This window comes from Bacillus sp. SJZ110 (assembly GCF_006715455.1).
In the GTDB taxonomy this organism is placed as follows: Bacteria; Bacillota; Bacilli; order Bacillales; family Bacillaceae; genus Bacillus; species Bacillus subtilis.
On sequence record NZ_VFNF01000001.1, the window covers coordinates 691,838 to 1,065,992 of the forward strand.

The 374,155-nt window shown below is 44.3% G+C and carries 370 protein-coding genes, 4 tRNA genes, 1 rRNA gene, 11 pseudogenes, 4 riboswitches and 4 other annotated features (1 of these 394 only partly in view); of the genes and pseudogenes, 123 read left to right on the plus strand and 263 right to left on the minus strand.

Going from position 1 to position 374,155, the window contains the following annotated elements; translation table 11 throughout:
• The 3 genes and pseudogenes from rapF to FB592_RS03475 form a co-directional block, all read left to right on the plus strand.
• Positions 1 to 1,044, plus strand: the 3' portion of a protein-coding gene (rapF, locus tag FB592_RS03465) for a response regulator aspartate phosphatase RapF (protein ID WP_038829812.1). The gene continues 102 nt to the left of window position 1, outside the view; only the last 1,044 of its 1,146 coding nucleotides appear in the window; the start codon falls outside the window, past its left edge; its stop codon occupies positions 1,042 to 1,044.
• A complete protein-coding gene (phrF, locus tag FB592_RS03470; protein ID WP_085185514.1) occupies positions 1,028 to 1,147 on the plus strand; it encodes a phosphatase RapF inhibitor PhrF in 120 nt (39 codons plus the stop codon). Before rapF ends, phrF begins: the two co-directional genes overlap by 17 nt.
• A gap of 97 nt (positions 1,148 to 1,244) precedes the next feature.
• Positions 1,245 to 1,716, plus strand: a pseudogene (locus FB592_RS03475) (YbaK/EbsC family protein).
• A 30-nt stretch (positions 1,717 to 1,746) separates the two neighbouring features.
• Here the strand turns inward: FB592_RS03475 and speB are convergent.
• Both speB and speE read right to left on the minus strand, forming a co-directional pair.
• The gene (gene speB, locus FB592_RS03480; RefSeq protein ID WP_003227545.1) at positions 1,747 to 2,619 is read right to left on the minus strand and encodes an agmatinase; all 873 of its coding nucleotides are present in this window, start codon (positions 2,617 to 2,619) and stop codon (positions 1,747 to 1,749) included.
• Positions 2,620 to 2,679: 60 nt separating this feature from the next.
• On the minus strand, positions 2,680 to 3,510 hold the full coding sequence (gene speE / locus FB592_RS03485) for a spermidine synthase (RefSeq protein WP_003227543.1): 831 nt from the start codon (positions 3,508 to 3,510) through the stop codon (positions 2,680 to 2,682).
• Positions 3,511 to 3,711: 201 nt separating this feature from the next.
• Here speE and FB592_RS03490 point away from each other — a divergent pair, with 201 nt between their 5' ends.
• Positions 3,712 to 5,787, plus strand: a complete 2,076-nt coding sequence (locus FB592_RS03490) for a transglycosylase domain-containing protein (RefSeq protein ID WP_032727073.1) — start codon at positions 3,712 to 3,714, stop codon at positions 5,785 to 5,787.
• 27 nt (positions 5,788 to 5,814) lie between these two features.
• Here the strand turns inward: FB592_RS03490 and FB592_RS03495 are convergent, their stop codons facing one another.
• The 3 genes from FB592_RS03495 to FB592_RS03505 all read right to left on the minus strand — a co-directional run bounded on the left by FB592_RS03495 (position 5,815) and on the right by FB592_RS03505 (position 7,579).
• Positions 5,815 to 6,249, minus strand: a complete 435-nt coding sequence (locus FB592_RS03495) for a hypothetical protein (protein ID WP_032727075.1) — start codon at positions 6,247 to 6,249, stop codon at positions 5,815 to 5,817.
• A gap of 138 nt (positions 6,250 to 6,387) precedes the next feature.
• Entirely contained in the window at positions 6,388 to 6,906 is a 519-nt protein-coding gene (locus tag FB592_RS03500; RefSeq protein WP_032727077.1) for a YwhD family protein, read from the minus strand.
• A 13-nt stretch (positions 6,907 to 6,919) separates the two neighbouring features.
• Positions 6,920 to 7,579 carry a site-2 protease family protein gene (locus tag FB592_RS03505; RefSeq protein WP_003243167.1) on the minus strand — a complete coding sequence of 220 codons (660 nt, stop codon included), beginning with the start codon at positions 7,577 to 7,579 and terminating at the stop codon, positions 6,920 to 6,922.
• Positions 7,580 to 7,687: 108 nt separating this feature from the next.
• On the opposite strand from FB592_RS03505, the gene FB592_RS03510 reads away from it, so the two are divergent.
• Positions 7,688 to 7,876: a 2-hydroxymuconate tautomerase gene (locus FB592_RS03510; protein ID WP_003222038.1), complete on the plus strand. Its 189-nt coding sequence runs from the start codon at positions 7,688 to 7,690 to the stop codon at positions 7,874 to 7,876.
• A gap of 42 nt (positions 7,877 to 7,918) precedes the next feature.
• On the opposite strand, the gene FB592_RS03515 is transcribed toward FB592_RS03510, so the two are convergent.
• The 7 genes from FB592_RS03515 to FB592_RS03550 form a co-directional block, all read right to left on the minus strand.
• Complete coding sequence (locus FB592_RS03515; RefSeq protein ID WP_021480847.1) at positions 7,919 to 8,338, minus strand: MarR family transcriptional regulator; 420 nt, start codon at positions 8,336 to 8,338, stop codon at positions 7,919 to 7,921.
• Positions 8,339 to 8,457: 119 nt separating this feature from the next.
• A complete protein-coding gene (thrS, locus tag FB592_RS03520) occupies positions 8,458 to 10,374 on the minus strand; it encodes a threonine--tRNA ligase (RefSeq protein ID WP_032727078.1) in 1,917 nt (638 codons plus the stop codon).
• Between the two features lie 53 nt (positions 10,375 to 10,427).
• Positions 10,428 to 10,649 (minus strand) — a binding site (T-box leader).
• A 31-nt stretch (positions 10,650 to 10,680) separates the two neighbouring features.
• Positions 10,681 to 10,902 (minus strand) — a binding site (T-box leader).
• Between the two features lie 33 nt (positions 10,903 to 10,935).
• Positions 10,936 to 11,164: a binding site (T-box leader), on the minus strand.
• Between the two features lie 46 nt (positions 11,165 to 11,210).
• On the minus strand, positions 11,211 to 12,620 hold the full coding sequence (locus FB592_RS03530) for an MFS transporter (RefSeq protein ID WP_041850405.1): 1,410 nt from the start codon (positions 12,618 to 12,620) through the stop codon (positions 11,211 to 11,213).
• Positions 12,620 to 13,090 carry an Rrf2 family transcriptional regulator gene (locus FB592_RS03535; RefSeq protein WP_021480899.1) on the minus strand — a complete coding sequence of 157 codons (471 nt, stop codon included), beginning with the start codon at positions 13,088 to 13,090 and terminating at the stop codon, positions 12,620 to 12,622. Before FB592_RS03535 ends, FB592_RS03530 begins: the two co-directional genes overlap by 1 nt.
• A 111-nt stretch (positions 13,091 to 13,201) precedes the next feature.
• Positions 13,202 to 13,702, minus strand: coding sequence for a YwgA family protein (locus tag FB592_RS03540; RefSeq protein WP_003227524.1), 501 nt, complete (start codon positions 13,700 to 13,702; stop codon positions 13,202 to 13,204).
• 35 nt (positions 13,703 to 13,737) lie between these two features.
• Positions 13,738 to 15,039, minus strand: coding sequence for an HD domain-containing protein (locus tag FB592_RS03545; protein WP_021480900.1), 1,302 nt, complete (start codon positions 15,037 to 15,039; stop codon positions 13,738 to 13,740).
• Between the two features lie 161 nt (positions 15,040 to 15,200).
• A complete protein-coding gene (locus FB592_RS03550) occupies positions 15,201 to 15,425 on the minus strand; it encodes a YuzB family protein (RefSeq protein ID WP_003222050.1) in 225 nt (74 codons plus the stop codon).
• A gap of 214 nt (positions 15,426 to 15,639) precedes the next feature.
• On the opposite strand from FB592_RS03550, the gene rsfA reads away from it, so the two are divergent.
• Positions 15,640 to 16,416, plus strand: coding sequence for a prespore-specific transcription regulator RsfA (rsfA, locus tag FB592_RS03555; RefSeq protein ID WP_003227516.1), 777 nt, complete (start codon positions 15,640 to 15,642; stop codon positions 16,414 to 16,416).
• A gap of 143 nt (positions 16,417 to 16,559) precedes the next feature.
• On the opposite strand, the gene FB592_RS03560 is transcribed toward rsfA, so the two are convergent.
• The 4 genes from FB592_RS03560 to pta all read right to left on the minus strand — a co-directional run bounded on the left by FB592_RS03560 (position 16,560) and on the right by pta (position 20,528).
• Positions 16,560 to 17,450 carry a carboxylate/amino acid/amine transporter gene (locus tag FB592_RS03560; RefSeq protein WP_038829804.1) on the minus strand — a complete coding sequence of 297 codons (891 nt, stop codon included), beginning with the start codon at positions 17,448 to 17,450 and terminating at the stop codon, positions 16,560 to 16,562.
• Positions 17,451 to 17,617: 167 nt separating this feature from the next.
• Complete coding sequence (gene ywfL / locus FB592_RS03565; protein WP_021480904.1) at positions 17,618 to 18,463, minus strand: octanoyl-[GcvH]:protein N-octanoyltransferase; 846 nt, start codon at positions 18,461 to 18,463, stop codon at positions 17,618 to 17,620.
• Between the two features lie 48 nt (positions 18,464 to 18,511).
• Positions 18,512 to 19,411 (minus strand): cysJI operon transcriptional regulator CysL, encoded by a 900-nt coding sequence (gene cysL / locus FB592_RS03570; protein ID WP_014481233.1) that lies wholly within the window; start codon positions 19,409 to 19,411, stop codon positions 18,512 to 18,514.
• Positions 19,412 to 19,556: 145 nt separating this feature from the next.
• Complete coding sequence (pta, locus tag FB592_RS03575) at positions 19,557 to 20,528, minus strand: phosphate acetyltransferase (RefSeq protein ID WP_003235941.1); 972 nt, start codon at positions 20,526 to 20,528, stop codon at positions 19,557 to 19,559.
• A 269-nt stretch (positions 20,529 to 20,797) separates the two neighbouring features.
• On the opposite strand from pta, the gene hemQ reads away from it, so the two are divergent.
• Together hemQ and bacG are read left to right on the plus strand one after the other, a co-directional pair.
• Positions 20,798 to 21,562, plus strand: a complete 765-nt coding sequence (gene hemQ / locus FB592_RS03580; protein ID WP_141949272.1) for a hydrogen peroxide-dependent heme synthase — start codon at positions 20,798 to 20,800, stop codon at positions 21,560 to 21,562.
• Between the two features lie 132 nt (positions 21,563 to 21,694).
• Positions 21,695 to 22,474: an NADPH-dependent reductase BacG gene (gene bacG, locus FB592_RS03585; RefSeq protein WP_015714908.1), complete on the plus strand. Its 780-nt coding sequence runs from the start codon at positions 21,695 to 21,697 to the stop codon at positions 22,472 to 22,474.
• Positions 22,475 to 22,488: 14 nt separating this feature from the next.
• Here bacG and bacF read toward each other — a convergent pair whose 3' ends face one another.
• The 23 genes and pseudogenes from bacF to spsA all read right to left on the minus strand — a co-directional run bounded on the left by bacF (position 22,489) and on the right by spsA (position 47,325).
• Complete coding sequence (gene bacF / locus FB592_RS03590) at positions 22,489 to 23,688, minus strand: transaminase BacF (RefSeq protein ID WP_141949273.1); 1,200 nt, start codon at positions 23,686 to 23,688, stop codon at positions 22,489 to 22,491.
• On the minus strand, positions 23,689 to 24,873 hold the full coding sequence (bacE, locus tag FB592_RS03595; RefSeq protein WP_072173263.1) for a bacilysin exporter BacE: 1,185 nt from the start codon (positions 24,871 to 24,873) through the stop codon (positions 23,689 to 23,691).
• Positions 24,870 to 26,288 carry an alanine--anticapsin ligase gene (bacD, locus tag FB592_RS03600; protein WP_133954535.1) on the minus strand — a complete coding sequence of 473 codons (1,419 nt, stop codon included), beginning with the start codon at positions 26,286 to 26,288 and terminating at the stop codon, positions 24,870 to 24,872. Before bacD ends, bacE begins: the two co-directional genes overlap by 4 nt.
• 18 nt (positions 26,289 to 26,306) lie before the next feature.
• Positions 26,307 to 27,068: a dihydroanticapsin 7-dehydrogenase gene (gene bacC / locus FB592_RS03605; RefSeq protein WP_141949361.1), complete on the minus strand. Its 762-nt coding sequence runs from the start codon at positions 27,066 to 27,068 to the stop codon at positions 26,307 to 26,309.
• Between the two features lie 2 nt (positions 27,069 to 27,070).
• On the minus strand, positions 27,071 to 27,778 hold the full coding sequence (gene bacB, locus FB592_RS03610; protein ID WP_003244300.1) for a 3-((4R)-4-hydroxycyclohexa-1,5-dien-1-yl)-2-oxopropanoate isomerase: 708 nt from the start codon (positions 27,776 to 27,778) through the stop codon (positions 27,071 to 27,073).
• On the minus strand, positions 27,768 to 28,382 hold the full coding sequence (bacA, locus tag FB592_RS03615) for a prephenate decarboxylase (RefSeq protein ID WP_009968341.1): 615 nt from the start codon (positions 28,380 to 28,382) through the stop codon (positions 27,768 to 27,770). The genes bacB and bacA overlap by 11 nt, the downstream gene beginning before the upstream one ends.
• Positions 28,383 to 28,533: 151 nt before the next feature.
• Positions 28,534 to 29,772: an MFS transporter gene (locus FB592_RS03620; protein WP_015384960.1), complete on the minus strand. Its 1,239-nt coding sequence runs from the start codon at positions 29,770 to 29,772 to the stop codon at positions 28,534 to 28,536.
• 209 nt (positions 29,773 to 29,981) lie between these two features.
• A complete protein-coding gene (locus FB592_RS03625; RefSeq protein ID WP_021480909.1) occupies positions 29,982 to 31,394 on the minus strand; it encodes an amino acid permease in 1,413 nt (470 codons plus the stop codon).
• Positions 31,394 to 33,094, minus strand: coding sequence for a M20 family metallopeptidase (locus FB592_RS03630; protein WP_101502525.1), 1,701 nt, complete (start codon positions 33,092 to 33,094; stop codon positions 31,394 to 31,396). Before FB592_RS03630 ends, FB592_RS03625 begins: the two co-directional genes overlap by 1 nt.
• Positions 33,095 to 33,167: 73 nt before the next feature.
• A complete protein-coding gene (gene pruA, locus FB592_RS03635; RefSeq protein ID WP_141949274.1) occupies positions 33,168 to 34,715 on the minus strand; it encodes an L-glutamate gamma-semialdehyde dehydrogenase in 1,548 nt (515 codons plus the stop codon).
• Between the two features lie 226 nt (positions 34,716 to 34,941).
• Complete coding sequence (gene rocG / locus FB592_RS03640) at positions 34,942 to 36,216, minus strand: glutamate dehydrogenase (RefSeq protein WP_015250966.1); 1,275 nt, start codon at positions 36,214 to 36,216, stop codon at positions 34,942 to 34,944.
• Positions 36,217 to 36,392: 176 nt separating this feature from the next.
• Positions 36,393 to 36,857: a biofilm surface layer hydrophobin BslB gene (bslB, locus tag FB592_RS03645; protein WP_014478326.1), complete on the minus strand. Its 465-nt coding sequence runs from the start codon at positions 36,855 to 36,857 to the stop codon at positions 36,393 to 36,395.
• A 324-nt stretch (positions 36,858 to 37,181) separates the two neighbouring features.
• The gene (locus FB592_RS03650; RefSeq protein WP_032727110.1) at positions 37,182 to 37,637 is read right to left on the minus strand and encodes a dTDP-4-dehydrorhamnose 3,5-epimerase family protein; all 456 of its coding nucleotides are present in this window, start codon (positions 37,635 to 37,637) and stop codon (positions 37,182 to 37,184) included.
• Positions 37,630 to 38,482, minus strand: a pseudogene (gene rfbD, locus FB592_RS03655) (dTDP-4-dehydrorhamnose reductase). Before rfbD ends, FB592_RS03650 begins: the two are co-directional and overlap by 8 nt.
• 13 nt (positions 38,483 to 38,495) lie before the next feature.
• Positions 38,496 to 39,443 carry a dTDP-glucose 4,6-dehydratase gene (rfbB, locus tag FB592_RS03660; RefSeq protein WP_072173258.1) on the minus strand — a complete coding sequence of 316 codons (948 nt, stop codon included), beginning with the start codon at positions 39,441 to 39,443 and terminating at the stop codon, positions 38,496 to 38,498.
• Positions 39,443 to 40,183 carry a sugar phosphate nucleotidyltransferase gene (locus tag FB592_RS03665; protein ID WP_014478328.1) on the minus strand — a complete coding sequence of 247 codons (741 nt, stop codon included), beginning with the start codon at positions 40,181 to 40,183 and terminating at the stop codon, positions 39,443 to 39,445. Before FB592_RS03665 ends, rfbB begins: the two co-directional genes overlap by 1 nt.
• Before the next feature lie 24 nt (positions 40,184 to 40,207).
• Complete coding sequence (locus FB592_RS03670; RefSeq protein WP_124047840.1) at positions 40,208 to 41,227, minus strand: PseG/SpsG family protein; 1,020 nt, start codon at positions 41,225 to 41,227, stop codon at positions 40,208 to 40,210.
• Positions 41,228 to 41,229: 2 nt separating this feature from the next.
• Positions 41,230 to 41,952: a glycosyltransferase family protein gene (locus FB592_RS03675; RefSeq protein ID WP_032725144.1), complete on the minus strand. Its 723-nt coding sequence runs from the start codon at positions 41,950 to 41,952 to the stop codon at positions 41,230 to 41,232.
• Entirely contained in the window at positions 41,945 to 43,066 is a 1,122-nt protein-coding gene (locus tag FB592_RS03680; RefSeq protein ID WP_038828099.1) for an N-acetylneuraminate synthase family protein, read from the minus strand. Before FB592_RS03680 ends, FB592_RS03675 begins: the two co-directional genes overlap by 8 nt.
• A complete protein-coding gene (locus tag FB592_RS03685; RefSeq protein WP_003243179.1) occupies positions 43,066 to 43,935 on the minus strand; it encodes a GNAT family N-acetyltransferase in 870 nt (289 codons plus the stop codon). The genes FB592_RS03680 and FB592_RS03685 overlap by 1 nt, the downstream gene beginning before the upstream one ends.
• A complete protein-coding gene (locus FB592_RS03690; protein WP_141949276.1) occupies positions 43,936 to 45,105 on the minus strand; it encodes a DegT/DnrJ/EryC1/StrS family aminotransferase in 1,170 nt (389 codons plus the stop codon).
• 20 nt (positions 45,106 to 45,125) lie between these two features.
• Positions 45,126 to 46,550, minus strand: coding sequence for a CDP-glycerol glycerophosphotransferase family protein (locus tag FB592_RS03695; RefSeq protein ID WP_064671811.1), 1,425 nt, complete (start codon positions 46,548 to 46,550; stop codon positions 45,126 to 45,128).
• Positions 46,551 to 46,554: 4 nt separating this feature from the next.
• Positions 46,555 to 47,325, minus strand: coding sequence for a spore coat dTDP-glycosyltransferase SpsA (gene spsA / locus FB592_RS03700; protein WP_141949277.1), 771 nt, complete (start codon positions 47,323 to 47,325; stop codon positions 46,555 to 46,557).
• 319 nt (positions 47,326 to 47,644) lie between these two features.
• Between spsA and gerQ the strand changes: the two genes are divergently transcribed.
• Positions 47,645 to 48,190 (plus strand): spore coat protein GerQ, encoded by a 546-nt coding sequence (gene gerQ, locus FB592_RS03710; RefSeq protein ID WP_014481253.1) that lies wholly within the window; start codon positions 47,645 to 47,647, stop codon positions 48,188 to 48,190.
• Between the two features lie 43 nt (positions 48,191 to 48,233).
• Here gerQ and FB592_RS03715 read toward each other — a convergent pair whose 3' ends face one another.
• The 3 genes from FB592_RS03715 to FB592_RS03725 all read right to left on the minus strand — a co-directional run bounded on the left by FB592_RS03715 (position 48,234) and on the right by FB592_RS03725 (position 50,326).
• The gene (locus FB592_RS03715) at positions 48,234 to 48,605 is read right to left on the minus strand and encodes a DUF423 domain-containing protein (RefSeq protein WP_003227446.1); all 372 of its coding nucleotides are present in this window, start codon (positions 48,603 to 48,605) and stop codon (positions 48,234 to 48,236) included.
• A 61-nt stretch (positions 48,606 to 48,666) separates the two neighbouring features.
• Positions 48,667 to 49,989, minus strand: a complete 1,323-nt coding sequence (locus FB592_RS03720) for a purine/pyrimidine permease (protein WP_042975412.1) — start codon at positions 49,987 to 49,989, stop codon at positions 48,667 to 48,669.
• Between the two features lie 19 nt (positions 49,990 to 50,008).
• Positions 50,009 to 50,326, minus strand: a complete 318-nt coding sequence (locus FB592_RS03725) for a YwdI family protein (RefSeq protein ID WP_014481255.1) — start codon at positions 50,324 to 50,326, stop codon at positions 50,009 to 50,011.
• Positions 50,327 to 50,493: 167 nt separating this feature from the next.
• Between FB592_RS03725 and FB592_RS03730 the strand changes: the two genes are divergently transcribed.
• The gene (locus tag FB592_RS03730) at positions 50,494 to 51,864 is read left to right on the plus strand and encodes an aldehyde dehydrogenase (RefSeq protein WP_038828108.1); all 1,371 of its coding nucleotides are present in this window, start codon (positions 50,494 to 50,496) and stop codon (positions 51,862 to 51,864) included.
• 23 nt (positions 51,865 to 51,887) lie between these two features.
• On the opposite strand, the gene FB592_RS03735 is transcribed toward FB592_RS03730, so the two are convergent.
• The 5 genes from FB592_RS03735 to FB592_RS03755 all read right to left on the minus strand — a co-directional run bounded on the left by FB592_RS03735 (position 51,888) and on the right by FB592_RS03755 (position 55,022).
• A complete protein-coding gene (locus FB592_RS03735; protein WP_003242965.1) occupies positions 51,888 to 52,565 on the minus strand; it encodes a uracil-DNA glycosylase in 678 nt (225 codons plus the stop codon).
• 13 nt (positions 52,566 to 52,578) lie between these two features.
• Positions 52,579 to 53,385: a glycosyltransferase family 2 protein gene (locus FB592_RS03740; protein WP_038828109.1), complete on the minus strand. Its 807-nt coding sequence runs from the start codon at positions 53,383 to 53,385 to the stop codon at positions 52,579 to 52,581.
• An 89-nt stretch (positions 53,386 to 53,474) separates the two neighbouring features.
• Positions 53,475 to 54,008, minus strand: a complete 534-nt coding sequence (locus FB592_RS03745; RefSeq protein ID WP_009968358.1) for a hypothetical protein — start codon at positions 54,006 to 54,008, stop codon at positions 53,475 to 53,477.
• Positions 54,009 to 54,055: 47 nt separating this feature from the next.
• The gene (locus FB592_RS03750; RefSeq protein WP_003227434.1) at positions 54,056 to 54,691 is read right to left on the minus strand and encodes a permease prefix domain 1-containing protein; all 636 of its coding nucleotides are present in this window, start codon (positions 54,689 to 54,691) and stop codon (positions 54,056 to 54,058) included.
• Positions 54,684 to 55,022 carry a PadR family transcriptional regulator gene (locus FB592_RS03755; protein ID WP_003227432.1) on the minus strand — a complete coding sequence of 113 codons (339 nt, stop codon included), beginning with the start codon at positions 55,020 to 55,022 and terminating at the stop codon, positions 54,684 to 54,686. The genes FB592_RS03750 and FB592_RS03755 overlap by 8 nt, the downstream gene beginning before the upstream one ends.
• A 143-nt stretch (positions 55,023 to 55,165) precedes the next feature.
• On the opposite strand from FB592_RS03755, the gene FB592_RS03760 reads away from it, so the two are divergent.
• Positions 55,166 to 55,981, plus strand: a complete 816-nt coding sequence (locus tag FB592_RS03760) for a bifunctional hydroxymethylpyrimidine kinase/phosphomethylpyrimidine kinase (RefSeq protein ID WP_141949278.1) — start codon at positions 55,166 to 55,168, stop codon at positions 55,979 to 55,981.
• Between the two features lie 89 nt (positions 55,982 to 56,070).
• Here FB592_RS03760 and FB592_RS03765 read toward each other — a convergent pair whose 3' ends face one another.
• From FB592_RS03765 to scrA, 3 genes are all read right to left on the minus strand, one after another.
• Positions 56,071 to 56,319 carry a hypothetical protein gene (locus FB592_RS03765; RefSeq protein WP_003243437.1) on the minus strand — a complete coding sequence of 83 codons (249 nt, stop codon included), beginning with the start codon at positions 56,317 to 56,319 and terminating at the stop codon, positions 56,071 to 56,073.
• 93 nt (positions 56,320 to 56,412) lie between these two features.
• Positions 56,413 to 57,852, minus strand: a complete 1,440-nt coding sequence (gene sacA, locus FB592_RS03770; protein WP_141949279.1) for a sucrose-6-phosphate hydrolase — start codon at positions 57,850 to 57,852, stop codon at positions 56,413 to 56,415.
• On the minus strand, positions 57,849 to 59,234 hold the full coding sequence (gene scrA / locus FB592_RS03775) for a PTS system sucrose transporter subunit IIBC (RefSeq protein ID WP_141949280.1): 1,386 nt from the start codon (positions 59,232 to 59,234) through the stop codon (positions 57,849 to 57,851). Before scrA ends, sacA begins: the two co-directional genes overlap by 4 nt.
• A gap of 301 nt (positions 59,235 to 59,535) precedes the next feature.
• Between scrA and FB592_RS03780 the strand changes: the two genes are divergently transcribed.
• Positions 59,536 to 60,306 (plus strand): formate/nitrite transporter family protein, encoded by a 771-nt coding sequence (locus tag FB592_RS03780; protein WP_133954549.1) that lies wholly within the window; start codon positions 59,536 to 59,538, stop codon positions 60,304 to 60,306.
• 38 nt (positions 60,307 to 60,344) lie between these two features.
• On the opposite strand, the gene sacT is transcribed toward FB592_RS03780, so the two are convergent.
• Together sacT and FB592_RS03790 are read right to left on the minus strand one after the other, a co-directional pair.
• On the minus strand, positions 60,345 to 61,175 hold the full coding sequence (gene sacT, locus FB592_RS03785) for a sac operon transcriptional antiterminator SacT (protein WP_003227423.1): 831 nt from the start codon (positions 61,173 to 61,175) through the stop codon (positions 60,345 to 60,347).
• A gap of 39 nt (positions 61,176 to 61,214) precedes the next feature.
• A complete protein-coding gene (locus tag FB592_RS03790; protein ID WP_003222155.1) occupies positions 61,215 to 61,517 on the minus strand; it encodes a hypothetical protein in 303 nt (100 codons plus the stop codon).
• A gap of 529 nt (positions 61,518 to 62,046) precedes the next feature.
• Between FB592_RS03790 and vpr the strand changes: the two genes are divergently transcribed.
• The gene (gene vpr / locus FB592_RS03795; RefSeq protein ID WP_003227419.1) at positions 62,047 to 64,467 is read left to right on the plus strand and encodes a serine protease Vpr; all 2,421 of its coding nucleotides are present in this window, start codon (positions 62,047 to 62,049) and stop codon (positions 64,465 to 64,467) included.
• Positions 64,468 to 64,504: 37 nt separating this feature from the next.
• On the opposite strand, the gene FB592_RS03800 is transcribed toward vpr, so the two are convergent.
• The 3 genes from FB592_RS03800 to rodA all read right to left on the minus strand — a co-directional run bounded on the left by FB592_RS03800 (position 64,505) and on the right by rodA (position 67,716).
• Positions 64,505 to 65,506 (minus strand): LLM class flavin-dependent oxidoreductase, encoded by a 1,002-nt coding sequence (locus FB592_RS03800; RefSeq protein WP_032722719.1) that lies wholly within the window; start codon positions 65,504 to 65,506, stop codon positions 64,505 to 64,507.
• 173 nt (positions 65,507 to 65,679) lie between these two features.
• On the minus strand, positions 65,680 to 66,429 hold the full coding sequence (nfsA, locus tag FB592_RS03805; protein WP_014478349.1) for an oxygen-insensitive NADPH nitroreductase: 750 nt from the start codon (positions 66,427 to 66,429) through the stop codon (positions 65,680 to 65,682).
• Positions 66,430 to 66,534: 105 nt separating this feature from the next.
• Positions 66,535 to 67,716, minus strand: a complete 1,182-nt coding sequence (gene rodA / locus FB592_RS03810) for a cell shape-determining peptidoglycan glycosyltransferase RodA (protein ID WP_003227413.1) — start codon at positions 67,714 to 67,716, stop codon at positions 66,535 to 66,537.
• Between the two features lie 494 nt (positions 67,717 to 68,210).
• Here rodA and ywcE point away from each other — a divergent pair, with 494 nt between their 5' ends.
• Positions 68,211 to 68,474 (plus strand): spore morphogenesis/germination protein YwcE, encoded by a 264-nt coding sequence (ywcE, locus tag FB592_RS03815; RefSeq protein ID WP_003227411.1) that lies wholly within the window; start codon positions 68,211 to 68,213, stop codon positions 68,472 to 68,474.
• Positions 68,475 to 68,515: 41 nt separating this feature from the next.
• Here ywcE and qoxD read toward each other — a convergent pair whose 3' ends face one another.
• Genes qoxD through qoxA form a run of 4 tightly spaced genes read right to left on the minus strand, consistent with a single transcriptional unit; the run spans position 68,516 to position 72,462 of the window.
• Positions 68,516 to 68,890 carry a cytochrome aa3 quinol oxidase subunit IV gene (gene qoxD / locus FB592_RS03820; protein ID WP_003227410.1) on the minus strand — a complete coding sequence of 125 codons (375 nt, stop codon included), beginning with the start codon at positions 68,888 to 68,890 and terminating at the stop codon, positions 68,516 to 68,518.
• A 1-nt stretch (position 68,891) separates the two neighbouring features.
• Positions 68,892 to 69,506 (minus strand): cytochrome aa3 quinol oxidase subunit III, encoded by a 615-nt coding sequence (qoxC, locus tag FB592_RS03825; RefSeq protein WP_003227409.1) that lies wholly within the window; start codon positions 69,504 to 69,506, stop codon positions 68,892 to 68,894.
• A gap of 13 nt (positions 69,507 to 69,519) precedes the next feature.
• Positions 69,520 to 71,469, minus strand: a complete 1,950-nt coding sequence (qoxB, locus tag FB592_RS03830) for a cytochrome aa3 quinol oxidase subunit I (RefSeq protein ID WP_003227407.1) — start codon at positions 71,467 to 71,469, stop codon at positions 69,520 to 69,522.
• A gap of 27 nt (positions 71,470 to 71,496) precedes the next feature.
• Positions 71,497 to 72,462: a cytochrome aa3 quinol oxidase subunit II gene (qoxA, locus tag FB592_RS03835; RefSeq protein WP_010886637.1), complete on the minus strand. Its 966-nt coding sequence runs from the start codon at positions 72,460 to 72,462 to the stop codon at positions 71,497 to 71,499.
• 515 nt (positions 72,463 to 72,977) lie between these two features.
• Between qoxA and FB592_RS03840 the strand changes: the two genes are divergently transcribed.
• On the plus strand, positions 72,978 to 73,223 hold the full coding sequence (locus FB592_RS03840; protein WP_009968363.1) for a GlsB/YeaQ/YmgE family stress response membrane protein: 246 nt from the start codon (positions 72,978 to 72,980) through the stop codon (positions 73,221 to 73,223).
• 70 nt (positions 73,224 to 73,293) lie between these two features.
• Here the strand turns inward: FB592_RS03840 and galT are convergent, their stop codons facing one another.
• From galT to slrC, 4 genes are all read right to left on the minus strand, one after another.
• On the minus strand, positions 73,294 to 74,835 hold the full coding sequence (gene galT, locus FB592_RS03845; RefSeq protein WP_141949281.1) for a UDP-glucose--hexose-1-phosphate uridylyltransferase: 1,542 nt from the start codon (positions 74,833 to 74,835) through the stop codon (positions 73,294 to 73,296).
• Between the two features lie 3 nt (positions 74,836 to 74,838).
• Entirely contained in the window at positions 74,839 to 76,011 is a 1,173-nt protein-coding gene (locus FB592_RS03850) for a galactokinase (RefSeq protein WP_141949282.1), read from the minus strand.
• Positions 76,012 to 76,091: 80 nt separating this feature from the next.
• A complete protein-coding gene (locus FB592_RS03855) occupies positions 76,092 to 76,475 on the minus strand; it encodes a GtrA family protein (protein ID WP_003227398.1) in 384 nt (127 codons plus the stop codon).
• 17 nt (positions 76,476 to 76,492) lie between these two features.
• Entirely contained in the window at positions 76,493 to 77,164 is a 672-nt protein-coding gene (gene slrC, locus FB592_RS03860; RefSeq protein ID WP_014478350.1) for a transcriptional regulator SlrC, read from the minus strand.
• A gap of 354 nt (positions 77,165 to 77,518) precedes the next feature.
• Between slrC and slrA the strand changes: the two genes are divergently transcribed.
• The 3 genes from slrA (at position 77,519) to FB592_RS03875 (ending at position 79,966) form a co-directional block, all read left to right on the plus strand.
• Positions 77,519 to 77,677, plus strand: a complete 159-nt coding sequence (gene slrA / locus FB592_RS03865; RefSeq protein WP_003243648.1) for a transcriptional regulator SlrA — start codon at positions 77,519 to 77,521, stop codon at positions 77,675 to 77,677.
• Between the two features lie 442 nt (positions 77,678 to 78,119).
• Positions 78,120 to 78,428 (plus strand): DUF485 domain-containing protein, encoded by a 309-nt coding sequence (locus FB592_RS03870; RefSeq protein ID WP_003222190.1) that lies wholly within the window; start codon positions 78,120 to 78,122, stop codon positions 78,426 to 78,428.
• The gene (locus FB592_RS03875; RefSeq protein ID WP_003227390.1) at positions 78,425 to 79,966 is read left to right on the plus strand and encodes a solute symporter family protein; all 1,542 of its coding nucleotides are present in this window, start codon (positions 78,425 to 78,427) and stop codon (positions 79,964 to 79,966) included. The genes FB592_RS03870 and FB592_RS03875 overlap by 4 nt, the downstream gene beginning before the upstream one ends.
• Before the next feature lie 12 nt (positions 79,967 to 79,978).
• Here the strand turns inward: FB592_RS03875 and FB592_RS03880 are convergent, their stop codons facing one another.
• The 7 genes from FB592_RS03880 to cidR form a co-directional block, all read right to left on the minus strand.
• Positions 79,979 to 80,599, minus strand: a complete 621-nt coding sequence (locus FB592_RS03880; protein WP_014478353.1) for a DsbA family oxidoreductase — start codon at positions 80,597 to 80,599, stop codon at positions 79,979 to 79,981.
• A gap of 283 nt (positions 80,600 to 80,882) precedes the next feature.
• A complete protein-coding gene (gene efeB, locus FB592_RS03885) occupies positions 80,883 to 82,133 on the minus strand; it encodes an iron uptake transporter deferrochelatase/peroxidase subunit (RefSeq protein ID WP_141949283.1) in 1,251 nt (416 codons plus the stop codon).
• 18 nt (positions 82,134 to 82,151) lie between these two features.
• Positions 82,152 to 83,309, minus strand: a complete 1,158-nt coding sequence (gene efeM, locus FB592_RS03890) for an iron uptake system protein EfeO (RefSeq protein ID WP_017697029.1) — start codon at positions 83,307 to 83,309, stop codon at positions 82,152 to 82,154.
• A complete protein-coding gene (gene efeU / locus FB592_RS03895; protein ID WP_103803651.1) occupies positions 83,306 to 84,751 on the minus strand; it encodes a ferrous ion permease EfeU in 1,446 nt (481 codons plus the stop codon). The genes efeM and efeU overlap by 4 nt, the downstream gene beginning before the upstream one ends.
• A 155-nt stretch (positions 84,752 to 84,906) precedes the next feature.
• Positions 84,907 to 85,575: a thiamine phosphate synthase gene (thiE, locus tag FB592_RS03900; RefSeq protein ID WP_103803650.1), complete on the minus strand. Its 669-nt coding sequence runs from the start codon at positions 85,573 to 85,575 to the stop codon at positions 84,907 to 84,909.
• On the minus strand, positions 85,572 to 86,390 hold the full coding sequence (thiM, locus tag FB592_RS03905) for a hydroxyethylthiazole kinase (protein WP_141949284.1): 819 nt from the start codon (positions 86,388 to 86,390) through the stop codon (positions 85,572 to 85,574). The genes thiE and thiM overlap by 4 nt, the downstream gene beginning before the upstream one ends.
• Before the next feature lie 7 nt (positions 86,391 to 86,397).
• Positions 86,398 to 87,303 (minus strand): cidABC operon transcriptional activator CidR, encoded by a 906-nt coding sequence (gene cidR, locus FB592_RS03910; RefSeq protein WP_003227377.1) that lies wholly within the window; start codon positions 87,301 to 87,303, stop codon positions 86,398 to 86,400.
• Positions 87,304 to 87,408: 105 nt separating this feature from the next.
• On the opposite strand from cidR, the gene FB592_RS03915 reads away from it, so the two are divergent.
• Together FB592_RS03915 and FB592_RS03920 are read left to right on the plus strand one after the other, a co-directional pair.
• On the plus strand, positions 87,409 to 87,795 hold the full coding sequence (locus FB592_RS03915; RefSeq protein ID WP_003227375.1) for a CidA/LrgA family holin-like protein: 387 nt from the start codon (positions 87,409 to 87,411) through the stop codon (positions 87,793 to 87,795).
• Positions 87,777 to 88,454, plus strand: a complete 678-nt coding sequence (locus FB592_RS03920; RefSeq protein ID WP_003227371.1) for a CidB/LrgB family autolysis modulator — start codon at positions 87,777 to 87,779, stop codon at positions 88,452 to 88,454. Before FB592_RS03915 ends, FB592_RS03920 begins: the two co-directional genes overlap by 19 nt.
• A 54-nt stretch (positions 88,455 to 88,508) precedes the next feature.
• Here FB592_RS03920 and FB592_RS03925 read toward each other — a convergent pair whose 3' ends face one another.
• The 4 genes from FB592_RS03925 to FB592_RS03945 all read right to left on the minus strand — a co-directional run bounded on the left by FB592_RS03925 (position 88,509) and on the right by FB592_RS03945 (position 91,849).
• Positions 88,509 to 89,159, minus strand: a complete 651-nt coding sequence (locus FB592_RS03925) for an ATP-binding cassette domain-containing protein (protein ID WP_141949285.1) — start codon at positions 89,157 to 89,159, stop codon at positions 88,509 to 88,511.
• 11 nt (positions 89,160 to 89,170) lie between these two features.
• Positions 89,171 to 89,854 (minus strand): ABC transporter permease, encoded by a 684-nt coding sequence (locus tag FB592_RS03930; RefSeq protein ID WP_141949286.1) that lies wholly within the window; start codon positions 89,852 to 89,854, stop codon positions 89,171 to 89,173.
• 706 nt (positions 89,855 to 90,560) lie between these two features.
• Positions 90,561 to 91,358, minus strand: a complete 798-nt coding sequence (locus FB592_RS03940; protein WP_141949288.1) for an ABC transporter permease — start codon at positions 91,356 to 91,358, stop codon at positions 90,561 to 90,563.
• A gap of 65 nt (positions 91,359 to 91,423) precedes the next feature.
• Positions 91,424 to 91,849, minus strand: a complete 426-nt coding sequence (locus FB592_RS03945) for a hypothetical protein (protein ID WP_230939512.1) — start codon at positions 91,847 to 91,849, stop codon at positions 91,424 to 91,426.
• A 154-nt stretch (positions 91,850 to 92,003) separates the two neighbouring features.
• On the opposite strand from FB592_RS03945, the pseudogene FB592_RS03950 reads away from it, so the two are divergent.
• The 3 genes and pseudogenes from FB592_RS03950 to FB592_RS03960 all read left to right on the plus strand — a co-directional run.
• A pseudogene (locus FB592_RS03950) lies at positions 92,004 to 92,156 on the plus strand (LrgB family protein); the annotation flags it as partial.
• Positions 92,157 to 92,258: 102 nt separating this feature from the next.
• Positions 92,259 to 93,458, plus strand: a complete 1,200-nt coding sequence (locus FB592_RS03955) for an MFS transporter (RefSeq protein WP_003242781.1) — start codon at positions 92,259 to 92,261, stop codon at positions 93,456 to 93,458.
• Between the two features lie 33 nt (positions 93,459 to 93,491).
• On the plus strand, positions 93,492 to 93,689 hold the full coding sequence (locus FB592_RS03960; protein ID WP_003227367.1) for a YwbE family protein: 198 nt from the start codon (positions 93,492 to 93,494) through the stop codon (positions 93,687 to 93,689).
• Positions 93,690 to 93,723: 34 nt separating this feature from the next.
• Here FB592_RS03960 and FB592_RS03965 read toward each other — a convergent pair whose 3' ends face one another.
• The gene (locus tag FB592_RS03965; RefSeq protein WP_003244593.1) at positions 93,724 to 94,914 is read right to left on the minus strand and encodes a class I SAM-dependent rRNA methyltransferase; all 1,191 of its coding nucleotides are present in this window, start codon (positions 94,912 to 94,914) and stop codon (positions 93,724 to 93,726) included.
• A 120-nt stretch (positions 94,915 to 95,034) separates the two neighbouring features.
• On the opposite strand from FB592_RS03965, the gene glxA reads away from it, so the two are divergent.
• The gene (gene glxA / locus FB592_RS03970) at positions 95,035 to 95,415 is read left to right on the plus strand and encodes a glyoxalase GlxA (protein WP_003243380.1); all 381 of its coding nucleotides are present in this window, start codon (positions 95,035 to 95,037) and stop codon (positions 95,413 to 95,415) included.
• Between the two features lie 37 nt (positions 95,416 to 95,452).
• Here the strand turns inward: glxA and FB592_RS03975 are convergent, their stop codons facing one another.
• Complete coding sequence (locus FB592_RS03975) at positions 95,453 to 96,130, minus strand: DUF2711 domain-containing protein (protein ID WP_141949289.1); 678 nt, start codon at positions 96,128 to 96,130, stop codon at positions 95,453 to 95,455.
• 76 nt (positions 96,131 to 96,206) lie between these two features.
• Positions 96,207 to 97,541: a PTS cellobiose transporter subunit IIC gene (celB, locus tag FB592_RS03980; protein WP_070548062.1), complete on the minus strand. Its 1,335-nt coding sequence runs from the start codon at positions 97,539 to 97,541 to the stop codon at positions 96,207 to 96,209.
• 227 nt (positions 97,542 to 97,768) lie between these two features.
• On the opposite strand from celB, the gene epr reads away from it, so the two are divergent.
• The 3 genes from epr (at position 97,769) to sacY (ending at position 102,408) form a co-directional block, all read left to right on the plus strand.
• Positions 97,769 to 99,706 (plus strand): minor protease Epr, encoded by a 1,938-nt coding sequence (gene epr / locus FB592_RS03985; protein WP_141949290.1) that lies wholly within the window; start codon positions 97,769 to 97,771, stop codon positions 99,704 to 99,706.
• 426 nt (positions 99,707 to 100,132) lie between these two features.
• Positions 100,133 to 101,512 (plus strand): SacY negative regulator SacX, encoded by a 1,380-nt coding sequence (gene sacX / locus FB592_RS03990; RefSeq protein WP_046381426.1) that lies wholly within the window; start codon positions 100,133 to 100,135, stop codon positions 101,510 to 101,512.
• Positions 101,513 to 101,565: 53 nt separating this feature from the next.
• Positions 101,566 to 102,408, plus strand: a complete 843-nt coding sequence (gene sacY / locus FB592_RS03995; RefSeq protein ID WP_003227349.1) for a transcription antiterminator SacY — start codon at positions 101,566 to 101,568, stop codon at positions 102,406 to 102,408.
• Between the two features lie 48 nt (positions 102,409 to 102,456).
• Here the strand turns inward: sacY and FB592_RS04000 are convergent, their stop codons facing one another.
• Both FB592_RS04000 and FB592_RS04005 read right to left on the minus strand, forming a co-directional pair.
• Positions 102,457 to 103,317, minus strand: a complete 861-nt coding sequence (locus FB592_RS04000) for a glycosyltransferase family 8 protein (RefSeq protein ID WP_003242748.1) — start codon at positions 103,315 to 103,317, stop codon at positions 102,457 to 102,459.
• 109 nt (positions 103,318 to 103,426) lie between these two features.
• Positions 103,427 to 104,140, minus strand: a complete 714-nt coding sequence (locus FB592_RS04005; protein WP_003227346.1) for a YwaF family protein — start codon at positions 104,138 to 104,140, stop codon at positions 103,427 to 103,429.
• 149 nt (positions 104,141 to 104,289) lie between these two features.
• Between FB592_RS04005 and ywaE the strand changes: the two genes are divergently transcribed.
• The 3 genes from ywaE to ywaD all read left to right on the plus strand — a co-directional run bounded on the left by ywaE (position 104,290) and on the right by ywaD (position 107,820).
• A complete protein-coding gene (gene ywaE, locus FB592_RS04010; protein ID WP_019712840.1) occupies positions 104,290 to 104,805 on the plus strand; it encodes a tyrZ transcriptional regulator YwaE in 516 nt (171 codons plus the stop codon).
• Positions 104,800 to 105,014, plus strand: a binding site (T-box leader). It overlaps the preceding gene by 6 nt.
• A gap of 41 nt (positions 105,015 to 105,055) precedes the next feature.
• Positions 105,056 to 106,297 (plus strand): tyrosine--tRNA ligase, encoded by a 1,242-nt coding sequence (gene tyrS, locus FB592_RS04015; RefSeq protein WP_080286163.1) that lies wholly within the window; start codon positions 105,056 to 105,058, stop codon positions 106,295 to 106,297.
• Positions 106,298 to 106,452: 155 nt separating this feature from the next.
• Positions 106,453 to 107,820, plus strand: coding sequence for an aminopeptidase YwaD (gene ywaD / locus FB592_RS04020; protein WP_049140911.1), 1,368 nt, complete (start codon positions 106,453 to 106,455; stop codon positions 107,818 to 107,820).
• Between the two features lie 29 nt (positions 107,821 to 107,849).
• Here ywaD and ywaC read toward each other — a convergent pair whose 3' ends face one another.
• The 3 genes from ywaC to FB592_RS04040 form a co-directional block, all read right to left on the minus strand.
• Entirely contained in the window at positions 107,850 to 108,482 is a 633-nt protein-coding gene (gene ywaC, locus FB592_RS04025) for a GTP pyrophosphokinase YwaC (RefSeq protein WP_003244564.1), read from the minus strand.
• Between the two features lie 141 nt (positions 108,483 to 108,623).
• Positions 108,624 to 109,559, minus strand: coding sequence for a 1,4-dihydroxy-2-naphthoate polyprenyltransferase (locus tag FB592_RS04030; RefSeq protein ID WP_009968370.1), 936 nt, complete (start codon positions 109,557 to 109,559; stop codon positions 108,624 to 108,626).
• A gap of 162 nt (positions 109,560 to 109,721) precedes the next feature.
• Complete coding sequence (locus FB592_RS04040) at positions 109,722 to 109,856, minus strand: hypothetical protein (protein ID WP_021480955.1); 135 nt, start codon at positions 109,854 to 109,856, stop codon at positions 109,722 to 109,724.
• Positions 109,857 to 110,005: 149 nt separating this feature from the next.
• Here FB592_RS04040 and FB592_RS04045 point away from each other — a divergent pair, with 149 nt between their 5' ends.
• The 7 genes from FB592_RS04045 to FB592_RS04075 all read left to right on the plus strand — a co-directional run bounded on the left by FB592_RS04045 (position 110,006) and on the right by FB592_RS04075 (position 116,380).
• A complete protein-coding gene (locus FB592_RS04045; protein WP_003227330.1) occupies positions 110,006 to 110,155 on the plus strand; it encodes a teichoic acid D-Ala incorporation-associated protein DltX in 150 nt (49 codons plus the stop codon).
• Positions 110,156 to 110,172: 17 nt separating this feature from the next.
• Positions 110,173 to 111,684 (plus strand): D-alanine--poly(phosphoribitol) ligase subunit DltA, encoded by a 1,512-nt coding sequence (dltA, locus tag FB592_RS04050; protein ID WP_141949291.1) that lies wholly within the window; start codon positions 110,173 to 110,175, stop codon positions 111,682 to 111,684.
• Positions 111,681 to 112,868 (plus strand): D-alanyl-lipoteichoic acid biosynthesis protein DltB, encoded by a 1,188-nt coding sequence (gene dltB, locus FB592_RS04055; RefSeq protein WP_003227327.1) that lies wholly within the window; start codon positions 111,681 to 111,683, stop codon positions 112,866 to 112,868. The genes dltA and dltB overlap by 4 nt, the downstream gene beginning before the upstream one ends.
• A gap of 16 nt (positions 112,869 to 112,884) precedes the next feature.
• Positions 112,885 to 113,121, plus strand: a complete 237-nt coding sequence (dltC, locus tag FB592_RS04060; protein ID WP_003227325.1) for a D-alanine--poly(phosphoribitol) ligase subunit DltC — start codon at positions 112,885 to 112,887, stop codon at positions 113,119 to 113,121.
• Positions 113,121 to 114,299 (plus strand): D-alanyl-lipoteichoic acid biosynthesis protein DltD, encoded by a 1,179-nt coding sequence (gene dltD / locus FB592_RS04065; protein WP_141949292.1) that lies wholly within the window; start codon positions 113,121 to 113,123, stop codon positions 114,297 to 114,299. Before dltC ends, dltD begins: the two co-directional genes overlap by 1 nt.
• A 90-nt stretch (positions 114,300 to 114,389) precedes the next feature.
• Positions 114,390 to 115,148 carry an SDR family oxidoreductase gene (locus tag FB592_RS04070; protein ID WP_003242574.1) on the plus strand — a complete coding sequence of 253 codons (759 nt, stop codon included), beginning with the start codon at positions 114,390 to 114,392 and terminating at the stop codon, positions 115,146 to 115,148.
• Between the two features lie 140 nt (positions 115,149 to 115,288).
• Positions 115,289 to 116,380, plus strand: coding sequence for a branched-chain amino acid aminotransferase (locus FB592_RS04075; protein WP_003244231.1), 1,092 nt, complete (start codon positions 115,289 to 115,291; stop codon positions 116,378 to 116,380).
• 33 nt (positions 116,381 to 116,413) lie between these two features.
• Here FB592_RS04075 and licH read toward each other — a convergent pair whose 3' ends face one another.
• The 7 genes from licH to FB592_RS04110 all read right to left on the minus strand — a co-directional run bounded on the left by licH (position 116,414) and on the right by FB592_RS04110 (position 122,766).
• On the minus strand, positions 116,414 to 117,742 hold the full coding sequence (licH, locus tag FB592_RS04080) for a 6-phospho-beta-glucosidase LicH (protein WP_100505972.1): 1,329 nt from the start codon (positions 117,740 to 117,742) through the stop codon (positions 116,414 to 116,416).
• Positions 117,739 to 118,071 carry a PTS lichenan transporter subunit IIA gene (gene licA / locus FB592_RS04085; RefSeq protein WP_003227313.1) on the minus strand — a complete coding sequence of 111 codons (333 nt, stop codon included), beginning with the start codon at positions 118,069 to 118,071 and terminating at the stop codon, positions 117,739 to 117,741. The genes licH and licA overlap by 4 nt, the downstream gene beginning before the upstream one ends.
• Positions 118,072 to 118,089: 18 nt before the next feature.
• Entirely contained in the window at positions 118,090 to 119,448 is a 1,359-nt protein-coding gene (licC, locus tag FB592_RS04090; RefSeq protein WP_003227311.1) for a PTS lichenan transporter subunit IIC, read from the minus strand.
• A 15-nt stretch (positions 119,449 to 119,463) separates the two neighbouring features.
• Positions 119,464 to 119,772, minus strand: a complete 309-nt coding sequence (licB, locus tag FB592_RS04095) for a PTS lichenan transporter subunit IIB (RefSeq protein ID WP_003218755.1) — start codon at positions 119,770 to 119,772, stop codon at positions 119,464 to 119,466.
• Positions 119,773 to 119,900: 128 nt separating this feature from the next.
• Positions 119,901 to 121,826, minus strand: a complete 1,926-nt coding sequence (gene licR / locus FB592_RS04100; RefSeq protein ID WP_041850364.1) for a transcriptional regulator LicR — start codon at positions 121,824 to 121,826, stop codon at positions 119,901 to 119,903.
• Between the two features lie 162 nt (positions 121,827 to 121,988).
• Entirely contained in the window at positions 121,989 to 122,147 is a 159-nt protein-coding gene (locus tag FB592_RS04105) for a hypothetical protein (protein ID WP_009968374.1), read from the minus strand.
• 28 nt (positions 122,148 to 122,175) lie between these two features.
• Positions 122,176 to 122,766 (minus strand): DNA-3-methyladenine glycosylase, encoded by a 591-nt coding sequence (locus FB592_RS04110; protein ID WP_003227303.1) that lies wholly within the window; start codon positions 122,764 to 122,766, stop codon positions 122,176 to 122,178.
• A 128-nt stretch (positions 122,767 to 122,894) separates the two neighbouring features.
• Here FB592_RS04110 and katX point away from each other — a divergent pair, with 128 nt between their 5' ends.
• Both katX and FB592_RS04120 read left to right on the plus strand, forming a co-directional pair.
• Positions 122,895 to 124,538 carry a catalase KatX gene (gene katX / locus FB592_RS04115; protein ID WP_032725113.1) on the plus strand — a complete coding sequence of 548 codons (1,644 nt, stop codon included), beginning with the start codon at positions 122,895 to 122,897 and terminating at the stop codon, positions 124,536 to 124,538.
• 104 nt (positions 124,539 to 124,642) lie between these two features.
• Positions 124,643 to 125,845, plus strand: coding sequence for an MFS transporter (locus FB592_RS04120; RefSeq protein WP_141949293.1), 1,203 nt, complete (start codon positions 124,643 to 124,645; stop codon positions 125,843 to 125,845).
• On the opposite strand, the gene FB592_RS04125 is transcribed toward FB592_RS04120, so the two are convergent.
• From FB592_RS04125 to sigY, 6 genes are read right to left on the minus strand one after another with little or no spacing between them, the layout of a single operon-like run.
• Positions 125,842 to 126,618, minus strand: a complete 777-nt coding sequence (locus FB592_RS04125) for an ABC transporter permease (RefSeq protein WP_021480961.1) — start codon at positions 126,616 to 126,618, stop codon at positions 125,842 to 125,844. The genes FB592_RS04120 and FB592_RS04125 overlap by 4 nt on opposite strands.
• A complete protein-coding gene (locus tag FB592_RS04130) occupies positions 126,615 to 127,502 on the minus strand; it encodes an ABC transporter ATP-binding protein (protein WP_003244494.1) in 888 nt (295 codons plus the stop codon). Before FB592_RS04130 ends, FB592_RS04125 begins: the two co-directional genes overlap by 4 nt.
• Positions 127,503 to 127,508: 6 nt before the next feature.
• Complete coding sequence (yxlE, locus tag FB592_RS04135) at positions 127,509 to 127,697, minus strand: sigma Y negative regulator YxlE (protein WP_014481310.1); 189 nt, start codon at positions 127,695 to 127,697, stop codon at positions 127,509 to 127,511.
• Complete coding sequence (yxlD, locus tag FB592_RS04140) at positions 127,694 to 127,900, minus strand: sigma Y negative regulator YxlD (protein ID WP_014481311.1); 207 nt, start codon at positions 127,898 to 127,900, stop codon at positions 127,694 to 127,696. The genes yxlE and yxlD overlap by 4 nt, the downstream gene beginning before the upstream one ends.
• On the minus strand, positions 127,897 to 128,217 hold the full coding sequence (locus tag FB592_RS04145; RefSeq protein WP_014481312.1) for a YxlC family protein: 321 nt from the start codon (positions 128,215 to 128,217) through the stop codon (positions 127,897 to 127,899). The genes yxlD and FB592_RS04145 overlap by 4 nt, the downstream gene beginning before the upstream one ends.
• Positions 128,210 to 128,746 (minus strand): RNA polymerase sigma factor SigY, encoded by a 537-nt coding sequence (sigY, locus tag FB592_RS04150; RefSeq protein WP_014481313.1) that lies wholly within the window; start codon positions 128,744 to 128,746, stop codon positions 128,210 to 128,212. Before sigY ends, FB592_RS04145 begins: the two co-directional genes overlap by 8 nt.
• Positions 128,747 to 128,957: 211 nt before the next feature.
• Between sigY and FB592_RS04155 the strand changes: the two genes are divergently transcribed.
• Positions 128,958 to 130,331 carry a cytosine permease gene (locus tag FB592_RS04155; protein ID WP_141949294.1) on the plus strand — a complete coding sequence of 458 codons (1,374 nt, stop codon included), beginning with the start codon at positions 128,958 to 128,960 and terminating at the stop codon, positions 130,329 to 130,331.
• Between the two features lie 14 nt (positions 130,332 to 130,345).
• Here the strand turns inward: FB592_RS04155 and FB592_RS04160 are convergent, their stop codons facing one another.
• The 5 genes from FB592_RS04160 to cydA form a co-directional block, all read right to left on the minus strand.
• A complete protein-coding gene (locus tag FB592_RS04160) occupies positions 130,346 to 131,176 on the minus strand; it encodes an NAD(P)H-hydrate dehydratase (protein ID WP_003227282.1) in 831 nt (276 codons plus the stop codon).
• An 85-nt stretch (positions 131,177 to 131,261) separates the two neighbouring features.
• Positions 131,262 to 132,989 carry a thiol reductant ABC exporter subunit CydC gene (gene cydC, locus FB592_RS04165; RefSeq protein WP_141949295.1) on the minus strand — a complete coding sequence of 576 codons (1,728 nt, stop codon included), beginning with the start codon at positions 132,987 to 132,989 and terminating at the stop codon, positions 131,262 to 131,264.
• Complete coding sequence (gene cydD, locus FB592_RS04170; RefSeq protein WP_141949296.1) at positions 132,986 to 134,689, minus strand: thiol reductant ABC exporter subunit CydD; 1,704 nt, start codon at positions 134,687 to 134,689, stop codon at positions 132,986 to 132,988. The genes cydC and cydD overlap by 4 nt, the downstream gene beginning before the upstream one ends.
• Positions 134,689 to 135,705: a cytochrome d ubiquinol oxidase subunit II gene (cydB, locus tag FB592_RS04175; protein ID WP_003244559.1), complete on the minus strand. Its 1,017-nt coding sequence runs from the start codon at positions 135,703 to 135,705 to the stop codon at positions 134,689 to 134,691. Before cydB ends, cydD begins: the two co-directional genes overlap by 1 nt.
• The gene (cydA, locus tag FB592_RS04180; RefSeq protein ID WP_014481318.1) at positions 135,689 to 137,095 is read right to left on the minus strand and encodes a cytochrome ubiquinol oxidase subunit I; all 1,407 of its coding nucleotides are present in this window, start codon (positions 137,093 to 137,095) and stop codon (positions 135,689 to 135,691) included. The genes cydB and cydA overlap by 17 nt, the downstream gene beginning before the upstream one ends.
• 553 nt (positions 137,096 to 137,648) lie before the next feature.
• Here cydA and cimH point away from each other — a divergent pair.
• The 3 genes from cimH to FB592_RS04195 all read left to right on the plus strand — a co-directional run bounded on the left by cimH (position 137,649) and on the right by FB592_RS04195 (position 141,066).
• Complete coding sequence (gene cimH / locus FB592_RS04185; RefSeq protein ID WP_141949297.1) at positions 137,649 to 139,001, plus strand: citrate/malate transporter CimH; 1,353 nt, start codon at positions 137,649 to 137,651, stop codon at positions 138,999 to 139,001.
• Between the two features lie 121 nt (positions 139,002 to 139,122).
• Complete coding sequence (locus FB592_RS04190) at positions 139,123 to 140,811, plus strand: M56 family metallopeptidase (protein ID WP_141949298.1); 1,689 nt, start codon at positions 139,123 to 139,125, stop codon at positions 140,809 to 140,811.
• 57 nt (positions 140,812 to 140,868) lie between these two features.
• Positions 140,869 to 141,066 carry a hypothetical protein gene (locus FB592_RS04195; protein ID WP_049140902.1) on the plus strand — a complete coding sequence of 66 codons (198 nt, stop codon included), beginning with the start codon at positions 140,869 to 140,871 and terminating at the stop codon, positions 141,064 to 141,066.
• A 13-nt stretch (positions 141,067 to 141,079) separates the two neighbouring features.
• Here FB592_RS04195 and FB592_RS04200 read toward each other — a convergent pair whose 3' ends face one another.
• From FB592_RS04200 to FB592_RS04210, 3 genes are all read right to left on the minus strand, one after another.
• Complete coding sequence (locus FB592_RS04200) at positions 141,080 to 141,919, minus strand: polysaccharide deacetylase family protein (protein ID WP_041850354.1); 840 nt, start codon at positions 141,917 to 141,919, stop codon at positions 141,080 to 141,082.
• 107 nt (positions 141,920 to 142,026) lie between these two features.
• Entirely contained in the window at positions 142,027 to 143,124 is a 1,098-nt protein-coding gene (gene msmX, locus FB592_RS04205; RefSeq protein ID WP_003242648.1) for a maltodextrin ABC transporter ATP-binding protein MsmX, read from the minus strand.
• 120 nt (positions 143,125 to 143,244) lie between these two features.
• Complete coding sequence (locus tag FB592_RS04210) at positions 143,245 to 144,138, minus strand: PucR family transcriptional regulator (RefSeq protein ID WP_141949299.1); 894 nt, start codon at positions 144,136 to 144,138, stop codon at positions 143,245 to 143,247.
• A 183-nt stretch (positions 144,139 to 144,321) separates the two neighbouring features.
• Between FB592_RS04210 and FB592_RS04215 the strand changes: the two genes are divergently transcribed.
• Positions 144,322 to 145,779: an aldehyde dehydrogenase family protein gene (locus tag FB592_RS04215; RefSeq protein WP_141949300.1), complete on the plus strand. Its 1,458-nt coding sequence runs from the start codon at positions 144,322 to 144,324 to the stop codon at positions 145,777 to 145,779.
• A gap of 41 nt (positions 145,780 to 145,820) precedes the next feature.
• On the opposite strand, the gene FB592_RS04220 is transcribed toward FB592_RS04215, so the two are convergent.
• Positions 145,821 to 146,657 carry a YitT family protein gene (locus tag FB592_RS04220; RefSeq protein ID WP_003242615.1) on the minus strand — a complete coding sequence of 279 codons (837 nt, stop codon included), beginning with the start codon at positions 146,655 to 146,657 and terminating at the stop codon, positions 145,821 to 145,823.
• Positions 146,658 to 146,733: 76 nt separating this feature from the next.
• A riboswitch (guanidine-I (ykkC/yxkD leader) is annotated at positions 146,734 to 146,836 on the minus strand.
• 388 nt (positions 146,837 to 147,224) lie between these two features.
• Here FB592_RS04220 and FB592_RS04225 point away from each other — a divergent pair.
• Entirely contained in the window at positions 147,225 to 147,767 is a 543-nt protein-coding gene (locus tag FB592_RS04225; RefSeq protein WP_120028571.1) for a DUF4352 domain-containing protein, read from the plus strand.
• Between the two features lie 74 nt (positions 147,768 to 147,841).
• On the opposite strand, the gene galE is transcribed toward FB592_RS04225, so the two are convergent.
• The gene (gene galE, locus FB592_RS04230; protein ID WP_103803638.1) at positions 147,842 to 148,861 is read right to left on the minus strand and encodes a UDP-glucose 4-epimerase GalE; all 1,020 of its coding nucleotides are present in this window, start codon (positions 148,859 to 148,861) and stop codon (positions 147,842 to 147,844) included.
• A gap of 114 nt (positions 148,862 to 148,975) precedes the next feature.
• Positions 148,976 to 149,482 carry a YbhB/YbcL family Raf kinase inhibitor-like protein gene (locus FB592_RS04235; RefSeq protein WP_009968379.1) on the minus strand — a complete coding sequence of 169 codons (507 nt, stop codon included), beginning with the start codon at positions 149,480 to 149,482 and terminating at the stop codon, positions 148,976 to 148,978.
• A gap of 129 nt (positions 149,483 to 149,611) precedes the next feature.
• On the opposite strand from FB592_RS04235, the gene FB592_RS04240 reads away from it, so the two are divergent.
• The 10 genes from FB592_RS04240 to FB592_RS04280 all read left to right on the plus strand — a co-directional run bounded on the left by FB592_RS04240 (position 149,612) and on the right by FB592_RS04280 (position 158,381).
• Positions 149,612 to 150,487 carry a LysR family transcriptional regulator gene (locus FB592_RS04240; protein ID WP_041850349.1) on the plus strand — a complete coding sequence of 292 codons (876 nt, stop codon included), beginning with the start codon at positions 149,612 to 149,614 and terminating at the stop codon, positions 150,485 to 150,487.
• A 77-nt stretch (positions 150,488 to 150,564) separates the two neighbouring features.
• Positions 150,565 to 151,038 (plus strand): CcdC protein domain-containing protein, encoded by a 474-nt coding sequence (locus FB592_RS04245; RefSeq protein WP_003243313.1) that lies wholly within the window; start codon positions 150,565 to 150,567, stop codon positions 151,036 to 151,038.
• Between the two features lie 17 nt (positions 151,039 to 151,055).
• Positions 151,056 to 152,276 carry a two-component system sensor histidine kinase YxjM gene (gene yxjM, locus FB592_RS04250; protein ID WP_038828898.1) on the plus strand — a complete coding sequence of 407 codons (1,221 nt, stop codon included), beginning with the start codon at positions 151,056 to 151,058 and terminating at the stop codon, positions 152,274 to 152,276.
• Positions 152,263 to 152,919, plus strand: coding sequence for a two-component system response regulator YxJL (gene yxjL, locus FB592_RS04255; RefSeq protein WP_038828900.1), 657 nt, complete (start codon positions 152,263 to 152,265; stop codon positions 152,917 to 152,919). Before yxjM ends, yxjL begins: the two co-directional genes overlap by 14 nt.
• 49 nt (positions 152,920 to 152,968) lie before the next feature.
• Positions 152,969 to 154,201, plus strand: a complete 1,233-nt coding sequence (pepT, locus tag FB592_RS04260) for a peptidase T (RefSeq protein WP_038828902.1) — start codon at positions 152,969 to 152,971, stop codon at positions 154,199 to 154,201.
• 104 nt (positions 154,202 to 154,305) lie between these two features.
• Positions 154,306 to 154,434, plus strand: coding sequence for a hypothetical protein (locus tag FB592_RS21015; protein WP_003227241.1), 129 nt, complete (start codon positions 154,306 to 154,308; stop codon positions 154,432 to 154,434).
• Between the two features lie 298 nt (positions 154,435 to 154,732).
• Positions 154,733 to 154,987: a hypothetical protein gene (locus tag FB592_RS04265; protein ID WP_072592570.1), complete on the plus strand. Its 255-nt coding sequence runs from the start codon at positions 154,733 to 154,735 to the stop codon at positions 154,985 to 154,987.
• Positions 154,988 to 155,115: 128 nt separating this feature from the next.
• On the plus strand, positions 155,116 to 155,604 hold the full coding sequence (locus FB592_RS04270; RefSeq protein WP_032725093.1) for an LURP-one-related/scramblase family protein: 489 nt from the start codon (positions 155,116 to 155,118) through the stop codon (positions 155,602 to 155,604).
• Positions 155,605 to 155,669: 65 nt separating this feature from the next.
• Positions 155,670 to 155,776, plus strand: a riboswitch (SAM riboswitch).
• A gap of 82 nt (positions 155,777 to 155,858) precedes the next feature.
• Positions 155,859 to 156,992 (plus strand): 5-methyltetrahydropteroyltriglutamate--homocysteine S-methyltransferase, encoded by a 1,134-nt coding sequence (locus tag FB592_RS04275; RefSeq protein ID WP_038828903.1) that lies wholly within the window; start codon positions 155,859 to 155,861, stop codon positions 156,990 to 156,992.
• Between the two features lie 68 nt (positions 156,993 to 157,060).
• Positions 157,061 to 157,167, plus strand: a riboswitch (SAM riboswitch).
• 77 nt (positions 157,168 to 157,244) lie between these two features.
• On the plus strand, positions 157,245 to 158,381 hold the full coding sequence (locus tag FB592_RS04280) for a 5-methyltetrahydropteroyltriglutamate--homocysteine S-methyltransferase (protein ID WP_038828905.1): 1,137 nt from the start codon (positions 157,245 to 157,247) through the stop codon (positions 158,379 to 158,381).
• Positions 158,382 to 158,432: 51 nt separating this feature from the next.
• Here FB592_RS04280 and FB592_RS04285 read toward each other — a convergent pair whose 3' ends face one another.
• From FB592_RS04285 to FB592_RS04305, 5 genes are all read right to left on the minus strand, one after another.
• Complete coding sequence (locus FB592_RS04285) at positions 158,433 to 159,206, minus strand: 3-hydroxybutyrate dehydrogenase (protein WP_014481333.1); 774 nt, start codon at positions 159,204 to 159,206, stop codon at positions 158,433 to 158,435.
• A gap of 16 nt (positions 159,207 to 159,222) precedes the next feature.
• Complete coding sequence (locus FB592_RS04290) at positions 159,223 to 159,873, minus strand: CoA transferase subunit B (protein ID WP_043858944.1); 651 nt, start codon at positions 159,871 to 159,873, stop codon at positions 159,223 to 159,225.
• Entirely contained in the window at positions 159,870 to 160,586 is a 717-nt protein-coding gene (locus FB592_RS04295; RefSeq protein ID WP_014481335.1) for a CoA transferase subunit A, read from the minus strand. The genes FB592_RS04290 and FB592_RS04295 overlap by 4 nt, the downstream gene beginning before the upstream one ends.
• Before the next feature lie 23 nt (positions 160,587 to 160,609).
• Positions 160,610 to 162,028 (minus strand): GntP family permease, encoded by a 1,419-nt coding sequence (locus tag FB592_RS04300; RefSeq protein ID WP_101502566.1) that lies wholly within the window; start codon positions 162,026 to 162,028, stop codon positions 160,610 to 160,612.
• 153 nt (positions 162,029 to 162,181) lie between these two features.
• Positions 162,182 to 163,030, minus strand: coding sequence for a methyltransferase domain-containing protein (locus FB592_RS04305; RefSeq protein ID WP_070548178.1), 849 nt, complete (start codon positions 163,028 to 163,030; stop codon positions 162,182 to 162,184).
• A gap of 385 nt (positions 163,031 to 163,415) precedes the next feature.
• A riboswitch (purine riboswitch) is annotated at positions 163,416 to 163,517 on the plus strand.
• Positions 163,518 to 163,644: 127 nt separating this feature from the next.
• Here FB592_RS04305 and FB592_RS04310 point away from each other — a divergent pair.
• The gene (locus FB592_RS04310) at positions 163,645 to 164,838 is read left to right on the plus strand and encodes a NupC/NupG family nucleoside CNT transporter (RefSeq protein ID WP_015714968.1); all 1,194 of its coding nucleotides are present in this window, start codon (positions 163,645 to 163,647) and stop codon (positions 164,836 to 164,838) included.
• A gap of 40 nt (positions 164,839 to 164,878) precedes the next feature.
• On the opposite strand, the gene FB592_RS04315 is transcribed toward FB592_RS04310, so the two are convergent.
• The 3 genes from FB592_RS04315 to FB592_RS04325 all read right to left on the minus strand — a co-directional run bounded on the left by FB592_RS04315 (position 164,879) and on the right by FB592_RS04325 (position 168,096).
• A complete protein-coding gene (locus FB592_RS04315) occupies positions 164,879 to 165,550 on the minus strand; it encodes a DUF3298 and DUF4163 domain-containing protein (protein WP_038828907.1) in 672 nt (223 codons plus the stop codon).
• Positions 165,551 to 165,695: 145 nt separating this feature from the next.
• Positions 165,696 to 165,986 (minus strand): hypothetical protein, encoded by a 291-nt coding sequence (locus tag FB592_RS04320; RefSeq protein ID WP_032725084.1) that lies wholly within the window; start codon positions 165,984 to 165,986, stop codon positions 165,696 to 165,698.
• 49 nt (positions 165,987 to 166,035) lie between these two features.
• Entirely contained in the window at positions 166,036 to 168,096 is a 2,061-nt protein-coding gene (locus FB592_RS04325) for a catalase (protein WP_141949301.1), read from the minus strand.
• A gap of 200 nt (positions 168,097 to 168,296) precedes the next feature.
• Here FB592_RS04325 and citH point away from each other — a divergent pair, with 200 nt between their 5' ends.
• Positions 168,297 to 169,577 carry a citrate transporter CitH gene (citH, locus tag FB592_RS04330; RefSeq protein WP_141949302.1) on the plus strand — a complete coding sequence of 427 codons (1,281 nt, stop codon included), beginning with the start codon at positions 168,297 to 168,299 and terminating at the stop codon, positions 169,575 to 169,577.
• 157 nt (positions 169,578 to 169,734) lie between these two features.
• Here the strand turns inward: citH and bglS are convergent, their stop codons facing one another.
• The 3 genes from bglS to FB592_RS04345 form a co-directional block, all read right to left on the minus strand.
• Positions 169,735 to 170,463, minus strand: coding sequence for a beta-glucanase (gene bglS, locus FB592_RS04335; protein WP_141949303.1), 729 nt, complete (start codon positions 170,461 to 170,463; stop codon positions 169,735 to 169,737).
• A gap of 295 nt (positions 170,464 to 170,758) precedes the next feature.
• A complete protein-coding gene (gene licT, locus FB592_RS04340) occupies positions 170,759 to 171,592 on the minus strand; it encodes a transcriptional antiterminator LicT (protein WP_003242598.1) in 834 nt (277 codons plus the stop codon).
• Between the two features lie 95 nt (positions 171,593 to 171,687).
• Positions 171,688 to 172,368 (minus strand): hypothetical protein, encoded by a 681-nt coding sequence (locus tag FB592_RS04345; protein ID WP_010886641.1) that lies wholly within the window; start codon positions 172,366 to 172,368, stop codon positions 171,688 to 171,690.
• 206 nt (positions 172,369 to 172,574) lie between these two features.
• On the opposite strand from FB592_RS04345, the gene FB592_RS04350 reads away from it, so the two are divergent.
• Entirely contained in the window at positions 172,575 to 173,861 is a 1,287-nt protein-coding gene (locus FB592_RS04350) for an MFS transporter (protein WP_101502570.1), read from the plus strand.
• 18 nt (positions 173,862 to 173,879) lie between these two features.
• Here FB592_RS04350 and dbpA read toward each other — a convergent pair whose 3' ends face one another.
• The 25 genes and pseudogenes from dbpA to FB592_RS04475 form a co-directional block, all read right to left on the minus strand.
• Positions 173,880 to 175,319 carry an ATP-dependent RNA helicase DbpA gene (gene dbpA, locus FB592_RS04355; RefSeq protein ID WP_101502571.1) on the minus strand — a complete coding sequence of 480 codons (1,440 nt, stop codon included), beginning with the start codon at positions 175,317 to 175,319 and terminating at the stop codon, positions 173,880 to 173,882.
• 82 nt (positions 175,320 to 175,401) lie between these two features.
• Positions 175,402 to 176,550 carry a rhamnogalacturonan acetylesterase gene (locus tag FB592_RS04360; RefSeq protein ID WP_141949304.1) on the minus strand — a complete coding sequence of 383 codons (1,149 nt, stop codon included), beginning with the start codon at positions 176,548 to 176,550 and terminating at the stop codon, positions 175,402 to 175,404.
• Between the two features lie 370 nt (positions 176,551 to 176,920).
• Positions 176,921 to 177,049: pseudogene (locus tag FB592_RS21020) on the minus strand (hypothetical protein); the annotation flags it as partial.
• Positions 177,050 to 177,066: 17 nt separating this feature from the next.
• Positions 177,067 to 177,522, minus strand: coding sequence for a hypothetical protein (locus FB592_RS04370; RefSeq protein WP_032725074.1), 456 nt, complete (start codon positions 177,520 to 177,522; stop codon positions 177,067 to 177,069).
• A 16-nt stretch (positions 177,523 to 177,538) separates the two neighbouring features.
• Entirely contained in the window at positions 177,539 to 177,835 is a 297-nt protein-coding gene (locus FB592_RS04375; protein ID WP_141949306.1) for a YxiJ family protein, read from the minus strand.
• An 18-nt stretch (positions 177,836 to 177,853) separates the two neighbouring features.
• Positions 177,854 to 178,177 (minus strand): hypothetical protein, encoded by a 324-nt coding sequence (locus FB592_RS04380; RefSeq protein ID WP_141949307.1) that lies wholly within the window; start codon positions 178,175 to 178,177, stop codon positions 177,854 to 177,856.
• Positions 178,178 to 178,203: 26 nt separating this feature from the next.
• A complete protein-coding gene (locus tag FB592_RS04385; RefSeq protein WP_141949308.1) occupies positions 178,204 to 178,686 on the minus strand; it encodes a hypothetical protein in 483 nt (160 codons plus the stop codon).
• Positions 178,687 to 178,706: 20 nt separating this feature from the next.
• A complete protein-coding gene (locus FB592_RS04390; RefSeq protein ID WP_141949309.1) occupies positions 178,707 to 179,465 on the minus strand; it encodes an Imm26 family immunity protein in 759 nt (252 codons plus the stop codon).
• Positions 179,466 to 179,490: 25 nt separating this feature from the next.
• Complete coding sequence (locus FB592_RS04395) at positions 179,491 to 179,979, minus strand: DUF2716 domain-containing protein (RefSeq protein WP_141949310.1); 489 nt, start codon at positions 179,977 to 179,979, stop codon at positions 179,491 to 179,493.
• Positions 179,980 to 179,996: 17 nt separating this feature from the next.
• The gene (locus FB592_RS04400) at positions 179,997 to 180,449 is read right to left on the minus strand and encodes a hypothetical protein (protein ID WP_080467406.1); all 453 of its coding nucleotides are present in this window, start codon (positions 180,447 to 180,449) and stop codon (positions 179,997 to 179,999) included.
• Between the two features lie 72 nt (positions 180,450 to 180,521).
• Positions 180,522 to 180,848: pseudogene (locus FB592_RS04405) on the minus strand (DNA-binding protein); the annotation flags it as partial.
• A 75-nt stretch (positions 180,849 to 180,923) separates the two neighbouring features.
• A complete protein-coding gene (locus FB592_RS04410; RefSeq protein ID WP_014481357.1) occupies positions 180,924 to 181,310 on the minus strand; it encodes a YxiG family protein in 387 nt (128 codons plus the stop codon).
• Positions 181,311 to 181,790 carry a YxiG family protein gene (locus tag FB592_RS04415; RefSeq protein ID WP_043940235.1) on the minus strand — a complete coding sequence of 160 codons (480 nt, stop codon included), beginning with the start codon at positions 181,788 to 181,790 and terminating at the stop codon, positions 181,311 to 181,313.
• Between the two features lie 182 nt (positions 181,791 to 181,972).
• A complete protein-coding gene (gene wapA / locus FB592_RS04420) occupies positions 181,973 to 189,004 on the minus strand; it encodes a tRNA nuclease WapA (RefSeq protein ID WP_141949311.1) in 7,032 nt (2,343 codons plus the stop codon).
• Between the two features lie 163 nt (positions 189,005 to 189,167).
• Positions 189,168 to 190,103 (minus strand): DMT family transporter, encoded by a 936-nt coding sequence (locus tag FB592_RS04425; RefSeq protein WP_141949362.1) that lies wholly within the window; start codon positions 190,101 to 190,103, stop codon positions 189,168 to 189,170.
• 151 nt (positions 190,104 to 190,254) lie between these two features.
• A complete protein-coding gene (locus FB592_RS04430; RefSeq protein WP_003227162.1) occupies positions 190,255 to 190,701 on the minus strand; it encodes a universal stress protein in 447 nt (148 codons plus the stop codon).
• 102 nt (positions 190,702 to 190,803) lie between these two features.
• Positions 190,804 to 192,213: an aryl-phospho-beta-d-glucosidase gene (gene bglH, locus FB592_RS04435; RefSeq protein ID WP_141949312.1), complete on the minus strand. Its 1,410-nt coding sequence runs from the start codon at positions 192,211 to 192,213 to the stop codon at positions 190,804 to 190,806.
• 21 nt (positions 192,214 to 192,234) lie between these two features.
• Entirely contained in the window at positions 192,235 to 194,064 is a 1,830-nt protein-coding gene (gene bglP / locus FB592_RS04440) for a PTS beta-glucoside transporter subunit IIABC (protein WP_141949313.1), read from the minus strand.
• 296 nt (positions 194,065 to 194,360) lie between these two features.
• The gene (locus FB592_RS04445; protein WP_260438887.1) at positions 194,361 to 194,633 is read right to left on the minus strand and encodes a DUF2247 family protein; all 273 of its coding nucleotides are present in this window, start codon (positions 194,631 to 194,633) and stop codon (positions 194,361 to 194,363) included.
• A gap of 19 nt (positions 194,634 to 194,652) precedes the next feature.
• Complete coding sequence (locus FB592_RS04450; RefSeq protein ID WP_141949314.1) at positions 194,653 to 194,877, minus strand: DUF2247 family protein; 225 nt, start codon at positions 194,875 to 194,877, stop codon at positions 194,653 to 194,655.
• Positions 194,878 to 195,460: 583 nt separating this feature from the next.
• Entirely contained in the window at positions 195,461 to 195,955 is a 495-nt protein-coding gene (locus FB592_RS04460) for a YxiF family protein (protein WP_252382678.1), read from the minus strand.
• Positions 195,956 to 195,958: 3 nt separating this feature from the next.
• On the minus strand, positions 195,959 to 196,231 hold the full coding sequence (locus tag FB592_RS21025) for an HNH/endonuclease VII fold putative polymorphic toxin (RefSeq protein WP_151262545.1): 273 nt from the start codon (positions 196,229 to 196,231) through the stop codon (positions 195,959 to 195,961).
• Positions 196,232 to 197,524: pseudogene (locus FB592_RS04465) on the minus strand (T7SS effector LXG polymorphic toxin); the annotation flags it as partial.
• A 19-nt stretch (positions 197,525 to 197,543) separates the two neighbouring features.
• Positions 197,544 to 197,813: a YwqI/YxiC family protein gene (locus FB592_RS04470; RefSeq protein WP_021481005.1), complete on the minus strand. Its 270-nt coding sequence runs from the start codon at positions 197,811 to 197,813 to the stop codon at positions 197,544 to 197,546.
• An 11-nt stretch (positions 197,814 to 197,824) separates the two neighbouring features.
• Positions 197,825 to 198,190 carry a YwqH-like family protein gene (locus FB592_RS04475; RefSeq protein ID WP_003218945.1) on the minus strand — a complete coding sequence of 122 codons (366 nt, stop codon included), beginning with the start codon at positions 198,188 to 198,190 and terminating at the stop codon, positions 197,825 to 197,827.
• A gap of 308 nt (positions 198,191 to 198,498) precedes the next feature.
• Between FB592_RS04475 and FB592_RS04480 the strand changes: the two genes are divergently transcribed.
• On the plus strand, positions 198,499 to 201,633 hold the full coding sequence (locus FB592_RS04480) for a DUF3427 domain-containing protein (protein WP_141949316.1): 3,135 nt from the start codon (positions 198,499 to 198,501) through the stop codon (positions 201,631 to 201,633).
• A 27-nt stretch (positions 201,634 to 201,660) separates the two neighbouring features.
• Here the strand turns inward: FB592_RS04480 and FB592_RS04485 are convergent, their stop codons facing one another.
• The 3 genes from FB592_RS04485 to abnB all read right to left on the minus strand — a co-directional run bounded on the left by FB592_RS04485 (position 201,661) and on the right by abnB (position 204,445).
• The gene (locus FB592_RS04485) at positions 201,661 to 202,512 is read right to left on the minus strand and encodes a hypothetical protein (RefSeq protein ID WP_260438888.1); all 852 of its coding nucleotides are present in this window, start codon (positions 202,510 to 202,512) and stop codon (positions 201,661 to 201,663) included.
• A gap of 6 nt (positions 202,513 to 202,518) precedes the next feature.
• The gene (gene mutT / locus FB592_RS04490) at positions 202,519 to 202,926 is read right to left on the minus strand and encodes an 8-oxo-dGTP diphosphatase MutT (protein WP_014478449.1); all 408 of its coding nucleotides are present in this window, start codon (positions 202,924 to 202,926) and stop codon (positions 202,519 to 202,521) included.
• A 109-nt stretch (positions 202,927 to 203,035) separates the two neighbouring features.
• Positions 203,036 to 204,445 carry an arabinan endo-1,5-alpha-L-arabinosidase AbnB gene (gene abnB, locus FB592_RS04495; RefSeq protein ID WP_141949318.1) on the minus strand — a complete coding sequence of 470 codons (1,410 nt, stop codon included), beginning with the start codon at positions 204,443 to 204,445 and terminating at the stop codon, positions 203,036 to 203,038.
• Between the two features lie 530 nt (positions 204,446 to 204,975).
• Here abnB and hutP point away from each other — a divergent pair.
• The 6 genes from hutP to FB592_RS04525 all read left to right on the plus strand — a co-directional run bounded on the left by hutP (position 204,976) and on the right by FB592_RS04525 (position 212,449).
• Positions 204,976 to 205,422, plus strand: a complete 447-nt coding sequence (hutP, locus tag FB592_RS04500) for a histidine utilization transcription antiterminator HutP (RefSeq protein WP_003243875.1) — start codon at positions 204,976 to 204,978, stop codon at positions 205,420 to 205,422.
• Positions 205,423 to 205,534: 112 nt separating this feature from the next.
• A complete protein-coding gene (gene hutH / locus FB592_RS04505) occupies positions 205,535 to 207,061 on the plus strand; it encodes a histidine ammonia-lyase (protein WP_041850327.1) in 1,527 nt (508 codons plus the stop codon).
• Positions 207,058 to 208,716 carry a urocanate hydratase gene (gene hutU, locus FB592_RS04510; protein ID WP_064671744.1) on the plus strand — a complete coding sequence of 553 codons (1,659 nt, stop codon included), beginning with the start codon at positions 207,058 to 207,060 and terminating at the stop codon, positions 208,714 to 208,716. Before hutH ends, hutU begins: the two co-directional genes overlap by 4 nt.
• Positions 208,717 to 208,728: 12 nt before the next feature.
• Complete coding sequence (gene hutI / locus FB592_RS04515; RefSeq protein ID WP_103804006.1) at positions 208,729 to 209,994, plus strand: imidazolonepropionase; 1,266 nt, start codon at positions 208,729 to 208,731, stop codon at positions 209,992 to 209,994.
• Positions 209,987 to 210,946 carry a formimidoylglutamase gene (gene hutG / locus FB592_RS04520; protein ID WP_049140874.1) on the plus strand — a complete coding sequence of 320 codons (960 nt, stop codon included), beginning with the start codon at positions 209,987 to 209,989 and terminating at the stop codon, positions 210,944 to 210,946. The genes hutI and hutG overlap by 8 nt, the downstream gene beginning before the upstream one ends.
• Before the next feature lie 75 nt (positions 210,947 to 211,021).
• Positions 211,022 to 212,449: an amino acid permease gene (locus tag FB592_RS04525; protein ID WP_032725050.1), complete on the plus strand. Its 1,428-nt coding sequence runs from the start codon at positions 211,022 to 211,024 to the stop codon at positions 212,447 to 212,449.
• Positions 212,450 to 212,492: 43 nt separating this feature from the next.
• On the opposite strand, the gene FB592_RS04530 is transcribed toward FB592_RS04525, so the two are convergent.
• The 17 genes from FB592_RS04530 to FB592_RS04610 all read right to left on the minus strand — a co-directional run bounded on the left by FB592_RS04530 (position 212,493) and on the right by FB592_RS04610 (position 229,023).
• On the minus strand, positions 212,493 to 213,794 hold the full coding sequence (locus tag FB592_RS04530; protein WP_141949319.1) for a pyrimidine-nucleoside phosphorylase: 1,302 nt from the start codon (positions 213,792 to 213,794) through the stop codon (positions 212,493 to 212,495).
• A 29-nt stretch (positions 213,795 to 213,823) separates the two neighbouring features.
• The gene (gene nupC / locus FB592_RS04535; protein WP_003227130.1) at positions 213,824 to 215,005 is read right to left on the minus strand and encodes a nucleoside permease NupC; all 1,182 of its coding nucleotides are present in this window, start codon (positions 215,003 to 215,005) and stop codon (positions 213,824 to 213,826) included.
• 80 nt (positions 215,006 to 215,085) lie between these two features.
• A complete protein-coding gene (gene deoC / locus FB592_RS04540; protein WP_003227127.1) occupies positions 215,086 to 215,757 on the minus strand; it encodes a deoxyribose-phosphate aldolase in 672 nt (223 codons plus the stop codon).
• 105 nt (positions 215,758 to 215,862) lie between these two features.
• Complete coding sequence (gene deoR, locus FB592_RS04545) at positions 215,863 to 216,804, minus strand: DNA-binding transcriptional repressor DeoR (RefSeq protein WP_003227124.1); 942 nt, start codon at positions 216,802 to 216,804, stop codon at positions 215,863 to 215,865.
• 132 nt (positions 216,805 to 216,936) lie between these two features.
• Positions 216,937 to 217,764: a DUF1206 domain-containing protein gene (locus FB592_RS04550; protein ID WP_041850322.1), complete on the minus strand. Its 828-nt coding sequence runs from the start codon at positions 217,762 to 217,764 to the stop codon at positions 216,937 to 216,939.
• 72 nt (positions 217,765 to 217,836) lie between these two features.
• Complete coding sequence (eutH, locus tag FB592_RS04555) at positions 217,837 to 218,949, minus strand: ethanolamine utilization protein EutH (RefSeq protein ID WP_029318596.1); 1,113 nt, start codon at positions 218,947 to 218,949, stop codon at positions 217,837 to 217,839.
• Between the two features lie 69 nt (positions 218,950 to 219,018).
• The gene (locus FB592_RS04560; protein WP_141949320.1) at positions 219,019 to 220,356 is read right to left on the minus strand and encodes an MmgE/PrpD family protein; all 1,338 of its coding nucleotides are present in this window, start codon (positions 220,354 to 220,356) and stop codon (positions 219,019 to 219,021) included.
• Positions 220,353 to 221,495: an N-acetyl-sulfur-metabolite deacetylase SndB gene (gene sndB, locus FB592_RS04565; protein ID WP_021481016.1), complete on the minus strand. Its 1,143-nt coding sequence runs from the start codon at positions 221,493 to 221,495 to the stop codon at positions 220,353 to 220,355. Before sndB ends, FB592_RS04560 begins: the two co-directional genes overlap by 4 nt.
• A gap of 16 nt (positions 221,496 to 221,511) precedes the next feature.
• Positions 221,512 to 222,261, minus strand: a complete 750-nt coding sequence (locus FB592_RS04570) for an amino acid ABC transporter ATP-binding protein (RefSeq protein ID WP_141949321.1) — start codon at positions 222,259 to 222,261, stop codon at positions 221,512 to 221,514.
• 12 nt (positions 222,262 to 222,273) lie between these two features.
• Positions 222,274 to 222,948, minus strand: coding sequence for an amino acid ABC transporter permease (locus FB592_RS04575; RefSeq protein ID WP_014481396.1), 675 nt, complete (start codon positions 222,946 to 222,948; stop codon positions 222,274 to 222,276).
• Positions 222,949 to 222,970: 22 nt separating this feature from the next.
• On the minus strand, positions 222,971 to 223,765 hold the full coding sequence (locus FB592_RS04580; RefSeq protein WP_003227109.1) for an amino acid ABC transporter substrate-binding protein: 795 nt from the start codon (positions 223,763 to 223,765) through the stop codon (positions 222,971 to 222,973).
• Positions 223,766 to 223,789: 24 nt separating this feature from the next.
• A complete protein-coding gene (snaB, locus tag FB592_RS04585) occupies positions 223,790 to 224,287 on the minus strand; it encodes a sulfur-containing aminoacid acetyltransferase SnaB (RefSeq protein ID WP_003242734.1) in 498 nt (165 codons plus the stop codon).
• A 13-nt stretch (positions 224,288 to 224,300) separates the two neighbouring features.
• The gene (locus FB592_RS04590) at positions 224,301 to 225,626 is read right to left on the minus strand and encodes an LLM class flavin-dependent oxidoreductase (protein ID WP_029318593.1); all 1,326 of its coding nucleotides are present in this window, start codon (positions 225,624 to 225,626) and stop codon (positions 224,301 to 224,303) included.
• Positions 225,627 to 226,057: 431 nt separating this feature from the next.
• Positions 226,058 to 227,044, minus strand: coding sequence for a penicillin V amidase (yxeI, locus tag FB592_RS04595; RefSeq protein ID WP_141949322.1), 987 nt, complete (start codon positions 227,042 to 227,044; stop codon positions 226,058 to 226,060).
• 154 nt (positions 227,045 to 227,198) lie between these two features.
• Positions 227,199 to 228,011, minus strand: coding sequence for a sugar-phosphatase (gene yidA / locus FB592_RS04600; RefSeq protein WP_041850318.1), 813 nt, complete (start codon positions 228,009 to 228,011; stop codon positions 227,199 to 227,201).
• 39 nt (positions 228,012 to 228,050) lie between these two features.
• Complete coding sequence (locus FB592_RS04605) at positions 228,051 to 228,608, minus strand: hypothetical protein (protein WP_003242636.1); 558 nt, start codon at positions 228,606 to 228,608, stop codon at positions 228,051 to 228,053.
• Entirely contained in the window at positions 228,589 to 229,023 is a 435-nt protein-coding gene (locus FB592_RS04610) for a lipocalin family protein (protein ID WP_041850317.1), read from the minus strand. Before FB592_RS04610 ends, FB592_RS04605 begins: the two co-directional genes overlap by 20 nt.
• 90 nt (positions 229,024 to 229,113) lie before the next feature.
• Between FB592_RS04610 and cotNE the strand changes: the two genes are divergently transcribed.
• Together cotNE and FB592_RS04620 are read left to right on the plus strand one after the other, a co-directional pair.
• The gene (cotNE, locus tag FB592_RS04615) at positions 229,114 to 229,479 is read left to right on the plus strand and encodes an inner spore coat protein CotNE (RefSeq protein WP_003227093.1); all 366 of its coding nucleotides are present in this window, start codon (positions 229,114 to 229,116) and stop codon (positions 229,477 to 229,479) included.
• A gap of 247 nt (positions 229,480 to 229,726) precedes the next feature.
• Positions 229,727 to 230,080: a hypothetical protein gene (locus tag FB592_RS04620; RefSeq protein ID WP_043858345.1), complete on the plus strand. Its 354-nt coding sequence runs from the start codon at positions 229,727 to 229,729 to the stop codon at positions 230,078 to 230,080.
• A 43-nt stretch (positions 230,081 to 230,123) separates the two neighbouring features.
• On the opposite strand, the gene FB592_RS04625 is transcribed toward FB592_RS04620, so the two are convergent.
• Positions 230,124 to 230,522, minus strand: coding sequence for a hypothetical protein (locus tag FB592_RS04625; RefSeq protein ID WP_003227087.1), 399 nt, complete (start codon positions 230,520 to 230,522; stop codon positions 230,124 to 230,126).
• A gap of 177 nt (positions 230,523 to 230,699) precedes the next feature.
• On the opposite strand from FB592_RS04625, the gene FB592_RS04630 reads away from it, so the two are divergent.
• Positions 230,700 to 231,665 (plus strand): iron-hydroxamate ABC transporter substrate-binding protein, encoded by a 966-nt coding sequence (locus tag FB592_RS04630; RefSeq protein WP_021481022.1) that lies wholly within the window; start codon positions 230,700 to 230,702, stop codon positions 231,663 to 231,665.
• A gap of 40 nt (positions 231,666 to 231,705) precedes the next feature.
• Here FB592_RS04630 and FB592_RS04635 read toward each other — a convergent pair whose 3' ends face one another.
• From FB592_RS04635 to iolA, 15 genes are all read right to left on the minus strand, one after another.
• The gene (locus tag FB592_RS04635; protein WP_021481023.1) at positions 231,706 to 232,053 is read right to left on the minus strand and encodes a YxeA family protein; all 348 of its coding nucleotides are present in this window, start codon (positions 232,051 to 232,053) and stop codon (positions 231,706 to 231,708) included.
• A 13-nt stretch (positions 232,054 to 232,066) separates the two neighbouring features.
• On the minus strand, positions 232,067 to 233,935 hold the full coding sequence (gene yxdM, locus FB592_RS04640) for an ABC transporter permease YxdM (RefSeq protein ID WP_141949323.1): 1,869 nt from the start codon (positions 233,933 to 233,935) through the stop codon (positions 232,067 to 232,069).
• The gene (yxdL, locus tag FB592_RS04645; RefSeq protein ID WP_041850316.1) at positions 233,910 to 234,683 is read right to left on the minus strand and encodes an ABC transporter ATP-binding protein YxdL; all 774 of its coding nucleotides are present in this window, start codon (positions 234,681 to 234,683) and stop codon (positions 233,910 to 233,912) included. Before yxdL ends, yxdM begins: the two co-directional genes overlap by 26 nt.
• Positions 234,684 to 234,826: 143 nt before the next feature.
• Complete coding sequence (yxdK, locus tag FB592_RS04650; RefSeq protein WP_043940238.1) at positions 234,827 to 235,804, minus strand: two-component system sensor histidine kinase YxdK; 978 nt, start codon at positions 235,802 to 235,804, stop codon at positions 234,827 to 234,829.
• Complete coding sequence (gene yxdJ, locus FB592_RS04655) at positions 235,801 to 236,490, minus strand: two-component system response regulator YxdJ (RefSeq protein WP_003243527.1); 690 nt, start codon at positions 236,488 to 236,490, stop codon at positions 235,801 to 235,803. The genes yxdK and yxdJ overlap by 4 nt, the downstream gene beginning before the upstream one ends.
• A gap of 107 nt (positions 236,491 to 236,597) precedes the next feature.
• Positions 236,598 to 237,470: a 6-phospho-5-dehydro-2-deoxy-D-gluconate aldolase gene (gene iolJ, locus FB592_RS04660; RefSeq protein WP_141949324.1), complete on the minus strand. Its 873-nt coding sequence runs from the start codon at positions 237,468 to 237,470 to the stop codon at positions 236,598 to 236,600.
• Positions 237,471 to 237,490: 20 nt separating this feature from the next.
• Entirely contained in the window at positions 237,491 to 238,327 is an 837-nt protein-coding gene (gene iolI / locus FB592_RS04665; protein ID WP_141949325.1) for a 2-keto-myo-inositol isomerase, read from the minus strand.
• Positions 238,328 to 238,412: 85 nt separating this feature from the next.
• Positions 238,413 to 239,282 carry a sugar phosphate isomerase/epimerase family protein gene (locus FB592_RS04670; protein WP_015250852.1) on the minus strand — a complete coding sequence of 290 codons (870 nt, stop codon included), beginning with the start codon at positions 239,280 to 239,282 and terminating at the stop codon, positions 238,413 to 238,415.
• A gap of 19 nt (positions 239,283 to 239,301) precedes the next feature.
• Complete coding sequence (iolG, locus tag FB592_RS04675) at positions 239,302 to 240,336, minus strand: bifunctional inositol 2-dehydrogenase/D-chiro-inositol 1-dehydrogenase (protein ID WP_072175857.1); 1,035 nt, start codon at positions 240,334 to 240,336, stop codon at positions 239,302 to 239,304.
• A gap of 22 nt (positions 240,337 to 240,358) precedes the next feature.
• Entirely contained in the window at positions 240,359 to 241,675 is a 1,317-nt protein-coding gene (gene iolF, locus FB592_RS04680; RefSeq protein WP_141949326.1) for a myo-inositol transporter IolF, read from the minus strand.
• A gap of 14 nt (positions 241,676 to 241,689) precedes the next feature.
• Entirely contained in the window at positions 241,690 to 242,583 is an 894-nt protein-coding gene (iolE, locus tag FB592_RS04685) for a myo-inosose-2 dehydratase (RefSeq protein ID WP_064671727.1), read from the minus strand.
• Between the two features lie 15 nt (positions 242,584 to 242,598).
• Positions 242,599 to 244,512 (minus strand): 3D-(3,5/4)-trihydroxycyclohexane-1,2-dione acylhydrolase (decyclizing), encoded by a 1,914-nt coding sequence (gene iolD / locus FB592_RS04690; RefSeq protein WP_049140861.1) that lies wholly within the window; start codon positions 244,510 to 244,512, stop codon positions 242,599 to 242,601.
• Positions 244,513 to 244,544: 32 nt separating this feature from the next.
• Complete coding sequence (gene iolC, locus FB592_RS04695) at positions 244,545 to 245,522, minus strand: 5-dehydro-2-deoxygluconokinase (RefSeq protein ID WP_014478485.1); 978 nt, start codon at positions 245,520 to 245,522, stop codon at positions 244,545 to 244,547.
• Between the two features lie 23 nt (positions 245,523 to 245,545).
• On the minus strand, positions 245,546 to 246,361 hold the full coding sequence (gene iolB / locus FB592_RS04700; protein WP_014478486.1) for a 5-deoxy-glucuronate isomerase: 816 nt from the start codon (positions 246,359 to 246,361) through the stop codon (positions 245,546 to 245,548).
• A gap of 74 nt (positions 246,362 to 246,435) precedes the next feature.
• Positions 246,436 to 247,899, minus strand: a complete 1,464-nt coding sequence (iolA, locus tag FB592_RS04705) for a methylmalonate-semialdehyde dehydrogenase (protein WP_032676940.1) — start codon at positions 247,897 to 247,899, stop codon at positions 246,436 to 246,438.
• 416 nt (positions 247,900 to 248,315) lie between these two features.
• Between iolA and iolR the strand changes: the two genes are divergently transcribed.
• The 7 genes from iolR to FB592_RS04740 all read left to right on the plus strand — a co-directional run bounded on the left by iolR (position 248,316) and on the right by FB592_RS04740 (position 254,153).
• Positions 248,316 to 249,071 carry a myo-inositol utilization transcriptional regulator IolR gene (iolR, locus tag FB592_RS04710; protein WP_141949327.1) on the plus strand — a complete coding sequence of 252 codons (756 nt, stop codon included), beginning with the start codon at positions 248,316 to 248,318 and terminating at the stop codon, positions 249,069 to 249,071.
• Positions 249,072 to 249,124: 53 nt separating this feature from the next.
• On the plus strand, positions 249,125 to 250,057 hold the full coding sequence (locus FB592_RS04715) for an aldo/keto reductase (RefSeq protein ID WP_141949328.1): 933 nt from the start codon (positions 249,125 to 249,127) through the stop codon (positions 250,055 to 250,057).
• Between the two features lie 261 nt (positions 250,058 to 250,318).
• Positions 250,319 to 250,969, plus strand: a complete 651-nt coding sequence (locus tag FB592_RS04720; protein WP_019712600.1) for a hypothetical protein — start codon at positions 250,319 to 250,321, stop codon at positions 250,967 to 250,969.
• A gap of 3 nt (positions 250,970 to 250,972) precedes the next feature.
• On the plus strand, positions 250,973 to 251,278 hold the full coding sequence (locus FB592_RS04725) for a YxcD family protein (protein WP_032725031.1): 306 nt from the start codon (positions 250,973 to 250,975) through the stop codon (positions 251,276 to 251,278).
• Positions 251,279 to 251,449: 171 nt separating this feature from the next.
• Positions 251,450 to 252,025, plus strand: coding sequence for a CGNR zinc finger domain-containing protein (locus FB592_RS04730; protein WP_032725148.1), 576 nt, complete (start codon positions 251,450 to 251,452; stop codon positions 252,023 to 252,025).
• A 136-nt stretch (positions 252,026 to 252,161) separates the two neighbouring features.
• The gene (locus tag FB592_RS04735) at positions 252,162 to 252,650 is read left to right on the plus strand and encodes an HPP family protein (RefSeq protein ID WP_223497743.1); all 489 of its coding nucleotides are present in this window, start codon (positions 252,162 to 252,164) and stop codon (positions 252,648 to 252,650) included.
• A gap of 117 nt (positions 252,651 to 252,767) precedes the next feature.
• Complete coding sequence (locus tag FB592_RS04740; RefSeq protein WP_141949329.1) at positions 252,768 to 254,153, plus strand: sugar porter family MFS transporter; 1,386 nt, start codon at positions 252,768 to 252,770, stop codon at positions 254,151 to 254,153.
• Positions 254,154 to 254,195: 42 nt separating this feature from the next.
• Here FB592_RS04740 and htpG read toward each other — a convergent pair whose 3' ends face one another.
• Entirely contained in the window at positions 254,196 to 256,076 is a 1,881-nt protein-coding gene (htpG, locus tag FB592_RS04745) for a molecular chaperone HtpG (protein WP_021481039.1), read from the minus strand.
• A 167-nt stretch (positions 256,077 to 256,243) separates the two neighbouring features.
• Positions 256,244 to 256,495 (minus strand): hypothetical protein, encoded by a 252-nt coding sequence (locus tag FB592_RS04750; RefSeq protein ID WP_014481429.1) that lies wholly within the window; start codon positions 256,493 to 256,495, stop codon positions 256,244 to 256,246.
• 116 nt (positions 256,496 to 256,611) lie between these two features.
• Here FB592_RS04750 and FB592_RS04755 point away from each other — a divergent pair, with 116 nt between their 5' ends.
• Positions 256,612 to 257,433, plus strand: coding sequence for an SDR family oxidoreductase (locus tag FB592_RS04755; RefSeq protein ID WP_015385126.1), 822 nt, complete (start codon positions 256,612 to 256,614; stop codon positions 257,431 to 257,433).
• Between the two features lie 29 nt (positions 257,434 to 257,462).
• Here the strand turns inward: FB592_RS04755 and FB592_RS04760 are convergent, their stop codons facing one another.
• Complete coding sequence (locus FB592_RS04760; protein WP_021481041.1) at positions 257,463 to 258,605, minus strand: TetR/AcrR family transcriptional regulator; 1,143 nt, start codon at positions 258,603 to 258,605, stop codon at positions 257,463 to 257,465.
• A 142-nt stretch (positions 258,606 to 258,747) separates the two neighbouring features.
• On the opposite strand from FB592_RS04760, the gene FB592_RS04765 reads away from it, so the two are divergent.
• Positions 258,748 to 260,085 carry an aldehyde dehydrogenase family protein gene (locus FB592_RS04765; RefSeq protein ID WP_021481042.1) on the plus strand — a complete coding sequence of 446 codons (1,338 nt, stop codon included), beginning with the start codon at positions 258,748 to 258,750 and terminating at the stop codon, positions 260,083 to 260,085.
• 164 nt (positions 260,086 to 260,249) lie between these two features.
• Positions 260,250 to 260,717 (plus strand): RDD family protein, encoded by a 468-nt coding sequence (locus tag FB592_RS04770; protein ID WP_015715027.1) that lies wholly within the window; start codon positions 260,250 to 260,252, stop codon positions 260,715 to 260,717.
• A gap of 42 nt (positions 260,718 to 260,759) precedes the next feature.
• Here FB592_RS04770 and FB592_RS04775 read toward each other — a convergent pair whose 3' ends face one another.
• Together FB592_RS04775 and FB592_RS04780 are read right to left on the minus strand one after the other, a co-directional pair.
• The gene (locus tag FB592_RS04775; protein WP_141949330.1) at positions 260,760 to 261,992 is read right to left on the minus strand and encodes an outer membrane protein assembly factor BamB family protein; all 1,233 of its coding nucleotides are present in this window, start codon (positions 261,990 to 261,992) and stop codon (positions 260,760 to 260,762) included.
• 100 nt (positions 261,993 to 262,092) lie between these two features.
• A complete protein-coding gene (locus FB592_RS04780) occupies positions 262,093 to 262,518 on the minus strand; it encodes a DUF5391 family protein (RefSeq protein WP_021481044.1) in 426 nt (141 codons plus the stop codon).
• A gap of 254 nt (positions 262,519 to 262,772) precedes the next feature.
• Between FB592_RS04780 and FB592_RS04785 the strand changes: the two genes are divergently transcribed.
• Positions 262,773 to 263,228, plus strand: a complete 456-nt coding sequence (locus FB592_RS04785) for an RDD family protein (RefSeq protein WP_015250840.1) — start codon at positions 262,773 to 262,775, stop codon at positions 263,226 to 263,228.
• Positions 263,229 to 263,257: 29 nt separating this feature from the next.
• Here FB592_RS04785 and FB592_RS04790 read toward each other — a convergent pair whose 3' ends face one another.
• The 3 genes from FB592_RS04790 to yxaF form a co-directional block, all read right to left on the minus strand.
• Positions 263,258 to 264,466: a DUF418 domain-containing protein gene (locus tag FB592_RS04790; RefSeq protein ID WP_032725023.1), complete on the minus strand. Its 1,209-nt coding sequence runs from the start codon at positions 264,464 to 264,466 to the stop codon at positions 263,258 to 263,260.
• Positions 264,467 to 264,573: 107 nt separating this feature from the next.
• Positions 264,574 to 265,587, minus strand: a complete 1,014-nt coding sequence (gene qdoI, locus FB592_RS04795) for a quercetin 2,3-dioxygenase (protein WP_141949331.1) — start codon at positions 265,585 to 265,587, stop codon at positions 264,574 to 264,576.
• Between the two features lie 93 nt (positions 265,588 to 265,680).
• Positions 265,681 to 266,256 (minus strand): transcriptional regulator YxaF, encoded by a 576-nt coding sequence (yxaF, locus tag FB592_RS04800; RefSeq protein ID WP_032725021.1) that lies wholly within the window; start codon positions 266,254 to 266,256, stop codon positions 265,681 to 265,683.
• A gap of 130 nt (positions 266,257 to 266,386) precedes the next feature.
• Between yxaF and FB592_RS04805 the strand changes: the two genes are divergently transcribed.
• A complete protein-coding gene (locus FB592_RS04805; protein WP_049140847.1) occupies positions 266,387 to 267,457 on the plus strand; it encodes an SDR family oxidoreductase in 1,071 nt (356 codons plus the stop codon).
• A 56-nt stretch (positions 267,458 to 267,513) separates the two neighbouring features.
• Here FB592_RS04805 and FB592_RS04810 read toward each other — a convergent pair whose 3' ends face one another.
• Positions 267,514 to 267,945, minus strand: coding sequence for a MarR family winged helix-turn-helix transcriptional regulator (locus tag FB592_RS04810; protein WP_141949332.1), 432 nt, complete (start codon positions 267,943 to 267,945; stop codon positions 267,514 to 267,516).
• Between the two features lie 226 nt (positions 267,946 to 268,171).
• Here FB592_RS04810 and FB592_RS04815 point away from each other — a divergent pair, with 226 nt between their 5' ends.
• Complete coding sequence (locus tag FB592_RS04815) at positions 268,172 to 268,576, plus strand: CidA/LrgA family holin-like protein (protein WP_009968420.1); 405 nt, start codon at positions 268,172 to 268,174, stop codon at positions 268,574 to 268,576.
• Complete coding sequence (locus FB592_RS04820; protein WP_014478506.1) at positions 268,546 to 269,238, plus strand: LrgB family protein; 693 nt, start codon at positions 268,546 to 268,548, stop codon at positions 269,236 to 269,238. Before FB592_RS04815 ends, FB592_RS04820 begins: the two co-directional genes overlap by 31 nt.
• A 39-nt stretch (positions 269,239 to 269,277) precedes the next feature.
• On the opposite strand, the gene FB592_RS04825 is transcribed toward FB592_RS04820, so the two are convergent.
• Positions 269,278 to 270,309: a polysaccharide pyruvyl transferase family protein gene (locus FB592_RS04825; protein ID WP_021481049.1), complete on the minus strand. Its 1,032-nt coding sequence runs from the start codon at positions 270,307 to 270,309 to the stop codon at positions 269,278 to 269,280.
• 92 nt (positions 270,310 to 270,401) lie between these two features.
• On the minus strand, positions 270,402 to 271,550 hold the full coding sequence (locus FB592_RS04830; RefSeq protein ID WP_141949333.1) for a glycerate kinase: 1,149 nt from the start codon (positions 271,548 to 271,550) through the stop codon (positions 270,402 to 270,404).
• A 195-nt stretch (positions 271,551 to 271,745) separates the two neighbouring features.
• Here FB592_RS04830 and gntR point away from each other — a divergent pair, with 195 nt between their 5' ends.
• The 6 genes from gntR to ahpF all read left to right on the plus strand — a co-directional run bounded on the left by gntR (position 271,746) and on the right by ahpF (position 279,385).
• On the plus strand, positions 271,746 to 272,477 hold the full coding sequence (gene gntR / locus FB592_RS04835) for a gluconate operon transcriptional repressor GntR (protein WP_014478509.1): 732 nt from the start codon (positions 271,746 to 271,748) through the stop codon (positions 272,475 to 272,477).
• Positions 272,470 to 274,011, plus strand: a complete 1,542-nt coding sequence (gene gntK / locus FB592_RS04840) for a gluconokinase (RefSeq protein WP_141949334.1) — start codon at positions 272,470 to 272,472, stop codon at positions 274,009 to 274,011. The genes gntR and gntK overlap by 8 nt, the downstream gene beginning before the upstream one ends.
• 28 nt (positions 274,012 to 274,039) lie before the next feature.
• Positions 274,040 to 275,386, plus strand: a complete 1,347-nt coding sequence (gene gntP, locus FB592_RS04845; protein WP_077670847.1) for a gluconate permease GntP — start codon at positions 274,040 to 274,042, stop codon at positions 275,384 to 275,386.
• Positions 275,387 to 275,408: 22 nt separating this feature from the next.
• Positions 275,409 to 276,815, plus strand: coding sequence for a decarboxylating NADP(+)-dependent phosphogluconate dehydrogenase (gene gnd / locus FB592_RS04850; protein ID WP_029726133.1), 1,407 nt, complete (start codon positions 275,409 to 275,411; stop codon positions 276,813 to 276,815).
• Positions 276,816 to 277,278: 463 nt separating this feature from the next.
• The gene (gene ahpC / locus FB592_RS04855; RefSeq protein ID WP_003243686.1) at positions 277,279 to 277,842 is read left to right on the plus strand and encodes an alkyl hydroperoxide reductase subunit C; all 564 of its coding nucleotides are present in this window, start codon (positions 277,279 to 277,281) and stop codon (positions 277,840 to 277,842) included.
• A 13-nt stretch (positions 277,843 to 277,855) separates the two neighbouring features.
• Positions 277,856 to 279,385, plus strand: a complete 1,530-nt coding sequence (gene ahpF / locus FB592_RS04860) for an alkyl hydroperoxide reductase subunit F (protein WP_141949335.1) — start codon at positions 277,856 to 277,858, stop codon at positions 279,383 to 279,385.
• A 111-nt stretch (positions 279,386 to 279,496) separates the two neighbouring features.
• Here the strand turns inward: ahpF and FB592_RS04865 are convergent, their stop codons facing one another.
• The 4 genes and pseudogenes from FB592_RS04865 to FB592_RS21035 all read right to left on the minus strand — a co-directional run.
• Positions 279,497 to 280,849, minus strand: a complete 1,353-nt coding sequence (locus FB592_RS04865) for a polysaccharide pyruvyl transferase family protein (protein WP_141949336.1) — start codon at positions 280,847 to 280,849, stop codon at positions 279,497 to 279,499.
• Between the two features lie 288 nt (positions 280,850 to 281,137).
• Positions 281,138 to 282,577: a 6-phospho-beta-glucosidase BglA gene (gene bglA / locus FB592_RS04870; protein WP_038828979.1), complete on the minus strand. Its 1,440-nt coding sequence runs from the start codon at positions 282,575 to 282,577 to the stop codon at positions 281,138 to 281,140.
• A gap of 13 nt (positions 282,578 to 282,590) precedes the next feature.
• A complete protein-coding gene (locus FB592_RS21030; RefSeq protein ID WP_014481446.1) occupies positions 282,591 to 282,713 on the minus strand; it encodes a biotin/lipoyl-binding protein in 123 nt (40 codons plus the stop codon).
• Between the two features lie 112 nt (positions 282,714 to 282,825).
• Positions 282,826 to 282,987, minus strand: a pseudogene (locus tag FB592_RS21035) (PTS transporter subunit EIIB); the annotation flags it as partial.
• Positions 282,988 to 283,143: 156 nt separating this feature from the next.
• On the opposite strand from FB592_RS21035, the gene FB592_RS04885 reads away from it, so the two are divergent.
• Positions 283,144 to 283,854 (plus strand): GntR family transcriptional regulator, encoded by a 711-nt coding sequence (locus FB592_RS04885; protein ID WP_049140840.1) that lies wholly within the window; start codon positions 283,144 to 283,146, stop codon positions 283,852 to 283,854.
• 27 nt (positions 283,855 to 283,881) lie between these two features.
• Positions 283,882 to 284,043, plus strand: a complete 162-nt coding sequence (locus FB592_RS04890; RefSeq protein WP_049140839.1) for a hypothetical protein — start codon at positions 283,882 to 283,884, stop codon at positions 284,041 to 284,043.
• A 127-nt stretch (positions 284,044 to 284,170) separates the two neighbouring features.
• Here the strand turns inward: FB592_RS04890 and FB592_RS04895 are convergent, their stop codons facing one another.
• Positions 284,171 to 284,893 (minus strand): peptide ABC transporter permease, encoded by a 723-nt coding sequence (locus tag FB592_RS04895; protein ID WP_003226987.1) that lies wholly within the window; start codon positions 284,891 to 284,893, stop codon positions 284,171 to 284,173.
• A 20-nt stretch (positions 284,894 to 284,913) separates the two neighbouring features.
• A complete protein-coding gene (locus FB592_RS04900; protein WP_014481448.1) occupies positions 284,914 to 285,543 on the minus strand; it encodes an ATP-binding cassette domain-containing protein in 630 nt (209 codons plus the stop codon).
• A 472-nt stretch (positions 285,544 to 286,015) separates the two neighbouring features.
• Here FB592_RS04900 and fbp point away from each other — a divergent pair, with 472 nt between their 5' ends.
• A complete protein-coding gene (fbp, locus tag FB592_RS04905; protein ID WP_141949337.1) occupies positions 286,016 to 287,941 on the plus strand; it encodes a fructose-1,6-bisphosphatase in 1,926 nt (641 codons plus the stop codon).
• 726 nt (positions 287,942 to 288,667) lie between these two features.
• Here fbp and FB592_RS21040 read toward each other — a convergent pair.
• The 7 genes from FB592_RS21040 to FB592_RS04940 all read right to left on the minus strand — a co-directional run bounded on the left by FB592_RS21040 (position 288,668) and on the right by FB592_RS04940 (position 294,553).
• Positions 288,668 to 288,808 carry a hypothetical protein gene (locus FB592_RS21040; RefSeq protein WP_260438886.1) on the minus strand — a complete coding sequence of 47 codons (141 nt, stop codon included), beginning with the start codon at positions 288,806 to 288,808 and terminating at the stop codon, positions 288,668 to 288,670.
• Between the two features lie 700 nt (positions 288,809 to 289,508).
• On the minus strand, positions 289,509 to 291,332 hold the full coding sequence (locus tag FB592_RS04915) for a caspase family protein (RefSeq protein ID WP_141949338.1): 1,824 nt from the start codon (positions 291,330 to 291,332) through the stop codon (positions 289,509 to 289,511).
• A gap of 17 nt (positions 291,333 to 291,349) precedes the next feature.
• Positions 291,350 to 291,655 carry a hypothetical protein gene (locus FB592_RS04920; protein WP_141949339.1) on the minus strand — a complete coding sequence of 102 codons (306 nt, stop codon included), beginning with the start codon at positions 291,653 to 291,655 and terminating at the stop codon, positions 291,350 to 291,352.
• A 1-nt stretch (position 291,656) separates the two neighbouring features.
• A complete protein-coding gene (locus FB592_RS04925; RefSeq protein ID WP_141949340.1) occupies positions 291,657 to 292,562 on the minus strand; it encodes a radical SAM protein in 906 nt (301 codons plus the stop codon).
• Positions 292,549 to 293,538 carry a dTMP kinase gene (locus tag FB592_RS04930; RefSeq protein ID WP_141949341.1) on the minus strand — a complete coding sequence of 330 codons (990 nt, stop codon included), beginning with the start codon at positions 293,536 to 293,538 and terminating at the stop codon, positions 292,549 to 292,551. The genes FB592_RS04925 and FB592_RS04930 overlap by 14 nt, the downstream gene beginning before the upstream one ends.
• 284 nt (positions 293,539 to 293,822) lie before the next feature.
• Complete coding sequence (gene rlmH, locus FB592_RS04935) at positions 293,823 to 294,302, minus strand: 23S rRNA (pseudouridine(1915)-N(3))-methyltransferase RlmH (protein WP_003226975.1); 480 nt, start codon at positions 294,300 to 294,302, stop codon at positions 293,823 to 293,825.
• 80 nt (positions 294,303 to 294,382) lie between these two features.
• Positions 294,383 to 294,553 (minus strand): CxxH/CxxC protein, encoded by a 171-nt coding sequence (locus tag FB592_RS04940; RefSeq protein ID WP_003219122.1) that lies wholly within the window; start codon positions 294,551 to 294,553, stop codon positions 294,383 to 294,385.
• Between the two features lie 184 nt (positions 294,554 to 294,737).
• On the opposite strand from FB592_RS04940, the gene FB592_RS04945 reads away from it, so the two are divergent.
• The gene (locus tag FB592_RS04945) at positions 294,738 to 295,151 is read left to right on the plus strand and encodes a hypothetical protein (protein ID WP_141949342.1); all 414 of its coding nucleotides are present in this window, start codon (positions 294,738 to 294,740) and stop codon (positions 295,149 to 295,151) included.
• Between the two features lie 33 nt (positions 295,152 to 295,184).
• On the opposite strand, the gene fdhA is transcribed toward FB592_RS04945, so the two are convergent.
• The 6 genes from fdhA to FB592_RS04975 all read right to left on the minus strand — a co-directional run bounded on the left by fdhA (position 295,185) and on the right by FB592_RS04975 (position 299,534).
• Positions 295,185 to 296,411 carry a formaldehyde dehydrogenase, glutathione-independent gene (fdhA, locus tag FB592_RS04950; protein ID WP_141949343.1) on the minus strand — a complete coding sequence of 409 codons (1,227 nt, stop codon included), beginning with the start codon at positions 296,409 to 296,411 and terminating at the stop codon, positions 295,185 to 295,187.
• A 62-nt stretch (positions 296,412 to 296,473) separates the two neighbouring features.
• The gene (locus FB592_RS04955; protein WP_015715043.1) at positions 296,474 to 296,644 is read right to left on the minus strand and encodes a hypothetical protein; all 171 of its coding nucleotides are present in this window, start codon (positions 296,642 to 296,644) and stop codon (positions 296,474 to 296,476) included.
• A gap of 103 nt (positions 296,645 to 296,747) precedes the next feature.
• Complete coding sequence (locus FB592_RS04960; RefSeq protein ID WP_015715044.1) at positions 296,748 to 296,996, minus strand: DUF2651 family protein; 249 nt, start codon at positions 296,994 to 296,996, stop codon at positions 296,748 to 296,750.
• A gap of 15 nt (positions 296,997 to 297,011) precedes the next feature.
• Positions 297,012 to 298,175, minus strand: a complete 1,164-nt coding sequence (locus FB592_RS04965) for a hypothetical protein (protein WP_141949344.1) — start codon at positions 298,173 to 298,175, stop codon at positions 297,012 to 297,014.
• Positions 298,176 to 298,185: 10 nt separating this feature from the next.
• On the minus strand, positions 298,186 to 298,923 hold the full coding sequence (locus FB592_RS04970) for a YiiX/YebB-like N1pC/P60 family cysteine hydrolase (protein ID WP_015250821.1): 738 nt from the start codon (positions 298,921 to 298,923) through the stop codon (positions 298,186 to 298,188).
• Positions 298,924 to 299,063: 140 nt separating this feature from the next.
• On the minus strand, positions 299,064 to 299,534 hold the full coding sequence (locus FB592_RS04975; protein WP_032724991.1) for a GNAT family N-acetyltransferase: 471 nt from the start codon (positions 299,532 to 299,534) through the stop codon (positions 299,064 to 299,066).
• A 110-nt stretch (positions 299,535 to 299,644) separates the two neighbouring features.
• Here FB592_RS04975 and rapG point away from each other — a divergent pair, with 110 nt between their 5' ends.
• Together rapG and FB592_RS04985 are read left to right on the plus strand one after the other, a co-directional pair.
• Positions 299,645 to 300,742 carry a response regulator aspartate phosphatase RapG gene (rapG, locus tag FB592_RS04980; protein WP_141949345.1) on the plus strand — a complete coding sequence of 366 codons (1,098 nt, stop codon included), beginning with the start codon at positions 299,645 to 299,647 and terminating at the stop codon, positions 300,740 to 300,742.
• The gene (locus FB592_RS04985; protein WP_003226961.1) at positions 300,743 to 300,859 is read left to right on the plus strand and encodes a Phr family secreted Rap phosphatase inhibitor; all 117 of its coding nucleotides are present in this window, start codon (positions 300,743 to 300,745) and stop codon (positions 300,857 to 300,859) included.
• Between the two features lie 33 nt (positions 300,860 to 300,892).
• Here the strand turns inward: FB592_RS04985 and rocF are convergent, their stop codons facing one another.
• From rocF to rocD, 3 genes are all read right to left on the minus strand, one after another.
• A complete protein-coding gene (gene rocF / locus FB592_RS04990) occupies positions 300,893 to 301,783 on the minus strand; it encodes an arginase (protein ID WP_003226959.1) in 891 nt (296 codons plus the stop codon).
• Between the two features lie 72 nt (positions 301,784 to 301,855).
• Entirely contained in the window at positions 301,856 to 303,259 is a 1,404-nt protein-coding gene (locus FB592_RS04995; protein WP_003242721.1) for an amino acid permease, read from the minus strand.
• A 222-nt stretch (positions 303,260 to 303,481) separates the two neighbouring features.
• Positions 303,482 to 304,687 carry an ornithine aminotransferase gene (gene rocD / locus FB592_RS05000; RefSeq protein ID WP_038828028.1) on the minus strand — a complete coding sequence of 402 codons (1,206 nt, stop codon included), beginning with the start codon at positions 304,685 to 304,687 and terminating at the stop codon, positions 303,482 to 303,484.
• A 240-nt stretch (positions 304,688 to 304,927) separates the two neighbouring features.
• Here rocD and rocR point away from each other — a divergent pair, with 240 nt between their 5' ends.
• Positions 304,928 to 306,313, plus strand: a complete 1,386-nt coding sequence (gene rocR / locus FB592_RS05005) for an arginine utilization regulatory protein RocR (RefSeq protein WP_003244510.1) — start codon at positions 304,928 to 304,930, stop codon at positions 306,311 to 306,313.
• On the opposite strand, the pseudogene FB592_RS05010 reads toward rocR, so the two are convergent.
• The 15 genes and pseudogenes from FB592_RS05010 to dnaB all read right to left on the minus strand — a co-directional run.
• A pseudogene (locus FB592_RS05010) lies at positions 306,295 to 306,483 on the minus strand (ATP-binding protein); the annotation flags it as partial. The gene rocR and the pseudogene FB592_RS05010 sit on opposite strands and share 19 nt — an antisense overlap.
• A 116-nt stretch (positions 306,484 to 306,599) precedes the next feature.
• On the minus strand, positions 306,600 to 306,728 hold the full coding sequence (locus tag FB592_RS05020) for a hypothetical protein (protein ID WP_003242634.1): 129 nt from the start codon (positions 306,726 to 306,728) through the stop codon (positions 306,600 to 306,602).
• Between the two features lie 19 nt (positions 306,729 to 306,747).
• Entirely contained in the window at positions 306,748 to 307,950 is a 1,203-nt protein-coding gene (gene htrC / locus FB592_RS05025; protein ID WP_021481077.1) for a serine protease HtrC, read from the minus strand.
• An 81-nt stretch (positions 307,951 to 308,031) separates the two neighbouring features.
• Positions 308,032 to 308,826 (minus strand): MBL fold metallo-hydrolase, encoded by a 795-nt coding sequence (locus tag FB592_RS05030; protein ID WP_003242676.1) that lies wholly within the window; start codon positions 308,824 to 308,826, stop codon positions 308,032 to 308,034.
• A 21-nt stretch (positions 308,827 to 308,847) separates the two neighbouring features.
• Positions 308,848 to 309,690, minus strand: a complete 843-nt coding sequence (walI, locus tag FB592_RS05035; protein ID WP_003244037.1) for a WalRK two-component regulatory system regulator WalI — start codon at positions 309,688 to 309,690, stop codon at positions 308,848 to 308,850.
• A complete protein-coding gene (gene walH / locus FB592_RS05040) occupies positions 309,677 to 311,044 on the minus strand; it encodes a WalRK two-component regulatory system regulator WalH (RefSeq protein ID WP_041850604.1) in 1,368 nt (455 codons plus the stop codon). The genes walI and walH overlap by 14 nt, the downstream gene beginning before the upstream one ends.
• Positions 311,034 to 312,869, minus strand: coding sequence for a cell wall metabolism sensor histidine kinase WalK (gene walK / locus FB592_RS05045; RefSeq protein WP_009968432.1), 1,836 nt, complete (start codon positions 312,867 to 312,869; stop codon positions 311,034 to 311,036). Before walK ends, walH begins: the two co-directional genes overlap by 11 nt.
• A gap of 7 nt (positions 312,870 to 312,876) precedes the next feature.
• Positions 312,877 to 313,584, minus strand: a complete 708-nt coding sequence (gene walR / locus FB592_RS05050; RefSeq protein WP_003244363.1) for a cell wall metabolism DNA-binding response regulator WalR — start codon at positions 313,582 to 313,584, stop codon at positions 312,877 to 312,879.
• Between the two features lie 383 nt (positions 313,585 to 313,967).
• A tRNA-Phe gene (locus FB592_RS05055) sits at positions 313,968 to 314,040 on the minus strand.
• A gap of 35 nt (positions 314,041 to 314,075) precedes the next feature.
• Positions 314,076 to 314,152, minus strand: a tRNA-Asp gene (locus FB592_RS05060).
• Positions 314,153 to 314,233: 81 nt separating this feature from the next.
• Positions 314,234 to 314,305 (minus strand) — tRNA-Glu (locus FB592_RS05065).
• Positions 314,306 to 314,314: 9 nt separating this feature from the next.
• Positions 314,315 to 314,390 (minus strand) — tRNA-Lys (locus FB592_RS05070).
• A gap of 224 nt (positions 314,391 to 314,614) precedes the next feature.
• A complete protein-coding gene (gene purA / locus FB592_RS05075; RefSeq protein WP_003226929.1) occupies positions 314,615 to 315,907 on the minus strand; it encodes an adenylosuccinate synthase in 1,293 nt (430 codons plus the stop codon).
• A 205-nt stretch (positions 315,908 to 316,112) separates the two neighbouring features.
• Positions 316,113 to 316,532 (minus strand): VOC family protein, encoded by a 420-nt coding sequence (locus FB592_RS05080; protein ID WP_015250809.1) that lies wholly within the window; start codon positions 316,530 to 316,532, stop codon positions 316,113 to 316,115.
• A gap of 120 nt (positions 316,533 to 316,652) precedes the next feature.
• Positions 316,653 to 318,017, minus strand: coding sequence for a replicative DNA helicase (gene dnaB / locus FB592_RS05085; protein ID WP_003226923.1), 1,365 nt, complete (start codon positions 318,015 to 318,017; stop codon positions 316,653 to 316,655).
• Positions 318,018 to 318,186: 169 nt separating this feature from the next.
• Here dnaB and FB592_RS05090 point away from each other — a divergent pair, with 169 nt between their 5' ends.
• The gene (locus FB592_RS05090) at positions 318,187 to 318,387 is read left to right on the plus strand and encodes a DUF2188 domain-containing protein (protein ID WP_003226922.1); all 201 of its coding nucleotides are present in this window, start codon (positions 318,187 to 318,189) and stop codon (positions 318,385 to 318,387) included.
• A 47-nt stretch (positions 318,388 to 318,434) separates the two neighbouring features.
• On the opposite strand, the gene FB592_RS05095 is transcribed toward FB592_RS05090, so the two are convergent.
• Positions 318,435 to 318,638 carry a hypothetical protein gene (locus tag FB592_RS05095; protein ID WP_003244312.1) on the minus strand — a complete coding sequence of 68 codons (204 nt, stop codon included), beginning with the start codon at positions 318,636 to 318,638 and terminating at the stop codon, positions 318,435 to 318,437.
• Between the two features lie 120 nt (positions 318,639 to 318,758).
• Between FB592_RS05095 and FB592_RS05100 the strand changes: the two genes are divergently transcribed.
• From FB592_RS05100 to FB592_RS05110, 3 genes are all read left to right on the plus strand, one after another.
• Positions 318,759 to 318,899, plus strand: coding sequence for a YycC family protein (locus FB592_RS05100; protein WP_003242786.1), 141 nt, complete (start codon positions 318,759 to 318,761; stop codon positions 318,897 to 318,899).
• A gap of 72 nt (positions 318,900 to 318,971) precedes the next feature.
• Positions 318,972 to 320,180 carry a CynX/NimT family MFS transporter gene (locus tag FB592_RS05105; protein ID WP_141949346.1) on the plus strand — a complete coding sequence of 403 codons (1,209 nt, stop codon included), beginning with the start codon at positions 318,972 to 318,974 and terminating at the stop codon, positions 320,178 to 320,180.
• A gap of 105 nt (positions 320,181 to 320,285) precedes the next feature.
• A complete protein-coding gene (locus FB592_RS05110) occupies positions 320,286 to 322,337 on the plus strand; it encodes an ArnT family glycosyltransferase (RefSeq protein ID WP_141949347.1) in 2,052 nt (683 codons plus the stop codon).
• Positions 322,338 to 322,373: 36 nt separating this feature from the next.
• Here the strand turns inward: FB592_RS05110 and rplI are convergent, their stop codons facing one another.
• The 4 genes from rplI to FB592_RS05130 all read right to left on the minus strand — a co-directional run bounded on the left by rplI (position 322,374) and on the right by FB592_RS05130 (position 326,141).
• Positions 322,374 to 322,823, minus strand: coding sequence for a 50S ribosomal protein L9 (rplI, locus tag FB592_RS05115; RefSeq protein ID WP_003226915.1), 450 nt, complete (start codon positions 322,821 to 322,823; stop codon positions 322,374 to 322,376).
• Positions 322,820 to 324,799 carry a cyclic-di-AMP phosphodiesterase GdpP gene (gene gdpP / locus FB592_RS05120; RefSeq protein WP_003242517.1) on the minus strand — a complete coding sequence of 660 codons (1,980 nt, stop codon included), beginning with the start codon at positions 324,797 to 324,799 and terminating at the stop codon, positions 322,820 to 322,822. The genes rplI and gdpP overlap by 4 nt, the downstream gene beginning before the upstream one ends.
• A 36-nt stretch (positions 324,800 to 324,835) precedes the next feature.
• On the minus strand, positions 324,836 to 325,765 hold the full coding sequence (locus FB592_RS05125) for a YybS family protein (RefSeq protein ID WP_003243969.1): 930 nt from the start codon (positions 325,763 to 325,765) through the stop codon (positions 324,836 to 324,838).
• Between the two features lie 226 nt (positions 325,766 to 325,991).
• Positions 325,992 to 326,141: a hypothetical protein gene (locus tag FB592_RS05130; protein ID WP_003226909.1), complete on the minus strand. Its 150-nt coding sequence runs from the start codon at positions 326,139 to 326,141 to the stop codon at positions 325,992 to 325,994.
• A gap of 145 nt (positions 326,142 to 326,286) precedes the next feature.
• On the opposite strand from FB592_RS05130, the gene cotF reads away from it, so the two are divergent.
• Positions 326,287 to 326,769, plus strand: a complete 483-nt coding sequence (gene cotF / locus FB592_RS05135; RefSeq protein WP_003243364.1) for a spore coat protein CotF — start codon at positions 326,287 to 326,289, stop codon at positions 326,767 to 326,769.
• A 29-nt stretch (positions 326,770 to 326,798) separates the two neighbouring features.
• Here the strand turns inward: cotF and hypR are convergent, their stop codons facing one another.
• Positions 326,799 to 327,176: a transcriptional regulator HypR gene (hypR, locus tag FB592_RS05140; protein WP_003242487.1), complete on the minus strand. Its 378-nt coding sequence runs from the start codon at positions 327,174 to 327,176 to the stop codon at positions 326,799 to 326,801.
• A gap of 204 nt (positions 327,177 to 327,380) precedes the next feature.
• Between hypR and FB592_RS05145 the strand changes: the two genes are divergently transcribed.
• Complete coding sequence (locus FB592_RS05145) at positions 327,381 to 328,310, plus strand: manganese-dependent inorganic pyrophosphatase (protein ID WP_014481484.1); 930 nt, start codon at positions 327,381 to 327,383, stop codon at positions 328,308 to 328,310.
• Between the two features lie 32 nt (positions 328,311 to 328,342).
• Here the strand turns inward: FB592_RS05145 and FB592_RS05150 are convergent, their stop codons facing one another.
• Both FB592_RS05150 and FB592_RS05155 read right to left on the minus strand, forming a co-directional pair.
• A complete protein-coding gene (locus FB592_RS05150; protein WP_014478547.1) occupies positions 328,343 to 328,789 on the minus strand; it encodes a DUF6376 family protein in 447 nt (148 codons plus the stop codon).
• Positions 328,790 to 328,800: 11 nt separating this feature from the next.
• Entirely contained in the window at positions 328,801 to 329,121 is a 321-nt protein-coding gene (locus FB592_RS05155) for a hypothetical protein (protein ID WP_003226899.1), read from the minus strand.
• Between the two features lie 100 nt (positions 329,122 to 329,221).
• Here FB592_RS05155 and FB592_RS05160 point away from each other — a divergent pair, with 100 nt between their 5' ends.
• The gene (locus FB592_RS05160) at positions 329,222 to 330,532 is read left to right on the plus strand and encodes an MFS transporter (RefSeq protein ID WP_014478548.1); all 1,311 of its coding nucleotides are present in this window, start codon (positions 329,222 to 329,224) and stop codon (positions 330,530 to 330,532) included.
• 160 nt (positions 330,533 to 330,692) lie between these two features.
• On the plus strand, positions 330,693 to 331,430 hold the full coding sequence (locus FB592_RS05165) for a MerR family transcriptional regulator (protein WP_021481086.1): 738 nt from the start codon (positions 330,693 to 330,695) through the stop codon (positions 331,428 to 331,430).
• A gap of 37 nt (positions 331,431 to 331,467) precedes the next feature.
• On the opposite strand, the gene FB592_RS05170 is transcribed toward FB592_RS05165, so the two are convergent.
• The 5 genes and pseudogenes from FB592_RS05170 to FB592_RS05190 form a co-directional block, all read right to left on the minus strand.
• Positions 331,468 to 332,256 (minus strand): hypothetical protein, encoded by a 789-nt coding sequence (locus FB592_RS05170; protein WP_141949348.1) that lies wholly within the window; start codon positions 332,254 to 332,256, stop codon positions 331,468 to 331,470.
• 67 nt (positions 332,257 to 332,323) lie between these two features.
• Positions 332,324 to 332,713, minus strand: coding sequence for a YybH family protein (locus FB592_RS05175; protein ID WP_015715064.1), 390 nt, complete (start codon positions 332,711 to 332,713; stop codon positions 332,324 to 332,326).
• 89 nt (positions 332,714 to 332,802) lie between these two features.
• Positions 332,803 to 332,933 (minus strand): annotated as a pseudogene (locus FB592_RS21045) (LysR family transcriptional regulator); the annotation flags it as partial.
• A 7-nt stretch (positions 332,934 to 332,940) separates the two neighbouring features.
• Entirely contained in the window at positions 332,941 to 333,603 is a 663-nt protein-coding gene (locus FB592_RS05185) for an MBL fold metallo-hydrolase (RefSeq protein ID WP_141949349.1), read from the minus strand.
• Positions 333,604 to 333,732: 129 nt separating this feature from the next.
• Entirely contained in the window at positions 333,733 to 334,185 is a 453-nt protein-coding gene (locus FB592_RS05190; RefSeq protein WP_003226875.1) for a MarR family transcriptional regulator, read from the minus strand.
• A 119-nt stretch (positions 334,186 to 334,304) separates the two neighbouring features.
• Here FB592_RS05190 and FB592_RS05195 point away from each other — a divergent pair, with 119 nt between their 5' ends.
• On the plus strand, positions 334,305 to 334,751 hold the full coding sequence (locus tag FB592_RS05195) for a GNAT family N-acetyltransferase (protein WP_141949350.1): 447 nt from the start codon (positions 334,305 to 334,307) through the stop codon (positions 334,749 to 334,751).
• The gene (locus FB592_RS05200; RefSeq protein WP_141949351.1) at positions 334,748 to 335,350 is read left to right on the plus strand and encodes a YczE/YyaS/YitT family protein; all 603 of its coding nucleotides are present in this window, start codon (positions 334,748 to 334,750) and stop codon (positions 335,348 to 335,350) included. Before FB592_RS05195 ends, FB592_RS05200 begins: the two co-directional genes overlap by 4 nt.
• Before the next feature lie 67 nt (positions 335,351 to 335,417).
• On the opposite strand, the gene satA is transcribed toward FB592_RS05200, so the two are convergent.
• Positions 335,418 to 335,939: a streptothricin N-acetyltransferase SatA gene (gene satA, locus FB592_RS05205; protein WP_077670822.1), complete on the minus strand. Its 522-nt coding sequence runs from the start codon at positions 335,937 to 335,939 to the stop codon at positions 335,418 to 335,420.
• A 404-nt stretch (positions 335,940 to 336,343) separates the two neighbouring features.
• Between satA and FB592_RS05210 the strand changes: the two genes are divergently transcribed.
• From FB592_RS05210 to FB592_RS05220, 3 genes and pseudogenes are all read left to right on the plus strand, one after another.
• Entirely contained in the window at positions 336,344 to 336,700 is a 357-nt protein-coding gene (locus tag FB592_RS05210) for an MmcQ/YjbR family DNA-binding protein (protein WP_141949352.1), read from the plus strand.
• A 159-nt stretch (positions 336,701 to 336,859) separates the two neighbouring features.
• Positions 336,860 to 337,426, plus strand: coding sequence for a dihydrofolate reductase family protein (locus tag FB592_RS05215; protein WP_046161081.1), 567 nt, complete (start codon positions 336,860 to 336,862; stop codon positions 337,424 to 337,426).
• 241 nt (positions 337,427 to 337,667) lie between these two features.
• Positions 337,668 to 337,847, plus strand: a pseudogene (locus tag FB592_RS05220) (DUF255 domain-containing protein); the annotation flags it as partial.
• 113 nt (positions 337,848 to 337,960) lie between these two features.
• Here FB592_RS05220 and FB592_RS05225 read toward each other — a convergent pair.
• Positions 337,961 to 338,161, minus strand: coding sequence for a hypothetical protein (locus FB592_RS05225; RefSeq protein WP_021481098.1), 201 nt, complete (start codon positions 338,159 to 338,161; stop codon positions 337,961 to 337,963).
• 112 nt (positions 338,162 to 338,273) lie between these two features.
• Between FB592_RS05225 and FB592_RS21310 the strand changes: the two are divergent.
• From FB592_RS21310 to FB592_RS05245, 4 genes and pseudogenes are all read left to right on the plus strand, one after another.
• Positions 338,274 to 338,350: pseudogene (locus FB592_RS21310) on the plus strand (DUF255 domain-containing protein); the annotation flags it as partial.
• Positions 338,351 to 338,500: 150 nt separating this feature from the next.
• Positions 338,501 to 338,917: a MerR family transcriptional regulator gene (locus FB592_RS05235; protein WP_125121166.1), complete on the plus strand. Its 417-nt coding sequence runs from the start codon at positions 338,501 to 338,503 to the stop codon at positions 338,915 to 338,917.
• Positions 338,914 to 339,831 (plus strand): DMT family transporter, encoded by a 918-nt coding sequence (locus FB592_RS05240; RefSeq protein WP_125121018.1) that lies wholly within the window; start codon positions 338,914 to 338,916, stop codon positions 339,829 to 339,831. Before FB592_RS05235 ends, FB592_RS05240 begins: the two co-directional genes overlap by 4 nt.
• 71 nt (positions 339,832 to 339,902) lie before the next feature.
• Complete coding sequence (locus FB592_RS05245) at positions 339,903 to 341,972, plus strand: thioredoxin domain-containing protein (protein ID WP_141949353.1); 2,070 nt, start codon at positions 339,903 to 339,905, stop codon at positions 341,970 to 341,972.
• Here the strand turns inward: FB592_RS05245 and FB592_RS05250 are convergent.
• Positions 341,969 to 342,868 (minus strand): CPBP family intramembrane glutamic endopeptidase, encoded by a 900-nt coding sequence (locus FB592_RS05250; RefSeq protein ID WP_141949354.1) that lies wholly within the window; start codon positions 342,866 to 342,868, stop codon positions 341,969 to 341,971. The genes FB592_RS05245 and FB592_RS05250 overlap by 4 nt on opposite strands.
• 226 nt (positions 342,869 to 343,094) lie before the next feature.
• Here FB592_RS05250 and FB592_RS05255 point away from each other — a divergent pair, with 226 nt between their 5' ends.
• Positions 343,095 to 344,450, plus strand: coding sequence for an MFS transporter (locus tag FB592_RS05255; RefSeq protein WP_038828056.1), 1,356 nt, complete (start codon positions 343,095 to 343,097; stop codon positions 344,448 to 344,450).
• Positions 344,451 to 344,483: 33 nt separating this feature from the next.
• Here FB592_RS05255 and FB592_RS05260 read toward each other — a convergent pair whose 3' ends face one another.
• The 11 genes from FB592_RS05260 to FB592_RS05310 all read right to left on the minus strand — a co-directional run bounded on the left by FB592_RS05260 (position 344,484) and on the right by FB592_RS05310 (position 353,147).
• Positions 344,484 to 345,038, minus strand: a complete 555-nt coding sequence (locus FB592_RS05260; RefSeq protein WP_015250785.1) for a sugar O-acetyltransferase — start codon at positions 345,036 to 345,038, stop codon at positions 344,484 to 344,486.
• Positions 345,039 to 345,055: 17 nt separating this feature from the next.
• Positions 345,056 to 345,436 carry a VOC family protein gene (locus tag FB592_RS05265; RefSeq protein WP_003244460.1) on the minus strand — a complete coding sequence of 127 codons (381 nt, stop codon included), beginning with the start codon at positions 345,434 to 345,436 and terminating at the stop codon, positions 345,056 to 345,058.
• A gap of 55 nt (positions 345,437 to 345,491) precedes the next feature.
• Complete coding sequence (gene ccpB / locus FB592_RS05270) at positions 345,492 to 346,427, minus strand: transcriptional regulator CcpB (protein ID WP_141949355.1); 936 nt, start codon at positions 346,425 to 346,427, stop codon at positions 345,492 to 345,494.
• Between the two features lie 59 nt (positions 346,428 to 346,486).
• Positions 346,487 to 347,245 carry an exodeoxyribonuclease III gene (xth, locus tag FB592_RS05275; protein ID WP_141949356.1) on the minus strand — a complete coding sequence of 253 codons (759 nt, stop codon included), beginning with the start codon at positions 347,243 to 347,245 and terminating at the stop codon, positions 346,487 to 346,489.
• A gap of 64 nt (positions 347,246 to 347,309) precedes the next feature.
• Positions 347,310 to 347,549, minus strand: a complete 240-nt coding sequence (gene rpsR, locus FB592_RS05280; protein WP_003219224.1) for a 30S ribosomal protein S18 — start codon at positions 347,547 to 347,549, stop codon at positions 347,310 to 347,312.
• Between the two features lie 43 nt (positions 347,550 to 347,592).
• Positions 347,593 to 348,111, minus strand: a complete 519-nt coding sequence (gene ssbA, locus FB592_RS05285) for a single-stranded DNA-binding protein SsbA (RefSeq protein ID WP_003219228.1) — start codon at positions 348,109 to 348,111, stop codon at positions 347,593 to 347,595.
• A 40-nt stretch (positions 348,112 to 348,151) separates the two neighbouring features.
• Complete coding sequence (rpsF, locus tag FB592_RS05290) at positions 348,152 to 348,439, minus strand: 30S ribosomal protein S6 (RefSeq protein ID WP_003244064.1); 288 nt, start codon at positions 348,437 to 348,439, stop codon at positions 348,152 to 348,154.
• Between the two features lie 110 nt (positions 348,440 to 348,549).
• Positions 348,550 to 349,650, minus strand: a complete 1,101-nt coding sequence (gene ychF, locus FB592_RS05295; protein ID WP_003242727.1) for a redox-regulated ATPase YchF — start codon at positions 349,648 to 349,650, stop codon at positions 348,550 to 348,552.
• A 126-nt stretch (positions 349,651 to 349,776) separates the two neighbouring features.
• Positions 349,777 to 351,780, minus strand: coding sequence for a molybdopterin-dependent oxidoreductase (locus FB592_RS05300; protein ID WP_003244290.1), 2,004 nt, complete (start codon positions 351,778 to 351,780; stop codon positions 349,777 to 349,779).
• A 50-nt stretch (positions 351,781 to 351,830) separates the two neighbouring features.
• Complete coding sequence (locus tag FB592_RS05305; RefSeq protein ID WP_003226838.1) at positions 351,831 to 352,037, minus strand: DUF951 domain-containing protein; 207 nt, start codon at positions 352,035 to 352,037, stop codon at positions 351,831 to 351,833.
• Between the two features lie 93 nt (positions 352,038 to 352,130).
• A complete protein-coding gene (locus tag FB592_RS05310; protein WP_010886647.1) occupies positions 352,131 to 353,147 on the minus strand; it encodes a YkvI family membrane protein in 1,017 nt (338 codons plus the stop codon).
• Positions 353,148 to 353,609: 462 nt separating this feature from the next.
• Here FB592_RS05310 and yyaC point away from each other — a divergent pair, with 462 nt between their 5' ends.
• A complete protein-coding gene (gene yyaC, locus FB592_RS05315) occupies positions 353,610 to 354,227 on the plus strand; it encodes a spore protease YyaC (RefSeq protein WP_003226834.1) in 618 nt (205 codons plus the stop codon).
• Positions 354,228 to 354,265: 38 nt separating this feature from the next.
• Here the strand turns inward: yyaC and spo0J are convergent, their stop codons facing one another.
• Together spo0J and soj are read right to left on the minus strand one after the other, a co-directional pair.
• The gene (spo0J, locus tag FB592_RS05320; protein WP_003226832.1) at positions 354,266 to 355,114 is read right to left on the minus strand and encodes a stage 0 sporulation protein Spo0J; all 849 of its coding nucleotides are present in this window, start codon (positions 355,112 to 355,114) and stop codon (positions 354,266 to 354,268) included.
• On the minus strand, positions 355,107 to 355,868 hold the full coding sequence (gene soj / locus FB592_RS05325; protein WP_003219244.1) for a sporulation initiation inhibitor protein Soj: 762 nt from the start codon (positions 355,866 to 355,868) through the stop codon (positions 355,107 to 355,109). Before soj ends, spo0J begins: the two co-directional genes overlap by 8 nt.
• A gap of 247 nt (positions 355,869 to 356,115) precedes the next feature.
• Between soj and FB592_RS05330 the strand changes: the two genes are divergently transcribed.
• Positions 356,116 to 356,556 carry a PH domain-containing protein gene (locus tag FB592_RS05330; protein ID WP_076457319.1) on the plus strand — a complete coding sequence of 147 codons (441 nt, stop codon included), beginning with the start codon at positions 356,116 to 356,118 and terminating at the stop codon, positions 356,554 to 356,556.
• A 50-nt stretch (positions 356,557 to 356,606) separates the two neighbouring features.
• On the opposite strand, the gene noc is transcribed toward FB592_RS05330, so the two are convergent.
• The 8 genes from noc to rpmH form a co-directional block, all read right to left on the minus strand.
• A complete protein-coding gene (gene noc / locus FB592_RS05335) occupies positions 356,607 to 357,458 on the minus strand; it encodes a nucleoid occlusion protein (RefSeq protein WP_003226829.1) in 852 nt (283 codons plus the stop codon).
• A gap of 121 nt (positions 357,459 to 357,579) precedes the next feature.
• Complete coding sequence (rsmG, locus tag FB592_RS05340) at positions 357,580 to 358,299, minus strand: 16S rRNA (guanine(527)-N(7))-methyltransferase RsmG (RefSeq protein WP_015250777.1); 720 nt, start codon at positions 358,297 to 358,299, stop codon at positions 357,580 to 357,582.
• Positions 358,300 to 358,312: 13 nt separating this feature from the next.
• A complete protein-coding gene (mnmG, locus tag FB592_RS05345) occupies positions 358,313 to 360,199 on the minus strand; it encodes a tRNA uridine-5-carboxymethylaminomethyl(34) synthesis enzyme MnmG (protein WP_003226825.1) in 1,887 nt (628 codons plus the stop codon).
• Positions 360,200 to 360,219: 20 nt separating this feature from the next.
• Positions 360,220 to 361,599, minus strand: a complete 1,380-nt coding sequence (mnmE, locus tag FB592_RS05350; RefSeq protein ID WP_141949357.1) for a tRNA uridine-5-carboxymethylaminomethyl(34) synthesis GTPase MnmE — start codon at positions 361,597 to 361,599, stop codon at positions 360,220 to 360,222.
• Positions 361,600 to 361,908: 309 nt separating this feature from the next.
• A complete protein-coding gene (jag, locus tag FB592_RS05355; RefSeq protein WP_003243764.1) occupies positions 361,909 to 362,535 on the minus strand; it encodes an RNA-binding cell elongation regulator Jag/EloR in 627 nt (208 codons plus the stop codon).
• Entirely contained in the window at positions 362,532 to 363,317 is a 786-nt protein-coding gene (gene spoIIIJ, locus FB592_RS05360) for a YidC family membrane integrase SpoIIIJ (RefSeq protein ID WP_010886648.1), read from the minus strand. The genes jag and spoIIIJ overlap by 4 nt, the downstream gene beginning before the upstream one ends.
• 144 nt (positions 363,318 to 363,461) lie before the next feature.
• Entirely contained in the window at positions 363,462 to 363,812 is a 351-nt protein-coding gene (gene rnpA / locus FB592_RS05365) for a ribonuclease P protein component (protein WP_003242628.1), read from the minus strand.
• Positions 363,813 to 363,963: 151 nt separating this feature from the next.
• Positions 363,964 to 364,098: a 50S ribosomal protein L34 gene (gene rpmH / locus FB592_RS05370; protein ID WP_003178075.1), complete on the minus strand. Its 135-nt coding sequence runs from the start codon at positions 364,096 to 364,098 to the stop codon at positions 363,964 to 363,966.
• A 626-nt stretch (positions 364,099 to 364,724) separates the two neighbouring features.
• Here rpmH and dnaA point away from each other — a divergent pair.
• The 8 genes from dnaA to FB592_RS05410 all read left to right on the plus strand — a co-directional run.
• Positions 364,725 to 366,065, plus strand: a complete 1,341-nt coding sequence (gene dnaA / locus FB592_RS05375; RefSeq protein WP_003242674.1) for a chromosomal replication initiator protein DnaA — start codon at positions 364,725 to 364,727, stop codon at positions 366,063 to 366,065.
• Positions 366,066 to 366,253: 188 nt separating this feature from the next.
• Complete coding sequence (gene dnaN, locus FB592_RS05380; RefSeq protein WP_003226811.1) at positions 366,254 to 367,390, plus strand: DNA polymerase III subunit beta; 1,137 nt, start codon at positions 366,254 to 366,256, stop codon at positions 367,388 to 367,390.
• Positions 367,391 to 367,520: 130 nt separating this feature from the next.
• Positions 367,521 to 367,736, plus strand: a complete 216-nt coding sequence (gene rlbA / locus FB592_RS05385; protein WP_003226810.1) for a ribosome maturation protein RlbA — start codon at positions 367,521 to 367,523, stop codon at positions 367,734 to 367,736.
• A gap of 15 nt (positions 367,737 to 367,751) precedes the next feature.
• A complete protein-coding gene (recF, locus tag FB592_RS05390; protein WP_003243515.1) occupies positions 367,752 to 368,864 on the plus strand; it encodes a DNA replication/repair protein RecF in 1,113 nt (370 codons plus the stop codon).
• 17 nt (positions 368,865 to 368,881) lie between these two features.
• Positions 368,882 to 369,127 (plus strand): extracellular matrix regulator RemB, encoded by a 246-nt coding sequence (gene remB / locus FB592_RS05395; protein ID WP_003219266.1) that lies wholly within the window; start codon positions 368,882 to 368,884, stop codon positions 369,125 to 369,127.
• 53 nt (positions 369,128 to 369,180) lie between these two features.
• Entirely contained in the window at positions 369,181 to 371,097 is a 1,917-nt protein-coding gene (gene gyrB / locus FB592_RS05400; protein WP_072175419.1) for a DNA topoisomerase (ATP-hydrolyzing) subunit B, read from the plus strand.
• A gap of 210 nt (positions 371,098 to 371,307) precedes the next feature.
• Positions 371,308 to 373,773, plus strand: coding sequence for a DNA topoisomerase (ATP-hydrolyzing) subunit A (gene gyrA / locus FB592_RS05405; RefSeq protein ID WP_038828068.1), 2,466 nt, complete (start codon positions 371,308 to 371,310; stop codon positions 373,771 to 373,773).
• 288 nt (positions 373,774 to 374,061) lie between these two features.
• Positions 374,062 to 374,155: ribosomal RNA gene (locus tag FB592_RS05410) — 16S ribosomal RNA — on the plus strand; the annotation flags it as partial.

Below are 374,155 nucleotides of genomic sequence, written 5' to 3' on the forward strand. Positions count from 1 at the left end.
GAAATCAAGCAAGAGCTGGATCAAATGGAAGAAGATCAAGACCTTCATTTGTACTATTCACTGATGGAGTTTCGGCACAACCTAATGCTTGAATACCTTGAACCGTTAGAAAAAATGAGGATTGAGGAACAGCCGAGACTGTCTGATCTGCTGCTTGAGATTGATAAAAAACAGGCTCGTTTAACTGGTCTGCTTGAGTACTATTTTAATTTCTTCAGAGGCATGTATGAGCTGGACCAGCGGGAATATCTGTCGGCTATTAAATTTTTCAAAAAGGCCGAAAGCAAGCTGATATTCGTTAAGGATCGGATAGAGAAAGCTGAGTTTTTCTTTAAGATGTCTGAATCTTATTACTATATGAAACAAACGTATTTTTCAATGGACTATGCACGGCAAGCATATGAAATATACAAAGAACATGAAGCTTATAATATAAGATTGCTGCAGTGTCATTCTTTATTTGCCACCAATTTTTTAGATTTAAAACAGTATGAGGATGCCATCTCACATTTTCAAAAAGCTTATTCTATGGCAGAAGCTGAAAAGCAGCCCCAATTAATGGGGAGAACTTTGTACAATATCGGGCTTTGTAAAAACAGCCAAAGCCAATATGAGGATGCCATACCTTATTTCAAAAGAGCAATAGCTGTTTTTGAAGAATCAAATATTCTTCCTTCCTTACCTCAAGCGTATTTTTTAATTACACAGATCCATTATAAATTAGGAAAAATGGATAAAGCTCATGAATATCATAGTAAGGGAATGGCTTATTCACAAAAGGCCGGAGATGTAATATATTTATCAGAGTTTGAATTTTTGAAATCTTTATACTTATCAGGCCCGGATGAAGAAGCAATTCAAGGATTTTTTAATTTTCTCGAAAGTAAAATGTTGTATGCTGATCTTGAAGATTTCGCTATTGATGTGGCAAAATATTATCATGAACGTAAAAATTTTCAAAAAGCTTCTGCTTATTTTTTGAAGGTGGAACAAGTAAGGCAACTTATTCAAGGAGGAGTGAGTTTGTATGAAATTGAAGTCTAAACTATTACTCTTTTGTCTGGCTCTAAGCACTGTGTTCGTGGCAACAACTATTGCAAATGCACCTACACACCAAATTGAAGTTGCACAACGAGGAATGATTTAACCGCCGTCCATCGGCGGTTTTTTTGTCCCCTCTTTACCCAGTCTCCCAATCCATTCTATGATTTTTTCAATAATCTTAAAAATAGTGGAAATGCAGCATGTCTCTAAAAAGTGTGAGAACCCACTTTACTCAATGGAATCGAGAAAATGATGTGACGGAGTTCGAAACGTCGAGTGCGACCGTTGAACAGGCAGCTGAGACAATCGGCGTAAGCCTGTCTAGAATCGCCAAGTCCCTGTCCTTAGAGGGGAAGGAGATCAGGTGATTCTGATTGTGGCAGCGGCGATGCCAAGATCGACAACAAAAAGTCCAGGCAAACATTTGGCTTTAAAGCAAGAATGCTCTCTCCTAATGAGGTGCTGGAGCAGACAGGCCATGAAATTGGAGGAGTTTGCCCATTTGGATTGGCTCATGATCCTGAGGTTTATCTTGATGTATCGCTGAAACGGTTTCAGACTGTTTTCCCCGCATGCGGCAGCAGAAACTCCGCTATTGAATTAACACCGAAAGAATTATCCGAATTTTCTTTCTCAAAAGTGTGGATTGATGTTTGTAAAGACTGGGAATAAAAAACATCCAGACATCGTCTGGATGTTTACTTATTTCACAAACCCAAGCAGCATTTCACGGATGATTTTGCTGGCTGTGTTTGCCGTTTGCTCTGAGTGGTCATACACCGGTGCGACTTCCACTAAATCAGCGCCCTTTACGTTTACCTCTGAACGCGCAATTTCATGGACGGATGCAAGCAGTTCTTTAGACGTGATGCCGCCGGCGTCAACCGTTCCTGTACCCGGTGCGTGTGCAGGGTCTAATACGTCAATGTCAATTGTGACATAAACCGGACGGCCCGCCAGCTTCGGAAGCACCTCTTTCAGCGGTTCAAGCACTTCAAATTTTGAGATGTGCATGCCGTTTTCCTTCGCCCATTCAAACTCTTCTTTCATGCCGGAACGGATTCCGAATGAATACACATTGTGCGGTCCGATCAATTCTGCCGCCTTACGGATCGGCGTGGAGTGAGAAAGCGGTTCTCCCTCATAATCAACACGAAGATCTGTATGTGCGTCAAAATGGATAATCGCAAGGTCTGGGTATTTCTTGTACATCGCTTTAATGACAGGCCATGACACGAGGTGCTCTCCCCCCATACCCATTGGGAACTTCCCTTTTTCTAAAATGCTATCCACGTACTCCTCAATCATATCCAGGCTTCGCTGCGGATTTCCGAACGGCAGCGGAATGTCGCCGGCGTCAAAGAAGTTCAAGTCAGCCAGATCGCGGTCTAAATATGGGCTGTATTCCTCAAGGCCGATTGACACCTCACGGATTCTGCTTGGACCAAAGCGTGAGCCCGGGCGATAGCTGACTGTCCAGTCCATCGGCATGCCGTAAAGAATGGCGTCCGCCTCTTCCCACTCGGGACGGCTCGCGATAAATACTTTTCCTGAATAAGCTTCATCAAATCTCATCTATAATACCCTCGCTTTCCTGTAAAAAAGCGCAAGATTCGCTCCTGCGCCATACCTTCATTATTTAATCAGGTCACTCACAAATTTCGGCAGAACAAACGCCGCTTTATGAATATCTTTTGTGTAATATTTCGTCTCAATATCGAAGAAACGGCTGTCTTCCACTGCAAGCGGATCATATTTTTTCGAGCCAATTGTAAATGTCCACAAACCGCTCGGATATGTCGGAATGTTCGCCGTATACAGCTTCGTAATCGGGAAGATTTCCTTCACGTCGCGCTGTACATTTGTGATTAATTCCGGTGTAAACCATGGGTTGTCCGTCTGTGCGACAAAAATGCCGTCTTCTTTCAGCGCTTTAGCGATTCCTGCGTAGAATCCTTTTGTAAACAGGTTTACAGCCGGTCCGACTGGTTCAGTCGAATCTACCATGATGACGTCATATTGATTTTCAGATTTTGCAATGTGCATAAATCCGTCATCTACCTGCACGTCAACGCGCGGATCATCCAGTTTGCCTGCGATAGAAGGAAGGAACTTTTTAGAGTATTCGATAACCTTGCCGTCAATATCTACAAGTGTCGCTTTTTTCACGCTTGGGTGCTTCAGGATTTCTCTGATAACGCCGCCGTCACCACCGCCGACTACGAGAACGTGCTCCGGATTTGGGTGCGTGAATAATGGGACATGCGCCACCATTTCGTGATAAACGAATTCGTCTTTTTCAGATGTCATCACCATGCCGTCCAAAAAAAGCATGTTGCCGAACTCTTCTGTTTCCACCATTTCTAAATGCTGAAACTCCGTTTGTTCTGTATGTAACGTCTTGTTAACCTTCATCGTAATGCCAAAGTTTTTCGTCTGCTTCTCTGTGTACCAAAGTTCGCTCAATTGTCATCTCCCTTTCGAGGCTGTATTCATTTATTGTAAGCGTCTTATCAGCTTTTATTCTCGGTTGAAATCTCATTTTCACCTAAGGAAAAAGTATAGAGGATGGCGGGGAAAAAGTAAAGATGCGTCCTGTTCTGCGATGTTTAAAAACGATCTTTTTTTCTCATAATAGTAGAAACATAAAAAAAGGGGGAACCCGTTGTGGATGCAATGACAAATAAACGGCTGAGACTGACGCTGAAAACCGTTCGCGCCTTTATCTTTTTAGGGACTTTTGCGGCCTTGGCGGCAGCTGCCGTGTTTATGACTGTCATTTTGATAGCCAAATACCAGGGCGCTCCCTCGGTGCAAGTGCCGCAATCCACGATTTTGTATGCGAGTGACGGCTCAAAGCTCGGGGAAACGAACTACGGCGAAAAGCGCTATTGGATCCCCTTAAAGGACATGAATCCGACGATCGTAAAAGCGACAGTGGCGATTGAAGACCAGAATTTCTACGATCATCACGGCTTTGATTATAAACGCATGGCCGGCGCGGCGCTTGCTGACCTGAAAGCATTTGCCAAGGTTCAGGGTGCAAGCACCATCACCCAGCAATATGCGAGAAACTTATACCTTGAACACGACAAAACGTGGAAACGGAAATGGAATGAGGCGTTCTATACGATCCGTCTGGAACAAAACTATTCTAAGGACGAGATATTAGAAGGCTATTTAAATACGATTTACTACGGACACGGCGCCTACGGCATTGAAGCAGCTTCCCGCCTGTATTTCGGCAAGCATGCCAAAAACCTGACGGATGCGGAGGCGGCGCTTTTGGCAGGTATCCCGAAAGGCCCTTCCGGCTATTCACCGTATGTCAATGAGACGAAGGCCAAGGAACGCCAGAAAACGATTGTGCGGATGATGGAAAAGCAGCAGATGATCAGCCAAAAGAAAGCGGATGAATTGATCAAGGAACCTCTTTCCTATCAGCCTTTGAATAAACAAGTTTCCAAGAGAAAGGCTCCTTATTTCTACGACAATGCGATGAGAGAGCTGGAGAAAAAGCTCGGCATGACACGGGAGCAAATTGAAACGAGCGGGTTAAACGTCTATACAACGGTAGATAAACGGATGCAGCGCATCGCCGAGGAGACCATTACCGAAACGGTTAACGCGGGCTCTGACATTCAAGTCGGGTTTTCAGCCATTGATCCCCGCACCGGAAACGTTCTCGCCCTTGTCGGCGGCAGGGATTATCAAAAAAGCCCATTTGACCGGACGACACAGGCGAAGCGCCAGCCTGCTTCGACGATCAAGCCGTTGCTGTACTATAAAGCGATTCAGAGCGGATTTACGCCAGTCACTTTGATGAAAAGCGAAGAAACCGAGTTTCAAATTGATGCAAAGGGAGAAACCTATTCTCCAAGCAACTATAACGGATACTATGCCAACAAGCCGATTACGCTTCTGCAGGCGCTGGCGCTTTCCGACAATATTTACGCTGTGAAAACGCATCTTTTTCTCGGCACGAACAAACTTGTAAAGACGGCAAAGGAATTCGGCATTACCGCCCAACTTCAAGCACTGCCGTCCCTGGCACTCGGCACCGAACCCGTACGTCCGATTGAGATGGTCAACGCCTATGCCATGCTCGCAAATGGCGGAAAGAAAATCGAACCGACTTTTATTTCAAGAGTAACGGACGCAGCCGGCCACGTGCTGTACGAAAACCCGAATCAGCATAAACAGGTGCTTGATGAAAAAGCCGCTTTTGTCACAGCGAGTATGATGACAGGCATGTTTGATACCGATTTAAATGGATATACGTCGGTTACGGGGCGAACGATAGCCAACCGCCTGACAAGAACGTATGCCGGAAAATCAGGAACCACCAGCGCAGACAGCTGGATGATCGGCTTCAATCCGAAGCTGGCCGCCGGTGTTTGGACCGGCTATGACAAAAACAGCACCATCGACTCGGTCGAAGAAAAAAGCTATGCTAAAACCATTTGGGCGGACTTCATGGAGGACGCGCTCAAAGGCGAACCGGAAACCGCGTTCAAGCCACCAAAAGGCGTAACCGGTGTGTACATTGATCCGGAAACAGGCTACTCATCAGGTCCCGGCTGCGCCGCTAAGCATTACACATATTTTGTGAAAGGGACAGAACCCGCAAACGTGTGCTACGGGGCAGAACCCGCAAAACAAACAAAAGACCGGCTTCCATCCAAAGAAAAGCCCGCTTCCGAGAAAAAGTGGTGGGACAAATGGCTGGGGCGACATCATTGAAAATAACCCGGCTCCTCGGAGGCCGGGTTATTCGTATGGTTGGTCAATGACCCATGGAAGAAGCGTAACACAATCGAGCTGAATAATTGGTTTTGGAAAACCCTTAGGAATGTAAATTTGGTGTTGCGGCACTGAAAATGAAATATGCCACGAGAAATCAATCTTTTTCGGATTCCATTCTTGTTTTCCTTCAACAATACGGCCTACTATAAAATAACTCGCTATATAAAAGTGCAGATGATCTTTTACCCCATGATAATTTATATCTGTGCATTTGGACGGAATGAGGCCGAAACTTTCTAATACTTGTGCTTTTTGGACTGGCAGTTCATTCACTGCCTCGTAATAGTTAAGACAGTTACCGCATTCACACATATCCTCTATATCTTTCTCATATTGCTTTCTCGTTTCTTCCACGTCGGCTTTTATCAACCAATCGCCGACTCGAATGGTTTCGAACATCATATCCCCCTAAAAATGAAAAACCCCGAGTCTTGTTTCGGCTCGGGATTTTCCATGTCCTATTTCTGTATCACCAGTTTACTCAATGTTTATGAAAAATATCTCAAATACTTTAAAAATTCACAGAAAATTCATAAATTAATTGTTTTCCGGAAGCAGGCTCTTTTTTAACTCATCTGAGGAACGGTCCCATAGGCCCTGATCATGCTTTTTCAGAAATTCGCCTAGTACACGCTTCGAGCTGTCGTCCATTTTATCAACGATGATTTTCCGTTTCATGGATTTATCCATCAAATTCACATGCTCAGGCAGCGACTTGTAGCCTCTTCTGATACTTCTGTCGACCGTCATTTCACAGGCTGTCACACCAGCGTAATAAGGCCCCTCTTCTTTTCTGTCAATCGTTACCCACACAAGCCAGTATGGTTTTCCGTTCGGCACTTCTTCTTTATTCGGGAGAAATTTAATTCCTTTTTCAACGGTGCTGCGGGCATGCATGGCGCCGATGTCTACGAACGCTTCTTTTTCTTCTACATCAACGAATACGGGAGAAATGTTATCAAGGCTGAGTGCCCCTACGCCAAAACCGCCGTGTCCGTCTGTCGGATCACTTTTGATAATATTAAACCCGATTGATTTTTTCTTTTTTTCTTCCATGAAGTTCTACCTCCTACAAAAGCGGTTGAAATATCGCTGAAAACAGCTTTAAAATCGAATCTCTTCCTGCATTGAGCATCGGCCACAGCACGTAAGATCCTAGCGGTGTCACAAACAGCACCAAAAATACGATAAAGCCGTAGCTCTCCGCCTGCGTCATTTTGGCACGCACGCCCGGCGGAACGAGATCTTCTATAATTCGATAGCCATCGAGCGGAGGAAGCGGCAGCAGATTAAATAAAAACAAGACAAGATTCAGCTGTATCCAAATAGAAAAAAACTGATCCAGCCCCGTGCTGAACGCCGCAAGCATTTCCATTCCGTACGCATGCATCAACACTAACAAAAAGAAACCAATAAACGCAAGAATCAGGTTACTGACGGGCCCGGCTATAGATACGAGCACACCGGCAAGCCGAGGCTTCTTAAAGAAGCGTCTATTCACGGGAATGGGGCGCGCCCACCCGAAGCCGGCCACCAAAATCAAAATGGTTCCGAACGGATCAAGGTGTTTAATGGGATTCAGCGTCAGTCTTCCTTGTTTTTTCGCCGTATCGTCACCGAATTTGTATGCGACATAAGCGTGGGCAAGCTCGTGCATCGTAAACGACACAATTAGCGTGATGACGAGGTATGGCATTAAAGATAACGGATAATATAAAAAACGGTCCAAGTGAGATATCCCTCTTTCTCAAAATGCAAGAATTTACTTTATTCAGTATACTATAAGAAGCCTCTTTTTCTAAAGAGAGGAAACGAGATAAAGGAGGATTCAGCACCCATGCCATACGTAACTGTCAAAATGCTCGAAGGCCGTACAGACGAGCAAAAACGCAATCTTGTCGAGAAAGTAACAGAAGCCGTAAAGGAAACAACCGGTGCTTCTGAAGAAAAAATTGTTGTCTTTATAGAAGAAATGAGAAAAGACCATTATGCCGTCGCAGGCAAACGCCTGAGCGATATGGAATAATCTCTATAAAGCCGGCGCTTCGCGCACCGGCTTTTATTATCCCTATTGAGCCAGCTTCGCAATAATCGCCAAGAACGTCTTTTTCTCTTCGGCTGTTAAACGTTTAAACATGCCGTCAATCAGCTGCTGGCGGTTTTCGATCATTTGTTCAGCCGCTCCCCGGCCCGATTCAGAAAGCGTAATCCATACAGTGCGGCGGTCATTATTATTTCTGGATCTCTCAATAAACCCTTCCTGCTCTAAATGATTCAGAGCTGTGGTCGTGGCAGAGGGAGACAGTGTGACCTCCTTCAAAATATCCTTTATGGTGCAGCTCCCATGTCTGTATATGATCCGCAGAATAAACCCTCTTACATTATTCACGTGTTTCGGAACGGTGGCTTCATCTAATTGCTTCGTGCTTTTCAAATATTTTGTAAGTGCGTGATCCAGCAAATTTGCTTCCAGTTTGTCATGGTCCATGTCAATTTCCCCATTTCGAGATGCATTCATAACATACGAACGATATGATTTACTTATTATTTTACTGATTCCGAATAGGGAAAGTCAAAAAAGCAAAATATGAATTCACAGCTTTTATCCTACATGCCTCGATTTTCCACCTGTTTCACAAGCTCATCTTTAAATGTCTGAAAAGGAACTTGTTCATTCTGCTGATATCCGAATTGGCGGACGTTTACCGCATCCTCCTGCTCCTCATGATCTCCAAGCACCAGCACGTACGGAATTTTTTGCACCTGCGATTCTCTGATTTTATAGCCCAGCTTCTCATTGCGCTCATCAATGCCGGCTCTTATCCCCGCCTGCTTCAGCTCCGCCTGCACCTTTCTGCAATAGTCTAAGTGAACGTGCGAAACCGGTATGATTTGAACCTGGATCGGTGCGAGCCAGACTGGAAAAGCCCCGCCGTAATGCTCGATCAAAATGCCGAAGAAACGGTCGATTGAGCCGAAAACCGCTCTGTGGATGACAACGGGACGAACCTTCTCATTGAGTTCGTTGATATATGTTAAATCAAATTTTTCCGGCATTTGAAAATCAAGCTGAATTGTCGCGCATTGGTGGCTCCGTTTCAGGGCATCTTTTATGTGGAAATCAATTTTCGGCCCGTAAAACGCCCCATCGCCTTCATTGATCTCATAAGAGAGGCCAAGCTCCTCAAGGACGCGTGCTAAGGCACGTTCCGACGCTTCCCAAAGGCTGTCATCGCCTAATGAATCCTCCGGGCGAGTCGAAAGCTCAACAGAATACTCGAAACCAAATGTCCGATATACCTCATCAATCAGCCGAATCGCTTCTTTGATCTCACTCTCAATCTGATCCTCCCGAACGAAAATATGGGCGTCATCCTGACAGAACGTCCGAACGCGAAGCATTCCGTTTAAAGCGCCGCTGTATTCATGGCGGTGCACCTGTCCGAATTCCGCCATGCGAATTGGCAGATCCCGATAAGAATACAGGCTGTTTTTAAAAATGAGCATGTGGCCGGGGCAATTCATCGGCTTCATTGCGAATCTTGTATCATCCACTTCTGAAAAGTACATATTGTCGCGATAATGGTCCCAATGGCCTGACTGCTCCCATAACCGCTGATTCATCATAAACGGCGTACGCACCTCATCGTAGCCGGCATTTGTTTGCAGCTCACGCGAGAAGCGCTCCAGCTCATTACGGACAATCTGCCCTTTCGGCAAATAAAACGGCATCCCCGGCGCTTCTTCAGAAAACATAAACAGCCCTAACTGTTTGCCGAGCTTGCGATGGTCTCGTTTTGCCGCTTCTTCCAGCATATGCAGGTGCGCATCCAAATCTTTTTTCTTTTGAAAGGCAACCCCGTACACCCGCTGCAGGACTTCATTTTTGCTGTCTCCGCGCCAATAAGCGCCTGATACTCTTGTCAGTTTGAACGCCTTGATCATCCCTGTAGAAGGAAGATGCGGCCCTCGGCACAGGTCAACGAATTCCCCTTGCTGGTACAGTGTGATATCCTCCCCGCGCGGAATATCCTTTAAAATCTCAAGCTTGAACCGCTCGTCTTTTTGTGCAAACAGCTCTTCAGCTTCTTCGTAAGAAACCTCTATACGTTTGATTTCAAGGTTCTCATTTATTATGTTTTTCATTTCTTTTTCGATGGCCTCTAAGTCTCCTGATGCCAAGCTTTTCCCCAGCTTCATGTCATAGTAGAAGCCGTCTTCAATCACAGGCCCTACCCCCAATGACACTTCGCCGTACAGCCGTTTTACTGCTTGGGCCAGCACGTGCGCTGTTGTGTGGCGAAGCACCTGCAAGCCTTCTTGTGAATCGAGTGTGACAATCGAAAGCTCAGCATCCTCCTCCAGCTTGAAACTGAGATCAACAAGCTTGCCGTTGACCTGACCTGCGGCCGCCTTCTTTTGCAGACTGGAACTGATAGAACCAGCCGCTTCTTTGATTGTGATGCCTTTCGGATATTCCTGGATCTGTCCGTCCGGAAGCTGAATGTGTACATGTTTACTCATTTTAGAACACTCCTTATTCATTGTTATATATAAAAAAACACACCCGTCCCGCAGATAGGGACGAGTGTGTGATTAACCCGTGGTTCCACCCAAGTTCCCGACAAATACTATGTTGTCGGCTCGGTGCTGTAACGCAGCATAGACGGCATTGGTTACTTCAGTTCCCCAATGCTGCTCCAAGGCGGTAAATGATATTCCTAAGCTGGGAAGCTCTCACCTTTCCTTCCCTCTCTGAAAACCGTAACTATCATTCGTGTCCTTTTCAACGCATGTATTCAATTCATAAAAAAACACACCCGTCCCACAGATAGGGACGAGTGTGTGATTAACCCGTGGTTCCACCCAAGTTCCCGACAAATACTATGTTGTCGGCTCGGTGCTGTAACGCAGCATAGACGGCATTGGTTACTTCAGTTCCCCAATGCTGCTCCAAGGCGGTAAATGATATTCCTAAGCTGGGAAGCTCTCACCTTTCCTTCCCTCTCTGAAAACCGTAACTATCATTCATGTCCTTTTCTTCGCATGTATTCAATTCAAATAAAAAAACACACCCATCCCTCTAAAAGGGACGAATGTGTTGATCATCCGTGGTTCCACCCAAATTCCCGATCAATTACACATGGTGATCGGCTTAAAGATGCTGTAACGCAGCATGACGGTATCAGATACTTGTTTTCCCCGATACGGCTCAAAGGCGGTAAGCTGCTTTCCCTGCGTTAGGAAGATCTCAGCTGTCCTTCCCTCTCTGGAAACCGTAAAAAGCATCTCGTGTCCTTATCAGTGCCTGTTGTTTCAATAATTTTTTATATCTTACTATATATTCCCACAAAGCGCAATCAGTGATTTACATTTTTTTCTGACGCGGCAGTCCCGTTATGGGCAGCCAGAAACAGCCATACAAGCAATGCAGCGAGGCTGTATGCCGCTCCCATCATCAAAAACGTAAACCCGGCACCAGCATACCAAGTGGCGGACAGATGAATGATCACCCCGGTTATCGCTACGCCGACCAAGGCTCCGATTTGTCGGTTTGCATTTAACGCCGCACCGGCGATATTCGTATGTCTTTGCCCGGCAGCCTGCATGATCACAGTTGTCATGGCAGGAACTGTAATACCGGTACAGAGGTTCATAACAGACATCAACACCGCCAGCTGCCAATAAGGAAAATCCGGAGAAATCAGCACAAACAACAGCAATGCAATGATACAGCTGACCGCCATTGATACAAACATAAGCTGACCGGCTTCAAACCGATTCGCCAGACGGGCAAACAGCAGATTGCCGATCACGAAGACCGCCATCATCGGCAGCAGCTCCACTCCAGCCATAAAGGAACTTGCGCCTCCTGCTTCCTGCAAAAAAAGGCTGAGCATAAACATGCCGCCAAAAAGGGCGAAATTCAGCAAAAACCCGATAAATTGGGCAGCTGAGAAGCGGCCGTTTTTGTATAAGGACGCCGGCAGGATGGGTGCTTTTGCAGAAATTTCCCGCAACAAAAACAGCACAAATGCCAAAATCGCTGCAGTAAATGCTGCAAGAATCACTGGCGAGCGCCAGCCCGCTGAAGGCCCCTGTATCAAAGCATAGGAAAGAAACCCGAGAGCCATCATGCCAAGCAGATGCCCGATGATGTTCACGCGGCTGCTTTTTCCCGGAACGCGGCTGAGGATTCGGTAAGCTGAAATGAGCGCAGCAGCCCCTATTGGCACATTGATTAGAAAAATACTCTGCCAGCCCGCCAACTCTACCAGCACGCCCCCGATAAAAGGCCCAAGGGCTGAAGCGGCGGAAACAAGCGCGGCCCACAGCCCAAACATTCTCGCCCGCACCCGCTCATCAGGGTAAGAGGCAGCCAAAAGGCTGAGTGAGCTTGGCATAAACAAAGCTGCTCCAATTCCCTGTATGAGACGTCCGGCAATCAGCATCTGCCCATTTATAGATGCAGCGCATAAACAGGAGGCCAGAACAAAAACGGCTAGACCCAAGATATAGATCGTCTTCGAGCCGAAACGGTCAGCCAAGGCTCCGCCCGCCAGCAGAAGCGACGCAAAAGTAAGAATGTACCCGTCCACAACCCACGTTACACCTGAAAGTGACATTGAAAGAGTGTTTTTCATATCAGCCATCGCCACATTCACAACGGTCACATCAAGAGTTGCCATGAGGAAACCAAGTGCGAGCACGATCAGCACGGATATGCCTGTTGATGATGTTGATTCTTGTATAGACCCGCTATTTTTCATTACAATTGCCCTTTCACTTGCTTGATTACCCACTCATCTATTTTTTCAAGATCATACAATTCCCCGACTCTGTCCATGACATGCTGCAAGGATTCTTCTTTCATGAGATTGGACCATTTATCCTCGATTTCCCCCATGACTGTCTCCAGCACACAGTGACTTTCACCCTCAAATACAGATTGCAGCAGGCCTTTCCCCTGATACATCGAACCTCTGCCTTCGACCGCTTGATAAACATCATAAAGCGTAATGTCAGCCAAAGGCTTCGTCAGGGTAAAACCGCCCTTCGTCCCTGGTAAGGATTCTGCCAAACCGGCTTGAACCAATGTTCTCATCAGCTTCTTCAAGTAAGACGGAGACACGCGCAATCGCTGGCTTATAGCCTCTGACGTCAAAGAAGCCTGTACAGGCAGCCGTGACAGTAACAGCAGCACAGAAACCGCCTGCTCCATTCCTGATTTCATTTTCATCCTATTCACTCCTGATTCATTATGGATAACTATTATCCATAATGAATCTCTTAGCAGCTTTTGTCAATAAAAAAAGCAAAAGAAACGATTCATTTCTTTTGCTTGGTATGGTTAACAAATCTGCTTCAGTTCCTCTATGTATTGAAGCGCTTCGTCATATTCTTCATTTGTATATTTTTGCTTGCTTTTGATGGTAAAGACTTTTTCTTTCTTTTCCTCATCCTCAAGCCCGTCAAAGTAAAGGATCGTGGAAACCAGCTCTAAAAACCGTGATGAACGGCTGTTTACACTGTCGATATAGCCTTTCATATCCGGCATGTCCAGATCAGCATGGTCTAAAAATGCGGAGCCTGTCTCAGTCAGAGAATACCGATATTGAAAGTAGCCGCCCTTTTTTTCCTTCACCTCATGCAGAAATCCAAGGTTGCACAGCTCTTCAATCTGGAGCGTCAGTTCCTCTGAATATGGTCCGTAAAAGTGAAAATCATATTTCTCATAGAAAGGAAACTGCATTTTCTTGGCGATATAAATCATTTTCTGCAGCTTCTTTCGCCCGATGATTTCTCCAGAATCCGAGAACACCTTCATCAGTTTTGCATGTTCTTTCAACAAATTCCCGACATCTCCTTTTTCCTTCTTTCCAATTTCTATGTCAGTCCCAGCAGCTGCCGGATTTTCATTTTCGCTTCCGGATGTTTAGAGCCGTCACAAATCAAGTCCTTTGGATAGTACAGCTTGTGGTCCGTCCGCCGTTTACCTGAGATGGATTCCACAATAGCCGACTGCCTGGACAGCTCTTTAATTTGGCCGTTTTGCGTCAAGAGATGGATCGGCAGACGCTCCTCTTCCTCTCCTGGTCGGTAAAAATCGTATGGCAGATCTGATGAAGAATCAACGACCAAATAATAGCTCGGATCGATCCCCGCCTCTTTGAACAATGAAGTCAGCTCAAAATAAGCCGACATTTCTTCATTAGGATTGAATTCAACGTATTGGAAAAGCTGGCGGTTAATGAATCTGCGGCACAAGTCGGATAAAATCACGTCTTCTTCATCCTCCCAGGCCTGGAAGTAATACAAAATAATAGATTCATCCAGCTTTACATAATCCTCCAGTGTCAATTTCCCTTCAAAAATAGAATAGAAATGAACCGGAGCGTGAGTGAAGACATAGCCTTCATCGTGCAGCTGCTTCGCCCTGTGAAGAATCTTCGTTAAAATGACCTCTGCACTTCTGGTCACAGGATGGAAGTAGACCTGCCAGTACATTTGGTAACGGCTCATGATATAGTCTTCGACAGCGTGCATTCCGCTTTCTTTAATGACGATCTGATCCTCGCGCGGCCGCATCACCCGAAGAATCCGCTCCATATCAAAATGGCCGTAGCTGACGCCCGTATAATATGCGTCGCGCTGGAGGTAATCCATGCGGTCTGCGTCAATCTGACTCGAAATCAGGCTGACCACTTGCTTGTTTTTATATGTTTTGGCAATGACTTCAGCAACATCCTGAGGGAAACCCGTGCTCACCTTTCTGAGCACCTGATTAACCTCCGTGTCTCCCAAAATGATACCTCTTGTAAAATCCTCGTGGTCAAGGTGAAAGACCTTTTCAAATGAATGCGAGAACGGCCCGTGCCCGAGGTCATGAAGCAGCGCCGCAGCCAAACAGAGTTCGCGCTCACTGTCATCCCATTCAGGGCGGCCTTTAAAGACGTCATCAACCATTCTTCTGACAATTTCATAGACACCGAGAGAATGGTTGAACCGGCTGTGCTCAGCCCCATGGAACGTCAAATAGGTCGTTCCGAGCTGCTTAATTCTGCGGAGACGCTGAAATTCACGGGTTCCGATTAAATCCCATATCAGCTTGTCCCGAACATGAACATAGCGGTGCACCGGATCTTTAAACACTTTTTCTTCTGATAATTTTCCATTTGGATACGCCATCGTCATTCCCTCTTTTTTTTAGCCGTGTTTCTATTATATCGACTCTATTCTTTGAAAACATCCTTGAATTTGCCCGGCGATTTGTTCCATCTTCATGAAAAACACATCTTGTGAAGCAAAAAAGCCTGACCTGAGGGCCGAGGCTAAGAAAAAATATGTTTTTACTTTTTTATTTTCTTTTTTACTTTGTCAATCAGCTCATCCTCTGTCGGAGCTGACAGCGGGCGATTGTTCACAAAAGCAAATGATTTTTTCCGTCCGGGCCCGCAATAAGATTGGCATCCTACCTCAACCTTTGCGTCCGGGTCCACTTCTTTCAAACGCGGCAGCAATGTTTTGATATTAGTGGCTTGGCAATCATCACACACTCGAAATTCATTAGCCATGACGTACGCTTCCCTTCATTTCTATGTTCATCTATGTGAATAACCTAAAATCACGTTTCAAAAAAAATCACATCACTCTTCATTTTACAAGGATTCGACTGTTCCTGCAAGCCGGTCCACCCTTCGTATCTCCTATTCTTTCAGCCAATTTGTATAAATATTTTCCAACCTGGACATTCTAATACCATGAAAAGAAAAATGGGAGTTGAGATAAATGACAAAACAGCGACAAGACGCTTGGTCAGAGGAAAACGATCTGCTTTTAGCCGAAACAGTGCTTCGGCATGTGAGGGAGGGCAGCACTCAGCTGAACGCCTTTGAAGAAGTCGGCGATAAATTAAACCGGACATCTGCAGCCTGCGGATTCAGATGGAACGCAGTGGTCCGCCATCAATATGAAAAAGCGCTTCAGCTTGCGAAGAAACAACGAAAACAGCGGATGAGAGCGCTCGGAAACGGGCAGCCTGCGAAAAAAAGATTATTATATCAGCCTCCTGCCGTGGATCCTGAAATCATTCAAGAAACCGCTGCAGAAGAGCCGGTTAAAACGGAAACACCTTCTGTCGAAAATGAGCAACCTTTAATGTCTGGCGAACATATGCCTTTTGTTGATGAAAGCTTTAAGGAAGAGTTAGCTAGTCTATCACACTTATTGTCTCCTCAAACGCCTGCAGCTGCGCCTGAGATGACGATGAATGATGTGATCCGCTTCCTGCAGAATTACGAAGGCAATAACGAACAATCATCAGCATTAAAAATGGAAAACGAGCGTTTAAAGAAAGAAAATCAGGAATTGCAAAACAAAACAGAGCAGCTAGAGGCAGAAGTTCAAAAGCTTGAAAAAGACCAAAAAACGATCCAAGAAGATTATGAAACCTTGGTGAAAATTATGAACAGAGCCAGAAAGCTAGTTTTATTTGAAGAAGATGAACATGCCTCTCCGTCCTTCAAAATGGACCGGAACGGCAATTTAGAAAAATTAGCGGAATGACATAGAAAAATCCCAAAACGGGCAGCTGTTTTGGGATTTTCGCCATGTACAAAATCCCCTTTTCTATTGAGAAAAGAGAATTTCCTCATTTTGCAGCCGGATCAGCTATTCTTGTAAAATGAGGCGAAGCTTATGTGAATCTATTAAGACATGTGAGCTGCCTCGGCCGTTTTTTGTTTTCGAGGCGCAGCAGAAATGACCAAAAGCCCCAGCATCATAAGCGCAATGCCCAGCCACGAGGAAGGCGAAAGCATTTCCCCTATGAAAAACACGCCAAGCAATGAAGCCGTCAGCGGTTCCGCTAAAGACAGCGTGACCGCCGCCGAGGCCGGAACCCCGGTAAGCCCTTTCGCAAACAAAAAGTATGCGGCACATGTTGCAATTAACCCGATGTAAAGGCTTGTTCCCAGTCCTCTAGGGGTCCATATCCACGAGATATCTGACTGCCATAATAGCGGCGTCAGCAAGATGGCGCTGAGCATGAATACAACGGCAGAGGTCGCTCGAGGAGGCTGGGTTTTCATCATCGCTTTACTGATGAGCGTATAGCCTGCAAAAGAAGCACCCGCTCCAAGCGCCATAAGAACACCAGCCACATCAATCCGAACATTGGAACTGTCGGAAAACAGAAGCCAGCAACCCGTTAAAGCCAGCACAGTCGCAATCCACCAGGAGTTTCGCGGGCGTTTCTTCAATACAGCCCATTCGAGGGTCCCGGCAATGATAGGCGCACTGCCGATGGCAATCACAGTTCCCACTGCAATTCCCGTTTCTTTAACCGCTGTGAAAAACAGCGGCTGGTAACACGCCATACAAACAGCGGCTAAAAATACGAGCGGCCATGACCAATTTTTCACGTGAAGCTCCCGGCTGATCCAAACCGCAAGCAGCATGGCGCTTCCTCCTATTAATAACCTGAACGCTCCAAATGCCAGCGGTGTGGCGCTTTCTGGAGCCAATGCCTGAACGGTTCCCGTGGTCCCCCAGAAAAAAGCCGCAATCAATACAAAAAGGCTGTAAATATTCCCTTTCATCTGCCTCTCCCCTTTAATATGGATGCTGATGTCATTTTATCGTTTTTCTTTTTGCTGTGGTTATCTGTATGTAAGAAGGATTTATCTGAAAATAAGATTATTGGGGTAAAATGCCGCTTGTGATAAAAAATGCATGCCGGCATATACAGCCGGCATGCGAAGAACGTTCACCCAAATACCTTTGCATTCCGCTCAGCCATCCGGACGAGGTTTTTCTCAAATTCCATTTCCTCATCAGTGGACAGTCCGGCAGAGTAAAGATGAGTGCTTAACGCTTTTAATTCCGTCAATAAAGCGAACATTAAGTCTTGTACGGAGATGTCTTTTTGCAGAAGCTCACTTAAGGACGCCATCGTTTCCGGACGTATTTCCGGATAGACGCCTTTTTTATCGTTTTGTTTGTCTTTCAGCGCCGCTTGATAGAATCGTCTGATCAAGTCGGCCCTTTCACTGCCGCTTTTATCCGCACAGAGATAAATTTGAACAGCGACTCCGCCGCGAACGCGTCTCTGAGAGATGCCGGCGAACTTTTTGCCATTTATACTGAGGTCATAGCTGCCGGGACAATAAGACCCTTCAATTTCATAGGCTTCGATCTTTGCATTGTACGGTCTCAGCATTCGTCTCATCAGCTCGACCATCGCTTCATATCCTTTGTCTATATCGATGCCTTTCTTTTCGTCCTCGAATATGAGAGAGATATTTAAAACACCGTCATCCAATACGACGGCAAGACCGCCGGAATTGCGTACGATCACACGGTATCCTTCGCTCTCCAGCAAGGAGATGCCATCCTGCAAAAACGGGAGGCGTGTATCCTGTATTCCAAGGACAATTGTATCGTGGTGCACCCATGAGCGCGCTGTCGCCGGCGACACGCCTTTTCCGACGGACATGCACAGCGTATCATCCATTGCGAAGGATTGCTTCGCATCAAATAAAGGGCCGAGACTGGATTGGTCAATGACTCTCCATTTCGGCTGCATCAGTAAATCAATCGGTTGGTTTGCCATCTATGTAAAACCCTTTCATGTTAGGCTTATTGAACGAAAACTATTATATCATTTCAGCAGCTGTGATTGATAATTGCTTTTCAGCATCGTAATAAAAATTTCTTTATTTTTTGTATTCTCCATGAGAGGAGAATGAATGTAAGACAGCTTGCGCTTTAACGAGAAATCTTTAATATGCAGAATTGAGATTTCGCGGTGGATCAAATCCTTATGCAGTACGCTTCTGGATAGAACCGAAAGTCCCATGCCGTTAATCACCGCTTCCTTTACACCTTGATTGCTGCTGATGGTGAACATTGATTTCGGCCGAAGTCCATTTGAACTGAGTACATGATCGAGATATTCTCTCGTCCCGGAGCCTTTCTCTCTTGTCACCCACGCTTCGTTCTGCAAATCGCTGATCGAAATCTCTTTCCGCCCGGCCAGCGGATGCTGATTTGGAGCGGCAATGCACATTTCATCCTCCATGAACGGTTCAATTTCCAGCTCATTCTCGTTTGTATGTCCTTCAATCAGCCCGATATCAGCCTGAAGCATCCGCACACGCTCGCTGACCTCCTCTGTATTGCCAATCATGACATCTAGATTCAGCTCTGGATACAGCTTTTGCAGCTGGGCCAATAGTGGCGGAAGAATATACTCACCGATTGTAAAGCTTGCAGCTATTTTCAATTCGCCCTTCACATAGTGGTGATGCGCATAGATTTCAGCCTTGGCTTGTTCGTAGAGAAACACCATTTGCTTTGCTCTTTGATATAAAATGTCTCCTGTCGGCGTTGTCGTAAAGTGTTTTGGCGACCTGTTCAGAAGAGCCGTTTGAAATTCTTTCTCAAGATTTTTGATATGCAGACTGACGCTGGGCTGGGAGATCATCAGCTTTTCTGCCGCTTTTGTGAAGTTTTTTTCTTCTACCACCGCTATAAACGTTTTCAGCACGTCGTAATACAAAAACCCCACCCCTGTCATTAATGAAATATATGGTTATGATTAGTTTTCTTTATTGTACTCATATCATCCGTCTTGGTAAAGAAGGCTATACGGAAGCGCAAAAAAGGCAGCCCTCGGTCGAGAGCTGCCATCGTCTTCATTTTTATTACAGTGCTTGCGCCGCTGTAATTAATGCGAGATTGTAAACATCTTCAGCGTTACATCCTCTTGAAAGGTCGTTTACAGGCATATTTAAACCTTGCAGGATTGGTCCTACCGCTTCAAAGTTGCCCAAACGCTGAGCGATTTTATAGCCGATGTTTCCTGCTTCAAGGCTTGGGAATACGAATACGTTAGCGTCCCCTTTGATTTCGGAATCCGGCGCTTTTTTCTCAGCTACAGATGGAACAAATGCAGCATCAAATTGGAATTCGCCGTCAAGTGTCAGTTCAGGCGCTTTTTCTTTCGCGATTTTCACTGCATCCGCTACTTTTTCTGTTTCATCAGATTTTGCTGAGCCTTTTGTAGAGAAGCTGAGCATTGCCACGCGAGGCTCAATGTCGAACATTTTTGCCGTATTGGCACTTTCGATCGCAATCTCGGCAAGATCTTGGCTGTCAGGCGCAATGTTGATCGCACAATCTGCGAATACGTATTGCTCTTCTCCGCGAGCCATGATGAACACGCCGGAAGTCTTTTTCACGCCTTCTTTTGTTTTGATGATTTGAAGAGCCGGGCGGACAGTGTCAGCAGTTGAGTGAGCAGCTCCGCTTACAAGTCCGTCTGCAAGTCCTTTATACACCAGCATTGTACCGAAGTAGTTCTCGTCTAATAATGCTTTACGAGCCTGTTCTTCAGTCGCTTTGCCTTTGCGGCGTTCTACGAATGCTTGTACAAGGTCTTCCATGCCTTCATATGTATGAGGATCATAAATCTTAACGCCGTCCAGCGTAAGGTTCAATTCTTTTGCTTTTGCTTGGATCTCATTTTCATTGCCGATCACAATCGGATTCAGCACTTTGTTTCCTGCAAGCTTGCTGACCGCTTCTAAAATACGCTCGTCTAAGCCTTCAGGAAATACAATTTTAACGTCTTTTCCAGCTACTTTTTCTTGCACTGTTGAAAATAAATCTGCCACAATAAAACCTCCTCAAAAAGTTACAAAAACGCTTTCTTTTACTAGCATACTCTTCTTCCAATCAAATTCAAACAGCCAACTTTCATTATAGCGCTTTCATAAAAAAATCTTATTTTTCTAACTAATTTAAGTGACTCAATCTTCCTTTATAGGTTCTTCTATTTTGTTGGAGTTATACGGAAGGGATGTTCAAGGTTTCTCCACAGTAGAATCGGATAAACTATGGTATAGTGAAGGCAATCATGAAAAGATAATGGGAGTGAAGATAAATGAGTGAACAGCAAATGACGAATGAAGCGGCAAAAACGCTTGACGGCTGGTATGCGCTTCATGATTTCCGCACAATGGATTGGGCTTCCTGGAAGCTTCTGTCCAGTGATGAGCGCCAATCTATCATACATGAATTCACCGGGTTGCTTGAAAAATGGGGCGTAGCCCAAAAAGAAGGAAAAGGATCCCAAACTCTTTACAGCATCGTCGGCCAAAAAGCTGATTTTATGCTGATGATCCTTCGTCCTACAATGGAAGAATTAAATCAAATTGAGCTTGAATTCAACAAATCAAGACTTGCTGAGTTCACCATTCCGGCATACTCCTACGTATCAGTGGTAGAGCTGAGCAACTACTTGGCAAGCGGTGACGGCGATCCTTACGAAAATCCGCATGTGCGCGCGCGCCTTTACCCTAAACTGCCGGAATCAAAATATGTATGCTTCTATCCAATGGATAAAAGAAGATCCGGCAACGACAACTGGTATATGCTTTCAATGGAGGAACGCAGAAACTTGATGAGAAGCCACGGTTTAATCGGCCGCAGCTATGCGGGCAAAGTCAAACAGATCATCACCGGCTCTGTCGGCTTTGACGATTACGAGTGGGGCGTTACATTATTCAGCGATGATGTCCTTCAATTCAAGAAGCTAGTGTACGAAATGCGTTTTGACGAAGTCAGCGCTCGCTATGGCGAATTTGGTTCATTCTTTGTCGGCAATCACCTTTCGCTTGATACACTTCCTCAATTCTTATATGTATAATATCCCCTCCCGCCCTATCCGGCGGGAGTTTTTCAATTCTCCTTTATCAGAATTTAAATAAAATTTGCTATTTTCTTCGTTTTTTCTTACGATGTAGATAATAATCCATTTTTTTCAAAGGGGTGCAGTTATTTGTCAAAACGAACCGCATTTGTTATGGGAGCCAGTCAAGGGATTGGGAAAGCAATCGCTCTGAAATTAGCAGACCAGCACTTTTCCCTCGTCATTAATTCGCGAAATTTGGATAATATTGAATCTGTCAAAGAAGACATTTTGGCCAAGCATCCTGAGGCGAGCGTCATTGTCCTTGCGGGCGATATGTCTGACCAGCATACGAGAGCGGCCATTTTTCAGGCAATCGAATCTCAATGCGGACGGCTTGATGTTCTGATTAATAATATCCCGGGCGGCGCGCCTGACACATTTGATAACTGCAATATAGAGGATATGACGGCCACGTTCACTCAAAAGACCGTTGCCTATATTGACGCAATCAAGCGTGCTTCCTCACTGATGAAACAAAACGAGTTTGGCAGAATCATCAACATTGTCGGAAATCTGTGGAAGGAACCCGGCGCCAACATGTTCACAAACAGTATGATGAATGCCGCTTTAATTAACGCCAGTAAAAATATTTCCATCCAGCTTGCTCCTCACAACATTACTGTCAACTGTCTGAATCCTGGTTTTATCGCTACAGACCGTTATCATCAATTTGTGGAAAATGTGATGAAAAAGAACAGCATATCCAAACAGAAAGCAGAAGAACAGATTGCTTCCGGGATTCCGATGAAACGGGTCGGATCAGCCGAAGAAACCGCAGCGCTCGCCGCATTTCTTGCCTCTGAGGAAGCCTCCTACATCACGGGACAGCAAATTTCCGCTGACGGCGGCAGCATGAAAAGCATATAAAAACATCCCGCTTTTTAGCGGGATGTTTCTTGTAATGACCCGAACGGCAGGTTCAGCTTTTGAATCCGCGTGACAAATTCCCGCAGATCCTCCTGCTTCGACACCATTGAGATTCTGACATGCCTTTTTCCGTTGCTTCCAAAAATTTCGCCCGGTGTGACTACGACATGGGCATTCTCCAGCAAGTAATCGGAAAATTGGTGAGATGTCTCAAACGTATTCGGAATTTCAGCCCATACGTAAAAGGTTCCTTTTGGCTTTTCCATCTTCCAGCCCAGTTCCTTTTCGCAAAGCGCCGTAAAAAAGTCAATTCGTTCCTTATAAATTCGTTTCAACGATTCCGTATGCTCCGGATCTCCAGAAAGCGCCGCACTCGCTGCCTGCTGCAGCCCGCCGAACATGCCGACAAATACATGGTCCTGAAATTCATTGACGGCCTGAATGATCTTTTCGTTCCCAACCGCAAACGCCATTCTCCAGCCGGCCATGTTAAATGTTTTTGAAAATGAATAAAGCTCTGCTCCGACAATTTTGGCATCCTCTGCCTCAAGAAAGCTGGCCGGTTTTTGATCGAATTCAAACGCTCCGTATGCAAAATCATGAATCAAATGGATATGATGCTCTTTTGCAAAAGCAGCAGCTCTTGCATAAAAAGCCGCATCAGCCACAGCTCCAGTGGGGTTGTTCGGATAGTTTAAAAACATAAGCTTCGCTTTTTCCAGCACGGCTGGATCAATCTTTTCAAAATCCGGCAGATAGCCATTTTCTTCATACAGCGGCATTTCGTAAAGCTCAGCTCGCGCCATCGTAATCCCTGATAAATATTCAGGGTAGCCTGGATTCGGGACTAAAGCGATGTCTCCCGGATTGAGCAGGCATTGTGTCAGCACATACAAACCGGCTTTCCCGCCTCCGAAAAGCGCGACCTCCGTTTCAGGATTGATTGTCACGCCGTATTCTCTTTTATAGAAAGCAGCGATTGCTTCCTTCAAAAAAGGATAGCCCCTGAAAGGGCCGTATCCATGAAACAAAGGATTCAAGGACGCCTCCCGCAAAGCCTCCACAATATGCGGCGGAGTGGGAAGGTCAGGGTTCCCCTGTCCGAGATTAATGATATGGGCCCCCGTTTTTTCCAATTCCTTTACCTTTTGAAAAACGAGAGAAAACTCCTGCCTTGGAAGTGTCTTGATGACATCGGACGGTGTTATTTCCATCTAAAAGACTCCTTTTTGCTCCGTTTTGTTATCCCGTTCCAAAAACGATTTGTTGACGAGCTTCGTATGCAGAAACAAACCGCATACGACCACGACAATCAGCCCCATAATGACCGGAGCGCTGAGGATGTTAATGAACATTGAACCAATAGAAATGCATAATCCGATAGACGCTTCAGCCACTGAAAAAATGCGCCCTTGAATCTGGTTTGCCGCATTTTCCTGAACCTTCACTTTTGCAAGCACTTCCCCGTATTCCATCGCGATGAAAAAGAGGATCGCCGCGATGACAGAAACAGCGAAAATCGGCGTGAATAAAAACAGCGCCAGCGAGACAATGGATAAAACGGTAAAGTACGTCAGGCCTCTATTATTGTTAAAGCCCCATTTGCCGACAAGCGCCGCTCCGATAAAGCCGCCGAAACCGATGCAGAATGTGAGAATAAAGTTGCCGATTTCCCCGTCACCCAAAAAGCGGCTGACAATCGGAAAATAGCTGTACACAACTCCCCACAGCAAAGCCATTGTAATCATCGTAAACATGGCGTTTAATACGAATGCATTGGTTTTGATTTCCTTGAGTCCTTCCTTAAAAGACTGAAAGGCCTCTTTAATGTTTTCAGATTGAATCGGCACAAATTGCAGCTTGATACGGCTGATAAAAAATGCCGAAACCAGGTATGTCACACCGTTAAAGGCAACAGCCAGCTCTACAGATCCCCCTAACAGAAAGAGCCCTCCGGCAGCCGCCCCGACGATAATGGAGATGGTTGTCGCTTTTGCAAATAACGTGTTGATGCTTTTAATATCTGATTCCAAGGACGACATGACAGCGAGACGGGCGGGATTAAAAAACACGCCGCTTCCATAAGAAATAAACAGCAGGGCCAGAAAAATCAGCGGATACTCGCCTTTTGGAAGAAATGTGAGCCCCAAAAAGATGATGCCTCTGATGATATCCGTCCACAGCATGATCTTAATTCTGTCTAACCGGTCGACCAGAACTCCCAAAAACGGCTGAAACACCATCGGAATGCTTCTGACCACGATGACCCCGGACGTCACCCAATAATCGTGATAATATGTAGACAAAATGAGCAGGGCAGGGAGAACACAATAGTCTCCCATGAACGATAGCGCCTGCCCGTAAAGCAAGTATTTAGAGTTGGGTTTCAGCTGTTTCATACTGGCAGCACATACTTTGCCGTCAGCTTCGCATGCTGCTGAATTTGTCTGATTGATTCAGCCACATCCTGTGAATTACTGCCTTTCAGTTCAAATGCAGCAATGGAATTGAAAGCTTCAAACAATGTCAAATCAACTGAAGTGCCTGGTGCTGCGGCCGAAAAAGAAACGATTTCAGTATCCCCTTTTAAAAGCCCGTCCGGAATATCGATCGCTTCAATGACCAAATCCTCAGCAGTTTCTGGAATCTGGCCATTTTGTTTGAAATGCTGCGGGTACAAATGGCAGTCGGCGACATAGTAAGGCTCTTGATCCAATAATCCGTCAGGCAGATCGGCGTCTTTTCCGAAACAAAGGACATCTAATAATAATTGCGCCATATCAAGGCCGAAAACCTTTTTAATGTTAGGGATCATATTCCAGCCGGCAAATCTGGCTGCTGATTCTATTAAACCCGGTTCTCTGTTTTTCATTAGCTTGATCTCTGTATGTGTTGCGCAATTTTGCAGGCCAAGCCCTTCATTTGCCTTTTTGGCAGCTTCGACAATTTTCTTTTTTGCCTCTTCATCCAGAATGGACGGCGTAATGTGGGATGTCTCTGTAAACCCGATTTGCGGCGTTTTATCATGAATGGCGATCGGGAAATACTCACCGTCAGCCATAATGCCTTCTATACTGATATAGTCGGAGTACCCTTCTATTTGATACCAGTCTCCGTACTCACCCTGTAAAAATTCTTCAGCGATAAACGGCGCTTCAAACGTAACCGCCTTTGGCACGTTAATTGATTTCAGATAGTCATTGACTCTGTTAAATTCATCTTCTGCCGTCTCATTGTCCGTAATCAGCGTTACACCGATTGAACTCGCTAAGTATGTAGGCTTTAAGATAAGAGGTGTGCCGATCTCTTCAAGAGCAGTACGGAAATCCTCAAGAGTTGTGACTCGTTTGTTTTTGATCGATTTGACTCCGGCCTTATTAAAAGCGTCCCTCATTTTATTTTTATCTCTGGCATTTTCGGCTGCCTGCACACCGGCACCTCTCAGGCCCAGACGTTCACAGGCTTTCGCCATCGGGGCAATGAATAATTCATTGTTTGTTGTGATGGCATCCGCCTCAAACATTTTGGCAACCTTGACGATTTGCTCGACGACCTCTTCCTCAGGCTTGTCATGATCCTCATGCGCCCAATAAATGGAGTCAGGATGCTCAAAATCAGCTAAACTCTTAAAATAGTCTTTATCTTTTATGACCGCGACCGAGTATTTTTCAATCAATGCTGCATGGGAGGCTGTAATTGCAAAAGGTCTTGGAATAAAGCTGACCAGGTTATATTTTTCAGCAGCGCTTTTATAAAACATGTGCGGCGGGCAGCCTCCAAGATCAGCGATGACCAATACTGTTTTTCTCTCCATATGTAAAACACTCCTTCTCTATTGTGCGGTGTATCCTCCGTCTGCAGTGATGGCGCTTCCGGTCATATAGCTTGATAAATCCGAGGCTAAAAACAGCATCACGTTTGCGATTTCTTCAGGTTTCCCAAGCCTCAGCAGCGGATTTACCTTCGCCTTTTCTTTTTTGATCTCTTCAAGTGTGCCTTCGTTATTTTCAAGGAATGATTTTTCATTCAGCGGTGTGTCGATGATCCCCGGGCATACGCAGTTCACGCGAATTTGATGCTTCGCATAATCAACGGCCATTGATTTAGTCAGCTGCAAAACCCCGCCTTTGCTGGCGTTATAGGCAGGAATATGAGGCCATGCCACGAGTCCGCCGACAGAGCACGTATTAATGATGTTGCCCTTGCCGGCGGCCAGCATATGCTTGAGTGCATGTTTGCTCATTAAAAACATGCCGGTCAAATTGACTTGCAGCACCTTGTTCCAATCGCTGAGCTCCATCTCGTGAATAGGCGCCACGATTTCGATGCCTGCATTATTAATCAAGACATCGAGTCCGCCAAATGTATGAACCGCCGATTCAACTGCGTGCTGGCAGGCAGCTTCGTCTGTGATGTCCGTTTGCACAAAGTGCAGCCTGTCATTATTTTCTTTTCGTACCATTGCTTCTCCCTGCGCTTCATCAATATCCGCCACAACCACATTGGCCTGCTGGCCCAAAAAAGCCTGAACCGCAGCATAACCAATGCCTGATGCGCCTCCTGTTATGAGGACGGTTTTATCGGTGAGGTTCATGATCATTCATCCGCCTTCATTTTTTTTGCTTTTGCTCTGTTGTAGCGCGGCGGGAAGAAGATATTAATCGATTTTGATTCTTTTTCCGAACGGTTGATGGCACCGTGATCTTCACGAGGCTCACAGAAATAGGCTGTGCCGAATTTCATCTCGACTGTGCAGCCTTCGACCGTCATGTCATAGCCGCCGCCGATGCAGATGCCGATTTGTTCATTCCGATGTTTATGGAAAGGCATTTCTCCGCCATTTCCAGGGATTTTGGCAAGCATAATTTCTACCCAATCCTCAACAAAGAACGTGACTTCCATGCCCGGCAGCAGGTCTCTTGTTTTGAAAATATCCAAAAAGTAGTCCTCAGGACTTGTATATGTTTCATCAGCTTTCAGCCGCTTGATATCAATAGCAATCACTTCTTGGTCTGTGTCGTTTCTTGCCCCGTGAGGCACATGCGGCGGCGCGATATAGGCAGATTCCAAGGCTGTCATTTTTCTTGTCACATCTCCGACAGTCATCATCAGCTCGCCAGAAACGACCATGCCGATTTGGACCTCCTTATGCTGATGGGGTTCAACATTGGTATGCGGCGGGACGTAAGACATTAATACTTCAGTATCCCCTCGTACGGTTGAATACTGTCTCACTCCGTTTTCCCATTCAATTAATTTCGGTGTCGGGAAATAAAGCTCCTGCATATCTTCTTTAGTTTTCATCATCAACGTCTCCTTTTCCAAATAATGACCAGCTCATTGGAATGCTTTTGAATGTTTTTACAAAGGTTAGCCCGTACTTTTGCCGTGCAAGCTCATTGGTTAAGGCAATGTCATACAAACCTTCTTTTACTTTTCTTGCAGCTTGACTGGTTGAATTGACTAGTTTGAATCGAACATCTTTGCGGGTAAAATATTTTATTAAATTAATAGGTGAAGGATGTGAAACAATAACAGATGTATCAAGCATATCGTCTCTGAATTCAAAATCAGGACGAACAGCCAGGCCGTACATCGGTGTGTCGCACCTGAAGATCTGCAATAGCTGCAAATCCGGCCTCATGTAGAAATGCTTAATGCCATCGTAAGCATGTGGGACGATGGTATATTCCAGCGGGCTTTGGAGCGTCCTTTCGATGCATGATTCAAAAGTATCATGCAAGGACAATTTACTGTTCAGCCCTTGTAGAAGAGTAAAATTGGAAATGAAATGCTTTGCTGCGTACTCACTGCTTGTCCCCTCAGGGCCGAGCGTGTTGACTGTAATGAGTTTGGATAGTGAATCAGTTCTTTTTTTTGTCTGAATGCTATTATCCAATATAATCATGAGCACCAACCAATCTTTTAAAATTTTAAGTAAATTTTATCCAGCGTCAATTGAACTGTCAATGTTTTTTGAAAATATTGATAATTATTCCCATACAAACAAAAAAACCCTTTATAAAGGGTTTTTAATTATAGGAATTTAGAAACTTTGTTTATTGAGATAAGGACTGATCGGCCTTCTGCTCAAGTTTGCCGTACTTTTTATATGCGAATATACTGAGCACAAATCCGAGGACTGTGATGGCTGCGCAAATCAATCCGACAGCTGCATAGCCGTATGCCACATAGACGGGTCCCATTAAAGCAGAACCTAATGTCACGGCCAGATTCGAGGCGAGGCTGTAAAACACCATGACTTTTCCGCGATGACGCTCTGAGCAGTCACTCAAAATGGTGCTGAGCAGCGTCACCGTCAAACTTTGCATTAATCCCCAAATAAATAGGCTGACGATTAACAGAAACATTGACGCCGGCGCATATGGTAAACACGCCAGCAGAACGCTGATGACCCCCAGCGCAATCAAAAGGGAGCGCATTTTTCCGATGCGGTCGGCTATCTTTCCTGTAATCACACTCATGGAAAACCCGATTCCATAAATCATGATAAATAAGCCCGCAGCCGTGTTTCCTCCGGTAAAAACGTCTTGAAGATAGGTGCCTAAAAAGGAATACATACCGTAAAAACCAATCATATTACAAAAAGTTATCGTGATATAAACAGGTACACGAGGGACTTTCAGCGCATCCCGGAATGTTCCTGCCGGCTCTTCTATTTCTTCCTTGCCGCTGTTTTTATGTTGGGCATGGCGGCGCATTTCAAGGAGAATCAGCAGGACAACTAAAACGCCCATCAAGGCGAAAATCCAAAACGTCCATCTCCAATGCAGGACGCCGCCGATAAATGATCCGAGCGGCACTCCGAAAATCAGCGCCAGCGACCAGCTTGAAACGATCAGTCCCATCACCTTGCCCCGGTATGTATAAGGAACACGATCACCGACAACTGCGTATGCGGTCGGAACAAACGCTCCCGCAGCCAATCCCGAGAGCGCCCGGCCTAAAAAGAAGAAAAAAATATTTTGAGCCAAAGCGCATATCACCGTTCCTATGATAAAGATCATAAGCCCGGCCAATAAGCTCAGTTCTCTGGAGTATTTATCGCCTAATGGAACCAAAAGCGGCGCACCGATAAAAATCATAATGCCGTAAATACTGATAGATAATGCAAGGACACTGACATCTGAGCTGAAGGCTTTTGCTAAATCCGGCAGCAGCGGTGAGATCACAAGCTCTTCAGATCCGGCTGCAAATACCCCCATCGTTAAAGCCAGTGCCAACAATAACGGAAAATGATGTTTTGTTTTGATGTCATTGTTTTGATTGCTGTTCATTCTTTCTCAAACACCTCTTCCATAATCTTCTTATCATAAAGTTGTATTATAGTTTAGCATTGTTTTTTCATTATTTACAATTCGAACGAAATCTTTATAACATTTATTATTTTCATTTAAACCCCATTATATATTTCTATATTTCATTCTAAAAATACATGAGGATGTAACACGTAGAAAAAGCTCTCCGGCCTCCCGGAGAGCTTTTTCTATTGCGCCTCTGTCTGCTTTTTTTCAATCGGTTCATGATTTATACGCTTTTTGATGCTTAGATGATAGTATGCATAGCAGAAAATAATGATCGGCACACCGCAGTATAAGCCGATTCTTTGATCCGGAATGAAAATAAGGCTGATCAACACGCAGCCATATAAACAAAATCCGAGCATCGGGACTAGCGGATAAAGCGGCGTTCTGAACTCCAGATCATTCACATTTCCGCCTTCAGCAAGGAAACGTCTGCGAAAGAAAAATTGCGACGCACAAATGGACATCCACGCGACAACTGTCACCATGCCCGAGATTGAGATACACCATAAATACACTGTTTCTGCGGCCATGACACTTGTCAGCAGCGAACAGCCTGAAATGCCCAACGTAATCAGCAGGGCATTCATCGGCACGCCTTTTTTTGTCAGTCTGGTGAGAAAGGATGGACCCATTTGATTTGATGAAAGTGACCACATCATACGCGACGCCGCATACAACCCCGAATTAGCAACAGATAAAATGGCTGTTAAGATGACAAAGTTCATGATATCTGCCGAAAATGGGATGCCGATTTGATCGAGTACCGCTACAAATGGGCTTTCAATCACCCCCGCCGTTTTGTACGGAAGGATGGCAACCAAGACGAACATAGCGAGCACAAAGAAAAACAGCGTGCGCCAAATGACATTTCGAATGGACTTTGGCAGTGTTTTTTCCGGGCTTTCACTTTCCCCTGCCGCAATGCCGACAAGCTCCGTTCCCTGAAAGGAGAAGTTCACCATGACCAGCGTAAACATAACGGCCAGCACCCCATTAGGGAAAAGTCCTCTATCAGTCATAAAGTTAGACAAAAAGGGTGTCTCCTGTCCGCCTTTAAAGTCAATCAAGCCAAACACAGCGGCTCCGCCAATCACAATAAATAATATGATCGCCGCCACTTTGATGCTTGAAAACCAAAATTCCATTTCCGCAAAGCTTCTGACAGAGAGCGCATTAATCAAAAAGATGACGATGCCGAACACGAGGCACCATATCCAGATCGGAACGGAGGGCAGCCACCTTTGCATCAAAATGCCTGCTGACGTCAGCTCTAACCCCACTGTATTCGCCCAGCTGAACCAATACAGCCAGCCAATCATAAAGCCTGTCGACGGTCCCAGAAATTTAGTGGCGTAGGCCTGAAACGATCCGGCCACCGGCATGGCAACAGCCAATTCTCCTAAACAAAGCATGACGAGATACATTAAAAATCCGCCGATGATATAAGCGGCAATGGCGCCGAGCGGTCCCGCCTGGCTAATGGTAAAGCCAGAGCCTAGAAACAGCCCAGTGCCAATCACCCCTCCCAAAGCAATCATAAACAAATGCCTGCTTTTCATGCTGCGCTGCAATTCATTTTTATGATTCTGCATCATCCTTCCCCCTTTGATTCTTTTGCCGTGATGGTCATCCGGTAGCTCTGCAAAAGGTGAACGGTGGTTTGCTGTATGAGGAAAGGCAATACATGAAATGTGTACGGTTTATAGACTCGTTCTGTCCATTTATGGCCGTCTTTTCCGTACACACCCATATTAATGGATGGAATATTCAGCTTGCGTATGTCTTTGAACGGAATGGTCCCAATCCTATTCCACCCAGGAAAGTTCCTGATAAAAGAATCAATTTCGCCATCGGTTTCGTGCAGTGATAAAAAACTGCCGTCTGCCAAGTAGGGGAAAAACTTTTTGAAGACAAATGTTTCGCCTGTCGATTCAGCGGTTTTGTCAGCCGCTTCTTTAATCACATGCTGCAAAAGCTGATCTCTTGTGCTATCTTCTTTCAAATAGTTATGCGGCAGGTAAGGAGGTGCGTAAAATAGAATGACTTTTGCGCCTTGATCGGGGTCAAGCTTTTGAAGCTCTTCGATTGCCTGAAAGCATCTCATGCGAAGTTCAAGGTGCTCGTTGGCTTTGAATGTCTGCTCGATACACTGCTCGGGATCAATCCCCCGGTTTCTCAGCTTTTCTAAGTATTGCTCCAGGCTATACACTTGAATGTCCCATGATAAATGTTTCTTTGGCAGGTTGGCTCTTTTTGCATATTCTTCATAATAATCTGATAATTTTTGTTGTGTCTCTCGGCATGCTTCCTCAGTGACTTCAATAAGCAAATCCATCATTTCTTTTGCTGTTCTTTCATAAATAAAACAATTGAAATACAAGCTGGTGCTGACAGCCGTTTGCACATTATAGGATTCCTTGTTATCACGCTGATACAAACAGGATGGTGGCAGAACCAACTCCCCTTCAACCTTTTCTGCCAGATGGATGTTATTGTGGAGACGGCTTGTGATTTCAGATGAAATGAAATTCGGGTCAATCCCTGCCAGTGTATCGCCAACATGGACTTCCCGCCCGTGGATGTAAAAGCACGGCAGCAGTTTTCCCGCGGCTCCGGTATAGATATATCTTGTCTGATCACCATCGTAAAGCGGGGTAATAAAATCCGTATTAATAGCAGCCAAATAGTGAAGCTGTTTTTCTTTTTTTAGCCGGTTCAGCTCTGAAATGCTGGCGAGAATGCCCGAATGCTGGCTCTCCTCATCGGGATTGGCCATAAACAATACATTTCCCGGCAACGTCTCAAGGTTCTCCGAAAAATGCAGGAGATTGGCTAAATGCACGGCGATGCCGCTTTGCATATCGACAGATCCTCTTCCGAACATCCAATCGCCTGATTTGGCATCCCGCTGAACATCCTGATCGAACTCATAGCGGCTGAAATACTCGGCCAATTTCTCACAATCAAAAGCGATATCCTTTAAAGGGCCGAAATCTTCAATTCCAACTGTATCCAGATGGGCATGGTAAATGACTGTATTTCGGCTTTCTCCATGTCCTTTAATAAACGCAAAAATATTTTTGCGATTGTATGGGTCATTGGGAATGGCCTGTTCCCACACATGACTGGGGTTTTCCTGAAAATATGGATAGCTCGTGATCACTTCTTTGATGAAATCTGCTTTTGTCCCTTCTCCAACGGTGCCGTTCACGCTGCTGAGGCTGACCAGAGATGCTGTCAGCGCCTCCACTCTTTCAGCCGGATTCATGTGACTGATTTTTGTATACTGCATAAATTGTCCTCCTGATCAAAAAGTTGAAATCGTGCGATCCTCTAAAGAATCGCACGATTTTATTTCTCTCAAATCAAAAAGCTTCGGACGTTGTTTTGGCTTGCATATGAAGAATTAAGTAATCGGGACCCCCTGCTTTTGAGTCTGTTCCTGACATATTAAAACCGCCGAACGGCTGATAGCCGACAATTGCTCCGGTACATCCTCTGTTAAAATATAGGTTTCCGACATGGAAATCCTCGCGCGCCCGTTCAATGTGCGCACGGTTTTTCGTCAGAAGCGCACCTGTTAATCCGTATTCCGTGTTATTGGCAATCTCCAGCATATGATCGAAATCACGCGCTTTGCAAATCGCAACAACCGGGCCGAAAATTTCTTCCTGCATCAAGCGGGCGTTTTCATCAACATCTGCAAAGATCGTCGGCTGAATAAAGTAGCCTTTTGAATCATCGCCTTCTCCGCCGGCCAATAGCTTGCCTTCAGATTTGCCGATTTCAATGTATTTCATCACTTTGTTGTAGGATGCTTCATGAATCACGGGACCCATATACGTATCAGGATCTTCTGGATTGCCGACAGTCAGCGTTTTGGTCAGCTCCACAGCTTTTCCCACCACATCATCATACACATCCTGATGGATGACCGCGCGGGAGCCCGCAGAACACTTCTGTCCTGAATATCCAAATGCTGAATACACGATAGAGGATGCAGCAAGGTCAAGATCAGCGTCCTTGTCGACAAGCACTGTGTCTTTTCCGCCCATTTCTGCAATTACCCGTTTGAGCCATTTTTGGCCCGGCTGCACTTTGGCGGCTCGCTCATAAATCCGGCAGCCGACTGCACGGGAACCTGTAAATGAGACAAACCGTGTCTTCGGATGCTCAACTAAGAAGTCACCGATCTCCGCTCCATCTCCCGGAATGTAATTCAGAACGCCGTTTGGCAGACCCGCTTCCTCCATGACCTCGACAAATTTTGCTGCCACTACCGGGGCTGCGTCAGCCGGTTTTAAGAGAATCGTATTTCCTGTCACAATGGCTGCCGCCGCTGTTCCCGCCATAATCGCGAGCGGGAAGTTAAATGGAGAAATGACGATGCCGACGCCAAGCGCTTCGTAATGATATTGATTGAACTCGCCAGCACGGCTCTTCACCGGAGCCCCTTCCTTGAGCTTTAACATTTGGCGCGCATAGAACTCTAAAAAGTCTATCGCTTCAGCCGTGTCCGCATCTGCTTCCTTCCACGGTTTTCCCGCTTCCTTCACAAGATAGCTTGAAAATTCATGCTTTCTTCTGCGCAAAATAGCCGCTGCCTTAAAGAGAATATTCGCGCGGTGCTCCGGTCTTTGTTTTTTCCAGGAATCAAATGCCTGTAATGCGGCTTGCATTGCTTTTTCAGCAAGCTCTTGATCTGCTGTAGACGCGTACCCAATGATCTCTTCTTTATTTGCCGGGTTAATGGAAATGATTTTGCGGTCCGTTTCAATTTTTTCTCCATTTATGACAAGCGGATAATGTTTGCCGAGCTGAGTGTTTACAAAGGCCAATGACTCCCCAAATGCAGTTTTATTCTTTGCTTCCGTAAAATCGGTAAATGGTTCGTGCGCGTATGTGACTGTCATATGTAGTCCCCCTCGTGTTATGAAATATATCTTCGCATATGAATAAAAATGCAAGAATCATGCCATTTTCTTGTCTTTTGCTGAAAAAACTTGTTGAATCGAACAGAAATTTGTCTAACAGGTGATCATCTTTCTCTATTTCCGATCTTGAACGCAAATTTATTTTGCGATTTTTGCTCTTTAGGCAAAAAACAAACGCAAAATTATTTTGCGGAGGCTTCTCAAATTAGACCCATCCGCGGAATCGCGATGCTTCTGCCGATTTTCTGATGCCCGTCATGTAAGCCGCCAAACGCATATCCACTTTATGTGTTGCCGCTGTCTGATAAATTGTTTCGAACGAGCTGACCATGACGTTTCTCAGTTTTTCTGCAACCTCTTCTTCTGACCAATAATATCCTTGGTTGTTTTGCACCCATTCAAAATAAGAAACCGTGACGCCGCCAGCACTCGCCAGGATATCCGGCACAAGCAGCACGCCTCTTTCATTCAGGATCTTAGTGGCATCAATGGTTGTCGGGCCGTTCGCCGCTTCGACAACAATTGACGCCTGAATGTTATGTGCGTTTTTGGCTGTGATTTGATTGGAAATCGCGGCAGGCACTAAAATATCGCAATCCTTTTCAAGCAGCTCCTCATTTGTGATGACGTCAGTAAATAAGTTGGTGACCATACCGAAGCTGTCCCGTTTATCGAGCAAATAAGGAATATCAAGGCCGTCCGGGTTGTAGAGCCCGCCATTGGCATCAGAAATCCCGATCACCTTCGCGCCCGCATCGTGCATGAATTTGGCCAGGAAGCTACCCGCGTTTCCAAAGCCCTGTATGATGATGCGCGCGTTTTGCAGCTTGATCCCTTTTTTCTTCACCGCCTCTTCAATACAAATCGTGACGCCCTGTGCCGTCGCCGTTTCCCGTCCTTGCGATCCTCCCAAAACAAGCGGTTTACCTGTAATAAAGCCCGGAGAATCGAATTCCCGCAGCCGGCTGTACTCATCCATCATCCACGCCATAATCTGCGAATTTGTGTATACATCTGGAGCTGGAATATCCTTTGTCGGACCGACGATCTGGCTGATGGCACGGACATACCCCCTGCTCAGCCTTTCCAGTTCTCCAAATGACATTGTCCGCGGATCACAAATAATACCGCCCTTCCCGCCGCCGTAAGGAAGATTGGCAATCCCGCATTTGAGCGTCATCCAAATGGATAACGCCTTTACTTCCTCTTCATTGACTTCTGGATGGAAACGTACGCCCCCCTTTGTCGGACCGACAGCATCATTGTGCTGTGACCGGTAGCCTGTGAACACTTTGACGCTCCCATTGTCCATTTTGACCGGAATGCGGACAGTGAGCATTCTCTGCGGCTCTTTCATGAGTTCATACATATCTCCCGGATAACCCAGCTTCCGAAGGGCTTCCTTAATGATTGTTTGGGTAGACAGAAATAAGTTAAGAGCTTCTTTTTCTTCATCTTTCGAGACTTGCTTTGCTGACATCTTTTTCACCTCATTGTTTTTTTGACCGGCTGTAATGTAAGCGCTTTAAAAAATCAGCCCGCCAATTCCTTTCTGCATTGGATTCACCCTTATCATCATGCAAGATCCGTACCAGCTTTTTTAATCAACAAAAAAGAGACTGAAAACATCTCAGTCTCTGATTAAAAATCTATTTATTAACGAGGGTCAATCACAAGCTGCGTTTCAGCATTTAAACTGCCGATTCCCAAACCGTTTACTACATCGCCTTTAATCGTGTAAGTGCCTGCGCGCGGAAGGGTTTTGCGCACCATGACGAGGTCAAATTCGGATGCGCCTAACAAATCAAGCGTAAGCGGGAGTCTGACTGTTTTTCCATCGTTTAAAATCTGTGTTTCTTTCAGTGTTCTTCCATTCACTGAATCTCTTGTCGTAGCATGAAACCCGTCAGGAAATTGAAATTCTACCGCTCCGAGAGAAAGCACCGCATTTGGTTTATATGTCACTTCAATATCAGAAGTGGTCCACTCTTTCGTGCTGTTAATTGTTTTTGCCTCGATTGATGCAGACTGTGCATGAGCTTGGCCCGAAGGAAGTAAGATTGATAGTAAAACAGCTGAACTGATGAATAATGAAGATACGAATGAAGTTCTTTTTAACATGACATTTCCCCCTAATTGATTGTTGAAATTTGGCCAGAGCGTCCTCTGCAGAAAAAGCGCTTTTTCGTAATTCGCGAATTACCAGTTCTTTTTCTTAAAAATTAATCTATCATCATTTTCCATGGAAGTAAATGCTTTTTAAGGAATATTAACACTTGGAATTAATTGAGAATTCCTTCCTGTTTATACAAGGTTCAAATGGACGATTTCTCTCTCTTTTTCTAGTAACATCCGCCTGACATTTCCTATCTTTTATCCTATTTTAAAAAAGGACAAAAAAAAGTCGAAGATGCCTCTGCTCTTCGATTGATCAAGTTCCTATTTTTATCTGAATTCAGTGTTCCAGTTAAAACCGATCGTCTCATCATTCCACGGAATTCTTTTTTCATCAGGCTGATCCGGATTATACGACATGGTGGTAAAATAGATAATTGTCAGCGGCGTCTCTCCCAGCACTCTGTATCCGTGAGCCACCCCTTTTGGGATTAATAACAGCATCGGGTTGTCTTCGCCCATATAATAGACGTCCGTTTCTCCTTTTGTCTTTGAATCCTCTCGAAGATCGTATAGGACAACCTGAGCGTGGCCGGTTGGGAAGAACCAGAGATCATCCTGCTTCTCATGATAATGAAATGCCTTAATCACACCCGGATAGCTTTTCGACCAAGAGGCCTGCCCAAAATGCTCAAGGAGATTCTCATCGTCCCGGACCAGCTCAGCAAAAAAGCCTCTGTCATCGCTATGCTTTCTCAATTTTTTTACCTTGACTCCATCAATCACACGCACCTGCTCCTTTCCTGCAAATACTCCCGTAATGCTTCCCGCCAGTGGCGGGGACGGATGCCAGCTTCTTCAATGGCCTGATGGCTCAGCACAGAGTAAGCCGGACGGGGCGTTTTGTTCCCATATTCCTCTGTCGTTACAGGCAAAATGGCTGTTTCCAGCCCGCTTTCTTCCATAATTGCCGTCGCAAACTCATACCAGCTGCATATGCCTGAATTACTGACATGATAGATGCCCGGCGGATGGCTGAACAGTTTGATGACCGCTTCTGCTAAATCCTTCGTATAAGTCGGCGAACCAATTTGATCGCTGACAACCCGAAGCTCTTGTTTCGTTTCAGCAAGCTTCAGCATGGTTTCAACGAAATTACTGCCGCCATGTCCGTACACCCACGATGTTCTGATGATCGTGCTGTCTTTTGTCGTTAATCGTATCAGTTCTTCTCCGAGCCTTTTGCTTTTGCCATAAATGGTTTTCGGATCGAGGGGATCGTCTTCCCTATATGGCTGGGTTCCTTTCCCATTGAATACATAGTCCGTGCTGATATGAACATATTGAGCTCCGATGCGGGTTGACTCAAGCGCTGTATAATAAGCGCCGATTCCGTTAATCAAGTACGCTTTATCAAGCTCTTTCTCGCATTGATCAACCGACGTAAACGCGGCGCTATTGACCACGATATCCGGCTGATAATGGCCAAACGAATGCCGTACTGAGCGCTGGTCAGCAATGTTCATCATCTTCTTTGTTAACGCAATGACCTCATATCCGGCTTGCTTCAGCTGGCGGCATAGTTCCAAGCCAAGCTGTCCTCCCGCCCCAGTCACCAATACCTTTGTCAATCAGATCACCTTCTCATCGGTCATTGTCTGTATACCACTGAATCGTACGCGCAATGCCTTCTTCAAACGTCACTTCCTGCCGCCAGCCCAGTTCGTTTTTCAGCTTTGATGCATTGATCGCATAGCGCCGGTCATGCCCTTTTCGGTCTTCCACGTGGGCGAACAATTCCTCACAGCCCAGATGCTTCAAAATGGCACTCGCCAGCTCTTTATTCGTGCGTTCATTTCCGCCTCCGATGTTATACACCTCGCCGTCGGTCCCTTTTTCTAAAATCAGCTTGATCGCGCGGCAATGATCCTCCGCAAACAGCCAGTCTCGGATCTGGAGTCCATCGCCATACAGCGGAACAGGCAGGCCCTGCTTCGCATGACGGATAATCGTCGGAATCATTTTTTCGCTGTGCTGATAAGGTCCGTAATTGTTGCTGCATCGTGTAATGATGGCCGGAAGCTTGTGGGTTTTCACATAAGACAACACGAGCAAATCAGAGCTTGCTTTGCTGGCTGAGTATGGGTTATTAGGAGAAAGCGGCGTCGTTTCTGTAAACGCGGGATCATCCGCTTTTAAATCCCCGTATACCTCATCTGTTGAAATATGAATCAGCTTCTTGGCTTTTCCTTTCAAGACCGCTTCCGCCAATCGGTATGTCCCCATGACATTTGTGGTGATAAACGGCTCCGCTTGGGAAATGCTTCTGTCCACATGCGATTCTGCTGCGAAGTGAATGACGCCATCGTAGGTCTCGTCAAAAGCGCGGTCGATATCCTCCTGAACGCTGATGTCCCCTTTTACAAAGCGAAAACGGCTGTTTTGCTTTAATTTTTCCATTTCCTCCGGGTGGCTGGCGTACGTCAGTTTATCTAAAACGGTAATGCGCGCATCCGTTTCCCTCAGCATGAGCTTTGTAAACGTGAGCCCGATGAAGCCGGCCCCGCCTGTAATTAAATATGATTTTGCCATCACTTTTCGTCCTGTCCTTTCCGTAAAGCCTGGTGTACAAGCTGGGAAGCGAGATAAAGCGATTCGTGAGTTCCGGCATCTACCCACCAGCCTGATAACACATCATACGTAAGCTGGCTGTTTTCGATGTATAGATTATTCACATCGGTGATTTCCAGCTCGCCGCGCTTTGATGGTGATATTTGTTCAATATACGAAAACACCTCTGCATCATACATATAAATGCCGGTAACACAAAGGTTGGTCGGTGGCTGTTCGGGCTTTTCGATGATGGAACGAATCCGCTTGTTTTTCTCATCAATCTCAGCAATCCCGAAGCGTTCCGGGTCATCAACTTCTTTCAGAAGCACTTTTGCTCCTTTCCCCTGCTGTTCAAAGCGTTCTGTATAAGGCTTTAATGAATCTTCAAATATATTATCACCTAATAATAAAATGAAAGACTCTTTTTTCGTAAAGCGCTTTGCATAAGACAGCCCATCCGAAATGCCCGATGCTGCCGGCTGTACTTGATAAGTGATAGTAACGCCAAGCTCTTCTCCGTTTCCAAGCAGTTTATAAAATTGCGGCATATGCTCTTTTTGGCTGATGAGTAAAATGTCTTTTATTCCGGCTTCCTCCAGCTTCATAATCGACCAGTATATCATCGGATACGGGCCTACAGGAAGCAAATGCTTGTTGACGGCTTTCGTTAAGGGCATAAGGCGTGAGCCGTTTCCTCCGGCTAAAATAACACCTTTCACATTAACACTTCCTTACATGCATTTTTATATCTTTTGTTCATATAAATCTTGAAGAATAGCTGTTACCCGCATAATGCCTTTGCCATCCACGAGCGGCCTTCCTCCCTTATGCAAAGAAAGGCGAAGAGGATAGCTGCTCATAATGCGTGACATCTGATAGATGAGTGTTTCATCCGGTACAAGCTCACCCAAACCAAGATCAAGAGCGGCGCCTTGGCCAGCAAATGTTTTTGCTGTTGCCGTTTGATGCTCAACCTGAGAAAGAACAAGGCACGGCACGCCGATGCAAATGGCTTCATATAGAGAGATGCCGCCGGCGACAATGGCTGCGTCCGCTTGTTTCATCAAACCTGCCATATCATTTGTCTGTTCGATCATCTTGTACTGCGGCTTCTTTTCGATCCGCCTTCGGACTGCCTCTTGATGCGGTGAAGCGCTCCCCATTACAAACATTATGTTTTTGTCTTTTATGTCGGGGACTTGATCAGCGGCAGCCAGCACTTTAAAAATAAGCTGCTTCGGATCACTTCCTCCTAATGCAACAAGGATATTGCGGCAGTCTTTCTTAAGTGTGTAATCCTCTCTTGCGGCCTGAAAGGCGGGGTGAAGAATAAGATAGTCCGGGCCTTCATAGATGCGTGTGTTTCCCTGAACGTACACCCTGCTTCTGATGTCACCGTAAATTCCGTTAATGACTGAGTCACTATATTGAATCGATTTACCGTTTTTCTCTTCAAAAAGAACAATTTTCGCATCTGTCTCCGTCTTTATTTTCTTTAACAGCTCTGCAGGCGCGCCTAGAATATCAAACAAAAGCAAATCAAGCTTCTTGCTTTTTATTTCCCGGAGAATAAACTCGTGCTGCTGCAGCTCCGGCTTTACGATGACCTGCCAATGCTCTTCATGAAGAAACGCTTCAGAATCCTGATTCGTATAAAACGTAATCAAGCATCGCTGTTTGAGCCCCTCCGCAAGTCTCTTCATCCGGACAACATGGCCCATTCCCTTTTCATAGCCGCCGTCTGCGAAGATCCCAACATGCATGGCTATTCAGCCTCTCGTTCGATTGCCGCATCGGGATTCCGGTTCAGAAGGGTGATAAGCTCTGAGGCGGATACATCGGGGCGCTCGCCTGCTTTTTGATAGAGAGCCTTTATCGATTCATAGTCTTCCTTTGTATCAATGGTCAGCCGATATTGAGGGGCGCGAAATCGTTCCGGCGCCTCTAAAAACTGCACACGATAAAGAGCTGGATGATTCCTTATATATAACGTGACATGCTCCTGATATTGATCCTCCATATTCTGAATACGGCTGATGTCAATTAACAGGTTGGCGTTGACCACTTCGCCGCAAATCCCTAATGGGGCATTCAGGATATACGTATAATCCGACCCTTGATCAAAATGCGCCTTAATCATTACATCGAGCAGCTCCGGATCGACAAACGGATTATCACCCGTTAACCGGATGATGACTGACGGTTTAACAGCTTCTATGACCTTCACAAACCTATCGAGGACACGTTCTTCGCTCCCGCGGAAAACACGAAAGCCTTGTTTGATACAGTGCGCCTCTAATATGTCGTCAGTTTCTTTGTCAGACGTGGCGATGACAAGATTATCCCGATCCTTTTGGTAAAACGCGCTTTGCCGGACACGGTGAACGAGAATATCAAGTAAACGATTCGATCCGAGCGGCCGAAGCACTTTTCCCGGAAGCCTTGTTGAACCCATTCTTGCTTGAATGATAAAGAGAATATCATTCATGAAACGGGCTGTCCTTCAGTAAAATGTCATCCCAGACAATGCCTGTGTCGGCCGGAATGTCTCTTACAGCCCGAACACCGCTGGTCAGCAGTTCAAAAAATCTCGGGTGCAGCCCCTGCGGCTTTTGTCCGGGCCGAAGCACTGCGATATTGTCTTCACTAAAGGCTTCACCTTTTTGAATCGGAGCTGTTGTAAAAATGCCTCTGTATGCAAAGTTTCTGATTTCTCCTTCGATGGCGGTCGTTGTTTTGTATGAACTGCCAAGCAGTTTTTCTGAGACCGGCTTTGTGATCCCCTGTTTCAGCTCAGCTTCCGTTTTCCTGATGCCATTGACCATTTCTTTCAATTCATCCGGATTTAATGCAAACGAGTGGTCGGCACCCGGCAGATTTTTATCGATCGTAAAATGCTTTTCTATCAGTTTTGCTCCGAGCCGAACCGCGGCACACGGCGCTTCTGTCGGATGCTCGCTATGATCGGAGAAGCCGATTACCGCCTCAGGAAAAGCGGCGGCAAGCATCGGAATGACGCTGAGGTTGCTGTACTCCGGCGGTGCTGGGTATTTCGCCACACAATGCATTATGGCAATTTGATTGTTTCCCTCTGCCCTGATGGTGCGCCAAGCTTCGTGAACATCAGAGATTTCAGCTCCGGCTGTCGAGAAAATCATCGGCCTGTTCAGCCGGGCGACATATTTAAGCAGCGGGAGATGGTTAATTTCATAGGATGCGATTTTAAAAGCGCTCGGCGAGGTAGACTGAAGCAGATCAGCTGACCCCTCGTCACATACCGTACTTAAAAAGATCACCTGCTTTTCGCGGCAGTAATCCAATAGCGGTAAAATCCACTCAGCAGGCATTTCCATAGATTGAACCAAAGAAAAAATAGAGACGTCCTTGCCCGCTGCCGTCTTGTACAAACCAGGATCTTTCTGGTACATCCTATCAGCTTGGAACATTTGAAATTTCACGGCATCCGCTCCCGCTTCCGCCGCGGCGTCTATCAGCGCAAAAGCCTGATCAAGCTTCCCGTCATGATTAATCCCCGCCTCAGCAATAATAAAAACAGGAGCGTCTTTGCCTACAGTTTTATTCGCGATCTGAAACGCTGCCATTATTTCGCCTCCTTGCCCGGCCAAATATGATAATAGTAATACGATTGTTCAGCGGTGAAGCCCATTCGTTCATAAAGGCGGATCGCCCTTACATTGTGAAGCTGCGTCCCCGCTGTTACCGTTCTATGCTTCTGGGTCTCCGGTTGTTCTATGAGATTCGCCAATAAATGAAACGCAATACGTTTCCCTTCAAATCCCGGCTTTACAGCCATCAAATCGAGAATGCACTCATCATCTCTTGATAAGCCCTGAAGATAGCCGATGACCTCGCCATTGTGTTTAGCGACAATATTGACCGCCGCCCTTCCATTCAGATTGTTTCGTGTCCACTCCTGAAATATTTCGTTTGCTGCATCGCGGCTGAGATGAGGATCCTGAAAATATCTGCTTTTTGTAAACGAGTCTCGGGCCAGCTCACATATCGCTTCTGTGTCTCCGGGCTCAGGCGGGCCCAGTTCAAAAAATGGCGGTGTTTTGTCATAAAAAGACGGAGGCATCGCCAGCTTCAGCAAACTCCCGACAAAGTAAGAGGATGGCTGCTGTTGTATCACATGCGCGGCTCCGATATCTTCAGCCGGAACACGGACAAAGATAAAATCCGTTTCATCCATTTGGCGTACAGTATAAAAAGCTTCAAACAGCCTCTTTAGCTGCCCGGTACTATTTGCCGCAAGAAGTTTGACGTTCATGACTTTCTTCTGAAGCACCTTGCTTTCCCACAAAGAATCTTCGTAAAGCAATACGCCTTGGAGCCTGCTGTTTTCAAAAAGGCCGAGGGAAAATTGATACGGAACATCCAATGTAAGCTTTCTGCTTTGGAGAAATTCCTCAATTGCCTCTTTGGAGACATTTTCTTTTACCGTATACACTTAATCAGCCCCTTTTACGATATCCCGCACAGCTTCAATGACATCATCTACATCGTCGTCAGACATTGATGGATAGAGCGGGAGAGAAAGGGTTCGTTTATAGTAATTCATGGCATTCGGAAAGTCCGCTTCCTTATATCCAAATTGCTTTTGATAATACGGATGAATGTGTACTGGAATAAAATGAACGCTAGTGCCGATATTGTATTCATCCTTTAAAGCCGTAATCATTTCGCTGCGCGTAACCCCGGCCTTTTTTTCATCAACTTGCAGAACATATAGATGCCAGGCGTGCCTGCCGTCATCATGGACAAACGGCGTGATCAGCCCAGGAATCTGCTGAAAAGCGGTTTGATAGCGGCCGGCAATCTCTTCTCTCCGTTTCTGCATATCATCCAGCCGTTTCAGCTGATGAAGTCCGAGGGCCGCCTGCAAATCAAACATATTCATCTTATAGCCGGGCGATTCGACTTCATAGTACCAGCTGCCATTTGAAGAATAACGGTTCCATGCGGCTTTACTCATGCCGTGAAGGCTTAGCACCCGTATCTTATCGGCAAGCTCCTCATCATCAGTCGTCAGCATGCCGCCTTCCCCTGTCGCGAGGTTTTTGGTGGCGTAAAAGCTGAATGCCGTTGCATCCCCGATAGAACCGATCATTCTTTGCTTATAAGTCGTATATACCGCATGTGCCGCATCCTCCAGCACGAATAAACCATGATTTTGGGCAATAGCCAATATTGCATCCATATCGCAGGACTGCCCGCCAAAGTGGACGGGCACAACTGCTTTCGTTCGCGGTGTGACGGCCGCCTCAAGCTTTACCGGGTCAATATTGAGCGTGTTTTCGTCAATATCCGCAAACACAGGCGTCGCTCCCGCATGAATAATCGTATTGGCGGTCGAGCTGAACGTAAGCGGAGAGGTAATGACCTCGTCCCCGGGCCCGATCCCTTTTGCTTTCAAAGCCAAAAATAAAGCTGCGGTACATGAATTCACCGCCACGGCGTGCTTCGCCCCGACAAACGCGGCAAACTCTTTTTCAAACTGCTGAACCTTCGGGCCTTTAGAGAGCCATCCCGATTCAAGCGTTTCTGTAACCTCCTGAATTTCTTCCTTACCGATTAACGGCAATGAGTAAGGGAGAAAATGATTTCTCTTTTGCACCATTTCTTTGCGCTCCTATCATTTTATTCAGTATCTTCCCGCCTGTAATCAACCCCTGTTTTGGCTTTCAGTTCCGCAAATAAAGCATTTGTTGATTCTGCCACCGGATAATTAGCCGCTATGAATGCCAATCGCGCCTCTTCTGCTTTTTGATGCACGTCGGGCCTTCGAAGAACTTCAACCAAGGTGTGCGCTAGTTCATCCGGCTGGTCAAACATAAAATCGCCAAGAGACTCATAATACGGATACGAGCGATTTCCGGACGATTTTCCGATCAGCACAGGCTTTTGAAACAGCATGGCTTCAAGACCGACTGTCGAGGTTTGCGTCACTGCGGCATCAGCATACGGCAGCAAATCATAAAGCTCCAGCTCCTTTTTGATGACTCTGCATGCTTTATGTTTTTTCGCCGCCTCGTGATACAGATCAAGCTTGTTTTTTCCGATTTCCCACGGGTGAGGTTTGATAATAATCTGCAGCTGCTTCTGATCAGAAAGCCCCTGCAGCACACCGGAATAAAAGTCTTCTGAAAAGGGCTGAGTGGCAATGAGCACAATTTTTTTAGTCGGCTGAAAAGCAAGTTTTCGATAGAATATGGACATATCCATAGGCGTTCTGTTAAAAATCTGATCGAACCGGGGATGTCCCGTTACGAGAATCTGCTCGGGTTTACAGCCTTTTCGTATGAACCACTCTGCTTCATACGCACCAAAAACAGCTTGATAGGTTGTAAAAACAGGAATGAAGGCTTCATCTCCCATCAATGCGCCATGCTGAAGACAAATGCTGACGGCCCCTTTTCTTTGACACATGAGAGCGAGCACCCTGCTGTAAATGTCTTCTGCCGTTCCGACAATAACAGCTGAAATCTTTTCCTGTTCAAACAGCGCATCAACTGTATCAATGGCCTCTATAAATAAAGGAATATCTTTGAAAAGCCGGTCGCGAAACGCTTGATCACCAAATGCCGGGTGATCATCATAAGGGGCGAGAAGCGAACAGGCTGTTTCGAGATACTGCTTCGAATCGCCTTTTTGGCATGAATCCGCAATCTCCCGCTTGCTAATTACAGGCAGATCACAATAATGCGGCAAACTCCATCTGGCCAAAACAGCCGTTTTTTCAGGATCAAATTGATAGTAATTTTCGTTTGAAAAACGCAGGTAATCAAAGTGCAAAATGACTTTCCCTTTAACAGGTTTGACATTTGTTTTAACGATGTTTTGGATTCTTTCTTCAAAAAACGGCTGAATCTGTCCCTCATCGATATGCTGATCTACCGATCCGAATAATTCCGGTTCTTCTTCCATCATCACCCTCAGCTCAGGGCTGATGTATTGATAAAAATTACTGATAAGCCCAAGCGGAATCCCTTTGTAGCGAAGTTTGTCAAAAAGCTCCACGTACTTCCGGTACAGCACCCAATAATTGCTTAAATAGGCCGACAAGCTCTCACCCCATTCCAAGCTTTTTTAATGATTCACGCAGTTCTCGGCAATTTCGCTGCGGAGGAAGGTTCCTGACAAATTCATTTTTTTCTGATTCAAACAGCTGAAAGTGAATCGATTGGTCGGTAATATAATTCAGGTCCAGCTCCTCATCCAGTGGGTAAAACGGATAAAAATGATTGACTCTCCAAAAGAACCGAGCATCTCCAATACGGTAAAACGCCGGGCTTTCATCCCAATAGGAGCCAAACTTCTCCTTTACCTTCTCAAGCACCGAATACCTGTGCATCACCGAGCAATGATCAATTGCGCACGGTGCGTTCCATGTCACTTGAGCGGCAGGCCTGACAGTTTCTTTTACAATGTCGCGATTCTCGTTTAAATGATAGGTTTTGGAGGCTGAGTAAATCACAGCCTTTTCAGGATGGGTATCGAGCTCCCGCACCATTTTCAGGAGGCGGTCCGGCATATAGATGTTGTCATCCGTCGCATAGGTGATATATTCACCCTCCGCCATCTCAATCGCCTGATTGATCAGTGCCGCGTATCTCGTTTTTTCTGTTCTTTCCTTCACTCCAGATATATCGCTTTGATAAAAACGCACTCGGTTATCATTCAAAAAAGGACGGATTACATTCAGCGTCCCTTCATTGGAGTTGTCATCCATAATAAACAATTCAAAATCTGAAAACGTTTGTGAGAGTATGCTAGAAATGGACTTTGCCACATAATCGCTTTTGTTATAGCTCGTCATAATGACTGATACTTTAGGCAAATCCTACACCTCCTTCTTGGAACTTCACACCTGAAACTATCGTTATCTTATGTTGCTTATGCTCAAGTTGCGCTAGGGATACAAACCAATATGCGAAAAGTTTGTGTATGTCTATGAAAAACAGCGGTTGCCCAGAGCGAAATCTGATCGGTCCGCTGTTCTTTTTCAGCATAATCCAAGCATCAGCCTCATAAGGTGAAAGAGATAAAAATCGCACCAGCGACTAAGATCGTTTTCCATCGGAGGTGAGTCATCGCGGAGCGTTCACCTATACATCCAGAACATGTTTTGAATGGTTTTCATAAAAAGGAGGAACGATATGAAACCGAAAAAAAATCAATATCAGCAAATGCAGGCATTTGATAATATGCAGGGGTATCAGCCTCAGTTTGGCGCCAACCCGTACCCGCAGCAAGGCCAAGGCTCACAAATGCAGCCAATGGGGATGCAGCCAATGATGCCAATGCAGCAGGGACAGCAAGGACAACAAGGACAGCAGGGATTTGGATTCCCGGGCCAGCAGCAGGGCGGCGGTTTTCAAATTCCATCGGGGCCTACACCGTCAGGACCGGGCCAAAGCGTTCCCGGCATGCTGCCTGTTGAGGAATCTTACATCGAGAATATTTTGCGCCTGAATCGGGGAAAAACGGCCACCATTTATATGACATTTGAAAACAGCAAGGAATGGGGCTCGAAGATTTTTCGCGGCGTCATCGAAGCTGCGGGCCGGGATCACATTATTATCAGCGACCCGAAATCAGGAACACGCTACCTGCTCCTGACAATCTACCTCGATTACATTACATTTGATGAAGAAATTGCTTATACGTATCCATATTCCATGGCGTCCTATTCGCCAAGATAAGAAAAAAGCCAATCACTCAAATGATGAGGATTGGCTTTTTTGTTTATAGATATTTGACGGCTGCGACAACGATCATAATCCAAGAAATAATAAACGCCACACCGCCGAGCGGGGTGATCGCTCCAAGAATGGAGATTTGCGTCACACTTAGAATATATAAGCTTCCGGAAAACAGCACAATTCCCGCAAACATCAGCCATCCGGCTGTCGTGACACTGCCTATGCCGGATAATTTATCAGCCAGAAACGCGACAACGAATAACCCAAGGGCGTGATACATATGATACTGCACGCCTGTGTGCCAAACCTGAAGATATTTATCAGGTATTTTCCCTTCTAATCCGTGAGCGCCGAATGCTCCGAGTCCCACGGCAAGCAGGGCGTTAATAGCCCCTAATATGATAAAAACTTTCATCTATCTCTCCCGCCTTTTCGTTAAACTCATATCATTTATCTTATCGCACCTGCACCAAAATTCAATGTTTGTTCTCCGTTGACACGAGATTGTCGGATTTTCTCCTGCGCCAAAGCTGGAACTGGTCAGCCGCTATTGCAGCAAGCGTCCCTAATACGAGCCCGTTGCTTAATAGAGAAATAAATACCGGATGCAATCCCTTTAACGCAGTTTCAGGAACAAACATGATACCGACCCCTGTCAGCAGCGAGATGCCGATGATAGACCTCACCCTTTTTGATTCTTCTTTCTCATATGAATCAAATTCGGCAAAGGCCAGACCGCCCATTGCGGAGAACACAACAAAATTCACCGCAAATCCAACGGGTGACGGCAGGCTCGCAAACGCATTCATAAAAAACGGGATCACGCTGATCACGATAACCAGAATACTGCCGAGCATAAACGGTTTTTTAGAAGGCATTTTGGTCGTTTCAATAAAACCTGCGGCTCCCGAAATCGGAACAGGCGCAATGGCTCCCGTCAAACCGCTAAGCAGATGGCTGAATGAAGCGGCAAAACCGGCATGGCGTTCATGATGCTTTCCATCAGGCTGTTTGCTGAATTTTTTCACGGCGATGTCCACGACCTTCATGCTCGCCAGCATATTCACGATCAGCAAGATGGTAATAAAAATAGAAGTGATGATCAGGCCGCTGTTAAATAATGGTGTCCCAAAAGGAAACAGGGAAGGCAGCTGAAACAGCCGGTCCGGCATTTCAATCGGCTTTGCCGCTCCGGCAGCCGCAAACAGCACCCATCCGCCGAACAAGGCTAATAAAATAGAATATTGCTTAAAAAACATGATGTTCGAATTTGTCATTATAAAGGCGGCTGCGATCACAACAAGCGCCAGGCCAAATACAAGACCGTCCACCCCGTCCTGTCGATAACCGATTCCGAGAATTCCTTTTATAATGGGCTGACTCAGCTGCATGACAAGAAGCAATAAATAGACGCCCGTTACAACCGGAGTAAACAATTTTGCAAGTCTGTCAATGACCTTGAAAACACTTAACAAAAAGAAACATACAGCGCTTACAAGAAGAGCTCCCTGCAAACCCCGCAGTGTGTCTCCATATGTCGCAAACACAGTTCCCGTCAGCCCTGCGTAGATCGTATACACTCCCCACCACAAGCCGGCTGGGCTTTCATTAATCGGCAGTCTGTGGCCTTTCAAACACTGAATGACGGCGGCAATTCCCAGTACAAAAAAAGTGCTTTGAATCAATCTTGCAGAATCTGAGTGATCCAGATGAAACGACTGGGCAACCGCCACCGGAACAACTATCGCCGCAGCAATGATAAACGCTGTCCATTGCAGCGCGCCAAGAACCAATTTCACGTAAGCTCAACCTCTCTCTTTAAAAATCAAATAAAGACTCTCCGTTTCCATCCTCTTCCTGCTTCTCTTTTTCTTGCTTTCGAAATTTGTTTAATCCCGCGCTCCCCATCATTTTTTCCATCATCAGCTGGTCTGTCGATGGCGGCGCGGCAGGACTTGGCGTAACGCTCGGCTGTATGCGGGGCGCGCTCACGTTCTCCGGCTGATCAAGCACGACATCACACAGAGAACGGACAACCGCTACATAACGCTTCAGCTCCTCATCCCGTTCAGCTGTTTTTGCTTTTTTCAGCTCCTCTTCCATCTTTTGAATTAATGCAGATATATGAATGTTCATGAAGCACCCTCCAAAAAAATAAATGTTGTCTTCCTGCATTTTATCAAATTCCTGCTGTAAACGCAGATATGAGTTTGTTATTTTTTCTGACAAACCTTGCGCGATTGACAAGCAGAAGAGATTTTTCACATAATAAATCACCATACCTTACAAAAAGGAGAAACGGAATGAACAGCATCCCCTCTATCATCAGCAAGCATAAAGCCTATTTTGCGGCGGGACATACGAGACCGCTTGAATCGAGACTGAACATTTTGCGAAAGCTGAAACAAGCCGTCAGAACTCATGAAGCCGATCTCATAGCCGCTCTCTACCAGGATCTCCACAAATCCGAGCAAGAAGCATACTCAACAGAAATCGGAATCGTCTTGGAGGAAATCAGCTTTGTCATGAAACGGCTGAGAAAATGGTCCAAGCCGAAACGAGTCAAAACGCCGTTGACTCATCTAGGCTCCAAAAGCATCATCATCCCTGAGCCGTATGGAACCGTTTTGGTGATTGCGCCTTGGAACTATCCCTTGCAGCTGGCGCTTTCTCCGTTGATTGGAGCCATTGCGGCGGGGAACACGGTCGTTCTCAAGCCATCAGAATATACGCCGGCTGTTTCCGCTGCACTTTCGAAACTCATCAGCAGCGTTTTTCCGACCGATTATGTCGCTATGGCAGAAGGCGGGCCCGACGTCAGCACAGCATTATTACAGCAGCCCTTTGACTACATTTTCTTTACAGGCAGCGTAGCCGTGGGAAAAATCGTCATGGAGGCCGCCGCCAAACAATTAATTCCCGTAACCTTGGAGCTCGGCGGCAAAAGTCCCTGCATCGTCCATAAAGATGCTGACATTCAGCTTGCCGCCAAACGCATCGTCTTCGGGAAATTTACAAATGCGGGACAAACCTGCATCGCACCGGATTATTTATTTGTCCACGAGGACATCAAAACGAAGCTCACAGAAGAAATGAATCGTGCGATCAGAGAATTTTACGGCCCTCAGCCGGAACGGAATCCGCAGTACGGCAAAATCGTCAGTGAACGGCACTATCAGCGGCTGCTCAGCTTTCTGAATGACGGCATCCCACTCACAGGCGGACAATCTAATCCCAATCATCACAAAATTGCGCCGACCATTCTCGAACAAGTGAGGGATGACTCTCCAGTGATGCAGGAGGAGATTTTCGGGCCGATTCTTCCGCTCTTTACATACCGCGATATCGGGGAAGTCATTGAAAAAGTCCAATCGCGCCCTAAGCCGCTCGCCCTGTATCTCTTCACCACAAACAAAGAAATTGAGCGCGCTGTTTTAGGAAATCTGTCGTTTGGCGGGGGCTGTGTCAATGATACGTTAATGCATGTGGCGACGCCGTATTTGCCATTCGGCGGCGTCGGGGAAAGCGGCATCGGCAGCTATCACGGATTTGACAGTTTTAACACATTCACGCACAAAAAAAGCGTCGTCAAACAAACGAACCGCTTCGACTTCGCATTTCGTTATCCTTCCTCCAAAAACGGGCTGCGAATGATTCGAAAAATACTCAAATAAAAAGCGCAGATCACCTGCGCTTTTTACAAATCCTTAATACACCAATCAATCGGTGCCTCTCCCATTTTCTCCAAATAGGCATTCGCCCGGGAAAACGGTCTGCTCCCGAAAAATCCGTTTCTCGCCGAAAACGGGCTGGGATGCGTCGATTCAATGATAAAATGCTTGGACGTGTCGATCCGTTCTTTTTTCATTTGAGCATGCCGTCCCCACAAAATAAAGATAACCGGCCGCTCCCTTTCACTCAGCACGTCAATAATTCGGTCCGTCAGTCGCTCCCAGCCTTTTCCCTTATGGGAATTCGCCTGTCCGCGCCTTACTGTCAGCACAGTATTCAGCAAAAGAACACCTTGCTTTGCCCAGCTCACAAGCGACCCGTGATTCGGGATGCTGCACCCGATGTCCTGCTGCAGTTCAAGAAAAATATTTTTTAACGAAGGCGGCTGCTTTACACCGGGCTTGACAGAGAAGCTTAAACCTTGAGCCTGTCCCGGCCCGTGATACGGATCTTGTCCCAGAATGACGACCTTGACATCATCATATGATGTATAATGCAGCGCATTGAAAATATCCCGGCTGTCCGGATAAATCGTTTGCTCCGCGTATTCCCGCTTTAGCATTTCTCTGAGCTCTTGATAATACGGTTTCTCAAACTCTTCCTTTAGCTGATTCCACCAGCTGTCTTGTAAAAGCTGTTTCAAGATTCAGGCCCCCTTACGAACGCTGAAGTCTGGAATAGACAGGCTCGCCATCCCAAACCATTTCACTTTTTGCTTCCCGCCTCTTCATCTCAGGCTCTTCAAGCAGGACGGCAAAGTTTTTCGTCGGCAGCTCCCCGAGTCCGTGCTTTTCACTTAAACGATCCAAATATTGCTTCCGCTTGGCGCCAAGGTCCGCAGACTGATTGTCTCCCGCGTCACTGAAGGCATAAATCACACTGGCGCAAGGGACACGCTTCACCCGGTAATCCTTGGCCGCGCGCAGATAAAAATCCCAATCCCAGTAATTGTGCACATCAGCATCGAAATACCCGATTTCATCATGCAGAAAACGTCTGTACATGCTGCCCGACGGCACGTATGTAGAAAACACTCTCATATCCTCATAGTCAGCGGTATAAGCAAACAATTTCCGTGACACTGGATATCTTGTTCCGTATTTCTCTTCAAACGAAACTATTTCCGCATCAGAATGAACGAAGTCAGCCGTTTCTATTTCCTTTGCCATTTTCTCGATATGCCCTGGCGTAAAGAAATCATCGTCATCACACAGCATAATGCAATCGCCAGACGCCTCTTTTACACCGGCATTTCTCGCAGCCACATGCCCCGAGTTCTTTTCTAAATTGATGACAGCAATCGGCAGCTCCGGATACAGTGCTTTGACCGGCACGACCGATTCCCCGGCATCATTCACAATAATAATTTCATACGGCTTCAAGGTCTGGCGGGAAATCGACTCCAAAAGCTCACACAAAGCCGGAATCCGATTATAGGTCACAATTACGATAGAAATCTTCATGATGCTCTCCTTCTCATTTTCATAGTCATGTACTATTAAAACATATATTGAACAGGAGATCAGTGGGAATATCCTACTGAAACGGCATACTACAATGATAGAAACAGCAAAGTGGCTCCGATCAGAAGCACCATGATCAGCATCAGATCTCCAAAGACATGAAAGATATCTTTCATGCGGACGCCATTCGGAAGGATAAGACGCCACAGCTTAGATTGATAGACCGGCAGCAGCACCAGTGCATAAGAAAGACACAAAAATGTAAAAGCCGGCGGCACAAAAGCACAGCCTGCATCGTCCCAATTCATCATGATGTCTTTCATACTAGATCCATCCAATAAAAACAAAGATATCATGAGGGCTAGCAACACAAAGGACCCCAATTGAACCTCAAACAGGCGCATTTTCTGGTTATATGCAAATCGGACCGCCCAAAACCAGACATAAGCATATGAACATAGCAGCGTAAGAATGGCACCTGCTGTAAAGACGACATCAGGCAGCCGATCAAGCAGAAAAACAAAAGGCAAGCTGGCTGCCATAGCCAAGAGCATGCAGCCACCAGTAAACAAAAATACTGCCCCATGAGCTACAAAACCATATAAACAAGAGCTAATCCTCACGACATACACCTCCTTTACATAGAAATTCTATGTATATACCTAAAAAATCAGACAAGCTGACGCCTGCCAATATAACAGCCCATTCGGCCAAATAACGGAAATAACAGCGTTGCAAAAGCACAAGTTCCAACAAACCAAGGTGTCAACAAGGATTGAAACAGCGCAGCAGGAATTACATTGAATAGAAAAACAAGCATAAAAATGACGTTTGGCACCATTGAGATCAGAATCGTATGTAGAACAAGCTTTTCTCCACGTTTTCCAAACTCCTTCACGCCTTGATACCCAATCAGCACCCAGTAGATCATATATGCAGCTAAGATCAGCCAAACAGAAACAGAAATGCCTTTCCATACTGCTTGAACAAACGGTGATTCAAGCCATACATGCATTATTGTAATCGCAATGCCGACAGCGAATAGGGCACTGTTACAGAAAAGATGGAACATCAAAAACGCACGGAACGTTACTGGCTGTATTTTCTTAAACGAAGAAACAATGTCAGTTGGTGTTCCAAACGCCTGCAATAAAGTCTGCATAGCTTCCTCCTCACTCTTTCCTTCCTGAAAAGAACGAAACAGATGATGTTCAATATGACTCTCAATCTCTTCTATCATCGCCTCACCCTCAGGAAGCCCTTTAAGCCCGCTTTTGATTTCGGATACATATGTTTCTTTATCCATTTTGTCCGCTCCACTTCAGTATTCGGTCCATCATGGCTGAAAATACGCTCCATTCCTTCGTGCGTTCCGCCAGCACTTCTTTGCCTTCGTCTGTAATCCGGTAATATTTGCGGTCCGGTCCTTTCTCCTGCTTCTCCCAGTAGGAAGAAATATATCCTTGGCGTTCAAGCTTGTGAAGAGAAGGATACAAGGTCCCTTCTTTCATCTGCAGTTCGTTTCCGCTGCGGCTTCCCATTTCTTTTACAAGCTCATAGCCGTACATCGGCCGCTCGTTCAGAAGCGTCAATACCAATATAACCGTGCTTCCCTTAACCAGCTCACGATTTAACATCTCAAAACCCCTACCTAGTTTTCTTATGTAGCATTTTACGAAAGCACCTTGAGATTGTCAAATGATTCCTATAGATCTTCTATATTGTGATACAGAGAAAATCTAACTATAATGAAAGACAAAACACGATGGAGGTTCAAGACATGTCTATGCACAAAGCACTCACCATTGCCGGCTCAGATTCCAGCAGCGGTGCTGGGATTCAAGCTGATTTAAAAACATTTCAAGAAAAAAACGTATACGGGATGACCGCCTTAACGGTGATCGTTGCGATGGACCCAAACAACAGCTGGGACCATCAGGTATTCCCGATCGATACTGATACAATCCGCGCCCAGCTTGCAACAATTACGGACGGCATCGGTGTGGACGCCATGAAAACAGGAATGCTGCCAACCGTTGATATTATCGAGCTTGCGGCAAAAACGATCAAAGAAAAACAATTAAAAAATGTGGTAATTGACCCGGTTATGGTTTGCAAAGGTGCTAATGAAGTCCTTTATCCGGAGCACGCCCAAGCCCTGCGTGAGCAATTGGCTCCGCTAGCCACTGTCATTACGCCAAACTTGTTTGAAGCCAGCCAGCTCAGCGGCATGGATGAACTAAAAACAGTTGACGATATGATCGAAGCCGCGAAAAAAATTCACGCACTCGGCGCTCAATATGTCGTTATTACAGGCGGAGGCAAACTCAAACACGAGAAAGCCGTTGATGTTCTCTATGACGGAGAAACAGCGGAAGTCCTTGAAAGCGAAATGATCGATACGCCTTATACACATGGCGCAGGCTGTACATTCTCAGCAGCCGTGACAGCGGAGCTTGCCAAAGGTGCGGAAGTCAAAGAAGCCATTTACGCAGCGAAAGAATTCATCACAGCGGCCATTAAAGAATCCTTCCCGCTAAACCAGTATGTTGGTCCTACGAAGCATTCTGCACTGCGCCTGAATCAACAATCATAAAAAAAGGGGCTGCCTTACAGAGAGGCAGCCCTTTTTAAATCACCGAAGACTTTTCACAGAAAAAACTGCCGATCCCATCGGCAGCCTGTTTATTTGATTTTTAAATTGTTTGCAGATTTCCTCAAAAATGTTTCTATCGACTGAACAAAAAGTGCATATTCCTTCATTTGTTCATATGCCCGCGTGAGAATTTCCGCCGTTTCACTGTGCGGCGTTGTTCCGCCAAGCATTTTTTTCAGCTGAAGCAGCACATCCTTATATTCTTCTCGCTTATCTTCAACTTGGTTAGCAGCCTTTTCCAAACATTCCGGTGTTATCTTCTGTTCATGTATATTCAAGAAAACAACTCCTTTTACAGAAAAAAATAGTAGGTTATCGTTGAAGAATAGCACAGATGGCTCAGATTTCACATAAGAAAATAGAAGGATTTTCTACATAAGTGTCCAAATTCCGACATTCATTTCAGATTTCCCGGTCGCACTGGCTGTTACTTCATGATTTCCCGGGAAAGGAAAATATCTTGCACTAAAAACCTCTTCTCCGTTATTCATAAAGATTTCCACAGATGACGCGTCGAGAAACATGTGTACGGTATGCAAATCCTTGATGCGGCAATGTCTCGCTTCTGTTCTTTTTCCGTCAAAGCTCTTTCGTTCCAGCGTAACAATCCCCTCGTCTTTATGGAAGGAAAACGTAGCCGTTCCGCGGATACTGATTGAAAAGCCAGACTCCGTATGAATGTCTTCCAGCAGAATCTCAGCTCTTTCAGGTTTTTCCACTGGAAGCGTACCAGATGATCCATGCATGTTGATGTGTATTTTTTTCTCATTTCTGCGCATGGCTTTTAGCTCAGGCAGCGGCTGCTGAATCAGCTTCTGGCCTGAAAGCGTCAGCTGTCTCGGCAGCGTCATGCAGTGAATCCAGTGATAGTCAATGGTCGGATGAGACCCTTCATCCTGATCAGGCACCGCCATCCATGCAAACAAAATCCGCCTTCCCTGATCGTCTTCAAGTGTTTGCGGCGCGTAAAAATCAAAACCTTGATCAAGCTCCGTAAATTCACCATGCTTCAGTTCAGGCTTGTTATAATCGAGACGGCCGACAAAATAACCTGATTGATATACGTTCTGATAACGGAAACCGTCAGCCTCAAGCCCTTGAGGCGAAACAATCAGCACGTCCGATCCTTGAAGGGAAAACAAATCAGGGCATTCCCACATGTATCCAAAATCGTCCAGTACGTTGAAGCCCGCGCCGGTTATCGGGCCAAGAAATCTCCACTCTGTCAGGTTCTCAGAAGCAAACAAAACAGCCTGCCCTTTCAAATTCTCTGTTTGCGCACCAATCACCATATACCATGTGCCTTCATGCTCCCATACCTTCGGATCGCGAAAATGCGCCGTATATCCTTCCGGAAGGCGGGCGACGACACCCTTTTTCTCAAAGGACAGCCCGTCGTCAGAAACAGCAAGGCATTGATACGTTTCCCGGTTTCCATCCTGATCCCTGACATTTCCTGTGTAAAACAGATAGAGCCGATCGTCTTTCGTGACAGCGCTGCCCGAGTAGCAGCCGTTTTTATCAAACCAATCACTCGGAGCCAGCGCAATCTCTTCCCGCTTCCAATTCACAACATCCTGTGTCGTATAATGCCCCCAAAATTTTGCGCCGTGCCCCGTCTGAAACGGCTGCCACTGAAAGAATACATGATAGCTGCCCTTCCAATACATCACGCCATTCGGGTCATTCAGCAGCCCAACCGGCGGCATGATGTGAAAATGCTGGCGGTGCGGATCGCTGTTAGCGATGGGCTCTTTTTTCTCCACTTCTTCGTAAGCACGGCGACGAAGCTCCTGGTCATGTGCTGTCATTTTTTCCTCTCCTCATCCTCATTAATCTTCATGACAAATGCTGCAATGAACGCTGACACTGCCGCAATCGCCATGCCAATCAGATAGTGAATCAAGTTGCTGAAGCCAAACGGAGCCGCAATGGCGATCATCGGAATTCCCGTTAACCCGTAAGCGTTTGCAGCTACATGTGTAAAGACGACATATGCTCCACCCAATGCGCCTCCGATCATCGCGGCGATAAACGGTTTTCGGTAGCGAAGATTGACTCCGAATATGACGGGCTCAGTAATGCCGAGAAAAGCAGAAAATGCTGCCGGAAGCGCGATTTCTTTTGTCTTTGCCTTTTTCGTCATAAAGAAGACGGCAAGACCTGCCCCGCCCTGTGCGACATTCGCCATTGACCAGATCGGCAGCAAGTAGTTTTTGCCTATGTCTGCAATTAGCCCCGCCTCAATCGCATGGAAGCTGTGATGAACACCTGTCAGCACGATGAGTGAATACGTGCCCCCGAAAATCAAACCTGCCACAAAACCGGCATGGTCATACACATAAGTTAAAGCAACCGTAATGCCGGAGCCAAGCGCTCTACCCAGAGGGCCAATCGCAATAAAAGCAACAAACCCGGTGACAATTACAGTAACAAAAGGTGTAACAAGCAAATCTACCGCATGTGGAACCACTTTTCTCGTCCATTTCTCTACCTTGCTCATTACATAAACCGCCAGCAGAACAGGGATGACAGTTCCCTGATAGCCTAGAAGCGCGATATCAAATCCGAAAAGATGCATATAATCAGGTGTCGCTTCAGCCAAACCCCATGGATTTAAAAGAGACGGATGAATCATGATTCCCCCGATGACCGCTCCCAAGTATGGATTGCTGCCAAACTCTTTTGAAGCGCTGACCCCGATTAGAATCGGCAAGAAAATAAATGCTGCACTTGAAAACATATCAAGCAGCTGAAAAACTGCAGAATCCTTGCTCATCCAATGAAACGCATTGATCATACCCAGCAATCCCATTAACAGGCCGCTGGCCACAATAGCCGGGATAATTGGGACAAAAATATTAGAAAGCGTTTTCGCAAATCTCGCAGCGGGATTCAGCTTTTCTTTTGCCGCATCCTGATGATTGACGTGTTCCTCACGCTCAATATCAGCTTCTTTAGAAAAAGCATCGAACACTTTATTCACAAGGCCTGTTCCGAAAATGATCTGGTACTGGCCAGAGCTGCTGAAAGCCCCTTTAACGCCATCAAGCTCTTCTACTTGTGCTTGATCTATCTTTGATTCATCTTTCATCACTAAACGCAGTCTTGTTGCACAATGAGCCGCGCTGATAATATTTTCTTTCCCTCCGAGAAGCTCAATGAGGCGTTTTGCAGTCTCTTTGTAATCCATCTATTTCTCCCCCTTTTATTTAAACAAAAAAGACCTAAAATTCGCCAACGAATAAAGGACACAGCGATCCTTTTTCATTTACGCAAATTTTAGGTCTTGCCTGCTTTACCAGTCACAATCCCGCTTATTCAGATTAAGAATACGCTTTCATCATAAATCATGACAGCGTTTTCGTCAACTATTTTTTTAGTTAAATAGTTTGATATAACATGTAGACAAAAATTCGTAAAAATTAATTGTGAAATACTTCACAATATCGTGCTATACTATGCTCAATCATGAATGAAAGCAGGAAAAGACAATGGAAACTCAAGCATTGCAAAAGGTTGAACAGTATGCTTTAAAAAAACAAAACATATTCGCTTCAAGCAAAATCCGTTATGTGCTTCGGTCCATTTTGGCCAGTATGTTTATTGGTTTTGGCATTACAGCCGCAAGCAAAACAGGCAGCTATTTCTTTATGGCTGATTCTCCGTTTGCCTTTCCGGCAGCCGCTGTCACTTTCGGGGCCGCTATTCTGATGATTGCTTACGGAGGCGGAGATTTATTTACCGGCAACACCTTTTATTTCACCTATACCGCGCTCCGGAAAAAAATCAGCTGGCGCGACACCCTATACTTGTGGATGTCAAGCTATGCCGGCAATTTAATCGGCGCCATTCTGTTTGCCATCCTGATCAGCGCGACGGGACTTTTTGAGGAGCCTTCTGTTCATTCCTTTTTGATTCATTTGGCAGAGCACAAAATGGAGCCGCCGGCTTCCGAATTGTTTTTCAGAGGAATGCTGTGCAATTGGCTTGTGTGCCTCGCCTTTTTCATTCCAATGTCTCTCAAAGGGGAAGGAGCAAAGCTTTTTACCATGATGCTTTTCGTTTTCTGCTTCTTTATTTCCGGCTTTGAACACAGCATTGCCAATATGTGCACATTCGCCATCTCGCTTTTGATCGAGCACCCTGATACAGTGACACTGATGGGAGCAGTCAGAAACTTAATCCCCGTTACGCTCGGCAATCTGACCGCGGGAATAGTTATGATGGGCTGGATGTACTACACACTGAATCCTGATCAATAAAAAAACTTCCAGAGATCACTCCCTGCAAGTCAAAGCGGTTATTCCGAGAGATCTTGAAGACGCTGGACATGCAGCGTGATATAGCCGGCCTCGGATTCCGGCAAATGTAATTGATATTCATTTTTCAAAAACTCCGCCAGCTCCAGCGCACATTGATAGGCGAATGAATACTTTTTTTGGATGAAATAAAGCATCTCCTCGTCCATACGATGGAGCGCTTCATTTGATTCCAACCGGCTGACCGCGTATCGCAAATGCGTGACAAGGCGTTGATAGGAAATGCTGTTTTCATCCACCTTTCGATTAAAGTATTGTTCTATTTTCTCTATCATTTCTTTGATCATGGTCGTATGCTTCAGCGCTGAATACATGCTCTCCGCATCCATCTTCGCCGTATGGATGTGAAGGGCAATATAACCCGCTTCATCTTCAGGCAGAGACACGCCCAATGTCTCTTTTACATGTCCGATCGCCCACAGGCCGATCTCATATTCTTTTTTATAGAGCGCCTTTATCTCATGCAGCAATTTATTCTGCACAAGCAGCCCATTTTGAATCCTTTCGATCGCAAAGGACAAATGGTCGGAAAGCGCGATATGAATGTGATCGCTCAGCGGCGCCGCGAGCTCTCCTTCCGCATAGCTGATGATATCCTCAGCTATTTCTATATGCTCCTCCGGCAGTGTTTGCAGGATTTGTTTGAACTTTTCATTCTCGTCGCGCACGACAAAGATTTTTTCCACTTTATTCATAGGGATGAGATCATTTTTCTTTTTTTGAAAAGCGATTCCCGGTCCCATCACGATTTTTTCCTGATCATCCTCTTTTATTAAAGCCGCATTGTTGTTTAATACTTTATAGATTTTCAAGAGGTTATCTCTCCCGCCAATTTGCTTTTGACTGGGATTTTACCTCCTTTTGACCGCCATGTAAAGATGCGGGCCCGCTCTCTCCTGCTTTGGCGATTCCTTGAAGGCTTGCAAACATCTTCTTTTATAAAGCGCGGCGGCTTTCGCTTTCTGCTTTTCTTCCTCATTCACAGCCATCCGCCATTCATAAAACGAAACGAGTCCTGCGGCCTGCACAGCCGCCTTTCTTTGGTATGTACGCTGAGCCGAATAGACCGCGGCAGCCGCAGTTTTTCTGTCCGGCGTCACCCAGTTCATCAAAAAGACCATCCACACCCGTAAAGATACAAGCAAACGTTTCATAGAAAAACATCCCTCCGCTTCTTTTTGGCAGGCAGCCTTTTTAGCAGCCCGTTTTCTCAGCCGCAGCCCGCAAGAAAAGACGGCCGATTTCTTTTCTCGCAAACTAGCGGCTCTAGCAAAACTCATGACTCTATGATAGACCGTGGAAAGAGAATTCTTTGTCACAATATGAGTGAAAAAACCAACTAGTTTTTAGAAGTTTTGTTGAAAGCTGAAAGAATTGAAATGAAAATTGGAGAACCGCTTTGAAAACTTTATACACAAGTTATCCCAAAGATAAGAACAACTTAATCACAAGAGATATCCACATGTCCACAAACTCTATCTATATTTTGTATACGAACGTATATTCCTAACTATATATATACACAGGTTTATTCACTTATACACAGGGTTCTGTGTATAACTCCTTCGTTATACACAAACAAAATCCAATAAATGGTCCAAATGACACAAGGATTTTTTTGAATTTTCAAGAAATATATACTAGATCTTTCACATTTTTTCTAAATACAAAGGGGGAAACACATTGAAAAAGGGGATCATTCGCTTTCTGCTTGTAAGTTTCGTCTTATTTTTTGCGTTATCCACAGGCATTACGGGCGTTCAGGCAGCTCCGGCTTCTTCAAAAACGTCGGCTGATCTGGAAAAAGCCGAGGTATTCGGTGATATCGATATGACGACAAGCAAAAAAACAACCGTTATAGTGGAATTAAAAGAAAAATCCTTGGCAGAAGCGAAGGAAGCGGGAGAAAGCCAATCGAAAAGCAAGCTGAAAACCGCTCGCACCAAAGCAAAAAACAAAGCAATCAAAGCAGTGAAAAACGGAAAAGTAAACCGGGAATATGAGCAGGTATTCTCAGGCTTCTCTATGAAGCTTCCAGCTAATGAGATTCCAAAACTTCTAGCGGTAAAAGACGTTAAGGCAGTGTACCCGAACGTCACATATAAAACAGACAATATGAAGGATAAAGACGTCACAATCTCCGAAGACGCCGTATCTCCGCAAATGGATGACAGTGCGCCTTATATCGGAGCAAACGATGCATGGGATTTAGGCTACACAGGAAAAGGCATCAAGGTGGCGATTATTGACACTGGGGTTGAATACAATCACCCAGATCTGAAGAAAAACTTTGGACAATATAAAGGATACGATTTTGTGGACAATGATTACGATCCAAAAGAAACACCAACCGGCGATCCGAGGGGCGAGGCAACTGACCATGGCACACACGTAGCCGGAACTGTGGCTGCAAACGGAACGATTAAAGGCGTAGCGCCTGATGCCACACTTCTTGCTTATCGTGTGTTAGGGCCTGGCGGAAGCGGCACAACGGAAAACGTCATCGCGGGCGTGGAACGTGCAGTGCAGGACGGGGCAGATGTGATGAACCTGTCTCTCGGAAACTCTTTAAACAACCCGGACTGGGCGACAAGCACAGCGCTTGACTGGGCCATGTCAGAAGGCGTTGTCGCTGTTACCTCAAACGGCAACAGCGGACCGAACGGCTGGACAGTCGGATCGCCGGGCACATCAAGAGAAGCGATTTCTGTCGGTGCGACTCAGCTGCCGCTCAATGAATACGCCGTCACTTTCGGCTCCTACTCTTCAGCAAAAGTGATGGGCTACAACAAAGAGGACGACGTCAAAGCGCTCAATAACAAAGAAGTTGAGCTTGTCGAAGCGGGAATCGGCGAAGCAAAGGATTTTGAAGGGAAAGACCTGACAGGCAAAGTCGCCGTTGTCAAACGAGGCAGCATTGCATTTGTGGATAAAGCGGATAACGCTAAAAAAGCCGGTGCAATCGGCATGGTTGTGTATAACAACCTCTCTGGAGAAATTGAAGCCAATGTGCCAGGCATGTCTGTCCCAACGATTAAGCTTTCATTAGAAGACGGCGAAAAACTCGTCAGCGCCCTGAAAGCTGGTGAGACAAAAACAACATTCAAGTTGACGGTCTCAAAAGCGCTCGGTGAACAAGTCGCTGATTTCTCATCACGCGGCCCTGTTATGGATACGTGGATGATTAAGCCTGATATTTCCGCGCCAGGGGTCAATATCGTGAGCACGATCCCAACACACGATCCTGACCATCCATACGGCTACGGATCAAAACAAGGAACAAGCATGGCATCGCCTCATATTGCCGGAGCGGTTGCCGTTATTAAACAAGCCAAACCAAAGTGGAGCGTTGAACAGATTAAAGCCGCCATCATGAATACCGCTGTCACTTTAAAGGATAGCGATGGGGAAGTATATCCGCATAACGCTCAAGGCGCAGGCAGCGCAAGAATCATGAACGCAATCAAAGCCGATTCGCTCGTCTCACCTGGAAGCTATTCATACGGCACGTTCTTGAAGGAAAACGGAAACGAAACAAAAAATGAAACGTTTACGATTGAAAATCAATCTTCCATTAGAAAGTCATACACACTGGAATACTCATTTAATGGCAGCGGCATCTCCACATCCGGCACAAGCCGTGTTGTGATTCCGGCACATCAAACCGGGAAAGCCACTGCAAAAGTAAAGGTCAATACGAAGAAAACAAAAGCTGGCACCTATGAAGGAACGGTTATCGTCAGAGAAGGCGGAAAAACGGTCGCTAAGGTACCTACATTGCTGATTGTGAAAGAGCCCGATTATCCGAGAGTCACATCTGTCTCTGTCAGCGAAGGGTCTGTACAAGGTACCTATCAAATTGAAACCTACCTTCCTGCGGGAGCGGAAGAGCTGGCGTTCCTCGTCTATGACAGCAACCTTGATTTCGCAGGCCAAGCCGGCATTTATAAAAACCAAGATAAAGGTTACCAGTACTTTGACTGGGACGGCACGATTAATGGCGGAACCAAACTTCCGGCCGGAGAGTATTACTTGCTCGCATATGCCGCGAACAAAGGCAAGTCAAGCCAGGTTTTGACCGAAGAACCTTTCACTGTTGAATAAGAAAAAGCCCTGCCGAATCGGCAGGGCTTTTTAAAGATCAGTCAGCAAACGCCTCCTGCAATAATCGATACGATCGGAGCTTATCTTCAAAATGATGCGTGATGGTCACCACCATGATTTCCTCTGTTTCATACGCTTTACTCAAAGCTAGCAGCCGCTCCTTAACCTGTTCTTTCGTACCAACAATCATTCGATTTCGATTATCAGCAATTCGTCTCTGTTCATAAGGAGAATACGTATTTTTCCGAACAGCTTCATACGAAGGAACTCCCTCTAAAGGAATACCCTGCTCTCCCGCCAAAAGTGTAAAATCAAGCACAGCCCCAAGCTCCTCTGCCTTCTCCTCTGTGTCAGCACAAAGAACAAAAACAGCAACTGCCGCTCGAGGCGTATCTCCTAACACAGACGGTTTGAATCGTCTCTTATACTGTCTGACAGTACCCTCTCCGCCCTCTCCATTGATAAAATGGGCAAACATATAGCCAGCGCCAGATTCAGCTGCGAGCAGCGCGCTTTCTCCAGATGAGCCGAGCAGCCACACATCCGGAGCCGTTGAAATATGCGGCGCAGCCGTCAGATTCGGAAAACGGTGTTTATCATCCGCCAAATCATGCAAATACATGGTCAGCTCCTTGATTTGCTGCGGATACTGATCAGCATTGCGCTTACCGCCGTCATTCAGCGCCCATGATGCAATCGGCATTCCCCCCGGTGCTCTGCCAAGCCCCAGGTCAATTCTTCCTGGTGTCAGCCCCTCCAGAACACGAAAGTTTTCAGCTACTTTATAAGCACTGTAATGCGGCAGCATGACTCCTCCTGATCCAACACGGATTCGCTTTGTTTTCGCTGCTATATGACTGATTAGCACCTCAGGACTGGACCCTGCAAGCCGTTTTGAAAAGTGATGCTCAGAAACCCAAAATCTCTTATATCCAAGGTCCTCAGCAGCTTGGGCAAGCGCAACGGTTTGCTGTAAGGCCGTTTCTGCATTACTGCCCTCTGATACTGGAGATTGATCTAATATACTTAATGAAACCATCCCTACCACCTCATCCTCATCGTATCACTGATCCCCTATTTTTTCTCCAAAGCCGCTCACACTGCTTATCAGTGTCCCCTATCATTCGCCATTTATTTGTGAAAGCATGTCCCTATTTGTCGGAATATGTTACACGTGAAACATAAAAACCCCTCCAGACGGAGAGGTTTGCTTTAGTTTTTATTAAAGCCCTTTTCTTTCACGTAGTCATTTAAATACGTACGCGGCTTTTGCTTCATAAAGTTCAGTATTTGATCGGACCACGTTTCTTCCCGCTGCCCGTTTGTTCTTTCTCTATAGTAATCAGAAATGGTTTTGTCATACGTATTCATAGTATGACGGAAATCGTCTGTGTTCACATTATACGTATTCTCATGATAAACGGCCTGCTTTGGCAATCTCGGTTTTTTGCCGGAAAGGTTCGCAGGATGGCCTACTGCCAGTCCGAAAAGCGGGAGCACATGGTCAGGCGTTTGCAGCACCTCTGTCACCTTGTCCAGTTCATTCCGAATGCCGCCGATATAGCAAATGCCAAGCCCCATGGATTCAGCGGCAATGCTCATATTTTGCGCCGCCAGCGCCGCATCAATCAAGCTAACCATAAACATTTCTGTATTCTCGAGCAGCTCAGAAATATGTTCACCTTTTTCCTCAGCCAGTTGTTGATGACGGTACAAATCCGCACAAAATACAAAAAAGTGTCCGTTCTTCTCAACGTAAGGCTGATTCCCAGCAAGCACGGACAGCTCACGTTTTTTCTCAGGATCAGAAACCCCGATAATCGAATATGCCTGCACATAGCTGGATGTAGACGCAGCCTGCGCACTTTTCACTAATGTATCAATTTCTTCAGCTGTCAAAAGCTGATCTGTAAAAGACCGGATTGACCGATGATTCAAAATGGTTTCGATTGTGTTATTCATCACAAAAACCTCCTTATCACTTTTTATCATATCTGAAAAAAAGTGATCTCAAAAGTGAAATGCTCTGCACAAAAAAAGACAGCCTCTGTAAAGGCTGTCTGGATATTAAGAATTAAAAAGATAACTTCTGTATTTCGTCAGCTGCACACTTGCATTATATACAATCCCAAATCCGATTAACGTGGAAAGTGTCGAGCTTCCCCCATAGCTGACAAACAGCAGCGGAATCCCGGTAACAGGCATAATGCCGATGTTCATTCCGATATTCTGGAATGTGTGGATCACAATTAACGCCGTATAGCCAACGCAAAAGAAAGAAGCGAAACGGTTAAACGGATGTATTTTGTCTATCAGAACGACAAGCCTGTAGATTAAAAAGAAGAACATGATGACAACTATTGCACAGCCTATAAAGCCAAATGACTCACCTATTATAGAAAAGATAAAGTCAGTCGTACTCTCTGGAACATAAACCTTCAAATTAGAAATACCATTACCTAAAATACCACCAGATCCTATTGCCATGATGGCCTGGTCAACTTGCCAGCTGTCATTTGAATCTTCCTGTGTCTCATTTGAAGCAGACACCCAAGAAGTGACCCGCTTAATTTGATAGTCCTGTATTCCAACTGATTTAGCAACGTCAGGAAAGTTTATCATTACTAATAAAATTAATGAAATGAGTAAGATACCTGAACCAGCTATGATCGCAATCAATTTCCAGTTTATCCCTGACATAAAAACCATTACAAGAACGATAAACATACATATTCCCGCAGTCCCAGCATCCTGCATCAAGATAAGACCTACAGGAATAACTGCGACACCCGCAATCTTTAATAACAAGTGGATATCATCCCTAAGCGTCCGAACTCCTTTAGGATTTGCTTTTCCAATAACTGAAGCAAGCATCATAATCAAACCAACCTTCATAAACTCTGACGGCTGTATTGTTATTCTACCGATCCTAAACCAACTTTTTGCCCCTTTAATAACAGGTGCAATAGACTCGGGACTGATTTTAAGAATAATCAAAGATAAAATACCAATGATAAAAATATATAAACTTAACTTTTCAAGCTGTTCTAAATCAAAGTACAAAAGAACTGTAATGGCAACAGCCCCCAAAAGATAAAACACAATTTGCTGAATCCAATCCGTGTTCCCATACTGCCCAAACTGACCGGCAGCATAAATTGATACTACGCTTATAATAAAAAACACACCAAATATAAAAATCAAATCCCCCTGGTAAAAGGGGCTTTGCTGTTTCTTATATCGACTCATTCTATCCCGCCTTACATTTTCATCGGAAAATCACTAATGTTTATTATACATGAACCACGTTCAAGATGACACGTGAAGCTCGCTTCCTTTTAAGTTTTTTCCGCACTTGTGGCGCTTTTCAGCTACACGAAATATGACGTATGATAAACCGAAATGTTTCGATTGACACAAAACTTTTCAAATGAAAAAAACGCCATACCAATAGAATTTGTTAAAAAACGAATGCGATAATGTGTTATGTTCCCAAATAATGTGATACCTCATATAGAAATAGCTAAAAATTCAGAGCCCCATGCCCATACATTCTCCTAGCACATTAAACGAAAAAATAAGACGATAGATCCAGTCCATTTCTGCAAAAACACGTATCAATTTCTGGAAAACATGGTATAATAATTGTAACAGAATGTTCAAAAAACAATCACAAAACAGACACAACTCAGTTCCTCTATTTCATTTTTGTAAACGTTATCACAAAATGAAAGGAGACGGGTATGATGGACATGTTTTTTGCTTACTTATTGGTTGCCAGCGCAACGCCTCTCTTTATTTGGCTTGATAACAAAAAAGTCGCACTCTCAGCTATTCCGCCAATCATTTTAATGTGGGTATTCTTCTTCTTTTACGCAACAGAAAGCCTTTCTCCACTTGGACACACTCTCATGATTATCTTGTTTGCCGTTAACGTCATTGTCGCTCATATCGCCGCATTTATCATTTACGGCCTTCCGTATCTTCGCAGAAAGCGAAGCAGCTGAAGACAGCAAAAAACCCTCTTCCACTGAAGAGGGTTTTTGTATTATTCGTTATGGCCTGAATGCTCTGAGTGTTCAGCGCCTCCAGGAGGATTTCCGTCCATATGGTCACCATGGTGATAGTGAGCCGCGAAAATCCAGATGGATCCAAGTACGATAACGATCGCGCCAAAGAATCCGAACAGCGTGTTTCCGACTTGGATCGTGCCGTTTTCGCTCTCTGTCATATGCATGAACATGAGAAGCTGCAGCGCCGCCTGAATGAAGGCGAAGCCGAAGATAATCCAAAGTTTTGCTGATGAGCTCAGGTCAGTATACACTGCAACCCATAGAGCCAGCAGGGTCAAAACGATAGACAGGATAAAACCTACAATGTGTTTCCATGGAAAGTGACTGTGTTCAGCAGATTTGTTTGCCATTTTACAGACCCCCCAATCCCATGAGATAGACACCTGTAAAGATGAAAATCCATACAACATCTAAGAAGTGCCAGTACAAGCTTGAGATAAAGATTTTAGATGAAGTTTGCGGAGTTAAGCCGCGTTTCTTCAACTGAATCAGAATTCCTGTGATCCAGAAAATCCCGATTGTTACGTGAGTTCCGTGAGTTCCAAGTAAAACAAAGAATCCAGACCAGAACGCACTTGTACTGAGAGCCGCTCCTTCATGTACATAGTGAACAAACTCGTTGATCTCGCATCCGACGAAGCCGGCACCGAGAAGAAGAGTGATAATTGTCCAAATGACTACGCCTTTTAAACTTCCGCGGCGCATTTCATGAACAGCGATCCCGCAGGTAAAGCTGCTGATCAGCAGCAAGAACGTCATAATCATTACCAGATTGACTTCAAATAGTTCGTCTGGCAAGACACCTCCAGCTGTTCTGTTTTTAAGAACGAAGAAGGTTGCAAATAGTGTTGAGAACAACACAATTTCTGCCCCTAAAAAGATCCAAAACCCGAGAATATTAAGTCTGCCGGTTTCAGATTGATATTCCATAGGCGCGTTAGAATTGCCGTGTTCTGCATGTTCCATAACTCACGCCTCCTTATTCGGAAATCTTTCTTTCCGTCTCTTTTATTTCATCAACACTAATGTAGTAGCCGTTGTCGTATTCGAATGAACGCAGAACCATGCAGAGCAGGACTCCGATCAATCCGACTACGCCCATCCAGTACCATTCAAAGACAAGTCCAAAGCCTGCAAGACCGAAGGCAACAGACATAAAGAACGGTCTGCCTGAGTTGCTTGGCATATGGATTTTCTTGAATTTGCTTTCAGGGTATAATTCAGTTTTTTCTTCTTTCATATGCAGGAATGCATCTTGAGATTTGACTTCAGGAAGCACCGCAAAGTTGTAATGCGGCGGAATCGCAGAAGAAGTCGCCCAATCAAGCGTACGTCCCACACCCCATGAATCTCCGCTGATTTCACGAGTAGAGTAACGGAAGCTGTAGTAGATGTTATAGCAAAGGATTAAGAATCCTACACCCATCATGAAAGCTCCGACTGTTGAGATAAAGTTCAATGTTGTCCAGCCGTCATTCGGTCCGTATGTGTAAATACGGCGAGGCATGCCTTGAAGCCCCAAGAAATATTGCGGGAAGAAACAAATATTGAACCCGATCATAAAGATCCAGAAGAACCATTTTCCGATTCTTTCGTTCAGCTTGTGGCCGAACATTTTTGGATACCAGAAAATAAATCCGGCGAAACAAGCAAATACAGTACCCGCGATCAGCACATAGTGGAAGTGAGATACAAGGAAGTACGTATTATGGTATTGATAATCCGCTGCTGCCATCGCAAGCATAACCCCTGTAACCCCGCCGATAACGAAGTTAGGAATGAACGCAAGCGCCCACAGCATAGGTGTTGTAAAGCTGATTCGGCCTTTATACATTGTAAAGAGCCAGTTAAAGATTTTAACCCCGGTTGGGATTGAGATTGCCATTGTCGTAATTGAGAAGAATGAGTTAACGGACGCACTGTTCCCCATTGTGAAGAAGTGGTGAGTCCAAACTAAGAAACTCAATACAGAGATGGCGATAATAGAACCAACCATCGCTTTGTAACCAAACAATTGTTTTCTTGCAAAGCTTGAGATGATTTCTGAGAAAATACCAAACGCCGGAAGAATAACGATATATACTTCAGGATGTCCCCAAATCCAGAACAAGTTTGCCCAAAGCATCGGCATACCGCCTGCTTCCAATGTGAAAAAGTGAGCGCCGAACAAACGATCAAATGATAAAAGTGCCAATGCTACTGTAAGTACAGGGAACGCAAACACGATAATAACCATTGTGATCAGTGTTGTCCATGTGAACATTGGCATACGCATTAATGTCATGCCTTTTGTTCTCATTTTTAAGATTGTTACCATAAAGTTGATCCCTGTCATCAGGGTACCGATACCGGCAATCTGAAGTCCGAGGAGGTAGTAGTTCTCACCCGGCCCAGGGCTCATGTCGTTACTTGCAAGCGGCATATAACTCGTCCAGCCTGCGTTCGGAGAACCTCCGATAACGAAAGAAATATTGAAAAGCATCGCCCCTACAAAGAACGTCCAGAAGCTCAGGTTGTTCAAGTAAGGGAACGCAACGTCGCGGGCACCGATTTGAAGAGGCACAACAACGTTGATAAGACCGATTAAGAACGGCATCGCCATGAAGATGATCATGATTGTACCGTGAGTTGTAAAAATTTCATTATAGTGGTTTGAGTCTAAAAAACTGTTATTCGGAAGCGCTAGCTGGGCACGCATCATCAGACCGTCGACACCGCCGCGGAATAACATAATTACAGCAGATATAATATACATGATTCCGAGTTTTTTATGGTCAACAGTAGTTATCCATTCAGACCACAGCCATTTCCACTTTTTAAAGTAAGTCAGTACAAAAATAATGGCAATGGTTGAAAGCGCAATGGAAACTTGTGCGCCCAGAATTAATGGGTCACCAGTTACGAAAAATTCGTCCCATTTGAATTTCATGCAGGCTTCCTCCTTTCCTGATCAATATCATTCTTCTGTATCATCAGACTTCTTAAATTCGTTTTTCTTTACGTTTTCAAACGGATCTGTTTTAGAGTGCGGTGAAACGGCTTGATAGCCAAGGCGTTTGCGCGCCTCCATCGCGTACTCAGCGTCTTGTCCGTGATCAACGTATTTCAAGTGAGTAGAAGAGAACGTTAATTCGTCCACATTTTCAGGAAGCATCAATTCATCATACTTCTCTTTTGTCAGCTTAGGAGCCTCGTTCTGAGTCTTTTTCACCCAGCTGTTAAAGTCTTTTTCTGTGACTGCATTCACATCAAACTCTTGGTCTGCAAAATGTTCACCTGTGAAGTTCGCGTTGCGGCCTTCGTAAGTACCCACTTTGTCAGCCTGTAAGTATTGATCCATCAGCATCCCTGCCATCGCATATTTTTGTCCTCCAAGCTGAGGAATCCATAGCGAAGCCATTGAATCTGCAGATGAGATTTTGAACAAGATCGGGCGGTCGACAGGAATGTTTAAGTAGTTGACCGTTTCAATATCCTGTTCAGGGTAGCTGAATACCCATTTCCAGTCTACCGAAGTAGCATAAACAACAAGAGGCTCTTTGTCTTTTGTTGCTTCAGGAGCTTTTTCTAACGAATATATCGTCTGTACTGTTGGCACAGAAAGTGCAATGACGATTAAAATTGGGATCACTGTCCAGACTACTTCTAAAAACGTGTTACCATGAATTTCTGGGTTATAAGATCCATTATCTTTGCCTTTACGGTCGCGGTATTTTACTAAAATAATGGTAAATAGAACAAAGACGACCCCGACGATAAACAGCATAAATCCGATAGATAACAGGATTAAATCACTTTGCTGTTCAGCTACAGGTCCTTTCGGATCTAGTACTGAAGCATTGCTGCATCCCCCAAGGACGAAAACCACAGTTAACAGCGCTAATACAAGCAACGGTTTTAATGCTCTGAACAAGAAGATCACCATCCTTCCTATTGATGTAATAAATCTGAAGTGCATACTTCCTCAAAATCTTTTCTCTACTTTGTTATGCTATCAAAAACTTCACATATTAGCTTTATTTTTTTATAAACTTCATCCCATTTTCGCTTAAATGTCATAAAATCGACAAAAATCGCTCCAACTTTATTCACATCTATCGCTTAAGATGAAAAGTTTCTAGTTATTTCCGCATATAAGTAAAGAAAAGATGATGAAGAACTAATTCTGACAAATAAAGGTTTACCACAATAAAAAACTTAGGTCAATCAAAAATTTCATTTTGTTAAACTTTCTAGATAGGAATTATTTTTTCCTTGTCTAGCATCTTTTCACACGGTTACCATTTTAACGCATCAAATATTGAAAGAAAAGGCGCAATGAAGAGCCAATATGCTCTGAATTGTCCGTATTTTTTAATGAGAGCATCCAGTTGTTTATCTTATACAAAAAAGAGGAATGATATAAGCAAATAAATAAAAAATAGGATGTGTTGAATGATGAGTTTTCTTATTTCACTTATCGTCGCTATTATTATCGGATGGCTTGGAAGCCTGTTTGTAAAAGGAGATATGCCCGGAGGAATTATCGGGTCTATGATCGCAGGTCTTATAGGCGCTTGGATCGGACACGGGCTGCTTGGAACATGGGGGCCGCACCTAGCCGGATTTGCCATTATTCCAGCGGTAATCGGCGCAGCCATTGTTGTCTTTCTAGTAAGCCTGTTAACCAGAAAAAGAGGATAAAAGCAGCAGCACCCGAAGCGTCAGCGCTTTGGGTGTTTGTTTTGCCATAAAAATCGAAAAAGCCTCAACCCTAGCGGTTGAGGCTTTTGACTGGTTTGACGCCCAACTGGTCGATAAACCTTCTGAAGGCCTGTTTTCCCTCTGCTGTCTGCTTAAATACACCGGCGTGTTCAAGAATGCGAGCGAATACATGTCCCAGCTCTTCCTTTATGACTAGATCTGCATTCTCTTTCGTTATGGTTCTTTTTTCCATCATTCGAAGAGCCCATTCACTATGCTTTGCCGTGAGCGGATTTTGTTCTAAGGCTGTTTTCGGATCAGCAGAGCATAGCGCCGCTGCCGTTTCTTTCATTTCCTCCTGTAAGCGGCCCGGCAATATCGCCAATCCCATGACCTCAATCAGGCCGATATTTTCTTTTTTAATATGGTGAACTTCCTTATGGGGATGAAATATTCCTAATGGATGCTCCTCATCCGTCCGGTTGTTCCTCAGTACGATATCGAGTTCGTACAGGTCTCCCCTGCGCCGCGCAATCGGTGTGACCGTATTATGGGGCGTATCGCCTGTATAGGCGGCAATGCCGGCTTTTTCATCGGAATACGTCTGCCACGTGCGGAAGATATGGTCAGCAGCTTCAGCGACATGACCCGGTTCGTCTCCTTGGAGCCTGAGCACAGACATCGGCCATTTCACTAAGCCCAGCGACACACCGGGATAATCATTTAATTCATAAACGTCTTCCGCTTCTGCACGTGCCATTGGAAAATCATGCGCGCCGCCTTGGAAATGATCATGGCTTAGGATGCTGCCGCCGACAATCGGCAGATCCGCGTTTGAACCGATAAAATAATGCGGATATTGGCCAAGAAATGACAGCAGCCTTTCAAATGTTTTTTTGCTGATCTCCATCGGTTCATGTTCCCCTTTTAAGACAATGCAGTGCTCCGGATAATAGACATATGGCGAGAATTGCAGGAACCATTGTTCGTCCTCAAGGATGACCGGAATGATTCTGTGATTTTGCCGGGCTGGATGATTCACGCTTCCCTCGAAGCCGACATTTTCTTTACACAGCAAACACATCGGATAATTTGTCTGTTCCTGCTCTTTTGCAGCCGCAATCGCTTTCGGGTCCTTTTCAGGCTTTGATAGGTTAATGGTCATTTCCAGCTCGCCATATTCGGTCGGCACCGTCCAATGAACATTTTTGGCGATTCTGTCAGTCCGTATATAATAGACATCCTCTGAATATTGATAGAATTCCTTTGTAGCCTGTTTTGGGCCGTATAATGCTTTTGTCTCTTCAAATTTGCGAATGACCTCGGACGGGGCAGGTACAAAACAGCCCATCAGCTTTGCGCTGAGCAGGTCACGGTACGTATCTGTATCCGCTTCCATTCGGCCGGTTTCGGCAGCCCATTTATAGATGGGGGCGAGCAAGTCCGGCAGGCTTTGTGACTGCTTGATGCTGGTGCTGGAGACCGGCTCGGGATGTGTGATGCCCAGCGCTTCATAAAGACGGTTTCTCGTATATTCCCGATCCCAGATCGAAATCAATTTCCGTTCCAAACCATACTCAAGCAGCTGTTCCAGATGTTCAATAATACTCATATGTCACTCCCCCTTTAGTTCTCTCGCTCCCTCTCCGATATCCGCGACATAAAAATCCGCTCGGAGCCCTGTTTTTTCTTGATATCTGTCTCCAACCTTCTGAATAAAATCATCAATGAACTCATCTTTTACAATGCTGATGGTGCATCCGCCAAAGCCTGCTCCCGTCATTCTTGATCCAATTACACCTTCGTGATCCCATGCCGCAAACACAAGCTCATCAAGTTCAGGGCATGTTACTTCATAGTCATCCTTCAATGAAAGGTGGGATTCCTTCATTAACTGCCCGATTTCATCTATATTGTTCTCTTTGAACATATGGGCCGTCTTAATAGCACGATGATTTTCGTATACAGCGTGCTTTGCCCGGCGTCTGTTCGTTTCATTTTGGATCAGGCTGGAATGCGCATCGAAATCAGAAGGCTTGATGTCGCCCAGTGCTGCAATATCGAGGCCTTTTTTCAGATCAAGCAATGCATCATTGCATTCTTGGCGTCTCGTATTATAGCTGGAGTCAGCCAATGTTCTTTTTTTGTTCGTATTCGCGATGACCAGCGCGAGGCCTGAGACATTGAGTTTGCTATATTCATAGTCAAGCGTGTCGCAGTTCAGCAGCATCGCATGATGTTTTTTCCCCATTCCAATTGCAAATTGGTCCATAATTCCGCAATTGACGCCGATAAAATGGTTTTCCGCATGCTGCGCCATTTTCACAAGCTCAAGCGCATCTACTTCAGGGTGAAAATAGCTTTGGAGCACGACCCCCATCAGCAGTTCAATAGAAGCAGAAGACGACAGCCCCGCCCCGTTTGGAATATTCCCTGAAAATACAATGTCAAAGCCATGGGGAACTGCATATCCCCTCTGTTGAAATTCATAAATCACGCCTTTTGGGTAGTTCGCCCAGTCGTCTTCTTTTTGATAGCGAATGTCGTCAAGGCTGCATTCCTTGATCCCCGCGTCTTTAAAGTTGTCTGAATACATCCGGACAACCCCATCGTTTCTTTCTGCAACAGCAGCATATGTACCCATTGTCAGCGCACACGGAAAGACATGCCCGCCGTTATAGTCAGTATGTTCTCCAATCAGATTCACTCTTCCAGGTGCGAAAAAAAACCGTAACCCCTCTTTTTCTCCGAATACACTTGCAAATATCCCCTTTAGCTCTTCCCGCATGTGCAATCACCTTTCTGGTTTTTATTTTTTATTCCCCTTATTTCTCCATAGAAAACGGCAGATCATATGCTGCAGTCCTCTCATACCCCTTCTTCTTTTGTTTTTTTAAAGACGAGCCATTTGCTCGCAACATAGTTGACGACAACAATGACCGCGTTGTCGAGTATTTTGGCCAAGGTTTCATTTGTATTGAACTGGCCGACAAGAATGATCATCATGCCTAAATCTATGCCGAGAGACAGGACCCGAACGCTGAAAAAAGCAGTGAGCTCTTTCAGCAGGCTCTGCAGATCATGTGTTTTTTGCTGAAACACATATAATTTATTTGTTATGTAAGCAAACAGCACGGACAAAATCCAAGCGGCGACAGTGGCGGCTTTGTAATCCACATTCATGATCTCTACCAATATATAAAAGCTGGCGATATTCACAATGGTTGTGAAAACCCCCATAATGATATACATAATTATTTCTCTATACTTCACTGATGTTCCTCGCTTTCTGAAAAACTTTTCAAAATTCTTGGCGTCTCGTGCTCTCTGTCTAAAGTGAAAAATACCGAGAGTGCGTCTAAAAAGCTGCGGAAGGTGGCTGGCTGGCCCAATACATATGATTGTTTGATGATTCCGTCGAGGACTGCACATATTATTTTAGCCGTATATTCAGGATCAATACAGGCGTCAATCAGCTTTCTCTCCTTCAGCCACTTAATATATAACACATTTTCTTCCACCCACAATTCGTACAGCCGGACATAAGCCTTGCATTTCTTTAAGACTTTATACGTCGGCATGTTCATGGCAAACGAGGTGATGTCCCACGACGGCTTATTTATGTAATAGGAATAAAGCAGTTCTGCAGCGTGTTTTGCAGCCTCGTCCAATGTCAGCGATTTCACTGACTCCCGCTCCATTTGATCAAGATACCCTATAATGATCTTTTTTTTCATCTGACGTTTTTCTAGAAGATACAGCAGAAAATCGTCCTTGCTGACAAAATGAACATAAAATGCTCCTTTGCTATACCCGGCGGCTCTGCTGATATCTTCTACAGAAACCGGATCATACGCTCGGTCAATCAACAAATTCACGCCAGCGTCTATAAAACTTTCAAATGTTGCTTCTCTTTTAATTTGAAATTTGTTTTTTTTCATATTTTTCTCCTGGCGGTAATGATTACCCTTATCTTACACCGGATCAATCTTTAGCGGTATTTATTTCTTTGAACGGTTATGCTATTCGGTTTCCCAGGGGTCATTTTTAATAGGCTGAATGATTTATTTTCATTTACATACTATCCAGTCAGTATTTAATTGTTTATTATTATAAATAAGGTCCATTGGTTATATTAGTCATTTTTTTAGGGAATAGGTAGGTGGTTTTTCCTTCAGTTTGTGAACACCGAGCAACTATGTGTGAAATTTGTTGTACTCGCCTCATCATCGCGCTGGCTTGCCTTTTATTGCCCGCATGTTGCAGGAAAACATTTTATACAATTGGAGGTTACTATGAAAACTCATGTTAAAAAAGATTTGGACAAAGGTTGGCATATGTTAATTCAAGAAGCTAGATCCATTGGATTAGGCATTCATGATGTGAGGCAGTTTTTAGAATCTGAGACAGCATCGAGAAAGAAAAACCACAAAAAAACCGTCCGGCAAGACTAGTCCGAACAGGCGGATCTATTTACCTCTGGCTTTTCTATCACCTGATCTGAGTTTTCACCATATCCTCTATTCAAAAGCAAATCGCTGCGCTGAGCTTGAGGACAAACGGTGTGTCAGCTAACTACGACAGACAGCCGGTGATGCGATCACCTCTTGGCACATGCATTGTCATAAAGAGGTGATGCGAACATGATAACCGTGCTCTGGTAAACAGCAGCTTTGCTGAGAACAAGCTGCATTCGGTGAGGTTTTGAAAGCAAACTCGTTTATACACGGCCGAGCTTGAAAACCTTCGCCTGTCTTTAGACCACTGTGTTCACCTCTTCACGACCTCCTTCTTTTTTCATCCTCCAGATATTGTTCAACGCATAAATCGGACTTTCAGTACATACCTATTGGTGTACCTTTTTGCTTACGTTTAGCGAATAAAAGGAGGAAAGCCATGTACAAAGCTGATTATAAACAGATTGCTGCAACGCCGTCTTTTCAAGCTTTTTTAAAGCAGAAACGCGCTTTTATTGTTCCTTCTGCGATTTTCTTTTTTGTCTTTTATTTTTCACTCCCTGTTTTGACATCTTATTTCACCTTTTTGAATGCACCGGCCATTGGAGCTGTTTCATGGGCTTGGCTGTTCGCCATCGCCCAATTCGCTATGACCTGGATACTGAGTACTGTGTATTCCCGGAGAGCCGCTCATTTCGATCGGTATGTAAGCGCTTTAAAAGAGGATCTGAAGGGTGAACAGACATGAATATGACTGCTTTTTTATTGTTTTTGGCGATTGTTGGCCTGACGCTTATTATCACGTATTTTGCCGCGAAGCGGACGAAAACGACGAGTGAGTTTTATACGGCGGGCGGCGGGCTCACCGGCGTTCAGAATGGACTGGCAATTGCCGGTGACTACATGTCTGCCGCCTCGTTTCTCGGGATTGCCGGAATGATTGCGTTATATGGATTTGATGGCTTCTTTTACAGCATCGGTTTTCTGGTGGCTTATCTCGTTGTCTTGTACATCGTGGCGGAGCCGCTTCGGAATCTTGGAAAGTACACGATGGCAGACATGATTGCCGCTCGCTTTAAAGAAAAGAAAATCCGCGGTGTCGCGGCTCTCAATACCATTGCCATCTCTACTTTTTATATGATCGCCCAGCTCGTGGGGGCGGGAGCGCTGATCAAACTGCTTCTAGGGCTGGATTATACCGCGGCTGTCCTCATCGTCGGAGTGCTGATGACCATTTATGTCGTGTTTGGCGGCATGATCGCGACAAGCTGGGTTCAAATTATTAAAGCCGTTTTGCTGATGGCCGGTACACTCGTGATTTCGATTATCGTGTTTTCGAAATTCGGCTTTAGCCTTAATACCATGTTTGAACAGATGAAAACGGCTACTCCGCTTGGCGCTGATTTTTTGAATCCCGGAAATAAATACAAGGTGCCGCTTGAGACCTTGTCGTTAAACTTGGCACTCGTGCTGGGAACCGCCGGGCTTCCGCATATATTGATCCGGTTTTATACCGTTAAGGATGCCAAGACGGCCCGTACATCCGTTGTGTCAGCGACATGGATTATCGGTGTGTTTTACATTATGACGGTGTTTCTCGGCTTTGGTGCCGCGGCATTTGTCGGTTTTGACGCGATTACGGCGGCTGATCAAGCGGGAAATATGGCGGCTCCGCTTTTAGCAAAAGCGCTCGGAGGAGACTTTCTGTTCGCGTTTGTATCAGCCATCGCCTTTGCCACCATTTTGGCTGTCGTGACAGGGTTGGTGCTGTCTGCCGCCTCAGCATTTGCCCATGATATTTACAGCCAGATTATCAGAAAGGGAGAAGCAACTGAAAAAGAACAAATGAAAGCGGCCAGATGGGCTTCTGTCGCCGTGTCAGTACTCTCGATTCTCCTTGCGATTTTTGCACAATCCTTAAATGTGGCGTTCCTTGTTGCACTCGCGTTTGCGGTAGCCGCCAGCGCAAACCTTCCGCTGATTGTGTTTACAGTCTTCTGGAAACGATTCAATGCCTCAGGCGCTTTATGGGGCAGCCTGACAGGCCTGATCAGCGCGCTTGTGCTGGTATCGATGAGCCCTAGTGTGTGGGACCCGGCCGGAGGTGCTATTTTTACCGGTGATCCGCTCATTCCGCTGTCTAATCCAGGAATTATTTCCATCCCGCTCGGCTTTCTCGGCGCGTGGCTCGGAACGGTGCTGTCATCTGATAAAACAATTGATGAAGATACGTTTGCAGAAATTCAGGTGAAGGCGCATACTGGCGTCCATATGGAACAGGAGTAAAAAAAGCTCTCTTTATAGAGAGCTTTTTCCTTGTCTTTTCTTTTGTTCGTCAGAAATCGCTTTTTCAAATACATCCTTGCCGGCAGCACCTGGAATTACAGTGTCGCCAATAATAAAGGTTGGAACGGCTGTGATGTCAGCCTCTTCATAAGCGTGCTTCAAGGCTTGGCGCTGCACGTCCTGATATGTTCTTGTTTCCAGTGCTGATTTGAATGATGCACCGTCTAATCCCACTTCCTCGGCGAGCTTCGTCAAGATGTCAATATCGCCAATATTTTGGCCCTCCTGGAAAAACGCCTGAAAGACACGGGTGTTGTATTCATGTCCTTTATTGTATTCCTTCGCAAAATGGAAGCCTTCAAACGCGAGGTCTGTATACGGATGAGGCGAGACGTTTGGAAAATTGATCTCGACTCCTAATTTCTCCGCCATTGGCTGAATTGATGTCTGCCACATGTACTGTTTGGAAGGATCATTGACCGGATCAAGCTGAGGAGATGGGCTTGGGCGCAGTTCAAACGGCATCCACTCGACTTCAACATCCTTTCCTTTTATCGCTTCTTCAAAAGCGGCTTTTCCAACAAAACAAAATGGGCAGACGTAATCTGAATAAACTTTAATGTGTACTGTCATGATAATCTCCTTTCATACTAAATTGATTTTAAACTGTAACAATTAAAGTTACAACTGTTTTTTAAATAAAGAAGCCGATTTAGGCTTCTTTCAGATTGATGACAAAATCCTAAAAAGTTTTAGGATTTTGTCATCCTTTCAGCGTGATTGAAAACCCTTGAAGTCTAGGAAAGCCGAGCATTGGAGCGGAGCGAATGCTCTAATTCGTGAGCACCAACGCACAGGCTTGACAACGAATGCGAGGGTTTGTCGACACGCTGAAAGAAGCCTGTAAAGGCTTCTTTTATGATTCCAGCAAACGCTGGGCAATATATTCTCCTTTTTTGCAGCCGCCTGGGCATGCGTATAAAGCAGAACCGATTGTTTGTGTATATTCGTTTAACGCATCCTTTGCTGAAAGAGCCTTCAGCATCGGGATAAACTGATTGTCGGGATTTTTTTGAAAACTGATAAACAGGAGACCTGCATCCATATAGCCGGTTTTCGGATCAAGTCCCTCTGTGTAAGAGAAAGCTCTTCGCAAAATTTGTTTTCCCGTAGATTTCGCTAGACTGACGTGTGAATTAGACGGAATTTGATTCAGCTTCACGGGATCTGTTTCCTTTTTCTGCCCAAAAGGCGCCCCTGAGCTTTTTCTGCGGCCGAAGGTATCCTCTTGGTCCTTGAGGGAAGAGCGGTCCCATATCTCAAGGAACATTTTAATTTTCCGGAAAGCCATATAGGTGCCGCCCGTCATCCAGTGAGGCTCACCGGACTGAACCCACACGATCGAGTTCATCAAGCTGTCATCCTCCGTGCTCTGGTTGCCTGTTCCATCTTTGAACCCGAAGAGGTTGCGCGGTGTTTCACCATTTTTTCCTCCGCTTAAAAAGCCTTTGTTAACAAAGCGGACCTCACAAGTGCCGACCGCTTGATTTAGCAGGTTACGCAGCGCGTGAAACGCCACTTGCTCATCGTCTGCACATACTTGAATGCAGATGTCCCCGCCTCCCTGCTTTTCATCCAGGTTGTCATTGGGCATCGCTGGAAGAGCGGTTAGGTGCTTCGGTTTTTTGCTTTTCAGTCCGAAGCGGTCCTTTCCGTCTTTTTCAAAAAAGCCAGGCCCGAATCCGAATGTGACCGTTAAGTTAGAAGGGGATAAATCAGCAGACTCACCTGTATCCTGCGGCGGCAGATACTGATTTCTCTGCTCAGCTGACATTTTCTTGCCAGACGTCAGCATCTGTGTGAGACTTGTCCAGTTTCTAAATAACGTAATGATGTCGCTTTTCTCTTTTGCTGTTACATCCAATGCAGCAAAATAGACATACGTCTGATGGGCAGTTGTGATTCCGGCCTGATGTTTTCCGTAAAACGGAACAATCTGCTCCTCCTCTTTTTCATCCTTTTTCGATGGCTTAGCCGCAGTCTGAACAAGCGGAGCGAGACCGCCGAGACCGCTGGCACCGATCGCAACGGCTGCCCCCGCCATTGCTCCCCATTTTAAAATGTCCCGTCTGTGAATTTGTTCTGGCTTTTTTTGTTCATCGCTCATGATGTTACAAAACTCCTTTTATAGCACATTCGCAATCTTCGACATGGTTTCAGAAAGAGTCGTCAGCTTAGTGCTCAGCTCTCTGATTTGCTTTTCACTTAATTTATCATAAGACGTATAGGACTGATCATTTGTTTTGTATTTTGCCATTAAAACTTCAAATTCGCTGAACTCCGTATCCAGTTTTTCCGTCAAGTCGGAGTGATCTTTTACAAGCGCGCTTTTCACTGTTTGATAAACGGCTTCGGAGCCTTCCACATTTGCCATAAGGTCAACTAAATCAATTCGTGAGTAGCGTTCTTCTTCTCCCGTGATTTTCGAAATTCCGGCTTCGTTCAGAAGCTCCATCGCGCCTGCAACAATTTGTTCAGGGGTTAATTTCAATGATTGAATTGAACCGTCAAGCTCTTTTACATCCTTGAGAAGCTGGTCAGCTGTTGCCTTTTCCCCGGAAATATCTTGATCCTTCCAAATGGCCTTCTCAAGCTTATGGAAGCCTGTCCATTTGTCTCCTTCTTCAACATCGTTTTCTCGTGCGTCAATTTTCGGATCAAGATCTCCGAGGCTTTCAGCGATCGGTTCGATTCGCTCGTAATAAACACGCGCTTTCGCATATAACGTTTTGGACTTTTCGATATCGCCGGATTTCACAGCACCCGTAAATGCTTCAGTCGCTTTGACAAGCTGGTCACTCTGCTCTTTGACATAGCCTTTATACTCATCCGCTGCTTTTGCCAGCTGATCGCTAGCCTTTTTGCCGCTCTTCTTCGCTTCTGTCAGGTCTTCTAAGGATGCTTTCAATGACTCGGATTCTGTCTTGATTTTTGCTGCATCCGGTTTGTCTTTTTGCGCTTCTGTGTAGATTGGCTGAAGATGCTTTTCGATTTCTGTATATTCGAATGGATAGTCGCTGCGAATATCGTTTTCAAAGGAAAGCCAGTAGCTGTTTAACTCTTTCCCCTTCTTTTCAATCTCTTTTTGGTCTCCTTTTTCCGCTGAGTCATTCAGCTTAGAAATGATGGTTTCCATTTTATTTACGGATGCGGTGATTTCTTTAGTGACCCCGCTTTTTTCAGATGAAGCTTTTTCTTTGGTTGAAGATGTGTCATTGGCTCCGCAGCCTGCGCACAGCGCAAGGATGCATCCGGCTGATACAGCGATTTTTGTGAAATTCATTTTGTCAGTTCCTTTCCGTTTGTAAAATGTTTTGCCGCTTCTGAAACAAGCGCAATCAGTAAAAAGAGTAAAATCAACATTTGCGGAATCGTGCTGTACACGGACGGATAAATTCCTAGCACCGATACAGACGGCAGCCAGCTTTCTGCATCAGACGGAAGAATGCCCGCCAGTTGAAGGCTGTGAACGCCGGTTCCGAGAAATTTCACGCACATATACAGGACAACCGCCATTGATAGAAGAAAAAACGGCTTCAATGGAATGCGCATTCCGAGCTTGATCATCAGAACACCGACGATGACGAGAACGATAAGCCCTGCGGCAGTTCCGCCGATCAGTTCAGTGAGCGGGAGCTTCCCGACAAGCCCGATGAAAAAGATGACCGTTTCGAGACCTTCTCTTACAACTGCCAGAAATGCAATGAGCGCAAAGGAAAGCAGACTTCGTTTTTTTAGTGCCTGTGACTTCTGGATATTGATTTTTTCTCTCCATTTATCCATTGAGGCGTTTCTGTGCAGCCACACCCCGACATACAAAAGCATGACAGCGGACAGTACGCCGGTAACGCCGCCAAGCAAGAAATTGTTTTCTCCGAATACACTGGAGGAGAACAGAACCGTGACACCGATGCCGGCTGCTAAGGAAACAGCCATGCCGGCGGACGCCCCGCCCCAGATCCATGTCGAGGAACGCGTAACCCGCGCTTTTTTTGTCATGGTTAATAGCGCTCCGATGACAAGGAGGGCCTCCATTCCTTCACGAACCGGGATCAGCGCCGCATCCCACCAGCTGTAGCTGCTTGAAGCGATCGGCTCGAGCAATTGAATCATTTCGTCAATTTGCTTTGATACCTTTTCAGGATGGCTGCCGATCTCCGCCTTCATCAGCGCCAGATTTTCCTCCGATGTCGTATAGGCTTCTTTCGATTGGGACACGACATCTCCCTCAACAGCGAGCCAGGATGTAACTAAATTGTCGATTGCGGATGACGCTTCATCCAATTGTTTTTTTTCTATGAACTGTTTTGTGTCTTTCAAGCTTTGTATATAGGCTGTTAAGGACGCCCTTGATTGACCTGAGGATGTCTTTTTCAGCACGACAGCCTGCTGATAGGTTTCTAAATGAGACGCAAGCTCTTCAAGCTGTGTTTTGAGCTTACCTGCGTCTTGATTGATAAAAGAAAGAGAAATCATCGCGATATTCGCGTCCATTTCACTGTGAGAAGAAAGGTTTTCTTTCTTAATAGAAGGTTCTTCTTTTTTCCACTTCGCCTTGAAGGTTTCAAACGTTTGTTGTGCCGAGTCTATATCTCCGTCTTTTACGGATTTGATCATTTGCTTGTTTAATTGAATTAATGCGGCGATCGGATCATCTTCCGCATGTGCCGCAAAACCGAAAACCATCAACAAGCTGAATAAAATAAGCGCCAGCCCCCGAGTCATCATGCTCCTCCTATAATTGAAAATGATTATCATTATATAACATAATCATAGCCAGTTCCTGTTCTTTGTCAATTAAAATTTGAAGGTTTGAAAACCTTGATAGAAAGCAAAAAGGCTGTCCTTTATAGAACAGCCTTTTGAAGGAAGAAGAACGTTTATCTTCTTGTTTTATACGTTTGAATTTCTTCATGAAACTTGCGTGCAGCACTCTCAGGATCCTCCGCCTGACTAATGGCGCTGATCATACTGACACCATCGGCCCCCGCTTGGATAACAGGTGCGGCATTATCTATTGTGATTCCGCCGATGCCGACAATTGGAATGCTGATGCCTTGGCGGCGCACTGCTTCGATAAGAGATACACCCTGTACCGCTCTCGTATCTTTTTTCGTTTCAGTCGGATAGATCGGCCCAAGCCCGACATAATCCGCTCCGTCTTCTTCGGCTTGCTTCACCTCAGACATCGTATGGGCAGAAACGCCGAGAATCATATCACCTATGGCAGCTCTTACCTCTTTCGCATTTGCGTCTTCCTGGCCGATGTGGATACCGTCAGCTTTCAGATTCAGAGCCAATTCCACATCATCATTGACAATGAACGGAACACCAGCTTCACGGCAAGCTGCCTGCGCTTTTTCAGCAAATTTAATCCGAGCCTCTCCTGTCAGCGCATCCCCGCCTTTTTCACGGAACTGGTACAGGGTGGCACCGCCTTTTAACGCTTTTTGTACAACTGTAACAGGATCGGCTTTCGTATTGTTTGACCCCATAATGAAGTATACAGATAATAACTCTTTCATCATTTCCCGAGAAATACGAGTCATGAGACAGTCACCCTTTCTATAGTCGTCCATTCTTGGACGTCTTGTTCAGTAACAGTTGAAAGCTTGTTCAGCAATTCAATCTGAAAGCTTCCAGGGCCTTTGTCAGCCGTCTGCTGTGCGGCAAGCTGAGCGGCGACCCCATACGAAGAAATGGCCGCAATAGCAGCAAACAATGGATTTTCTTCCACAGCGCAAAACGCACCGACGACGGAAGTCAGCAGGCAACCGGCGCCTGTCACTTTTGTCAGCAGCTTGTGGCCGTTATGAAGGGTGTATACATGTGACGTGTCGGCTATGACATCAACTTCACCAGTTATCACAATGACCGTGTTTAGCTTTTGTGCCGCCTGCTGAGCCAGCCGGATGATGTCGCCTCCGCCTTCACCCGCATCAACACCTTTGATCAGCCAATCGGTCACGCCGACGGTATGGGCAATTTCCGCCGCATTTCCTCTGATTACAGAAAGGCGCACCTCACGAATGATGTCACGTGCCGATTCAGTGCGGAACGGTGTTGCTCCGGCACCGACAGGATCAAGAATGACGGGAACGCCATGTTCATTAGCTGATTTTCCCGCGATGATCATCGCTTCGACTGACTCCTTGCTCAGCGTTCCGATATTTAAAACGAGTGCACCCGCAATCTTCGCCATATCGGCGACCTCTTCTTTTGCGTACGCCATAACGGGCGATGCGCCGAGCGCGAGCAGGCCGTTTGCTGTGAAATTCGTTACGACATTGTTGGTTATGCTATGCACCAGTGGGCTATGCCGGCGGACAGCCGTAAGACATTTTGCTGCTGATTGTGCATCCATGTTTGCATCATCCTTTACTATCTTTTTTCGGGTCCCATAAATACGATTTCGTATGTTCGAGCCAAGCTCTGGCGGCAAACGACAAGTACCTGTCCTTTCTCCAAATAATGGCGAGGTGCCAAGGGATGACCGGATCGACAAGCGGAATGACTTTCACTTTTTCCGGGTCAAGGCCGCGGCAGATCCGTTCCGGCAAAAGCCCGATCCCAAGGTTGGCGGATACCATCTCACTAATAAAATCCCATTGTGATGTTTCATAAATGATATGGGGCCGGAACCCAGCCTTGATACATTCCGTCATAATTCGGTTGTGCAGGACAAAATCCTCCCTGAAGAAAATAAAAGGCTCGTCCTTCAACTCACGCAGCTGACATTCTTTCTCATCAGCCAGCCTGTGGGAAGGGTGAACGACAAGCATTAAGGTTTCTTTTACGATTGTAAACGAATGAAAGATATCTTCGTTTGCGGGAAGGACCACAACGCCGATATCAAGAGAGCCGTCCCCGACACCTTCTTGGACTTTTATAGAACCGTCTTCGACTAGCTGAAAGGTGACATTCGGATAGTTTTCACGGAAATCGCCGAGCACTCTCGGGAAAAACCCCGATCCGATCATCGGCGGCAGTCCAATCCGTACGTGCCCTTTCTTGACTTCCATAATATCATTTAATTCTGACGTCAGGTTTTGAAATGATTTAATGATTTCCTGCGCCTGCACATACATGCTATGACCGGCATCAGTCAGTTCCACCTGCCTGCCGTTTCGGTAAAACAGTTCAATACCGAGCTCTTCTTCTAAATTTTTGATCATTTTTGATATCGTCGGCTGAGAAACATAAAGGGATTGGGAAGCCTTCGTAAAACTTTTTAAACGGGCGACTTCCAAGAAATATGTTAAATGGCGGATATCCATGCGCTTCACCCTTTCTATAGACAAAAGGAATACTTCTTATTCTTAATATATATTTTACCTATAGAGAGACCTTATGTACAATAAGTATATAAGGGAGGCATCAATATGAAAAAACTGTTGCTAACCGTTATTCAAATCGCTCTGTTATTTATATTTGCTCGGCTGATTAATTGGGTGACAGCCCTTCTTCATATAAATATTCCCGGCAGTATAATAGGGATTGTGATTCTTTTCACATTATTGCACTTTAACATTATCAAGCTTGAATGGATCGAGCTTGGTGCAGCGTGGCTTCTCGGGGAGCTGCTTTTATTTTTTATCCCGTCTGCCGTCGGAGTGATTGAATACGGAGACATTATGTCGAAATTTGGTGTCAGCATTCTGCTTGTTGTCATCATCAGCACGTTTGTCGTGATGGTGTCTACAGGAACGCTTACACAACTCATCGCAAAGAGAAAGGAGAAAAAGCATACGTGTTCATCGGAATTGTAAGTTTGTTTTTAACGGTTTTGGTGTATTTAGGAGCAAAAAAGGTATATCAACGCTTTCCGCGTGTTTATACGTCGCCGCTATTGGTGACGCCCGCTGTATTAGTCGGTCTGCTGCTGCTGGTGAATGTCCCGTACGAGTCCTATAATCTCGGCGGCGGATTGCTGACCGATATGCTACAGCCGGCCACCGTGGCATTCGCGATCCCGTTATATAAATATTTCCCTGTTTTAAAGAAATACGCAGTGGAAATTATTTTGAATGTGGCCGTCGGTTCATGCATCGCGATTATTTCTACCGCTCTTATTGCGAAATGGCTTCACCTCGGCACCGGCTTAATTGACAGCCTCGTCCCAAGATCAGTGACAACGCCGATCGCGATGAACGTATCTGAAATGATCGGCGGTATGCCTGCCGTCACAGCCGTGTTTGTGATTTTAACCGCTTTGCTCGGCACAGTGATCGGCCCGATGGTCATCCGTTATTTCCGCATTGATAACGAAATTGCGCGGGGCGTGCTGCTCGGCACAAGCGCACACGGAGCGGGAACGTCTAAAGCATTTGAGCTCAGCTCTGTGTCCGGCACGATTTCCAGTGTGTCGATGATCTTAGCTGCGATTATGACGCTTTGCGCGGCGCCGTTTTTACTTTCATTTATGTAAGAAAAAACACCATTTCTTAGTTAATAAGAAATGGTGTTTTTATATTTTTTATCATTAATCAACATTACTAGGAGCAGTTACGCGTCCCTCTTTTACTTCATATATTTCATCACTAATTAACTCTAGAAAATGTTTATCGTGACTTGAAATAAGAATTAACTTGTTTCTTTTTTTATATTCGTTCAAAAATGTCTTAATTCGTTCAATCGTTGCTTCATCCAGTGCATTTGTTGGTTCATCAAGAATCAGGAGATCCGGACTTTCCATTATAGCTTGGCCTATAGCTAATCGTTGTTTCATTCCCAATGAAAACTTCTTATATTTTCTTGAGTCATTCTTGTCCAAACCAACAACTTCTAAGGCATGGTCTATATCTGCATCTGTAGCCTTCTTTTTTATAGATGCAAGTACTTTTAAATTTTGTTTACCAGTTAAATGAGGAACAAATTCTGGATTTTCAATAACAATTCCCATGCTCTCCGGAAACGAAATATCCTTATGTAAAATTTCCCCATTCACAGTTATAACACCATTGTCCGGCACTAGGAGTCCAGAAATAACTCTGAATAGCATTGATTTTCCTGAACCGTTAGAACCTCTAAATCCATATATTTTTCCTGATGCTAAACGTAGTGAAACATTGTTTACTACTTTGTTGGAATTCAACGTTTTTGTTACATTCTCTAAACTTAATGAAAAAGACATATTGTTCTCCTTTAGAAAAAGTTTTGACGACCAATTCTCCTTATCGCTAAAAATACCCAAACTATGATTGTAAGAAAAAAGAATAGCAAATAACTATGATGAACATATTGCCCAAACGCGTAACTGACAAAAGAGTATTTACCTGGAAAAGGAATGTTTACCCAAACTGGCAGTATCAACAAACCGTAAACTATAATGAAGGACAGAATAGGTTTTACCCTTAAGGTCAATACAGACTGACATATACCACAAATTACAAATGTTAAGAACACTGTAAAAAAGGTGCAGATTGTAGCATTGTTATAGTGAAAACTTCCGTGTTTTAAAAAAACCGCTATATGCACTAATAAAATCAGTAACAGACAATAAATAAAACATAATAATATAGTGTAAAGCAGTTTACCGAATAACCAACGTTCTCTTGATGTAAATCTAGTAAGGGTGAGAGAAACCATGTTGCTTCGTTGATAATATAAATAATTTCCATTTAATAACAAATAAAAGCCGCAAATAAAGAAATAAGGGAAAGGTAAAGAAAAAACTCTATTTCCCATTATTGACTGCCAAACTAAATTAATATTAATCATTTGAAGGCTGCTGACAATCAGAAACAGCAAAAAAATATTAACAACAAGCCAAAAAATCCATGGCCATTTATTTTGTCTCCAAACATTTTTCATGTCATATAAATACATTCTTTGTTATCTCCTCAATGTTTGAAAAGATTTTGTTAATTTCAAGCAAATTAAGGTCAGAAAAACAATTACAATAAAAAGATACAACCTATCATAAAACAACGTATAAAGTGAATAATCAAAGGTTGAAGCTATTGCTTGAATGAATAAAATAGAAAAAGAGTCGTATATATCATTAAATAAAATCAAAAGTACAACAGCTGAACCAATTAAAGTTCCATAAGTAGGCGAGATCAATTCAAACATTAAAATAATCAGTTGCACAATAAATAAAATCATTAACCATCCTACTAACAAAAATATGATTTGCATGATTTCATTTTTATTAACCATCTGGAGGCTATTCATAAACATATTAGGTTTTAAAATTAATGCAGTAAGGATCGTTGTTAGTATTGACAATACTAAAAATACAGTAGCTCTTAACAGAACAAGCAATAATAGAAATCGAAAAAAAATCTTTCTGTTATTGAAACGCGAAACAACGTAATTCGAAAAATGCCAGCTATTCATATTTAATAAAAAAATACACACTGTTATAAAACTTGTAGGTGAGCCTAATATATTAGAAAGCACTCTAATTAAGCTAATATTTGTTACTTCGTTAATTGTATTATTATAAAACACGCTCATATTCAACAACATTAAAGATATAAGACTTAATACAATCTTTTTGTGATTTATTTTTAGAATGTAATACAAAAAATTATTTCTGGACATATTTTTTCATTCCAATAAAACAGCCTATTAAAGATACTATTAAAATGAAAGATGGCACTGCTAAAACATAAAATATCGAAATTCCCGTAATTGATTGAATAGGATTCATTAATAATATTGGTGATAACTGTGGATAAAAAATTTCAAATACAGGTTCTAGAACTAAAACAATAAGAAATGGAGACAAATATGCTAAATACCTATTCTTTAAAAAAGTAGATAGACATACGCCTAGAATTGCAAAAGATCCTGCATAATAAAACAAAATGAATATGTATATTAACATGTATATATTTGGATGATACCTCGCAATTTGATGAAACAGATGATAGTTTTCAACAAATTGTCCGCTTGTTAAGTTATCCCCAAACATTATTGCCATTAGTATGAATGATAATAAAAATGGAAAAATAAACAAGAAACCACCGCTAATAAATGATGTTATCAATTTTGCTCCAAAATATTTGATTGCAGAACTGCGAGTTATAACAAATTGAAAATAACCGTTTTTCTTTTCTTCTAATACACTTGTGCTATAAGGTAAACAAGTAATTAAAGCAAATAATAATATTAACATCCCGCTAATAACCGAATCATTCGTACCAAGCCAGAAATATAGAGAAAAGCTCAAATGAGACTTATCAAAATAAGGCATATTGAATTTTTGATAGACAGATACAAAAATATCTATCCCAAAAAGGAAAATCATGATTAATAAGGAGAATTTATATTTATTTGATCCAAAAATATCTTTGAAATTATTTTTTAATAGTTGATAAAACAAAAAAAAACCTCCAATTCAAATAACTAGAAAGATTAAAACTCTTTCTAGTTATTTGTGAAATTATCCTATCGTCGACTATCGGGACTCCATACTCCTTTTGCCGAAATAACAACAGCGTTTGGAGTGCCTCTGACTTCTCCAGCAATTCTAACAGAAGTCTTACCTCTCTTCTCATATGCAACACTTGGAATGTTCTTATGCTGACCACTAGTAATATCTACGTAGTGACCGCCTGATATAGTATCTTTTTTATCTTTATCAACAATCCATAAACGTAATGTGCGATCTTTACCTATCCAAGAGTTTTTTTGATATACAGAAGAATCATTATACTTGGTCCTTGCTGACGTATATGCATTAACATGGTACCCTTTTGGCATTTCGAGATAATAATTAGAGTCTTTTGTATCCCCTTTAGCTAGTGCATTAGTCGCGATAAAACCAGACAAAAGAACCATTGCCCCGAGAGAATATGTAAATATACTTTTCATTTTCACTGTTAAATTACTCCTTTTTATTTGATATATAAGGATTATATACATATAGTTTCCATAAGTCAAATATTAGTTAGTATTTTTTGTTTTTAATCAAACAACTCCTTCCGCAGATAATAGATAGGCTCAATGGTCGTCCTATATTTCCACGCGGGGCGTGCTGCTTGGCACAAGCGCGCACGGAGCGGGAACGTCTAAAGCATTTGAGCTCAGCTCTGTGTCCGGCACGATTTCCAGTGTGTCGATGATCTTAGCTGCGATTATGACGCTTTGCGCGGCGCCGTTTTTACTTTCATTTATGTAAAAAACTGTCCTCTCGAGGGCAGTTTTTTTATGTGCTTCCCCTTATTGAAAAGCTGGCGAATTCCAATATAATGTATTTGTGGATACCAAAGGAGGCACCCTGATGCACAACTTGCAGGTGAGGCGGCATTATGCCGCGTTAAAAGGATTTTATTTGTTTGCTTTTCTCGGTACGGGCAGCATAATTCCCTTACTCAGTATGTATTTAACGAAGGAACAGCATTTAAGCGGATCACAGGTCGGCTTGATCATGTCACTGGGCCCGATTGTGATGATTTTCTTTCAGCCGTTTTGGGGCATGCTGAGCGACTATACGCAAAAAACGAAAGGCCTGCTGGCGGTTTGCACATCAATCACAGGCATCATTGGATTAGCCTATATTGCATTTGACAGTTTCCCTCTGTTTATTTTGATTGCGGCCTGTTTTGCAGCCTTTCAAAGCACGATTATTCCACTTTCGGACAGCATTTCACTAAGGTACACACAAGAAACAAACGGCAACTACGGCGGAATCCGCCTGTTTGGTTCTCTCGGCTTCGGTGTCGCGGTGTTTGCCATGGGACAGGTGACGAACCAGCTGTACCCCATTCACGTGATCTTTATCTTTGGCTGTGCCTTTCTGTGCATTGCTGCCATATTGGCTTCACAAGTGCCCGGCCAGCAGAAAACAACAAAGGTCAATATCCGCAAAGGATTCCGGGAGCTTATCAGCAACAAAACTTTCCTCATCTTTATGATCATCACCTTTACGACATTTGCTCCAAACTTAGCGAACAATACGTATTTCAGTCTTTTTCTGGACAAAAGCGGCGCGTCACTTTCCGCTATCGGCATTTTATTTTTCATCGGTGTCATTTCAGAAATTCCATTTATGAGATTCGCCCAAACATTTATAGATAAAATGGGGCTGCTCAACGTCATTATGCTGTCAGGCGGAGTCTCATTATTCAGGTGGGCGCTCTATTTCACGGCGCCTTCACTATGGATCATTTATGCGACGGTCTTTCTTCAGGGAGTGGCCATCGGTTTATTTATCCCGGCGGCGCTTCAATATGTGAAAAAGATTACCCCAAGACACGTTGAAGCGACGGCGCTGACCATGTACGCCGCCATTGGCAACGGGTTCGGCAACTGGTTCTGCACATTTGCAGGCGGGTACATTTTTGACTACGTGTCGATCTTCGCAGTCTACTTGCTTTTTGGCATTCTGAGCATAGCAGGCTTTGGCCTGACATTATATTTAATGAAGGCTGAAAAAAACAAACATACACTTCATCAGCCGGCTGTTACTTTTAAACCATAATGACTATAATGAACAAAAGAAAGGATGTGCGTTATGAACGGGCAAGAGCGAAACAGCATTTCGAAAGGGTTGCAGGTTGATATTGTATTGAAAGCAGATCAAAAAACAGGAAAACTGACGAGAGGGACAGTGAAGGATATTTTGACGAAATCAAACTTTCATCCGCATGGCATTAAAGTCCGTCTTGAAGATGGCCGCATCGGCCGCGTCCAGCAGATCATTTCTACATAAAAAAAAGCTGCCCCTGAACAGGGCAGCTTTTTCATTATTTTTTCTGCAGAAGGACCACTTTCAGGTAGTTGCCTTCCGGAAATGCCGAAATCGTTTTGAAATCCTCCGGCAGCGTAAATTCCTCAATGATCGTGTAGCGTTCATTTGTTTCTTTAAAGGCGGCATCAATAAAGCCTTTGAACTTCTTCATGCCAAAGGCGCTGCTGTTTGTAGAGGCAACAATGACACCCTTGTCAGCAGTGATGGCGATCGTTTCCTTCAGCAGGTTTTTATAATCCTTGGCCGCGCTGAAGGTGCGTTTTTTTGTGCGCGCAAAGGAAGGCGGATCTAGAATAATCAGATCAAAGCGCAAATCCTTTTTTGCAGCATATGAAAAATAGTTAAAAACGTCCATCACTTTAATGTCGTGCGCTTCGTAATCCAGCTTGTTCACGCTGAATTGCTCGATCGTTTTGGCCAGACTTCGATTTGCCACGTCGACGCTTGTTGTTTTCTCCGCTCCGCCAAGCGCCGCCGCCACGGAGAATGCACCCGTATAAGAAAACGTATTTAAAACGGTTTTCCCTTTTGCATAGCGGTCTCTGATCGCCTTGCGCACATGTCTCTGATCCAAAAAGATGCCCGTCATGGCGCCTTCATTCAGATCCACCGCGTATTGAATGCCATTCTCTTGGATGATGATCGGGAACTCGCCCCTTCTCCCTTTCACGAAGTCATCATCTTCAACGTATTGTCCAGCCGTGTCGAAGCGTTTCTTCTCGTAAATCGCTTTATAATCAAGATCCATCTCATCCAATGCGGAAATCAGCATGTCTTTAAAGGTGTAAATTCCCTTGCTGTACCATTGAATCAGCAGGTAGCCGTCATAATAGTCGATGGTGACGCCGCCGACACCGTCACCCTCACCGTTGAACAGGCGGAAAGCTGTTGTATCTTGAGCCTCAAATAGTTTGGCGCGCGCTTGGGCCGCTTTTGTTAATTTGCTGAGAAAAAATGCTTGGTCAATCTGTTCATGTTTATTGCGGGTAAGCGTCCAGCCAACCCCTTTGTTTTGCAGGCCGTAATAGCCCCGCGCGAGAAACTCGCCGCCGCTCTCAGACACGATATCAACGAGGTCTCCTTCTTTCATGTGCCCCGCACTCCCTGCGAGAGCTTCTTTTTCAATAAGGGGATAGCCTTTTTTTATTTTGGCAGCGTGTGCTTTTTTTAGGGTGAGTAGCTTCATATATGTCGTCCTCTTTCCGTTTGCTTTCTCTTATGGTACCACAAAACGCCAAGATGTCTGCATTGACAGAAAGGAAAGGTTTTTCTACGATAGACAAAAAGAGTTACGAGGAGGAGCAGCATGGCAAAACGAATTGACCATACAGGCATCATGGTAAGAGATATTAACGCGTCCATCACATTTTATGAAGAGGTACTAGGCATGAAATTGAAGGATCGCATCACTCACACGAACGGTGTAATCGAGCTTGCTTTTCTTGGCTTTGAAGACGGCCCGGAAACAGAAATTGAACTGATTCAAGGCTACAGCAGCGAGCTTCCCGCTGAAGGAAAAGTGCACCACATTGCCCTGCTGACGGATGACATCGCGGCTGAATATACAAAAGCGGAAAAAATGAACGCAAAATTTATCGACGAGGAGATCACAACACTTCCAAACGGATACCGTTATTTCTATATCGAAGGCCCTGACGGTGAGTGGATTGAGTTCTTTCAGCGGTAAAAATAAAGAACGTACATTTTGTGATGTACGTTCTTTTTTATCTATACCAACTGATATACGTTGACTCATCGCAAATCATAGCTTCCCAGCCCATACGCTCAACCAATTCATGGATGTTTTTATCTTTGGCTAAAAAGACATTAATGAATGAGTCATATACACTCATAAACACAAAATCCATTTTCTCATCAGTTAAAACGAGCTCTGCTGCGGCTTCATCAAGAACCGTCCGCAAGTTGGCTTCAGTTATGTCCAAAACGCCGCGGTTTTCCACAATCGGTTCTGCGTAATAAAACCGATTGGATCCGTTCGCACCTAATACCTTTACCAAACTCGGAATATGAAAATTTGAAATATGATCCTCACTGGGATAATAGAGGTCTCCATTTATGTTTTCATGTAACACCTCAGCCAAATCCTCTCTCGCGAACTCGTCCCTTAAAGCGCCTATCGACGTCATTAAAGCCAGCGCCAGCTCAGCATGTGTTTGAAAGCCGCAAGAAGACATAACCTTCTTCCAGGAAACAGCCTTGCCTATTCCTCTTATTTCATTATCGTTTGGATAAATATGTTCATAATCATTTTTTCTTTTTGCATTCTCCCATCCTTCAGGCATTTGGATAAAAGGAGAAAAGATAAGAGCAGCAGATGAGTATTCAACTGGTACTTGTTGTAAGATTGGTGATTCGTCATCTAACCATATATAATCTAGCATGCGCACCTCCTTTACATATTCTAACATTCCTTTCGTTTGAAAGAGATGATCAGCCCTATGACAGGCTGATCATCTATCACATCACATTTTTATCCCCAGATTCAACCGCACTCTCTTCCCGCCATTTTTGATGATCCCATATTCTGAAAAACGGATAGTAGATAGCACAGGTGATCAGCAGATTTACCAGCTGCATAACGGCGCCCGACACCTTTCCGCCTGTCGCCAGGTAACCTGATATGAGCGGCGGCATCGTCCATGGCACCGCGATTCCGGCCGGTCTTGCCACCAGCCCGGTGCTCATGCCGATATAAGTCGCGGTAATCGTGAGGAGCGGTGCGATGATAAATGGGACAATAAGGAGGGGATTCATGACAATCGGCATGCCGAAAATGATCGGCTCGTTGATATTAAATAGCGCAGGGCCGATTCCTAATCGTCCAAGCTGCTTCATTTGTTTGCTCTGGGAGCGCACAAGCATCGTCAGGACAAGCGCCAGCGTCGCCCCGCTTCCGCCGACATTGATCCAAATTTGAAAAAACTGAGTCGTAAAAATACTCGGCAGCGCCTCGCCTGCTTGGAAGGCGAGACGGTTGGCATCCATCGCGCCGTACCAAATCGGCGCCATGATTCCGCCAATGATGGAAGCCCCGTGAATCCCGCACGACCAAAGCAGCATCTGCACAAATTCAGCGATCAGGCTTCCGCCGAGACTGCCGCCAAGGATGGAAAGCGGTGTGCCAAGCAGGTCTCCTACGACATTGTGCAGACTCTGAAAAGGTGTCATTTCAATCAGAAGACGCGCCAGCCATACGAGAAGCACAATGATAAAGCCGGGAATCAGCGCAACAAATGATTTGCTTACCGCAGGCGGCACACCGTCTGGCATTTTGAAGACGATATTTTTTTGAATAATGTACCGATAGATTTCGGTTGAAAACAAGGCGATCAGCATGGCGACAAATAAGCCCTTGCTGCCGAGCAGCGTGATCGGAATTCCGCCCCCTACCATGATGGGTTCCGTTGAGCCATCCGGTGTAAACGGCACCTCAAACGGTGTTGCCAGCAGAAATGCGGCAATTGAAATCGCTCCGGCAGAAAGGGCATCGACACCATAGCTTTCTGCCAGCCGATAGGCGATCCCAAAAGCGGCAATCATCGCCATAATATCAAACGAAGCGTTAACAGGATATCCGAGCTTATCGGCCCACTCGTTCCCAAACACACTCGCCATGAAATCAGCATACCCCGGAATCGGCAGGCTCGTTAAAATCAAGAAGACAGACCCGATAATAATCAGCGGCATGGTCAGGATAATTCCGTCACGCAAAGCGCTGAGATGCCGCTGCCCGGCAATTTTCCCGGCGACAGGCATTATTTTTTCTTCCATTACCCGAGTGAATGTGCTCATCTTAAAAGCCCCCTTTTCTCATTGCTTTGTGAACAACCTCCGCAATGTTTTCTTTATCTTATTTTGAAAACGCTTACAAATTCATTTGGAAAATTTCCTCTTCATGCGGAAAAAATCTGTATTTTGCTAAACAACCCTGCCCATGAAAAATTTTTTCCTACTTACTATTAATCTCTCTTTTTTTCTCCGATATATATATCAAACATCATAGAAAAAGGAGATGAACCATGAAAAACATGTCTTGCAAACTTGTTGTATCAGTCACTCTGTTTTTCAGTTTTCTCACCATAGGCCCTCTCGCTCATGCGCAAAACAACAGTGAGAAAGAGGTTATTGTGGTTTATAAAAACAAGGCCGGAAAGGAAACCATCCTGGACAGTGATGCTGATGTTGAACAGCAGTATAAACATCTTCCCGCGGTAGCGGTCACAGCAGACCAGGAGACAGTAAAAGAATTAAAGCAGGATCCTGATATTTTGTATGTAGAAAACAACGTATCATTTACCGCAGCAGACAGCACGGATTTCAAAGTGCTGTCAGACGGCACTGACACCTCTGACAACTTTGAGCAATGGAACCTTGAGCCCATTCAGGTGAAACAGGCTTGGAAGGCAGGACTGACAGGAAAGAATATCAAAATTGCCGTCATTGACAGCGGAATCTCCCCCCACGATGACCTGTCGATTGCCGGCGGGTATTCAGCTGTCAGTTATACCTCTTCTTACAAAGATGATAACGGCCACGGAACACATGTCGCAGGGATTATCGGAGCCAAGCATAACGGCTACGGAATTGACGGCATCGCACCGGAAGCACAAATATACGCGGTTAAAGCGCTTGATCAGAACGGCTCGGGGGATCTTCAAAGTCTTCTCCAAGGAATTGACTGGTCGATCGCAAACGGGATGGACATCGTCAATATGAGCCTTGGCACGACGTCAGACAGCAAAATCCTTCATGAGGCCGTGAACAAAGCATATGAACAAGGTGTTCTGCTTGTTGCCGCAAGCGGTAACGACGGAAACGGCAAGCCAGTGAATTATCCGGCGGCATACAGCAGTGTCGTTGCGGTTTCAGCAACAAACGAAAAGAATCAGCTTGCCTCCTTTTCAACAACTGGAGATGAAGTTGAATTTTCAGCACCGGGGACAAACATCACAAGCACTTACTTAAACCAGTATTATGCAACGGGAAGCGGAACATCCCAAGCGACACCGCACGCCGCTGCCATGTTTGCCTTGTTAAAACAGCGTGATCCTGCCGAGACAAACGTCCAGCTTCGCGAGGAAATGCGGAAAAACATCGTTGATCTTGGTACCGCAGGCCGCGATCAGCAATTTGGCTACGGCTTAATCCAGTATAAAGCACAGGCAACAGATTCAGCGTACGCGGCAGCAGAGCAAGCGGTGAAAAAAGCGGAACAAACAAAAGCACAAATCGATATCAACAAAGCGCGAGAACTCATCAGCCAGCTGCCGGGCTCCGACGCCAAAACTGCCCTGCACAAAAGACTGGATAAAGTACAGTCATACAGAAATGTAAAAGATGCGAAAGACAAAGTCGCAAAGGCAGAAAAATATAAAACACAGCAAACTGTTGATACAGCACAAACTGCCATCAACAAGCTGCCAAACGGAACAGACAAAAAGAACCTTCAAAAACGCTTAGACCAAGTAAAACGCTACATCGCGTCAAAGCAAGCGAAAGACAAAGTTGCGAAAGCGGAAAAAAGCAAAAAGAAAACAGATGTGGACAGCGCACAATCAGCAATTGGCAAGCTGCCTGCAAGTTCAGAAAAAACGTCCCTGCAGAAACGCCTTAACAAAGTGAAGAGCACCAATTTGAAGACGGCACAGCAATCCGTATCTGCGGCTGAAAAGAAATCAACTGATGCAAATGCGGCAAAAGCACAATCAGCCGTCAATCAGCTTCAAGCAGGCAAGGACAAAACGGCATTGCAAAAACGGTTAGACAAAGTGAAGAAAAAGGTGGCGGCGGCTGAAGCAAAAAAAGTGGAAACTGCAAAGGCAAAAGTGAAGAAAGCGGAAAAAGACAAAACAAAGAAATCAAAGACATCCGCTCAGTCTGCAGTGAATCAATTAAAAGCATCCCATGAAAAAACAAAGCTGCAAAAACGGATGAACGCCGTCAAACCGAAAAAGTAACCAAAAACCTTTAAGACTTGCATTCCAAGTCTTAAAGGTTTTTTACATTCTAAGAACATCACACACAACCTTTTTCCCATCCATTGTACAGGCTTTTCATACTATTGCTATACAGCCATGAACAGCATAAAATGAACGTTATTACAGTTATCACCACATATGGCGGGATTGTGACTGGGCAGGCAGGCAAGACCCAATGATGCAAAGGGAGTATTAGTGCCTAAAAAGCAGGGCATTTTAACTCTTCTTTTCGTGTTGGGCTCATAACGGCGCCTTGGACAACCCCTATTCTCATGCTCCGTCGTCGACGCGAGCATTTTTGTCATTTTCAGCCGGTATTTCTCACTTTTTTCATTTTGATTGTCAACTTTTCATTTGATACGATGAACAAGCCGACTTTTCTTCAGCAAAGGAGGTTTTGATTGCTTGCAGAAAGAGATTGCAAAAGAATTATTGCTGCTCGCAGGAGGAAAAAACAATATTATTAGCATCAGCCATTGTACGACCCGTCTTCGTTTTGATGTAAAGGACGAGACGAAAATTGATATACATGCCATTGAGAACCTGCAAGGTGTGCAGGGCACCTTTTTCCGCTATGGGCTTTTCCAGATTATCTTCGGAGCAGGCGTCGTCAACAAAATATATAAAGAAGTCGTTCATGAATGGGAGACCGCGCCTTCTGAAGAGCCTGTCCACCAGAAAAAAGCCAGCCGGAAGCTGAACCCTGCCGCAGCTTTTGCGAAAACACTATCTGATATTTTTGTGCCGATTATTCCGGCAATAACAGCAAGCGGCCTGCTCATGGGGCTGATCGGCATGATAAAAGTGTTTCACTGGTTCGCTGCCGGCAGCCCATGGATTAAAATGCTCGACCTCGTGTCCAGCACAGCCTTTATTTTACTGCCGATTTTAGTTGGCTTCAGTGCTGCACGGCAATTTGGCAGCAACCCATACCTAGGGGCAGTGATTGCAGGGCTTTTGACGCATCCTGATCTGCTGGACCCGTCAATGCTCGGCAGCAAAACCCCGTCTTCCTTAGACATATGGGGGCTTCATATCCCAATGATGGGCTATCAGGGTTCCATGATACCGATTCTTCTTTCCGTTTTTGTCATGAGCAAAATTGAGAAGCTATTAAAATCGATTGTGCCGAAGTCGCTTGATGTCGTGATCATTCCCTTTATTACGGTCATGGTGACAGGATGCCTCGCGCTGATTGTGATGAATCCCGCCGCGTCCATCATCGGCCAGATCATGACACAATCGATCGTCTATATTTATGATCACGCCGGCATTGCCGCCGGAGCTCTTTTCGGCGGCATCTACTCCACCATCGTCCTATCTGGATTGCATCATAGCTTTTATGCAATTGAGGCAACGCTGCTTGCTAATCCGCATGTCGGTGTCAACTTTTTAGTGCCGATATGGTCGATGGCGAATGTGGCCCAAGGCGGAGCGGGGCTTGCGGTATTCCTCAAAACGAAACAATCAAGCCTGAAGAAAATTGCGCTCCCCGCTTCTCTGACCGCGTTTTTAGGCATTGTTGAGCCGATTGTATTCGGGGTAAATCTCAAATTGATCCGTCCCTTTATCGGAGCAGCCATCGGCGGTGCTATTGGCGGAGCATACGTGGTTGCGGTACAAGTTGTGGCAAATTCATACGGACTGACAGGCATTCCGATGATTTCAATCGTGCTGCCGTTTGGCGCCGCTAATTTTGTTCATTATATGATCGGTTTCTTGATCGCAGCCGTCTCTGCTTTTATAGCTACATTGTTTCTCGGGTTTAAAGAAGAGACAGAATAACTGGATTTATTCGTTTTCATTCATAAAACGGGGGATGAAAGGACAAAAAAGCTATGAAAATTAAAAGAATCTTAAATCATAATGCTATCGTCGTAAAGGATCAAAATGAAGAGAAGATTCTCTTAGGTGCAGGAATTGCGTTTAACAAAAAGAAGAATGATATTGTCGATCCGTCAAAAATAGAAAAAACCTTTATCAGAAAAGATACACCTGACTATAAGCAGTTCGAAGAGATTTTAGAAACATTGCCTGAAGACCACATTCAGATTTCTGAGCAAATTATCTCTCATGCCGAAAAAGAGCTGAATATCAAAATCAACGAGCGCATTCATGTCGCTTTTTCAGACCATCTTTCCTTTGCGATTGAACGCCTGAGCAATGGGATGGTTATCAAAAATCCGCTGCTGAATGAAATCAAAGTCCTTTATCCAAAGGAGTTCCAGATCGGCTTATGGGCCAGAACACTGATTAAAGATAAACTGGGGATTCACATTCCTGATGATGAAATCGGCAATATCGCCATGCATATCCACACAGCAAGAAACAATGCCGGCGATATGACACAAACGCTTGATATTACAACAATGATCCGTGATATTATCGAGATTATCGAAATTCAATTGTCTATTAATATCGTTGAAGATACCATCTCTTATGAACGGCTTGTGACCCATCTCCGCTTTGCCATTCAGCATATCAAAGCAGGCGAATCCATTTACGAGCTGGACGCAGAAATGATCGACATCATTAAAGAGAAGTTTAAGGATGCCTTCCTGTGTGCCCTAAGCATCGGCACCTTTGTGAAGAAGGAGTACGGCTTTGAGTTTCCTGAAAAAGAATTATGCTACATCGCCATGCATATTCAGCGGTTCTACCAACGGTCAGTCGCACGCTGAGACAAAAAAAACGCTTTTGATCATCTCAAAAGCGTTTTTTTATCTAATTTATTGGTTGATCGCCGGATTCCCAATCGTATTCCACTTCGTATAGGACATGTAATGGAAATACTCATCGCGATACGGATGTTTTGTATTGGAGTTCCAAGGCTTTTCTCCGCCGCAGAAGTGCACGATTGCCGGGTTTTCTCTTGTTTCATTATATTGCTTCCGCCCTAACAGAGTCGATGGGGTTTTCAGCTTTAACATGATATAGGTTTGAGCGTTCCAGCGCGGATGAAGTTCATACCACTGATCATACAAGATCGCATTCAGTGCATCTTGGTCATGCAGCACAAGAAAGTCTTCGTCTGGGTGTTCATTGATAAAGTTGATGACTTTTTCTGTGATGTTTTGCTTTCTCCAAGACTCAAAATCAATAATCATGATACCTGAGTTAAAATACTTCCCTGTATCAGTGACGTTCATTTCTTTCAGGCGTTCATGCTGCCCCGCATCCTCAACAGCGGCTACGGTGTATGGCGCAATGTCTAAGTCCCATAGCTTAGAAATATCCTCTAGGACAAGCGCATCACAATCGATGTAAATCATTCGTTTGATGCTTTCATCCTTAATTAAGTCGGGAATCGAAATGCGGTAATACGCGGCTTTTGTAATATGGCTGCTCTCAACCGCATGTTCATACATGTTGGTATCCACTTCTAAAAACTCAATAGGCACTCCGAATTTCAAAGTGGTTTCTTCCAGTCTTTTTTTGTTATCAGGCTTAATTCCGCCATCAATGACGTATAATTTTACCTCTCTCTCCTGATCCATGTTAGTCAATAAAGAAACGAACATCCCACCTAAATGACGAGCATAATTATCATCTGCGCATGATACGATATGCATGATTTCATCTTTCCTCAATGGTATTCATCTCCCTTTTTGTTGTACAAGTTACATACCCTTTTTCAAAAAAATAAACACGTTCTCCGACATTTTTTTAAACAGAATGTGTGATACAACAAAAAAGGTGTCATTTTTTGAAGATGCGATAAAGCCAATAAAGAATGAAAAAGCTTGCGATTGTGATGGCTTCAGCCGAGACGATATACCACGGCCATGGCCCGAGAACATCTAAGAGAGAGGAACCGCCCGGTTTTTTCGTCAAATACATATAATTCGCGCCAAGCCAGCGATCAATCAGAAAAATACAGACGCCGTACACATTAACAAGCAGGACTGTCACCCATAACGAGCGCTGGCCCATTCTGTAGGTGCCAATCACAGCCATCAGCAGACAGGATAAAAACACAGACCCGTGAGAAATAAAAAAGAGGATATATCGGATATGCGGAAATGAAAACATTCCGAGGTCAGGAGTGGCAAGAGCCTGAATCGAACTGCCGATGCCGACAAAAAACAAAAACACAAACAGCTTTCTGCTTTTTGTCACTAACATAATAGCTGACAAATACACCGACAGGTCACTAAGCTGGAGAGGCAATGAAGTGCGCACCGACCACCTGCCCGTGGCGACCATCCATATTTGATAGCCGATTTGCGAACCAAGCAAAAGAAACACAAACAGAGAACGTAAAAACCGGCTGGCCCTCGGCTGCTTGACCCCCTCTTGGAACAAAAACAACAGAATGGCCAAAAGGGCGATAATCGCTAACGTCACTACATGCTCTGTCGAAAACAGATGAAACGGATCATGCTTATAGACGGATTGAACATATTTTTGCAAAACTGCACCCCCGTTTGCGGGTTTTTGTTTATTTTGGCGTTGTTTGGGCTTTTTTTATTCACCGATATATGGGCTTGAAGTTCACATCAGAGTCTGTTACAATTCGTTTCATAGCTAATGATTCTGATAATTTAAGGCAGGCCTAAAAAATGGAACGTTCACATCAACATCAGCAGCTTCGGAAGGAAGAACACGATACACTTTCTAAGCTCAAACAAATGCCCGTCGAGTCACTCAACCTAGAAGCCATTTCGATCGCTACGAATCTGTATCGGTCTGCACAAAGGCTCCGTGTCAAAATGGAGACTGAGGTTCTTTCTTCCTATAACCTTTCTTGGACCGCTTTCTCCATTCTTTATGATCTATGGGTATGGGGAGCGCTCGAAACGAGAAAAATCGCTGAGCTGTCAGGGATATCTACAGCTACAGCAAGCAACGTGATCAAAACGCTCGAAAAAAAGAATTTTTGCCGTAAAAGCATCGACACAAGAGATCGGCGACTCGTGTTTGTCTCTATCACCGATTCCGGCAAACAAGCGATCGAAGAACTCTACCCGGAGTTTCACAAAGGGGAAACAGAGCTCATTGCGGGAATGACGAAGGACGAACAGAAAATATTGACAGGGCTGCTTAGAAAGGTAGCTGACAATCTTCATACAACATAAGCTTTGACGGGAATCCAGTAGCGGTTTGTCTCCCTGTTTCAGAGAGCCGGCGGAAGGTGCGAGCCGGCACACAGCAAACGTGAATTACCTCCCCGAGCTTTCTTTGTGAACCTTAAAAGTAGCAAAGAACGGGAAACCGTTATTCGAATGAGCGGAAGACAATGTCTTCAACCAGGGTGGTACCGCGTGCATTGAGCCACGTCCCTTATTGGGATGGGCTCTTTTTTGTGTTTGTAAAAAAGGAGGAAAAATGATGAGAACATTTGAGCAGCTCACAGCGTCACAGCAAAAAGAGGTAGAAAGACAGCTACAGCTTTACATGACAGGCGCCCACGAAGTCATACCGCCGGAGGAATTAAAGGCAAAGCTCGTGAAATCAATTTCCACGGGCACGCCGCTTAAAATTAAGCTCGGATTAGATCCATCTGCACCGGATGTACATTTGGGCCATACGGTTGTGTTAAATAAGCTTCGCCAATTTCAAGAAAACGGCCACATTGTCCAGCTGTTAATTGGGGACTTCACAGGAAAAATTGGTGATCCGACCGGAAAATCGGCAGCCAGAAAGCAACTGACTGATGAAGAAGTTCAGCACAATGCCAAAACCTACTTTGAGCAATTCGGAAAAGTGCTTGATCCAGAAAAAGTCGAGCTTCACTATAACTCAAAATGGCTGAAAACATTGAATCTGGAAGATGTCATTGAATTAGCAGGGAAAATAACGGTAGCCCGCCTGATGGAGCGCGACGACTTTGAAGAACGCATTGCCATGCAAAAACCAATCTCACTGCATGAATTCTTTTACCCATTGATGCAGGGCTATGATTCTGTCGTTCTCGAAAGTGATATTGAATTAGGCGGAACGGATCAGCATTTCAATGTCCTCATGGGACGGCATTTCCAAGAACGATACAACAAAGAAAAACAAGTCGTCATCCTTATGCCGCTCTTGGAAGGCTTGGATGGCGTCGAGAAAATGTCGAAGTCGAAACACAACTACATTGGCATTAATGAACATCCAAACGACATGTACGGAAAAACGATGTCACTGCCCGACAGCCTGATGAAAAAGTACATCCACTTGGCGACAGACTTAGAGCTTGAAGAGAAAAAACAGCTCGTAAAAGACTTAGAAACCGGCGCCGTTCATCCGCGTGATGCCAAAATGCTTTTAGCCAAAACAATCGTCCGAATGTATCACGGAGAGAAAGCAGCAGAAGCTGCCGAACACTCGTTTAAAACAGTCTTTCAGGAAAACAGCCTGCCGGAAGATATACCAGCCGTAAACTGGAAAGGCGAAAAAACGATAGCGATGATTGATCTGCTCGTCAAGCTAAAACTCCTCTCTTCGAAGAGCGAGGCGCGCCGCATGATTCAAAACGGCGGTGTACGCATCGACGGAGAGAAAATAACAGATATTCACGCCAAAGCAGAGATAAGAGAGAATATGATCATCCAAGTCGGCAAACGCAAGTTTTTAAAGCTCCAATAGTTTGATATTCCGAAACGCTTATGACCCTTCATTCATAAGCGTTTTTTTGCAGGTATAAAGCACTGTCTTTTCAAAAACGCTCTCCATCTTGCAGGAAACTCCTTTAGCATCCCGAAATATTCCCCAACCATACATTTAGGGGAGGTTTATTTTTGATGAAAAAGCTTTTGACTGTCATGACGATGGCTGTTTTAACTGCCGGCACACTGCTCTTGCCGGCACAGAGTGTCACCCCTGCCGCGCACGCTTTACAAATATCCAATAGCGAGCGCGAGCTTCCATTCAAAGCAAAGCATGCGTACTCTACCATTTCTCAGCTAAGTGAAGCAATCGGCCCCAGAATAGCCGGAACTGCAGCTGAAAAAAAGAGTGCCCTATTGATCGCCTCATCCTTGAGAAAATTAAAGCTTGATGTGAAGGTTCAACGATTCAACATTCCTGACCGGCTTGAGGGTACACTGTCTTCAGCAGGACGCGATATTCTTCTCCAAGCGGCGTCGGGCTCAGCTCCGACTGAGGAACAAGGGCTGACGGCCCCGCTTTACAATGCGGGATTGGGCTATCAAAAGGACTTTACCGCTGACGCCAAGGGCAAAATCGCCTTGATTTCCAGAGGAGACCTGACTTATTACGAGAAAGCCAAAAATGCCGAAGCCGCCGGAGCGAAAGCTGTCATCATTTATAACAACAAAGAAAGCCTCGTGCCTATGACGCCAAACCTGTCGGGAAATAAAGTCGGCATTCCGGTCGTCGGCATTAAGAAAGAAGACGGCGAAGCACTTACCCAGCAAAAAGAAGCCACCTTAAAACTAAAAGCATTCACAAACCAAACCTCTCAGAACATCATCGGAATTAAAAAACCAAAGAACATCAAACATCCAGACATTGTGTACGTGACGGCCCATTACGACAGTGTTCCTTTTTCACCCGGAGCAAATGACAACGGCTCAGGAACCTCTGTTATGCTGGAGATGGCGCGTGTCTTAAAAAGCGTTCCATCTGATAAAGAAATCCGCTTTATCGCTTTCGGCGCCGAAGAGCTCGGCCTGCTCGGCTCCTCTCACTATGTAGATCATCTATCGGAAAAAGAGCTGAAACGAAGCGAAGTGAACTTCAACTTAGATATGGTAGGCACAAGCTGGGAAAAAGCGTCTGAGTTGTATGTCAACACATTGGACGGCCAATCTAACTATGTTTGGGAATCCAGCCATACGGCTGCTGAAAAAATTGGGTTTGACAGCCTGTCTCTGACACAGGGAGGATCATCTGATCATGTGCCATTCCACGAAGCCGGCATTGATTCCGCCAACTTTATTTGGGGAGACCCGGAAACAGAAGAAGTTGAGCCGTGGTATCATACCCCTGAAGACTCGATTGAACATATCAGCAAAGAACGCCTCCAGCAAGCAGGCGATCTTGTGACAGCCGCTGTCTATGAGGCTGTGAAAAAAGAGAAGAAACCGAAAACCATTAAGAAACAAATGAAGGCCAAAGCAACTGACATTTTTGAAGATATCAAATAAAAAAAGACGGCACTTGGGTGCCGTCTTTTTTAATCCACTTCTTTCTTAATCCCCAGCATTTTCTCATCTAGGTAATGGGCAATCTCCGCGGCTTCCTTCAGCTCATCTGTTAGTTGCTTAGGAACGTCATTGTTCAATTTATAGTAAATTTTATGTTCAAGGCTCGCCCAGAAATCCATCGCGATTGTCCGGATTTGAATTTCTGCTTTGACGTATTCCACACGGTTCGTTAAATTCACAGGCATCTCAATGATTAAATGCAGGCTTCTATAGCCATTCGGTTTGGGTGTCTGGATATAATCCTTTACCTTTACGATTCTCAAATCTTCATGCTGCTTCAACACATTCACGACATTATAAATGTCAGAAATAAAGGAACAGATGATGCGCACGCCGGCAATGTCGTGAATATGCTCCTTCATTTCCTTCGTCGTAATCTCACAGCCCTTTCTCATTAACTTATTCACGATGCTTTCAAAGCTTTTGACACGGGATTTTGTATGTTCAATCGGGTTGTGTCCGTGAATGAGGTTATATTCCTGGCTGATAATTGAGAACTTTGTATCGAGCGCATCTAGCGCAAATTTATAAACTAATAACTCATTTTTCCAATCTTCCATTACTGTTTTTAAATCGTCCATATGTGTTACAGATAAATCCATGTTCGTCATCTCCTTTAACGGAACTTTATCCGCTGTCCATGTACTAGACGTCCCTGTCTGCTGCAAGGTTCTATGAATTTTTTTACAAAATGCGGTCGATTGTAACAAAAAAAGACCGCATGAAACGAGCGGTCTTTTTTATTATCGGAAATAGCTGATCAATAATCCGATCGAGAGCAGGAATCCGAAAAATGTATTTGTTTGGGCTGTTGATTTCATTGCGACAATCATATTCATCGGCATTTCGTTCTGGACGAAGCCCTTCACTGCCTGAACCGGCTTAGGCACGCTCAAAAAGACGACAAACAGCCATGGGCTTGCGGCACCGGTAATAACCAAGCCGACAACCCAGATATAAGCGACGGCAAACGACGCAGCTAACAGAGTAACAGCTCCCTTATGCCCCATCAAAATCGCCAATGTTTTGCGTCCGCCTTTTTTGTCCTCTTCAATATCACGAATGTTGTTCGACAGGTTAATCGCGCCGACAAGAATCGCAATCGGGATGGAAATCAAAATGCTCTGCATATTGATCTTATCTGTCTGAATGAAAAACGAAATCAGCACAAACACCGAACCCATGCAAATGCCTGAGAATAATTCACCGAACGGCGTGTACGCAATCGGGAGCGGCCCGCCTGTATACAGGTAGCCGATCGCCATGCCGACAAGGCCGATCAGCGCAAGCCACCAGCTGCTGCTCGCACAAATATAGACACCGAGCAAAATGGCAATCCCGTATGAGGCCAGAGCTAATTGCAAAATCGTTTTAGGCTTCATTCCGTGGCGTACAATGGCCCCTCCGATTCCGACTGATTCTGCTGTATCTAATCCGCGTTTAAAATCATAGTATTCATTAAATAAGTTCGTCGCGATCTGGATCCATAGGCAAGAAAACAGCATAGCCAAAAACAGCAGCAGATCAACCTTCACATAAAACATCGCCAAAACGGTTCCGAGCAGCACAGGCACAAACGATGCGGTTAACGTATGAGGACGGGTTAACTGCCAAAGGATCTGCCCCATGCTTTCTTTTTGCGGCGCTGTCTGACCCTCACCCTTATTTGTTTGGTTCATCTTCCTCTTCCTTTCTATTAAAAGGCTTACTTTTTTTCAGCCGGCAGCTTAATAAAAAACTCCTTTTGCTTCCTTATCTATCATAATGACTTCTCCCTTATTTCACAAGATACCGCAAGAAGGCGTTTTCTTTCTTATTATACGCTTCTCGCCCTGATTTCATTAGGTTTCTGCTTTCACTTGAACGAACAGGTACAGAAAAATTTTTTTAAGTACATTACACTTTTTAAAAGTTAAAAAGATCTTTTGACTCCAGCTATCTTTTCCTTTATTATGAATCAGCTCGAAACATTCCATTCTTGCCCTTGCAGGTATAAAGATTCATTTTCAAAAACATACGCCGATATATTAATTTGAGGGAGATTAGGGAAAAAATGAAACTTTTTGAGCATCTGATCGTCAAATAATCATGTGATTGTCGAAAAAACGGGAAGGGAATTTTTGATATGCTGCAATTAATGAAACAGCTGTATGAAAAACCCGCTGTCAAGTGGACATGTCATACAGGCTTTTATTTGATGATACTGCTTGTTTTGTTTTTTATGTATGGTTTTCACACCGCGAATACCGGTTCATATATTTATAACGATTTCTAATTGGAGAGAGAATAACTATGAAACTTTTACATGCTATTCAAACACATGCGGAAACTTATCCGCAAACCGATGCCTTCCGCTCTCAAGGCCAGTCGCTCACGTATCAGGAATTATGGGAGCAGTCTGACCGCGCGGCTGCCGCGATCCAAAAACGCATTTCTGGGGAAAAGAAATCTCCTATCCTTGTGTACGGCCACATGGAGCCGCACATGATCGTTTCCTTCTTGGGAAGTGTCAAAGCGGGACATCCTTATATTCCGGTTGACCTTTCTATTCCGTCCGAACGGATTGCGAAAATTATCGAAAGCTCTGGAGCAGAATTGCTGATCCATGCAGCAGGACTCTCAATTGATGCAGTCGGCCAGCAGATTCAGACAGTTTCTGCGGCAGAACTGCTGGAAAACGAAGGCGGCTCTGTCAGCCAAGATCAATGGGTCAAAGAACACGAAACGTTTTATATCATTTACACTTCCGGAAGCACAGGAAATCCGAAAGGCGTGCAGATTTCCGCTACGAATCTTCAAAGCTTCACAGACTGGATTTGTGCAGACTTTCCAGTCAGCGGAGGAAAAATATTTTTAAACCAAGCGCCGTTCTCATTTGATTTGTCTGTCATGGACCTATATCCGTGCCTTCAATCAGGCGGGACATTACATTGCGTGACAAAGGATGCTGTGAACAAGCCGAAAGTCTTATTTGAAGAGCTGAAGAAGTCCGGGCTGAATGTGTGGACATCAACACCTTCCTTTGTGCAAATGTGCCTGATGGATCCGGGTTTTTCACAGGATCTGCTGCCTCATGCGGACACATTTATGTTTTGCGGAGAGGTTCTTCCGGTTTCTGTGGCAAAAGCGCTGCTTGAGCGTTTTCCGAAAGCAAAGATTTTTAATACGTACGGCCCGACTGAAGCGACAGTGGCTGTCACATCGGTTGAAATTACGGACGACGTCATCAGCCGCAGCGAATCGCTTCCAGTGGGCTTCGCCAAACCAGATATGAACATTTTCATTATGGATGAACAGGGACAGCCGCTTCCTGATGGAGAAAAAGGAGAAATCGTCATTGCAGGGCCGAGTGTAAGCCGAGGCTACCTTGGTGAGCCAGAGCTGACGGAAAAAGCGTTTTTCTCTCATGAAGGCCAGTGGGCATACCGAACTGGCGATGCCGGCTTTATTCAAGACGGTCAGATTTTCTGCCAAGGACGTTTGGATTTTCAGATTAAACTTCACGGCTATCGAATGGAGCTGGAGGAAATCGAGTTCCATGTCAGACAGTCACAGTACGTTCGCTCTGCTGTCGTGATTCCTTATCAGCCAAACGGAACAGTTGAGTACCTGATCGCTGCTATTGTGCCTGAGGAGCATGAGTTCCAGAAGGAATTCCAGCTGACAAGCGCTATTAAAAAAGAGCTTGCCGCTTCTCTTCCGGCATATATGATCCCGAGAAAATTTATCTATCAGGATCACATTCAAATGACGGCTAACGGCAAAATTGACCGAAAACGCATTGGCGAAGAGGTTCTTGTATGACGCCTTACAGCTCGTTTTTATTCTTTATACTGCTTGGCATTCTTCTTCTGCCGACGATCATTCTCGGCTTAAACGGAAAAAGATTTCAAGCATACAACATGTTCATATCTATCATTATATTGGCTTTAATTTTTTCGCACGACTTACACGGAGTCATCGCGCTGTGCCTGTTTACAATATGGCAGGTGCTCCTGATCAGCGGCTATCTGGCATACCGGCAGAAAGCGAACAGCGGCTTTGTCTTTTGCGGAGCTGTTATCGCGTCTATTCTGCCTTTATTTCTGTCAAAAATATGGCCGTTTCTGTCACACCCGCAGCCGCATCATCCGCCGCATAACCTGATCAGCTTTTTAGGGATTTCATATTTAACCTTTAAAGGCGTTCAGCTGATTATGGAAGCAAGAGACGGACTGCTGAAAGAACAGCTGCCATTGCACCGCCTGCTGTATTTCATCCTGTTTTTCCCGACGATTTCCTCCGGCCCGATCGACAGATACCGCCGGTTCGTCAAGGATGAACAGAAGGCTTGGACGAAAGAAGAATACGCCGACCTGCTGTATACGGGAATCCATAAAATCTTCATCGGTTTCCTGTATAAATTTATTATCGGCTACGCGATCAATACGTACTTCATCATGAATCTTCCCGCAATCACGCACAATAAGATTCTTGGGAACCTGCTGTACATGTACGGCTACAGCATGTATTTATTCTTTGATTTCGCCGGCTACACGATGTTTGCCGTCGGGGTCAGCTACATTATGGGCATTAAATCACCGGAAAACTTTAATAAACCGTTTATCAGTAAAAATATTAAAGATTTCTGGAATCGCTGGCATATGTCTCTGTCATTTTGGTTCAGAGATTATGTGTTTATGAGATTCGTATTTTGGATGACTAAGAAAAAGTGGATCAAAAACCGTATGGCCGTCTCAAACATCGGATATTTCCTGCTGTTTATGCTAATGGGGGTTTGGCACGGGCTTGCGCCGCAATATATCATTTACGGCCTCTATCACGCCGTTCTGATGACGTGTTACAACTTTTTCGAGAAGTGGAATAAGAAATATAAATGGCTGCCGTCCAACCGCTGGACAACCATTCTGGCGATTGTGATCACATTCCATTTCGTTTGCTTCGGGTTTTATATTTTCTCAGGAAAACCATTTCATCACCACCATTAAAGGAGATTAGAAAGCTATGGATTTTAAACAAGAGGTATTAGACGTTTTAGCAGAGGTTTGCCAGGATGACATCGTAAAGGAAAATCCTGATATTGAAATTTTTGAAGAAGGTTTGCTTGATTCTTTTGGAACAGTAGAATTGCTGCTTGCGATTGAAAACCGTTTTGATATTTTAGTGCCGATCACTGAATTTGACCGGGACGTTTGGAATACACCTAACAACATTGTAAATCAGCTGTCTGAGTTGAAATAATGAAAAAGCGTTTTTTCGGTCCAATTATTTTGGCGTTTATTCTATTCGCAGGCGCCATCGCAATTCCATCTTCATGGCTGACAGGCTTCATCACCGATAAGCGTGTGAAAGAGTCAGCAACAGCCTTGAATCCGAGTATGTTTCAAGGGCTATATTTACAAGATCAGATGCTCAAAGATCCGACATATCTTCCGATTTACGGGTCTTCTGAGCTTTCTCGGCTGGACGAGTTCCACCCATCTAATTATTTTCAGGTAAACAATGAGGGATTCACGCCATACCTTGTCGGCAAAGGCGGATCCCAGTCATTGATTCATTCTTTAAACTTCGCTGCCCATATGGATCAGCTGAAGGGCAAAAAAATCGTATTCATCGTGTCTCCGCAATGGTTTATTAAGCGCGGGTCTGATGAACAGCATTTCGCGCCGAACTATTCTGCGCTGCAAGGGCTTGATTTGGCATTTAACGATCAGATCGATCCTGAAATTAAAAAGAAAATGATGAAACGCATGCTGCGCTTTAAGGCTGTGCAAAACGATGCCATTCTTTCTGAGCTGTACAAAGCAATGGTAAACGGCCAGACGTGGAAAGTGAACGCGCTGAAGCCGGCGGCCAAAGTGTATTACAGCATGCTGGAAAAGAAAGATCTGTATTATTCAACGACAGAATCATCCGGGCCAAAGCGCTATATCTCGCAGTCAGTAAAGGATAAGTCATGGTCTGAATTGAATAAACTAGCGGATCAATCAGGCAAATGCCACTCCGGTTCTAACGATTTTCACATCGACAACCCTGTCTATAAAAAGCTGAAGCCGAAAGTGCCTAAGCTGAAAGGGAAAAACAAAGGAAGATCGTATGCGGTGTCACCGGAATATGGCGACTTTGAAATGATGCTCGATATCCTGAAGGATGCGGGCGCAGAGCCTATGTTTGTCACCATTCCTGTTAACGGGAAATGGTACGATTACACGGGCTTCCCGAAAAAAGGACGCACTGACTATTACAAAAAGGTAAATAAACAAATCAGAGCGAAGGGCTTCCAGGTTGCTGATTTCTCAGGGCATGAATATGACCCGTATTTCATGAAAGACACCATTCACATCGGCTGGAAAGGCTGGGTGTATGTCGATAAAGCAATTGACGAATTTTATAAAACCGGAAAAGTCACTTCATCCTGAGCATCTCATAGGACGCGGCTGCATATTTCCTGCTAAGATTTGAAATAGTAAAGGAATCACAGCCAACTTAATTAAGAGGTGTTACATCCAATGAAGATGACAAATAATACGGTTTTAATCACAGGGGGTTCTGCTGGCATCGGGCTTGAACTGGCCAAGCGCCTGCTGGAACTCGGCAATGAAGTTATCATTTGCGGACGCAGCGAAGCACGTCTTGCAGAAGCGAAGCAGCAGCTCCCAAACATCCATACAAAGCAATGTGATGTTGCAGACCGTTCGCAGCGGGAAGCATTGTATGAATGGGCTTTAAAGGAATATCCGAACTTGAATGTTCTCGTCAACAACGCCGGCATTCAAAAGGAAATTGACTTTAAAAAAGGGACAGAGGAGCTTTTTGTGGACGGTGATGAAATTGAACTTAATTTCCAAGCGCCTGTCCATTTATCCGCCCTTTTCACACCTCATTTGATGAAGCAGCCCGAGGCGGCAATCGTTCAGGTCACATCCGGGCTTGCGTTTAACCCGTTAGCTGTTTATCCGGTGTACTGCGCAACAAAAGCGGCACTTCACTCGTTCTCGCTTACGCTCAGACACCAGCTCCGCGACACGAGCGTGGAAGTGATTGAAATGGCACCGCCTATGGTGGACACGGGCTTAAACCAAAAATCACGCGATAAACAAGGCCTGACGTACCGGGGCATTTCATCTGAAGAATATGTTCAATATTTCTTGGACGGCTTGAAGGAAGGCAAACAGGAGATTACAAATGAACGTGTTGAAGGTCTTCGGGATGCCACTCGCGCCGATTATGACAGGTTATTCGAGCAAATGAACACGCAGGAGAATTAATTTCTCCTGCTTTTTTCATATGAATTTCTTACAAATTTGAGCAAACCTATTGCGATTATTTGTTGAAGGTATACAATAGAATATAATTATTTTCAAATAAGTTTGATAATATAAACAATTTAACAGCAGGGAGATTGACCATGACTAAACAAACAATTCGCGTTGAATTGACATCAACAAAAAAACCGAAACCAGACCCAAATCAGCTTTCGTTCGGAAGAGTGTTTACAGACCACATGTTTGTAATGGACTATGCCGCAGATAAAGGTTGGTACGATCCAAGAATCATTCCTTATCAGCCCTTATCAATGGATCCGGCCGCAATGGTCTATCACTACGGCCAAACCGTGTTTGAAGGGTTAAAGGCTTACGTGTCAGAGGATGACCATGTTCTGCTTTTCAGACCGGAAAAAAATATGGAACGCCTGAATCAATCAAACGACCGCCTCTGCATCCCGCAAATTGATGAAGAACAGGTTCTTGAAGGCTTAAAGCAGCTTGTCGCAATTGATAAAGACTGGATTCCAAATGCGGAGGGCACGTCCCTATACATCCGTCCGTTCATCATCGCAACCGAGCCTTTCCTTGGTGTTGCGGCATCTCATACGTATAAGCTCTTGATCATTCTTTCTCCGGTCGGCTCTTATTACAAAGAAGGCATTAAGCCGGTCAAAATCGCTGTTGAAAGTGAATTTGTCCGTGCGGTAAAAGGCGGAACAGGAAATGCCAAAACCGCAGGGAACTACGCTTCAAGCTTAAAAGCGCAGCAGGTCGCCGAAGAGAAAGGATTTTCCCAAGTGCTTTGGCTGGACGGCATTGAGAAGAAATACATCGAAGAAGTTGGAAGCATGAACATCTTCTTCAAAATCAACGGTGAAATCGTAACGCCGATGCTGAACGGAAGCATCCTGGAAGGCATTACGCGCAATTCAGTCATCGCCTTGCTTAAGCATTGGGGCCTTCAAGTTTCAGAACGGAAAATTGCGATCGATGAGGTCATCCAAGCCCATAAAGACGGCATCCTGGAAGAAGCCTTCGGAACTGGTACAGCAGCTGTTATTTCCCCAGTCGGCGAGCTGATCTGGCAGGATGAAACACTTTCGATCAACAACGGTGAAACAGGAGAAATCGCAAAAAAACTATATGACACGATTACAGGCATTCAAAAAGGCGCTGTCGCAGACGAATTCGGATGGACGACCGAAGTCGCAGCGCTGACTGAAAGCAAGTAAGAAAAAAGCCGGCCCAGTACAGGCCGGCTTTTTTTACGCTTCAATTTTGTTGAAAAACTGCGGCAGATACGCTTTGTGCGCCTCCAGCATTTCGTCTAAAATCTGTTTGGCCACAGTATCGGACGGGACAAGCGGGTTAATCGTCATGGCAAGGAGTGCAGTTTGGTAGTCACCTGTAACTGCCGCTTCTGCCGCGACACGTTCAAAGGATTTGATTTGCTGGACGAGGCCGCGGACAGACACCGGCAAGTCGCCGACAGCAATTGGCTTAGGGCCGGTTTTCGTCATCACACAGTTCACTTCAACTGCGGAATCGTCTGGAATGCTCGCTATTGCACCATTATTGATTGTGTTCACCGGCTGAATGTCATGTTTATCATTATAAATGGAGCTGATTAAGTTACATGCTGCATCACTGTAGTAAGCCCCGCCCCGTTTTTCCAGCTGCGGCGGTTTGATCGCAAGGTTCGGATCTTTATAAAGCTCGAACAGCTCTTTTTCGACCTTCTGTACGACTTCAGCGCGGGTGCCCTCCGTTTGTGATGCTTCCAGTTCGTGCTCCAGCATCTCTTTTGTTTTGAAATAGTAACGGTGATAGCCGCAAGGGATCACATTGAGCGCTTTTAAGAAATCTGGTTCCCATTCGGCGCCTGAGATATTTTTCATCGTCATCGCGTTTTTCGGGTCACCCATCGCCTCGATGACTTGCTCTTTCACACTTACGCCGTCCAAGAAAACATCCAGCCCGAATACCATATGGTTCAGTCCGGCAAATTGGACTTCTACGCGGTCCACATCTACCTCAAGCGCTTTGGCTACGCCCATTTTGATGCCGATTGGAACATTGCAAAGACCGACGACTTTCTTCAGGTTGGAGTAGCGAAGCAAGGCTTCTGTTACCATGCCGGCAGGGTTTGTGAAGTTAACAAGCCAAGCGTTCGGGCAAAGCTCTTCTATGTCCTTTGCGATCTCAAGGATGACCGGAATTGTGCGCAATCCTTTAAACAGGCCTCCCGGGCCGTTTGTTTCCTGGCCTATTACACCGTATTTTAGCGGAATGCGCTCATCCTTTGCTCTTGCCTGCAAAAGTCCGACGCGGAATTGGGTGGTAACAAAGTCTGCGTCTTTCAGCGCTTTTCTCCGGTCGAGCGTAAGATGAATGTCAATCGGGACGCCAGCTTTTTCAACCATCCGTTTGGCGAGTGTGCCGACAATATTCAGCTTTTCTTCGCCCTCAGGGATATCGACGAGCCATAATTCGCGCACAGGCAGCTCATCATACCGTTTAATGAACCCCTCCACTAGCTCGGGCGTATAGCTTGAACCTCCGCCAATCGTTACAATCTTCAATCCTTTTGTCATATGCTTGCTCCCCTTTGCTCGGTGATTTTTTCATATAACTCAATGATCTCTGCAGCCATATCCTTCACTGTCATTGCATTCATTAAATGATCCTGTGCATGAACCATCAGAAGCGTCATTTCCGTCTTTTCTCCGCCCGCTTCATTTTGGATCAGCTCTGTCTGATAATGATGGGCTTTTGACAATTCTTCAGCAGCGTCTTGAAGCTTTTTCCGCGCTTCTTCTGCGTCACCGCTTTTCGCAGCGGCAATGGCCTCCATTGCGGAGCTCCTACCGTTTCCTCCGTGAAGGATGATTTGAAAAATGATTTGTTCCATTTCCTCATTCACGCGATTCACTTCCTTTCTCTACAGAGCCGCTTCTTTGTCATCTGATGCTGCAGGCGTTTGAACCAGCTCCAGATCGTTTTCTTCTTTCAGCTTCTGCTTATCCCACATTCTGAAGAACGGGTAGTAGACAACAAAGGATACGACAATATTAATGGCTTGCATGACCGCGCCTGAGACTTTTCCTCCTGTCGCCAAGTAGCCTGAAAAGATCGGCGGCATGGTCCACGGCACTGCGATACCCGCCGGTTTTGCGACAAGGCCGGTGCTCATTCCGATGTACGTAAGTGTCACTGTGACAAGCGGTGTGATGATAAACGGAAGTAAGAGCATTGGGTTCATGACGATCGGCATTCCGAATATAATCGGTTCGTTAATATTGAAGATGGCCGGGCCGACCGCAAGCTTCCCGAGCTGCTTCATTTGTTTGCTTCGGGCGCGCAGAAACATCGTGACAACCAGTGCCAATGTGGCGCCGCTTCCGCCGATATTGACCCAGATATCGAAAAATTGCTGGGTGAAAATCTTAGGAAGCTCCTCACCGGCTTGGAATGCGATCCGGTTGGCATCCATTGCGCCGTACCAAATTGGTGCCATGACGCCTCCGACAATGTTTGCACCGTGAAGGCCGCAGGCCCATAAAAGCATTTTGACGGCTTCGGCGACAAGGCTTCCTCCAAGGCTTCCTCCCAGAATGGAAAGCGGAGTCCCTAATAAAACGCTTACAATATTATGAAGGCTTTCAAACGGTGTCGCTTCAACAATCAGCCGGGCTGCCCAAATCAGGAAGATGACGGCAAAGCCGGGGATTAACGCGACAAATGACTTGCTTACCGCCGGCGGGACACCGTCCGGCATTTTGAAGACTAAATTGCGCTGGATAATAAGGCGGTAAATCTCTGTGGACACCATTGCGATAATCATGGCGACAAATAAGCCTTTGCTTCCCATGAGCGAAAGCGGAATCCCGCCGCCAACCATGATTTCTTTCGTCGCGCCATCCGGCATAAACGGCACTTGATAAGGTGTTGCTAATAAAAATGCCGCAAGGGAAATGGCTCCGGCCGACAAGGCATCAACACCGTATTTCTCGGCGAGCCGGTAGGCGATGCCGAACGCGGCGACAAGACCCATAATTTCAAAGGTCGCGTCGACTGGGTAGGCCAGTTTTTCAGACCAGGAGCTGCCAAACGTTTTTGCCATAAACTCAGCGTATCCCGGGATCGGGAGGTTGCCAATGATGAGGAAAAAGGAACCGATGATAATCAGGGGCATCGTGAGGATGATACCATCACGCAGCGCCTGCAAATGACGCTGTCCCGCAATTCTTCCCGCTATAGGCATGACCTTTTCTTCTAAGATCTGATTGACTTTATTCACATAGCCCGCCCCTCTCTATGACACATGTCCAAGCTGTTCAGCTGATTTCAGCACTTCCGCCCCGTTGCACGTGCCATAATGGACGGTATTAATGACGTCTACCGGAACCCCCTTTGACTCTCCTAATTTTTTGAGCTGCGGAAGCATGTAACGGACTTGCGGACCGAGAAGCAATACATCCGCTTTATCGATATGATTTTGTACAGAATCGCCTGAAACTGCCCAAATGGTATAGTCTTTTCCCTGTTCCTGCGCACTTTTTTCCATCTTGCTCACCAGTAAGCTAGTAGACATGCCTGCTGCACAAACGAGTAATATATTCATGTAAAAGACCCCCTAGAGTTTGATCAATTTTGTAATGTCCTGCTGTTGCTATCATCATATTATGAAATCGCTTTCATAAACACTCAGGGTTTTTCCGCATGCAACGGAAAAAAGGTATATACAGGCTGTCAGCTCAGCATTTTTTGGTCAAACACATCCGAAAGCTCTTGATATGAACGACATTTGATCAGCTGGTTCACCGCCGCCGGGTCATCCAAAATGCTGCCAAGCAGTTTATACATGCTTTGCAAATCCGCTTTGTTCTCCTTTTCGACACAAAGCAGACAGACAAATTGAACTCGCTGACTCTCCCAATCGATCGGTTTTTTGAGCGTACAAACGGCCCAAAACGTTGTTTTCGTCTGCGGAACAAGCGGGTGCGGGATGGCAACAAGATTGCCAAAACACGTTGGCGACATGTCTTCTCTTTCAAAAATGGAATCTATGATTTCTTCATCGGCAAAGCCGCATTCGACCGCTTTCTGCCCTAAAAATTGAATCACTTCTTCTTTTGAGCGCAGATCCTCCTGAAAAAAAACGAGTTCTTTTTTTAGGTAGCGATTGGCTTTTTCCTTTTCATCACTCAGAATAGATTCTATTTTTGTAAAGTCAGTTCCGCCTAAGATGGTGTTAACCTTCAGTACTGGTACAGGGAGCTCTTTTTTAATCGGAATGGTGCTGATGACAAAATCAATTGATTCGTAGGACATTTGATCAAGACTATAATACTCAGCCGTTCCAAGAATATCGAGCCGCTTGCCGAAATGGGAACGGAGTTTTTCGCGCAGAAGCTGGGCACTCCCGGCACCCGATGCGCATACAATGATACAGCGTTTCGGCGGGCTTTCTGTTTTTTTTCGTTCAATCGCGGCGCCAAAGTGGAGAGCCAAATATCCAATTTCGTTTTCATGAATCTCAATACCCGTTTGTTCCTTTATCACGATTCCGGCAATGATCCCGGCTTCAAAAGCGAGTGGATAATGTTCCTTGATCGCTGCCAGCATCGGATTTCGAAGATTCATGCCGTATCGATTGCGGCTGATCGCCGGCTTCATATGCAGGGCCAAGCCGATTTTCAGCTCTTTGTCATGCAGGATGCCAAGCTTCAGTTCACGATCAACAGCTTTGATCATGGCAAGTGTCAGCTGATCGGTTTCCTCTTCTATTGAAAATGTGTCCTCTCCGCATTGTGATTGTGTCATTCGTTTTGTGCCAAGGAGATGCATGGTGATGTAGGCCGTCTCGTCTTTCGGAAACGTAACGGCAAGCGCTGATTCCAGCTCTTTTACGATGGCTTCTGCAGCCTGGTACTCCTTTTGATGCAGGATATGATCCATATCTTTCGGGAAAAGAGATACATAGTTTTCCGTTCTGATCCGTTTACAGGCGATAGCGATATGGATAATGAGGTTATTCAGTCCCATGTTGGACAGAGGGATGCGGTCGTTTTTCATTTTTTTCAAGATGGCGGAACGGATGATCTCAATTTCTTCTTTTGGCAAAATATCAGCCTTTTCATTTAAAACATCTATCTCCGTTTCTCTTTCATCGACAATGTACTCCGCCATGCAGTACCTCATCTGCACCTCGTCCCCGCGCAGCTTGAAGCCGTAATTCGGACGTGTTTCCATGACGATGCGGTAAGGCAGCAGACGTTTCTTTACTTCCTTTAAATCCGTTTGGAGTGTAGATTTTGAGATAAATAGTTCTTCAGCAAGTTCATCGAGCTTGAGATAATGGTCCGCCAGCAGCAGACGTTTCATAAGATAGGCCATTCTCTCCTCCGGCAATACCGGCAGGCCCTTTTTTTGCTGAAATTCATCTTGCAGCAGTGTTCTGAATACTTGCTCGTCATCAATGCGGAGCTTGTAGCCGGAGCCTCTTACAGATTGTACAAAGGCACCGTGACCGCTTAGCACACCTTGAAGTTCCTTTATATCATTGCGGACTGTCCGCGTCGTTACGTTTAATTGCGCGGCAAAAAACGAACTTGTCACCGGGGCTTCAGCCGCCATCAGCAAGCGCAGAATATCACGTAGTCGCCCATGAAGCATGAGAAAAACCTCCTAACTAGTAGATGCAGGGATTCAGTGAATAGGCAGAAAGGATGATGAAGGGATGCGAAATGTATATAAATTCTATAATGGAGAGAATGGCAAGTCAATGAACATCCGGAGGACTAGAGGGAAAACTGACCTATAAAAAAACAGCCGGGATCAGCCGGCTGTTCTAGATGCGGACATATTCTTTTGTTTAGACGCCTTGCGGTCCTTCATGATTTTTCGAACAATCGGGTAAATGACCGGCGCCCATTTGATAACGGTTTTGATCATCTTTTTCAAAGCTCCGATTCTCCCTTCTTTTTTCTCAACCATTCCCCTGATTGCCTCTTCCTTAAACATGCTAACGCGACACGTACCTGTTTCCCGTCACCCAGAAACGCCATGGATAATCGCGTGCCTCCCCGCTGTTGTCAATGCCGATGCGCGGGCCGGTTGAAATTGCTTCCGGTGTGTACCCGCTTTCGATGTAAAGCGGCTGTTCCGTAATCCAGCGTCCGTAGTCATTCATCGTAACGCCAAGCGCTTTCGTCAGCTTTCCTGGTCCGTTTGTCCATTCCCTCGGACTCCTGCCCGGCCTTCTCTCCTCCATTAACAGCTGGCCTTCATGCGGCTCAATCGCCCTGATTAATACCGCTTGCGGGACATCCTCTTCCGCGGCAACGACATTCAGCAATGTATGGGTGTGCATCACGTATGTATATACCCGCCCAGCTTCTGCAAACATGATCTCAGTCCGCTTCGTCCGGCGGTTGTTAAAGCTGTGTGCCGCTCTGTCTCCAGCACCCATATAGGCCTCTGTTTCCACAATATAGCCTGACGCTGTGCCTTCGTCTGTTTCTTTTACAAGAAGGCAGCCCAGAAGCGATGGGGCAAGCTCAAGAGCGGTTTTTTGATAAAACGTGATGGGCAGCGGATTTTTTTCTCTCGTCACGAATCGACCTCTCCTTTTACCGATTTTTGTACATTGTACCATTCCCGAAGCAGATCAAAAAAAACGGCTGTTTTAAAATCTTTCCATTCAGGGAATATTGTTACCGTTCAAAAAAGGAGGGCCAACCATTGAAAGATGATCATCAAAACAAGCAGCACCAATCAAATGCCCAAGGGAGCGAGGAAGCGCTTTCCCACAAGACATCCGGGAAAAACGAGTCAGAGGATACCTTAACGAATAGGCAGGGGCATCCTGTTACTGACAACCAGAATGTGAGAACCGTCGGGAATAGAGGGCCTACAACACTTGAGAACTATGATTTTCTCGAAAAGATCAGCCACTTCGACCGGGAACGCATCCCTGAGCGGGTTGTTCATGCCAGGGGAGCAGGTGCACACGGGTATTTTGAAGCATACGGAAGCTTCGGAGACGAACCGATTTCAAAATACACACGGGCCAAGCTCTTTCAGGAAAAAGGCAAGAAAACACCGGCATTTGTCCGTTTTTCAACTGTGAATCATGGAAAACACTCGCCTGAAACATTGAGAGACCCGCGCGGTTTTGCTGTAAAGCTATATACAGAAGACGGAAACTGGGATTTGGTCGGGAACAACCTAAAAATCTTTTTTATCCGCGACCCGCTGAAATTTCCGGATCTTGTACATGCATTTCAGCCTGATCCAGTGACCAACATCCAGGATGGTGAACGTATTTTCGATTTCATTTCTCAATCTCCTGAAGCGACACACATGATCACCTTCTTGTTTTCGCCTTGGGGCATTCCGGCCAACTACCGGCAAATGCAGGGTTCAGGCGTACATGCCTATAAATGGGTGAATGAGGAGGGCAAGGCCGTTCTCGTGAAATACCATTTTGAACCGAAGCAGGGCATCCGCAACCTGACACAGAAGGAAGCAGAAGAGATTCAAGGGAAAAACTTTAACCATGCCACACAGGATCTATATGACGCGATTGAAAATGGCGATTATCCAGAGTGGGAAGTATATGCTCAAATCATGAGCGATGATGAGCATCCTGAACTGGACTTTGATCCTCTTGATCCAACAAAACTGTGGTATAAAGACGATTTCCCATGGAAACCGATCGGTAAATTGGTTCTGAACAAAAATCCGGAAAACTACCATGCGGAAGTGGAGCAAGCTTCATTTGGAACGGGAGTGCTTGTCGACGGGCTTGATTTTTCAGACGACAAATTGCTCCAGGGGCGTACGTTTGCCTACTCTGATACGCAGCGCTACCGTGTAGGCGCAAATTACCTGCAGCTTCCGATCAACTCGCCGAAAAAGCATGTCGCCACCAACCAGGAAGGCGGGCAGATGCAATATCGGGTCGATAGAGCAGAAGGACAAAACCCGCACGTCAACTACGAGCCATCCATTATGGGTGGGCTGAAGGAAGCGAAGCAGGACGGAAAAGACCATACGCCGCATGTCGAAGGTGATGTAAAGCGTGAAGCGATTGACAGAACAAACAACTTCGGACAGGCTGGAGAAACGTACCGGAGATTTACTGAATTTGAGCGGAACGAATTGATTACGAATTTGGTGAATACGCTTTCTACGTGCCGAAAAGAAATTCAGGATCAAATGATTGAGAATTTCACAAAAGCTGATCCTGACTACGGAAAACGCGTAGCAGAAGGGCTAAAAAAGGTTTCCGAAAACAACAGCAACGGGCCGATCGGCACAACTGAAACGGAACAGGCTGCAAAGCAGGCTGAACAGGAGAGTCATCCGTCTGATCCGTATTAACAACAGCGAACAGGGCTTTTTTAGAAGCCCTGTTTTTTTATTTTTCTATTGAAACGCTTTCAATAATTGTGTTGTACTTGGAAGGAAAGGGGTGGAGAGATACGATGGAATTACAGCAGGACTTGATTCCTCAGAAAAAAACAATCGGCGCTTTAGATCACGCCGTTTTTTTATGCATGGTATTTTGTTTCTGGTTTTCAGGCTATATTTACGTTCCTGTATTCAGTCTGTATTTGGAGGATCTGCACTTTTCATATGGCGCAATCGGCATCATTCTCGGCAGCTACGGGGTCACGCAAATCCTTCTGCGATTCCCGCTCGGCCTTGTGTCAGACATCCTGTTTTCCTTGCGCAAGCAATTGTTAATTGCCGGGTTCGGCTTTTCCGTCCTCAGCAGCCTGCTTTTTCTGATGTTTGATTCTTTCTTCTTCGTGCTGGCCGCCCGGCTTTTCGCGGGAATCACTGCTTCTATGTGGGTGATGGCGACCATTTTATACGCACATTATTTCAACAATGTCAATGCATCAAAAGCAATGGGCATCATGCAGTTTTTTACCGTCATGCCTCAGTTTGCCAGCATTGTGTTCTGCGGGCTTGCGGCAGCCCATTTAGGCAGGCAGGTCCCTTTTTGGATGGCGCTGGCAGCCTCGGTCGCAGGTCTGGTGATCTGCTGCTTTATTAAGGATCCGTCTGCTCCTCCCGCAAACCGTGACACCATTCGTGTCAATCAGTACATCAAAGATACATTGCGGCTGCCAAAGCTGAAGCTTTTCACCATCCTGTCTATGACGGCCCATGCCGTATTATTTATCACAGTGTTTGGTTTTACGCCGCTTTACATGAATCAGCTCGGAATGGGCGACGCGGAGCTGCTTTGGGTGATGAGCGCCTTTTTCCTCCCACACGCAGCCGCCACATTAAGCTTTGTGTTTCTGCGATTTACAAGCCGTATCGCTTACTCCGTGATGCTCATTAGTTTCGCAGTCACCGGGGTCTGTCTGCTATACGTTCCTTTTTCAGCTGCATTGTTCACGGTTTGCATCACACACGCCTGTATCGGACTGGCGCTCGGCTTCGTTTTTCCTCTGCTGCTAAGCCATGTCGTCGAAATCAGTTCTGCCCGTTTAAAAATGTCAGTGATGGGGTTTTATCAATCATTTTATGCGCTAGGCATCTTCCTCGGGCCCCTTCTTGCCGGAAAAATCGCACAGCTTATCGGGCTTGCGGGAGTTTTTTATGGAGCCGGGTCTCTGGCATTTGCCGCCTTTTTTGTGATGCTCGCGCAAAAACGTAACATGATCAATTAATAGCTTTCATACCGCCGGAAGCGCCACACAGAAAACACGGCCAGAAGCATGATGCACAGAATGGAGAAAGTGAGTGACCATCCGAAAAAATCTGCCCGCTCTCCATGAAGAAGGATATGCTCCGCCTGCTTGCAAATCTCAGCCGGAAGCCACTTCGCACCATCTGGAAATAGTGAAACAGCAAAGGAAACGGCTGCTGTGAGCCCGATCCCGCAAGCCGCAGCTGCTCCGACAGACCGGAATATCGTACTTCCCGCAAGGCCGGCGGTCACAATAAATATCACCCAAAGCGCGTAAAGGCCAAGGCTTGCGGCAAAGCGGCTGAATGATGCGTCCTCAAACAGCAGCCGAACGTAATAATAAGCAAGCCCGTATCCAGCTGCAAACGACATAATGCCGATCACGCTTTGGATGAGCCATTTACTCACGATATAATGGGCTGCCGTTACAGGCCGCGACATAATCAGCGCTGTTACCCCTTGATTTCTTTCATTGGCTACACTGCCCATCACGCTAAAGATGACCAGAGCCATGCCAAGCGTGTTGAATTGAGAAAGCGTGCTGACCATCACTTCAGACCCGGAGGGCGTCGTAAAACTAATCTTCATGCCGTCAGGAAGGTTCCCTCCATGTGCGATGATTTCCGGCATATAATAAATGGTCAGCGGCTGTGTCAGCCCGACGATCATCATCGCAATCGGCAGCCAAATCAGCTTGCCGCTTTTCCATCCTTCCAGCCACTCCTTCTGCAATAGCGCCATCATCACCTTCATGCGTGCACCACCTTTAGATAGACGTCTTCTAGAGACTCCGTTTTCTGTTCAAATCGGGTGACGGTCAATCCCTTTCGGATACAGTCACTTAATAATGACCGGCCAGCGTGTATATCAGGCAGCTCGAAAACAGCTTGGGACGGATTCTTATAGACAATAGCTGAGACGTAAGGCTTCTCTTCAAGCCAGCCTTCCAGCTTCTCTTTCACTGAAAGGGTAAAAACGTTCGTTTGCTGCTGTTGTTTCAGCTCCTGTAACTCGCCTTTCCATGAAATTTCACCGTTTTTCATAATCACCACTTGATCACACACCTGCTCTGCATCGTGCAAAACATGTGTAGAAAACAGAACGGCCATATGCTTTTTCAGCTCCCGCATCATGTCCAGCACCTCGAACCGCCCTGTCGGATCAAGAGCAGACACCGGTTCATCCAATATCAAAAACTTCGGTTTATGGAGCAGTGCCTGTGCCAGACCGAGTCTTTGTTTCATGCCTCCTGAATAGCCCCCGATCCTTTTGTGCGCCGCTTCGTGCAAACCGACAAATTCCAGCATCTCGCCGATTTTCTCTTGGCATTTTCTCTTCGAAAGGCCGGACAGTCTCCCCGCAAATGTCAAAAATTCATTTGCGGTCATCCACGAATAAAAAGCAGGATACTGCGGGAGGTACCCAATCAAACGCCGATCCAGCTTTTTCTCTCCTAACAGCTTTATGGTTCCAGAGGTTGGCGAAAGCAGTCCGGCCAGCATTTGCAGAGTCGTGGTTTTGCCGGCTCCATTAGGTCCTAATAGTGCGACACACTCATTTTCATTCACGTGAAAACTGACATTCTTTACAGCTTCATGGTGCCTGTACGATTTGCATAATGATTCAATAGACAGCATATCGGCTTACCTTTGCTTTCTGCCGACGGTAAAAAACAAAATCGGCCCGATAATATTGATACATACGATGATTGCAGCCCACATCCACTTTGGCCCGTTCGTCCGCTCTTCTTTTATACAGCTGATGAGGGCAAAAACCGCCAAAGCCAGCTGTAATACAACCAGCGGCAAAATCATTTCCCAAGAAATATTCATTGCTTGATCCCCCTTTTCTTCCGATCCGGCCTAATGACAAAAAAGTAATAACAAATCAGAGGCATCGGTGCTGTAATCAGTCCGACAATTCCCCAAATCCATGCCATGCGATTTCGTTTTTTCGCATCAATAAATAAAAAGATTCCCTGCGCCAATACGATGAGATAAGCCGCAACCGTTATGACGATTTCTGTTTGTGTCATCTGCGTTTCACCTCGCATTCGCCGAGATGCCTTTTTTTCTCAGCCGCAATCAAAATCGGCAGCACCGCAAGCACACAAACCTGAAGCACAATAAACACAGCAGGAGCTTGAGTGAAAGCATAGATTGCAGCACTCACAACCATCAGTGCGCAGAATACAAATAAAATGATCTCTTGAAGAAGTTTTTTTCTGTATTCAGCTTTCATTTGTGACAGCTGGTGAAGCAGTTCTTTTTGATTCGGTATAGAGGGATTGGCTGTTTGATCAATTTTTTTCCATTCTGACTTCAAATGATCAGAAAGCTTTTCTTTATTCATCGTCCCACTCCTTTCTGATTTGCTGGAGCCCTTTATGAACTCTGGACTTTACAGTGCCTTCTTTGATTTGAAGCATCATCCCGATTTCGGCGTAGGTATAGCCGTAGTAATGCCTTAATAAAACTGGTGTGCGCAGTTTAGGGTCCAGCTTTGAAAACAGATCGAGCGTTTCGCTCCACTCTGCCCCTTTCGCCGACACGTCCCACTTGATCTTGCGGATTGTTTCCTCCGTAACTGTCTGATTCCGTTTCCATTCTCTCTTTCTCTTTTTCTGGTGATCGAGATAGAGCCGCGATGCAATGGAGATCAGCCACGTGGAGAATTTTGAACGGCCCTGAAAGCTTCTTAAATGGATGTACCCTTTCAGAAAGGTTTCCTGAACAAGTTCCTCGCTGAGATCGGGGTGAAGGGAAAGCTTTAACAAGTATTTATATAAGAAAGAATAGTGATAGTGGAAAAGGGCTGTAAACGCCTCGTCGTTTCCCTCTTTCGCCTGCTGTATCAGCCGCTGTTCTTCTTGTGTATCCAATGACCATGATCCCCCCTTTTTTGTTTTTCTGCCTTATGAGACGACACCGGATTCAAAAGCGTTCATCTTTTTTACAATTCTTTTCAGCCATTGACAGATCAAGCTTCCCGGCCGTTTGGCTGCATATCCTTATTTGTAAACCCCCTCATAGTCTGTTAAGCTATGACTTTATGTCGATTTCAAAAAAACATCCAATATGGAGGACGATGCATTGAAAGTAGAAAGGCGAACGATTGAATATATTCCGAATGAAGAAAGACATGGTAAAGCGAAAGATTTATTTCCCGTATGGTTCGGGGCTAATATGCATATCACCACGTTAGTGACCGGCACGATTCCCGTTGCAATGGGACTTAATCTGTTTTGGAGTGTTGCCGCTATTATTTGCGGAACCTTAATCGGTGCCATATTTATGGCGTCTCATTCCGCGCAAGGCCCTCAGCTAGGCATCCCGCAAATGATTCAAAGCCGTGCCCAATTCGGCGTAATCGGAGCGATTCTTCCCCTCTTCTTAGTCATGTTTATCTACCTTGGTTTCTTCGCAAGCAGCACGATTCTGGCGGCCGGAACCTTAAGCAGCTTTGTTCCCATCCCGGGTTCATGGAGCATTATAGGCTTAAGTGCCATATGTTTTTTACTCACCATTTTCGGCCATGATTTGATTCACAAAATGCAAAAAATCCTTTCTTGGACCTCTTTTGCTGTATTTTTTGCTGCAACGATTCTCATTTTTCAATTGCCGATTCCGGCAGGCAGCTGGATTCCCGGAGCGATTGATCTGCCAATTTTCTTGGTGGCAGTCAGCGCAGTTGCGACGTGGCAGCTTGCCTACGCGCCGTATGTTGCCGATTATTCAAGATATCTGCCAGTTAAAACACCGGCTTCAAAAACATTTTGGTACAGCTATGCAGGTACATCTGTCAGCTCCATCTGGATGATGCTGCTCGGCGCATTGCTGACAACCTCACTTCCTGACTTTACGGCAAATTCAGGCAGCCAGATTGTCCAATTGTTCGGTCCCTTCTCGTTTATTATGCTGATCATTGTGTTATTTGGGCAAATGGCAATCAATGTTTTTAACCTGTATGGGGCTTTCATGTCCACGACAACAACGCTGGAGCCGTTTCTGAAATTAAAAGTCACGCCCAAAGTCAGAATCATCATGATCCTGGGTGTCACGCTTGTCGGCACAGTCTTAAGCCTACTGGGACAGAGCAATTTTATGGAACTGTTTTTGAATTTTATCTTTTTCATCAGTTATTTCTTAATTCCGTGGACGGCAATCAATTTAGTCGATTACTACTTCGTCCGCCACGGAAAGTATCAAGTCAAAGCCATGTTCGACGTAAACGGGCCTTATGGAAAGGTCAATTGGATCACCACAATTGCGTTCGTTCTGTCTATCTTGCTGGAAATTCCGTTTATCAACACAAGCTTTTACATCGGACCGCTTGCCAAAATGTTTGGCGGCGGAGACATCGCATGGATTATCGGCTTGGCCGTGCCTTCTGTGCTTTACTATGTATTAATGAAACCGCGTCTGAAAAAACGGGCGGGGTATCAAGAAAAGCTGTCTTCTCTCTGAAGACAGCTTTTTTATCATTCAAATCGTTTCCACACGCGGGGCAGGATGTCAGATAGCTCATGAGCGAGCAACGTATGAGCGGAGTGCTCGTCCGTCCAGAGCTCGGCGCACGCACCATGCAAATAGACCGCGTTTAATATGGCGTGCTTTGGATCTTCATGGCAGCAGAGCATCCCCAATATCATGCCCGTCAGTGTGTCACCGGTTCCGCCCTTGGCGAGCGCCCCGTTTCCGGTTGGATTGAGCCAGCAGTCTCCATCAGGAAACGCGATGACGGTTTGGTTTCCTTTTAACACAATGACAGTCTGCAGCTGAGCCGCCCACTCCTTTGCATATTCCGCTCTTTTTTTCTGCAATTCGTTCACGGGCACCCCTGTCATTCGGGAAAACTCGCCCGGGTGCGGCGTGAGGATGACGGGGGCCTCCCGTTTCGGATATGTGCGCTTCGCCAGCGCTCCGGCATCCAAAATAACAGGACAATCAGCCGTAAGCACATGATCGACTGCCTGCTGTACGCTTTCCGTTTGCGGAAGGCCCGATCCGATGGCAATGGCTCGGTACGTCTCTTCAAGCTGAGCATCCGCCGCCTTTTTCCAGCCGTCACGCCAATAGGTCGCCTCGGGCAAAACAGGAACAATTAGCGGGATTACGCTTTCTGATGTACCGATGACAAGCTTGCCGAGACCGCTCCGCATGGCCCCAAGCCCTGCAAGCAGCGCTGCCCCCGGCATGTCGTCACTTCCAGCCAGCAGCAAAGCCGTACCGTACGTGCCTTTATGGCTCTCCGCATCTCTTTCAGGAAGCGTGGCCCTTACATGCTCTTCCGTCCAATATGGAACATTCATCTCTATCCCTCCTCTGCTTTCTTTTCCTATTTTTCCTGTCCCTTTTCTTTTTCAAACAAAAAAGACAGCCTTTTAGGGCTGTCTTCTATTTTACAGGAACATCAAGGTGATATAGACGGCGATATCGTTCGTTTGCCGCCAGCAGCTCCTCATGGGTTCCTTCCATTTCTGTTTTGCCGTTTTCGAGAAATACGATTTTATCAGCCGCTTCCACTCCCGCGAGATGGTGGGTAATCCATAAAATCGTTTTTCCTTTCAGCACCTCAAACACCGTTTCCATCAATTCACGTTCGGTAATAGGATCGAGGCCGACTGTTGGCTCATCGAGGATGATGATCGGTGTATCCTGCAGTAAAATCCTCGCAAGCGCGATCCGCTGGCGCTCTCCACCGGAAAAACGGATGCCCGTTTCCTGTACAGAGGTATGATATCCGTCAGGCAATGACTCAATGTAGTCATGCAGCTTGACCTGCTTTGCGGCGCGGCGCACATCCTCGTCTCTTGCTTCTCCGTTTCCGAGCCTGATGTTGTTCAAAATACTTGTATCAAACAGGTGCGGTTTTTGATTTAACACGGCCACCGCATCCGCAATCTGATCCTTTAACAGCGCTGTCTCCACTCCGTTTAACGTAACAGAACCGGAGTCCGGTTTCAAGGCGCCCTCGATTAATGCAAGCGATGTTGATTTCCCAGAGCCGCTTCGGCCGAGCAGCGCCATTTTTTCTCCTTGGCGCAGCGTAAAGGAAAAGTTGTCAAGCACTTGGCTGCTGTAATCATAAGAAAACGTCACATCACGAAAGGCCAAGGTGACATCTTGAAGATCGAGCATTTGAGCCCCTGATTCTGTTTGTGACGCCTCCGGCTGAGGAGCCACCTTGTTCATGCGTCTGATAGAATCCTGATAGCCCGGCACTTCGCCTAAGGCATCCGAAAGCGGCAAAAAGGCTTCCGTCAACGGAAACACCACTAGCACAAAAGCGGCAATCATTGTTTTAGCAAGCTCGCCGTCTGCTTGCTGTCCCGCTGTCCAAAACAGCATCAGCAAAATAAGGCCAGCGACAAGGCATTGCGCAGCAAAGTCCCGCCATCTTGTAAAGCGTTGTTTTTTCCGTTCAAGCTCAAACCAATCATGTTCCTCTTTTTCATAAGCATCAATAAAAGCATGCCGGCGTCCGCTGAACATCCAGTCGCTGACACCCATCACAGCATCTGTCAGACGGCTGTACAGCACATTCCGTCCGCTTTTCAGCTTCGCATTCTTCGCTCTCGTCACGAGCAAAGACACAACCGGAAACAATACAACAAGAACAAACAAATAAAGCGCAAGCAATATGGCAAACGGCCAAGAGAAGAAGCCGAGCGCTATCACTGACACAGCATACAGGAGCAAGGCTGAGATCGCAGGAAAAATCGTTTTTAAGAAAGCATCCTGCAAATGCTCAATATCCTCAGACAAAATGCCGAGCATATCCCCCGTGCGAAAACAGGAACGCAGCATCAAAGCACCCGGCTCAAGCATATTGTAAAGGCGGACGCGCATGTCGGATACAATTTTCAAAATGATGTGATGGCCAACGAGCCGTTCCACATATCGCGACACAGACCGGGCAATTCCAAAGGTGCGGACAGCGACAATCGGCACATAAATGAGCAGAATGTTTTCCGGCCTTGTCGCCGCTTTAGAAATCAAAAACCCTGAGGTGAACATGAGAAAAGCAGCAGAAAAAATCGTCACCGCGCCCAAAAAGATAACCAGAACGAACAGGCGGGCATTTTGCTTGATATACGGCAAAATCCATTCTTCTTTCTTCATGCTCTTTCCCCCAGTTGTGCCTTCACGAGTTTGGTGTACACACCATTTTTCGCCAGCAATTCATCGTGAGTCCCGACTTCCGCAACCCTGCCTCCGTCCAGCACGATAATTTCGTCCATATCGAGCATCCAGTGAAGGCGGTGAGTCGCGAGAAAGACGAGCTTGTCCTCAAATAAATCCAGCATCGTTTCTTTTATTTCATATTCTGTTTCGATATCAAGATGGGCGGTCGGCTCATCCAGCAGCAGGATCGGACGGTTTCCCAAAAAGGCGCGGGCCAGCGCGACACGCTGTGCCTGGCCGCCGCTGAGCGCCCGGCCGCCTTCCCCGATCCGCCCCTCTAATCCTTCAGGAAGGTTGTCCACCAGTTCCGCCAGTCCTGCCGCCGCAGCAGCACGGGCTGTATCCTCTGCCGAAGCGCTTGGATGGTAGAAGCGAATGTTGTTGCCAAGCGTATCATCAAAAATGTACGGATGCTGGGGAATGTAAAGAAGGTTCTTCTGCCAGCTGCCGTCCTGCAAATGGGACCGGCTTGTGCCATTAACCTCAATCATCCCGCCATCCGGCTCTAAAAATCCGCCGAGAATATCAATTAATGTTGATTTTCCGGCGCCGCTTGCACCGATAATGCCGATTTTTTTCTTGCCCTTGAATGAGAGATGAATATCAGACACCGAACGGCCGACTGACACGCCTGACAGCTTCAGCTCATCCTGATCGGACCAAGCCTCGAGCTGAAGCGGCGTCTCTTCTTTAAAACCAGGCTGCGACAAAATCTCTTGAATGGTTTTTCCTGCTTCCTGGCCGTTCAGCGTTGCATGATAATCATTCCCCACTTCCCGCACCGGCAGAAAATACTCAGGTGCCAGAATAAGCGCCGTTAAAGCAGGGCCAAGCAAAATATCGCCGTCAATGAGGCGCAGGCCCAGAAATACTGCGACTGTCGCCACCGACAGCATCGTGAAAAAATCGAGGGCGAATGATGACAAAAACGCCACCCGGAGTGTGCTCATCGTTGCCTTGCGATACCGCTCACTCACATAGAAAATATTTTTGCTGTGTGACTTGCTCAAACCTAGGAAACGCAATGTCTCCAGCCCGCGAAGAGAATCAACAAAATGATTGGAAAGTCTCTGATAGGATTTCCACTGACGATCCGCTTTTCTCTGCGCGACAAGGCCGAGGAGAATCATAAAGATGATCAGAATCGGCATAGCAGCGACTAAAATGATGGCTGATGTCCGATCCTGAAAAAACACATAAATGACAACTGCCGCAGGCACAATCGCCATGCTGACCATTTTCGGCAGAAACAGCTCCAGGTAGCGGCGGAACTGGCTGATGCCTTCCATCGCCAGCGTCACCATTTGCCCCGTCCCCTCTTTCTTTGCAAAGCGGGGGCCTAATCGGAACAGCTGATCAAGAAAACTTTTCCTCAAATCTGCTCCTGTCCGGGCGGCGTATTGATAGACGATTTTCTGTCGCGCCACCGTCACCCCGTGCCGGGCGATAAAAGCGATGAGGAAAAAGCTGATCACCGGAAAAAGAGAGGTAATGCCCTTCCCGTTGAACAGTCCGGTTACGGCCTCACTCAGCCACTCTGCCTGCATAATAATGGCGGCTGTCTGAATCAGCGTTAAACAAGTAATCAAGGTGAGAATCCGCTTCATTCCTTTATATCGAAACAGGTCTTTTCCCATTAATAAGTCATAGGCTCCTTATGGCTGACGCGCTTCCGGAAGACATAATAGCTCCAGATCTGGCTGCCGATGACGAACGGCAATAGCGTTAATGCTGCAATTGACATGACTTTAAGCGAATAATCTCCGGAAGAAGCGTTAGCTACTGTTAAATCGTATGCGCTATGAAGCGAGCTGACCATTACGCGAGGGAATAGGGAAATAAAGATCATTCCCACGGTCAGCGCCAGACCAGCGCCTGTCATCCCAAATGTCCAGCCGTCTTTTTTCTTACGAATAAATACAGCCGCGAGCATAAAGCAGATGACAATCAAAACAGCGAGCGGAATGGTAATCTCGCCGCGGCGTGTAAACATGTCTGTCTGATACGCAGAAAGGGCCGCGAAGGCAAGAACCGCTACAAAAACAACACCCATTATCTTTTGCGCCATTTTCCGGGCGCGGTTTTGCAAATCACCAATCGTACGCAGCGTGATAAACATTAATCCATGCTGGAAGCAAAGAAGTGTTACCGTCACACCGCCAAGTATAGAATATACATTGATATAATCAGATACATGTGCGTGAATGTTCATGTCGGCATCAATCGGCATCCCGCGGAATAATGTCGTGAACAGCACACCAAGCACAAACGGAGGAATCAGACTGCCGAAGAAAACGACCCAGTCCCAAACCTTTACCCATTTTAAATGATCCACCTTGCCGCGGAACTCAAACGCGACCCCGCGGCCCATTAACGCAAGCAGCACTATGACAAACGGAATGTAATAACCGCTCAGCATCGTTGCATACCAGTTTGGGAATGCCGCGAAAATGGCGCCTGCGCCAGTCAAAAGCCACACTTCATTCGCGTCCCAGAACGGCCCGATCGTGTTGATCAGCACTCTGCGTTCTAATTCATTATGGCCAAGAAAACGGGTCGCCATGCCGACCCCGAAATCAAAGCCCTCCAAAAAGAAGAATCCTACAAACAATACAGCAACGAGTATAAACCAAAGATCATGAAGAGATGCCATGGTATACCTCCTGACTAAATGGATCTGTTGATACAGGAACATCATGATGATCACTATGCTCCGCACCTTTTTTAATCTCACGGATAAACAAGAAGACAAGCAGTGCACCAAGAATCATGTACATCACACCGAATGCGATGATTGAGAATAACAAGGAGCCCGCTGTTACGTTAGGTGACACAGATTGAGCGGTTGTCATTAACCCCATAACCGTCCAAGGCTGACGTCCGATTTCTGTCATAATCCAGCCCGCGGAGTTCGCAAGAAACGGGAAGGAAATCAACGCGATCATGATGCGCAAATACCATTTGCTGTTTTCAAGCTTTTTGCGGCGGTTTAACCAAAGGCCGCCTAACGCAGCAAGAATCATGACAACACCTGCTCCTACCATGATGCGGAAGCTCCAGAATGTCGTTTTCACTGGCGGAATGTAGTCGCCTTTTCCGTATATTTTTTCGTACTCAGCCTGAAGGGTTTTCATCCCTTTGACACTTCCGCTGAATTTCTGATAAGCCAAGTAGCTCAAGGCATAAGGAACTTTGATTTCATTTGAGCTTTTTTCATTTTTTGTATCGATCGTCGCAAAAGCGGTCCAAGCAGCAGGGTCACCGCTGTCTTCCCATAGGCCTTCACTGGCAGCCATTTTCATCGGCTGTGATTCCATCAAGTGCTCAGCCTGCATGTGTCCGCTAAGGCCGACGCCAAGACCGGCACAAAGGCCGACGATCATTGCGAGTTTAAAAGATTGCTTAAAGAACGGCACTTCTTTTTTCTTCAGCAGTTTAAAAGCACTCACTCCGGCAATAAAGAAAGCTCCAGTGGCAAGCGCACCGAAAATAACGTGCGGGAATTCAACCCAAAGCTGAGGGTTTGTAATCAACGCGCCAAAATCATTCATTTCCGCGCGGCCGTTTTTGATCGTAAAGCCGACCGGCTCCTGCATAAAGGAGTTTGCTGTTAAAATCCAGAAAGATGACATGATCGTTCCGAATGATACGAGCCATATGCAGAGAGCGTGAATTTTCTTCGGCAGGCGGTCCCAGCCAAAAATCCATAATCCGATAAAAATAGACTCCATGAAAAACGCCAATAATGCTTCAATCGCAAGCGGCGCACCAAATACATCTCCGACAAAACGGGAGTAATCAGACCAGTTCAGTCCAAACTGGAATTCTTGCAAAATCCCTGTTACAACACCGACTGCGAAATTTATTAAGAATAAGTGTCCCCAAAACTTTGCCATTTTGAGATACAGCTCATTTTTCTTTACAAGATAAAGAGTCTCCATCAACGCAACCATAAACACAAGCCCGATAGACATCGGCACAAACAAGAAGTGAAACAACGTTGTTGATGCAAACTGTATGCGGGCTAATACCAATTCACTCATGCTTTCTCCTCCATTTCCGGTTAAAACTGTAATTTGCTCACTACTTCACAAATAGAACCGAGACTTTGATCAGTAATTCACAAAATAGACGAAAAAAATATTGCTCAATATTTCACAAATGTGTCAAAAAGTCATCCAATATGATGCAAGATTGCCAGACTGACCAAATGACACAATCTCTGACTGGTTCATATTAAGTACTTTACAACGATTCATTTCAAAAATAAAGCCTAAAATACCTAAAAAGTCCCGCCCTATGTGACGGATTTTTGTCTATTTTGTTGCTTATTTATGTCGGCTGCTAGGATAAATGACCCTTTATTATCGTACATCAACACATCGTTCCTTGCGAACAAAATGCTTGCCCTGCACCAGCACTCGTTTCTCAGCACTCCGTCATAAACAAATTTTAGGCAGGATGCCTCTTTTCATTTGAACCGGCAAGTGGAGAAAAGTTGAATAGTAAATTTTTAATATATTAATAATTTCAATTTTTTAGTATACTTAACATAGTGAACAATTTCACTGCATCAAGAATAGGGGAGGTTTTTCAATGGGAGAGCTTCAAACACAAATGCAATTGCAAACGGATACAATTCACGAAGGGGTTCGAAAAGAGAATTGGTTTGCGAAAGCCATGAATATAAAAGTAGGCATCATACCGCTTCCTGTGTATGCCTTGCTGTTTATATTAATCACTGTTTTTGTTATGCATCACGATGTAAAAAGTGACATTTTGACATCCATTGCCGTCATGGCGTTTTTCGGGTTTACCTTTGCCCAAATCGGCAAATCGATACCGATTGTGCGTTCTATCGGCGGCCCGGCCATCCTAGCTACTTTTATTCCGTCCGCTGTCGTGTACTATCACCTGCTGCCTAATGATATCGTCAAATCCACCACAGAATTTACAGAAAACTCAAACTTTCTATATTTGTTTATCACCGGTATTGTCGTCGGAAGCATTCTCGGCATGAAAAGAGAAACACTCGTAAAAGCATTCATGAAAATTTTTATTCCGCTTATTGTCGGTTCTGTCACAGCCGCTATTGTCGGACTGGCTGTCGGGACATTGCTCGGACTCGGATTTCAGCATACCCTGCTGTACATTGTCATTCCGATTATGGCTGGAGGAGTCGGAGAAGGCGCTATCCCGCTGTCCATCGGATATTCTGACATCATGCCCATTTCTCAAGGGGAAGCGTTTGCACTTGTTCTGCCATCGATTATGCTGGGCAGCTTGTGCGCGATTATTCTAGCGGGATTGCTGAACCGCATCGGAAAGAAAAAACCGGAATGGACAGGCAACGGCAAAGTGGACCGCTCCGAAGAAGAGTCCCCTGCGCTGGAGGAATCTCAAAGCGGACAGCAAATGTTCAACCTTTCTTTATTTGCGTCAGGCGGTATCCTTGCTGTTTCTTTATACTTAGTCGGCATGCTCGCTCACGATTTTTTCGGTTTTCCGGCACCCGTTGCCATGCTGTTACTGGCTGTTCTCATAAAGCTGTTCAGATTGGTGCCTGCCTCAATTGAAAATGGTGCGTTTGGAGTGTCCCGCTTCTTTTCAACAGCTGTGACCTACCCGCTTCTCTTTGCGATTGGGGTATCCATGACTCCGTGGGACAAGCTTGTCGCCGCTTTTAACCTCAGCAATATTATCACGATTCTGTCTGTCGTTGTGACCATGATGGCCGTTGGCTTCTTCACTGGAAAATGGCTGAACATGTATCCGATTGAAACCGCCATAATCAATGCGTGTCATTCTGGGCAAGGCGGCACGGGTGACGTTGCCATTTTAAGCGCCGCTGAAAGGCTTGAGCTAATGCCTTTCGCCCAAGTGTCTACCCGCATCGGGGGCGCGATTACAGTATCCTTAACCTTATTGCTGCTGCACCAGTTTTATTGATCCCCGCAAGCAAGTTCTTCGTCAAACGAAAGAGCTTGCTTTTTTGCATGTCCATATTTTTGCAAATTCCCGCCTCATGCTATAGTAATAGTTGGAAATACTAGATAGAAAGGAATATGGCATGCCTATGGGAACTCATCTATTTCTCTTTATGCTTCTCGGGCTGGGATTTTATTTGATATCAGCCCTGGCAGCAAAATTCATTCCGGCCGTAGACTTCTGGATTGATATTGTTCTTTGGGTCGGCGCTGCGGTTTACATCTTCTCTCATCTCTCATTCATGGACGGCATAGTCTCAATCGCGACAATGTTCTTCTGCTATTGGACCGCAATGGATCTCATTGTTTCAGAGCGTGCGGAAAAACCTTCGGGAGACTGGCAGGAAATCGAGCTGGCCAGAAACAAAACACGTCTCCTGTCAGACATTACGCTGACCGCCATTGTGTTTGCAGGGGCTGTTATTTTTTTCATCTATGGACCTGACACAAGCCCTCTCAAATATGTAATCCTTTTCGGCATGATCTCCGGCGGAGGGGCACTGGTGAAGCGAACACTGAATGTTTTTAGCGTAAAGGTTTTTTATTCAGCAGCCTTAGAAAAATTGCATATCTGCTCACACTATGAAATCCGTACATACCCGCTTTCCGATTTGAAGGCCATTCAGCTTGAATCAACGGCAGATCTCTTAAAGCTCCATCCGCTTCTGACGATGTATTCATCACGTCTAGATTTAACAACAAGCTTTCAGCAAGTCATTAAACTGTCTCTTCCCGGCGAAACACTGTTTTTGACGGTGAAGGAACCGCAAAAATGGAAAACAATTCTCCAGGAGTACACAGATGCAGAAAACGATGTGGACAATGTAATTTCTGTTTTGCCGTTTTATCATAGAAAAAATGTGAAGCGGCTGCTCGGTAAGCTTTATTTTGCCGCCAGCGTAAAAGGGGTATCCGCTTACGCCTTATTGGTGCTCGCGTTATACGCATTACACGCCTCTCCATGGGTCATGGCTGTTGCCGTAATCCTGTATTGGGTATTCAACATGTATATGTCAGACCGTGTGTTGCGGGCGGCGATGGACGCCAAGCCTTGTCATCATCCGCATGTACAGGCAGCGGCCGATAAGATTTTCCGATCGGCCGGCATTTCCCATGTCCGCATATACGAAACGGAGAGTGATGATTACAACGGAATGGCAGTAGGCATGAATGTCGGGAGGTCAATGGTCATCCTAACAAGCGCCACACTAACACTTCCACAGCGTGTCATTGAAGGCATTCTGGCCCATGAGGCGATTCATATCAAAAAACGTGACGTTCTGTCATCACAGCTTTTGCGTTTTCTATATCTTGGAGCTGTCGTTGGGATTTTCCTCTTATTTGAGCAACATATCACCCATCCCGAGGCCAACAAAATTGCGCTTTGGGCTTTCATTATGGCAATCATTATCCTGTTCCAGCTCTATCAATCCTTTTGTTCACAATGGATGGAGGTGCGTGCTGACAACCTTGGCGCATCATTGCTGGGGGGCGGTTACAAACAAATGGCTGAAGCCTTGAGAATCTTGGCGGTTCGGCAGGATGAGGACATACAGAAACAAAGTGCCTACAGCTCTGAAGCAGGTGAAGACGAGCTTCAAATTGATTCTCTCACCCGTGATAAAAGCTGGTTTTTCAGATTGATTGATTTTCAGTTCGCTCCTCATCCCCCTATGTATTGGCGTGTCGGCACTTTATTGTCAAACAAAGGACGTGGGGTGCTGAAGCGCTGGCTCAGAGACCGCCTGAAAGAATCGATCACTTTGAAATGAAACCGGTCAGCGTTTCATCCGTATAACAGATATGGTGAAAAAAGGGAGTGACCAGAAGTGATAGTGATCTTATTGATAATAGCTATTATTGTTTTTCTTTCAGTCATTCAGCCGCAGTCATCGGATAATAAAAGCCGCCAGCAGGCGGACAGCGGGTATTTCGGTTATTCAGACAACGGCTCACACCATGATGGATGCGGCAGTGACGGAGGTTTCAGCGATTCCGGCTGTGGCGGCGGAGGGGGCGGCGATTAAACGCCGCCTTTTTTTATTTCATTGATTCGATGTACGCACCAAAAGCCGAGCCCGACATGCCTGGGGACACGCGCACACGATGGAGGGCATACATTCCCTGGTCTCTCGAAGCCGCGCCCGGTTCTGTCGTCACGCCCATTTGATAGCCTGTTTTTTCAGCGGCCTTCAGCGTCTCCTCATTGTAGCGCCCTACCGGATAGCTGATGATGGTGGTTTGCTGATGAAACATGTTGTCAAACAGCTTTTTCGAATCAGCCATCTCACTTTGCTGCTGTTGAGGCGTTAATCCGTTCAGTTCAAGGTGGTCAATCGTATGGCTTTCAATCGATATGCCGTGCTGTGCCATTTCCTTCATTTGTTCCTCTGTCAGATGGTGCTTATGTCCGATCGATTTGCCGATCATAAAAATCGTTGCCTTCATCCCGTACTTTTTCAGCACCGGATACGCATCTTGATAATTGTCGGTGTACCCGTCATCAAATGTGATCAGCACGCACTTCTCACTCGGTTTTTTATCCTGCGTCAGCATGAGATACGCCTCTTTCGGCGTTAATGTCTGATAGCCGTTATCATGAAGCCACTTCATATGCGCCTCGAATTCTTTTTTTGGCACACGGAGGCTGTTTCCTGAAGAAATGCTGTGGTACATCAAAATCGGCAGCTTTGCCGGTTTCTCTGTTTTGATCCATGCGGATGTATCGTCTTCTTTTTTCTGAACTTGTACTGCCTTTTCTTCCGGTTTCTTTTGTTCCGCTTTTGGCATCGGCTGCTCTGCATTCGCCTCTTGATCAGCGCAAGCCGCAAGCGCCAAACAGCTGCCCAAAAGAAAGATGCTTAAAAACAATCGTTTCATCGTTCTCCTGCTTTCTGTCTATTTCTTCCTCCTTTTTCATCGGTTTGATTCTGAGATTTTCAATAGCAAAAAAACCGGACATGTCTCCATGTCCGGTTTTTTTGATCTTATCGGATTCTCACTTCTGTCTCACTGTCAAAGAAATGGCCTTTGTTCATATCAAATGCGACCGTCAGCTCATCGCCCGATTGAATATCGAGGCGGGCGTCGATCCGCGCAATAAAGTCTTGGTTGTCGATCTGCGAATAAATCATGATTTCAGAACCGAGCAGCTCTGCAACATTGATTTTCGCCTTAATCGAAGAGTTCTTATATGATTCCACGACAATCAATTCATCATGTATATCCTCAGGACGGATGCCGAAGATGACCTCTTTGCCGATGTAGCCTTTTTCACGCAGCACTTTCATTTTTCCTTCCGGGACGGTTAATGCCGCAGAACCGATTTTGATTAAGCCATCCGTGAGCTTTCCTTTGAAAAAGTTCATCGCCGGTGATCCGATAAACCCGCCGACAAAGACGTTTTCAGGGAATTCATAAACATCCTTCGGCGTCCCGATCTGCTGAATTTTCCCATCTTTCATGACTACGATCCGTGTCGCCATCGTCAGCGCTTCTGTCTGGTCATGCGTCACATAAATCGTTGTGGTTTGCAGTCTCTGGTGGAGCTTAATGATTTCCGCCCGCATTTGCACCCTCAGCTTGGCGTCCAGGTTTGACAAAGGCTCATCCATCAGGAACACCTTTGCATCCCGCACGATTGCCCGCCCAAGCGCGACCCGCTGTCTCTGTCCGCCTGACAGCGCTTTCGGTTTGCGGTGCAAGTATTCCTCCAGCCCGAGAATTTTAGCGGCTTCTTCGACTCTTTTTTTGATTTCAGGCTTCGGCATTTTCCGAAGCTTGAGCCCGAACGCGATATTATCGTAGACCGTCATATGCGGATAGAGCGCGTAGTTCTGAAATACCATCGCGATATCCCTGTCCTTTGGCGCTACATCATTGACCCGTTTTCCTTCAATATAAAAATCGCCTTTCGAAATTTCTTCAAGTCCTGCGACCATTCGCAGCGTCGTTGATTTCCCGCAGCCGGACGGGCCGACGAATACGATAAATTCCTTATCGGCAATATGAAGGTTAAAGTCATCAACCGCCGGTTCCTTTTGATCATAAAATTTATAAATGTGCTCCATCCGCAATTCAGCCATCTAACATCCCCCTTTATTATTGTAAACGCTTTCTTATATTGAGTGTAACAGCAATTCCCTCTCGCTAAAATGGGCAGCGTTCATAAAATCACCCAGCCATTTTTCGTGCATATTTCCAATTTATTCTGAACTTTCATTTTGCAGGCAGATAAAATAGGCAAGAAGCGCGCCTTTGTACGATTTGATATCTATCCCTGACCGCTCAATAAATTTATCAATCCGATATTGCAGGCTGTTGCGATGCAGATGCAGCTTTTTCGCTGTTAATGTGACGTTTGAGTTGTTTTCAATAAACAGCTTAATGGTCTTCCTTAGCTCAGCTTCACTTCCAAATAAAAGCTCAGCTTCTTCAGAGAGCAGCGTTTCCAGTTTTTCTTTTTCTGTTTCTAATAATAGAAAAGGAAAGATCATCTCAAAGGTCACACTCTGCACCTGAGGCAGCCGTTTTTCAGCAAACAGGAAATACGCCTGTTCACGAGCGAAATGTTTTCGCAGACACTCATCCGGCTCGTAAAATCTTCCGGCGTAAAAACGGACACTGAAGTAGAAATCACTTTCAAGAACCTTAGCAAGCGATTCCAGTTCGTCCTTCTCCGCCGTCGCTTCACTTTCCTGCTCGACAATCACGCCTCTGTCCTCATGGATCCACACAATCACAAAAGACACCGGCCAAAAATGGCGAACCGCTTCCGTAAAGGACGTCCTTTCTATTTTGCCGAATAAATGAAAGTGAACAAATCTCGTCCGTTTCTTTATATACGCCGGCAATTCCTCTCTGGAAAAAAGGAATGAAAACCACTTGTTTTCCTCAGGTGATTTCATAGACAGTTGATTGCCCTCATCCGCAGGCGTCAAAAATGACTGCAGCACCAATACTTCTTTTTCACTGATCTCTGTTTTCGGAATGGAGATATATCTCTGATTGCTCTCATCAAAAAAACATAGACAGCCTTCCCTTATGCAAAGCTCCTCAGACACAATCGAACCGGGATAAATAGCCAGCAGCGATTTCATAGAGTCTCCTCTCTTATGTAAGGATCTGTATATTCAGTATAAGGCGAAACACACATGTTCTCCACTAAAAAAGAGTATATCCGGTATAGATAGACGAGAAACTGAAAGGGAAACCTCATTCGTTTACATATTGGCTTCAGCGGAAATAGAAGAGGATATGCAGGACCAAAGGAGGGTCATCTTATGAGTTTCGAAACGTTAAACAAAAGTTTTATCAACGGAAAATGGACTGAGGGAGAAAACGGACGTACGGAGGACATTTTGAATCCGTATGACCAGTCTGTGATCACAACAGCATCTTTGGCAACGGGCAAACAGCTGGAGGATGCGTTTGACATTGCACAGAAAGCCCAAAAAGAGTGGGCCAAGAGCACAACGGAAGACCGAAAAGCCGTCCTGCAAAAAGCGCGCGGCTATTTACAGGAAAACCGTGATGACATCATCATGATGATCGCCCGCGAAACTGGCGGAACGATTATTAAATCAACGATCGAGCTGGAACAAACGATTGCGATTTTAGATGAAGCCATGACGTATACTGGTGAATTAGGCGGCGTCAAAGAGGTGCCATCCGACATTGAAGGGAAAACCAATAAGATTTACCGCCTTCCGCTAGGTGTCATTTCATCGATTTCTCCATTTAATTTTCCAATGAATTTATCTATGAGATCCATTGCGCCCGCAATTGCGCTGGGTAACAGTGTTGTTCACAAGCCTGATATCCAAACTGCTATTTCCGGCGGGACCATCATTGCGAAAGCGTTTGAACACGCCGGTCTTCCTGCCGGTGTCCTTAACGTCATGCTGACGGATGTAAAGGAAATCGGAAACGGCATGCTCACCAATCCAATCCCGAGATTAATCAGCTTTACGGGATCAACCGCAGTCGGGCGCCACATCGGTGAAATCGCCGGTCGCGCCTTCAAACGAATGGCCCTTGAACTCGGCGGCAACAATCCATTTGCCGTTCTTTCAGATGCGGATGTCGATCGTGCTGTGGATGCCGCGATTTTCGGAAAATTTATTCACCAGGGACAAATCTGTATGATTATCAACAGGATCATCGTTCATCAAGATGTGTACGATGAGTTTGTAGAAAAGTTCACCGCCCGTGTCAAACAGCTTCCGTACGGCGATCAAACCGATCCGAAAACCGTTGTCGGCCCGCTGATCAACGAGCGCCAAATCGAGAAAGCGCTAGAGATCATTGAGCAGGCAAAGGCAGACGGCATTGAGCTTGCGTTTGAAGGAAAACGCGTCGGAAACGTGCTGACGCCGTACGTCTTTGTCGGTACGGACAACAACAGCAAAATTGCCCAAACGGAGCTGTTTGCCCCAATCGCAACCATTATTAAAGCTGGCAGCGACCAGGAAGCGATTGACATGGCAAATGATACTGAATACGGCCTCAGCTCTGCGGTTTTCACTTCTGATTTAGAAAAAGGCGAAAAGTTCGCCCTGCAAATTGACAGCGGCATGACCCATGTCAACGACCAGTCCGTCAATGATTCGCCGAATATTGCCTTTGGCGGCAACAAAGCAAGCGGTGTCGGCCGTTTCGGCAATCCGTGGGTCGTCGAGGAATTTACCGTGACCAAATGGATTTCGATACAGAAGCAATACCGCAAATATCCGTTCTAATTGAAAAAATCCCTCTGCTTCAAGTACAGAGGGATTTTTCTTTATTTAGATATATCCACAAACCCTTCGCCAAACACATCGCGTACGTCATGAACGATCACAAACGCTTTTTTGTCGCAGCTTCTAATGATTTTTTTCAGCATAGACAGCTCCTGTTTGTTAATGACGATATACAAAATCTCTTTTGATTGGCCCGTATAATTTCCCTTCCCTGATAAAATCGTCACGCCCCGATCCATCAAGGTATTTACCTGCTCTGCAATCTCACTCTTATTTTCTGAAATGACCGTAATGGCTTTTTTCGTATTCAAACCTTCAATAATGAAGTCCATCACTTTGGTACCGATATACAGCATCACGATCGTAAACATCATTTTTTCTGCACCAATAATAAAATAAGAGCTAAATACTACGATTAAATCAAAAAACAAGAGTGCATAGCTGATATTCCAGTCTAAATATTTATTAGCAATTCTGGCCAGAATCGCGGAACCGGCCGTCGTCCCGCCGACCCGGATAATCATGCCGATCCCGACTCCGGCAAATACACCTGCGAAAATCGTATTAATGATCAATTCATCAGACGGAATGCTCCACCCATGTGTCAGATGAAGAAAAAGCGAATTTGCCGCAACCGCAATGATCGTATAAACCGTTGTTTTTCCATCAAGAAACTTGTAGCCGATTAAAAGCAAAAACGCATTTAAGATAAAGTTCGTGACACCAGGAGACCATTGAAACAGATAATACAAAATCAGCGTAATCCCAGTGACTCCGCCTTCCCCAAGATCATTGGGAATCGCAAATAAATTAACCGCAAGCGCGAAGAAAAAAGCGCCAATCACAAGCATAAGTACATCCAGCATTCTCTTTTTCATCACGAAAACACTCCTTTTCATTGTTCTGTTCTAGCAAATAAAAAAACCCAGGAGAACGCTCTCGAAAAAGAGCAGAAACTCCTGGGCTTTTATCCCACCGTGTCATAACAGCCAAGCTGCTATGTGTTTTCTCTCGGTCACAGTCCAATTTGCATTGCGGAACCCTAGAAAACCACTGTTTTTATCATATCCTTTTCACTTTCCAATATTAGCATTATAAGGGACGGTTCGAATTGGTTCAAGGGGTATTTGCGGAGTTTTCATCAGATAAGCTGGAAAAAAATACGATTTATCTATTAAAAAAGAACAGATATAACCGATAAGAAAAAAAGCATATATTTTACAAGTGAATTTAACTATAAATGATAATAATTATAAGAAATTCATAATTTTATATTGACTAAGCGAAATAATATAGGCATTATAGTACATATGTTTCGTACATTTTATTACATAGGAGGAAATATAATGGCAGGAAAACTAGTACCCTGTAAAGCTTGCGGTCAAGAAATTGCAAAGGGTGTAAAAAAATGTCCTAACTGCGGTAAGGATCAACGTAACTTTTTTATGCGACATAAAATCATTACGTTTATTCTCGCAGTTGTTGTCATCATTATTATCGGTAATATGATTGGCGGCGGAGGCGGCTCAGAAGCCACTTCCAAAACATCAAGCAGCAGCAAAGCAGAAACTGAAAAAACATACAATATCGGTGATACCGTAAAAACTGAAAAAACTGAAGTGACGGTTACGAAGGTAGAGGACAGAGATACTGTCGGTACTCAATATGTTGAAAAGAAAGCATCTGATGGTGGTACAATTGTAGCAGTTCAATATACAATTAAAAACGTATCTAAAAAGCCGATTAGCTCTTTTTCAATTCCAACTGTTAAATTAGTTGATGCTGATGGCACTTCTTATGATGCTGATATCGATGCTTCTTCAACCTATGCAACTGAGACAAAAGTTGACAACTCTAAAATATTAAGTGATCTAAATCCTAATATTAAAGTAACAGATGTGAAAGCATTTGAGGTGGACAAGGAAGCTTATGCAAAAGGCACTTGGAAACTAAAATTCAGTAATGATGTTATTGTGAAAATCAAATAACAGCTAACAAGGGTGCCTGTTCAGGCACCCTTGTTCTTTAAAAAAGGCCTTCTCTATTGAGAAGGCCTCCATTCTTATTCCGCACTCTTATACCCATTCACATTTGAAGACTGCCATCTCCAGGAATCAGCACACATTTCCTCAAGGCCGCGTTTCGCTTCCCAGCCCAGTTCCCGCTTGGCTTTCGCAGGATCTGCAAAGCATGTGGCGATGTCTCCCGGACGGCGGTCCGCAAAACGGTACGGAACCTCTTTCCCTGACACTTTTTCAAAGGCTTTGACCATTTCAAGCACGCTGTAGCCTGTGCCTGTTCCAAGGTTGTATGCATCGGCTCCTGTAGAGTTCAATACTTTTTCCAGCGCCTTGACGTGGCCTTCTGCGAGATCAACGACGTGAATATAATCGCGTACGCCTGTCCCGTCTTTTGTCGGATAGTCATTTCCGAATACGTTTAATTGCTCGAGCTTCCCGACTGCTACCTGTGCCACATACGGCATAAGGTTATTTGGGATTCCGTTCGGGTCTTCACCGATCCGTCCGCTTGGATGCGCGCCGAACGGGTTAAAGTAACGAAGCAGCGCAACGCTCCACTCATTGTCGGCTGTATGCAAATCACGCAATATTTGTTCAAGCATGAGCTTCGTCTGCCCATAAGGATTTGTCGCGCCTAATGGAAAGTCTTCCGTAATCGGCGATGTTTCCGGAACGCCGTATACTGTCGCAGATGAACTGAATACGATTTTCTTGACGCCGTATTTCTCCATGGCCTCGCATAAAATAAACGTTCCTGTCAAATTGTTATGATAATATTTGAGGGGAATCGCAACAGATTCGCCGACTGCTTTTAACCCTGCAAAATGAATCACAGCTTCGATTTCATTTTCAGCAAAAACGGAATCTACCGCTTCCCGGTCCAATAAATCCGCTTCGTGGAACGTTAAATCTTTTCCTGTAATCTCCTTGACACGGTTCAGCGCCTCAGCCGAACTGTTGGACAGATTATCAAGAACAACAATCTCGTAGCCGCTGTTCAATAATTCAACACATGTGTGGCTGCCAATGTAACCGGCACCGCCAGTAACAAGTATTGCCATGATGTAAACCCTCCTAAAAAATGACCTGTTTTCATTATATAGTGTTTAGAACCGGTCCACATCCATTTTTAAGAAGTTTAATCGTTTATTAATAGTTTTTTCATATTTTTTAGCTTAAACCCTTGCCAGCAATTCGATAGAGGTTTCAGCAAGAATGTGCTCTTTCATTTCTTGATAGAGCTCATTCAAGTAAAAGCCCGGCTGAAGATTCAGCTCAGCATCTAAAGCATAGACCGTCAATGTATACGCATGATCCTTGTCAGGCGGTGTCGGCCCGCAATACTGGTGAATCACCTTTGGATCGTTGCTTCCCGCAAGCGGTGAAGCAAAGCTGTTTTGCCCTTGTATCATCAAGTCCTGTCTTTCCTCACTCGCATGTTCAGGAAGCTCTCCGATGTAAGCCGGAATATTAGCCGCTGTCCAGTGAATCCAGCTGAATCCGCATACGGGAATGGCGTCATGATCGATGAAAGTAAGTGCGAGCGTCTTTGCTCCGGACGGGATGTCATCAAAATGAATTGGAAAGGATACAAATGGGTTTCCTTCTCTCTTATATTTTTCATCCGCGTATTTTGAATACTTGTCATGTAAATATGGATTTGCTTCTACGTATATGTTCATATGAATCCCTCTCTCTATTTTCTCGTTCTATAGGTATACTAAACGAATCGATGTATAATCAGTGATAAACAAATACGCATGTAAACGTAACAATTTGTTATGGATAACTTGCAGTGAAGGAGATATTTCATGGATTTAAAATGGCTGCAAACCTTTATTGCCGCAGCGGAATCAGAGAGCTTCAGGGAGGCGGCTGAGCATCTGTATCTCACACAGCCTGCCGTTTCTCAGCATATGAGGAAATTGGAAGATGAACTGGGCATGAGGTTGTTTTTGCATAGCGGAAGACGAGTCGTACTGACTGACGAAGGCAGGCTCTTTTTGCCTTATGCCAAAGAAATGATCCATGTTTACCAAGCTGGAAAGCAGAAAGTCAGTCAATGGAAACAGGGGTACAGCCGATCACTCACGCTGGCCGTACACCCCTACATTGCGTCCTATATCTTGCCTCGCTTTCTGCCAGCCTATATCCAAAAACATCCGCATGTCGAGCTTTCAACTCATGTGGCTGGATCTGACGCTATTAAACAAGCGGTGGAACACAATGAAGCTGATATTGGTTTGTCGCGGAAAGACCCGAACACCAACACTCTTTATTATCAGCATATATGCGAAGGTACGCTTTGTCTGGCGGCTCCTTTCCAAGAAAGCAGACCGGATGCTGCATCCGTCTTAACCCGCTATCGGCTGCTAACGCATGATCATCCGTCATATGGGGATGCCTTTTTAGATAACATCCGATCACATTACCCGTATCTTCAAATGATGGCTGTCGGGCAGACGGATACGGCTGTCCACATGATGAAAGCGGGAATGGGGGCATCTTTCCTCCCTACCTACATTATCAAACAGGAAGAAGCCGAAAAAAAGCTGATGGCTGTCAGCACGCCTGCACATCTAGAATTGCCTGCGTCCCAAACGTTTATGATGTGGAAAAGAAACAGCGAAGACATTCAGCATTTTCACGCCATGTTACATGACTTTATGCAGCGCGAACAAGTATAGAGCTGAAAAATCAATCTGCCGGTTGACGTTTTTCTTTCCTATTTTCGCTATGCTTAATGCAGAAAGGATTTGATGACATGGCGATGAGCCCTTATATTTTTATTGTATTGATTCTTATTATTTTATCGATGTATCGAGAAAGAACGGTAAAGCCCGGGAAGTTGCTGATCATTCCACTGCTGCTCTTATGGGGCGTATCTGCATCGTTTCAGCCGGCGTATTTTCATTCCGTATTACATGTGGCGATCAGCGGCATTTTATTACTGATCGGGCTGGCCTGCGGGTTTGGCATTGGGAAGATGGTAAATGTACGGATTCACCCGGAAACCGGAAAGGTCACTTCACGCGGCTCACTTGGGAGTGTTATCCTCATTCTAGTGATACTTTCTTTGCGCATGGCCGCGAGAACATGGCTGCCTGAGAGCAACGAGATGTTTATTGCCATTATTCATTCTATGTTCTTCGTTCCCCTCGGCACCATCACAGCCCGCAACATCATGCTTTACAAAGCATACAGACGACTGACCGCTGGCAAAGTATCCATTCAATAACCGAAAGAAGGACCAGCATGAACGGACAAACTCCGGCTCGGCACTACTACAAGAAGCTTGTGCCGAGCCTTATTCTCATTTTGAATTGCATACAATTTTTATCTCATCCAACTAAGGCTGATCCCATTTTGTTAGCATTTGTATTTGCGGTATACTTAGCATTCATTTGGATCATTCCCTATGTGGCATCCACTGCTGTTAGTTTGAGCATATTCATCGGACTCTGGCTCCTGACCGATTTCTTTTGGGCTGTTTCCGGCCAAGAGCAGGGTGCCGCCTATTTTTTGATTGTATTTTTAATGATATATGCCGCCTTTAGACTCCCTTCACGGCTATCCTTAATCTTCACAGCATGTTTAATTGGAGGCAACATATTACTCCTATCCTCACATGGAGGAAGCTTGAATACTATCATCAGCAACATCTCGATCATGATCGGACTCTACGTCTTCTTCTCCTCCATGCGCTTCAGGCGAGAAGCGAGAAAAGAGGCTGAGCGGAATCATGTTGAATTGGCAAAAATGCATGTGCAGCTGGAGCATGCTCATAAAGAACTCCAGAAAGCGCATGCAGAGCTGCAGGAGGCTTCTGTTCTTTCATTAAGGTACGCGGTCCTTGAGGAACGTACAAGAATCGCCCGCGACATTCATGACAGTATCGGTCACGAGCTGACTTCTGTGATTGTTCAGCTTCAATCTCTTCCCTATATCCTCAAAAGCAGCAAGGAGGATTCAGAAAAAGTCATTCAAAATGTACTGAGTGTCGCCAGGGAATGTCTTCAAGAAGTACGGTCTGTCGTTCACCAAATGGGCCGTAGTGAATCGATGGTGGGGCTTACCGCTTTGCGGGGGCTCATTCATCAAGTGGAGGAACGGAGCGGCTTGCACGTTTCTTTAGATACTGCCGGACTGTCAGAAAAGTCTTGGCCTCCAAACGTGAGCGAAACGATCTACCGCATCTTGCAGGAAGCGCTGACCAATATCATTCGTCACGCTGACGCTTCTCATGCGGCGGCCGTCATTTCTAACGACAAGTCCCATCTCTATATCACAATCACCGACGACGGACAATTCACCGGCAGCCTTACTTATGGATTTGGCCTGACAGGAATGAAAGAGCGCGCAGAAAAAGCAGGCGGTTCCCTTACTTTCAGTGCCGTACAGCCGAGCGGCCTGAAAATTGAGCTGTCATTGCCGCTCATGACAACGCATAAGGAGCAAAAAGATGAACAAAGATAACATACGCGTCGCGCTTGCCGATGATCAGCCGCTTGTGCGTGAAGGCTTCCGCTACGTCATCAACGCACAGCCGGATATGACGGTTTCTGGTGAGGCCGGCGACGGTTGCGATATTATAGCACTCGCAAAACAAACAAAACCCGATGTCATCCTCATGGATGTCCAGATGCCGCATTGCTCAGGCATCGAAGCGGCGAAAGACATCATGTCCGCCCTTCCAGATACAAAGATTGTCATTTTAACGACCTTTGACACGGAGGAATACGTATTTGAAGGCATCCGTGCGGGCGCAGTCGGCTATCTGCTGAAGGATACACTTCCTGAAGAGTTGATAGATGCGATTCGCGCTGCGGCCAGAGGCGAGGCGATTTTCCGTACAGTCACAGCTGCTAAAATTATCAGTGAGACATTTCGGGCGAAGCAACAGCCCCATCCAGAAGAACTGGCAGAGCCGTTCACCAAAAGAGAGCTTGAGGTTCTTCAGCAAATGGCCTACGGACTGAGAAATGAGGATATTGCTGAAAAGCTTTTCGTCAGTGAAAGCACTGTGAAAACCCACGTGCACCGCATCCTGCAAAAATGCAATGCCCAAGACCGGACACAGGCAGTCGTTTTTGCCATTCGAAACGGTATTGTGCAATAGAAATCTCTCATCCCGCCATGCTAAAATAAGACAAAGGAGATGATTGGAAATGAAAGAAGAAATCATTGAACGGTTTACTACATATGTAAAAGTCGACACACAGTCCGATGAATCCGTTGACACTTGTCCTTCCACACCCGGCCAATTGACATTAGGAAACATGCTCGTTGATGAATTGAAGTCCATCGGCATGCAGGATGCAGCCATTGATGAAAACGGCTATGTCATGGCAACTCTTCCCTCCAATACTGAAAAAGACGTGCCGACAATCGGTTTTCTCGCTCACGTCGACACCGCTACAGACTTTACCGGCAAAAACGTGAATCCGCAAATCATCGAAAGCTATGATGGAAAAGACATCGTTCTTAACGAAAAGCTGCAGGTCACCCTGTCACCTGATCAATTTCCTGAGCTGTCCGGCTATAAGGGCCATACACTCATCACCACAGACGGCACCACCCTTCTCGGCGCAGACAATAAGGCCGGTATCACTGAAATCATGACAGCCATGGATTACCTCATCAAACACCCTGAAATCAAGCACGGCACAATCAGAGTCGCCTTTACGCCTGATGAAGAAATCGGAAGAGGGCCGCACAAATTTGATGTGAAACGGTTCAATGCATCCTTTGCCTACACGGTTGACGGCGGGCCGCTCGGCGAGCTTGAATATGAAAGCTTCAATGCCGCTGCCGCAAAAATTACGATTAAAGGCAACAACGTACATCCCGGAACAGCTAAAGGAAAAATGATCAACTCTGCGAAAATCGCGATGAAGCTGAACAGCCTGCTGCCGGCAGACGAAGCGCCTGAATATACGGAAGGCTATGAAGGCTTCTACCACCTGCTGTCGATTCAAGGAGACGTAGAGGAAACAAAGCTCCACTACATTATCAGAGACTTTGACAAAGAGAATTTCCAAAACAGAAAAGAAACAATGAAGCGTGCCGTTGAAGAACTTCAAAACGAATACGGGCAAGACCGGATTCTGCTGGATATGAACGACCAATACTACAACATGAGAGAGAAAATTGAACCTGTCATCGAAATCGTCAACATTGCCAAGCAAGCGATGGAAAACCTCGGCATCGAACCGAAGATTTCCCCCATCCGCGGCGGAACCGACGGATCACAGCTGTCCTACATGGGGCTTCCGACGCCAAACATCTTTACAGGCGGGGAAAACTTCCACGGCAAATTTGAATACATCTCAGTTGACAACATGGTCAAAGCCGTAAATGTCATCGTTGAGATTGCAAAGCAGTTTGAAGCGCAAGCATAACGCCAAAAGCCAGTCCAAAAAAGGACTGGCTTTTTTGTGTGAAAATGAAACATTTTAAACGCGTCCTCCGTAAAACAAGTATCAACAAATGAGGAGGAAAAACAATGACAAAACATGCAATCGCTGCAAAGAGTCTCTTGAAAAAATGGATCATTTCCAGGCCGCTTAACATGCAAAAGAAATCCAGCCCATTTCAAAAAATCAGAAAAATGTTCAAACGCTTCTTCAAATAAAACATTCAAATCCCCTAAATACAATCCGTATTCACCCGTACCGCCCAAATGCTCCGTAATTTGGGTTTTTTGTGTTCAATTCCGCAAAATAGGGTATAAACCAAACAAGCAAGAATACAGCACCCAAAAACAGGCAATTCGAATTACTCAAACTTAGGTTAAAAGTTATATAAAGGAATTTATTTTATCGTCGATAGTAACTATAGAATCAATCATCAACAAGAGCAAACAGCGTGATTCAAGACTATTTTCAGGTCATCAGGTTATACTGTTTTAGAGGGACAGTTTCTCGTTATTTATTGATTTAGAATTTTTTGAATACTTTTTGGCTTTTTATCCGTACAATAGAGAGTACCAAAACTTTTTTTGGGAGGTATGTAATATGATCCTATTTATTATCATCGCATTATGCGGCTATCTTCTTTTTTCTTTCAGCAAGGACAATCGCCGCAAACCGCAAAAGACAAGCCCTCTGCCAGCAGCCGCACCTCATCACAACAACCTAATCGACCTTGACGCCATCCGCCAAAAACGCCGGATGCATCTTTCCTAATTCTATATTTCAAATGAAAAGGCTGCTGAATCACGCAGCCTTTTAAAATTGTTTTGATTTAGAGCCTGAAACCTTTTCGCCACCTATCCGTAATTTCATACAAGGCAAACCCAAAGGAGACTTCAGCAATGATCGAGTTATTTATGAAACAAAAAATGTTCTCATTTAAAGATGCATTTCACATTTATGACCGGGATGAACAAGAAACATTCAAGGTGGAGGGGCGTTTTTTCTCGTTAGGAGACTCATTACAAATGACAGACTCATCTGGGAAAACGCTCGTTTCCATAGAACAAAAACTAATGTCTTTATTGCCGCGCTATGAGATTTCAATTGGCGGGAAAACAGTTTGTGAGGTAACGAAGAAAGTAACGTTTTTCAAACCGAAATTTGTGATTTCCGGGCTTAACTGGGAAATCGATGGTGATTTATGGAGGGATGAATTCCAGCTGACGGACGGGGAAAATGTCCGGATGTCAGTGAGCAAAAAGTGGCTCAGTTGGGGTGATTCCTATCACTTGCAGATTGCAAACGAGGAAGATGTTCTGATTTGCACTGCCATCGCTATCGTGCTTGATATGGTTTTATATAACGATGAAGATGAAAGTATTTTCTAAAAAGCATTGACAATTGATTCAAAAGTAATAATATTAAGATAATTGAAATCTGAATATGAAGTTGTACCTTATCAAGAGAGGTGGAGGGACTGGCCCTATGATACCCGGCAACCGCTGTTTCAAACAGAATGGTGCTAAATCCTTTAGAACATTGCGTTCTTGCAGATGAGGCGGAGATTTGATCGTTCAAGCTCTTCCTTACACAAAGGAAGAGCTTTTTACATGCTCATTATTTCAGAAAAGAGGCGAATAACATGGCTCAACAAACGAATGTTGCAGGACAAAAAACAGAAAAACAACGCAAAGCACCTTTCCGCGCCGATCATGTCGGCAGTTTGCTTCGTTCCGTTCCGGTGAAGGAATCCCGGCAAAAAAAAGCGGCTGGTGAGATGACAGCGGAACAGCTTCGTGATATCGAAAATCAAGAGATCACCCGCATCGTGGAAAAACAAAAAGAAATCGGTCTCAACGTGGTAACAGACGGGGAATTCCGGCGTTCTTGGTGGCATTATGACTTCCTGGAAGGGCTTGACGGTGTGGAACCGTTCATCCCGGCTGAGGGAATTCAGTTCCATAACACAAAAACGAAAGCGCGCAGCATCAAAGTGACGGGAAAACTCGATTTTACGAGCCACCCAGCGCTTGCTGATTATCAATTTTTACATGAGATTGCCGGTAACGCGACGCCAAAATTGACCATTCCCAGCCCAAATATGCTGTTTTTTGGCGAAAAGGCGGATAAAGGGATTTATGACGATCAAGAGGAATACTTTCATGATCTGGCCCAAGCGTACAAAAAAGCAATCAAAGCCTTCTATGATGCTGGCTGCCGTTATCTCCAGCTCGATGATACGTCATGGTCTCTCTTCTTTGAGGAAAAAGGCAGAGAGGTTGTCCGGGCGCTCGGCGGCGATCCAGAAACATTGCCAGCCATATTTGCCAAAACAATTAACGATGCCGTCGCAGACCGGCCTGACGATTTAACGATCACAATGCACATTTGCCGCGGCAACTTCCGCTCAACCTGGGCGGCATCAGGAGGGTACGACGCTGTAGCGGAAACGATTTTGGACGGCTTAAACCTTGACGGCCTTTTCTTGGAATACGATGATGACCGCTCCGGAAACTTTGATCCGCTCCGTTTTGTGAAGCGCAAGGATCTGCAAATTGTGCTCGGCTTGATCACATCGAAATACGGCGAGCTTGAAAATCCTGAGGATGTGAAACGCCGTATCAATGAAGCCGCGCGTTTTGTCAGCTTGGACCAGCTATGCCTGAGCCCGCAGTGCGGTTTCGCCTCTACAGAAGAAGGCAACCTTCTGACAGAGGAGCAGCAATGGGCAAAGCTTCGCCATGTCATCGACATTGCCAACGATGTGTGGAGATAATCTATCATTGACAGAAATAGAAAATGTGTGAATAATAGATACTATCAGAAAATTTCATAAAAAGGTTTTCCTTATCAAGAGAGGTGGAGGGACTGGCCCTGCGATACCCGGCAACCGCTGTTTAACAGAATGGTGCTAAATCCTTTAGAGCAATGATTGCTCTTGAAGATAAGGTTGAGATTGTCACGCAAGCTCTTCCTTATCCAAAGGAAGAGCTTTTTTACATTTGAATGGAAAGAAGGAATGGACAACATGTCACAACAAACAACACCCGCAGAACAAAAATCACTTCAAAGAAAAAAACCGCCGTTTCGCGCGGATCAAGTCGGAAGCCTGCTAAGATCTGAGCCCGTCAAAAAAGCGCGGCTGCAAAAAGCGGCCGGCGAAATGACCGCTGAGCAGCTTCGCCAAATTGAAAACGATGAAATCATCCGCATTGTGGAAAAACAGAAGGAAACCGGCCTGAACGTCGTGACAGACGGTGAATTCCGCAGAGCATGGTGGCACTTTGATTTCCTGGAAAACTTAGATGGCGTTGAGCCGTTTACTCCTGAGCAAGGCATTCAATTCCATAACGTACAGACAAAAGCACGCGGCATTAAAGTCACAGGCGATATCGACTTTTCAACTCACCCAATGCTTGAAGATTACTCATTTCTCCATAGCATTGCCGGTGACGCGACGCCAAAGATGACCATTCCAAGCCCGAATATGCTGTTTTTCCGCGGGAAATTGGAAAAAGGTGCATACAAAAACGACTATCACCTTTTCCAGCATGATGTATCCAAAGCATATAAAAAAGCGATTCAAGCGTTTTATGACAGAGGCTGCCGCTACCTCCAGCTTGATGATACAGCGTGGGCCGTTTTCCTATCAGAAAAAGGCTTAAAACAAATCGAAGCGTTCGGAACAACGCCTGATGAGCTTCGCCAGCTGTTTGCGAAATCGATTAACGACGCGATTGCAGACCGCCCGGATGACTTGACGGTAACCATGCATATTTGCCGCGGCAACTTCCAGTCCACTTGGACAGCGGAAGGCGGCTATGACGCAGCAGCCGAAACCATTTTTGACGGCTTGAATCTTGACGGACTTTTCTTAGAGTATGATGATTCACGCTCAGGCGGATTTGAGCCGCTCCGTTACGTAAAACGGTCTGATCTTCAGCTTGTTCTTGGCTTAGTGACATCTAAATTCGGTGAGCTTGAAAATCCGGATGACGTGAAACGCCGTATCGAAGAAGCGTCCCGTTATGTAAGCTTAGACCAGCTTTGCCTCAGCCCTCAATGCGGATTTGCTTCAACTGAGGAAGGCAACAAGCTGACTGAAGAACAGCAATGGGCGAAGCTCCGCCATGTGGTTGAGATCGCTAATGATGTTTGGAAATAAGAAAAGAAAAAACACACTTGATTCCCTAGCGGAGCAAGTGTGTTTTTTATGTCATTGTGCGGTGTAGCCCCCATCAAGGACGACAGCCTGCCCAGTGACGCCCTTTGCCTTCTCGCTTGCCAAAAACACGGCATAATCCGCAATTTCCTTGACGGAAAGCAGTCGCTTTTGCGGCACAAGCGGAAAAATGACTTGTTCAAGTACAGAGTCGTAAGGGACATTTCTAGTTTTCGATAGATCGCTAAGCTGATTGCGTACAAGCTGGGTATCGACATAACCCGGACAGAGCGCATTGACTGTTATGCCGTGGGGCGCGCCTTCCAGCGCCCCTACTTTTGTGAGTCCAATGACGCCGTGCTTGGCGCTATTATAAGCGGATTTCCCTGCAAAGCCGACTAATCCATTAACAGACGCGATATTAATGATTCTGCCAAACTGCTGTTTTTTCATGATCGGAAAAACATGCTTCATTGCAATAAAGGGGGCCGTCAGCATGACCTTGATCAGCTGTTCAAAGGTGTCTGTCGGAAACTCTTCAATCGGAGCGACGTGCTGAATACCGGCATTGTTCACCAGAATATCCAAGCGGCCGTATTGTTTTTGGATGACGTTCACCGTATCAGCAACTTGCGCTTCCTTTGTCACATCATACGGAATGGCCGCCGCGTCAAAGCCTTCTTCTGCAAGCTTGGAGGCTGCTTTTTCACATGCTTCCGGACGGAGGTCTGAAACGATGACGCTGGCACCTTCCCGGGCGAATTCTCTTGCCATTTCGAATCCGATTCCGCCGGCAGCCCCTGTCACCAAGGCGACTTGTTTTCTCATGTCAAACACCTTCCCATTAAGAATTGAGTACAGACTGGCTTACAGCGAAATCAGCTTCTGTTTTTTCATAAACCTCTTCAATTGTGACACCATCCTGAAGCTCCGTCAGTGTCATGCGGCCGTTCACAAAATCAAATACAGCCAAATCCGTAATCAGCCTGTGCACGACTTTCTGGCCTGTCAGCGGAAGGGAGCATGTTTTTTTCACCTTTGATTCACCATGCTTATTGACGTGATCCATGATGACAACGATTCGTTTCGCCCCGTTGACGAGATCCATGGCGCCGCCCATCCCTTTTACCATTTTGCCCGGGATCATCCAATTGGCCAAATCCCCCTGCTCCGAAACCTCCATTCCGCCGAGAATAGCCAAATCGATATGCCCGCCTCTTATCATCGCGAATGACTCAGCGCTGTCAAAATAAGAGGCGCCGGTCACTTCAGTGATCGTTTCCTTTCCCGCATTGATCAAATCCGCGTCTTCCGTTCCTTCCAGAGGATAGGGGCCAATTCCGAGCAAGCCGTTTTCCGACTGAAGCATGACGTGAACGCCATCGGGTATCTCATTTGCGACAAGCGTCGGCATTCCAATCCCGAGATTCACATTCATGCCGTCCTTGATTTCTTGTACAGCCCGTTTGACCATTCGTTTTCTCGCTTCCTTCACTTGGCCTCACCCTTTCCCGATGCTTGCTGAACTGTTCGTTTTTCAATCCGTTTTTCTTGGCTCGCGCCAAGCACGACATGCTGTACGTAAATTCCCGGCGTATGGATGTGATCTGGATCGAGCTCTCCTGCTTCCACGATTTCTTCCGCCTCGGCAATCGTGATCTTGCCTGCCATGGCGGCAATGGGATTGAAATTTCTCGCCGTTTTCCTAAAAACCAAATTGCCCATGGTGTCCGCTTTCCACGCTTTGACGATCGCCACATCGCCGGTAATGCCTCGCTCCAGCACATAAGTCCTGCCGCCGAATGTTTTATGTTCTTTTCCCTCGGCTATGGAGGTGCCGACGCCTGTCGCCGTATAAAATCCCGGTATGCCTGCACCGCCTGCACGAATTCTCTCAGCGAGCGTTCCTTGGGGAACAAGCTCGACCTCAAGCTCTCCGCTTAAAAACTGCCGCTCAAAAATTTTATTTTCACCGACATAGGAAGCGATCATTTTCTTGATTTGCTTGTTAGCCAGAAGCAAACCAAGCCCCCAGTCATCGACTCCGCAGTTATTGCTGACAACGGTTAAATCCTTTACTCCCTGATCTCTTATAGACAAAATAAGCTGTTCAGGGATGCCGCACAGCCCAAATCCTCCCGCGATCAGCGTATCCCCATCATGAATCAATTTCGCAGCTTCCTTGCTTGATGACAGCACTTTTCCCATATTGATGCCCCTTTCGTTTTCTTCTACACTAGACCAGTCAGGCTGTAAATCGCGATCACAGCAAATACGGCAGCCGTTTTAATGAGCGTGATCGCAAAAATATCGCGATAGGATTGCCGGTGTGTCAAACCCGTCACGGCCAGAAGCGTGATAACAGCGCCATTATGCGGCAGTGTGTCCATCCCGCCTGATGCCATTGAAATGACCCGATGCATCACCTCTGGCGGAATATTGTAAGCCTGAATCGCCTGTAAGTATTGTTCTGACATCGCGCTTAACGCAATGCCCATTCCTCCTGAAGCCGAGCCGGTGATTCCCGCCAGCGCAGTTGTCGTAACGGCGCCATTTACAAGAGGATCGGTAAAAGTATGTGAAATTCCGCTGCTCAGCTTATGAAACCCCGGCAGCGCGGCGATAATGCCGCCGAACCCGTACTCGGCACCCGTATTCATAGATGCCAGCAAGGCGCCGCCGATCCCTTCATTCAGCCCTTCCTTCATTTGGGCAAACACACTTCTCCAATCAAATAAAATCGTTGTGATGATGCCAATCACTAAAGCAATCTCCACCGACCAAATAGCAGCCGCTGAAGAAATATCAAGCCTGCCGAACTCCTTTAATCCTATGGAAGAAAAATCAAATCCATTCGGATACCACTTTGGCAGGTAAATGGTGAAATATTTATTCACTGCACCGACGAGAATAAGCGGGACAAAGGCAAGCGCGTGCCGAATCGGACTTTTGTCCGGTTCAGCCGCGGACTCAATCGATTCAGGATCAGGAGCATTCTGCGAATCAAAACCGCCATAGCCTTCGCCAGATGCCTGCGCTTTCTTCCGCCTTGATTCCAAATAGAGCATCCCAGCTGCCAGCACAATCACTGCGCCCATCAAGCCCAGCCAAGGGGCGGCATAAATGTCTGTTTTGAAAAACGACGTCGGGATGACATTTTGGATTTGCGGCGTTCCCGGAAGTGCGTCCATCGTAAACGTAAAAGCCCCTAAAGCAATCGTTCCCGGGATGAGGCGTTTTGGTATGTTTGCTTCTTGGAACATGTTTTTCGCAAAAGGATATACGGCAAATACGACAACAAACAGGCTGACGCCGCTGTACGTCAAGACAGCGCCCATCAGCACAATGGCAAGTATCGCTCTTTTTGCCCCGACAAGCCGGACAATTGTTTTCGCGATTGATGCCGCAAGCCCGGCCATTTCAACGACCTTTCCAAAAATGGCACCGAGCAAAAACACTGGGAAATACAATTTAATAAAACCCGCCATCTTCTCCATAAAAATTGATGAGAAAAAAGGAAGCACATGGCTTGGATCTGTCAGCAGCACCGCGAATAACGCGCAAATCGGCGCAAACAATATGACAGAAAATCCCCGATACGCCGTAAACATCAGCAAACCTAACGCCAATAGAATGATGATCAGTTCCACACACACATCCCCCATTTCCGCGAACTAGAAAGCGTTTACAAAAACCTGTCCGCATCGGCTGTTTCCGTCCCCTTTCCATATGTACGAGAAGCGTGGGCCAACTATTCCGATTAAAAAAGGAAAGCTCCTTTTTTCGGAGCTTTCCTCTGCCATTCATTTCATTCCTACTAGGATATCAACATCAACCGTAATATCGGCTGATTTCATCTCTTTCAACACGCTGACTCGATCTTTCGGTGCCGACCAGGCAAGCGGCGTCATCTTGAGAAGCCAGTGGATCGCCTGCTGGTCAAGCGTTTTAACATAGCGCAGCCTGACAGGACGGCTGTATGCTGCATTTGCTGTAAAACGCTCAACAGCTGCCGCATTGGAATACGTGCGCCTTGGTGAATCAGCATATAAAAATTGCCTTAATTCTATTAAATAGTCGCTTCGCGGCACTACTTTTACGAGCATGCCATCATTCTTCAGCAGTCTATGAAACTCTGCATAATTGGACGGGGAAAAAATAGACAGCACAACATCAAATTGGCGATCATGAAAAGGAGCACGCGCCACATCGGCAACCGCCCACATCTGATCTTTGAATGCCTTAGAAGCTTTTAAGATCCCATCTTTCGAAAGATCGATGCCGGTTCCTATCGCTGCTTTCCCTGCATAATCAAACCCGCAAAGCGCATTTAAATGAGAACCCTCACCGCAACCGCTGTCCAGGATGGTAAATGCCTCATGACCAGATTTGGGATGACTGATGAGTTCTGCAATCGCATCATGGAGCGGCTCAAAAAAACCACATTCTCCAATCAGTCTGCTTCTCGCTTCAAAAAGCTCGGCACCGTAACTGGTTTTGACCGGCTTTGTCAGGAAGTTCACGTAGCCGTGCCGAGATAAATCAAATGTATGTCCTCGTTCTGTACAAATCAAGCTTTTCCCTGATGCCGCATCCATAGAAGAAACGCAGATCGGGCATCGAAACATGCTGAAATCAACTGTACGCTTCATGATAAAAAACACCCCATTCATTCATTTTTAGATAAATGAAAAAGGCATAGACAAATAAACCTAGGCCTATCTCAAAAATTGGCCAGGTCTGGCAGTTTGTCTACACCTGTCATTATCTATAACGAATGAATTGGATAATCATGAAAAAAACTCCCTTTCTGCTGTATGGGTTTCCCCATTTCCATCATACAACAAATCTCCAGGAGCTGGAATCTTATGGTGAGGAAAAATCAGTATGAAATGCTGGTATCCCGCCAACATCATATCAGCATAGCAATCCGACATGTTTTTCCTTTATTTTCTCATTTTAGAATATAAATTTTATTATTGTGAAAATAGTTAAAAAGGTTGATTTTCAAAAAGTGAAAGGATAAAATACTGCTATCATCTTAGAAAAAGACATTCTTGTATATGATCAGTAATATGGTCTGATTGTTTCTACCTAGTAACCGTAAAAAACTAGACTACAAGAAAGTTTGAATAAATTTGAACGAGTTGAAAAGGACAAGTTCTTTTCTGTTTGCTCTTATTTTTCACACTTTCTGCACTTCCAGAATTTGTGAAGGATAAGAGCTTTTTTTGTTTCCATAATAACCCTCATAGGAGTTGCTATCATGTATTTTTTACTAAACCTTGTCGGTCTCATTGTGATTATGGCAGTTGTATTCCTATGTTCTCCGCAGAAAAAGAAAATCAAGTGGCGCCCGATCATGACGTTAATTGTTCTGGAATTGCTGATTACTTGGTTTATGCTGGGAACAAAAGTCGGAAGCTGGGCCATCGGTAAAATCGGTGATTTCTTCACTTGGCTGATTGCTTGCGCCAGTGACGGTATCGCGTTTGCCTTTCCGTCAGTGATGGCGAATGAAACAGTAGACTTTTTCTTTAGTGCGCTTCTTCCAATTATCTTTATCGTCACATTCTTTGATATTTTAACGTATTTCGGCATTTTGCCTTGGCTGATTGATAAAATCGGATGGGTGATTTCAAAGGCTTCCCGCTTGCCGAAATTAGAAAGCTTTTTCTCTATTCAAATGATGTTTCTTGGAAATACCGAAGCACTTGCGGTTATCCGCCAGCAGCTAACGGTTTTAAGCAACAACCGCCTGCTCACATTCGGCTTAATGAGCATGAGCAGCATCAGCGGCTCCATTATCGGATCTTATCTGTCAATGGTGCCTGCGACATACGTGTTTACAGCCATTCCTTTGAACTGCTTAAACGCGCTGATTATCGCAAACCTGCTGAATCCTGTTCACGTGCCGGAGGATGAAGATATCATCTATACACCGCCTAAAGAAGAGAAGAAAGACTTTTTCTCTACGATTTCTAACAGTATGCTTGTCGGCATGAACATGGTTATCGTTATTTTGGCAATGGTGATCGGATATGTCGCATTAACGTCAGCAGTTAATGGCATTCTTGGCGTTTTCGTACACGGCCTGACCATCCAGACGATTTTTGCTTACCTGTTCAGTCCGTTCGCATTCCTGCTTGGATTGCCAGTGCACGATGCGATGTATGTCGCTCAGCTGATGGGCATGAAATTAGCAACGAACGAGTTTGTTGCGATGCTTGACTTGAAAAACAATCTCAAATCCCTTCCGCCTCACACCGTTGCGGTGGCGACGACATTCCTGACGTCCTTTGCAAACTTCAGTACGGTCGGCATGATTTACGGCACGTACAATTCGATCCTTGACGGAGAAAAGTCAACGGTCATCGGGAAAAACGTGTGGAAGCTGCTCGTCAGCGGAATTGCGGTATCTTTATTAAGTGCTGCGATTGTCGGCCTGTTTGTGTGGTAGAAACATGGAGCCATATCCCTTTTCGGATATGGCTCTTTGATTATTGATAAATAGAGGCTGGCACCTGCACATCCCGGATTCCCGCTGCATAAGGCCCCAAGTCATACTGGCCAAAGACGATGGCGATCCCGTTTGCCGTAAAGTAAAACATTGTGTCTTTATTTAGGGTTATATCCTCTTTCTTTACATCAGGGAAAAACAGCTCATCGTGTTTTTTGATATAGCTATATAGATAATCTCTCGTTTTGCTGACTTTTGTTTTGGTGTTCAGAATCTGATCCAGCGTCACCCGCTTTTGTGTTTTCAAGTCATAATTGAAGGACTGGACAGACGTTAAACCGTGGGCGCCCCCTGAATAGATATAATTGAGTGTTTGAATGCTGAGCTTGCCTGCCGCATTGTATTTGACGCTAAAGGATGTTTGATATTCCGTTTTAAAGCCCTGCTGTTCGCCTGCTTTTTTGTTTTTCAGGTATTCCTGATACGATTGTTCAATGTAGGCTTTCAGCTCTTGATTGATTTTCTTTTCAAACGCGGCATTCCCGATGTGATGTACTTGTGGATACGTTAACTCCTTGATCTTTTTGTACGTATGAGTGCTGACAGTCGGTGTTTTCGTTTGAACTGCTTTTAGAGATGGGGCCGCATATGCAACTACGGAAAAAAGCAAGACTGCAATCCCCGCGGCTTTCAGCATGTTATTCCATTTCATACGATCTCCTCCTTTGATGTCGTTGTTTAACATTCCCTTATTTAAGCAATACACACTTTTATAGACTGATTAAATTGAAAGAAGTTTCTAGGTCTAACAGCATGATTTTTTCCAATAAAAAAAGAGACACAGGATGTCTCTTTTTTTACTGTTTGCGCCCAGAAATCGCTTCATGAACGGCCTGTGCTAAATCTGTATTTCCGAACATCTCTAATACCGCAATGACAGTCTGGTCCGGAATGTGCTCTGCTTCGTGTTTTGGCACGACCAGATCGTCCATGGTTTTTTTCAAGCTTTCATTCAGCTTTTGCTGCGGATACGCTTTGGTGTACATCTCCACCGGATCAAGATCATGGTTCACGCACCATTGGGCAAACACCAAAATCATCATATTTTCATCGCGTTCGTAAGCTTCAGCGAGCTGTTTTTCGTTCATTTGTCATGCTCCTTATGAAAAGTATCTTCCTTAAAGATACAGGAGCAGGTCAAATTCGTCTATCCCAATGGCGATGAGCAGCAACAGCATCGATAAATGCCTTGCTGAAAGCGGTGTAGTCAGGTTCTTCTTCAGCCGTTACGATGCCTGGTCCCTCTGTTGTCCCGACAGAGGATTGAAGAAGGTCAATTCCTTCATTTGCCGCACCGATCGCCTTGTAGTGATTGTAAGCTTCTCTGATAAACGCCATCGCTTGTTTGTTGTCTTTTAACTCCAGCCCTCCTGCGGCATAGACGGCATCATACAGAACAGAATCAACCGTCAGGAACGTGCCGCTGGCCTCAAGCTGCTGTCCGCTGCCGCTTGTCATATACCCCAGATTTTGGCTGATGATATCCACTGTGATTCCTTCTTGCTTTAAGGCTTCCAGCACTGTTTGCAGCTCTTTTTCATGAAATCCGTTTCCGGCGAGTACAGCGACTTTTCTTGTTGACGCGGTTTTCACTGTACGGGCTTGGCTTAACGCAGGCGAAGTAAGAATTTCTTTAGATGCTTTACGCTTCGCGGGCGCCGCCACGCCTACTCCTTTGGCGATTTCTTCTGCTAAATCTGCATCGACATTGCTGAAAACATCAACGACCTGCCGCTGTACGTCCTTGCTTTTGACCTTCCCGACCTCGAAGCAGAAAGCAGAAATGATGTGCTGTTTCTCCACAGGAGACATGCTGTTCCAGAAAAGCTTCGCCTGTGAGTAATAATCGTTGAAGCTGTCGCTTCGCTGGCGGATTTTTTTGCCCTCGACTTTTTCCTGATAGTGGACGTAGCCGCCTTCTTCAGCTGTCGCAGGCGACGGATCATTGTTTTGCAGTGAGTTTTTATGATAAGCAACAGGCCCCTTATTGATCGTCATCCGATGATAACCGTCATATTGATTGTTATGGAATGGACATACCGGCCGGTTAATCGGAAGCTCATGGAAGTTCGGACCGCCAAGACGAATCAGCTGTGTATCCGTATAAGAGAAAAGCCGCCCCTGCAATAGCGGGTCATTTGTAAAATCGATGCCCGGCACGACATTTCCCGGGTGGAATGCGACCTGTTCTGTTTCCGCAAACACATTATCCTGGTTGCGGTTCAGCGTCATTTTCCCAATGATCTTCACCGGCACAAGCTCTTCCGGCCACAGCTTAGTCGGATCAAGAATATCAAAATCAAACTTGAATTCATCTTCCTCATCAATCATCTGCACGCCGAGCTCGTATTCAACCTTGCCGCCGTTTTCAATTGTTTCCCACAGGTCACGGCGATGGAAATCCGGATCTTTCCCTGCAATTTTCTGCGCTTCATCCCATACGAGAGAATGCACGCCGAGCACCGGCTTCCAGTGAAATTTCACGAAACGTGCCTTTCCTTGTTCATTGACAAAACGGAACGTGTGCACGCCGAAGCCCTCCATCATTCTGTAGCTGCGGGGGATGCCTCTATCAGACATCGTCCACATCACCATGTGGGCAGACTCAGGGTTATTGGCGACAAAATCCCAAAACGTATCATGGGCAGTCGCGGCCTGAGGCATTTCATTGTGTGGCTCAGGCTTAAACGCGTGAACCAAATCCGGAAATTTGATTGCGTCCTGAATGAAAAACACCGGAATGTTATTTCCCACAAGGTCATAGTTTCCTTCTTCAGTATAAAATTTTGTCGCAAAGCCTCTGGCATCCCGCACCGTGTCTGCGGAGCCTTTAGAACCCGCAACCGTAGAGAAACGGACAAATACCGGTGTCTTCACCGAAGGGTCCTGAAGAAATTTGGCCCGTGTATATTCCGTCATCGGCTCGTAAACCTGAAAAAAGCCATGCACGCCAAATCCGCGCGCATGCACAACGCGCTCTGGAATCCTCTCATGGTCAAAGTGCGTCATTTTCTCCCGGAAGTGAAAATCCTCCATCAGCGTCGGACCGCGAACCCCGGCTTTTAACGAATGCTCATCCTCTGACACCCGCAAGCCTTGGTTTGTCGTCATTTTCTTCCCGCTGTTATCGGTCCTGTACTGCTCAAGCTGCTCGTCCTTTGATTGTTCATTTACACGTTTGTTTTGGTCATCACTCATGTCTGTTCCCCCTTTTTAAAACGAAACATTCTACAGCACATTTACCCGTGGCGTTCTTCATATAAACTGCTAATCCGCTCATTAGGATTTTTGGTCTACATATAAATATGCGGTCATACACATTTGAAATAAGCCTTCTTCACAGAAAGAAAGGATGGAAGCGCTTACCAAAAAAGCTGTTGAATAGGGGAGGTCATATCATGCTTGCCATACTCGGTTTTGTGATGATGATTGTCTTTATGTACCTTATTATGTCTAACCGGCTTTCCGCTCTTATTGCTTTGATTGTCGTTCCTATTGTGTTTGCCCTGATCAGCGGATTTGGCAAAGATCTCGGCGAGATGATGATTCAGGGCGTTACAGACCTCGCCCCTACCGGTATCATGCTGTTATTCGCCATCCTGTATTTCGGCATTATGATTGACTCAGGCCTGTTTGATCCTCTCATTGCCAAAATCTTATCGTTTGTCAAAGGAGATCCGTTAAAAATCGCCGTAGGCACAGCGGTTCTGACCATGACCATTTCGCTGGACGGAGATGGGACAACAACCTATATGATTACCATTGCAGCGATGCTGCCTCTCTACAAACGGCTCGGCATGAACCGTTTGGTGTTAGCGGGAATAGCGATGCTCGGTTCGGGGGTTATGAATATTATCCCGTGGGGCGGGCCGACTGCGAGGGTTTTGGCCTCCTTAAAATTGGACACGTCAGAGGTCTTCACGCCGCTGATTCCCGCTATGATCGCTGGCATTCTCTGGGTGATCGCCGTTGCTTATATCCTTGGAAAGAAAGAGCGGAAGCGGCTCGGCGTCATTTCGATTGATCACGCACCGTCTTCCGATCCGGAGGCCGCACCGCTCAAGCGTCCCGCTCTTCAATGGTTTAACCTGCTGCTGACTGTCGCTCTGATGGCCGCACTGATCACCAGCCTGCTGCCGCTCCCTGTTCTTTTTATGACTGCGTTCGCCGTCGCCTTGATGGTCAACTATCCAAATGTCAAAGAGCAGCAGAAACGAATCTCGGCGCATGCGGGTAATGCGTTAAACGTTGTCTCAATGGTGTTTGCTGCGGGCATATTCACAGGCATTCTCTCCGGCACAAAAATGGTCGATGCCATGGCGCATTCTCTCGTTTCACTCATCCCTGATGTCATGGGCCCGCACCTGCCGTTGATCACTGCGATCGTCAGCATGCCATTCACCTTTTTCATGTCGAATGACGCCTTTTACTTCGGTGTCCTTCCCATCATCGCCGAAGCCGCTTCCGCTTACGGAATAGACGCCGCTGAAATCGGAAGGGCCTCCTTGCTGGGGCAGCCTGTGCATCTGCTCAGCCCGCTTGTGCCTTCCACCTATCTATTGGTTGGAATGGCAGGCGTCAGCTTTGGCGACCATCAAAAATTCACTATTAAATGGGCCGTGGGAACAACGATTGTGATGACGATTGCCGCACTTTTGATTGGGATTATTTCTTTCTAAATGTATGAGCTTGATCGTAGCATTGAGTGAGTACGTGATTTACAGAGGGGAGAAGATCAAATAGGATATTATGAGTGAATAGAAGATTCATGCCAACAACTTCTCATTACAATCATAAGAGCCTGCTATATTGCAGCAGGCTCTTTCACATTTGGCATTATTTTTTTGTATAGCGCACCCAGTCATAATGAGCGTATAGCGGATTTACACCATTGTAGGAGCCAAGCCATTCATCGACACCCGTACCATTCCACAAATTCATCATGATCTTTCCAGGTGTTGTCGGAATTTGGTTTGTTGCAGTATGTTTTACTTGCCCATCGACATACCATTTAATAGAGTTTGGCTGCCAATCGAATGCATACGTATGATAGGCATTGGCTGCATCAAACCCGAGATCAACAATCTTCTCATGGTTTCCTGCACCATTTGTATAATAGTTAAATTGAACCTTTGTTGTATCTTTTCCTAAAAATTCGATATCAATCTCATCCCAAGGAGTTCCATCTGTTGGACCTGTGTAAGTGAAGAACGATGAAACGATCCCTGTGTTTTTAGCTGGTTTCATTCTGACTTCATAAAGTCCATAGCCATATGTTTGAACAGAACGGTTTTCCCCGCAGTCAAACTTGTTATAAGATGGGCTTGTTAGCGCTAAACGCATTTCACCCAATGACGTCACTGATACGTTATTAGCCCGCCACGTGCAGTTGAACATATTTCCATTCGAATAACCATCTGCTTTTTGCCAAAAACCGGAGTTATAGCCGTTAAAAGGGTCAAAAAACGATCCACCTGTTTGAGCTGAGGCAGTAGCAGTGACTGCAAACAAACTCATAAACAATCCAGTGACAAGAAGCAGCAACACTCGTTTCAGATAAGGCATATTGGCATTCCCCTTTCATTGAAAGCGTTTTCTATGTTGATCTTACATGATTCTTTTAAAAGGGAACATCGGTCAAAATAATGATAATATCGAATCTTACTAACTTGAATCCTGTAACTATCATCATCTTCCCTCTGAAAAAAATAAAAACCTAAATTACCATCAGCACAGACAGAGATGATCCGCACTCATTGCAATTTAGGTTTTGCCTGCTTTATCAGTAACAATCCTACCATTTTCATATGTGAATGTAAGAAAAAGTGAACACAAGGAAACACAAATGTCAGCGCTCTCATTATGCTTGTTTAACTACCCTTTCTATGTGAATGGTTAAATACAGCAGCTCGTCACTTGTGAGCTTGTGCTCATACTCCCGCTCAATGTAGGTTTGGATTTTCTTCGTGCATTCATACGCGCGATGATACTTTTCTTTCACTGTATCCAGCAAAAAATCGTCCTGGCTTTCCATGTGAGTGCCGTTAAATAGACGCTGCGCGAAAAACTTTAAGTGGGTGACGAACCGATAATAGTGAAGCGATTCTTCGTTGAATTCAATCTTAAAATGGTATTTTACAATACTCAAAATCTCTTGCATGACTTTTGTAATGTTGATAATATTGGGCATCTCTTCATTCAGCTCGGCATTTACAATATGCAGAGCAATAAAGCCTGCTTCATCCTCTGGCAGAGACACACCAGTCTTGTTTTTTACCATAACCAACGCTTCTTTGCCGATCGCAAATTCGTCTTTGTAGAGCCGTTTTGTTTCCCACAGCAAGGCGTTTTTGATATCAAGCCCTTTCTGGTTGCGCTGGATGGCAAAGTTAATATGGTCGGTCAGCGACACATAGATGCTGTCGTTGAGCTTTTTGCCGAGCTGTAATTTTGCGTAGCTGATAATCTCTTCGGATACTTCCATACACTCGATCGGTATATCATACAAAAGGGTTTTGAACTTTTCTGATACATCCTTGTTATCGAGCGTGAACACTTTCTCAATGCGGGCTTCATCGACATCATCGCCGGACTTTTTCTGAAACGCGAGCCCCCTGCCCATGACGACCAATTCTTTCCCCTGTTCATTGACCACGCTGATCACATTATTGTTGATCACCTTCGCAATTTTCATGGCATGTCCCTCCAAATCTACTAAGAACAGACTATATCTTGATTGTACATTCTTTTTGTACTAGGTCAATATCATCAGGGAAAGACGGAAGCTGGTCAGTACAATTCACTCCGTACCTGCTGCCCGGGCTGTTTTTGAAGCAGCGCCTCCAGATGGCGTTCAAATGATGCCTTGTCAGCTTTCTGCTTTTTGACAATGCTGTTCATGATTTTAATGCTTTCAGCACTGTATTGTGTATATTGTTTTTTCAGCTGATCCAGCTGCTGTCTTGTCTTCTTCGCGTTTTTCGGTGTGACTTGGTTGATGAGTTTGATCATACTGTCTGCGGTCTCAAAAAAACCGGCTCTATTTTCTGTCAGCTGCTGAATTTCGATGCGGCTCATATCTTGATTACGCGTTTTTTGAAGCAAGGCAACCGCCTCGCTGTTTTGTTTTTTGAGCGATTTGTTCTCAAGCTTAATCGATTCGAGATTCTCCTTCGCAATGTCTGCTTCTTCTTCAGTCATGCTGATTCGCACGAAGTATTCTGGATTGCCGATTCCATAATCAAATGCTTCGCTCACTTGTATCATGGAACTGAACACAATGGCCAGCTGCCTGTCGCTTGCGAGGGCTTGGAAATCCTGCTTTTTCTTACTGCTCATCGGTTTGGCTGCGGTTTGTTTTACTGTCTTTTGATCACAGTCTGCGAACATCTGAGCCTCACCTTCACTTTCGCATGCGCTCATCACAAGAACTGTGACCAGCAGGCTTATACACAAGCCTATTCGCCTCATGCTCTGTCTCCTCTCTGCTGAATCCCTTCTGGAAAATACCATAAAATATAGTTAAATGGTACCAGATGCACCTAACCCCAGCAATAAATCAAAAGTATGATTTGAAGCGAAAAAACATAAATATTTTGTAAAAATTGACGTGCATTCCATTCTTTTCAGGCCCATTTCTCGTACAATAGAAGTATCGTTACCGGAGAGGGGCTCTGATGATGAAACGTTTTACGAAACAAGAAAACAGCTGGGTGTTATATGACTGGGCAAATTCAGCTTACTCAATTGTCGTGACCACCGCGGTATTTCCGTTATTTTATAAATCAGCAGCTGCGGAAAGCGGTGTCAGCGCCGCTCAATCGACTGCCTATCTGGGCTATACCATTGCGATTTCAACGTTTATTCTTGCGATGCTCGGCCCTATTTTAGGCACAATCGCCGACTATGAAGGGTGCAAGAAAAAGTTCTTCGGTTTCTTTGTGTCAGCCGGTGTCGCCAGCACCGCGATGCTCGCCTTTATCCCTAGTGAACATTGGCTGCTATTGTTGCTGTTTTATACGATATCGGCTATCGGTTTTTCCGGCGCCAATGTGTTTTATGATGCCTTTCTCGTTGACGTCACGACTGAGAAGCGGATGAATCTCGTCTCGGCACGGGGTTTTGGCTTAGGATACATTGGAAGCACGATTCCATTTATCATCAGCATTGCTGTCATCCTGCTCGCACAAGCAGAGACGATTCCGATGTCCGTATCTGCTGCAAGCCAGCTGTCCTTTTTCATAACGGCTGCCTGGTGGGGGCTGTTCACCATCCCAATGATTAAACATGTCCATCAACGCTATTACATCAAAAGAGAACCTCATATTGTCATCAACAGCTTTAAGCGGCTCGGCCAGACGATGAAACGGATCAGGCAATACCGGGCACTTTTCCTCTTTTTGCTCGCTTATTTCTTTTATATCGACGGAGTCGGCACGATTATTACGATGTCGACCTCCTATGGATCAGATTTAGGGATCGGTTCCTCAAGCCTCCTGATCATCCTATTTGTCACCCAGGTGGTCGCTGCACCGTTTTCGATTGTATACGGAAAACTGGCAGAACGCTTCACGGGGAAGACCATGCTGTACGTCGGGATCGTCATTTATATGATCGTTTGCGTGTATGCCTATTTTATGAAGACAACGCTTGATTTCTGGATACTGGCTATGCTTGTCGCCACCTCGCAGGGCGGTATTCAAGCCCTAAGCCGTTCCTATTTCGCCAAGCTTGTGCCAAAGCGCCACGCTAATGAATTCTTCGGTTTTTACAACATTTTTGGAAAATTCGCCTCAATTATGGGGCCGCTGCTCATTGCCGTTACCGCCCAGCTGACTGGGAAATCCTCGACTGCCGTGTTCAGCCTAATCATTTTGTTTGTGATTGGTATTGTGATTCTTGCCTTTGTTCCCGAGGAAACCAGCACAGATGTCAGCCAGCAGCAAAATGACCTGCCCCTTTAACTGGGAGCAGGTCATTCATCATTTATTCGCTTTATTCACCTTCAGCTGTTTCCCTTTGACGGTTGTGTTCTTCATCACTTTGAGAACATGAGGGCCTTTACCATTTAAAATCTCAACGTATGAGGCGTTATCCATAATCGTGATGATGCCAATGTCATCAGCTGACACACCGTCAATTTTGGCAATCGTTCCTACAAAATCAACGGCTCTGATTTTCTTTTTCTTTCCGCCGTTAAAATACAGCTTCATAATGTCTTTATTCAGCTCTTCGCTTTTGTCCTTTTTGCTTTCCGGACGGTCATTCATTTTAGCTAGAAATTCTGGTTTCTTCCTTGCCACTTCCTCTTGAGAAGGTGCTTCTATTTTTTGGATTTCAAATCCGATGTATTCTTCAATGTCGGCTAAAAACCGTTTTTCGAAGGCCGTGACAAACGAAATGGCCTTTCCTTTGTTCCCTGCGCGTCCCGTTCGGCCCGTGCGGTGGACATAGCTTTCCTTTTCAAGCGGCAGATCATAGTTGATGACAAGGGAGATATTTTCAATATCAATCCCGCGCGCGGCGACATCCGTCGCCACTAAGTAACGGTACTCGCCACGTTTAAATTCATTCATGACGTCGAATCGGTCTTCCTGAATCATTCCGCCGTGAATTTTATCGCATGGATATCCTAAGTCATCCAATTCATCGGTCAGCTGATTGACGTGCTCCTTCGTTCGGCAGAAAATGATGCAGCTGTCGGGATTCTCCGTCATCAGCACATCTTTCAGCAATGAAAACTTATTCTCTTCTCTTACTTGAATCACCGCATGTTCAATATTTCTTGTGGTTAGGCCGGCCGCTTTGATTTCGATATGCTCGGGGTTTTGCATATATTGACGGCTCAGCTTCTCGATATCCTGCGGAAGCGTCGCTGAAAACAGCATCGTCGTGCGCTCAGTCGGCAGATGCTTGATAATCGCCTCGACCTGCTCGATGAAGCCCATATTCAGCATCTCATCCGCTTCATCAATGACCAAATAAGAGAGACGATCCAACGGCAGCGTGCCTTTTTCGATATGATCCAGAACACGGCCCGGCGTGCCGACAACAATGTGGCTTTTTTGCTTAAGCTCAGCTTTTTGTTTATCAAAGGAGGATTTTCCAAAAACGGCTGTCGCTTTAATCCGTTTAAACCGTCCGATGTTCGTGATATCCTCTTTTACTTGCACCGCAAGCTCACGGGTCGGAGTTAAAATAAGCGCCTGCGGCTTGTTTTCATCCCAATCCGCCAGTTCACAGAGAGGAATTCCGAACGAAGCCGTTTTCCCGCTTCCCGTCTGTGATTTGACGACAAGATCCTTTCGTTCAAGGGCAGCGGGGATCACGCTCTGCTGCACCTTGGTCGGTTCTGTATATCCTAGTCCTTCCAGTGCTCGTAAAATGTCATGACTGATTTGATAGTTTTTAAAATGATTCATGTATAAACTCCTGTCTCTTGCAGATGTTCTCATTATACTCTAATTGACGAAGGCATATGTGTTTTGTCGAAAATATGACGTGTTAAAAGCCATCGATTCCCTGGCGTTTTAGCTCCTGAACAGCCAATCGCGCCAATACGTCGGCCCCCGCGCGATTCGGATGCAGCGTATCTCCATCCATATAAAGCCCCAGTGTTCTTTCCGGACCGATCGATGTAAAGTATGCCGAGCTGAGGACATTTAAGTCAATGAGGTGTGTTTTTTCCTCTTCGGCCAAAGCTAAAATAGAGGCCCTGTACCATCTGTTTACAGACGAATGGATGCCTTCAGAAGTAAAATCGGTCGCCCGGCCCTGGGGCGTTGATAGGATGACGTCCGCTCCTTTCGCTTTCACCTGACGAATCATATCACGCATCATCTCTTTAAATTCCGCTTCAGATTCATTATGCTTCGGATTTGTGTCATTAATGCCGAGCTGCAATATAAAATAATCCCCCGGCTTGATGTACTTCAAGATCGCCTCAAGCTGTCCATCATTTCTGAACCCTCTCGCGATCTGCCCGCCAGACGCCATGTTTCTCACTTGAAAGGTGTGTTTATCGATATAGTGAGGCAGCATCTGCCCCCAGCCCGCCTGCTTGCTGCTGTTGAGCGGATAATAATTGCACACCGTCGAGTCGCCGCCGACATAAATGGTTCGGTTCGTCACCGGCTGATCAGACAATTTCTTTATTTTCAAGGCGCTAAGCGTAAAAGCGGTGCCAGCTTTCCCCTCTGTCACCAGCAGATTCAGCTGCCCGTCGGTGACGGGAATTTGGAACGTATCCTCCGCGCCATCCCCTGTCATATTAATAACCTGAAACACGCCCTCCGCCGCCACACTGGCCCTTGCCGTATTACCAAGCGTCGCCTTCACCTCATAAAGGCCGTTCGGGAGATCCACATTAAACGTGTTATTGCTTTTCGTCCCATACGCTAAAAACTGAACCGCATCCCTCTTCACACCAGTCCCGGATGCCGCCACATCCCTCATATTCTCCGGTGTTTGAAAACCGTAGCCCTTTGACCGGTCATACCGATCAGACGCCCTGACACCAATATAACCAGGCTCCACCGAACCGCTTCCAAAGTCAAATTGATACACCTTCGGCTCCACTGCCTTCACACTCTCAATCCCGCCAAAACACAACATCAACATCATTACAAAAGCCGCTGCCATCCATTTTTTCATCAAGACTCCCCCTCTATGAAAACGCATACATTAATGCATACTCGGTGATTGTTTCTTTATGATGACTGAATGCAGAAAAAAATGGCGTTGAAAAATAAAATTGATGTGCCATATTTAAAAAGGGGGTCTCAAGCAAAAAAGGGGAAAATCAGTGTGACTTCTTGTCACACTTGATCACATCCCATCCTCCGCAGTAGAAACTCATCTGATCTTCTTGATCATACACATAATAACGGAGTCTTTCCCATTGATAGTCAGTCGGTTCAATCTCCAACTCAACCGCATCGATGGATTCAAGGTCATCCAGCTTTGATGCACTAATGTCTTCAAACCGCAAATGAATGTCACAGGTTTGAGCTGATAGTTTTAATTCAAACACAGGAATTTGAATATAACGATCATCTTCTTTCATAGAGAAAGAAAACTCGTTTAATGTAAATGGACCTGTATCCGCATCAGAAAGATGCTTTTTCAATTTCTCGTATTGTGTGATATTCAAATGAATTCCCTCTATTTTTATGAGTGATCGCTAACCATATAAATGTCCACAGCATCGAATTCAAACCATATGATCCGTTCGCCTGAGTCCGTTAGGCATTGGAGCTTCCCTTCTGAAAAATAGCTTTTATCCGGTTGAGGATCAGTGATCAGAAAAACATCATCATTGATGGAAGCTAACAGAAAGAGAAAATCTGCAATGTCCCGGTCTGCTTCATGTACTACGCATTGGAAATGAAATTGCCTTTTCGCCAGCTTCGTCACCTTGTAAGCATAGCCTTTGACAAACTCTGACGGGTCTTCTATAAATGAACCAGTCGTTATCACCTGTATCATGATTCGCTCACAGGTAAGCCCTTGCCAAAAACGATAAAACGACTCTGCATCTTTAAGTTCGCATGACGTAACGATTTGGTCAGGTTTAAGATCAACCATGTCCAAATTGCCGATACTGCTTATAGAGGTTTTTTCCATAAAACCTTCCCCCTTATCAGTTGGATAGCGCAACGCAAATCTCTTGTCTGACTTGTTCATACAAGAGAATGTGCTGATACAGATCTTTATCGTTTTTGATCATACCCGGAAGTATGTCAGGATAAAGCTCAAAAAAGCTTTTCTCCAACGTACGCCGCTGATGCCGGGGCATCCTTTTATTCGCCAGCACATAATCCAAACTGCCATCAACTAGCATAAAAAACTCATAGATTTCCGCTTCAAAGCCGTACAATTCATCAGGATACGGCGTTTCTTCAAGCTCTTGCTGTCTTTTTCTCAGTTTTTGAAGCACGTTGATCCTCTCCTCACCCTATTCAACTTCCATCACCACATATTGCCGGCAATAAAAGCGGAATGTCTGCTCTTCCCATTCTTCCACAAGGTACGTGCCTTGTGGTTGCATTTCAATATGGAGAAGTCCATCTGATAGATTCGATAGGGTTTCGATTTCTCGTATCGTAACGACTGAAACGTCTTTGAATATGACAACAATCGTACGTGAATGATAAACAGCTGCTAACTCAATCGTATAAATGATACCAAGAACGTGATCTGTTTCCCGATAAAAACGCCATTTCTTGATATGTTGAAACAAAATAGGAGTAGCTCCTGAAATACTCGACTCATCTGCCAATTTCGATTCCTCCGTTGATGGCTTCCCTATACTCCATACTCACAGTAAGGCTTCAAGTCAGGAAAAGAATCCTTCAACATTCTTTCTATGTTTTCATCGGTCACTGTAAATATAATATCTGTTGAATCAAAGAAACCGACTTCGAAAATACATTCTTTCACAGGGGAGATATAATCATCTTCATAAAAGTCAGCATTCCCATCAACAAACGGAACTTGTGTTATATCATACAGTATCGTCTCTTTAGGCACAGCAGTTAAAATAGAAAATATCACATAAATCTCATATTCATTTAATATACGATGAAATTCCTCACCTGTGATAAAAAGATAGTCTTCACGCTCGCCAATGATATCGTTCCAATGATCCTTATCCGAGGATACATCCATCATATTTAAAATATCGCCAATGACCCAATGATACTCAGTGATACGTAGGGGGAATTGGGTAAAAAAATCACTTAAATGAAAAAGAGTAGAATCAGCATATTCCAGACAAAATCTGCTCATATGATCTCCACCATAACTTCTTACAACTCATACTTAATCAATTCCTCCATCGAGGTTCCCTTGAAATATTGATAAAGAATATCCTCAATACTAAGGTGACCAAATAGCCCAATCGGGTTGCTAAAGGTCTTCCCCCGTTTTTCATCAACCTCTATTAAATCACTCTCTGCCGCTAATGAATCGTCTTGGCTAATGAGGTATTTTCCATCTTCATACATGACAAATGTTATAGCAGAATGATCAAATTTTTTCATCAAATCTATCGGCACCTTGGAAACAACCTTCCAATTCCCCTGAAGAAAGCCTGTATATCCTGTATTCGCAATAAAAAGGGTTCTTTGCTTTTCTGCCATCATGAGAGAAATGTCTTTTTTACTCAAGCGTTGATCTGTAAAAATATCAAAATACTGAATGAGAAGATCATCATTTTTATCTGTTGCTAAATCTCCTTTTACCACTAATGCATATGTAAACTGATTGATTTGCCGTAAAGGAATTTCAATGACCACACCAGGCCTAACTTCACTTAAAGTAGTTCTTTTTTTCATCTTTAGGTTGATGTCAGTGACTTGTTTTCCTTCTAATTCTTTAAAAAATGAATCGCCGTCTGATTTTAATACCTGAAAGAGAGTATAAACAAATTCATTTAGAGTAGGCTTGCGATCCAATTGTTCCAGGAACACAGCATGAAAATCTTCGATGGCGTCGTGACAAATATCCAAACCATCATCACTTACGAATATCTTTTTATTTTTATATTTTTCTTCCCAAAAGCCCATGTTTCACCTCCGTTTTTCAGAACACTCATCTATTTTGAAACAGGATAGGCGGATCATGATCTATCGCCTCCAACAGCTCTTCACCAAACACAGTGATTGTCAATTTCCACGGGTCTCCCAAAAGTCCCCAGGAGAAGTCCTGATGAAAAAAGAAATAATAGTCTCCATTTGGAAATACGGGAACAGGCCATTCGCCAAATTCATCCTGAGGCATTGTCTGATGAGGGCTAAAGATATATCCGACATGCTGCCAGTCTAATGCGTACATCACATCGTGTTTTCCAGTACATGATTGAAATGCTTTTAAAATCGAAGTCTCTAAATCATTCAGCACTCTGACCACATCATCATTACTGGCTTTACCGCTCATCCCGCTAGAAATATCAAACACTTGATATGGATCAGGCGGGATGATGTGATGACATCTGCTTCCGGGTTTCCATTTGATGATCTTGTTCACTTCTGACCAGATGCGGTCTTGTTTTGTCTGACTTAAAGCGCGCCAATTCATCATAATCTCATCCCTACACCTTATTGGATATCCTGCTTATAAACACCAGATGAGGTCACTGCGTAAACAGCGTTACTTGTCAGTTTCAGCTGTTGAACATCTAGGCCTTCACCGTTCGAATCACAGCATGTTATCTCTTTCATCTCTTGACTCACATCGGCAGAAATTAAATAAAGAAACGACTCAAGCTCTTCACTGTAACAATTGAACGTCCCAACCAAAAAACCTTCTTCGGATATCGCGAGCTGATCAAATGCTTCTGAGTCCGGCTCTTTATCCGACAGAATCCACACTCGTCTCACGACCGTTTCATCAAATGCGGCAATGACTGCGTCTCCGTAATACAGCATATAAATCAAGCCGTTTTTTTCTGCAAGTCCATAACAATCATCTACAGCCGGCGCATCCATTTCTTCGAGCTTTCTATCAATGTGTATTTCCTTCTGCTGACCATCTAACGTAAAACACCACACACTATGGCCGTTGGGATTCTCATCATGATAAATACCTTCATCACATAAACCGACCCAAAGCTGTTGTTTTTCATCCAAAAGACAGCAGGAAACCCCTGAAGGTAAGTGAAAAGCACTTTTCACCCTTCCCTCTTCTGAAAAAACCTTTACCTTCGGCTCATACGATTCGTAATAAACGAAGACATAGCCATCTGCACATTGTTGAAAGAGCAGGATATCACTGTATGAAATCTGCTCTTTCACTTTAAAAACCCGAATATCACCGGAAGGATCATAGATTGAGATGGTCACATCACCTTTCACACCTTTTCCAATGTAGACACGCCCCAGTGGATCAGCATGGAAAAAACAATCTTGGGTGTCCATGTTGATAATTTTATTCATTTTTAATTTTTTCATTTGTTATGCTCCTAGGTTTGAAATGGTGAGATAAGTCCTCTTACTCGTTTATTTACTTCATTATTACGATCACCTCTATGTTGAGGCATATATTTCAGTTGAATCAAAGAAAACCCTTTCAGTTTCAACTGCATAGACAGCTTGATTAATTCCAATCAAAACGTTTGCATTCGATTCATAATCTTCAATTAAAGGGTGATATAATGTTCCAATACCCTTCGGATAGTAAGAGAATGAATTCAAAATCCATTTTTCCCCATAAGCAACATCTTTTAAAGACGATTCCTTGCCGGCATAAAAAAATAATGATGATACATTCTTGAATAAAATACGATGCTGCTGCTTCTTTCCCTTCGTATCCATTTCTAAATAAAGAATAAATTCTTTTTTAAAGAACTGAAAATCTGTTTTTAATATGGTGAATTCCGAATCAATCAGATGCTTTTGTATTGGATTATTCACTTAAATCCTGCCTCCTTGAAAAAATTTCTTGATCCCAGCCACTATATTATTTTTTTGTTTTTTTTCAGTTTTTTCATAATCATTAAACGCTTGATATTCTTTAGAATCAAAGGATACACATTTAGATTCTATAGCAAGTAAAGTCCCGTTAATTTCTATAAGAAAATTAGCATTTAAGACTTGATTACCTAATATACCATTTTGTAGTTTTCCAATTCCTTCTTTGAAATAACTGATTTCTTCAAGGTACCAATTAGTATCAATGGGTATAGTTTTATCAAACTTGTTATGAACACTAAAATCGCAATAAATTCCACTTATATCCTTAAATGAAATTTCTTTTAAAGTGGCTTTTTCTTCTTCTTCATATAACTTAAGATAAAGAGTTAATCTATTCTCTAGGTATTCAAAATTAATATCGTACATAAAGCAATTAACATCGTGATTTATATAATCTATCCATTGCTCAATACTGTTCATGTTATAACATTCTCCTCACTTTAATTAAGTAAAATGTTTGTAAATGCAGATGGAAACTTAGACAAGATTCTTAAATAGAATCCACCTGAATAACCATCTGCATCTCTAACTATGTTAATTGCTATTATTAATCCCTAAATGATCTTTACATTTGATTTATAGATTTAATTATATTAATACTATTATCTTCTGTGTGACTTATTGCGCAAGCGTTTATTTATATTTCTATATGATGACCATCTTAACTTTATATGAGTCTCAGCAGGATTATTTGAGAAATGCCCTTTTGCATTTAAAGGACCTTTATTTCTAACTGACATTCTATAGTATGGTTTCTTTCGTTGACCAGAATTTTTCCCCATTAACCTTACTGTATGTTTTTTAGTAGTAACTACCCAACCTTTATTAGTTTTAGCCCTTTTAATCACACCTTTGTTTGCCTTTGCGACTTTTCTAGCATTCCAATACGTTTTAGATAATTTTCCAGCTTTAAATAGAGTACGCCCTACTCTTAGATAGTTTCCTCCGATTGCTCCGCCAGCAGCACCTAAGGCTACAGATCCAACTAATCTCCAACCTCTTGCTCCCTTTGCCTTGGCAGCTTTGTAAGAAGAGACTCCTCCAATTAAAGCACCTGCTACCATCCAAACCCAATGCCCATCCGGATCAACATTCATCACCGGGTTATTATTTCCATAAGCATACCCATTCTGATCCAATGAGTCGCCGTCGCTGCCCGGGTCTGGGTCGAGCGATAGGAACACGCCGTTTCTTGGCTCGTAGTAGCGGGCCATGAGGTAGTACAGGCCGGTTTCTTCGTCGTATTGGTAGCCTGCGTAGCGGTAACGGTTATCTTTCACTTCATCGCTTGCTTCGGTTTTTGTTGGATTTCCCCACGCATCGTATTGATATTTTGCAACCGTTTTTCCGGTGCTGTCTGAGATCGCGATGATGTCGCCGTGAGCGTTGTAGTGATAGAAATATTTCTTACCATTTTCTGTGTAGGATAACAGCTGGCCGCTGTCTCCGTACGTGTATGATTTTGTGACGTTGTTGTCCGCGTCTGTTTCATACAAGACGTTCAAGCTGTCTCCGTCGTAGAAGTAGTTCGTGACTTTTCCGTTGACGGTTTTTTGGATTCTGTTTCCTTTTTCGTCATACTTATATGTTGCGAATGGCTTGTCTTCGCCTTTTTTGGTAACGGCGGTCAGGTTATCTTCTGCATCCCACGTATATGTGAATTTGCCGTCAGATGTGCGGTTGCCGTTTTTATCGTAAGAGATGCTTTCATCATTGACTTTTGTCAGCTGGTTCATGATGTTGAAGGAAGCGTTCACCGTTTTGCTTGAGCCGTCTTTTACAGTTGTAACGGTTTTCCGGTTCCCGAATCCATCATATGTGTATTCAATGACAGTACCGTCTTCATGGGTTTCTTTGACAAGCTGATTCAGCTTCCCATACTCATATTGCACCTTGCCGCTTGCTGAGCTGTTTATCGTTGTGCGATTGCCGTTGGCATCATATTCATAGCTTTCCGTCAGAATGTTTCCGCCGTTTTTGTCACCGATATGCAGCGAGCTTACAAGGTTTCTTTCGTCATATGAAAAACTTGTTCCGCCGCCGTTGCCCGTAATAAAGGTTTGGACGTTGCCATTTTCATCATAATCAAATGAATATGAAGATGTACTGTCTTTCATCTCAATCATTTGATCCAGCTTGTTATACGTAAATTGATTCGTTCCTTTTTGGTCCCCATGAGTCCACAAGAAGGTTTTCAGCTTATCGGAGTCACTAGGATATGTCCAAGTTTGGCTGCCGCCGCGGTCTGTCAGTTCGGTTAAGCGGTTTTTGTTGTCAAATGTCCGTTTCTTTGTGGTGTTCTGCTCTTTATTGACAACCGACGTTTCATTTCCATTTTTGTCATAAGTGAAATTGTATTTTTCTGTACCGTTATACGATTTTGATTTCACCCGGTCTGTTCCATCATAAGAAAGAGACACTTCGTTGCCATTCGGTGAAATGGTTTTGGTCAGGTTGCTGTTGGCATCATATTCGCTTGCTAGCACATTGCCGAGAGGGTCAGTTGTTTTGACAAGCTTGCCCATCACATCATATTCATATTTATAGGTTTGATCTGCTCCCGCCCGGATGGTTTTGCTTACCTCATTGCCTTCCTTATCATAGCTGTGAAGGATAGACGTGCCGTTGGAGAGCGTCATGTTTGTCAATTGGTCTGCCTGATCATACGTATAGGTTGTTTTTTCACCTTTTGCATCTGTTTCAGACGTTTTCTTACCAGTTTCATCGTAACCAGTTGAAGTAGAGTATCCTAGTTCATCTTCTTCCTTAGTCACATAGTTACCATTACTGTCATACGTGCTTTTTGTTAGAAGGCTTCCTTCAATCAAACGGATATCATCAAACCAGACTGTGCCTGTCGCACTCTTTTGGAACAGAATACTGATATCGACTTTATTGATCGGCTTTGTTTTAGGGATGACGACAGCTGCTCGGTTCCATTCCTGTGTTCCAGAAGGGAATTTCGCATTGTAGACGCCTGTGCTGCCGTCAGCGTAAGTGACATTCGCCTGCAGAGAATAGTCTTTTTCATCTGTAAATTTGACGCTGCTTGCTTTCGACATTCCTGTCAGTGTGAGATAAACCGGTTTGTCATTTGCGCTTTGCCCTAAGACAACGGTTTGTTTTGTTACTGATCCGGCTTGGGACGCACTGGTCCGGGCAGCTTTTAATGATACATCATCATTAAAGCCTTCTTCAGAATCAACGGATGCCCCGCTTACATTCCAGTTTTCCGTTGCTGATGTGAAGCTGCTGTTTTGAACTGGGTTATAGCTTGATGATACTTCGCCTTTTTCCAGCTGGACTTCATCAAACCATGCTTTTCCTTTGCCATCTTTATCTTTATGATCGACTTCCATATACACAACGGCTTTTCCTGCATTCGCTGGAGTCGTAAAAGTGATTTGCCGTTTTGTCCAGTCATTTTTTCCGGCTAATGCACTGTATTCATTGTGAATCCATTGAATTCGTTTTTGATCTTTGTCTCGCAGATCAATGTTAAAGTAGGCTCTTGATTTCGCTAGATCCGTTTTGATTTTCCCGCTTAATGTATAGGTTGTATTCGGCTCCAGTTCAACTGTTTGAGTCGCTGAGGAATACCCGTGATCGGTTCCTGCAGACGTTGATTGGCTCAAGACTTCCAATGCCTTTGATCCAGAAAGAACTCCGCTTTTATCGGCGATGACTGAAATTTTGCCGCTGTCTTTAGAGGCAGTCAGATTCCAGCCGGATTTTTGCGCTTCAAAGCTTCCATCTTTCAAAATATTAGTTGAAGCTGATAAATCTTTGCTGGATTGAATCTGATTTCCGTATTTATCATAAACGGCTGCTGACGATGATTTTCCGCTCTGATCGGTTTCGGATACAGCATCCAGTCCGTCATAAGCAATATCCGTGACATTGCCCTCGGTATCCTTCATTTTTGTGACATCGTTGTTTTTGTTATATTCGTATGTCTCAGTTCCATATGCGTCTTTAACCGACGTAACGTTGCCATCTTTGTCATATTGATAGCTTTCCGTTGCTTTTCCGGTGCCCACGTCGTTTGGATCGACATCTTCTACGACATTGTTGCCTTCATATTTTGTATTCGTTGTAATTTTTAGCCCTTCAGCATCATCAATGACCTGAATCGGATTTCCCGCTTCATTATAGCCATACTGTACCTTCCGGCCATTTGGCTGTGTCATGAGAAGTGTCTTTTTATCAGCATCATAGCTGTAGACATATGTTTCTTTTTTAGCGTTGATCGCTTTTTCGAGACGGTGTCCGCTATACTGATATTCGGTAAAGACAGGCTTTGCTTCGGTACTGTTGGCTGAATACTGTTTGACAAGGCGTCCTTCGCCATCATAGTCATAGCTTGTAACAGTCCCGTCTGTATCTGTAACCTTCTTCAGCAAATCATTCTCATATGAGTAGGTGACTTTCTTATTCTTAGGTCCTGTGATGGAAGTCACATGGCCGTTTTCATCATAGGTAAATGTAAGCTTGCGGCCTGATGCATCTGTAATGGCGGTCAGTTGATTTTTGTCATTGTAAGTATAGACAGTTGCATTGTTGTGGCCATCCACTACTTTTTGGAGTTTGCCGCCTTTTTTATTGAAATAAGCATTGGTTTGATCCTTTGTTTTTAATATGAACTGATCAGCTGTTTCTGTTAATTCAAGATATACACCGGTCGGCGGCTGATACGTGCCATCGGCTTTTTTCGTGAATCGATGTGTCGTAGCGTCTTCATCGATATACATTGCCCCGCCATCCGTTGAGATGACAGATGTTTCTGCATCAGCATACCAGCCTTGTCCAAATAAGTGATCAGAGCTGTCAAGACTGTTGTAGGTTCTCGATAAGCCAAGTCCCGGACCGCGTCCGTCAATTGACAAATCTTCTTCATTCACAATGACATTGCCTGTCGCACCATTTAACTGGCCGCTTGGGATATCAATGATAGACCAGTATTCTTCTGTCCCAAGGAATTCTGCGCCTTCATGGAACGTTGGGTTAAAGGGCGCCGTTGGAATCGTTTCACCATTCGCATCATAGGCGACAAGCGTGAAAGAATAATTCTTCTTCCCTTTGTAATTCCCATTTGCATTGTTATAGACAGGTGATGGATCGAGGGCTAATTCCCCGCCTTTTCCATCTGTATGAAGCTTATAGCTTCCGGCTTTGATTTCCTCAGAAGTCGGCCAAATGTTTTTATTTTGGGTTGTCCAATGATCCGCGTCACCCACATCAAAGGACTGATATTCCTTACCGTTGTAAATGTTAACTTTATAGCCTTTCGCATTTTGAACCTTTTCCCATATCAAATTCACATAACCCGTTTGACTCGATTTTGTATTTGTATACAAATAGCCAGTTAAATTCTTTGGCCTAGCGATATCAGGAAGTGCCGGGTTAGCAGCCGGGGATGCAATGGCTTCGCCATCTTTGTTGTATGCGATAATTTTAAACGAGTAATTTTTTTTGGCTCCATCTCCCCCGGCGTTTTTATAGGTTGGTCCGGGATTGATCGGCAGCTCTGCTCCGCTTCCGTCCTTTAGGTGAAGAGCATATTTTCCCGCCTTGATTTCTGCACTTGTCGGCCAGATCTTTTTCCCTTTTGTGGTCCAAGACGTCTGATTTCCGAGATCAAGTGTCTCAAAGCCTTTCCCATTGAACACCTGAACCTTATAGCCGGTTGCACCAGATACAGCTTTCCAAGAAAGGTCGAAGTATCCTGTGGCATTCCCATTATTGTAGCCCTTTGCAGACGGTGCTTGTGCTTTTCCTACATTAGGGATAACGGGCTTTGCCGGTGCGGACATCGCTCCTTCACCTTGGTCAAATATCGCACTGACGCCAATCCAATAGTTTTTGCTTGTAGCATAGCTTCCGCCGGAATTCTTATAGACCGGGGATGGATCTAATGCCAATTCAGCTCCATCCTTGCCGTCCAGATGCAGTTTATATCTCTTGGAGGCAATTTCTGCGCTCGTAGGCCAGATTTTTTTACCTTTTGTGCTCCACGACGTGACGTTGCCTGCAGAAATCGCTTGATATTCCTTACCATTGTAAATCCATACCTTATATCCTTTTGCGCCTTCAACCTTTTTCCAGCTGATATCGAAATAACCAGTGGAATCGCCGTTGTGATAGGCTTTGATTGTAGGTGTGTTTCCCTTTGGAATGGTATACGTCACTTCAATATATGGTTTATTGGCGGAGTTCGCTGAAGAAATTAGTTTTTTCCAATATTCCTTGCCGTTTCCGTTTGTATGAAGCTTAAATCCATAGTTGGCCCCGCCGGAGTTCCATGACTTTACAGCAGCGGTCACATCATAACTCGCCCACTGTCCTTTATGGACGTCGGCTTTTCCGATATTTTTAGATGCCGGTTTGGTGTTCCATGTCACTTTTGCATTATCATAATTGCTGTTGACCGTATCCAGCCAAAGACCGGTTGCCTTTGTTCCATAATAGGAATGGGCTACGTATGTTTTTAATGTAGCTTTAGTGACAGTCATATTTTGAATTGGCTTTAGGTTGTTAAATTTCATGAACGCATAGTTTGTGCCTGTTGTTTTGTCATAATAGCCCGTTTTCAGTACATAGGCCTTTAAATTAGCATCCCATTTTTGTGAGGAGGCCGAATAGTTCGTCGTCGGGTAGGCACTCATGACAAACGTATCCGATGAAACAGATAAAGAAGTTGACGGGTCGATAGATACTGGATATACGCGTTCTGGGTCTTTCAGCCAGTTCTCGTCTGCCGTAAGATGAAGCAAATACCCTTCTTCATTCTTTTCCAGCTTATAGCTGACTTTGTCTGACCGTTCAACCTCGCCGGAAAGCTCATCTAGTTTTGAATCCGTCATAAAAGGCTTAGGCACAGAAAAAACAACTTTTCCTTTTTCATCAGAAAAATCAATGGATCCATCCTCTTGTTCTTTAGCCTGCAAATCGGTTTTTAACTGAAATGTAAATGTGTTGTATCCATTATACTGATGAAGGACTAAATCTTCTTTTATGTTTTCATTGAATGTGAAAGTCTGGAGATCAATATTCGGAAACACATCCGGATACACAATCTCATTACTGTCAGTCTTATAATCTGCTGAGGTATCTTTCGGAGTAAGTGAAGTTTTATTCGGGCCTTTCGCTTCTACAAGTGAATATGTAACCTTATGGTCATTATGCTCAAAAGTCGCGTAAAGCCCGTTCTTCATTTGCTTTTGAAAATCTGAATTCAAAATGGCGTTCTCTGTCTCGACTTGTTTGCTTGTCGACTCTTTTAACTCAGGAGAAATGTCTTCCCAGTCGGCATCAGGTGTTTCCTTTGTATGAATAGGATCAAGATATACTTCCTGTTTATAGACACCGTCACCTTCATAATAGAGTTTTGTATTTTCTGTTCTTTCAGAGGTGATCTCACCCTCTTTGTTTATATCTTTTGGATCAAAAGGTACAGCTTCCTCAGTTTGTTCTTTCTGAAGAGTTTCTTCTGGATCATCGGCAGCAATACGATTTCCATTCTCTTCTTCTGTGGTTTTTGCCAGTACATCTGCTGGCACTAATGAAATGATTAAAGCCAACACTAAAAATGCTGCTATGAACCTTTTAAAGTTTCGCCTCTTTCTTTTTTTCATTTTCTCTCTCCTTTTGTAATAAAAGTAATATTCACTCAATAATCTTAACTAGACTGAAATATTATTACAATATTTTTCTAGAAAATTTATCTTATTTTAAGGATTAACGAGAGTCTATTGACCTAAAATAAAAAAAGCCGCATAGGCCTTTTTACTTTTTCCATTATTGCATTTGTTCAATATCCGTACCCTCAGCTGCCACATTCGCCTTCCCCTGCCTCCTGACAAGCGTCAAGGCCATGCCCGCAAAGATCATTACGATGCCAAGCGTTTGATAGAGGTCAGGGCGGAAGCCTGTGAAGACGGTATCGAGCACGATCGCGACAGCGGGGTCGAGAAATACAATGATTGAAATAAATTTCGTTGATAAAAATCGCAAACTGTCAAAAAACAACAAATATACAATACCCGTATGGATGATGCCGGTAGATACCACCATAATCCAGTTTCCCTGAGATAGGTCAGCAAAAGCGCCAAAGCGAATAAACGGAATCAGGATGATAACCCCTAAACCCGTCTGCAAGAAGGTGGTCGTGTAAGGACTGAGATTGTGAATGCCTTTTCCCAATAAAGTGGTGAACGCATAAAACAGTGCGGCGAGAACTGCCCATATGATCCCTGATCCCATCAGCTGTGTCAATGAAGTGCTGCCGTTAATCCCGGAAATCAGCGCAGTTCCCAGAAAGCAGATGATAATGGAGCTGACGGAGATCACATTTAATTTCTCTCTGTAGAAGAAGCTCCCCAGAAGAAGAACAAGCACCGGCGCTAGATGATAAACGGAGATGGCAATTGTAACGGACGTTTCTTCAAAAGACTTAAATAAAAACACCCAGTTGAATACAAGAAAGAAACCGCACGCCAATGTTTGAAGCACGTCTCTCTTGCTCCATTTTTCAGTTTTATACTGGCCGGACGCCAGCCAGCAAAGGCCTAAAAACAGCGTCGCGCAAAGGCAGCGGACAAAGACCAATTCAAATGACGGCAGATTGGTATGCTCTGAGAAAAAGCCGATGGAGCCGAAAATCACCATAGAGATGACCATTTTGATTACGGCTGTTGATTTTTGTTTTGACGATATGGAAAGATCCTGTTGCATCAAACGTATTCTACCTCCAATACTGCATAGCATAAACTGTTTTTTGTGAATTCAGAAATCTACACATAGAATTCCTCTTTTTTACATGTAGATATTATAACACTTCTATTCTAAATAAAAAAAAGCGCCCAAGGGCGCTTTTTTTACAAATCTATCGAACAATCAAAACCGGGCATGTTGATAATTGAGACACTTTATGGCTGACGCTTCCAAGCATCATTTCTTTCAGGCCGCTGATGCCACGGCTGCCGACTACGATCAGGCTGACGCCTTTCTCTTTTGCGTGATTTAGTATCTCATGCGCCGGCTCGCCATTCGCGTAAATGGTTTCAGCTTGAACGCCTTTTTCGGCTGCTTTTTCTTTTGCATTTTCAAGGATTTTCAGGCCCTCTTTTTTAACCTCGTTCCTGATTTCATCAATAAAGTGTTCAGGCACATAGACAATTCCCGTCAGAGAAGAAGTCGTGACGACGGCTTCTCTCCCCACATGAAGAATGCTTAGTTCCGCTTGCTGCTCTTTTGCCAAATGCACTGCGGCATCAAGCGCTTTTGCACTCATGTCTGATCCGTCAATCGCAACTAACATTTTGTTAAACATGCTCTTCCCGCCTTTCGGACTGTGGGTGGTTCATCTTTCTCTTTTATTGTCCGTCTGCATTTCGTTATTGTCAATTGAAGCGCATGAGTTTTCAAAAATTTGTCAGAGACTCTCTCCGTTTGTGGCGATAACCTGCTGATACCAGTTGAAACTTTTTTTCTTGATGCGGTTAAATGTTCCATTTCCTTCATTGTCCCTGTCCACATAAATGAAACCGTAGCGTTTTTTCATTTCCGCAGTAGATGCGCTCACAAGGTCAATTGGCCCCCATGATGTGTATCCGATTAATTCAACGCCGTCCGCAATGGCTTCGCGCGCTTCAAATAAATGATCACGCAGATAGTTGATTCTGTAATCGTCCTGAATCGTGCCGTCCTCTTCAACCTTGTCTACAGCGCCAAGGCCATTTTCAACAATGAACAGCGGCTTCTGATAACGGTCGTATAAGGTGTTGAGCGTGATGCGCAAGCCTTTCGGATCAATTTGCCAGCCCCATTCTGATGATTTGAGGTAAGGGTTTTTGACTCCGCCCAGCAGGTTGCCTCCTGATTTTGCAAGCTCTTCCGGATCTGTGCTCGCCGCCATCGACATGTAGTAGCTGAATCCAATATAATCCACCGTATGTTCTTTCAAGAGCTCTTCATCGCCTTCAGCCATTTCAATTTCAATATTGTTTTCTGCCAGATAGCGTTTCATATATCCCGGGTATGCGCCTCTTGCCTGAACATCTGAGAAGAAAAGTGTTTTGCGCTCATTCTCCATTGCCGCGAAGACATCCTCCGGCTTAGAAGTCATCGGATAGGTTGTCGTTGCCGCTATCATACAGCCGATTTTCGAATCAGGAATGATGTCGTGACCCGCTTTGACAGCAAGAGCACTGGCCACAAATTGGTGGTGTGCCGCCTGGTACATCGCGTTTAATTTGTTTTCTCCTTCTTCAAAGACAAGACCGCCTCCGGTAAACGGCGCATGGAGCACCACGTTAATTTCATTGAACGTCATCCAATACTTCACTTTGTGTTGATAGCGTTTAAAAACCGTTTTGGCATAGCGTTCATAAAACTCTATGACTTTGCGATTCTTCCAGCCGCCATAATTTTTCACTAAACCGAGCGGCATTTCATAATGAGAGATGGTTACGACAGGCTCAATATGATGCTTTAACAGCTCATCAAACAGATCATCATAAAATCTGAGACCGTCTTCATTGGGCTCCTCTTCATCGCCATTCGGAAAAATTCTCGTCCACGCAATCGATGTGCGGAACGCCTTAAATCCCATTTCTGCAAATAAGGCGATATCCTCTTTATAACGATAATAAAAGTCAATCCCGTTGTGATACAGATTCAAGGAAGTCATTGATTCATCAAATGGAGACATGATCCCGTTCGGCGATACGTCAGCTGTCGAAAGCCCCTTACCACCCTCGTTATAAGCACCCTCCACTTGGTTGGCAGCAACTGCGCCGCCCCATAAAAATCCTTCTGGAAATCGTTTTGCATTTGAACTCATATTGATCACCCCATCAGTTTTTTAAGATAAAGCAAGCAGCGCTTCTTTTGGCTGCACTTTACCGATCTCTTTCACCGGCGAAAACGAATATTGGTCTGTGTTGGTCACAATCACCGGGGTAATGACGTCATATCCCGCGGCTTTGATTTGCTCCAGATCAAAGGACACGAGCGGATCTCCCGGTGCGACCTTGTCGCCTTCTTTGACGTGAGCCGTGAACCATTGTCCCTCCAGCTTTACCGTGTCCAATCCAATGTGTATGAGTATTTCAGCTCCCTGATCACTCGTAATGCCAATTGCGTGTTTTGTTTTAAAAACGGTGGTAACGCTTCCACGAACAGGCGACACAACTTCTCCTTCTTCAGGCTCAATGGCAAATCCTTTTCCCATGATCCCGGCAGAAAACACTCCATCTTTGACTTCACTTAAGGCTTTCACTTCTCCCTTAATCGGGCTGTGAATGATCTCTCTGCTGCCTTCATGCACTGCCGGCTGCTGGCTGCCGTCAGAAGGCACATCCTCGAATCCAAGCAAATACGCAGCTGCTGTTCCCGCCGCAAACGCAATCACAAGGCCGATCATCGCGTAAATAAACGTTGGGCCGATAAAGACAGGGATGCTCGGGAGACCTGCATTACCTCCGACGATATAGGAAGCAACACCCGTCATGCCGTAAAACGCGCCACCGGCTGCACCGCCAATCAAAGCGGCCGCAAACGGCTTTTTCAATCGCATATTCACGCCGTACATCGCAGGTTCTGTAATCCCCATCAGCGCCGTGATGCTTGTGGTAAGCGCGAGTGATTTAAATTTTTTGTTTCTGGAGCGAAGGAAGACGGCAAATGATGCTCCCGCCTGCCCCATATTCGCCAAAAACATAGCCGGCAGTAAATAATCGTGGCCGTTTTGAGCGATGTTGTTGATCATGATCGGCACAAAGGCATAGTGCATGCCCGTCATAATGATTAAAGAGAATGTACCCGCCAGCAAAATCATCGCCACAAGCCCTGCATGATCAAACAAATAATTGACCCCAGAAGACAAGTATTCTCCTAAAATAGCGCCAAGCGGACCGACTGTAATCAATGTCAGCGGCACGACAATCAATAATGTCAACGTCGGAACCACAATCAATTTGAGAGATGCGTGTGTAAAACGGTCAATCCATTTTTCTACGAATGAAGCAATCCAAATCGCCAGCAAAATTGGGATGACCGTTGACGAATAAGTGGCAGCGGTTACAGGAAGCCCGATAAAGGAAATCGGTTTCCCCGCACCGAGCAGGGCTGTCAAATCCGGATGCAGAATCGCCGCCGCAATGGCTGCCGCTACGTACGGATTGCTTCCGAATTTTCTCGCCGCACTCATCGCTAGCAGGAGCGGCAGGAAGTAGAACGCGCCGTCACCGACAGCCGTCAAAATGACATGACCCTGGCTCTTCTCCGCCATCCAGCCAAACGTAACTGCCAGCGCAACAAGCCCTTTGATCATCCCCGCTCCCGCAATCGCAGGCAGAATCGGGGTAAACACACCAGAAATCACATCAAAGACCGCACTCAGCACATTCTTTTTCTGAGAGGATGAACCAGCGCTCTTTTCATCACTGAGATTGCTGTGCCGCACAATCGCCTGATACACCTTCGGCACATCGTTTCCGATAATGATTTGAAACTGCTCGCCGCTGATATTGGTGCCCATCACCCCCGGCAGCTGCTCCAGCTGACTGCGATCCGCCTTCGCGTTGTCATGAAGATTAAAACGCAGCCTCGTCATGCAGTGGATCACGCGCTGAACGTTGTCTTCACCGCCTACGAGTTGTAATATGTCCTTCGATAATTTATCATAATCCATGTGTATACCTCCTTTTTATGGGGGGACTGCTGGATGAAAGGTGGCCGCCTTTCACCAGCTTTTTTTGTATCAAATGCCGCATCACCTCCTAAAAGAGAATAAAAAAAACCTAAATGACACAGATTGCGAGAGTCTCCTCCTGCACCTGCACCATTTAGGTTTTGCCTGCTTTCACAGTAACAATCCTGACGGGTCGTTTTATTTGTTTGTAGGTATACTTTAGCACTAGATTCGCGGGATGTCAACGCTTTCATTTTTGGTGTTGACTAAGGTGATTGCTCAATAAGGACTATTTTTTATAACGGTAAGCCATTTTGTATATTTTGTTTTTTCCTTACTAAAAAATCTTGAAACAAATTGCATAATCTATTTATATTTTTTTCATAGGAATGTAAATGCGAGTTACATCCGTTATTAAAAGGATGATAATGAATAAAACCCGTCATATCTTCAGGGTAATTCATATCTGCATAAACTTCCGCAAGCTTACTCAAAAGTTCCATTGCATGATCACTATAGTTTGATATTACTTCAAGAAGAATAACGTATCTCCATTTTCTTTTTTCAATAGCATAGAAACTATTTTATTCAACTCGTAATATATTTTAAAATGGCTTCTTCAATATTATCCTTGTCTCCCCAAGCCAGTTCTAAAACTTCTTCTTGGTGTACACCGGGATGGTTCATTAAATATTCAACAGCATAATTCATTACTTCAATTTTGTTTATCCACCCTTGCTTCAACCCAACGTAAAGAGTTTTCCAATCGTCATTTACATGATGTACTTTGAAAGTATTTAAAGCGATTTTCAATTTCTAACATCCTTGCTTTCATATATGTCATTAAACAAAAATAATTCCAAGTTGCTTTTTAAATATAACCTTTACCTTTGGTTCGTTATGAATATATATAAATAGATCAGAATTACATCTCTTTAATTGAGTAACATTTATAAACTTAGATTCAAAAACAAGCAACTCATTGAAGGTGAGACTTAGATTGCACTCCAAAGCGTATACATCCATTGTCAGAATCAGTTTAAAGCCTTTCATATCTTGGATAGAGTATATGAATATTTCTGCAAGGGGATCACTCACCACGCTTATTGGCTCACTATCAAACAGTTCTAATAAATCATATTCATTATAAAAGGTAAAAATTACAAACCACCCCTTACTTTTTATTGTCGCTAGAAAAAGATGATAATTGTCAAAAACCTTGAAAGGTGCTCCCTTCAAGGTTTTTCTTTATTTTAATTCCTCTTCTAATATGTTGATTTCAATAATGATTCATTTATTTATCTTAATAAAAATTCATTACCCATATTCTACACTCTCTATCATTAACATAAATAAAAAGACATTTCTTCAACTGTTGTTCAATATATAAAAACCTTCATTTTTTGTTTTTTTCAGATAATCCCCAGACACAAAATTCATAGTGATATTCTGTCCGTTCTATACATAATCCGAATTTGAAATCTTCTGATGTAAGAATAAAATCTCCATATCCAATTGAAAATTTTGTGATTTCAAGCACTTTGTCCAAATTTATAAATATTTCGTCTAAAGATAATAAAACAGCCTCTATTTCATTTTCCCTAAAAAAAAGTAGCCTTGCTTCATTTGAACCCAATTCCAAATTCTCAAAAGTATCCTTTAATAATTGAATTGATTTTTGAATATTCTCTATATAATTAGTACCTTGTATTTGTTCTTTATTCAGCTTTGTGTCAAGAATTGAAAATGCTTTTTTGCAGAACAGCTCGTTTTCTTCAATATCTAAAAAGGAATCCTCAGTTATATGTAAGAAATCTAATTCTCTAATTAAATTTTTTCTTCTACTTTTCCTTTTTAGAAGTTCCATCTTTTTAACTCTCTCGTTATTCAAGTTTTAATCACCTTTTTTCTTAAACTTTCCTTTATTTTTATAACCTTCAAAATCCTCTGGTGAGTGACCAGGATACTGATTATATCTTCCTTTTTCTAGCGGATTACCTTTTAAATCATCAGCACCGTGAAAGTGGGGCCCCCGACCAAGTTTGTCTTCTCTATGCTCTATAATATATTTTTTCTTACCATCTACTTCAAATTCATATACCCTTCTATTCTCACTTGTTCCATCAAAAACGTCTACTGGCTTCTTATGTTGAGAAGAGTTAGGTATTCCTGCTCTCCTTTTGGCATCTCTAAAGGCTCCATTTTTAGTTAGTACCTTGTCATTTTTATTTTTCTTTGTACCTTTTTCAATCTTAGAAGCCTTCTTCGTCTTTTTCTCACCATTAATTAACTTATATATATTAAATTTTTGCAACTTAGCTATTTTCGAAATTGGTACCGCGTGAACAGTTGCAACAATCCGATCTTTACTCGAGACTTTTTCGCCTGTTATAGGATCTCTGCCTGTAGCAGCTCTAAACAGATCATTTATACCTGAAAACTCTACAGCCGTCTCTAAAATTTTCACATATCCATTCTCATCCACTTTAATGTCCGAAAGCGAGACGACAGGTTCAAGCTTCATGTCATTACCAGATATGTATACATTGTAAAGTGTATCATTATAAACGACTTGCTTAACCTCTGCATTTGAGAAATCAGTTTTTATATGTTCTCTATGTTCACTCGTATTATACACTTTACCATTGATAACGATGATATTTTTACTTACCTTTTTAGAATCACCCGTTTTGACAACTGAATCCACTTTAGACTTTTCATTCTCGGCTAATTTCTTCAACATCATCTCCATCGGAGAATCATCCGCCTGCTTCATTTGCGGGTTAATGGCGCCGAAGGTTTGGTTGATGTTTTCTTCCTCCTGCGATTTCAGGATAGAGCCGCTTTTGTAGCCTGTGATTTCAATTTTCGGACCGGTGTACATGGTTTCAAGCTGGTCTATATATTTTTTCATCGTTTGAAAATCTGATTTTGCGGTTTCTAGTGCTTGGGTTTGCTGGCCGTCAAATTGAAAGAGCTTATTCAGGGTGTCCGAAATCAGTCGCTCAGCCTGTTCTGTTTCCATCCGAAAAAAGGAATCATTGACTGTCGGCAGGCTGACGATGTGATCAATGGCTGATGTCTGGCGATTCACTGCGTCTGTGAGCTGCTCTGTCACTTCTCGTGCATGCTTGACCCCGTGTCTTGCATCGTGTGAGAGAAAAGCCTCTGCAATCATGCCATGGGAGTCAGATTCTACAGAGGAAATCGCATGCTGTGTTTGTTTCAGCACTTTTTTGTATTCGTCGATAAACATGCCAAAGAAAAGGAGAAAAGGCTTGTGGCACTCCTCGTAAAAGGTCCGGATGGCATCTCCGCCTTTTCCTTTCAGCGCATCCTTCATGCCTGCCAGATGCTCAACGCTTTTTTCCAGCTTCTCCAGCTGTTGTTTTTGCTTGTCCAGTTTCTCAATCGTATGCTGAATGCCCTCGTGAAGAGCGTGGACATCTAATGTTTTCAATCCCTTGTCCTCCCGCGCTTTATTTCATGGAAGATGATATGTTTTCGTCCGTTTCCTTCATGGCGTTTACCGCGCTTTCCGTTTGTGCGATATGCTTGGCCAGAACAGACGCATATGCTTCAGTGAGCTCTTTGATGTCCTTATTTAATTGCTCGATGGACTTCACAACATTCAAATGGTTTCTGCCTGAGAGATGGCCGGGTAAGGAGGACTTGAGTTCAGCTGAATTCTTGAGCTGAGAAAGCCCTTTCTTCACTGTGCCATACACCATTTTAATTTCCTGTGCCATTTGTGCTCACCTCACTTTTTATGTTTTTCCTTCTCTATTTCATGCTCTATCCTCGTAATTTGGCGTCTTATGGAATAGACATCGCCCTCTAATGAGTGGATTTTTCCTTCTATGCTTTCGATGATTCCGCTGACTTGATCGCTTTTGATTTGCTGATATGCTTTGTTCATTCCTTCACGAATATCTTCAAACCGCTGAGCATGTGTTCCTCTCCATGCCTCCCGGTTAAGATGAGGCCGGTGAATGAGATGCTGGGCCTCGGAGAATTCGTGTTTGATTTGCCTGATTTCGTGCAGCACTCGTTTTAATTGATGGATCTGTTCCTGCTTTTCATGTAAGTCGGCTTTTACCGAATGTAACAACATTTCACTATGCATGCCGCAACACCTCGTGTTTCTATCAAACTGTGTCAATTCTTTACAATACAGACTATTTTCATATTACATGATGGGTCATATTGGATAAATAGGTAAAAGGATTTGTCTTACACAGAATATAAATAAGTATATTTATCTATTATCCTTTTCATTCGACTTTCTTGCGAATAAAATCCTGCTTACACAGGACTTTAAGATCGGGTACAATCGTCCTCATTTGATTCGCGATGCCATTTACAAATATCTGTTACCTATAGTCAATAATAATGATAAAATTAGGATATCTATCTAAATATGGAGAGAGAAAAATGAAAAAAAACAGTGGTTTTCATGAAGAATTGCAAGAAAAGCACAAGCTTTATCCAGTAGAACATCGTTTTCAGCCTGTTTTACCGAAAGAATATACAGAAATTTTAACTTTACATATAGCAAAACAATTTGGCGAAAAAATCAAAACGCTTGTTCATCACGGACAATATAATCAGGCGGTTGAATTAACCCAAAAAATATCTTCTGATCTTGGTAATGATACTGCCTTTGCAATACCACTTTCTTCAGTTCTTTATCATGTAGGTGACCTGGATCTTCCTGTGTCAGAGCACTTTTCGCTATCACGGTTGAATCTACTCGGAAACTATAGAGCGGATGATAATTTTTTTAAAGCATTAAAGAATGAAATGTTAACTGCTGATCGTGTGGATTTTATGGTCAGTTTTACAAGATGGTCTGGCGTCCAACTTCTTATTCCACCATTACAAGAGCTTAATAAGCGTAATGTGCCAGTACGTATTATCACATCAACATATATGGGAATTACTGAACCTAAAGCCCTTAAACAGCTCATGAAATTTCAAAATGTCGACTTGAGAATTGTAAATGATTACAGTCAATCGTTTCATACAAAAGCTTACTTATTTGAACGTCTTTCAGGGCAACATAGTGTCATTATTGGATCATCAAATCTCTCGCAATCCGCTCTGACCACTGGGTATGAGCTAAATGCAAGAATACCAGATACAAAATATCTTCCAATTTTTCAACAAACAAAAGATGTCTTTAATAAAGTATGGGTCGAAAAAACACAACCGGTCGATGACCAGTTCTTAAAAGCTTATGAAGAATTTCAAGCAGCTAATCACAAAATGAGCGCGTCTCTCGTCTCTCAAAACTCTCTTTACCAAACAAAAATACAACCTAATGCCATGCAAGAAATAGCGCTTAAAAACCTCAAGAAAACGAGAGAACAAGGTGAGGAAAGGGCTGTTATTATCGCTGCAACTGGTACAGGGAAAACATATCTTGCAGCATTTGATTTTTCCGAATATCAACCAAAAAAATATCTTTTTATTGCTCATCGTGAGGAGTTACTAACTAAAGCCATTGAAACATTTGAAAAAGTCACAAATGACCATGATAACTTTGGATTGTTAACTGGATCGAAAAAAGAATGGAATAAAAGGTTTTTATTTAGCACAGTTCAAACCTTGTATAAAGAAGAAACATTAAAACGGTTTGCACCAGATGAATTTGATTACATTGCCATTGATGAATTTCATCATGCAGAAGCCTCTACCTATCAATCAGTGTTGAATTACTTTAAACCTGGATTCTTATTAGGTTTAACTGCAACTCCAGAACGTTTAGACGGTAAAGATGTACTTGAAATCTGCAATCATAATGTTGTCTATGAAATCCGCCTTCGAGATGCGTTAGAAGCTGAATTGCTTGCCCCATTTCATTATTTTGGTATTCCGGACCATACTGTTGATTACGATAAAGTGAAAATAACAAACGGGGTCTACGATGAACGTTCATTGGTTAATCATTTGAAAAATCATGAGCGGGTCGATTATGTAATAAAGATGATAAATATGTACGGTTTCGACGGAGAAAGAATGTGTGGATTGGGCTTCTGTACTAACGTTGAACATGCCCAATATATGAGCCAAGAATTTAATCAATTAGGATTCCATACAACTTATTTAACAGGGCAAGATTCCTCAGCACAACGTCAGAAAGTGATTAGAGAACTTGAAGATCCGCATCATAGTTTAGAACTGATTTTTACAGTAGATATTTTTAATGAAGGCATTGATATACCAAAATTAAACTTACTGCTTTTTTTGAGACCGACTGAATCACCAACCATATTTATTCAACAGTTAGGAAGAGGATTAAGAAAGACTGATGATAAAGAGTTTGTAACGGTACTTGATTTTATAGGAAACTATCAAAAATCGTTTGTTATACCGCTAGCCCTTTCCGGACAAACTAGCCAAAAATCCTTTGATAAAGATTCATTACGAGTTGCGGTTACCCATGAGTTTGCAGACTTACCAGGTGGATCTTATGTAGATCTTGCATCTGTAACGAAGAAAGAGATTTTACACAAAATTGATAGTATTAAATTAAATTCAGCTGCCATGCTAAAAACATTATATTATCAATTTAAACGAGATATTGGGCGTTCTCCAGAGCTACTTGATTTTCTTTATTCAGATCAAGCTCCAGGTCTTACCTTTTTTATAAAAAAATATAAGTCTTGGGTCGAAACGAAAAGAAAAATGGATGACCTTCATTCTTTAGATAAAGAAGTATTAAATGATTCGTTAGTTTTAAGAATGGTATCCTGGTTAGAGCAACAGTTTCCGATTAAGTGGCCCTATGATTTATTATTGTTACAATGTGGATTTAATATACAGAGAATCACTGTAGAGGATGTTAAAAAGTCTTTAGAAGATACATTTCATTTAAAAATCAAAAATACTAATATACACGACAACTTGATTAAACGATCTATGGAGCGTTTATCCACACCACATAAGAAACAACAATGGAGTTTTGGTACAGTGGAGGAAAATACGTTCATACTACAATTAAATATTTTTGAACGTTTATGCCATCCTCGGTTTGGTCCTTATATTAAGGAGCGTATCCAGTATGGTTTAACCGAATTTAGACGCATGAATAATTTAGAAGCACTTTTATCTAGTGAACTACAACTCACCTTGTATCAAACATATACTAGAAATGAACTCATACATTTATTTCAATCAACTGATCAAGAGGGAACGTGGCGAGAAGGTGTAAGGAGAGTTAACAATAACTACTTAATTTTTATTACATTAAATAAATCTAAAAAAGTTGAGGACCATTTGTTATATAAAGATTACTTTATAGATCCCCATCATTTTCACTGGCAAAGTCAAAATCAAACATCACATGATTCTCCTGTAGGTCAGAATTTTATTAACCATAGACAAAAAGAATATAAAATACATCTTTTCGTGCGTAAATTTAGCGAAATGCATGATATCACCTTACCTTTTATTTATCTAGGTAAAGTAGATTACGTATCAAGCAATGGGGACAAACCTATGAATGTAATATGGAAGCTCCATCAGTCTGTCCCAGAAAACTTGTATGTTGATTTAATAAATTAAAGAAGCAATTGTTGGCAAGATGCTTATTTAAATAGCTTTGTTACATTTACAACTCTTTTTTGGATCTTTAAAGTTTTTATAATCATCTTTCACGCTTTTAAGAAGTCTATCTAATGCCGTAAAAACAGTTAATATTAAGAAACTAAAGTAATCAATAGATTTGTTTTGGCCTTCTAAATTCAGTAGAATTTTAAAATCTTCGTAACTTTTATTAATAGTTATAATTAATAATATAATATAAATCATAATTCTTCGCACATCTTGTTTAGCACTGTTGAAAGTAGAAAAATATACCCAACTAGCTAAACCAAATGGTAAGGACATCCAAAAAACATAGCGAATGGTATTAGGTATATCCGTAAATAAAGATGAGAAACTATATAAAATAAATACAATAAGTAGATGTATATAAAAACTTAACAAACTTTCAACTAATACTTTCATTCGCGTGTAGATATAACTTTCTTTATCTATTTTCTTTATTAAAGTTTCTATTGGGCTAACATATTTATAGCTGCTTTTATCTAACTGTTTCTTTATATTTAAATTGAAGTTACCAATAAAAATTGTATAAAAGATAACAATAGCAGCTGATATTAAAAAAATATATAAATATTTAGAAGTGTTGAATTTTATAATCCACATAAGAGTTGTTATTAAGAAAATGAATGTAAGTATTATAAAAATAATCTCACTAACCTTCAAAAATCTAATATATTTCTTATTTGGATTATAACCTGTAGAAACAATTAATTTATATTTCCTAAACAAATAGTTACTAATAAGCTCAATGAAAAAGAATGTTTTATTTATAATATACTTAGAAAGTAAAATTATTAGAGCAATGACCAAAATTACTATGAAGAAAGTTATAATCATTGACAATTAACAGGTCCCCTTTGTTTCATTTTTCAATAAATTAACAGTTGGAATATCAGCAGGTGCCCATTCAAGTGACTCAAGTTCACTCACGGGCACCCATCTGAGTTCCGAATGTTCTTTGGCAAAAGGTTCACCCTCAATAATTTTCGCTTGAATAGAAATCAAATTTATAATGATTTTCTCATATTCGTGATGAATGTCAGCGATAATTTCACCGACTTCAATTTTACAACCAAGCTCCTCATGAATTTCCCTCACAAGAGCTTCTTGTGCATTCTCTCCCTCTTCAAGTTTCCCTCCTGGGAACTCCCATAGATTAGCCAAAGACATGGTTGGCGAACGAAGTGCACATAATATCATATTCTTATCGTTTTGAATTACTGCTGCAGCAACTTTGATTGTTTTTTTCAATAGATTTCTCCCTTTCTGATAAATATTTTTCTCGCCTCATATTAATACTATGGATTCTAAAGTAAAGAAGCAATGAAAAAACGCCTTCCCTCGAAGGCGCTTCTCCATCTTATTTAGATCCCCAAACAGCCTCACCGCTGCCATTCAACACACTAAACGTCATGACGTTCTTCTCTCTCACCGAATCCCACTGGCGTAAAAATACCCCGTTATACTTCTTGCCCGCTAACGTGATGTCGGCTGTATTTTTTCCGGTTTTCTTCCATGTTCCGGTCATTTCCCCGGAAATGGTGTGGTTTTTGTTGAGCTGGATGTTGATGGTTTTTTTGATGTCGGCTGAGATGTCTTTTCCGTGCTGGATGAGTTTGTATGTTCCTGTGATATCTTTTTGTTTTACTTCTTTCAGTGTTTCGCCCGCATAACGATATGGCGCTGCTACCGGCCAGCCGTCTTTGTTCATGAACAGTTGGTGGACTCTGACTTCGTGTTCTTCACCCCTGCCCGGGAAGCGGGTGTGGAAGATTAAATAGGAACGCCCGGTTTTTTCGTCATAGTATGCGGAGTTGTGGCCTGGTGAGACGTACCCGGTGCCTTTTTCATTTTCTGTTTCAAAAGTGTAGCTGCCCATGAGTTTGACGCCGTATGGTTCGATGGAACGGTCGTCGAAGAATGTGCCTTCTTTGCCGCGGACGTCGAGCATTGGATTGCCTTCTGCATCATAGTAAGGGCCGTCTGGTTTCTTGGAGCGGGCCACACGGATGTTATAGCCGCCTGTTGCATCGAGACCGCCATATGATAGGTATAAGTAGTAGTATTGGGTGTCTGGATTATAGAGAACATACGGGCCTTCGATTCTGCTGTGGTTGCCGCCGAGCAGTTTTTTCCCGTATCCCTGTCCAGGAAGCGGGAAGCCCGTTTTCGGATTCATTTCAAGTATGAAAATGCCGCCTGAGTATGATCCGTACACCATCCACAGCTTGCCGTCTTTATCAAAGAAGGTATGCGGGTCGACGACATTCGGATGTTTGGTTGCGTCATACGGTGTTCCATCACTGCTTGTGCCTTCCATTCCTGATTTCAAAAAGATGCCTTTGTTTTTGTATGGCCCTTCGATGTTGTCAGCGACGGCAACACCCATGGCGGATCTTGGCGAGTCGCCGCGGCAGGCGTTGTAGTACATGTAGTATTTGCCGTCCGCCAGCTGCGTGACGTCAGCCGCCCAAAGAGTATCGGATTGCGCCCATTCGAAGGTTTCTTTTAATTCTTTATAGACATTCGGGATAAGTGGGTTGTCATTGCTTACGCTGGTGGTCAGCTGCTGCCATTGCATGAGGTCATTTGTTTTTGCTGAAGCGAGATGAGATCCAAAAACATAAAAGGTGCCATTTGTTTCAATGATGGAAGGATCATGAACGCTGACTTCTTTAAATACGGGTTTTCGTGCATTGGCGGAGTTTGGCAGGGTGAAGGCCATGATAAGAGCTGCAAGAAAACATACACGGAACAATCGGTTGAACATCTAAACAATTCGCCTCTCTTTTTTATTAAATTTTAAACGCTTACATTTCCCTATGAAGATACCCCGGCCTATTAAAACAGCCGAATGTTTTCATATTCAAACAGATAGGTGATTTCTCACTGTTCTCTTACATAGTCAGACTGATGTCTGTCTGTTTTGCGCAGAACTGCTGCTTGCATACTCTCTATTCATAGTTCAACCCTTTTGCCGTTTCTCCTTCTTCAATTACTTCTGTTTCTTCATTTGCGTACATAATGAACGCTTTGTCCGGTCTTGTAAAGTCGTCGACTTTTCTCCGGCAACTTCGCCTCTTTTTGGCATTTTACCTCTCATTGTCAACAATATAACAGCGGCCGCTTGCACTTCTGTCTGGGTATTCGTGTGCAATGTCCTGCTTTCTGCGTCGCGCTATTACAATAGCAATCTAACTTGTTAAAGACTGTAAAAAATCTTTTGACTTCTGCTGCTGAACCAATTAATATAATACTCAGTTAATAGTTATCAGAATTTTTAGGAATTGAGTGATTCATATGACACTGCATAAAGAGCGTCGGATCGGCCGGCTGTCTGTTCTCCTGCTGCTGAATGAGGCGGAAGAAAGTACGCAGGTTGAGGAGCTGGAGCGAGACGGATGGAAGGTCTGTCTTGGCAAGGTAGGATCAATGGACGCGCATAAAGTAGTAGCCGCAATTGAAACCGCTTCCAAAAAGAGCGGTGTCATTCAATCTGAGGGTTATCGGGAGTCACATGCGCTTTATCATGCGACGATGGAGGCTTTGCATGGCGTGACCAGAGGTGAAATGCTGCTAGGATCGCTGCTTCGGACGGTGGGCTTGAGGTTTGCCGTTTTGAGGGGAAATCCTTATGAAAGTGAAGCGGAAGGCGATTGGATTGCTGTCTCGCTTTACGGAACAATCGGGGCGCCGATTAAAGGTCTTGAGCACGAGACATTCGGTGTTGGAATTAATCACATATGAAACAGCCCATAGATCTTAGACGATAGGGGGCTATGCGTGAAAACAGAAGTTCACAGCATAGCTCCTTTTTGTATGGGCGCTTTACCAAAGTAAAGAAAAAGGAGTTGGGCTTATGGTGACTTTAGACGGTTCTTCATTGACAACAGCCGACGTCGCTCGTGTGCTGTTTGATTTTGAGGAGGCAGCGGCTTCTGAGGAAAGTATGGAGCGCGTGAAAAAAAGCAGAGCGGCAGTGGAACGGATTGTACGCGACGAAAAGACAATCTACGGCATCAACACCGGATTTGGCAAATTCAGCGATGTCCTGATTCAGAAAGAAGACTCGGCGGCGCTGCAGCTAAATTTAATCCTTTCTCATGCCTGCGGAGTCGGCGACCCTTTTCCTGAGTGTGTTTCTAGGGCAATGCTGCTTTTGCGTGCCAATGCGCTGTTAAAAGGCTTTTCCGGTGTACGCGCTGAGCTGATCGAACAGTTGCTTGCTTTTTTAAATAAACGCGTCCATCCTGTCATCCCCCAGCAGGGATCACTTGGCGCAAGCGGAGATCTGGCGCCGCTTTCCCACCTGGCGCTTGCGCTGATCGGGCAAGGAGAGGTCTTTTTTGAGGGGGAAAGAATGCCGGCAATGACAGGCTTGAAAAAAGCCGGTATTCAGCCGGTAACGCTGACATCCAAGGAAGGGCTTGCCTTGATTAACGGGACTCAGGCCATGACTGCAATGGGAGTGGTCGCCTACATTGAAGCTGAGAAACTAGCCTATCAAACAGAGCGAATTGCCAGCTTAACGATTGAAGGCTTGCGGGGAATTATCGATGCATTTGACGAGGATATTCACTTAGCCCGCGGCTATCAGGAGCAGATCGATGTCGCAGAACGAATTCGCTTTTATCTATCTGACAGCGGCCTGACAACCTCCCAGGGAGAACTGCGGGTTCAGGATGCCTATTCATTGCGCTGTATTCCGCAAGTACACGGTGCGACTTGGCAGACACTAGGCTATGTCAAAGAAAAATTAGAGATTGAAATGAACGCAGCTACAGACAATCCACTCATTTTCAATGACGGTGACAAAGTGATTTCCGGCGGAAACTTTCACGGACAGCCGATCGCCTTTGCCATGGATTTTCTGAAAATCGCAATATCAGAGCTTGCGAATGTCGCAGAGCGCCGGATCGAACGACTTGTGAATCCGCAGCTGAATGACCTGCCGCCGTTCCTGAGCCCTCATCCCGGTCTGCAATCCGGTGCAATGATCATGCAGTACGCCGCGGCCTCACTCGTTTCTGAAAATAAAACACTGGCCCATCCGGCAAGTGTGGATTCCATTCCGTCATCCGCCAACCAAGAGGACCATGTCAGCATGGGAACCATCGCCGCTCGGCATGCTTATCAGGTGATCGCAAATACAAGGAGAGTCATTGCGATCGAAGCCATTTGCGCATTGCAGGCTGTTGAATACAGAGGCATAGAACATGCTGCGTCCTATACGAAACAGCTTTTTCAAGAAATGAGAAAAGTCGTGCCGTCCATTCAGCAGGACCGTGTTTTTTCCTATGACATTGAACGCTTGACTGACTGGCTGAAGAAGGAATCTTTAATACCTGATCATCAGAATAAAGAACTAAGGGGGATGAACATATGACTGATGTAAAAAAATCAATCCGTGCCAACAGAGGAACAGAGCTTGAATGCTTAGGATGGGAGCAAGAGGCAGTGCTTCGGATGCTTCGAAACAACCTTGATCCAGAAGTCGCCGAGAAGCCGGAGGACCTCATCGTATATGGCGGGATTGGCAAAGCCGCACGAGATTGGGACGCTTTTCACGCCATTGAGCATTCCTTGAAAACATTAAAAAATGATGAAACATTGCTCGTGCAATCCGGAAAGCCCGTTGGCATGTTCCGTACACACCCGCAGGCCCCTCGCGTGCTCCTAGCAAATTCTGTTCTTGTTCCGAAGTGGGCAGACTGGGAGCATTTCCACGAACTTGAGAAAAAAGGGTTGATGATGTACGGACAGATGACGGCTGGCAGCTGGATTTACATTGGCTCACAAGGCATATTGCAAGGAACCTATGAAACCTTCGCTGAGCTGGCGCGACAGCACTTTGGAGGCAGCTTAAAAGGAACGTTGACGCTGACAGCGGGTCTCGGCGGAATGGGAGGCGCCCAGCCGCTGTCAGTCACGATGAATGAAGGCGTCGTGATTGCCGTCGAGGTTGACGAGAAACGCATCGACAAGCGGATCGAAACAAAATACTGCGATCGAAAAACAGCATCGATTGAGGAAGCCTTAGCTTGGGCTGAAGAGGCAAAGCGGGCAGGAAAACCTTTGTCCATTGCACTTCTCGGAAACGCAGCTGAGGTGCATCACACACTTTTGAACCGAGGCGTCAAAATTGATATTGTGACAGATCAGACATCTGCCCATGACCCTTTAATCGGTTATGTTCCCGAGGGCTATTCCCTTGATGAAGCTGACCGTTTGCGTCAAGACACTCCAGAGCTTTACGTGCGCCTTGCGAAGCAAAGCATGAAAAAACATGTCGAAGCCATGCTGGCCTTTCAGCAAAAGGGCTCTATTGTATTTGACTACGGCAACAATATCCGGCAAGTCGCAAAGGATGAAGGGCTGGAGAATGCCTTCGATTTTCCGGGGTTTGTCCCTGCCTACATCCGCCCCTTATTCTGTGAAGGAAAAGGGCCGTTCCGTTGGGCGGCGCTTTCCGGAGATCCGGCAGATATTTACCGTACGGATGCGTTATTAAAAGAGCTGTTCCCGACAAATAAAGCCCTTCACCGCTGGATTGATATGGCACAGGAAAAAGTCACCTTCCAAGGCTTGCCGTCCCGTATCTGCTGGCTTGGATATGGAGAACGAAAAAAGATGGGCCTCGCCATTAACGAGCTGGTTAGAACCGGGGAGCTAAAAGCGCCTGTCGTTATTGGGAGAGATCATTTGGACTGCGGGTCTGTCGCCTCTCCAAACCGGGAAACAGAAGCGATGAAGGACGGAAGTGACGCTGTCGGTGATTGGGCTGTGCTAAATGCGCTTGTCAACACGGCGGCGGGTGCAAGCTGGGTTTCCTTCCACCATGGCGGCGGCGTCGGAATGGGCTATTCCCTGCATGCCGGCATGGTTGCAGTGGCCGATGGAAGTGAGCTGGCTGACGAGCGGCTCGCGCGGGTCTTAACGAGCGACCCAGGAATGGGCATTATCCGTCATGCGGATGCGGGTTATGAACGTGCCGTTGAAGTAGCGAAGGAACAGGACATTATCGTGCCGATGCAAAAATAAAGGAGTGATGACATGCCAAAGCAAATTGATACGATTCTCATCAACATCGGTCAGCTTTTGACGATGGAAAGCAGCGGTCCGCGGGCAGGCAAAAGCATGCAGGATCTTCATGTGATCGAAGACGCTGTTGTCGGCGTCCATGAACAGAAAATTGTGTTCGCCGGACAAAAAGGGGCTGAAGCCGGTTACGAGGCAGACGAAATCATTGACTGTTCGGGACGCCTTGTAACGCCTGGCCTCGTTGATCCGCACACCCATCTTGTATTTGGCGGATCTCGTGAAAAGGAGATGAACCTTAAGCTTCAGGGCATTTCATATTTGGATATTCTGGCGCAGGGCGGCGGGATTCTGTCTACAGTCAAGGATACCAGGGCGGCTTCAGAAGAAGAGCTGCTGCAAAAAGCCCATTTTCATCTGCAAAGAATGCTGTCCTACGGCACAACCACAGCAGAAGTGAAAAGCGGCTACGGCTTGGAAAAAGAGACAGAGCTCAAACAATTGCGTGTCGCAAAAAAACTGCATGAAAGCCAGCCTGTTGACCTTGTTTCCACATTTATGGGAGCCCATGCGATTCCTCCCGAATATCAAAACGATCCAGATCAATTTCTGGATCAAATGCTTTCCCTTTTGCCGGAAATCAAAGAGCTGGAGCTCGCCAGCTTTGCTGATATTTTTACAGAAACAGGCGTTTTTACAGTCAGCCAATCCCGCCGTTATTTACAAAAAGCAGCTGAGGCAGGCTTCGGATTAAAAATACACGCAGATGAAATCGATCCGCTTGGAGGTGCTGAATTAGCAGGTGAGCTAAAGGCCGTCTCAGCCGACCATTTGGTAGGTGCATCGGACGAAGGCATAAAGAAATTGGCTGAGGCAGGAACGATCGCCGTCCTCTTGCCGGGCACGACATTTTATCTTGGCAAAAGCACATACGCCAGGGCAAGAGCTATGATTGATGAAGGTGTATGTATCAGCTTGGCAACGGATTTTAACCCTGGCAGCTCGCCGACTGAAAATATCCAGCTGATCATGTCGATTGCCGCGCTTCATCTGAAGATGACTGCAGAAGAAATATGGCACGCGGTCACAGTCAATGCCGCATACGCCATAGGGAAAGGAGAAGAAGCCGGTCAGCTCAAAGTCGGCCGCTCAGCTGATCTAGTCATTTGGCAAGCCACGAACTATATGTATATTCCGTATCACTACGGGGTTAATCATGTACATCAAGTCATGAAAAACGGAACAATTGTTGTCAACAGGGAGGGAGCCATTCTTGGATAAGTACCCTTTTCTCAGAGAGGCCGGATCTTCGTTTAAAGACCGGGATGTCACAAAAATGAGCGACCTGATCGCAACATGGGACGGCCAGGACATTAAGGGACCGGCGTTGATAGGTGTCCCCCTATCAAAATCCTCCATCAGTCATTCAGGCGCTTCCTTTGCACCCGGAACAATACGCCAGGCTCTGAAACATTCATCAGCCTATTCTGCTGAGCTTGGAGAGCACGTCGTATCAGAGCTTCTATATGATCTGGGGGATATCGATATTCATGTCACTGATATCGTAAAGTCACATCATCACATTTTCCAAACCATGCACGCTCTGCTTTCGGACCATCCGGATTGGGTGCCGCTCATACTTGGGGGAGATAACTCTATCAGCTACTCCACAATAAAAGCGATAGCACAAACAAAAGGAACGACAGCGGTGATTCAATTTGATGCCCATCACGATGTTCGCAATACGGAGGACGGGGGGCCGACAAACGGCACCCCCTTCCGCCGCCTTTTGGATGAAGAGATTATTAAAGGTCAACATTTGATCCAGCTGGGTATCAGAGAATTCAGCAACAGCCAGGCCTATGAAGCATATGCAAAAAAACATAGCGTGAACATTCACACGATGGACATGATCCGCGAAAAAGGACTCATCTCCACGATAAAAGAGGTTTTGCCAGCCGTTCAAAATAGAACAGATTTCATTTTTATATCTGTTGACATGGATGTCTTAGACCAGTCCCATGCACCCGGCTGTCCAGCGATTGGCCCGGGCGGCCTCTATACAGACGAATTGCTTGAAGCAGTCAAGTACATCGCACAACAGCCCAATGTCGCCGGGATTGAAATTGTTGAAGTCGATCCTACCCTCGATTTTCGAGATATGACAAGCAGAGCTGCAGCTCATGTTCTGTTACACGCATTAAAAGGAATGAAACTCTCCCCATTCAAGTGATCTTCTGGCAGGTTGTATTTTGGGTATAAGAAACTCATCTGCCTAATGAATGGCAGCTAAAAGGAGGGCGAGACAGTGAATCTTCAGGAGAACAGCAGCCAACAGCTAAAACGCACAATGAAAAGCAGGCACCTATTTATGATCTCATTGGGAGGCGTCATAGGCACAGGACTTTTCCTCAGTACGGGCTATACGCTACATCAAGCCGGACCCGGCGGTACGATACTCGCTTATGTAATCGGCGGGTTGATGATGTACCTCGTCATGCAATGTCTCGGCGAATTGTCGGTTGCCATGCCGGTGACCGGCTCTTTTCAAAAATATGCTACAACATTTATCGGTCCATCTACCGGTTTTATGGTCGGCATCATGTACTGGATCAATTGGGTGGTGACGGTAGGCTCTGAGTTTACCGCATCAGGTATTCTCATGCAGCGCTGGTTCCCTGACAGCAGTGTATGGATGTGGAGTGCGATTTTTGCAGCCCTTCTTTTTATATGCAACGCATTTTCAGTTAAGTTATTTGCGGAAACTGAATTTTGGTTTTCCAGCGTAAAGATTGTCACCATTATTTTATTTATCATTTTAGGAGGAGCCGCCATGTTTGGCCTGATCTCTTTAAACGGAACGGCGGATGCTCCTATGTTGTCAAACTTCACGGACCATGGCGGGCTGTTTCCGAATGGCTTTCTCGCCGTTTTTATCGCGATGATATCTGTGAGTTTTGCCTTTTCTGGTACAGAGTTAATCGGCGTTACAGCAGGAGAATCAGCAAATCCTCAAAAGGATATTCCGCGATCCATCCGTAATGTCGCATGGAGAACCGTGATTTTTTTCATTGGCGCTGTCTTCATATTATCCGGGTTGATTTCTTGGAAGGACGCAGGCGTGATTGAAAGCCCGTTTGTAGCCGTATTTGCGGAGATCGGAATCCCTTACGCTGCTGATATTATGAATTTCGTGATATTAACAGCCTTGCTGTCTGTCGCCAACTCAGGCTTATATGCTTCGACCCGTATGATGTGGTCGTTAGCAAATGAAAACATGATCAGCTCCCGTTTTAAGAAAGTGACATCTAAAGGCATTCCTTTAAATGCCTTAATGATCAGTATGGCTGTATCTTGTTTATCTCTCGTTTCCAGTATCGTGGCCCCTGGAACTGTCTATGTGGTGATGGTAGCAATTGCTGGATTTGCAGGAGTCGTGGTCTGGATGAGCATTGCCTTGTCCCAACTCTTGTTTCGAAAGAGATTTTTGAAAAAAGGGGGGAATGTAAAAGATCTGACATTTCGCACGCCGCTTTATCCTCTTATGCCTATAGCCGCTCTCTTATTATGTTCTGCTTCTTGTATCGGTCTGGCTTTTGATCCCAATCAAAGAATCGCACTTTTCTGCGGAGTTCCTTGTATCATCCTTTGCTATCTCATCTACCATTTCAAAAGAAATGTTACAAAAGCGAAAAAAATCAGCCAAGAGGAATATCCAGCCGATCACATCCTATAATTAAAAAAGCACACCCCGCTCAGCATGGGATGTGCTTTATTTTTTATTCTGTAATTAACGTATGAATCAGCTTCGGCGCCTTCGCTTCCGCGGCGATGCGGATGTTGTCATAGACTTTTGCGATGACTTCATCGACGTTTTCTCGGTTAGCGTAAAGCGTTACGAGCGGTTCCCCTTTTTCTACTTTGTCGCCGACCTTTTTGCGGAGCATGATGCCGACGGCTAAATCGATTTCGTCTTCTTTTGTGGCGCGGCCGGCACCTAACAGCATCGCCGCGACGCCGATTTCGTCCGCAACGATTTCGGAGACGACACCCGCTTCTTTGGCAGGCACATCAATTTGATATGCGGCTTGCGGAAGCTTAGACGGATCGTCAACAATTGAGCTGTCGCCGCCTTGGTTTTTCAGGAAATCCTTGAATTTCTCAAGCGCTTTGCCGTTTTTCATGACTTCTTCCAGCTTCGCTCTTGCTTCGTCCAATGTATCGGCTTTTTTCGCAAGCACAACCATCTGGCTGCCGAGCGTTAAGACAAGCTCATGAAGATCCTCAGGTCCCTCGCCTTTGAGTGTGTCGATCGCTTCTTTGACCTCAAGCGCATTTCCGATCGCAAAGCCGAGCGGCTGGGACATGTCTGAAATGACAGCCATTGTTTGACGGCCGACGTTATTTCCGATCCGTACCATCGCTTTGGCAAGTTCAGCTGCGTCTTCTTCTGTTTTCATGAAGGCGCCCGCACCCGTTTTTACGTCAAGCACGATGGCGTCCGCCCCGGCAGCGATTTTTTTGCTCATAATCGAGCTTGCAATGAGCGGAATGGAATTGACCGTTCCCGTTACATCACGAAGCGCGTACAGTTTTTTATCAGCCGGCGTTAAATTGCCGCTTTGGCCGATGACCGCAACCTTGTCGCGGTTCACAAGTTTAATAAATGCATCCTTCGTCAGTTCCACGTGGAAGCCATCGATTGCCTCTAACTTATCAATCGTGCCGCCCGTATGGCCGAGGCCGCGGCCGGACATCTTAGCAACCGGCACATCAAGAGCCGCAACAAGCGGAGCGAGAACGAGCGTTGTCGTGTCGCCGACGCCGCCGGTGGAGTGTTTATCCACTTTAATTCCTTCAATGGCAGAAAGATCAATCGTTTCACCGGAGTTCACCATAGCCATCGTCAAGTCCGCGCGTTCACGGTCACTCATATCCTGGAAGAAAATCGCCATAGCAAGCGCGCTTGCCTGATAATCAGGAATGCTTCCGTCTGTATAGCCGTTCACGAAAAATTGAATTTCTTCAGTGGTGAGTTCTTTTCCGTTTTGTTTTTTGATGATGATATCTACCATTCTCATGTTTGGTCACCGATCCTTTTCGATTAAGTTCAGTAAATCAAGCCCACAATTGCTGCTGATAAAAAGCTGACAAGCGTAGCACCGTATAATAATTTCAAGCCGAAACGAGCGACGACATTTCCTTGCTTTTCATTCAGTCCTTTTACGGCACCGGCAATGATTCCGATTGAGGAGAAGTTCGCAAATGACACAAGGAATACCGATACGATCGCTGTTGTACGGCCGCTGAAATGGAAACCGTTTTGCGTAAGCGACGTCATGGCGACAAATTCATTCGATACCATTTTTGTTGCCATAATGCTTCCCGCATTAACAGCTTCATTCCATGGGATACCCACAAGAAAAGCGAATGGAGCAAACACATATCCAAGAATGCCTTGGAACGAAATACCGAATACTGCATTAAAAATGCCATTGATCAAGGCGATAATCGCGACAAATCCAATCAGCATCGCAGCGACGACAACCGCCACTTTGAAACCGTCAAGGATGTATTCTCCGAGCACTTCGAAGAAGGATTGTTTTTCCTCTTCCTCAACACGAAGCATATCCTCTTCTTTTGCAACCTCGTACGGATTAATAATAGAAGCAATTATGAAACCGCCAAATAAGTTCAAGACCAGTGCTGTTACAACATATTCCGGTTTCAGCATTGTCATATACGCGCCGACAATCGACATTGACACAGTTGACATCGCAGATGCGCAAAGCGTGTACAAGCGCTGCTGATTTAAAAGACCGAGTTCTTTCTTCAAGGAGATAAATACTTCTGACTGCCCTAAAATCGCAGAAGCCACTGCGTTATACGATTCCAATCTTCCCATACCGTTTACCTTGCTGAGGGCAAGGCCAATATATCTAATAATAAACGGGAGGACTTTCCACTTTTGCAGAATCCCGATCAGAGCGGATATAAACACGATTGGCAAGAGAACATTCATAAAGAATGTCGTTTGGTCCGCATTCACCAAGCCGCCAAACACAAAGTTAATTCCCTCTGCCGCGTATTCAAGCAGGTAACCGAATCCTTTTGCAAATCCTCCCACGAGGAAATTCCCTATTCCGGTATTGAGGAGAATGTAGCCAAGAATAAATTGCAAAATGAGCATAACAACAATTGGGCGGATCTTAATTCTTTTTTTGCCGCTGCTCGCGATCCACGCGAGGCCTAAAAACACGAGTAAACCGATAATCCCAATCAAATACTTCATATGTGTTTCTCCTTTATTTGTATTCGCTTACAATTACTGTTTCCTCAGAAAACGGAAAGCAGTCTGCCTTCCGTCAGCTCTTAATAGTTGTCTCCGCCTGATGCATTTTCTCCTTTTACGATAGAAACGCCTGCGCTGGCGCCAATTCGGCTTGCTCCGGCCTCTACCATTGTGTCTACATCTTCTTTCGTTCTGACGCCGCCAGATGCTTTCACGCCGATATCAGGTCCTACTGTTTTGCGCATTAAGGCGATATCTTCCTTCGTTGCGCCGCCTGTAGAAAAGCCTGTTGATGTTTTTACGAAATCCGCTCCCGCAGACACCGCTAAACGGCATGCACGTTCTTTTTCTTCATCAGTCAGAAGGCACGTTTCGATAATGACTTTGACAAGCGCTTTTCCGGCTGCAGCTTCCACTACACCGCGGATATCAGCTTCCACCACATCGTCTTCCTTGTCTTTTAAAGCGGCAATATTAATGACCATATCCACTTCAGTGGCGCCTTTTGAAATGGCGTCTTTTGTCTCGAACGCTTTTGTTTCAGTTGTATTGGCACCGAGCGGGAAGCCGATGACCGTACAAACGTCGACTCCAGTTCCCTTAAGCTCTTTTGCAGCAAGCTCCACCCATGTCGGATTGACACATACTGAAGCAAATTTGTATGTTTTCGCTTCTTCAATTAGTTTTAGAATGTCCGCTTTTTGTGTATGCGGTTTCAAAGCTGTATGATCAATTATGTTGGCTAATGACATCCTTCGCACACTTCCTTTTTTGTTAAGATATTTTTTAGCATAACCGACTTTTGAACATATGTAAATTGGTAATTGAAATTTTGTTCAATGAAAGGTTTGAACGTGTCACAAATCATTAACAAGCGCCCTCGCGGTATGCTGGTCAATGATTAAAACGTTGGCATATTTTCCGGTTAATGCTCCGTGAATGGAAGATACTTTTCTGCTTCCGCCGGCAACTAAAATGGAGCGTTCCTTCAGTCTAAGGTCTTGAAGCTCAACACCGATGGTCCGGTCATTGATGGCGCTGCTGCAAATATTCCCTTTCGCATCAAAAAAGCGTGAACAAATATCCCCCACGGCCTGTTTTTTCAGCAGGGCTTTCTCTTCTTCGTTAAAATATCCGAGTCGGAACAACAGCGCTTCATCACGGACAGTCCCCACCGTGAAGAGAGCGATATTCGCCTGCTTTCCCATCTCGATGATCCGCTCAATATGACGGTCTTTCTCCACCATTCGCTTCACATCCGCATTATCAAACACGACGGGAAGCGGGAGATAGCGCGGCATCGTTTGAAAAGCCTCTGCAAACAGCTGAATCGTTTCAGCCGAATACGTGTTTACCCGGGAATGGCTGATGCCGCCTTTTAGCTGGACGACCTCGACGCCTTTTACCTGCTTCGGCTGCATGTTTTGCGCGATTTGATACATGGTGGTTCCCCAGCTGACGCCGACAATGTCGCCGTCTTTTACCGTTTCATGCATATATTCTGCACCATAGCGGCTTAGGTCATGTGTAATTCCTGCATAATCGGGTGTCGGGGAAAACACAACATGCGCCTCAAGGAGCCCGTATTTCTCTTCAAGTATGGAACCGAGCGCATCCAAATCCTCAAATGGGTCCATGACGCGAATCTGGACATACCCTTTTTCTTTCGCATATTGCAGCAGCCGGGAAACGGTTGGCCTTGAAATGTTGAGCTGCTCAGCAATTTGCTGCTGACTGTAGTCAGACTGATAGTAAAGCCTTGCCGCTTCTATGCTTAATTGTTGTTTTTCCCGATCCATTCTGCACCTCCCTGTGGATCAGTCCTGATAAAACTGCTTTTGATTTGCTTTTATTATACAGGCTGGCGCCGGCTTTCATCCACCTGATTTCTAAGAAACTGAAAAACGCTCTGGGCGCAACCTGCCCAGAGCTTATTTCTCCCAGGTCATATGCTGATAAATGCCTTTCATAATGGCGTACATTCCATATAGGATCAGGCCTAATGCCAATATAGACAGAATCAATTTGCCATGCGGCTGCTGCGCGAGTTCGGCGAGCGCACCGTCAAAGCCTCTTGTGTCGTCGGGATCAGCGGTCATGGCTGTCTTGATGAGAAAATAGCCGATGGCTGAGAAAATAATGGAGCGGGCGATATTGCCTGCGCGCCCGGTGTTTTTCGTGATGCATATCATCTGTTTGTTCATTTTTGATGTATCGAATTCTTTCATAAAAGCAGCCCGAACGCCTTTCATAAATTGAACAATCGCAAATACGATAAAACCCGCACCCGTAAGCCCTGTGAGCCATTGGCCGAATGGCTGCGCCAATACATAAGCGGACCACGTCTGTTCTGAAGTGCCGCCGTCCCCTTGGCCAAACACAAATCGCAAGGCATTCCAAGCGATGGATGTGTAAACGGCGGCACTGAAAAAGTTTCCTATTCTCCGTGACAGGCCTCGCCTGCTGTTTCCGTGCCCCTCTGTGTCCTTGATCGCGCTTAACACCATCCAGATCACATAGCCGATAAGGCCGATGCCTATTAAAAAAAGCAATAGTGACCCATACGGCATGCGTGATAGCGTTTGGAGCGCTCCGCTCGAATCTTTGGCGCGGCCTGCCCCGGCAGCCGTCATAAAAGCCAAAACCCCAAGCAGAATAAAAACGCCGCCGAATGCAAAATAACCAAGCCTCCCGAATCGTTTGATCCAAGGCTTGGTTTCCTGTTTTATTTTTGACATGTACCGGTCTTTCACCGCCATGTGTCCAACCCTCTTTCACAGAAATCTTTACTGTAACATTCCCGATTGGACAAAGTTGAAACAGCTTCTGCCTCAGCTATGGCTGGCTGAGATACGTTTTTGCTGTTTAGCTGATTGTGCAGGTGTCATCCAAGCAGCCGCTGCGGCAGCTGTGACTCCGCCTGCTAATTTCCCAATGATCATGGCCGCCGCCATTTCTTTTTTCATTCCAGCTACAAAACCGAGATGGCTGCCGAGTACAAAGGCGCCGCTGACCGCAAACGCGACATTGATGACCTTTCCTCTCGGCGTCATATTCTTTAATGAAGCCAGCATCGGGATATGATGCGCCAAAGAGGTCACTAATCCTGCTGTTGCTGTCTCATCTAAATGAAGGTGTTTCCCCAGGGCCTGAAGCGGTTTTTTAAAGGTTTTTGTAATAAAAGCCGTCATTGGAAACGCCCCTGCCAAGGCAATGGCGATGGTCCCTGTCGTTTGTATCCCTGTCTCGACATTCTCCATTCCCGGAATCAGCACAATGCCGGTCATCGTTTCAACTGAAACAGCTGCAAGCCCGATAATCGCAACCACACTGACCGCTTTCCCGAAGAGATGAAACAACTGAATCATTCTGTCGGTGTATCGCCATAACCCAAAAGCGATCACAGCAGATAACAGACTCGGGATCAGAAGATTTTTACCTATCATGCCGATGTCAAAGCCTGCGCATAATCCGCCGATTAAGCAACCGATCGGCACTGTGCACAGCCCGATTAATATGCCTTTCGCAAAATACGGATGATCCTCTTTTTCGATGATGCCAAGAGCGACGGGAATCGTGAAGACGATTGCCGGCCCCATCATTGTTCCTAAAAACACCCATGAAAACAGCCCGGCCTGCGGATCTTTCGCCATTTCTCCAGCCAGCGCATATCCTCCCATATCAATCGCCAAAATGGTGTTCGCAAAGGAAGAAGGGTCCGCGCCAATCGCCGTGTAAAACGGAGCAACAATGGGAATCAGGATTGCTGCCAGCACGGGCGCCAGCGACACAATTCCGATCATGGACAGCGCCAGCGGCCCCATAGCCTTAAAGCCGTCCGCAAACCGCTCGCCTAGCCCCCATCTGTTTCCCAAACAATAATCCGCCGCTCCCCATAGTAAAAAGGCAGCCAAAATGAATACAACCGCGTCATTCACCGTCATGGTTTTCTCCTTTTTCAAACGTATGATTGGTTTTATCATATCATCTGAAATCACCGAATAGAGTTGATCTTATTCAATATGAGCTAAAAATTCTTTTATATCGGCTTTTTCAACGGCTGTTATGATTCTCCGCGCTTTTTCTTGCGGGACCGTTAATGTCAATTTTTCTTTTATGTCTTCTTCAGACAGCTCATTTCCTGGCGCCCCTTTTGGGCAGTCCACACGCACTTCGCAAATCCGGCCGTCTGATAAATAGGCCCGGACAATCGTGAAACGGCCTTTTGGAACGGCATAGGGAGCCGGCTGAGTAGCATTGTCATATACGCGCTGAATATGCCTTATTGTCGTTTGAATGCCGTTTCGGATCGGCTGGCTGTTGAAATGTTCAACGGTCAGGCCGTGTCCATGCAAAGCAAGAGCAATCACATATTCAACGCTGAAACGGCCTTCCTCTCCAGTTTTTGGAGATCTTTCCGTCAATGCAGCATCTCCGCCTGGCGGAAATATCACTTCAATACGTTCGGTATTGGCCGCAGAAATGGTTTCTTCGGAGATAAGCTGTCGTACCGCATCTGCTGCATGGTGTGCCGCGGAACAAAATGGATAGATTTTAAACCATAGACCCGGCTGCACAATTCTCCACGGTGCCCCCCAATCGTTTAGCAAAGTATGTTGTGCTTTTTCAACGTCACCGTACAGACTGAAGAAACCAGTTTCTCCATCAAGTGCCGTGCGGGACCCGCCAAATTCTGATTGGGCCAGCTTAACGGCCAGCAAGCCAGCCTGAGCCGCCAAACCGGCGTGCAGCGGTTTCATTTCTGTCCCAAATTGCACCCTCATCCCAGCAGATTGCGTAGCCGCAAAACCAATTGCTTTTTCCAGCTCTTCCTGAGTCAGCTCCTCAGCATAACCTACGGCGCAGGCAGCAGCGATGGCACCAAGCGTTCCTGTATTATGCCAGCCCTTTTCATAGTGGCGGCTGCCAATTGATTCTCCCAGCCGTGCCATCACTTCAACACCAACAATATAAGCGCTAAGAATCCGCTCGTCATGTCCGCGAGCGGCAGATGCAATAAGGGCCGGTACGATGACTGCACTGGGGTGTCCTCTTACATCGGAGTGGACATCATCAAAATCCAATGCATGGGCGATAAATCCATTCAGCATCGCGGATTGTAATGGCGCGGCCTTTTTGCCCTGTCCGATAATAGGAACAAGGGGCCGGCCTCCTTCATCCTCTATCAGACGGAGGAGCTTTTGAATTCCTTTATCTTCTCTTCCTGCGAATGAAGCGGCAGTAAAATCAAGTAATCCTTTTTTTGCTTCGCGAATCGCGTCAACTGAATGCTCAGGTTGTGACGTTCTCACAGCCGCTGCAAGACCTGCTGTCAGCCCTTGTTTGCTCATTTGATGGTCTCCAATACAATAACCGCCAGCTCCGCAAAGTATTGAGAGGCAACCGTAAGGGCTTCTTCATCCAGTGTAAAGGCCGGATGATGCCACTCCTCCGTCCCGTTCGTTCCCATCCAGACAAAAAATCCCGGAATCTTCTCTTGATACAGAGCGAAGTCTTCTCCGCCCGGAGACTGCTCAGCGTGAACGGTTTGATAGCCAAGCCGTGCCGCAGCTTCGGATGCCGCATTCAAAAATGTGCCGTCATTCTGAACGGAAGGCAAATAAGGAAACCACTTGAATTCTGCTTGTGCCCCATAGCCCGCTGCAATTCCTTCAGCCACTCGTCTCATATGCTCCGGAACAGCCTGCCGCGCTTCTTTTTGAAAGGTTCGTACCGTCCCCTCCATTTCAGCTTGGTCTGGAATCACGTTCCACGACGTGCCCGCCTGTACTCTTGTGATACTGACGACTGCGTTTTGCAGTGAGCTGATATTGCGGCTGACCACAGATTGCAGCCCGCTGATGATTTGTCCGGCTGCAGCGATTGGATCAATACTGTTATTTGGGATGCCGGCGTGTCCGCCTTTCCCTTTGATGACGATCTCAAACCGGTCAACACTTGCCATAAGCGGACCTTCCTTTACACCAATGGTTCCGACAGGCAGATCCGGCTTATTGTGCATGCCGAAAATCGCGGAAATGCCATCAAGTACACCAGCTTCTATGACCTTTCTTGCTCCTGCGGCAATTTCTTCGGCCGGCTGAAAGATAAAGCGGACTGTACCTTTCAGCTCGGCCTTTCTTTGATTCAGCAAAATCGCTGTGCCAATAATAGAAGCAGTATGAAAATCGTGTCCACATGCATGCATTGTGCCATCAACCTTAGATGCAAACGGGAGATTCGTCTGTTCTTGGATCGGGAGCGCGTCAATATCCGCTCGTATTGCTATCACGGGGCCGTCTTCCCGTCCTTTGATTTCTGCAATCACGCCAGTCTCCAATTGAGGAACATCAAGTATTTCGATTTGCTCCTCCTCAAGCCAGCGGCGGATTTTTTTCGTCGTTTCAATCTCTTGAAATGACAGTTCAGGATGTTCATGAAGATCACGCCGCATATTGATTAAACGGGTATGAAACGTTTTGTCGGCCATTGTTCTTCTCTCCTTCTTATATAAGCTCTGCAGGCTCTCCCACCTGCTTGATAAATCGTTTCGTCCGTTCGTTTTTCGGATGGTCAAACAATTCCTCTGGCGTTCCCTGCTCGATAATATGGCCGTCTGCCATAAAAATCACTTGATCAGCAACCTCTTTTGCAAACGCCATTTCGTGTGTAACAATGATCATCGTTGTTTGTTTTTCCGCAATGGACTTGATGACCTGAAGCACCTCTGTGACGAGCTCAGGGTCAAGCGCTGACGTTGGTTCATCCAGTAAAATCGCATGCGGATTGACCGCAAGCGCCCGCGCAATGCCGATTCGCTGCTGCTGGCCGCCAGACATTGTGATCGGATAGCTGTCAGCCTTATGCTCCAGACCGACTTGTTTCAGAATCTCCATTCCAATACGTTTCGCTTTGTCGCGTGGTTTATGTTGAGCCACGATTAAAGCTTCTGTAATGTTTTGCAGAGCCGTTTTATTTTTAAACAGATTGTAGTTTTGAAAGACCATGGCCGTTTGCTGGCGAAGCCGATATGCTTCCTTGCGTGTAAACTTTTCCGCGTTCAGTTTGGCTTCTCCGATTTCAATAAGTCCTTGATCCGGACGCTCTAATAAATTTAAGCACCGGAGAAGCGTTGACTTTCCGGAACCGGACGGACCGATGATTGCCACCACTTCTCCGCGTTTCACTTCTAGATCGATTCCGTCGAGCACGACGAGATCTTTAAACGCTTTGCGAATATTTTTTACTGTTATCAACTGATTTCACCTCTAAGTCCGGTATGGCTTGCTCATGGCACGTTCAAACAAGTCCTGCAACATGCTGTAGATCATGGTAAGAATCCAATAGACGATCGCAACCGCCAAGTACGTCTCAAAATATTTGAGGTTTCCTGAAGCGTACATCTTCCCTTGGGCGAACATCTCCATGACCCCTAATGTAAAGGCCAGTGACGTTTCTTTCAGGAGCCCGATAAATGTATTGCCCGTTGCCGGAATCGCATTTCGGATCGCTTGCGGCAAAATAATCCGTCTGTATGCCTGAAATTTTGTCATACCGACAGACAGGCACGCCTCCAGCTGCCCGTCATCAACAGAATTGAGGGCGGCCCGGAAGATTTCTGCCAAATAAGCTGCGTTTTTTAAGCTTAACCCGATGATGGCAGCTGTGAGAGCTGTCATTTTGCTCATCTCTGGAAATAGCTGCGGCAGCCCGTAATAGATTAAGAACAGCTGTACAAGTGTCGGCACGCCTCGGAAAAAGGATATATACAGCTTTGACAGCTGATGAAGCACTGGAATTTTGTTTTTTGTAATGAGTGCGAGAATAAGTCCTCCGATAATGGCAAAAATCATAGCTGCTATTGCCATAAACAAGGTGATCGGAAGGGCCTGAATTAAAGTCGGGAACGCTGATATCATGAATTCCCAATCAATCGTGTTCATTCTGGTGAGTCACCGCCGTTTCTTAATGCTTCTGTTCTACTGTGATATCTTCATTAAAGTATTTTTCAGAGAGTTTTTTCAGTGTTCCGTCTTTACGCAATTCATCTAGGGCCTTATTGACTTTTTTGCGGAGCTTGTCGTGCGCATCGTCCTTGGCAAATGGGAATGCAACCTGTTCGTAAACAATCGGATCTCCTGCAAGCTTTAATGGCAAACCGGTCTTCTTGATTTGTGCGATCAATACAGTTCGGCTGTTGACATAAGCGTCTACACGGCCGTACGCAACATCCTTCAGCGTACCCTCTTGTGTTTCGTACGTTTTGATATTGATTTTTTTATCAGGATCTTTGCTTTCAAGGTTTTTCGCGTGGTTTGAACCGAGAACGGCTGCGACTGTCTTGCCTTTTAAATCGTCTACTGATTTGATGTCTGTATTGTCTTTTTTGACGACAATCTGTGTTCCCGCATAAGCGTATGGTTTCGTAAAGTTATACGTTTCCTTACGTTCGTCTGTCACAGCTACCTGGTTGGAAATGGTGTCAAGCTTGCCTGTTTGAAGTTCTCCCATCAGCCCGCTGAATTCAAGCAGCTTCCAGTCCAGTTTCATGTCAATTTTCTTAGCGACTGCTTCCATCACTTCCACGTCAAAACCTGTCAGCTTTCCGTTTTCTTTATAAGCAAATGGGTAACTTTGTCCTGTCGCACCGACATGAAGCACATTGTCATCCTCTTTACTGCTGCTGTTTCCATTGCCGCAAGCTGAGAGCACCGCTAATAATGCAGCAACGACCAGCACTGTCCATTTTTTCATCTTCATTTGATTTTCCCGCCTTTTCTATTTTTATAGATCATGTCGCAATTGTTTTTTCATATAGACTGTGATATGCCCTTTTCCAAGGTCTTGTTCACCTGAGCGGACATATCCTTTTCGTTCGTACATCTCAATCAGCCACGGATGCTTATCCGCTGTTCCGAGTGAGACAAACGGAACCTTTAACGTATCGCGAAGGATTGTTTCCTCCAGCCATTGAAGCAGCTTTGTTCCGATTCCTTTTTTTCCGGTGTCGGGGTCCACAGCAAACCACCAGATATGCGGAACGCCATACGGTCCCGGCTGTTTTCCCCAAGGCATTCTCAAGGTGATGGTCGCGATGATCCGCCCGTCTTCTTCCATGACGTAGCAAGCATTTTCCCGAATATTTTTCAGCACCAAATCCAAATCCGCATGAGCGGCAGCAAAACGAATGCCGAGCTTTCGAATCGGTTCATAAGCCCGCAATGTCAGCTCGAGAAGCTGTTCGGCATCACGTTCAACTGCAAGGCGGTATCGTGGCTTCATCTAGCGTTCCTCCTTACTTTGCATAGCGGTTTACCGGCTTTTCCAAACCGAAGTGCTCTCGTAATGTTGTGCCTTCATATTCTTTTCTGAACACGCCGCGCTCCTGTAAAATCGGAACCACTTGATCAACAAACACTTCAATTCCTTCTGGAAGAAGCGGAGGCATGATGTTAAACCCGTCACACGCTTTCGTATCCACCCATTCCTGCATCTTGTCGGCGAGCTGCTCCGGCGTGCCGACGAAGATATGGTGGCCTCTGGAGCCTGCAACGTATTTGTAAAGCTCTCGTATCGTCATATTGTCACGTTCAGCCATCTCCTGAACAAGCTTGAAGCGGCTCTTCACCGCATTGGAAGCTTCGGCGTCAAGCTTCGGCAGCGGCCCATCAAGCGGATATGCCGACAAATCAATTCCGCCTAAGTAATTTTGGAGAATTTGCAGACCGACAGATGGGATAATCAGATCTTGGAGCTCCTTGTATTTGGCTTGCGCTGCTTCTTCTGTATCGGCAATGATTGGGAAAATACCCGGCATAATGGCAATTTTTTCTGGATCACGTCCGAATTCCGCAGCCTGTTCTTTAATGGATTGATAAAATTCCTGAGCTGATTCCAGGTGGTTTTGTGCTGTGAAGATCACTTCTGCTGTTCTGGCAGCCAGCGCTTTTCCGTCTCCTGATGATCCTGCCTGGATAATGACCGGCTGGCCCTGCGGGGTTCTTGAAACGTTCAGAGGTCCGCGAACCGAGAAATATTCTCCTTTGTGGTTCAGCTCATGCATTTTTTCTTTGTCAAAGAATTCACCCGTTTCTTTATTACGGATAAAGGCGTCCTCTTCCCATGAATCCCAAAGCCCCTTTACAATCTCGACAAATTCCTCTGCCCGCTGATAGCGCAAATGGTGTTCAAGGTGCTTTTCACCGCTGAAATTCAGCGCTGTGGATTCAATAGATGAAGTGACGACGTTCCATCCGGCACGGCCATTGGACAGATGATCCAATGAAGCAAACTGTCTGGCAATATGGAATGGCTCGCTGTATGTAGTGGAGGCTGTTGCTGTCAGTCCGATTTTTGATGTGACCTGCGCCAAAGCAGAGAGCAGGGTGAATGGCTCAAACCTTGTTAATACATTTGGATGTGATTTGCTGTCAATTGAAAGGCTGTCCGCTAAAAACAGCATATCCAGCTTGCCTCGCTCCGCTGTTTTCGCAAGCTCTTTAAAATAATCCAAATTCATGCTCGCATCTGACGGCGCGTCCGGGTGCCGCCAAGACGCAACATGATGGCCTGTACCTGCTAAAAATACCCCTAATTTGATTTGTTTCTTTTTGCTTGTCATGGCGATACTCCTTTTATCATGTTTTTAGGCTGAATAATCCGAAAAATAAACTCCTATATTCCTAGTCGTTTAATATGAATAAATCAAAATGTACCTTTGTCTTGGACGTTTGTCAATGAGTTAAGATTAAATTTTTCTTTTTAAGCTGAAAAGAATTTCGCAGTATCATGGGACGGCATTTGTGCAACCTGTATACTGGCAAAACCAGTCTGATGCTGAACCTCGTTTTGATCCAAAGTTTTATATAAATGTAGCTTGTACCTTATCTCTACTTCCGACCATACGCATTTTGCCGTCGCTTTTGCTCTTTGCTAATAAACGCGCGTGTCGCCGTCGTAGAACGGTCCATTTTCCAACTCATTCAGAAGCTGAGACATCACATAAAAAAATAAGCTGATCCCGGATTCATACCGAAATCAGCTAATTGAATCTTAATTAAGTTCTAGAATACTTTCTTCTGCTTTAGCAGAAAACACTTTAGGCTCAAGGCGGTCTAGGTCTTCATGAAATAAACTCACTTTTTGGATTTGCCGATTGTCATAGTGGTGGAAATAGTAGTTTCCAGTTTCGTTGCACATCACGGAAGTATATTGCGTATAATGAATTTCGTCTTCTTCCGTTATCACTGCGCCCTTTGGTATCGTTATATTTGCCAAAATGTGAAAAGCGGCTGTTACACCTTTCGTTTCATCGGCCGCCGGCTCTAGATGTTCTTTCAAATAAACAGCTCTGACAAACCGGGAAGGCGGTGTATAATCCCCCGGCAGACCAACAGTTCCTAAGCCTTGGCCAAAAGCAGAAAGGGCTAATCCGCCCAATTCTATGCTCTCTAATTGCTTCGGTCTGATTCCTGTATATTGCTGCAGATTGGTTACATGCCATATAAAGTCGGGGCTGTTCGTCATGACACCAGGTTGATTATCATAGACTTTGAGGCCGTCTGCTCTCGGTTCTATCGTCAGGCTTCGGCCCGTCCGGTCTGACAATATCCAGTGAAGCGGTAAAACTGTATCCAATAGATCTAATTTTTTCTCTACAATCGTTAAAGATCGAATCTTTTCTTTTACGTCTTCCAAAGACTTACAGACTGACAGCACCCATGTCACAAACTCATGCGGGGCAATGTGAACGGTATCTTCCCGTATCGTTTTTTCGTACTCCGCATAGCCAGGAAAATAAAGTGCAGCACACGATAAACCGCTTTCATTAACACCGTCGGCAAATAATATATTTCCAAGTTTTCTCCCCATACCGATAAACGCGTACTGTGTCTGATGGGCCTTTCCGTCAGCTTCACTATTCCAGCTGTAACGGCGCGGATAGAGAATCACCTCTGTCCCCAGCTGAAATGCAAAATCCATTGTTCTCGCTAATAAATGATTCCGGTCAGCAGTTTCCAATGTAAGACTTGTGCACATTTGATCAGTCCCCTTTTCAATTCAGATTAATATCATACATATTGTGAACGAATTGGTTTTATCAGCATAACGAAAGTCAAATCGGTTCGTCAAAGAATTGACATTACATCAAATAAAACGAAAAAATCCAGCCTTTAGAAGGCTGGATTTTTTATTATTTAGCCAAAACAAGCTCGTGAATCGCATGCGCAACACCATGTTCATTATTGGAGCGTGTTTGAAAGTTTGCGGCTTCCAATACTTCTGGGATGGCGTTTGCCATGGCAACCCCGCAGCCCGCCCATTCGATCATTGTCAGGTCGTTCCCATTGTCGCCTATGCACATGACTTCCGCCTGTTCAATTCCAAGCAGCTGAGCCAGCTGGCGTACAGCATTTCCTTTGCTGGCTTCCGGGTGCAGAATCTCATAAAAGAAAGGCGCGCTTTTGACCATTGAATATTTTTCTCTCACGTCTTTTGGAATCGATGTAATGACGCGGTTTAAGTTCTCCGGTTTATCAATAAACATCACTTTCGGGATGAGGATATCTTTTGGCACCTCGTCAATCTTGCGGAAATGAAGCGGCACCTGTGTCACATAGGATTCGTATACGGTAAATTCGCTAATATCCCGGTTAGGCGTATACAAATTAGATGAGTCAAAGAAATGCATCGGCGTCTTCAGCTCTAAGCTCAGGTCATATAATGAAGTCAAATCATCATAGCCGAGAGACAGCTCCGAGACCACTTCATTTGTATGCGTATTTTGAACAAGCGCTCCATTATACGCAATGACATAGTCGCCTTCTTCAATTAAATTCAGTTCATCTAAATATCTCTGCACGCCCCCGATAGGCCGGCCGGTGCAAAGCACAATTTTGACACCTTCCGCTTTTGCCGCGTGAAGGGCGTCGCGGACCTCCTCTGTTACTTCATGATGATCATTTAAAAGTGTTCCATCCATATCAATTGCAATTAGTTTGTACATCCTGCATCTCCTTCATGTCGTTTTCAGGCTATAGTCCCATCATATCGTTTTTTCTTTTTGATATTCAACCGGAAGAGATGGTTTTCTCCGGATTCTGTTTAGACGCCGCCCTTGTCTTCGGATACGCAAGCGCGGTTTCCGCTTTCTTTCTGCCTTGACGCCGTTTTCTGCTTTTTTCTGTTTCATCAGCAGAAAGCCGGCAGCTAGAAAAGGAATGCCGGTTATATTCAAGATGGCAAGCTTCACACCCGCCGCGATGAAAAAGAACCCCCATGAAGATGATGGATTCCGTCTGATCATGACGTAAGCCGCCATTTCCAGAACGATCAGGATGGCATGAAGCACTATGCCATAAATCAGCAATACAAGGGCAAAAAACAACACATAATTCACGATTGCCCCTGAGTACATCATAGCGCGCATCATTTGTATAAACGATAAGGACTGCATGGAGCCGCTGATGACATTAGGGTTATAGATCGTATAGTCACTAAATAAATGTTTGACTTTGAGAAAAGCCCATAATATAAATATCCATTGAATGATATGTAAAACAAGCCCCGCTGCCACCAGTCTTTCAGCTTTTTGATTTCTCATCTTTCTCCTCCCTGCCGTTCTTTGATTCGATTCTTGTCATCGTTTTTTTCTGGCCATTTTGCTCCCATATCAATGTCCCGTTTTCTCCTCTTTTCAGCGTGCTTTTGAGCGGATAATAGGGGCCGAGGTACTGAATCTCGATAGACCCGTCAGTGCTTTGGGAAATCACCTTGTATGCCATAAAAGGCAGCTGTACCTCTCCTCTTCCTTCCATCACTTCCGTTTCCACAACCTCGTCTTCGGTAAATGTGACTGTTGCTGATTTCACGCCGTCCGTTGGCCCGGGGGCAAGCCCCTCATCCCACGTTCCGTAATAAAACGGCGTCTCTTCTTTTTGCTGCTGGCAGCCCGATACCATGATGCATACAGCAATTAAAAACAAAATGCCATATTTGTTTCTCAAGGGGATCACCATCCTTTCCTCCTCTTTTTGGGCGAATGCCGTGCCACTGTGCCAATGACTACATAAGTTATAAGGAATTCACCCACAAGGAGATTGATCATAATGAACCCTTATCAATATTACAGCCCTCAGCTGCCTCAGCAGGAACCTTACTATAGCCACTATGAGTACAATCCTTATCCGCAGCAGGATGTATACGATCCATACCAAATGGACAGACAGCCGGCATTGGAAAGAAGAATCGCAGCACTTGAACGGCAAAATGAACAGCAGTCAAGAGAATTAACCCGTCTGACAAACGAAGACCGCCGTCAAAATCGGGAAATTGCACGGATTGCCGAACAGGTCAATCAGCTAAGCCAGGCTGTTGAACGCCATACACGCCGCTTAAACCGGCTCAATCAGCGCCTCCGTACAGTAGAAAACCGGCTGAATATCCCATTTACTGCAGGGGAAGGCGGTTTCTGAGCGAAACAAAGAAAAAAAGCGGAATACGATTCTCCCATCTCAGGGTTTCGTTTTCCGCCATTCTTATATGTTAAAACGGAACATTTACATAAAAAGGGTTTGTACCCAGTATACAATCTTTACCGTTTTCATTCAAAGACAGAGGGGCTGAGGAAAATAATTGTAGTTCCTCATTTGCAGAATTTCTTTTCAATCAGGTTGCATGATAATACCGACTCACGTCAATCGATACATGGAGGGATCATTCATGCATAATACACAACACGGCTTGCAGCAGCTGAATCAATGCCGCCAGACTGCTCAGCAGCTCATTCAGCAAACACAGCAAAGCAGCCAGCAATATCGCCACATGCTTCATCAGGAACAGCAAAACATCCAAATGCTGCAGCAGATTCTAAACCACGAACAACAAGCTGCACATACCATTCAGCAAGCACTGCACGGGCATGACATGGCGATTCAAAAGTGCCAGCAGGTTGTCAACATGTGCAACCAAATGCAACAGGAACTTACTGGACAATCCAGCGTCATGAATACGAATGTGTCTACACTTCCATTCGGCCAAAACACGCCATTTCAGCAGCAATCCTATCAGCAGTAACATATAAAAAGCTCAACACAATGCGAGTGTTGAGCTTTTTTTCTTACTGTTCTTTGCGAATATGTATATCCTGAATAGACTGTTTCGGTGCATGAAATCTGCTCTCGGCTTCACTTCTTGCCTCGGCAAAAGCCCGCGCCTCCACATGATCTTTGTAGACATCCAGCTGAATCAAATACAGCGGGCGCACTTTAAATCCATGAATAATGGTCACCGCCCATAACGGGACCACAATAAAAACACCGGGCAGATCGGGCAATACAAAACCAAACGCAAAAATGAAAAAATAAATGATGCCGTACATGATCCACTTTCTATTTCTAACCTTGATGCCAATAAATAAAAAGGCAAAAAAACTGGTAATGGCAAAAGGCATGAAAATAAACAGCATCCACCAGCTATGCAGCCATTCCCAAGCGGAACCTCTTTTTGTAATTCCCATATTTTTCTCCTCCTATTTACCTATAATAATCGATTAGGCATACCGCGTCACCCATAAACGGGAAAAACTTTCTCCCTTAAAAATAGTGATAGACGGGGAACAGGTTTCTTGCTATATTATTAATTGATAATGATAATCATTACTAATCTATTGAGATACATAGTGGGAGGGTTCTTGATGAAAAAGAACATATTGCTCGTGGGCATGCTTGTGCTGCTTCTCATGTTTGTCAGCGCTTGCAGCGGCACGGCTTCTAAAGGGAGCTCAAGCGATTCTGCTTCCGAAAAAACAGAAATGAGAACATACAAATCACCAAAAGGGAACGTCAACATTCCTGCACATCCGAAACGCATCGTCACTGATTTTTATGCCGGTGAATTGCTGTCTGTCGGGGCCAATGTGGTCGGCTCAGGCTCATGGTCATTTGATAATCCGTTTTTAAAATCAAAGCTGAAAAATGTGAAGGATGTTGGTGATCCAATCAGCGTTGAAAAAGTGATGGAGCTTCAGCCTGACTTAATTGTTGTCATGAATGAAGAGAATGTTGATAAATTAAAGAAAATCGCTCCGACTGTTGTCATACCTTATAACACAGCGAAAAACGTAGAAGACACAGTCAGCATGTTCGGAGAAATCGCCGGAGCGAAAGACAAAGCAAAATCCTTTATGGCTGACTTTAACAAAAAAGCGGAAGCAGCTAAGAAGAAAATTGCCGGCGTCATCGACAAAGATGCGACCTTCGGCATTTATGAAAACACAGACAAGGGCGAATTCTGGGTGTTCAATGACAATGGCGGACGCGGCGGCCAAGCTGTATACAATGCACTTGGGTTAAAAGCGCCTGAAAAAATTGAGCAAGATGTCATCAAAAAAGGAGAGATGAAACAGCTCTCTCAAGAGGTTATTCCTGAGTATGCCGCAGACTATATGTTCATTACGGATTACAACCCGAAAGGCGAAAGCAAAACACTCGACAAGCTGGAGCATTCCTCTATTTGGAAAAATCTTGACGCTGTTAAACATAATCGCGTGTTTATCAATGACTTTGACACGTTCTACCCGTACGACCCGATTTCTGTCAGCAAACAGGTGGATATCATCACCGACATGCTGATCAAACGGGCCGAAGAAAATAAAAAATAAAAAAACGGCACAGTCATGACGCTGTGCCGTTTTTTATGATTCACTTTAATTTTGATTGTACGGAGTCCGGCATATTTTCAAACTTGACTTCTTCCCAAGTCTCGACATACTTTCCTTTCGCCTTCACCTTCAAATACGCGTTCTTCCGAAGCTCTTTGCCGGCGAAAAAGGTCACTTCTTCTTTTTTCCCGGATGCATTATATCCGTCTAATGTATATTCAGTACCGCCCGGACTAAGATGTCTGCCATCTCGATCAATCTGAACATAGACATCTTGCTGGTGAATAAACGGATTAAATCTGTCTGTAACATCGTTATGAAAAAAGAGAAGCCCGCATATTACGGCAGCAGCCGCCAAGACGGCCAGGATTGCCATTGCTTTTTTCATCTTTGCACTCCCCTTACTTGTTCATTTTTTTCAAATAGCTTGACCGCACCGCGAGGAAGAATAGAAGCTGAAAAATGAAAAACCCTCCGATGGTGAGACTGAGCGGCCCCGCGACATCAGAATAGCCTTCCACAGCCAATGTTCTCAAAGCAAACAGTGTATGCATGACGGCAATGACAAATGGAAAGAAGAAAAGAATCGCCAATTGTATTGTCACGCTTTGTGCCATTTCACGCTCACTCAGGCCGATTTTGGCCAGTGAACGGTAGCGCTCCCGGTCTTCATCTAAATCAGTGAACAGCCTGAAATATAAGAAACTTGCTGCCGCGACAAAGAATACAATTGCGATAAACAGGCCGATAAATAAACTCAGGCTCGGCAGCTGCACCGTATCATAGTAAGTCCCGGCTTTTGAAGCAAAATCAGAATGCACGTCGATATAATTGCCGTAAATCTCATTTTGCAAGGATTGGCTGATCTCAAGACTGTCTTTCCAATGATCATAGCTGTAGCCGTATAATGACGCTTGATCACCGAGTGATTTCAGCTGATCAAAGGTTTGATCATTCACTGCGATGATGGCATTCAATGAGATCAGCGGTTTTTTGACTTCTTTTACCGACAGTTTTTGATCAGACAGCTCCCCTTTTTGGTTCAGCAGCTTCAGCTGATCCGGCGCTTCGTTTTTGAAATTGCGGTCATACGTTCCCGGGAAATAGACAGCCTCGTCTTCTTTCAGGCCGTTCACTTTGACATGGAAGTATTTTGCCGCATCCGATTCACTGATCATGTAAACAGGGGGAACAGTTTCTCCTTCCTGATAGCGAACATAGGAAACATCTATTTTGTCTTTCTTATACGTAAAGCCGTGTGTTTTCAGTTCATGGTCAATATCTTTCAAATGAGTCTGTTCTTTTGGATTGTTGCTGTAAGATAAATACTCCATTTCATAAGCGGACTCTTCCGCCCCGACGGTCGATTTGTACATCGCGAGCACGCCTGTCGCAGTAAACGCAACCGCGGAAATAATGCTGACAATAAAGAACAGGCGGGCGTTGTCTTTTAAACGATAGACAAGGTCAGAAACCCAAATGACGTTTTTCCCGCGCAGATAAAAGGTTTTCCACTTCTTCAGCGCGCGCAGAATCCAAATGCTGCTTTGGCTGAAAAAGAAATATGTTCCGATGACGGTGAGCAGTAAAATGATAAACGGTTCGGCCCCGTGGACATTGCCTTTAAGGACCATGCCGTACCCGCCGCACAGACAGGCGATGCCGAATAAGGACAGAAGCACGGACGGCTTAGGCTCCGGCTTAATCTTGTCAGTGCCCTTTATTAATTTGATAACCGTATTTGATCTGACAAAAAGGATCGTAAACTGCGATAAAAGGAAAAATAAGAGCAGAAATCCACCGGCCGTAATACCGAGCGCTTTCCAAGGCATATACAAAGGCAGCGCGTCCATTTCTAAAATATAAGCGCCAACCGTAAAGAACGTCTTTGAAAAAATGAATCCTCCGATAATGCCGGCTGCAATTGACATGACGCCGATGATCATATTTTCCGCAGTAATGAGCTTTCTCAGCTGCCCCGGCGTGATGCCCTGCATGAGCAGGATGCCGAATTCTTTATTTCTCGATTTCAAAAATGCGTTAACCGAATACAGAACAAATAAGAAAGAAAAAACAAAGATCATCCATTCCGCAGCGGTTAAGCCTTTTTTGGCGATGTTATTCAGGTAGCCTTCCTTTAATGCCGGATGAAACAGGAACATCGCAAAGGTAAAGAAAATTAAAACGGAAAAGGCGCTGCTTAAAAAGAATGCAAGATAGGCCCTTTTGTTTCTCGTGACGTTATTATAAGCGAACTGAAGAAAGGTCATTTGCGTTTCCCCCCAGCATAGACAGCACATCGAGAATTTGTTCATAAAATACTTGGCGGTTTTCCCCGCGGTAAATCTCATTAAACAGTTCGCCGTCTTTTATAAAGATGACGCGACGGCAATAGCTTGCCGCAACAGGATCGTGGGTCACCATCAAAGCCGTGACATGATCATCCTGATTCAGGCTCTGCATCGTTTCCATGACGTCTTTTGACGCTTTGGAGTCAAGGTTGCCCGTCGGTTCATCAGCCAGGATGAGTGACGGCTTATGAATGACCGCTCTTGCGATGGCGGCACGCTGGCGCTGTCCTCCGGATACTTCAAACGTCCGTTTGTTGAGCAGGTTTTCGATTCCGAGCTTTGCCGCGATGCCTTGCAGTTTTTCTTCCATGGCAGACGGCGCTTCTTTTTCAAGCGTTAACGGCAGCATGATATTTTCACCGATCGTCAGCGTGTCCAGAAGGTTGAAATCCTGAAACACAAATCCGAGCTTCTTGCGGCGGAAATGAGCGAGCTTTGTCCGCTTCAGGCGATGCGGGTTTTCTCCGTGAATCAGGATATCGCCTGAATCTGGACGGTCAATCGTTGAAATGATATTCAAAAGCGTTGTTTTTCCGGACCCGGACGGCCCCATCACCGCCGTGAACTCGCCTTCTTCTATTGAAAATGAAATTTGCTTTAAGGCTTGATAGGATACTTGTCCTTTATAGGTTTTATTTATATGTTTGACTTCAAGCATATTCGCCATGAAAATCCTCCTTATGGTTTTATTCTTGTTGATCTGGGCTGCTTTCATGTAGTGCCGGGACGTTCAACATAAAAATCCCCTTGACATAAATCCATGTTATCAAGGGGAAACAAAGCGGGCTATGTTGTTTTCTTAACGCAGCCTTACATTTTTGTAAGAAATGAAAATCGAACTGACGTCCCTTCACCGGGAGACGAGCTGATGTCCACCGTATGATTGAGCTTACCTGTAATTTCTTTGACGAGATGGAGGCCGATTCCCGTAGATTCTTGGAAACGCCGCCCGTTTTCCCCGGTGTAATAAGGGTCAAACACCCGCTTGATGTCTTGCGAGGGAATCCCGACACCGTAATCTTTGACTTCAAGCACCGTCCTGTCTTCATCGCGGAAGACATTCAGCTCAAGTCTGTCACTCTTGCCCGCTGAATACTTGACCGCATTTGTGACCACTTGGCCGATCGCAAATTTGAGCCATTTGGCATCGGTGTAAATCTGATGATCATCGCAAACGTTCATTTTCGGATAAACGCGATATTGAATAAAAAATCGTTTATAGCTTTGAATAACTGATTGGAGAAGCTCGGACAGGGAAACCGCTTCAATTTTAAAATCCCTTTCAAACAGGTCGAGCCTTGAAGAATAAAGAAGCGTCTCCAGCCCGAATTCAATCTGCCGGACTTCTTTTTTGATTTGTTCAAAAACGGGCTCATCCTCTTCTTGAATGATTAAATTAATGACCGACAGCGGCGTCTTTACTTGGTGCACCCATTGATTCATATACGTCACCCGCGCGTCCAGCTTGGCTTCGGTCTCATGGAGCTTCTGGTGCTGCAGCCGGATCAGCTCCATCTGCTTTTCATACAGCTCTGAACAGAACACTGAAGAACCGAGATACGGGATATCCGTCCCTTCCTGCCCCGAGCTGAGCCAATAATACACGCCGCGGTCTTTGTACCAGCGATAGGCAAGATAGCCCGCCAAAATAAGAAGCTGCACGCCCAATATGTAAAACAAGTGAGAAAAAGAATGAAGACCCGCAAACCAGTAATAAAAGAAGACAAACAGCCCTTGAAGGAGAAAAAGCAGAATCAGCACTGCATGAGACCGGAGAAACAGCTTCATGACTGCGCCCTCAGCTGGTAGCCTTCGCCCCGCACCGCTTCAATAGAAACAGGCGCATTCAGCTCCCGCAGTTTTTTTCTGAGCCGCGTGATATACACGTTAAGTGTATTATCATCGATGAATATGTCGGTGTCCCACGTCTTTTCCATGAGACGGTCCCGACTCGTCACCTTTTCTCCCCGCTCAAGCAGCACTTCCAAAAGCTTGCTTTCTTTTTTAGAAAGCTCGCTTTTTTCATCCTGAAAACGCAGTTCAAACCGTTCCACAAAGAGCTGAACGCCAGCATATTCAACCACTTTCTCTCCCTGCTTTGCGGCGTACTCCCCGTACGCCCTCCGGATCTGGCTTTTGATTTTCGCCAGCACAATATCATAAGAAAACGGTTTTTCGATATAATCGTCTCCCCCATTTTCAATCGCCATCACCTGATCCATTTCCCCGCTTCTGGCAGAAATAAAGATGATCGGGCTTGTGGAGTGCTGGCGGATCTGCCGGCACCAATAATATCCGTCATATGCCGGCAAATTGATATCAAGCAGCACCACATCGGGCTTTTCCCGCAAAAAGACATCAAGAACAGCTGTAAAATCCGCGGCGACCACTGTTTGATATCCGTATTTTTCAAGGTAATTCTGCAATAGTCCGCGAATGTCTTCACTGTCTTCCACAATCATGATTTTATTCAAACTGAACCACTCCCGTTTCTTACACTGCTGCCATCATCATAATCGTTTTGGGCGTATGGACGCAACACCGCACAAAAAAACCGCCATCTCGGCGGTTTCTGGTCTCTTTAGCCGACCTGCTGCTTAGCTGCTTTACCGGCTGATCCGAACTCTCTCATTTTCCTTCGCACTGTCTCTTCCACGGCTTCAATGCCGGGTGTCAAATAGCCGCGCGGTTCGTACAGATCGCTGTTTTCCTGGAACATGCGGCGTGTTTCGTCTGTCCACGCTACCATACATTCCGTATTGATATTGATCTTCGCGTGGCCGAGCGTGATGGCTTTTTTGATCTGATCCTGCGGAATCCCGGATGCCCCGTGAAGAACGAGGGGAATATCAGTCATGCGGGAGATAGCCTCCATTTCCTTAAATCCGAGATTCGGCTCACCCTGATATTTGCCGTGTACAGAGCCGAGGGCGGCGGCCAGCGCGTCGATATTGGTTTCTTTGACGATCCGCTCACATTCCGTGATATCGGCATAGCAGACCCCGCCGACCAGCCCGTCTTCCATTCCGCCGACCGTGCCGACTTCGGCTTCTACTGATACGCCGTGTTTTGCGGCATAATCGGTGACTTCTTTTGTCATTGCGATATTCTCGTCAATCGGCTGATGGGAGCCGTCAATCATCACTGAGCTGAATCCGGCATCAATGGCCTGTCTGCAGCGTTCCGCACTGCTGCCGTGATCGAGATGAAGCACGACCGGAACGGTAATTGCCATGTCCTCTATTAACGCCCCTACCATGGCGGCAATCGTTTTAAATCCGCCTAAATAGTCGACCAGGCGATCAGAAGCCGCGGCGATGACCGGTGATTGCTCCTTTTGCGCCGCCTGCAAAATCGCCTTCGTCCATTGCAGGCCGTTGATATTAAACTGGCCAATTGCATATTGCTCCCGCTTTGCATCTTCAAGAAGCTCTTTCATCGATACAAAAGCCATGTCCACCCCTCCTTTATCCATTACATGTTGAAGTATTTTGATACGACGTCCACTGTTGTTTTTTTCGCTGTTTGAATGGCTTCCTCAGCAGTCAGCTTATAGTATTCAGGCCGGAAGAGCTCAACCGATACAACATCAGAGAAGCCGATTTCCTTCAGTGCTGATAAGTGGGCATCTAAGTCAATTGCCCCTTGTCCCGGCCATACACGATCCTCATCTGTTAAAAAGCCGATTGGGAAATCTTCTGTATCATCAATATGATAGATGAAGATTTTCTTTCCGTCCGCCTGCTTTAAGCTCTCAATATTTGAACCCATTGCATGGAAGTGAAAACTGTCAAGGACAAGCCCGACATTGTCACGGTTAACTGTGTTTACGATCTCATACGCCTGTTCAAACGTATTGACCGTACATTGCGGATGGCCGACAAATTCAAGTGCGATTTTTACGCCGTACGGCTCCGCGATATCTGACAGCTCAGTCAGCACGTCTACACTGCTCTTTTTGATCTCTTCTTTTACAATCTTCTGCTCTGTCACAAGCGGAACGGCCACCACATATTTCACACCGAGGGTTTTGCATGTTTCCATCATGCCTTTAAATTCAGTGATGATCTCGTTGTGGCCCTTTTCATCACGGTTGTTGAAGAAAACAAGCGCGTTTAAGGCAAGCGGTTGGATGTGGTGGGTTTGAAAATATTCCGCAAGATCTGCCAATGAATGATCTTTTAAGTACTCCGGCAGCTTATCCATTGTGCGGATTTCAATATAATCATAGCCGTGCTTTTCGCATAGTTCTAAATCCTGTTTAAGGTTTGAGTTTTCCAATGTTGTCGCTTCATTAAAACAAAGTTTCATACCAGACTCCCCCATCTGCGTTTTAGATATGAAGGGAGTTCGGCAGGCAGGCTGTCGCCATATCCCGCCGAACTCCATGCTCAGCTTATGCCAGACCTAATTCTTCTTTCATTTTCTTAAGCATAAATCGGCTTGATTCATCCGCTCTTTCATCGACCCAAGCAAATACGGCATTCGTCGCAATTCCGTCGAACTTCATCTCTCTCAGTTTTCTGAAAATCGTATCAAAATCAACCTCGCCTTGACCAATGTCCAAATGCTGGTGAACCGTTACTTTCGCGTCAGGCGGATTGACGATATAGCGAAGACCATGAGCCGCTTTATGATTATAGGTATCTGCAAATAAAACATGTGTGAGGCGGTCGCCGGCTTCGTCAAACATGGTCTCGATGTCGCCTTTGCCGTCATCATAGAAGAACGTATGCGCAGTCGAGTAGACAAGATTGATCCAATCCTTGTCAAGCGCGCGGATCATATCCATCGCACCTTTGTGCGTTTCGATAAAATCGTATGGGTGGGCTTGAAGATTAAGTTTAATACCTTCTTTTTCAAAGACTGGCAGAAGCTCATCCATGGATTTGATAAATTTTTCTTCACTTGTTAAAGGATCATATTTTGAACCGCTGAATTCGCTGTTCATCAAATCCACTTCAAGTTCAACCGCAATTTCGATTGCCCGTTTCCAATTGCGCACCGCTGCCTGCCGGCGGTCTTCATCAGGACCCGCCCAGTGGTAAAGAGGAAGAAGCGATGAAAGCTTAACACCTGTATCTCTTAAAAGGCGCTTTAATTGTTTGATCTTTGCTGAATCGACTTTCGGATATTTATAAAACGGGCAAAAATCCTCACGCGGAGACAATTCGATATATTCATAGCCAAGCTCCGCCGTTTTATAGACCGTTTCCTCTAAAGTTAAATCATCACGATACATGGATGGATCCAATGCTAACTTCATATTTTCACTCCTCTGTTTTTTAGTTTTGAACTGTTGTAAAAGATTGATAGAATTCCGGTTTTTCCTTCAATTCAACCTTTTCTTTTTGTCCAGATTCCTGGGCTTTTACACACGCGTCAGTCGTGACAGCAGCAATATAGCCGTCCCATGCCGTCGGTCCGCTGACCTCGCCTTTCTTTTGAATCGAATCAATAAAGTCTTGGATTTCCACATCATACGCAGCGACAAAGCGTCTCTGCCAATCCATCAAAATATCAGTGCTGAATCTGCCTTCTTTTCTCAAGCTGATGCTTGATGGCTCGGGAAGCTTGATGATGCCGTCTTCTCCGACGATTTCGCATTGAATGTCATAGCCGTATTTACAGTTCACATAGATTTCAGCATTGATGACGATACCGCCTTTTGTTTCAATTACGACGATTTGCGGATCTTTTAAATGCGGCAGCGCGTTTTTCGATTTTTTCGGGTAGATGACTTGAACGGACTCGTAGTCATCATTGACGAGCCAGTGGAGCACGTCAATTTCATGAACAAGCGTGTCGACTACAGCCATATCCGTTGTATAGTTATCTCCTACAGTCGGGTTGCGGTGCGCGCAGTGAATCATAAGAGGCTCGCCGATGACATGATTTTCGAGCGCTTCTTTCAGCTGTACGTAACCGCTGTCATAACGGCGCATAAAGCCGACTTGAACAAGGCGTTTGCCCACTTTGATTTCTTCTTCGACGATGCGCATGCATCCTTCAGCCGTTGTCGCGAGCGGTTTTTCACAGAACACATATTTCTGGGCTTTAATCGCTTTCAGCACGCTTGACTCATGCGCAGGCCCCCAGCTTGTCACTAAGACAGCGTCTACATTTTCGTCTGCAAGCAAGCTGTCATCATTCGGATAAACCGTCGCGTTTAATTGGTATTGCTCAACGACCTTTTGTGCAGCTTCTTGATTAACATCCGTTACAGCTACAATTTCTGCGCCGGACAGCTTGTTCGTGATGCGGTTAATATGTTCTTTTCCGATTGCTCCAGTTCCAATTACGCCAATACGTAAACTCATTGACAGCCACTCCTTCTGTTGGTTACATGATTTTGCTTTCTGTTCCTTGCTTTACTTGGCTCTGAGGAGACCCGTAGAGTTCCTCTTGAATTTGTTCAAGCGACTTGCCAGACGTATTCGGCGCAAAGAGCAGCCCGATGATCATACTGGCCGTCACACATCCGAGAAGAATTGCAGCCATCGTTCCAATGCCGAAATTGGTGATAATCATTGGGACAAACAGACTCCAAATCCCTATTGAAATACGGACAAGGAAAAACATCAGTCCTTGTGCGGAAGCACGATATTGCGTAGGAAAGATTTCACTGGCCCATAACTGATAGTTCGCTTGCTGCCCTGCTCCGTTATTGATGCCGATCACGACAATAAACAGGAGCAGAATCGGCAGGCCTTCAACTGGCAGCAGAAACAGTGTCCACCCGATCACCGCCATGAAAGCGGCGATTCCAAATACGGTTTTTCTATATTTGTCGGCAAAGGGCATGAAGATCAAAGCGACCCCCAATCCTGTGAAGATAAACAGCCCCATTTGCAAAAGATTGGCCATGTTGGCAGATACACCGCCGACCTGCTGATAAATGTATGGCATAAAGAAGCCCATGACCCCGGCGGCTAAGTTCCAAACCAAGTACACACCCATCAAAAACAGTATGCTTTTTAGATACATAGGCTTGAGCAAATCAAAATACGATGTCTTATTCAGTACAGCCGGCTTCTCTGCCTGAGCATCCTCCGGCTGATTTTTTGTCTGCCAGGCGTCTGATTCCGGAAGCCCGATTCTCAGGATGTACGTAATCAGCGCAATCACAAGCAGGTGGGCAAATACAATTTTATTTCCCAGGAGTCCCAAGTCACCGGCCAGTACGGAGAGTAGCAGTACAACGACAGCGCCCGCGGCCCAAGCGACTTGTGCTACGCCGCAATGCCTGGCCCGATTCTTCTTTGGCGCATTTTCCGCAATAATGGTCCATGACGCGGTTATGTCAGCTCCTACTGATAAACCGATAATGATGTAACCGCTTAACAACATGGGGAAATTAACCCCGAACAAGACCAAACAAATCCCTAGTGCATAAACCAGCATACTATTGGTATAAACAGCCTTCCGTCCGACTTTATCAGCCAGAAACCCGCCAAGCAGCGCACCGACAGCGGCAGAAATCGCATTTGCGCTCAGCGCGCCGAGCAGCCCGATTTGCGTATCGGATAGCTTAAGGTAACTGACCCATAATGATAAACCGGCGGAGCCTGCCACAATTGAACCGGCATCAATATAGTTGGCCAATGCTGCCGCGATTGTCCGTTTATTGAAGGCTGAATCTCCATTGGTATTGCCCATATGTTTATTCCCCATTAAGCCAGATCCAACAACTGCTGATCAATATAGTTTCTCGCAATCAATGCATACTCCAGCGGGTTTGCAACATCGGGGTCTTGTTCAGCTTCAATGACAATCCATCCGGAATAACTGTGCTTCAACAGCAGCTGATATACTTCTCTAAAGTCAATGCAGCCGTCACCGGGAACCGTAAACATGCCTTTTAAAAATGATTGCCGGAACGATTGTCCTTCGAGCCTGCATTGTTCCATGACATTCAGGCGGGCATCCTTAAAGTGCACATGCTTAATGCGGCCGATATGCTTCTCAAGCATCCCCATGTAATCGCCGTCAGAAATATACGCATGGCCTGTATCATAGAGGAGGTGTACATGCGCAGGGTCAGTTCCTGCCATCAGGCGGTCCACTTCTTCCGCTGTTTGGACACCAGTGCCGAGATGATGATGATAGACAAGCTTCAAGCCATGCTGAGCGGCAATTTCGCCAAGGTGATTCAGCCCTTCGCAAAGCCGCTCCCATTCATCATCCGTAAAGTGCGGCTTCTCTGTGAACACGTTTTTCTCCAAGCCTTGCACGCTGTACGTTTGTTCAGAGACAACTGCGACATCCGCGTTTACTTGCTGCAAATACTCACAATGCAGGGTAAATGCCTTTGCCGCTTCACCAAGTCCGTCACGCAAAATAAAACTGCTGAACCATTTTCCTGCAATGCGTAAGTTCCGAAGCTTCAGCTCTTTGTTCAGGATGGCAGGTTCGGGGAAAAAGCCCCCGACCTCCGTGCCTTGAAAACGTGCGACAACGATATCACTTAACAAATGCTGAAGTGTATTTCCCGCTCCAATTTCAGGCATGTCATCATTCCGCCACCCAATGGGAGCGATTCCCCACAGGATTTCATTTTTGCCCATCTTGGTGCCTCCCCTCTAATACTGCTTCGCAGATTCCAGCTTTTTCTCTTTTGCTTCGTATGCCTTCTGAACGCTTTCTTGTTTAGATACCTCTGCCACCCCGACATGCCACCAGCTGTCATAGCCGTCCGTCATTGTTTTAGGCAGCACCTTCATTTCAATTAATGTTGATACATCCTGTTTCTTCGCATCCTCTAACGCCGCTTTTAATTCTTCTACTGTGTTTGCGCGGTAGGTTTTCGCGCCGTATCCCTCAGCGACTTTCGCGTAATCGACATTCAGGATTTGGTTGTCATCTGTGCGGAACTCGCAATAGTAGCTGCCGCTGCCGTGATCCATTTGCAGGTTGTTGATGCATCCGAATCCTGAGTTGTCAAAGAGCAGCACATTGATTTTCTTGTTGTACTGAATCGCCGTGATCAATTCAGAATGAAGCATCAGGAAGCTGCCGTCTCCGACGATTGAATACACTTCTCTGTCAGGGTGGGCCAGTTTAAGACCGAGTGTCCCGGACACTTCATAGCCCATGCAAGAATATCCATACTCCAGGTGATACGTATTCGGAACATTAGAATGCCACAGACGCTGCAAATCTCCTGGGAGTGAGCCTGCTGAACAGATGATGACGCTGTCTTCAGGAATCGTCTCGTTGATTGTCAGCAATGCCGTTGTTTGCGGAAGCTCCGTATTCAACGCGTCAGCATATTCATTCAGGACCTCTTGAGAAAAGTGATTTTTGATTTCCGGATCAAATGCTTCCCGCTTAAACGTCACTTTGCTGAGACGCTCGCGTTCAGCTAGCCATTCGTCCTTCAGCTCCCGGATCGTTGTGCCGAACTCGCTCTCATAGCCTTCAAGCAAGCCGTGCAGTTTGCCAAGCGTCACTTTCGCATCCGCCACCACTTGGAATGCATCAAGTTTATACGCCTGCATTCGGCTGACGTTAATGTTCAAAAACTTCGCTTTATCAAAATCAAAAGCGGTCTTAGAGGATGTCGCAAAATCTGTATACCTTGTGCCGATGCCGATAATCAAATCAGCTTGGCGGGCCGCTTTGTTTGCCGCAAGTGTACCTGTGATGCCCATTCCGCCAAGGTTGTTCGCAAAATCTGCCTCAACGGTAGACTTTCCTGCCTGCGTTTCAACTAACGGAATGTTATAGGCTTCAGAAATGGCAACCAATTCATCGCGCGCACCGGAATATTTTGCGCCTCCGCCGACGAGAATCACAGGTTTTTTGCTGGATTTAATCAGCTCCGCCGCACCTTGAAGCTCGCGCTCGCTCGGCTGCATGCGATCAATATAGTGAACCCGTTTGACGAAGAAACTTTCATCAAAATCGTATGCTTCCCCTTCAACATCCTGAGAAATACAAATCGTTGCCGGACCTGCTTTTGCCGGATCAGTCATGACTTCAAACGCGCGCAGCAAACTGCTCATCAGCTGCTCAGGGCGCGTAATGCGGTCCCAGTATCTCGATACAGGTTTCAATGCATCGTTTGTCGTAATCGCCGCGCTGTATTCTTGCTCCATTTGCTGCAGTACAGGGTCTGGCTGTCTTGTCGCAAATGTGTCTGCCGGAATCAAGAGAACTGGGATATTGTTTGCCAATGCAGTGCCGGCTGCCGCCACCAAGTTAGCCGCTCCCGGTCCGACGGATGTAGACACTGCATATATTTTTCTTCTCAGCATTTGCTTGCTGTACGCCATGGCCGCATGCGCCATTCCTTGTTCATTTTTCCCTTGATAGACTTTCAAATGGCCTGCATCCTGCTCAAGCGCTTGCCCGATCCCTAATACGTTTCCATGACCGAAAATTGTGAAAATCCCTTCGACAAAAGGCTCTTCCTTTCCATCAACATGGATGTACTGCTGGTTTAAGAATTTAATCAGCGCCTGTGCTGTTGTTAAGCGAATTTTCTTACCCACAAACGATCCCACCTTTACTCGATCTTTTTCAATTATGACTGTGCTTCAATAAGCTGTACGATTTCTTCCGCAGTCGGCATCGCTTCTGACGAACTGTGCTTGCTCACCACAATGGAAGCTGAAGCACTGCCGTATTTCAATGCCGTTTCAATGTCTTTTCCGCTGACAAGGCCATAGATAAAGGCTGACGCATAGGAGTCACCAGCTCCAAAGGTTTTCAGCACTTTTGTCTTGTACGCTTGGGCGCGGAATACCTCGCCGGATTTGCTGTATGCGTAAGAGCCTTCGACGCCGTGTTTGATGACAACGAGGTCGGCTGAATGGCCAAATAAATGATTGACGGATTCTTCATTGCTTCCGCCTGTGCGGTTTTCCATCACATCAAATTCATCGCGTGTGCCGATGACGATATCAGACTGCTCGGCAACCAAAGAATAATAAACGGCTGTTTCATCTGATGACTGCCACGTATACGGGCGGTAATCCAGTTCGAACACCACTTTAACCTGATGCTTCTTCGCGTATTGAACAGCTTTTAATACCGCTTCCCGTGACGGGCTTTTGGCGAGCGCTGTCCCGGAAACAAGCAGCATTTTCGCATTTGCGATATAGTCCTCGCTTACCTCTGAAGGCTCAAGATAAAGATCCGCCACATCATCGCGATACATTAAAATGCTGCATTCTTCAGGGCTGAGGATTTCTGTAAATGCAAGGCCTGCTTTGTGTCCATCTTGATCAACAACCATCTGTGTTGTATCAACGCCGGTCTTTCTCATATAGGACTCTATGAATCTTCCATGCTGGTCATCCGGAATTTTGCCGATGAAGCCCGCTTTTAAGCCAAGCTTCGCGCTGCCGATCGCGATATTCGCAGGTGAACCGCCGACGTATTTGGAAAATGTCATCGTCTCTTCCATTGGGCGGTTGTATTCCACTGCGTTCAGGTCAATACATGCCCGGCCGATGGCAATAATGTCAAAAGCCTTCTCTTCATTGAATGTATACTTCATCGTAAACAGCCACTCCTCACTTGTTAGCGTTCTAAAATCCACTCATGCGCCGGGTCGTTATGAAACTTCCATTTTCGCGTCGGCCCTGCCATGACATTTAAATAGTAGGATGTGTATCCGTCCGGAACGCCTACCGGGTGGTATCCCGCAGGAACGATGACAACGTTTTCATTTTCCACAGTCATTGTCTCGTCAATAGAACGGTCATCTGTGTATACGCGCTGAAATACAAAGCCCTGCCCCGGGTCTAACTCATGGTAGTACGTTTCTTCTAAGAAAGATTCTTCCGGCAAGTTGTCTTGATCATGTTTGTGAGGCGGGTAGCTGGACCAGTTGCCGCTGTCTGTATAGACTTCAACTACTAATAGACTGTTAGCTGAAGGGTCTGAATCCGGAAGAATGTTATGAACAGTACGTTTGTTTGAAAATTGCCCGCGATGCTCAATTCCGTTGTCTTCCGCTTTGATCAGCTTTGTCGGAAGCTGCTTTTCCGATGGAGAATAGCAAAGCGCCACTCTTGCGTCGCTGACCGCTGTGATCTCAAATGCACGGTCATTTGACATATAGACGCTGTCTGTCGGTTTTCGTTCAAATACGCTTTCACGCGTGCCGATATTCTCAAAAGTCGACTCATGATCTGTCACTGTAATTTTTCCCGTTACCGCCACAATACAGATTTCTTGTTTTTTCAATTCTTCTGTATAGCTTGAACCTGATGCAAGATCTAACACTTTAAACTCTACATAAGTGAGATCAGAGTTGGATGTCGTTACTTCGTGCACGAGTTTGACCCCATTAGATACTTCATGCGACTGCGGCTTACGCAACAAATAACTCATAGTGAAGCCCTCCTCTTTCTATTGGCAGAATGAGTCCGAACAGCGCACATGGACGCCGTTCGGCTGTTCGTCGTTTAGTTGAAATCAGGTGCCGGATATCTTGCCGTTACCACTTTTTTACGTGTATAGAAGTCGACGCTGTCTTTTCCGTTCGCATGCAGCGTTCCAAAGAATGAAGATTTCCAGCCTGAGAATGGGAAGAACGCCATTGGAGCCGGCACACCAAGGTTGATTCCTAGCATTCCCGCATCAATGTTTTCACGGAAGTAGCGGATTGCGTTTGAGTTGGATGTGAACAAGCAGGCGCCGTTCGCAAACTCAGACTTATTGGCGATTTCAATCGCTTCTTTCAGGTTTTTCACACGAATGACAGATAAGACCGGAGCGAAAATTTCATCTTTCCAGATCGTCATCTCTGTTGTGACATTGTCAAAGATCGTCGGGCCGACAAAGTAGCCGTCGTCTGACACATTTTCACGTCCGTCACATACGAGTCTGGCACCTTCTTCAAGACCTTTTTCGATATAGCTGAGCGTGCGCTTCTTGTTGTCTTCGCGAATCACCGGTCCTAAGAACACGCCGTCATCAAGGCCGTTACCGATTTTAATGTCCGCCACTTTTTCCTGCAGCTTCGCCATAAATTCATCGGCGATTCCTTCTTCAACTGTCACAACCGCACAAGCCATGCAGCGTTCACCGGCAGAACCGAAGGCAGCTCCAACGATGTTTGTGACCGTGTCTTCAAGATTCGCATCGTTCAAGACAATCGTATGGTTTTTCGCGCCAGTCAGAGATTGAACGCGTTTTAAGTTTTCGCTTCCTTTTTTGTAGACGTATTCGCCTACTGGCTTGGAGCCTACAAATGAAATTGCTTTAATTTCGGGATGCTCAAGGATGCCGTTCACAACGTCATGCGCACCGTATACGACGTTGAACACCCCTTTCGGAAGGCCCGCTTTTTCAAAAAGCTCAACCAATTTCTCTGTTAACAGCGGAGTCCGCTCAGATGGCTTTAAAATAAATGTGTTGCCGAGCGCGATCGCCATCGGGAACATCCAGCAAGGAACCATCATCGGGAAGTTGAATGGCGCGATTCCGCCGACAACTCCGATTGGGTAACGGTAGTTCGCCGCTTCAACGTCCGTTGCGATGGAAGCAAGTGAGTCACCCATCATCAGGGAAGGTGCTCCAGCGGCGAACTCTACGTTTTCAATCCCGCGTCCCACTTCACCTAAAGCTTCTTTCGTGTTTTTTCCGTTTTCAATGGTAATTAGATGAGCAAGTTCTTCTCTATGCTGGGACAGCAGCTGCTGGAAGTTAAATAGAATTCTGGCACGGCGCGGAACCGCCACCTTTGACCATGTTTTAAATGCTTCAGCAGCTGTTTGCGCTGCGTAATCAATATCCTCTTTTGTAGAAATCGGCACTTGGCATAGTACTTCTTTCGTCGCCGGATTGACGACATCTTCATATTGATCTGTTTTGCTTTCAACCCATTCACCGTTGATGTAGTTTTTTAATTTTCTGATTTCTGCCATTCTTATTGCCTCCTTCATTAGTAAACACATACACTTGTATGGATGGTTCCGGATAGATTCATATCAATATCCACTTTTCAGCAAGCCAAGAATTAAACGCTTTCAAAAAAACCAAAAAAATAAATGACGGATGCATATTTACATACAAGCAACCATTTCATGCACAACAGGTTACTTTTTGGTCATTTCTTGGTTATATTCTAATCGCATAATACCCATAAGTCAATCATAAACACTAAATTTTTTCATTATTTTTATTATATTAATCTTTTAATCAAGTAAGAGAGGTAAGAGAAGCCCGTCGAACCTTGCAAAAGATATACACCGATGTTATCATTTTTTAAGCAACTATTGATTAACTTTTGGTTTTTATTATATATTTATGTTACGTAAAGATTCAAGAAGGAGTTTTTAATATGAAACTGATGCGGATTCAGGAAATGGAGGAGTACATTTTATCGCATGGCACTGTTTCCTTAGATGAGCTGTGCCAGGTGTTCAATGTCTCCAAAAACACAGTCAGACGTGATATCAACAAGCTTACAGAAAAGGGTGCGATTGAAAAAGTATACGGCGGCGTAACATCTATTGAAAAAACCGCATTAGTTCCTTTTGAAAATCGCACCATTCAGCACCAGGATGAAAAAACAAAAATCGCCCATTATGCTTCTCGATTTATTGAAGATCACGATTTGGTCTTCATTGATTCAGGAACGACGACAAAATCTATTCTTGATACGCTTGATCCAGCCAAAAATGTCACCATCTTAACCAACAGTTTAGACATTATCAATGCGGCGTCAGCTTTGAAGAATATCGACTTAATCATTATCGGAAACAACTATAAGAGAAAAACCCGCTCCTTTGTCGGCATGGACGACCCGGCTATGCTTGATAAGTACAATATCAACAAAGCCTTTATGTCCGCTACCGGAACGACGCTGACACACGGATTGACCAACTCGGATCTGCTGGAGTATGAAATTAAAAAGAGGATTTCGGAAAAAGCAAAAGAAGTGTATCTATTGGCTGACCATTCTAAATTCGGAAAATCAACGCTTCTGACATATGCGCCGTTTGACAGGCTGCATTGCATTGTGACCTCTCAGCCATTAGACGACGAGTACACGCAGTACTGCAATGAGCATCAAATCGGCATTCATCTGGCCTAACGTTTACAATAGTGTTGAGAGTCTATCATCCATTTTATTCTAGGAGGCAGATCATGAAAAAAGCGAAGCTCGGAAAATCAGACTTGCAGGTATTCCCTATCGGATTAGGAACAAATGCTGTCGGAGGACATAACCTCTACCCGAACCTAAATGAAGAAACCGGAAAAGAATTGGTGCGCGAGGCGATCCGTAATGGCGTGACAATGCTAGACACCGCTTACATTTACGGGATCGGCCGTTCCGAAGAATTAATTGGTGAAGTGCTGCGTGAATTCAACCGTGAAGATGTTGTCATCGCGACAAAAGCCGCTCACAGAAAACAAGGCAATGATTTTGTCTTTGATAATTCACCAGAATTTCTTAAAAAATCAGTTGATGAAAGCCTGAAGCGCTTGAATACCGATTATATCGATTTGTTCTACATTCACTTCCCTGACGAACATACGCCTAAGGATGAAGCCGTTAACGCGCTGAATGAGATGAAGAAAGCCGGAAAAATCCGCTCCATCGGTGTATCCAACTTCTCTTTAGAGCAATTGAAAGAAGCAAACAAAGACGGTTTGGTAGATGTATTGCAAGGCGAATACAACCTGTTAAACCGTGAAGCGGAAAAAACATTCTTCCCGTATACAAAGGAGCATAATATTTCATTTATCCCTTACTTCCCTCTCGTATCAGGTTTATTGGCAGGAAAGTATACAGAAGATACAACGTTCCCAGAAGGCGACCTGCGAAACGAACAGGAACACTTCAAGGGCGAGCGTTTCAAAGAAAATATCAGAAAGGTCAACAAGCTTGCGCCGATTGCCGAAAAACACAACGTGGATATCCCTCACATCGTATTGGCCTGGTATTTAGCAAGACCGGAAATTGATATTTTAATCCCGGGAGCAAAACGTGCCGATCAGCTGATTGATAACATCAAAACAGCCGACGTGACGCTTTCTCAAGAGGATATTACATTTATTGATAAGCTGTTCGCATAAGAAGAAAACAGCCTTCTCCAATGGAGAAGGCTGTTTTTTTGTGCGATAAATTCCTAAATAACTGATTTTGAAGCAAAACCTTACAAAATGAGCCATAAATCCGATAAAATAAAGGTAGTTTATCTCAGAAAGAAAGTGATTGAGAAAGCAAAAGTATGAAACGTTCATATCATCTAGCTCATATGAAATAAAGCTGACCCAGCTTCTTTTATTTGCTGGTCAGAATAGCGGACCGTTTCGATGGTCTATGGAGGAAACAGAATGAAACTTAAATATGTAAAAGCCTTAGTTGCAGTAACCGTTGCTTTAGGTGTACTGCTGCCATCAACGATTTCTCATGCAAAGAGCTTTAGCGGCCGCTCATCATCTAGTTACAGCAGCCGAAGTTCAAGCTCGTCATACAGCGGAAGCTATAAATCAAGCCCGAAATCAAGCTACAGCTCAGGATCAAGCTCTTCTAGCAAAAAATCCAAGACGCCTGACGATTCATCATCATCGATTTCGCTTAAAAAGAAGCCTTCGGAAAAGGCAAGCTCCTCAAGCTCTAAAAAATCGTCAGGCACCTTTTCCGGCGCTACATCAAAAGTAACCGGAAAGACATACAGCGGAAAAACGTCTAAAGCTTATGTTGGCGGACGTTATGTTTCAGTCAATCATTACTATCACGCAGGTTTCGCGCCATCAGGATGGTTTGGATATTATAGCGGATTTACAATGGGTATGTTCATGATCAGCATGATGCACCCGTGGGGTTACACCTATCATCCAGTCGGAGGCCCCGGCTATGTTTCTTATGGCGCTTCACCCATTGCCTGGATCGTGGATATCATCGCTTTAATCATTATTTTAATCATTGTCATCGCACTGATTCGCGCATTTAAAGCACCAAAGACGTACAGAAGGAGATTTTAGGCAATGAGATTAATATTAAATGAGCAAGAAATTGTAGACGGAATTTGCGTGTATATTTCCAATGAAGAAGATATCTACCCTGAAGACGTTGAAGTAAAGGAGCTATCTTATAACAAGCGTACAGGGTTCTTCGCTGAAGCTACATTTGGCCTGCACCACAAGCAGCTTATGTCAGATGACATTTCAGAAGGCATTATTCAGTTCTTAGAGGAATACCACAACTTCAATCCGGACGTTACCGTCGTTGAATTGCAATTTGATAAGAAAAAAGGCTTCTCCGCCTTGGTTTTTGTCAACGAGGGCGAATAAAAACCAAAACCTTACTCCGGGCGAGTAAGGTTTTTTATAATGGTTTTCCAGTAGACAGGTAGAGCATCTCCCCTTAATCAGCAGACCGCCTGAGAGATAACATGCAAAACCTCCTTTTATTCATATCCTTGCGTCAAAAAGGTTTTGGCGCTTACAATAATTTTGAAAGGAATGATCACAATGGCAAATGCTCAATTCCCTCTTATCACACATAACCTATCTGTCGATCTTGTGAATACTGAAATCGTAAGCTATGATAAACGGCACGATCTCATCCAGTCAGAAAAAGACCTGATGACATGGTTTGAAATAATGGGAGAAACTGCTCCTTTTCTCAGTTCTTTGACGCTACAGGAAGTCCGGGGACAATTGCAGCGGATTCATCAATTCCGGGCTGAGCTGAGAAAACACTTTGAGTGTATAGCCGAGGGCAGCGAACCTTCCCCAGCTTTTATCTCTTTCCTGCAAGACCAAATCACCGCCGCTCCTTTTTCTTATCAAATCATAGATGACAAACTTGCCCGCATTCCGAATGGAAAACCAGATGATTCCATTTTATCGCTTATCGCTTACGATGCGTTAGGGCTGATTCACACAAAAGAAATCCAACAGCTGAAACGGTGCGCAAACGAAAAGTGCATTTTGCTTTTTCTTGATAAAACAGGAAGACGAAAATGGTGCTCGATGAAGATATGCGGCAACAGACATAAGGTCTCACGCCATCAGAAAAAAATAAATCATGAGTAAGAATCCGTTCCCCAGCGAACGGTTTTTTTATTGTTTTGATAAATTAACCCCTAAAAATTAAATTGACAGGTTAGTATTTACCTATTATTCTATACATACTGGAGGGATAAATTTGGAAAACAACTTCTTTTTAAAAATGAAAGGGACAGGAAAAACGCCTTTACGGGTAAACGGCAAAGACGCTGTTACAGGGCTTATCGGAGGATTTATGACCATATTAACACTGGCTTCGTTGACCGCTTATACATCAAGCTTATGGTTAATGGCGCCTTTTGGGGCAAGCTGTGTGCTCGTCTTCAGCGCTTGGAATGCTCCATTATCACAACCGAGAAATGTGATTGGCGGCCATTTTATTTCCGCGCTTACCGGGATTGTTGTCCTTCACATATTCGGCGCCCATCCATGGACCTTTGCATTGGGGACAGGGCTTGCCATTTGCTTGATGATGCTGACCAAAACCACTCATCCTCCTGCCGGCGCCGACCCGATTGTTGTCATTCAAGGGGCATATGCTTGGAGTTATTTAGTATTTCCCGTGCTCATTGGGTCTGTCATCATCGTGATCATTGCTCTCATTATTAATAACTTACGAAAAAATCGCCAATACCCCGCCTTTTGGCTATAAAGTTTCCGTTTTTTCAAAACAAATGTTTCAAATGAGATAGGAAATGGGTACTAATCTATTAACTTTGTTACATATTTTTAGATACTCATTGGCTCAACAACTGAGGAGGAGACATTTGTGAAGAAAGACACAAGGAAATATATGATCTACTTTTTCGGCGCTTTAGGGGGACTGCTATATGGTTACGATACAGGCGTTATCTCAGGAGCACTCCTGTTTATCAATAACGATATTCCTTTAACGACATTGACAGAAGGATTGGTTGTCAGCATGCTGCTCCTTGGCGCGATTTTCGGTTCTGCCTTGAGCGGCACATGCTCAGACCGCTGGGGCAGGAGAAAGGTTGTATTTGTCCTTTCCATCATTTTTATTATCGGTGCGCTCGCTTGCGCGTTTTCTCAAACAATCGGCATGCTGATTGCATCTAGGGTGATTCTCGGATTGGCCGTCGGCGGTTCAACGGCGCTTGTGCCCGTGTATCTTTCCGAAATGGCACCGACAAAAATTCGCGGTACACTCGGCACAATGAACAACTTAATGATTGTCACAGGAATTTTGCTCGCCTATATTGTGAACTACCTGTTCACACCGTTTGAAGCGTGGCGCTGGATGGTCGGTCTGGCCGCAGTGCCTGCCGTGCTTCTATTAATCGGCATCGCGTTCATGCCGGAATCGCCAAGATGGCTCGTGAAGCGCGGCCGTGAAGAAGAAGCGAGACGCATCATGAACATCACTCATGACCCCAAAGACATCGAAATGGAATTGGCAGAGATGAAGCAAGGGGAAGCGGAGAAAAAAGAAACGACACTTGGCGTGCTGAAAGCCAAATGGATTCGCCCCATGCTTCTGATTGGCGTCGGCCTTGCCATTTTCCAGCAGGCGGTCGGCATTAACACGGTCATCTACTACGCGCCGACCATTTTTACGAAGGCCGGTCTTGGCACGTCAGCTTCCGCACTCGGCACAATGGGAATCGGCGTCCTTAACGTCATCATGTGTATCACTGCCATGATCTTAATTGACCGTGTCGGACGCAAAAAACTTCTGATCTGGGGAAGTGTCGGCATCACACTGAGCCTTGCTGCTTTATCAGGCGTGCTCCTAACGCTCGGACTTTCCGCATCAACAGCGTGGATGACAGTAGTCTTTCTAGGCGTCTATATCGTCTTTTACCAGGCGACATGGGGTCCGGTAGTGTGGGTGCTCATGCCTGAGCTCTTCCCATCCAAAGCACGCGGAGCCGCGACAGGGTTCACGACTTTGGTGTTATCGGCGGCTAACCTGATCGTGTCGCTTGTCTTCCCGCTGATGCTAAGCGCGATGGGCATCGCATGGGTCTTTATGGTTTTCTCAGTCATTTGTCTTCTCTCATTTTTCTTCGCGTTCTACATGGTACCGGAAACCAAAGGGAAAAGCTTGGAGGAAATTGAAGCAAGCCTGAAAAAACGGTTTAAAAAGAAGAAAAGCACCCAAAACCAAGTGCTGAATGAGCGTACTTTATAAAAAAAAGGAATCGTCTCCTTATGGGACGATTCCTTTTTCTGTTTACACCATGACCTTGCAAATATTGTTCGTAAATTCCACGGGGTCCTGAATCGGCAGGCCTTCGATGAGAAGCGCCTGATTGTACAGAAGGTTTGTGTACAGGCTCAGCTTCTCTTTATCTTGTTCAAACGCGTCCTGCAGCGTTTGGAATACCTCATGATTTGGGTTGATTTCCAGCACTTTTTCCGCCTTCACATTTTGGCTGTCAGGCATCGCGTTTAAGATTTTTTCCATCTCAATTGTCACTTCGCCGTCAGCAGCAAGGCAGACTGGATGTGATTTAAGCCGTTTTGAGATTCTGACGTTTTTCACTTTGTCTGACAGAATGTTTTTCATTTCCTCAAACAGATCCTTATACTTGCTTTCCTCTTCCTCGGACTGCTTTTGATCCTCATCCGTGTCTATGCCAAGGTCTCCGCTTGATACGGACTTGAATTCTTTTTCCTGATAAGAAGCCAGCATTTTAATTGCAAACTCATCGATGTCCTCAGTAAAGTAGAGGATTTCATAGCCTTTGTCCGCCACCATTTCCGTTTGCGGCAGTTTCTCAATGCGGTCGTAAGAATCACCGGTCGCGTAATAAATGTATTTCTGCTCCTCTGGCATTCTGGAAACATACTCGTCTAAGCTGACCAGTTTTTTCTCTTTTGAAGAGTAGAATAATAGGAGATCCTTCAATTGATCCTTATTCGCGCCAAAATCATTGTACACGCCGAATTTCAGCTGTCTGCCGAACGACTTGTAGAACGTCTCGTATTTCTCGCGGTCTTTTTTCAACAGGCTTTGCAGCTCGCTTTTGATTTTCTTGCTGATGTTTTTCGCGATCAGCTTCAGCTGGCGGTCATGCTGCAGCATTTCTCTGGAAATATTCAGCGACAGATCCTCAGAATCGACCATGCCCTTCACAAAGCTGAAGTGGTCCGGTAGCAGGTCTGCGCACTTATTCATGATCAGCACGCCATTGGAATACAGCTCCAAGCCTTTCTCATATTCCTTGGAATAGTAGTCAAACGGCATGTTTTCAGGGACGAATAGAATCGCGTTGTAGCGAACGGCTCCATCCACACTAATATGAACGTGTGTCAGCGGTTTATCAAACCCGTAATGCTTTTCAGCATAGAATTTTTCATAATCCTCATCTGTCAGCTCGCTTTTGTTTTTTCTCCAGATCGGCACCATGCTGTTGACCGTCTGCTCTTCCTGCACCTCTTCAAATTCATTTTCGCTGCCTTCCTTCGGCTTATTAATGGTTGTATCCATTTTGATCGGGTAGCGAATGAAGTCGGAGTACTTCTTGATGATCGCTTTTAAACGATATTCCTCTAAAAACTCGTCATAGCTATCATCCTCTGTGTTCTCTTTGATTTTCAGGATAATGTCTGTACCGACAGAATCCTTTTCACACGGCTCAATCGTATAGCCGTCTGCACCCGCAGACTCCCATTTATAAGCCTCTTCGCTGCCAAGCGCTTTACTGATGACTGTCACGACATCGGCAACCATAAATGCCGCGTAAAAACCGACACCGAACTGCCCGATAATGTCATGTCCGTCTTTCAGCTCGTTTTCCTTTTTAAACGCGAGGGAACCGCTTTTTGCAATTGTTCCAAGATGCTGTTCAAGCTCATCCTTTGTCATTCCGATCCCCGTATCAGAGATGGTTAATGTTCTCGCATCTTTGTCAGCTGCGACCTTTATGTAGTAACTGTCTTTATCAAACGTAAGCGCATCGTCCGTAAGCGCTTTGTAATAGATTTTGTCAATCGCATCACTCGAATTGGAGATTAACTCGCGCAGGAAAATTTCTTTTTGGGTATAAATGGAGTTAATCATCATATCCAGCAAGCGTTTAGACTCTGCTTTAAACTCTTTTTTCGCCACTCTTGATCGCTCCTTTACCATTATGTAAACCCTTTTCAGCATCTATTTATCACATAAGATGACAATTGTCAATTAGATTGATAGATGCATATATATGTAAATTTAACATTAGTTGGATTTGTTTTCACTCTTTTTCTCACTCATTCTCATAAAAAAGAGAGGCTTCATCATCCTCTCTTTTTTTCTGTGTCATTCCAGCGGCCAAACTCCCGCTTCATCCATATATGCACCGGGTAGAAAAACAAACCGAACGGTATCAAAAACAAAAGATTATGCCATGAAGCATTCAGAAATGCGCTTGCAGTCACCGGAAACGTAATCTCTTGCAATAAAAAAGAGATGACAGTCAGCACAACAAATGCAGATGGAATGGTAATGAAGCAATAAAACTTGAGCTCCTTCTTATGCTGTACCTTCACACATACAAACCTCCCAACAATTTCTAATTCATCTTAACATATGCCGGCCTTTCTTTTCTCGCATGTTTATCACTGCACATAGCGGGAAGACAAATAGAAAAAGGAGGTCTCGTATCATGGGAAGACTTGAAAACAAAACAGCAGTGATCACAGGCGCCGCGACAGGCATTGGGCAAGCGACGGCAGAGGTTTTTGCCAATGAAGGCGCGCGTGTGATCATCGGAGATATCAATAAAGATCAAATGGAAGAAACAGTTGACGCAATCAGAAAAAACGGAGGACAGGCCGAATCCTTTCACCTCGATGTGTCAGATGAAAACAGTGTGAAAGCATTTGCTGATCAAATCAAGGATGCATGCGGAACGATTGATATTCTGTTTAATAATGCCGGCGTTGATCAGGAAGGCGGAAAGGTGCACGAATATCCGGTTGACCTGTTTGACCGCATTATCGCTGTCGACCTGCGCGGCACATTCCTTTGCAGCAAATATCTGATTCCGCTCATGCTCGAAAATGGAGGCTCCATCATCAACACCTCCTCCATGTCAGGCCGTGCCGCGGACCTTGACCGCTCGGGCTACAACGCAGCAAAAGGCGGCATCACCAACCTGACAAAAGCGATGGCGATCGACTACGCACGGAACGGCATCCGCGTCAATTCCATTTCACCGGGTACGATCGAAACCCCGCTGATTGACAAATTAGCAGGCACCAAAGAACAGGAAATGGGTGAAAAATTCCGCGAAGCCAACAAATGGGTCACGCCGCTCGGCCGCCTCGGCCAGCCGAAGGAAATGGCGACAGTGGCCCTGTTCCTCGCGTCAGACGACAGCTCATACGTCACAGGAGAGGACATCACCGCAGACGGCGGCATCATGGCATACACATGGCCAGGGAAAATGCTGATTGATGAGAAATGGAAGAAAGAAACGAAATAAGAGAGGGGATGTCCCTCTCTTTTTGTCTTTCAAAGCAATACAACCTTATACTTTTTCACATCCAAAAACTGCAAAAATTCCCTCGCCAGCACTTCAGGCGGATGCGCCTTTCCTTCATCCAGCCGATACAAAAGCAACCCAATAATCATTGCGGATACATAATGGGCATAAAGCTTTTTCTCTGCGTGAATATCAGTTTGCTGATGCAGATAAAACGATTCCAGCGCTTTGAACATATCAGGTATCACATGAGGAACACCCCATTCCCGATTGAGAAAATGGACAATGGGCATCTTTGACAAAGCAGAAAGCAGACTGGCGAGCGCCTTCTCCGCTTCCTTTAAGGAAAATTCATTCGGGCTGGAGGCAATCGTCAGGTGATCAATGATCTCCGCACATGATCGCTGTATCATGGTTTGGAGCAATTCCTCCTTATTGGCATAGTGATCATAAAAGGTTGCACGGCGGATATTGCTTTTCCGGGTAATATCCGAAATTGTGATGGCTGCGTAGTCTTTTTTCTCCGCCAGCACGTCCAGAAATGCCTTCTGGAGCGCCTCTCTCGTTCGAACCACACGCCTGTCGATTTGCTTGTCCTTCTCTCGCTCTCCTGGCACAGCTTGTCCAAACAGCCAATAAAATCTCTTTTGAGAAACAAGCTCCCATACCTTTTGGCTGATAGCTTCCGGAGTCGCGGCCGCATCCTCATTCAGCCAATACAGGATAATCGCGTACGTGTACAAGGCCCGGTAATGTCCGTAAATTTCCCGTTCGATCGGCGTCAAATTCACATGGACCGGAGTCAGCAGAACATCCTGCTGAAACACATCCCTAAAAAAACGATGGAAATGCCCTCTGTTCATCATCACAGAAAAAAAGGATCGATGCTCATGAACAAAGGACAGCGTCGGATGCACCGTTTGCCGTTTTTTGTTCAAATGAAGGGTATCCATATGACTGAAGGCGTCAAAAAGCGCTTTGCCCAGCCCTTCCTTCATGTCTTCGATTAAATCCTCAATGATTGAAAACTTATCCTCATAATAAAGGTAGAGCGATCCGCGGCTCACTTTGGCCTTCTCAGCGATTTCTTTCATTGTGATGTGTTGAATATCTCTATCTTTCAATAAGGCCAGCAACGCCTCTTTCACTTGAGCTTCGGCAGATTCCGGCACAAAAGACACCCCCAATCATTAGACAGATCTTCGATATATGTACGGTAACGTATAGATGGTTCACCGTTGTCTTTCTTACAGAAAAGGTACCACCTTATAATAGGTCCGAGAAAAGAAGAAAGCAAATGAGGGGGATTTTACAATGGAACAGCAAGTAAAGGACGACATCCAGCGTGTCTTTCAGCTTCAGAAAAAACAGCAAAAAGCCTTGCGCGCTTCAACAGCGGAACAGCGGAGAGAAAAGCTTCAACGCTTTTTAGATTCCGTCATCGCCCATGAAGAAGAAATCATCGAAGCGATCCGCAAAGACGTCCGCAAACCATATCACGAAGTCAAAAAAGCGGAAATCGAAGGAACAAAAAAAGCGATTAGAGATAATATGAATAACCTGGAACAATGGATGGCGCCTAAAGAAGTCGGTTCATCGTTAAGCCCTGACGCAAACGGAATTCTTATGTACGAGCCTAAAGGCGTCACACTCATCCTCGGCCCGTGGAACTATCCGTTTATGCTGACGATGGCGCCGCTTGCCGCTTCTCTCGCAGCCGGAAACAGCGCGATTGTGAAGCTGTCCGATTTCACGATGAACACGAGCAACATTGCCGCTAAAGTGATAAGAGACGCTTTTGATGAAAAAGAAGTCGCGATTTTTGAAGGAGAGGTTGAGGTGGCAACCGAACTACTTGATCAGCCGTTCGACCACATTTTCTTCACTGGAAGCACAAATGTCGGGAAAATCGTCATGACAGCGGCTGCCAAACACTTGGCATCTGTCACACTTGAGCTTGGCGGCAAGAGCCCGACGATTATCGACAGTGAATACGATCTGATGGACGCAGCGAAAAAGATCGCCGTCGGGAAATTCGTAAACGCCGGCCAAACCTGCATCGCACCTGATTACCTGTTCATTAAAAAAGACGTTCAGGACCGGTTCGCGGGGATTTTACAAACAGTCGTCAACGCTGGATTTATGGAGGATGATCATAACCCAGACCGCAGCAAATTTACGCAGATCGTCAATGACCGCAACTTCAACCGCGTCAAAGATCTGTTCGACGATGCCATCGAAAAAGGGGCGGAAGTGGTGTTCGGCGGCGTATTCGATGCCAGCGACCGCACGATCTCGCCAACCGTTTTGAAAAACGTCACGCCTGACATGAAAATCATGCAGGAGGAAATCTTCGCACCGATCCTGCCAATGATGAACTATGAAGACATCGACGAGGTCATCGATTACGTAAATGACCGCGATAAACCGCTTGCACTTTATGTGTTCAGCAAAAACCAAGACCTGATTGACAACGTCCTTCAGCACACGACATCAGGAAATGCCGCCATCAATGATGTCGTCGTCCATTTCAGTGACGTCAACCTGCCATTCGGCGGCGTAAACACAAGCGGAATCGGCTCCTATCATGGGGTATACGGATTCAAAGAGTTTTCTCATGAGAAGGGTGTATTTATTCAAGCCTCCAAATAATCGTAACGAAGAGAATCTGCATCATCTTGCAGGTTCTTTTTTTATCTTTATATCACCTAAATAAAGAGATTAAAAGTGATAAAATACCATTTTTACTACGAGACCAAACCCTGCAGCCTCTAACGTATAATATCCCAGAAAACTTCAAAGGAGTAAAATGATACATGGAAAAACCAGCAGGATTTTGGATTCGGGCAGCCGCCTCTATTATTGATGTATTTATTATAGCTATATTCTCTTTCATTATGATTTTCATTAACACCTTCATTGTGTTGCCACTCATTGATGCGGCAGGTACACACATGTCAGAAGCCCAATATGAGTTTTTCATGTTGATCATTGGCACAATCCCTGTTTTGGCCATCATATTTATTTTCGCTATTCTTTACTATAGCTTGCTGACTTCTTCAAACATGCAAGCAGCATTTGGAAAAAAACTCATGGGCATCATCGTTGTCAATCAGCATGGTGAGCGTATTTCTTTTTGGCACAGCTTCGGCCGTTTCTTCGCTTACACATTATCTAAGATCTTATATATCGGTTTTATCATGGCGGCCTTTCCCTCTAAACTGGCATTACATGATTATATTTGCGGGACAAAGGTTGTCTATAAAAATAAATATCTTGATTGATCAAAAAACAGGCTGCCGAGTTAACCTCGCCAGCCTGTTTTACTATTTCCCAAAAGCCATCAGCTTCGTATAACTTCCAATATAAAGCGTTCCGTCCTCAGCGAGCTGAGGAGAAGACACGACGTTGCTGTCGGTTTGATAGCTCCATAATTCATTGCCGTTTGCGTCTGCCGCATAAACCTTCATATCATCTGACCCGAAATACACCGTTCCCTTCGCGTCAATCAGCGGCGCCGTTCTGACAGGACCGTCTGTATAGAATGACCAGTTCATATCCCCGTTTTTGTTGATGGAAAACAGCTCGCCGCTTCCTGAGCCGATGTAGATATTGCCATTATGATCAATCGCAGGAGATGAGCTGGAGAACCCGTTTAACGGGAATGTCCATTTCAAACTGCCTGTTGATGTATAGGCATACAGCTGTCCATCTTGGTTGCCGGCATAAATGTTTCCGTCCTTATCAATCACCGGATATCCTTTAAACGCATTTGACGTCGTTCTGGACCATTTCACCTGTCCGGTTCCGGAGTTGATCGCATAAAACACGTAATTATATGTGCCGACATACACGGTGCCGTTTTTGGCAAGCACCGGCACAGAGCTGACGACACCATTTGTTTTCAACTTCCAGCGCTCTGTCCAGGTTGATTTTGACGTCGGTTTGATCGCGTGAACATAATTATCAAGTGTTGAGAAATACAACGTCCCGTCTGAACCGATCACAGTTTCAGAGCTTGGCCCGCCGCTTAACGGAACCGTTGTTAAAATTTCTCCCGTTTCTTTGTCAATAAAATAAATCTTTTTGTCATAGGATGCCAAATAGATAACGCCGTTGGTCCCAAGTACAGGAGATTGCGTATATGTTTTTCCAAGATTGCCAGTCACCCATTTGACTGAGCCGTCTGGATTAAAGGCTTTCATTTCCCCGTCTCTGGAATGAAGATATACTGTGCCGTCTCCGTCAATCACAGCCCCCGCTCCATTTTGCGGAGTCGTTCTGATGTCGTTTTGCCATTTCAGCGTCCCGTCTGTATTTCCGGCGAACCGGCTTTCGCGTGACCAGTTAAACATGGCAGGCGCCATCGCTTGTACATCATATCTTCCTGGCAAAAAGCCAGATGCTCCATTATTTTGAGAAAACACCGTTTCCGCCGCATAAGCAGCTGTCGGCTGAAGCACTTTGGCAGTGGGCACATCAGAAACAGCGCCGGCCGAAACAGCCGCCGCCACCGCAGCTCCCGCAATCAAAGCTTTCATACGAAATGACTTGACCATCATTGAGACCCCCATTATATGTAACTTCTAATTTGTGACCATCATAACATATTCATCCATTTTATAAATCTATTTCACAAAACCATCACAAACTAGAAAACTATGTAAGTGTATGCGCAGACGTTTTTTCAGCACCCGGCCGAAATGCAGACACAAACCAAATGACGTTGACAGCAGCCGCAGCGAGACTAATTCCGAAAACAAAGATCACCTCAGAAAGCAGATGGTCACTAAAGAAACTAAACATCAAGATAAAACCGGCCGAAGACAAATGAATCAAAAGCCCGAAGCCGCAAAGCACCGCCATGACATACCTCATTGCATCGACTCCGAGCATATAAACGAGAAATGGAATGAAATACAATACAAGGATCATACCGACAGCTGACCACATGCCAACTGAATTAAACTGATTGGCCGCCGCTCCCGTTCCGGCCAGCGGCGAAAGTGAAGCCGCCACGATCACAGCGCAAAAAAGAAACGCAGAAATGGCTGTCATGATCGCCACGCTGTTTTTTCTAGACATCAAACTCCTCCTTAGATAGAAATATTAACCTTTTCATTATAAGAGAGCTGTGTAGAAAATTCATTATTTATTAAAAAATTCCAGAATGCATACACAAATGCTATGCTTCTTTCTAGTATATTTATATAGTAAAAAACAAAGGATAAAAGACTCATTTTTCTGTAATATCAGGATTTTATCACCATACCATATTGCATGTACTTGTTTTTCAAAGTATACTATTCCAGATTAATTCAGAGGAGAGAGAAAAATACATGGAAAAACCAGCAGGATTTTGGATTCGTTTTTTAGCTTATTTTATTGATGGCATTATTGTATCTGTTCCTAGTTATATTATTCTATTTGTGATCAATTCTGTTTTTGTAGCTGGGGCTGTGGCAACAAACCCTTACATGACGGAAGAAGAGTATTTAGTGAAATACATGACGCTTGCATTTTTGCCTACTATGCTGATCATGATCGTCATCAGCGTATTATATTACGGGCTGCTCACAGCTTCTAAAATGCAAGGCACACTTGGCAAAAAAATTCTTGGCCTGAAAGTGGTCAATGAACAAGGCGAACGGGTTTCTGTCGGACAGGGAATTGGCCGTTACTTTGCCTATATCTTATCTGGAATCATCTTTTATATCGGGTTTATCATGATCGCCTTTGGAGAGAAAAAAGGCCTGCATGACATCATTTGCAAAACACGTGTCGTGTATAAATAATAGAAAAAAGTCTAGACGCCAATAGGCATCTAGACTTTTGTTTTCTTTACAATAGGCTGCCACGACAGATACGTAGCGCTTCTCCACAGCCACTCAAACGGCCCCATCCGAAAGACACGAAGCCAAAGGTGGCTGAAGACCATTTGAACGGCACAAACAGCAATTGTAATGAGCACGCCCGCAGCAGGGTACACTTTTCCATACAGGCCCAAGCCGTAATGATAAAAAATCCAAGTACACACAATAGACTGCATCAAATAATTGGTAAATGCCATCCTCCCAACAGCGGAGAATGATTGCAACACTGTTCTCACTTTTGTTTTATGATAAAGATAGACAACCGTTGTAACATAGAAAAACATGAGGAAAGGCGCGCCAATCAGCAGAAATAGTTCCTTTTCCGTTACACTGTACAGCACATGGGCGCCGATGCCGATGACAAGCCCAGCCATCCATAATCGTTTTAATCCTTTGCGATGCTTTTCCGGTTCATGCAAATACCGTGATTTTGCTGCCGCAGCTCCCAGCAAAAACATGCTGAAATATGGAATGGATGCAAAGAAAAAGTTGAGCGGATTATACGTAAGCATGCCATTCGAAGACATGTAAACAAGACGATCATGGATCCGTTGTTCTGCAATGTCCCTCAGGCTGCCGCTTCCATAAACATGAATCGCTTGTTTTGCCTGCTGTGTTACCGCTTGTACCCATTCCTGTCCGTTTGATTGATCAAAACTTGTCAACATGAACGGAATGGAAAACAGAAGATACAAAGAGACCGCCCATATCAGCAGTGTTTTCGGCTTTGCTTTTCGAAACAAGAGCAGGACAAAACCGAGCAGGGCATATTCTGTTAAAATATCCCCGTCCCATATCAAAAAGGCATGAATCGTTCCAAACAAGAGAAGCGCCATTAACCTTCTCACATATAACGGAACAAACCGTTTCCCTTTGTTTTCTGCTCTCTCCATCATGACAACCATGCCAAATCCAAATAAAAAGGAAAACAATAAAATACATTTTGTTTGAATGAAGAATTTCAGTATGTCTGCGGCGGCAAAATCAGCTTCAGACCACTTATCCATGAAAAAATTCTCTTTTCCAAGCATAGACAAATACATATCCGGATAACTAAAATGTGCCAGATTGACAAATAAGATGCCGAAAATCGCCATTCCTCTCAGCACATCAAGCACACCGATCCGCTCATTTGTTAAAGTCGGCTGTAATGAAGACATAGCCATCACGCTCCTTTTTTCTGTACCTTAAGGGTATGAAAAAATGAAGCGCGGAAACATCGATTTAGGTGTCAGGCCGGCATGAAAACCTTACAATCTTGTCATCTTTATGGTTTCATCACCTTTAAATCTAATGCTTCGATATTCTGCAAAACGCGATCAAAGCGCAAAGCCTGAGGCTCACATGGGAAGATGTGGCCTTCATACGGGTCGCCTAACGTCCGGAAAAACGGTTCAAATAAACCAGGAACCAATACGCCCACCATCTTTGTATAGTAAGGATCAAGGCGATAGGAGTGAACGGTATTTGCAGGGACATGCAGGAAATCTCCCGGATTCAGCTGAATTTCCTGGCCATCTGCCCACATCGTCATCTGACCTTCAAGGCAATAAAATGTTTCTGTATGATGTTCATGGTAGTGATCAACGATTCGGTCACCTTTAGGGCCTTCAGAGGATACGACGATAAACTGGCCATCTGTATTTTTTTGTGCAGCCACAATGCGGTGAAGCTGATCTCCAGTCAACAGGCGATCTCCTTCTCCAGATTCAAGAACGTATGGAACCGCTCCATCTGGCAGCTCTGTAAGTTCCGCTAATTTGGCCGAACATGCAGGCTTTCCTTCATCTAGAAATACAATGTCCGCTACAGCGGCTGCTTCTGCAAATCGCTCGTTTGAGACTTCTTCGCTTGCGTACGGCGGATGTTCAGCGTGATCATACGGATTCCCAATAACGGAATACAAGTGCGCTACGTTTCCTTTCATCGTGTAAGATACCAGTCTTGTTCTGTGGCTCTGCATCCGGTAGCTGTGCGGTGTTCCCGCCGGAATGTTGGCATAATCACCTGATATTAATAAATAGCGTTCACCATCAAGTGTCAGTTCCAGTTTCCCGTCCAAAACGAGAATTCCTTCATGTGTGTCCTTGTGGACGTGAAGCGGAAAGGCATCTCCTTTTCCCCCGGAAAGAAGCACGATCTCAAACAAATCACCTGTGCTCCTCCCATTCGCCATCACCGTGGCAACCTGTCTGCCGAACAGATAGCGCTCGCCTTCTCCGCTCCGGAGCAAATAAGGCATTTTTTCTTTAGGCAATGAATGTTTACATAATGTTTTCATATTATCGCTTCCTCCAATTTAGACCAGTCTATATATTATCATTTATTTGTCTAGACCGTTCTATATAATTGTAGGAGAAAGGATAACAAAATGCTACCCTTTTTTTCTCACCAGCACTGGTATTTGTTCGGCAATGAGAAGAAGAGGCGTTTTGTCTTTATTCGTTAACGAAAGCATGATGCCGCCCTCAATCATCGAATTAATCAGCGTTCCAAGCTGATTTGCTTCTTCTTCTGCAAATCCGTTTTCCATTAATTTTCTGGCAAAAACCGCTTCCCAGCTTTTAAACACCTTCATGCAAACCGTCCGCAGCGGTTCACTGATTAACGCTGTCTCACTCGCCAGCAAACCGACTGGAATACCTTTAATGCTTTCTGTGTTATCAAATTGGCTGGCTGTTTTTTTGATAAAAAGCTGAATCGCTTCAACAGGATCAGAGGATTCATCCATGCTTTTCTGTATCAGATGTTCAACGATCTTACCTGTATATGTAACCGCTTCAATTGCTAGTTCTTCTTTGCCCTTCGGAAAAAAGTGATAAAGCGATCCCTTAGGAGCACCGCTTTCTTTTACAATCTGGTTCAAACCTGTCGCGTGATATCCTTGCAGCTGGAACAGACGTGACGCCGTGTGAAGGATTTTTTCACGTGAATCTCCTCTGCTAGTCATTAAAACATTCCCTCCTAGGTATGGTAGAGCGACTTATATAATATAAAAAAGAACCCTGTGATTGTCAAAAGGGGTAAGACCCTTCCGGATGGGGTAATGTACAAAAACAGCGTCTAGGAGGGATCTCTCAATGACAATCGATCATTCAGTCACGAATACAGAACAGCTTGAACGACAAAACCCCGCCATAAAAACAAAGCTCAAACTGAAAAAGCTTAAGGATCAGGTGATCGTCATTACCGGCGCTTCAAGCGGTATCGGACTTGTCACGGCGAGAATGGCAGCTGAAAAAGGCGCAAAGGTCGTGGCAGCAGCGCGAAATGAAGAGGCGCTGAAGGAGCTCACTGATGAACTTAAGGAAAAAGGGCACGACGCCATATGGGTAAAGGCGGATGTCGGAAAAGAAGAGGACGTCAACCGCATCGCAGAAACCGCGATCAGCACATTCGGCCACTTTGACACATGGGTCAACAATGCGGCCGTCTCGACTTTCGGACATGCCATGGACGTCACCGTCGAAGACATGAAGCGCATGTTCGACACAAATTTCTGGGGACCTGTTTACGGAACAAGAGCGGCTGTCAAACACTACACCGGCAGAGGTGTGCCGGGCGCACTCATTAATGTAGGAAGCCTGTTCGGAGACAGGGGAACGGTCATTCAATCCACATATGCGTCTGCCAAATTTGCGCTTCACGGCTGGACGGAAAGCATCCGAATGGAGCTCGAAAAGGAACAGGCGCCCGTCTCGGTAACGCTCATCCACCCGGGCAGAATTGACACACCTTATAACGAGCATGCGCACAGCTACCTCGACAAACAGCCGGCTCATTACCGCTCCATGATCTATCCACCGGAAGCAGTCGCCGAAGCTATCCTGTTTGCCGCCGAACACCCTAAGCGCGACATGTACATCGGCTCACAGGCCAAAGCCATCGCCATGCTGGGCGCGCTTTTCCCTCGTCTGACCGACAGACTGATGGAAAAAATCATGTATCACAGCCAGCATGCCGAAAGACCGTCCAAACCGCGAGAAGAAAGCGCTCTTTATGATGCGGGCTGCGGTATGCATGACAGAGGCACAAATAAAGGATGGATGAGGTCAAGAAGCTACTACACAAAAGCGACGAAGCGCCCCATTGTATCGGCGGCTGTTGTTGCCGGACTAGTGGCTTGGGCTGCCGCCAAACGATGCAGATAATCTCTGACCATAAGAAAAACCCATGCTGTTCCAGCGAACCATGGGTTTTTCAGCAGTTAATCGATAAAAGCCTTGTTCATACGCTGCAGCAGCTCGCCAAACATCTCTTTTTCCTGTGTTGACCATTCTTTCAGCATCTGTTCATAACGTTCAAGGCGCTTTTGCTGATCGGCTTTTAATAGTTGTTTGCCGAGTTTTGTAATGGTAAACAGGCTGACTCTCCCATCAGACGGGTCTGAGAAACGATAGATGAGCTCCTTTGCCTCTAATGCAGCTGCTTGTCTTGAAAGAGTAGAAATATCAAGCTTAAACGATTCAGCCAATTTCTTAACACGAGCAGGCCCAAACTCATCCAATTGTCTCAGTAATAAGTACGAAGATCTCTCCAAATTCCCTGTTCTTTTCTCCGATTGATCCAGATAAACAGCTCTCCTGATAAAAGTCGTCAGCTCATATTCAATTAATTCAACTGGATTTTGATTTTGCAATCGCTCTCGCTCCCTATTCCAATCTCCGGCATTGACAACATCATATATACTTGTATAATACAAATGTACATTAACTGAATAAATACAAGTCGTTATATGAATAAATCAATCATTATACTTGTATAGTACAATCATATAAAAAGAAAGTAAAGCGATTCCTCAGAACCATCCTAGAAGCAAGCACCAGAAAGGAGGAAGCTGTTCTGATTGGAGAGCAGCACTTGATGTGAAAGTCATACGAATTATCTTGCAAGTGTTGATATTATATGTATTTTTTATGATCGGGGAAGCCATTCAGCATCTGTTTCATTTACCCGTGTCAGGAAGCATCGTTGGATTGGTATTGCTTCTGATCTGCTTGGGCCTCCGTATTGTTCCCGTCTCCATCATTGAAGACGGAGCAGGGTTTTTATTATCCTTCCTTCCATTGTTGTTCATCCCGGCAATGACAGGAGTGATAAACTATCCGTCTCTCATTTCATTCAATGGCCTGATGCTGCTGATTACAGTCGTTCTGAGCACCATCGTCACGATCATTGCGGCTGGATTCGCCAGCCAGCTATTAGAGAAAAAAGCTAAAAAACGGGAGGAGAAAGAGAAATGCAGCAAGCATGTATCGCGATCATTATAATTCTTTTAACAGTTGCCGCTTATTTAGCGATGGTCAAACTCTATAAGCGATTCCCGCTTCCATTTCTGATCCCTGTTCTGACAACGACCATTTTGATTGTAGCGGTTTTGATGATGTTCCATGTTTCCTATGAAGGCTATATGATCGGGGGGAAATGGATCAATTCTTTGCTTGGGCCGGCTGTCGTGGCACTGGCCTATCCGCTTTATAAACAATGGCATATCATTGTCAAACATTGTGTTCCCATTTTAGGCGGCGTCCTGGTCGGATTATGCATGGGAATGATCAGCGGGCTGATCTTCGCAGAAGCATTCGGGATTGATCATGATCTCTTATTATCCATTCTGCCAAAGTCGATCACAACCCCTGTCGCTATTCAGATCGCCGCCGGGCTTGGCGGCGTCCCTTCCATGACAGTCGTATTTGTCATGATTGCGGGCTTTTCAGGCGTCATCCTCGGGCCTCTTTTCCTAAAATGGCTTCGCATACGCAGTTCCCTTGGACAAGGCATTGCATTAGGCAGCGCCTCCCATGCACTGGGTACCTCCAAAGCGTTGGAATATGGGGAATTGGCCGTATCCATGAGTTCCGTCTCCATGACGCTTTGTGCGGTGCTCGGCTCATTCTTCGGCCCGCTCGTCGTCTGGCTGTTTCATATTTAACAAAGAAAGACTGCCCCGGGGGAGGGCAGTCTTTTTCGTTTAAGAAGCAAAAAAATCAATCAGCGGCTGAAAGTCCTTAGATAAATCAACGTCATTCGGCTCTGCTTGAAGCAGGCGGTCAATCATGCGCTCCAGCTCCTCAACATCATTCTTATCTGTATATTCAATGAAGTTTAAGCTTTCAAGCCAATCCCGGTATGAATGTTTGGCTTTGCCATAGCTGTTTCCAAAGACAAGGCAAGGTGTTTTGGTGATAATCGAGAAAATCATCGCGTGAAGGCGGTCGGTAATCACCAATTTACTGGAGCCGATGCGGTCCAGCATCTCCATAAAATGCTTTTCACGATCAGCGTAATCGATGGTGTCTACCGTATCCAGCACCGTATCGGTACGCTCTGTGTAAGTTGTTTTTTCTGCCCATTGCTTCATCTGTGAAATAAAATCTTCGTCAGTCACTTTCTCCTTATCCGCTCTTAAAATAAAGAGAACGCCGTCCCGCTCGAGCTCTCGCGGCACAATATCCAAGGAAAGCACCATGTCCGGTGTAAAGATCACATTGGAGTTGAAGGTCTCTTTCACAACATCCAGTGTTTGCGTCTCACGCGCAGCAATCGTTAAGTTTGTATTTTGATGGTACGCATCCTGTGTTTTTTTCTTTTCCTTCTGTCCTTCCTCTGTATCCTCAAAATAAACGGATTGTGGCAGAGAAATTGATTTGTAGTCTTTAAACGCCGAAAAGACCTTTCTTCTGTCTTCCTCAATATCAAGATAAAGGTTTCCTAAATTCCCTCCGCCTGTAAAGCAGACAATATCGTCTTCACGAATGATCTCCTTCACCAGTTCAATGCCCTCATCCGTCGCATAATCCATAATCTCAATGTATTCATAATACGGAAAATGATTTTTGACAAATTTCTCTTCCGCATACGCAATCGCTTGGTCGCCAATGTTTGTGTAACTAGGGGAACCAAACAAAAATACTTTTCGTTTATCATTTAACAGAGCTTCCGGCTCCACATTTGGCGCAATGCCTTTTACTAGTTTTTTGCCTTTGATTTCTTGTACAGTCATATCTGCGTCCTCCTTCTGGGATGAATTCCTCATTGTGTGTTAACTGTCTCTACCCAAAAAGAAGGATGGCTATGCATTGGCATGTGCATCGGCTATATCAGAAACATCGTTTTCGCCAATTTGATAGACGCTGCAATGTCCCGCGCCGTTCTTTCCATATATTCCGCGGCATGTTCAAACGCGTCTTCTAGCGGCACGGCTCCGGGGACGATGCTGAAAAGCGCATCGATCCCGTGTTGATAGACGGCATCACTGTCTCGTGATACTGATCCCGCAATACCGATGACGGGCACATCGTATGATTTAGCCGCCTTGGCTACGCCGATCGGCGTTTTTCCATGAACCGTTTGGCTGTCGATCCGTCCCTCGCCTGTAATCACAAGATCTGCATCCTGAACGATACTTTCAAAATCAATCGCATTAAGGACAATATCAATGCCTCTTTTCAGGTCAGCCTGAAGATAAGTCAGCAGGCTCCATCCAAGACCGCCCGCTGCACCGGCGCCCTCTGTATCTCGGAAGGTTGATCCGAGCTCTTTTTCTGCCATATCAGCGAAATGGCTTACGTTCTGGTCTAGTACATCCAGCATGTCGGCCGTCGCGCCTTTTTGCGGCCCGAAAACAGCCGTAGCACCCTTTGGTCCTGTTAACGGATTGTCCACGTCACAGGCAACTTCCAGTTTGACATTCCGCAATCTGGAATCAAGCCCGCTAACATCTATTGATGCAAGCTGAGATAACGCGCCGCCCCCTGGGCCAATCTCGCGGCCTGAGTTATCAAGAAGCCTTACGCCCAATGCCTGAATCATCCCGGCTCCCCCGTCGTTCGTGGCGCTTCCGCCGATTCCGATAATCAAACGCTCCGCTCCTGCATCAAGAGCCGCTCCGATTAATTCTCCCGTTCCCCTTGTTGTAGTGATGAGCGGATTTCGCTTATGAATAGGCACCAGATGCAGCCCTGAAGCAGCAGCCATTTCAATCACAGCTGTTCTCCCATCTCCCATCATGCCAAAGAAAGCTTTCACCGGTTCCCCCAGCGGCCCTGTGACAACTTGCTCTATGATCCTTCCGTTGGTCGCATCGACTAGAGATTGAACGGTTCCCTCGCCGCCGTCCGCCACCGGCAATTTTCTGTAATCAGCACCCGGAAAGACCGATTTGAAACCTCTTTCTATCGCTTCGGCTGCCTCCAGAGCTGATAAGCTTTCCTTAAAAGAATCAGGTGCAATGATGATTTTCATCCAAATCGCCTCTTTCAAAACATGATTCACTTATGCTAGTTATCTCCAATGTACCATATTCCATTTAGAAATAAATACCATAATGATTGGGAAAAATTTTATTAAAAATTAGAAATGAAAGTGTTTGCATAAAAGAAATATTCACGTTATCATACTTGTATACAAGTATACTCCTTGAGTGAGGAAGGTGAGTGTATGCTAGACTCCAAAGACCTGTTGTATCCCGCAAAATGGCTCTCAAAAGCGTCAACCGGGGTTCGTGTCGCATACGAGCTGAGAATGCGGATCGTTTCAGGCCTGATTGAAAGCGGTACCATTTTATCAGAAAATACAATCGCCGCCGAGTTTTCAGTAAGCCGTTCGCCGGTTCGCGAAGCGCTAAAAATACTCGCATCCGAAAAAATCATCCGCTTAGAACGAATGGGAGCGGTCGTAATTGGTTTAACTGAGAAGAAAATCGCGGAAATTTATGATGTGCGGTTACTATTAGAAACATTTGTCTTTGAACGGCTTGTCAAAATAGACATTGAGCCTTTAGTTAAGGATCTCAGCAAAATTCTTGAGATGATGAAAGTCTCAATCAAATATGAGGACGCTGACGAATTTTCATTTCAAGATGTGCTGTTCCATGAAACGATTATCCGAGCGATTGATCATTCATACATTCAGATGATCTGGAACAATCTAAAACCCGTCATGGAAAGCTTTATTCTTTTATCGATGCGGGTACGGTTAAAGGAAAAGTATGAAGACTTCACAAGGATTTTAGATAACCACGAGCTTTATATTCAAGCCATCAAAACAAAGGATAGGGCGCTGATGATTCAGTCTCTTCACCAAAACTTTGATGATGTGCAGGATAAGGTAGAAGACCTATGGCTCTCACAACAAATGCTGGCAAAAGGAGCTGAATACAGCAATGACTAGTTATATGTTAGGAATCGATATCGGCACGACAAGCACAAAAGCTGTGCTGTTCAGTGAAAACGGAGATGTGGTACAGAAAGAAAGCATCGGCTACCCGCTCTATACACCGGACATCTCAACAGCTGAACAAAATCCGGAAGAGATTTTTCAGGCAGTCATCCATACAACAGCGAGAATTACAAAACAGCATCCCGAAAAACAGATCTCTTTCATTTCATTCAGCAGCGCCATGCACAGCGTCATTGCAATCGACGAAAATGACAAGCCGCTGACGCCATGCATTACATGGGCCGACAACAGAAGTGAAGGCTGGGCGCATAAGATCAAAGAGGAATTGAACGGACATGAGGTGTACAAACGGACGGGAACACCGATTCATCCGATGGCACCGTTAAGTAAAATTGCCTGGATCACGAATGAAAGAAAAGAAATCGCTTCCAGGGCAAAAAAATATATCGGAATTAAAGAGTACATTTTTAAACAGCTGTTTAATGAGTATGTCATCGATTACTCCTTGGCATCAGCGACAGGCATGATGAACCTGAAAGGCTTGGATTGGGACGAAGAGGCACTGCGCATCGCAGGCATCACGCCGGATCACTTATCCAAACTCGTGCCGACAACCGCGATCTTTCAGCACTGCAGCCCGGAAATAGCGATCCAGATGGGAATCGATCCGGAAACGCCTTTTGTCATCGGGGCCAGCGACGGCGTGCTGTCCAACCTCGGCGTCAACGCCATTAAAAAGGGCGAAATCGCCGTCACCATCGGAACAAGTGGTGCCATCCGGACGATTATTGACAAGCCGCAAACCGATGAAAAAGGGAGAATTTTCTGCTATGCCTTGACGGACAAGCATTGGGTTATTGGGGGACCTGTGAACAATGGGGGCATCGTCCTTCGCTGGATCAGAGACGAGTTTGCCTCCTCCGAAATCGAAACAGCGACACGGCTGGGCATTGATCCATATGACGTGCTGACGAAAATTGCCCAACGCGTCAGACCCGGTTCTGACGGTCTGCTGTTCCACCCATATCTCGCCGGAGAACGCGCTCCGTTGTGGAATCCGGATGTACGCGGCTCATTTTTTGGCCTGACCATGTCGCATAAGAAAGAGCATATGATACGCGCGGCATTGGAAGGCGTCATTTACAACCTGTACACGGTGTTCTTGGCGTTAACTGAATGCATGGATGGCCCGGTAACCCGCATCCAAGCGACAGGGGGTTTTGCAAGGTCGGAGGTTTGGCGCCAAATGATGTCGGATATCTTCGAATCAGAGGTTGTCGTTCCGGAAAGCTACGAAAGCTCATGTCTCGGCGCCTGCATTTTAGGCCTGTATGCAACAGGAAAAATTGACTCTTTCGACGCCGTGTCCGACATGATCGGCAGCACATACAGACATACGCCGATCGAAGACTCAGCCAAGGAATACAGAACATTAATGCCGATTTTCATCAATCTATCAAGATTATTAGAAAATCAATATACACAAATTGCAGATTATCAGAGGGGCTTAATCACACACAAATAGTACATGACATGAAGGGGAGGGCATTACCATGCCGTTAATCATCGTTGCACTTGGGATCTTAGCATTACTATTTCTGATTATGGGCTTAAAATTAAACACATTTATTTCCCTGCTGGTCGTATCGTTCGGCGTGGCACTGGCACTCGGGATGCCGTTCGATAAGGTTGTCAGCTCCATCGAAGCAGGGATAGGGGGGACTCTTGGCCACATCGCGCTCATCTTCGGACTCGGTGCGATGCTGGGCAAGCTGATCGCGGATTCAGGAGGCGCACAGCGCATTGCGATGACGCTCGTCAACAAATTCGGCGAGAAAAATATTCAATGGGCCGTTGTCATTGCCTCATTTATTATTGGGATTGCGTTATTTTTTGAAGTAGGACTGGTTCTATTAATTCCGATTGTCTTTGCGATTTCAAGAGAATTGAAGATTTCTATTTTATTTCTCGGAATCCCGATGGTCGCGGCACTATCCGTCACACACGGTTTCCTGCCGCCGCACCCGGGACCTACGGCGATCGCCGGTGAGTATGGCGCAAACATTGGAGAAGTGCTGCTGTACGGCTTTATTGTTGCTGTTCCGACAGTGCTCATCGCAGGGCCGTTATTTACAAAGTTCGCGAAAAAAATCGTTCCTGCATCATTTGCGAAAAACGGCAATATTGCATCACTCGGCACACAAAAAACGTTTAACCTTGAAGAAACACCCGGCTTTGGAATCAGTGTCTTTACTGCAATGCTCCCGATTATCATCATGTCGGTCGCGACTATTATCGACCTGCTTCAAGAAACAATCGGGTTTGCAGATAACGGAGTTTTAGCTTTTATCAGATTGATTGGAAACGCATCGACTGCTATGATTATTTCGTTATTGGTCGCAGTCTATACAATGGGCATCAAGCGCGACATTCCAGTCAAAACCGTGATGGATTCTTGTTCAACTGCCATTTCACAAATCGGCATGATGCTTTTGATCATCGGAGGAGGCGGCGCCTTCAAACAAGTGCTGATCAACGGCGGTGTCGGCGATTACGTAGCAGACCTATTCAAAGGAACGGCATTATCGCCAATCATTCTGGCATGGCTCATCGCAGCGATCCTGCGCATTTCTCTAGGATCAGCGACTGTTGCCGCACTAAGCACAACAGGTCTGGTCATTCCGTTATTGGGCCATTCTGATGTTAACCTGGCGTTAGTCGTGCTCGCAACAGGCGCCGGAAGTGTCATCGCTTCACACGTCAATGACGCCGGCTTCTGGATGTTCAAGGAATACTTCGGATTAAGCATGAAAGAAACATTCGCCACATGGACATTGCTGGAAACCATTATTTCCGTTGCTGGACTGGGATTCATTTTATTGTTAAGTTTAGTTGTATGAAATTAAGAAGGAGCTGTAACACATGTTCAATACGATTGGTGTCATAGGCTTAGGCGTAATGGGAAGCAATATCGCCTTAAACATGGCAAATAAAGGCGAAAACGTCGCTGTCTATAATTACACCAGAGATTTAACGGACCAGCTTATCCAAAAGCTGGATGGACAATCTCTCAGCCCGTATTACGAGCTTGAGGACTTTGTTCAATCGTTAGAAAAACCAAGAAAAATCTTTTTGATGGTCACAGCGGGAAAACCCGTAGATTCCGTCATCCAATCATTAAAGCCTTTGCTTGAAGAAGGCGACGTCATCATGGACGGAGGAAACTCCCACTATGAAGACACAGAAAGAAGATATGACGAGCTGAAGGAAAAAGGGATCGGCTACCTGGGAGTCGGCATTTCCGGCGGTGAAGTCGGCGCATTAACAGGACCTTCCATCATGCCGGGCGGAGATCGCGACGTCTATGAGAAAGCCGCTCCTATCCTGACAAAAATCGCAGCCCAAGTCGGAGATGACCCTTGCTGTGTCTATATCGGACCAAAAGGGGCAGGGCACTTTACAAAAATGGTGCACAACGGCATTGAATATGCAGACATGCAGCTGATTGCAGAAGCGTATACGTTTCTAAGAGAAACGCTTCGTCTGCCGCTAGATGAAATTGCATCTATTTTTGAAACATGGAATCAAGGTGAGCTGAAAAGCTATTTAATAGAGATTACAGCTGAGATTTTACGCAAAAAAGACGAAAAAACAGGACAGCCTCTGATCGATGTCATCCTTGATAAAACCGGACAAAAAGGCACTGGGAAATGGACGAGCATGCAGGCGATTGATAACGGCATCCCGTCCACGATCATCACAGAGTCCTTGTTCGCCCGCTACTTGTCATCCTTAAAAGAAGAACGGATGGCAGCTCAAGACGTATTAGCAGGCCCGGAATCCGAAGAAAAACACTTGGATAAAGACACCTGGATTGAATACGTCAGACAGGCTCTTTACATGGGGAAAGTATGCGCCTATGCACAAGGCTTTGCCCAATATAAGATGTCATCTGAGCTTTACGGCTGGAATCTGCCGCTCAAAGACATTGCCTTGATTTTCCGAGGCGGCTGCATCATCCGCGCTGATTTCCTTAACGTGATCAGCGAAGCATTCAGTGAGCAGCCAAATCTGGCAAACCTGCTGATCGCGCCTTATTTCACAGATAAGCTCCATGCCTATCAAACAGGCCTGCGAAAAGTCGTTTGCGAGGGCATCAGCACTGGAATCTCCTTCCCATGCTTAACTACCGCGCTCTCTTATTACGACGGCTACCGCACAGGGCGTTCCAATGCGAACCTCTTGCAGGCGCAGCGCGATTACTTTGGCGCTCATACGTACGAACGGACTGATATGGACGGCGTTTTCCATACGAATTGGTCTGAATAACCTGTATTAAAAACACGGTCAGTTTCAACTGAACCGTGTTTTTTTCTTCTATCCCAAACAACAGAAGACATAAGTTATGTTTTAAATATCATAAACAGTGATACAATAATAGCTAGAAACAATCCCCAAGATCATCATGTGACAGCAGATTGCTGTTCCGTTCTATTCTGCTTTTGGCCATTGTCCTTTGCCCTTGACCATGGTGTCATAAAATGTTCAAATGCCAAAACGGCCTGGCATTCTGATTTACAAAAGTCCCTGAAAACCTTATCTAATTGAGAATCAGCCTCTCATTTGTTATAAAAGAAATGCCTAAATCCTACCTGTCACAGCTTTAGTAAGATGAAAAAAAGTAGGTTATGGCTTGACAAAAAATATATATTAATTAATAATTCATATATAATTAGAATTATTATTGAAAGCGAATATGCTTTCTAATACATTTTTAGGAGGAATATACATTATGTCTTTAATCGGTAAAGAAGTACTTCCATTCGAAGCAAAAGCATTCAAAAACGGTGAATTCATCGATGTAACAAACGAAGATTTGAAAGGCCAATGGAGCGTATTCTGCTTCTACCCAGCAGATTTCTCTTTCGTATGCCCAACTGAGCTTGAAGATCTTCAAGAACAATATGCTGCACTTAAAGAATTAGGTGTTGAAGTATACTCTGTTTCTACAGATACTCACTTCGTACACAAAGGCTGGCATGACAGCTCTGAAAAAATCAGCAAAATCACTTACGCAATGATCGGTGACCCATCTCAAACGATCTCTCGCAACTTCGATGTTCTTGACGAAGAAACTGGCCTTGCTGACCGCGGAACATTCATCATCGATCCAGACGGCGTTATCCAAACTGTTGAAATCAATGCAGGCGGTATCGGCCGTGACGCAAGCAACCTTGTAAACAAAGTAAAAGCAGCTCAATACGTTCGTCAAAACCCAGGTGAAGTTTGCCCGGCTAAATGGGAAGAAGGCGGCGAAACTCTTACACCTAGCCTTGATCTAGTAGGTAAAATCTAAGGAGTGCATTCAATTGGTACTTGATGCAAACATCAAAGCACAATTAAATCAATATATGCAGCTAATTGAGAATGACATTGTTCTCAAAGTTAGCGCAGGCGAAGATGACATTTCAAAGGACATGCTGGCTCTCGTTGATGAGCTGGCTTCCATGTCATCGAAAATTTCAGTTGAAAAAGCTGAATTAAACAGAACGCCAAGCTTCAGTGTCAATCGTGTCGGAGAAGACACTGGCGTGACTTTCGCCGGTATCCCTCTGGGCCACGAATTCACATCATTAGTGTTGGCGTTGCTCCAAGTGAGCGGCAGACCGCCTAAGGTGGACCAAAAAGTCATTGATCAGGTGAAGAAGATCAGCGGTGAATACCACTTCGAATCTTATATCAGCCTGACATGCCACAACTGTCCTGATGTTGTACAAGCTTTAAACATGATGAGCGTGCTGAACCCGAACATTACGCACACGATGATTGACGGTGCAGCATACAAAGCAGAAGTTGAAAGCAAAAACATCATGGCAGTGCCGACCGTTTACCTGAATGGCGAATCCTTCGGAAGCGGCCGTATGACGCTTGAAGAAATTCTTGCGAAAATGGGCAGCGGCACAGATGCATCTGAGTTTGCTGACAAAGAGCCGTTTGACGTTCTTGTGGTCGGAGGCGGACCTGCTGGTGCAAGTGCAGCGATCTACACTGCACGTAAAGGCATCCGCACTGGTGTTGTCGCTGAGCGCTTCGGCGGACAGGTTCTCGACACCATGAGCATCGAAAACTTCATCAGCGTCAAAGCGACGGAAGGACCGAAGCTTGCGGCAAGTCTTGAAGAGCATGTGAAGGAATATGATATTGATGTCATGAACCTTCAGCGTGCGAAACGCCTTGAGAAGAAAGATCTGTTCGAACTTGAACTCGAAAACGGCGCTGTCCTGAAAAGTAAAACAGTGATCCTTTCAACAGGTGCACGCTGGCGAAATGTCAACGTACCTGGTGAACAAGAGTTCAAAAACAAAGGTGTCGCATACTGCCCGCACTGTGATGGGCCATTGTTTGAAGGCAAAGACGTTGCGGTAATCGGCGGCGGAAACTCTGGTATCGAAGCAGCGATTGATCTAGCAGGTATTGTGAATCATGTTACTGTGCTAGAGTTCGCGCCGGAACTGAAAGCAGACGAAGTCCTGCAAAAACGTCTCTACAGCCTGCCTAACGTTACTGTCGTGAAAAACGCACAAACAAAAGAAATCACAGGTGATCAGAGCGTTAACGGCATCACATATGTAGACCGCGAAACAGGCGAAGAAAAACACGTTGAACTTCAAGGTGTATTCGTCCAAATCGGTCTCGTGCCAAACACAGAATGGTTAGAAGGAACAGTTGAACGCAACCGCATCGGCGAAATCATTGTCGACAAACACGGCGCAACAAGCGTACCAGGCTTATTTGCTGCCGGCGACTGCACAGACAGTGCGTACAATCAAATTATTATTTCTATGGGATCAGGTGCAACTGCCGCCCTCGGCGCGTTTGATTACCTAATCCGTAACTAATATAAGAAAGCCGCAATATTGCCAGATTGGCAGCATTGCGGCTTTCTTTTTTATTCCAAAAATATTGCAAGTTTTATACAACTGTAATATAGTTGTAATGTTAGTGAATGGTCACTTCACACTCAGCATATTTGCTGTTTTTAAAGCGATACGCACTGATTTTCTATTTAACGTGCCCTGATACTTTTTGACCTTTTTTTTCAGATCTTTAATGGTTTTTTCCTTTTTGGCATTTTCTAATGCCATCAGCGTTTCCCAGCGTTTCGCTGTTTCTGTGGAACTGCAGCCGCTAACTGTAGTCACAGGCGGAAGAAGCTTCGTGTTAGATAGTTTTTCGTCAAAAGGAACGGTATCAGGAATCGCTTTCTCTTTATAAATATGGTCTAATTCATTTTGATTCAAGAAGCTGATGAAATGGTCAAAGTTTTGCGCTTGCCGTTTCTCAGGCTGATGAAAATCAAGTGTTTCAATTAATTCTGACAGTTTTGTCTGATCGGTTATCTCATTTGCCATGACATGCGTTAATTGATGGTACTCAGCTAATTCACGCATTCTGGCATCTTTCGGAAGCAACAGGCTCGGTGTACCGGCAATCGTCGCTGCGATATTTCCATGCAGCCTTGCGCCAAAGCTCAAATCGGCTTTTCTCAGGAAATCCAGCCAAGTCGGCACATTTAAAAAGAATCGGACTCTATCATTCTGATAAGCCGGGTCTTCCATGCTGACCGGATAATTATCAGCAGGCTTCGCTAGCGCAGGCGCACCCGCATACGTCAGAATCATTTCTTTTCGCCATTGCGGGATAAAGTAATGATTCGGGAACTCTTTCATGCTTCTCGTAATGAAGTCCAGTACATGCTTTGGAGACAGTCTTGATGAGTTAACCGTCACCATTGATTCTGTTGTGATATTAGTTTCTCTTATCTTCAGTTCTCTGCCAAACGCATACATAGAAGGACACCCAATCACCGTATGGTCAATGCCTTCACGGAAGCCTAATCTGGAAAGGTATTTCGCTGTAATTTCACCGCGGACACCGATCATATTTGATCTCTCCAGCACAGCACTTACAAACGCTTTTACATCCTCATCAAAAGGAAAACCTTCATTTAATTTTGGTTCAAACGGAGCCCGCAAACCAACACCAATCACAACAACCGGAATGGTTAGTTTCTTAATTAATTGGGTATATTTCCGTAAAGAAGGCACGAAATCCTCGCGGAATGCATCTGCCAGCGGAATAATATACATATCATAATTTGTATTAATTTGTTCAGCATCCGCTGGATTAATCCGATAATAATCAGGAGTAATCGTCGTTCCTTCTGTCATCAGCGTGCGAAACACACTGTAGGCATATACTAGGTTTCCTACGTTGCCGCCAATGGAGTTGCGAACAATCATTTCAGCTGCATTAAATGTATCAAATGGTGATATGCCAGCTCTTATTAAAATGTTTTTCAATGTGATGTTGCCCCTTCCTCGCCAAATTTTTTTCAGGAGATTTGCTTAGGGAACTCTATCATGATCTTAAAACTTCAGCCGGACACCCGCTTTCATCCCTTTTTACTCACAAACTCTCTCCCTTTCTACCATTCTAATATTAAATTATACAAAAAAGGATCTTACAGGTGAAATCATAACATAGCAATCAGCGCTAGTAATCTATTCCCATTATTGGATATCGGATCGGATCATGCCAAAAACCCGAACCAGGCACTACGGTAAACGTGCTCGATTCGGGCCAGCTTCTTATAGTTCCTCGCCGTTCGTTTGAATGACATTTTTGTACCACTCAAAGGAATCTTTCTTATACCGCTTCATGGATCCGTTTCCTTCATTGTCACGATCAACATAGATCATGCCGTAGCGTTTTTTCATTTCGCCAGTTGTGAAGGAGACAATATCAATAATGCCCCACGGCGTGTAGCCAATTAAATCAACACCATCGTACGTGACCGCTTTTTTCAATGCTTCAATATGCGATTTTAAATATTGAATGCGTTCCGGATCATGAACCTTGCCGTCCTCCTCCAGCGTATCCACTGCGCCAAAGCCATTTTCAACGATGAATAACGGGATTTGGTATCGGTCATAAAAACGATTTAACGTATATCTCAACCCGGTTGGATCAATCGCCCATCCCCAGTCACTCGAAGTGATGTACGGATTTTCGACACCATTCGGCAAGCCGCCATTTACAATATCGCCAGTGTTATCATTTTTCACATCGCTTTTCACAGTTGTTGACATGTAATAGCTGAAGCCTAAGTAATCGACGGTTCCGTTTCTTAAAATCTCATCATCGCCGTCTTCGAATGTGATGTTGTAGCCTTCGCGTTCAAATTCCTTCAACGCGTAGCTTGGATAATAACCGCGAACCTGCACATCAGGGAAGAAATAGCGCTGCCTCATTTCTTCTTCAGCCAGCATCACATCTTCAGGATTGGAGGAGAAAGGATAAATCGGCACGTGTGACACCATGGCGCCAATCTGGAAGTCTGGATTGATGTCTTTTCCTTTTGCCACTGCTAATGCGCTCGCCACTAATTCGTGGTGTGCCGTTTGATACATGACCTCCTTGGCGTTTTCGTTTTCACCAACCACAACACCTGAATTCGTCCATAGGAACAACGGATTGTTCACATCCATTTGGTTGTTGATCTCGTTAAATGTCATCCAGTACTTCACTTTCTCTTTGTAACGGGTAAAGCAAGCCTCTGCAAAGTTGACGAAGAAGTCCACGACTTTCCGGTTTCTGAAGCCTCCATATTCTCTTGCCAGGTGCAGCGGCATTTCAAAGTGAGACAGCGTAATGACCGGCTCGATCCCATGCTTCAGCAATTCATCAAACACATCATCATAAAACTGCAAACCCGCTTCGTTCGGTTCAGCCTCATCGCCTTTCGGAAAAATCCGGCTCCAGCCGATGGACGTCCGCAGACATTTTAATCCCATTTCCGCAAACAAAGCGATATCTTCCTTGTATCTGTGATAGAAATCAATGGCTTCATGGTTTGGATAAAATTCGTTTTCTTCAATCGTATCCGTGATTTTTCTCGGCACGCCGTGCGCACCCGCTGTCATCACATCGACGACACTCGGCCCTTTACCGCCTTGATTCCATCCGCCTTCAAATTGGTGGGCAGCTAAAGCACCGCCCCATAAAAAATCTTTCGGCATGTTTCCCATGTTTAATTCCTCCTCAGCTTACGACTGTAAATATTTTTTGATGCAATGCACTTTCCTCAATCTCTTCAATGAAAGCTTTATCAAACTCAACAAGCACTTCGCCTTTTTTGACGGTATCGCCTTCTTTTACCTTCAAGGAAAAAGGCCTGCCGTCTAATGTCACCGTATCCAGCCCGATGTGCGCAAGCAATTCGACGCTGAACGCAGGTCAATCGCATGCTTTGACAACCGTAATGACGCCGGGATGGTGGCATCAATTTCACGATATCCTTCGCTTTAGGGGTAGACAGCTTCAGCACCAATCGAAGTCTGGTAGCGCAGCGAGAAGCCCCAATCACATTCTCTCCCCCGCCTACGGCCTCTAAAATGTCTTTTGCTAGTCTCGTATAATCTCTCACTTTCCCCGACATTTTCACCCACCCCTTCGTTTTGGTTACGCTTTCATTATAATTGTACCGGTATAATTTATCAATGCCGAAACAAAATATTTACGCACTTACTATAATTGCAAGCGGTTTATGCTATAATTTTGACAAGTGAACTAAACGAATAAATGAGGAATGCGTATGTTAAAATACCAGCAAATCGCAGCGGAAATTGAAACATATATAGAAGAACACCAGCTTCAGCAGGGAGACAAACTGCCAGTCCTAGAAACCCTCATGGCCCAGTTTGAAGTCAGCAAAAGCACCATCACAAAGTCCCTCGAGCTATTAGAGCAAAAAGGCGCGATCTTTCAGGTCAGAGGAAGCGGCATTTTCGTCAGAAAACATAAACGAAAAGGTTATATCAGCCTTCTGTCGAATCAGGGATTTAAAAAAGATCTCGAGGATTTCAACGTCACCTCAAAAGTTATCGAACTAGACGTGAGAAAGCCAACTCCGGAAGCGGCGGAAAACCTGAACATCGGAATAAACGAGGACATCTACTATGTCAAAAGGGTCCGCTACATCAACGGCCAGACCCTTTGCTACGAAGAATCCTATTACAACAAATTGATCGTGACGTATTTAAACAACGAAATCGTCTCCCACTCCATCTTCCATTACATCCGGGAAGGACTGGGGCTGAAAATTGGTTTTTCTGATTTGTTTCTGCACGTGGACCAGCTTAATGAGGAGGAAGCGGAATATTTGGGATTAGAGGCTGGACTGCCGAAGCTGTATATAGAAAGTATTTTTCACCTGACGAATGGGCAGCCGTTTGATTACTCGAAGATTTCGTATAATTATAAGCAGTCGCAGTTTGTGGTGCAGGCTAATAGTTTTTTATTATAGGGCTCTTCACTACGGAAGGTGGTCGACATGTACAAAATCATCATTCCTGCCATACTAGCCATCTTTTCGCTCTGGATACTCTTACAGATTTCACTAGAGATGAGCATCGTTAAGAATCCAATGAACTACTTTATCGTATTCATTATCTTTTTCCTCTTTGTAAAGATGGTGAAAGAAAAACAACAATAGTTTGGGCGATGCAAACAGAAAAACATCCTTCCCTTAACAAACTCAGCCAGTCACATGCATTAATCTTGATGTTAATGATATATAGGTGCACATAAAAAGCTACTTCATTGTGAAGTAGCTTCCTTTATTAAATGCCCATTTTGATCCATCTAGTTTTAGAAAAGCGAAGGATAATCGCATTTATGATAATAATTGAAACTAAATACAAAATAATAAATAAAACATCATTACTCCCAAGTGTCATGTTATCAGATTGCAGCACTCTTTCTATTCGGGGATACATAGTGTTACCTGCCTCAAAAGGAGCAATGAAACCAAACGTTTTATTGCTTATAGCTACTAAGATAACAGAAGTCATCCAATAAACGATACTGACACCTATACTAATTAATATATTAGGACATAACATGCTTATAGTTCCGATAATTAGAATATACTGCAGTATAACTGCAGAAAATAAAAAAAGTAATAATGCAAAATGCGAAAAATCATGGTACATCAACGATATGATTAGCAGGCCTAGCGCTATAAATGCAAAACATTCTAAAAATAAAACAGCTATCTTTTTATAAAAGAAAGTATAGATGTTCTCTCCAATTAACTTGTAAAAGAGAATATTTTTGTTTGAATACTCTCTATTAATAAAGAAAGCTATAACAAATGAAAATAACATCAAACCAAACTGGGTCGCAACAGTATAGGAGCTAAAGAAAAACATTTCAGGTGTAACATTGCTGACTTTATCAATTCCAACAAGTAAAAAATAACCCAGCAAGAATAAAAATACAAACATTGCTCCTAAAATAATGATAACTTTGTTGCTAATACTCTTTTTAAACTCTAATTTCATCTCAAGCCCCCACTGTTTTATTACTCATTTATATACACTTCAATTAATTTATCCACTGAATGATATTGTTGAATTTCTTGGTGATTAAATATATAATAATCCCCTTCTATCGCCTTTAAATCAGACAAATCATGTGTAATGTTGATGATAATCTTCTCGGGATTCTCCTGAATATACTTGTTTAAGAAGCCATGAATCTCTATAACCGTTTTTTTGTCTAATGAATTCGTTATTTCATCTAAAACAATAATATTTTTATCCTCTAATAAGAAACTGAGCAATTTTAATTTTTGCTTTTGTCCATCACTCAAATTTTTGATCAGAACTTTTCCATCAATATTATCCAGATTAAGTAAATGTGCGATTTTATCTATCATTTCTGCATCAAATTTTTTACTCAAAAAGTGTAATAAAAAGTCCTTAGAAACATCATTAGGTATATTCGAAGAGCTGGATATTAAAGAAACATTTTGACGAATATCTCTGCCGATTCTTTTGCTATTATTCAACAAAAAGTCTTTAGCAAGCTGTGATTTACCGACTCCATTTTTTCCGACAACGTGATTAATTTTCCCGCTCGAAAAATGCAAGTCGGTGTCCTGAAGTAACGTTTTGCCTTTCACTTTTAAAGTGTAATTCGCTATATTCATATACATACTCCTAGGAAATATTTGTATTGGTGCCTCTTTTCCGGTTTGGAACTGTAAGAAATGTTTTTTGATGATTAATCTGGATATCTTTTACTCTAGTTTACAATATATAACACTCAATGTAAAACAACGGCAGTTTTCTCAAGGAAATTCCTTACAAGGTAACTGAAAAACAAGCTAAATAAACGGATCGTCAATACCATATCAATGCATATTGATAACAACAATAAGGAAGATACTGAACCTTTTAGCCTAAGCCCTTGACTATATAACCTCCTCCGTAGATTCTGCTGAAAGGTTTTTCAGCTCTAGCTGCCTTAATCTTTCACTCGTTTCAATTGTCTATAAAAGCAGTTATGCGGTACTATCGTATAAAGGTCCAATGATGAAAAACAATGACATACTTTTAAATTCACCTTATCATGCACATGCTCATAAATAGGGGTTTATTCTAAAAAGGGGATGGACGATTTTGGAAAGCAAGTACCTAGATCTACTCGCGCAAAAATACGATTGTGAAGAAAAAGTGGTAACAGAAATCATTAATTTGAAAGCGATATTGAACCTGCCGAAGGGCACTGAGCATTTTGTCAGTGATTTGCACGGGGAGTATCAGGCATTCCAGCACGTGCTGCGCAATGGTTCAGGACGAGTCAAAGAGAAGATACGCGACATCTTCAGCGGTGTCATTTACGATAGAGAAATCGATGAATTAGCAGCATTGGTCTATTATCCAGAAGACAAACTGAAGTTGATCAAACATGACTTTGATGCGAAAGCAGCATTAAACGAGTGGTATAAAGAAACCATTAACCGAATGATTAAGCTCGTTTCTTATTGCTCCTCCAAGTATACCCGCTCCAAACTGCGCAAAGCACTGCCTGCCCAATTTGCTTATATTACGGAGGAGCTGTTATACAAAACAGAACAAGCTGGCAACAAGGAGCAATATTACTCCGAAATCATTGATCAGATCATTGAACTTGGCCAAGCCGATAAGCTGATCACCGGCCTTGCTTACAGCGTTCAGCGGCTGGTGGTCGACCATCTGCATGTGGTCGGCGATATTTATGACCGCGGACCCCAGCCGGATAGGATTATGGAAGAACTGATCAACTATCATTCTGTCGATATTCAGTGGGGAAATCACGATGTCCTTTGGATCGGCGCCTATGCCGGTTCCAAAGTGTGCCTGGCCAATATTATCCGCATCTGTGCCCGCTACGACAACTTGGATATTATTGAAGACGTGTACGGCATCAACCTGAGACCGCTGCTGAACCTGGCCGAAAAATATTACGATGATAATCCAGCGTTCCGTCCAAAAGCAGACGACAACAGGCCAGAGGATGAAATTAAGCAAATCACAAAAATCCATCAAGCCATTGCGATGATCCAATTCAAGCTTGAGAGCCCGATTATCAAGAGACGGCCGAACTTTAATATGGAAGAGCGGCTGTTATTAGAGAAAATAGATTATGACAAAAACGAAATCACGCTAAACGGAAAAACATATCAACTGGAAAACACCTGCTTTGCGACGATTAATCCGGAACAGTCAGATCAGCTATTAGAAGAAGAAGCAGAAGTCATAGACAAGCTTCTATTCTCTGTCCAGCATTCCGAAAAGCTGGGCCGCCATATGAATTTTATGATGAAAAAAGGCAGCCTTTATTTAAAATATAACGGCAACCTGTTGATTCACGGCTGTATTCCAGTTGATGAAAACGGCAATATGGAAACGATGATGATTGAGGATAAACCGTATGCGGGCCGTGAGCTGCTTGATGTATTTGAACGATTCTTGCGGGAAGCGTTTGCCCACCCGGAAGAAACCGATGACCTGGCGACAGATATGGCCTGGTATTTATGGACAGGAGAATACTCCTCCCTCTTCGGAAAACGCGCCATGACAACATTTGAGCGCTATTTCATTAAAGAGAAGGAAACGCATAAAGAAAAGAAAAACCCGTATTATTATTTACGCGAGGACGAGGCAACCTGCCGAAACATCCTGGCAGAATTCGGACTCAATCCAGATCACGGCCATATCATCAACGGCCATACACCTGTAAAAGAAATCGAAGGAGAAGACCCAATCAAAGCAAACGGAAAAATGATCGTCATCGACGGCGGCTTCTCCAAAGCCTACCAATCCACAACAGGCATCGCCGGCTACACGCTGCTATACAACTCCTACGGCATGCAGCTCGTCGCCCATAAACACTTCAACTCCAAGGCAGAAGTCCTAAGCACCGGAACCGACGTCTTAACGGTGAAGCGATTAGTGGACAAAGAGCTTGAGCGGAAGAAAGTGAAGGAAACGAATGTGGGTGAGGAACTGCTGCAGGAAGTGGCTATTTTGGAGAGTTTGCGGGAGTATCGGTATATGAAGTGAGGGATGTGGGGTTCAGAGGTGAAATCTCTGGGCTCTTTTTTGTGGCAACATCTCTTTTTGCACCGCAAATTGCTAACAGGTCTGGTCATATGCTTATTTACTAGTACGTTAAATATACTAATTGAATTCAATTTTGATTTTACAGCAGTCAACAAGTGCTCGACTTTTTTTACTTATACATAGACTATATCGTCAAACAGATAAAGAGATGATTTTCACAGCCGTTTTCGTCAGACAATAAAATACTATCTTACTTATAACTTTTTTGCTTTTTTGGCTTCCACTTATGGTACGGTTCTGCGAGCTTTATTAGATGGTAAAACATTATCAGAAGAAAACCAGAAGGTAATCTTTTTATTTTCCTTCCGGTTCTCCTATTAAAGACCTAACAAGTAATTTTCTTTCCTCATCGCTAACCATTTCAAATAATTTCATCCTTATTTATAGAACGTTCCATACTAGTAATTTTCTATCTGATTTCCTTATATTTCTTTCCTTTCTATCTCTTTCTGTAGATCGTTCATCAACCTGTTGTAAGTGCTACTTTCTAATCCACCTGCAAAATAATCTTTGTCTAGCTTTGCACGTTTATCTAAAGCTTTTGTTCAACTGTCTGCGGAAAATCTTCTTATCAGCTATATATGTTTCATTAACCTTCTCGTTATCACTGTTAAGCTCTTTTAACAGTTCGCTTAAGATATCATTGTTGTCCATTAGGAATGATATTTAACTCAGCACTTTTGGTTCTACAACTTCTTTTTTTATTAAATTTACTTTGCAAACCGCTTTCCCTTTGCTATGGTATGCCTGGCACATATAATAAAGGGGTTGGTAGTCCTCACTATTTTTCTTCTTTGATTTGCTCATTACTGTGCCAGCACCACACTTTGGACACTTTAATAACCCTGTTAAGAAGAAGTTTCCATTGAAATTCCTATTCGAAGTAGACGATTTTTTTAGGACCTCTCGTTACTTTTGTAAACTCTTATGTATAAGATTTTATTTAAACAACTTATAAACTTAGATACAGTCCATATTTATAATCTTTCTTACTATGAACTTGTAGCATATTTAAGACGTAAACAAAAAAACAAGAACTTAAATTGTCCCTGTCTTAAAAATTAGTTTATTTTTTTATACTTCTAATTACTTTTTTACCACCAGGTGTATGCATTAGGAAATAAAGTTCATTTAACTCACCAAGTAAGCTTTGAAACTCACTTATTGAAAGTGTACCTAAATTAATAATTGTCTCTCGAGATATTAATAATTCTTCTTCACCAGGGACATTCAACTTTCTTTTCGTTTCCTTGCTTTTTTTGATAGTTTATCAATATGCACAGATATCACTTTACTTTCCTCCAATTTATTTTTATCCTTACAAATTGATATATATTAAAAATCTTCAACTTTTTAAGGAGTCAGTAAAAAATTTTAACTATTAAAAAACTCATGACGGATATACCATCATGAGCTTTTGATTCTTAACCTTCTGTTATTCACTCCTTGAGGGTTTAACATTCAAGGAGTATGAATTAATTATTTCTCTAAAAATTTATTTACAATATTAAACTACTATCTTTTTCTCCTTCAAAATATTATGAGTAGCCCATCTTATGCTGTCTATCTCACTTCTATTTAGCCTATGCTTAGATATATAATCATCGCAATCAATACCAAGTGAAATAGCCTCTAAAATAAAATCTAATTTACCTGGATATAATTGACCCTTAATTTCTTCTTGGAAAGCTTCCTTTAAAAAAGTTGGATTTTCTCTCAAAGTACGTATAGCTGTTCTTCTAACCCAAGGGTGTGGATCATTTAACCCCCATTTTAATAGAGGATAATATTCTTTAAGTAAATCAGTGTAGATTGTCATGTATTGAAATATTGCCATTCTCATCTCAACCAAGGGTAATTCTGCAGCTAGTTCTAAATCAATACGAATGTCTTCCTCATGATTATGATAGAAAAAATCACGTAATTTTAAATCTAATTGGTCTCTCCAGCTACCATACAAGGATGAGAATAACCATTTTTGTTTTGCTGATTTTGTTTCTCCTCTTTTCTTAAGTTCATAAAGAAAGGGTATTAGTTTACTTTTCTTTGCTTGCTCTAGTAATTCTTCATCTTCTATACTACCATCCTCAAAGTACATATGAAGGAATAGTGGTTTTAGTAATGAAGCATCTACTTTACTTTTAATCTTCTCTAAAAGAATAGAATTCTCTATCTTTTCTGAATATCTTATCCATATATCTAGTACACCCCAAGGTGTTTTCGAAAGTGAAGAAGATAAGGCATTTTCAATATCCGGATACTTACTGTCTGACAAATATAAATTAGCAAGCCATATTGCGTCAATTTGTGTATCACTTGAAAGAATTTTTTTCACTTCAGACCTAATTGACTCATGATCGAGTTCCTTCCTTGCTCCTATAAGACCGATACATTGAGCCATCCAGTCACTTGAGCGCAGCAAATCCAAAACAAATTTTTCTTTATGTTTAAAGTCTTTTAATTCACTAATTAAAGTACCTATTGCTCTTCTTACTAACCAATGGGGTTCACTTACATTTTTCTCAAAGTAATTTCTCAATACCTCTATTTTGGTTAACTCAGGTAAATCCATTAAATAATACCAATGCATTTCTCTAGTGGTAATATCTGACTCATTAATTCTCATTAGAAACCTTTTTTGGAAATCCCTATTATCTTCAATAAGAATAGTTGATCTCTTAAGCACTATATTAGGATATCCATTTGGAGTATTTACATAGCAACGATGTCCAAGGCTTTCAATTTCTTCTGCTAATATACGCAAAGAAACAGGTTTACCTTCTTCGTTTATCTGATTAAATACATTGCAAAATATCCTTGTAAAAGTGCTCCCACTGTCATCAAATGCTGCCCTTGCAAAAGGACTACTTGAAGCTAATACAGAAATTTTTTCGTTACTAAACACATTTGTATTATTAGCAATGTTTAGACCTGCTCCAGAATGGCAACAATCAAGGATTACAATAGTTTGGAAATTTACTTGTCCTAATATATCCTTTAACTGTAATAATTTATATCGCCCTTCTCCTTCGCTATCAGCATCACTAAATAATAAAGCTAAACTATCATTATTTATTAATTCACCATGTCCACTAAAATAGATTATTAAATTGTCTGCCTCACTTAGGTTTCTTTTAAACATTTTTACAACAGCTTTAAACTCATCAGCAGTTGGTCCTGTTAAACTAACACTATTACTTTCTGAGAAATCTGGATTCAAAACCTTATTTAGAGTTTCATAAACTAGATTAGCATCATTAAAAGCACAGGGAATTTCCCCAAATGACTCATCTTTACACTTTTTTATTCCCACTGAGATTAAATAGTTCATTTTATTAACCTGCTATACTAATTTTTTGTTATTTCTTCAAGCGAATATTCCTTGCCATTAATTTTAATTTTATTACTAGCTTCATAATCTTCACGGTTTTTATACATCTTTATTATTGACTTCAATGCATCATAAATTAAATTAGTTACCAAACCTATTGCTATAGCTGTTATTATCTCACCTTTTGCGTTTGGTTGTACTTTCTTTTGCAACTCTATTGAATTTGTCTCACTACGTAGTGCTTGTTCTAATCCTTTTAATAAATCAGATACAAATTCATTGTCTTGTACATTTTCAATTAATACTTTTTCAGAGTTTGTCATGTTATTTTCCCTCTTTCTTCATTGGCAGCCAAACACCATATTCATTAACATAGTTTTTTATATTATTGATATTTCCAAGATTAAAGTCAAAATCAAATCTATCTTCACTATGTTCAGTGTGCTGTTTTAATTTTCCATTCGGGTATAACACCCAGTATTTCGAATAATTATGATTATATCTTAGCGTAATGTTTAAAGTTTTGGAATATTTTTCTGTAATTTTTTGTTTGATATTATCAACTATATCACCAAATTCTATATCATTCGTTGCAAATTCATCATATGTTTTCTTTTTATTTGCGGGGTGTGGCTGTATAAGACACCATTCTTGAGGTTGAATTTCTTGTATTAAATTTACAAACTGATTAATCGATTCCTGCTCAAGAAATATTTTAGTTATCACAGTATTTATTCTTATATTCTTATATTGTTTTTTCTTTAAATTTTCTATTAAATCATTTAATTGATCAAATGTTCCTACCTTACCTCTCAATAAATCATGTTGGTCGGGTGTCGGGGCATCTATAGATACTAAAATCCAACTAAACATCTCTGCATGATTAATTAACCATTCTTTAACCTCATTTTTCCCAACTCCACTTGTTGTTAATGTCATCTGAATGCCTAATTTAGAAAGTTCTTCACATATTACAGATAAATTCGAATAGGTTAGTGGGTCACCACCTGCAATATCTACTTTTTGAACTCCCAATTCTTTAAACGCTTCCATAAAATCATTCAACTTATCTAAAGGAGTTTCTCTACCTGTTTTTGTTGCAAAACAATAAGGACAGGATAAAAAACACCTGTCCGTAATATGCCATATTATTTGTGGTAAAGTTGATACTTCATCACTGTTCGAAATGTAAAATTCGTTTGACCCGGAATCATACTTAATACTGCCCATCTTCTATCACCTTCATTACCATTTGGTTAATTTCTTGAGGTGTCTTCATCTGATTGTTTTCATCCAAGCAATTAATAATAACGATATTTTTATATGTTTGCGCTAACTCTTGATAAATTTTTCTAGCATTAATCATTATATCAGTAGAGTCTTCATATACATCCGCTTTTTCTCCCACATAATCCCGAAACCCTTTATTAGAAATATTTTTTTTCGAAGTTTCAGCATTTAGGTCAAAAACTATATATAAATCTGGGGCAGGTAGTCCTAATTGGGAATGCTCTAATTCAAATATCCATTGTACAAATTCTGATCGTAGCTCTGGTTTCACTCTGGCACTTTGATATACAGCACTAGAAAGCGTAAATCGATTTAATAATAAATAATCATAATTAGAGTAATTGAAACTTTCAAAGTTTTTCCATCTATCTAAAGCATACCATAAAGACATTGATTTTGGATCTACGTTATTTGCATCAACTTCTTCATTTCCAGAAAGAAATTGCCCAATATTCTTTCCAAAAAAACTATCATAAACGGGAAATGATTTAATTGTTACTTTCTTACCTTTACTTTTAAGATTTTCTTCAAATAAAGACATCTGAACTGTTTTCCCACTACCATCAATACCTTCAAAGGCAATTATCTTTGTGGCCTTTTCATTTGGAAATAACACTTTTGAGTAAGAACTAAAAAGTGCTACTAGTTTCTCATGAGATATTTTAAAGCCTTCAGCAGCTATTTCAAAGTGCTTATCTCTAATATTTCGAGGCAAATAATCTAAATTTGATGCGTTGTTATTGCACCATGCGAGAATACTGATTGCATTATTAACTCTTTCACTTGACTTATTATAAACGTTTCCATCATACCATTTTAACATTTTATGTATTAACTTTTCAGGTAAATCTTTAGAGTCTAAAAAGTAATCCTTGTTAGACGCAACCTTTTCAAGAATGTTTAATAATGAATCCATTTTTTTACCACCTTCTTTAGACTTTGTATGATTTTATACAAAGTTCATACCTGTTCTCATTATAAAATAAAAACTCAACTAATAATAGTAATACTATATTTACATCATAACTATTTCTTCAAGTGTTTAAACAAAATAATTAAACAATCCATATTTCCACTTTCTTGCTCTAGACTATATGCTTTTTCTATCTTTGCCATTTACCTCTCCTTGATTTAATTAGTTCTTTTTAAAATTACTTAGTTTAGTTACATTAAGAATAAATTCTTTTTTTGTGTTTACCATCACTTATGATAAGGTTCCCCACGATTAATCCGAAAAGCCCGATAAATCTGCTCCACCAAAATCAACCGCATCAACTGATGAGGAAACGTCATTTTCGAGAACGACAGCTTTTCATCCGCTCGCTTCATCACTGCGTCACTCAGTCCGAGTGATCCGCCGATGACGAAGGTGACTTTGCTTTTTCCATATGTAGCCAGCTTATCTATTGTATCGGCTAGTTCTTCGGATGTTTTCATTTTTCCTTCGATGGCGAGGGCGATGACGTGGGCGTCGGGGCTGATTTTGGATAGGATGCGGTCGCCTTCTTTGTCTTTTATGATTTTCATGTCCTGGTCGCTTAGGTTTTCCGGCGCTTTTTCGTCCGGGAGTTCGATGATGTCGATTTTTGCGTAGGCCGAAAGACGTTTGGTGTATTCTTCAATGCCTTGCTTGAGGTATTTTTCTTTTAGTTTTCCGATTGTCACAATATTGATATTCACAAGTCATCCCCACTTTAAAAACAAGTTATTCATATATGTTGTCCACAATTGTGGATATCTTTTCTGTATTTTGTGTAAGATCATTCGTTCCCCACTATATATACTGCGGGGTCTCCACATAATTCACAGGCTGTGGATAAACTGTTAGTATGTTCGATTTTTCTGATTTCGGGCGGCAGCTCGTGGTCGTCTATGTACATATCCAGCACCGTTTCGATGTGTTCTTCACAAGAATAATACGCTTGTTTCATGTTCAAATCCTCCGATGTTTTCTTCCATTTTTACAAATGTTCTCTTCTCAATATAACCTATTTATTCACATGTTAGTAGTGCTTCGGGCTGAGTTTTATCCACAATTCGACAAACAAGCTGTTGATGACTCTATTTCGCTCGTGTGTTAGTTTGGATGTAACCGATGTGTGGGGAGGTTTGCATTTGCGCTTTAGATGGGTTTGGCTTTTTGTGATCATATTGCTGCTTGTTGGGTGTAAGCCGTCTTATTGGGTGTTGGAGAAGGATCGAATCGGTGAAGGCAGTCCAGACTTAGAAATATACGCTAATTACCTTCAAATACATGATGATGTAAAAGGATATCAAGTCTTCACCATTTTAGAAGGGAGAAAAATGGTTATTGTGTCTCTCGGAAGCAGCGAGAAAGATAAGAAGCTTGAAGTGTCAGACGTCAAATTCTCACCTAAAGAAACGATTGTAACTGTGAAACGAAAACCTGCTCCTACGGCAAATGAGAAAAACCCTTATATTTTGATTGGACTGGACAAAATCGAAGGGGAATTCATCGTACAGGATGAAACGGGAAACCGCTTTGAAGAAACGGATTATCAGCAATAAAGCCGGCGTTCTGAGAACGTCCGGCTTTTTCTTTTACTTCAGTGTTCCATGCGGGTCGATGACGAATTTTTTGGCTGCGCCTTTGTCGAAGTCGCGGTAGCCTTTTGGCGCGTCGTCCAGAGAAATGACGGTGGCGTTGACTGCTTTTGCGATCTGCGCTCTGCCGCTCAGGATCGCTTTCATCAAATTGCGGTTGTATGTCATGGCGGGCGTTTGTCCGGTGACGAAGGTGTGGGCTTTGGCCCAGCCGAGTCCGAAGCGGATTTTTAATGAGCCTGTTTTGGCGTCCGCATCCTTTGCGCCGGGATCTTCGGTCACGTATAAGCCTGGAATGCCAAGGCTGCCCCCGACCTGGGTGACGTCCATGATCGAGTTCAGCACGGCGGCAGGCGCTTCTCCTTGATTGCCGTGCCCAGACGCTTCAAAGCCGACACAGTCCACTGCGGCATCAACTGTCGGTTCACCTAGTATTTGTTCAATTTGCTCGCCGAGGCGGTCGTGTTTTTGTACGTTGACCGTTTCACAGCCGAAGCTTCTCGCCTGTGCCAGTCTGTCTTCATTCAGATCGCCGACAATCACGGTGGAGGCGCCTAGGAGCTGAGCGGAGTGTGCAGCTGCCAAGCCGACAGGCCCCGCTCCCGCGATATAAACGGTTGAACCTGTTTGCACGCCCGCTGTGTAAGCTCCGTGGAAGCCGGTCGGGAAAATGTCGGACAACATGGTCAAATCGAGAATCTTTTCTAGCGCCTGTTCTTTATCAGGGAATACCAAAAGCTGAAAATCAGCGTATGGCACCATGACGTATTCAGACTGGCCGCCGACCCAGCCGCCCATATCGACGTAGCCGTAAGCCGATCCCGGCCGGTCCGGATTGACATTCAGGCACACATGCGTTTTCTGCGTTTTGCACATCACACAGCGTCCGCAGGCAATATTGAAAGGAACGGATACGATGTCGCCTTTTTTGATAAATTCAACATCACGCCCCGTTTCAATGACTTCTCCCGTAATTTCATGCCCGAGCACCAAGCCTTCAGGCGCCGTTGTGCGGCCTCTGACCATATGCTGGTCGCTTCCGCAAATGTTGGTTGTAATAACTTTGAGAATAACCCCATGCTCACATTTTCGATTCACATTCGCCTTTGGAACGCCGGGCCCGTCCCTTAGGATTAACTCCGGATAACCGATATCCTCCACCGCTACAGTCCCTTTGCCTTTGTACACAACCGCTTTGTTTCCAGTCAACGCCATTCCTCCCATGCATGTGTTTGGACTCTTGGTCCTAGAACATGACTTCGGTTCGGCATGACTCTTTCCCTTTTTCACGACTGTTTTTTCTGTATTCTTACAACAACAAATATGCCAAGAAAGCAGCCAATAATGGTTCCGCCGATGTCTAAGAAGTCGACTTTACATCCATTTAACAGGAACACAGTAATGGCCGAAACCAGGCTGATCATTACTGCCAGAAGAATAACCCGTTTGGTGCGCATGTAATTCCTCCTTTGGATTCGTTTCTAAAACATACCCAAAATCTCTGCAAACTTCGGTTCAACAAAAAAAGAGACTTCATACCAGTCTCTTCATAATTTGAGATCACTCAAAAAATTTCCTGAGAAATAATGTGACAATACTGGTTACTAACGCAATCCCCGTATACATAACAACCCAAAACATGAATGAGCTATTGCCCGAAGCTAACGTAAATAACAATATCAAGCTCGCGATAAGGACGATGAGCGGTGCCACCCAAAACCTCTTAAATAAAAAATGACCCGCTATACCAAATACACCTGCGATGATCGGAAAACCAAAAACGATAAATAAAACGGCGATGGCTCCCATACTAACCTCCTTGCCTTAAAACCTCTTCATCACCTCAACATCATACAGCTTCAAATGACTCTTCGGCGTCACAATCTCCTTTACCTTCCCGATCTCTTTTTCCTTCACTTTCTTTCCTGTTTTCAGGCTGTACTGTTCAATGTATGCAGGCTTGTTATAACTGTATGTGAAGAAATAAAGTCTGCTGCCTTTTTGGGTGATTTCTCTGAAATCGGCTTTCATTTTGTCTCGGGAAAGGGTGAAGGCGGTGCTTGTTTTTCCTGTCTTTGCATCGATTTTATATACCTTTCCGAAGCCGTCAATGAAATACAGGTACTCATCATAATAGAAAAAGCTTTTTTTGAAGCTGAAGGGCATCGAGCTGTATATCGTTTGTTCGTCGTTTTTGTATTCGGCGATGTCGTGCAGCTCGACTTCGCCGCTTTTTTTGTTGATCTTGACCATTTGATAGAGATTGCGGGCTTTTTGACCGCGAACCATAACATAAACCGCTTGGTCGTCCACGGCAAGCTGGGATTCGACTGAGGCTCCTTCCCTGTACTGCCATTCCGTTATGTTGTGGTAGGTGAGTTTCTTCTGATCCGCTTGAATCTGAAGGAGCTGATAGCCTTTTTCGTCAGCTGTCGGGACAAGTGCGAAAATCGCACCCTCATGAAAACCGGAGGCCCGGATGTAGTAGGGGATGACGTCTTTTTTCCACTCTCCGTTCATCTGGCGGTACAGCTCTGAGCGGTACCCGTCTCCCTTTTTGTCGTAGCCGGAGTTGTATAAGGTATAAAAGCCGTCCGTGTTTTGCAGAAAGCCCGCGCTGTCTCCTGTGTGCTGATAGGCTCTTTTATGAGATCTCAGGCCGTCTTTAATCATATAAATCGTGTTTTTGTCCTCAAGCATCACACTGTCGCCGTGAACCTTGGCTGATCCCAGCTCAAGGCCCTTCATCTGAAAGGAAGACAGCGACCCATCCTGACTGATAAACAAGGCGTAGCTTTTCCCGCCGCCAAATGCATCTTGATCTGCAGAGGATGAGAAATACAGCAGGACTTCTTTGTCATCCAGGAAATCGGGGTTTCTGAGATCCTGCTGACTCACGGTTTTATGGTTTTTGAGAGGAGAAATGAAGACAAATAGTGCGATTCCTGCGAGAATCAGCATGGCGATGGTAATCATCCACTTTTTCATATCCTTCTCCTTAGTAAATGGTCATAATGGTTGTCGTATAAGAAGAACTAGTGATGTCGCGCGGATACACGCCTAAGCCTCCGTTGCTGTCTATATCAATGCCTGCTTTCAGCAAAAAGGCAGACCATAGGAGCTTTGAACAGTTTTTGGCGCCGTCATGGCCGGTATTTCTGTTATTGACGAAGTTAAATGAGTATGGGTCGCCGACTTTTGATACCGCCCAGTCGGCAGCAGCTGTTTTTTGAGATGAGGATACGCTGACGGTTTGCACAATGGAGTTGTCTTCCACGTCTCTGGCATTATAAGCGATCTGCCTGACGCCGTCGCTCGGGACAGATTCAACAATTTTGTCAGCAGCGGAGTACATGCCGACGTGGCCGTGATTGTAGTAGGCTGTGTAGGAGTTCGTGTAATAGATATTGCCTTTCGCGCTTGTCGGGAGTTTTTTCGTGCCGGACGACCCGCCCATGATAGACATGCCGCTTTCCTTGGCGAGCCGGTCTCCCTCTGCTTTATCAGCCGTGATTTCCTTATAGAACTGTTTTAGGATAACGTCCTGCTTTACGTGCTGCTGTTTCGCAATCTGGCTGGCAGATTTCATGATTTCTTCCGGTGTCGTGCCTGGCTGCAGTGCGGCGATTTCTTCAGCATAATTTGTGGTCTTTACGGCTTTGGCGGGAGAAACAAACAGGCCGCCGCACATTGTAAGCGCTACCAAAAACATCGACACTCGTTTCTTCAACTTCATTACATCTCCTCTTTTCTTGTGAGTGTAGGAAAGGTAATTTCCTCACCCACATTATATTAGGAAAATAAGGAAAGTAACTAGGTTATTTACAGAATTTTTAGATATCATTTACAGAAAAAGGCCTTTATCGGCCCTTTTCGTTAAAGCTTCTTGCTCATCACTACGTCTGTTTCTTGAAATCCGGTTTGCTCATATAGCTTTCGCGCCGTCTGATTATGAGCAAAGACATGAAGGGACAGCTTGCGGATTCCCATACTGCGTGCCGTTTGATCTAATGCCGCCAATGCTTGCTTTGCGTAGCCCTTTCCCCGATACGGATCATATAACCCGAAATCATAAATAAACGCTTCCTGCTGCGGATGTTCCGGTTCAGCATGTATCCAGAGCCAGCCAACGATATCCTTTTCATTCAGCTTGAGGCTCCACAAATGGTGATGGGGTGTTTCCAGCCCTCTCGGAAGCAGATTAGAAAACGCCTGCTTAGACAAAAGCTGTGCATCTTCAGGCAGCCATGTTCCCGCTTTTACCTTTTCTTTCGCGTAATGCTTTGTTGTGTACGTGAGATAAGACCGAAATTCTTCTGTCTGCATTGGGGTCAGCATGATTGTCATATCATCTCTCCTTCATATATTGACTAGAGGATTTTACATAAAATAGAAAGAGGTGTTACTATCAGAATAAGCAACTGAGATTGATAAGTCACTAGAGAAAGGAGTTTCACATGAATAAGATCGCACCCGCAGAAATCGCTAGCATGCTCAACGATTGGTACCTTGCTATCAAGAAACATGAAGTGGAAGAGTCCTCCCGTTTATTTGAAGAAGTGAAGCCTTTATTGGATGACATGGAAGAGGATCAGGAGGTGCTTGCCTACTTCTCCTTATTGGAACTGCGCCACAAGGTTTTGCTTCACGAGGCGAGAGGACAGGGCTTTCAGCATGAGGAGCCTTCTCATATGAATGCTACGTCTGACATGCTGAAATATTACTTTTTTCTGTTTGAAGGCATGTATGAGGCCTATAAAAATAATTATGACATTGCCATTGGGCTGTATAAAGATGCAGAGCAGTATCTCGACAACATTCCTGATCCGATTGAGAAAGCCGAATTTCACCTGAAGGTCGGAAAGCTCTATTATAAACTGGGACAAAATATTGTGTCTCTCAATCATACACGGCAAGCGGTCAAAACCTTCAGGGAAGAGGCCGATTATAAAAAGAAACTGGCCTCAGCGCTGATCACCATGTCAGGCAATTTTACCGAAATGAGCCAATTTGAAGAAGCCGTAACGTATTTGGACGAAGCAATCCAAATCACGAGAGAATTAGAGGATCATTTTTTTGAAGCCCAGCTTTTGCATAACTTCGGCCTTCTTCATGCGCAAAGCGGCAAATCAGAAGAAGCGGTTTCGAAATTAGAAGAGGCTCTACGGAACGATGAGTATGCCCGCTCCGCCTATTATTATCATTCTGCCTACCTGCTGATACGAGAGCTGTTTAAGATCAAAAAGAAAGAACAGGCCTTATCTTATTACCAAGAAGTGAAGGAAAAATTGACTGTTGAGCCGAATAGAATATGTGAGGCAAAAATAGACATTTTATATGCCATTTATGCAGAAGGGGGTCATGCGGAAACGTTTCACTTATGCAAACAACATATGGATGACTTGTTGTCCGAGAAAGAGTATGACAGTGTAAGAGAACTTTCCATTTTGGCTGGCGAACGGTATAGGGAACTTGAGCTTTACAAAGAAGCTGCCCACTTTTTTTATGAAGCATTACAGATTGAAGAACTGATTAAACGAACGGAGGTTATATAAATGAAAAGATTTCTGATTGGCGCAGGCGTCGCAGCGGTGATTTTATCAGGTTGGTTTATTGCAGACCATCAAACCCACTCACAGGAAATGAAAGTCGCTGAAAAAATGATTGGATAAATGAAAAACCCCCGCGGTGCGGGGGTTTTCTTATTACAGCAGCTTCTTCCCTAGCAGGGATTCTACGAGCTCTACTGCTGTTTTACCCGTTTTGTTTTTGTGATCAAGGATCGGGTTAACCTCAACGAATTCGGCTGAGGTAATGATGCCTGCGTCATACAGCATTTCCATAGCCAGATGGCTCTCCCGGTAGCTGATGCCGCCGACGACAGGGGTTCCGACACCCGGTGCGTCGTTCGGATCAAGCCCGTCCAGGTCAAGGCTCAGATGGACGCCATCACATGCAGATAAATAATCAAGGGTTTCTTCAATGACCTTTGTCATGCCAAGACGGTCGATTTCGTGCATTGTGTACACCTTCATGCCGCTTTCCTTAATGTACTTGCGCTCCCCTTCATCAAGTGACCGGGCGCCAATGATGACGACGTTTTCCGGTTTGATTTTAGGCGCGTAGCCTTCAAGGTTAACCAGTGACTCGTGGCCAATGCCGAGGCTGACCGCGAGCGGCATGCCGTGAATATTGCCCGATGGTGAAGTTTCAAGTGTATTCAAATCGCCGTGCGCGTCATACCAGATGACGCCGAGATTATCGTAATGCTTCGCTGTGCCTGCAAGCGTGCCGATCGCAATACTGTGGTCACCGCCAAGGACAAGCGGGAATTTTTTCTCTTCAATGACTTTGTTGACCTTTTGCGCGAGTTTTTCATTTCCCGCCAAAACGGAATTCAGGTTTTTCAGTTCCTCGTCATTTTTGATTTTTTCGCGGTTGATCGGAATGTCACCGAGATCTTCAACCGTATACCCCATGTCTGACAGCCTCTCGATCAGATGAGCGTACCGGATGGCGCTCGGGCCCATATCTACCCCGCGTCGTGCTTGTCCTAAATCCATTGGCATTCCAATAACCGAAATCGTTTTATCCATCTGTGATTCCACCTCAACATTTAAGATAATGTCCTATGCGGGTTCTAACAAAGATGACTTGCGGACAACGTTTTAAAGCTCTAGCTGACGATTTGCCTGCTGGCGTTTTTTAATGACGACATGATAAATGATGTAGCAAATGATCATAAACGGCACGCCGCAATACAGCGCGATACGCTGCTCCGGATCAAATGCAAGACTGATGAGCACGACCGTATTTAACGTTAGGCCGATCAGCGGAAGCACCGGGTACAGCGGTGTTTTAAATTTCAAATCTTCTATCTTCCCGCCCTCACGGATATATTTGCGTCTGAACATGATTTGGGAAAGCGAGATCGTAATCCAGCCGACCTGCGCGCTCATACCCGCCAAAGATAACAGTACCATATATACAGTTTCAGCCTGCGCAAACTTTGTCAGAAGTGATAGGCAGGCCACAGCCATCGTTACGATTAACGAGTACATCGGTACACCGCGCTGATTTGTTTTTCCGAGCGCTTTGAAGGCCTGTCCTTCATTCGCCATTGCGTACAGAATACGTGTCGATGCGTATAAACCTGAATTCGCAACAGATAACAGCGCGATTAAAATAACAAAGTTCATGATATCAGCTGCATATGGGATTCCGATTTGCTCAAATACGGCAACAAATGGACTTTCCACGACACCCGCCTGTTTCCACGGAATCATGCCGGCAATGACAATGATTGAAAGCACAAAGAAGACAAGCGTTCTCCATACTGTCTGTTTGATTGACCGTGGAATCGTTTTTTCAGGGTCTTCACTTTCTCCGGCTGCAACCCCGATCAGCTCAGTCCCCTGAAACGCAAAGTTCACGGTAATCATCGTAATCAGCATTGCCTTTATGCCGTTCGGAAATAACCCGTCTTCATAAAAATGTGTCAAAAACGGCGCCTGCTCTCCGCCCTTCAGATCAATCAGGCCAAACATGGCAGCTCCGCCGAGAATAATAAATAAAAGGATAATCAAAATTTTAATGCCTGAGAACCAGAATTCAGATTCCGCAAAGGCTTTTGTGGTGATCGCATTTAAAATAAACATCAGTGCCGCAAAGACCAGACACCAGATCCACACGTCTATATGCGGAAACCAGCGTTGCATCAGCTGCCCCGCTGATAAGAATTCAATGGCGCATGTAACCGCCCAGCCGAGCCAGTACAGCCAGCCGAACGCAAACCCGAAGGCCGGGCTGATAAATTTTGTCGCATAGGTCTGGAAGGACCCCGACACAGGAAAGGCGACTGCCAGCTCTCCTAAGCAGAGCATCGTCAAAAACATGATAAAGCCGCCCACTAAATAGGACAGAACCGCGCCGAGCGGTCCCGCTTGGTTAATGGTAAACCCGGTTCCAAGGAAGAAACCGGTTCCGATCACTCCGCCCAATGAAATCATGAACAAATGGCGTGATTTCATTGTCCGCTGGAGCTGATTTCCGTTATCTTGGTTTGTATTCACATTCTGCACCCCTTCAGCAACTTGTATTGGATCTAAGCTGGAACATCTGCATGGTGCTATCCCAGTTTGCTGTCCAAAGAGTCTCTATCTATTTAATATAAAATTCACTTCTTCTCATAAAGATACATTATACTAAAATACTGTAGCTGAGCAAATAGGGAGTGCTGATTTTTCTGTTGTAAATTTATACAAACGAAGTGAATATCCCTTCATGGTGCGGGTTTATGCGTTTTGCAGTACATTCTTGATTTTCTCTATCGCCCAATCCAAATCCTTTTTGGAAATGATTAATGGCGGCGCAAAACGAATAACCGTATCATGCGTTTCCTTGCATAAAAGCCCTTCTTCCTTCAAACGCTCACAATACGGACGTGCCGCTTCAGTCAATTCCACACCGATAAACAGCCCTCTGCCGCGGACTTCTTTAATGACAGGGCTGTCAATGCTCTCAAGCTCGCTTTTAAAGTATTCACCAAGCTCAAGAGAACGATCCGCCAGCTTTTCATCCTCCAGCACTTCTAATGAAGCGATAGACACTGCACATGCAAGCGGGTTTCCGCCAAATGTTGAGCCGTGTGAGCCAGGGTTAAACACGCCTAGGATCTCGCGGTCCGCCGCAATGCATGAGATCGGGAACACACCGCCGCCAAGCGCTTTGCCCAAGATATACATATCCGGAACAATGCCGTCCCAGTCACAGGCAAACGTCTTGCCTGTACGTCCGAGACCCGTCTGAATTTCATCCGCAATAAACAAGACATTCTCTTCCTTACAAATCGCCGCCGCTTCCTGTAAAAATCCTTCAGGCGGAATCACAATGCCCGCTTCGCCTTGAATTGGTTCAAACAAGAATGCCGCTGTATTCGGCGTAATGGCCTGTCGAAGCGCTTCCACATCGCCGTAAGGAATGAGTTTGATTCCCGGAAGCATCGGGCCGAATCCTCGTTTATATTCCTCTTCAGAAGAAAGAGATACCGCCAGCATCGTGCGGCCGTGGAAGTTTCCGACACATGCGATAATTTCCGCTTGATTGTCAGCTACGCCCTTCACTTCATACGCCCAGCGTCTCGCCGCTTTCACCGCAGATTCAACCGCTTCGGCTCCTGTATTCATCGGCAGAATCATCTCTTTGCCTGTCAGTTTAGCTGTTTTTTCGTAAAACGGCCCAAGCTGATCGTTATGAAACGCGCGTGACGTGAGGGTGATTTTATCAGCCTGATCCTTCAATGCCTGAATGATTTTCGGGTGTCTGTGCCCCTGGTTTACCGCAGAGTAAGCACTCAGCATATCCATATATTCATTGCCTTCCGGGTCCTTTACCCAAGCACCCAGCGCTTCAGAAATAACAATCGGGAGCGGGTGATAATTGTTGGCTCCGTAATGAGACGTCTGATCAATAATTTCTTTGGATTTAGATAAAGCTGTCATATTTGAATTCCCCCTTGTTTTCTGTTTCAACATGTTATCCTGCTTTCCCTTTATATAAATGCAAGTTCTGTGCCAAATCAAGAATTCGTGTGTTTTCTACAATTTTCGAGGACAAGGTGCAAAAACATTCTGATATTTCGAGCAAAAATTCCAGCAAGTGCAAAATTCTTTTGCATATCCTCTCCACTTTTTTATAAAATAGAAGCAATATTAAGAAAATAATTGAGGGAGGTTCATACAGTGGTCAAAGACAGCGAATTCCTCACATTGGTTTTTCAGAGTATTTTAGATGAAATCGATGTTGGCCTGCACGTGGTAGACGAGCATGGAAACACAATCGTTTATAACAATAAAATGATGCAGATTGAAGATATGGAGAAGCATGACGTCTTGAATAAAAACCTGATGGATGTGTTTATGTTTTCAAAGCAGCAGGACAGCACACTGGTACAGGCTCTTCAGGAAGGCAAGACGATTAAAAACGTCAAACAGAGCTATTTCAATAATAAAGGCCAGGAAATTACGACGATCAATCATACATATCCCATCGTCCAAGACGGCAAAATCAGGGGCGCCGTTGAAATTGCCAAGGATGTGACAAAGCTTGAACGGCTGATCAGGGAGAATATGAACAAAAAAGGCAGCACAACCTATACGTTTGACAGTATTCTCGGCACCAGTCCGGCCATTCAAGACGTCATCGAAAACGCCAAGCGGGCAACCCGTACGTCATCATCTGTGCTTCTCGCAGGCGAAACCGGTACGGGAAAAGAACTGTTCGCGCAAAGTATCCATAATGGAAGCGATCGTTCTGGCGGCCCGTTTATTTCGCAAAACTGTGCTGCGCTGCCAGACAGCCTTGTGGAAAGCATCTTGTTCGGAACAAAAAAAGGCGCGTTTACCGGCGCTGTCGACCAGCCCGGCCTGTTTGAACAAGCCCATGGCGGCACACTGCTGTTAGATGAAATCAACTCGCTGAATCTCAGCCTTCAGGCGAAGCTGCTGCGCGCCCTTCAAGAACGGAAAATCAGGCGCATCGGTTCAACAAAGGATACACCGATTGACGTACGTATTATTGCCACGATGAATGAAGATCCAATTGATGCAATTGCAGGCGAACGAATGCGGAAGGACTTGTATTACAGGCTGAGTGTCGTCACACTGATCATCCCGCCGCTTCGGGAACGAAAAGAAGACATTTTGCTTCTCGCGTCGGAGTTCATCCAGAAAAACAACCATCTGTTCCAAATGAATGTTGAACACATCAGCGATGACGTGAAGCAATTTTTCCTTTCTTATGACTGGCCGGGAAATATTCGCGAGCTTGAGCATATGATCGAAGGCGCAATGAATTTCATGACGGACGAGCAAACGATTACAGCTTCCCATCTGCCCTATCAATACCGCATGAAAATCAAGCCGGCTGACATCCCAGAGCCGGAAACACCAAGACACCAGCCAGCCGCGGACTTAAAAGAAAAAATGGAAAGCTTCGAAAAATATGTGATAGAGAACGTGTTAAGAAAACACGGCCATAACATCTCGAAAGCTGCTCAGGAGCTTGGCATCAGCAGACAAAGCCTCCAATATCGGCTGAAGAAATTTTCTCACTCGTCTAACGAATAATCCGGGGCAGGAAGCCTGATCAGAAAAACAGTTCCTTTGCCTATTTTACTTTTCACGTCAATCGACCCATTGTGGCTGTCGATAATCGATTTCGTTATGGCAAGGCCTAATCCCGACCCTCCATATTTCCGGGAGCGGGATGGGTCTGCCTTGTAAAACCGGTCAAACATTAAAAAACGTCACTTCTTATGCATTGAAGAAAGAAAATGGCACCTATGTGTATCACAGCCAGCAACCACACGGTACAAACCATTAAAGTCCATGCAAATAACGGAAGTATTTGCAGCTAACTGCCATTTGCTGTTTCACGTGTAACATCCATCTTGTATTTTTCTTCATATTCGATATATCCTTTTTCAACTGAACGGGCGTGACCCCTGTTCAGTTTTTTTTGCATATCAAAACAGCCTGGCAACGATGCCAGACTGCTATGATTAACTGCCTAATTGGTCTGCGGAGGACAGCTTGATGTCTACAGATTTTTCTTTTCCGCCGCGGTAAAACTTCACCTTCACCCGGTCACCGACTTTTTTCTGATAAAGCCGTTTTCGCAGGTCAACAATATCATTTACTTTGTATCCGTCAAATTCCGTGATGACATCCAGTTCCTTCAGCCCCGCTTTCCCAGCAGGTGAAAAGGCGTCTACACCCATCACAACCGCTCCATTGGTGACGTTCTTAGGAAGCTTTAATGTTTCATCCCAATGATAGCTTGCGATGTCACTTAGCGATTTCATCTCAATGCCAAGGAACGGGCGTTTGACCTTTCCGTATCTCTCTAAATCCTCTATCACAGGGATCACGAGCTTAGAGGGAATCGACAGGCCAATCCCTTCAACCGCCGACTCGGCAATTTTCATTGAATTGATGCCGATGACCTTCCCATCCATATTTAACAAAGCACCGCCGCTGTTCCCAGGATTAATGGCCGCATCTGTTTGCAGGACTTCTGCGTTCCAGTCAGGCTGTCCATCACCGTTTGAATCCACTGGAATCGCCCTCTCCGTACCTGAGATGACGCCTTGTGTGACAGAGCCTGCAAACTCAAGGCCTAACGGGTTCCCGATCGCAATAACCGGCTCCCCAGACTTCACTTTATCTGAATTTCCGAAATCGGCGACTGCTTTAATCTTATCGCTTTTCACCCGTAAAACGGCAAGGTCCATCAGCTGGTCGCTGCCGACAAGATCAGCTGATACACGTGAGCCGTCTTTCAAGCTGATTTCAATTTGGGAAGCGCCTTCGATGACATGATGGTTGGTCACGACATAAGCGGAATGGTCATTTTTCTTATAGATGACGCCAGAGCCGCTCCCAGCCTCGCCGCTCTCTCCCCAAATATCTGATTTTTGGATGTTCACAACACCGACAACGGCGGGCGACACATTGCTGACAATCTTGGTGACGGCATTGTTGACACTGACATTTACCGTCCTGATTGATTCCCGGCCATTGTTGTTTTGCTGCTGATCTAAGGCGCCTGTATCCAGCCCTTCATTTGAAAGGTACGGCATGATAAACGCCATTAATACGGCACCGACAATCACGCCAATCAGACTCGAAAGAAAATATCCTTTTTTGCTTCTCTTTGGCTGTTCAGGAGTAGTATGTTCTTCCTCACGTTCGTAATCCACCATATTCCATCCTTTCCAAGAACGTTAATATGGTTATATTGTGGGTTAGAAGCTCCTAGAATAGTCATGATTTACATAGAAAAATTATACAGCGCAAAGCGGAGTGGCCTTCTTCGGATCGGTGTCGTATAAGTCAAATGTCTCACCCGTCACAAATCCTTTAGAAGCCAATGTCTGCTGTACAGACATTCTTGCCAGCTCCTTCATGTTGTTGTCCTGGCTCAAATGCGCCAGGTAAATACGAGACGTCTCATCGCCAATGACATCCGTCATCGCCAAAGCAGCATCTTCATTTGACACGTGCCCGACGTCACTTAAAATCCGCCGCTTAATGCTCCATGGGTATCTCCCCATTTGCAGCATACCGACATCGTGATTGCTTTCAAACACAAATACATTCGCTGAACGGATAATGCCTTTCATCCGGTCGCTGACATATCCCGTATCTGTCATTAACGCGAGCTTTCGGCCGCTATAATGGAATACATAAAACATCGGTTCCGCCGCATCGTGGGAAACGCCAAACGATTCAACATCAAGTCCGCCGAACGACTTCACCGTCTCCATCGGAAATACAAACTTTTGATCGGTGTCAATTTTGCCGATTTGATTCTCCATCGCTTTCCAAGTCTTCTCATTCGCATAGATCGGAAGCTTGTACTTTCTGGCGACGACACCAAGGCCCTTAATATGGTCACTATGCTCATGCGTCACAAAAATGCCGTCTACATCATCCAGCTTACGCCCGATCTGCGCCATCAGCCCATCCATGGCTTTTCCGCTCAAACCGGCGTCCACTAAAAATGCGTGATCCTCTGTTTCGAGGTAAAACGCATTTCCCGTACTCCCGCTCGCAAGTACGCTAAATTGCAAGCTCATGTTTGTCTCACTCCATTATTTTCATTGATCTGTATCTAAAATCGTACTCTCCAAAGCATTCACAGTAAAATACTCTTGTACTGTCTTTTTCTCACCGTTCACTTTTTTCTCGTACTCGACCGTAATTCTCCATACCGGCGCCAGCACCTGCGTACTTGTCAGCGGATATTGTGCTACATAGCCGAATTTACAGCTCTTCACAGTGCTGTATTCTTTTAATTGATTTTGATAGTACAATAGCTCAACCGCATCCATTTCAGTAATTAAGCTTTCTTTCTGGATTTGCTTGAAGGTCTCAAGCGTAGTCTGGTCGTATGACACAACCTCGTTTTTACCGTTTAAGTGCAGCACCACTTGCCCGATCATATTAGAGGGATTGTCGGTCTTTTGGTAAATATAATGACCTTCGTACGTTTGGAAGAAAATAATTTCTTTCTTCGATTTATCAACCTTCCAAAGCTTATATTTTTCGCCATCTTGAATTTTCGAAGAAACAAGTGCCTGAGCATCGTCCTCGATATCCTTCTTTGATAGTGCGATTGGATTTGCAAACTTCATTTTCAGGCTCGTTACTTTATGATCATCACTAGGCATGTCCATCAAAGGCTTTTGATCCTTCAGCGCCTCAATTTCCTCCTTGGAGAAAGACTTTTGATTTGCCGTGATCCGATAGCCTTCTGTCGCTTCCTTATTCAAGCCTTCATACGTGATATGATCGGCCTTCATGTCATGCTCGACATCATTTTTAATGACTTCATATTCTTTGCCGGTAGCCTGCCATTTTTGAAAAAACTGATAGCCTAAGAAAATATCTAAAATGAGGAAGGCAACGATGAAGATTGATTTTGTCTTATTCCACTCCACTGTTAGCCCCCTCCTTCCTCAATAAATCCTTTGTAATCGGCACAATTTTTCCATTTACTTTCATCGCCCAAACCGGTTCCAGTTCAACGAGAGGATCGTCGTTGGTTGATGTTGATACCAATTGATAAGCAAGGAAGATCTGATCAATTTTGTCCGTATCATAAGCGGTTTGTTTCGAAAGCAGCATCCTCACTTCGCTGCCGCTCATGAGCTCTGTTTCACTTGTTTTAATCGGATTCGTTCCGAGACTGTAATTCGGCCGCTTATAGCTGAGAATATCATCATTCGCCCATTGCACCGAAATCGCCGATGTCGCCCCGAAAGGTTTGGCGGTGCTGTTAATGACCGGGATCTGATCCATAAAGATATAGAAGCTCAACTGCTGGCTGTCATTGATATTGAAAAATTGATAGTGATCCGTCCAACTTCCGGTATCCTCAAGGTATTTTTGGCTCTTTTTGATTAATTCACCTGTTTGATAGGATGTGCTCTGCACCAAATTGCGCTGCTGAAATTGCACCTGTCGCTGGCTTAGATTCACATCTAACCGGCTGATCCCATCTGTCAGCACATTTCTGTTGTTGTAATTCGAATCTTCTCTTACAATGCTCGGATCACTAAACAAAGCCTGCTTAAAGGTATTTGTTTTAATCGATTCTGTGACAAATTCTTTTTTGTCCATCGTAAGCGGTTTGTTCGGCAGCAAGAACTCTTTCTTTGAGCCAATGGAGAACAAACTGAACGCCGGCATATTTGATTGCCTGTTTTTCAAGTCGTTCATAATGTTCCGGTAGTTTGCCGATTCAACCGTCACTTCAAGAATGAGCTGTTTGCTGTAAGACACCAAATAGATTTTCTTGTTTGCTTTTGTTTCATTGAACGGGATCAGAATATGGTCAAACGAACTGTATTCAAACGACTGATTAGACCATTTAAACAGCGTTTGGAAAATATCAATCGGAATCGTATCGCTGAATTGCAAGTCAAGCTTGGCTTCAGAACCGCCTATTCCATAAAACCAGCTCTTGAATCCAGACTTGTCATACTGATCCGAAATATCTTTAATTCCTTTTACATCCCAATGTGGCAAATCAGACCAGATTTCTTCATAGAGGGCATTGTCATCCACTTTGTAATGAGCGCCGTCATCATGGATAAACATGTCCCTTGGCCTTACCGTTTCAGACAGCTTTTGGGTGGTTTTTTCGATTTTATGTTTCACACGAACAGTAGACTCTGTTGAGGATGAGCCTTCAGAAAAGTTTGGCTGGAACGTCCATATCCCCCATGTAAAAACAAGACTGATGACGACGAGTACCGTAAGTAATATCGTTTTTATATTTTCACGCTTCATCCCAATCATCCTCTTGTTCCTCTTTATATGGAAGAGTAAATGTAATCGTCGTGCCTTTTCCTTCTATGCTGTCCGCCCAAATATCTCCACCGTGCGCCTGTACCATTTCCTTGGCAATCGCCAATCCCAGACCGGTGCCGCCAAGCTTTCTCGTTCTCGCTTTATCCACCCTGTAGAAGCGGTCAAAGACTTTTTCGACATCTTTTTTCGGAATGCCGATCCCTTCATCCTTCACGCTGATATAGAGAAGTTCTTCCTCTTCATTGACATCAATCGAGAACGTGACATGTCCGCCTTCCGGTGAATATTTTAAAGCGTTAGAAATAATATTATCGAGCACCTGCGTTATTTTATCCTGGTCAATCTCGACATACAGATCTCTGTCCGGCAGATTGCGGATAAACTCCACATGCTGCTCTTTTGTCATTTCAAAACGGTCAATAATAAGTGACATAAACCGGACAATCTGAATCCATTCCCGGTTAAATTGATAATCTTTACTGTCAAATTTCGACAGCTGAAGCAGATCATTGACAAGCCGGATCATACGCTCTGTTTCATTTTGCGTCACCATTAAGAAGCGCGGAGCAATGTCTTTATTTTCCCACGCGCCTTCAGCTAACGCTTCTAAATAGCTGCGCATTGTCGTAAGCGGCGTCCGCAGCTCATGTGATACATTCGCAACGAATTCTCTGCGTTCCTGATCCATTTTCTCTTGTTCGGTTACATCGTAAATGACAGCGATTAAACCATCAATTTTGCCGTGTTCCCTTTGAATCACAGAGAAATTCACGCGAAGCACCGTTAATTCATCATCGCGCTCAATTTCAAGCAGCATAGAATCCTGCTGTTCCACTAAATCTTCAAAAGTATAATTCTCTTGAAGCCCCAGCAAACTCGTAATCGGCATTTCTAAGGCTGTTTCACGTGAAACGTTCAACAGTTCCAGCGCCGGGCTGTTTAAGAGAATAATCGCTCCGTTTCGGTTTGTGGCGATAACGCCGTCTGTCATATAAGCAATGACAGAGGCTAGCTTTCTGCGTTCTCCTTCAGTCATCGCCTGGGCATCTTCAAGCTCTCTCGTTAAGTGGTTAAACGTTGTGGCCAGCTGCCCAATTTCATCATGCCCGTACTTTTTAACCTTCCTCGAGAAATTCCCTTTCGCAAGCTCCATCGCCTGCTTTCGCATATCTGAAAGCGGGTGGGTAATGGTTCTTGCCAGAAAAATACCGAGAAGAGCCGTCAAAACAAGTGCCAAACCTGTGCCGGACGCCAATATCGTGTTGATCGTCTTCATTTGATTAAAGACATCTTCCATACTCGCGACAACATAGATCGCACCGACAACCTCTTGGTTTTCAGTCATGACAGGCTTCGCGGAAATAAGAACTCTGATTTTGCTTTTCGGGTCATAATATTTTCTTAAATACGACTGTTTGGTAGAAAAAATTCTTTTGAAAATCAGATCGGTCGTTTGTTTCCCAGCCACTTCCTCACCGTACGGCTTTGAAGAACCGACCACTTCATAGCTTTTATCTACAAAGCTAATTTCCCGAACCTCATCACTTTTCGTGAAGTCATTCAAAATACGGCTGACGTCATCCTTTATGACGGTACTGTCGTTATCGCTCTTATATTCTTGTTCGATATAATAAGAAAGGTTGTCGATTCGCTGATTCAGCGATTGTTCATAAGAGCTGATCAGCGACTTCTCTACCTGATTGACAAAATACACACCAATGATTTGCATGGCAATGATAATCAAAAGCACATAAATCAAGGTAATCTTAAATTGGATCGACCGAAAAAAACCAACCTTATTCATATGGGCATTAGTCCTGTTCTGGGTTTCTCAAGTAATAACCTACACCACGGCGTGTGACGATCCAATTTGGATGGCTCGGGTTGTCCTCGATTTTTTCACGAAGCCGGCGGACTGTTACGTCAACCGTTCTGACATCGCCGAAGTAATCATAGCCCCAAACGGTTTGAAGCAAATGTTCACGGGTCATCACTTGTCCGATATGTTTTGCTAAATAATGAAGCAATTCGAACTCACGATGAGTCAATTCGATTGTTTCGTCTCGTTTTGATACAACGTACGCGTCAGGGAAGATGACGAGAGAGCCGATATGAATCTCGTTAGAGGAAGGCTCTTCCTCCGCAGGCGCTGTTGTCAGCTGGCGGCGCAGGTTCGCTTTTACACGTGCCAAGAGCTCGCGTGTGCTGAATGGTTTTGTGACATAGTCATCAGCACCGATTTCAAGCCCGATAACCTTGTCAATTTCTGAATCCTTAGCCGTCAGCATAATGATTGGCATATCGTATTTCTTTCTGACTTCACGGCATACTTCAACGCCGTCTTTATTCGGAAGCATAATATCTAAAAGAATTAAATCAGGCTGAAGCTCTTCTACCATTTCAACGGCTTCGTTTCCGTCGTGGGCACAGTGCACTTCATAGCCTTCTTTTCTTAAGTTAAATTCCAATATATCTGCAATCGGTTTTTCATCATCTACTACAAGGATCTTTTTATCCATCATTTTGATTTTCCTCCTGCCGAATGACTTCATTTCATCTATATAACATTCGTTTCATCACTTATGGCCCATGTAAAGAATGGGTCCTTGTCTATTATAACGGTTTAAGGTCAAAAGATAAAAAAAATAAAGGTTTAGAAAAAAAACACATGTTTCACCTTTATCGCCAGTTGTTTATCTATTGTCATGCTGGTCAACTTTTTTTAAAAAAGATAACTTTATTGAAACCTCCCCTCACCGGAGTGCGTCTTTATCAATGACGTCTTCTTCTTTGAACCGGCCGCAGGGCCGGTTCTCCCTTTTTCTTCTATTATAACACTCCTCATGTTTGCCTTTTTCCTAAAAGAAAAAACGCACCTACGATTGCAGATGCGTTTGGTAAGTGGCTCGGGACGGAATCGAACCGCCGACACACGGATTTTCAGTCCGTTGCTCTACCAACTGAGCTACCGAGCCAAATGTTTTATTTTTCTCTACTAAGTAAAGTAAAATGGCGGTCCGGACGGGACTCGAACCCGCGACCTCCTGCGTGACAGGCAGGCATTCTAACCAACTGAACTACCGGACCTTACAGTAATTGCCCGGAGAGCTGTCGTGTCAGCTCTCACAGACAAATAAGGAATTTAGCAATAACGCTAAAGTAAATCAATGACCCGTACGGGATTCGAACCCGTGTTACCGCCGTGAAAGGGCGGTGTCTTAACCGCTTGACCAACGGGCCTTCACGAAATGGTGAGCCATGAAGGACTCGAACCTTCGACCCTCTGATTAAAAGTCAGATGCTCTACCAACTGAGCTAATGGCTCTTAAAGATGTCGGAATTTCTATAGAGCAAACGACTTAAATCTAGTTCTCATCTTGTACTCTATTGAAGCAGTTTCCGTAACAACGAGATTTATAATATCACGAACAAATAGAAGTGGCAATAACTTTTTTGGTTTTTTTTCATATTTTTTTCTCAGACCAACTTATATGCGGCTTTCAAACAAAAAACAAGCCCCTTAAATAGGGGCTTGCAGACATATTCTATTTAGTTCGCACGGTACACACTGCGAAGGACATTTGTTTGTGAGCGGTCTGGACCGACAGAGAAAATAGAAAGCGGAATGCCTGTCAGCTGAGACACACGCTCAAGATAATGGCGCGCATTTTCCGGAAGCTCGCTCAAGCTCTTCGCACCTGTAATATCCTCAGTCCAGCCCGGCATTTCTTCATATACCGGCTCACATTCAGCAAGTGCCTTAAGACTTGCTGGGAATTCTTCAATGATTTCGCCTTTGTAGCGGTACGCCACACAGATTTTCAACGTTTCAATTCCTGTTAGGACGTCAATTGAGTTCAGAGAAAGATCTGTAATTCCGCTCACACGGCGGGCGTGGCGGACAACAACGCTGTCAAACCAGCCGACACGGCGCGGGCGGCCTGTTGTTGTTCCATATTCGCGTCCGACTTCACGGATTTGATCGCCGATTTCATCTTTCAGCTCAGTCGGGAAAGGACCGTCGCCGACACGAGTCGTATATGCTTTTGATACACCGACAACGTGCTTGATTTTGGTCGGGCCGACACCAGAACCGATCGTGACACCGCCGGCAACCGGGTTAGATGACGTAACAAACGGGTATGTTCCTTGGTCGATATCGAGCATAACCCCTTGTGCGCCTTCAAATAATACACGGCGCCCTTCATCAAGAGCATCGTTTAAGACAACAGATGTATCGCAAACATACTTTTTAATCTGCTGTCCGTACTCATAATATTCGTCTAAGATATCCTCAAGTTTAAACCCTTCTGTCTCGTACATTTTCTCGAGAAGACGGTTTTTTTCTTCAAGATTGCGCTCAAGCTTTTCCGCAAACGCGTCACGGTCTAACAGATCCGCGATACGAATTCCGATGCGGGCTGCTTTATCCATGTAAGCAGGGCCGATTCCTTTTTTCGTTGTGCCGATCTTGTTAGCCCCTTTACGCTCTTCTTCCACTTCATCCAATTTCAAATGATACGGCAAAATGACGTGAGCTCTGTTGCTGATTCTCAGGTTATCTGTACTCACGTTGCGCTCATGAAGATACGCAAGCTCTGTGACTAATGCTTTCGGATCTACAACCATTCCGTTTCCGATTACACACGTTTTATCCTTATAGAAAATTCCAGACGGGATTAAGTGAAGCTTATATGTGATTCCGTCAAACTTGATTGTATGCCCTGCGTTATTTCCGCCTTGATAACGGGCGATCACTTCTGCATTTTCTGATAGGAAATCTGTAATTTTACCTTTTCCTTCATCGCCCCATTGCGTACCTACTACAACTACTGAAGACATGTCCGTGCACCTCCGTTAACCTTTCAAAACGATTCTATTCAAACAAATCAAGTTTATCAGTGAAGAAACAGAAAGTCAATTGTAAATCCGAACATTAAATTAATGTAAATCTATATTCGTTCGCTTCCATTCGTTTTATAAGCGTTTTCTCACTGTTTTGTCATAAAAAGCTTGTGAAACTTTCATCCTTTAGCATAAGAAAGAATCACTTGCCTGATATCCCTTTTGAATTCATAAAAACGACCCGCCAGCCATCCGGGTCCTCTATCGTTACGCCCCCATTGCTCCAGTACGGGTTCTCTGATTCGACCTCTTGATAGCCCATGTGCTTTAGCTTTGAAGTGATCGCTGCCAGTTCATCTGCATTCGGCACATAAAAAACAAGAAGGCTGTCGGGATGGGGAACGGGGGCAGTGCTTCCCCCTTCATACTGGGTGAATTCTAAATGATAATCGGCATGAGGAAGGCCGAACATGACACCGTCATACCCGTTATGCTTTGAAAATTCTCCTATTCGTTTCAAACACAATCCCTCTTCGTAAAAACGAATAATCTCATCCAGCTGGCCCGTAGGACGCGCAATTCGGATTTGTGCTGCGTGAAAAGACGAAAAACGTTTTCCCATATTGTTACCATCTCCTTTTTGCACCATTTTATTAAAACGCTTTCAAATTTTCATCCGCTGAGCGAACGGTATTTCTTCCATCTTTCGAATGAAAAAAACCCCAAGAGCAGCTCTTGGGGCTTATGCGCCGGGCGGAACGCCTGCGTCATCAAAACGCCGTTCCAGGTTGACGAATTTGTTGTATTCTTTTACGAACGCAAGAGACACAGTTCCTACCGGGCCGTTACGCTGTTTGGCGATAATAATTTCGATAATATTTTTATTCTCAGTTTCTTTGTCATAGTAGTCATCACGATAAAGGAACGCGACAATATCCGCGTCCTGCTCGATACTTCCTGATTCCCGGATATCAGACATCATCGGACGTTTATCCTGACGCTGCTCAACACCCCTGGAAAGCTGAGAAAGCGCGATGACAGGGACTTGCAGCTCCCTGGCAATCGACTTCAGTTCACGGGAAATTTCAGATACTTCCTGCTGACGGTTGTCCTTTGAACGACCGCTTCCCTGAATCAATTGCAGGTAATCGATCAAAATCATGCCCAGCCCGCTTTCCTGCTTCAAGCGGCGGCACTTGGCACGGATTTCACTCACTCGAATACCCGGTGTATCATCGATGTAAATCCCGCTGTTCGATAGGCTTCCCATTGCCATCGTCAGCTTGCCCCAATCCTCTTCGGTCAGGTTACCTGTACGGAGATTCTGGGCATTGATATTTCCCTCGGCACAGAGCATACGCATAACGAGCTGCTCGGCACCCATCTCAAGACTGAAAATCGCTACGCTCTCATCGGTCTTCGTCGCCACGTTTTGTGCGATGTTCAGGGCAAAGGCTGTTTTCCCTACTGAAGGACGGGCAGCCACAATGATCAAGTCGTTGCGCTGGAAACCCGCAGTCATCCGGTCAAGCTCCGTAAACCCTGTTGGAATTCCCGTGATATCACCTTTTCGATTGTGAAGCTGTTCGATATTATCATAGGTCTGGACAAGGACGTCCTTAATATTTTGGAAGGCACTCGTGTTTTTGCGCTGTGCCACTTCCATAATCGTTTTTTCCGCTTCACTGAGTAAATCCTCGACCTCATCCTCACGGGTATACCCGTCTTGAGCAATCGTTGTCGCAGTTCTGATTAATCGGCGAAGAATCGATTTTTCCTCAACGATTTTCGCGTAATATTCTATGTTAGCCGCTGTCGGCACCGAGTTTGCGATATCTGTCAAATATGAAATGCCGCCTACTTCTTCCAGCAGGTCTGTGTTCGCAAGCTCTGATGTGACTGTCACCAGATCAACCGGTTCACCTCGGTCACCGAGCACCAGCATCGCATTATAGATTTTTTGGTGGGACATTCTATAGAAATCATCTGGAATCAATACTTCTGAAGCCAGTGTTAAAGCAGACGGCTGTAAAAAAATAGCGCCTAACACGGCTTGTTCGGCTTCTATATTTTGCGGAGGAAGCCGGTCATTCAGAAGGTCTGTCATGCTAAGCACCGTCCTCTCATTAAAAAATCTCCAACCTCCATTCTACCATTTCTACAGAAAAAAAATAGAAAAATTGTCTGTTTCCTGTTTTTTTCAGTTAGCAGATTGGATCGTTTCGGACAGTAACAAGGCGGGAAAAATGCAATAAAACATGAGGGAGGAATGAAAGATGATAAAGAAATATGCGATTACGCCTAATGTTGATGCGGACGGCTGGTTTATTGAGGTGGAGAATGTAGCGCCGACAGCTTTGTATACGTCTAAAGACGCCGCTATTGAAAAGGCCAAACAGGTGGCTAAGGAAAACAGTCCGTCTAAGCTTGTAATTTATGACCAGTTTAAAAATGTGGAAGAAGAACACTCATTTTAATGAATGAAAGCCTTCGCTGCAGCGAGGGTTTTTTAGCGGTTATCGGTTTATTTCATCCATTGGATGCCTATGTGCATCATCAAATCTGCCGCTTTTTGATACAGATCCCACTCCCCGATCGAAGCAAATTTCCCCATCAGCTCCTGAAGCTTTAACCTCATTGCTATATATTCTTCGAAAGTGACAGCTTTTTCAGTGTCTATTTGGTGTTCCTTCAGCATTTGTTTTAATAAGGATAACGGTGCGTGCATAAGAACCCTCCTTACCTCTTTTATAACGGTCATTTTCCGATTGCTCTATTCCTTTGTGACATCTTCTTACATTTCACATCTGATTCTTGTACAATGGACAGAAGAGAGGAGGGATCTTTTGTGAGACCTTTGCAAATTTCTGCTGAAACTGCACAAAAGCTTGCAGAGTCCTTGAATCTGCCGCTTGAACAGATCATGCATATGCCTCAGCATATTCTGCTTGCCAAAATGGCTGAACTGCAAAAAGAGGACAAATCATAGCCTTCATTCACATACTTGCTTACCTGTTTCGGGATAATATCATGTATATGTTAGAAAAGAGGAGTAACTGCTTTGCCACATCCACATAATAAAAAAATCCAATCATTTTGGCTGATCACCGGCATTATCTTTATCGCCTTTAATTTACGGCCCGCGATCACTTCAGTCGGTCCGGTCATCAGCTCTATCCGGGCAGAGCTGCACATGTCCAATGGGGCAGCCGGTTTTTTGACCGCACTGCCGCTGCTTTCGTTTGCAGTTCTTTCTCCGCTTGCACCTAAGCTTGGACAGCGCCTCGGAAATGAGCGAACTTTATGGCTAGGTCTCGTGATACTGCTTATCGGTGTTTTGACTCGTTCTACCGGCTATACTGCCGCTTTGTTTTTCGGAACGGCACTTATCGGCGTCGGGATTGCGATTGGTAACGTACTTTTGCCAAGCTTAATCAAACATAAATACCCTGAAAAGCCAGGGATCATGATCAGCCTGTATACGACATCAATGAATATATTCGCAGCTTTAGCATCGGGTGTCAGCGTTCCTTTAGCGATCCAGATGAATGGCGGGTGGAAACAAGCCTTTCTCTTATGGGGCGGGCTGGCTTTGCTTGCATTGCTGATCTGGATACCTCAGCTGCGCCATCGAGATACGGCAAACCAGACAATGAAGCTGCAATCCAGTTCCATTTGGGCTTCCAAAATGGCATGGTATGTCACCATCTTTATGGGCCTGCAATCGTTTTTATTTTACAGCAGCATCGCTTGGTTTCCTGAAATTCTCCGTTCACACGGGATTGATACGGCAACAGCCGGATGGATGGTATCACTCATGCAATTTGCGAGTCTGCCTTCCACTTTTCTGACACCAGTTTTAGCTGACCGTGTGAAACAGCAGCGCGGTATCGTTGCGGCGCTGGCCTCAGTTTATCTGATCGGCCTTTGCGGATTATTAGCGGGCGGAAGCCATACATTGCTTGCCATCTGGATGATCATTATCGGTATCGGACAAGGCTCCAGCATTAGTCTGGCCCTTACTTTGATTGGTCTCCGCAGTGAAAATGCCCAACAGGCCGCTGCGCTGTCAGGCATGTCTCAGTCATTCGGCTACCTGCTGGCAGCAGTCGGGCCAATCTTTGTCGGCTATCTCTTTGACCAGACGCATTCTTGGACGATGCCGATTGTGCTTCTCATTGCTGCCCTGATCGTAATGGGAGCAGCCGGACAGGGAGCCGGACGAGATCGATACATTTTTCAGTCAGAAAAACAAAGAAATTCAGCATAAAAGCGGGGAAAATATCTCCGCTTTTTTCTTTGAATATTTATGGTTTATTCATAAGTTTTTCATATTTATTTTTTACAATTAGACACCATAAAGAGGTGAAAAACGATGAAAACCAAACGATTCGACGCAGCCCTTATTCTTATTTTGCTGGGAGCAGCTTTTTTGAATACGTATCACGTTTGGCAGGAGGACACAGCGAACCAGTACTATTTGGCGGCTGTAAAAAGCATGACGCAAAGCTTCCATAATTTCTTTTATGCGTCATTTGACCCTTCTGGATTTGTGACAGTAGATAAGCCTCCTGTCGTGTTATGGATTCAAACGATTTTCGCACTGATTTTCGGTGTTCACACGTGGAGTGTCATCATTCCCCAGGCTCTTGCCGGAGTTGGGTCTGTATTCCTTCTCTACAGAATGATTAAGCCGACTTTTGGAATTGGAGCGGCCCGCATTGCCGCACTTGTCATGGCACTGACCCCTATCGCAGTAGCTGTCAGCCGGACAAACAATATCGACAGCATGCTTGTTTTTACCTTATTGCTCGGTTCAGCTTGTCTGCTTAGGGCAGTAAAACAAGGTAAGCTGGTTTGGCTGCTGACAGCATTTGCCCTGATTGGGCTCGCCTTTAATATGAAGATGATGCAAGCGTTTATGGTATTGCCTGCATTTGTGTTATTCTACCTGATTGCATCTCGGGTTTCTCTGAAGAAAAAAATCGGGTCCCTGCTTCTGTCTCTTGTCCTTCTGACAGGCCTTTCACTCTCATGGGCGATTGCAGTGGATTCAGCCTCTTCCTCAAGCCGGCCTTATGTAGGAAGCAGCCAGACTAACTCAGTGCTAGAACTGGCCTTTGGCTACAACGGCACAGAGCGTCTGCTTGGGCAAACTACGGGCCTTGCAAAGGGTGATATGAATGCTGCTGGCGGAGGGAACATGCAGAATCAAGACAACATGCAAGCGCCAAATGGCAACGGTTCATCTTTTTCTCAGAACGGAAATCAATCATTCGGAAACCATTCACAGGCGCCTCAGCCGCCTAACGGACAAACCGGCGCTCTCAATGGAGGCGGAGGCACACCTCCCACAGGTGGCAACGGGCCTGGAAATGGAGGGCCTGGCGGCGGAAAAAGCATGAATATGTTCGGCACCGGTGATCCTGGCCCGCTTCGTCTTTTCCAATCAGCACTTTCCGGCCAAATCAGCTGGATGCTTCCATTCTCATTGATCGGATTACTGGGCGCAATCGTCAGCTGGTACCGTGATCGCCGCGGACATGCTGCTAAAATGAAAGAAACGCTATTCTGGGCGGCTTGGCTTGTTCCCGTGGCTGGTTTCTTCAGCATCGCAGGATTCTTCCACCAGTATTATTTGATTATGCTGGCACCGCCGATTGCCGCCCTTTCTGGTATCGGATGGTATACGATGCACCGCTTATACAAAAATAATAAAGACTGGTCCAGCTATCTTCTGCCGGCAGCCGTCTTGATCACAGCCGTGTTTCAGATGTATATTCTGAGCGCTTATACAAGCCAAATCGGCAGTGTATGGATGTATGTCCTGGGGCTCTTAGGGCTGGGCATCACCCTTGCACTTCTGATGCTTAAACGCAGCCATCCGTTCAGTAAGCTGCTGACCATCATCAGCTTGTGCGTTCTGCTTCTCACACCTGTTTACTGGTCAGCAACGCCGCTTCTATACGGTGGCAACAGCGTCCTTCCTGAATCCGGCCCGCAGCTCAAAGGCTCAGCAAACGGCGGGAACATGTTCTCTTCAGAGGTCGACAGCGGGCTCCTGTCCTATCTGAGAAAACACAATACCGGCGAAGAATATTTATTTGCTACTTTGACAACCGTAACAGCTGCGCCATACATCATTTACGAAAATGAATCTGTTATGGCAATGGGCGGATTTAACGGCACGGATCCCATTCTGACTGTGTCGGAACTGAAAAAACTGATCAAAGAAGGCAAAGTGAAATACTTCCTTCTGGCAGAAAACAACTCAGGTAACAGCGAACTTGTTTCCTGGATTAAGAAAAACGGAAAAGAAATAACATCTGACGAGTACAGCCGTTCCTCCAGCAGCACGAACAGCGTGCAGGGAATGCGAGGAGGACCTGGCGGAGAAAGCCAGCAAACTCTTTATCTCGTGGAATAAAAAAAGAGGCTTGGATGAATCCAAGCCTCTTTTCTATTAAGCTTCTTCTTTTACATGTACCTTTAACACAGCCTGCACTTCAGGATGCAGCTTCACAGGCACGTTTGTATATCCTAATGCACGAATGCCGTCCGGCAGTTCAAGCTTCCGCTTATCTACTTTAATGTTATGGTCTTTTTGGAGCTGTTCTGTGATTTGCTTGCTTGTCACTGAACCAAATAAACGGCCGCCCTCACCTGATTTTGCGCTAAGCTCAACAGTCAGTTTTTCTAATGTCTCTTTCAAGCTCTTAGCCTGCTCAAGCTCAGCAATGGCTTCTTTTTTCTCTTTCTGCTTTTGTCCGTTTAGCGCGCTGATGTTTGACGCGTTCGCTTCAACCGCGAGGCCTTTTTTAATTAGAAAGTTATGCGCATAACCGTCTGCTACGTTTTTGACTTCGCCTTTTTTTCCTTTTCCTTTTACATCTTGTAAGAAAATAACCTTCATCTCTGTACGCCTCCCTCAAAATACTCATCTATGGCGTGCTTCAGCCGTTCCAGCGCTTCAGAAACTGAAATGCCGGACAACTGAGTCGCCGCATTTGTTAAATGCCCTCCGCCTTCCAGGGCCTCCATGATGATCTGAACATTTACCTCGCCAAGCGACCGCGCACTGATACAAACCGTTTGTTCATCCCGTCTCGCCACCGCAAATGAAGCCTCAACCTCACTCATCGACAGCAGCGAATCGGCAGCCTGCGCAATCAGCACTTGATCGAAGTATTCCTCTTCATTTTCAGGAAGAGAAGCAATCGCAATGTTATCTTTATAGAGGACCGTATGCTGGATCAGCTTCGCCCGTTTAATATAGGAATCAACGGTTTCTTTCAGGAACTTCTGCACCAGCACCGTGTCGGCGCCTTTTGCCCTTAAATAAGAAGCCGCATCAAAAGTCCGCGAGCCCGTGCGGAGAGAAAAGCTCTTTGTATCCACTATTATACCAGCTAATAGGGCTGTTGCTTCAATCATATTGATTTTTAAGCGCTTCGGCTGATATTCAAGCAGCTCTGTCACCAATTCCGCTGTGGAAGAAGCGTATGGTTCCATATAAACGAGCAGCGGATCTCTGATAAACTCCTCACCTCTGCGGTGATGGTCGATGACCACGATATGTTCAATTTTATTGACCAGCCGTTCCTCCATGACGAGTGACGGCTTATGTGTATCAACGATCACAAGCAGTGTGTCATCATTGGAAATTTCCATTGCTTCTTCAGGCGTAATAAATCTTGACCACAGTTCTTCATATTTTTTGATTTCCCCAATCAAACGCTGCACACTTGATCCGATTTGATTTGGGTCAATCACGATAAAACCATCTTTGTTATTTGCCTGAGCCACCTTTAAAATCCCGATCGCTGCGCCGATAGAATCCATGTCGGGGAATTTATGCCCCATGATAATCACATTGCTGCTTTCGGTGACGATTTCCTTTAAGGCGTGAGAAATCACGCGGGCCCGCACCCTTGTTCGTTTCTCCATTGGGTTTGTTTTACCGCCGTAAAACTTCACCTTGCCGTTTGGCAGCTTAATGGCTACCTGGTCTCCGCCGCGTCCCAGTGCTAAGTCCAAGCTGGATTGCGCCAAATCGCCAAGTTCTTTCAGGGAAGAGACTGAAGCCCCGACACCGACGCTTAACGTCAGCGCTACACCGTCAAATGAGGTTTTTTCCCGCACTTCATCAAGAATCGAAAACTTCGAATTTTCGAGTTCAGTTAAGATGTGTTCATTAAGTACAGCGATAAAGCGTTCTGAAGACGTCCTTTTCAAGAAGATCCCGTACTCCTGCGCCCAAGCGTTCAGCAAAGATGTCACCTGGCTGTTCATCGTGCTTCTCGTCTGGTCATCCAATCCTTGTGTCACATCATCATAGTTATCAAGGAAAATATATGCCAGGACGGTTCTTTCGTTTTCATATAGCTTTTCAATCTGAATTTGTTCTGTTACATCAAAGAAATATAAGAGACGCTCATCCCGTTTGATGACAACCCTAAACTTGCGGTCATTCAATGTAACCGTTTCCGATTCCACCTCTTGTTTGATAAGCGGCACTACCGATTCACAAGTATCGTAAAGTGATCTCCCCACTAAAGTGCTTTCATTAAAGCAAGAGGAAAGAAACGGATTTGCCCATTCTATATAATATTGGTCATTAAAAAGCATGATTCCAATCGGCATTTCCATCAATGCCTCTTCACCGACTTTTTTCAACCTGTAGGACAACGTAGAAATATAAGCATCAATCTCTTGTCGAATAAGAGAATCAGCACGCTTAATAAAAAACAAAATAACTGCCAGCAGCAGCACTTCGACGGTTCCTAATATCCAGTTAAAATAAAAGCTGATGAGGATTGTAATAATTGACAGAGCAATCAATGCATAGATGGGATACCGAAACAGCGGTTTTTCATAAAAGCTTGGCATTTCTATCACTCCCCACCATGTGAGTAAAACTCATGTTCACTTCACCTTATTCCTTATATGAAAGCCCATATCTAAAACGCCTAAAATGCGAATGGCCGCCATGAAGACCGGATGCACAAACCCAAGTATGACAGCAATCACAGCCGCAGCCTTTGGATATTGTTTCTTATGGCAATAGAAAAAGATAAATGATAACCCTTGGATGAAAATCAGAAACCCGAGTATAAACTCCCCATTTAAAGCGATAGAGTACAGCATTTGGCCTTTTTCTAAAGGCAAAAATGAAAGCATGACAATAATCAAATACAGTACTACAACACTTTGCGGAAACTTCAACTCTCTAAAAGGCTTTAGATTAGGAATATCGGGGGAGAATCGCCTTAAGAGCGGCTTAGCGATAAGGTAACTGAGGAAAGAAAAAATAACTCCTACCATCACAATAGCTGTTGGAAAAAGATATTGAACGATACCCAATTGTTCTTCCATCAGTTTTAATTGCTTCTCAAACTGCCCAGCATTGCCCGACTGCTTCGCTACAGTTTCTACAATATCAAGAGATTGCCGGTATTGTGTCATTGCCTCATCAATGATATTGATACCCAAAAACTGAATGCTTATCACAAAATAGAAGACAATACTAAGCATATAAATAAGAGCGCCCGAAATAATGGCGTGCCCGGGCTCTTTCCTTTTGAAAAAATGTCCCATGGCAATGCCGGCGCAAGCTGACATAAAAGCTACAATAAGCCCGTTAAAGGACCCGACAATAAAAACAACCGGAAGACTGACAGCGCCCATCCATATCCCTAGCTTCAATCCATGTCTGATCGTATACAAGATCATTGGCAGCGGCAGTGCAAATAACAGAATTGTTCCAATCACAGGAACATAAACGACCAGAAGCGTAATGATCGCAAACAGACTGATTAAAATAGCACCTTCCATTAAAGCTCTCGTTTGTTTCACTTAGTCACCTCGTATCATCCTGAACATACGAATAGAAAAGAGCAGCATAAACGACTGCTCTTTTTTTCATCGCTGCAACATGCTTTGCACCGAATGTTTTTATATCATCTCTAAATTTTACTTTTATATTTTAACATAAGTCCAAATCGCAAGTAAAATGACGCTAATGTTTCATGTGAAACATGAAAAAGGAAAAGACATTCTTTGAAAAGAATGCCCATCACAATTAATGTTTATCATCCATAAAGCCAGAAGATTCCTTGTTTTTCTTTTTCGTTTTTCTGACATACATAAAAATTAAGATCACCAGTAAAAGGGTTGTTGCTTGCAGAACGCCGCTGCTAAACAAGAAAAAGTTCTTTATCATGTCCCACATTGTGTTTCACCTCTTTGTGCATGTTCTCAACCCGTATCCTATATAAGGTGAATTTCCCTTTTTAAAAACTTCAAAACATCATGAACAACATTGAGCGTTGGGCATATGCTGATATGGAATCTGATCGATAAAGGAGAATTTTCACATGGATGAACGCAGAACATTGGCTTGGCATGAAACATTAGAAATGCACGAGCTGGTTGCTTTTCAATCAAACGGACTCATTAAACTGAAGAAAATGATAAGAGAAGTAAAAGACCCTCAGCTCAGACAGCTTTATAACGTGTCTATTCAGGGTGTTGAGCAAAATTTGAGAGAGCTTCTTCCGTTCTTTCCACAGGCTCCGCACAGAGAAGATGAGGAAGAAGAACGCGCAGATAACCCATTTTACAGCGGTGACCTGCTCGGTTTTGCCAAAACATCTGTCCGCAGCTATGCCATCGCAATTACAGAAACAGCAACACCTCAATTAAGAAACGTACTGGTCAAACAGCTGAATGCTGCCATCCAGCTGCACGCCCAAGTTTATCGATACATGTATCAGCATGGATATTATCCGTCTTACAACCTTTCTGAACTGTTGAAAAACGATGTCAGAAACGCCAACAGAGCCATTTCAATGAAATAAAACAAGCAGCAAAGGAGTTCCCTTTGCTGCTATTTCTGCTGATCCTTCACTAAGCCGTTCGAACGATAAGATTCCAGCACGTCTCTGTTGGATTCTCCCCATTCTTTCATTTGCAAAACAATCGGTTCAAGCGTGCGCCCAAATTCCGTCAGAGAGTACTCTACCTTGGGCGGCACCTGGTGATAAACCTCACGGTGCACGATGCCGTCCGCTTCCAGCTCCCTCAGCTGGAGAGTAAGCATTCTTTGAGTAATACTCGGGCAGATTCGCCGAAACTCATTAAATCGTTTCTTGCCATCTATCATGTGATAAAAAAGAATTCCTTTCCACTTTCCGCCAATGACATCTAGAGTGAATTCAACTGGACAGCCTTCTTTGTTCGGGTATATATTCTTTTTTTCACTCATTCTTGACCCTCCAATAGTACCTTTTTTGATACTACATTACATTTTGCAACTAAGCTACCCAGTATTTTACACACCTTTTCTCCTTAGCTCAAAGAAAATGCTTCTTATTCACATCAATTTTTAAGGGTTTGCATGATTACACCTGCAGCAAGACGTGTTAAACTATATAAAGATTACACTACTTAAAAAAGGATAGGAGCTATCATGGAAAAGATACTTATTTTCGGACACCAAAACCCAGATACAGATACGATTTGTTCTGCGATTGCTTATGCTGATTTGAAAAACAAACTCGGCTTCAATGCTGAGCCTGTCCGCCTCGGACAAGTCAACGGCGAAACACAATACGCGCTTGACTATTTCAAACAAGAAAGCCCGCGTCTTGTTGAAACAGCTGCAAACGAAGTAAACGGCGTTATCCTGGTTGACCATAACGAACGCCAGCAAAGCATCAAAGACATTGAAGAGGTTCAGGTTTTAGAGGTTATCGACCATCACCGCATCGCTAACTTTGAAACAGCTGAGCCGCTTTACTATCGTGCTGAGCCTGTAGGCTGTACGGCTACCATCTTAAACAAAATGTACAAAGAGAATAACGTGAAAATCGAGAAAGAAATTGCCGGCCTTATGCTGTCTGCGATCATTTCTGATTCTCTGTTATTTAAATCTCCAACTTGCACGGACCAAGACGTAGCAGCAGCAAAAGAGCTTGCGGAGATCGCTGGAGTAAATGCTGAAGAATACGGCTTGAACATGTTGAAAGCAGGCGCTGATCTAAGCAAAAAAACAGTGGAAGAGCTCATTTCTCTTGATGCGAAAGAATTTACACTCGGCAGCAAGAAAGTTGAAATCGCACAAGTAAACACAGTGGACATTGAAGATGTAAAAAAACGCCAAGCTGAATTAGAAGCTGTGATCTCAAAAGTTGTGGCTGAGAAGAATCTTGATCTGTTCCTTCTCGTTATCACAGATATCTTAGAAAATGATTCACTTGCTCTTGCAATCGGTAACGAAGCAGCGAAAGTGGAAAAAGCGTTCAACGTTACATTAGAAAACAACACAGCCCTCTTAAAAGGCGTTGTTTCCCGTAAAAAACAAGTCGTTCCTGTCTTAACAGACGCAATGGCTGAATAAGCAAAAAGCATCCCGCGTCGGGATGCTTTTTCTTATTCACCCAGCTTCTCAATTTGTCCCATCACATCAGTAATTTGCTTTGCGTTTTGGACCAGGTCTGACTGCTCCAATTCTTTAAGCGATACCTTGCCTTCCTCGGCTTGTTTCAACACATCTTCAGCGCTTTTCTGCAAGGTTTCGTTATGTTCCTGAATGGTTTGATGAATCTCCGCTGCGGCATCAGGCGGCGTTAATTCATTAAAATCAGCGGCAGCCTTCTGAATCGACTCAAGCTGCGCTTCAAGTTTTTCTTTCGCCTCGGTGTCATTTACAGCTTTCTCAGCCAATTCAGGCGCTTCCTCTGCAAATGTCTTCACCTTCTCCACATAACCAGCTGCTTCACTCGTATAGTTCAATCCGTCGTTCACCTGATCAAGCATGCCGCATCCGCCTGCACTCAAAAGTCCCACTCCGGCAAGTACTGTCAAAATGATCTTCATCTTCAGCCCCCTCATCGTTTCTTTTTCATTTTTTCTTTTAAGATCGGAATCAATTTCTCTTTCGCTAACGGCAGCCCTTTCCTCACCAATTCACGCTTCAGCCACTTTTTCAGCTTAGACATTCTGATGCTCCTCTCCCTTTTTGATAAAAATGAAAAAACTCCACCAATTTGGTGAAGTTCCTGAAACAAAAAGACCTTCACCAAATCAGATTTGGCAAAGGTCTCGCTAACAATGAGATTGCCAGCAAAGCCGAGGACACCTTGTCCCGTAATGACGACTTTACTGTGAAAGCTACTCCCCTTTGGAGTGTTCATTTTTATTACTTTCATTCTAAAGCACCGATCTGTTCCAGTCAAATTCCAGCCGTTTATATAAAAGCGCGCTGTGGTATTTAAAATTTGAATGGTTTTTCCATCAGGAGATCATGCTATGACAGAGGAGGTTTTCATCATGAGTCAAGAGCGCGTGAAACGGCCTGGGCATACCAGATGGTACATATCTTCGTTACTTAGCGGCATTATTATTCTTAATTATTTTGACCGAGTGGCCATCTCGGTAGCGGCCCCTGCGATACAAGATTCGTTTCACCTTACTGCAACTGAACTCGGCATCGTGTTTTCCATTTACACCTATTCCTATACACTGATGCAGCTGCCTGTCGGAAGTTTGCTGGACCGTTTTGGGGTCGCATGGGTCACGAGGGTTGGAATGACGATATGGAGCTTTTTAACGATCCTTCTTGCTTTTTTGCAAGGAAAATTGCTGTTGTATCTGTTCCGGTTTCTCATTGGGCTGACGAGCGCCTCTGCGTTCCCTGCTGCCTCTAAGGCAACCGCTCTCTGGTTTCCTCCAAGTGAGCGGGGATTGGCAAACTCATTGTTCGATTCGGCCGCCAAATTTTCAAACGTGATCGGCGCGCCATTGGTCGCGTTTCTTGTCACAACATTTGACTGGCGTGTCGCTTTTTTGACGATTGGATGCATCAATGTGCTGTTTACGATCTTTTTCTGGCAGTATTATGAACAGCCTGAACGGCACAAACGCATTTCTAAAAGTGAACTAAACTATATTCAAAAACACAATGCCATTACAACAGAGCAAATCCCTTACAAAACGGGCCCGCTTTTAAAAAAGCTTTTCACCAATCGGAAAGTATGGGGCTTAATGATCGGATTTACAGGGTACGGGTATACATTCAATCTGCTGCTCACCTGGCTTCCGACTTTCTTTAAACATACATACGGTATGGATCTCATGTCGTCCGGTTTATTTACGGCAGTGCCGTGGCTGATCTCAACCATTTCCGGAATTGCCGTCGGCGGCTGGCTCGTCGATTATTTTATTAAGAAAGGCTATCCTAACACCAAGGTGTACCGAACCGTAATCATAGTCGGAATGAGCTTTGGCTTTTTCTTTTTAGGCTCCATTCTGACGAACAATATTACCGTAGCCATTATTTGCATTTCCATCGGACTCGCCGGAATTTCAGCAACCGCTCCGGTCGGCTGGTCCATCTCCGCAGAACTCGCGCCGATCGGTTCCGTATCCATGCTGAGCTCCATGGTGAATCTCGCAAACAACCTGTTCGGAGGCATTATTGCTGCGTCACTGACAGGGTATTTGTTTGATGTGACAGGCTCCTTTACCCTCAGCTTTCTGGTAGCTGGTTTTGTGCTGTTGCTGGGATTGGTTTTTTATGTGTTTGTATTAGGGGATGTAAAACGAATTAAACTGGAATGAAGAGTGCTTACTGAAAAGCACTCTTTTCTTTGAATCCGCCAGGTGTTATTTTCTTTCTCCCAACATTCACTAGGCTGTTCTCGGACGAAAACACTACCATTTTATCCTTGACTCCAACCAAAGGTAAGGCCTCATAGTGAAAGAAGAAAGGAGGAGTCAGATGGTGAAATTAACAGTAAAAGAACTATCCAATATTGCGAATGTCACAATCAAAACGCTTTATCATTACCACAAAATCGGCTTGCTAGCCCCAAAGGAAATAAGCGAAGCCGGATATCGGTACTATGGTGCTGACGAACTAAAAAGACTGCAGGAAATCCTTTTTTACAAAGAATTAGATATTCCTTTGTCAGAAATCAAAAGATTATTAAATGAGGATGCTGAAAGAACAAGTACATTAGAAAAACAAAAAAAGCTGTTTGAAAAGAAAATTGAAAAGTATCAGCGTCTCATTCAAACAGTCAACACATCTTTAGAATACACGAGAAAAGGTGAAAACATGGATCATAAGGTAATGTTTAAAGGATTTGAAAGCGCTGAAGAATGGAAACAATCTTTAGCAGAACAAAATGGGTATTTAAAAGAGCGTTACGATTTTGAATTGGATACACATACAATCAATGTCGATGAAATGAACAAAATGGCAATAGAGGCTAAACATTTTCTTGATAGGATGGCTGATTTTTTAAGAAATGGTGTAACGTATCATGACCCTTCCGTGCAAGAGCATGTCATGAATCATCTTAAGTTCCTAAATCAGAACGGGCATCCGACAAGTAAAGAAGATTACGTAAAACAAACACGTTTTTTTATGCAAGATGATTTCCATAGAGGAATGTTAGAAGAGCAGCAAACCGGTTTATCTTATTATTTGGTTGTCGTTGCAGAACACCTGTAGTGTTTTGTCACCCTTTATAGGGTGACAGCCATCAGGATTACGAGACAGCACCGCCAACAATCGAAACATTCTGCCGGTCAACGGCAAAACGCTGTCCGTTCCATTTCAATACGGTTTGAACATATCCCAATGAGTCGGCGTTATACCTTCCCGCTATCCGCTGGTACGCCAATAATTCGTATACGCCGTCTCTGTCAAAATCAACCGGATACAAGCCCGATAAAGGATTCACCCATCCTTCTATCGGCATTTTTAACACACCTTGGCTGTTATAAATCTCATTCAAATATTCCCTGCCTTTGTAAGTAAGGTCGAGGATATACATTTCGTTTTGCTGATGACTGATGACGCTCGCTTTATATTGATTTTGATACCTCACACTGTACTTTAATTCATCATTCAATACATCTGAATTGAAAATTCGCCGAAACTGCCTGTTTAGATAGGCAAACACGTATGCATAAATAGCACCGCCGCTTCCCCCTGTATCTATTACCACTGCCACATCCTCAATCTTGTCGCCTGTCATATCCCCCAGAAAAAGTGACGGATTGTATCCCATATTGTTTTGAAGCTGAATCTGCTGCTCCTGATGGGTTCTGCCATCACGGATCACCAATGTGATATTTCTCCATAACGGGCTGCCGGTCATTTGATTTCCAGTTAGAAAGACCTCGTCAATAACGCCGTCTCCCGTTACATCGCCGCGGGTAGATGCAATGATTGCACGTGAGGAGACAGGCTGCCGAAATACGTATGGATGTTGAACAAGTCCTCTGCTTTCATAAAACCAATAAGGAGCCATTCTGATGTCATACACATTCAATTGTGTCACCTTCCCTAATCAGCTGAATGAATCATTATATGCAGGAATGGCACATCAAAGACATATCTTACACACCAATTAAATCCGTACCATATGAGTTATCGATTACACAAAGCCACTCGCCTTGCGCATTCTTCTTAAATACATAGGTCGCCCTTCTTTCCATCGCATACTCGGAGTCCTTTTTATCCGAATCAAGCAGTGTCTGAGAAAGGACGAGTACCGTGTCACCTGCTTCCAGCATGATCATTTCCCCTTGTGTCGGGACAATATGATGATTGAAATAGTTCGCAATCGTGATAAACGCTTTTTTGATTTCTTCTTTGCCTCGCGCGATCATGCCCGGCTTCACAACTAAAACGGCATCTTCCGAATAATAATTCATCAGTGTATCAAAATCTTCATTTTGGATTGCCAAATCACACGCAGAGATGATGTCTTTCAATTGCTGTTCCAAATGAATTCCCCCAATCATCATGATTGGATATATTATACATTGCTAGACCACTGAAACCGTGAAAACAAAATGAAAAGTATCCTTTTTTCCTAACGAATCGGATGTATAACAAGCTCCGCAAAAGCCTCTGCGGCAGGCAGCTGCCATTTTTTCTTTTTGGGTGTGAGTAAATCGGATCGAGGGCTTCAACATGCTGGAGATTTTTCAGCTTATGTTTTTCACTTCCATTAATCCCTATACCTTACCACATAGTTTTTATACAATTCTTCGTTATAAAGAATTTCTTCGCCATGTGAAGAGCAAATGAGCGTTGGTTTGATTTGATCTATGATTGAGCCGCTATCGATGTTCTCATTTATATCAACACTGAATCTTCTTATAGGTGGGTGTAAATCCTCCTTACTTGTGATAAAAAGGTCGCCCGTTAATAGCGTACGATCGATTTTATGATAATACACGACATGCCCCGGCGAATGGCCAGGTGTTAAATAGTATTTCAGAGGCAGGTGAGCAAGAGTTTGCTCCGTCAGCGGCTGGACAATATGGGCTACCCCTGTGTTCTCCACTTCATTTTTGTTCGGATATGGCTCTTCCCCATTGATGTACTTTAGTTCTTTCTGGTGCGCAAAAATCGGAATATCAAATCTCTCTAACCATTTTGATGCACCTCCGATATGATCACTGTGGCCATGGGTAAGCAAAATGGCTTTTGGATTGCCGATCGCTAACGCTGCCCTAATTTGAGCATCAGCAAAACGTTCTATTCCCGTATCAACAATATAAACATCATCACCATCTTTGATAAACCAGGTATGAACCGGAATACGAAGAGGCACATCAAGCTCAAATTCACATTGATAGACATGTTCTGATAGTTTTCTCAAGTTCACGCAAACCACTCCCTTTGGAGATTTTTGATAGTTCAAAAGAAAACAGAAGTGAACGGCCAGCGGACTGGAATTCTTGAGGAGGAGACGCCGATTTTCGCCAGCATCAGCTCGACTTGTTAACATTGTCCATTAATAATCCCTTTTGTTCCCCTTCTTCACATATTCCCAATCACGTTCTATATTCTTCCTCACTCTATGAAGGAGTGCAGAAATGGTTTCCTTTTCCTCTGAAGTAAAACCGGACAAGGCCACTTCCGTGGAATGTTCTCCTTCTCTTCTTAACAATGGATATACCTTTTTCCCTTTCTCAGTCGGGAACAGTTTTTTTATTTTTTTATTTTGCTCATCCGGCAGTTTTTGAATAAATCCCTGCATTTCCAGCTTCTTAATGGCCCGCGCGGCCGTTGTCCGATCCACTTTTATCATTTCCGCCAATTTTTCTTGAATAATTCCCGGATTTTCGTATATACGTACGAGATAGAGATACTGCCCTCTTGTTAAGTCTAAATCTTTAAATTCGATGTTGCTTATGGAATCCAACGCTCTTGCTATCATGCCGATCTCACGCAAAATATCATTCATTCCTAAAACTCCTCACGTATTTTTGTTGTATTTACAACAAAAATGTTTTAACCTTACTATTATAAGACCACATGCATGCTGTACAGTCCAGACTAATATCAGAAAAGGATTGATTCATAATGAATATAAAAAGAATAACAACTGAAGCTGATTTACATGCAGCTTTGAATATTAGAAAGACGGTTTTCATTGAGGAGCAACATGTATCTGAATCCGAAGAGTTTGATGAATTTGATACGCTCCAGGAACAATGCCAGCATGTCTTGGTATATCATGAGAATCAGCCTGTCGGCACGGGCCGTGTGCGTATCGTTGACCATACAGCAAAGCTGGAAAGAATCTGCATCCTAAAACCTTACCGTAAGTATGGATTGGGGAAAGTCATCGTAAGCGGGTTAGAAGAAATCATAAAAGAAAAAGGACTGACTGCATGTAAGTTGCATGGTCAAACACAAGCAGCAGACTTTTATCAAAAACTGGGCTACCAGATTTCTTCACAGGAATTTATGGAAGACGGCATCCCTCACGTCCTGATGACAAAAGAAATATCGCGGAATATAACATGAAATATATTTTTTACGGATTAGGCATACTCATATTAAGTTTGGGCATTTCCTTAACCATACAATCAGGGCTGGGCACATCCCCCTTCGATGCCCTTTTGGTTGGTCTGTCAAAAGAAGTCGGACTTACCGTAGGAAGCTGGGAGGTCCTTATTTCTGTGATCCTCTTAATCTGCAACACTATATTAACGAGAAAAAAACCTATTTTGCTGGGCTTGATTACAGCATTCATTACTGGAATAGGCATTGACCTATGGTTGTTTGTTGTAAAAAACACCCTCTATCTAAACGCGTTGTTAAGCAAACTGATTTGTTTCGGAATTGGTTTGGTGCTCATCGGTCTTGGAACAGCCATCTATCTTCAGACGAAATTCGCATCAACGCCCATCGATCATTTAACACTTATTATCCGAGATCTCTCCAAAAGAACAATCTTGTTTTCAAGAACATTGGTATACGCTCTTTTCTTAGTATTAGCCATTATCTTTAAAGGCCCTATCGGCATCGGAACCCTATTAACCGTCTGTTTGGGAGGAATGCTCCTTCACGTTTTTATGCCTATTGTGGAAAAACAATTCTTATCAAAGAATAGAAGGGGTTAAAAAACCTCTTCTTTGAAAAAACGAAACGCAAAACAAGCTACGTTTCGTTCAATAATTTTATGATAAATTAAAATTTATAGTACCAAAAAATCGCAATTTCATTTGCTGTTGGAAGATTGGAATAAAGCATCGTATCAACTGCACCTATTATAAATTGATGTTTGGCATAAAAATGACAAGCTGAAACATTAATATCTTGTGTTTCAAGCATAAGACCACAAAAGCGATTCTCCTTTGCCCACTCAATCGCTTTATGTAATAATGCTGTTCCAACGCCTTTTTGTCTATAGTCTTTTGCAACGGCAATGTCCTCTATTAGTGCATACCCATTCCAGTTAGAACGAATCTTAATCCGGCCGATGCAGTTGTTTTCAACATAATATAAAAAAACCGCTTTTCCCTCTTCTTCAACATAACTAACAGCCATTTCATCATCTTCATATTGTTTAAAATAAGGTTTAGAAAATCGTTCCTCAGTATATGTCCAAACACCGTTTTCAAAAGCAGGTATCATTCTCCCAAAAACAACGAGAGGTTCATTTGGTTTATTGAAATCTTTCATATTCAATTTAGTCATTTTAATGATCATATCAATCCCCGCCAATCGAGATAATATTTAGTAAACTCGTTTCGATACGATTCAACAACAGTTTCCAAAAGTGTACTCTATAAGAGAACAGCATTAGCATCCATTACCTTATATATTTCTCTATCTTAATGAGGTATTTCAACAAAGGCGTGTGGTACAGTAAATAGGAATAGAAACAAGAGAAAAGAAGATGACCCTATGCCCACTAACAATAAACTCAATGAGAAATATCATACTTCCTTCAACTCGCCCACAACCCTGTTGACTAGTACCCATGGAGAGAGGAAGCTTTGACACAGCTTCTGCCATTGGGGACATCTCTATTGAAGCATCCAAAGGACAACCAAGGATCGCTCTTTGACTTTTCCAAGAAGAAAGTAGAGTGAATAAAGGAGTGATTGAGTATGTTAACAAGAGAAGATATCTTTAAACACGTCAAAGAAAAATACGGTACATCGCCTGATTACCCGTGGGAGAAATACCCAAACTATGCTTCTTTGAGACATACATCAAACAAAAAATGGTACGGTCTTGTCATGAATGTTCTCCCAGAAAAATTAGGCTTGGATGGTCATGGCGAAATAGATATTCTAAATCTAAAATGTCCCCCTGACATAAGTGATAGCTTAAGAAACGGGGAAAATATCTTACCCGGATATCATATGGATAAGGAACATTGGATTTCAATTGTTTTAGAACGGACAGATCCAGAAGGCGAAATCGATAACTTAATCGAGCAGAGCTTTCATTTAACCAAGTGAAGATAAAGAGTGTTCCGGCTAATCGAACTGCGAAGAGTAGTAGGCACTTTCATTTTAGGATACTGTTCTTCACTCTGTCCACAAACGCAACTTAGTTCATCTGGTGCGAGAGTGGGAGAAGAATTTCAACCAACTTCTTATGTAAAAGGATGAATAGTTATGACAAATAACTTAAAACAGAGAAGAATCATTTTAGATTTAGCAGTTACTTTAGATGGTTATATTGAAGGGAAAAATGGAGAAGTTGATTGGTGTATTATGGACCCTGATATGGGGTTTACTGATTTTTTAAATCAAATTGATACTATTTTATATGGTAGAAAAAGCTACGATTTATGGGGACAATACATTCCAAAAAATGAAGACCCTGATACAGAAAAGGAACTTTGGAAATTGGTTCATAGTAAAAAGAAATATGTTTTTTCCAGAACACAAAATGAGATTGATAATCAAGCCATATTTATAAATGATAATATTCTTGAAGAAGTAAATAAATTGAAGAAAAATCCTGGTAAAGACATCTGGCTATATGGTGGAGCGAGTCTCATTACAACTTTTATAAATTTGGGGCTTGTTGATGAATTTAGATTATCTATTCACCCTGTTGTTTTGGGAGAAGGAAAACCGTTGTTTATTGATGTAAAACAGAGGATAAATTTAAAAATGGTGAATACAAGAACATTTTCCTCTGGCGTTGTGCAAATCGTTTATCATTGGAATGGCTAACATTGTAAAGTAACACTCGACAGTAATCCTTCTTATTGAACTAAAGGGGAATCCATAAATAATGGGTTCCCCTTAATATACTATGGAATTATCAATATCAAATTTTCTGTAATAAAAGAGGATTGAAAAGGACGATGTCTCCTCCATTAACATCATTAAGCATTATAGTATATTTTCTTCTCCCTCTTTTAAGTAATCGGCTAAGTTTTGTATTTATAAAAAAACGAAAGAAGGTGATCCAATGCCTACTAACAATAAACCCAATAGATTAATCGCTGAGAAGTCTACTTATTTTACTTCAACATGCCACAATCCTGTTGACTGGTTCCCTTGGGGAGAAGAAGCATATGAAAAAGTGAAACGCGAAAACAAGCCTGTTCTGGTCAGCATCGGTAGTTCGACATGTCATTGGTGCCATGTCTATTAGAATAACCATAATAGATCTTTTATGACTCTATATTATCTATAGTTTTATAAACAATTTGATCTTTCCTAAGTATTATTTTCAAACCGAATTTTTATTATCTATCTCTCCTACTTATTTTTAATATCCTGATACACTTTCTCAAAAGTCTCGATTGGTAGCGAAAACTTAGTTGTTTTCTCGTTACGATAATTGATCACTATATCAATTTGATTACCTTTTTGCTCAAACTCAATAAATGCATTCTCCCATTTATCTCTGATTGATATTATACGATTGCCATTTTTCTTTTCCTTATAGATGTAATCCATTTTAACTCTCCTTCCAGAATCAATAACAAAACCTTATGTTATTAAAAGTCTACATTATCGACCGACAAAAGGTTTCGAAATAAGCAATCCTCAAAAAAGGAAGTAAATCATGACTTGCGTTTGGTGGCCCGGATAATCAAATCGTGTGGAACTCCATTAAAAGATAACAAAAGCCATTTTAAACGATAATACTATTTGTTCAAACAATACAGTTTACCTTTTATGTCATTCATTTTCTAAAAACTGCAATCCGTAACCATGCGGTAGCAGGTTTTTTTATTTGCTTGACTTAGAGTTAACTCTAAATTGTAAACTAACTTTAATTAAATGAGAGGGATGATGTTGTTGTATTCCATTAGTAAAGCTGCTGAGAAGACTAGTATTAGTTCGTATACATTAAGATATTACGAAAAGATTGGGTTACTTCCACCACCAAAACGAAAAAACAGTGGAAGGCGTTTTTATACAGAGACTGATATTCAGTTCATGTTATTCCTGAAAAGTTTAAAGGAAACAGGTATGTCTTTGGAGGATATTAATGAGTTTGTCAAAGACGGATGCATTTTGGAAAAAATCAATTCGGTTGTTAAATCGGCACAACTCTCCCCATCTATAAATAAACGTATTGAGATTTTAACCAAGCACTTAGAGAAAATGGAAATTAAAAAAAGGGAGCTGGAAGAAGTGATTTCTACTACAAAAGGAAAACTGGATACATATTATTCAATTTTGAAAGAGGAAGTGGAAAACAAATGAAACATTTAAATATATACATAATGTTACTTGGCTTCTCTATTTTCACGGGAGCTACTTTTAATCTTGCAAAATATACAGTTGGATATTTTTCTCCATCGTCTTCTGCGGCATGGCGTTTCGGTTTAGCGGCTGCAGTGATGCTCATCATTTTGATTTTTACTGAAGGTATAAAGAAGAGTCAATTACGGAAAAACGCCGTTTCATACATTGTTCTTGGAATTATAGGAATCTTTGGATTTAATGCCTTGTTTTTTGTTGGTTTAAAATATACATCTCCCGTTAACGGAGCATTAATAATGGGGCTGAATCCTTTATTAACAGCAATTCTCGCTCGAATTATCTTAAAGGACAAAATGACAAAAAAACAAGTACTCGGCATACTCTTTGCTTTCATTGGTGTATTGCTAGTCATTACAGAAGGTTCTATCGAAACCATTAAAACCTTATCAATTTCAGGAGGAGACTTAATAATCTTTACAGGTAACGTTTGTTGGGCACTTTATGGTGTACTTGGACGTCGGTTTGTAAAGGATGGAACTCCGCTATCTACAACCACTTATACGATGGCTATCGGTGCTGTTAGTTTAATAGTAGTTTCCTTATTTACATCCAAACCTGTTTCTTTATCGAACATCCCGATTGGAGTTTGGGGGGCAATTGCTTTTATGGCTTTCTTTACAAGTGTTTTGGGTTACCTATGGTGGAATCAAGGGATTAAAGAGATTGGGGCTAGTAAAACATCTTTATTTTTCAACCTTGTTCCCGTTGTAACGATGATTATTTCATTTGCCGTTGGAACACCAATAAAGGTATTTCAAGTTATTGGGGCTGTGTTAGTTATATTAGGCGTTTTAACCGCTTCGGGGGTAATACGTATTCCTAAGTACAATACTAAAGAACAGTCAGCTATATAAAGAAATAGGGATTATTTTTGAGAAAATGTGTTAAGTTAAATATACACTAATTATAGAAAGAAGGTGATCCCATGCCAAACAAAAGTAAACCCAATAGATTAATCAATGAGAAATCACCATACTTACTCCAACACGCCCACAACCCTGTTGACTGGTACCCTTGGGGAGAAGAAGCATTTGAAAAAGCAACACGCGAAAACAAGCCGGTTCTGGTCAGCATCGGTTATTCGACTTGTCATTGGTGCCACGTGATGGCCCACGAAAGCTTTGAAGACGAAGAAATCGCGCGTCTTCTCAATGAACGGTTTGTGGCGATTAAAGTCGACCGGGAAGAGCGGCCGGATGTGGATTCTGTTTATATGAGAATCTGCCAGCTGATGACCGGGCAGGGCGGCTGGCCGCTGAATGTGTTTATCACGCCTGATCAAAAGCCGTTTTACGCGGGTACATATTTTCCAAAGACGAGCAAATTCAATCGTCCCGGTTTTGTTGATGTGCTTGAGCATCTGTCTGAGACGTTTGCGAACGACCGCGAGCATGTCGAGGATATTGCGGAGAACGCCGCTAAACATTTGCAGACCAAAACAGCTGCAAAAACTGGTGAGGGCCTTAGCGAATTAGCAATTCACCGGACATTCCAGCAGCTTGCCAGCGGATTTGACACGATCTACGGCGGTTTCGGGCAGGCACCGAAGTTTCCAATGCCTCATATGCTGATGTATTTGCTTCGCTATGATCACAATACAGGGCAGGAGAACGCTCTATACAACGTGACGAAAACATTGGACAGCATGGCGAATGGCGGTATTTACGATCATATCGGCTATGGGTTCGCCCGCTATTCGACTGATGACGAGTGGCTCGTTCCCCACTTTGAAAAAATGCTGTACGACAATGCGCTGCTGCTGACCGCTTATACCGAAGCCTACCAGGTCACGCAAAACAGCCGCTATAAAGAGATTTGTGAGCAGATCATTACGTTCATTCAGCGGGAAATGACCCATGAAGACGGAAGCTTTTTCTCTGGTTTAGACGCGGATACAGAAGGAGAAGAAGGAAAGTACTACGTGTGGTCAAAGGAAGAGATTCTAAAAACGCTCGGAGACGATCTCGGAACGCTGTATTGCCAAGTGTATGACATTACTGAAGAAGGAAACTTTGAAGGCAAAAATATTCCGAATCTCATTCACACAAAGCGGGAACAAATCAAAGAGGATGCCGTGTTAACCGAAAAAGAGCTCAGCCTCAAACTCGAAGACGCAAGACAGCAGCTCTTGAAGACACGCGAGGAAAGAACCTATCCGCATGTCGATGATAAAGTGCTTACCTCATGGAACGCGCTGATGATCGCGGGTCTTGCGAAAGCGGCAAAGGTATACCAGGAGCCGAAATATCTCAGCCTAGCGAAACACGCCATCACATTTATTGAAAACAAATTAATCATCGACGGCCGTGTGATGGTCCGATATCGTGATGGCGAAGTGAAAAACAAAGGCTTTATCGACGATTACGCTTTTCTCCTATGGGCTTATCTGGATCTCTATGAAGCTTCGTTTGATCTTTCTTATTTACAAAAAGCGAAGAAACTGACAGACGATATGATCAGCTTATTTTGGGATGAGGAGCATGGCGGATTCTACTTCACCGGACACGATGCAGAAGCCTTAATCGTACGGGAAAAAGAAGTGTACGACGGCGCCGTGCCTTCCGGAAACAGTGTGGCAGCTGTTCAGTTGCTGCGTCTCGGGCAAGTCACAGGCGACTTATCACTGATCGAAAAAGCGGAAACAATGTTTTCCGTATTCAAGCCAGACATCGACGCGTATCCAAGCGGCCATGCTTTCTTTATGCAAAGTGTGTTAAGACATCTGATGCCTAAGAAAGAAATCGTGATTTTTGGCAGCGCAGACGATCCAGCCAGAAAACAAATCATAACAGAGCTCCAAAAAGCCTTTAAGCCTAACGACTCCATTCTGGTAGCAGAGCATCCTGATCAATGCAAAGACATTGCGCCATTCGCTGCAGACTACCGCATCATAGACGGCAAAACAACCGTGTATATTTGTGAAAACTTCGCCTGCCAGCAGCCGACAACAAATATCGAAGAAGCGATCCACACATTAATAAGCAGCAGGGATTAAGACCCTTGCTGCTTACTTTTTGATTTCTTATGGTACCATAAAGCGATCCCCGCAAACACAAGGTTGACCGCTATCGTAAAGAAAGCCTCCCACATCGGGTTCCCCCGCGTAACGGTAAACAGAGAAGGAATTCCTCCATACACACTGTTTTTTTCTGTAATAAACATACACAAAAACATATTATTCGCGGCATGGGCGCCAAGTGATATTTCGATGCTTCCAGTTTTAATCGTGTAATAGGTCCACACAAAACCAAATGTTAAATACTCAATTCCTGCCCAGACAGCGCCGTTGTTCATTTCTGGATTCGCAAAATGCAATACGCCAAACAATCCTCCGACAATCAGTGTCAAAAATAGAGGATTTTTCGTCAATCTCCCGAAAGCTTGAAGCAAAAATCCCCTGAAAAACAGTTCCTCAGCTGATGTCTGAATCGGAACCAAAATGAGGGCAGCCGCTAGCAGCCAGATAAATCGTGATGCATCAAAGGCTTGCATTGAATAGCTATCAGGATGAATCACAAAATCAATCAATTGTACGGCGATCATCAGCAAGAAATAAGCAATAAAACCAAAGGAAATTCTCCGCCAATTCATCTTTGAATTTGGTGTTATCACCGTTCGGAAAGGCCGATTCAAAATAAAGCGCACAGCCAGCCAAACTCCCGGAATGGCGAATAAATAAATCACATGGGACAAATAAAGATCTACGAGAGGATCACTCAGCACAGCTTCATCCAAATCAAACGTGATATTGGGATTCACAATAACCGTGAACAGTATAGCGAAAAGGTAAGCTATATTCCCGAATACATATAACCCTACCATCACCAAAAAAGCGAAAAAATATCTCCACAACGTATTGTTTCCTTCTATAGGACGGATAAATGAATTCATTCCTTCTATGTCTCTTCCTTTCAATGAGAATATTACTATATATTTGCATAAATTGGTCTATGAATCTACTGTTTTGGAAATCTTTTAAGCAAAATTAAAATATAAAGTGTGAATTTAGTTCTTCCATCTAGTGATTTGAACTCTGTTGCCAATGAACCAAGATACTTATAATAGTCCCAAGAGGGGAATTTTCAGTCTTTTCTTACTACTCAAAAGGGGGTTTTTTATGAATACGATCTTCAAACAAAAGAATACACATCCTTTCTCAAACGCAGCGAATCGTTTAGACCGCCTTCCGATTTCACGCGTTCATTTCCAAGTGTTAACCGCTCTCGGCATTGTTTATTTCTTTGATCTCGCAGATTTATTTACCCTCAGCAATGTAGCGCCGGCGCTGATCGAGCATTGGGGCATCCCGCTTTCAACTATTGCTAACGTAACGGCTGCTTCGTTTTTAGGCATGTTTTTAGGCGCTTCACTGGGCGGACGGCTGTCCGATCGAATCGGCCGCAAAAAAGCCTTAAATCTATTTGTCTTTGTTTTCTCAATCGCATCGCTATGCAATGCTGCGGCATGGGACATTCCATCTTTAATGACATTCCGTTTCCTCACCGGATTTGGCGTTGCAGCCGCCATGGTCATTACGAATAGCTATTTGGCGGAATTTTTCCCTTCAAGTGTACGTGGAAAATATATTTCTTTTTGTGCCATGATTGGATTGATTGGGGTTCCGATCACCAACATTGTGTCTGCCTTTGTCATTCCTCTTGGTTCATGGGGATGGAGGCTAGTATTTGTATGGGGTGCCGTCGGCCTTATTTATTTTTTCTTCATCCGCCGTCTGGAAGAGTCACCTCGCTGGCACGAAAATCGCGGGGAATATACGAAAGCCGATGCGATCCTCACCCGAATTGAAGAACAGGTTGAAAAGGAGAAAGGCCCGCTTCCGGCAGCATCCCAGCCTAAAGTAAGCGAAACTGTTAAGCAGAATGCAGGTTACGCAGGCTTATTGAAAGGCAGAAACCTCAAAATCACCATCGTATTATCTGCTGTATGGATTTTTGAAACGTTTGGGTTTTACGGATTTGCTTCATGGGTTCCAAGCCTGCTAAAAAGTAATGGCGTAACCATGGAAAATACATTATGGTATAACGTATTGCATTCCGTCGGCGCTCCGCTTGGCGCACTGCTCGGCTCCATGATTTCCGAAAGATTTCAAAGAAAATGGATTTTAGCTGCGAGTGCGTTTCTGACGGCCATCGCCGGGCTCTTATATGGTATGACTTTTATTCCCATCATGATCATTGTATTTGGTTTTATCGTGAATATCACAGAACGGGTCTTTACCTCGAACTTATACGCCTATACATCTGAACCTTATCCGACTGAATACCGCTCGTCTGGCAGCGGTTTAGCCTATGGTCTTGGCCGTTTTTCAAACATTTTTGGCTCATTGCTTGTCGGATTTATTGCCGTTCAGCTCGGCTATATCAGCGTCTTCTTATTTATTGGGGGCTGTTGGCTCGCATGCTCCTTGCTGTTAATCTTCTTCGGTCCTAATACGAATGCAAAACAGATTTAAAAAAGTCAGTGCGGATCTGCCGCACTGATCTCATTACAATTGCTTCAAAATCCTTGCGGGGTTTCCGCCTACAACAGTATTAGCGGGTACATCCTTAGTGACAACAGATCCAGAAGCAATCACTGCGTTATCACCGATTGTCACTCCCGGGTTAATCACCGCCCGGCCTCCAATCCAAACTTGATCTCCAATTGTCACAGGCTTACCGAACTCCTTCCCGGATTTCCTTTCGATCGGATCAAGAGGATGACCGGCCGTGTAGATATGTACACCTGGCGCAATCAAACAATGACGGCCGATACGCACCTCACACACATCTAAAATGACACAGTCAAAATTAACAAATGTATGATCTCCGATATGAATATGATAGCCATAATCACAGCGGAATGTCGGCAAAATCGTGACTTGATCCCCAACCGAACCGAGCAGCTCCTTCAAAAGCTCTGTCCGCACTATATCATCTTCCGGTGTTTCGTTATATTGTCTAATCAGCTGTCTCGCATGCTTGCGTTCTAGTAATAGTTGTTGATCTTCCGAATTGTATAATTCTCCGGCTGCCATTTTTTCTTTTTCTGTCCTCAGCATTTAAGTCACTCCAGATGTCAGATTGTAATCTCGATCAAATTTCCTTCATCATCCTCAATCACGCTTTCATAGTAGCCGTCTCCTGTTGTCCTCGGGCCGTTTACTACTGCGAAACCATCCGCCTTCAATCGATCAGTCAGTTCGTCAACTTTCTCCCGGCTCCCAACGGAAAAGGCAATATGTGCCCAGCCTGTCATTGTTTGTGAGGGCGGATCGGTCACATTCCCTTTTTTCATAATTTCCAGCCTTGCTCCGGAATCAAACGTAATAAAATAAGACTTAAAATCTTTTTTCTCATTATGATACAAATCATTCGCTTCGCCATTAAAATACGATTCATAAAAAGACTTCATTCGCTCTAAATCATTGACCCAGACCGCTGTATGTTCAATCTGCATTTCTTCCTCCTCCTTCGCCTTCAATGAAGTTATAAGGTATGAAATGCATTTCAGTTCAAGCTTTTTTCTTAAATTTATGCTGAATTTTGATATCAGCGGGTTCATCCTGCAAAAATAGAGAAAATGCTGCGATGCCGAGCTGCTCAAGATTCAAATCAAGCGACGGAAAACCAAGAACACGGCTGATAGAAGTATTTCCCTCGCCTATGATTTCAACATCCCAATTATTCTTTTTGGCAAATAGATGAATTCCAGCTGCCACTTCATCACTATTTGCATAAATAGCAGTCGGAACCCGCCCGCTCATATAAAAATGTTCAGCTGCCAGCTCACCATCATTCATATCGTTGCATCCGGACAGCATATGGCGGTCTTCCAACCTTCCGCAGACAGCTTTATAGGCCGCAGCTTTATCAGCCGTGCTCGGGCTCCTATCAGCTTCTCTGACACACGTAAAAGCAATATTCTCATGCCCGCGGCTCTTTAAATAGCGAAAGCTCTCTGCATAAGCAGTTTTTCTGTCATTAAAAGCACAAGGGACATCAATGTCTCCGGTATCCTCACAAGCGATGACCGGCCCATATTCCTGATAAGCTAAAATGCTGTCCCAATGATTGGCGCGGGAAGTAATGATGAGACCGTCTATTTTCTTCGTTCTTAACAGCTCTAAATATTTGATTTCAATATCGGGGTTATAATTGGTGGGGAGAAGGGTCGTTGCATACTCATGCTGAAAAGCCGCCTTGGTGATTCCGTTAACGATTTTATCAAAGCAGGGATGATCGCTATAAGGCAGAATCACACCGACCGTATGGGTTTTCCCGCGAATGAGATCGATTGCGGTTCGATTTGGCGTATAATCCAAATCCTTCATGACTTGATGAACAAGCTTTCTCTTTTCTTCAGATACATACGGATGATGATTCAATACACGCGAGACAGTCGAAACAGATACATTTGCCAGTCTTGCGATCTCTTTTATATTTGCCATCTCTTTCTCCTTTTCATATAAAAAAAAGCAGTAAGTGTAAAATCCTTACTGCTATCTCATCATATATTGATGATAAGTTCAACAGGACAATGGTCGGAACCCATGACGTCCGCTGATATGCTGGCATCTTCAATCTGTTCCTTAAGGCTTTCAGAAACAACAAAATAATCAATCCGCCAACCAATATTTCTGTCCCGGGCGCCGGCACGATACGACCACCAGGAATAAGCGCCTTCAAGATCAGGATAAACATGACGAAAAGAATCAACAAAGCCAGCTTCTAAGAAACTAGTGAATGCCTCTCTTTCTTGATCTGAAAATCCAGCATTATTCCGGTTCGCCTTTGGATTTTTCAAATCAATCTCCTGATGGGCTACATTCAAATCACCGCATAAAATCACTGGTTTTTTCTGATCCAATTCAAGAATATAAGACAATAAAGCCTCTTCCCATTGCATGCGGTAATCAATCCGCTCTAATCCCCTTCTGGAATTGGGCGTGTAAACAGTCATCACAAACACGTTTTCAAATTCCAGCGTAATCACTCTGCCTTCTTGGTCATGCTCTTCTACTCCGATACCGTAGATGACCTGCAGCGGTTCTTGCTTAGAAAAAACAGCTGTGCCGGAATATCCTTTTTTCACTGCATAATTCCAGTACACATGATAGTCTTCAGGCTGGAGATCAACCTGGCCGTCCTGTATCTTCGTTTCCTGAAGACATATAATATCTGCATCCTCTTCTTTCAAATAAGAGAGGAAATCCATTTTTCTCATCACAGCCCGCAGGCCGTTTACATTCCATGAAATCAACTTCATGTTTCATCCTCCCCCCTATAAAAAAGAGCAAGAACCCGAAGGTCCTTGCTCTTTACATATCAGCTTACTCACCGCTTACGTATGGAAGTAAAGCCATTTGACGTGCGCGTTTGATCGCTGCAGTCAATTTACGTTGGTATTTAGCGTTTGTTCCAGTTACACGACGTGGTAAAATTTTACCGCGCTCAGAAACAAACTTTTTAAGAAGATCTACATCTTTGTAGTCGATGTGCGTGATACCGTTAGAAGTGAAATAACACACTTTACGGCGTTTCGCACGACCGCCTCTGCGTCCTCCTGCCATTGTCATTTCCCTCCTTTCTTTTTCATTTTAGGCGATAATCACATTAGAATGGAAGATCATCATCCGAGATGTCAATCGGTTTGCCGTCGTTGGCAAATGGGTCATCATTAAAGCTGTTCCCCTGATTGCGTCTCTGGTTGTTTTGATTTCCCCCAAATGGATTATCATTTTGGCCTCCGCCAAAGTACTGGCCTCCGCCGCTGTTTCCTTCGTTGTATCCACCTGAACCAGAACCGCCGCCGTTTTTCGGCTCAAGAAATTGAACACTTTCAGCTTGGACCTCTGTCACGAAGACACGCTGTCCTTGCTGGTTTTCATAGTTTCTTGTTTGTAAACGGCCATCTACGCCTGCAAGGCTTCCTTTTTTCAAGAAGTTTGCAACGTTTTCGGCTTGTCTTCTCCAAGTGACACAATTAATGAAATCGGCCTCACGTTCTCCGGACTGGTTCGTAAATGTACGATTCACAGCAAGAGTAAACGTAGCAACAGCCGCACCGTTTGGCGTATAACGAAGCTCTGGGTCTTTTGTCAGTCTTCCGACTAATACAACTCGGTTAAGCATAAGAAAGACCACCTTTTACCATTATATATTTCAAAATTGCTTATTCTTCTTCTTTAACAACAATGTGGCGAATGATATCGTCACTGATCTTAGCTAGACGGTCAAATTCTTGAACTGCCGCAGCGTCAGATTGAACGTTTACGATTTGGTAGAAACCGTCGCGGAAATCGTTGATTTCGTAAGCAAGACGACGTTTACCCCAATCCTTTGTTCCAGTGATCTCCGCACCGTTAGAAGTCAGAACGTTGTTGAAACGCTCGATAACTGCTTTTTTAGACTCTTCGTCAATGTTTGGGCGGATAATGTACATAACTTCGTACTTTCTCATCTGTTTGCACCTCCTTTTGGACTAAGCGGCCCATAATGGGCAAGGAGCAATAATTCTATTACTCACAATTTTATATTATACCAAAGCTCTTGTCCCTTTACAACTGCATCCTATACATTAAATCGGAAATGAATAACATCTCCGTCTTGGACCACATATTCTTTCCCTTCAAGGCGGACTTTTCCTGCCTCTTTAGCTCCTGCCATACCGCCGCCCGCAAGAAGATCCTCATAAGCAACTGTCTCAGCACGAATGAAGCCCCGCTCAAAGTCACTATGAATAATTCCTGCACACTCAGGGGCTTTCATGCCTTTTTTGAATGTCCAAGCTCTGACTTCCTGTTCTCCGGCTGTGAAATATGTTGCGAGGCCGAGAAGAGAGTAAGACGCTTTGATCAGCTGATCAAGACCTGATTCTTGAATGCCCAGCTCTTCCAAGAACATTTGCTTTTCTTCGCCTTCAAGCTCAGCGATTTCAGATTCGATTTTTGCACATACAACGATAACTTCTGCATTTTCGCCGGCAGCGTACTCGCGAATCTTCGCTACATTTTCATTGCCAGATGGATCAGCAACTTCATCTTCACTTACGTTGGCCACGTACAAAATAGGCTTCGAAGTCAGTAAATGGAGCTGCTTCACAAGCTTTTGCTGCTCTTCAGTGAATTCTACAGATCGAGCAGGCTTTTCACTCTCAAACGCTTCTTTCAGTTTAGATAAAATCTCAAACTCAAATACAGCGTCTTTATCTTTTTGCTTCGCAAGCTTGCTGACGCGTGTAATCCGCTTTTCAACCGTTTCCATATCAGCGAGGATCAGCTCAAGGTTGATCGTTTCAATGTCATCAATCGGATCAACCTTTCCGGAAACGTGTGTAATGTTGTCATCGGAAAAAGCACGGACAACGTGGCAAATCGCGTCAACTTGGCGAATATGAGATAGGAACTTGTTGCCGAGTCCTTCTCCTTTAGATGCGCCCTTTACAATCCCTGCAATATCAGTGAATTCAAAAGCAGTCGGCACAGTCTTCTTCGGGTTGACCAGCTCAGTCAGCTTTTGCAGACGATCATCCGGTACCTCTACAATTCCCACGTTCGGATCAATTGTACAGAACGGGTAGTTGGCTGATTCGGCACCGGCCTGTGTAATTGCGTTAAATAGTGTTGATTTTCCGACGTTCGGCAAACCAACAATTCCAGCTGTTAAAGCCATTCTTTCATCTCCTCTATATAAAACCGTCATTGTATGAACGTATTTTGAACCTAGAGCAATTATAAGGAGGTTCACTGGAAAAGACAAGCTGACAAAAAAGCATTTTCAGCTTGCCAATCCCTTTGATTATGCTTTTTTCAAGCCTACTAAACAGTCAAAAAGCGTACTTCCCATTCCATTATCAGAATTTGTATCATTTGTCAGTGCATTGACTGACCCTCCAAAAGCCGCCCACATGCCTTCATCTATATTAATCGTCTTCGCATGAGCCTGCTTCATCACTTTCACCTTGCCCTTCATGCTTCCGCGGTCATTAAAGATGACAACTTCGTCTCCATCCTGAAGATCCTGCCCAGCCGCTATATCTGGAGAAATATCGACCTGAACGTGCTGAAGCTTTTCAATAAACGGCACATGCTGTGAATGATTGGAACGCTGCGGATGAATGGATAAGAGCGTATAAGGGTACTTTCCAGCTAACTCCTCATTATGGAAAACAGATTCTTCGGGCACATTTAATTGAAGCGAGCCGCTAAATCCTTTTTGCTCAGCTAGCGACGAAGTAAATTCAAATTTTCCACTCGGCGTCAAAAACTGATAATCATCCCACGGCACCTGTTTTACTGGAAGAGGGAGGTGGCCTTTTTCTTTTAAACGCTCAAGTGTCACATCCTCTGCTTCCAATGAAGAAAGCCCCATCTCTAAAAATTCTTGAGTGCTGTATTCAAACAGCTCGCCAAACCCAAGACGTTTTGCAAGCTCTGACCAGATCCAGCTGTCCGATTTCGCTTCACCCTGCGGCTCCACAAGCTTCTTCCCGTACTGAACATAATGATGATACATACTGGAATAGTAGATATCTTCTTCTTCAAAAACAGTGGCAGTCGGCAAAACATAATCACACAGCTCTGCGGTATCCGTCATAATGGAATCAATCGCGACCGTCATTGGAACCTTTTCAAATGCTTGTCTCACCTTATTTGTATTCGGCACCTGAGTCAGCGGATTTCCGCACGTCACAATAATCATCTCAATCGCAGGATCAGCAGCGGTCAACACTTCTTCAGCCTGTGTCATCATTGAAAAAGAACGGGATGTTGTTTTTAATTCCGGCAGCGTCAGCTTTGTTTTTGCAAAGCTCTCACCAATCTGGACATTTCCGAAATTCGCGCCGCCGCCCTTAATTCCGACATTTCCGCTTGCCGCCACAAGTGCATCAATCCAACGAATCGTTCCCCCGCCGTTTTTATATCGCTGCATGCCAAGCCCCATAAAAGTAGACACCGGACCATCAGCATACAAACCTGCCAAATACTCCAGCTCCTCCATAGAAGTTTCTGTTTTCACAATAAACTCTTCCAGAGAAACGGTCTTCAAAAGCTCTTTCACATCATCAAAACCGACAGAATGCTCAGAAATAAACGTTTCATCCGTTCTTCCCATCTCAATCAGAACCTTCAAAACGGCTGCCGCAAGCCAGCCGTCCATTCCAGGCTTTACAGAGATATAGCGGTCGGCAAGCTTAGCAGTCGGGTTGAAGATCGGATCAATCACCGTAATCGTGGCGCCCTTCTTTTTCACCTGCTGCAAGTGATGGTATAAGTGCATATTTGTTCTTGATACATTTCTTCCCCACACAACAACATGCTTGCTGTTGTAAATATCAAGCGGTCCGTGACCGTACGAACGGCCAAAATCCCAGCTTTGCGCCTCGATACCGGAGCCCCAGCATATGCTTCCGACGATTTCGGTCACGCCGCCATATCCATTAAAAAAACGCTGATCAAGCGCTTTTAACAGACCGTTATTCGCATAATCATGGCTGTGCAAAACAGCAGTCGTCTCCGACGTTTCCTTGATTTCCCGAAGTTTATCGGCAATTTCATCAAGTGCCTGCTCCCAAGAAATCCGCACAAACTCGCCATTTTGTTTTTTCATTGGATAGCGAAGCCGATCAGGCGAATTTGTTTTTGTCTCAAGCATTCTGCCGCGGCCGCAGATTTTACCTTCCGTAATCGGATGGTTTGGATCTCCGTCCACTTTTGTTACCTTTCCATCATCAACAGTCACCAAAAAGCCGCAGCTGTCCCAACAATTCAGCGGACATGCCGACTGATGCACTTTGCTCATCGCCGTCTTCTCCTTACCTTCTATATGAAAAAGCATGAGTGTCGGCCTATTTATGAAGTAGGCTCCTCATGCTTGACTAGTACTTTTTTTAGTTTTCTTTCAAATTCTCTTCTCGGAATCATAACACTGTGAGAGCATCCCTCACACTTAATTCGAATATCCATTCCCATGCGTATAATTTTCCAGCTGTTCGCTCCGCATGGATGCGGTTTTTTCATTTCTACGATATCATTCAGGCCAAAGTCTTTATCCGCCAAGACCCTTCACCTCTTTTCCTAAACTGCTGTATCTATTGTACAAAAAAACTGATCATAAGAGCAATCAAGATACCCGAAAAGAAATACATCCTCTTATTTCCATTTACTCAAAATAGGATATAAGAGCAGACAAACTAACAAATACAAATTGAGCATCCCATATATCGGATACAAGAACGCGATCAAATCAGAAAATCCGAAAGAAGTAAAAGGTACCATTAACACTAACAAAATCAACACAATCATCCATCTCGGCATATGAATAAACGCCATCAGCCGGCTGGACAAACCCAGCAAACCAGCTACCGTCGTCGTGTAAATCGCCAGGCACAGCACCGCCGTCATACATAAAAAAAGGAAATAAGGCGCACCCTCCAGAACGGCAAACAGCGGTATTTCAAACTGAGAAAGGGAGCCCGCCAGCTCCACCAACGTTTCATTATAAACAAATGAGATCACGCCAAAAATAAGACCGCTTGCCACACTTGCGATTTTTGCTTCTCCGAGCCCTTTCATCTCTTTCCCAACAGAGGATAAAATCGCAACAACTGAAAGGATGTTTAAAGAGGTAAACGTAATGCTCGCAGGCCAGTTATACTGCTGGGACAAATCAATCGTCCACGTATGGTGATGTGTGCTCTGAAAGGAGATCAGCGCATATAAAAGCCCCGCTACTAACACAGGAATCAAAATACTATTTATAGATAATATTCCTTTCACATCCCACAAAAACAAGCACACTGTCACGATGCAAATCAGCGTGATTCCCCACCAGAAAGGAAGCTTGTACATTTGCAGGGTCACACCGCCTCCGGCAATCATCACCATAGTCGTCGAAAACAAATAAAAAATGATGAGGACATCATAAATTTTCGCCAGCCATGGCCCCATTAAATGCTCCAGAACCGGCAGAAAATGAGTGGATTGAACCTTAAAACTGATTTTCATCACAATATAAGACGAGAAAATGAACATAATTGTAAACAGCACAATAGCAAGTCCGCTTTCCGCCCCAAAAAACTGCCATATCTCCTGACCGCTCGCATATCCGGCCCCGATCAGGCTCCCTAATATGAGCAGCATCCACTTCATTCCGGCTCTCCACAACACTATCACCTCATAGACAAAGTTCAGCTTGTTCCCGTTATTGTTACTATATAAATAAAGGAAAGCAAAAATGCCATATTTTCATAGACATTTGAACACAAGCTGAAATTATCATACGAAATACACATAAAAAAAGACTGCTAATACGGCAGTCTAAAAAGAGATATTTATTTGTTTGTCCGCGGAATGAAGAAGTGAACTTCACTCTTCACTTTTTTCTAACCATTCCTACCTATTCAAGTGTTTCATAAGCAGACCATTGCTTGATCATGATCGAGGCAATGGGGGACAATACTTGTAATCGCCCACTAACCATTCATATCATGCCCTCTACTTTTTTAAAATCTCCGGTGTCATACACAAAGCATAAAAAACCGTACTGCTGGATATACTGTAAACAACCTTACATAACGAAACACACACCATAGCAATTCTGTTACCTACTATAACAAGGAAGTGAAACCCATGAATCGAAAAGGCGGGCTTTTTTCCTCTCAGGAACGAGTAAAACAATATGTTTCACATACAGATGCAGCTGCAGCAAAACAAATCCAAACCATTCTTTCTTCATCCTTACGTAAAGCTGCCGGCAAACCAATTGTTGTGGTTTGTATCGGAACAGACCGTTCAACCGGTGATTCATTGGGCCCGCTCGTAGGAATGAAACTCAAACAGATGCAGCTCACCAGATTCCATGTCTACGGAACCTTATCTGACCCCGTCCATGCTGTGAACATGAAGGATAAAATCAATGATATTCATAAATTACATAAAAACCCATTTGTTATAGCAGTGGATGCATGCTTAGGCCGCGTTAAGAGTGTGGGTTCATTTCAAATCGGGGACGGGCCATTAAAGCCCGGAGCCGGTGTACAAAAAGACCTTCCTGAAGTGGGAGATCTTCATATTAACGGAATCGTGAATGTTAGCGGTTTTATGGAATATTTTGTATTGCAAAATACTAGACTCAACTTGGTCATGAATATGGCAAATGTTCTAGCGGAAGGTTTGAGTTTAACAGATCGGACAGAGTGGAGGCAAGAACGCATTAACCCGCTGCAAAGGCTCACTGGGCGCATATAAAACAAAAACCATCTTCGTTTGAAAGATGGTTTTTTCATTTATGATTCTCGTTCAGACAAAAGCTCTAAAATCCGGTCAAGGTCTTCATTAGAGAAAAATTCAATTTCGATTTTGCCTTTTTTCTTCTGTCTTTTAATATTAACTGTTGTTCCAAAATAATTTTGGAGATAGGATTCCCGTTCTTTTAGAACCGCATCTTTCACAGGTTCTTTTTTCTTTGTTTCACGTGGAACATTCTGATTCAACTGCTGAATCAGCTGCTCAAGCTGGCGAACATTGAGCTGCTCCGCAATCACTTTTTGTACCAGCGGTTCAAGCTTATTTTTGTTTTTTAAGCCAAGAAGCGTGCGTCCATGTCCCATAGAAAGCGTACCTTCGGCAATAAGCTGCTGAATATTTTCTGGCAGTGTCAGCAGTCTTAAATGATTCGCAATATGCGGTCTGCTTTTTCCAAGACGTTTGGCAAGCTGCTCTTGCGTGAGATCTAAGTGTTTCAGCAAGGAGTCATATGCCTGAGCCTCTTCAAGCGGAGATAGATCTTCACGCTGAAGGTTTTCTAATAAAGCAATTTCCCTCATTAACGCCTCTGATAATTCACGGACAATGGCCGGAACTGTATCTAAACCTGCCAGCTTTGCCGCTCGAAAACGCCGTTCACCCGCAACAATATCATAGCCTTTTAAAGATTTTCTGACGATAAGCGGCTGAAGAATGCCATGCTGCAACACAGATTCTTTTAGTTCAGCTAATGCCTCGTCATCAAAGTGTTTTCTTGGCTGATAAGGATTAGGGCGTAAATCGGCAATTTTAATTTCTTCAACTGTCTCTTCAGACAAATCTACCTGATTAAATAACGCATTAATCCCTTTTCCAAGGCCTTTAGCCATTCGCAGCCACTTCCTTTGCTAAATCTAAATATACTTCCGCACCTCTTGACCGCGGATCGTATAAAATGATGGGTTTTCCGTGACTCGGTGCCTCACTCAGACGGACATTACGCGGAATAACTGTCTTATATACTTTATCCCTAAAATACTTTTTAACCTCTTCAATCACTTGAATACCAAGGTTTGTCCGGGCATCAAGCATTGTCAGCAATACACCTTCAATCATTAAATCAGTATTCAAATGCTTTTGCACAAGACGTACTGTATTTAATAACTGGCTGAGACCCTCCAAGGCATAATATTCGCACTGTACAGGAATCACAACGGAATCCGAGGCAGTAAGGGCATTAATCGTCAGCAAGCCCAATGACGGCGGACAATCAATGATAATATAATCATAATTTTGCTTTACTGCTTCAAGCGCTCTCTTCAATCTCACTTCTCTTGATATTGTAGGAACCAGCTCGATCTCAGCCCCTGCAAGCTGAATCGTCGCAGGAATCACATCCAAGTTCTCTACTGTCGTTGCTTTAATAATATCTATTACATCTGCATCATCTACTAAAATATCGTACACACACTGCTCTACATCGGCTTTTTCAATCCCTAATCCGCTTGTCGCATTTCCCTGCGGATCAATATCTACCAGCAGAACCCTTTTCCCTATGTAAGCTAAACATGCCCCAAGGTTGACAGACGTCGTTGTTTTGCCGACCCCGCCTTTTTGGTTCGTAATTGCTATGATTTTTCCCACGATGTCACCTACTTTCACATGAACATGTACTATCTTGCTTCTATTCTATCAAAAAAAGATTAAAGCGTTTCATTTTTTTCATCATTTTGTTCCGAATCAGAAGGGAAATAATTGAAAATTCAAGCACGCTTTATGCTTTCTCTTATAAATTCTGCAATTTCTATGTTTTTTTGACTTAAAAAAGGAATTTCTTAAAGAAAAAAAGAAGAAGTCACAGTACAGAACGTGGAAACAGGATGGTGAGAAAATGGTTTATCAAACGAAGAGAGATGTACCCGTTACGCTGATGATTGTGTTTCTCATATTACTGATACAAGCAGATGCCATTGTTCCTTTTGTGCTGGGAAATATGAGAGTTTCCGGCTGGATCATTTTTATTCTGCTGACTCTTTTAAATGGACTCATCATTTGGAGCTTTATTGACCTAAAATATGTATTGAAGGAACACCATCTGATCATTAAAGCCGGATTGATCAAACATCAAATTCCTTATGAAAACATCGAGAAAATCGTTCAAAAAAAGAAACTGTGGTCCGGTTTTCGTCTGATCGGCTCTCGCCATGCCATCACAATATATTATCAGGGGGGATGGGGACATGCAGTAATTTCACCGCAAAAATCTGAAGAGTTTATCCACAAACTCAAAGAAAAGAATTCTAATATAATAATTTTCACTAAAAGTAAGTGATTACCTTTTATTAAAAATATAAAAAGCTCTCCTGCTTTTCAGGAGAGCTTCTATTTTGGTATGCGAATCGTTAATTGAATATATTCTTCAAATTCTTCTTCTTCCGTATTCAATTTTACACCGCTGTCTTCCACCATTGATAGTGACTGGCGAATCGTGTTCATCGCAATTCTTGTATCTCTGCTGAATGCTTTGCGTCTCGGCTTTGGCTTTCTCTGGCCTTGCTCCAGCATTTTCACCACGCGGTCTTCTGTCTGCTTTACATTTAAACTTTTCTCAATAATCTCTGTGAGCAGTGTGACTTGGAGCTCAGGCTGTTTCAGCGGAATCAGTGCTCTGGCATGGCGCTCGGTGATTTTCTTCTCCATAATCGCCTCTTGGACCGGCTGAGGCAGCTTTAATAACCGAAGCTTATTCGCGATTGTAGACTGCCCTTTTCCTAAGCGCTGTGCGAGTGCCTCCTGTGTTAAATCATGCAGCTCAAGCAGCCTAGCATAAGCATGCGCTTCCTCAATAGAAGACAGTTCTTCCCGCTGCAAGTTTTCGATTAACGCCACAGAAGCGGTTTCCGTGTCGGAAAAATCCTTAATAATTGCCGGAATCTTTTCCCACTCAAGCGATTGCACCGCTCTCCAGCGTCTTTCACCTGCAATGAGTTCGTATTGGCCTTCTTCTTCTGTATGCCTAACAACAATCGGCTGAATAATGCCGTGTGTATGAATGGTCATTGCTAACTCTTTGATTTTTTCATCTGAGAAAATGGTGCGTGGCTGAAAACGGTTGGGAACGATAGCATTTACCGGTATTTCCAGAATCTCTTCTTTGTTTGTATCATGTTCAGCAATCTCCGGCTCCTGTTCCTTCTCACCAAGCCCGAAGAAACGAGAGAATGAATGCTTCATGTACCTACACCACCTTTAAAAACTGCCATTTTTATAATTCTATTTTCTCATGGTTTTTCCTGCTGTACATCCATCAATTTTGATGAAAATATGATGGTATTGTCATATCAGGCTGTCTAAATTACCCTTCAATTGGCGATTTATTAGGAGTTCCCGGTTTTCTTGGATACTTCTTAGGTGTATTTTTTATTTTGCGTATCACCATAATATTACGATCGCTTTCTTCAATAGGCAGCTTAAAAGAATGGATATTCTCAAGTTCTCCTCCAAGCGTCGTGATTGCTTTTTTGCCTGCATTCAGTTCTTCTTCAGCTGATGCGGCTTTTAAAGCAACAAATAAACCGTTTTTCTTCACCAGAGGCAAGCAAAGCTCACTCAAAACAGATAATCTCGCAACTGCTCGCGCTGTCACAATATCATAGCTTTCACGCACGTCTTTCCGTTGCCCGAACGTTTCAGCTCTGTCATGGCAGAATGTTGTATTCTCCAATTGCAAAGCCTCAGATAACTTTTCTAAAAACGTGATCCGTTTATTCAGTGAATCCACGATTGTAACATTGAGGTGCGGAAAGCATATTTTTATCGGCAGACTTGGAAAACCCGCTCCCGCTCCGACATCACAAATCGTGTTCACCTGATTGAAGTCGACATAAAAAGCAGCTGTAATGGAATCATAAAAATGCTTTAAATACACTTCTTTTTTCTCTGTTATTGAAGTCAGATTGATTTTTTCGTTCCATTCAACCAGCATGTCGTAATACAGCTCAAATTGCTCCAGCTGACGGGGAGAAAGGGAGATCCCTTTTTCCGCCAAACCAGAAGTGAATTCTTCAATATTCATGCCGTCATCCTTTCTATTCGGCTATCTTCGCAATGCGTCCCTGCTCTAAATACACCAATAGAATTGAAATGTCCGCCGGGTTTACACCGGAAATGCGGGAAGCTTGGGCAACAGACAAAGGCCGTACATTTTTCAGTTTTTGACGCGCCTCGGTCGCAATCCCCTTAATTGCGTCATAATCAATTCGGTCTGGAATTTTTTTATTTTCCATCTTCTTCAGTTTTTCCACTTGCTGAAGAGATTTTTCAATATATCCTTCATATTTCACTTGGATTTCTACTTGTTCTGCCACGTCTTGAGGAACGGGCACTTCTGGCGGCGCCAGTTTTGTGACTGTTTCATAGTTCATTTCAGGACGCTTCATCAAGTCTGTGCCGCGAACTCCATCTTTCAATTCGCTTCCGCCAAGAGAACGGATATATTCTTGATTTTCCGGAGACGGCTTGATAATTACAGAATGAAGACGTTTTTTCTCCGCTTCGATCGCAGCTTTTTTCTTCTCAAAGGCCGCATAGCGCTCATCAGAAATCAATCCAATGCGGTGTCCGATTTCTGTCAGACGCAAATCAGCATTGTCATGGCGAAGCAGCAATCTGTATTCAGCACGTGATGTCAAAAGACGATATGGCTCATTGGTACCTTTTGTCACAAGGTCATCAATCAGAACACCAATGTAGGCGTCAGAACGGCTTAAAATCACTTCTTCTTTTCCAAGCGCTTTTCGTCCTGCATTGATTCCCGCCATAATCCCTTGTCCCGCAGCTTCTTCATAACCGGAAGTTCCGTTAATTTGGCCTGCAGTGTAAAGGTTTGTGATTTTTTTTGTTTCAAGTGTCGGCCAGAGCTGTGTCGGTACGATTGCATCATACTCGATCGCATAGCCGGCTCTCATCATTTGCACGTTTTCAAGTCCAGGAATCGTTGCAAGCATTCTTTGCTGTACGTCTTCTGGAAGACTTGTAGATAAACCTTGGACATAGACTTCCTGTGTATTTCTGCCTTCCGGCTCAAGGAAGATTTGGTGACGCGGTTTATCATTAAATCGTACAACTTTATCTTCAATGGACGGGCAATATCTTGGACCCGTACCTTTGATCATACCGGAATACATCGGTGAACGGTGCAGGTTGCTGTCAATAATCTCATGTGTCTCAGGGCTTGTATATGTCAGCCAGCAAGGGAGCTGATCTGTGATATATTCCACTGTTTCATATGAGAAAGCGCGAGGCACATCGTCACCAGGCTGAATTTCCGTTTTGCTGTAATCAATCGTGTCGCTTTTAACGCGAGGCGGCGTACCTGTTTTAAAACGAACAAGGTCAAAACCGAGTTCCTCCAAATGCTCAGAAAGCTTAATAGAAGGCTGCTGGTTATTCGGGCCGCTTGAGTAAGACAGATCGCCAAGAATGATACGTCCTCTTAAATATGTCCCTGTCGTCATGACAACTGCTTTCGCACGATAATGTGCGCCTGTTTGTGTAATAACGCCTCGGCATTCGCCGTCTTCAACGATCAGCCGCTCCACAATTCCTTGCAGCAATGTTAAGTTTGGTTCTTTTTCAAGCGTATTTTTCATTTCGTGCTGATATTGGAATTTGTCTGCTTGCGCACGCAAAGCACGAACCGCAGGACCTTTTCCTGTATTCAGCATTCTCATTTGAATATGTGTTTTATCGATGTTTCTTCCCATTTCTCCGCCGAGCGCGTCAATTTCGCGGACGACAATCCCTTTTGCGGGGCCGCCGACAGACGGATTACATGGCATAAATGCAACCATATCTAGGTTGATGGTCAAGACAAGCGTTTTGGCGCCTTGGCGTGCAGATGCGAGGGCAGCCTCAACACCGGCATGCCCGGCGCCAATCACAATCACATCGTATTGGCCTGCTTCATACCCCATGATTCTAGTTCCTCCTTTAATTATTTTCCTAAACAGAATTGAGAAAAGAGCTGATCAATTAAGCTTTCGTGGACAGAATCTCCAATGATTTCCCCTAAAAGCTCCCAGCATCTTGTAAGGTCAATTTGCACCATGTCGATCGGGACATCCTGTTCGATGCCGCTAAGCGCATCTTCAATGGCGCGTTTTGCTTGCTGTAAGATAGAGATGTGACGTGTGTTGCTGACATAAGTCAGATCACCGCTTTCAATGGCACCCGTGTAGAACAATGATTGAATCGCTTCTTCCAGATCATTGATGCCTTCCTCTTTTAAAAGAGATGTCGTAACAACTGGACGTCCATTGGCAAGCTCACGGACACGTTCAGTGTCAATCTTCGCCTCAAGGTCAGTCTTATTCAAAATCACGATAACATCCATGCCCTCAACGGCTTCAAAAAGCTTCACGTCTTCTTCAGAAAGCTCTTCACTATAATTAAGCACAAGTAAAATCAGGTCCGCTTCCTTTAGGACCTGGCGAGAACGTTCAACACCGATTCGCTCAACAATATCCTCTGTTTCACGAATACCTGCTGTATCAACCAGACGAAGCGGGACGCCCCTTACATTCACGTATTCCTCAATCACATCCCGTGTCGTTCCGGGAATATCGGTTACGATGGCTTTTGCCTCATGAACGAGGCTGTTCAGAAGAGATGATTTTCCTACGTTTGGCCGGCCGATAATGACGGTAGAAAGACCTTCACGCAAGATTTTTCCTTGCTCAGAAGTCCTCAGCAGCGCCTCAATTTCCTTTTTCACGGCGGTTGCCTTTTCGACTAAAATCTGATGCGTCATTTCCTCTACATCATCATACTCCGGATAATCGATATTCACCTCAACATGGGCCAGTGTTTCTAAAATCTCACTGCGCAAACGGCGCACCAAAGCAGAAAGACGCCCTTCCATTTGATTCATAGCAACGTTCATTGCCCGGTCCGTTTTCGCTCTGATTAAGTCCATAACCGCTTCCGCCTGTGAAAGATCGATTCGGCCGTTTAAAAACGCACGTTTCGTAAATTCACCAGGCTCTGCCAGTCTCGCTCCCTCTCTCAATGCGAGCTGAAGCACTTGGTTCACAGTCACAATTCCCCCGTGACAGTTTATCTCGATAACATCTTCCCGTGTAAAAGTTCTCGGCGCTTTTAACACTGATACCATTACTTCCTCAACGACACGCTCCGAAGGTCTGTCTACGATATGACCATAATGAATCGTATGTGATTCGACCGAGCTGAGTGTTTTCCCCTTCGGTCCCTTATAAATTTTATCTGCGATTTGAATGGCTTCTGGTCCGCTCAACCGTACAATCGCAATCGCACCTTCTCCCATCGGTGTGGAAATTGCCGCAATTGTATCCATGTTGTTCACCTCTCTTTACTTATACTTCATCTATATAAAAAAATTTTATTATGCCAAAACTAAAAGATAACATAGTTTGGTTCGAAGTGGAAGATTTGTTATCCACAGAAATAGAAATTCGTCCCTTATTACTTTAACTTATCCACATGTGAATAACAATTAATTTTATTTCCTGAACTTCCTTTTTATCAACAGGATACACCTAAAAAGAAAAAACTTAAACGGCAAAACCTTGATATTACTAGGAAAAGTAGATTTTTCAGATACAAAAAAACCGAAATCCAATTTTTATCGGACTTCGGTTTTATGCTATCTTTTATGGGAAATAACGAGATGACGATTTTCGCCTTCACCCATTGAATATGTTTTGATCTGATGGTTTGCATATCCAGAAAGAGTATCGTGAATAATTTTTCTTTCGCTGGACGGCATAGGCTCAAGCTGGATGGATTTTTTCGTTTTCAAAACCTGGTCAGCAAGCTTGATGGCCAGCTGGCTCAGTGTTTCTTTTCTTTTCAAACGATAGTTTTCTGCATCCACCGTCACATTTTTATATTGGCCTGGATAACGGTTAAGGGCAAGCTGTGTCAAAGTTTCAAGGGCGTTTAAGGTTTGTCCTCTTTTCCCAATCAACAATGCTGCCTTTTCACCTGTTATATGATATCTCACTGTCTTTTTACTTTCTTGAACAGTCACATCAGACTTCCCGGCAATGGCTTCGGCAATCGTTTGAAGATATAACTTCGCTTGCTGAATCGGATCAATCTTTTCAACCAGCTTTACGATCGCAGGCTTTTTACCGAAAATACCGAGAAACCCTTTGTTTCCCTCTTCAATAACAGTAATTTCTACCTTATCCTTCGTTAATCCCAACTCTTGCAATCCGGACTGTACTGCTTCATCGACATTTCGCCCTGCAGCAGTCACATTCCTCACTTTTTCTTTCCTCCGGCTTTTTGCGGCTCAGGATTTTTTTTTATATCAGGTCCTTTAATGAGGAAAGTTTGCGCAATCATAAACAAGTTACCGACTACCCAATAAAGAGAAAGAGCCGCCGGGAAGTTGATCGCAAATACGATAATCATAATTGGCATAATCCAAAGCATCATCGCCATTTGCGGATTTTGCTGCGCATTGCCCGCCATCATCAGTTTTTGCTGAACAAATGTAGCGACACCGGCAACGATAGGAAGGATATAGTAAGGATCTTTTTCTCCTAAGTCAAACCATAAGAAGCTGTGCTCTGAAATCGCCTGGGTTCTCATGATCGCATGATAGAATCCAATTAAAATCGGCATCTGGATCAAAATCGGGAAACATCCCGCCAATGGATTGACACCATGCTTTTGGAATAACGCCATTGTTTCCTGCTGAAGCTTTTGCTGCGTTTTTTGATCCTTTGAGCTGTATTTTTCTTTAAGCTTTTGCATTTCCGGCTGTAAAGCCTGCATCGCTTTCGAACTTCTCAGCTGCTTAATCATCAGCGGTAAAATTAATAAACGAATTAAAATGGTAACTAGAATTATTGAAAGCCCGTAGTTATCTCCCGTCAATTTCGCTACATACGTAATGAGCTCAGACAATGGATATACTACGTACTTGTCCCAGAAATGCGGACTATCTGCAGTGATCGGCTCTTTCACACTCGAGCATCCAGCCAAAAGCATGAATACGCCAACCATACTTAATAGCAACCCTATTCTCCTTTTCAACAACATTTCCTCCTATAATTAATCTTTACACTCTTTTATTGCAAAGCATACTTGTATGTATTTTAGCATCTTTCAGTTTTAAATGGTGTCTTTTTCTGATCAACCAGAAAGGAAGCGCTTTTAAAAGTTGTAAGAAAGCAGTGGTGATGCCTACTTTGACGAAGATTTCTTATATAATGAAGACTTTCTGAATAGATGCTGCAGACTTTTTTTCGTTTCCTCATATGTCAGCTGGCTCGCCGGTTTTCTGGCAATAATGATGTAATCCTTTTCCTTCAGTCTCTCTTTCTCTTCAAGAAAGGCCTGCCGAATCAAACGTTTGATCCGATTTCGCATCACGGCATTGCCAATTTTTTTGCTGACGGAAAGCCCGACACGCAGTTCATCATTTTCAGGCTGATCAAGCGTATATAAGACAAACTGGCGGTTTGCAACTGATGTCCCATGTTTAAACACTTTTTGAAAATCTTCATTTTTCTTTAAACGATTTCGCTTCTTCAAATGACTCACTCCGATACTGGCTGGCAGAAACTTTTAAAATTTATTATGAACATGAGATGCATCTGAACCAGGAAGCATGCCCCGGTTCATTACGCATCACATCTATCTTTTCCCATAACGTGAAAAAAGACCACTGACATTATTCAGTGGCCTAAGCTGATAATACTTTTCTGCCTTTGCGGCGACGGCGTGCTAAAACTAGACGACCGTTTTTTGAACTCATACGGCTTCTGAAGCCATGAACTTTGCTGCGTTTACGGTTATTCGGTTGGAATGTTCTTTTCATTTATGACACCTCCCTCGAGGAATAGCTGTTAAAGACAGTCTTACTTATTATATTTGCGTTACCTATTCATTGTCAACTTCACTAGTGCTTTTATTTCTTGCAACCATAATAGGATACCATACCTTTTCAACTTTCGAAACCTTATTTTTTAGATTCCTTAATTTTACGGAAAAAAGACAAATTCAAACAATTTGCCCCTAAAATCACGCATGTGGATATCTTTTTCGGCTTTTTTTAGTATCCACAGAGGTTATCGACAACATTTTCACATTACCAACCCCTGTGGACAAGGTTTTTTCAACAGGTTGTCCGCTTTGTGGATAAGATTGTGACAACCATTGCAAGCTCTCGTTTATTTTGGTATTATATTTGTGTTTTAACTCTTGATTACTAATCCTACCTTTCCTCTTTATCCACAAAGTGTGGATAAGTTGTGGATTGATTTCACACAGCTTGTGTAGAAGGTTGTCCACAAGTTGTGAAATTTGTCGAAAAGCTATTTATCTACTATATTATATGTTTTCAACATTTAATGTGTACGAATGGTAAGCGCCATTTGCTCTTTTTTTGTGTTCTATAACAGAGAAAGACGCCATTTTCTAAGAAAAGGAGGGACGTGCCGGAAGATGGAAAATATATTAGACCTGTGGAACCAAGCCCTTGCTCAAATCGAAAAAAAGTTGAGCAAACCGAGTTTTGAGACTTGGATGAAGTCAACCAAAGCCCACTCACTGCAAGGCGATACATTAACAATCACGGCTCCCAATGAATTTGCCAGAGACTGGCTGGAGTCCAGATACTTGCATCTGATTGCAGATACTATATATGAATTAACCGGGGAAGAATTGAGCATTAAGTTTGTCATTCCTCAAAATCAAGATGTTGAGGACTTTATGCCGAAACCGCAAGTCAAAAAAGCGGTCAAAGAAGATACATCTGATTTTCCTCAAAATATGCTCAATCCAAAATATACTTTTGATACTTTTGTCATCGGATCTGGAAACCGATTTGCACATGCTGCTTCCCTCGCAGTAGCGGAAGCGCCCGCGAAAGCTTACAACCCTTTATTTATCTATGGGGGCGTCGGCTTAGGGAAAACGCACTTAATGCATGCGATCGGCCATTATGTAATAGATCATAATCCTTCTGCCAAAGTGGTTTATCTGTCTTCTGAGAAATTTACAAACGAATTCATCAACTCTATCCGAGATAATAAAGCCGTCGACTTCCGCAATCGCTATCGAAATGTTGATGTGCTTTTGATAGATGATATTCAATTTTTAGCGGGGAAAGAACAAACCCAGGAAGAATTTTTCCATACATTTAACACATTGCACGAAGAAAGCAAACAAATCGTCATTTCAAGTGACCGACCGCCAAAGGAAATTCCGACACTTGAGGACAGATTGCGCTCACGTTTTGAATGGGGACTTATTACAGATATCACACCGCCTGATCTAGAAACGAGAATTGCAATTTTAAGAAAAAAAGCCAAAGCAGAAGGCCTCGATATTCCGAACGAGGTTATGCTTTACATCGCGAATCAAATCGACAGCAATATTCGGGAACTCGAAGGAGCATTAATCAGAGTTGTCGCTTATTCATCTTTAATTAATAAAGATATTAATGCTGATCTGGCCGCTGAGGCGTTGAAAGATATTATTCCTTCCTCAAAACCGAAAGTCATTACGATAAAAGAAATTCAGAGGGTAGTAGGCCAGCAATTTAATATTAAACTCGAGGATTTCAAAGCAAAAAAACGGACAAAGTCAGTAGCTTTTCCGCGTCAAATCGCCATGTACTTATCAAGGGAAATGACTGATTCCTCTCTTCCTAAAATCGGTGAAGAGTTTGGAGGACGTGATCATACAACCGTTATTCATGCGCATGAAAAAATTTCAAAACTGCTGGCAGATGATGAACAGCTTCAGCAGCATGTAAAAGAAATTAAAGAACAGCTTAAATAGCAGGACCGGGGATCAATCGGGGAAAGTGTGAATAACTTTTCGGAAGTCATACACAGTCTGTCCACATGTGGATAGGCTGTGTTTCCTGTCTTTTTCACAACTTATCCACAAATCCACAGGCCCTACTATTACTTCTACTATTTTTTATAAATATATATATTAATACATTATCCGTTAGGAGGATAAAAATGAAATTCACGATTCAAAAAGATCGTCTTGTTGAAAGTGTCCAAGATGTATTAAAAGCAGTTTCATCCAGAACCACGATTCCCATTCTGACTGGTATTAAAATTGTTGCATCAGATGATGGAGTATCCTTTACAGGGAGTGACTCAGATATTTCTATTGAATCCTTCATTCCAAAAGAAGAAGGAGATAAAGAAATCGTCACTATTGAACAGCCCGGAAGCATCGTTTTACAGGCTCGCTTTTTTAGTGAAATTGTAAAAAAATTGCCGATGGCAACTGTAGAAATTGAAGTCCAAAATCAGTATTTGACGATTATCCGTTCTGGTAAAGCTGAATTTAATCTAAACGGACTGGATGCTGATGAATATCCGCACTTGCCGCAGATTGAAGAGCATCATGCGATTCAGATCCCAACTGATTTGTTAAAAAATCTAATCAGACAAACAGTATTTGCAGTGTCCACCTCAGAAACACGCCCTATCTTGACAGGTGTAAACTGGAAAGTGGAGCAAAGTGAATTATTATGCACTGCAACGGATAGCCACCGTCTTGCATTAAGAAAGGCGAAACTTGATATTCCAGAAGACAGATCTTATAACGTCGTGATTCCGGGAAAAAGTTTAACTGAACTCAGCAAGATTTTAGATGACAACCAGGAACTTGTAGATATCGTCATCACAGAAACCCAAGTTCTGTTTAAAGCGAAAAACGTCTTATTCTTCTCACGGCTTCTGGACGGGAATTATCCAGACACAACCAGCCTGATTCCGCAAGACAGCAAAACAGAAATCATTGTGAACACAAAAGAATTCCTTCAGGCCATTGATCGTGCATCTCTTTTAGCTAGAGAGGGACGCAACAACGTTGTAAAACTGTCCGCAAAACCGGCTGAATCCATTGAAATTTCTTCCAATTCTCCAGAAATCGGTAAAGTTGTGGAAGCAATTGCTGCGGATCAAATTGAAGGTGAGGAATTAAATATCTCTTTTAGTCCAAAATATATGCTGGATGCACTAAAGGTGCTTGAAGGAGCAGAAATACGCGTAAGCTTTACAGGCGCAATGAGACCTTTCTTAATTCGCACGCCGAATGATGAAACGATTGTACAGCTTATCCTTCCTGTCAGAACCTATTAATCCGATACACTGCTGCCGACTCGTCGGCAGCTTTTCTATTCGGTATCTGCTCCGACAAGTTTTCCCTTTCCCTAATTCGTTTTTTTTTAGTACAATTAGATATTAGTGATATTTGAAAGAGGTCGATATAATGGCAAATCCGATTTCAATTGATACAGAGATGATTACACTCGGACAATTCTTAAAATTAGCCGATGTGATTCAGTCTGGCGGTATGGCGAAGTGGTTTTTAAGCGAGCATGAAGTGCTTGTGAACGATGAGCCGGACAACCGCCGGGGCAGAAAGCTGTATGTTGGAGATGTGGTAGAGATTGAAGGATTTGGTTCATTTCAAGTCGTCAATTAAAGCGGGTGACACTGATTGTATATCCAGAACTTAGAACTGACATCTTACCGCAACTACGACCATGCTGAACTTCAATTTGAAAATAAAGTAAATGTGATCATCGGAGAAAACGCCCAGGGGAAGACAAACCTCATGGAGGCGATCTATGTCTTGTCCATGGCGAAATCGCACCGGACATCAAATGACAAAGAACTTATACGGTGGGACAAAGACTATGCTAAAATAGAGGGAAGAGTGATGAAGCAAAACGGGGCGATCCCGATGCAGCTCGTCATCTCCAAAAAGGGTAAAAAGGGCAAGGTCAATCATATTGAACAGCAAAAGCTCAGCCAGTATGTCGGGGCCCTCAACACCATTATGTTCGCGCCGGAAGATTTAAATCTTGTAAAGGGAAGCCCTCAAGTGAGAAGGCGGTTTCTTGACATGGAAATCGGACAGGTTTCTCCCGTCTACCTTCATGATCTTTCTCTTTACCAGAAAATCCTTTCCCAGCGGAATCATTTTTTGAAACAGCTGCAAACAAGAAAACAAACTGACCGGACGATGCTCGATGTTCTGACCGATCAGCTTGTAGAAGTTGCAGCAAAAGTCGTCGTAAAACGCCTGCAGTTTACAGCACAGCTCGAGAAATGGGCGCAGCCCATCCATGCAGGCATCTCAAGAGGGCTTGAAGAACTGACGCTGAAATACCATACAGCTCTTGATGTATCAGATCCCCTAGATTTGTCGAAAATAGGAGATAGCTATCAAGAAGCGTTTTCTAAATTAAGAGAAAAAGAAATTGAGCGTGGTGTGACGCTGTCAGGGCCTCATCGCGATGATGTTCTTTTCTATGTGAACGGACGCGATGTGCAGACGTATGGTTCTCAAGGACAGCAGCGAACGACGGCGTTGTCCCTTAAGCTGGCGGAGATTGACCTGATCCATGAAGAAATCGGAGAATATCCCATTTTACTATTGGATGATGTACTGAGTGAACTGGATGATTATCGCCAGTCACACTTGCTTCATACGATCCAAGGCCGTGTACAAACGTTTGTCACAACGACAAGCGTTGATGGCATTGATCACGAAACCTTACGTCAAGCAGGAATGTTCCGTGTGCAAAATGGTGCGTTAGTGAAGTGAAGAAATGAGGTGAGCAATTGTATATTCATTTAGGTGATGACTTTGTGGTTTCAACACGAGATATTGTCGGCATTTTTGACTTTAAAGCCAACATGTCGCCTATTGTTGAAGAATTTCTGAAAAAGCAGAAACACAAGGTGGTGCCTTCCGTAAACGGCACGCCCAAATCTATCGTAGTCACGGTTCAGAATATATATTACTCTCCCTTATCTTCCAGCACATTAAAAAAACGTGCGCAATTTATGTTTGAAATAGATTCTTAGAAATTTTTTATCAGAATATATCGTTAAGAAAAGTGTAGGTGAATGACGTGGCTATGGAACAGCAGCAAAACAGTTATGATGAAAATCAGATACAGGTTCTAGAGGGATTGGAAGCTGTTCGTAAAAGACCGGGGATGTATATCGGTTCAACAAACAGCAAAGGCCTTCACCACCTGGTATGGGAAATTGTCGACAATAGTATTGACGAAGCCCTCGCCGGTTATTGTACGGATATCAATATCCAAATCGAAAAAGACAACAGCATCACGGTGACAGATAATGGCCGCGGTATTCCAGTCGGTATTCAAGAAAAAATGGGCCGTCCTGCGGTAGAAGTCATTATGACAGTGCTTCACGCCGGAGGAAAATTTGACGGAAGCGGCTATAAAGTGTCCGGAGGATTACACGGTGTAGGTGCGTCAGTTGTAAACGCGCTTTCAACGGAGCTTGATGTGACGGTACACCGTGACGGTAAAATCCACCGCCAAACCTATAAACGTGGAGTTCCGGTTGCAGACCTTGAAATCATTGGCGAAACGGATCATACAGGAACGACTACACATTTTATCCCGGATCCAGAGATTTTCACAGAAACAACTGTGTATGATTATGATCTGCTTGCTAACCGCGTGCGCGAATTAGCCTTTTTGACAAAAGGCGTCAACATCACGATCGAAGATAAACGAGAAGGACAAGAGCGCAAAAATGAGTACCATTACGAAGGCGGAATTAAAAGTTATGTAGAGTATTTAAACCGCTCTAAAGAGGTTGTCCATGAAGAGCCGATTTACATTGAAGGCGAAAAGGACGGCATTACGGTTGAAGTGGCTTTGCAATACAATGACAGCTACACAAGCAACATTTACTCGTTTACAAACAACATTAACACGTACGAAGGCGGTACCCATGAAGCTGGCTTCAAAACGGGCCTGACTCGTGTTATCAACGATTACGCCAGAAAAAAAGGGCTTATTAAAGAAAATGATCCAAACCTAAGCGGAGATGACGTAAGGGAAGGGCTGACAGCGATTATTTCAATCAAACACCCTGATCCGCAGTTTGAAGGCCAAACGAAAACAAAGCTGGGCAACTCAGAAGCACGGACGATCACCGATACGTTATTTTCTACGGCGATGGAAACATTTATGCTGGAAAATCCAGATGCGGCTAAAAAAATTGTCGATAAAGGCTTAATGGCGGCAAGAGCAAGAATGGCTGCGAAAAAAGCGCGTGAACTAACACGCCGTAAGAGTGCTTTGGAAATTTCAAACCTGCCCGGTAAGTTAGCGGACTGCTCTTCGAAAGATCCGAGCATCTCCGAGTTATATATCGTAGAGGGTGACTCTGCCGGAGGATCTGCTAAACAAGGACGCGACAGACATTTCCAAGCCATTTTGCCGCTTAGAGGTAAAATCCTAAACGTTGAAAAGGCCAGACTGGATAAAATCCTTTCTAACAACGAAGTTCGCTCTATGATCACAGCGCTCGGCACAGGTATCGGGGAAGACTTCAACCTTGAGAAAGCCCGTTACCACAAAGTTGTCATTATGACAGATGCCGATGTTGACGGCGCGCACATCAGAACACTTCTGTTAACGTTCTTTTACAGATATATGCGCCAAATTATCGAAAATGGCTACGTGTACATTGCGCAGCCGCCGCTCTACAAGGTTCAACAGGGGAAACGCGTTGAATATGCGTACAATGACAAGGAGCTTGAAGAGCTGTTAAAAACTCTTCCTCAAACGCCTAAGCCTGGACTGCAGCGTTACAAAGGTCTTGGTGAAATGAATGCCACCCAGCTATGGGAGACAACCATGGATCCTAGTTCCAGAACACTTCTTCAGGTAACTCTTGAAGATGCAATGGATGCGGACGAGACTTTTGAAATGCTTATGGGCGACAAGGTAGAACCGCGCCGAAACTTCATAGAAGCGAATGCGAGATACGTTAAAAATCTTGACATCTAATCATAAAAAGCCTTATTTCCAATAAGAAATAAGGCTTTTTTCTGAACAAGATCAGATGCAGCAATGCTTGCAATACCTATATATTCTAGCAATTTTATGTGTATAATCATAAGTTTATTGATATAATGGAGAATAGTGAAATCGTATTGAAGGTCATAATGGACAATCTACTCCCACATATTTCATGTGATACTTCAGGGAGGTTTTTTAATGAGTGAACAAAACACACCACAAGTTCGTGAAATAAATATCAGTCAGGAAATGCGTACGTCCTTCTTGGATTATGCAATGAGCGTTATCGTGTCCCGTGCTCTTCCAGATGTTCGAGACGGTTTAAAACCAGTTCATAGACGGATTTTGTATGCAATGAATGATTTAGGCATGACAAGTGACAAGCCTTATAAAAAATCCGCGCGTATCGTTGGAGAAGTTATCGGGAAATACCACCCGCACGGTGATTCAGCGGTATATGAATCCATGGTCAGAATGGCTCAGGATTTCAACTACCGTTATATGCTCGTTGACGGTCACGGAAACTTCGGTTCTGTTGACGGAGACTCAGCGGCGGCCATGCGTTATACAGAAGCACGAATGTCTAAAATCTCAATGGAGATTCTTCGCGACATCACAAAAGACACAATCGATTACCAGGATAACTATGACGGGTCAGAAAGAGAACCTGTCGTTATGCCTTCAAGGTTCCCGAATCTGCTCGTGAACGGTGCTGCCGGCATTGCGGTAGGTATGGCAACAAACATTCCTCCGCACCAGCTGGGAGAAATCATTGACGGTGTACTTGCTGTTAGTGAGAATCCGGACGTTACCATTCCAGAGCTTATGGAAGTCATTCCAGGGCCTGATTTCCCGACCGCGGGTCAAATCTTGGGACGCAGCGGTATCCGGAAAGCATACGAATCAGGCCGAGGCTCTATCACGATCCGGGCAAAAGCTGAGATCGAACAAACATCTTCGGGTAAAGAAAGAATTATCGTTACAGAGTTACCTTACCAAGTAAATAAGGCGAAATTAATTGAGAAAATTGCTGATCTCGTAAGGGACAAAAAGATAGAGGGTATCACAGATCTGCGTGATGAGTCAGATCGTACAGGTATGAGAATTGTCATTGAAATCAGACGCGATGCCAATGCAAATGTCATCTTAAACAATCTGTACAAACAAACTGCTCTACAAACATCTTTTGGCATCAACCTGCTTGCACTTGTTGATGGCCAGCCGAAAGTTTTAACTCTTAAGCAATGCCTGGAGCATTACCTTGACCATCAAAAAGTTGTCATTAGACGCCGTACTGCTTATGAATTGCGTAAAGCAGAAGCGAGAGCTCATATCTTGGAAGGATTGAGAGTTGCACTGGATCATCTCGATGCAGTTATCTCCCTTATCCGTAATTCTCAAACGGCTGAAATTGCGAGAACAGGTTTAATTGAACAATTCTCACTGACAGAGAAGCAAGCACAAGCGATCCTTGACATGAGGCTCCAGCGTTTAACGGGACTGGAACGTGAAAAGATCGAAGAAGAATACCAATCTCTTGTTAAATTAATTGCAGAGCTAAAAGACATCTTGGCAAATGAATATAAAGTGCTTGAGATCATTCGTGAAGAACTCACGGAAATCAAAGAGCGTTTTAACGATGAAAGACGTACTGAGATCGTCACTTCTGGACTGGAGACAATTGAAGATGAAGATCTCATCGAGAGAGAAAATATCGTAGTTACTCTGACGCACAACGGATACGTCAAACGTCTTCCTGCATCAACTTACCGCAGTCAAAAACGGGGCGGAAAAGGTGTACAAGGTATGGGAACAAACGAAGATGATTTCGTTGAACATTTGATCTCTACGTCAACTCATGACACGATTCTCTTCTTCTCGAACAAGGGGAAAGTGTATCGTGCAAAAGGGTATGAAATCCCTGAATACGGCAGAACGGCAAAAGGAATCCCGATTATTAACCTGCTGGAGGTAGAAAAGGGTGAGTGGATCAACGCGATTATTCCAGTCACGGAATTCAATGCGGAGCTTTACCTTTTCTTCACTACAAAGCATGGGGTTTCAAAACGAACATCGCTATCTCAATTCGCTAATATCCGCAACAATGGTCTAATTGCTCTGAGTCTTCGTGAAGATGATGAACTGATGGGTGTACGTCTGACTGACGGCACAAAACAAATCATCATTGGAACGAAAAACGGTTTACTGATCCGTTTCCCTGAAACAGATGTCCGAGAGATGGGAAGAACTGCGGCAGGCGTAAAAGGCATCACCCTGACGGATGACGACGTTGTTGTCGGCATGGAGATTTTAGAGGAAGAATCACACGTCCTTATCGTAACTGAAAAAGGGTACGGAAAACGAACTCCCGCTGAAGAGTACAGAACCCAAAGCCGGGGCGGAAAAGGACTCAAAACAGCGAAAATCACCGAGAACAACGGCCAACTAGTAGCAGTGAAAGCTACTAAAGGTGAAGAGGATCTAATGATTATTACAGCTAGCGGCGTACTCATCAGAATGGACATCAATGATATCTCCATCACCGGACGTGTCACTCAAGGTGTGCGTCTCATCAGAATGGCAGAAGAAGAGCATGTTGCTACAGTAGCTTTAGTAGAGAAAAACGAAGAAGATGAGAATGAAGAAGAACAAGAAGAAGTGTGAAAAAAAGCGCAGCTGAAATAGCTGTGCTTTTTTTGTCATAACCCTTTACAGTCATAAAAATTATGGTATAATCATTTCTGTTGTCTTTTTAAAGACACAAGCATGACCATTATGACTAGTAAAAACTTTTTCAAAAAAGTATTGACCTAGTTAACTAAAAATGTTACTATTAAGTAGTCGCTTCGAGAGAAGCACACAAAGTTCTTTGAAAACTAAACAAGACAAAACGTACCTGTTAATTCAGTTTTTAAAAATCGCACAGCGATGTGCGTAGTCAGTCAAACTACTTTATCGGAGAGTTTGATCCTGGCTCAGGACGAACGCTGGCGGCGTGCCTAATACATGCAAGTCGAGCGGACAGATGGGAGCTTGCTCCCTGATG

Bases quoted from the DNA above. Each gene is read 5' to 3' on its own strand.
- phrF (WP_085185514.1), top strand. From the start codon at position 1,028: ATGAAATTGAAGTCTAAACTATTACTCTTTTGTCTGGCTCTAAGCACT.
- speB (WP_003227545.1), bottom strand. From the start codon at position 2,619: ATGAGATTTGATGAAGCTTATTCAGGAAAAGTATTTATCGCGAGCCGT.
- FB592_RS03495 (WP_032727075.1), bottom strand. From the start codon at position 6,249: ATGTTCGAAACCATTCGAGTCGGCGATTGGTTGATAAAAGCCGACGTG.
- FB592_RS03500 (WP_032727077.1), bottom strand. From the start codon at position 6,906: ATGGAAGAAAAAAAGAAAAAATCAATCGGGTTTAATATTATCAAAAGT.
- FB592_RS03510 (WP_003222038.1), top strand. From the start codon at position 7,688: ATGCCATACGTAACTGTCAAAATGCTCGAAGGCCGTACAGACGAGCAA.
- FB592_RS03515 (WP_021480847.1), bottom strand. From the start codon at position 8,338: ATGGACCATGACAAACTGGAAGCAAATTTGCTGGATCACGCACTTACA.
- thrS (WP_032727078.1), bottom strand. From the start codon at position 10,374: ATGAGTAAACATGTACACATTCAGCTTCCGGACGGACAGATCCAGGAA.
- FB592_RS03530 (WP_041850405.1), bottom strand. From the start codon at position 12,620: ATGAAAAATAGCGGGTCTATACAAGAATCAACATCATCAACAGGCATA.
- FB592_RS03535 (WP_021480899.1), bottom strand. From the start codon at position 13,090: ATGAAAATGAAATCAGGAATGGAGCAGGCGGTTTCTGTGCTGCTGTTA.
- FB592_RS03545 (WP_021480900.1), bottom strand. From the start codon at position 15,039: ATGGCGTATCCAAATGGAAAATTATCAGAAGAAAAAGTGTTTAAAGAT.
- FB592_RS03550 (WP_003222050.1), bottom strand. From the start codon at position 15,425: ATGGCTAATGAATTTCGAGTGTGTGATGATTGCCAAGCCACTAATATC.
- rsfA (WP_003227516.1), top strand. From the start codon at position 15,640: ATGACAAAACAGCGACAAGACGCTTGGTCAGAGGAAAACGATCTGCTT.
- FB592_RS03560 (WP_038829804.1), bottom strand. From the start codon at position 17,450: ATGAAAGGGAATATTTACAGCCTTTTTGTATTGATTGCGGCTTTTTTC.
- ywfL (WP_021480904.1), bottom strand. From the start codon at position 18,463: ATGGCAAACCAACCGATTGATTTACTGATGCAGCCGAAATGGAGAGTC.
- hemQ (WP_141949272.1), top strand. From the start codon at position 20,798: ATGAGTGAACAGCAAATGACGAATGAAGCGGCAAAAACGCTTGACGGC.
- bacF (WP_141949273.1), bottom strand. From the start codon at position 23,688: ATGGAAATAACACCGTCCGATGTCATCAAGACACTTCCAAGGCAGGAG.
- bacE (WP_072173263.1), bottom strand. From the start codon at position 24,873: ATGAAACAGCTGAAACCCAACTCTAAATACTTGCTTTACGGGCAGGCG.
- bacD (WP_133954535.1), bottom strand. From the start codon at position 26,288: ATGGAGAGAAAAACAGTATTGGTCATCGCTGATCTTGGAGGCTGCCCG.
- bacC (WP_141949361.1), bottom strand. From the start codon at position 27,068: ATGAACCTCACCGATAAAACCGTCCTCATAACAGGAGGCGCATCAGGC.
- bacB (WP_003244300.1), bottom strand. From the start codon at position 27,778: ATGAAAACTAAAGAAGATATGCAGGAGCTTTATTTCCCGACACCGAAA.
- bacA (WP_009968341.1), bottom strand. From the start codon at position 28,382: ATGATTATATTGGATAATAGCATTCAGACAAAAAAAAGAACTGATTCA.
- FB592_RS03620 (WP_015384960.1), bottom strand. From the start codon at position 29,772: ATGAACAGCAATCAAAACAATGACATCAAAACAAAACATCATTTTCCG.
- FB592_RS03625 (WP_021480909.1), bottom strand. From the start codon at position 31,394: ATGCAGAATCATAAAAATGAATTGCAGCGCAGCATGAAAAGCAGGCAT.
- FB592_RS03630 (WP_101502525.1), bottom strand. From the start codon at position 33,094: ATGCAGTATACAAAAATCAGTCACATGAATCCGGCTGAAAGAGTGGAG.
- pruA (WP_141949274.1), bottom strand. From the start codon at position 34,715: ATGACAGTCACATACGCGCACGAACCATTTACCGATTTTACGGAAGCA.
- rocG (WP_015250966.1), bottom strand. From the start codon at position 36,216: ATGTCAGCAAAGCAAGTCTCGAAAGATGAAGAAAAAGAAGCTCTTAAC.
- bslB (WP_014478326.1), bottom strand. From the start codon at position 36,857: ATGTTAAAAAGAACTTCATTCGTATCTTCATTATTCATCAGTTCAGCT.
- rfbB (WP_072173258.1), bottom strand. From the start codon at position 39,443: ATGGCAAAATCATATTTAATTACAGGCGGGGCCGGCTTCATCGGGCTC.
- FB592_RS03670 (WP_124047840.1), bottom strand. From the start codon at position 41,227: ATGCATGTTGGGATCTTCGCAGACGGCGGCTATGAAAAGGGAATGGGC.
- FB592_RS03675 (WP_032725144.1), bottom strand. From the start codon at position 41,952: ATGAATGATATTCTCTTTATCATTCAAGCAAGAATGGGTTCAACAAGG.
- FB592_RS03680 (WP_038828099.1), bottom strand. From the start codon at position 43,066: ATGGCAGCGTTTCAGATCGCGAATAAAACTGTAGGCAAAGACGCTCCT.
- FB592_RS03690 (WP_141949276.1), bottom strand. From the start codon at position 45,105: ATGGTGCAAAAGAGAAATCATTTTCTCCCTTACTCATTGCCGTTAATC.
- gerQ (WP_014481253.1), top strand. From the start codon at position 47,645: ATGAAACCGAAAAAAAATCAATATCAGCAAATGCAGGCATTTGATAAT.
- FB592_RS03715 (WP_003227446.1), bottom strand. From the start codon at position 48,605: ATGAAAGTTTTTATCATATTAGGGGCTATTAACGCCCTGCTTGCCGTG.
- FB592_RS03725 (WP_014481255.1), bottom strand. From the start codon at position 50,326: ATGAACATTCATATATCTGCATTAATTCAAAAGATGGAAGAGGAGCTG.
- FB592_RS03730 (WP_038828108.1), top strand. From the start codon at position 50,494: ATGAACAGCATCCCCTCTATCATCAGCAAGCATAAAGCCTATTTTGCG.
- FB592_RS03740 (WP_038828109.1), bottom strand. From the start codon at position 53,385: ATGAAGATTTCTATCGTAATTGTGACCTATAATCGGATTCCGGCTTTG.
- FB592_RS03750 (WP_003227434.1), bottom strand. From the start codon at position 54,691: ATGGATAAAGAAACATATGTATCCGAAATCAAAAGCGGGCTTAAAGGG.
- FB592_RS03755 (WP_003227432.1), bottom strand. From the start codon at position 55,022: ATGTTAAATCGTGAGCTGGTTAAGGGAAGCACGGTTATATTGGTATTG.
- FB592_RS03760 (WP_141949278.1), top strand. From the start codon at position 55,166: ATGTCTATGCACAAAGCACTCACCATTGCCGGCTCAGATTCCAGCAGC.
- sacA (WP_141949279.1), bottom strand. From the start codon at position 57,852: ATGACAGCACATGACCAGGAGCTTCGTCGCCGTGCTTACGAAGAAGTG.
- scrA (WP_141949280.1), bottom strand. From the start codon at position 59,234: ATGGATTACAAAGAGACTGCAAAACGCCTCATTGAGCTTCTCGGAGGG.
- FB592_RS03780 (WP_133954549.1), top strand. From the start codon at position 59,536: ATGGAAACTCAAGCATTGCAAAAGGTTGAACAGTATGCTTTAAAAAAA.
- FB592_RS03790 (WP_003222155.1), bottom strand. From the start codon at position 61,517: ATGAAACGTTTGCTTGTATCTTTACGGGTGTGGATGGTCTTTTTGATG.
- FB592_RS03800 (WP_032722719.1), bottom strand. From the start codon at position 65,506: ATGGTTTCATTAAGTATATTAGATCAATCTCCAGTATCAGAGGGCAGT.
- nfsA (WP_014478349.1), bottom strand. From the start codon at position 66,429: ATGAATAACACAATCGAAACCATTTTGAATCATCGGTCAATCCGGTCT.
- rodA (WP_003227413.1), bottom strand. From the start codon at position 67,716: ATGAGTCGATATAAGAAACAGCAAAGCCCCTTTTACCAGGGGGATTTG.
- ywcE (WP_003227411.1), top strand. From the start codon at position 68,211: ATGATGGACATGTTTTTTGCTTACTTATTGGTTGCCAGCGCAACGCCT.
- qoxD (WP_003227410.1), bottom strand. From the start codon at position 68,890: ATGGCAAACAAATCTGCTGAACACAGTCACTTTCCATGGAAACACATT.
- qoxC (WP_003227409.1), bottom strand. From the start codon at position 69,506: ATGGAACATGCAGAACACGGCAATTCTAACGCGCCTATGGAATATCAA.
- qoxB (WP_003227407.1), bottom strand. From the start codon at position 71,469: ATGAAATTCAAATGGGACGAATTTTTCGTAACTGGTGACCCATTAATT.
- FB592_RS03840 (WP_009968363.1), top strand. From the start codon at position 72,978: ATGAGTTTTCTTATTTCACTTATCGTCGCTATTATTATCGGATGGCTT.
- galT (WP_141949281.1), bottom strand. From the start codon at position 74,835: ATGAGTATTATTGAACATCTGGAACAGCTGCTTGAGTATGGTTTGGAA.
- FB592_RS03850 (WP_141949282.1), bottom strand. From the start codon at position 76,011: ATGCGGGAAGAGCTAAAGGGGATATTTGCAAGTGTATTCGGAGAAAAA.
- FB592_RS03855 (WP_003227398.1), bottom strand. From the start codon at position 76,475: ATGTATATCATTATGGGGGTTTTCACAACCATTGTGAATATCGCCAGC.
- slrC (WP_014478350.1), bottom strand. From the start codon at position 77,164: ATGAAAAAAAACAAATTTCAAATTAAAAGAGAAGCAACATTTGAAAGT.
- slrA (WP_003243648.1), top strand. From the start codon at position 77,519: ATGAAAACTCATGTTAAAAAAGATTTGGACAAAGGTTGGCATATGTTA.
- FB592_RS03870 (WP_003222190.1), top strand. From the start codon at position 78,120: ATGTACAAAGCTGATTATAAACAGATTGCTGCAACGCCGTCTTTTCAA.
- FB592_RS03875 (WP_003227390.1), top strand. From the start codon at position 78,425: ATGAATATGACTGCTTTTTTATTGTTTTTGGCGATTGTTGGCCTGACG.
- FB592_RS03880 (WP_014478353.1), bottom strand. From the start codon at position 80,599: ATGACAGTACACATTAAAGTTTATTCAGATTACGTCTGCCCATTTTGT.
- efeB (WP_141949283.1), bottom strand. From the start codon at position 82,133: ATGAGCGATGAACAAAAAAAGCCAGAACAAATTCACAGACGGGACATT.
- efeM (WP_017697029.1), bottom strand. From the start codon at position 83,309: ATGAATTTCACAAAAATCGCTGTATCAGCCGGATGCATCCTTGCGCTG.
- efeU (WP_103803651.1), bottom strand. From the start codon at position 84,751: ATGACTCGGGGGCTGGCGCTTATTTTATTCAGCTTGTTGATGGTTTTC.
- thiE (WP_103803650.1), bottom strand. From the start codon at position 85,575: ATGACTCGTATTTCTCGGGAAATGATGAAAGAGTTATTATCTGTATAC.
- thiM (WP_141949284.1), bottom strand. From the start codon at position 86,390: ATGGATGCACAATCAGCAGCAAAATGTCTTACGGCTGTCCGCCGGCAT.
- cidR (WP_003227377.1), bottom strand. From the start codon at position 87,303: ATGGATATCCGCCATTTAACATATTTCTTGGAAGTCGCCCGTTTAAAA.
- FB592_RS03915 (WP_003227375.1), top strand. From the start codon at position 87,409: ATGAAAAAACTGTTGCTAACCGTTATTCAAATCGCTCTGTTATTTATA.
- FB592_RS03925 (WP_141949285.1), bottom strand. From the start codon at position 89,159: ATGTCTTTTTCATTAAGTTTAGAGAATGTAACAAAAACGTTGAATTCC.
- FB592_RS03930 (WP_141949286.1), bottom strand. From the start codon at position 89,854: ATGTATTTATATGACATGAAAAATGTTTGGAGACAAAATAAATGGCCA.
- FB592_RS03945 (WP_230939512.1), bottom strand. From the start codon at position 91,849: ATGAAAAGTATATTTACATATTCTCTCGGGGCAATGGTTCTTTTGTCT.
- FB592_RS03955 (WP_003242781.1), top strand. From the start codon at position 92,259: ATGCACAACTTGCAGGTGAGGCGGCATTATGCCGCGTTAAAAGGATTT.
- FB592_RS03960 (WP_003227367.1), top strand. From the start codon at position 93,492: ATGAACGGGCAAGAGCGAAACAGCATTTCGAAAGGGTTGCAGGTTGAT.
- FB592_RS03965 (WP_003244593.1), bottom strand. From the start codon at position 94,914: ATGAAGCTACTCACCCTAAAAAAAGCACACGCTGCCAAAATAAAAAAA.
- glxA (WP_003243380.1), top strand. From the start codon at position 95,035: ATGGCAAAACGAATTGACCATACAGGCATCATGGTAAGAGATATTAAC.
- FB592_RS03975 (WP_141949289.1), bottom strand. From the start codon at position 96,130: ATGCTAGATTATATATGGTTAGATGACGAATCACCAATCTTACAACAA.
- celB (WP_070548062.1), bottom strand. From the start codon at position 97,541: ATGAGCACATTCACTCGGGTAATGGAAGAAAAAATAATGCCTGTCGCC.
- epr (WP_141949290.1), top strand. From the start codon at position 97,769: ATGAAAAACATGTCTTGCAAACTTGTTGTATCAGTCACTCTGTTTTTC.
- sacY (WP_003227349.1), top strand. From the start codon at position 101,566: ATGAAAATTAAAAGAATCTTAAATCATAATGCTATCGTCGTAAAGGAT.
- ywaE (WP_019712840.1), top strand. From the start codon at position 104,290: ATGGAACGTTCACATCAACATCAGCAGCTTCGGAAGGAAGAACACGAT.
- tyrS (WP_080286163.1), top strand. From the start codon at position 105,056: ATGATGAGAACATTTGAGCAGCTCACAGCGTCACAGCAAAAAGAGGTA.
- ywaD (WP_049140911.1), top strand. From the start codon at position 106,453: ATGAAAAAGCTTTTGACTGTCATGACGATGGCTGTTTTAACTGCCGGC.
- ywaC (WP_003244564.1), bottom strand. From the start codon at position 108,482: ATGGATTTATCTGTAACACATATGGACGATTTAAAAACAGTAATGGAA.
- FB592_RS04030 (WP_009968370.1), bottom strand. From the start codon at position 109,559: ATGAACCAAACAAATAAGGGTGAGGGTCAGACAGCGCCGCAAAAAGAA.
- FB592_RS04040 (WP_021480955.1), bottom strand. From the start codon at position 109,856: ATGGAATGTTTCGAGCTGATTCATAATAAAGGAAAAGATAGCTGGAGT.
- FB592_RS04045 (WP_003227330.1), top strand. From the start codon at position 110,006: ATGCTGCAATTAATGAAACAGCTGTATGAAAAACCCGCTGTCAAGTGG.
- dltA (WP_141949291.1), top strand. From the start codon at position 110,173: ATGAAACTTTTACATGCTATTCAAACACATGCGGAAACTTATCCGCAA.
- dltB (WP_003227327.1), top strand. From the start codon at position 111,681: ATGACGCCTTACAGCTCGTTTTTATTCTTTATACTGCTTGGCATTCTT.
- dltC (WP_003227325.1), top strand. From the start codon at position 112,885: ATGGATTTTAAACAAGAGGTATTAGACGTTTTAGCAGAGGTTTGCCAG.
- dltD (WP_141949292.1), top strand. From the start codon at position 113,121: ATGAAAAAGCGTTTTTTCGGTCCAATTATTTTGGCGTTTATTCTATTC.
- FB592_RS04070 (WP_003242574.1), top strand. From the start codon at position 114,390: ATGAAGATGACAAATAATACGGTTTTAATCACAGGGGGTTCTGCTGGC.
- FB592_RS04075 (WP_003244231.1), top strand. From the start codon at position 115,289: ATGACTAAACAAACAATTCGCGTTGAATTGACATCAACAAAAAAACCG.
- licH (WP_100505972.1), bottom strand. From the start codon at position 117,742: ATGACAAAAGGATTGAAGATTGTAACGATTGGCGGAGGTTCAAGCTAT.
- licB (WP_003218755.1), bottom strand. From the start codon at position 119,772: ATGAATATATTACTCGTTTGTGCAGCAGGCATGTCTACTAGCTTACTG.
- licR (WP_041850364.1), bottom strand. From the start codon at position 121,826: ATGCTTCATGGGCGACTACGTGATATTCTGCGCTTGCTGATGGCGGCT.
- FB592_RS04105 (WP_009968374.1), bottom strand. From the start codon at position 122,147: ATGGTTGAGAAAAAAGAAGGGAGAATCGGAGCTTTGAAAAAGATGATC.
- FB592_RS04120 (WP_141949293.1), top strand. From the start codon at position 124,643: ATGGAATTACAGCAGGACTTGATTCCTCAGAAAAAAACAATCGGCGCT.
- FB592_RS04125 (WP_021480961.1), bottom strand. From the start codon at position 126,618: ATGAAGGTGATGATGGCGCTATTGCAGAAGGAGTGGCTGGAAGGATGG.
- FB592_RS04130 (WP_003244494.1), bottom strand. From the start codon at position 127,502: ATGCTGTCTATTGAATCATTATGCAAATCGTACAGGCACCATGAAGCT.
- yxlE (WP_014481310.1), bottom strand. From the start codon at position 127,697: ATGAATATTTCTTGGGAAATGATTTTGCCGCTGGTTGTATTACAGCTG.
- yxlD (WP_014481311.1), bottom strand. From the start codon at position 127,900: ATGACACAAACAGAAATCGTCATAACGGTTGCGGCTTATCTCATCGTA.
- FB592_RS04145 (WP_014481312.1), bottom strand. From the start codon at position 128,217: ATGAATAAAGAAAAGCTTTCTGATCATTTGAAGTCAGAATGGAAAAAA.
- FB592_RS04160 (WP_003227282.1), bottom strand. From the start codon at position 131,176: ATGAATGTTCCATATTGGACGGAAGAGCATGTAAGGGCCACGCTTCCT.
- cydC (WP_141949295.1), bottom strand. From the start codon at position 132,989: ATGAAGAAAGAAGAATGGATTTTGCCGTATATCAAGCAAAATGCCCGC.
- cydD (WP_141949296.1), bottom strand. From the start codon at position 134,689: ATGGGAAAAGACCTGTTTCGATATAAAGGAATGAAGCGGATTCTCACC.
- cydB (WP_003244559.1), bottom strand. From the start codon at position 135,705: ATGGCATCTCTTCATGATCTTTGGTTTATACTCGTTGCTGTATTGTTT.
- cydA (WP_014481318.1), bottom strand. From the start codon at position 137,095: ATGAGTGAATTGGTATTAGCCCGCATACAGTTTGCATCAACAACGTTG.
- cimH (WP_141949297.1), top strand. From the start codon at position 137,649: ATGGGAGAGCTTCAAACACAAATGCAATTGCAAACGGATACAATTCAC.
- FB592_RS04190 (WP_141949298.1), top strand. From the start codon at position 139,123: ATGCCTATGGGAACTCATCTATTTCTCTTTATGCTTCTCGGGCTGGGA.
- FB592_RS04200 (WP_041850354.1), bottom strand. From the start codon at position 141,919: ATGAAACGATTGTTTTTAAGCATCTTTCTTTTGGGCAGCTGTTTGGCG.
- msmX (WP_003242648.1), bottom strand. From the start codon at position 143,124: ATGGCTGAATTGCGGATGGAGCACATTTATAAATTTTATGATCAAAAG.
- FB592_RS04210 (WP_141949299.1), bottom strand. From the start codon at position 144,138: ATGAAATCGCTGCTGGCTATTTATCCCGGTTCGATTGTGTCTGAGGAG.
- FB592_RS04215 (WP_141949300.1), top strand. From the start codon at position 144,322: ATGAGTTTCGAAACGTTAAACAAAAGTTTTATCAACGGAAAATGGACT.
- FB592_RS04220 (WP_003242615.1), bottom strand. From the start codon at position 146,657: ATGAAAAAGAGAATGCTGGATGTACTTATGCTTGTGATTGGCGCTTTT.
- FB592_RS04225 (WP_120028571.1), top strand. From the start codon at position 147,225: ATGCGACATAAAATCATTACGTTTATTCTCGCAGTTGTTGTCATCATT.
- galE (WP_103803638.1), bottom strand. From the start codon at position 148,861: ATGGCAATACTTGTTACTGGCGGTGCCGGTTACATTGGCAGCCACACA.
- FB592_RS04235 (WP_009968379.1), bottom strand. From the start codon at position 149,482: ATGAACATATACGTAGAAGCAAATCCATATTTACATGACAAGTATTCA.
- FB592_RS04240 (WP_041850349.1), top strand. From the start codon at position 149,612: ATGGATTTAAAATGGCTGCAAACCTTTATTGCCGCAGCGGAATCAGAG.
- FB592_RS04245 (WP_003243313.1), top strand. From the start codon at position 150,565: ATGGCGATGAGCCCTTATATTTTTATTGTATTGATTCTTATTATTTTA.
- yxjM (WP_038828898.1), top strand. From the start codon at position 151,056: ATGAACGGACAAACTCCGGCTCGGCACTACTACAAGAAGCTTGTGCCG.
- yxjL (WP_038828900.1), top strand. From the start codon at position 152,263: ATGAACAAAGATAACATACGCGTCGCGCTTGCCGATGATCAGCCGCTT.
- pepT (WP_038828902.1), top strand. From the start codon at position 152,969: ATGAAAGAAGAAATCATTGAACGGTTTACTACATATGTAAAAGTCGAC.
- FB592_RS21015 (WP_003227241.1), top strand. From the start codon at position 154,306: ATGACAAAACATGCAATCGCTGCAAAGAGTCTCTTGAAAAAATGGATC.
- FB592_RS04270 (WP_032725093.1), top strand. From the start codon at position 155,116: ATGATCGAGTTATTTATGAAACAAAAAATGTTCTCATTTAAAGATGCA.
- FB592_RS04275 (WP_038828903.1), top strand. From the start codon at position 155,859: ATGGCTCAACAAACGAATGTTGCAGGACAAAAAACAGAAAAACAACGC.
- FB592_RS04280 (WP_038828905.1), top strand. From the start codon at position 157,245: ATGTCACAACAAACAACACCCGCAGAACAAAAATCACTTCAAAGAAAA.
- FB592_RS04285 (WP_014481333.1), bottom strand. From the start codon at position 159,206: ATGAGAAAACAAGTCGCCTTGGTGACAGGGGCTGCCGGCGGAATCGGA.
- FB592_RS04295 (WP_014481335.1), bottom strand. From the start codon at position 160,586: ATGGGAAAAGTGCTGTCATCAAGCAAGGAAGCTGCGAAATTGATTCAT.
- FB592_RS04305 (WP_070548178.1), bottom strand. From the start codon at position 163,030: ATGAAGCGTACAGTTGATTTCAGCATGTTTCGATGCCCGATCTGCGTT.
- FB592_RS04310 (WP_015714968.1), top strand. From the start codon at position 163,645: ATGTATTTTTTACTAAACCTTGTCGGTCTCATTGTGATTATGGCAGTT.
- FB592_RS04315 (WP_038828907.1), bottom strand. From the start codon at position 165,550: ATGAAATGGAATAACATGCTGAAAGCCGCGGGGATTGCAGTCTTGCTT.
- FB592_RS04320 (WP_032725084.1), bottom strand. From the start codon at position 165,986: ATGAACGAAAAACAGCTCGCTGAAGCTTACGAACGCGATGAAAATATG.
- FB592_RS04325 (WP_141949301.1), bottom strand. From the start codon at position 168,096: ATGAGTGATGACCAAAACAAACGTGTAAATGAACAATCAAAGGACGAG.
- citH (WP_141949302.1), top strand. From the start codon at position 168,297: ATGCTTGCCATACTCGGTTTTGTGATGATGATTGTCTTTATGTACCTT.
- bglS (WP_141949303.1), bottom strand. From the start codon at position 170,463: ATGCCTTATCTGAAACGAGTGTTGCTGCTTCTTGTCACTGGATTGTTT.
- licT (WP_003242598.1), bottom strand. From the start codon at position 171,592: ATGAAAATTGCGAAGGTGATCAACAATAATGTGATCAGCGTGGTCAAT.
- FB592_RS04345 (WP_010886641.1), bottom strand. From the start codon at position 172,368: ATGAGGCGAATAGGCTTGTGTATAAGCCTGCTGGTCACAGTTCTTGTG.
- FB592_RS04350 (WP_101502570.1), top strand. From the start codon at position 172,575: ATGATGAAACGTTTTACGAAACAAGAAAACAGCTGGGTGTTATATGAC.
- dbpA (WP_101502571.1), bottom strand. From the start codon at position 175,319: ATGAATCATTTTAAAAACTATCAAATCAGTCATGACATTTTACGAGCA.
- FB592_RS04360 (WP_141949304.1), bottom strand. From the start codon at position 176,550: ATGAAAAAATGGATGGCAGCGGCTTTTGTAATGATGTTGATGTTGTGT.
- FB592_RS04370 (WP_032725074.1), bottom strand. From the start codon at position 177,522: ATGGAAAAAACCTCTATAAGCAGTATCGGCAATTTGGACATGGTTGAT.
- FB592_RS04385 (WP_141949308.1), bottom strand. From the start codon at position 178,686: ATGAGCAGATTTTGTCTGGAATATGCTGATTCTACTCTTTTTCATTTA.
- FB592_RS04390 (WP_141949309.1), bottom strand. From the start codon at position 179,465: ATGGGCTTTTGGGAAGAAAAATATAAAAATAAAAAGATATTCGTAAGT.
- FB592_RS04395 (WP_141949310.1), bottom strand. From the start codon at position 179,979: ATGATGAATTGGCGCGCTTTAAGTCAGACAAAACAAGACCGCATCTGG.
- FB592_RS04415 (WP_043940235.1), bottom strand. From the start codon at position 181,790: ATGAACAGTATTGAGCAATGGATAGATTATATAAATCACGATGTTAAT.
- wapA (WP_141949311.1), bottom strand. From the start codon at position 189,004: ATGAAAAAAAGAAAGAGGCGAAACTTTAAAAGGTTCATAGCAGCATTT.
- FB592_RS04425 (WP_141949362.1), bottom strand. From the start codon at position 190,103: ATGCAACAGGATCTTTCCATATCGTCAAAACAAAAATCAACAGCCGTA.
- FB592_RS04430 (WP_003227162.1), bottom strand. From the start codon at position 190,701: ATGTTTAACAAAATGTTAGTTGCGATTGACGGATCAGACATGAGTGCA.
- bglH (WP_141949312.1), bottom strand. From the start codon at position 192,213: ATGAGTTCAAATGCAAAACGATTTCCAGAAGGATTTTTATGGGGCGGC.
- bglP (WP_141949313.1), bottom strand. From the start codon at position 194,064: ATGGATTATGATAAATTATCGAAGGACATATTACAACTCGTAGGCGGT.
- FB592_RS04470 (WP_021481005.1), bottom strand. From the start codon at position 197,813: ATGGCACAGGAAATTAAAATGGTGTATGGCACAGTGAAGAAAGGGCTT.
- FB592_RS04475 (WP_003218945.1), bottom strand. From the start codon at position 198,190: ATGCATAGTGAAATGTTGTTACATTCGGTAAAAGCCGACTTACATGAA.
- FB592_RS04480 (WP_141949316.1), top strand. From the start codon at position 198,499: ATGAAAAAAAACAGTGGTTTTCATGAAGAATTGCAAGAAAAGCACAAG.
- FB592_RS04485 (WP_260438888.1), bottom strand. From the start codon at position 202,512: ATGATTATAACTTTCTTCATAGTAATTTTGGTCATTGCTCTAATAATT.
- abnB (WP_141949318.1), bottom strand. From the start codon at position 204,445: ATGTTCAACCGATTGTTCCGTGTATGTTTTCTTGCAGCTCTTATCATG.
- hutP (WP_003243875.1), top strand. From the start codon at position 204,976: ATGACACTGCATAAAGAGCGTCGGATCGGCCGGCTGTCTGTTCTCCTG.
- hutH (WP_041850327.1), top strand. From the start codon at position 205,535: ATGGTGACTTTAGACGGTTCTTCATTGACAACAGCCGACGTCGCTCGT.
- hutU (WP_064671744.1), top strand. From the start codon at position 207,058: ATGACTGATGTAAAAAAATCAATCCGTGCCAACAGAGGAACAGAGCTT.
- hutI (WP_103804006.1), top strand. From the start codon at position 208,729: ATGCCAAAGCAAATTGATACGATTCTCATCAACATCGGTCAGCTTTTG.
- FB592_RS04530 (WP_141949319.1), bottom strand. From the start codon at position 213,794: ATGAGAATGGTAGATATCATCATCAAAAAACAAAACGGAAAAGAACTC.
- nupC (WP_003227130.1), bottom strand. From the start codon at position 215,005: ATGAAGTATTTGATTGGGATTATCGGTTTACTCGTGTTTTTAGGCCTC.
- deoC (WP_003227127.1), bottom strand. From the start codon at position 215,757: ATGTCATTAGCCAACATAATTGATCATACAGCTTTGAAACCGCATACA.
- deoR (WP_003227124.1), bottom strand. From the start codon at position 216,804: ATGGATCGGGAAAAACAACAATTAAGCATAGAAGCGGCAAGGCTTTAC.
- FB592_RS04550 (WP_041850322.1), bottom strand. From the start codon at position 217,764: ATGGCGGTGAAAGACCGGTACATGTCAAAAATAAAACAGGAAACCAAG.
- eutH (WP_029318596.1), bottom strand. From the start codon at position 218,949: ATGACGGTGAATGACGCGGTTGTATTCATTTTGGCTGCCTTTTTACTA.
- FB592_RS04560 (WP_141949320.1), bottom strand. From the start codon at position 220,356: ATGAGCAAACAAGGGCTGACAGCAGGTCTTGCAGCGGCTGTGAGAACG.
- sndB (WP_021481016.1), bottom strand. From the start codon at position 221,495: ATGGCCGACAAAACGTTTCATACCCGTTTAATCAATATGCGGCGTGAT.
- FB592_RS04575 (WP_014481396.1), bottom strand. From the start codon at position 222,948: ATGAACACGATTGATTGGGAATTCATGATATCAGCGTTCCCGACTTTA.
- FB592_RS04580 (WP_003227109.1), bottom strand. From the start codon at position 223,765: ATGAAGATGAAAAAATGGACAGTGCTGGTCGTTGCTGCATTATTAGCG.
- snaB (WP_003242734.1), bottom strand. From the start codon at position 224,287: ATGAAGCCACGATACCGCCTTGCAGTTGAACGTGATGCCGAACAGCTT.
- FB592_RS04590 (WP_029318593.1), bottom strand. From the start codon at position 225,626: ATGACAAGCAAAAAGAAACAAATCAAATTAGGGGTATTTTTAGCAGGT.
- yxeI (WP_141949322.1), bottom strand. From the start codon at position 227,044: ATGTGCACAAGTCTTACATTGGAAACTGCTGACCGGAATCATTTATTA.
- yidA (WP_041850318.1), bottom strand. From the start codon at position 228,011: ATGTACAAACTAATTGCAATTGATATGGATGGAACACTTTTAAATGAT.
- FB592_RS04605 (WP_003242636.1), bottom strand. From the start codon at position 228,608: ATGAGAAATCAAAAAGCTGAAAGACTGGTGGCAGCGGGGCTTGTTTTA.
- FB592_RS04610 (WP_041850317.1), bottom strand. From the start codon at position 229,023: ATGGTGATCCCCTTGAGAAACAAATATGGCATTTTGTTTTTAATTGCT.
- cotNE (WP_003227093.1), top strand. From the start codon at position 229,114: ATGAACCCTTATCAATATTACAGCCCTCAGCTGCCTCAGCAGGAACCT.
- FB592_RS04620 (WP_043858345.1), top strand. From the start codon at position 229,727: ATGCATAATACACAACACGGCTTGCAGCAGCTGAATCAATGCCGCCAG.
- FB592_RS04625 (WP_003227087.1), bottom strand. From the start codon at position 230,522: ATGGGAATTACAAAAAGAGGTTCCGCTTGGGAATGGCTGCATAGCTGG.
- FB592_RS04630 (WP_021481022.1), top strand. From the start codon at position 230,700: ATGAAAAAGAACATATTGCTCGTGGGCATGCTTGTGCTGCTTCTCATG.
- FB592_RS04635 (WP_021481023.1), bottom strand. From the start codon at position 232,053: ATGAAAAAAGCAATGGCAATCCTGGCCGTCTTGGCGGCTGCTGCCGTA.
- yxdM (WP_141949323.1), bottom strand. From the start codon at position 233,935: ATGACCTTTCTTCAGTTCGCTTATAATAACGTCACGAGAAACAAAAGG.
- yxdL (WP_041850316.1), bottom strand. From the start codon at position 234,683: ATGGCGAATATGCTTGAAGTCAAACATATAAATAAAACCTATAAAGGA.
- yxdK (WP_043940238.1), bottom strand. From the start codon at position 235,804: ATGAAGCTGTTTCTCCGGTCTCATGCAGTGCTGATTCTGCTTTTTCTC.
- iolJ (WP_141949324.1), bottom strand. From the start codon at position 237,470: ATGGCTTTTGTATCGATGAAAGAGCTTCTTGAAGATGCAAAGCGGGAG.
- iolI (WP_141949325.1), bottom strand. From the start codon at position 238,327: ATGAAACTTTGTTTTAATGAAGCGACAACATTGGAAAACTCAAACCTT.
- FB592_RS04670 (WP_015250852.1), bottom strand. From the start codon at position 239,282: ATGAAGTTAGCATTGGATCCATCCATGTATCGTGATGATTTAACTTTA.
- iolG (WP_072175857.1), bottom strand. From the start codon at position 240,336: ATGAGTTTACGTATTGGCGTAATTGGAACTGGAGCAATCGGAAAAGAA.
- iolF (WP_141949326.1), bottom strand. From the start codon at position 241,675: ATGGGCAATACCAATGGAGATTCAGCCTTCAATAAACGGACAATCGCG.
- iolE (WP_064671727.1), bottom strand. From the start codon at position 242,583: ATGGGCAAAAATGAAATCCTGTGGGGAATCGCTCCCATTGGGTGGCGG.
- iolC (WP_014478485.1), bottom strand. From the start codon at position 245,522: ATGAAGTATACATTCAATGAAGAGAAGGCTTTTGACATTATTGCCATC.
- iolB (WP_014478486.1), bottom strand. From the start codon at position 246,361: ATGAGTTATTTGTTGCGTAAGCCGCAGTCGCATGAAGTATCTAATGGG.
- iolA (WP_032676940.1), bottom strand. From the start codon at position 247,899: ATGGCAGAAATCAGAAAATTAAAAAACTACATCAACGGTGAATGGGTT.
- iolR (WP_141949327.1), top strand. From the start codon at position 248,316: ATGAAACTGATGCGGATTCAGGAAATGGAGGAGTACATTTTATCGCAT.
- FB592_RS04715 (WP_141949328.1), top strand. From the start codon at position 249,125: ATGAAAAAAGCGAAGCTCGGAAAATCAGACTTGCAGGTATTCCCTATC.
- FB592_RS04720 (WP_019712600.1), top strand. From the start codon at position 250,319: ATGAAACTTAAATATGTAAAAGCCTTAGTTGCAGTAACCGTTGCTTTA.
- FB592_RS04725 (WP_032725031.1), top strand. From the start codon at position 250,973: ATGAGATTAATATTAAATGAGCAAGAAATTGTAGACGGAATTTGCGTG.
- FB592_RS04730 (WP_032725148.1), top strand. From the start codon at position 251,450: ATGATCACAATGGCAAATGCTCAATTCCCTCTTATCACACATAACCTA.
- FB592_RS04735 (WP_223497743.1), top strand. From the start codon at position 252,162: ATGAAAGGGACAGGAAAAACGCCTTTACGGGTAAACGGCAAAGACGCT.
- FB592_RS04755 (WP_015385126.1), top strand. From the start codon at position 256,612: ATGGGAAGACTTGAAAACAAAACAGCAGTGATCACAGGCGCCGCGACA.
- FB592_RS04765 (WP_021481042.1), top strand. From the start codon at position 258,748: ATGGAACAGCAAGTAAAGGACGACATCCAGCGTGTCTTTCAGCTTCAG.
- FB592_RS04770 (WP_015715027.1), top strand. From the start codon at position 260,250: ATGGAAAAACCAGCAGGATTTTGGATTCGGGCAGCCGCCTCTATTATT.
- FB592_RS04775 (WP_141949330.1), bottom strand. From the start codon at position 261,992: ATGGTCAAGTCATTTCGTATGAAAGCTTTGATTGCGGGAGCTGCGGTG.
- FB592_RS04780 (WP_021481044.1), bottom strand. From the start codon at position 262,518: ATGTCTAGAAAAAACAGCGTGGCGATCATGACAGCCATTTCTGCGTTT.
- FB592_RS04785 (WP_015250840.1), top strand. From the start codon at position 262,773: ATGGAAAAACCAGCAGGATTTTGGATTCGTTTTTTAGCTTATTTTATT.
- FB592_RS04790 (WP_032725023.1), bottom strand. From the start codon at position 264,466: ATGTCTTCATTACAGCCGACTTTAACAAATGAGCGGATCGGTGTGCTT.
- qdoI (WP_141949331.1), bottom strand. From the start codon at position 265,587: ATGAAAACATTATGTAAACATTCATTGCCTAAAGAAAAAATGCCTTAT.
- yxaF (WP_032725021.1), bottom strand. From the start codon at position 266,256: ATGACTAGCAGAGGAGATTCACGTGAAAAAATCCTTCACACGGCGTCA.
- FB592_RS04805 (WP_049140847.1), top strand. From the start codon at position 266,387: ATGACAATCGATCATTCAGTCACGAATACAGAACAGCTTGAACGACAA.
- FB592_RS04820 (WP_014478506.1), top strand. From the start codon at position 268,546: ATGCAGCAAGCATGTATCGCGATCATTATAATTCTTTTAACAGTTGCC.
- FB592_RS04825 (WP_021481049.1), bottom strand. From the start codon at position 270,309: ATGACTGTACAAGAAATCAAAGGCAAAAAACTAGTAAAAGGCATTGCG.
- FB592_RS04830 (WP_141949333.1), bottom strand. From the start codon at position 271,550: ATGAAAATCATCATTGCACCTGATTCTTTTAAGGAAAGCTTATCAGCT.
- gntR (WP_014478509.1), top strand. From the start codon at position 271,746: ATGCTAGACTCCAAAGACCTGTTGTATCCCGCAAAATGGCTCTCAAAA.
- gntK (WP_141949334.1), top strand. From the start codon at position 272,470: ATGACTAGTTATATGTTAGGAATCGATATCGGCACGACAAGCACAAAA.
- gntP (WP_077670847.1), top strand. From the start codon at position 274,040: ATGCCGTTAATCATCGTTGCACTTGGGATCTTAGCATTACTATTTCTG.
- gnd (WP_029726133.1), top strand. From the start codon at position 275,409: ATGTTCAATACGATTGGTGTCATAGGCTTAGGCGTAATGGGAAGCAAT.
- ahpC (WP_003243686.1), top strand. From the start codon at position 277,279: ATGTCTTTAATCGGTAAAGAAGTACTTCCATTCGAAGCAAAAGCATTC.
- bglA (WP_038828979.1), bottom strand. From the start codon at position 282,577: ATGGGAAACATGCCGAAAGATTTTTTATGGGGCGGTGCTTTAGCTGCC.
- FB592_RS04885 (WP_049140840.1), top strand. From the start codon at position 283,144: ATGTTAAAATACCAGCAAATCGCAGCGGAAATTGAAACATATATAGAA.
- FB592_RS04890 (WP_049140839.1), top strand. From the start codon at position 283,882: ATGTACAAAATCATCATTCCTGCCATACTAGCCATCTTTTCGCTCTGG.
- FB592_RS04895 (WP_003226987.1), bottom strand. From the start codon at position 284,893: ATGAAATTAGAGTTTAAAAAGAGTATTAGCAACAAAGTTATCATTATT.
- FB592_RS04900 (WP_014481448.1), bottom strand. From the start codon at position 285,543: ATGAATATAGCGAATTACACTTTAAAAGTGAAAGGCAAAACGTTACTT.
- FB592_RS21040 (WP_260438886.1), bottom strand. From the start codon at position 288,808: ATGAGCAAATCAAAGAAGAAAAATAGTGAGGACTACCAACCCCTTTAT.
- FB592_RS04915 (WP_141949338.1), bottom strand. From the start codon at position 291,332: ATGAACTATTTAATCTCAGTGGGAATAAAAAAGTGTAAAGATGAGTCA.
- FB592_RS04920 (WP_141949339.1), bottom strand. From the start codon at position 291,655: ATGACAAACTCTGAAAAAGTATTAATTGAAAATGTACAAGACAATGAA.
- FB592_RS04925 (WP_141949340.1), bottom strand. From the start codon at position 292,562: ATGGGCAGTATTAAGTATGATTCCGGGTCAAACGAATTTTACATTTCG.
- FB592_RS04930 (WP_141949341.1), bottom strand. From the start codon at position 293,538: ATGGATTCATTATTAAACATTCTTGAAAAGGTTGCGTCTAACAAGGAT.
- FB592_RS04940 (WP_003219122.1), bottom strand. From the start codon at position 294,553: ATGAAACAAGCGTATTATTCTTGTGAAGAACACATCGAAACGGTGCTG.
- fdhA (WP_141949343.1), bottom strand. From the start codon at position 296,411: ATGGGAGGAATGGCGTTGACTGGAAACAAAGCGGTTGTGTACAAAGGC.
- FB592_RS04955 (WP_015715043.1), bottom strand. From the start codon at position 296,644: ATGCGCACCAAACGGGTTATTCTTCTGGCAGTAATGATCAGCCTGGTT.
- FB592_RS04960 (WP_015715044.1), bottom strand. From the start codon at position 296,996: ATGGGAGCCATCGCCGTTTTATTTATCGTTTTTGGTTTTCCGATCATC.
- FB592_RS04965 (WP_141949344.1), bottom strand. From the start codon at position 298,175: ATGAAAAAGTGGATGATTACCATCGCCATGCTGATTCTCGCAGGAATC.
- FB592_RS04970 (WP_015250821.1), bottom strand. From the start codon at position 298,923: ATGAAGTTGAAGAAACGAGTGTCGATGTTTTTGGTAGCGCTTACAATG.
- FB592_RS04975 (WP_032724991.1), bottom strand. From the start codon at position 299,534: ATGACAATCATGCTGACCCCAATGCAGACAGAAGAATTTCGGTCTTAT.
- rapG (WP_141949345.1), top strand. From the start codon at position 299,645: ATGAATAAGATCGCACCCGCAGAAATCGCTAGCATGCTCAACGATTGG.
- FB592_RS04985 (WP_003226961.1), top strand. From the start codon at position 300,743: ATGAAAAGATTTCTGATTGGCGCAGGCGTCGCAGCGGTGATTTTATCA.
- rocF (WP_003226959.1), bottom strand. From the start codon at position 301,783: ATGGATAAAACGATTTCGGTTATTGGAATGCCAATGGATTTAGGACAA.
- rocD (WP_038828028.1), bottom strand. From the start codon at position 304,687: ATGACAGCTTTATCTAAATCCAAAGAAATTATTGATCAGACGTCTCAT.
- htrC (WP_021481077.1), bottom strand. From the start codon at position 307,950: ATGGTGGATTACGAACGTGAGGAAGAACATACTACTCCTGAACAGCCA.
- FB592_RS05030 (WP_003242676.1), bottom strand. From the start codon at position 308,826: ATGAGCTTGCAATTTAGCGTACTTGCGAGCGGGAGTACGGGAAATGCG.
- walH (WP_041850604.1), bottom strand. From the start codon at position 311,044: ATGAAGCGTGAAAATATAAAAACGATATTACTTACGGTACTCGTCGTC.
- walK (WP_009968432.1), bottom strand. From the start codon at position 312,869: ATGAATAAGGTTGGTTTTTTTCGGTCGATCCAATTTAAGATTACCTTG.
- walR (WP_003244363.1), bottom strand. From the start codon at position 313,584: ATGGATAAAAAGATCCTTGTAGTAGATGATGAAAAACCGATTGCAGAT.
- purA (WP_003226929.1), bottom strand. From the start codon at position 315,907: ATGTCTTCAGTAGTTGTAGTAGGTACGCAATGGGGCGATGAAGGAAAA.
- FB592_RS05080 (WP_015250809.1), bottom strand. From the start codon at position 316,532: ATGGGAAAACGTTTTTCGTCTTTTCACGCAGCACAAATCCGAATTGCG.
- dnaB (WP_003226923.1), bottom strand. From the start codon at position 318,017: ATGACAGACCTTCTGAATGACCGGCTTCCTCCGCAAAATATAGAAGCC.
- FB592_RS05090 (WP_003226922.1), top strand. From the start codon at position 318,187: ATGATAAAGAAATATGCGATTACGCCTAATGTTGATGCGGACGGCTGG.
- FB592_RS05095 (WP_003244312.1), bottom strand. From the start codon at position 318,638: ATGCACGCACCGTTATCCTTATTAAAACAAATGCTGAAGGAACACCAA.
- FB592_RS05110 (WP_141949347.1), top strand. From the start codon at position 320,286: ATGAAAACCAAACGATTCGACGCAGCCCTTATTCTTATTTTGCTGGGA.
- rplI (WP_003226915.1), bottom strand. From the start codon at position 322,823: ATGAAGGTTATTTTCTTACAAGATGTAAAAGGAAAAGGAAAAAAAGGC.
- gdpP (WP_003242517.1), bottom strand. From the start codon at position 324,799: ATGCCAAGCTTTTATGAAAAACCGCTGTTTCGGTATCCCATCTATGCA.
- FB592_RS05130 (WP_003226909.1), bottom strand. From the start codon at position 326,141: ATGTGGGACATGATAAAGAACTTTTTCTTGTTTAGCAGCGGCGTTCTG.
- cotF (WP_003243364.1), top strand. From the start codon at position 326,287: ATGGATGAACGCAGAACATTGGCTTGGCATGAAACATTAGAAATGCAC.
- hypR (WP_003242487.1), bottom strand. From the start codon at position 327,176: ATGAGTGAAAAAAAGAATATATACCCGAACAAAGAAGGCTGTCCAGTT.
- FB592_RS05145 (WP_014481484.1), top strand. From the start codon at position 327,381: ATGGAAAAGATACTTATTTTCGGACACCAAAACCCAGATACAGATACG.
- FB592_RS05150 (WP_014478547.1), bottom strand. From the start codon at position 328,789: ATGAAGATCATTTTGACAGTACTTGCCGGAGTGGGACTTTTGAGTGCA.
- FB592_RS05155 (WP_003226899.1), bottom strand. From the start codon at position 329,121: ATGAAAGTAATAAAAATGAACACTCCAAAGGGGAGTAGCTTTCACAGT.
- FB592_RS05160 (WP_014478548.1), top strand. From the start codon at position 329,222: ATGACAGAGGAGGTTTTCATCATGAGTCAAGAGCGCGTGAAACGGCCT.
- FB592_RS05165 (WP_021481086.1), top strand. From the start codon at position 330,693: ATGGTGAAATTAACAGTAAAAGAACTATCCAATATTGCGAATGTCACA.
- FB592_RS05190 (WP_003226875.1), bottom strand. From the start codon at position 334,185: ATGAATGATATTTTGCGTGAGATCGGCATGATAGCAAGAGCGTTGGAT.
- FB592_RS05195 (WP_141949350.1), top strand. From the start codon at position 334,305: ATGAATATAAAAAGAATAACAACTGAAGCTGATTTACATGCAGCTTTG.
- FB592_RS05200 (WP_141949351.1), top strand. From the start codon at position 334,748: ATGAAATATATTTTTTACGGATTAGGCATACTCATATTAAGTTTGGGC.
- satA (WP_077670822.1), bottom strand. From the start codon at position 335,939: ATGATCATTAAAATGACTAAATTGAATATGAAAGATTTCAATAAACCA.
- FB592_RS05210 (WP_141949352.1), top strand. From the start codon at position 336,344: ATGTTAACAAGAGAAGATATCTTTAAACACGTCAAAGAAAAATACGGT.
- FB592_RS05215 (WP_046161081.1), top strand. From the start codon at position 336,860: ATGACAAATAACTTAAAACAGAGAAGAATCATTTTAGATTTAGCAGTT.
- FB592_RS05225 (WP_021481098.1), bottom strand. From the start codon at position 338,161: ATGGATTACATCTATAAGGAAAAGAAAAATGGCAATCGTATAATATCA.
- FB592_RS05235 (WP_125121166.1), top strand. From the start codon at position 338,501: ATGTTGTTGTATTCCATTAGTAAAGCTGCTGAGAAGACTAGTATTAGT.
- FB592_RS05240 (WP_125121018.1), top strand. From the start codon at position 338,914: ATGAAACATTTAAATATATACATAATGTTACTTGGCTTCTCTATTTTC.
- FB592_RS05245 (WP_141949353.1), top strand. From the start codon at position 339,903: ATGCCAAACAAAAGTAAACCCAATAGATTAATCAATGAGAAATCACCA.
- FB592_RS05250 (WP_141949354.1), bottom strand. From the start codon at position 342,868: ATGAATTCATTTATCCGTCCTATAGAAGGAAACAATACGTTGTGGAGA.
- FB592_RS05255 (WP_038828056.1), top strand. From the start codon at position 343,095: ATGAATACGATCTTCAAACAAAAGAATACACATCCTTTCTCAAACGCA.
- FB592_RS05260 (WP_015250785.1), bottom strand. From the start codon at position 345,038: ATGCTGAGGACAGAAAAAGAAAAAATGGCAGCCGGAGAATTATACAAT.
- FB592_RS05265 (WP_003244460.1), bottom strand. From the start codon at position 345,436: ATGCAGATTGAACATACAGCGGTCTGGGTCAATGATTTAGAGCGAATG.
- ccpB (WP_141949355.1), bottom strand. From the start codon at position 346,427: ATGGCAAATATAAAAGAGATCGCAAGACTGGCAAATGTATCTGTTTCG.
- xth (WP_141949356.1), bottom strand. From the start codon at position 347,245: ATGAAGTTGATTTCATGGAATGTAAACGGCCTGCGGGCTGTGATGAGA.
- rpsR (WP_003219224.1), bottom strand. From the start codon at position 347,549: ATGGCAGGAGGACGCAGAGGCGGTCGTGCGAAACGCCGTAAAGTGTGT.
- ssbA (WP_003219228.1), bottom strand. From the start codon at position 348,111: ATGCTTAACCGAGTTGTATTAGTCGGAAGACTGACAAAAGACCCAGAG.
- rpsF (WP_003244064.1), bottom strand. From the start codon at position 348,439: ATGAGAAAGTACGAAGTTATGTACATTATCCGCCCAAACATTGACGAA.
- ychF (WP_003242727.1), bottom strand. From the start codon at position 349,650: ATGGCTTTAACAGCTGGAATTGTTGGTTTGCCGAACGTCGGAAAATCA.
- FB592_RS05300 (WP_003244290.1), bottom strand. From the start codon at position 351,780: ATGAGCAAAGTGCATCAGTCGGCATGTCCGCTGAATTGTTGGGACAGC.
- yyaC (WP_003226834.1), top strand. From the start codon at position 353,610: ATGAATCGAAAAGGCGGGCTTTTTTCCTCTCAGGAACGAGTAAAACAA.
- spo0J (WP_003226832.1), bottom strand. From the start codon at position 355,114: ATGGCTAAAGGCCTTGGAAAAGGGATTAATGCGTTATTTAATCAGGTA.
- FB592_RS05330 (WP_076457319.1), top strand. From the start codon at position 356,116: ATGGTTTATCAAACGAAGAGAGATGTACCCGTTACGCTGATGATTGTG.
- noc (WP_003226829.1), bottom strand. From the start codon at position 357,458: ATGAAGCATTCATTCTCTCGTTTCTTCGGGCTTGGTGAGAAGGAACAG.
- rsmG (WP_015250777.1), bottom strand. From the start codon at position 358,299: ATGAATATTGAAGAATTCACTTCTGGTTTGGCGGAAAAAGGGATCTCC.
- mnmG (WP_003226825.1), bottom strand. From the start codon at position 360,199: ATGGGGTATGAAGCAGGCCAATACGATGTGATTGTGATTGGCGCCGGG.
- mnmE (WP_141949357.1), bottom strand. From the start codon at position 361,599: ATGGATACAATTGCGGCAATTTCCACACCGATGGGAGAAGGTGCGATT.
- spoIIIJ (WP_010886648.1), bottom strand. From the start codon at position 363,317: ATGTTGTTGAAAAGGAGAATAGGGTTGCTATTAAGTATGGTTGGCGTA.
- rpmH (WP_003178075.1), bottom strand. From the start codon at position 364,098: ATGAAAAGAACATTCCAACCGAATAACCGTAAACGCAGCAAAGTTCAT.
- dnaA (WP_003242674.1), top strand. From the start codon at position 364,725: ATGGAAAATATATTAGACCTGTGGAACCAAGCCCTTGCTCAAATCGAA.
- dnaN (WP_003226811.1), top strand. From the start codon at position 366,254: ATGAAATTCACGATTCAAAAAGATCGTCTTGTTGAAAGTGTCCAAGAT.
- rlbA (WP_003226810.1), top strand. From the start codon at position 367,521: ATGGCAAATCCGATTTCAATTGATACAGAGATGATTACACTCGGACAA.
- gyrB (WP_072175419.1), top strand. From the start codon at position 369,181: ATGGAACAGCAGCAAAACAGTTATGATGAAAATCAGATACAGGTTCTA.
- gyrA (WP_038828068.1), top strand. From the start codon at position 371,308: ATGAGTGAACAAAACACACCACAAGTTCGTGAAATAAATATCAGTCAG.